This is a genomic window from Stenotrophomonas sp. 89682_Sma (genome assembly GCF_056481405.1).
On record NZ_CM151147.1, the window covers coordinates 4015836 to 4469201 of the forward strand.

Consider the following 453366-nt stretch of genomic DNA (forward strand, 5'->3'; position numbering starts at 1 on the left):
TCTTGATCGACCCCAGGTTGGTCAGCCGGTTGTTGAAGCTGCTGACCGCACCGGTGCTGGCACGGGTGATGCCGTTGCAGTAGATCGGGTCCAGCGTATCCACGCACAGGTCCAGCTGGGTCTGCGCGTTGATCGCCTGGATCGCACCGTCGATGGCGTGGCGGTAGAAGGTCACTTCAACGTCGAAGCGCTCCGACCACGAGGCGTTGTTGCCGAACCACGGACTCCACACGAAACCAGCACTGAAGCTGCGCGAGCGTTCCGGGTCCAGCTCGCGGTTGCCGCCGGTGGTCACCGAGATCTGCGAGTTGGCCTGCTGGAAGCCGGCCGGCACGCCCAGCGCGGCACAGTTGGCCGCGCTGCCACGTGGCGGCGTACCGCCCAGGCCCACCGAGCACGGATCGAACAGCTGCAGGTCGGCACGTGCGGCCGAGCCGTACAGTTCACCGATCGACGGTGCACGGAAGCCCTCGGCGTAGGTGGTGCGCAGCACGAAGTCATCGGTCACCTGCCAGCGCAGGCCGTACTTGGGCGTGAACTCGCCACCGAAGGTGGAGTAATCCGAATAACGACCGGCCAGGCTCAGGTCCAGTTTCTTGCCGAACGAGGAGTCGGCGAAGATCGGCACGCTCAACTCCAGGTAGGCCTCGTTGACGTCGTAGGAACCGGAGGTCGGCTGTGACGGCACGCCGTTGTAGTGGCCGATCACCGTCAACGGATCGGGCTGGTAGGAGCCCTTGTACTTGCGGTACTCGAAGCCGGTGGCGAAGGACACCGGACCGGCCGGCAGCGAGAACAGCTCGCTGGACAGGTTGGCGGTGAACAGGCTCAGCTCGTTCTGGCTGCGGTCGCGCACCACCGGCTGGATCCACTTCAGCATGTCCGGGGTGATCGAACCGACGCCGCCGAAGATGTTCAACGGTACGCAGCCGGCAGTGGCGGCGCACACCGCCGGATCGCCCAGCGCCATGTTCACCTTGTAGATGTCATAGCTGCCGTAGTTGGTCTGTTCGGCCTTGTTCTTGCTGTACATGCCGTTGACGTCCCAGTACCAGCTGCGGTCGGCGGCATGGAAGTCACCGACCAGGCCGGTGGCGAAGTAGGTGGTGTCCACCTTCTGCTTGAACACGCGCGCACCGCCTTCCACCGGGCGACGACCGATCAGGCTCATGTTGTCGCCGGAAACCAGATCGAAGCCGAACGGGTTGTACGGGTTGAGTGCGGAGACGGTGATGTTGTCGGCCAGCGGATTGCCGGTGGCGCCATCGGGGCCGAAGAACAGCGGCTCGGGACCGGCCTGGTTGGTCGACTCGCGGCGGTTGCCCAGCGCCTTGATGTACCACTGCACATTGTCGGTGATGTCGAAGCGGAACTGGCCGAACAGGCCTTTGCGCTCCGACGGCGTCAGCACCATGTTGTATTCGGCGAAGTTGAAGCGGTCGGCAGTGGTGAAGCAGTGGTAGTCATCGCTGCGGTTACAGCCGGCACTGCCGTCGTACCGCGGGTTGCTCACGCCGGTGTTGGGCACGATGTTCTGCGACGCGCCGGTATTCGGATCGACGAAGGCGAAGCGGCCCTGCGGGATGCCACCGCTGCCGAACGCCAGGCCGGTACCGGGAATCGGGAAGCGCGACTGCTCGCGGTCCTTGGCGAACACCGGGTCCTGCTTGGTCCAGCTGGCGCCCAGGAACAGGCTGAAGCGATCGCCACTCTTGCCCCAGGCCAGGTCCACGCCCTTCTGCGTGCCGTCGCCCTTGCTGTACTCGCCGTAGTTCAGCGTCACCTGGCCGCCATCGAAATCGCGGCGGGTGATGATGTTGACCACGCCGGCGATGGCATCGGAGCCGTACAGCGACGACGCACCGTCCTCCAGTACCTCGATGCGCTCGACGATCGCCAGCGGAATGGTGTTGAGGTCGGTGGCCGAGCCCACACCGGACGCCGACGATTCATTGACCCAGCGGATGCCATCGACCAGCACCAGCACGCGCTTGGCACCCAGGTGGCGCAGATCGACCTGCGCTGAGCCGGCACCCACGCCGCTGCCATCGGGCGGGAAACCAAAGTTGCCGGACGAGTTGAACTTGGCGTTGAGCGCGGAGCCGGAACCGGTGAGCTGCTGCAGCACCTCGCCGATCGAAGTCAAGCCGGTGCGTTCGATGTCGCCACGGGTCAGTGTCTGGATCGGCACCTGGCCTTCGACTTCAGCGCGCTTGATGCGGGTACCGGTGACCTCCACCGCATCGAGGTTGGTGGTGGATTGCGCAGCGGCACCCAACGGTGCCAGGGCCGTCACGCACAGCGCGACGGCAACCGCCAACGGGCGGTGATGCAGGTGAATCATTCGCTCTCTCTCCAAAGGAATGTCGGGACATGGACTGCCGCGCTCCCCCCTGCATGGCGGCAGCGTCTCCTTTGTAAACAAACAGTAAAAACCACGGCGTGATGATCGACACTCTTTCACGCGGATTTGACGCAGTTGACGGCTGATTGCGTCAAATGACGGAATATCCAGACCGGACGGTACTGTTCGTCACAGCGCGCACCACGGTGGCTACGACAGCGCGAGCCGAATGCCAGGGAGTCCTGTTACCGCGACGGGTCGTTCAGCGCGACCACACGCAGGCCGTGCTGATTGACAACCCGCAGCACCCGGATCAGGTCGCCGTAATCGGTGCCATCGGCGGTAACCAGGCGCACCGACGGTTGCCGCGCCTCGGGCAGCTGCCGGGCCTGGGCAAGCACCTGCAGCAGCGCTGCATCATCCAGTGGCCGATCGTTCCAGAACAGGCCACCGACGGCGTCGATACGCATATCAATCGGGACGGGCGTCGACTGTCCCAGGCCGGGTGGGCAGGCGGTACGTTGCTGGAACGGCTGGATGACAGCCGTGCTGGCCATCGGCAGCGTGGTGATCACCAGCGCCAGCAGCACCAGCAGTACATCCACCAACGGTGCCAGGTTGATGTTGGCGATCAGCACATTCGCCGGACTGGCTTCGTATCGCATACCGCGCTCCATCGCAGGAAGAGGGGCCCGTCAGTGGCAGACCGCACATTGCGGGGATCATCGCACGAACGCCGTGCGGGCCCGGTATCGCCACCCCGCCTGGACCGCGACGATCAGGCACGCCAACGCCCCCCGGGGCGTGCACACAATGCGAAACTGAATTCAGCCAGCCCCCGCTATGCTGATCGCCATGACCCGACGCACTTCCACTGCCCTGTCCTTGCTGCCCTTGGCCACCACGCTGCTGATCGGCTGCGCCAACGCCCAGTCCCTCGACGCCCAGAACGCGCAGCTGAAGGCCGCGATCGCTGCTGCCGAACGCGGCCAGTTCGATCCCGGCCAGGCCGGTGCGCTCAGTCGCCACCCGGCCTATGGCTGGCTGGAGTACGCCAACCTGCGCCGCAACATCGACACGGTCGATACCGCGCAGGCCCAGGCCTTCCTCAAGCGCTACGACGGCCAGGCCGTGGCCACCACCTTCCGCAGCGTGTGGCTGCCTTCGGTTGCGCGCCGCCAGGACTGGCCGACCCTGCTGGCCAACTGGGCACCCACCGACAACGTCGGGCTGCGCTGTGCACAGCTGACCGCACGCCAGGTCACCGGCAAGGTCGATCCGCAGTGGATCAACGAAGCACAGGACCTGTGGCGCAAGAACGGCAAGTCGCTGCCGGACGGCTGCGACGCGGTATTCGCCGTGCTGCAGGCACAGGGCGGCCTGAGCGACGCCCTGCGCTGGGAGCGCATCGATGCCGCCGCCGACGCACAGCAGCCGGCCGTGATGCGCAGCGCCGCACGCGGCCTGCCCGCGGCGGACCTGGCGCAGGCCAACAGCTACGCCGCCTTCGTCGACAAGCCCAATGCCAGCGCATTGAACTGGCCGCGCAACGAGCGCAGCCGGCGCATTGCCACCGATGGCCTGGAAAAGCTGGCCAAGGCCGACCCGGGTGCCACCGAACAACAGCTGCCGCAGTACGCACAGGCCCTCGGCCTGAGCGCCGCCCAGCAGGGCCAGGTGCTGTACCAGATTGCCCTGTGGACCGTGGCCTCCTACCTGCCGGATTCGGCGCGCCGTCTCAATGCGGTGCCCGAATCGGCCTATGACGAACGCCTGCACGAATGGCGTGTTCGCGAAGCAATGTCGCGCGGTGACTGGCCGGCGGCACTGGCCGCGATCCGCAAGATGGGCAGCAAGCAGCGCAGCGATTCGCGCTGGGCCTATTTCGAAGGCCGCATGCTGGAGAAGACCGGCCAGGCATCGCAGGCACAGCCGTTGTTCCGCGACGCCGCGCGTGCGCCCACCTTCCACGGCTTCCTGGCTGCCGACAAACTGCAGCAGGGCTACACGCTGTGTCCGTGGAAGCCGAACGACAGTGCGCAGGCACAGGCGGTGATCGCGCGTGACCCGGCCATCCAGCGCGCGATGGCGCTTTACCAGATCGACCGCACCGGCTGGGCCGTGGCTGAGTGGAACAGCGCGCTGTCGCGCTTCGATGACACCCAGCGCCGCCTCGCTGTGCGCGTGGCGCAGGACAACGGCTGGTTTGATCGCGCCGTGTTCGCACTGGGCAAGCAACCGCAGGAGCAGCGCCTGTACGACCTGCGCTTCCCGCTGCACCACGACGCCACCATCCGCCGTGAATCAGCACGCAATGCGATCGACCCGGCCTGGGTGGCCGCGGAGATCCGCGCTGAAAGTACCTTTACCCCGCGCGCGCGCTCGCCCGCCAATGCCATGGGCCTGATGCAGGTGCTGCCGGCCACCGGTGCCGGCGTGGCCAAGTCGATCGGCCTGACCGGCTACGGCGGCGCCGACAGCCTGTACGACCCGGACACCAACATCGCCATCGGCACCGCCTACCTGCGCCAGCTGATGAACAAGTACGACGGCCTGCCGTACGTGACCATCGCCGCGTACAACGCCGGCCCGACCCCGACCGCGCGTTGGCAGGGCCAGCGCCCGGGCTTTGACCCGGACCTGTGGATCGAGACCATCAGCTACAAGGAAACCCGCGAGTACGTGGCCCGCGTGCTGGCCTTCAGCGTGATCTACGACTGGCGCCTCAATGGTGATGCCCTGCCGTTGAGCGACCGCCTGATGGGCCGCCTGGTGGACAAGCGCAAGAGCTTCAGCTGCGCCGCCAACGCCGACCAGGGCGGGGATTGATCACCCGATGACGGTAGCGCCGGGCCATGCCCGGCGGACGCCACGATGTGTCCCGCCGGCCAGCGGCCGGCACTACCGTGCGATCATCCCCTCATGAAGATCTATCTTGTCGGCGGCGCCGTGCGCGACCGCCTGCTGCAGCGCCCCGCCGGTGACCGCGACTGGGTCGTGGTCGGCGCCACGCCCGCTCAGATGGAAGCGCTGGGCTACACCGCCGTGGGTCGTGATTTCCCGGTGTTCCTGCACCCGGAAACCGGTGAGGAATACGCACTGGCGCGCACTGAGCGCAAGTCCGGCCGTGGCTATCGCGGCTTCGTGGTCGATGCCGATCCGGCAGTAACGCTGGAAGACGACCTGCAGCGCCGCGACTTCACCATCAACGCCATTGCCTGCGACGAAGACACCGGCCATCTGGTGGACCCCTACGGCGGCGTGCGTGATCTTGAACAGCGTGTGCTGCGCCACGTCGGCCCCGCCTTCGTCGAAGACCCGCTGCGCGTGCTGCGCGCGGCCCGCTTCATGGCGCGCTTTGCGCCGCTGGGCTTCACCGTCGCGCCGGAAACCATGGACCTGATGCGCGAGATCGCCGCCAGTGGCGAACTGGATGCACTGGTGCCGGAGCGGGTGTGGCAGGAACTGCGCAAGGTGCTGGTCAGTGCGCAGCCTTCGGCGTTCCTGCGCACACTGCACGATGCGCAGGCGCTGGGTCCGATCCTGCCCGAGCTGGAAGCGCTGTACGGCGTGCCGCAGCGTGCCGAATTCCACCCGGAAGTCGACACCGGCATCCACCAGGAAATGGTCAGCGACATGGCTGCCAGGCTGGCGCCGGGCGATGACCTGGTCGGCTTCGCTGCCCTCACCCACGACCTCGGCAAGGGCCTGACACCGCCGGAGGAATGGCCGCGCCACATCATGCACGAGCAGCGCGGCATCAAACCGCTGAAGGCATTGTGCGCGCGGTTGAAGATTCCCACCGAGCACCAGCAGCTGGCCGAAGCGGTGTGCCGCGAGCACTTGAACGTGCACCGCATCGACGAACTGCGCGATGCCACCGTGCTGGAACTGCTGGGCCGCTGTGATGCGCTGCGCCGCCCCGAGCGCGTGGCCCGCATCGCGCTCTGCTGCGAGGCCGACAAGCGTGGCCGCCTCGGTTTCGAGGACGCCGACTACCCACAGGGCGAAACGCTCAAGCGCCTGCACCAGGCGGCACTGTCAGTACAGGCGCGGGATCTGGATACCACCCATCTGAAGGGCCCGGCCATCGGTGAAGCGCTGGCCAAGGCACGGGTGAAGGCGATTGCCGCCGCACGCTGATTCTCAACGGCCGTACTTGCCGCGCGTGGAGCGATACAGGTAGTGCCGGCCGCTGGCCGGCAACCACCGGCATCCACCCAGGTTGCCGCCACAGGAGTCAGTTCCCACCCAGCTCCTGGACTTCAATTGCCACGACATTGCATCCACCCAGCAGCACGGTCCCTCGGGATCGCAGGTCCCCGATCAGTTTCCCCCTGATGGTCGCGTAGGCACCAGAGCGTCGTTCAACCTGGTCAATCATGCGCTTGGGGATCAGAAGCGACACACAGCTTGCTTCACTGTTGTACCGGCGGTACTCCGCTTTGCTGTCCCAGATGCCACGATCCTCGAACTGTGCCACCAGGTAGCCGCGAAGCTCCACCTGGGACCCATCCAGCTCCGCGCTTCCCTTGATGGCCTTGCTTGGCAGCAGCGCCGCCGGGTTGGAGGAAGGTGCTTGCCCGGAAGTGGCACACCCGGCCACGGTTGCGAACAACAGGGAAACGCCAGGCAGGAACCACTTCATCGCCCACTTCCTGGCAGGTAGAACAGCTCCTGCTGCTTGGTGATGTTCTGCTGGATGAGCCGCTGCTCGGTCGGCGTCATGCGGCCCTGAATCATCCGGAATTGCACCTTGCCATCGACCAGCTCACGCACGCCGACCCGCGAACCCGTGCTGTCCACCGTGATGTTGGGAACCCCCGGGCTCACGAGGGGACCGGAATCACCTGGTGTCAGCCGATCCACCAGGCCACTCTCCTCGAGATGGCCGTGCATCACAGCCACGGTATCGGCGGTCGGCGTCAGTTCCGCATAGAACCCGGAAGCGTCCGACGAGGTCGCCATTGATGGATCCACCCGGATCGACTCGGTGCCGTTGCTGCTTGCCTCGATGGTGACGGCCTTCTCCCGGTTGCCACTACCGACTCTCACCGAGTCGGTGTTGGCCAGAGCGGTCTTCTCCGTCTGCGCGGAAAGCTGGATGTCCAGGCCACTTGATCGGCTCTGGTCGAAACGCCTGGCATCGATGCACGTGGACCGGCCGGCCCCTTCCGGGCATCGCCCATCCGGATCCGTGAACCGGTAGGGATTTCCGTTGGCGTAGCGGTAGCGGTTGAACTGCCCGGCCGGCTGTCCATATGCCGTCACCGGGTCCACCGACAGGAATACTCCCAGCTGTGGGTCCATGTACCGCTGCTGCATGTAGCTCAACCCTGTGGCCGCGTCGCTTACATGCCCTGTATAGCCGGGGCCATCGGCCACCCTTTCACCGATCGCGGCTCCGTAGGGCTCGTAGTCATAGCGCGTGATGATGACGCCCGCCCCGTTGGTTTCAGCGACAACCGACCCGAGGGCGTCGGTATGGACGTAGGTGACGACCTGTGCGCCGGCAGTGGCGCTGTACATCAGTGAAGTCGATGCGAACAACACCAGCCGCAGCTTAGAAGCCACCATTCCGTTCTCCAGCAAGTCCATCCTGAACTGCCTCCCCCATGAGCGGGGGATGCCCCCTGGGTCCGCACGTGCCCACTTTCCCTGTCGCTCGCCTGCCCCGCCCGTTTCGTGCAGAGCATCGCAGCGGCATGCGCCCCTTGCCGGATGTGGTTCCTGGCTCAGTGCGCCATGCCGCGGGTGATCGCCGCCGCACGCTGCTTCAGCTGGGCCACGGCATCGGGAATCATCTCCATGCCCACGTCCAGGCCGGGGTTCAGCACCAGGCCGACGCCGTCGCCGATCCCCGCCAGCAGCGCGTGCACCGCGATCGGCATGGCGTGGGCGAACTGCGGCAGCTGCTCATGCCACAGGCCGGCGCGCTCGGGCGCGGTGAACACCGCGAACATCGGCTCTCCGCTTTCGCTGGTCAGCACCAGCGGCGAGATGCTCTCGTCCCAGGCACCGTCTTCGCCGATGGCCTTGTCCAGCAATACGAACGCCGTCGAGGTCAGCAGGCCGTCGAGGAACTGCGACGCGGTCAGCGTACCGTCCTGTGCCTGCAGCAGGCGCACCTCGAGGTCGTTGAGGGGGTCGAACGGGGTGTCGTGGTCCATGGTCGGTTCCGGTACGTGATTGCAGGGCAGACTTTAACAGGCCCAGTCCTCAACCGATGTATCCGTGCCGCCATATCCACCCGGCGGACGCCAGCCCGGCCACCCCCACCAGCATCAGCGGCAGGCCGAAGCGGTGCCGCCATGGAATCGGCACCCCACCCAGCTGCTGGTCCATGGACTCGGTGTCCAGCACCCAGCCGTGTTCGCAGCGGGTGCAGGCCAGCTCGTAGCGGCGCTGGTAGGTGAAGCCGAACAGCAGGTCGATGCGTGCCATCTTGTAGCGCAGCTGGGGGGCGAACTCGGTTTCCGTCCCACAGCGCAGGCAGTGGTGGGCTTCGGTGGGGCCGACGATCAGCACCCGTTCCTGTTGGCCGATCAGGATCATGGATCAGCGGCCCTGGCAGGCGGGCTGGGCCAACAGCCAAGCTTGGGCGGCGGCAAGGGTGGCCGGCCCGCTGGCCGTAGCCTGATCCGGCTGCATTCTGCCACCGTCGCCCTGCCCGTTACGATCGGTCATCACGTTGTGGGTCAACAACAAGGTGGTACCGTCCACCAGCGTCGTCGGTCGATTGCCGGTAGAAAAGCCCGCGCTCGGCTGACCGAAACTACGACTCCCCGGTTGCCCTCGAAACGCGAGTGCCACTGCTTCGCCCGAGCTTGCAGTGCCTGCCCCCATCACCACCGCCACCGGTGCCGTGCCCGCACGCAACCGATACGCGCCCTGTCGTGAACGCAGCATCGAGGCATTGCCTTGCACGACTTCACCTTCCGCCTGCCGCCACCACAGCAATCCATCGGCACTACGGAAGGCGCCGATCAACGCCCCCTGTGTATCCTGCGTTCCATGCAGCAATGGCAACAAACCAAACAACATCGGCCACATGTTGCCACCACCATTGCTGCTTACATCCACTACCCAGCCGCACCGCGTGCCGTCATCCAGGCCAGCGATACGCCCCTGCAACGCCAGCGCGTAGACCTTGCGTGCTTCATAACGTTCCGATTCGCTGCGTTGCAGGTCTTCCACGAAGGGGCTCACCCGAAGCACGCCGATGCGGGGATTGGCATGACTGGGGGCAGCGAGGTCCGTCGCCTGACCGGCATTCAAGCGCTGAGCACGTTCGGAGCGCTGACGCTGCTCGCTTGGTGAAAACCAACGGCCATGGCCTCCGCTGCTGCGTGCGGCGGCCTCGTCCAGAACACGTCGCTGTTGGGCGCGGTCATCGCCTGCTGCGTTCAGGCGCGCGCGCACGTCGTTCCAATCGACGCGACCACGGTACAAGGACTGGGTTTCCAACAATTGCAGCATCTGCTCACGCGCTTCGGGCGACGGCAGCTCCACTGTCTCCTCTGCAACTGCGGCCGAAGATGAAAGCAGCAGCGTGGTGAGCATGGTGGCACGAACATTCCTTAGGTCCAGCATCGACGACTCCTTGTCATGTATCGAAGCCGTAGGATAGCCGTGGTGGGATCGATCTCGCCACGCGCCAGTGTTCTGTAGAGCCGAGCCTATGCTCGGCTTGGGGAAACTGCGACTGAAGCAGCCGAGCATGGCTCGGCTCTACAGAGTCATGACGGCAGTAGGGTTCGTGTCGACCAAGGTCGACGCCTACAAGAGCGGGTCAATGGCGTTGGTTGGGGATGTGTGCCGACCAAGGTCGGCACCTACCAGAGCAAGGTCATGGCGCCGGTGGAATCTGTGTCGACCAAGGTCGACACCCACCAGAGCGGGTCATGACACCCGTACCGCGCGCTACCAGTCCGCGCGCAGGCCGATGTTGCCTTCGATGATGCGGCGTTTCTCGTTGCGGTCGCCACCCAGCTCGCGCGTGTAGTCGGCCACGACATAGGCGCTTATGGTGCGGTTGAAGCGCCCGACCACACCCACGCCGGCTTCCAGCGCACGCGAGCGCTGCGAATTGACGATCACGTCATCGTCGAAGCGGATGCGGTCTTCACCGGCACGGCCATGCCAGTAATTGAGCTTGAAGTACGGCTGCCAGCCGTTGTCGGCCAGCTGGTAGTCGCCGGCAAGGCGCAGGCCGACGCGGCCGGTCCAGGCGTTGTCGTTGTCGAAGCGCACGCTCGATACTTCATCGCGGCGGTCGTCCAGCGAGGTGCGTTGCCAGATCACCTGCACCTGCGGTTCCAGCCACCATGCGGACTGACCGAAGCGCAGCAGCAGCTTGCCGGCCTCCACCGACACGCTGGTGCCGTCGCCGCTCAGGCCGAAGCCGAGACCGCGTGAGGAACGCACACGGCCGTCGTAGCGGCTCTGCATCGCCGTGGCGTCGATGTAGCCACCGCTGCTGTCGGTAAACGTCCAGTACAGGCCGACATGCTTGTCGTCCAAGCGGTTCTGGCCCACCTGCACATTCTCCCAACCCAGTGCCAGGCCGGTGGTCTTGCCCTGCGCGCGGGTGCGGCCGACGAACACGCCGACCTGGTTGCGATGATTGTCAGACGCCGCGGCCCACACGTCGAGGCCGGCCTGCAGACCCATCACATCGCCATCGAAGCCGGACTGCGCGTCGCCCTTCCAGTGGATCTCGCTGCTCTGGCCCACCAAGCGGCCCCAGGCGGTACGGAATGCCCCCTGGTTGTACAGCAGGCGCTGCTCGCCCTGCCGCTCGTGGAACGTGCCGATACTGGCCAACGAGGTCTCGCGCAGCAGCGGTGGCACCACTGCGTAGGCAGCAGTCTCCACGCGGTACAGCGGCACCACCGCGCCTTCGGCCGGGCGTGCACCCGGCGTTGGCGGCGTGCCGGTACCGGGCAGCGCACCACCGGCCACCGGCACGTCCGGCACCGCCGGATCGCTGGGCGGGGCCACCGGCGCCGGTTCCGGTGGCGGCGGTGGCGGCGCGGTCTCGCCCGCGGTCAGGTCGGGATCGGTGGCGCCTTCCGGCGGCGGTGGCGGTGCCGGGGCGATGGGTGGCGGTGGTGCCACTGGCGGCGTCAGCGGCGGTGGCGTGGCGCTGCCACCGCCGTTGGGGGCCGGCGTTGGTCCGGTCACCAGCGTCGAGCGCAGGTACCAGTTCTCGCTGGTACCGGCACTGACACCGCCCTTGAACAGGAAGTACTCGTAGGCACCGGCCGCGACCGGTGCGAACAGCGAGAACGCTCCCGGCGCGGTGCGGCCACCATTCAAGGCCTGCACCACCAGGATGCCATCGGCCAGCGTGGCCGCGCCGCTGCCGCCGGCGTTGAGCACGCCGATGCCGGTGGTACCTGTGGCGGTACCGCCATCGATCACCAGGCGGTCGCTGGTGGAATTGTCCGCGCCCAGCACGGTGCGCAGGTACAGGCCACCGCCGTCACCGCGGTAGTTGCCACGCACGGTGAACACATCGCCCGCGCCGGTACCGGTCAGGTCGATGCGCCCGGCATTGACCATCTCCACCAGTGCGCCACTGTTGAACGGGCGGATGGCATGCCCCCCACTGCCCGCGTAGACGGTACTGGTGTCGTCCACCGTGAGCGCGCCAGTGCCGGTTGTGCTGTCGCCCAGCACCAGGTCGCCATCGAAGGTCAGCTCTGTGCTGTTGGCCAGGCTGATCGCCTCCCAGTTCTGGAAGCGGCCCACGCCCGTGGTCTTGACGTTGTTGAAGTTGAGCTGGTCGATGCCACCGCCGCCGTCGAACAGCGGCACCACACCGAGGTTGCCCTGGTTGAGGCTGCTGAGGTTGGCCACGTCGTTGTCCGGCCCCATGTCGATCGCGCCGTAGACGATGCCACCGCCACTCCAGTTGAAGGTGTCGTTGCCGGTACTGAGCAGCACCTGCCCGCGCACGGTGCCGTCGGTGATGGTCACGCTGTCATTACCACCGCTGACGCTGATGTTGCCGCCGATGTAGGCCGTCCCCGAGATGATGATGGTGTCGGTATCGAAGGCCGTTACCACGTTGCCCTCAACCGTACCGCCTGACTGGTCCCACAGATTCTTGTCCAGCTTCATGTTGACGCGGCCGATGCGGCCACCGGTCATCCAGGCCTGGTCGCCGTCCTCGAACGCGCCGACGATACGGCCCCCGCTCATGCGGAAGGTATCGATGTTGTCGCCCTGCTGCAGCGCGCCGATGGTGCCGCCGGTCATGACAAAATCATCGCGGCCACTGCCCTGCGTCACCAGCCCGGTGACGGTGCCGCCGGTGACGGTCATCTGGTCATCGCCCGCGCCCTGGTCGACGCTGTCGATCGTGCCATCGCCGAGCAGCAGCACATCGTTTCCATCGCCCTGCAGTACGCCTCCGGTGATGCTGCCGCTCTGCATCTCGAGGCGATCGTTGCCGGCATCGAACTGCACGCCTGTACGACCACTGATGGTTCCTCGATTGATCACCACGCTGTCGCCCGCACCGACGAACTGCAGGGCGGTGTTGTTGCCGGTGCTGATGCTGCCCGCATTTTCGACGCGGCTGCCGCCACCGAGCTGGACCGCCACACCGCCGACCGAACTGATCGCGCCCTGGTTTGAAAGCAGGTGGCCACCGGCGCCGACCAGCGCTATGGCCGGTCCACCACCACTCTGCTGCAGCTGTGCACCGCTGGCGACGTTGACGGTGATGCCGGCCGCGCCGTTTGCGGTAACGGGAGTGGTCTGCGGATTCGGTGCGTTGGCATCACAGGTGACCGTCTGGCCGGCGGTCGGTGCCGGGTTGTTGCAGCCGGCCCAGGCGACGCTGGCGGTCGTCAGAAGCAGAGAGGGAACGGCGAGGGCCTGCAACACGGAAACAGCAAGGCGGCGCGGGCGGAACGCACGCGGAACGGCACGGGACATGGGGGCACTCCTGGACGGGAAATCAGGAACTGCGTATGCGTGGCACGGCGCTTGCAGTCTGCCGCGTGGTGAACCATTTCGATAGGTGAACTTGCGTGCGGGAAATCACAGTTCAGATGTGAAATCGCCCAGCCCTCACGCCGATGTGATGTGGCTGAAAGCATTCATTTTTCCGGTATCAGGAATCACGCGCAAAGCATCCACGCATGGCGTGAATCTACTGACCCTGCATTACCAATCGATTCGCTCATGGCGCCTGGTAGATCCACGCCACGCGTGGATGCCGTTGGCGAGAGCCTCTTTCCTTCGGAAAGGGGGCCGACCCCGCGCCGTCAGATCTTCAGATAGATCTTCCGCCGGTCCAGCCACCACGCCACGCCCCACCACAGTGCGACGAACACCAGCGCCTGCAGCATCGACGCCAGCTCCAGCGCCTGCGGCATCGCGGTGGCCAGCTGCTGCCAGACCCACCCCCAGATCCCGGTGGCCATCAGCACCACCGACATCACCGATGCCCCCAGGTACGCGGTGATCGCATTGACACCGAAGCGCCGGCCGAGTGCCGGCCAACCCTTCTGGTCGATCAGCACGTGGCCCAGCCACAGTGCCAGCGCCGCCAGACCGCCCGTCCATAGCACGTAGCTGGGCGTCCACAGCTGCTTGTTCAGCGGCAGCACGATGGCCAGCAGCAGGCCGAGCATGGCGGTTGCCACGCCCAGCCCGGCCAGCGCGGCAGCACGCCCATTGCGCAGCAGGCCACCGGCCAGCAGGCCGAGCACGGTACTGGCCAGCGCCCCCAGCGTGCTCAGCAATCCTTCCGGGTCATGGCCCAGTCCGGTATCGGCATGCCACTGGTAGATCCACGGTGCGAACAGCGCGGTATCCAGGCGGCTGGCCGGGTTGGTCCACGGCGCCAGGTCGCCGATGCCCAGCAGCAACACGGTGTACCCCACCAGCAGCGCGATCAAAGCGCCCACCTGCACGCGTGGTCGCGCGTAGACCGCCAGTACGCCCACCAACGCCGCACACACCGCGATACGTTGCAGCACGCCCCAGATGCGGAAGTGATGCGTATCCAGTGCCCACCAGATCAGCAGATGCAGCAGCGCACCGGCCACCAGGATGCGCAGCGCGCGCTCCAGCACGCCGCGCGCCAGTGCTGGGCGTGCAGCGGCATCCAGCGCGCGCGGTGCCACGCTGAAGGCCATCGACACACCCACCAGGAACAGGAAGAACGGGAACACCAGATCGGTGGGCGTGCAGCCATGCCATTCCGAATGACGCAGCGGCGCGAACACTGCACTCCAGTCGCCCGGATTGTTGACCAGCAGCATCGCCGCCACGGTGATGCCGCGCAGGGCATCGATCGAGCCCAGCCGGCGTGGCGGCGAACTGTTCATCAGGCGGCCTCGTACTGTCCGGCAATCCAGGTACCACGCACCTGCAGGGCGTCGTCCAGCAGCACCAGGTCGGCCTGGTAGCCCTCGGCGATGTGGCCCAGGCGATCATCGACATTGAGGAACTGCGCCGGGTACGTCGATGCCATGCGCGCCGCTTCGGCCAGCGGCTGGCCAAGCAGCTGCACGGTGTTGCGCAACGCGGTGGCCATGTCCAGCGCCGAACCGGCCAGCGAACCGGCGGCATTGCGCACCACACCGTCGATGGCGGTGATGGTTTCGCCGTACAGCACGTAGCTGGGATCATCGGCACCGACCGGCGGCATCGCATCGGTCACCAGAAGCAGGCGGCCGCGCGGCTTGGCCGCCAGTGCCACGCGCAGGCTGGCGGGATGCACGTGCACGCCATCGACGATGATGCCAATCCAGCTGTCGCGGTCTTCCAGCGCAGCGCCCACCGCACCGGGTTCGCGGCCCTGCAGCGGCGACATCGCGTTGTACAGGTGGGTGAAGCCACGCACACCAGCATCCAGACCGGCACGGATCTCTTCGTAGGTACCTGCGGTATGCCCGGCAGCGACGATCACGCCACGCTCGACCAGCGCACGGATGGTCTCCAGCGGCACGCGTTCCGGCGCCAGCGTCAGCACGGTCACACCGTTGTCCAGCGATGCCGCCAGAGCGATTTCTTCTTCGTCCGGCACGCGGAACTTGCTGGCATCGTGCGTGCCCTTGCGCGCCGGCGCGATGTACGGGCCTTCCAGGTGGATGCCGATCACGCCCGGCACACCCTGCGTGATCGCCTCGCGCATCGCCGCGATCGCTTCGCGCATCACTTCCACGTCATCACTGATCAGTGTCGGCAGCATCGCGGTGGTGCCGAAACGGCGGTGCGCCTGCGCGATGGTGCGCAGTGCCGCTACGTCCGGCGTGTTGTTGAACAGCGCGCCGCCGCCGCCATTGACCTGCACGTCGATGAAACCGGGCAGCAGCCAGCCGCCGCCCAGGTCCACCTGCTCATCGGCCTGGCCAAGCTGCGGCGCCGCGTCGGGCAACAGGGCGCTGATCTGCCCGTTCTCGATCACCAGCGCCAGATCATCGCGGAAGTCGTCGCCCGCCAGGATGCGGGCATTGCGCAGCACGGTCGCCATTACACGGTCTCCGTCACCTTGTTCAGGTGCGGCGGCAGATCCGGGTTGAAACCACGACGCAGCGCCAGTGCGTTGATCGCGCGATAGAAACTCTGCACGGTCAGCAGCGGTGCGCACAACGGGTGTGGCGCAGCAGCCACCGGCAGGTTGCCACCGGCACCGGCCAGCCAGACCTGCGCACCACGCGAGGTGAATTCCTCCACCACCGCACGGGTGCCGGCGCCGGTCTCATCGGGCTGGGCAAAGGCCAGCACCGGGAAACCACGGTCAACCAGTGCCATCGGGCCGTGCTTCACTTCGGCCGAACTGTAGGCCTCGGCATGCAGGCTGCAGGTTTCCTTGAACTTCAGCGCCGCTTCCTGCGCCGCACCCAGGCCCAGGCCACGGCCGAGCACGAACAGGCTGGTAGCCTCGACCAGGCCCTCGGTCACCGCGCTCCAGTCACACTGCCACGCCTCGCGCATCGCGTCCGGCAGCAGGTCCAGCGCGCTGCGCAGACTGCTGTCCTGCTTCCAGTACGCGGCCAGCTGCAGCAGCGCAGCCAGCGAGGCCAGGTAGCTCTTGGTCGCTGCAACGCTCTTCTCGGCACCGGCATGCAGCGGGATGACCGTGTCGGCCAGCTGCGCCAGCGGTGAATCCTCGACGTTCACCAGTGCGATCACGCGCGCACCGGCAGCCTTGGCGGCCTCGGCATTGCGCAGCAGGTCCGGGCTCTTGCCCGACTGCGAGATGACGATGAACAGTGCGCCACGCAGCTGCAGTGGTGCGGCATAGACCGACCCTACCGACGGCGAGGCCGACGCGACCACCAGGCCCAGCTGGGTTTCCAGCAGGTATTTGCCGTAGGTGGCGGCGTGGTCGGAACTGCCGCGTGCGCAGGTGACCACGAACGGCGGCGGTGCGGCACGCAGGCTGGCGGCCAGGGTTTCCATGGTGGCGTGGTTGCGCGAGAACTGGCGGGCAACCACGTCGGCCGCTTCAGCGGCCTCGGCGAACATCAGGGTGGCGGTGGGGTCTGACAGCGACATGGCAGGCTCAGGCAGGATCGGAAGGGAGGGGGCGTGCGCCGGCCGGGCGCATCGGCGCCGTCGAACCGCGCACCACCAGCTGCGGCACGAAGCCCTGGTTGTGCAGCGGTGCCGGCGCGTCGTCGTAGGCATCGCTGCGCAGCTGCGCGATCAGGAGGCGCGCGGCGTGGCGGGCGATGTCTTCGGTGGCCTGCTTGGCGGTGGTCAGCGGCGGCCACGACTGGCGCGAGAACGGGCTGTCCTCGAAACCGGCGATGGACAGGTCGTACGGCACGTTCATGCCGGCCGACTTGGCGGCGGCCAGCACGCCGGCCGCGATTTCATCGTTGGACCCGAAGATGGCGGTGGGTGGCTCGCGCAGCGCCAGCAGGCGGCGCGCACCACGGAAACCATCATCGAAGGTGTAATCGCCCTGCACCACCAGGTGCTTGTCCACGGTCATGCCGTAGTCCTTCAGCGCAGCTTCGTAACCGGCATAGCGTTCGCCCGAGGAGCGGTGCGAGATGCCGCCCCAGAGGAAACCGATGCGCTGGTGGCCCAGCTGGATCAGGTGCTCGGTGATCTCGTAGGCGGCCTCGCGGTCGTCGACGAACACGCAGGCGCCGTCGGCCGGGTCTTCGGTGGCGGCGATGATGCGCACCAGCTTGATGCCGCGCGCGGTCAGCGCCTGGATCAGGTCGCGGCGCTCGGACATCGGCGCGGTCAGCACCAGCCCGGCCAGGCGCGAACGCTGCACCCAGTCGGCCAGTTCATCGGCCAGCAGCGGCGAGCTGGAATCGCAGGGATGGATCTGCAGCCCGAACCCGGTCTCGCGGCAGGCGGCGAGCACGCCGTTCTGCACGCCGATGATGTGGTACGGGTTCGGGTTGTCGTAGACCAGCCCGATCACGAAGGTGGTGCCGCTGCGCAGGTTGCGCGCGGACGGATCGGGTTCGTAGTCGAGCTCGGCGATGGCACGCAGCACCCGCGCACGGGTGGCCTGCATCACCGAAGGCTCGTTGTTGATCACCCGCGAGACCGTCTTCAGCGAGACCTTGGCCTTCTCCGCAACGTCCTTGATGGTCGCTCTGCGCATGGGTTTTCCCTGGGGTTGGCTGCCGTCCATCATCGCCGATCAGGCCTTGTCCTGCGGCAGGCCGGCGCGATGGCCGATCACCGAGTAGAACAGGATGTACAGGTAGCACGGCACCATCAGCAGCACGAACACCAGCTGGAAGTCGATGTGCTGCTTGAGCACGGCGAACAGCTGGGGAATGATCGCGCCACCGGCGATGCCCATGACCAGCAGGGCCGAGCCGGTTTCGGTGAATCGGCCGAGGCCACGGATCGCCAGCGGGAAGATCGCCGGCCACATCATGGCGTTGGCAAAGCCCAGCAGGGCCACGAAGGCCACCGACACGTAGCCGTGGGTGGCCCAGGCGCCGAGGCAGAACACCACGCCCAGCACCGCCGAGATGGTCAGGTAGCGCGACTGCGAGACCACCCGCGGAATCAGCAGCAGGCCGACCACGTAACCGACCAGCATCGCGCCCAGGGTGAGCGAGGTGAACATCTTGGTCTGGTCCAGCGGCAGGTCGAAGCCGTGGCCGTAGGTACCGATGGCATCACCGGCCATCACCTCCACGCCGACGTAGACGAACAGGCACAGCACGCCCAGCCACAGGTGCGGGAACTGGAAGATGCTGCGGCGCTCGGCGGCACCGGGCGCAGCCGGGGTAGCGTTGGCTTCGGACGACTTGATTTCCGGCAGCGGCGAGAACAGCACGGCCACCGCCAACAGCACCAGCAGGCCGGCCATGGCCAGGTAGGGTGCGTGGATCTTGGCGGCGAATTCGTTCAGAAGCTGTGCCTTGGTTGCTTCATCGGCCGCGGCCACGCTGGCCGAAAGATCGCCGATGCCGTGCAGCACCACGGTACCGATCAGCACCGGCGCCAGCATGCCGGCGATCTTGTTGCAGATGCCCATCAGCGCGATGCGGCGTGCCGCAGTCTCGATCGGGCCGAGGATGGAGATATAGGGGTTGATCGCAGTCTGCAGCAGGGCCAGGCCGCTGCCGATCACGAACAGGCCGCCGAGCGCCCCCGGGTACCAGCGCTGCGTGGCGAATTCACCAAACAGCGCAGCGCCACCGGCCATCACCAGCAGGCTCAGGCTCAGGCCCTTCTTCATGCCGGTGCGGCGCAGGATCCACGACGACGGCAGCGCCAGAAAGAAGTAGGACAGGTAGAACACCATCAGCACAAGGAAGGCGCCGACCTCGCTGAGTTCGAAGGCGAGCTTGACGAAGGTGATCAGCGGGCCGTTGAGCCAGGTGAAGAAGCCGATCAGGAAGAACAGCACGCCGACGATGGCGATGGAGGTGGCCACGTTCGGGCGCACGCTTGCAGCGGAGACGGCGGACATCGGGAGGGGCTCCTGCGGCGACGGCCGCAGAACGCGGCGTCGGAGAGTGGCTGGGAACAACGTTGTCACATTCTTTCGATGGACAGCCGCGGTTTGTCAACTTCCCTGCGTGGTCACGTGAACCTCGTGCTGCACTGCGCAACCCGATCGCAACGGATCCTGCTGAATGCGCTGCAGCCCTTGAGCCCCGTGCAGCAACGGTTCCAGCGTGAAACCCATGCTCACGCCATGTAAACGTTTACTGCACGCCGCATTCGTTGCGACGCAGCAACGAAAGTGTCACGAACTCGTTGACATCGTTGTCAGCAGGGTTACAGACTCCGCCCCAATCGCCGGTCCCGAACATGGGGCCGGCCCCACCTGCAGCAGGAGCCCGCGTGACCGCCAGCCACCCCGCCCCGGCCCATGTCCTGTCCCGAGTCGCGCCCTCGTTCCTGGCCGCCGACGTCGGTGGCACCCATGTGCGCGTGGCCCGGGTCCAGGCCAGCGGCGATGCCGCCCATCCGGTGCAGGTGCTGGAATACCGCAAGTACCGAAACGCCGACCACGGCGGCCTCAGCGCGATCCTGTCCGACTTCCTGGGTGAAGGCCCGCGGCCCACGCATTGCGTGGTCGCAAGCGCCGGTTACGCCCGCGAAGACGGTACGGTGATCACCGCCAACCTGCCGTGGCCGCTGTCCGCGCGCCAGGTGGAAGCCGATCTCGGCCTGCAGCGGGTGTACATCGTCAACGATTTCGAGGCAGTGGCCTACGCCGCCGCACAGGTGGACGCCAGTGGCGTGCTGCACCTGTGCGGGCCGGAGACCGCTGCGCGCGGCCCGACCCTGGTGGTCGGCCCCGGCACCGGCCTCGGCGCCGCGCTGTGGATCCCCACCGCACACGGCCCGGTGGTGCTGCCCACGGAAGCGGGCCAGCCGACCCTGGCAGCGAGCACCGAGCTGGAAATGGCCATCGTCCGCCACATGCAGCGCGACCGCGCCCATGTGTCGATCGAGCATGCGATCTCCGGCCCCGGCCTGATGAACCTGTACCGCGCGGTGTGTGCGCTGCAGGAACAGGTGCCGACGCTTGCCAGCCCCGATGCGGTTACCGCCGCGGCCATGGCCGATACCGATGCGCATGCGCGCCAGGCGCTGGATGTGTTCTGCGGCCTGCTGGGCAGCACCATCGGCGACATGGCCCTGTTCTATGGCGCCCACGGTGGCGTCTACCTGGCCGGCGGCATCCTGCCGCAGATCCGCGAATACCTGCACGCCAGCACCTTCGTCGAACGCTACCTGCAGAAGGGACCGATGGGCGAAGCACTGGCACGCATCCCGGTGAAGGTCGTCGAACACGGCCAGCTGGGCGTGGTCGGCGCTGCCAGCTGGTACCTGCAGCAGCAGTCGGCTGCCTGACACCGTAACAGGCTTCAACGAAATCGCAGCACGCAGTACGTGGCACGCCAACGCACGGGACTTCGCCGCCGCCCCGCGCATGTCTTCGCAACCGTAACCGAACACCGCCGCCGGCACCCAATCGAGTGATGAGGAGAGACATCATGAACACCCGCAAGACCCTGCTTTCGGCCGCCATCGTCAGCTGCATCGCCTTCAGTGCGCATGCGCAGCAGGCCGCCCAGACCGCCACCGACCTGGATACCGTGCAGGTCACCGGCATCCGTGGGTCGATGGAAAAATCGCTGGACACCAAGCGCGAAGCCAATGCACGCGTGGAAGTGGTCACCGCCGAAGACGTGGGCAAGCTGCCCGCGCACAATGTCGCCGACACCCTGCAGCGCCTGCCGGGCGTGAACATCAGCTCGTCCAGCGCCGACGAAGGCGGCTTCGACGAAGCCGACCGTGTCAGCCTGCGCGGTACCAGCCCGAGCCTGACCCAGACCCTGATCAACGGCCACACCGTCGGCACCGCCGACTGGTTCGTGCTCAGCCAGGGCAACAACGTGGGCCGCAGCGTCAGCTACTCGTTGCTGCCGTCGGAACTGGTGCGCTCGGTGGAAGTGAACAAGTCCTCGCAGGCCAAGCTGCAGGACGGCGGCACCACCGGTACCGTCAACATCCTCACCCGCAAGCCACTGGAATTCTCCAAGCAGCTCACTGCGGAAGGCTCCATCGGCATGGTGCGTTCGGACCAGGCCAAGTCCAACGACCCGCAGCTGTCGGCACTGTTCAACTACAAGAACGACGAAGGCACCTTCGGCGTGATGGTGCAGGCCTTCAGCCAGAAGCGCGAGCTGCGCCGCGAAGCGCAGGAAATCCCGGGCGGCTTCTTCCAGATCGATCCGAATGGCACCGTGGCCAAGTCCAACCCGGACCTGGCCGGCGTGTACGCGCCGGGCCTGCTCGGCTCGACCCTGTTCGAACAGACCCGCGAGCGCAAGGGCGGCCTGGTGTCGCTGCAGTTCAAGCCGATGGACAACCTGACCCTGGGCCTGGAAGGCTTCAGCTCGGAACTGAAGGCGAACAACTACAACCGCAACTTCATGCTGTGGGGCGGCCGCATCCTCAACGACCGTACCGTTGAAGATGCCAATGGCAACAAGATCCTGATTCCGGGCCAGGCCCCGAATCCGGGTTACGTCGTCAAGGATGGCGTGCTGTCCAACGCCACCTTCGCCGGCCAGGCCGACCGCGACTACGCGGTGTACGACATGATCTACCGCGAGTCGAAGGCCAAGACCAACTACATCACCTTCGATGCCGACTGGCAGATCAGCGACAACCTGGGCATGAAGTTCCAGGCTGGCAGCACCAAGGGCACCGGCGAAACGCCGCGCCAGTACATCGCCGAAGTCAACCTGGCCCGTGGTGGCGGCGCCACCTGGGCAACCCACGGCAACGGCTCGCCGATCGACTGGAACGTCGGTGGCAACATCGGCCCGAGCGGCGTGACCGACTTCGGCACCTGGGGCAACCAGCAGGTCACCGCGATCGACAAGGAAAAGTGGGCCACGCTCGATTTCAACCAGTACTTCGCCGACGCTGGCGTACTGAACTCGATCGATTTCGGCGCCCGCTTCGGCGACCACAAGCGCGAGGCCAAGTCGCCGGAAGGCGCAACCCCGGGCGCGATCTGGAATGCGCTGAAGAACGGCGCTACCGCCAACTTCCCCGGCGGCTTTGCCAACGGCATCGGAGGCAGCTTCCCGCGTGACCTGTGGTACTTCACCCCGGGTGCGCTGAAGGAAGCGGTGACCAACAACTCCACCTGGCTGTCCGGCAATGACGGCCCGACCGGGCGCCACAACTACGGCGCCGAGTGGAAGGTGTCCGAGAAGAACTTCGCCGCGTACGTACAGGGCAACTTCAGCGGCGACCGCTGGAGCGGCAACGTCGGCCTGCGCTACGTCAACATCAAGCAGGATATCGATACCTACGCCGCCGCCACCGGCTCGACCGTGCCGGACGTGAGCAGCCTGTTCGGCGCGTGGACCCGCGAAGCTTTCGAGAACAAGCACAACCGCGTGCTGCCGAGCGCCAACTTCAAGTACGACCTTCGCGACGACCTGGTGCTGCGCGTGGCCGCCTCGCAGACCCAGACCCTGCCAGACTTCTCGGCACTGGGTGCCTCGTCCTACGGTTCGGACCTGAACCGGACCGGCGGTGGCGGCAATCCGAAGCTGAAGCCGGTGGTGTCGACCAACTTCGATGCCAACCTGGAGTGGTACTTCATGCCGCGCGGCATGTTGTCGATCGGTGCCTACTCGATGCGCCTGAAGGACTACGTGGCCTTCAGCACCGAAAAGGAGATGCTGTTCAGCGAGCTGACCAACCGTCTCGAGGAATACAACATCTCCCGCCCGCGCAATGCCGACGGCAAGGTCCGCGGTATCGAAGTGGCCTATGAGCAGCCGATCGGCGAGTACTTCGGTGTCAATGCCAACTACACCTACGCCGATGGCAGCACCGATCACACCTGGGCCGACGGCAGCGACAACCTGCTGGGCACTTCGAAGAACACCTACAACGTCGGTGCCTACTTCGAAAACGATACCTTCGGTGCACGCGTCAGCTACACCCGCCGTTCGTCGTTCCTGATCGGCCTGTCCGGCGCCAACCCGTACTACCAGGATGACTTCGGCACCCTGTCGGCGTCGCTGAGCTACAAGGCCACCGACTGGCTGAGCATCAGCTTCGATGCGCTCAACCTCAACAACCCGACCTACAAGTACTACCAGACCGCGGCCATCCCGACCTCGTTCTACAGCAACGGTCGCCAGTACTACCTCAACTTCCGCTTCAAGTACTGATCCAGCGGCGGCAACATCGCCGAGTCGTGCACGCACGCCGGGCCTGGGTCATTCCGGGCCCGGCGTTTTTCATGTATAGCGTTCATCGCACCGTTCCAAGGAGTCGTACCGATGGTCAAGCCTTCCCGCGCCCGGATGCGCAACGCAGTGCTACTGGGCAGCCTGCTCGTGCTGTTGCCAGCACTACCGGCACTCGCCGCCGATCCCACGCCTGCCGCTGAAGCACCCGGCCCGCTGCTGCGCGCCGGCAGCCTGATGCTGATTCCGGCCCCGGCCGCCGTGCAGCGCGGCCAGGGCACCGGCATCACCGTCCGCGCCGACACCGTGCTGCAGGCCGAGAGCGAAGCCGCGCAGCGCGTCGCCAACCAGTTCGCCGACCTGCTGGCCCGCAGCGGCGGTCCGCGCCTTGCACCGGCCAAGGGCAAGGCGGCAGGCACGTCGGGCAGCATCCGCTTCCAGATCGTGCCCACCTTCCGCGACAGCGGCGAAAGCTACACGCTGGAAAGCAGCGCGCAGGGCGTGCTGATCCAGGCCGGGAACGAAACCGGCCTGTTCTACGGCGCGACCACCCTCGCCCAGCTCGCCACCGGCGGCAGCAACGGCGTGCTGCCGGCAGTGCAGATCCAGGACGCGCCGCGCTTCAGCTGGCGCGGTTTCATGCTCGATTCCGCCCGTCACTTCCAGAGCCTGGACGAGATCAAGCGCGTGCTCGACGCGATGGCCGCGCACAAGCTCAACACCTTCCACTGGCACCTGACCGACGACCAGGGCTGGCGCATGGAGATCAAGCGCTACCCGAAGCTGACCGACGTGGGCAGCTGCCGCCTGCCAGCCGGTGACGGCGGCATCGATCCGGTCAGCGGCCAGGAGCATCCGTACTGCGGCTTCTACACCCAGGACCAGATCCGCGAAGTGATCGCCTATGCCGCGAAGCTGCATATCCAGGTGATCCCGGAAATCGATGTCCCGGGCCACGCGACTGCCGCGATTGCTGCGTATCCGGAGCTGGGCACCATCGATACGCCGTTGAAGCCGATCAGCGAATGGGGCGTGTTCCCCAACCTGTTCAACGTGGAAGACAGCACCGTCACCTTCCTCGAGAACGTGCTGGAAGAAGTGATCGACCTGTTCCCGGCCAAGTACGTGCACGTCGGTGGCGACGAGGCGGTGAAGGACCAGTGGGAAGCGTCGAAGCAGGTGCAGCAGCGCATGCGTGCGCTGGGCATCAAGGATGAAATGGCCATGCAGAGCCACATCATCAAGCGCCTGGAGACCTTCCTGGAGGAGCACGACCGGCGCCTGATCGGCTGGGATGAGATCCTCGAAGGCGGGCTGCCGCCGCAGGCCACGGTGATGTCCTGGCAGGGCACCGAAGGCGGACTGGCTGCGGCCAGCGCCGGCCATGACGTGATCATGTCGCCGGTCGGCTACCTGTACCTGGACTACCTGCAGACCGCCTCGCCGAATGAACCACCGGGCCGTCCGTCCCAGGTCGATCTCGGCAAGCTTTACAACTTCGAACCGGTGCCGGCCGAGCTGGCCGCCGACAAGCGCGGCCACATCCTCGGCCTGCAGGCCAACATGTTCACCGAGCACACGCGCAGCTACGCACGCCTGCAGCACAACCTGTTCCCACGCCTGGCCGCCGTGGCCGAGACCGGCTGGAGCACGCCGGAACATCGCGACTTCCGCGATTTCCTCGCGCGCCTGCCGTCCCAGCTGCAGCGCTACCGTGCCTGGGGCCTGGCCTACGCACAGACGCCGTTTGAAGTGGGCGTGGACTACACCGACAACCGCGCGGCCGACACGGTGACGGTGTCGCTGGCCAATCCGCTGGGTTACGAAGTGCGCTACAGCACCGACGGCCAACCGGTGAGCGCGCAGTCGCCGCTGTACCAGCAGCCGCTGACCGCGACGCTGCCCGCCAACGTGCAGGCGGCGGCGTTCTACCAGGGGCAGATGCTGGCGGCGAAGCCGACGGTAGCGGCATTCACTGCCCAGTCGCTGCTCAGCCGCCGCAGCGATGAGCTGCTCAGCTGCGTGGGCACGAAGGGGCTGGTACTGCGCCTGGAAGACGATGGCCCTCGCGAAGGCAACCGTGCGGTGTTCAACGTGGACATCTTCCAGCCATGCTGGCGCTGGCCGCAGGCGCAGCTGGACGGCATCGGCAGCGTGGAAGTACGTGCCGGCCGCATTCCGTACTACTTCCAGCTGGCTCACGACGAACCCAAGCGTCGCTTCGAGAAGGCCAGGCGGGCGCACGGCGAGATGCGGGTGCGTCGTGGCGACTGCAACGGCAAGGTGCTGGCGGAAGTGCCGTTGCCGACCAAGCCGGATGCCGATGGCTTCGTGACGCTGAAGGCCACGCTGCCGAAGGGCACGCAGGGCACCGGTGACCTGTGCATCAACTTCACCGGCGACACGCGCCCGGCGATGTGGGTGCTGGATGAGGTCAGGCTGGGGAAGTGACCCCAGGCCTGTCCTGGCGCAATCGATCCACGCATGGCGTGGATCTACTGTAGAGCCGAGCCCATGCTCGGCTGCCTTTGGGAGGAAGCCGAGCATGGGCTCGGCTCTACAGAAACCTTACCCGCGCCAGCGCAGCAGCAGGTCGCGCAGCGGGCTCAGGGCCGTGGCCATGCCGGCCAGCACGCCGATCGTATTGGCCAGCGCATCCATCGGGTCGGCAGTGCGATTGCTGGTCAGCGTGCCCTGCGCGAATTCGATGCCAATTCCCATCAACACCAGTCCCACGCCCACCCACAGCAGCGGACGCCCGCGGCGGAACAGCTGCACCGCGCTGCCGGCCAGGATGAAGTAGGCGAGGAAGTGCTCGCCCTTGTCGCTGTTTTCCGGCAACGGAATCGGCGGCGGTGGAATCAGGCAGACCACGATCACCAGCAGCACCGCGGTGACCCACAGTGCGGTCCACAACCGCGGCCGCCGCAGTGGCTTGATCAGCGGCAGCGCCCCACTCACAGGCGCCAGCTCAGGTCACCCAGCTCAAAGGCCGGTTCGAAATCGACGCCACGCTGCAGGCCGATCGCCTGGAAGCGCTCGCCCATCTCGGTCGGCAGGGTCAGCTTCTTCACCTGGTCGCGCAACTGGATGCGGCCGACCTCGTCGGTGCGCTCCTCGGCCAGCAGCAGCACCTGGTCCAGGCCATTACCGAGCAGGAAGCTGGCCTGGCTGCAGTAGCCGGCCAGTTCAAAACCACCGTGGGCGCCCGCCTCGGCCATCGCGGTGAAATCCACCGATGCGGTGATGTCCTGCAGGCCCGGCCAGCGATGCACGTCGTTGTGCACGTGGTGGCGGTAGAAGGCTCGCACGGTGCCGTCGTCACGATCGTGCTGGTAGAACTCGCCGCGGTTGTAGCCGTAGTCGACGAACAGCATCGCACCACGCTGCAGGCCACCGGCCACCGCCTGCAGCCAGTACGGCAGCTGCGGCAGTACTTCGGAACGGTAGCCCTCGGCGAAAGGCCTCTCCAGATAACGCTCGATGTGGCGCACCGCGCCATTGAGCAGGATGTCGGCCGGCTGCGCGCCGCGGATGAAATTGCCTTCGCCATCAAGCTCGACGGTTTCCTCGTAGACCTCGCCATCGCGGATCAGGAAGCGTGGAGTCGGCAGCGCGTCGATCACCTCGTTGGCAAACACCACGCCCTCCCAGTCCTCCTCGAACGGGCGATCGACCCAGTCCACGCGCGCTGCCAGCTCGGCTGGCAGGTTCTGCTGCAGGCGCTGCTGCTGGCGCTCGCGCAGGTCGGCGCTGGGTTCGAGGATGGCATAGCGCGACGGCAGCGCATCCAGCTCGGCCAGGCGCAGCAGCACGGCCTCGGCGAAGGCGCCGGTGCCGCCGCCCAGCTCCAGCATCCGCGCCTGCGCACCCAGCTGGGCGAACACCGGTGCCAGCGCATTGGCCACGCTGCCAGCGAACAGGCTGCCGAGCTCGGGCGCGGTGGTGAAGTCACCGCTGCCACCAAACTTGCTGGCACCGGCGCTGTAATAGCCCCAGCCGGGGGTGTACAGGCAGAGCTCCATGAAGCGGGAGAACGGCATCGCCCCGCCCTGGGCAAGGATCTCGGCGCGCAGGGCGGCCGCCAGCTGGTCGCTATGGGCCAGGGCATCGGCTTCGGGCAGGGGGAAGGTGGGCTGCATGGCGTCTTCGAATGCGGTGACAATGGTGCACAGGATAGCCGAGCCTTGGAGGACCCTCGATGAGCGATACCCACCCCGTGGTCCTGATCACCGGCAGCGCGCGCCGGATCGGTGCGGCCATCGCCCGCCAGTTCCACGCCTGTGGGTGGTCGGTGGTGCTGCACGCCAATACCTCCAGCGCCGAGCTGCAGCAGGCCGCGTTCGATTTCGACAACGTGCGCCCGGGCAGCGTGCTGGCCCTGCAGGCCGACCTGCGTGACGCCGACGCCCTGGCCGACCTGGTGGAACAGGCGGTCACCCACTTCGGCCGACTGGACGCGCTGGTCAACAACGCCTCCAACTTCTTCCCCACCCCGCTCGGCCAGGTCACTGCCGAGGCAATGGACGAGCTGTACGCGGTCAACGCGCGCGCGCCACTGCTGCTGTCACAGGCCGCGGCGCCCTACCTGCGCCGCCAGCAGGGCTGCATCGTCAACCTGACCGACCTGCACGGCACCGACCCGATGCGCGACCACATCGCCTACACCATGGCCAAGGCCGCGCTGGAGATGGCCACCCGCTCGCTGGCACTGGAGCTGGCGCCGAAGGTGCGGGTCAATGCGGTGGCGCCGGGTGCGATCCTGTGGCCGGAACAGGGCAAGGACGATTTCGCCCGCGAGGCGTTGCTGGCGCGCACGCCGCTGGCGCGGATCGGCACGGTCGAGGAGATCGCCGAAGCGGTCTACTGGCTGGTAGCCGAAGCCAGCTTCGTCACCGGCCATACCCTGCGCGTGGACGGCGGGCGCACGGTCAGCTGAGATGTTGCCGGCCAGCGGCCGGCACTACCGGTAGTGCCGGCCGCTGGCCGGCAACCTCCATCAATCCAGGTCAACCACCTCGAACGCTTCGCCAAACTGCGCGTGCGCCCGCCACAGCGTGGCCAGGTCCTGCCCGCTGACCGGGTCGATGAATCCCGGCGCGATGTCCACCAGCGGCTTCAGCACGAAGGCATGCTTCAGTTCCGGGCGCGGAATGCGCAGGTGGCCGGGGCCTTCCACCACCAGGTCGCCGTAGAACACCACGTCGATGTCCAGGGTCCGGTCGGAGAAGCGCGGCCCGCTGCGATCGCGGCCGTGCGCGTCTTCCAGCGCATGCAGCCAGTCGTCCAGTTCCTGCAGTGGCAGATCGGTCTCGATCGCCACCGCATTGTTGAGGAAGGCCGGGCCATCGAAGCCGACCGCGGCAGTACGGTAGGCGGGTGACACCTGCAGTGCGCCAAAGCGCTCGCGCAGGGCCGTCACCGCGGCGTGGAGGTAGCGGCGGGGCTGGACGTTGCTGCCCAGGCTCAGGAGCACGGTGGTCATGCGGTTCAGGTGACGGCACTTGGGGGGGCGTGGACATGCCGTCGTCACGGCGGCCTGCCTACAATCCGGGACGCACATGATAGGGCACCGACATGACCTATTGCGTTGGAATCGAGGTGGACGAAGGCCTGGTCTTCGCTGCCGACACCCGGACCAATGCCTCGCTGGACGATGTGCGCGTGCACCGCAAGCTGCACGTGTTCGAGTACCCCGGCCAGGCAGCCTACGTGCTGATGGCGGCTGGCAACCTGGCCACCACCCAGCTGCTCGTGTCACGCCTGGGGCGCGACGCCGGTGAACGGCGCACGCCCAACCTGCGCGACATGACCCATCTGTTCGAAGCTGCCGAGTACGTCGGCCAGCTGCTGGTGGACAGCCAGGTGCACAGCAGCCACAGCGAGCACGGCCATGACGGGGTCAACACCCAGGCGACGCTGATCTTCGGTGGCCAGATCGCTGGCGAGCGGCCCGGGCTGTACATGATCTACCCGCTCGGCAACGCCATCGCCGCTTCGCCGGAGACGCCCTATCTTCAGATCGGTGAGTCCAAGTACGGCAAGCCCATCCTGGACCGCATCCTCAGCCCGGCCACACGCCTGGAGGACGCGGCGCGCACGGCAATCGTGTCGCTGGATTCGACCATTCGCTCCAATCTGTCGGTAGGCCTGCCGATCGACCTGGCGCTGCTGCGTGATGGTGAACTGCGCATCGGGCAGCAGCTGCGGCTCGGCGCGGATTCAACGTTGTATGCGGACATCCACCAGAACTGGTCACGGCGCCTGGAACAGGCGGTGGACGCCCTGCCACGCTTCCCCTGGGAAACTGCCGAACGGTAGTGCCGGCCGCTGGCCGGCAACCGCATTGATTCCACCACACTGGGATGCCGGCCAGCGGCCGGCACTACCTGGCATCAGCCCTGCGCTTCGGCCGCTGCGCGGAAGACCAGCTGCATCTGCAGCGGCTGGAACAGGCGGTGGACGCCCTGCCACGCTTCTCCTGGGAAACTGCCGAGCGGTAGTGCCGGCCGCTGGCCGGCAACCGCGTTGATCCCGCCACACAGGGATGCCGGCCAGAGGCCGGCACTACCGGGGCATCAGCCCAGCGCTTCGGCCACGGCGCGGAAGACCTGCTGCATCTGCTGCGGCTGGAACAGGCGGTGGACGCCCTGCCACGCTTCCCCTGGGAAACTGCCGAACGGTAGTGCCGGCCGCTGGCCGGCAACCGCGTTGATCCCGCCACACAGGGATGCCGGCCAGAGGCCGGCACTACCGGGGCATCAGCCCAGCGCTTCGGCCACGGCGCGGAAGACCTGCTGCATCTGCAGCGGCTTGTGCAGCACATGCACCTCCACGCCGTCCGGGAAGGCATCGGCCGCGACCGGCACTGCCGGGTCTTCCAGTACCAGTGCCGGGCCGCGATAGCCCAACGTCGCCATCTCGCCCAGCAGCTGGCTGGCCGGCAGCAGCTTGGAGCCGGCATCGGCAATCACCAGCGCGGGCATCGCCTCCTGCTGCATCCAGCGCAGCGCTGCCGGGCCATCGGAAGCCAACTGCAGCTGGTAGCCCTGGCTGGACAGCGCATTGCCCAGCAGCGATAGGCGCGTGGCTTCGCCATCGACCACCAGGATCGATTGGCCGCTGCCCAAGGCCACCAGCTGTTCGATCGGCTCGCTGCCATCGATGGCGTCGTGCATCGGCAGGCGCAGTTCGAAGCAGGTGCCCTGCCCCGGCTGGCTGCTGACGTGAATGCTGCCGCCGGCACCTTCGACGATGCGCTTGCAGGAAATCAGCCCCAAGCCAGTGCCGTCGGCCTTGGTGGTGAAGAACGGATTGAACAGGTGCGACAGCGTGTCCGCATCCATGCCGATGCCTTCGTCGGCGACCCGTATGTGCATCCAGTCCACGCCATCGCGATGGCCGGCATGGCTGGCAGTCAGGCTCAGGCGACCACCGTTGGGCATCGCCTGTATCGCGTTGAGTGCGAGGTTCAGCATCACCTGCTGCAGTTCGGTGTAGTTGGCGTCGACCACCAGGCCTTCGTCCTGCACCTGCAACTCCAGGCGCACCGCATCAGGCACGTTGCTGCGCAACAGCAGTGCCACCGCATCGAACAGGCCATCGATCTCGATGCGCTCGCTCGGCTTGCGCGAACCGCGCACGAACGACAGCATCGATTCGGCCATCTCATGGCCACGGCGGCCGCACTCGGCGATGACATCGGCCAGGTGGTGCAGCTGCGGATCGTCGGTACGCGCCTTCAGCAGGTCCGGCATGATCAGCAACGGCTGCAGGATGTTGCGCAGGTCGTGGCTGAGCCCGGCTGCGAGCAGCGACAGGCTTTCCAGGCGCTGTGCGCGCATCAGCTCGGTTTCCACCCGTGCGCGCTCGATCGCGCTGCGTGCATCGCGGATCGCACGTGCCACCGCCGACGGCAGCCGCGCCGGCTGGTGCTTGATGATGTAGTCATTGGCGCCCTTCTGCAGCGCCGCCACCGCATTCTCCTCACCCATGGTGCCGGAGACGAAGATGAAGGGTATTTCCGGCGAGGTCTCGCGCACGATGCGCAGCGCATCATCACCGGAAAACCCCGGCATGCTCAGGTCGGACAGCACGATGTCCGGCTGGAACGCGGCCAGTGCCTGGCGCAGTTCGGCCTCGCTCTCGACACGCTCGAAGCGGGCCTCCAGGCCCGCATCGAGCATCTGTTCGGACATCAGCTCGGCATCTTCCGGTGAGTCCTCCACCAGCAGGATGCGCAGCGCCCCCAGGGCGGGACCGGTCAAGGGCATGGGCTCACTCGAGTTCCGGTGCCTGGTTGATCAACGCCCAGAACTTGCCCAGCGTCTGTACGGCGCCGAAGAACTGGTCCACGTCCACTGGCTTGACCACATAAGCATTCACGCCCATGTCCCAGCTCCGGGCCAGATCGCTTTCCTCGCGCGAGGACGACAGGATCACCACCGGCAGGCGCTTGAGTTCTTCGTGTTCACGGATCTGCCGCAGCACTTCCAGGCCATCCATGCGCGGCATCTTGATGTCCAGCAGCAGCACCGCCGGCAGGCCTTCCTCGCGGTTGGCGAAGGCACCACGGCGCAACAGGTAGTCCATCACTTCCACGCCATCCTCGACGTGCACGATGGGGTTGGCCAGACGCGCCTCTTCCAGGGCGTCGATCGCCATTTCGGCGTCGGCCGGGCTGTCTTCGGCGAGAAGAATGGTGCGCAAAGTGGTCATGCAGAAGGCCCTTGTTTGTCCGCATCGATCGCGGGAGGCAGGTAGAAGTGGAAGGTGGCGCCGACGTCCGGTTCGGCCTCGGCCCAGATACGGCCGCCATGGCGGGTCAGCACGCGGCGCACGCTGGCCAGGCCGATACCGGTGCCGGGGTAGTCGCTGGCCTTGTGCAGCCTCTGGAACACGCCGAACAGCTTGCCGGCATAGGCCATGTCAAAGCCTGCACCATTGTCGCTGACCGTGAACTGATGACCGCCATCGGGCTGCGGCTGGTAGTCCACGCGGATCTTCGCCGGCTCGCGGTTGCCCGAATACTTCACCGCGTTGCCGAGCAGGTTCAGCCATACTTGGCGGATCATGTTCTCGTCGGCCACAACGATCGGCAGCGGTGCGATGCTCCACTCCACCTGGTGCACATGGCCGCTGTTCTCGGCCTCAGCCTGCAGGTTGGAATCGAGCATGGCGCGGGTATCGGCCACCAGTGACTGCATGTCCACCGCCTGCTGGCGCATCGCCACGCGGCCCAGACGCGAGTAGACCAGCAGGTCGTCGATCAAGGCCGCCATGCGCCGCGCTGAACTGGAGATCACCTCCAGGTAATGACGGCTCTTGTCGTCGGCGCCATCACCGAGGTGACGCGACAACTTGTCGGAGAATCCGGCGACGTGGCGCAACGGTGCGCGCAGGTCGTGCGACACCGAGTAGCTGAACGCTTCCAACTCGCGGTTGACTTCGGATACCTGGGCAACCTTGCCCTCCAACTGGCGGTTCAGCTCTTCCACGCGCATCTGCACGGCACGCTGCACCGTGACATCGCTGATGGTCAGAAGCACGACTTCGTCATCGGTATCCGGCAACGGCATGCGCCGCGCATTGAGCAGCATGTAGCGCGCCATGCCATCGGCGGTGCGCTGTTCGTGCTCGAAATCCCACAGCTCGCGGCCGCGCAGCAGCACATCGGACAGGCGCTGGCGCACTACGGCGTCCTTCCAGGCGCCGTCACCGACTGTTTCCAGCAGCAGGCCATCGGCACGCTCGTCCTGCAGGCCGTACAGCTCGGCGAAGGCCGGATTGTGCAGCTGCACGCGCAGGTCGCTGTCGAGCAGCACGATGGGTTCGCGCACGGTCTGCAATACCGATGCCGCACGTGCCGCCGAGCGCAGCGATTGGCGTTCGGCGTGCAGGCGGCGCCCGATCTGCCGCTGCAAGAGCCACAGGACCAGGCCGAGCAGTCCCAACTGGATCACCAGCGAACTCCATGACACCAGCTCGGTCTGCTTGCGCTGGCGCGCCGCCTGCTCGGCCCGCAGTGTCAACAGTTGCTGTTCGCTGGCCTGCAGTTCTTCCACCAGGCCACGGATCGGATAGCGCGTGCTCAGGTCCTTCACCAGCTCGCGCTGATCGCTGTTGGGTTCAGATCTGGCCAGCTCGCGGGCAAGCGCCATACGCCCTTCGAGCATCGATTCGATACGGCCGATGCGGATCAGCTGATCAGGGTTGTCGCGGGTCATCCGCCCCAGTTCGGCCAAGCGCCCGGGAATGTCGTTGGCTGCGGCCATGCGCTCGCGCAGCCCAGGTGCGTCCACGCCTTTGGACAGCGTCAATGCGGCCGATTCGACGTCGCGCACATCCGCCTGCAGCTGCTGCAGGGCCACGCCCACGGCCTGGGTATGGTTCACCCAGGCCATTGCCTGCTCGTTGTCCTGCTGCAGTTTGCGCAGGGTCAACCACGGCACCACGATGATCGCGGCGGCCGCCAGCGCCAAGGCCGGCAACCGCCAGCGGTCCCAGATGTCGTCACTGAAAACCAGCGCCATAGTTCCTCTTCAGCACGGCCACGGAGCGTCGGCCGGGACATGCCCGGCTGCGGCGGAACCGGCAATATAGCGCAGGCGGTCACACTGGCGGGCGTTCCGGTCCGGCTGGCTGAACGGGTTGAGAGTCGTCAGGCCTGTAGAGCCGAGCCCATGCTCGGCTGCCTTGGAGTTCCAGCCGAACATGGCCCCGGCTCTACAGCTCAACGGGCGCCCCGCGCGGGGGTGCCCATCGGGTTCAGCGCTTGGCGGCAGCGCTGACCTTCAATGCGGCGGCATCGACGCGGGTCACGCCCTTGATGCCCTTGGCGGTGGTGACCGCCTTGTCCTTCTCGGCCTGGGTGGCCACGGCACCGCTCAGGCTGACCACGCCGTTCACGGTTTCCACCTTGATCTCGGTACCCGGAACGTTGCTGCTGGCGAGCAGGTCGGCCTTCACCTTGGTGGTGATCCAGGTATCGGTCACAGGCTCGTTGGAATCGTGGCGATCAGCATGGGTCGCCGGATGCGCGCTGGTCGGCGGGCTCTTTGCCGCCGGATCCTTGGCGAATGCGGCCGAGGAGGACAGCGCCAGGCCCAGCGTCAGGGCGGAGGCAATCAGCGTGCGGGTCGTATTGCTCATCGTGTCGTACTCCTACGGAATGTGCTGCCAGTCTGGACAAACCGACGTAGAGCAGGCGTGGCGTTGCGGTCATGCCGCCGTGAATCGGGGCATCTGCAACGACAACCGTTCAGCTTTGGCTCGTGACCCCGCGTCGTTTACCCTGCCCTTCCCACTGCCGGAGCTCTGTCATGCGCCCCGACCTGCAACTGGCCCTGATCGGCTACGGCCTCGCCGGCCGTGTCTTCCACGCACCACTGATCCAGCACACACCCGGCCTGGCGCTGCACAGCATCGTCAGTTCGCAGCGCGCCACGTTGCTGCGCGCGTTCAGCGACGTCCACGTGCGTGCCACGCCGCAGGAGGTGTTCGACGATCCGGCCGTGGATGCCGTAGTGATCGCCACGCCGAATGAACAGCATGCGCCGCTGGCGATCGCGGCACTGGCTGCGGGCAAGCATGTGCTGGTCGACAAGCCGTTCGCGCTGGACGTGGCTGAAGCGGAAACGGTATTGGCTGCGGCACGCGATGCCGGACGCATCGCCACCGTGTTCCAGAACCGGCGCTTCGATGCCGACTTCCTCACGCTGCAGGCGCTGCTTGCGGACGGGAAGCTCGGCGACATTGCCGAGTGCCATGCGCACTTCGATCGCTACCGTCCACAGGTGCGCGACCGCTGGCGCGAACAGGACGGTCCCGGCAGTGGCCTGTGGTACGACCTGGGCCCGCACCTGCTGGACCAGATGCTGGTGCTGTTCGGCTGGCCCGAAGCGATCGATGCGGACCTGGCCGTGCAGCGCGATGGCGGCAGCGGCATCGATTACTTCCACGCCGTGCTGCACTACCCACGGCATCGCGCGATCGTGCATTCCGGTTCTCTGGTGGCAGCGCCCCCACCACGCTTCAGCGTGCATGGCAGCAAGGCCAGTTGGATCAAACATGGCCTGGATGTGCAGGAAGCGCAGCTGCGCCGTGGTGTTGCACCCGGTGCGCCCGGCTGGGGCATCGACCCGCGGCATGGCGAGCTGGTGCGCTGTGATGCCGAGGACAACGTGCAGCGCAGCACCGTCGACAATCTGCCCGGTGACTACCGGCGGTTGTATGCGCAGTTCGCTGCGGCGATGCATGGCGATGGCGAGGCCACGGTCAGTCCGGTGCAGGCATTGCAGCTGATGCGGTTGCTGCAGGCGGGGATTGAGAGTTCGCGCGAGGGGCGGCGGGTGCGGTTGGGGTGACCGGCAGGGCTGCGCCCTGCACCCTCAGAAGCGGTAGTGCCGGCCGCTGGCCGGCAACCTCAACAGCAACAGCAAAAGCCGGCTATCCGTGGGATGGCGGGGTGGGTCCGGTTGCGGGGGACGCCGTAAACCCTTCCCTGGGGGCTTGGCCGCGGCATCCATGCCGCGGACACCCCCGCAACCGGACCCACCCCGCCTTCGACAGTTTCCCGCGGCTGTTGGTGGGTGCCGACCGTTGGTCGGCACAGTAGATCCACGCCATGCGTGGATGGCGTGGAAATGATCGGAATGCGCTCGTGTGGCCTCATGGGGTCAGAGCCCTTTCCTGCGGAAAGGGGTCCGACCCCAGCAAGGCTTACGACTTCTTGATGGCGTGCCCGCCGAACTCGTTGCGCATCGCCGACAACAGGCGGTCGGTGAACGAATTGGATTCACGCGAGCGCAGGCGTTCCAGCAGCGACAACGTGATCACCGGTGCCGGCACGTCCAGCGCGATGGCTTCGGCCACGGTCCAGCGGCCTTCGCCGGAATCCTCGACATACGGTGCGATGCCATCCAGCGAAGGATTCCGCTTGAGTGCTTCGGTGCTCAGGTCCAGCAGCCAGGAACGCACCACGCTGCCGTGGCGCCACACCTCGGCCACCTGGGCCAGGTCCAGCTCCATCTCCTGCTTGCGCTCCATCAGCGCGAAACCTTCGGCGTAGGCCTGCATCATTCCGTACTCGATGCCGTTGTGGACCATCTTGGTGAAGTGGCCGGCACCAGACGGACCGACACGTGCCCAGCCGCGATCTTCGGCCGGTGCCAGCGTGCGCAGCAGCGGTGCGATCTGCTCCACCACCGACGCTTCGCCACCGACCATCAGGCTGTAGCCTTCCTGCAGGCCCCACACGCCACCGCTGGTGCCGCAGTCCACGTAGCCCAGGTCATCCTCGGCCAGCGCCTTGGCGCGGCGGATCGAGTCCTGGTAGTTGGAGTTGCCGCCGTCGATGACGATGTCACCTTCGGCCAGGTGCGGGGTCAGCTGGCCCAGGGTCTGGTCAACGGTTTCGCCGGCCGGCACCATCAGCCACACCACGCGCGGCACCGGCAGCGCGGCAACCGCGGCGGCCAGCGAATCAACCACCTCCAGGCCGGCCTCGGCGGCACGCTGGCGGGCGCCTTCGCCCGGGTCGTAGCCGACCACGCGGTGGCCACCGCGATGCAAGCGCTGGGCCATGTTGGCGCCCATGCGGCCGAGGCCGATCATTGCAATATCCATTGTTTCACCTTCAGTTGGGGTCTAGGGTCAGGCTGCCTGGCCTGCCGGTAGCCGCGCAGTGGCGCAGCTGCGCCTCGCGCCAACGCCGGTAGAGCGTGGTATGCAGATTGTGCACTGCCAGGTCGATCGAAAACGGGGTTCGCGGGTTGCGGTCGAGCAGGCGGGCGATGTGGTAGCCGATGGGACGTATACCGCGCGGGTGCACATAGATCACGAACTGCTGGTAGAACGGATCGTCCAGCAGCTGGTCCATGCGTGCCAGCGTGTCGCGGTAACGCGGTGCCAGTGCCGCGCGCAGCTGCGCATCGCGCTCGAACAGCAAGCGCTCGAAATAGCGCAGGCCAACACGCGGAATGCCCTGCGCCAGTGTCCACAGCTCGGCATTGCGCTGGTCGTACCAGGCCAGGCCGCCGTGCGCGGCCAACGCCTGCGCGGCCTCGTCGCCCACCGACACCACCACGAAGTTCTCGGCCTGGTTGCTCAGGTCGTCCAGCGTGCCCTTGTCGTACACATGTTCGATGAAACCAGGCACGCCGACGAAGGCCTGCCGGCCCATCGCCGATGTACGTACCCCCTTGCCATCGGCGAAGAAATCACCCGCATGCGCGCCGAGCAGGATGCTGTCGGTAACATGCAACGCGAGGAAGGTGCCGATCGACAGTTCGTCTGCAGCAAATTCAGCATCGAATGCCGTGTCGCCATACAGTTCGCGCTGGGTGGCCAATTGAGCGACCTGGCGGCCGACTCCACATTCAGCGCGCACATTGCCGCTGTAGAACGCCTGCAGCGCCTGGCTGTTGCCCGCAGTGGGCACGAAACCACGGCCGAAGCTTCGCGTGCGCTGCCAGCCTTGCGCCTGTGCGCCGTGCAGGCCGAAGCCGATCCAGCCCAGCTGCAGGCCAGAGAAACGGAATCCTGGATTGCCCTGCAGTGCAGTCGCGGCACGTCGCGTGGCTGCACCCAGCTCGAAGGTGTAGGCGCAGACCGTGGCTGGATCAGCCAGCAGTTGTTGCAGCAGCGCCTGGCGCGATGCTGGCGGTAGAACCGCGGGCCAGCGCACGTGCAGGTCACCTGCTGCCTGCGCCGCCGCCAGCGAGGCACGCGTGCACACCGGGCCGCCCTGCACCTCGGGCAAGGCAACCGCCGCCTCTTCGAAGCGCCAGCCCAATCGCTGCAACAGGCCCTGCACGCAGTCGACAGGCGTAGACGCGGCGCCCAGCGCGGGCACCAGCAGCAGCGCCACGCCCATCAGCCTGCCACGCACACTCACCCCTGGTCCGTGGGGGCCGCTACGGGTTCGGGCGTTGTCGCCGCCGGGGGCGCGGCAGCGTCCGCCGGAAGGTACTGTTGCAGGCGCTGGAAGAAGCGTCGATAGAACTCGGCATCGGTGACCGTGCTGCTGGCCACTTTCACCAGCGAATCGTCATTGCTGCCGAACGGCAGCGATACGGATCCGAGCGCGCCGACACCGACGCTGGCCGAAGTCGGGCTCTTCTTCAGCGCATAGCGATCCTGCACGGCACTGACAAATACCAGTGTCTGGTTGCCCCGCGGTGCGCAGGAAATACGCAGCACCAGCTGTTCGTGATCGTCCTCGCGTGGCTGGAAATTCTTGTTGCCTTCCACCTGCGCCGCGTCGGAACGGGCGATGGCATAGCCCTGGCTGAGCAGGGTGCGCCGCGCAGCCTCGCACGCATCCCCCGGGCGACCATCGACGGTGCGCGAGAAGGTATCGCCGGAATCGAAGGATTCGCGCAGCAGGGTGCTGTCGGCGGCACGGCCACCACAGGCCGACAGGATCAGGGCGCCGGAGAGCGCCACGGCAACGCTGGAAAGACGGGAGGCCCGCATGGGTACTCCTGCGAGGACGGTACCGCCAAGGGTAGTCCCGCCACCGTGTGCGGCAGGTCGACAACGCCGCCCACGTTGGTCCCGGTTCATGCGCAGGTAGCACCGGGATGAGGTCCCCAGACGAAGAGGGGCCGGCAATGCCGGCCCCTCGGGTATCACGTGCCGTCGCCGACTCAGTCGGCCCAGCGGCCGGCACCGGTGGACTGCGGCAGCACCTGCGCCGACAGCGGGCGGTCATTGGCCAGCAGGTTCACCGCGTCGGCCAGGATCGAGGCCGACTCGCGCAGCAGCGGGTCCGGGCGCTTCTCGGCAGCCTTCTCGCGCGCTGCATCCTTGACGATGTCGCGCTCGTTGCCGGTCAGCCCGTCATCGCTGCTGTCATCTGCCAGCGGGTCCAGGGCCAGGCCCAGCTCCTTGCGCTGCACCTGGCGCTCCTTGCGCTGGGTATCCTGGCGCTCGCGTTCCGCGCGACGGGTCGCCTCGTTGAGCGAGATGTACTTCTTCGCCGCTTCGGTGCGGAACTGCTGCACGTCCTCGTTCCACCACTGGAACTCCTTGTCGGTGGCGATACGGGTGTCGTGGCGGGTTTCCAGCTTCGGCAGCAGCGGCGCGAAGTTGCCGTACTGGGTGTGCGGCACGGCGGCGATGCGGGTCCACGGCAGCGCGTTGTCGTAGGTGCTTTCACCGAACTCGGTGGCATCGACGCTGGCCGGGAAGGCCAGGTCCGGCACCACACCCTTGTGCTGGGTGCTGCTGCCGCTGATGCGGAAGAACTGGGCGATGGTCAGCTTGACCTGGCCGAAGCGCTGGGTCTCGCCGCTCGGCCAGCGGTCGAGGTCGACGATGTTCTGCACGGTGCCCTTGCCGAAGCTGGTTTCACCGATCACCAGGCCGCGGCCGTAGTCCTGGATGGCGCCGGCGAAGATTTCCGAGGCCGAGGCCGAGCCGCGGTTGATCAGCACCGCCAGCGGGCCATCCCACGCCACGCCCTGGTTGCGGTCGCTGTTGACGGTGACGCGGCCACCGGACTCGCGCACCTGCACCACCGGACCCTGTTCGATGAACAGGCCGGTCAGTTCGATCGCTTCATCCAGCGAACCACCACCGTTGTTGCGCAGGTCCAGCACCACGCCGTCCAGCTTGTCGTTCTTGAAGCCGGCCAGCAGCTTGGCCACGTCGCGGGTGGCCGAGGCGTAGTCGGCGGCATTGCGGCGACGGCCTTCGAAGTCCTGGTAGAAGGTCGGCAGCTTGATCACGCCGATCTTGCGCGCCGGCTCGCCGTTGGCGGCCGGAATGGTCATGGTCTCGCCCTTGGCGGCCTGTTCGGCCAGGCGCACCTTCTGCCGGGTCAGCACCAGGGTGTGGTGCTTGCCATCGGCACCCTCGGCGGCCGGGATGAATTCCAGCTTCACCTGGGTGTCCTTGGCGCCGCGGATCTTGGCCACGACATCGTCGATGCGCCAGCCGATCACGTCCTCGACCAGGCCGGACTTGCCCTGGCCAACGCCGACGATGCGGTCACCCGGCTTCAGCGTGCCGTCCACCGCAGCCGGGCCACCGGCGATGATCTCGCGGATCACCACCACGTCGTCCTGGCGTTGCAGCTGTGCACCAATGCCTTCCAGCGACAGCGACATCGCCTGGTTAAAGTTCTCGGCGGTGCGCGGGGTGAAGTAATCGGTGTGCGGATCGACCGCACTGGTGTACGAATTCATGAAGAACTGGAAGACGTCCTCGCCCTTCAGTTCATTGACCGACTTTTCCAGCGTGGCGTAGCGCTTGTCCAGCGTCTTGCGGATGTCATCCGGCTTCTTGCCGGCCAGCTTCAAGCGCAGCCAGTCGTTCTTGACCGACTTGCGCCACAGCTCATCCAGCTCGGCGCTGCTGGCCGCCCACGGCACCTTCTTGCGGTCGTACTCGAAGCGCTCGTCGGTGGTGAAGTCCGGCTCCTGCTTGAGCAGCCTGCGCGCATAGGCCACGCGTTCGCCGACGCGCTGCTTGTAGACGGCGAACACCTGGAACGCCGGCTCCAGCTCGCCGCCACGGATGGCCGAGGAGATGTTGGCCTCGAACGGCGCGAAGCGCGCCACGTCGGCCTGGGTGAAGTACTGCTTGCCGCCGTCCAGCGTCTCCAGGTAGCGCTTGAACACGTCCTTGGAGGTGGCCTCGTCCAGCGCGCGCGGGCGGTAGGCGTAGCGGCTGTCGGACAGCAGGCCGTACACCAGCTTGGACGTGGTCACCTGGTCGGCGGTGGCCGCCGCGGGCAATGCGGGCGAGTCGGCCTTGGCCGCCAACGCCAGCGGCGCGACCAGCGCCAGGGCCATCAGGAATGCGGGGGCTTTGAATTTCATTGACGTGCTCGAAGGCGCCTTGCCAAGGGGGAGACTGCGGGGTGTTAAGACACCACGACAGTGCCGAAAGTTGCCGGGTTTGTCACCCGGCCGCGCTCGGTGGAAAACCAGCCTAGCCGGGCCGATGTAGCAAATTGTGAATGGCTGAAGAGCGGCGCACCCAGCGGTTGCCGTCTGTCCGGTTGCAGAGGGCATGGGGTTGCAAGCCCCCTGAGTCAGGGGGCGGCCGCGAAGCGGCGGGGGTGTGGGTGGTGGTAAGCCGGGGCCCACGGTGTGCGCAGCGCAGCGTGGGAAGCGGTAGCGCGCATCGCGCAACCGCTTACCGGACCCCTGCGCCCTTGGCCTGTACGTCGGCGTGGTACGACGAGCGCACCATCGGGCCAGAGGCCACGTGGCTGAAGCCCAGCTCGTAGCCGTAGTCTTCCAGCGCCTTGTAGTCCTCGGGGGTCCAGTACTTCAGCACCGGGTGGTGGTGCGCGGTCGGCTGCAGGTACTGGCCGATGGTGATCATGTCCACGTCATGCGCGCGCAGGTCGCGCATGGTGGCCTTGATCTGTTCGAAGTCTTCACCCAGGCCGAGCATGATGCCGCTCTTGGTCGGCACGTCCGGGTGCTGGGCCTTGAAGTTCTTCAGCAGGTTCAGTGACCACTGGTAGTCCGCACCCGGGCGCACGTTGCGGTACAGGTCCGGTACGGTTTCGATGTTGTGGTTGAACACGTCCGGCGGGTTCTGCGCCAGGATCTCCAGCGCGCGCTCCATGCGGCCCTTGCCACGGAAGTCCGGGGTCAGCACTTCGATGCGGGTGCCCGGCGACTTCTCGCGGATGGCGGTGATGCAGTCGACAAAGTGCTGGGCACCACCATCGCGCAGGTCATCGCGGTCGACGCTGGTCACCACCACGTACTTCAGGCCCATGTCGGCCACGGTCTGGCCGAGGCTGGCCGGTTCGTTGGCATCCGGCGGCTTCGGGCGGCCGTGGGCCACGTCGCAGAACGAGCAACGCCGGGTGCAGACCTCGCCCAAGATCATGAAGGTGGCGGTGCCGTGGCCAAAGCACTCGTGGATGTTCGGGCAGCTGGCTTCCTCGCACACGGTCACCAGGCGGTTCTCGCGCAGCTTGGCCTTCAGGTTCTGCACCGCATTGCCCGAAGGAATGCGCACGCGGATCCAGGACGGCTTGCGCAGCACCGGCGCATCGGCGAACTGCACCGGCGAGCGGTTGATCTTGTCACCGCCCAGCTGCTTGACCCCGGCCTGCAAAGGCGCGGCGGACGGGGAGTCGCCCTGCACGATCTGCAGGGGAATGGAACGGGCGGTGGTTTCAGTCATGGCAGTTCCGGGGAGCGGTCAGGCGGCCGCAGAAAGATCGGGCAGTTCGGGGGTGTGCTGCAGCAGCAGGCCGAACTGGTGGGCCAGGTGGTCCAGCAGCACCGGCTTGACGGCCTCCATCCCGGAGGGGCCGCCCAAGTCTACCACCGAGGTCACCTGCAACCCCTGATAGCCACAGGGATTGATGCGGTGGAAGGGTTCCAGGTCCATGGCCACATTGAAGGCCAGGCCATGGAAGGTGCAGCCGCGACGCACGCGGATGCCGAGTGCAGCGATCTTGGCGCCACCGACATAGACGCCCGGGGCGCCCTCGCGCCGTTCGGCACCGATGTTCCACTCGCCCAGCGTATCGATGATGGCCTGTTCGATGCGGCACACGTAGTCGCGCACGCCGATGCCCAGCCGCGGCAGGCGCAGCAACGGGTAGACCACGATCTGGCCGGGGCCGTGATAGGTCACCTGGCCGCCACGGTCCACATGCAGCACCGGGATGTCGCCCGGCGCCAGCACGTGCTCGTCCTTGCCGGCCTGGCCCAGGGTGAACACCGGGTCGTGCTCGACGACCCACAGTTCGTCGGCATCGGTGTCGCTGCGCTGGTCGGTGAAGCGCTGCATGGCGCGCCACACCGGCTCGTACGCCTGGCGGCCGAGGTCACGGACCACCGCCGGACGCGGCGCACGGTCTTCCGGGGCGGCGTCGGACGGGCAGCTGTCGGCTACAGCGTCCACTTCACTTCCGGGTGGTCGCGCAGCGCCTGGTGCGCCAGGTCGTACTGTTCGCGGCTCTCGGCCTTGAACACGATGCGGACGGACACGTACTTGCCGTTGGAGGAATGCTTCCAGCTGATGCGTTCATTGACGACATCGATGCCGGCAGCCAGCAGCAGGCGGGGGAGCTCATGTTCCAGGCCGCGGTTGGCCGGGCCCATGGCGCTGAGCTCGAACTGGCCGGGGAACTGGAAGCCGTGGTCGGGGTTGTCGGACTTGATTTCCATGGACCCATTATCGGGCCGCAGGGCAACAAACCCAAGAGTATTCATCAAAGTCAAAGGCGGCACGGGCGAGCCGCTGCGTTGCAGCGAGCGGCGGCGCCCCTGGTGGCCAAACGCCAGCTGACTGGAACCGACGCGCTCCGAGCCGGATCCGGCCATGGCACCGATCGCACGCATGTAACGAATTGTGCCCCCCGGACAATGTTGTTTTCGGAACAGACAAGTGATCGGAAAGCGCTCGTTCCGTCACGTACTCACGCGTACCGTGTCGTTGCATAAATCGACAGACAACCGCCCCCTTCCCCATGAGCATTCCATCCATGCGTAGCGTCGCAGTCATCGGGCTTTCCGGCCTGCTGGCCGCCACCCTCCCCCTTGCCGCCCAGGCGGCCGAACAATGTGGCCCGGACGCGATGCGCGACCACCCGCCGCAGGTCAACTTCCGCGTCGACAACGACCTGTTTGGTGGCCGCCACCAGGACCAGGGCTATACCAACGGCGCGCAGCTGACCCTGGTCTCGCCCAACCTGGTCGACTACACCGACGACCCCTGCCTGCCGCGCATGGCGCGCTGGGTGAACCAGTACCTGGAAGGCCTGCACCCGGGCAGGTTCGAGCAGCAGAACATGATCTTCAGCATCGGCCAGGGCATCTTCACCCCGACCGACCCGACCCGCCGCGACCTGATCGAGGATGACCGCCCGTATGCCGGCGTGCTGCTGGCCAGCTTCGGTTTCAACGCACGCAGCGGCGACCGCCTGCAGACCACCCAGCTGGCCGTGGGCGTGGTCGGGCCGTGGGCACAGGGCAAGCAGGTGCAGGATGCCGTGCACAACATCCTGGGCGACAAGAAGTTCGAGGGCTGGGACAACCAGCTGCACAACGAGCCGGTGTTCATGCTGACCCACGAGCGCATGCGCCGCTGGCCGGCCGATGCCAGCGTCAATGCCGGCGGCTGGGGCTGGGATGCGATCAGCCACTATGGTGGTGCGATCGGCAACCTGGAAACCAAGGCCAACGCCGGTGGCGAAGTGCGCTTCGGCTGGAAGCTGCCCGACGACTTTGGCAGCACGCCGCTGCGCCCGGCCGGCGAGAACACCGCGCCGACCCGTGGCGGCCGCCCCAGCGGCTGGTCCTGGCACCTGTTCGCGACCACCGACGCGGCATGGGTGATCCGCGACATCACCCTGGACGGCAACACCTTCCGCAACAGCCACAGCGTGGACAAGCGCCACGTGGTGGCCCAGGGGGGCTACGGCGTCGCAGTGATGCGCGGGCGCTGGAAGTTCGCAGTGGCGCGCTACCACAGTACCCGCGAGTTCAATGGCCAGCGCCAGTCGCCGGTGTTCGGCAGCTTCACCATCAGCCGCTCGCTGTAAGCGAGGGGCTGAGGGTGAAGCGGGTAGGTGCCGACCGCTGGTCGGCACACCGGTTTGCATCGCTCGCTGCATAAGGCATTTCTTCCGCCGGGCATGACTCGGCGCCATTGCCCGGGCAAAGGCCGAAACGGGTGACCTCCAGGCCGCGTTGGCGCTCGACTGGGTCCACCCGATCACAGGCCAGCGACGAAGCGTGCTGAAAGTACAACTTCTCTCATGGCACGACCGCTGGCGCCACGCTATCTCTGTTCGCACTCCGAGCAGAGGTCCTGTCATGCACCATCATCCACATGCGTTTCGCATGGCATTGGGCATAGCAATCACCGCATGTGCCACCTTCTCGACCACTGCGTCGGCTGGCGATCTGGTTGAGCACTGGATGGAGACCTCACAGGAAGAGGTCCTCGCCTACTGGACGAATGAAAGACTCGCTGCCGTACCCGACAAGGGAGAAGCTGCCATCAAGCCACCGGGGCCGGATCCACTGCAGACCGACGGTGACCCATGGCGGGGCACAGGCCCACACCCTGCTGGTGTCGGGCGGCTTTTCCTGACCCGCCCGGATGGCGAGGACGCTTCGTGCACCGCCACCGTAGTCGACAGCCTTGGTGGCGACATCCTGGTGACAGCATGGCATTGCCTTGCGCAGCTGGACGAGCACGGTGCCGTCCACTGGAGTCGCCACCTTCTCTTCGCACCGTTTTTCGAGAATGGCACTGCGCCGCTGGGAAAGTATCCAGTACGGCGGATCGTCGCACCGCAGGCCTCAATTTCCGGCGCACTCGACACCAGTTTCCTGCAGACCCACACCGATGCATCCGGCCAGGGACCCGCGCGCCACGCTGGCAGCCAGGCCATTCGCTTCGATGAGCGCCCCGCAACCGGTCCCCGCGTTACGTTCGGCTACCCCGTTTCAGCCAATGGCATCGGCCTCATCCCGCCAACACCCTGGTACGAATTCGGAAATCCCGAATACACCGGCCAGCAACTGGCTTATTGCGCCACTGCGCGCGTTGAACTGTCACCGTGTCGACCCTTCGGTTCGGAGAAGATTCTTCAGTGGGGCCTTGTCTGCGTGCAGGGCCCGGGTTCCAGCGGCGGACCGGTGCTGGAAGCGTTTGATTTCGACAACGGCCATGGAATCGTTGTGGGAGTAAACAGCATGGGCGTGGTCAACGACGGCCGCGCCCATCTGTGTTCGGCCGAGACCGAGGCGCTGGCCGAACGTGCCTACTGGTACATCCAGCAGCGCACCCCGTGAAACTTCAAGGTTCTCCATTCAAGCCCGCATCGCGTTCCAACAGAGAAACGAAAAGGCCGGCATTCGCCGGCCTTTTCGTTCACCACACCTGAGCGTGGATCACTCCGATTCCCACCACATCCAGAAGCTGTCCCACAGGCGCTTGAAGAAGCCGGCCTGCTCGACGGCAGCCACGGCCACCAGCGGTGCCTCGGCGATGACCTTGCCATCCAGGGTGACCTTCACGGTGCCGATCTGCTGCCCGGCGGTGAAGGGTGCTTCCAGGGTCTTGGGCACGTCGATGCTCGGCTTCAGGTCGTTGTAGCGGCCGCGCGGCACGCTGACCAGCATCGGCTGCGCCACGCCCAGCTGCACTTTGTCGGTGGTGCCCTTCCAGACCTTGTGCTCGGCCACGGCCTTGCCCGGCTCGTACAGGCGATGGGTCTCGAAGAAACGGAAGCCCCAGTTCAGCAGGGCCAGGCTGTCATCGGCACGCTGCTTCTCCGACGCACCGCCCAGCACCACCGCGATCAGGCGCTGGTCGCCACGCTGGGCCGAGCTCATCAGGCAGTAGCCGGCCTCGGAGGTGTGGCCGGTCTTGATGCCGTCCACGCTGCCATCGCGCCACAGCAGCAGGTTGCGGTTCGGCTGCTTGATGTTGCCGACCTGGAATTCCTTGATCTTGTTGTACGCGTAGGTTTCCGGGTAATCGCGCACCATCGCGCGGCCCAGCAGCGCCAGATCGTAGGCGGTGCTGTGGTGGCCCTGCGCGGTCAGGCCATGGGCGTTGACGAAGTGCGAGTCCTTCATGCCGATCTTGGCGGCGTAGCTGTTCATCAGCGAGGCAAAGGCCTCTTCGCTGCCAGCCACATGTTCGGCCAGGGCAATCGCGGCGTCATTGCCGGACTGGATCGCCATGCCCTTTTCCATGTCTTCCAGGCGTGCAGTCTGGTTGACCGGGAAGCCACTGTAGCTGCCGTCGGTACCGGCGCCACCTTCGCGCCAGGCGCGCTCGCTCATCATCACCTGGTCATCTGCACGGACCTTGCCGTTCTTGACCTCGGCGGCGATCACGTAGGACGTCATCACCTTGGTGATGCTGGCCGGGGCCAGCTGCTCGTGGACGTTTTCACCGGCCAGCACCTGGCCGGTGGCGTAATCCATCAGCACCCAGGCCTTGGACACGCTCGGTGCCGGGGCCGGCGGGGTGGCGACGGTGGCCGGGGCGGCAGCGGCGGCGGGCGCCGGCGTGGCCGGAGTCGGCAGCGGCGTCTGGGCGGAAGCCAGGCCCACCACCAGGGTGGCGGCCAGGGCGGTGGCGGCGGAACGGAAATTCATTGGACAGCAGGCTCCAGGGGACGGCCGGGAATGGAGGGTGGAACGTAACGGCCATTGTAAGGCCGGGAGAGCATGGGCCAGCAGCACCGGCCCGGGCGGATCAATCCTTGACGATCTGCGGCGAACCCAGGCCAAGACCGGCGATGCGACCGACAAGTTCCGCAGCACTGGCATGGTCGCTGGCAGGAACGCGCAGGCGGAACAGGGTACGGCCACCGGCGGCGATGTCACTGATGGTCGCGCCGACGATGCCGGCGGCACTGAGCTGGCCCATCGCGCGGTTGGCGTTGTCGCGGTTGGAGAAGCTGGCGACCTGCACCATCACCGCGCCGACCATCTGCTGCGACAGGCTGGGCGCCGCCGGGGCGGCACGCACCGGTGCCGGTGCCACCGTGCGCGGGGCCGTGCTGGCGACCACGGCCGGGGCCGGCGCGGAGTTGCGCACCACGGGCGCACTCGGCGGCAGGCTGCTGACCGCCACGTCCGGCACAGTGCTGGCCACGCCCTGGGTGGTGGCCGGCTGGCCGCGCGCCGGGGTGCCATCGGCCGGCAGGCGGTTGACCAGGCGATCGATGTCGCTGTCGGCGGTTGCACGAGCGGTCGGTGCCGGACGTGCACTGGCCACGGCGGTGGCGGCGGCTGCTTCAGCGGCGCGGCGCTCGCGGCGCGACGGTTTCTGCGCCAGCAGGTTGCTCTCGCCCGGCTGCAGCGCACGCACTTCCACATTGCCGGTACCGCGCTGGGTGATGCCCAGGCGGACCGCGGCGGCATAACTGAGATCGACCACGCGGCCGTCATGGAACGGGCCACGGTCGTTGACACGCACGATCACCGATTCGCCGTTGTCCAGGTTGGTGACGCGGGCGAAGCTGGGCAGCGGCAGCGTCTTGTGCGCGGCGGTGAACTGGTACATGTCGTAGACCTCGCGGTTGGAGGTCAGGCGGCCGTGGAACTTGGCGCCGTAGTACGACGCTGTGCCGCGCTCGACATAGTTGCGGGTGTCGTCGAGCACCTTGTACGACTTGCCCAGCACCACGTACGGCGACTTGTTGCCGATCGCCGATCGTTCCTCGGCGGTCACTTCCGGCTCGGGGATGCAGGCCACGTTGGGAACGTAGTCTGGCGTGCTGTCACGCACGCCCGGCTTGTACAGGCCACCGGCAGTGTAGTTGCCGCGGGTGCTCAGGTCTTCCTTGGCCGCCGCATATGGCGAACCTTCCGGGCAATGTGCCGGGCGCGAGCCACGGCCCTGCACCAGTGTGCCGCTGGACTTGCCACCATGGCCGGCCGTGGCCGGCTTCTTCGGCGCGCTGCTGCAGGCCGCCAGCGCGAGGACGATCAAGCCTGGGACCAGCCATCTGATGTTCATGCCGGGGGCAGCTCCTGTCCGGCGATGGCCTGGGACAACTGGAACACGGCCATCGCGTACATCTTCGAGAGGTTGTAGCGGGTGATCGCGTAGTAGTTCTGGAAGCCCAGCCAGTACTGCTTGCCGGCGCTGCCTTCAAGCGTGATCGGCGTGGCCGTGGCGCCCGGCTGCACTGCAGCGCCGGGCTGGTAGCCGCGCTGCGCCAGATCGGCCAGCGACCAGGTCGGCATCCATTCGGTCGGATTGAACTCCTCGCGGCCCGGCGCCAGCGTGGCCGGTACGGCAACCTGGCCACCACGCACCCAGCCTCCCTTCTTCACGAAGTAGTTGGCGATGGACGAGAACACGTCGTCGTAGCTGTTGAACAGGTCGCGACGGCCATCGCCGTTGCCGTCCACCGCGTAATCGAGGTAACTGGACGGCATGAACTGGCCCATGCCCATCGCACCGGCATAACTGCCCTTGAGCGTGGTGATGTCCAGCTTTTCTTCGCGGCCCAGCTCGAACAGCTTGGCCAGCTCGTCGCGGAAGAACAGCTCGCGGCGCACCTCACGTTCCAGCTTGGCCGGATCGCCGCTGCGCGGGTAGTAGAACGCCAGCGTGTACAGCGCATCGAGCACGCGATGGCTGCCGGCATTTTTTCCGTAGCTGGTTTCCACGCCGATGATCGCCACGATCACTTCGGCCGGCACGCCGGTGCGCTGCTGCACGCGATCCAGTTCGGCGCGATGCTCGGCCAGGAACGCGCGGCCGCCATCGATACGTGCCTTGCTGATGAACATCGGCCGGTATTCGTTCCACGGCTTGACCCGCTCGGCCGGGCGCGACATCGCCGCGATGATCGGCTGGCGGACCTGCGCCTGGTCGAGCACGCTGCTGATCTGCTCCGGCTTCAGGCCATAGCGCTTGGAGGTATCGGCAATGAAGCGGGCCCGCGCAACCTCGAACGGCACCGGGGTGAGATCGACCGGCGGCGCGGTAGCCGCAGTGGCTTCGGGTGCAGCCTCGGCCGGCCCATGGGCCTTGGTGGCGGGCTGGCGCGGCGTACTGCTGGCCTGGGGCGAAGACGGTGGGGACTTCGGCTGGGTCGCGCAGGCGACCAGGCCGAGGGTGAGCATGCAGGCCAGAGTGCGTCGAATCATCGTCGCAGGTTAGCAGGTCATGGATGAATTAAAACCCCTAACACCATGAATCACAACGATTTGCCCGCGTTCAGCGGGAAATGTGAAGACGTTGTGATCGTGCTTCCCCATTCAGAGAGGTGGCCGGTTGCGTCCCCATCCCCGCAGACGCAACCGGCGACCGGATCCGGTCGATACCTGCGCGGCTGCCGCTCCCCAGTGGCAGTGCCCCGCGCTCCCTGTATCCGTTGGATCAGTACTGCTCCCGCCCGACGCCCCCTCGCGCTGCAACGATTGACGGCGCGCCGTGCCGAACGGGCCGCCATTGTGCAGGCCGATTACGACAAGTCCATTGATCAAGATCAACGCGGCGCAAAAGTGTGAACCAGATAACGTTTTTTGCGGACTTTGGTCAGCGGGTGTGCTGTCGTGCATCGTTGTGAGAACGCTTCCATAACGGGCGTTGCGCAGAGTCAGGAAGTTTCCAGCCAACGGCGCAGCCCCTCGTGGGTGGTCGCGCAAAGCAGTTCATGGGTGGGGCCGGGTAGATGGGCTGCGCAGGGGGCGCTGCAAGTACGTCCATGTAAGCTCGGTCGCCGCATCCATGCGGCTCACGCCCCTGCGCAACCCATCTACCCGGCCACGGACAGGTTCCGAGCGCGGCCATCCACGGAGAAGAGAAGAAAATTCAAAAGCGGGTCGCGGCGCTGCGCTTGCTCGTGAGCCGAGCATGGCTCGGCCCTACAGGAAGCAATGAAGCAACCGGCCAAGCTGCTTTTGCCTTTGATCTTCTTTTTCTTCTCCGTGGGTGGAGAACACCCGTGAACTGTCAGCGGCCGGGTGGGTGGGTAGTGCGGGGTGTCCGCGGCATGGATGCCGCGGCCAAGCCCCCATGGACGGGTTTACGGCGTCCCCGCACTACCCACCCACCCGGCCAGCCCTCAGCAATCCGGCTTTAAGCGACCAACCCAACCACCCACGAGGGGCTGCGCCGATGGCTGGAAACGCTATCCCCCGTGCACGGGCCGGTGCCCCCGCACCGCCATCACCAGCCCGATGCCAGCCAACAGCGAAACCGCCGAGGTCCCGCCGTAACTGATCAGCGGCATCGGAATGCCCACCACCGGCAGCAGGCCGGAAATCATTCCACCGTTCACCAGCACGTAGACGAAGAACGCCAGTCCCAGGCTGCCGGCCAGCAACCGTGCATGCGTGTCGCGTGCGTGCACTGCGATCCACAGGCAACGCCCCACCACGAACAGGTACAGCGCGAACAGCGTCGCCACACCGATCCAGCCGAACTCTTCGGCCAGCACCGAGAACGCGAAGTCGGTGGTGTACTCGGGCAGGAAATCCAGCGTGGCCTGCGTGCCCTGCCCCCAGCCACGCCCGTCCCAGCCACCGGATCCAATCGCGATGCGCGACTGCAGGATGTTCCAGCCGGTACCGAGTGGATCGGCCGCCGGGTCGAGGAAGGTCAGCACGCGATCCTTCTGGTACTGCCGCAACAAGCCGAACCAGGCCAGCGGCGCGGCCACGGCCAGGCCCGTCGCGCCGGTCGCCACCCAGCCCCAGTGCAGCCCCGCCAACAGCAGCGCGAACACGCCGCTGGCGGTGACCAGCGTGGCGGTGCCGAGGTTGGGCTGCATCAGGATCAGCACCGCCGGTACGCCGATCAGCACGGCGGCGGTGAGTACGGTGCGCGGCGACGGTGGCAGCGGTTGCCGATGCAGGTACCAGGCCATCATCAGCGGCAGGCTGAGCTTGAGCAGCTCGGACGGCTGCAGGTAGAACACGCCGAGATTGAGCCAGCGCTGCCCATACTTGCCGGTGCCGATCACATACACCGCCATCAGCGGCAGCATCGACAGCGCGTAGATCGCAGGGGTCCACGCGCGCAGTCGCAGCAGCGAAACGCGCGACAGCAGCCACATCGACGCCAGGCCACCGGCAAAACGCGCCGCCTGCCCGGCCACCGGGCCGGACACGCTGTGCAGCACCGCCAGGCCCGCCGCCATCAGGATCAACAGCGCGACGAGCAACGGCAGATCAATCGTGCGCACTGCCTCACGGCAGCCGCCAAGCAGTCGTTTCCATTCCACGCGGGCACGGTAGCAACGCGCGCTTGCGTGAAGCTGTCAGCGCGGCGCAGCATTTGTAGAGTCGAGCCATGCTCGACTGCCTTTCATACAGCAGAAGCAGCCGAGCATGGCTCGGCTCTACAGGAATCAGGAGCAGGAAGCGCGGCGGCTAGCCGTAGCCGCCGTGCACCGGGTTGTGGCTGCGCACCGCCATCACCAGGCCGAAGCCGGCCAGCAGCGATACCGCCGAAGTTCCGCCGTAGCTGATCAGCGGCATCGGCACGCCCACCACCGGCAGCAGGCCGGAAATCATCCCGCCGTTCACCAGCACGTAGACGAAGAACGCCAGGCCGGTGGCGCCGGCCAGCAGGCGCGAGTACGAATCACGCGACTGGCTGGCGATCCACAGGCAACGCCCGATCACCACCAGGTACAGGGTCAGCACCAGGGCCACACCCATCCAGCCGAACTCTTCGCTCAGCACCGAGAACGCGAAGTCGGTGGTCTGCTCGGGAATGAAGTTCAGGTGGGATTGCGAGCCCTCGCCCCAGCCCTTGCCATCGAAGCCGCCGGAACCGATCGCGATCTTCGACTGGATGATGTTCCAACCGGCCCCCAGCGCATCCATCTCCGGGTCCAGGAACATCATGATGCGGTCCTTCTGGTACGGCCGCAGCAGCCAGAACCAGGCCACCGGCGCAACCGCGGCCACGCCGCCCACGCCCAGGCCGACCCACCACCACGGCAGGCCCGCCAGCAGCAGTACGAACACGCCGCTGGCGGCGATCAGCACGCCGGTACCGAAGTCCGGCTGCAGCATCACCAGGCCGGTCGGCACGCCGATGATGATCAAGGCCACCAGCACGGTGTTGAAGCGCGGCGGCAGCGGCATCTTGTGCAGGTACCAGGCCACCATCATCGGCAGGCTGACCTTCAGCAGCTCGGCCGGCTGCAGGTAGAAGAACTTCAGGTCCAGCCACTGCCGGCCGTACTTGCCGGTACCGAGCACGAACACCGCCAGCAGCGGGATCATCGAGATCGCATAGATCATCGGCGTGGCCGAGCGGATGCGCAGGATCGGCACCCGCGAGATACCCCACAGTGCGGCCATGCCCACCGCGAAACGCGCGCCCTGGGCCATCACCAGGCCATCGCCACCAGCACTCTTCAAGGTGGCCAGGCCGATCACCATCAGCGCGCCCAGGGCCAGGCACAGCACCCAGTCCAGCGTGCTGAAGAAGCGGCGCAGCATGTCGCCGGCCCAGCGCAGGAACACTTTCATCGTGCGGGCTCCGCAACCGTCGGGCGTGGCGTGGCCGGCAGTGCAGCCGCGGCCGGCGTGCCCGGCTGCGGCGCAGGGGCCGGTTCGGGCGTGGGTGCCCCCACCTGCACCGGGTGTTCGCCCAGCTGCGCGGCCGCCAGGTCACCGGCCTGGCGTGCGCCGGCGTCTTCGTTGTCGAACGCGGTGGCGCCGATGGCGGTGGTGCCACGCTCGCTGTCCAGCGGCTGCATGCCTTCGGGCATCTTGCCCAGCAGGTAGGCGTCGAACACCTTGCGTGCGATCGGTGCAGCAGCCGAACCACCGTAGCCACCACCTTCCACCGCCACCGCGATCGCGATCACCGGGTTTTCGACCGGCGCGAAGCCGACGAACAGCGCGCGGTGGCGCAGGTGCATCGGCAGGCTCTTCGGGTTCACCGCGGCGGTGCCCTTGCGGCTGATGACCTGCGCGGTACCGGTCTTGCCGGCCATCACGTACGGCGCACCGACCGCCACGCGCCAGCCACTGCCGCCGGGCCGCATGGTCGCCATCATGCCCTCGCGCACCGCCTGCACGTTGTTGGGGTTGGGGCTGACCGGCTTGCTCTCGCCGGGCGGCGTCGCGGTCCAGTCGCTGTCGAAGCCGTCGCGCTGCTGGATCACCAGGTGCGGGGTGCGCAGCTGGCCGTCGGCCAGGCCGCTGACGCCGCGCGCCAGCTGCAGCGGGGTGACCTTCCAGTCGCCCTGGCCGATGCTGATGTTGACCGTATCGCCGGGGTACCAGGCTTCCTTGCGGCTCTTCCGCTTGTAGGCCGGCGACGGCAGGATGCCGCCGATCTCGCCGGTGAGGTCGATGCCGGTCGGTTGGCCGAAGCCGTAGTACTCCATGTAATGGTCGAAGCGCTCGATGCCCAGGTCCAGCGCCAGCTTGTAGTAATAGGTATTGACCGACTCGGCGATGGACTTGCGCAGGTCGGTCCAGCCGTGGCCGCCACGATGCGCATCACCCCAGCCACGGCTGGTGCCGGGCAGGTAGAACATGCCGGTGGACAGCACCTTGTCTTCCGGGCGGCGCACGCCCGAATCCAGGCCGGCCAGGCCGATCAGCGGCTTCAGCGTGGAACCGGGGGCAACGCCACCGAGCACCAGGCGGTTGAACTGCGGCCGCGACGGGTTCTCGTTCAGCGCCTTGAAGTCGGCATGGGAAATGCCGTTGACGAACAGGTTGGGGTCGTAGGACGGCAGGCTGACCATCGCCAGCACCTCGCCGGTGCGCGGGTCCATCGCCACTGCCGAGCCTTCCTGGTCACCGAACGCGGCCACCATTGCGCGCTGCAGGTCGGCGTCGATCGACAGCCGAAGGTCGGCGCCGGACTGCGCGGCCACCCGGCCGATGGTGCGGATGGCACGGCCCTGTACGTTGGTTTCGACCTGCTCGTAGCCGACCTTGCCGCGCAGCTGCTGCTCGTAATAGCGCTCCAGGCCGGACTTGCCGATGTGGGTCAGCGCGGCATTGCCTTCGCCGAGGATCTCCAGGTCCTTGTCGTCGACACGGCCGACGTAGCCGATGATGTGCGCGAACAGGTCGCCGTACGGGTAGCGCCGGGTCAGGTAAGGCTCCAGTTCGACGCCGGGGAAGCGCCAACGGTCGACGGCGAAGCGCGCCATCTCCTCGTCGCTCATGCGCAGCTTCAGCGTGACCGGCAGGAACTTGCGGCGCGCCTTGCGCGACTTGTTGAACGCTTCCAGCTCTTCCGGGCTGATGCTGATGATCTTCGCCAGCCCTTCCAGGGTGGCGTCCATGTCCTTGACCTTGTCCGGGGTCACGTCCAGGCGGAAGGCCGGCACGTTCTCGGCCAGCAGGCGACCGTTGCGGTCGTAGATCATGCCGCGCCCGGGCACCACCGGCCGCGGCTTGATGCGGTTGGCTTCCGAACGCGTGGCGTAGACGTCGTGGTCCAGCACCTGCAGCTTGAAGTACCAGCCGCCCAGGCCCAGCAGGCAGACCAGCACGCCCAGGAAACCCAGCGCCGCACGGCGGCGGAACTGTTCGGCTTCGGCGTGCGGATTCTTGACCTGGCGGCGCGGGATCATGGCTCAGCGCCCGCGCTTGCCGAAGCGCACCGCATCCAGCAGCACGAACACCAGCGGCCACAGGCCCATGCCCAGCAGCGGCGCCCACCAGTACGACCACGGCAGGGTCGGCTCGCCCACCAGGATATGCACCAGTGCGCTGACGATGCGATCGTTGAACAGCAGGCCGCCGATGGCCAGCATCTGCTGCGACATCGGGAAGAAGCGGATGCGGGCGCGGAAACGCTGCAGGATGAAGGCCAGCATCACCAGCCGCAGCGCCTGTTCGCCGAGCACGCCGCCGTACAGCAGGTCGGCGACCACGCCGCTGGCGAAAGCGATGCCCAGGCCGACGCGCTCAGGCGCCTCGATCACCCAGTACGCCAGCACCAGCGCCAGCCAGTACGGGCGCAGCGGCTGCAGCAGCGCCGGCAGCGGCAGCAGACCCAGCAGCAGGGCCACTACCAGGCTGGCCGGCAATACCCACGGGTTGTCGCGCAGGCGGCTCATCGCTGGGCCTCCGCACCGGGCCGGGGCGGTTCAGTCGCTTGCGGCACGGTCGACGCGGCTTCGGCTGGCGATGGGGCCGGCGGTGCGGCCTGACGGCGCGCGTTGGTCGCAACCGGCGTTGCCGTCGCAGGCGCAGGCGTTGCCGCCACCGGAGCCTGGCCCGCGGCAGGCGAAGTGGCAGGCGGCGCTGTTGGCGCCGGTACAGCGGCCCCGGTGGCCGGGCCACCCGGGGCGGTCTCTTCCAGCTGCAGGCGCAGTTCCGGCGGAATGCGGATCGCTGCACCCGGACGCAGCAGCAGCACATCGCGGCCGCGGTCCAGCTGGGCGGCCGGCTTCAGTTCGCCAACCAGGAAGGCATGGGTGTCGTCCGGGCGCAGGCCGGTGATGGTGCCGACCGGGAAGCCGGCCGGGAAGCGGCCACCGAGGCCGGAGGTGACGATCTCATCGCCCACTTCCACACCGGCGCTGAGCGGGATGTCGCGCAGCTCCAGCGTGTCGCCGCGGCCGTAGACGATCAGGCGTACGCCGTTGCGGGCGACGGTGACCGGCACCGCATGGTCGGGGTCGGTCAGCAGCAGCACGGTGGAGGTACCGCCGGTGACGCTGATCACCTGCCCCATCAGGCCACCGGCGTCGATCACCGCCTGGCCGACATGCACGCCTTCGCGGCTGCCAGCGTCGAGCACCAACCGCTGCTTCACCGGATCCAGGTCGATATCCAGGATCGGCGCCAGCTGCACGTCCAGGCCACTGCGCTCGGCCACGTTCAGCAGTTCGCGCAGCTGGGCGTTGTCCAGCGCGGCGGTCTGCAGGCGGGTCAGGCGCGCGTTGGCCAGCAGCAGCTGGTTGCGCAGTTCGCGGTTCTCGGTGACCAGCTGGGTGTGGCTGGCCGCGGAATCCTTGACCTGGTTGCCGAGCTTGCCGGGCAGGCCGGCCAGTGCCCATACCGGCTGCACCAGGCTGTTGGCCTGCTCGCGCAGGCGCGCCAGCCAACCGGCCTGGTCGTCAAGGACGATCAGGGTGATGGCCAATGCAAGGTAGGCCAGCAACCGCAGGGGGCTGGCGGCATCACCGGATCGGGAGGCAACGGGAGGACCGGCGTAGGGCGGCACGGCAACGATTCAACTGGCAGAAGGCGGAAGGGAAACACGCGGACGCCCCGCCGGTGCCGGCCCGCCATCGCGGCGGGCCGCACCCCGGAAGGGCGCGGCGGGCAGGAACGGCCGGGACGGCTTATTCCGGCGCAAAGAACTCGTTGCCGTGCATGTCCACCAGCTCCAGCGCACGACCGCCACCACGGGCCACGCAGGTCAGCGGATCGTCGGCCACCTGCACGTGCAGGCCGGTTTCCTCGGAGATCAGGCGGTCCAGGTCGCGCAGCAGGGCGCCGCCGCCGGTCAGCACGATGCCGCGCTCGGCAACGTCGGCACACAGTTCCGGCGGGGTCTGCTCCAGCGCCAGCTTGACCGCACTGACGATGCCCGACAGCGGTTCGTGCAGGGCTTCGAGCACCTCGTTGGAGCTGATCTTGATCATCTTCGGCACGCCCTCGGCGAGGTTGCGGCCGGAGATCTCCAGCTCCTGCACCTCGGCCTGCGGGTAGGCACAGCCCAGCTCGACCTTGATGCGCTCGGCAGTGGCTTCACCGATCAGCATGCCGTGGTTGCGGCGCACGTAGTTGGTGATCGACTCGTCGAAGCGGTCGCCGCCGATGCGGACGGAGGCCGAATAGACGATACCGTTGAGCGAGATCACCGCCACTTCGGTGGTGCCGCCGCCGATGTCGATGACCATCGAGCCACGGGCTTCGGTGACCGGCATGCCGGCGCCGATCGCGGCAGCCATCGGCTCTTCGATCAGGTACACGTCACGGGCACCGGCTTCCTCGGCCGATTCCTTGATCGCGCGCCGCTCGACCTGGGTCGAACCGGCCGGCACGCACACCAGCACGCGCGGGCTCGGGCGCAGCACGCGCGACTTGTGCACCTTCTTGATGAAGTGCTTGAGCATCGCCTCGGTGTAGGTGAAGTCGGCGATGACGCCGTCCTTCATCGGGCGGATGGTAGTGATGTGGCCCGGGGTACGGCCGAGCATCTGCTTGGCCTCGGCACCAACGGCTGCCACCGAGCGGGTGCCACCGATGGCACGGTCCTGGCGCACGGCCACGACCGACGGCTCGTTCAGCACGATCCCCTGCCCGCGCACGTAGATGAGGGTGTTGGCCGTGCCCAGGTCGATGGACAGGTCGTTGGAGAACATGCCACGGAGTTTCTTGAACATCTGAGGAAGGAGTCCTGAGGGGTGTCGTGCCCGCCGCGGGATGGCGAAAAAATGGGCAGAAATCGAGGCCGACAAGCCTAGCAACCCGCCTGCCGCCGAGCAAGGAAAAAACTAGCTGAACCCGCGTCTTCACAGGCTTTCGGCCTGATCGGGCATCACCCGGTTCTGGCCCTGAGCGGCACCAGCGGGTAACCTTTGCGCCGTCGGGCGCCCAAGGGCGCCGTTTGCTTGCCCGCTGAACCGGGCCGGCCCATCCCAAAATTCACCGCATAGGCTTACATCGATGTCCGCTCTGATCTGTGGTTCTCTTGCCTTCGACACCATCATGGTGTTTCCGGACCAGTTCAAGAATCACATCCTGCCGGACAAGGTGCACATCCTGAACGTGTCGTTCCTGGTCCCCCGCATGCGCCGCGAGTTCGGCGGCTGCGCCGGCAACATCGCCTACAACCTGCACCTGCTGGGCGGCCAGCCGATCCCGATGGGCACCGTGGGTTCGGACTTCGGCCCGTACCGCGAATACTTCGAAGGCCTGGGCATCGACCTGTCGCGCGTGCGCGTGATCGATGAGCTGTTCACCCCGCAGGCGTTCATCACCACCGACCACGACAACAACCAGATCACCGCCTTCCACCCGGGCGCGATGATGCGCTCCTACGAGAACCACGTGCGTGGCGTGCCGGGCGTGACCCTGGGCCTGGTCGGCCCGGACGGCCGCGAAGGCATGATCCAGAACGCGCAGGAATTCCACGAAGACGGTATTCCGTTCATCTTCGACCCGGGCCAGGCCATGCCGCTGTTCAACGGCCCGGAGCTGCGCGCCTTCATCGATCAGGCCGACTACGTGGTGGTCAACGACTACGAGTCGAACCTGCTGCAGGAGCGCACCGGCTGGGACGAGAAGGAGATCGTCAGCCGGGTCAAGGCCTACATCACCACCCGTGGCCCGAAGGGTGCGGTCATCCACACCCCGGAAAAGAGCTACGACATCCCGCCGGCGCACGAGCGCCGCGTGGTCGACCCGACCGGCTGTGGCGACGCCTTCCGCGCCGGCCTGATCTACGGCATCCAGAAGGGCTACGACTGGCTGACCATCGGCCGCATGGGCAACCTGATGGGCGCACTGAAGGTCGAGCACCCGGGCACCCAGAACCAGCGCTTCACCTTCGATGAGTTCAACGAGCAGTTCAAGCAGCAGTTCGGTTACGCGCTGAGCGCGTAAGCCGAACTGCCCGCACATCTGATCGGTGGTTGTCGACCTTGGTCGACACGCTGTGCGCTGGTAGGTGTCGACCTTGGTCGACACTGCCGGCCAGCGGCCGGCACTACCCCTTCTGCTGCCACGCCGCCAACAGCGCGCGGCAATCAGCGAAATGCCAGTCGGTCCGGCCCGGCCATGGGTTTTCCGGCAGGTTGACCAGTACGGTATGGGCGCCCGCGGCGCGGCCGCACTCCAGGTCGTAGGCGTGGTCGCCCACCATCACCGCCTGTGCAGCCCCGATGCCCCAGCGACGAAGATGCTGCTGCAGGCCATCCGGCGAGGGCTTGGGCACTGCCTCATCGCGACCGATGATGCCGGCATCGTCGAACAACTCGCCGACCCCGATCGCCTCCAGCGTCAGCTTCGCCAGCGCGTGGTCGTTGCGGGTCAGGATGCCCAGCCGGCAGCCCGCGGCCGCCAGCGCGCGCAGCAGCGTCACCGCGCCCGGCGCCGGCAGCGCGTCCTCGGCCAGCGCGCGCTCATGATCCAGCAACCACGCGCGCTTGGCCTGCGCCGGTGCGTCCGGCAACGCCGCGATATGGTCGAGGATGTCTTCTTCCGCGGCGATCTGCAGCGCGCGGCGGATCGCGGCGAAATCATGCACGGCGACGGTCAGCGTGCCGTCCATGTCGAACACCCAGTGCCGGATCGCGGACAACGCGTGCACTGCGCTGCCCGCCGCAACCCTCACTGCCACCACTGCGGCATGCGGCTGGCGTCGACACCGCCGGTTTCGAACACGGCCGTACGCGTGCCGCCGGCCTTGACCGGGAACTCGATGCTGATCGACCTGCCCTTGCGCGCCAGCTTCCACAGCGCCTTCTGGTCGGTGATGAACAGGGCGATGGCTTCATCGGTCTTCGGGCGCCAGGCGGCCATCGATACCGGCTTGCCGTCGTCCACGGTCACCTTCACCGTGCACTGCGGGCAGCGGAAATCACCGGCCTGCAGCACCAGGTAGGCGTGCCGCTTCCACTCCGGATGATCGCGGAACACCAGCTGCACCGGCTTGGCGCCGCTGCCATCCACGTCCACCCGTTCCTTGCTGTAGATCTGCGCCGAGACCTGGTTGCCCTTGCTGCCCACCGGGATCTGGTTGTACTGCCACAGCGCCTGCATGCGGCGCAGGTCGCGCGCGGCATCGCCCTTGGCCTTGACCTCGTCGAAGCCTGCGGCGATGCGCTCGGCGGCCGCGGTGTCCTTGTACTGGTCCAGCAGCGAGGCACCATGCAGGCGCGCGCGCTCCCAGTCCTGCGCGGCCACGGCCATGTCGTACTGCTTGGCCACGTCTTCGGCCTTGGCCTCCTTCTGCGCCTGCGCGGCGGCCGCGGCGGCTTCCTGCGCCTTGCGTTCTTCCTCGGGGTTGCTGCAGGCGGCCAGTGCCAGGGTGCAGGCGGTGAGCAGGATCAGTCGTTTCATGGCGGAGGTCCTTGGTGTTTTCGCTTTTTTGTAGAGTCGAGCCATGCTCGACTGCTGTTGAAGAGCCAGTCGAGCATGGCTCGACTCTACAAAGAAAAGCGCCGGGGGATACCCGGCGCGTTTTCTTACTTGGCTTCGGCCTTGGCCAGCATGTCCTGCACCGAGGCGGTGGTGATCGGGTGGTAGCCCGGCTTGGCCTTTTCGAAGGCCTGCTTGGCCAGCTCCAGACCCTTCGGGGTCTTCACCAGTTCGGCGTAGATCGGCATGATCAGCTTGCGACGGCCGACGCGCTCGATGAATGCAGCCGCGCCTTCATTGGCCTGCTCGTAGCCGCTGCGGATCGCCAGCGGGTACCAGCGCATGGCGATCTCGCCATTCGGGGTGCCGGTGAAGTGGAAGGCCTTGTCCAGCGTGGCCAGCTTGTCCAGCGGCTGGGTGGCACCCAGGCCATCGATGAAACGCACCCATTCCTGGGTGCTCCAGTCGGCGATGACCTGGCTGCTCGGCACGGTGCCAGCGCTGGCAAACGCGATGCGCGCGGTATCGACGCTGCTGAAGTTGCGCGACTGCGCCTTGGTGGCGAAGGCCGGAATGCCCGGCTCGTCCAGCCACGCCTTCAGCTCGGCCTCGGTCACTGCCGACGGATTCTTCGGCAGCAGGTTCTTCTTCATGTAGTCGACGAACTGGTCGGTGTTCGCGCTCTGGAAGGCATGATCATCGAACCAGCCGCGCAGGAACGGGTCGAAGGTCTCGCGGCCGAAGCGCTGCTCCAGGAATTCCAGGAACCACGAGCCCTTGACGTAGGCGACCTGGCTGAGGGCTTCGTCGGGGTCACGCTCGTTCAGCGGCGGCAGCGCCAGCGCTTGGTCGGCCGGGCTCATGTCCTTCACTTCGGCCAGCAGGTCGGTCTGGTCGATCTGCTTCTCCATCTCGGCCATCTCCTTGCCGTACAGGGCTTCGGTGATGCGGCCCTGGACGTAGGTGGTGAAGCCTTCATTGAGCCAGATGTCCTTCCAGCTGGCGTTGGTCACCAAGTTGCCCGACCAGCTGTGCGCCAGTTCGTGGGCGACCAGCGAGACCAGCGACTTGTCACCGACGATCACGGTCGGGGTGGCGAAGGTCAGGCGCGGGTTCTCCATGCCGCCGAACGGGAACGACGGCGGCAGCACCAGCATGTCGTAGCGGCCCCAGCGGTATTCGCCGTACAGCTTCTCGGCGGCACCGATCATCTTCTCGGTGTCTTCGAATTCCTTGGCGGCCTTGTTGACCATGGTCGGCTCGGCCCAGACGCCGGAGCGGCCGGAGATCGGCTCGAACACCAGGTCGCCGGCGGCGATGGCCAGCAGGTAGGACGGAATCGGCTGCGGCATCTTGAAGGTGTAGTCACCGTCACGCGCGGCCTTCGGATCGTTGTCGGCGCTCATCAGCACCATCACGTCCGGGCGCGAGACCACGTGCGCGCTGTAGGTGAAGCGCACGCTCGGGGTGTCCTGCAGCGGCACCCACGAACGGGCGTGGATGGCCTGCGACTGGCTGAACATGAAGGGCAGCTTCTTGCCCTCGGTCATCGACGGTGCCAGCCACTGCAGGCCCGAGGCGGTCGGCGCGGTGTGGTAGGTCACTTCCACCTTGGCCGGCTGTTCCGGAGCCTCGATGGTCAGCTTGCTGCCGAACACCTTGTCGACCGGGGCCAGCGCGAACTGCAGCGGGCTGCGCGCGCCATCGGCGGCAACGGCCTCGACCTTGGACACGGTCAGCTCGCGGGTGTCGAGCACCAGCTGCCTGGCGTCCTTCTGCTTCCATTCCAGGGTGTAGGTGGCGGTACCGCCGATCTGCTTCTGGTCGAAGTCCAGCTTCAGGTCCAGCGCGATGTCCTTGATGACGACCTTGTCCGGCTCGGCGTACGAGCTTTCGTCGTGGCTGCGGTTCTCGGCGTTCACGGGGGCGGCGGGGGCCTTTGCGGCAGTCGGGGCGGCGGCGGGCGCGGCCGCCTCCTGGGAGCAGCCGGCGGCCAGGGCCACGGCCAGCGGAAGGAGCATCAGCGGATTACGCATGAATCGGAACCGTTACGGGGATCAAACCCCAATGGTACCTCCGTCCGGCCCGGCAGGCGTTGCGCGGTGCGGGGTAATGGCGGCCGAGGCCGATCCTGCGGCGGCGCCCTGGGTAGGTGCCAACCTTGGTTGGCACGGATCTTTCATCGCTCGCGGCCTGCGCTGTGCCAACCAAGGTTGGCACCCACCAGAGCAGGAATTACAGCTTGTAGCCGGAGTGGATCGAAACGATGCCGCCGGTCAGGTTCTTGTAGTGGCAGTGCTCGAAACCGGCCTGCCCCATCATCGCCTTCAGTTCGTCCTGCGGCGGGTGCTTGCGGATGCTCTCGGCCAGGTACTGGTAGCTGTCCGAATCGTTGGCGAACAGCTTGCCCAGCTTGGGCAGGATCTTGAACGAGTGGAAGTCGTAGATCGGCTTGAACCAGTCCGCGGTGACTTCGGAGAACTCCAGCACGCGGGCCTGGCCGCCCACCTTCAGCACGCGGTACATCTCGCGCAGGCCAGCGTCCTTGTCGGTGACGTTGCGCAGGCCGAAGGCAATGGTGACCAGGTCGAAGCTGTTGTCCGGGAACGGCAGGGCTTCGGCGTTGCACTGCACGTAGTCCAGGCCGAGCACGAGGCCGCGGTTGGTCAGGCGGTCACGGCCGACCGACAGCATGCCGGCGTTGATGTCGCCCAGCACCACCGAGCCCTCGGCGCCAACGCGCTCCTTCAGCAGGGCGGCGATGTCGCCGGTGCCGCCCGCCAGGTCGAGCACGCGGTCGCCTGGCTTCACCTGCGCGGTCGCCACGTAGTAGCGCTTCCACGCCCGATGCACGCCCAGGCTCATCAGGTCGTTCATCAGGTCGTAATTGCGCGCGACCGAGGTGAACACCTGGCCGACCAGCTTCTGCTTGTCCTTGGCGGCGACGTCGCGGAACCCGAAATGGGTGGTACCGGCTTTGTAGGGGGATTCGCTCATGGCCCCGATTATCGCACCGCCGGGGGCCAGCGGCACCCCCTGCCCGTATCATGGCGGGCCACGACTTACCGGAGCCCCCGCATGATCACCACGCCCGACTACCAGGCCCTGCTGCAGACCGCCATCGCCGAAGCCCGCCAGGGCCTGGCCGAGGGCGGCGTGCCGATCGGCGCGGCGCTGTATCACAACGACGGCCGCCTGCTCGGCTGCGGCCACAACCGCCGCGTGCAGGAAGGCGACCCCTCCGTGCACGGCGAGACCGACGCCTTCCGCAAGGCCGGCCGCCAGCGCCGCTACCAAGACACCATCATGGTCACCACCCTTGCGCCGTGCTGGTACTGCTCGGGCCTGGTGCGCCAGTTCAACATCGGCACCGTGGTGGTGGGCGAATCGCGCACGTTCCAGGGCGGCATCGACTGGTTGCGGGAGAATGGCGTCAACGTGATCGACCTGGACAGCCAGGAATGCGTGGACCTGCTGGGCGGCTTCATTGCGCAGCACCCGGAGATCTGGAACGAAGACATCGGTGAATGAACACCGCGCAGCGTCCTGTTGAATCCGCTTAATGAACGCTTCAGTGCCGGCACGCCCTAGTGCCGGCAGCGTTTGCGGCCATTGCCGTGAACCCGTGCACAGTCAGCTGCGCAACGTGCACACGCTGCGGTAACACCCCACCCGGCCGCCGCGCCTAGGGTGGGGTTACCGGGACTTCTTTCCCCGGCGGAGCCAGCCATGTGCGCGCGCGCCGTACGACCTACACCCGACCCGATCCTCGACACCATCCGCAGGCGCCTGCTGCATCACTACGCGCTGCACCAGCGCGGCCCCCTTTTCTGGACCGCCTACCAAGGGCTGCAGCTGGAACTGGTGCACGGCCATCCACGTGATCAGGTACGCCTCTGCAACGCGATGGCCGACATGGCCGAACAGATGGGCGCGGTCGAGCATGCACAGCTGATCGGCAATCGCCACACCGGCTCCACATCCCGCTGACGCGGCATGCACCGGCAGATACGCCACACTCCGATGAACCCCCACTCCCTTTCCACTCAACCGAACTGGATTGTCATGCACGCTGAAGTCCCCACCATTCCTCCGGTCATCAACGTAGACGCCGAGCTTGACCACTGGCGCCGCCAACATGCCGAGGGCGCACTGCCGCACAACTCGTTCGGCTCCTACGTGCCATGGATCAAGTTCGCCTGTGATTCGCTGATCACCCAGCCGCGCGCCAGCGAGGCCGAACGTGACGAGATGTTCCAGACCCAGTACGCCCTGCAGATCATGCCGCGGTTGAGCGAAGCACAGGCCCGCGAGTTTGTTGACCGTTGCTGGCAGCACGTCTACCAGAGCAGTCCGGTGCGCAGCCTGCAGGCGCCACGACTGCAACGCATGCGCGCCTGACTGCCGCTGCACGGCGTCTCCACGCGCCACTGCCGATCATCTCGTCACCTGAGTGGGACGACGACGATGAAAGCACGCAACCTGTTCAATACGATCGCCAAGAAGGCCGCGACCGCCACCGGCTCGCCGTGGACCTTCCTGGCCGCGGTGGCGATCGTGGTGATCTGGGGCATCACCGGCCCGGTATTCGGTTTCAACGACACCTGGCAGCTGGTGATCAACACCGGTACCACCATCATCACCTTCCTGATGGTGTTCCTGATCCAGCACACGCAGAACGCGGACACCGCCGCGATGCAGATCAAGCTGGACGAGCTGATCCGGGCGACAGCCGAAGCCAACAACGAACTGTTGGATCTGGAAGAACTGGACGAGGAGCGGCTGGAAGAGATCCGTCGCGAGTATGAGCAGATGGCGCGCGAAGCCGGCGACGCGCTGCTGCGCGTGCGTGCCTGCCATGCAGCGCGGCGCGACGATGAAGCGGTGTAGCAGGTCCTGAAATGACAATGCCGGCCAGCGGCCGGCACTACCATCGATCATCAAGGTAGAGCCGGCCGCTGGCCGGCTGTCCTTCAGCTGCGCTCGTGCCAGCCACCGCCCAGCACCTTGTACAGGGTGATGCGGTTGGACTGCCGGGCCAGTTCGGCCTGCAGGCGGGTCTGCTGCGCAGTGTAGGCGGTACGCCGCGCATCGAGCAGGGTGACGAAGCTGTCCAGCCCCGCGTCGTAGCGTGCCTGCGACAGGCGGTTGGCCTGTTCGGCGGCTTCCACCAGGCGCTGCTGTGAACTCACCTGCTCATCCAGGCTGACGTTCAATGCCAGCGCATCGGCCGTTTCGCGGAAGCCCACCTGGATCGCCTTCTCGTACTGCGCCAGTGCGATGTCACGATCGGCGTTGGCGATGGCCAGGTTGGCGCGCAGCTTGCCGCCCTGGAAGATCGGCAGGGTGATCTTCGGCAGGAAGCTCCACACGCGGGTGCCGCTGTCGAACAGGTTGGACAGTTCGGTCGAGCCACTGCCGATGCTGCCGGTCAGCGAGATGCTCGGGAAGAACGCCGCACGTGCCGCACCGATGTTGGCGTTGGCCGCCAGCAGCTGGTGTTCGGCGGCCATGATGTCCGGGCGCTGCAGCAGCACGTCGCTGGGCAGGCCGGCCGGCGGCGGGGCCAGTGCCAGCAGCTGTGGCTCGATGCTGTCCGGCAGCAGTGCCGGATCGAGCTGGCCACCGGCCAACAGGGCCAGCGCGTTGCGGTCCTGGGCCAGCTGGCCGCGCAGGCGCGCGGCGTCGGTACGCGCAGTTTCCACCAGCGTGCGGGTCTGGGTCAGCTCCAGCGCCGAGCTGCCACCGCGCTCGTGGCGGGCCTCGGCCAGGCGCAGCGAATCCTCGTAGGTCTTCAGCGTGGCCTCGGCAATCTTCAGCTGCTGCGCGTCGGCCCCGTAGGTCAGCCACGCGGTGGCGGTCTCGGCCACCAGGCTCAGCTGCGCGTTGCGGCGGTTGGCGGCCACGGCGAAGTACTGTTGCAGTGCCGCTTCGCTGAGATTGCGCACGCGGCCGAACAGGTCCAGTTCGAACTCGGCCACGCCGACACCGGCGCTGAACTGCTCGGTGACGCCCGCATCGGTACCGCGACGGTCCATCTGGCCGGTGACGGCCACGCCGGGCACGCGATCGGCGCGCTGCACGCGGTACTGGCCGCGCGCCCGCTCTACATTGAGCACGGCCACGCGCAGGTCGCGGTTGTTCTGCAGCGACTGCTCGATCACCTGCTGCAGGCGTGCATCGGTGAAGAAGTCGCGCCAGCCGACGGCGGCGACATCGGCCACCTGGCCCTGTGCAGCCTCGGACGGCCACTGCGCCGGGATGCCGGGCGCAACGGCGGTGTTCTTCGGCGCCAGGGTGGAACAGCCGGCGAGCGCGAGCACGCCGGCCAGGGATACAGCAAGAGAAGAGAATTTCATGGCGACACCTTGGGGGTCACGGTGGTAGCGCCGGGCCATGCCCGGCGGCTACGCGGTGAGGCATCCGCCGGGCATGGCCCGGCGCTACCGGATTTCATCACTCGGCGGTCTTGCGCTTGAACACGCGCTGCACCACCACGAAGAACAGCGGCACGAAGAACACGCCCAGCACGGTGCCGACGATCATGCCGCCGAGCACGCCAGTGCCGATCGCCTGCTTGGCACCGGAGCCGGCGCCGGTGGAGATCGCCAGCGGTACCACGCCCATGCCGAAGGCCAGCGAGGTCATCACGATCGGGCGCAAGCGGTCGCGCACGGCATGCATGATCGACTCGATCAGGCCTGCACCCTTCTCCAGGTTCTCCTTGGCGAACTCGACGATCAGGATCGCGTTCTTGCTGGTCAGGCCCACCGTGGTCAGCATTGCCACCTGGAAGTAGATGTCGCGTTCCAGGCCCTTGAAGGTGTTGGCCAGCACCGCGCCGAGGATGCCCAGCGGGGCCGCCAGCAGCACCGCCGTCGGCACGCTCCAGCTTTCGTACATCGCAGCCAGGCACAGGAACACGATCATCAGCGACAGCGTGTACAGCAGCGGCGTCTGCGAGCCGGCCTGGCGTTCCTGGTAGGACATCGCCGTCCACTCGATGCCGAAGCCCGCCGGCAGCTGCTTGGCCAGCTGTTCGATCTCGGCCATGGCGTCACCGGAGGCGACACCTGGGGCCGGTTCGCCCTGGATTTCCATCGCCGACACACCGTTGTAGCGCTCCAGGCGCGGCGAACCGTAATCCCAGTGCTTGGTGGCAAACGCGCTGAACGGCACCATCTCGCCCTTGTCGTTCTTCACGGACCAGAGGTCGAAGTCTTCCGGGACCATGCGGAACGACTGGTCGGCCTGCACGAACACGCGCTTGACGCGGCCGCGATCGACGAAGTCATCGATGTACGAGCTGCCCCACGCGGCGGCCAGGGTACCGTTGATCTGGTCGATCGACAGCCCCAGCGAGGTCGCCTTGGCCGCATCGATGTCGATACGGAACTGCGGCGTGTCCTCCTGGCCGTTCGGGCGCACGTTGGCCAGCTTCTTGCTGCCCGCAGCGAGGCCGAGCAGCTGGTTGCGTGCGGCCACCAGTGCCTCGTGGCCCTGGCCGCTGTTGTCCTTCAGGAAGAAGGTGTAACCCGAAGCGGTACCCAGCTCTGGAATGGCCGGCGGCGGGAAGGCGAAGATGAAGGCATCCTTGATCTGGCCCAGTGCCGCCATCGCGCGGCCGGTGATCGGCATCACGCCGTTGTTGGCGTCACGCTCGCTCCAGTCCTTCAGCTTGACGAACGCCATGCCCGCGTTCTGGCCCATGCCGGCGAAGCTGAAGCCCTGCACCGAGAACACCGAGTCCACCGCATCCTTCTCGTTCTGCAGGAAGTGGTTTTCCAGTGCCGCGATCGATTCCAGCGTGCGTTCCTGGGTGGCACCCACCGGCGCCTGCACCAGCGCCATCAGCACGCCCTGGTCTTCGTTGGGCAGGAACGAGCTGGGCAGGCGCACGAACAGCACGCCCATCAGCACGAACAGCGCCGCCACGATGCCCATGAAGCGCCACGGACGGTGGATGATGCCGCGCACGCCGCGCTGGTAGCTTTCGCTGGTGCGGTCGAAGCCGCGGTTGAAACCGTTGAAGAAGCGACCGGCCAGGCCGCGATGGGCAACATGGTGCTCGCCCTTCTTCAGCGGCTTGAGCATGGTCGCGCACAGCGCCGGGGTCAGCACGATCGCCACCAGCACCGACAACGCCATCGCCGAGACGATCGTGGCCGAGAACTGGCGGTAGATCACACCGGTGGAACCGCTCATGAAGGCCATCGGCACGAACACCGCCGACAGCACCAGGCCGATGCCCACCAGCGCGCCGGTGATCTGGCCCATCGACTTGCGGGTCGCTTCAAGCGGCGACAGACCTTCCTCGGACATGATGCGCTCGACGTTCTCCACCACCACGATGGCATCATCCACCAGCAGGCCGATCGCCAGCACCATCGCGAACATGGTCAGCATGTTCACCGAGAAGCCCAGCATCGCCAGCACGCCGAAGGTACCCAGCAGCACCACCGGCACTGCGATGGTCGGGATCAGGGTGGCGCGGAAGTTCTGCAGGAACAGGTACATCACCACGAACACCAGCACGATCGCTTCGATCAGGGTCTGCACCACGCCCTTGATCGACACACGCACGAACGGCGTGGTGTCGTACGGGATCTCGGCTTTCAACCCGGCCGGGAAGAAGCTCTTCATGTCCTCCAGCGCGGCATCCACGCCGGCAGCGGTATCCAGCGCGTTGGCGCCGGTGGCCAGGGTGACCGCCAGGCCGCTGGCCGGCTGGCCGTTGTAGCGGGTGACGAAGTCGTAGGACTCGGCACCGAGTTCGACGCGGGCAACATCGCCCAGGCGCAGTTCGGCACCATCCTGCGCGCCGCGCACGATGATGTTGCGGAACTGTTCGGGGGTCTGCAGGCGCGACTGCGCGTTGATGGTGGCATTGAGCTGCTGGCCCTTCACCGACGGCGCACCACCGAGCTGGCCGATCGCCACCTGCGCGTTCTGTGCCTTGACCGCCGCGGTCACTTCGGCAACCGACAGGCCGTAGGTGTGCAGCTTGTTCGGGTCCAGCCAGATTCGCATGGCGTACTTGCCGCCGAACACCTGGATGTTGCCCACGCCCGGCACGCGGCTCAGACGATCAACGACATTCGAACCGACGTAGTCGGCGATGTCGTTGGCGTCCATGCTGCCATCCTCGGACACGAACGCGATGACGTTCAGGAAGCCCGAGCTGGACTTGGCCACGTTGATGCCCTGCCGCTGCACTTCCTGCGGCAGCAGCGGCATGGCCAGCTGCAGCTTGTTCTGCACCTGCACCTGGGCGATGTCCGGGTTGGTGCCGCTCTCGAAGGTCAGGGTGATGGTGGCCTGGCCATTGGACGAGCTGTTGGAGGAGAAGTAGATCAGGCCATCAAGGCCCTTCATGTTCTGCTCGATGATCTGCGTCACCGAGTCCTCGACCACCTTGGCCGATGCACCCGGGTAGGTGGCGCTGATCTCCACCGCCGGCGGTGCGACGTTGGGGTACATCGAGACCGGCAGCTTGAACAGGGCCAGGCCGCCGGCGAGCATGATGATGATGGCGATGACCCACGCGAAGATGGGTCGATCGATGAAAAAGCGTGCCATGGGGTTCTCCGCTTACTTCGCGTCGCCGGCCGGAGCGGCAGGCTGGGCGGCCGCTGCCGGCTTGGCCGGAGCAGTGCCCTTCTCGGTGGCCTTGACCGGCATGCCGGGGCCGATCTTCTGCAGGCCTTCGACGATGACCTTGTCGCCGGCCTTCAGACCGTCCTCGACCAGCCACTTGTCACCGACCGTGCGGCTGACCTTGACCGGGCGCACCTCAACCTTGTTGTCCTTGCCGACCACCATCGCGGTGGTGTCGCCCTTCGGATCGCGGGCGATGCCCTGCATCGGCACCAGCACTGCATCGCTGCGCACGCCGCCGCCGATCACTGCGCGCACATAGGTGCCCGGCATCAGCAGGCCGTCCGGGTTGTCCACCTTCACGCGCAGGCCGAAGCTGCCGGTGGCTGGATCGACGCTCACTTCCGAGAACTCCAGCGTGCCCTTGTGCTCGAAGGTGCTGCCGTCTTCCATCAGGATGCTGACCGGCAGCGTCTGGTTGTCCTGCAGGCGGCCGGCGGCCAGTTCGCGGCGCAGCTGCAGCAGCTCGGCCGAGGACTGGGTCAGGTCGACGTAGATCGGGTCCAGCTGCTGCACGGTGGCCAGTGCATTGGCCTGGCCGGCGCTGACCAGCGCCCCTTGGGTAACGCTGGACTTGCCGATGCGGCCGCTGATCGGCGCGGTGATACGGGCGTAGCCGAGGGTGACGTTGGCCGCATCCAGCGATGCCTTGGCGGCACCGACGTCGGCCTCGGCCTGCTTCTGCGCGGCCACGGCGTTTTCCAGATCCTGCTGGCTGACCGCGTCGACCTTGGCCAGCTCGGTGATGCGCTTGGCGCTCAGGCGCGCAGCGTTGGCCGTGGCTTCGGCGCGGGCCAGCTGGGCGCGGGCGCTGTTGGCCTGGGCGCGGTAGCTGGCGTCCTCGATCTGGTAGAGCGGCTCGCCGGCCTTGACCATGCCGCCCTCGGTGAACAGGCGCTTGGCGACGATGCCGTTCACCTGCGGGCGCACTTCGGCGACCAGGAAGGCATTGGTACGGCCCGGCAGTTCGCGGGTCAGGCCTACGGTCTCGGACTTCAGCGTGACCACAGTGACGTCACCCGGGCCCTGCTCGGGGGCCTGGGGTTGGCCGCCGCAGGCAGCCACGGTCGCGGCGATGGCCAGCGACAGTACAAAGGGTCGGATTCGGCTCAGCAACATGACGGAAGGGCTCTTGGAGGAAGGAATCTCAGAGAGGACTGATACCGCTCGGCTTCCCTCTTGTTCCGGTGAAAGCCCCGCAGATCGCGCCCACCCGGGTGGAGTGGGAGCCGGACCGGCCTGCCACACACACGACGGGAATGATGGGTGCGAAATATACATACATGCTTGTTTGTTTGTAAACCGGTACAATTCAGCCACGTTTCACCCGCACTCGTACCCACACCCATGGCCCGCAAGACCAAAGAGGACACCCAGGCAACCCGGGAAGGCATCCTTGACGCCGCCGAAGCCTGCTTCCATGAACACGGCGTGGCCCGTACCACGCTGGAGATGATCGGTGCCCGCGCCGGCTACACCCGTGGCGCGGTCTACTGGCACTTCAAGAACAAGAGCGAAGTGCTGGCCGCGATCGTCGAGCGCGTGCACCTGCCCTTCATGCAGGAACTGGAGCGCACCTCCACCGACCAGCGCGACACCCCGGTGCACGACCTGCGCGCGGTGATGATCCACTCGTTCATCGAGCTGTCCGAGGACGAGCGCCTGCGCAAGACCATGGAGATCATGCTGCGCAGCGATGCGTCGGCTGACACCAAGGTGCTGACCGAAATGCAGCAGGCCGGTTTCCGCGATGCGCTGGACCGGATGGAGCGCGCCCTGCGCCGCGCCCGCGATCTGGGCCAGCTGCGCGAAGGCGCCGACCCGAAGATCGCCGCACGCATGCTGCACGCCACCGTGCTGGGCGTGCTGCACGGCGCGATGGTCGAACCGGAACTGATGGACCTCAAGCGCGACGGCATGCTCGCACTGGACATGACCCTGGCCGCCTACGTGAAAGAAGGCGTGTTCGTGCCCGGAACGGTGCCCGAGCCGTTGCCGGAAGCGTGAGCGGCATTGCTGCCGCCACCGCGGCATTGCACGATCTCTACCTGCCCGCAGGGCTGCAGTTGACCGGACCGATCGTGGCGGAGGCGGAAAGCGCGGAGTACGGCGCCTGCCGCTTTGCCCTTGAGGGTCACAGCATCGTGTTCCGCGTCGCGAAGATCACGCCCCGCAAGACCGGCCAGTTCGTAACCCTGTGGAAACGCGCCGCCCCCGGTGCTGAGATCGCGCCGCTGGATGCAGCCGATGCTGTGCAGTTCGTGGTGATTGCGGTTTTAGAGGGAACACGGCGCGGGCAGTTCATCTTCCACCGCAACCTGCTGATCGAGCGCGGCGTGATGTCGTGCGATGGCAAGGGCGGCAAGCGTGCTTTCCGTGTCTATCCGCCGTGGAGCACACCGACCGCAAGGGACGCGATCCGGACCCGGCAGTGGCATCTGCGTTGCTTCCTGCCCACCGATGCCGATATCTCCGCCTCCTCCGGTGATCGATTACGCTCACTGTTGGTTTGAACCAGGCGGACCTTCCCCTTCTACGGACGCATCGTGATGATCCTGGACAACGTGGTGTGGGGCTTCATCGGCTGCGGCAGTGTCACCGAGAAGAAGAGCGGCCCCGCCCTGGCCAGCACACCCGGCTCACGGGTGACAGCGGTCATGCGCCGCAATGCGGCGTTGGCCGAGGATTACGCGCGGCGCCACGCGATTCCGCGCTGGTACGCGGACGCCGATGCGCTCATCGCCGATCCGGACGTGAACGCGGTGTACGTCGCAACGCCGCCCTCGACGCACATGCAGTATGCGCTGCAGGCGATAGCCGCGGGCAAGCCGGTCTACATCGAAAAGCCCATGGCCATGGACCGCGCGGAATGCGAACGCGTGCTGGAGGCCAGTGCGCGCTGCGGCGTGCCGGTGTTCGTGGCCTACTACCGCCGCGCCCTGCCCCGCTTCGCACAGGTGAAGCAGCTGCTGGACAACGGCGCGATCGGTACGCCGCGCAGCGTGCGCGCGACCCTGCATCGGCCACATTCGGTGGATGCCACATCGCCGGACTTCTGGCGGACCAACCCTGCGATCGCCGGTGGTGGGCTGTTCGTCGACCTCGGCTCGCACACCCTCGATCTGCTCGACCATCTGCTGGGGCCACTGAGCGAAGTGCGTGGCCTGGCCAGTTCATTGACCGGCGCTTATGCCGCCGAGGACAGCGTTTCGATGTGCTTCCGCACTGGAGTGGGCGCGCATGGCATCGCGCACTGGAGTTTCTGCGCGTTCCGCCGCCAGGATGAGATCGAGATCACTGGCGATCGCGGTCAGCTGCGCTTTGCCACCTTCGAGGATGTTCCAGTGGTACTGGAAACCGAAGCAGGCGTGCAGACGTTCGACATCCCGAATCCACCATCGATCCAGCAGCCGTTGATCGCGCACGTGGTGGACGAGCTGCGCGGCAGCGGTCGTTCGCCCTCGACCGGCATCAGCGCCGCACGCACCAGCGCGGTGATCGACCAGGTGCTGCAGGCCTACCGCACGCGGCAATCGCGCTGACCGCCACGTCATGAGGGCGCACTTGTCCATAGCGGGGACCCGTGCCGGCTGTGGGTCGGCGCTCCCGCGCCCACTGCAGCCCACCGTCGCCCATATGGGTGTGTAATAGACGGCTTCAACTAGGCCAACCATGGCAGGTCTTGCTAGTGATCTGTTCAGGGATGCGCCCCTTCTTCACTGCCGGGCGATTCCAGCGCATTGCGCTTTGTGGCGCACTTTGCATATCTCTTGGCGCACACTGCGATAGCGTTTAACGCCCGCAGGCGTAAATTGACTTGACCCGTCGTCCACAAGGCTCGGGGAGTTCGGCACCAAGAGGATCAGCAGGTGGCAGGAAATGGAACGTTTAGCTTGAACATTGGCTGGCAGGCACTGCTGTCGGACCTAGGAGTTCACAGCGGTCATGTCCTGCGAAAGGCAGGGCTGCCGGATGACATTCTCTCTCGCGAAAATCACGGGCTAACGACCGCCGAGTATTTTCGGTTCTGGGGCGCCTTGGAGAATGAAGTTCACGATCCCTTGTTTGCGTTGCGAATCGTAGAAACGGTGTCTGCGGAGTCTTTTGATCCGCCTCTGTTTGCGGCTCTCTGTAGTGCCAACCTTCTGCAGGCTGTCCAACGCTTGGCGAAATACAAACAGTTGGTCGCCCCTATGAGCTTGGACCTTGAGGTTGATGAAGCCGGAGCACTGACAATCTCGCCGCGCTGGTTGTCCGCCCCGTCTGAGGTGCCCTACTCACTGCAGGTCGCCGAACTGGCGTTCTTCTTGAAGCTGGCGAGACTCGCAACGCGTGAGCCGGTTCGTGCGCTGCGAGTCTGCCTTCCATCCACGCCATCTCGTGCCTATGCGCAGCAGTACGAGAAGTACTTTGGCACGACCGCACGAGGCAGCGCGGGCCCAAGCATCGCGTTCAGTGCAACTGATCTGCGGCGCCCCTTCCTCACGCAAAACGAGGGTATGTGGCGCGTTTTCGAGCCCGACCTTCGCCGACGACTCAATGAGCTCGATGCTACTGCTACCACCTCCGAGCGGGTGCGTGCTGTCTTGCTGGAATTGCTGCCAGCCAGCTCGGCCACGATTGAACGCACGGCGGAGAGGTTGGGCATGAGCAAGCGAACGTTGCAGCGTCGCCTAGAGGATGAAGGTCACAGCTTTCGCTCACTAGTCAGTGGCACACGGGAGAACCTTGCCAGGCACTACCTCAACAACACGAGCATGTCCGGCGGAGAGATTGCGTTTCTGCTCGGGTTCGAAGATCCCAACTCCTTCTATCGTGCGTTTCACGAATGGACAGGCCAGACGCCTGACAGTGCTCGAGTCCAATCGAGCCTGAATTGAGAGAAGAGACCATGCAGACCGTCGAGCGCAGGGTCATTCTTGCAGGAGCTACCGGATTGGTCGGCGGCCGATTGTTGAAGTTGCTCCTGGGCGATCCCGATGTTTGTGAAGTTCATGCCGTAGGCAGGCGGGCTTTGACGCTACAGCACCCAAAACTGCAGGTCCACGTCGTAGATTTCAGCTGTTTACCCGAGCTTCCCGAGGCAGATGAGGTTTATCTCGCCCTCGGAATTACGATTAGGGATGCTCGCAGCTGTGCAGCTTTCCGTGCTGTCGACCTAAACGCCAACCTGGCCGTTGCAAAGGCATCACTCCGACAAGGATGTAGCCGCGTTGGCTTGGTAAGCGCTGCGGGGCTCTAGCTGGCAGAAGAAGCAGCTGCCGGCTGCAGGTGGCGCGCTTTGCGTGGAGAGTGGCGCGTCACGCTAGCGACATGACACCTTCGGCCCTCCACAGTGACTGCACAAAGCGGCTATCCGGCCGCCTCCACTTTCACAGCGAGGAACCCATCATGGCCAACAAAGTCGCACTCGTCACCGGCGCCTCCTCCGGCATCGGAGAATCTGCCGCTCTCAAGCTCAAGGGGCTTGGCTACACGGTCTACGGAGCTGCACGCCGTGTTGACCGCATGCATCACCTGACCAAATCCGGCATTAAGATTCTTGCTATGGACGTGACCGACGATGCTTCCATGCAGGCCGGGATCGACACCATCATCGATGAATCCGGCCGTATTGACGTGCTCGTCAACAACGCTGGCTACGGCTCCTATGGCGCTGTCGAGGACGTTCCGATGGAAGAGGCGCGCGCCCAGTTCGAGGTCAACGTCTTCGGCGCTGTGCGGCTGACCCAGCTGGTCCTGCCGCAAATGCGGTCGCAGCGCTCGGGCACCATCGTCAATATCACCTCGATGGGTGGCAAGATTCATACCCCGCTAGGCGCCTGGTATCACGGCACGAAGTTCGCCCTGGAAGCGATCAGCGACTGCCTGCGCATGGAAGTCCGTCCCTTCGGTATCGACGTGGTGGTGATCGAGCCGGGCGGCATCAAAACCGAATGGGCCGGCATCGCTGCCGACAAGCTGCGCGAGACCTCAGGCCACGGCCCTTATGCGGCGCAGGCCAATGCCATGGCGGAATCCATGATCGGCGAGGCAAGCGTCAAGCGCCAGTCGCCACCGCAGATAATTGCCGACACCATCGCCAAAGCCGTGACGGCGAAGAAGGCCAAGACTCGCTATGCGATCGGATTCGGGGCCAAGCCGATGATCTTCATGCGCGGCCTTCTCTCTGATCGCGCCTTCGACAGCATGATGTGGGCTGCGACCGGCATCTCGAAGGCGGTGAAGAAAAGCAGGACTTGAACAAAGAACAGGTGTCGCGTCTTGTAGTTCCGCGGCATCCCCTCTTCTGAGTCTGCGAACAAGCCAGCGAGTCGGGCGCGCTTGTCGACAAGCCATTTCAGTGATGATGGGGTCCGGGTTTCCATGACCCCACGCTAGCACCGACAACTACCTGATTTCCTTGGGCAGGTGCGCCCTCATGACGGACCGCCAAGCAAAAGGCCGCCTTCCGGCGGCCTTTTCTGTTGCAGCGCGCGGGGTCAGGGCCTCGCCATGGCGAGGGATCCGATCCCAACGCGCATTACAGGATGTAGCGGCTCAGGTCCGGATCCTGCACCAGCTCACCCAGGTGCGCATCGACATAGGCGCTGTCGATGGCCAGGGTCTCGCCGTCGCGGTCCGGTGCCTCGTAGCTGAGCGAATCCAGCAGGCGCTCCAGCACGGTGTGCAGGCGACGGGCACCGATGTTCTCCTGGCGCTCGTTCACCTGAAAGGCGATCTCGGCCAGGCGCTCGATGGCGTCGGCGGTGAAGCTGACCTTGACGCCTTCGGTAGCCAGCAGTGCTTCGTACTGCTTGGTCAACGCGGCCTTCGGCTCGGTCAGGATGCGCACGAAGTCGCCCTTGCTCAGCGCGCCCAGCTCGACGCGGATCGGGAAACGACCCTGCAGCTCCGGAATCAGGTCGCTGGGCTTGGCCAGGTGGAACGCGCCCGACGCGATGAACAGGATGTGGTCGGTCTTGATCGTGCCGTACTTGGTGGACACGTTGGAGCCTTCCACCAGCGGCAGCAGATCGCGCTGCACACCTTCGCGGGACACGTCGCCACCGCCCACGTTGTCACCACGCTTGGCGACCTTGTCGATCTCGTCGATGAACACGATGCCGTGCTGCTCGCAGGCCTCGATCGCCGCGGTGCGGATGTCGTCTTCGTTGACCAGCTTGCCGGCCTCTTCCTCGATCAGCAGCGGACGCGCGGCCTTGATGGTCAGCGTGCGCTTGTGCGCCTTGGCGCCGCCGCCGAGGTTGGCGAACATCGACTTCAGCTGCTGGCCCATTTCCTCCATGCCCGGTGGGGTCATGATGTCCATGCTGACATTGGCGGCCAGGTCGAGTTCAATCTCGCGCTCGTCCAGCTCACCATTGCGCAGCATCTTGCGGAACTTGATGCGGGTCTCGTTGTCCTGCGCCGACGGTTCGTTGCGGGCGACTTCCGGATCGAAACCGATGCCGCCACTACGGCGCGGCAGCAGTGCATCGAGGATGCGGTCTTCTGCGCGTTCTTCGGCCTGGGTACGCACGCGCACCTTGGCCTGTTCGCGGTACAGCTTGACCGCGGTATCGGCCAGGTCACGGATGATCTGCTCGACGTCCTTGCCGACGTAGCCGACTTCGGTGAAGCGGGTGGCTTCGACCTTCACGAACGGCGCGTTGGCGAGCGTAGCCAGGCGGCGCGCGATCTCGGTCTTGCCGACGCCGGTCGGGCCGATCATCAGGATGTTCTTCGGCATCACTTCATTGCGCAGCTCGGGCACCAGCTGCATGCGACGCCAGCGGTTGCGCAGGGCGATGGCCACCGCGCGCTTGGCGTCGTGCTGGCCGACAATGTGCCGGTCCAGTTCCTGCACGATCTCGCGCGGGGTCATGGTGGCGGAGGAAACTTCGATCTTCGACATGGATGTGCTCACGAATTCGTTGTCTACGATGCCGGAACCGAACGGCCCCGGACGGTAGCGCCGGGCCATGCCCGGCGAATCTGGAATGTCTGTGACGGGTTCCCCGTCACAGCTCCTCGACCACCACGTTGCGGTTGGTGTAGATGCAGATGTCGCCGGCAATGCCAATGGCTTCGCTGGCGATGGTGCGCGCATCCAGTTCGGTGTGCGCCATCAGCGCGCGTGCGGCCGACAGCGCATAGGAACCGCCGGAACCGATGGCGATGATGCCGTCCTCCGGCTCGATCACATCGCCGGTGCCGCTGATGATCAGCGAGGTTTCCTTGTCAGCCACTGCCAGCAGGGCTTCGAGCTTGCCCAGGCGGCGCTCGGTGCGCCAATCCTTGGCCAGCTCGACCGCTGCACGCTGCAGCTGGCCGTGCTTTTCCAGCTTGGCCTCGAACAGCTCGAACAGGGTGAAGGCGTCGGCGGCGGCACCGGCAAAGCCAGCCAGCACCTGGCCATCACGGCCAAGGCGGCGCACCTTGCGCGCATTGCCCTTCATCACGGTGTGGCCCAGCGTGACCTGGCCGTCGCCGGCGATGGCCACGTGCTCGCCGCGACGGACGCAGACGATGGTGGTGGCGTGGAAAACGTTGGGGTTCTGACTGGGGTCCATGATGCCTCCGGGGTGACAGAACCAGAGGTGGGGACTGCGCTGCGCCCTTCAAGCCACCCGCGACCGCCTGCCGCAGGGGCAACGTTCAGCTTTCTCCGCTGCCCTCGTTGCTGCGTCGACGCTTCGCGCGCGGGTGCGCGGCGTCGTAGACCTTGGCCAGGTGCTGGAAATCGAGGTGGGTGTAGATCTGCGTGGTGGCGATGTCGGCATGGCCCAGCAGCTCCTGCACGCCGCGCAGGTCGCCGGACGATTCCAGGATATGGCTGGCGAAACTGTGCCGCAGCATGTGCGGATGCACGTGCTTGAACAGGCCCTGGCGCTGCGCCAGCTGGCGGATGCGGATCTGCACCGCGCGTTGGCTGATCGGCCCGTTGCGGCCGGGAAACACCGGCGAGGCCGGGCCACCACCACTCTCGGTGCGCCACGCCTGCAGCGCTTCGCGCGCCGGCCGGCCGAACGGCACGCGGCGTTGGCGATTGCCCTTGCCCAGCACGTTGACCAGGCCACTGGCGAAATCCAGGTCGCGCCAGGTCAGCGCGCAGACTTCGCTCAGGCGCAGGCCGGAGGAATAGAACAGTTCCAGCAGCGCGCGGTCGCGGCGGCCGAGCTCGCCTTCCGGCTCCAGCTCGACCAGCTGCACGGCTTCGTCAGCGTCGAGGACCTGTGGCAAACGGCGTGGTGCGCGCGGTGCCTTCAGCGTCGCCGCCGGGCTGACCTCGATGCGCCCGTGCTTGAGCAGCCAGGCGTAGAAGCTCCGGCACGCCGACAACCGGCGCTGCAGGCTCTTCGCGGACAGGCCACGGCGATGCTCATCGGCAACAAACTGGCGCAGCGCATCGGCATCGAGGGCGTCCACCGCCACGCCACGCGGCTCGGCCCAGACCGAGAGCGCATCCAGATCGCGACGGTAGGCGTCGAGCGTATGCGCCGACATCCGCCGCTCCACCTGCAGGTGCTGCAGGAAGGCCTGTACCGCGCTCATCGTCGTGGTGTCCTGCTCAGCTCGCGAAGCGCTTCAGGCCGGCGACCAGGGCATCGCCCATCATGCGCAGGAACAGCGTGCCCATGCCCGGATAGAAGCGGTTCGGATCGTGGCTGCCGACCGCGATCAGGCCCACGCCCGGCAGCGGCAGCAGTGCGGTGGTCTGCACCTCCTCGCTGCGCACGCCATACAGCACGGCGTTCTTTTCCGGCTGCAGGCGGCCACAGATCGGCTCGCCGTCCTTCAGGCAGTCGCGGAACGGGCCCAGCTGCGGATCATCGGCGGCGATCACCTGCAGCCAGTCGGCCTGTTCCAGCCCGGAAACAGGCGTGTGCACCACCAGCCGTACCAGATCGCCAGCGAAGTCTTCCTGAAGCGAGGCCGCCATCGCACGCAGGGTGTCGGCCGCGTTGTCCTGCTTCATCAACGCCACGGTCAGCTGGTGCGTGCGCACCGCCAGGCGTTCGTTGACCTGGGCAGTCGCGCCCAGGTCGGCCAACCGTCGTGCCAGCTCGCGGTTCTTCTCGCGCAGCACTTCCAGCTGGTAGCTGGCCAGCGACGCGGTCGGGCCGTCGTCACGCGGCACCACCAGGGTCAGGGCCAGGTCCGGGAACTGCTTGAGGAAGCCGGGATGACGCCGCAACCAGGCAGCGACTTCATGGGCCCCGAGCTTGTCGACGGTTTCGGTCATGCCATCCACTCCCCTTCGAAGACGAATGCGGTCGGGCCGGCCATCACCACCGGCTGGCCATCGCCCGGCCACTGGATGCGCAGGTCACCACCGGGCAGGCTGATGCGTGCATCACGCTGCAGGCGGCCGCGCTGCATCAGGGTCACCGCGGCGGCGCAGGCGCCGCTGCCGCAGGCCAGGGTTTCGCCGACGCCACGCTCATTCACACGTAGACGCGCATGCGCCGGGCCCATCACCTGGGCGAAGCCCACGTTCACCGAGCGCGGGAACGATGCATGCTGCTGCAGCAGCGCACCGACGCGCTCGACCGGCGCAGCATCGATCAGGCCCACTTCGATCACCGCATGCGGGTTGCCCATCGACACCGCGGCAAATCGCACGCTTTCGCCCTGCAACGGCAGCAGGTACTCCTCCCGCGCATGGGCAAAGCCCATCAGCGGCACGTTGGCCGGCTCGAACGCGGGCACGCCCATGGTCACCGCGTACTGGCCATCGCCCAGCACCTCCACCTCATGGCTTGCCAACGGACTGTCGATGACGAAACGGTCCCCCTGTGCACTGCCTTCGCGCACCAGCCAGGCGGCAATGCAGCGCGCGCCGTTGCCGCACTGTTCGGAATTGGAGCCGTCGGCGTTCCAGATGCGGTACGACGCCACCGAGCCTTCCGCGCGCGGCGCTTCGATGGTCAGGATCTGATCGCAGCCGACGCCGGTGTGGCGGTCGGCCAGGCGCGCAGCCAGTTCGGGCGTCGGCGGCGCAGTGCCGTCACGCAGGTCGATCACTACGAAATCATTGCCCGCGCCGTGCATCTTGCTGAAGCGCAGGGCCTTGGAACCGGCCTTACTCATTCCCGCCGCCCGCCTTCTTCGCCGGTGCAGTTGCCGGCGGGGTCGTCGTTGCAGCCGGGTCCGCAGTCGTGGCCGGGGTGTCGCTGCCTCCGCTCTGCACCGGGGTCGCCTCGGTGGCCGGCTCGGCAACCGGTTCGACGGTTTCTTCCACCGGTACCGGCTTCTGCGGCAGTACCAGCGGGCCCTTGTTGCCGCAGGCGACGAGGAACAGCAGCGAGGCCGCTGCCAGCGGAATCAGGATGGCGTTTCGATGGGGGATCTTCATGCCCCGAGTATAGCCATTGGCGGCTGAGCGGTTGGTGCAGGGAATCGGGGTGCCGGCCAGCGGCCGGCACTACCGCAGGCGCTCAATCCTCGGGAGGCGGAAGCGGCCGGGTCCACAGCCAGATCGCCACGACGGTCATGCTGCCGATCGAGAACCACTTCACCCAGGCGATCGGCACGCACCACAGCATGATGGCGGCGCACACCGCCATGGTGATCGTGGCCATCCACTTGCCGTAGCGGCTGACCGCCCCGTGCGCCTGCCAGTTGGCGATGGCCGGACCGAAGCGCGGATGCTGCAGCAGCCAGGTGTGCAGGCGCTCGGAGCCTCGCGAAGCGGCCCAGGCCGAGATCAGGATGAATACGGTGGTCGGCAGGCCCGGCACGAAGATGCCGACGATGCCGGTGCCAAGGCTGACGTAGGCCAGCAGCCACCACGCCCAGCGGAAACGCACCACTCGCGGTGGCGTGGTGGCGTCGCGTGGGGCGGAAGGATCTGGCGCGCTCATGGCCGCAAGGATACCGGTTCAGGGTGCCAGGCAGTGCCCGGCACCCTGTCGCGATCACGGCTGGGCGATGCCCAGCTGCTGCAGCACGAACGCATACGACTCGGACAGCTCGCGGTAACGCTGGAAGCGCCCCGACTTGCCGCCGTGGCCGGCTTCCATGTTGGTGCGGAACAGGATCGGGTAATGGCCGGTGTTGTCGTCACGCAGCTTGGCCACCCACTTGGCCGGTTCCCAGTACTGCACCTGCGAATCCCACAGGCCGGTGCCCACGAACAGCGCCGGATAGGCCTGCTTCTTCACGTTGTCGTAGGGCGAGTAGGACAGCATGTAGTCGTAGTACGGCTTCTGCTCCGGGTTGCCCCACTCGTCGTACTCGTTGGTGGTCAGCGGAATGGTCGGGTCGAGCATGGTGGTGACCACGTCGACGAACGGCACCTGCGCCACCATCACGCGGTAGTCCTGCGGCGCCTGGTTGGCCACCGCGCCCATCAGCAGGCCACCGGCGCTGCCGCCGGAGGCCGCCACGCGATCCTTCGCCGCCCAGCCCTGCGCCACCAGGGCACGGGTGACGTCGATGAAGTCGTTGAAGGTGTTCTGCTTGCGCAGCAGCTTGCCGTTCTCGTACCAGTCGCGGCCCATTTCCTGGCCACCGCGGATGTGGGCAATGGCATACACCACGCCACGGTCGAGCAGGCTCACCGCGGTCTGGTTGAAGTACGGGTCCATCGACATGCCGTAGCTGCCATAGGCGTACTGGAACAGCGCGCCCTTGCCGTCCTTCTGGTAGCCCTTGCGGTAGACCAGCGACACCGGCACCTTCACGCCATCGCGCGCGGTGATCCAGACGCGGTCGGTTTCGTACTTCGACGCGTCATAGCCGATCACCGGCTGCACCTTCAGCTGGCGACGCTCACCGGTGGCGGTATTCAGTTCGAACACCGTGGTCGGGGTGGTCATCGAGGTGTAGATGTAACGCAGCCACGGCGTGCCGGCTTCGGTATTGTCGCCCAGGCCCATCGAATACGCCGGCTCATCGGCCTTCACGTAGTCGCTGCGACCGTCCTTGAACAGCAGGCGGATGCGCTCCAGGCCTTCGGAACGTTCGGCGATGGCGGTGTAGCTGTCGAACAGTTCGAAGCCCTCGATGAACACGGCATCGTCATGCGCGATCCAGTCCTTCCACTGCGCGCGCGAGGTGGCATCGGTGGGTGCGGTGACCAGCTTGAAGTTCTTCGCACCGTCGTTGGTGCGGATCACCCAGCGGCCATCGTAGTGGTCGGCGTCGTACTCGACGTCGCGCTGGCGCGGCGCCAGCACGGTGAACGTGGTCGGGTCGCTGGCGGGTGCATAGCGCTCTTCCGAGGACACGGTGCTGTGCACGCCGATGGTGATGAAGCGATCGTCGCGGGTGCGGCCGATGCCCATGTAGAAGCTGTCGTCCTTCTCTTCGTAGACGACGGTGTCGGCGCTGGCCGGGGTGCCCAGCACATGCTTCTTCACGCGTACGGTCAGCAACGTTTCCGGATCGTTCTCGACGTACAGCACGGTGCGGTTGTCGTCGGCCCAGACCAGGTCGCCGGAGCTGCCGGTAATCACGTCCGGCAGCAGCTTGCCGGTGGCCAGGTCCTTGAAGCGGATCGTGTACTGGCGGCGGCCGACGTCATCATCGGCCCAGGCCAGCAGCTGGTTGTCCTGGCTCACTTCCATCGAGCCGACGCTGAAGTAGCCCTTGCCGGCAGCCATCGCATTCACGTCCAGCAGGATCTCTTCGGCCGCGTCCATGCTGCCCTTGCGGCGCGCATGGATCGGGTAGTCCTGGCCGGTCTCGAAGCGGCTGTAGTACCAGTAGCCGCGCTCACGCGCCGGCACGCTGGAATCGTCCTGCTTGATGCGGCCGACGATCTCCTTGTACAGGGTGTCTTCCAGCGGCTTCAACGGCGCCAGCAGCTGGTCGGCATAGGCATTCTCGGCCTGCAGGTAGGCCAGCATGTCCTTGTTCTCGCGCTTGTCGTCGCGCAGCCAGTAGTAGTCATCGCTGCGGGTCGCGCCGAACGGCGCCTTGACCACATGCGGATGCTTGGCGGCATCCGGCGGAACGGGCGGCGTGGCGGCGGTAGCGGTGGTGGTCATCAGGCTGGCAAGCAACAGGCAGAGGGTGGATTTCATGAGATAGGGCTCCTTGAGGGGCAATGCAATGGCGTCCTTGCACCCGAGTCTGGGTTGCGGAAGGACGGCGGGCAACCCTGCGGAACGTCATGGTGGCCATGCCTGCCAGTAGTGCCGGCCGCTGGCCGGCAACCTCACGGCCTGCGGGTGGGTCGGTTGCCGGCCAGCGGCCGGCACTACCAGAGCGCGTGACCCCGGTGCGCGGCGTACCATGGGCTGCATGAGCACCCTGCCCCACACGCCGGGCTACAGCCGGCGCAGCCATGAAATCGCCCCGTTCCACGTGATGTCCCTGCTGGCCCGCGCGCAGGCGCTGGAACAGGCCGGCCATGATGTGATCCACCTGGAAATCGGCGAACCGGACTTCACCACGGCCGAACCGGTCGTGCGTGCCGGCCAGGCCGCATTGGCCGCCGGCCATACCCGCTACACCGCCGCACGTGGCCTGCCGGCGCTGCGCCAGGCCATCAGCGGCTTCTATCGCAGCCACTACGGGCTGGACATCGACCCCGAGCGCATCCTGGTCACCCCTGGCGGCTCCGGGGCGCTGCTGCTGGCCAGCAGCCTGCTGGTCGACCCCGGTCGCCACTGGCTGCTGGCCGACCCCGGCTATCCGTGCAACCGCCACTTCCTGCGCCTGGTGGAAGGCGGCGCGCAGCTGGTGCCGGTCGGGCCGGAGACCGCCTATCAACTCACTCCGTCGCTGGTCGAACAGCACTGGAACGCGGACAGCGTCGGCGCGCTGGTCGCCTCGCCGGCCAACCCCACCGGCACCGTGCTCTCCGCCGACGAACTGGCAGCCCTGTCGCAGACCCTGCACGCGCGCGGCGGCCACCTGGTGGTGGACGAGATCTACCACGGCCTGACCTACGGCCTGGATGCGCCCAGCGTGCTGCAGGTGGACGACAGCGCATTCGTACTGAACAGTTTTTCCAAGTACTTCGGCATGACCGGCTGGCGGCTGGGCTGGCTGGTGGCACCGCCGGCGGCGGTGCCGGACCTGGAGAAGCTGGCGCAGAACCTGTACATCAGCGCCTCGAGCATCGCCCAGCATGCCGCACTGGCGTGTTTCAGCGAGGAAGCGATGGCGATCTTCGAGCAGCGTCGCGAAGCCTTCCGCCAGCGCCGCGATTTCCTCCTGCCGGCATTGCGTGAACTGGGCTTCCGTATCGAAGTCGAGCCGCAGGGTGCGTTCTACCTGTACGCCGATGTCAGCGCATTCACCGATGACGCGCAGGCGTTCTGCGCCCACTTCCTGGAAACCGAGCACGTGGCATTCACGCCGGGGCTGGATTTCGGCTTCCACCGTGCGAACCAGCACGTGCGGTTGGCCTACACGCAGGAAGTGCCGCGGTTGCAGGAGGCGGTGGCGCGGATCGCGCGCGGGTTGAAGCGCTGGCTGGGATCACGCTGACGGTAGTGCCGGCCGCTGGCCGGCAACGGCATCATCCACGCATTCCCGGTTTGCCGGCCAGCGGCCGGCTCTACCGGTAAAGAAAAACGCCGCCCTGGGGCGGCGTTTTCCGTTCTGCTTACTTACCGCCGAGGCGTTCCCACAGGAAACTGTAGGCCAGCGCCGACATGTGTGCGGCCTGCGCGTTGTTGGCTGCGCCGCCGTGGCCACCTTCGATGTTCTCGTAGTAGGTCACGTCCTTGCCGGCATCGATCATCTTCGCCGCCATCTTGCGGGCATGGCCCGGATGCACGCGGTCATCGCGGGTGGAGGTGGTGAACAGCACCGGCGGGTAGTTCTTCTTCGCGTCGAACAGGTGGTACGGCGAGAAGGTCTTGATGAACTCCCAGTCGCTGGTATCCGGGTTGCCGTACTCGGCCATCCACGACGCACCGGCCAGCAGGTGGCTGTAGCGCTTCATGTCCAGCAGCGGCACCTGCACCACCACCGCACCGAACAGCTCCGGGTACTGGGTCAGCATGTTGCCGGTCAGCAGGCCACCGTTGCTGCCGCCCTGCACGCCCAGGTGCTTGGCAGTGGTGATCTTGCGCTTGACCAGATCGCGTGCCACGGCGGCCATGTCTTCATAGGCCTTGTGGCGGTTCTGCTTCAGCGCCGCCTGGTGCCAGCGCGGGCCGTACTCGCCGCCGCCACGGATGTTGGCAACCACGTACACGCCGCCCTTCTCCAGCCAGGCGCGGCCCATGCCACCGGAGTAGCCCGGGGTCAGCGAGATCTCGAAACCACCGTAGCCATAAAGCAGGGTCGGATTGGAGCCGTCCAGCTTCATCGCCTTGTCGTGCACCACGAAGTACGGCACGCGGGTGCCGTCCTTGCTGGTGGCGAAGTGTTGCTCGATCACCTTGCCCTTGGCATCGAAGAAGGCCGGCATGGTCTTCAGCGTTTCCGGGGCCTGTCCGATCTCGGCCAGCGCCAGGGTGGTCGGGGTCAGGTAGTCGGTGGCGGTCAGCCACACCGCGTCGCTGTCGTTGCTGTCGACCGCGGCCACGCCCAGCGTGCCGAAGGCCGGCGCGCCGACGAAGCGGCTGGTCTGCCAGCCATTGGCGCCCGGGGTCAGCACCGACAGGCGGTTCTTGACGTCGTCCAGCACGTTCAGCACCAGATGGCTCCTGGTCCAGGTGGCGCCGGCCAGCGAGGTGGTCGCGGTCGGGGTGAACAGCACGTCGAACTCACGCTTGCCGGCCAGGAAGTCATCCAGCCGGGTCGCCAGCAGCGAACCGGACGCATAGGTCTTGCCACCCACGGTCCACGGATCACGCAGTTCCAGGGTCAGCCACTGCTTGTGCAGGCCCTTCTCGGCCGAGTTCGGCGCGTCGATCTTGGTCAGCGTGCCATCGTCGCCACGCAGGTAGATCTCGTTGTTGTAGAACGCCAGCGTGCGGCTGACCAGGTTGCGTTCGTAGCCCGGAGTGTCATCGTGCATCGCCGCGATGTACATGTCTTCCGGCTTGCCTTCATACACCACGCTGGCGGAGGCCATCGGCGTACCACGCTTCCACAGCTTGGCCACGCGGGGGTAGCCGGAGGTGGTCATCGAGCCGGCACCGAAGTCGGTGTAGACGAACACGGTGTCGCGATCGATCCAGTTCAGGCCACCCTTCGACTCGGGACGGAAGAAGCCGTCCTTGATCCAGCTCTTGCTGGACAGATCGAATTCGCGGGTGACGTCGGCATCGGCACCACCGCGCGACAGCGCGATCAGGCAGCGGCTGTAGTCCGGGCGCAGGCAGTCGGCGCCGTGCCAGACCCAGTTCTCGCCCTCGGCCTTGTTCAGCGCATCCAGGTCGAGCACGGTTTCCCACTGCGGCGAGGCCTTGCGGTACTCGGCCAGCGTGGTGCGCCGCCACAGGCCGCGCTCGTGCTGCTGGTCCTTCCAGAAGTTGTAGTAGTAGTCGCCGATCTTCTGCACGGCGGGAATCTTGGCGTCGGAGTCGAGCACCTCGCGGATGCTGGTCTCCATCTGCTTGAAGGCCGGGGTCTGCGCCAGGCGCGCCTCGGACTTGGCATTCTGTTCCTTGACCCAGGACAGCGGCTTGTCGCCGGTGACGTCCTCCAGCCAGGCGTAGCGATCGGTGTCTTCAGCGGCCACGGCGGTCCCCACCGAGGCAGCGGTCATCATGCCGGCCAACAGGCAGGCGGAAGCGAGTCGAGACATTGCAGCTCCAGGCAGTCATAAGCCGTGGAACGCTAGCATGGATCGCTGCAGCCGCTCCCGTGTCGAAGGTCAGGCCGCGGCGGTCGAGCCACGGCGGCCACCACGGACCGCGCCACGGCTGCGGCGTCGCGCCTGTCCACCGGTGCGACGGGCCAGCCGCAACCACGACAGACGCAGCACAGGGAACCGCAACAGCGCCCACCAGGCCACCAGCGGCATGCCCACCAGCCACATCGGCAACCAGCCCAGCCAGGCGTTGCTGCCACGAGCGGCTGGCCAGACCAGGACCAGTGCCAGGCCGGCCAGGGCGACCTGCCGCACGCTGCGCAGCAGGCGCGGATCGGCGCGTTCAATAATGACGCGTTCAGTTGCAGGGCGACGAACGGAACGAGCGTTCATGGGGCTTCTCCGGTAGACAATGCAACACAGCTTGGGCAAGGCCCTTCTCACAGGTTGCGACACCATTGACGGATCGCGTGCACACAGTCGACCATGCGCGTGCAAGCCCACAGGAGCCCGCTCCCGCATGACTTCGATCCGCCCGCTCTGCGCCGCGCTGCTGGCCCTTTCCCTGGCCGGCCCCGCCGTGGCCGCCAGTGAGCCGCCGTCGCCCCGTACCAGCGCCTCTGGTGCGGCTGCCCTGGACGCGCCGATCGACCTGAAGCGCTTCATGGGCACCTGGTACGTGATCGGCCGCGTGCCGAACTTCATCGAACGTGGCCATGTCGCCAGCGTCAACGAGTACGAGCTGCGCGACGCGCACAAGGTCGGCATCACCTACCGCTACCGTGACGGCTTCGGCGAACCGCTGCAGGAAGTGCGTGCCCGCGCCAGCGTCGACCCGGACAGCGGCAACCATGGCTGGCGTACCTGGTTCTACCGCGTCGTGCCGACCCATTCGCGGGTGCTGGAAGTGGCGCCGGATTATTCCTGGGCGCTGATCGGCTACCCCGGCCGTGAGATGGCCTGGATCTTCTCGCGCACCCCGGACATGGACAAAGTCCTCTACAAGGAGCTGGCCGAGCGCCTGCGCGACGAGTACGGCGTGAACACCGACAAGCTCAAGCGCGTGCCACAGCACCCCGAGCAGGTCGGCAAGCTGGGCTACGAAGTGCCGAACGTGCGTTGACTGGACCGCGGGATTGCCGGCCAGCGGCCGGCACTACCCGAACCCGGCATTCTGCTATCTGCGGCTGTAATGCGCGACCAGGCGGTCGCCGAGCATCTGCAGCAGCTGCACCAGGACCAGCAACAGGACCACGGTAACCAGCGCCACGTCGGTATGCGAACGCTGGTAGCCGTCGCGGAACGCCAGGTCGCCGAGGCCACCGGAACCGATCGCACCGCCCATCGCGGTGAAACCAATCAGCGCCACGGTGGTGACCGTGGCCCCGGCAATCAGGCCGGGGCGCGCTTCGGGCAGCAGCACGCGGGTGACCAGCTGCCAGGTGGTGGCGCCCATCGCCTGGGTCGCCTCGATCACGCCCCGGTCGACTTCACGCAGCGCGGTCTCGACCAGGCGCGCATAGAACGGTGCCGCACCGATCACCAGCGGCACGATCGCACCGCGCACGCCCAGCGAGGTTCCCATCAGGAACAGGGTGACCGGGATCAGCACGATCATCAGGATGATGAAGGGCACCGAACGCAGCAGGTTCACCACCAGCGCCAGCACGCCATAGGCGAACGGCCGGCGCTTCATCTGCGGTGCGCCGAACAGGTACAGCAGCACGCCCAAGGGCAGGCCGATGGCCAGGGTCAGCGGCAGCGAACCCAGCAGCATCAGCAACGTGTCGATGGTGGCCTGGCCGATGTCGGCCCACTTGCCCGCATCCAGGTGGCGGAAGAAGCCGCCGGCAGTCGCGATGATCATCGACGCAGTTCCTCAACATGCACGCCGGCGGCCACGAAGGCGGCCTGCGCGGCGGACTGGTCGCCGCCCACCAGGGCGACCACCAGCTGGCCATACGGGGTGTCCTTGATCCGGTCGATACGGCCGGACAGGATGTTGTAGTCGACCCCGGTCTCGCGCGCGACGCTGCCGAGCAGGGGTTCGTAGGTGTCGCCACCCAGGAAGGTCAGCCGCACGATGCGGCCACCGACGGCATCGAAATCGCGGTGCAGCGTACCCTCGTCCACATGCTCCGATTCGCTGACGAAACGGCGCGTGGTCGGGTGCTGCGGGTGCAGGAACACCCGGGTGACCGGGCCGGTCTCGACCATCTGGCCGGCGTCGAGCACGGCCACGCGGTCGCAGACGCGGCGGATCACATCCATCTCGTGGGTGATCAGCACGATGGTCAGGCCCAGCTCGCGATTGATCTTCGACAGCAGCGACAGCACAGACGCGGTGGTCTGCGGGTCAAGCGCACTGGTCGCCTCGTCGCACAGCAGGATCTGCGGACGTGTTGCCAGCGCGCGGGCGATGCCGACGCGCTGCTTCTGGCCACCGGACAGCTGTGCCGGGTACTTCTGCGCGTGCGCTTCCAGGCCAACGGTCTGCAGCAGCTCGGCCACACGCGCGTCGATTTCCGCTTTCGGCGTGCCGGCCAGCTCCAGCGGGAAGGCCACATTCCCGGCCACCGTGCGCGAGGACAGCAGGTTGAAGTGCTGGAAGATCATGCCGATGCGCCTGCGCAGCGCGCGCAGGCCGTCCGCGTCCAGTGCAGTGGCATCCTCGCCGCCGATCAGCAGACGACCACCGCTGGGCTCTTCCAGGCGGTTGATCATGCGGATCAACGTCGACTTGCCGGCGCCGGAATGGCCGATGATGCCGAATACCTCACCGGCTTCGATGGTCAGGTCCAGCGGTTGCAGCGCGCTGACTTCGCGGCCGGCAACGGCATAGGATTTGTGCAGGCGCTGGAACTCGATCACGGGCGTGGCTCACCGGCTGGGTGACGGAAGGGGGCGTGCAGCCTACCAGCGCCGGCGCTCGCGCGCCCGCGCCATGGGCCAGAATGTTATTCCTTTTGGTTCTAAGGCGCCTATGAAGCCTCGCACCCGGTAGTGCCGGCCGCTGGCCGGCAACTCCTCACGCTGGAGGGATCCGCTGCGGTTGCCGGCCAGCGGCCGGCACTACCCCCCGGGTTCAGGGATGATCCAGCGGCTTCGGCGGTTCCTGCCGGTTCACCCGCTCGCGGTGCAGCAGATACAGCCCCGAAGCCACGATGATCGCTGCACCCACCCAGGTATAGCCGTCCGGCAGCTGGCCCCAGAAGGCCAGGTCCCAACCGATCACCCAGACCAGGCCGCTGTACTCCAACGGCGCGATCATCGACGCCTCGCCCAGCTGGAAGGCCTTGGTCAGGGCAATCTGGCCCAGTGCCCCGGCCAGGCCCATGCCGGCGATCAGCGGCGCATGCGCCAGCTGCAGCGGTACCCAGCCGGGAAGGGCCAGCAGGCCCGCGCCGATCGCCATGATCACCAGGAACCAGACCACCATCGACTGCGAAGTATCGGTACGGGTCAGCAGGCTGACCGTGATCGCAGCCACGGCATAGGCGGTGGCCGCGGCAAGCACCATCAGCCCCGGCACCGAGATGAAGCCATCCACGCCCGGCCGCAGCACCACCAGCACGCCGACCAGGCCGATGCCGATGGCCACCCAGCGCCGCGGCCCGACCCGTTCACCGAGCAGCGGCACCGAGAGTGCAGCGATAAGCAGCGGCGCAACGAAATAGATGGTGTAGGCGGTGGACAGAGGCAGGTCGCGCAGGGCGAACACGAAGCAGCCGATCATCGCCATGCCCAGCGCGCCGCGCAGCAGGTGCAGGCCCCAGCGCCGCGGCACCAGCGAGCGCGGGCCGGCACTGACCAGCACCCAGACCAGCACGAACGGCAACGAAGCAGCGCCGCGCAGGAAGGTCACTTCCAGGGTGGGATAGCTGGCCGACAACTGCTTCATGCCAGCGTCCATCAGCGAGAAACAGGCGACCGCAGCGACCATCCAGGCCACCGCACGCGAGGGGGAGCGTTGCAGGTTCATGGCCCATTATCGCCCGGTCGTCGCCTTCTGTAGAGCCGAGCCGACGCTCGGCTCCGTTGTGAAGAGCAGCCGAGCATGGGCTCGGCTCTACAGAGGGCGGGTAAGCGGGCCCTCGCGATAGAATGGCCGCCACTGAAACCTGCGGAGCACCGCCCATGCCTTCCTTCGACGTCGTGTCTGAAGTCGACACCCACGAGCTGACCAACGCCATCGACCAGGCCAACCGCGAACTGGCCACCCGCTTCGACTTCAAGGGCGTGGACGCCAAGTTCGAGCGCGATGGCGATGTCATCAACCAGACCGCGCCGACCGAGTTCCAGCTCAAGCAGATGAACGACATCCTGCGTGCACGCCTGGCCGCGCGCGGCATCGACGTGCTGAGCCTGGAGTTCGGCGACATCGAGACCAACCTGGCCCAGGCCCGGCAGAAGATCACCGTCAAGCAGGGCATCGAGCAGAAGATCGCCAAGAAGATCGCCGCGGCCCTGAAGGAAGCGAAGCTGAAAGTGGAAAGCCAGATCAACGGCGACAAGCTGCGGGTGCAGGGCAAGAAGCGCGATGACCTGCAGGACGCCATCGCCGTGCTCAAGGCCGGCAAGTTCGAGCTGCCGCTGCAGTTCAACAATTTCCGCGATTGATCTGCCCGCCGGGCATGGCCCGGCGGACTGCAACGTCAACCGCGCAGCAGCTTGTACAGCGTGGTGCGCGAGATGCCCAGCTGGCGAGCGGCCAGGCTCAGATTGCCGTCCGCCGCCTGCGCCGCACGGCGCGCCGCTTCACGCTGCTGATCACGCAGCAGCGGTGCATTCATCGTCGCCGCTGGAGGGCTTTGCGCGCTGCGGCCAGCAACCTTGCGCGGCGCCTGCAGGTGCTGCAGGTAAACCGCACTGCCCTCGCCTACCCGCACCCGATGCGGCGCCCCGGGTTGCAGCAGGCGCCGCCGCTGCGCGGCACTGGCGCCGGCAAACACGCTTTCCAGGTCCAACAACGGCAACGGTCCCCGACGCGGCAGGCCCAACAGGCGCCGCGCAACACGGTTGGCCGCGCGCAGCTGGCCATCCTCCTGCACCGCCAGCAGCCCCTGCAATGGCGACGCCAGCCAGCGCGGATCATGCTGCAGCGCCAGCAGGTGCACGTCGGCAAGCGCGTGGAACAACCGGTTCTCGCTGGCCAGCGCGGCCTGCCGGAAGTAGCCCTGCAGCAACGAGGGATCGCGCTCACCCAGGCCGGTGATATCGATCACCCCGCATACCTGCCCATCGAGATCGTGCAGTGGCTCGCTGAGGCAGAACACCGGGGCGAACCGCTGCAGGTAGTGTTCATTACCCCGTACCAGCGCAGGCAGGTCGTCGGCCAGGCTGACTGCCGGTGCCGTGGTGCCGATCTCGCCCTCGCCCAGCCTCCGCCCGACCTGGATCGGACGCAGCAGCGGTGCATCTTCCAGGCCATGGGCCTGCTGCGCGATCACCATGCCCTCACGGTTGGCACAGAACATCGTCCAGCCACGCCCGCCAAAGGCGGCCCACAGCTGTTCCAGCTCCGGCCGCACGCAGCGCGCGAGCCGACGGTCGCCGGGATCGGAAAGATGCCGGCCATCACCCAGCAGCGGACGGTAGTCCGGCTCCTGCCCGGGCAGCAGGCCCGCCGCGCGCGAACGCAGCCATGACTGCTGCAGCGGCAGCGGCAACACGCCCAATGAACGCGCATCGCCCTCGGCGAAGGCGGCGCGTGCCGCCACCAACTGCTGTTGCCCGACTGTCGTGGCCATCATGGATGCAGCCTACACCCGCCAGCGGCAACGCCACGTTACGTTCCGACAACGGAATGTTTCCGCCAGCGGGTCAAACAAGGGGTCAGAGCCGCTTTCCTTTGAAAAACGGATCCGACCCCGTGCCGACCAACGGTCGGCACCCACCAACAGCAGCGGGAACCTGTCGAAGGCGGGGTGGGTCCGGTTGCGGGGGGCCAGATCAGTCAGCCGCATGGATGCGGCTGCCAAGCCCCCAGGGAAGGGCTTACGGCGTCCCCCGCAACCGGACCCACCCCGCCACACACCCGGAAACCCGCTGTTGCTGTTGCAGTTGACGTTGCTTGAGGCGGGTGCAGGGCGCAGCCCTGCAGCCCCCGCCTTTCCCCCTACGCCGCGATGCGCAGGATCGGCTTGAGCGTGATTCCCTTCGTACTGTCCTCCGCCGCCTGGTTGATCTGTTCCAGCGGATAGAACTTCACCAGCTTGTCGAACGGGAAGCGGCCCTGCTGGAACAGCGTGACCAGCTGCGGAATGAACACCTGCGGCACGCTGTCACCTTCCACGATGCCGCGGATGCTGCGGCCACCGAGCAGCAGGTTGTTCACATCGAAACTGGCGGTGGTGCCCAGCTTCGGCGCGCCGACCACGCCCATCATGCCCAAGCCGCCCAGCGCTTCGATACCGGCGGAGAGTACCTCCGGGCGACCGGTCGATTCCAGTGCGAAATCAGCACCACCGCCAGTGATCGCGCGCACGGCCTCGACCACATCGGTCTCGCGGCTGTTGACCACGTGGGTGGCACCCAGTTCCAGCGCCAGCTCCAGCCGCGACGGCACCACGTCGATGGCGATGATGGTGGTGGCGCCGGCCACCTTGGCCGCCATCACCGCACTCAGGCCGACCGCGCCGGCGCCGTAGCTGGCGAAGCTGCTGCCCGAACGCACCTGCAGCGAATTGAGCACCGCACCGGCACCGGTCTGGATGCCGCAGCCCAGCGGGCCCAGCAGTTCCAGCGGCGCATCGTCGGGCACCTTGATCGCGTTGATCTCGCGCGCAATGGCGAAGGTGGCAAACGAAGACTGCGCGAAGAAATGGTCGTGCAGCGGCTGGCCCTGCGTATCGGTGATCGCGGTATGACCGTGGCCATCATCGCCACCGAAGTTCAGTGCGAAGAAGTCCTTGCAGTAGGCACCATGGCCGCCGCGGCAGGGATTGCAGTGACCACAGGCGCCATAGGTCAGCACTACGTGGTCGCCCACCTTGAGGTCGCGCACGTTGGGGCCGACCGCCTCGACAATCCCGGCGCCTTCGTGGCCGAGTACCGCAGGCAACGGCACCGGGTAGTACTGATCGCGCACGATCAGATCGGTGTGGCACAGGCCGGTCGCCACCACCTTCACCAGCACCTCGTCGTCCTGCGGGCCGCGCAGCCGCGCCTGCTCGATGACGAAGGGCTGTTCCTTGCCGCGGACCACGGCGGCAGTGATCTCGCGTGTTGTCGTGTTGCTGCTCATCGCAATGCTCCTTCGATCAGATCGGGTAGGCGGGCGCTTCGCCCTTGACGGTCAACCACTGCCACTGGGTGAACTCTTCCCCGTTGGCGGGGCCACCGATACTGGTGCCGTTGCCGGATGCACCGACGCCGCCGAAGGGATTGATCACTTCGTCGTTCACGGTCTGATCGTTGATATGCAGCAGGCCGGTGCGCAGGCGCTCACCGAGCTTCAGCGCGCGCCCGACATTGCTGGACACGATGGCCATCGACAGGCCGTACTCGCTGTCGTTGGCCAGGCGCACGGCCTCGTCGTCATCGTCGAACGGCACCACCACCGCCACCGGTGCGAAAATCTCTTCGTTGAACGCCGGATTGTCGGCAGAGACGTTGCCAAGCACGGTCGGCGCGAAGAACAGATCGCGATGGGTACCGCCTGCCTCCAGCGAGGCACCGGCCTGCACCGCCTGCTCGACCACGCGCGCGGCGTGGTCACGCTGGCCAGCATTGATCAGCGGGCCGATGGCCACCTCTTCGCGTGCCGGATCTCCCACCTTCAACGAATTGGCCTTGGCCACCAGCTTCTGCAGGAACGCATCATGGATCTTCCGATGCACCAGCACGCGGCCGGTCGCCATGCAGATCTGTCCCTGATGCAGGTAGACGCCCCACGCGGTGTTGGCCACCGCCAGGTCGAGGTCGGCATCGTCGAGGATGATCAGCGAGTTCTTGCCACCCAGCTCCAGCGACACCTTCTTCAGGTGCTTGCCCGCCGCTTCGCCGACCTTGCGCCCGGCCGCAGTGGAGCCGGTGAACTGGATCATCGCCACGTGCGGATCGCTGGTCAGCGCGGCACCTGCCGCGCCATCACCGGGCAGCATGTGCAGCACTCCTGCCGGCAGCCCGGCCTGCTCGAACAAGCGTGCGATCACCGCGCCGCCACACACCGCCGTGCGCGGATCCGGCTTCAGCACCACGGCGTTGCCCAGCGCGATCGCCGGCGCCACCGCGCGCATGGCCAGGTACAGCGGGAAGTTGAAGGGCGAGATGACCCCGACCACGCCCAGTGGCCGGCGCCGTGCCAGGTTCAGACGGCCCGGCTCGGACGGCAGGATCTCGCCGGTGCTGCGCGAAGGCAGCGCCGCGGCTTCGTGCAACGCCTTGATGGTGACCTTGGCCTCAAAGCCGGCCTTCAGGCGAGTGGAGCCGCTTTCGCGCACCAGCCACTCGACCAGGGTGTCGATGTTCTCTTCGGCCAGGCGTGCCGCTTTGCGCATAACCTCAGCGCGCTGCTCGTAGGGCGCTGACGCCCACGCCTGTTGCGCCTGGGCAGCGGCTGCCGCCGAGTGCGCCACCTGCGCCGGGTCAGCCAGGCCGATCTCGCCGAGGGTGTTGCCGGTGGCCGGCTCGATCACCGGCTGCCGTTGCGCAGCCGCCTGCCAGTGACCATCGAAGAAGGCGCCGGCCCAAAGGGCATCCGGCAGCCACGGGGAAGATGCAGTCATGGGTGTCCTCCTGTGTCGTGCGTCCATTCCACGCCCGCCGTCCGCGGCAGGCAATCGGCCATCCAGCGGTCGCCCGCAAGGGCTTGAATCGGCGGGAATTTCCAGCATGGCGACTGTCCAGTTCCTGCACAGTGAACAGCGCGGCGGCGGCACACTGCATACAATGTCCGCCCCGCCAGCCGACGTGCCCGCCATGACCGATGCCCACCTGCCCACCGATGACCCGATCGCCGCCACCCGCCTGTGGCTGGAGCGCATCGTCATCGGCCTGAACCTGTGCCCGTTCGCCAAGGCGGTGTACGTGAAGGACCAGGTCCGTTTCGTGCTCAGCGATGCGACCACGCCGGAAGCGCTGGTTGAACAGCTGGCCGAGGAGCTGGTGCTGCTGCGTGACACGCCAGCCGAGCAGATCGACACCACGCTGATCGTGCATCCGCAGGTGCTGACCGATTTCCTCGACTACAACGACTTCCTCGACAACGCCGATGCGGCGATCGAGGCGCTGGACCTGCAGGGCATCCTGCAGGTGGCCAGCTTCCATCCGGACTACCAGTTCGAGGGCGTGGCCGCTGACGACGCCAGCAACTACACCAACCGTGCGCCGTTCCCCACCCTGCACCTGCTGCGCGAGGACAGCGTGGCACGCGCGGTGGACGTCTATCCGGACCCGGACGTGATCGTCGAGCGCAACATCCAGACCCTGGACCGCATCGGCGTGGACGGCTGGCATCGCCGCCTGCGTGGCGACGACCTGTCATGAGCCGCGTGCCGCCGATTGCCGCATGGCCGGCCGCGCCGCTGTCGGGCAAGGTGGCGCTGATCACCGGGGGGGCCAACGGCATCGGCCGCGGCATCGCCCAGGCCGTGCTCGGTGCCGGTGGCCGCGTGCTGATCGGCGACCTGGACATGGAGGCCGGGCAGGCCTGCTTGGACGAATGGCAGCGCGGCGATGACGCTGCGTTCCAGCGCCTGGACATCACCGACGAAGCCAGCGTGCGCGCGTTCATCGCCGAAGCGCTGCGTCGCTTCGGCCACATCGACGGACTGGTCAACAATGCCGGCATCGCCGGGCCGCACGGCACGCGGCTGCAGGACATGGACTGGGACGAGTGGCAACGCCGCCTGTCGTCGCTGCATGGTGCGTTCCTGTGCAGCAAGCACGCGCTGCCCGCGCTGTCGGCCAGTAGCGCGGGCGCGATCATCAACATCGCTTCGACCCGCGCCTGGCAGTCGGAGGCGCACAGCGAAGCCTATGCGGCCGCCAAGGGTGGGTTGGTCGCCTTCACCCATGCGCTGGCGATCAGCGCCGGCCCGGCGGTGCGGGTGAACAGCATCAGCCCCGGCTGGATCGGTACCACCGCCTGGCAGGCGCCCTCGCGCCGTCACGAGCCTGACTACTCGGCCACCGACCACGCCCAGCACCCGGTCGGCCGGGTCGGCCAGCCCGAGGACATCGGCGCGCTGGCGGTGTACCTGCTGTCGTCGCTGTCCGGCTTCACCACCGGCCAGGACTTCGTCGTCGACGGCGGCATGACCCGGAAGATGATCTACGCCGAATGACCCGCCTCATCCACGCATGGCGTGGATCTACTGAAGATCATTGGTAGATCCACGCCATGCGTGGATGGCGGTGAAGTGCCAACCAGGGTTGGCACCTACCAGAGCGGCTTACGCCATGCCCGAATGGCGCAGCAGCGCGTCGATCTGCGGTGCGCGGCCGCGGAAGGCCTTGAAGTTCTCCGCCGCCGGGCGGCTGCCACCCCGCGACAGGATCTCATCGCGGAAGCGTGCACCGGTTTCCGCCAGCGCCTGCGGCGCTTCCTCGAACGCGGCGTAGGCATCGGCGCTCAGCACCTCGGCCCACTTGTAGCTGTAGTAGCCCGCCGCATAGCCACCGGCGAAGATATGGCTGAACTGGTGCGGGAAGCGGTTCCAGGCCGGCGGATGATTCACCGCCACTTCCGCACGCACCCGATCGAGCAGCGCCAGCACGCTGTCCTGCGCCGGCTCGAACTGGCTGTGCAGCAGCATGTCGAACAGGCCGAACTCCAGCTGGCGCACGGTGGCCATGCCACTGTGGAAGTTGCGCGCGGCCAGCACGCGCTCGTACAGCGCGCGCGGCAACGGTTCGCCGCTGTCCACGTGCGCGGTCATGCCCTGCAGGTGCTCCCATTCCCAGCAGAAGTTCTCCATGAACTGGCTCGGCAGTTCCACCGCATCCCACTCCACGCCATTGATGCCGGCCACGCCCAGCTCACCGATGCGGGTCAGCAGCTGGTGCAGGCCATGGCCCATTTCATGGAACAGCGTGGTCACTTCGTTGTGGCTGAAGGTGGCCGGCTTGCCATTGGCACCGCGACCGAAGTTGCACACCAGATAGACCAGCGGCGTCTGTACGCTGCCATCGGCACGCACGCGGCGGTTGCGGCAATCATCCATCCACGCACCACCGCGCTTGCCCTCGCGCGCGTACAGGTCCAGATAGAACTGGCCGACCAGCACGCCCTGCGCGTCGACCAGGCGGAAGAAGCGCACGTCCTCGTGCCACACCGGCGCGCTGTCTTCCTGCACGCGCAGGCCGTACAGCTGCTCGATCACCGAGAACAGGCCGCCCAGCACCTTCGGCTCGGTGAAGTACTGCTTCACTTCCTGCTCGGAATAGCTGTAGCGCGCCTGCTTCAGGCGATCGGCGGCGAAGGCCAGGTCCCAGGCCTGCAGCTGCTCGATGCCCAGCTGCTCGCGCGCGAATTGCTCCAGCTCGGCGCGGTCCTTGGCCGCGAACGGCTTGGCACGTGCAGCCAGATCGCGCAGGAAGCCGAGCACTTCGGCCGGGTCCTGCGCCATCTTGGTCGCCACCGAATACTCGCCGTACGAACCGAAGCCGAGCAGGTTGGCCAGCTCTGCGCGCAGGGCGAGGATGCGGTCGATATTGCCGCCGTTGTCCAGCGCATCGTCGCCGAATTCGGATGCGCGCTGCGCACTGGCGCGATACAGGATCTCGCGAAGGTCACGGTCCTCGCCACAGGTCTGCACCGGCAGGTAACACGGCATCTGCAGGGTCAGTTTCCAGCCTGTTTTCCCATCCTTTTCTGCCGCAGCGTGCGCGGCGGCCTTCACGTCATCGGGCAGGCCGGCCAGGCGCGCTTCGTCCTCGATGATCAGCGACCACGCATCGGTAGCGTCCAGCACGTTCTGCGAGAACTTCGCCGACAGCGCCGACAGTTCCTCCTTGATCGCGGCGAAGCGCTGCTGGGCCTCGGGCTCCAGTTCGGCGCCCCCCAGGCGGAAATCGCGCAGGGTGTTGTCCAGCACCTTGCGCTGGGCCTCATCGAAGGTCGCCGCCTCGGGGCTGCCGGCCAAGGCCTGGTACTGGCGATACAGCGCCAGGTTCTGGCCCAGTGCACTGGCAAAGCGGGTCACCCGCGGCAGGTTGCTGTTGTAGGCCTCGCGCAGTTCCGGCGTGTTGACCACGCCCTGCAGGTGGCCGACCAGGCCCCAGGCGCGCCACAGGCGCTCGGTGGCATCGTCCAGCGGGGCCACGAAGGTCTGCCAGGTGACCGGCTGCACCTGCTCGGCGGCGCTGACAGCGGCTTCCGCCTCGGCCAGCAGCACATCCAGCGCCGGCGCCACATGCTCCGGGCGGATCGCCTCGAAACGCGGCAGGCCGGAAAAATCGAGCAGGGGGTTGGCAACGGTCACGGCAGGTCTCCAAGGTACGGGCCCGGCAGGCGGGCAGCCCGTTAGATATGGCGCTGCCAGGCGAGGCTGACAAGGGGGCGCGGCCCGATATTCACGTCGGCCTTACGGTCACGGCTCGAAGCTCTGGCTGCGGGGGAGTCCGCAGCGGTACGTATCGAACGAGGCCCCACATGGAAGGTCTGGCTGCAGTTGCATCCGCCTCACCGGCACGGTCGCTGGCGCTGTCCGCCAGTACGGCCGAACTGACCTGGATCGCCGCGCTGTGCGATGCCGGCGACGACGCCCCGCGCCACCTGCAGCAATTGCAGACGGTGCTGCAGCAGGGTGGCACGTTCAACGATGCCCAGGAGTGGTACCCGTTCGAAGTGATCGAACGCGGCGCCAGCCAGTTGCGGCTGGGCCATGAGCGCGAGTTCGTGATCTGCGTACTGCTGTGGCTGCAGGCACTGGCCCAGGGCCGCGCCAGTACCCTCGATCCCGGCCTGCATCTGGATGACCGCGCGATGGACATCGAGGCGCTGCCCGATACCCTGCGTGATGCGGTGCTGGATGCGTTCACCGCGGCGGGGTATTGAGACGCCCTCGTGACCGCCGGGCATGATCGGTAGCGCCGGGCCATGCCCGGCGGCAACGTTGGCCGTCCTACAACGCTTCCAGGCTGCACCATGGCAATGTCGGCAGCCCGTGCCCGGCCACCGCCGCCGCCAGTTGCGCATCGGCGCCGTCGACATCGATGCCCTGCCGCGCGTACCACGCCGGGTCGTAATAGCTCTGCGCGTAGCGCTCGCCGCTGTCGCACAGGATGCTGACGATGCTGCCCTGGTGGCCCGCCTCACGCATCCACTGCGCGGCCTGCAGCACGCCGATGAAGTTGGTGCCGGTGGAGCCACCAACGCGGCGCCCCAGCTGGCGGCTGACATGGCGCATCGCGGCCAGGCTCAGCGCATCGGGCACCTTCACCATCGCATCGACACTGGTCGGGATGAAGCTCGGCTCCACCCGCGGCCGGCCGATGCCTTCCACGCGCGAGCCACCGCTGCAGGTCAGGCCGCGCCAATCCTGTTCACCGGCCACGGCTGCTTTGTAGCCATCGAAGAACACCGACACTTCCGGGTCCGCGCACAGGATGCGGGTGTCATGCCGGCGGTAGCTGACATAACGGCCCAGCGTGGCGGCGGTACCGCCGGTGCCGGGGCTGCATACGATCCATTCCGGAACCGGGCTCGGTTCTTCGGCCATCTGCTTGAAGATGGATTCGGCGATGTTGTTGTTGGCGCGCCAGTCGGTCGCGCGTTCGGCGTAGGTGAACTGGTCCATGAAGTGGCCGCCTGTTTCGCGGGCCAGCTTTTCCGAATCGCAGTTGAGATCGCAGGCACGCTCGACCAGATGGCAGCGGCCCCCGTGGAACTCGATCGCCGCGATCTTCTCCGGCGAGGTCGTGGCCGGGATCACCGCAATGAACGGCAGGCCGAGCAGCCGCGCGAAATAGGCTTCGGAGACAGCGGTCGAGCCGCTGGATGCTTCGATCACCGGGCGCCCTTCGCGCAACCAGCCATTGGTCAACGCATACAGGAACAGCGAGCGCGCAAGCCGGTGCTTCAGGCTGCCGGTGGGATGGCTCGATTCATCCTTCAGGTACAGGTCGATGCCCTCGAACCCTGGCAGCGCCAACGGGATCAGGTGGGTATCGGCGGAACGGTTGAAATCGGCTTCGATCTTGCGGATGGCGGCGGCCACCCATTCACGCTGCGACATGGCGGGCAATCGTTGTCAGGACGGAACGGTGCGATCCGGCCATTGTACGTCGCAGTGCCGTCAGGTGCTGGCCGGTAGAATGGCCCCATCCGGCCGGCAACGGCCCTGTCTGAAGGACCTCCCCCATGACCATTCCCGCCCTGCGCGATGTTCCCGGCGTCGCCGCCCAGGCCCCGGCCGAAACCACCGGCTTCGTGTTCAACCACACCATGCTGCGGGTGAAGGACATTACCGCCTCGCTGGACTTCTACACCCGCGTGCTCGGCTACCAGCTGATCGACAAGCGCGACTTCCCGGAGGCCCAGTTCAGCCTGTACTTCCTGGCCTACGTGCCCGCTAGCGTGACGGTGCCGGAAGATGACAACGCCCGCCGCCTGTGGATGGCCGGCCTGCCGGGCGTGCTGGAACTGACCCACAACCACGGCACCGAGAACCAGGACGGCGCGGTCTACCACGACGGCAACAGCGACCCGCGCGGCTTCGGCCACATCTGCGTGTCGGTGCCGGACATCGAGGCCGCCTGCCAGCGCTTCGAGGACCTCGGCGTGACCTTCCAGAAGCGCCTGACCGACGGCCGCATGAAGAACCTGGCCTTCATCAAGGACCCGGACGGCTACTGGGTCGAGATCATCGCCAACGCCTGACCCGGAAAGGGGCACAATTCCGGTAGCGCCAGGCCATGCCCGGCGGCCTTGAGCAGGCCGCGCTGCGCGCTCGCCGGGCACGGCCCGGCGCTACCGACTCCGTCCCCTTTTTTGCGAGGTTCGTATGGAAACGATGGAACTTCACCGTGGCCGCCTGATCGACCACATCCAGCTGGTAGTGCGCGACCTGGCGGCCAGCCGCCGCTTCTACCAGGCGGTGTTCGACACCATCGGCATCCCGGTGGCCGGTGAAGGCGATGACTACTTCTGGGCCGACGAGCTGTTCATTTCCAGCGCCAGCAGCGAGGCCGCCGCTGGCCAGCTGACCGGACGCCACCACCTGGCATTCCAGGCCCGCGACACCGCCACTGTCGATGCCTTCCACAGCGCCGCCATTGCCGCCGGCGGCACCGACAACGGCGCGCCCGGCGAACGCCCCTACCACCCGGGCTATTACGGCGCGTTCGTGCTCGATCCCGATGGCAACAACATTGAAGTGGTCTACCACGGCCCGGCCAACTACAGCGCCGACTCGGTGAAGGTCACTTTCTGATTTCACCGATGCCGTGAACGAAGAAGCCGGGCAATGCCCGGCTTCTCTGCTTCCGACGGTGTGGCCCTCAGTGGGCGGCCATGTAGATGTCCTGCAGCACGGCCTTTTCCAGCTCCAGCTCGCCCAGCAGGTTCTTCACGATGTCGCCCAGGCTGAGGATGCCGACTAGGCGGGTGCCTTCGGTGACCATCAGATGACGGCGCCGCGAGTACGTCATCAACGACATGGCCTGCTTCAGGGTGGCCTCCGGGGCGATGCCTTCCAGGCCGGTGGACGGCAGGCTGGAAATCACCCGGCGGCCGGCCTGCGGGCCGTCGTCGGCCAAGGTGCGCACGATGTCCTTTTCGGAAATGATGCCGACCGGGGCATCGTCCTTCATCACCACCAGCGCAGCGATCCTGTTCGCGCTCATCTTGTGGGCGGCGGCACCGATGGTGTCTTCGGCGTCGATGGTGATGACAGCTTCTTTCTTGGATTGCAGGAGTTCGCGGACGTTCATTCTTGTTTCCTGGTGCAGGTCACTGAAGTCAAAAAAGTGTGCTCTTCCGATACGCCCCCTCCCCGGGAACAGACCTTTCAGCGCACGTCTGGCGCACACGCCGGCCTTGGGAGATGGATCGGCAGGCATCGTGCTGCAACGCGAACGAGGTGGGTTCAACCGCTCACCCTGGACCTCGGTCAACTTGATTCTACGACTGCGACCATCGGTCACTACCGGCATCGATGGGACAGTTCGTCGTGGGAACCAACCGACGATCCAGAGAATGGCACCGCGGCTGAAACCGCCGCTGAATACACGCGATGCCGCGTGTTAAAGATTGATTGATGGCTGCCGACGGCGGACAGAACACCCTGAGGCTGTCCCACTTCGCACGGACTCCGGCACAAACGAAAGGGGGCCACTGGGGCCCCCTTCGCTTGCAGCATCCAACAGAGCCGACGGGTGTTACTCCACTGTCACGCTCTTGGCCAGGTTGCGCGGCTTGTCCACGTCGGTGCCACGCGCCAGCGCGGTGTGGTACGCCAGCAACTGCACCGGAATGGTGTGCACGATCGGGCTGAGCACGCCGGCATGGCGCGGTGTACGAATCACGTGCACGCCTTCGGACTCGTTGAAGTTGCTGTCCTGGTCGGCGAACACGAACAGCTCGCCACCACGGGCGCGCACTTCCTGCATGTTCGACTTCACCTTTTCCAGCAGGCTGTCGTTCGGCGCGATCACCACCACCGGCATGTCCTCATCCACCAGCGCCAGCGGGCCATGCTTCAGCTCGCCCGCCGGGTAGGCCTCGGCGTGGATGTAGGAGATTTCCTTGAGCTTGAGCGCGCCTTCCAGCGCGATCGGGTAGTGCAGGCCGCGGCCCAGGAACAACGCGCTGCTCTTGCGCGCGAAACGCTCGGCCCACGCAGCGATCTGCGGCTCCATGTTCAACGCGTGCTGCACGCTACCCGGCAGGAAGCGCAGCTGCTCCAGGTAGTCCGCTTCCTGTGCCGCGTCGATGCGGCCATGCAGCTTGCCCAGCACCACGGTCAGCTGGAACAGTGCCGCCAGCTGGGTGGTGAAGGCCTTGGTCGAAGCGACGCCGATCTCGGCACCGGCACGGGTGTAGCAGACCAGTTCGCTGGCCCGCGGAATCGCACTTTCCGGCACGTTGCAGATCGACAGCGTGTGCTTGTGCCCCAGCGACTTGGCGTACTTCAGCGCTTCCATCGTATCCAGCGTTTCGCCGGACTGGGAAATGGTGACGATCAGGTGCTTCGGGTTGGCATACGCGGCGCGGTAGCGGTACTCGCTGGCGATCTCCACGCTGCACGGCAGGCCGGCGATGGCCTCGACCCAGTAGCGTGCAGTCAGGCCGGCGTAGTAGCTGGTACCGCAGGCGATGATCTGCACGCCCTCGATGCCCGACAACACCGCCTCGGCGTTCTTGCCGAACAGCTCGGCCGGGAAACCACCGGCGTCGATCGCCGCCTCGATGGTGTCGCCCAGCGCGCGCGGCTGCTCGTGGATTTCCTTCTGCATGAAGTGGCGGTACGGGCCCAGCTCCAGCGATGCCAGCGACACGTCGGACAGATGCACGTCGCGCTCGACCGGCTGGTCGTGCTCGTCGAAGACGCGCACGCCGTCGCGGCGGATTTCGGCGGTGTCGCCCTCTTCCAGGAAGATCACCTTGCGCGTGGCCGAGATCACGGCCGAGACGTCGGAGGCGACGAAGTTCTCGCCTTCGCCCAGGCCGATCAGCAGCGGGCAGCCCATGCGCGCGCAGACGAAGCGCTCCGGCTCGGCGCGGCTGACCACGGCCAGCGCGTAGGCGCCGGTCAGTTCCTTCACCGTGTGCTGCAGCGCCACCAGCAGGTCGTCGCCATCCTTCAGGTGGTGGTGGATCAGGTGTGCGATGACTTCGGTATCGGTCTGCGACTCGAAGGTGTAGCCCATCGCGCGCAGCTTCTCGCGCTGCTCTTCGTGGTTCTCGATGATGCCGTTGTGCACCAGCGCCACGCCCTGGCTGATATGCGGATGCGCATTGGCCTCGGTGACACCACCGTGGGTGGCCCAGCGGGTATGACCGATGCCGAGCACCGCGTTGAAACCCTCGGCCTCGGCCGCCGTGGCCATTTCCGACACTCGGCCGGTACGACGCACGCGACGCACCTCCGACCGCTCGGCATGGTCGATCACCGCGATACCCGAGGAATCGTAACCACGGTACTCAAGGCGCTTCAGACCCTCGATCAGCACCGGCACTACGTCGCGATCAGCGATCGCACCCACGATTCCACACATGTCACGCGTTTCCTTGAAGACGATCGTCGCATTCTAGCCTGCGCGTCCGGCTTCCCCCTCCTGTCCGCTTAATGAAAGTGTCCGGAAAGGTGTCCGCGGACACCCGGACACTTCAGACGCCCACCCAACTCATTGATGGAAAAGGAAATAAAGTTGGCACGCTACGTGCTTGGTACTGGCTACCACCGTCAGGCACGCACCCGATGATCCGCGACACTTCCGCCCAGGACCAGATCGTTTCCTCCGCCCCGGCCAGCGCTCCGCGCGCCAACTGGCTCCGTTACCGTTGGCCGGCGCTGGGCACGATCGCCCTGCTCGCCGGCATCGGCTGGGCCGTGCACGCCTGGTCCAACGCCAGCCGCTCCTTCGACAGCAGCCGCGTGCGCATCGCCGAAGTGAAGCGTGGCGATCTGGTCCGTGACATCGCCGCCGACGGCCGCGTGATCGCCGCCAACAGCCCGATCCTGTATGCCATCTCCGCCGGCACCGTGGACCTGAAGGTGGTCGCCGGCGATGTGGTGAAGAAGGGGCAGGAGCTGGCGATCATCGACAGCCCCGAACTGCGCAGCAAACTGGCCCAGGAACAGGCCACCCTGGCCGGTCTGGAAGCCGAGGCCAGCCGTGCCGCGCTGGACGCCACCCTGGCCCGCGCCAAGTCGCGCAAGGAAACCGACCAGGCCACCATCGAACGGCAGGCCGCCGACCGCGACCTGCAGCGCTACCAGCGCGGCTACGACGGCGGTGCAGTGCCGCAGATCGACCTGGCCAAGGCCAAGGACTCGTTGAAGAAGGCCGACATCACCCTGGCCAACGCCACCACCGATGCACGCCTGCAGAGCCAGGGCGCCGACCTGGATGCCCGCAACAAGCGCCTGCTGGCTGATCGCCAGAAGGCGGTGGTGGCCGAAGTGCAGCGCCAGGTCGACGCGCTGACGCTGCGTGCCCCGTTCGATGGCCAGGTCGGCCAGGTGCAGGCGGTGCAGTCCACCAACCTGGCCGCCAACGCCCCGGTGCTGGGCGTGGTCGACCTGTCCAAGTTCGAAGTCGAGATCAAGGTGCCGGAGAGCTTCGCCCGCGACCTGGCGATCGGCATGCCGGCACAGCTGACCGGTGGCAACGGCCAGCCGTTCCCGGGTGAGATCAGCGCGGTGTCGCCGGAAGTGGTCAACGGCGAGGTCAACGCCCGCGTGCGCTTTGCCAGCGCGCAGCCGGAAGGCCTGCGCCAGAGCCAGCGGATGTCGGTGCGCGTGCTGCTCGATACCCGCAGGAACGTGCTGAAGGTCGAGCGCGGCCCGTTCGTCGAACAGGGCAACGGCATGGCCTACGTGATGGATGGCCGCACCGCCGTGCGTCGTCCGGTGGAACTGGGCGTCAGCAGCCTGGGCGAAGTGGAAATCAAGTCGGGTGTGCAACCGGGCGACCGCATCGTGGTCTCCGGCAGCGACCTGTTCAAGGACGCCGAGCGCGTCTCCGTCAACTGATACCTGATACCTGAATCCTGGAGAGAGGACACCCCATGTACATGCTCGAAATGCGCTCGGTCGCCAAGGTCTTCCGCACCGAACAGGTGGAAACCCACGCACTGCGCTCGCTGGAACTGCAGGTCAAGGAAGGCGAGTTCGTCGCCGTCACCGGCCCGTCCGGTTCCGGCAAGACCACCTTCCTCAACATCGCCGGCCTGCTGGAAACCTTCACCAGCGGCACCTACATGCTGGACGGCCAGGACGTGAGCACGCTGGGCGACGATGCGCGCAGCCGCCTGCGCAACCAGAAGATCGGCTTCATCTTCCAGGGCTTCAACCTGATCCCGGACCTCAACCTGTTCGACAACGTCGACGTGCCGCTGCGCTATCGCAGGATGAGCGCCAACGAGCGCCGCGAACGCATCGAGAAGGCGCTGACCCAGGTCGGCCTCGGCTCGCGCATGAAGCACTACCCGAACGAGCTGTCCGGCGGCCAGCAGCAGCGCGCGGCGATCGCACGTGCCCTGGCCGGCAGCCCGCGCCTGCTGCTGGCCGACGAACCGACCGGCAACCTGGATACGCAGATGGCCCGTGGCGTGATGGAACTGCTGGAAGAGATCAATGCCGCCGGCACCACCATCGTGATGGTCACCCACGATCCGGAACTGGCCGCACGCGCGCAGCGCAACGTGCACATCGTCGATGGCCAGGTGACCGACCTGGTGCGTGAGCCGGTGCTGGCAACGCCGGTGCGCCACATCGTCGCCGTCAACGAGTGAGGGCCCGACCATGTTCGCCTACTACGCCCGATTGGCGGCGCGCAGCTTCCGCCGCAACAAGGTCCTGACCGTGCTGATGGTGGTTGCCATCGCGCTCGGCATCGGCGCCTCCATGACCACATTGACCGTGTTCCACGTATTGTCCGGCGACCCGATTCCCGGCAAGAGCGACCGCCTGTTCTACGTGCAGCTCGACGCCGCGACCGGCGCCTATGTCGCCGGCGAAGAGCCGGAAACCCAGCTGACCCGCTTCGACGGTGAAGCGCTGCTGCGCGAAGCCAAGGGTGAACGCCAGGCACTGATGAGCGGCGGCGGCGGCACCATCGAACCGGACAACAGCACCCTCAAGCCCTTCAGCATCGACACCCGCTGGACCTCGGCCGACTTCTTCCCGATGTTCGAGGTGCCCATGCAGTACGGCCGCCCCTGGACGCGCGAGGACGATGAAGGCCGCGCACGCGTGGTGGTCATCTCCAAGGCGCTCAACGACAAGCTGTACCAGGGTGCCAACAGCGTGGGCCGCGACCTGCGCATGGAAGGCCAGAGTTACCGCATCGTCGGCGTGATGAAGGAATGGAGTCCGGAGCCGCACTTCTACGACCTGACCACCGGCAGCTACGGCAAGAACGAAGACCTGCTGCTGCCGATCTCCACCTCGTTCGACCTGAAGCTCGGCAACAACGGCAACATGAACTGCTTCGGCGAAAACCCCGACGGCAACAGCTACTCGCTCAATGCACCGTGCGCGTGGCTGCAGTACTGGGTGGAAATGGACCCGGCCAAGGCCGGCGACTACCGCCGCTACCTGGAGAACTATTCGACCCAGCAGCGCGAGGCCGGCCGCTTCAAGCATCCGCCGAACGTGCGCCTGCGCACCGTGATGGAATGGCTGGACTTCAATGGTGCCGTCCCCAGCGACGTGCGCCTGCAGCTGTGGCTGGCGCTGGGCTTCCTCGGTGTCTGCCTGGTCAACACGGTAGGCCTGCTGCTGGCCAAGTTCCTGCGCCGCAGCGGTGAGATCGGCGTGCGCCGTGCGCTCGGTGCCAGCCGCGGCCAGATCTTCCTGCAGTGCCTGGTGGAAGCCGGCGCGGTCGGCGTGGTCGGTGGCGTGCTCGGCATCGGCCTGGCCCTGCTCGGCCTGTTCGCGGTGCGCCAGCAACCGGTGGAGTACGCCAAGCTGGCCCACCTGGACGGCAACATGCTGCTGCTCGCACTGGGCCTGACCCTGTTCGCCAGCCTCGCCGCCGGTTTCCTGCCCGCCTGGCGCGCCATGCAGGTCACCCCGGCCATCCAGCTCAAGTCGCAGTAAGCACCCGAACGAGGACTCCCATGGACATCCGCCCCATCCTCAGCACGCTGCGCCGGCACAAGACCGCTGCCGCCCTGATCGTGCTGGAAGTCGCACTGACCTGCGCCATCGTCTGCAACGCGCTGTTCCTGGTCAGCCAGCGCGTGGAAAAGATCAGCATGCCCAGCGGCATCGCCGAGAGCGAACTGGCAATGCTGCGCGTCAGCGGCATCGGCAAGCAGACCGACGCCATGGCCCGCACCCGCGAGGACCTGGCATCGCTGCGCGCGATCCCCGGCGTCAGCAACGTCACCATCATCAACCAGATCCCCTTCCGCAACGGCTCCTCCAGCAGCAGCATCTCGCGGGTGATCGACCAGGAACGGCCGACCACCAACGCCTCGATGTACACCCTGTCGGAGAACGGGCTGGCCACAATGGGCATCAACCTGATCGCCGGCCGCGATTTCCTGCCCGACGAGTACCAGAACTTCGAAGACGTCAGCAAGGGCGGCGCCAAGGAAAAGGCCATCCCGGTCATCCTCACCCAGGCCACCGCCGCCAAGATGGAGCCCAACGGCAGCGCGTTGGGCAAGACCTACTACATGGGCAAGCAGTCACTGCACGTGGTCGGCATCGTCGACACGCTCAGCACGCCCAACGGCTGGAATGACAACTGGACCAACTCGATGCTGCTGCCGATCCGCCGCACCTTCGACGACGGTGGCACCTACATCCTGCGCACCTCGCCCGAACGCCGCCAGGAAGTGCTCGACGCCGGTGCCGCCGCGCTGGAACGCAACGACCCGAACCGGCTGATGCGCGACAAGCTGACCTATGAAGACCAGCGCAAGGACTTCTTCAAGAACGACCGCGCGATGGTCGGCCTGCTGATCACCGTCAGCATCTCGCTGCTGGTGGTCACCGCGCTGGGCATCATCGGCCTGGCCAGCTTCTGGGTGCAGCAGCGCAGCAAGCAGATCGGCATCCGCCGTGCGCTGGGCGCGACCCGCGGGCAGATCCTGCGCTACTTCCAGACCGAGAACTTCCTGCTGGCCACGCTGGGCATCGTGCTGGGCATGCTGGCCGCCTACGCGATCAACCTGGCCCTGATGAACCTGTACGAGCTGCCGCGCATGCCGCTGTACTACCTGCCCCTGGGCGCACTGCTGCTGTGGGTGCTGGGCCAGATCGCGGTGTTCGGTCCGGCACGGCGTGCGGCGGCGGTACCGCCTGCGGTCGCCACGCGGGGCGCGTGAGATGCGTGCCTGCGCGATGTGCCTGATGCTGCTCCTGCCACTGCCGGCGCTGGCCGGTGGTGGCAGCGCACAGACGCTGGAATGGCGCCAGGATGGAGCGCGGCTGTCGCTGCGCTCGACCGAAGGCCAGGTGCATGTGGAGGCCGCCAGCCCGGAAGCACGCTTCGGCGTACGCAGCGGGGATCGCATCCTCCGCGTGGACGACACGGCGGTGCGCCGGGTCGAGCACCTTGCCGTGGCCTTGCGCCATTCCAGCACAGCCACTGCCTATCTGTTGCTGCGCCGCGACAGACGCGAACTGACGGTGGCGGTCAACGCCGCCGCATGGCGACAGGCACTGGATGTCCCGCCACCACCCGCGCCACCACCTCCGCCGGCCCCACCCGGGCGCTGAGCATCATCCGCTCCTGCACGGCCACAGGTTTGGCTATGCTTGATGGGTGGCGCCGGGCTCTCCCGGTGCGTGGACACGAACGGCTCCATCGGCGCCGCCCATCCCTTTCTGCAGAACCGCTTGATGCCTGCGATCCTGATCATCGACGACAACGCCAGCGTGGGTACCGCGCTGGACGTGCTGTTCTCCCTGCATGACATCGATACCCTGCAGGCGCAGACGCCCGCCGACGGGCTGGCGCTGCTCGAATCACAGCCGGTCGACCTGGTCATCCAGGACATGAATTTCAGCGAGGACACCACCTCCGGTGAAGAGGGCGAGGCCCTGTTCGCGCAGATCCGCGCGCGCCATCCGGACCTGCCGGTGATCCTGCTCACGGCGTGGACCCATCTGAGCAGCGCCGTGGACCTGGTCAAGGCCGGTGCCGCCGACTACCTGGCCAAGCCGTGGGACGATCGCAAGCTGCTGACCACGGTCAACAACCTGCTGGAACTGTCCGAGGCGCGCCGCGAGCTGGACCGCCGGCGCACGCGTGAACTGCGCCAGCGCAATGCGCTGGAAGCGAAGTACGACCTGTGCGGTGCGGTAGTCGCCGATCCGGCCAGCGAGCGTGTGGTCACCCTGGCCTGCCAGGTCGCACGCTCGGAACTGCCGGTGCTGATCACCGGCCCCAACGGCGCCGGCAAGGAAAAGATCGCGCAGATCATCCAGGCCAATTCGCTGGTGGCCAAGGGTCCGTTCGTGGCGGTCAACTGCGGCGCGCTGCCCTCGGAACTGATCGAAGCCGAGCTGTTCGGTGCCGAGGCCGGTGCGTATACCGGCGCCAACAAGGCACGCGAAGGCAAGTTCGAAGCCGCCGATGGTGGCACCCTGTTCCTGGATGAGATCGGCAACCTGTCGCTGGGCGGGCAGATGAAGCTGCTGCGCGTGCTGGAAACCGGCCGCTTCGAGCGCCTGGGCTCCAACCGCGAACGCCAGGTCAAGGTCCGCGTGGTCAGCGCGACCAATGCCGACCTACCGGCGATGATCCGCGACGGTACCTTCCGCGAAGACCTCTACTACCGCCTCAATACGGTGGAACTGGTGCTGCCGCCGCTGGCCGAACGACCGGGCGACATCGTGCCGCTGGCCGAACGATTCCTGGCCGCCGGCAAGCCGCTGTCCAGCGCCGCCACCGCAGCACTGCAGCGGCACCCGTGGCCCGGCAACGTGCGCGAACTGCGCAACGTGATCCAGCGTGCCGAACTGCTGGCCACCGGCAACCGCATCGAAGTGGCCGATCTCAACCTGCCACGCGCAGCCGTCGCACCGCGACCGGCACCCAGCGCAGGCAATGATCCCGACCGCGCACGCATCGAGGAGGTACTGGCGCGCAACCATGGCGTCATCGCCCAGGCTGCCGCCGAGCTCGGCCTGAGCCGCCAGGCGCTGTACCGGCGCATGGACCGCCACGGTATTCCACGCGAATGAAACGACGCTCGTTCACTTTCCGCCTGTTCCTGCGCCTGCTGCCGGTGTTGGCACTGGCAGCGGCACTGCCGTGGCTGCTGGCCTACTGGATGGACCATGGTTGGGTGGTGACCACGGTATCGGCGCTGATCCTGCTGTCGCTGATGTGGTGGACCCTGCGCCGTGCGACGGCGCCGGTACGCTCACTGATGCGTGCGCTGGCCGGTACCACCAGCAGTTACCGCGACGGCGAATACAACTTCGGTGTGCACTGGCCGGGGAACGACGAGCTGGGCGACCTGGTGCAGGCCCACCGCGAACTGGGCGACGTGCTGCGCGCGCAGCGACAGGGACTGGTGCAACGTGAGCTGCTGCTGGACACCATGGTGCAGAACACGCCGGTGGCGATGCTGCTGATCGCCTCCGGCGGTGATGGCGTGGCTCGCGTGGTGTTCTCCAACCTGGCGGCGCGCAAGCTGCTGCACGGCGGCTGGAAGCTGGAAGGCCAGCGCCTGGAAGACGTGCTGGAACAGGTGCCGGTGGAACTGCGCGATGCCATCGCCCGTGGCGGTGACAGCCTGTTCGCGGTGCACGCCGAGGGGGAGGACGGCGATGAGGATGACGAGCAGGTCTATCACCTCTCGCGCCGTGCCTTCCAGCTCAACGGTCGTCCGCACGACCTGCTGCTGGTGCGCCTGTTGACCGCCGAGCTGCGCCGCCAGGAAGTGCAGACCTGGAAGAAAGTGATCCGGGTGATCAGCCACGAGCTCAACAACTCACTGGCGCCGATTGCTTCGCTCGCCCATTCCGGCGGCGTGCTGGTGCAGCGCGAGCGCTTCGATCGGCTGCCGGAGATCTTCACCACCATCGAAGACCGCGCACGCCACCTGGAAGGTTTCATCCGCGGCTACGCGCGCTTTGCCAAGCTGCCACAGCCGCAGCTGCAGACCGTGCACTGGGCACCGTTCCTGTCCAGCCTGCGCCAGCAGATTCCGTTCGGCATGGAACGTGAACCGGACGAGGAGCTGAGCAGTCGCATCGACATCGCGCAGTTCGGGCAGGCGTTGTTGAACCTGCTGAAGAACGCGCACGAAGCCTGCGCCGAAGCCGAGCCGCCCAACGATGACGTGCAGGTACAGTTGACGCGGCTGCCGCAGTGGCTGCGGCTGGACGTGCTGGATCGTGGCAAGGGCATGAACGAACAGGTGCTGCAGAACGCACTGATGCCGTTCTATTCGACCAAGCGCAACGGCACCGGGCTGGGGCTGGCACTGACGCGCGAGATCGTGGAAGCGCACGGCGGACGCGTGTCACTGCAGAATCGCGGCGATGGCGGGTTGTGCGTGTCGATCCTGCTGCCGGTGGGTTGAGCGGGCCAACGCGGTTCCCGCTGTTCGCCGAGCTTGGTCGGCGAATCAGTAGATCCACGCCATGCGTGGATAAGCCGACCAGGGTCGGCACCTGCCCAAGCTGCAGCATCGGCATCCTGCACTCCAGGAGAACGGGAGCATCAAGAGCAAAGGCAACGACATCCGCGCGTAGTTTGAATCGACTGGGTGCAGCTGTGGCTCTGGATGTTGGTTCCGCCTTGAGCGAGCCGAGCATCGCAGGGGAATCTGGGGCGTAGAGGCGCCGATGTCTGAGCGCAGCGAGTTCGGCGCCGTCCCCTGATTCACCGAGAAGCGCAGGGCACCGATGCACAGCATCGGCTCGCGACCGGCGGAGCGTTTCTTTTGGTTACTTTTCTTTGCGCACAAAGAAAAGTAACGCCCATGACCGGTGGTTGACCTTCAGCCATCCAGCGAAGAGATGGATCGCCGCATCGCCACGCGCAGATGCATCGGAAACCCGAGCGCAGCCTCTTCGGCCATCACCGACTGCAGTCCGGCACCCCACTCCGCCTCCGGCACGGTGACGAACCCTTCGCTTGCATAGAAGGCCGCATTCCACGGCACGTCGGACAACGTGGTCAGCACAGCCGAGCGATAGCCTTCCGCCCGGGCCTGTACCAATGCATGGCGCAACAACGCGCGCCCATGACCCTGCCGCGCGTGCGCAGGATCTACATCCATCTGCAGAACGTGGAACTCACCCGCCAGTTCGCCGGCAAGCAGATACCCGGCGATGCCACCGTCAGCCGCATCCACCACCCACAGCTGCCGGCGCTCAAGGCCGTCCTGCAGTGTCGGCAGGTCCAGGCCGTGCCCGGCGAACACCGGATAGGCCTCATGGCCCTTCAACACCTCGCCGGCGCGCTGCTCGATGCCGGGCAGCACACCGAGTTCATCGGCGCGAGGAAGGCGGGGCTCAGGACTTCTTGAGCGGGCGCTTCCAGCCATCGATGGTTTCCTGTCGTGCACGTGCCAGTGTCAGCTTGCCGTCCGGCGCGTTGCGAGTGATGACCGAACCGGCGGCAATGGTCGCGCCGTCGCCAATGGTCACCGGCGCTACCAGCGAACTGTTGGAGCCGATGAACGCGTTGTCGCCGATGGTGGTGGTCGACTTGTTCACGCCATCGTAGTTGCAGGTGATGGTGCCGGCGCCGATGTTCACCTTGCTGCCGATCACCGCATCGCCCAGGTAGGTGAGGTGATTGGCCTTGCTGCCCACACCCAGCGTGACCTTCTTGGTCTCGACGAAGTTGCCGACGTGCACGCCATCGGCCAGCACGGTGCCCGGGCGCAGGCGGGCGAACGGGCCGATCTGCGCAGCGCCTTCGGTGACCACGCCTTCCAGATCGCAATGCGCGCGCACTTCGGTGCCCGGCCCGAGGTTGACGTCCTTCAGGCGGTTGAACGGACCGACGGTGACCCCGTCACCGAGCACGATGTTGCCTTCCAGCACCACGTCGACATCGATCAGCACGTCGCTGCCCACGGTGACGGTGCCGCGGATGTCCAGCCGTGCCGGGTCACGCACGCGCGCGCCCTGAGCGCACAGTGCACGCACCGCACGGCGCTGCCAGGCGCGCTCCAGCTGCGACAGCTGCCATGGATCATTCGCCCCCTCGGCCTCCTGTGCATCGGCGACCAGGGCCATCTCGGCCGGGGTGTACTCCTGCGCGGCGAAGGCGAACACGTCGGTGAGGTAGTACTCGCCCTGCGCGTTGCTGTTGGACAGCTGCGACAGCCAGCGGCGCAGCGCGGTCGATTCCGCGGTGATGATGCCGGTGTTGATGATGCGTACGCGCAACTGCTCGTCGCTGGCATCCTTCTGCTCGACGATCGCACCCACCTTGCCCTCGGCATCGCGCAGCACGCGCCCATAGCCGGTCGGGTCATCCATCTCGGCCACCAGCACCGCCAGCCGACCCGGCTGCGCGAGCAGGTCACGCAGGGTCTGCGCACGGATCAGCGGTACGTCGCCGTACAGCACCAGTACCTGTGCGGCATCGGGCACCTGCGGCATCGCCTGCGCGACGGCGTGGCCGGTGCCGAGCTGCTGCGCCTGTTCAGCCCATTGCAGGTCCTGCTGGCCGGCGAAGTACTGGCGCACGGCTTCGCCGCCGTGGCCATGGACCACATGGATTGCCGCCGGCTGGAGCTCACGGGCCGCATCGATCACGTGCGCCAGCATCGGCTGGCCCGCGATCGGCTGCAGCACCTTCGGCAGCACCGACTTCATGCGCTTGCCAGCGCCGGCGGCGAGGATGATGACGTGCAGGGGTTGGGTCATGGGAACGGCAGTCCGTGGTTCGTTGCCGGTGATTCTAGAGCGTGCGCCGTTAACATGGGCATCCCTCCCCCTTCGCCATGCCGATGAGCCTCATCCGCCAGGGAAGCGCCTACCTCGTCATCGGGCTCGTGCAGCTGCTTCTCGACTGGCTCGTGTTCGTGGTCACCACCGCGCTCGGCATGCCCGTGGCGCCAGCCAACGTCGCCGGGCGCCTGGCCGGCATGCTGCTGGGCTTCTGGCTCAACGGCCGCTACACCTTTGCCGAGGCGGGCGCACAGAGACTGGGCTGGAAGCGCTTTGCACGCTTCTTCGGACTATGGCTGCTGCTCACCGTGGCGAGCACATTGCTGGTGAGCCTGGTGGACCACGCGCTGGGCCTGCAGTACACCTGGCTGGCCAAGCCACTGGTGGAAGGCGGGCTGGCCTGCGTGTCGTTCCTGTTGATGCGGTATGTGGTGTACCGCTGAGACGAGACGAGGCGGGATCGGGATCGGGATCGGGACTGGTAGAGTCGACTGTTAGTCGACTAACGCGCGCAGCGCGGGACTTTCGCGGCCTGAACGTAGAGCAGTCGACTAACAGTCGACTCTACCCGGTCGACTCTACCCAGCCACCCAAACAAAAACGCCGGCACAGGGCCGGCGTTCTCGTCGGTGCAGCGCGAACCTCAGTGCTTGAGATTCTTGCGCAGGCGCTCCAGCGCCTGCAGCTGGACGACGGCTTCGGCCAGCTTCTGCTGGGCTTCGGCCACTTCCATCGCTTCGCCGCGGTTGGCCAGGATGCGCTCGGCTTCTTCCTTGGCCTTGCGGACCGAGGCTTCGTCGATGTCCTGCGCGCGGATCGCGGTGTCGGCCAGCACGGTCACCACCTGCGGCTGCACTTCCAGGATGCCGCCGGAAATGGCGAAATCCAGCTGCTCGCCGTTCGGCGTGGTCACCACCACCTTGCCCGGCTTCAGGCGGGTGATCAGCGGCGCGTGCTTGGGCGCGATGCCCAGTTCGCCCAGCTCACCGGTGGCCACGACCAGGGTCGCTTCGCCACGGAAGATTTCCTGCTCGGCGCTGACGATGTCGCAACGGATCGTGCTCATGCAAATCTCTTCGCTGTTCGCGGCGGCGCAATGCCACCGTGGGAGTCCACCGGCGCGGGCGGTTGCCCGGCGCCGGCGTCAGGTCGGGCAGGATCGCTCCCGCCCGTCCCGGATCAGGCCTTCTCGGCCATCTTCTTGGCCTTCTCGACCGCTTCTTCGATGCCGCCGACCATGTAGAACGCCTGCTCCGGCAGGTGGTCGTACTCGCCATCGACGATGGCCTTGAAGCCACGGATGGTGTCCTTCAGCGGCACGTACTTGCCCGGCGAACCGGTGAACACTTCGGCCACGTGGAACGGCTGGCTGAAGAAGCGCTCGATCTTACGGGCACGCGACACGGCCTGCTTGTCCTCTTCGGACAGTTCGTCCATGCCCAGGATCGCGATGATGTCCTTCAGTTCCTTGTACTTCTGCAGGGTCTGCTGGACGCGCTGGGCGGTGTCGTAGTGCTCGTGGCCGATGACCAGCGGATCCATCTGGCGGCTGGTGGAGTCCAGCGGATCGACGGCCGGGTAGATACCCAGCGAGGCGATCGAACGCGACAGGGTGACGGTCGAGTCCAGGTGGGCGAAGGTGGTCGCCGGCGACGGGTCGGTCAGGTCGTCCGCGGGAACGTAGACGGCCTGGATCGAGGTGATCGAACCGTTCTTGGTCGAGGTGATGCGTTCCTGCAGGACGCCCATTTCCTCGGCCAGGGTCGGCTGGTAACCCACGGCCGACGGCATGCGGCCCAGCAGTGCCGACACTTCGGTACCAGCCAGGGTGTAACGGTAGATGTTGTCGACGAACAGCAGGACGTCCTTGCCCTTGCCATTCTCGTCCTTCTCGTCGCGGAAGTACTCGGCCATGGTCAGGCCGGTCAGGGCGACGCGCAGACGGTTGCCCGGCGGCTCGTTCATCTGGCCGTACACCATCGCCACCTTGTCGAGGACGTTGGAGTCCTTCATTTCGTGGTAGAAGTCGTTGCCCTCACGGGTACGCTCACCCACGCCGGCGAACACGGACAGACCGCTGTGCGCCTTGGCGATGTTGTTGATCAGCTCCATCATGTTGACGGTCTTGCCGACGCCGGCGCCGCCGAACAGGCCGACCTTGCCGCCCTTGGCGAACGGGCACATCAGGTCGATGACCTTGATGCCGGTTTCCAGCAGTTCGGTGGCCGGGGACTGGTCTTCGTACGACGGGGCCGCACGGTGGATTTCCCAGCTATCGCTGGCGGCCACCGGGCCGGCTTCGTCGATCGGACGGCCGAGCACGTCCATGATGCGGCCCAGGGTGCCAGCACCGACCGGCACCGAGATGCCGCGACCGGTGTTGACGGCAACCAGGTTGCGCTTCAGGCCGTCGGTGGAACCGAGGGCGATGGTACGCACCACGCCGTCGCCCAGCTGCTGCTGGACTTCGAGGGTGATCTCGGTGTTTTCCACCTTCAGTGCGTCGTACACCTTCGGCACCGATTCACGCGGGAATTCGACGTCGACGACCGCGCCGATGATCTGAACGATCTTGCCCTGACTCATTGCTGCATCCTCTAATGTGTGCTTTGAACGAACGCGGTCAGACTGCTGCCGCGCCGCCGACGATTTCGGAGATTTCCTGGGTGATCGCTGCCTGGCGCGCCTTGTTGTAGACGAGCTGCAGGGTGCCGATCAGCTTGTTGGCGTTGTCGCTCGCCGCCTTCATCGCAACCATGCGTGCCGCATGCTCGGAGGCGACGTTTTCCAGCAGTGCCTGATACACCAGCGACTCGATGTAACGCGTCATCACGTGCTCGAGCACGGTCGCGGCATCGGGTTCGTACAGGTAGTCCCAGTCGTGGTGAGCGACCTGCTTCTCAGCCGGCGGCAGCGGCAGCAGCTGATCGAAGCTGGCCTTCTGCACCATGGTGTTCACGAAGCGGTTGTAGACCAGGTACACGCGGTCGATCTTGCCTTCGGTGAAGGCGTCGAGCATGACCTTGATCACACCGATCAGCGATTCCAGCTTCGGCACGTCGCCGATGTGGGTCACGCTGCCGACCATGTTGACCTTCACGCGGCGGAAGAAGGTCGAAGCCTTCTGGCCGATGGTCACCAGGTCCACTTCCGCACCCTTGTCCTGCCATGCCTTGGCTTCGCCCAGCATCTTGCGGAACAGGTTGTTGTTCAGGCCGCCGGCCAGGCCGCGATCGGAGGAGATCACGATGAAGCCGACCCGCTTGACCTGCTCGCGCTCGACCAGGAACGGATGCTGGTAGTCGGTGCTGGCCTGGGCCAGGTGACCGATCACCTGCTTCATCGCCTGCGCGTACGGACGCGAGGTCTTCATACGATCCTGCGCCTTGCGGATCTTGGAGGCCGAGACCATTTCCAGGGCGCGCGTCACCTTGCGGGTGTTCTGCACGCTCTTGATCTTGGTTTTGATTTCGCGTCCGCTTGCCATCTCTTGTTTCCCGTGGCGCGGGGCTGATGCCCCGCGTTGTTCAACCGTTTGTCATCTGGTCCAGCGGAGCCTGGGGCTCCGCTCTACAGGACCGCGATTACCAGCTGCCGGTGGTCTTGAACTCGGCAATGCCCTTCTTGAAGGCACCTTCGATGTCGTTGTCCCAACCGCCGGTGGCGTTGACCTTGCTGACCAGCTCGCCCTGGGTGTTGGCGAAGTGGGCGTGCAGGCCTTCTTCGAACGCCAGCAGCTTGTTGACCGGCACGTCGTCGAGGTAACCCTCGTTGACGGCGTAGATCGACAGCGCCTGGTTGGCGATCGACATCGGCGCGTACTGCTTCTGCTTCATCAGCTCGGTGACGCGCTGGCCACGCTCCAGCTGCTTGCGGGTCGCTTCGTCCAGGTCCGAGGCGAACTGCGCGAACGCAGCCAGCTCGCGGTACTGGGCCAGCGAGATACGGATGCCGCCCGACAGCTTCTTGATGATCTTGGTCTGGGCCGAGCCACCGACGCGCGACACCGAGATACCGGCGTTGACGGCCGGGCGGATGCCGGCGTTGAACAGGTCGGTTTCCAGGAAGATCTGGCCGTCGGTGATCGAGATCACGTTGGTCGGAACGAACGCGGACACGTCGCCGGCCTGGGTTTCGATGATCGGCAGCGCGGTCAGCGAACCGGTCTTGCCGGTGACCTTGCCTTCGGTGAACTTCTCGACGTATTCCTCGGACACGCGGGCAGCGCGTTCCAGCAGGCGCGAGTGCAGGTAGAACACGTCACCCGGGTAGGCTTCACGGCCCGGCGGGCGCTTCAGCAGCAGCGAGATCTGGCGGTAGGCAACGGCCTGCTTGGACAGATCGTCGTACACGATCAGCGCGTCTTCGCCGCGGTCCATGAAGTACTCACCCATGGTGCAGCCCGAGTAGGCGCTGATGTACTGCATGGCAGCCGATTCGGAAGCGGTCGCGGCCACCACGATGGTGTGGGCCAGCGCGCCGTTCTCTTCCAGCTTGCGCACGATGTTGGCGATGGTCGAAGCCTTCTGGCCGATCGCAACGTACACGCACTTGATGCCGGTGCCCTTCTGGTTGATCACCGCATCGATCGCCATCGCGGTCTTGCCGGTCTGGCGGTCGCCAATGATCAGCTCGCGCTGGCCACGGCCGATCGGGATCATCGAGTCGACCGACTTGTAACCGGTCTGCACCGGCTGGTCGACCGACTTGCGCCAGATCACGCCCGGAGCAACGCGCTCCACCGGAGCGGTCAGGTCGGTGCCCAGCGGGCCCTTGCCGTCGATCGGCTCGCCCAGCGCGTTCACGACGCGGCCCAGCAGTTCCGGACCGACCGGCACTTCCAGGATGCGGCCGGTGGTCTTGGCGACGTCGCCTTCGCGCAGGTGCTCGTAGTCACCCAGCACCACGGCGCCGACCGAGTCGCGCTCCAGGTTCAGGGCCAGGGCGAAGGTGTTGTTCGGCAGTTCGATCATTTCGCCCTGCATCACGTCGGCCAGACCGAAGATGCGCACGATGCCGTCGGACACGCTGGTCACGGTGCCTTCGTTGCGCGATTCCGCGGCCAGCTTGACCTTCTCGATGCGGTTCTTGATCAGTTCGCTGATTTCGGAGGGGTTGAGCGTGGTTGCCATCGTCAAGTCCTAGTGCCGGCAGCGGGGCCGGACGTTAAATGAATTCAGTTAGCGAGCGCGGTCTGCAGACGGGCCAGCTTGCCCTTCAGCGAACCATCGATGACCACGTCGCCGGCGTCGATCACGGCGCCGCCGATCAGCGAGGCATCGACCGCGGTGGTCACATCGACCTCGCGGTTGAAGCGCTTGCGCAGCGCGACCTTGATCGCGTCCAGCTCACTGGCCGACAGTTCGGCGGCCGAGGTGACGGTGGCCTTGACCACGTGCTCGGCTTCGGCGCGCAGGGCGTCGAACATGCCGGAGATTTCCGGCAGCAGCGGCAGACGATGCGATTCGGCCAGGATGGCCAGGAAGCGCGAGTAGGTCTCGCCGTGCGACACCGGCGCCAGCAGGGCGACGGCGTCGTCACGACCCAGCTCCGGGTTGGCGAGCAGGGCCGCCACGCGCGGGTCGGCGGCGACGTGGGCGGAGAACGCCAGGGCGTCCGACCACGGCGCGAACGCGCCTTCGTCGCGCGCGGTCGCGAACGCGGCGCGGGCGTACGGGCGGGCAAGCGTGAGGGCCTGGCTCATCCTTAGATCTCCGAGGCCAGCTCGTCGAGCAGCGCCTTGTGGGCGTTGGCGTCGATTTCGCGCTTGAGCAGCTTTTCGGCACCGGTCACGGCCAGCGCGGACACCTGCTTGCGCAGATCTTCACGGGCACGGTTGGCGGCGGCGTCGATTTCAGCCTGGGCCAGTTCCTTCTGACGGGTGGCTTCGGTGATCGCTTCGTTACGGGCAGCATCAACGATCTGGTTGGCACGTGCGTGGGCCTGATCGATGATCTCGTTGGCCTTGGTGCGTGCTTCCTTCAGCGCTTCGTTGACCTTCTCCTGCGCCTGGGCCAGATCTTTCTGGCTGCGGTCGGCAGCAGCGAGGCCTTCAGCAATCTTCTGCTGGCGCTCTTCGATCGCATTCATCAGCGGCGGCCAGATCTTGGTCGCGATGATCCAGATCAGACCAGCGAAGGCCAGCGCCTGCGCAAGAAGGGTGAAATTGATATTCATGGTTAGCTCGATCGCTGGTTTCGGGGTGGACGCGCCGCCGTAGCGGCGCATCCGGCCTTCATCCGAAACCGGGTGCATCAGCACCCGGTCGTCTCAAACCGCTGTATCAGCCGGCCAGAGCCTTGGTGACGGCGCCAGCGAAGGCAGCCGACAGCGGGTTGGCGAAGGCCAGCAGCAGGCCGACGGCGACCGAGATGATGAACGCGGCGTCGATCAGGCCGGCGGTGATGAACATGCGGACCTGCAGGACCGGGATCAGTTCCGGCTGGCGGGCGGCCGACTCCAGGAACTTACCAGCCATGATGGCCAGACCCAGACCGGCGCCCAGCGCGGCCAGGCCGATCATGATGCCGACGGCAAGGGCGGTGGAGCTCTGAATCTGCGCGAAGTTGGTCAGGACGGCGAAGTACATGGTTATCTCCAGGAACTTAAGTTGCTAAGGGTGATGAAACGGATGAAGGTTGAAACGCGTTGAAGCTTGAAACTCAGTGAGCGTCTTCCGACAGGCTCAGGTACACGATCGACAGCATCATGAAGATGAAGGCCTGCAGCGGGATCACCAGCAGATGGAACAGCATCCAGCCGAGGCCGAACACACCACCGGCAATGGCACCGAAGAAACCGGCACCACCCAGCACCCAGATCAGCAGGAACACGATTTCGCCGCCGAACATGTTGCCGAACAGTCGCATCGCCAGCGAGATCGGCTTGCTCAGCCACTCGACGATGTTGAGGATCAGGTTGAACGGCATCATCCACTTGCCGAACGGCGCCGTCAGGAATTCCTTGATGAAGCCGCCCAGGCCCTTCGACTTCAGTGCGAAGAACAGCATCAGGAAGAACACGCTGATGGCCATGCCCAGGGTGGCATTGACGTCAGCGGTCGGGACCGGCTTCCAGTAATGCACGCCCACCCATTCCAGCGGCTTGGCGATGAAATCGGCCGGGATCATCTTCAGCAGATTCATCAGCAGAATCCAGAAGAAGATGGTGATTGCGATCGGCGTGACCAGCTTGCTCTTGCCGTGGTAGGTGTCCTTGGCCTGGCGGTCGACGAACTCCAGGCAGATTTCCACGAAGGCCTGCCACTTACCCGGCACGCCGGCGGTGGCCTTGCGGGTGCCCAGCCAGAACGCGACAACGATCACCAGGCCCATCAGGACCGCGGTGAGGAAGGTATCGACGTGGATATGCCAGAACATACCCTCACCCTTGCCGACCGGCGCGGTCAGGTTGTGCAGGTGATGCTGGATGTAGCTGGTAGGGGTTAGAGCCTCGCCCGCCATGTGTCCGGAACCTTCAGTTAATTGAATTCTGTCAACGCCTGGCCATCGCCAGGACCTGGAACATCAAGCCGACGGCGATACCGGCCAACAGCGCCAATGCAGGCAGCTTGAAGACCAGGAACCCCACCAGCAGGACGCCGAAAACCACGACCCACTTGGCCACGATCGCAATGATCAGGCGAGCCATCGCCGATCCTGCGGCCAGTGCCCCGCCGCCCAGTGCCATCCGTGCCGCCACCCAGCCACCGGCCGAAATGGCCACACCGGACGCCAGCGCGCCGAGGGCGTATTTCGGACCTACCAGCAGGAAGGCCAGGGCCAGGACAGCCACTGCGGCCAGCGGGTAGACCGCGGCGCGCAGCATCAGTCGCCGACCCGCATCAACGGAGTTCAGCACAGGACGTCCCGCGTGGTTGCAAGTGGAGGGCTGAGGCGGCTACAGCAGGGGGGCCTCATCGAGCCGCCAAATTATAGCAATGGGACAATTTGCGAGACAACCGCTCCCTGTTCATCCCGGGAAGCCGCAAGTTGCGGTAACGGTTACATTTTTGCGTGCCACCCGGGGGACAATGACGTCCGTATGATGCTGCGGCGCAATATTGAACTTTGGTCGCATCCGGCGGAACTTTCGCCCAACGCACCGGTCCGATCTTTCGACCTGCCTGCAGCAACCTCGTCGACGCTTCGCCCCGCAGGTCCCACGATGGCCCCGAAGCCCGGCTCCGGGGCCATCTTTTTTGCATCGTGGTGACAGCGCTGAACCGTGCACATCGCGTGGACCATACGTTCACGGATGGTGGACGGCGATGTCCGGCACAGTGGTCTTCATTCTGATGAACCACTGCAAGGACTCTTCGATGCGCTCCGTACCCACCCTGCTCGCCCTCTCCCTGCTCGCCGCCGGCGCTTCGTTCGCCACTGCCGCCCACGCCGCCGAAGGCGATGATCGCTTCGCCCTGCGCCTGGGTGCGATGAACATCGACTCGGACAATACGATCCGCGGCAAGACCAACGTGGCTGGCCAGGACATCGGCTTCTCCGAGGACTTCAAGCTGGGTGGCAAGGAGTGGGAACCGCGCATCGACGGCATGTTCCGCATCAGCAACCGCCAGCGCCTGCTGTTCAACTACTTCAAGTACGACAAGGACCGCCGCGAGACCCTCGGCCAGGATATTTCCTTCGGTGACGTCAACGTGCCGTCCGGCAGCTTCGTCAAGGGCGAGCTGAAGTACCAGGTGGCCAGCCTGGTCTATGACTACTCGGTTGTGGACACCGATACCTTCGACCTCGGCCTGCAGCTGGGTGCCGAGTACGCCAAGGTGAGCAGCAAGGCCTATGCCGACCTGGGTACCGTCTACGAGGGCCAGTTCCTCAACGAGAAGACCGACGGCGTGGCACCGGTGGTCGGCGCGCGCCTGAGCTTCACTCCGTCGGAGAAGTGGATGATCACGCTGCAGGGCCAGTACCTCAACACGCGCTGGGGCAGCTTCGATGACTACAAGGGCGACCTGAGCCGCGCCAACGCCATCGTCGATTACCGCTTCACCAAGAACTTCGGTGTGTTCGCCGGCTACGACTGGTTCAAGCTCGATGCGGACAAGAAGGGCAGCGACGGCACCATCGGCCTGAAGCAGGAATTCAAGGGCCCGGTGGCCGGCGTCAGCTTCGTGTTCTGATCCCCCGCTCCTTCCACACGCTCTCTCCTGGCGCGGCCTCCTGAACATCGGGGCCGCGTTTTTTTGTTTGCACGGTCAAGCAGAAGCGGGTTGGTCGAGCGCTGGGGGAGAGGGGCTTGCGTGCGAATGCCCCCCGGCCCCGGCCTGCGGCCGTCACCTCCTCCTTTACTTCGCACGCAAGCCCCTCTCCCCCCGCGTATCAGGTATCCACGCGGCCTTTGTAGTGGCAGTGGCTCTACTTTCCGCAAGCCGGGCCGCTGCGAACGGTGGCAGTTGCCGCAGGTGCAAGCTGGGTCGAGCGCTGGAGGGAGCGGGGGCTGCGTGCGAATGTCCCCCGGTGCCGGCCTGAGGCCGTCACCTCCTCCTTTACTTCGCACACAGCCCCCGCTCCCTCCGCGTGTCATGCATCCAGGCGGCCTGAATACCGGCTCTCGACTTTCCGCAAGCCGAGGCGCTGCGCGGGTGGGAGGCATTTGGACAAAGTAAAGGAGGAGGCGACCGCCGCAGGCGGGCGACGGGGGACATTTGTCGAAATGCCTGCCACCCGCGCAGCGGCCCCACCCTTCGCTGCAGCACTGATCGAAGAAAAAAAGCCCCAGCAGATGCCGGGGCTTTTCGTTCGGAACGGCGCGGGCGCCTTACTTCTTCTTCGGCATGTACAGATCGGTGATCGTGCCGTCGTAGATTTCCGACGCCATCGCCACCGACTCGCTCAGCGTCGGATGGGCATGGATTGTGTGGCCGATGTCTTCGGCTTCGGCACCCATCTCGATGGCCAAGCCGATCTCGGCCAGCAGGTCACCGGCATGCACGCCAACGATGGCACCACCGATGATGCGGTGGGTCTCTTCGTCGAAGATCAGCTTGGTGAAGCCCTCGGTACGGCCAATGCCGATCGCGCGGCCGCTCGCCGCCCACGGGAACTTGGCCACGCCAACCTTCAGGCCCTTGGCCTTGGCTTCGGTCTCGGTGACGCCGACCCATGCGATTTCCGGGTTGGTGTAGGCCACCGACGGAATCACCCGCGCCACCCACTCCTTCTTGTGGCCAGCTGCCACTTCAGCCGCCAGCTTGCCCTCGTGCGTGGCCTTGTGGGCCAGCATCGGGTTGCCGACGATGTCGCCGATGGCAAAGATGTGCGGCACGTTGGTGCGCATCTGGCGGTCAACAGGGATGAAGCCACGGTCGGTGACCTGCACGCCGGCCTTCTCGGCATCGATCTTCTTGCCGTTCGGCGAGCGGCCCACGGCCACCAGCACGCGGTCGAAGGTGCCCTGGGCCAGCGCAGGCGCCTGGCCTTCCTCGGCGGCTTCGAAGGTGACGGTGATGCCCTTGGCATCGGCGGTGACGCCGGACGCCTTGGTCTTCAGGTGGACTTCAATGCCCTGCTTCTTCAGGCGGTCGGCCAGCGGCTTGACCAGGTCCTTGTCGGCGCCCGGCATCAGCTGGTCCATGAACTCGACCACGGTGACCTTGCTGCCCAGCGCGCCATACACGGTGGCCATTTCCAGGCCGATGATGCCGCCGCCGACCACCAGCAGCGAAGCAGGCACTTCGGCCAGCTCCAGCGCATCGGTGGAATCCATCACGCGCTTGTCGTCCCACGGGAAGTTCGGCAGCTTCACCGCCTGCGAACCGGCGGCGATGATGCACTTCTGGAAGCGCAGCAGCTGGGTGCTGCCGTCAGCAGCAGTGATTTCCAGCTCGTTGGCCGAAACAAACCTGCCGACGCCCTGCACGCTGCGGACCTTGCGCTGCTTGGCCATGCCGGCCAGGCCCTTGGTCAGTTGGTTGACGACCTTTTCCTTGTACTGGCGCAGCTTGTCCAGCGTGATGGTCGGCTTGCCGAACTCGACGCCGAAATCACCGGCGTGGGCGACTTCGTCGATCACCGCGGCGGCATGCAGCAGCGCCTTGGACGGGATGCAGCCGACGTTGAGGCAGACGCCGCCGAGGCTGGCGTAGCGCTCGACCAGCACCGTATCCAAGCCGACGTCGGCGGCGCGGAAGGCGGCCGTGTAGCCGCCCGGGCCCGAGCCCAGCACGACCATTTCGCATTCGATGTCGGCCGGCTTGCCGCTGGACAGTGCCGGCTTCGGTGCCGCCGGCTCGGCCGGGGCGCGGTGCGACGGGGTCACCGGCGGCTTGCTGGCCGGGGCGGCCGCTGCCGGGGCCGGCGCGGCGGCCTTGGCCGGGGCTTCGGTGTCGCCTGCAGCGTCCAGCAGCACGACCACGGCACCCTCGGACAGGGTGTCGCCCAGCTTGACCTTGATTTCCTTGACCACACCGGCGGCCGAGGACGGCACTTCCAGGGTGGCCTTGTCCGACTCCAGGGTCACCAGGCCCTGGTCCTTCTTCACCGTGTCGCCGACGGCGACCAACACTTCAATCACCGGCACATCGCTGTAATCGCCGATGTCGGGAACCTTGACTTCAATCGTGGCCATGGTGGGTTTTCCTCGTGCCCGGCCGGCATGGCCGGCGGGCTGTCACTGCATCTGTTCACGCGGCCGCGCCAGGGGCAGCGGCCGCACGGTGGGGGCGAAGCGGTGCCTTACAGCAGCACGCGGCGCATGTCGGCCAGTACCTGCGACAGGTACGTGGTGAAGCGTGCGGCCAGGGCGCCATCGATGACGCGGTGGTCGTAGCTCAGCGACAGCGGCAGCATCAGCTTCGGCGCGAATTCCTTGCCATTCCAGACCGGCTGGATGGAGGACTTGGACACGCCCAGGATGGCCACTTCCGGTGCATTGACGATCGGGGTGAACGCGGTGCCGCCGATGCCGCCCAGCGAGCTGATCGAGAAGCAGCCGCCGCTCATGTCGGCCGGGCCCAGCTTGCCGTCGCGGGCCTTCCTGGCCAGTTCGCCGGTTTCCTGCGCGATCTGCACCACGCCCTTCTTGTCCACGTCGCGGATGACCGGCACGACCAGGCCGTTCGGCGTATCGGCGGCAAAGCCGATGTGGAAGTACTTCTTCAGGGTCAGGTTTTCACCGCTGGCATCGAGCGAAGCGTTGAATTCCGGGAACTTCTTCAGTGCCGCGGCGCTGGCCTTGATCAGGAAGGCAAGCATGGTCAGCTTGATGCCGGCCTTCTCGTTCTCCTTGTTCAGCGCCACGCGCAGGCCTTCCAGGTCGGTGATGTCGGCCTGTTCGAACTGGGTGACGTGCGGGATCATCGCCCAGTTGCGGGCCAGGTTGGCACCCGAGATCTTCTTGATGCGCGACAGCGGCTGCACTTCGGTCTCGCCGAACTTGCTGAAGTCGACCTTCGGCCACGGCAGCAGGTTCAGGCCACCGCCAGCAGCAACGGCGCCACCGGCAGCCGCCGGCACGCCACCGCTGAGCGCGGCCTTGACGAACTTCTGCACGTCACCCTTGGTGATGCGGCCGCCCTTCTCGGTGCCGCTGATCTGCAGCAGGTCCACGCCCAGTTCGCGGGCGAACACGCGCACGGCCGGGGTGGCGTACGGCACCTTGGCCGGCAGCACGCCATCGGCGTTGAACTGCACCGGCGGGCTGGACGGAGCGCCGGCCGACGGCGCGGCGGCGACCGGAGCAGCTGCGGCAACCGGCGCGGCAGCCTGCGGAGCGGCCGGTGCAGCCGCCGGGGCCGGAGCGGCCGCCTTGGCCGGTGCCTGTGCTGCAGCGCCTTCGGCTTCGATGATGGCGACCACATTGCCCTGCGACAGATTGTCGCCAACCTTGACCTTGATCTCCTTGACCACACCGGCCACCGAAGACGGCACTTCCATGGTGGCCTTGTCGCTTTCCAGCGTGACCAGACCCTGGTCCTTCTTGACCGTGTCGCCCACGGCGACCAGCACTTCGATGACCGGGATACCGGAGTAATCGCCGATATCCGGCACCAGCGCTTCCACCGCACCGCCGCTGGCGGCAGGGGCAGCCGGAGCGGCCGGGGCAGCGGCGGCCGGGGCCGGTGCGCTCTGGGTGGCGGCAGCCGGGGCAGCGGCCTTGGCCGGTGCGGAAGCGGCAGCGGCCGGCGCAGCGGCCTCGCCTTCGGCCACTTCGATCAGCGCCACGACCTTGCCCTCGGACAGGCTGTCGCCCACCTTGACCTTCAGTTCCTTGACCACACCGGCAACCGAGGACGGCACTTCCATCGTGGCCTTGTCGCTTTCCAGCGTCACCAGGCCCTGGTCCTTCTTGACCGTGTCGCCGACGGCGACAAGCACCTCGATTACCGGGATATCGCTGTAGTCACCGATATCGGGGACAAGTGCTTCCTTGATTTCGGCCATGGGGATAACTCCGGCAATCTGGTGTAGGGAAACGTCTATTGTGCGGCCAGCGGGGGCCAGCGCCAACCGTTACAGGTGTTTTCAGTACGCACGCAGCCGGGACAGGCTGTTGCCCATGGGGTGCGGCCGCGACCAGTCGGTAGCGTATTGTCCGGACGATGTCCGCTTCATGTCGCCAGTGCGTCGGCCACCGGCTGCCAGGCCACACGCAGGCGCGGCAACGACCAGGCCGCATTGGCCGGGCTGGTGGAAGGCAGCGTCAGCACCCGGGGTGGGGCCTCCAGCCGTGGCAGCACCCAGCGCTGGAACGCCAGCATCGATGCACCGCCGTTGCAACCGATCAGCTCCAGCTCAGGAAGGGAGGCGATCAATGCCGGCAGCGCATTGGGCACTTCCGTGCCGCGCACGATGTGCGCATCCAGGCTGCCGCGACGTTCGCATTGGCCGATGACATCCCACAGGCCGACACCTGCCGCCTGCACTGCCTGCAACCGCTGTGCATACGGCAGGCCCGCATCAAACCCGCAGATATCAGCCATCAGCGACCAGAAACGATTGCGTGGATGGGCGTAGTAGCGCTGCTCCTGCAATGACGCCGCGCCCGGCATGGAGCCCAGCACCAACACCCGGCACTGCACGTTCACCTGCGCTTGCAGGCCGATGCACAACGTTGATTCGCTCACATCTTCTCCAACTGCATGAATGTCGGCGCGCACGGAAAACCCCATGGAAACAGGCTTTTCGCACTGATCGCTGAACAAGGAGAACTATTTTTTAACGCGCGTCGGATTCGATTCATGTTGAGGCGACTACGGTGTGCTCGCCCCGCAACCGGGGGCCCAAAACAAGAAACACTAGGAGATACCCCCATGCGCTCCATCCGTATCCTGAGTCTCGCCCTGCTGACCTCCGCCGCGTTCGCGCCGGCCGCTTTCGCCCAGGACAGCAGCTCCACCGATACCGCTTCGGGCAAGCATTTTGCCGTGGTTGGCGGCGTCGCGCTGCTGCAGCCGAAGAATGATCCGATCGACGGCATCAAGAAGGTCGATGGTGGCCCGGCGCCGACCGTCAGCTTCAGCTACTACATCAACGACAACTGGGCCGTTGAACTGTGGGGCGCCGCCGACAAGTTCGACCACAAGGTGAAGGGCCCGAACAATGCCCGCCTGGGCAACGTCGAGCAGCAGCCGGTCGCGCTGAGCGGCCAGTACCACTTCGGCCAGGCTGACAACGTGTTCCGTCCGTTCGTGGGCGTGGGCTACTACCAGTCCAGCTTCAGCAATGAAACGCTGGCCGACGGCAGCAGCTCCGACATCCGCCTCAAGGATGCCAAGGGCGTGATCGGCACCGTCGGCGTGGACATGAACATCAACTCCACCTGGTTCGCCCGTGCCGATGCCCGCTACATGCGTTCGCGTCCGGACGTGAAGGTCGGCGGCGAGAAGATCGGCGAAGCGAAGATGGATCCGTGGACCGTCGGCTTCGGCATCGGCGCCCGCTTCTGATCCAGGCAGTACCTGCTTCATTGATGTAACGCGACGGGCCCTGCGGGGCCCGTCGTCGTTTCCGTCACCTGCTGTCTGTAGAGTCGACTGTCAGTCGACTGCTCTTCCAGAAGTCGAGCATGGCTCGACTCTACAAAAGGCAGTCGACTCTACGCACACACACAGGACACGGAGGCACGATGCACGACGTCGACCTGCTGGTGATCGGTGGCGGCATCAACGGCGCCGGCATCGCCCGTGATGCGGCCGGCCGCGGCCTGCGGGTGCTGTTGTGCGAGCAGGATGACCTGGCCGCACACACCTCCAGCGCCAGCAGCAAACTGATCCACGGAGGCCTGCGCTACCTTGAACAGGGCGAGTTCGGACTGGTGCGCAAGGCACTGGGTGAACGCGAAGTGGTGCGGCGGCAGGCCCCCCATCTGGTCCGTCCGTTGCGCTTCGTGCTGCCATGGGAACCCCACCTGCGACCGCGTTGGATGCTGCGCGCGGGCCTGTGGCTGTATGATCATCTGGGCCGGCGCAGCCCGAGTTTTCCCGCCTCGCGCGCACTGGACCTGCAACGCGACCCGCTCGGCCCCTGGCTCTCCCCGGCGCTGCGGCAGGCCTTCAGCTACGCCGATGCGCAGGTCGATGACGCGCGGCTGGTACTGCTCAATGCGCTGGACGCCGCCCGGCGTGGCGCACGGGTACATGTGCGCAGCCGCTGCATTGAACTGCGCCCTGTGCTGGGCCGTTGGCAGGCCACGCTGGAAGCCACCGACGGCCGGCAGCAAACGGTGATCGCCCAGGCCGTTGCCAATGCAGCCGGCCCTTGGGCAGGAGGCCTGCTGGAACGTATGCAGGCGCGCGATGGCGGCCCCGCCCTGCGCCTGGTACAGGGCAGCCACATCGTGCTGCGCCGGCCCTGGCCCGACGACAGCGCCTGCCTGCTTCAGCAGCCCGATGGCCGCGTGGTGTTCCTGCTGCCCTTCGCCCACGACCACCTGCTGGTCGGCACCACCGACACCGACTACCGCGGCGACCCGGCCCGGTGCAGCGTGCTGCCTTCGGAGGCGGCTTACCTGTGCGAGGCCGCCAACCACTACCTGCGCGAGCCGATCACCCCGCAGGACGTGGTCTGGCAGTTCGCAGGGGTACGCCCGCTACTTGCCGATCCAGATCCGCGTGCAGCGAAGCTGAGCCGTGACTACCGCCTGCAGTTGCAGTCCGGCCCGGCGCCCGCGCTGCATGTGCTGGGCGGCAAGCTGACCACGTACCGCGTGCTGGCCGAAGAAGCGCTGGACCTGCTGCGCCCCGCCCTGCCGCAGATGGGACCGGCATGGACGGCAACGGGCCACCCACTGCCGGGCAGCGACTGGGGCGACGCCGCGCAGGCGCATTCCCGCCTGCAGGCACTGGCACCGTGGTTGCCCTCCGATACGACGCAGCGTTGGGCCGAGGCCTACGGCAGCCGCAGTGCTGCGCTGCTGCAGGGCGCGCACGGCCTGGAGGATCTTGGCGAGGATCTTGGTGCGGGCCTGCACGCGCGCGAGGTCGACTTCCTGCGTGACCACGAATGGGCGCGTAGCGCCGAAGACGTGCTATGGCGAAGGAGCAAGCTGGGGTTGCGGCTGGACGCTGACCAGGTGGCCCGGCTGCAGGCGTGGATGGAGTAACGGTAGCGCCGGGCATGGCCCGGCCCTACCGATGCTTTAGGATTTCCCCATCGCTACCGGAGACGCTGCATGACGCCCCGCTACGTGCTGGCCATCGACCAGGGCACCACCAGTTCGCGCGCGATCCTGTTCGACCGTGCTGGCGACATCGTCGGCAGTGCGCAGCGCGAGTTCGCGCAGATCTTCCCGCAACCCGGCTGGGTCGAGCATGACCCGCGCGAGATCCTCACCAGTGTCTATGCCACGCTGACCGAACTGCTCAGCCGCGAACAGATCGACCCGCGTCATATCGCCGCGCTGGGCATCACCAACCAGCGCGAGACCACCGTGGTCTGGGACCGCGCCACCGGCCAGCCGATCCACAATGCCATTGTCTGGCAGTCGCGGCAGAGCCATGCCATCTGCGAGCGACTGAAGTGCGACGGGCATGAGGCACTGGTCCGCGAACGCACCGGCCTGCTGATCGACGCCTATTTTTCCGCCACCAAGGTGCGCTGGATCCTCGACCACGTGGAAGGTGCGCAGCAACGCGCCGAGCGTGGCGAGCTGCTGTTCGGCACCATCGACAGCTGGCTGGTATGGAACCTCAGTGGCGGCCAGGCGCATGTGACCGACTACAGCAACGCCGCACGCACCCTGTTGTTCAACATCCACACGCTGGACTGGGATGACGACCTGCTGGCGCTGCTGGACATACCCCGCGCGATGCTGCCGCAGGTGCGCGATTCCAGCACGGTGTATGCGCACACACGGCCGCAGTTCTTCTTCGACCACCCGATCCCGATCGCCGGCATCGCCGGAGACCAGCAGGCGGCGCTGTTCGGCCAGGCCTGCTTCCAGCCGGGCATGGTAAAGAACACCTATGGCACCGGCTGCTTCATGCTGATGCACACCGGCAGGCAGGCGGTACGATCCCGTAACGGCCTGCTGACGACCATTGCCTGGGGCCTGGACGGGCGCGTGGAATATGCACTCGAAGGCTCGATCTTCATCGCCGGCTCGGTGGTGCAGTGGCTGCGTGACGGCCTGCGCATGATCGAGCGTGCCAGCGACAGCCAGGCACTGGCCGCGCAGGTGCCGGACAGCGGCGGCGCGTATCTGGTGCCGGCATTCGTCGGCCTGGGCGCGCCCTACTGGCGCAGCGATGTGCGCGGCGCGATGTTCGGCCTGACCCGTGGCACCCGCAAGGCACACTTCGTGCGTGCCGCGCTGGAGGCGATGGCCTACCAGACCCGCGACGTGCTTGATGCGATGCAGTCCGATGCGGGCATCGCGCTGACCGAACTGCGCGCCGACGGCGGTGCGATCGGCAACGATTTCCTGGCCGGCTTCCAGGCCGACATCCTTGGGGTGCCTCTGCTGCGGCCGCGGCTGACCGAGACCACCGCGCTGGGCGCGGCCTACCTGGCCGGTCTGGCCGTCGGGTTCTGGTCCAGCCGCGAGCAGATCACCGCGCAATGGGGCCTGGACCGGCGCTTCGAGCCACAGATGGAAGTGGCGCGGCGCGAGAAACTCTATGCAGGCTGGCAGCAGGCCGTGGCGGCCACCCTCGCCTTCCACGTCGACTGAAGGTCGTGCCGGCCGCTGGCCGGCAACCCCATGATCCTTGGCGGCGTTTGCAGATTGCCGGCCAGTGGCCGGCACGACCGCATGGCCAGAACGTCCGTAGCGCCGGTCAGAACGCCGGCAGCACCGCGCCCTTGTACCTGGTCTCGATGAAAGCCTTCACCTGCGGGCTGGTCAGGGCCTTGGCCAGCTTCTGCACGCGGGCGTCGTCCTTGTTGTCCGGCCGCGCGACCAGGAAGTTCACGTACGGCGAGTCCTTGCTCTCGATCGCCAGTGCATCCTTGGTCGGGTTGAGGCCCGCATCCAGCGCGTAGTTGGTGTTGATCAGGGCCAGGTCGACCTGGTCCAGCACGCGCGGCAGCATCGCCGAGTCCAGCTCGCGGAACTTCAGGTTCTTCGGGTTGGCGGTGATGTCACGCAGGGTCGACAGCGCGTTGGCCGGATCCTTCAGCTCGATCACGCCGGCCTTGTGCAGCAGGATCAGCGCGCGGCTGTTGTTGCTCGGGTCGTTCGGGATCACCACGTCGGCACCGTCGCGCAGCTCGGCCAGCGACTTGACCTTGCGCGAATAGGCACCGAACGGCTCGATATGCACGCCGATCACCTTCACCAGATCGGTCTTGCGATCGCGGTTGTAGGCATCCAGGTACGGCTCGGTCTGGAAGTAGTTGGCGTCCACCTGCTTCTGCACCAGCTGGTCGTTGGGCTGCACGTAGTCGTTGAACACGCGCACGTCCAGGTCCACGCCTTCCTGCTTGAGGATCGGCTTGACCACCTCAAGGATCTCGGCATGCGGCACGGCCGTGGCGGCCACCACCAGCTTCTGCGAGGGCTCGCCGGACTTGCCGCAGGCGGTCAGGGCCAGCGCAGCGGCGAGCAGGGGCAGCAACAGGGTCTTCTTCATGGGCGGAGGAGTTCTCGGGGGGAGTGTCAGGATTTTTCGTAGTTGCTCAGGGCCAGCTCGAGCAGCGCCTTGGCCTGCTCGCGCAGCATCACCGGCTCGACGATTTCGGCATCCGAGCCGTAGTGCAGCACGTCCATCAGCAGTTCGCGTGAGACGCTGTACGGCACCTTCAGTTCATAGCGGCCATCGGCCAGGAAGCGGCCCTGCTGCTTGGAGTGCCAATGCTCGTCGGCCACCCAGCGCGCGGCCTTGGCACTGAACAGGATGGTCGCCCAGCCCTTCGGCGCACCGGAGAAGATGCCGTAGCTGGCACCCAGCTGCTCGTCCAGCTCGCTGTCGGCGACGTCACGGGCAGTGCTGTCGACCACGCGCGCCTTGTGGATGCGGTCCACGGCGAAGCTGCGCAGGGCTTCGCGGTCATGGTCCCAGGCATCCAGGTACCAGTTGTCGCGGTAATGGGTCAGGCGCTGCGGCGAGACGGTGCGCTTGGTCGGCTCGTCGGTGGAACGGGCACGGTACTCGAACGCCAGCTGGCGGCGCTCCAGCACCGCCGAGGCCACGCTGCGGAAGCTGCCTTCATCGAACTTGCGGCCGCGGTGCGGGATTACCCGCACACGGTCCACCGGCCAGTTGGAGACACCGGCCTGGGCAGCCAGCAGGCTCTCGATACGCTGCTGCAGCGGCGCCAGCACCGAGGACAGCACGCCGCCGCCGGTACGCGCCAGCAGGTGCTGCGAGGCCAGCAGGGCGTGCAGCTCCTCCGAGCTGAGCCACAGGCCAGGCAGTTCGAAGCGGTCGCTCTCGTCGGCCTGGTAGCGGAAGCCGGCCTCGCCGTCGCCCTCGATCGGTGCCATCAGCGCATCGCGCAGGAAGGCCAGGTCGCGGTAGACGGTGGCACGGGAACAACCGAGCTTGTCCTGCAGGGTCGCCACCGTCACCGGATAGCGCGCGGACTTGAGCAGACGATGCAGGGCGGTGATGCGTTCGTATCGGTCCATACCCCCGATTATGTCCGAGTCGCGGGTCTTGTGTGGGACGTTTGGGCTATCGTGGTCGCCCCCACCCCCATGGAATGCCCGATGCGCCGGTTGCCCGCCCTGTCCCTGCTGGCCTGCCTGCTGCTGGCTGCCTGCGATCGCGCACCGGCGCCGGCCAGGACCGAAGCCCCCGTGCCCGCGGCCGATCCGGCCCAGGCCGTACTGGGCGCCAGCCAACGCTTTGCGGCCCTGGGCAGTTTCCATGCCGAGCTGGAGGTGCTGGGCGCGCCGCAGCCGGTGCGCAGTGCCATGGACTTCGTCGCCCCCGACCGCTTCCGGGTGCAGACCCCGGGCGGGCCGCAGACGATCATTGGCGACACCATGTTCCTGCAGGCCGACGGTGCGATCCGCCAGGTTCCCACCCCGCCGGGCCTGCTGGAGCAGTGGCGCAATCCCTTGCCGGCCGACGCCCTGCCTGCCGAGCTGCAGGCCGAAGACCTGGGCAGCCAATCGCTGGATGGAGTCGAAACCCGTCACTACCGGCTGCGTGGCGCCCAGCCCGGCGAACGCCTGGAATACTGGGTGGACGCCCAGGGCCTGCCACGGCAGATCGTGCGCAGCGGCAGCAGCAACGGCCGCAATTTCCAGCTGCGCCTGCGCTATTCGCGCTTCAACGACCCGGCATTGCGTATCGATCTGCCCTGAATAGGCGTCCGCGGCAACGTCTGCTGAAGCGCGCCTTGGATCGATTCTGACCGCCATCACGCTTCCAGTATCATCACCGGCTGTCAACCGCTTCGGAGAAGCCCCGATGTCCCTGCGCGTGTCCCTGCTGATCCCCCTGCTGCTGTGCGCGCCGCTCGCGTATGCACAGGATGCCTCCGAACTGGCGGCGATGTCTTCGCCGTGGAGCGGCAGTGGCGGCGAGCTCGGCTTCGCCTCGGCACGCGGCAACAGCAGCACCGAGAGCTTCAACGGCCGCCTGCGCCTGCGCTACACCGACGGCGACTGGGTGCACAGCATGGACCTGGCCGGCCTGCGTTCCAGCTCCAAGGTGACCGAGACCCGCGACGACGGCACCACTACCCGCCGCAACAACACCACCGCCAACCGCTACACCGGCAGTGCCGGCAGCGCGCTGCAGCTGGGCGAGCACCGCCAGCTGACGGCCACGGTGCGTACAGAGCGCGACGACTTCGCCACCTACGACCGCCAGAGCTCGTTCGGTCTGGGTTACGGCACCCGCCTGTGGAACACCGAGCGCTTCTCGTTCGACGCGCAGATCGGCCCCGGTGTGCGCCGCACCCACAGCACCGAGGACGACCGCACCCGCACCGGCATGATCGGCCGCGGCCTGTTCGACATGAAGTACTCGCTGACCGACAACACCGACCTGGTCAATACCCTGCTGGTCGAATCCGGTTCGTACAACACCTTCGGCCAGAACGACTTCGGCGTGTCGGTGAGCATGAACGAGCACCTGGCGCTGAAGGCCGGCTGGCAGGCGCGTTACAACAGTGACGTGGCCGAGGACAAGCGCAAGACCGATACGCTGACCACGATGAACGTGGTCTACAAGTTCAAGTAAGAAACGGGCGCCAAGGGCGCCCGTTCTTCTTCCGGTGGTGCCGGCCGCTGGCCGGCACGACCTGCGATGGCTCAGACGTTCAGCAGTTCGCCGGCACCGGCATCCAGCAGCATCTTCGCCACTTGCTGGCCCAGCGCTTCCGGATCACTGCCTGGGCCCACGGCTTCGGCGCGCACCGCACGGCCGTCGCTGGCGCTGCCAACCAGCCCCTGCAGGTGCAGGTCATCGCCCTGCCACTGCGCGATGGCCGCCACCGGCACGTGGCAGCTGCCATGCAACGCACGGTTCATCGCCCGCTCGGCTTCCACGCAGGCACGCGTGGCCGCGTCATCAAGCGGGGCGAACAACGCCATCAGCCGCGCATTGCCACCATCGCACTCCACCGCCACCGCGCCCTGCGCCGGGGCCGGCAGCCACTGCGGCGGTTGCAGGCGCGCGACGATGCGCTCGCCCAGACCCAGACGCTCCAGGCCGGCCACGGCCAGCACGATGGCGTCGTAACCACCATTGTCGAGCTTGGCCAGGCGGGTGTTGACGTTGCCGCGCAGGTCCAGCAATTCCAGATCCGGGCGCAGCGCGCGCAGCTGGGCCTGGCGGCGCAGCGATGAGGTGCCGACCCGCGCACCGATCGGCAGCGCGTCCAGCGAGGCGTACAGGTTGGAGACGAAACCATCGGCTGGATCGTGGCGGGTCAGCATCGCCGGCAGCGCGAAGGGTTCGTCCAGTTCCATCGGCACATCCTTCAGCGAGTGCACGGCGCAGTCGGCCTCACCGCGCAGGATGGCCAGCTCCAGCTCCTTCAGGAACAGGCCCTTGCCACCGATGGCGGCCAGCGAACGGTCGAGCACTTCGTCGCCGCGGGTGCTCATCGGCACCAGTTCCACATGCAAGCCGGGATGGGCCTGGCGCAGGCGGTCGGCGACGTGTTCGCTCTGCCAGAGGGCGAGCGGGCTCTTGCGGGTGGCGATGCGGACGGTTTCCATCCGGTCATTATCGCGCCTTCGGCGCGGATACGGCCAACGGCGGAGCCCCTCGTGGCTGGTGGAGGGGTCATGAAAGCAACAGCCGCGCTTGGCCGGACGGGGTGGGGTCACGGGGGACGCCGTGAATCCGTCCGTGGAGGCTTGGCCGCGGCATCCATGCCGCGGACACCCCCGCGACCCCACCCCGCCCGGCCTCTGACAGCTTCAGTGCGCCTCAGCCACGGAAGATCAAAAGAAAAAAGCAGAAGCAAAAGCAACAGCCGACGGCTTCCGGGGTCAGATCCCTTTTCCGCAGGAAAAGGGATCTGACCCCTCTTTCCAAGCCGATAACAACAATGCTCTTGCTGTCCGATGCGTTGAAGAACGAGAGGGTTGGGCCGGGGTGGGGCGGCGGGACCGTTGGCGCCATGGATGGCGCCATCGAGCTTACATGGATGTACTTGCAGCGTGTCCCGCCGCCCCACCCCGGCCCATCCCAGCACGTAGAAACAACGAGCCATGACCCGCTGTTGCTGTTGCTGTTGATTTCATAGCAGTCGCGGCCGCAGGCCGCGCGGACCACTCACAGATGCCGCAGTTCCTGCTTCAGCGTCGCCACGCAGCGGCGGCTGACTTCCAGCGGCTGCTTGCCATGCCGCAGCACCGCCTGCACTTGACCACCCGTGCCTCGGCGCAGCTCCACCAGCTCGTGGCGCGCCACCAGGCAGTTGCGATGGATGCGGATGAAGCGGCTGGCGAACTCTTCCTCCAGCGACTTCAGCGACTCCTCGATCAGGTCCTCGCCGCGCGCATGGTGCACCACCACGTACTTCTCTTCCGCCTGCAGGTAGTGGATGTCGTCCAGCGGGATCAGCCGCAGGCTGCCACGCAGGCGTGCGCACAGCATGCTGCGGGCCTGCTGCCCGCCGCTGTCCTGCGGCTGGCCATCGCGGCCGGCCAGGAACGTGCGTGCACGTGCGATCGCTGCGGCAAGGCGCTCGGCGCGGACCGGCTTCATCAGGTAATCGATGGCCGCCGCCTCGAACGCCGACAGCGCATGCGCGTCATAAGCCGTGCAGAACACCACCGCCGGGCGCGGCTCGAAGCTGGCCAGGTGGCGGGCGGCTTCCAGGCCGTCCAGCCCGGGCATGGCGATATCCAGCAGGACCAGGTCCGGCTGCAGCTCCGCGCACGCATGCAGGGCCTGCTCGCCGTTGCCGGCCTCGGCCACCACGTCCACCCCGTCCTGCGCCGCCAGCAGGCTGCGCAGGCGTTCCCGCGCCAGCGGTTCGTCATCGGCGATGACTACCCTCACGGTCGTCCCCTCACTGGATCGGCACTGTCACCTGGCAGGCATAGTAGCCCTCGCTCCAGCCAGCCGTCATCCGCGCGGCGGCGCCGAAGCGCCAGGCCAGCCGATGAGCGATGCTGTGCTGGGCATGGCCGGCACCGCGCGCCAGCGCCAACCCCGGCGCCTGCGGATCGGGCGCGGGATTGCGCACGCGGATCTGCAGCTCGTTGCCCTCGCGCACCAGCTGCAATTCGATGGTGCCGCCTTCGGGCAGCCGCGAAATGCCATGCAGCACTGCGTTTTCCACCAGCGGCTGCAGTACCAGCCTCGGCAGTGGCAGGTCCCACGGCAGCGGCTCATCGCGCTGCCAGCGCACCTGCAGACGCTCGCCGAGGCGCAGCGACTCTATCGACAGATAGCGCTCGGCCAGCTCGCATTCGTCACGCAGGGTGGAGTCGCCCTCGCCCGCGCCCAGGGCAGCACGGAACAGATCGGACAGATCCAGCACCGCGCGTTCGGCCACCGCCGGATCGCGATGCAGCAGGCTGGCGATCAGGTTCATGCTGTTGAACAGGAAGTGCGGCCGGATCCGCGCCTGCAGCGCGTCGGCCTGGGCACGCGCGTTGGCCTGCACCTGCGCGGCCCAGCGATCGCTCACATAGAAGTAGCGCAGGGCAAGTGCGGCGATCAGTGCCGTGGTTGCCGCACTGCCCAGGGTGAAGCGCCAGAAGCTGATGCCGCGGGCGAAGTTGTCGCCCAGTACCGCGTACAGTGCATGCACGATGCCGGCACAGACCACCGCGATCAGGGTCGCCAGCATGATCGCCGCGACAGCGCCCAGCACCTGCGGCAGCCTCGACAGTGCCTGCCGCAGGAGGCACAGGCTGGCGGTCACCGCCAGCGCCAGCCACAGCGCGAAGCCGCTGGCCGACAGCAGCTCGCCGAAGGTCCAGTGGCGGCTGCCATCGGGCGCCAGCGCCAGCACCACCACCACCAGCTGGGCCAGGCCGAGCATCGCCGCCAGCCGCGGCAGGCGGCACAGTTCCGGCATCCACGGCGATGTGCTGGCCGGGGGCATGGCTCAGGCAGCGCCCAACCGTTCCTGCAGCCAGTCACCGAGCGCCTGGATCTCTTCGGCGCAGACCTGGTGGGCCATCGGGTAGCTGTGCCACTCCACCTCCAGGCCCAGCGCCTGCAGGGCCTGCGCGCTGTGTACGGCCACCGCCTGCGGAATCACCGGGTCGCTGCTGCCATGGGCCATGAACACCGGCACCTGCACCGCACCGTCAACGCGCCTGGCGCGCTCGGCTTCCGGCAGGTAAGTGGACAGTGCGATCAGGCCGGCCAGTGGCGCGATGCGCGACAGTGCAGCGGTGAGGATGATCGCCCCGCCCTGCGAGAAGCCGGCCAGGAAGATCTTCTCCGGCGCGACGCCGCGCTCGATCTCACGTGCGATCAGCGCATCCAGCTGCAGCACCGATTCCTGCACGCCGGCCATGTCGGCACGCGAGCGGAAGTCCATCCCGACGATGTCGTACCAGCCGCGCATCGGCACGCCGTTGTTGATCGTGATCGGCCGCACCGGTGCGTGCGGGAACACGAAGCGCAGCGCCGGCCAGTGCGGACGCACCAGTTCCGGCACGATCGGCGCGAAGTCGTGGCCGTCGGCGCCAAGCCCGTGCAGCCAGATCACCGACCACTGTGGCGAGGCGCCGGTTTCCTGTTCCACCGTTTGCAGCATGATGCGGCTCCTTCAAGTTCGAGCCGCATTATGCCGCTGGTGCAGGGCCATCAGTACAGCGGCGGTTGCTCGGCGGCTTCCCGGCGCAGCTGCGCGGCGCGCACCAGCACCGGTGGCGGAATGTTCTCTTCGGGGATGTCGAGCAGGCCGAGGCGATGCAGGAAGGCACCCGGACCGCGCGAGGAGGTCAGCGCGACCACCGGAACGGCCAGCACCATGCCGATCACCACCGGCGCCATCCAGGCTGCCAGCGACGGCGACACCGCCCACGCCAGCACACCCATGAACGCACCAAACACACCCAGCCCGCCGTAGCCACGGATCAAGGCCATCCACGAGATGCCACCATCGTCACGCTGCTGTGCGTCCCAGCCGGAATCGCGGCCGGACAGCACTTCGGCCACGCCGCGCGACTGCACGTACATCACCACCGGTGCCATCAGTGCGGCCAGCACGGTCTCCACCAGCATCGACACGAACGCACGGATCGCACCGCCGCAACCGCGGCGGTCGACAGGGTCCAGCAGCATCGCCAGATAGCCCAGCACCTTGGGCAGCAGCAGCACCGCCATGGTGGCGGCGAACAGGCGCACCACCTGCTCCTCGTCCTGGGCCCGCCAGTACACGCTGGGTGACAGGTGCAGCAGGGCATTGAAATCGATGCCTTCCTGGAACAGCGGGATCGCAATGCCGATCAGCATCAGCATCGCCCACATCGGCGCGGTGAAGTAATGGCCGATGCCGATCAGCATGTGGGTGCGGCTGATCCAGTGCAGGCCACGGCTGCCGACCACCTTGCCGTGCTGCAGGTTGCCCTGGCACCAGCGACGGTCGCGCACCAGCAGGTCGGTCAGGGTCGGCGGGCCTTCTTCGTAGCTGCCCCCCAGGTACGGCACCATGTGCGCGGCCCAGCCGCCACGGCGCATCAGCGCTGCCTCGACGAAATCGTGGCTGAGCACGTGGCCGCCGAACGGCTTGCGCCCCGGCAGCGCTGGCAAGCCGGCGTGGTCGGCGAAGGCACGGGTGCGGATGATGGCGTTGTGGCCCCAGTAGTTGCTCTCGGCGCCATGCCACCAGGCCACGCCACGGGCGATCACCGGGCCGTACACGCGACCGCCGAACTGCTGCATGCGTGCGAACAGGGTGCGGCCACCGATCACCGAGGGCAGGGTCTGGATCAGGCCGACATCGGCGTTGTGTTCCATGCCGGCCACCAGGCGCACGATGCTGTCGCCGGTCATCAGGCTGTCGGCGTCCAGGATCAGCATCTGCGGGTAAGCGCCACCGAAGCGGCGCACCCAGTCGGCGATGTTGCCGGCCTTGCGCCCGCTGTTGTCGCCACGGCGGCGGTAGAACAGCCGCGTCTGGCCGTCCGGCACGCGCTCGCGCAGTTCGGCGAATACCTGCTCCTCGGCGCGTGAGATGTCCTCGCGCCGGGTATCGCTGAGCACGAAGAAGTCGAAGCGTTCGAGCTGGCCGGTGGCGGCCACCGACTCGTAGATCGCCTGCAGGCCCGCCAGCAGTCGGCGCGGATCCTCGTTGTAGGTCGGCATCAGCAGCGCGGTGCGGCTGTGCACGGTCGGCAGCGGCTTGTCCGGGTCGATGCCAAGGCGATAGCCACGGTCGAACACGGCGGTCAGGAAGCCGGCCACGGCGCTGGCGAAGGACAGCGCGATCCAGGCGAACAGGCCGACGAACAGCACCAGCAGGCAGGCTTCCAGCACGCTGATGCCATTGGCCGACAGCACCCGCCACATCATGCGGGTGGCGATGGCGGTCATGGCCAGGGTGCCGCCAAAGATGTAGAACCGGCGCAGGCCGATCAGGCGTGGCGAGGTACGGTGCCGACGGACCTTCAGCTTGCCTTCGCGCAGGGTCTGTTCGGGCATCGGCAGCGGAGATTCAGCCGGCAGCAGCGCCCAGCCGGCGTCGAGCCGGGGCGCATCCGCTTCCGCGTGGATGGTGTGACCCCCCATCACCGCTTACTCCCCACGATCGGCATGGCCGGCCGTCCCGGCCGGGCTGCATGCGCGAAGGTTCCCGGCGCGCCTTCCCGGCGCCCGCACTTGTCCTGGCTGTACCGGCCCTTGGCCGCACAGTCGCTGTCTGTCACTACCGGAACCCACACGATCTCCAACGGGGCGGAATCGAAAATGCGGCCCAGTCTAGGGCGCCGGATGTAAGCCGAGTGCGAAGGTCTACGCCGGGATTTATCCCCATTCAGCAAACAGCAGGCGATGGCGGACCGCGCAGCGGAATGTCGCTTCGTGGCACCGGGTACTGGATCGTAACAAACGCGAACGGTTATCATTTCATTAACCAGGCAGGTCGCCGTCTTCCGTACGGCCGAGACCCACCCAGCTGCGCCGGCCCGAACCGTGCGCCCTATGACCCATGGAAGGGGGCCTGCCTGCTTGTCTGCGTGTGCCCGCTGCTTCCATCCGGTCCCCCCTCATTCGATGGAAGCCGTCATGTCCAAGCCGTTCCGCTCCCGTTCCGCGCGCCTGCCGCGCACCCGCCTGGCCAGTGCCCTGGCCACCGCCTGCCTGCTGGCCCTGCCCGGCGTGGCCGCTGCAGAGGCCAGCGCCGATGCCTCCACCAAGGACCTGGATACCGTGGTGGTCACCGCCTCGGGCAACCAGCAATGGATCAAGGATGCGCCGGCCAGCATCAGCGTGATCAGCCGCGAGGACATCGCGCGCCAGCCGGTGCACGACCTGGCCACCCTGCTCAGCCGCGTGCCCGGCGTGACCGGTGGCCTCAGTGCGGTTGGCGAGCAGTCCAAGATCAAGCTGCGCGGCATGCCGTCGAACTACACGCTGGTGCTGGTGGACGGCAAGCGCATGGGCAGCTCGGCCTCGACCAACTACCGGCCGGACCTGGGCCGCCAGGACCTGAACTGGATCTCGCCTGACCAGATCGAGCGCATCGAAGTGGTGCGCGGACCGATGTCGTCGCTGTATGGCTCCGACGCCATGGGCGGCGTGATCAACATCATCACCCGGCGCATCGGTGATGACTGGAGCGGCAGCGCCACCCACAGCTATACCCGCCCGGGCGATGGCAAGCGCGGCGACACCCAGCAGATCGGTGCGACGTTCTCCGGCCCGCTCGGCGAGCGCTTCGGCCTGCGCATCGGTGCCAACAGCATGCGCCGCGATTCGGATCGCTCCAATGGCGGTGTCTACGGCAACGCGTATGCAGGCGAGAAGGACCGCAATGTCGATGCGCTGCTGCAGTGGAAACTGAGCGACGCGCAGGAACTGTCGCTCGAAGCCGGCCATGGCGTGCAGCAGGCCTTCATCGACGCTTCGCTGGAAAAGCAGGATGAAGGCGCCTGGGGTGCCAGCGAACTCAAGCGCAGCTCGCTGGCGCTCAACCACGATGGCAAGTGGAGCTTCGGCAATTCGAAGATCAGTGCGTACTGGACCGAGTACAGGAACGACATCGGTGCTACCGGCCGTTCCGAAGCCACCGATACGATCATCGAGGGCAGCCTGACCACGCCGTTCACCCTCGGCGTTGAACACCAGTTCGCCGTGGGCGGCCAGTGGAAGCGCCAGAAGCTGACCAACACCGACACCATCGGCCGCGCGCCGATCGACTATGCCGGCAATGCCGTCAGCGGCTCCGATCTGGAAGTGGATACCTGGGCCCTGTTCGTCGAAGACGAACTGAAGCTGCACCGCACCCTGGCACTGACCCTGGGCGCGCGACTGGATCACCATGAGAAGTTCGGTGGCCACGTCAGCCCGCGCGCCTACCTGGTCTGGCATCCGGCCGAGCAATGGACCATCCGCGGTGGCGTTTCCAAGGGCTTCCGCGCCCCCAGCCTGACCGAGAACTCCGCCAGCGCCGCCACCCAGTCCGGTGGCCGTGGCTGCACCTCGCTGATTCCGCTGGGCTATACCCGCGGCGGCTGCTACATGGCCGGCAACCCGGACCTGGACCCGGAAACCAGCACCAACCGCGAAATCGGCATCAGCTTCGACAACGACCTGGTCGATGCCGGCCTGACCTACTTCCACACCGACTTCAGGAACAAGATCGAGTACGCACCGCTGGGCAGGTTCAACGGCATCTGGTGGACGCGGATGAGCAACGTGCAGCGCGCACGCACCAGCGGCATGGAAGGCAGCTTCAATGTCCGCTTCGGCGAGCACTGGCGCTGGCGCACCTCGGCGACATGGATGAAGGAAGCCAGGAACCTGACCACCGGCCGCAACCTGATCGATACCCCCGAATTCTCGGGCTATTCGTCGCTGGACTGGACGCCCGACGCGGTGTTTTCCAGCAGCCTGTCGGCGCAGTACACCGGCAGGCAGGCCGGCACGGCGACGACCTTCCTCAAGGCCTACACGCTGTATGACCTGACCGCCGCCTGGAACGTCAATGAGGTACTGACCCTGCGTGGCGGCGTCAGCAACCTGGCCGACAAGAAGCTGTATGCGGAAGGCTCCACCGATTACTTCGTGGCCGGGCGCAGCTACTTCCTCAGCATGACCGCGCGGTTCTGACCAAGAGCGTCCGCCGCGATCGCGCTGGCGACGGGCCAGCGCGATCGGCGGTGTTGCGGATTACTCGCTTTCCAATGCGGCGGCGGGCGCCGCGCTCTGCGTAGCCGCCGTGCGTGCACGGTCCATCGCCACCGCCAGTTGCTGGCGTGCGAGCAGCTGTTGTGCCTGCACCACTTCAGGTGTCGGCAGGAGCACCGGTCCCGGTGCGTTTTCCGGTGTAGCAGGTGTGGTCATGCAACCTCCATGGACATCCCGCCGCCGCACGGATTCAGCTGGTGCGGCAGCGGAACTGCGCACCCTATCCTAAAAACAAGGCGGGCGGGTGACGGTGCGCGCCCCTGCCGCAGCAGCCGGAACAAGGCAGGCGTCACATTTTTGACGGTGACGCTTGGATCCTGAATAGGACTTGTCCTATCATGAAAACGTTTTCTCACAGGGATGTCTCCCCCAATGAATACCACTGACCTGTCCCAGTTCAGCCCGAAGTGGCAGTTCCGCTTCAACTTCTTCCGCCAGCACGGCGCCCCCAAGAACCCCGGCTTCAAGCAGGCCTGGAAGGCGCTGTCCTTTGGTGACCGCCTGAAGATCAACCTGAACTTCTTCGCGTTGTTCTTCGGTGCCATCTACCTGCTGATTCTTGGCATGTGGCGCAAGGCACTGGTGGTGATCGGCATCAACATCGCGCTGGCCATCATCACCATGTTCCTTCCGGACGTCGTCGGGCGCATGCTGTTCATCGCCATGAACCTGCTGGTCGCCTCCAGCACCAACTACAGCTACTACCTGGAGAAGGTGGAAGGACGTACCAGCTGGAACCCGTTTGAAGGAATGTTCTGAGCCATCAGACCTGCGCAGGATGCGCGGCAAGGATGCAACCGACGCCCGGCCCCCGCCGGGCGTCTTCGTTTCCGGGATCAGGCCGCGCGGCGGGCCATGGCCTCCGGTTCGGCCTGCAGGCGGAAGCGCGAGACCGCCACGGCCAGCTGCTCGGCCTGCTCCTCCATAGCCCGCGCCGCGGCGCTGGCTTCCTCCACCAGCGCGGCATTCTGCTGGGTGGTCTCATCCATCTGCACCACGGTCTGGTTGACCTGCTCGATGCCGGCGGACTGTTCACGCGACGCAGCCGAGATCTCGGCCATGATCTCGTTGACGCGCCCCACCTGGCCGACGATGGCCTGCATGGTACGGCCCGCACCGTGCACCAGCTGCGCACCGGCACCGACCTGCGCCACGGATGCGTCGATCAGCTCCTTGATCTCCTTCGCTGCGCCCGCCGAGCGTTGCGCCAGCGCGCGCACTTCGCTGGCGACCACCGCGAAGCCGCGGCCCTGCTCACCGGCCCGCGCCGCTTCCACCGCCGCATTCAACGCCAGGATGTTGGTCTGGAAGGCGATGCCGTCGATCACCGATATGATCTCGGCGATGCGCTGCGAGGAAGCCTCGATCTGCTCCATGGTCTGCACCACCTGGTTGACCACTTCCCCGCCCTCGCTGGCAACGTCAGCGGCGGATCCTGCCAGGGTATTGGCCTGCAGCGCGTGGTCGGCGTTCTGGCGCACGGTGGAGGTCAGCTCCTCCATCGAGGCGGCGGTTTCTTCCAGGTTGGCGGCCTGCTGCTCGGTACGACGCGAGAGATCGCTGTTGCCCGCAGCGATCTCACCCGCCGCCAGGCGGATGCTGGCGGCCGACTGCTGGATCTGGCCGACGATCTGGGTCAACTGCTGCACGGTGCTGTTGGCATCGTCGCGCATCACCGCGAACACGCCATGGAAATCGCCGCGCATGCGTGCGCTGAGGTCGCCGGCGGCAATCGCGCGAAGCAGCGTCGAAAGCTCAGCCAGGTTGTGATCGCTGACCTGCATCATGATGTTGAGGGTCTCCACCATGCGGCGGAAATCGTGGTCGAAGCGCTGGGCATCACCGCGTACAGCGAAGTCGCCGGCCGCCGCGGCGGCGGCCAGCTGCTGGATCTGCTCGTTGATCGCGGCCAGGTTGCTCTTGGTGGTGGCCATCGCTGCGGTGAACACCGCCTTCTCGCCCGGCAGCGCTTCCATGTCCACGCTGAGGTCACCCACCGCGTAACGCTGCATCACCTCGACCAGGCGCTGGGTGACCGCATTGCTGGAAGCCACCAGCTGGTTGCTGTCGGCCACCATGCGGCCGTACTCGCCGGGGAAGGCAGTGGCGTCCATGCGGTAGCTCAGCTCGCCAGCATCGTGGCGGCGCGCCATTTCCGCCTGCGCCGCCATCACCGCCTGCAGCTGCCCGCGCATGCCCTGCATCGCGTCCAGCAGGCGGCCCACTTCATCGTTGCTGCGCGCAGGCAAGGTGCTGTCGAGCTTGCCGGCGGCGACGTCACCCGCCACCCGCACCGCTTCGGCCAACGGGCGGATCGCCAGGCGGCGCAGCAGCACGTAGACACCGGCACTCAGCGTCAGCGCGGCCACCACGCCCACCAGCAGCGTCAACCACAGCAGCTGGCGCGCCTCGGCCACGATCACCGCGTGCGGCATCACCACGCCCAGCGCGAAGCGCTGCGGGGCATTGCCCACGCGTAGCGGCACGTAGACGCGCACGTTGCCGGCTGCATCGGGCGTGAAGGCTTCGAACCGGCGGTCGGCGGCGATGTCGGCCAGCATGCTGCGGGTCAATGCGTCGGTGCGCGGCTTGCCGATCTCGGCGGCATTCGCCGAGGCCAGCACCACGCCGTTGGGCGAAAGCAGCTCGACGCGGCCTGCGCCCATCGGCGTCAGCGTCGCCAGGTGCTTCTGCAGCGCCGCCAGCGAGAAGTCGACGGTGAACACGCCGAGGAAGGTACCGTTCTCGACGATCGGCGAGCTCAGCGTGCTCATCAGCACCTGCTGGCCGGCGATGTCATAGGCATAGGGTTCACTGACCTTGGGCAGCTTGTCGCGGCTGGGCACCACGTACCAGTCGGCCGAACCGTCGGCGGCTTCGGTGTAGTCGGTCATGGTCGACTGCTGCGGCTTGCCGTCATGCCAGGCCCAGTAGCTCATGTAGCGGCCGCTGGCATCATGCATCTCGGTATTGGCGAACTCGGCATCCTTGCCATCGAAGGCGTCGGCCTCCCACATGGTGCTCTTGCCCAGCCATTCCGGGTGGGTACGCAGCTGCTCACCGAGCACGGCCGCCAGGCTGGCGCGATCAGGCACGTCACCCCGCGCACGCTGGGCGAGCACGGCTTCGACCATGGCATCGTTGCTGGCGAACGCCGTGCCCAGGTCGGCAGCGACCTGGCGCGCTTCGGCGTTGGCCTCGCTGGTCATGGTCTGGCGCGAGGCATCGATCAGGCTGGCACTGGCCTGGCGATAGATCAGGAACGCCGTCAGGCCGAAGCACAGCAGCGCGATGACAGCGGTGCCCAGCATCAGCTTGTGGGCGATGCTGCCCGGACGGCGGGCAGCGGCAGAACGGGAAGAAGGCATGGAGGGGTCCGCAAGGCAGTTCAGGACGACCGGCACCGCGAGGGCACCGCGCAGGCGCGCGATCCGTCGCGCAGGCCACCGGCCGCCGGGACCCGCCCGGCGCAGGAAGCGCACCGGGTTAGCGGCCGCCTGCCAACGAGGTTGAGGCGACTGGCCTACACATTCCTGAATGCACTCAGGGACGGGACAGAAAGCCGTCCCGGCGTCCTCTATTCGGCCACCCGATCCTTGATCCACTCCGCGCGTGGCAACACCTCGATGCTGCCTGCGGCGTACTGCTGCAGCACAGCGTCCGGCCCGAAACGCGGTTGCCACCCCAGCTCTCTGCGGATGCGGGCGCTGTCGTAGACGCGGTCGACGCTCAGCGGCAATGGCCAGCCGCGGCGCTCGAACTCGGCCAGCAGCTGCGGCACGCGCCGGGCCAGTACGTTGCGCGGCTGGGTGGCAAGTTCCAGGCAATCCTCGCGCCGGAACGGGGTCGCTGCGCAGGCGATGTAGCGGGCGAAGGCCGGCCCCTCATCCAGCAGCAGCGCGGCATGGGCACTGGCCACGTCACGGGCGTCGATCCCTCGATGCAACCGGAACATCGCCATCCGTTCCGGCGGTTCCGGGAAGCAGCGCCCCATCCGCAGCACGCGCACGCCGAAGTCCGGTCCGGCCGCAGCTTCAGCCAGGGCCTCGGCCTGCAGCTTGCTGCGGTGGTAGATCGTTCGCGGCAACGGCTCGGTATCCTCATCGATCCAGCGGCATCCTCCTGCCACCACCGCGTGGCCGTACAGCGCAGTGGTACTGGTCAACACGAACCGCCGTGCACCTGCCTCGCGCGCTGCCTGCAGCAGGTGCGCCGTCGCGTCCACATTGATCTGCTGGAACACCGCATCCGGCACCAGACCGACGTGCGGCGCATGCAGGGCCGCGGTATGAATGACCGCGTCGACGCCCCGCACCGCGCGCGCGACGGCTTGATGATCGGTGACATCGGCAATGATGCGCGTGGTGGCGAACGGGCTACGGTCCAGGCCCACCACTTCATGGGCACCCGCCAGCGCGCCGAAGATCGCGCGCCCGATCCGCCCGGAACTGCCGGTCAGCAGAATCTTCATTGAGTCCATTCACTCGAAGCGCCCGGGAACTACCGGGATGCTTCGATTCTAGGCATGCAACGGCGCATCTGCGATAGGACAACCGCGCAACTGTGCGTTCATCTTGACGACTTCGGCGGAGCCAGCAGTTGGCGCGCGATGAACAGCGGGTCGTCGCCGCCTGCCACGTCAGGCGCGACACCGTTCCGTTCCCAGTTGCCACCGGTGCGCAGATTGATCGGTTGCCGATCCGGAATGCTGATCTGATAGCCATCGGGCAGCAGCACAGGATCATCGAACATATGTGCGGCACCGCCACTACGGCCACCGACGATGCGCGCACGCCCCAGCGCCTGCAGCGAGTACGCGACGAACTCGGCCGCCGAGCCGGTGCGGCGGTCGATCAGTATCACCAGCGGCTTCAGGTACAGCGGAAGGCTTGCTGGCGGCAGCGGCACCGGGGTACGCCGGCCACGCTGCTCCAGCGCCTGCACTGCGGTGACACCCGGCTCCAGCAGGGTCCGCACCAGCAGGTCGGCGCTGCCATCATCACCGCCTCCGTTCTGGCGCAGATCCAGCACCAGGCCCTCGGTGTCGGCCAGCAGGGTGAACGCTGCCGCGAGCCTGGGCCGTGCCAGATCGAGCGGATAGAAGGTGCTCAGCCGCAGGTAACCGATATTGCCTTCCAGCACCCGCACCTCGCGCACGCCCGCACCGTTGCTGCGAGCATCCGCACGCCAGGCCATCAGCCAATCGTCCTGGCCGGCGCCGGCATCCACCCGTTCCACATGGAAGTGGCCGTCGAACACGTCCAGATCCTGGTTCAGGCGCGCACTGAAGCCCTTCGGGTCCGTGCAGCTGTCCACATAGCGCTGCTGGGTGGACCAGCCACGCACCGCGTCGGCGATGCGCGCGCCTTCGGCCACATCCAGATAGTGCGCCTCTATTGCCGCAGCCGCCGCCTGCAGCACTGTGTCCTGGGCCGGGCAGGACGCGGCCAGCAGCGCGCCCAGCATCCACGAAACCGCCATGACCGCCCCCGCGTTGATGATATATAAGTGCTTATATATCATTGTGGGCATGGATCTCCAACATGCCTCTCTGGGAACATTGCTGCGCGCCCTGCTGGACCAGCTCGATCCGGCGGTCGAGCAGGCCTATCGCGACCTGCAGCTGGACTACCGGCCGCGCTACACCCCGGTGCTGCGCACGCTGATGGCGCAGGGCCCCTGCCGCATCAAGGATCTGGCGCTGGCCTGCGGGCTCAGCCATTCGGCACTCAGTCAGACGGTGGCTGCGATGGTGCGCGACGGCTGGCTGCACGCCGTCATCGGCGAAGACAGCCGCGAGCGCATCCTGCAGCTGAGCCCGCAGGCACTGCAGGCACTGCCGGCGCTGCAGGCGCAATGGCAGGCCACCGCACGCGCCGCGCGCAGCCTCGATGCGGATCTCGGCCAGTCGCTGGAGCAGGTGCTGCGCGAAGCACTGCAGGTTCTGGAGCAGCGGCCATTCGCGCAACGCCTGCGCGACGCCCGCCGGCGCTGACACTGCGCCGTCGCCGATGCCTCGCCTCTTCGTGGACGGCGGCACCCGCTGCGATCGCCTGAATGGCCAGGCCATCAAGCGCGTGCGCACGTGGCGTGAAGGCCATGGCGAGGATGGCGACCTGGACTTAGCACGCGTTGGCCAAGCATGGGCGCTGCCGTTGACGACGGCGCCCCCCCTGCAGCAGGAGAGTCCCATGACCGACCAGAATCACCGCTCCAGCCGGGGCTTCGCCTCGATGGACCAGGACAAACAGCGCGCGATCGCCGCCAAGGGCGGGCGCGCGGCACACGCCTCCGGCAACGCGCACGAGTTCAGCTCCGACGAAGCGCGTGCTGCAGGCCGCAAGGGCGGCGAAGCGATCAGCCGCGACCGGCAGCACATGGCCGCGATCGGACGCGAAGGTGGGCACGCACGCCACGCCAATGCACGCCAGCAACAGCAGCAGATCGAGCACGGTGCAGAGGATCCACACCCCCAGCAGGGGTGAACCCCGCACGGTCAGCCCGGGGCGCGCTGCCGATACAGCCCGAGCGCCACGAGCAGGGCCAGCGCCCCCGCCGCCGCCATCGCCCAACCGAACCCGCTGGCCATCGCACTGCGGTACCACGTCAGCACCTGCGGCGTGGCGTGCATCGAGCCCGGGTGCAGGATCAGTTCACGCGCCTGCGCAGCAAACTGCTGCTGCCCTGCGGCCTGCGCGGAAGCGGTGAACTGCTGTACGGCACGCTGGCCCATCAGGCTGCCCAGCAAAGCGATGCCCAGGCTCATGCCTGCCTGGCGCAGCGCGTTCATCGTGGCTGAGGCAATACCTGCGCGTTCGGCCGGTGCGCTGGCCATGATTGCCATGCCGGTCGCCGGCACTGCCAACCCCATTCCAATGCCAAGCAGCATCAGCACGGTACTGGCATAAGCGCGCGAAGTAGCCGGTGCGAACGAGGCCATCACGCACAGCGCCCCCCCGGCCAGGGCGTAGCCCAGCACCAGCGCTGCATGCAGGCCGATGTGGGCGACCAGACGACCGAACAACAGCGAGACGACACCCATCAACAGGAACTGGGGAGCCAGCTGTGAGCCCGCCAGCGCGGCGCCGTGTCCCTGTGCCTGCTGGAAGAACAGCGACAGGAAGAACAGGCTCGCATAGGCGGTGAAGCCCAGCACGAACGAGGCCAGGTTGAGCATGCTGAAGCGGCGGTCGGCAAACAGGTCCAGCGGCAGCAGTGGGCGTGCCACCCGCCGCTCGACGATACCGAACAGGATCAGCCCGGCAGTTGCGGTGCCCAGCGCCAGAAGTGTCACCGGGGCCAGCAGGCCATGCTCGCCGATCGCGATCAGGCCATAGCACAGCGCGCCCAGCGCAACGATGCTGAGCAGCTGCCCGGCCGAATCCAGTGCAGCGTGCTGCGGGTGCCGCCGCTCGGCAATGCCCCAGGCGCCAAGCACAAGCGCCAGCAGCCCCAAAGGCAGGTTGATCAGGAAGATGCTGGGCCAGCCGGCGCGCTGCACCAGCGCACCGCCCAGCAACGGGCCGAGCACCAGTGCCAACGCGCTGAAGGCGGACCAGCCACCGATCACGCGCGCACGCTGGCGTGGATCGGGAAATGCATGACTCAGGATCGGCATCGCACTGGGAATCAACAGCGCACCTGCCACGCCCTGCACCGCGCGCCCGGCGACCAGGGTCGAAAGATCCTTGGCACAGGCGCACAGCAGCGAGCCCAGGGTGAAGGTGGCGACGCTCAGCAGCCACATCCGCCGATGACCATAGCGATCCCCCAGCGGACCGGCTGACAGCATCAGCGCTGACAGTGCGATCGCGTAGGCGTTGATCACCCACTGCAGGCCTGCCATGTCGGTCTGCAGCGCCTGCTGCAGGGTTGGCAGGGCCACGTTGACGATGCTGATGTCCAGCGAAGCGAGGAACGTACCGAGATAGGCCGCCATCACCAGGGCGGGCCGTTGGAGGCGTTTCATGCGTGGATCCCGGGGGAGGATGTACGCGCATCCTAGCGACTGACTGACCGTCGGTCAATGACCGACGATCAGTCAGTACCAAGAGGCCGCTAGAATGGCGGCCGCCACACCCGGATACCGCCCACCATGCAGACCCCAGCTGTCGCCAGGCCCCGCACCAAGCCCGCCGAAACCCGCCAGGAGGAACTGATGGACGCCGCGCAGGCGTTGTTCCTGTCGCAGGGTGTGGACGCCACCACCATCAGCGACATCGTCGCCGCGGCCGACGTGGCCAAGGGCACCTTCTATACCTATTTCGCCTCCCGCACCGAGATCCTGCAGGCGCTGGCACAGCGCTACACGCGGCAGTTCATGGAAGAGGTCGAGCAGGCCGTGCAGCAGCACCCTGCCGGTGATGGCACAGCGCGCCTGCGCGCCTGGATCCGCGCCAACATCGAGATCTACGTGCGCACCCACGCGTTGCATGACGTGGTGTACGCCAACCATCACCACCACCAGCGCGGCAACGCCGAGCGCAACGCGATCCAGCAGCAGCTGCTGGGCATCCTCGAAACGGGCAACGCAGCCGGACTGTGGCAGCTGCCCGCTCCACAGGTCACCACCTCGTTGATCTATGCCGGCGTGCACGGTGCCACCGACGACCTGATCGCCACACCAGCACAGGATGCCGATGCCTTCATTGCCGCCGTGGAAGCGGATTGCCTGCGCATGGTCGGCGTTCCAGCAGCTACGACGCACGGCGGCAGACGCCGCTGAAGCAATGCTCCCCGCTCAGGTGTGGGCGAGAATGTTCAACAACCGCCCGAACGGGTCGCGGACGAAGAAGCGACGCACGCCCCAGGGCTCGTCGGCCGGGCCATACTCCAGCGGGATGCCGGCCGCGCGCATGCGCTCCAGCACCTGCTGCAGGTCGTCCACTTCGATCGACAGGTCGGGCACCGCGGTGCCGGAACCCCCTTCGCTGGCAAAGCTCACCTGCGCCAGCGCACTGCCCTGCCCGCCATGGGTGACGATCCACCCATGATCCATCACCACCGGCATGCCCAGCAGCCCGCCATAGAACGCTGCGGCACGCGCCGGGTCAGGCGTGGCGATGTTGGCGACAATACGTTTGACGGCCATGTGCAGCGGCTCCGATGCGATTCCCCATCCTCGCCGCTGCGTACATGGCCCGCAAGCGGGCTCAGGCCAGATGCCCGCATCGCCAACGGAGCCGATCGCTGAAACAGAAGAGCCCCGTCGATGACGGGGCTCTACGTACGGCTCAAACGGCGCGACTCACACGCCCATGCACAGATCGACCACGCAGGTGTTGTACGCCTGTTGGCATTCACCGGCATCGGTGCCACTGGCCAGGCACAGCTGATAAGCCCGCCAGCAGGGCTGGTCGCAGGGCTCGACCGGCCCAGCCACCGCTACCGAGCCGGTACACGCCAACGCGAATACCGCCGCTGCGATCACTTTCCTGACAACACGCATCGCCATCACTCCTTGATAAGCCTGGTGAGCCCAGGCCGGCCCACGTTAGCGAGGACATGGGGAGACGAAGTGAAGCCCTCTGTCACGCACACTTAACCCGTTCACAATTTTCCTTTCACATCCATGGGGGATATCGCCACCGATTGGCGTTAACGGCCTTGTTGTCCGTCCATCAAGGAAGTTGCCCGATGAATCACCCGCTGCACGGCCGTTCGTCCCACTCCCGCTCCCCGCTGCACAGCCGCCTCGCCCTGGCCGTGTCCAGCGCCCTGTTGTTTGCCGCTGCATCGCCCGCCATGGCCAGCGAAGCGCTCGACGCATGGCAGCAGCAGCGCCAGCTGCAGGCGGCCTGGGCACAGCCCAGCGTCAGCGCGCCTGCAGCACCGACGGCCACCACGCCAGCGGCAACCGGCACCGCTCTCCTTGGCAATCCGGGTGATGCGGCCAGCTGGCGCAGCGATGAATTCAACGCCGACTGGGGCCTGGGTGCGATGGGCGCAGACTACGCGTATGCACGCGGCCTGACCGGAAAGGGCGTGCGCCTGGCGCTGTTCGACACCGGCTCGGCATTGGCTCACCCCGAATTCGCCGGCCGCAACACCTCCAGCATCACCATCGGCCCGAACTGCGCGTCACCGGGAACCGTCGGCGGTACTGGCGCGTGCAGCCAGACACAGGGTGATCAACCGGGTATCAACTACTACACGCTAGGCGCGGGCGTGCCTGCTTCCCTGCAGGCCAACATCATTGCCGCAGGCCGTGAATGGGGTTTCCGCTATGCCGATCACGGCACGCATGTCCTCGGAACCATTGGCGCCAACCGCAATGGCACGGGGATGCACGGCGTCGCCTTCGGTGCCGATCTGACGACCGCCCGTGTATTTGGTGATACTTACTACGAGTGGAAGCGCCAGGCGAGCGGAGGCTATCTGCCTGAAGCCGTGGAACGGACGGATCCCGATGGTGCCGCAAGGCTGGACATGTACGCGCAGCTGCAGGCACAGGGCGTGCGTGCCATCAATCACAGCTGGGGCATCTCTACCCGGAACATGACCGTCGCCGCACTGGATGCACAGTACGCACGCATCGGCGCCGGCTACGACGTGTACGGAAGCATCTACAAGGACAGCGCGAACGCCCCTGCTTCGCAGTTGATCCAGGTCTGGTCGGCCGGCAATGGCAGCGGCGCCGTTGCCGGCATCACCGCAGCGTTGCCGCGCTGGAAGCCGGAGATCGAGCCCTACTGGCTGGCTGTCGCCAACGTCCGCCAGCCCAATGCAGCCAATGGCGAAACCGACTACGTGATCAATGCAGGTTCGAGCATCTGCGGCGCTGCAGCCAACTGGTGTATTTCCGCGCCCGGCACGGCAATCCTGAGCACTATCGTTTCCGGTGACATCCAGGGACGGCTGGAGAAGACCGCAGACTACGTACGCCTTCTCATCGACAGCCAGAATCCCACGTACGACTACGGCCCGAAGACCGGTACTTCCATGGCCGCCCCCCATATCACCGGCGCACTCGGCCTGTTGATGGAGCGCTTCCCCTACCTGGACAACGCCCAGGTGCGCGACGTCCTGCTGACCACCGCGCGCGATCTCGGTGCCGCAGGCGTCGACCCGATCTATGGCTGGGGCATGGTTGACCTGCGCAGGGCCATCGAGGGCTATGGCTCGCTGCGCGTGGATACCAGCGTGGTGATGAACCAGAGGGCCGGCGGCCTGAAGGTGTGGGAAGGCGATGCCTGGGACGACTGGACCAATGACATCGGCGGCCCCGGCAAGCTGACCAAATCCGGCATCGGCTGGCTGCGCCTGAGCGGCGACAACAGCTTCAACGGCGCGGTGCTGCGCGAGGGCACGCTGGAGTTGAACGGCAGCAACACCCTCACCTCCGCGGTCGAGGTGCAAGGCGGCCAGTTCCTGCTGAACGGCAGCCTGGTCTCCACCGCACTCACCACCACCGGCGGCGTCAGCACAGTCAGCGCCAGCGGCGTGCTGAAGGACGGCAACCTGACCGTCAATGGCGGCGTGGTGTCCTTCAATGGCATGCAGACCGGCGGCACCACCACGGTCGGTAGCGACGGCCTGCTGAAGGGTGTCGGCACGTTGGGCAGCACCCGGGTGGACGGCACCATCGCCCCCGGCAATTCGATCGGCACGCTGACCATCAACGGCAACTACGTGCAGGGCCCGACCGGCGTCTACGCCGCCGAACTCGCGCCTGGCGGGCGCAGCGACCAGTTGCACGTGACCGGTACCGCCACCCTCGGCGGCACCCTGGTCGCGTTGCCGGAACCGGGCATCTATTATCTCGGCGAGCAGTTCAACTTCATCCGCGCCGACGGAGGCATCAACGGCCAGTTCGCGAAAACCGACTTCAGCGCGTTCTCGCCGTTCCTGAAGTTCAGCCTCGCTTACGGTACCAATGGCGCCCGCATCGACGTGGCGCGTGGTGCCACACTGGCCAGTGCGGCCACCACGCCGAACCAGCGCGCGGCAGCGACGGCCGCCGATCTCCTGGCAATCAGCCAGGGCCTGCCCAAGCCGCTGACCCAGCTGTTCCCGCAGCAGGTTGGCGGCGTGCTCGACGGCCTCAGCGGCGAACTGCACGCAGCCACGCCGCTCGCACTGGTGGAGGGCAGCCGCTACGTACGCGATGCCGCGCTGTCGCGCCGTGCAGGTGCGGCCGCGCCGGGCGCCGATGCCGGTGACGCCACCGGCGCCTGGGTGCAGGCTCTGGGCGGCAACAGCAAGCTGGACGGCAACAGCAACACCGCCCGCACCGAAGCCAACAGCAACGGCCTGCTGGTCGGTATCGACCGCGAGTTTTCCGGCTGGCAAATCGGCGTGCTGGCTGGCACCGGCCGCACCGACGTCAAGCAGCAGGCGCGTCGTGCCAAATCGAAGATCGACAACACCCACTTCGGTGCATATGCCAGTCACAACTGGGGCGGCTTCGGCCTCCGTGGCGGCGTCGCCTGGAGCAAGCACAAGGTGAAGAGTGCCCGCGATGTCGACTTCGCAGGGTTCAGCGACAGCCTGAGCGCACGCTACAACGCGCATACCCGCCAGGCCTTCATCGAAGCCGGCTACCTATTTGGTGGCCCCGAGGCCGGGCTGGAACCCTACCTGCAGGTCGCGCGCGTGGAGGTGGACCTGAAGCAGATCAACGAGCGCGGTGGTGCAGCCGCCCTGCACGGCAAGGTGGACGACACCGGCACCACGATCGCCACCGCTGGCCTGCGCTTCGACAAGGGCCTGAAGGCATCGTTCCAGCAGGACAGCTGGCTGCATCTGCGTGGTGGCGTGGGCTATCGCCGTGCCTCGGGCGACCGCAGCCAAGTGAGCAACCTCGCCTTCGCCAACAGCAGCACCACGTTCGCGGTCGAAGGCGCGCCGATTGCCGACAGCGCCGTGGTGGCCGAGCTGGGGCTGTCGGCGTGGCTGACCCCGCGCCAGCAGCTGGAGCTGGGTTACAGCGGCCAGTACGGCAGTGAAAGCCGCGACCACAGCGCCAACGTGCGCTGGTCGGTTCGTTTCTAGACGCGTGTTCTCTTGACGGTTTGGGGCGGCCTCAGCGCCGCCCCTTTTTTATCCACGCCCCAGGGCCATGCGCGATACCCTCAGGATCATTGCGTCGTGGATCCATCCGTGGAGCATCACGCGTGGATGAAGATCGACTGGAGCCGGGTCGCCCAACCATTGCACCCGGTGGAGTTGAAAGCCTCGAGCCGGACATTCTTCCCCGATGTCAGCGCTGCCAACGCCGCCGCGTAGGCTTCCTTTGCACCCGGCCGGGACATGTCGATTGCAAAGGTATCGGTATTGCAGAAAGCTGTACTCGAAACATGCACGTACACAATTCCGGCCGGGCCGTCCATGTACGGCCGCAGCGACAGAATCGTCATCTGATCGCTGGTTGGCTCCGCCTTCAGTGGTGCAGACAGGCACAAGGCCAACGTCAAGGCCAACCCCGCTCCCAATCTCCTGCGGAGACCTGGCGTCGCGTCATTCATCATCATGTAGTTCCCCTGTGGATTCAGACATCAGGCCTCAGGCATCGTCACGGCCCTCAGCTGCATGACCCCGGAGGTGCAGCCGTCGACACGCAATCCGACACGCAGTTTGTTCTGCCAGGCGATGAGCAGCATCGACACCATCTCCCTCTGCATCGGATGATCATTGAGGAGGATGAAGCGATTGCCGCCACCACAATTTGCGCCCGCAGGAAGCACACCTTGCGTCACGAGGTAGAACCCTTCCCCGCCCCAGCCCGTTGCGACGGATACGATCCGATGGCCTTCCAGATTGAAAGGCTCTGCGTCTGCCGTTGAAGCCAGGCCAGTTCCCAGCACGGTAACCAGCGCCAGCAGGACCTTGCCGCCGATGGCGCCACGCAGCCGCGATACAGCACGTACTTCGTCCATGTTCTTCCTTCCCCTGTCATGAATACCGGTTGCCGGTGCGCTGCGGCCCGTGCAGTCCGCTACGCTCAGCCCAGCAGCAGCTGGTACAGCAGGGGCACGATGTCGCCCTGCGGACGCTGGACATGCGAGACATCGGACACCGGGGTGCAGCTCCCCGTAGCGCCACAGGCAAGCACGCGATACGCATAGCTGGTGGCAGGGCGTGCTGCAGACGTCCAGTTCGCCGCGTTGCCTTCGTAGACCGTGGTCCAGGTCACCCCGTCCACGCTTTCCTCGACGACGTAGCGGACGGCAGAGGCCACAGGTGACCAGCCAACGAAGTCCTTCGCCGCCGGCGAATGCCGCATCGGCACCGCCGCCTTGGCGACCAGGCTCCCACCCAGGGTGATGTAATCGGTCCGCTTGTCCTCGCGCTCGCTCGACTGGTAGCGGAGGACGCCGGCGTGGTCGTACATCGAGGTGATCCGTCCCAGCGACGAATCCGTCTGCGTGCGGCGTCCGTCAGCGTCGTAACGGTAGCTCTCGGAACCTGCCGCCGTACGCAGCCGGTTGCCGAAGTCAAAGGCGAACGGCTGTCCGTTCTTCACCCGCAGGTTGCCCTGCGCATCGTAGGCCAGGCCGATCACGGTCGCGCCTCCGCAACCGTTGACCTTCACGTTGGTCAGGCGCCAAGCGTTGTCATAGCAGTAGTGATGGTCACGGCCGAGAATCGTCACGCGCGTGAGGTTGTCCAACGCGTCATAGCTGTAGCTCGCCGCGCCGAGCATGGGCGAGGACGCCGAAACGAGCCGATCCAGCGCGTCATAGCCCAGATTGCGGTTGCCACGCTGGTTGCGGCCCGTGGCACCGTCAGTGATTGCCACCACATTGCCGACCGCATCGTAGTCGTAGCCATCGCTGAGGATCCGGGTTGCGCCAAGCGCATCCTGGCTTGTGTCCGGCAACTGGCGCGCGTTCTGCACCATCGTGTGGACAATACCGTTGCCATAGGTGAACTGGCGGATCGCCCCGTTGGGGTAATAGCCCACGCCAACGGCGTAGGAACCCGCCTGCCCGGCCTGTCCCAGCGCGTTCGGCGCATACGCGACCACGTTACCGGAGGGGTAGCGATGCGCGGACAGGTTGCCCAGTGCGTCGTAGGCATACCCCATCGCCAGCGCTTCGCCATCGGTGGGGCTCTGCACCTCACCGATGAGCAGCCCGCGACGGTTGTACGCATAGCTGTTGTGCGTCTCCACCCCGGCGTTCAACGTGGTGACCTGCTTGACCAGGCCATCTGGCCAGTAGCTCCAGCGCTGGTTGCCATTGCCGTCGGGGAACAGCAGCGATGCGAGCCGGTTGCGTGCGTCATAGGAACGCACCACCCGGCGCCCGCTCGCCGCGGCAACATCCTGGTTGCAGCTGCCTGCATCGGACAGGTCCAACCCCTGCGTGCTTCCAACCGGGTTCGATGCGGCGTCGTAATCAAATACGGTGGCGCCGGTTTCCGGCTCGATCGTCTTGCACAGCCGCTGCGCCGCATCGTAGACATAGCGCCGGGTCGACGTCACCGAGCCATTGCCGGCCCTGCGGGTGATCGACGTCGGCTTGCCGAAGACGTCACGCGGGATGTCCAGCACGGCTCCCTCTGCCAGTTCGATACGCACCGGCCAGTCAAGCTTCGCGGCATCTGCGCCAGTGTAGGTCACGACAGTCGGAATACCCCTGGCATTGGTCGTGCGCACGCGCCGCCCCGGCAGGTATTCGGTTCTGCTGACCAGCGCGCCGATCTCGGAATCCTGGCTGACCTGGACCACCCGCCCCAGCGCGTCGTACGTCGTACGGACGCCAGTTCCGGCGTCCTGGACCGTACCGACCCCCGCCTCAGGATAGGACTGGAAAGTGACCCGCCCCTCCGCGTCATAGGCGGTCACCGCGGCCCGCTGCGTGCCGGCTTCATTGGCCGCGTCGAACTCGCGCACCAGCAATGGGCGCCACAGCGCATCGTAGTAGGTGACCTTGCGCGCATTGCCGGTGCTGACCGTCTGCCGCCAATGGCCGGCAGGAATTCCGTACTCGGCGCCGCCGACCTGGGCAAACTGTGTCGTGGTGGACGCCCAGTCCACCGTATCACCGTCGGGATAGTCGACCAGCGACATGCGCCCCATCGCGTCGTAGTCGTAACGCGTGGTGTTGCCCCGGCCGTCAGTGATCCAGCGTATCCAGCCATTGTCATCCACGCCGGCAGACTGGGACGAACCATCCGCATACTGGATGTTCCCGGGGACGCCTCGCTTCCAGCCGGACAGGCTCACGGTATTGCCACGCCCATCCACCACGGCGCGAACGGTACCGTCGCCGTTGTAGTGAATGGTCTGCTGGAGCTGGCCGAAGGCATGGATCCGCTGGGGCTTTGCGGTGGCCGGGTCATAATCCACCTGGGACTCGATCCGGCCCGTGTCCTGGTTGACCGACGTCCGGACCTGGCCAAGCACCCACTTCGACAGATCATCGTGATAAGTGATGACGTTCGTCTTGCTGTAGGACTGCGCCCCGGCACTTCCCACAAACGTGCCCAGCAACATCATCGCGGAAAGTGCATTAACTCGACGCATCGTCAGTGGACCTGTTCGCAATGGATGGCGATGGGACAACCAGGACCAGGTACCGGAAAGACCGGCGAGGCACACATCACGGTAAACCGCGCACACGCAGAAAACCGGACGCGGCTGCATCCGGTTGTCGGTTGACGTTGATGATGGACGAAGCCCCCTTCGTCATGCCGTGCCTGTTCCCTGGACTCGGCCAAGTATAACCATGGAAACGGGGCGGGACGCCCGGCCCCTCGCAGCCCTTGCGGGCTGCGAAGGTTCCCGGACCATCATGCGCCTCCGGGCCTCGACGGCCGCGATGGGCCGCCCGGCGCTGGACCTCAGGCAGCCTTCATGGCGTGCTTGCGTGCCCGCATGACGTTGTGGCACTCCTGCACATCCGGAAGCAGCTGGGTCACTTCCTGGCGTACCGCCGGCGGCAGATCGTTGTCCTGCAGCACATCCTTGAACGCGCCCAGCAGGCGGTCTTCGGACTCTTCCAGTTCGGCCACGTAGCCATAGTTGGTATCACCAAACGCGGCGCGCACCTTGCCGTAGAACTGCTGCATCGAACCGACCATGGTGCCGTGCTCCGCCGGCTTGCCGCCGCTGGCGGCAACCGAACCACTCAGCGCCGCGACGATCCGCGACTTGACCCCGGCAATGCGGGTGAACAGTGCCGACAGTTCGGCATCCTTTACCTTCGTTGCGGCTTCCTCATAGAAGGACTTGCCATCACGCGCGATCTCGATCAGGTCGTTGAGGCGATGTTCGATGGTGGACTGGGTGCTCATATGTAGTCGCTCCTGTTCGCTCGAATGTTGGGGAATGGCAGTGCGTTTGCATTGCCTTCGACTCCACTGTGTACGTCCGCGTGTGCCGATCTGGTGAGCGCGAATTGATGCATGCATCACCATGCGAAACCCGTGCTGACTTCTTCATTTCGCACTTCATCGACGTTCACGGAATCTGAGCGCACGGAGCCTTCGTCACCACGGTGCGATAACGATGATCAGAGTAACCAGCAACGCAATTGCCAGGATTACCAGCAGCACATGCCATTGCTTCCAAGTGGGTTTCGGCTTGCCAGGCGTGTTCATCTGTTCTCTCTTCATGCTGGGACGGGGCTGCCAGACTGAAGCACAGCCATATCTGTACATGTGCAGGGTTCGTGCACCGGGCGTGCATGGCTCCGGGCGCGATACGCCGATGCGAGCAGCATCAGGTCGCTTCAATACCCTGCCTGGCAATGGACCGCTTCGCTGCGTACTCAGCGAACAACACACCGGATACCGCCAGCACGCCCCCCGCCAGTACCCAGCCACTGAGCGATTCGCCCAGCAACAGCACGGCCAGTGCGGCGGTCACGATCGGCACCAGGTTGAAGAAGCCGGAGACACGCGCTGCGCCCAACCGTGACAATCCGGTCATCCAGGTCAGTGGGGCCAGGATCGACGCGCATACTGCCGCAAACCCGATGCAGCCGACCGCAGTGAGATTGTTCACCCCGGTACCGACCAGCAGCTGCACCGGCAACAGGATCAGCGACGCGGCCGTGGCCTGCAGGAACAACGATTCCAGCACCGACAGCGGAATCTTCCAGCGCTGCATCAGCACGTTGTAGGCGGCGAAGGCCAACGCACCGATCAGCATGATCGCATCACCACGGTTCAGGCCCTGGGCGGCCAGTCGCGCCAGGTCGCCCTGCGAGACCACCGCCACCACGCCGACAGTGGAAATCACCGCACCGGCAATGGAGGTACCGCGCACCGGATGACCCATGAACACGCGCGACAACGCCAGTGCGATCAGTGGAATCAACGCCTGGATCACGCCCATGTTGGTGGCCGAGGTGAAGTGCGCCGCATAGTACGCAAGGCACTGGTACATCACCCCACCCAGGCACCCCAGCAGCAGGAAGCGGCCAAGGTTGGCGCGCACGGTCTGCAGGTTGTTGCGCAGCCGCGGCAACGCGAAGGGCAACAGGACAATGGCCGCCACCAGCCAGCGGAAGAAACCAATATCGATGGGACCGACCGAGCCCGAGGCCAGCTTGGTCACGATGGTGTTCGCGCCCCACAGCAGGCAGGCAAGTATCGGGAAGAGGTAGTTCAAGAGCGTGGGTGTTCGTGGAAGAGTGGCCAGCGTACGCTTGGCGCATATCGAGGACATCCTGAAAATGCGTCACTCCGACCCCGGGTTGCGGCAACCGATGGAGCCCATCCCCACCTTCCGCCAGCTGCCTGGCCCGATCTACTTCCGGCAGGGTTCAATGGAACCCACCGACTGGGGTACCCACAGCCATCCATGGGGCCAGTTCAACTTCGTCGCGCAGGGAGTGATGGAGATGAAGATCGACGGTGAGTGGATGGTGTCACCGCCCCACTACGCGATCTGGATCCCACCGGGAATGTCCCACTATTCGCGCAACCGGTCGCGGCTGGCCTATCGCTCGGCCTACCTGTCGCCGGCGTTGTCACGCCGCCTGCCCGAGCGTTGCAGTGCGCTGGAAGTCAGCCCGTTGCTGTGCGAGCTGCTGCACGAGCTGGCGCGGCAGGGCGTGACCGATCCCCGGACGCCCGCCCATCGCCGCATGGCCGCGGTGGTGATCGACCAGATCGTCAGCGCTGCGGTACTGCCCAGCTTCCTGCCGATCGCCAGCAGCGATGCCCTGAAACAGGTGATGGCGCACATCGAGAAGCACCTGTCCGCAGCCGAGTCGGTCGCCGAGATCGCGCAGCGGCACCACATGAGCGTGCGCAAGCTGGAACGCCTGGCGCGCAGTGAACTGGGCATGTCACTCGGTGACTGGCGCGGTCGGGTGAAGTTCGTGCATGCCACCGAAGCGCTGTGCACACGCCGGCCGATCAGCCGGATTGCCGAAGAGCTGGGCTACTCCGGCGTCAGCGCCTTCGCCGAGATGTTCAAGCGGCACGCGCAATGCACACCGGACCAGTACCGGAAGCTGCATCGGGCGGGGTGAGGGGCGCATCAGGCGTTGTCGATTTCCCGCCCCGTCGTTCGTCGGAACAGAAGAGGCAGGCCTTCCCGCCTGCAGGAGCGCCCCGATGCCCCCCATCCTCACCGCCTTCGCCACCTCCCCCGACCGCGGCCAGGGCCTGGCCCGTGACATGCGCGTGCGCTGGGCACTGGAAGAGCTGGACGTGCCCTATGACGTGCAGCTGCTCACCTTCGCCGAAATGAAGCAACCCGCGCACCTGGCGCGGAATCCCTTCGGACAGATTCCCACCTGGCAGGACGGCGACCAGGTCCTGTTCGAGTCCGGCGCAATCGTCCTGCACCTGGCCGAGCGGCACCCTGGCCTGCTGCCGCGCGATCCGGACGCGCGCATGCGCGCGATCATGTGGGTGTTCGCTGCGTTGAATACGGTGGAGCCGCCCATCGTCGAGCGTTCCATGGCGTGGGTGCTGGAGCGCGAGCAGCCCTGGTATGCACAGCGGTTGGTGATGCTCGACGAGCGCGTGCGGATGCGTCTCTCACAACTGTCCGCGTGGTTGGGCGCGGCGGCGTGGCTGGACGGCGATTTCAGCGTGGGCGACCTGCTGATGGTCTCGGTGCTGCTGCGCCTGAAGAGCAGTGGCCTGCTCGACGAGTACCCGCTGCTGGTGGCCTATGTGGAACGGGCGACGCAGCGTCCCGCCTATCAGCGCGCGTTCGCGGCGCAGCTGGCGGTATTCCAGAACGGGTAATTCCACGCCACGCGTGGAAACACTCAGCGCAACCTGCGCCTGCAGGCGGCCTGCACCAGCATCAGCTGCGCCACAAGGATCAGCATCGCGCAGCCTGACAGCAGCCACGGATCGATGTACCACTGCGCGTTGAAACTGAAATCACCGGCGGAAATGCGCTTCCAGCCGTTGAAGTGCTGCATCGCCGCGACCACGAACGCGAAGCCGCCACTGGCGAATGCAAGCCAGGGCACGACGATGCCGCCCGGCCGCGCGAACAATGTCAGCACGCCCAGCACACCGATCACCGTGCGTTGTACGCGGCAGTACGGGCAGACATAGGCCATCCCGCTCCACTCCACCGCCCACGCCAACAGGCTGACCAGCACGGCCGCGCCTGCGGCGGTGTACAGGACTTTCGGCGTGATCGTCATGCCACCCTCGTGTGCCATCCCGTGCTCCTTGGTTGAAAGACCCGGGCAGCGTAGCAGTGCCGCAGCCTCATCCCTTCTTGATGACGGTCCGCTTGCCGATGGTGCTGGTCTTGCCGGCGGTCGGCTTGGCCAAGCCAGGAATCAGGAAATCGGTGGCCTTGTGACCCATCGACACCTTGGACGCCAACCAGCGCGGCATGCGCCCGCGACCGGTCCAGGTCAGGCGCTTGTATTCCGGGTCGCGATACTTGGGCGCGACTTTGCCGGATTTGCGGCGGGCGGGCTTGCGGGCGGGCGCAGGTGTTTCCGAGGCTTCGCCACCGAAGAGTTCTTCGAGGGTGTAACCGGCCTCCGCCGCGGCGGCCTTCAACATCCGCCGCACCGCGCTGGCCGGGCGGCGGCTGGAAATGAGCTGTTTCCGCTGTTCAGCGGCAACCACCAAGGCGCCCAGCTCCCGAAGGCTGAGCGATTCAATATCGATCGTCATGGTGGAAAGGTCTCCTGCGGGCGGCCAGCTGTCAAGGCGCCTTGCCCGGTACGTAGACACGGGCTTCACTGCCGGTGGGCTCCGATCGCCTTCGCCAGCCATCTCCGAGGAACCCGACGTGAGCAACTCACCGCATTCGCTCGCCTACCTGCTTGCGCGCATCCTGCTGATGGCGCTGTTCCTGGTATCCGGCATCGGCAAGCTCGGCGACCTCAACGGTACCCAGGGCTACATGGAAGCCATGGGGGTACCCGGCATCCTGCTGTGGCCCACCATCGCCTTCGAGATCGGCAGCGGCCTGTGCATCCTGCTGGGCTTCCAGACCCGGCTGGTGTCGGTCGTGCTGGCAGGTTTCAGCCTGGTCACCGCTTTCATCTTCCACCACAACTTCGCCGATCAGACCCAGCAGATCATGTTCCTGAAGAACCTGGGGCTGGCAGGTGGCTTCCTGCTGCTGGCCTGCACCGGGGCGGGGCGCTACAGCATTGATGGGCGCAGGCGGCGTGGGTGATGTTCATCACTGTGCGCGCCGCCTGATCCGGAAATGATCCCGGTAGGCCGAAGGGGACATGCCAACGACGCTCTGGAATGCCTTGCGGAATGCGCTCACATCGTCGTATCCCAATGTCGAGGCCAGTTGGGCAACAGGGATATCGCCGAGCTGCAGCGCATCCCTGGCCTTGGCCATCCTGACCTGCCGGATGTAGTCGGCCGGATTGAGTCCAGTGGCCTTCTGGAATCGCCGGATGAATGTTCTTTCGGTCAGGTGGGCGCGCTCAGCCAGGGTACTCACTGTGTGGCGCAATCCGGGTTCGGCAAGGATGGATCGCTGGACAGCCAGCAGCGCTGCGTCATCGTGATCCAGTTTTGGCAGGAATCCCTGCAGTGGCCGCTGGTCCTGCCGGATTCCGTCACTGAGCATGAAGCGGGCCGTTGCCAACATCACGCTGGAGCCCATCGTGCGATCGACGATCAACAGGCCCAGATCATTCCACGCAAGGATGGCGCCTGAGGTAATGACGTCGCCATCATCGATGACGACGTTCTCGGTGGTCACCTGGACGTCGGTGTAGGTGGCGGCAAGCAGGCCCGCGAACGCCCAGTGCGTCGTGACCCGTCGCCGTGCAAGCAGGCCGGTCTGGGCAAGCACGAAAGCACCCGCGCAGACGGAGCACATGATCGTGCCGCCTGAATGGAGCGTTTTTAGCCACTGCGCCTCGTTTGGCATCGCGGACATGCGCTCAGGCATCGCCACGCTCGGCGGCGAGATCACGAAGCCAGGGGCGTTCACATCGCCGGGATCGCTGTCCCAGCAACATTCCATGCGGCCCGATTGCGGGTTCCATTGCCAATGCGTCACCCGGATGAAGCACCGCCGGTCATCCTCGTGAGGATACGCAGCCCATTCATTCGCGATCCGGAACAGATCGGTCAGGCCGTGGATGGCCGCCATCTGGCAATCCGGGTAGATCAGCAGAGCGACTTCGATCCGCTTGTCAGTTTCGATACCCATGAATGTCACCTCCGCCAATTTCAATTGATACAGCGCTACCCAAGAATGGATTCGGACGGAGTGATGGCCGCCTCAGCATAGAAGGAATCGCGTACCTGGGGCCACTCCCGCGACACGCACCGTCGGCGTCCCTGCTCCTGCACCGATGCAGGTCGCCGCGACGCAGGACGTTCTCCAACCCCAACAACGAGGAACCTTGAAATGGCTACGGTTACCACCAAAGACGGCGTCGAGATCTTCTACAAGGACTGGGGTCCGCGCGACGCCAAAGTCATCCATTTCCATCATGGCTGGCCGCTCACCGCCGACGATTGGGACGCGCAGATGCTGTTCTTCGTCAACAAGGGCTATCGCGTGGTCGCGCACGATCGCCGCGGCCACGGCCGCTCCAGCCAGGTCTGGGATGGGCATGACATGGACCACTATGCCGACGATGTTGCCACCGTGGTCGAGAAGCTGGGCACCCAGGGTGCCATGCATGTGGGCCATTCCACCGGCGGCGGCCAGGTGGTGCGCTACATCGCGCGCCATGGCGAGAAGAACGTGTCCAAGGCGGTGTTGATCAGCTCGGTGCCGCCGTTGATGGTCAAGACCGCAAACAACCCACAGGGCACGCCCAAGGAGGTCTTCGACCATTTCCAGACACAGTTGGCGACCAATCGTGCGCAGTTCTACCACGACGTACCGGCCGGACCGTTCTACGGCTACAACCGCCCCGGCGCGAAGCCGTCGGACGCGGTGATCTGGAACTGGTGGCGGCAGGGCATGCAGGGCTCGGCCAAGGCGCACTACGACGGCATCGTTGCCTTCTCGCAGACCGATTTCACCGAAGACCTGAAGGGCATTTCCATTCCGGTGCTGGTGATCCACGGCGATGACGACCAGGTGGTGCCGTATGCCGACTCCGGCGTCCTTTCCGCGAAGCTGGTAAAGAACGGCACGCTGATCACCTACGAGGGTGCACCGCACGGTATTCCGACCACGCACGCCGACCGGATCAACGCCGACCTGCTGGCGTTCCTGGAGAGCTGATCGTGAAGGATCCGGGAAGTGCTTCAGGCACTTCCCGGACCATCCGGCAGGCGGATTCCATTCGCGGCAACGAATGCGCGCGACGCATGCCAATAGGCCTGTGGTGGCGTATGCAGCTCCGGCTGCGACCAGTAGTCATCGAGGTGCAGCGCACCCATCACGCTGCCCCATGCAGCACGCGCATCGTGGACGCGCATCCGCCAACGATGATGCGGCGGAAAGTAGGCGTAGTGTTCGAGCGCCTGCTGCTGCGCCTGCTCTTCGGCAATGCCTGCCTGATGGATCAGCGTCCACGCATGCATATGGCGGGCGTGGGCAAGCGCACCGAGATACTCATTCTCATCCAGCAAGGGAACCGACTCACCGCGAGCCAGGCACAACGCATCCGACTCGGTGTCGTACGCCAGCGACGGCTGCGCCAGTTCCGGGTTCCGGTGCCAGTACCCTTCACCCAACACGTGCAGCATCGCCCAGTGCCAGGGCTCGTCGTGGAAGATCAGTGCGTGCTCGTACTCGCAGCCGGGGGCCTGGTCGGGATAGCGTTGGCGTGCGTGTTCGATTGCCAGTTCTTCGGCAACCTGACCGTAGCGCATCAGGCACCAGGCGAACAGATGCCGGCTGTCTTCGATCTCGGTGGTGAAGTCTTCCACCTCTGCGTTGGTGTCAGGCATGTTCGATCCTTGTCTGCGGATCAACTCTAGCCGGAGCGGCGGAATGCGCAGGGAGGCAACAATCCGCAGTCGGTCGTGCAAGGTCGATTGGTGGCCCACCAGCAACCGAAAAACAAACTCAAGACATTGATTTGTAATGTTTTTCAGCCCGGCAACCATAGCTAGGACTCGCTATTCGACTCACTAATCACAGCGTGACTATGCGGCGAGTGCGTCCATGCCTTCACCCCCTAAGAAGGAGGCGTTAGCCTTTGCACGTGGCCGCCAGGTCCCCTACTGCCTATTCGTCCACCCTTTCCCAATCGAACTTCAGCAGTGAGTCGTAAGCCCCGTCGATGAGCTTTTTGACTTCATCGTCATACTTTGAGTCTACAAAGGCTTCCCGGCCTAGAACTTCGCTCCCCCACTCGCTCCTGGCGATTCTCACAACCTCAGACGCGCATTGGTTGCCGGCTAGCCACATAACGACATCCGCCTCCTGCTGCGCAAGCGATATGTTTCGCTGCGGTCCGGTTTCCGTGTGTGCCAACATTGCAGGCATTGTCATATTGCTACTACCCACCACCGCTATTACTGGGCCAGCGTCTTGATGCACATGCACCTGCATCTTTGCATGCCAAGTTGGCGTATTTTCACCTTGAGTGCGCTGCACACTTGCTGTTGCGTTGAGTCCCGATCCTTTGAGGCTGTTGGAAAGCGCAACCATCTGGTGGACCGCAGAAGTGTTGCTTGCGCCGTACAAGTGAATTATCCGGCCACTCGCCTTAGTAAAGGAGTAGTCCGGAGTTTCCTTCTCCAATCTCTCCGCCATATCTCCCCTAAAGAAGCCAGAGGCGATGTGCAGCTCCGACATCCCTTCGCTCCTGAGCGAGCCGAACACTAGATCTCGATATACGCTGGATGCATCTTGCTTCCTCAAAACTAGCGCAATTGGCATCGAAGCACCTCTCAACGAATGAGACGCTAGCGTATCCCACCATTCGCCTCGTTCCCAGAACGACCGCTTTGTATTGCGACCTTACCAAGGTAGGTCCATCATCAAATCACCCGGCTGCGGACACGCCGATTACGCCACGACCGAGAAGGACTACGCGCATCTGGCTTCGGATGGAGATGTCGCAGCCGTGGCTACTTTGAGGTTCTAGCCACCAAGCACCTTTCCGGTGAATCAGAAGGACCTGCTGCAATGGAATCGAACAACAAGCTGCTGACCTTGATGCAGGCCGCAGAGCTTTCAGCCTGCTCAATCAAAACGCTACGCAGAGCTATTGAGGCTGGACGGCTCGCAGTAACGCGCTTGGGTCAGAGCGCCAAATCGGATCGGATTCATGTCGACGACCTTGAAAAATGGTGGCGACAGTCCCAGTACGTGGCTCCACCCATGCCAGTCTTCCCAGACCGTATCAAGGTGCCAATCTTCTCCGGCGCGGATGAGCGACTTGAAAGACTGCTGGCGACGAACAGAACCAAAGCGGCCAATAAGCCGCGACCTGGGCGAAAAGCTCAGTAGCAGAGATCCGGGCAGGCCCTGGCGGCAGGTTCCTTGGCCCTCATGCACCAGACTCAGGTATCGCGACCTCCGCACAAAACCTGTCAATGTCTGCCTTCAGCCAAACCGACCTAGCACCGATCTTGCGCGGGCTCGGGAAGGATCCCAACGCCATTCGCCGGTAGATGGTCGCGCGGCTCAAGCTCGTTCTCGCCATCACTACTTCGATGTTCTGGAGGTCGGCCTGTAGGTTCAGAATTTTCGCTTGCTTCCCAGCCATAGCCTCCACCTGTCATAGGCCCAAATGGCCAAATCCGAGCCTAGTATCGGCTCTAAAGACTCACCCGCGTTCACTCATGCCTTGGCCGGGCGCTTCTGCACTGGGCTTGATCTCAGCGATGGCTCGCGTGGTGTGGAGCAGCCGGGCCAACGCCACGCGCAGGCATATTTCAGGGAGAAGAATCCAACTGCATACCAGCGTTGGGCGTAACGTCTGCCTTGGGCGATGCTTGCGACCCAGAAGTTCCTGGCCTCCCACAACCTCCAAACACCCAAGCGGGAATGCACCCCAACATCCTTGGCCGTCGAGGCGTTGGCGACCTGCCAGCCATTCCACCAAAGGACCCAGCCCTACTGAACGACCAAGCCCCGCAAAAGCGGGGCTTGGCGAATCGAACACTTCCCTTTGGGGCATGCTCAGCTGGATGATTTTAGTAACCGGTCTTATCGTTCATGAAATGAAACTCCTTTGCGGGTGGAACAGGAGAGACAAACCTAATGCTGCTGCTGAACCCCATTTGTCTTTCGGGCCTCTTGCTCTTCCTGATCACGCTGGGAACGCCAGTCCGTTGCTAGCCCTTCCAACTCGAAGTAGGCCCTTGAGTACCTCGTCTCCGACCGTGCTCGCCGGATGAAGGGTTCAAAGACCGTAGCAGCTCTTATCACTCTGGTCGCCTCTATGCCATAAGCATAGCTCTTTTCCACAACGCCAGCGTTAACGGCAGCACAGAACTCTTCAAATTCATCGAGATAAGTGCTAACCGCGTTGTGATCTTCAACGTCCGTCCAAATCGCCTGCAGAACCTGTTGTGATATGCAACTAATTGTTGTGAAAGAATCGTCAAATTCATGCTTCTTTGCACACGCACGAATCTTGTCCGCAAGCTCTGGAGCAATGAGGCGACCAAAGAACTGGTGATAAGACAGCGTCTTGTTCCATTTTGCGGTCATCGTCAATTGCTGTGCAGTCAACGTCAGTTGCTGAACGCTGCACGCTGCTTGCCTGTTGGCTGCGCGCAGCTGCAGAGCAAGTAGAGCAAGCGAGCCGAGGCCCAAAACAATCACGACCGTCTGCACTATGAGGACATAATTTGGGACCGTCCTCATATCTGTCGGCAGCAAATAGCAGCTCATCGCGCCCAAGGCGACTACAACAAGCGCTCCCCCGATGATGCTCCCTACCTGCAATTTAGAGGAGGTCGAAGAGGCGGGTTCGGATGGGGTCGACAAGTCCGTGTCCTAGAACGAAATGTGAACGCAATGTATACGATGCCTTAGCTCCCTGCAATCTCGGTCAACCTTATATCAGCCGCTACTGCCAGCCCGCGCGAGGAGTCTTGAAGGCGCACTGCAGATTCCCTTGGACGGCGCGTAGACCTTCACATCGGCCCAATGTCCTTAACGACCGCCTGGCGCGTTTGGAGAAAGCAGATCAGCAGGCGGCCGCCTGCGACCTGCCGGCCCATCTGCTCGTTGAGGTATCTCGCTTGCAGACGCGCATGGGCCAACAGATCCGTCTGGGCCATGCTCGGCGTCACAGCTTGGAGAGGCTCGCCAGGCGACGCCAGCTGCCCGCCGATAGGCTGGACCCGGGTCGGGCGCTGACTGTCGTTCTTGGCATACGCTGTGGCTATCATCCGGCCATTCTTCGGCGACCAGCCACCCAGCACCAACTCGGTGCCGAGCTGCTCGAGCGGCAAGCCCGCCTCGGCTGCCGCCCTCTCGTAGTCCGGCCATAGCTGGTCTACAACCAAGCCCAGCTCAGCCGATAGCTGCTCCATCGTAAAGTCCGCGCGGAAGCTGGCCTGCAGCGCCAGCTCGTAGATGCGCAGGAAGAACTGGGTAGAACCTCGCGTTGCCAACACCAGGTTGTGCTGGGGGATCAGCAAGAGCTTCGCCCCGGAGGAATGGGCCCCCGTCAGGGCGTCCTCTGCCAGGGTATCCACCGCGACGACCAGGTGGTCACGAGTGAGCAGAACGTTGAGGATGCTCATTGGACAAGTTCGTAGGCCCGCGCCGACTATCTCTACTCTTCAGCCATCTGTCTAGAGCCACCAATGTCAGAAGCAATCGCAGAGGTACTGCAGCGCCTTGAAGCCTGCGAGACTTCCTTGGAAGCGCATCGCGGCTACCTGAAGGCGTTCGAGTACGGACTTCGTGCAGTGGTAATCACCCATCCCAGACCAAAAGAGATTTGCCGCATCTGGGCGCAGTTGCTTCCTGGGATTGCAGAGAAGCATTCCGGAGATGGTGGCGCCATCTACACAGCGGCCCTGCAGCAAGCGCTCGCGCTGCTTACAGATCAGATCGTGGCACCGAACTAGATCCGCCGCCCCCCTTTATCCGACGTGTATCGCCATCTCGCTACCTTGCAGGACCCCGTTGGCCGCATGCCATGGGAATAGCCAGTGCGAGCGCATCCGAAATCGATGCGAACGCATTGCGAACGCATCGCCCAAGCATGACGAACGTTTTGGAGATCACTGGGCACGTGGATGTGCGGGCTTTCAGTCCTTCTTACGCGCCTTGCGCGCCTGGCCGATAACAGCGTTGACATGCTTGTTCTTGGCGCTTTCGCCGATGGCGTTGTCCTTCACGGCGCTTGCCGGCGCCAGTGTCGAAATTACAGTCCAGACCTGCCACATTGTGAGGCCGGCAAGAATCACATAAGAAAATCCTCGAGCGCACTCCAAATTGGACTGGACGAGGGGCAGCTGCCCGACCAATGGCGCTAGTAAGCCGATGGCGAGCACAGACGCCAGCACGCCGGTAGAGTGCGCAATCGGCGTCATCAACACAGGAATTCTCAGTGGGCTCTCTTGCTTGGCTGAAGGGGGTAGCTTTCCTAAAGAAACCTTCAGCCTTTCCGGATACGCAATAGCAAGCCAAGCACCGACGACCGCAAAAATGATCGCCGCAGTCGTTCGTAGCCCCTCATATAGCGGCCACTGCTTGGAGAACGGTACAAAGCGGCCGTAGAACCCGGCCAACCCAAGAACCGAAGCACCGAGCAGGATGAGTAAGACTCTAGTCCTCGACACTTCCAGCAGCCTCCAATAGTTGTGACTTCCTCTGAACCAAGCGGTCCAGCAGCTGCGATGGTGAGACCATGCCTTCGCCGCCTTCCCGCCCCCTTCTTTCATGTCCTAGTTGCAGATCGAGCTCCAACGATGCGATAGCGTTGCTGAGCCAGTGGGTCGTACTTGGATCACCCTCCATTACAAAGCCGTAGTCATCCTTCTGCGCGACCGCGCTTTCCGCATGATCATTGACAATCTGGACAATCTGAGCCGGTTGAGCAGAAACACCCATTTCATACTTGATCCTGGTCCGCATCGTCTGCTCCGGGCGACTTGTAAACCCGAGTTCATCTACCAGACCTTGCCAGAGACTTCTGTCCTGGGGTCTGTTGCTCTCCAATGTTCTCACCCTCACGATTTTTCGTACTAGATGAGCGTTTTGAGTGATGAAATCAGACTGTTCACCGTGCCGCAAAAGACGCAACGAAAAGCGCGCCTGAACGTCGTCGTGCTCATCACCCAGTTCGTCCGCGTATGCAACGATTTTGCTTTCATCATCGGCATCTACTCTCACAGCGGGCGATGAGGTCGCCAAGAACGACTCTACGTATCCTTGGAACTGCTTGAGTCCCATAGCGCTGTCGTCGATCCGAATCGACATGACGATGCCTTCATCTGGTATTGCGGCGAAGTAGCATGGAAACCCTGGGATCGTACCTGGAACAATGGAATTCGCCATGGTGCTCGCCCGTCCAACTGGAGCGTGGGCTTGTATGGAGGCAACACTGTTGTCAGCACCTGACGGCACCTCAATCCACAGTACCACTACGTATACGCCGCTCCTGGATTCCACACTCGCCAAGTAGGCGGGCAAGGTGTCTTCCTTGTACGGCAATTTCGTATCAATTAGATCAAGACCCGTCCCCCAGTCCTTTAGCTCATAGAAGGCATATTGGAGCGTTCCGAACCTTTTGCGCCCACGCGCCGGGTAGAACCCACATGCCGATGGCGAATAGAACCTAACGTTTACCTTCACAACCGCCCCCTTGTAAATATTCCGTGAAGCTAAGGGTAGCCGGGAAAGCGGTGATGTGGAAAATTACGCGCAGTAGTGTAGGAAAATCCTTACAGCCGACGAACCGACGCCAGTGGTTAAGCCATCCCACTGCATCTAAGGCTAGCCGCCTACCGTCTCAGCAACTGATATCCAAAGCCAGAACAGTCGATCCGGTCCCCCGTACACAAACTCAGGGCTGAGCAAACCCTATGCGAACAAGGAATCACACAGGAAGCAGACTGTCATTTTTGACGTGGTCGCCCCACAACTTAGGACCTGTCAAATTGTGGGCCCCACTTCGTTTCTGAAGCTTGAACGATGCGTTCGCATGGCGCTTGCCCGACAGGCAACCCCTACACACTACGGATCCGGTCATGCCTAGACTTCGCTTCGTCGTCGTAGCTATCCTCATCTTGCTTGGCGCCTGCGCCGGACGGCCAGAAACTTGGACAGCCTTCGTCTACCCTCCCGGGAAGTCCTTGGCAGCAGAAGACGCCTCCAAGGCGATCTACGGCCACTACGCGTCCTTCGAGCAATGCCAGCAGGCCTCGATTAGCGCACTAAGGCAATTGGCATCCGATAACAAGTCGGAAGACTTCGGGAGCTATGAGTGCGGCGTTGGCTGCCGGTACGAGAAGGAGTGGGACATGTACGTCTGCAAGGAGACCCGGAAGTAGGGCTAGTGCAGTGGGAAGATGTCCTGGACCGAATGGAACATGTCCACCCCGGCGATCCACCGTCCATTGCTGAAGTAGCTGACCAGCCCGCATTGGCAATTGCCACCCACCAGGACTGGGCATTGCCCGTCATGTAGATCGTACGCCCTCCAGGGGGCGCCAATTGCAGCGGTAGCCACTTGCATCCTGCCTTCAAAATCCTCAGGCAGGCATTGTCGTTCGGCAGCAAAGACTACATAGGTCACTCCGTCCCAAGACTCTTGAGAGCTATCCGCTTCTAAAGTAGAAATGGCCCCTCGGTCATCAGCCACGAGCACCCTCCGGCTCATTGTCAGCTGTCATAGCTACCAGCTGCACCGTGATGGCTCGGACCGGCTCCGAATCAGGGTCTATCCCGACTGACTGGACCGGCTTCCCGTAGCCCCGATCCAGTAGCGCCTCACTGGCTGCTTTGGCGAGGGCCGCGTTATCGCCCCTCATGATCGCCACCAGCTTCTCAATTGCCTCACGGCCGTACTCTCGCGCCAGCTGTCGAACCTCAAAATCCACCCTGGGCCGGCCACTCGGGTTGCCCGATTGTCCTGGCTTGAACGCCATAGCCTTCACCTATTGTTTTCAGTTGTTACCAATGTGAACCCGTGCTTTCGGAAGCTCTTGTCCGCTGCATCCAGACCTACCTCCTCGACGTGTCGCTGGAGGAAACTCGCGGCTACCTCGGTGATGTCCAAGCCGCCGAGGTAGACGCGCTGACCCGCGTTGGCCCGAAGCATCACTGCAGCGATGCCCTTCACCGCTGCGGGTGACAGAGAAGGCGCCATTGCCCGTCTCCTTTGGGTTAGATTGCTTGGGTGTACATTTCGGGGTCGCCACTGAACCGGCCGAGCAACTGGCTCCAGTTCGATGCGGTCTGCCAGCCACCGGCTGCGCCGCCACCGCGAGTCAGCCCCATGCTCGGCGCCACTGAGCCATAGCCAACGTTGCTGCCGCCCATTGAGCCGCCGCCACCGCCACCGCCGATGAACCCGCCCACGTTGTTGCCGAGGTCAAGGTTCGATCCAGCCGGAGCCGCTACCTGCTGGCCCCATACGCTCTGCGGGTTCCACTGGCCGACGCTTGCCATGCCATTGCCAAACTGGGTGTTGCCGAAGCTGCCCATGGAGCCCGGACCGCCCGTGTAGCCGTACCAGTTGCCGCCAGGGCGCTGAGCGCCTAGGCCGAGGTTCTGCGTTAGCTGGGCGGGGGTAGGTGCGGTGTATGCCCTGCTGGCACCAGGAGCCCCCGGGATACCGATCTGCTCCATAACCGGCTTTCCGATACCGTAGTCAGCCCCTCTATTGACCCAGCCGGACAAGCCCCTGTCGACGGCCTGAGATACCAGCGGTCCAAACAAGAGACCGCTACCAAACTTCGCGACAGTTGCAAGGGCTGCCCGACCACCATTGCCCATGTAGTTGCCACGGGCGTCGAAAACTCGCCCGGGCACTACACCGTTCGCGATGCGATTGCGCGCCCCCATGAAGAAGGCTGGAACTCTTGAATCTGCCATTGCGTGCTCCTTGGGCGCCTATGCGCCCATTCATTTTTTTGAGTGTTTGCGTGGTGCAGGCGGGGTGTATCCTGAACCCACACCTCTCCGATGGACGGGAAATGGACGCCTGGGAAAAGACGAGCTATCCCCTGCCGCAGCCGCCGAAAAGCAACCCCGTTTCTGATGGACGGAAGGGCGGCCTGTATGGCCTTGCCTTTGCCGGCTTGCTGATCGCAGTCCCCGTTCTACTGGCGGGCTTCGTAGTGCTCGCTTTTACGGGTTTCGCTGTGGCCTCGTAGCCTCAAGCCGATCTGCAAACGCATCCAGATCCGGGTTGTCTTCTCGCTCTGCAATTTCCCGCAGTAAACGCGCTTGCGGGATCAGCTCACCAATTGGCTTCTCGCCGTTCTGCGCAACCCAGCGCACGAAGCCGGGGCTGGTCAAAAGGTGGGCCAATCCATTCAAGCCACCAGCCAGCGCCATCGAGCCTGAGACAATCCCTGCAGCCAGCAGCGGACTACCCGCCACCAATGCGCTACCGGCACTGCTCGCAGTACCAGCCGACTGAGTTATCAAGGAGATCAGGCGAGCGGATCCAGATGGATTTCGGAACACCGAACTTCCCTGCCGAATTCGATCCGTCATCCTGGCGATCCTGTCCATGTCCTGCCGGAAACCGAGGCCATGACGGTCAAACAGCACTCGCTTGGCCTCAGGGCTCATGTTCGCCCAGTTGGTGAGGAACGTCTCCATACTGAAGACGTCACTGTCCGCATTCTGCTGACTGCCAGTGGCTCGACCCATCCGGCGAATGAAGGACGCCGATACTTCACGCTGGGCGTCCTTTGGCAACGACTGCATCACCGCTCGCAACGTGGTCGCACCCTCTCGGGTGTTGCCAAACGCCGCCTTGTAAACAGCCTCCGGTCCGCCGCTCTTATCCACCACATGCGCCACGGCGTCGATTCGATTGCTACGCGCCGCGTAGTAGGCGTTTGCCCGACTCCAAGCCTGCCGCGCTTCGGGTGTCGTGGCGGCGGCCTCCATATCCTTCGTAAGTGCCCCATAGAGCGTTTTCCACTTGTCCCGGGGAACGCTGTCAGCCAAGGAGTAGTTATCGAGCTCCCGCCCAACCAGCGTGCGAAGCTTGGTAAGCGCCTGATACGGCAGTTGGTTGTCGGCCATTCCAGATACGGCGGTCACCACCTGCTCGTCGATCTGCTGAGGCGTCAGAACGGGAAGCGAGCCACGCAACCCCAGTGACTGAAGGCGCGCGTTCTCCGCAGCTGCCCGCTGCGCCTGCCCCTCAAGCTGCTGTTTCAGCTGCTCTGCTTGCCGCTGTACATCAGGGCGCTGCAGTGCTGCCTCCATTCCGCCGACATCCTCGTCCAATGCACCGCCGATTCCTCGAATGCGAGCGTTCTGGAATAGGCGCGCAACGTTGGGGGCTCCTTCAATGGAGGCGTTCAGATCGGCAAGCGCCCTCTGCGTGTTCTCCACAGGCACCCGTGCATCCGGTGCAATTTTCTTCAAGACTCGACCGTAAAGCTCCTCCGCCCTTTTGGCCGTCTTGGGGACGAAGGCGGCAGCGCTCTTCCCCTCAATTCCTTCTAGGATGGTACGTCCTGCTTGCTCTGGACTCATGGCTCGGCCACGTGGAGAGAGTTCCGCCGCGTACTGACCAATCGCCGCGTTGGCGTTATCCGCCTGGTTGCGCGCAAGACGCGCAATCGGACCAGAGCCGCCAGCAACGTTGCCCAACATGGTCTCTGTAGCCTGGGCAAACCTCCCGCCCGTTGCCTGGCCCACACTCGGTGAAGTACCTGCTGCCGCGAAATCGGAAATCGCCCTTTCCACGTCCTGAGCAGTCACGCGCTCACCCGAAGCATTGCGGCCCCTTAGCGCTCCACGGGTAGCATCCGCGACAGCCTGAGGAACGAAGCCGCTACGCATGCCGGGAAGTGCTGAGGCGAAGCCTGGAGCGAAGCCACCAGCCAGCCCAGCGGCTACCTGTGCACCAGTACCACCACCCGCCTCACGAACGGCTGAGCTTGCGCCTGTGCCTGCCACAGTGGCAGCGGTCTGCAGGACAGGATTTGCAGCGAAGAACTCGCCGGCAGTCTGAGCAAGCCCTCTGCCACCGCTAGCCGCTGAGCCTGCGCCCAAGGTGAGCGCTGTACCGGTCAGCCCTTCGCCAATGTCTGAAACAATGCGCTGTGCCTTCGTCTGGGGCCGCTGCATGCCCAACTCATCTGCAATCTGCTCGCCGACCTGGCGATACGGGGCAGTCGGAACGAAGCTGTCCCGCCCCGTAGCGATATCCTCTTCCGTAGGTTCGTGCAGGCGGCGCCGAATCGGATCCACGACATAGTGATTGAAAGCGTCACCGCCAACGGCACCGAGAAGGCCGCCAGCGCCTTGAAGGACTTGGCGCCCGCCGTACTGGCCCAGCCACCGACCTATGGCGTTGCCTGGCAACTCGGCCGTGCTATCCCAACTGGTCGTTACCTCGCTGAAATCAGGCTTGGCGGCCTGTACGGCCGGGAGCGTCACGATCTCATCGAGCTGGTCGAACTGGTCAAAGACGTTCTGCCCGGTCGGAGAAGGTACCGATGGGGCATCAAACTGATCAAATGGATTTCTTTCCATTGGCTACCTCAGGTAGTCATCTGCGCTAACGCCGTACTTCTGCTCGAAGGCGGCACGCATGTTGGGGTTCTTCCGAAGGAAGTCCACCGCCGCTGGGGGAACTGCGGCAGTGGACCTACCCACTACACGCTCCGGCGCGTAGTTGTATTCCCGCGCCAAGCCCGAGTACTGCTCTCGATAAGCGTCGATCTGAGACTTTGCCTGGTCGTGCAGCCCCTTGGCGGAGTTAACAAAGCCAGTTCGCTGCTCAGGGTTCAGCCGCTGACCATCTCGGAGCCTGTTGTACTCGTTGCGGATGCGGTCCGGAACGCCAGCAGCGTTCTGAGCATTCGCGAACTCGCCCTCGCGAACCACCGAAGTGGGATCAAGCATGCGCATGTAAGAAAAGATCAACGCAAGATCGTTCTGCGCAGATGGATTCTTCGCGGCCTGCGCGATCTGCTCGTAAGAGTGGACCACCGTCTGAGGAACCTTAATCTGAGCGATGAACTCTTTCCGCAGCGCCTGCTCTGCCTGAGCCAGATCTCCGGGGGCAGGATTGTTCTTTCGATCTGCGGGGCCGCCAGGGATAGCTTCTAGCTGTGAGCCATCGGCACTAAAGCGGTAGCCAGACGGAGCTTGACGCTCCGCCTGACGAACCGAACGATCGGGTCTGAAACCAATTTCCAGACCAGCAGTTCTCGCCGGCCTCGGCTGGCCTGCCTGCGCCAGCACCTTCGGAACATATGCCCGGGTCTCTGCCGGAGCAGATGCAAGCATGGCGTCAACATTACCGCCTGCTGCACGAAGGGCATTGTCTACGTTTCCCGGACCCCAGTTGTAAGCCGCCAAGGCAGCACGCGGGTCTGCATACTGGCGGAGCATGGCCCCAAGATAGTCCTTACCAACACGCTCTTGCTCAGCCGGAGACTGATCACGGGCAGGCGCAACGCCGTAGCCCGGATCGCGCAGCGTGCCCGGCATCGTCTGCATGGTGCCAACTGCACCCTTGCTCGACACGGCAGCCGGGTTGCCACCCGACTCCACCTGCATCACGGCCTGTTCAAGGCTTGGCACGACGTCAGAACCGAGCAGTCCTCGATCAGGTTTTGCATAGATGGACTCCTGCTCATTGTGCAGTCGCTCAGCGTAAGCATCCGCCTCTTCTGGCGTATTGAACTTCCCGAGGTATCGGCCGGTACGCTCGTAGTTGCGGATTGCCTCATCCTCCGACACGATTCGGCCATCGTCGGACACGAGCGGAAGCAGCACTTCTTTCCCATCAATGTTGGTCGAGAAGGAAAGAACCGTGCTGATCGAACCATCCGGATTCTTGACCCGTGGCCGCATGGTCAGATCAATGTTTCCTGCGCCAAACTGCCCGAGGGAACCGGGGGCAAGAAGTCCACTGGCAGGCATCTGCAGCCGGGCTGTGGCCGGCGACAGAAGACCTGCACTCGGCAACTGCGGTGCAGCGGCTCCTGAGCCAAGCAGACCTTCACTGATGATGTTGCCTTGGAGATCCCGGTACTCTTGGGTTTCGGTGTTGCGGATGACATCCAGCAGCCCCTCCTTACCCGTCTTCGGGTCGCGATAGCCGATCTGGCCCGGCTCCCATTTCGCCTTCGGGCTCACCTTCTGCCGGAACTCCTGGGCGCCAACGGGGTCGACACTTGCCCACTGACTCCATGAGCCCTCATTGAGCGATCCGTCAGGGTTAAGTACGCCTCGCTGAGCCTCTTCGATAGCCGCGTTCCGCAGCATGCCCTGGCGAGTCCGAGCGAGGATTTCGTCCTTGTAGCGGGCGTTCTCGGCATCGCTCACGCCTTGATTGGCTGAGAGAAGCCCACCTTGAATGCCGTTTGCCAATGCGGCGCCAAAGTTGCCTCCGGTCGGCCGGAGCATGGCAAGTCCAGCGGATAGCAAGCTCTGGCGAGCAACCGCGCCTTGGTCCTTCTCGGACAGGCCCTGCCATCTCGGCGTGACCCTGCCGAAGAAATTGTGAATGTAGGAGTTCATTTGCTTCCTGTGCTTCTAGGGCGTCTCATGCGCCGGATGGGAGTGGGCGGCGCCACCACTTCGATGACGCCGCCCAGGAGCCCGCCCTTGGGTAGTAGAGCCCCTACTACTTATGGCGTTTGGCGGGTGTAAATCGCTCCCGGGCAAATTCGCTAGGCACAAAGAACCCAGAGGAAAGGGCTGGGTTTACTGGTTAGCCACTCGCCGTCACATTCAAGATTCTTCCCACGCCAACATCCCATCCTGTGCTCTCTCCGAGCTCCTCCAGCAGGGCGTAGCTGGCCCGTTCAAGCCAATCCCAGAGAATGGCTTCGACGGTAGACACCTGCTTCCGATAGGTACCCTCTCGAACTCGGGCACTACGCGCGCCGTCCTTGTAGCTGCGCCCGACGCCGAGAAGCTTGGCCGCCGCCGCCCTTGCCACTTCAGCTGTATGTCCCATCACGGTCAGATAGAGCTCGACCTTGGGCCATAGCTCCATCCTCTGTGCTGCATAGACCATCAGCCATGCCTCAAGTGGGCCGTCAAGTGACGCGTCGGACAATGCCAGCAGCACTGGCTTCACCGGCCTCACAGTTGGGATGACCAACGCGCCTGCAAAACTGTGGTTCTCCCAGCGCCGCACGCGTCGGACACGCGTGGCGCACGCGTCCGCACGCATGTTCGCTACTTGGTCGAAGTCCTCAGCGGCTTTCCGGTCCTCAGCCCTGAAGGAGCGTAGAGCGGCTGCCCGTGCCCTTGTACCTTTAGGCAGATATCCCCGAGCGTCCTGAACTACTCGCCCCCTGGTGTGAATGGCTAGCCCCGCTGGTTCAATTGAGCCGTCTTCATCAGGCAGAACCTCCACCCAAGTCGCTTGCACTGGCAGCGACATGCATGGCCCGCAACCGAAGGCAGCGGCAAGTGCCTTGGAAGCTCGATCCACGTTAATCGATCCTTCCAGCCAGGGCTTTGACAGCCCTGAAATTTCCGGTGCTCGTACCTGCTTTAGGCTAGCTTTGAACTGAGCTCGACCGTTCAAGGGGCGCCCTCCCTAGAGCAAAGCTTCAGAAGCACTGGAAGCAATGAAGAGCGCGCTCCGCTTGGTATATATCTAGAAGGGTGTACACATAGCGACCTCGAAGGGGTGTGGATAACCGCCTGACTGGCCTGCATTGCGACCTCGTAGGTCTCTATGCGGGCCAACTCATAGCGGGATTGGCCTGCATAGCGACCTAGTTGGCCTACATAGCGACTACCCATTGCGTTTCCTCCACAGGTTCAGTGGAGTTACGGTCGGTGGCTCAAGGTGCTTTTCGGACTCATCGACGGCGTAATAGGTCAGCGCGTACAGGCTGCACATGTTCTTGCCGCCTTTGCGCGTCTCGATGATCCAACCTGCGGCAAGAAGCTCCAGCTTGGCGCCGTGCACCGTCGCCTTACTCCTCCAGCCACGAGCCGAGAGCACCGACCACGGGATGCTCAAATCGCCGTTCTTGCCTGGTCGGTATTGGCGGGCCAGCTCCAGCAACAGCTTGACGGCATTACCGGACAGTTGACCAAACTCCGGCGAGTCGGAAATCCTGTGCTCGAGCATCAGGAATGGCGCGCCCTTCGACCGCCCTACGAGCTTCTGCCGTCGCCTTTCAGAGTTTTTCTTAGGTAGCGCCTGCCCATAGCGGGCGCCGCCCTCTGGAGACCGCTGCGCGCGATCCTCACTTGTGCTGTGCATACACCCCCCAAGGGCATAGGTATGAGCCCGACTAGGGCTTCTTGCGACGCGCCTTCGCGGCGCGCTTCCCAGGCAGGTGCGCCCAGGTCTGTCCGCTACGAACTTGGTTCACCGTGCGAAGAGATATCCCGAGTCGCTTGACCCAAACCTTTGACGGAATGCTCTCCGTGCTGTCGCGTATTGCGCTGACTTGGTCGGGCGACAATTTGCAGTACGGTGATCTACAGCCGTACAGCGCCAGACTCCTATTAGCCTGCCTGGCGCGGTTCTCCTGGGGGGTCACCAAATCTAGATTAGACAGCGCGTTGTTGCCCGCATTGGAGTCGAGATGATCGATCTGCATGCCCTCAGGGATGGGTCCGTGAGCGGCTTCCCATACCAGTCGGTGCGCGTACCAAGTCACGGGGGTACGGGCCTCTGACTGGCGCCGTATCACCCTCACATAGGTGTCCGAAGTCTGGATCCCTACCTCTAATCCATCCGGCTCAAAGATCCTTCCGGTGGAAAGACTGACAAGGAGGCCAGATGACGCGTGTGGCACAAGCTGACCAATAGCCTGCTCCGTCATAGCTGCCCCTCCTCCCGGTCGTCTGGCTCAATCTCCGGTTCCCTTGAGGCGCTCAATGTCTGCCAGGCGCGCTGAACGTCTTGCGGGACGTAGTACTCGACCACCTTGTACGATCCGTGGTCGTCCTCATGCGTGGCGGGGTAAGCCTCAATGAGCCCACGCTCTACCAGCTCCCTGACGGCGCGCCGCGTAGGGGCTGGACGAGCGCAGCCGGCCGTCCAACCGGCCGCATCCAGAAGAGCCGACTGCTCCCGGTTAAGGCAGGAAAAATTGAACCCGTTCACGCTGCGACCTCCGTGGAGGCCGCAGCGAGCCGTGCGGGTAGTGTGTAAAGGCTATCGAGGTAGACGAATCGACGCGTGCCGATGCTGACTGTCTCAAGAAGACCGGCCTTTGCCAGCTCATATGCCTTGGAGCGACCGATCCCTACCTTCGCGCATTCCGGAATGAAGGGCCGGAAGTCCCGATGTCCATACGTATCCATTGACTGCACCGTGTGGCCGCTGTGCGCGGCGGGTGAGTCGAAATCTAAGGACCAAGGCGGACCGGGAACATGTTGTCTATTCTGGAAATATGCTCGTACGTTCAGCCTGAACCAAATCCCAGAAATAGAACTTAGATTCAGGTCGCGCGAGCTGCGGCCTTCACCGGGGCGAGCTTTGAGATCGCCGCTTCGTCCAGATCTGAGGTGTCAAAGAAGACCGAAGTCAGCGACAAGACAACAGCCCGGTGAGGCTTCCCAAAGTGACTCTGGAGGTCTTCAGTCAGACGCCGAATGAAGCGTAAACGCTTAACATTCGGATCGTTAGGCTTCTTAATTTCTGTTTTCAACTCTGGGAGCATCAGGGCCCCATTGTGAATTGCGTCAAACACCAAGCCCAGGTCGGCCATGATGCCGTGATAGATGGCGAATCGCTTATGAACTAAGTCTTCCTCTTGGTCATCCTCATCGGCGAAATTGACGCCCATGCGCCTCTGGTAATTCAATGCGCTCTCGAGGGCTGCGTGATCGAAGAATGGCTGGAACGGCCAATCAAGTCCGTACTGCTCTCGGTAGAAGGGGATCAGAAGCTCGCGTAGCGCCTCGCAATGGAGCACGATCTTCTCCGCGCGCTCCTCGCGCTGCTTCTGGGTCAACTTTTCGAAGGGCTCCAGCTCTGCGAGCCCCCTGCTAACAGCCGCGTGTATCCAGTCCCCTAGACTCTTCGAGATCATAAATGGACGGTGGGCTCTGCCTTCGAGTGTGCGCAAGCAGAACTCGTAGGCAGCCGAACCCGAGAGAGCGTCCCTTACCATGGCGTACTGTGGATCGATGAACTCTTTGCTGGGCATGAGCGTTCCCTTGAAGCATTGAGCGCGCCCAGGCTCGAGTGCCCGGGCGCAGCGTTCTATGTAGTCTCCCGCCTAGGGCCCCCAGAGCTGTTTGTATCCTCCCTAGTGGCCTTCAGACGAGCCACAGTGTCTCTTATAAGCTCACGGGCCGCGCGCTTGGCTTGCGCCTTAGTTCGGAGCGGAGGGCAATCAGCGGACGGATTACGTAAAAGGTCCTCGGCAATACCGTCGATAAGTTGCTTTGCTCTCTTCTTCGCCTGCTCCGCCACTTGCCTCTGAAAGCTCCGCTCGCGCCTGGCTAACGCTAGGTCCCGCCGCCGCTGGCGCTTCTGGCTTGCCTTTAGGGCGACCTCGGGAAAGCCTAGAGGAAGCATCTCTTCAGTGCCGTCATGAGCCACCGCGTACCAGTGCACGCCCCTCCGCTTGTTGTATGAGGCCTCCTCAAACATATGGCGACCTGCACCCGGATTCAGAGGTTCTTCCACAGGCCGCCAGCCCAGTGCCTGTGCACGTGAGAGAAGCTGATCGGCCCCCATCATTTCCGTCACAACTTCATCTCTGCTATCGAAGTAGCACAGGCAGAACCTGTCTCGGCGGTGCACGGCCAGCCAGTCCATGCAAACGAGTTGATGAGAGATGAGCAAGCGGGGAGCCACCCCCATTGCCAAGAGTCCGTCAATCGGGTCGCGGGCCTGAATGGCCGGCTCACAGCCGCTGGGATCTTTATGCGCTCTCTCGGACGCAGCACTTATACTCACGCTATCCATGATCGACTCTCCAATAGTCGGTGGTGGTAGGCCGAGCTAGGGGTTCCAGCCCCTTTCTCGGCCGCTTTGTTTATGCGGCTGTGCTTCTTTGACCGGCCCTCCTTAAAGGCCTTTCTCTGGCGGTTAGGCGCGCTTGGCTGTGAAAGCCAACACGTTCGGTTCCGCAACACGCAGTTGGTCGAGGTAGTCGGACCAGGCCTGCATCATCTTCCTGCGCTCCGGCAGGTGGGTCGCTCGGTTGTAGGCACGCCCAAGTGGGTCCTTCACGGCGTGCGCCAACTGATGCTCGATGTAGTCCGGGCGATAGCCAAGCACTTCATCCAGCACCGTTCTTGCCATCGCTCGGAAGCCATGGCCCACCATCGTGTCTGAGTCGAATCCAAGATTCCGCAGCGCCGCGTTCAGCGTGTTCTCGCTCATGGGCTTTTGGGCACTACGGACCCCAGGAAACACGAACTTGCTGCGTTTGGTGTAGGGATACAGGTCCCTCAGCACTTCCACGGCTTGGCTCGAGAGCGGAACGATGTGCGGAGTCTTGGTCTTGCTGGTGACGTAGCGCCACTCTGCAGCATCGAGGTCGATGTCAGCCCACTTCGCCTGCCTCAGCTCCCCGGGACGGACAAATAGCATCGGAGCGAGCTTTAGCGCGGCCTGTGTGACCAATGCCCCCTGGTAGCCCCACAGCGCGCGCAGGAGGCTACCTATAACGGCAGGGTCGGTCACGCTGGCAAAGTGCTTGGTCTGAGGCTGCTCAAGCGCTCCTGTGAGGTCCTGAGCGGGATTCCGATCAGCACGCCCCGTAGCGATGGCGTAGCGGAAGATTCGGCCGGCGTGGGCTCTAGCCCGATGTGCAGTCTCGACTACGCCTCGCTGTTCCAGCTTCCTAAGCGCAGCCAGCAGAACCGGCGCAGTGATGTCCCCAACGGGCAGATCCGCCAATCCAGCCAGATCCTTCTCGATCAGCCGACGCTCGCGCACAACGGATCCAGGGGAAAGGCCTTCCTTTGTTCGCTTGGCGAGCAACTCCAGGCCGATGGCACCGAAGGTGTTCGCGGCCCGTTCTCCTTGTGCTGCCTTCTCAGCCCTCGCCACCTGAGCGGGATTGGCTCCGCCGCGCAGCAGCGCACGTAGACGGTCACGTTCGACGCGAGCAGCCTGCAGCGACATTGAGGGGTACTCGTCGAGGGTGACGATGCTCGCCCTACCGGCGTACCTATAGCGGTACCGCCAAGCCTTCGACCCCGTTGGACGCACCTCAATGCATAGCCCATTTGAGTCAGCGATCCGGTAGGCCGCTGCCTTGGGCTTAAGTGTGCGAACTTTGGTGTCGGTGAGCATGTGAGTCATCCGCCAGTGAGTCGGGGTCGGGAATTACCTACCCTCGACTCACAGCCTGACTCACTTTTTTTGCGGATGCAAGTGGCTGCCAACGGATGCCGATGGACGGTCAAGCAGCCTAAAAGCCCCATCCCGCCAGCACTCTTGGACATCCCCGGACTTCGCTGGACGTCAATGTGGTGGGCCCACCAGGATTCGAACCTGGAACCAAGGGATTATGAGTCCCCTGCTCTAACCGTTGAGCTATAGGCCCTGTAAGGGTTTCAGGCGGTTTTGCGCGGTCGCCGTTGTAATTTCGGTGTAATCGCGTCGCCGGAAAGCTGTTTCTGTAGGGCCGCCATAGCGTCCTGCATAGAAGCCGCGTGAGTGTACCTTTCGGCCATAGCTCTTGTCTTCCAGCCGCCCATTGCTTGGATGGTGGCCGCATCGAGCCCAGCATGCGCGGCGTTGGTCGCGGCGGTGTGCCGCATCGTGTGCGGGGTCACATGCTTGGCGATGCCCGCGCGCTGCACGCACCGACCGAATACGGCGTTCATCTGATAGGCCCGGCCACTGCCCGCGCGCTGCGATGGGAATAGGTAGGCCTCAGCCTCCATTCCTTTGATGACCTTGCCAAGGTACTGCGCCAGCACTTGCGGCATGGGCTGCTCGCGCCGACCAGCCTTGTCCTTGCCGATCCACAGAATCCTGCGCTGCACGTCCACGTCGCCAGCGCGCAGGTTGAGCGCTGCGCTGTGCCGCAGGCCGGTGTAGAGCGTCACCATCACGAACCGATGCGCCAATGGCGACACGTCCTCCTGCGCGGCCAGCAGCAGCCGCTGCGACTCTTCCGGCGTCAGATACACCAACTTTCCCTGCGGCTCGCGCTGGCGGGCCAGCAGCGGCGCAGCGTTGAGGATCTTCCGGCGCCGCATCGTGTTGAGCATGTGCAGCAGCGCAGAGCGCTCACGGTTGATCGTGCCCGGGCTGGCGCCCTCGCCCTTCCGCGTGGCCACGTAGGCGAGCCAGTCATCATCGGTCAGCCTGGCCACCGGCCGGCGCCCGAGGTGGGGCTTGATGTGATCGCGGAACCGCCGCTCCTTGGTGTCGATGTCCTTTCCGTCATGCCGGCGGAGATAGTCCAGGTAGTCGTCAGCCGCCTGCGCGACCGTCTGCGAGGCGTTGCCCTTGCTCCCCTGCACCCCGTGGGACGCGCTGCGCTTGGCGGCCTTGAGCGCGGCCACCACGTCCTCCGCCTGCGTACGGGTGTACCCCTCCGACTCCAAGCCCACCACCTGGTGATGCCGGCGCCTGGCCACCATCACGTTGACCGACCATCGCCCATCGCCGTTCGCGGTACGGGTGTAGGTGATCCCGTGTTCGCTGATCGACTGGCCGGGCTTCAGCGCGCGCTGCGCCGACCTGGTGAGCTTGACGTAGGCAGCCACTACTTAGCCTTCTTCACGTCCAGTTCGTGAGTGGTTTCAGCCAAGCGCAATTCGAGCAACGTCTTAAGCGTTTCCAGTTCTTGCATGCTCTTTTGCACCTTCTCCATGTTCTCCTGGACTTGGCGCGCGTTGCGCTCAACAGCTTTCCGATAGGCCACCAGGTTGACCGCAATATCCTGCGCGAGACCGCCGTCCGCAGCCTCGCCGGCTGAGTACGCCTCAGTGAGTCGAAAAACAATCTCTGCCGACAACGAACGGCCGGAGCGCTCAGCTTCCTCTTCGACCTTCCGCATGAGATCGACCGGAAGCCGCAGTTTGAATTGGTGAAATTCGGGTGCCATGGGCGAATGATGGACCAAAATTGTCCTTGACGGCAACGGACAACAATGGTCCACTGCGCCAGAGGGACAACAATGGTCCCTCAATGGACCATCCAACCATGAGACGCCAAATGACCACAAAGGAAACTGCAATCGCTCCCCCAGCCGCACGACTCGACGCGGCCTCCGCAGCGGAATGGCTGGGGTTGAGCAAGAGCACGCTGGACAAGATGCGATGTGAGGGGCGCGGCCCGCGATACCTGCGGGTGGGCAAGCGCTGCTTTTACCGGCCTGCCGATCTGGACGCCTACCTGGAGGCCGCAGTTGTGGAGACGGCGGACAGCCGTGCGCTGCCCCGCTGAAAGAGAAACGGCCCACCCGGTTGCCGCCGGAGTGAGCCGTGAAAGCCACGTCCGAACCGACCAAGGAACGAACTGACCATGAGCGTTACTGTACCGCATTCCGAGCACGACGCCATCGGGCAATCCCCCGATGCGCATTCAGAAATTCCCGACACTCGCGAGCCTGCCGATACCAGGTACGACTGGCTTAGGGAGGAATGGGACCGATCGACGTTGCCAAAGTCGGTGGCCCACCGCATGGAGAAGGTGGATCGCACCATTCAAGCCGTAATGGGGCTGCAACGCGTGCTCATGCGCGAGCATCGCGGCCGATCTCTTCAAGCCGCCGATCCGCAGAGCATCCGGCATGACGGCCTTGACGAGTACGAGATTGAGGCGATGCACGACGCGGTGCACTTGCTGGTCTATACCGCCGCCGACGAAATGGAATACATGCGCACGAACCGTAATCAGTTCTGGAGCGGCATGAGGGATTGGGTATGAGCCGCCGTCCCGCAGTTGAACCCATCGCATGCGACTGCTGCGGCAAGCCGCTGCTGCCGGTGTTCGGCACGTTCCATCGTGTGGAGCGGGAGTTCGGCTGGGCCTCCCTCCCCTACGTGCTGTGCGGTGACTGCGCCCTGCAGCACAGGGGCAACCCGTCTGAGGCCCGCGTGCGCGAGTGGATCATGACGCGCGCGGCGCGCGCTGGGGCCGAGTGGAGCCGCTCTGTCGGCCAGCTACTGGCAGGGGCACACCTGAGATGACAGAGCGCGAAGCCCGCAAGCAGGCACGGCGGCGGGCACGGGCCACGGGACGTAGCAGCAGTGTCTACGTCCCCATCTCTCCGCACGTCCGGCTCTATGCCTGGGAGCTTGACTGTCCCGCCTATCGGACCTTGAACCCGGATGCACGCGCGCTCCTGGTCGAGCTACGCGCGCTGTATCGACCATCCACCGGCAATGAGGTCTTCCTCAGTGTCCGGGAGGCGCGCCGGCGCTTGGGCAACGTAGGCCAGGCGAAGGTGCAAGCGGCGTTTGCTGCACTTGAGGAGCGCGGCTGGATCGAGGAGGCCAAGGCCGGGAGCTTCGATCAGAAGACAGGCACCGGGCGCGCGCGCTCGTTCCTGTTAACGAATGTTGGCACCGACGGCAGCGACGCCGATGCCAAGAAGACCTACATGCGCTGGAGGCCATACGCCGACGAATGCCAAAAAAACACGGTACTCAAGGTGAGTACACCCCGTACTCAAGGCGAGTACGGTCATGCCTAAACGTAACGGGTTCCTAACGAAAGCGTACTCAGGGCGAGTACGGTCAAGCCAGATTTCGGGGCAAAACCGTACTCAGGGTGAGTGCACAGATAACTACTACCAGGGGGTGTGTGGTTCTGCGCACACCCCGCCCCTGCTGCACGCGGTGCAGGTACTGCACGGGATGCACCACGTGCACGTCGTGCACCACCTGCGCCCGCTGCACCCCATGCACCAGGTTCACCACCAGCCATACGGTGATCGACATGGACCGTAGGGGGAGACGGAAAGTTGAAGCGCCTGCCAGCCCGACACGCGCGCCCCCTTTTCTTCGCGCTTCCACAGAATTCAAATTTCAGGCCAGGATACCCATGAGCCTCTATACCCTCACCGTCGACCTGCTGATGAAGACGGGTTCGTTTGAAACGGGCATGACCAAGGCCGAGCGGCTGGCCAGCCAGAAAGCCACGCAGATCCACGCCTCCATGACTCGCGTCGCTACCGTGGCGGGCGCGGCGCTGGGCACCGCTGCCGCTGCTGCTGGCACGGCCGTGTTCACCTGGACCAAGCAGGTTGGGCAGCTGGCAGTGGAGTACGACCGGCTGGGCAAGCTGTCCGGCACCACGTCGCAGGACTTCCAGCGCATGGCCGCAGGCGCCCGCACGGTAGGTATCAGCCAAGAGAAGCTCGCCGATATTTTCAAGGACGTGCAGGAGAAGATCGGCGACTACGCCCAAACGGGCGGCGGCGAGATGAAAGACTTCTTCGACAACATCGCCAAGGGCAGCGGCCTCACCGTCGAGAGCTTCCGCAAGCTGTCTGGCCCCGACGCCCTGGGTCTGTACTTCAAGAGCCTGGAGAAGGCGAACCTCTCGCAGTCGGAGCTGACCAGCTACATGGAGGCCATCGCCAGCGATTCGGCGATGCTGATCCCGTTGCTGCGCAACAACAGCGCCGAGTTCAACCGCATGGGCAACGCGGCGGAGGCCGCAGGCAGCATCATCGACGTGCGGCTGACCCAGGCAATGCTGGGCATGCGTGATGTGACGAACCGGGCAGAGCTGTCTCTGCAAGGCATGAAGGTGCAGGTGGTGTCGGGCATCCTGCCCGCCCTGCAGGACTTCACCGACCAGCTCGACGCAGTGGCAGTCAACGGCAACTTCGCCAAGGAAGCGGCCGACGCTCTCTCCGGTGCCATCCGGGGCGTCACCGACGCGGTGCGGGACGGCGGCGCCGTCGTGGACTTCTTCGACCGTATCCGGGGCGGCTTGGTGGGCGTGGAGAAGCAAGGCCATGCAGCGTTCAAGCTGGCGACCGGTCAATACGCGTTCGGCGGTGGCGGCTGGGAGGGCTTCAAGAACGAGTACGCACAAGGCACTGCCTATGCCGACAACGGCTGGAAGGCGATGCAGCCCAAGACCGCCAAGCGGCCCAGCGTCACCGTGCTGGAAGGATCGGAGCGCATGCCCGAATGGGCGCTGCTGCCGGCCACGCCGGACGCCTACGAACCGCCCAAGGCGCGGGGCAAGGGCAGCGCAGCGAAGACCGGGAACGCGGAATACGACCGCCAGGCCGAGCTGCTGCGCCGCTACACGGCTGAGGCGGACATGGCCGCCGCTACGATGGCCGGCCCGCTGGCCGAGGCCGAGCAGAAGCACAAGCAGCGCCTGGCCGAGCTGAACAAGGAACTGGCCGCTGGCAACATCACGCGCGCTGCCTTCAACACGCTGGAGAAGGAATCAGCGGCTCAGCTTGCGGCCACCACCGCCGAGCTGGACAAGCGCAAGCGTGCGCCGCTGGCGCTGCTGGACACCATGAGCGGCGAGCTGGACATGATGCGCCTCATCGGGCCAGCGCGGGAGCGCGCACACCGTGAGATGCAGAACCAGCGCGACATGCAGGAGGCCATCAACGAGGCGAACGCGGCCGGCGCGGGCATCACCGCCGACCTCAGCGCCTCACTCATGGCACAGGCGCGCGCTGCGGCACAGGCCAGCATCGATGCGGATAAATACGCCGCCAGCCTCCAGCAGTGGGCCGACGTGGGCACTTACCTGGTCAGCGACACCGCCGACGCTATGGCCAACTTCGTCGCGGGCGGTCTGCGCGATTGGTCGGGGATGTGGGACGACATGAAAGACGTGGCCAGGCAGGGGCTGCGCGACATCGCGCGCCAGCTGCTGGAGCAAAAGCTGGTGCTCCCGATTCAGACCCGCATCATGGACGGCATCAATGGGCTCGGCAGCGGCAACGGGTTGAGCCTCAACAGCATCCTGGGGATCTTCGCCGGCAACGGCACTGCCGCAGGCGGCCAGAACGCCGGCAACATCGCCAGCCTGCTATCGAAGGGCCAGAGCGCTATCGGGTTCACCCCTGGCGCCGCAGCCGCGGCGGGTGGCTTCGGCCCGAACACCATGATGGGCTTCGGCAACAACGTAGCTGCACTGACGGGCGGTGGCACGGCCGCTGCCGGTGGGGCCGGTGCCGCAGGAGCGGCTACCGGTGCGCTCGGCGCTGTGGCCGCGTTTGCTCCCTATGCGGCGCTGATCGCGATGGGTATGCAGATGGCCGGCAGCGCGTACAAGGAGGGCTTCGGACTGGAGAACCAGGACAAGTTCGACCTACTGAAACGCGGCCACTTCGCATCCGGTGGACTGCTGACGCCGGTCATGCTCGACAGCATGTCGCTGGACGTGATCGGGCGCGCGCTGGGCATGAACCGAAAGACGGCGGCGATCTTCTCGGGCAGCTCGCTGCTGGGCAAGGCGTTCGGACGCAGTGCGCCCAAGATCACCGGCCAGGGCATCACGGGTGATTACGGCTTCGGTGGACTGGACGGCCAGAGCTACGCCGACGTGAAGCAGAAGGGCGGCTGGTTCCGCTCCGACAAGAAGTGGACCCAATACGGCGCGCTGGATCCGGGCATCGATCGCACGTTCGACATGGCCGCTCGGCAGGTTCGCGGCGCTGCCACGGACCTGGCCAAGCAACTGGGCGTGGACATGTCCCAGCAGCTGGCCGGGGTCAAGGTGAGCTTGGGCAAGCTGTCGCTGTCGGCAGACTCGGCCGAGGCCCAGCAGCAGCTGGAGTCCTACCTCGCCGGCATGCAGGATCGGCTCTACACGGAGGCCGTGCGGGCGGCGGGCTTCGGTGGGCAGCTGGATGGCTACTTCGACTCGGCGGACGTGTTCGCGGCGCTGGGAGCATCCATCGAGCTAGCGGTGGGCAACGCCGACGAGCTGGGCCGGGCACTCAACGGCCTGGAGATCGACAAGGTGAACAAGGCCGTGGACTACTTCCAGGACCTGGCCGGCATTGCCGGTACGGACCTGGCCACGCAGATCGGCAAGGTGTCGGGCCTGCTGGGCAACTACTCCACCCTCATGGCCGACGTGTCGACGCAGTTGCTCACTGGCGACCTGACCGCCTACCAGCAGCAGGCACTGAGCATCGAGCGCACCTATCGCCAACAGGTGAAGTCGGCCAACGACTACGCCAAGGCGCTCGGATTGTCGGGTGCTCGGGCGGAGGACCTGGCCAAGATCGAGGCACTGCGCGCCACCAACATGGGCAAGCTGCAGGCGCAGATCGACAAGGACAAGAAAGCCATTAGCTACGGGCTATCCGTCAGCGACCTGTCGCCGCTGACCGATCAGGAGAAACTGCAGAAGACCATGCAGGAGCTGGAGCGGGCGGTAGCGGGCGGCGACAGCAGCGCGGCGCAGGCGGCCGCACAGGCGGCGCTGGGCTTCGGTCGGAACCTCTACGCCAGCGGCCAGGACTACAACAGCCTCTACGGCCAGGTGACGGGCCTGATCGACGGCATGAAGGTGGGCGACCTGGACAAGGGTGGCGTCGGCATGGGCGAGCTGGCCGACACCATCGAGGCGCTGCCGGACAACTTCGCGCGCGCTGTGTTCGACTTGGTGGTGGACAACAAGGCGCAGGCCGCGACCACGGCGGCGGTGCAGCAGAGCAATGCTCTACTCGCGCAGGTGGTGGATCGGCTGGGCCGGCTGGAGGCCGTCACGACTCAGGGGGTACGCGCTACAAACAGCAGCGAACTCCGCAAAGCGCTCAATGCAAAGTAAGGGGTCGGTGTATTATCTATTTACCTCAATTCTGCGCACCAACATAATATTAAAATCCACACAATCACAGGCAATTTCTTTATAAACACTCTGAATTCAATGACTTGCGACTAATCAAATCCGACCAATTTAGATAACATCTATATAAACTTGATCTTTCATTTGCGCCCACCGCTAATTGCGGCATCGACACAGCGACACGCAGGTAGCAAATGAAGATCCAGACCAATGTAAGTTATCGATCAAGCTCAACGAGAGTGACTGAAAGAGCTCATGGACGCCGATTCGCGGCGCGCTGCCGCAGCGTTGACCTGACCGCCACGTGTAATTTCGGTGTAACCGTGCCGGAAATTACCCCAGGTTTCTGGCGAATGGGAGCAATCGCAGGCAAGCTGATGCTGCTGAAAATAGCCTATTTTTTGGCTCATCTGCTACATGAGGCGGGCGGCTGACATGTGCAGAGGGTGGATTATGAGTCCCCTGCTCTAACCGTTGAGCTATAGGCCCTGCGCAGCGTCACAGTGTAGTGAGGCCGGCAATGGGTTTCCACTGCGCGCACCCTATCCCCTCACGCCACTACTGCCCCAAGCGCTGCATCAGCCGTTCCAACGGCGCACGGTTGTGGTACTCACCGTGCAGGCGGCGCTCGCGCTCACCACACTGTCCGTTGTCGGCCACCACCAGGTCGGTGCCGCGCAGCAGTACACGTGTCGTGCAACGGCCTTGGCGCAGGTACAGCACATCTTCGCCCTCCTCCGGTGCAGCGCGCCCCAGAACCTGCGGTGCCGCCCCCTCGCCGCCCTCCTGCGTGCTCAGCTCGAAGGCGTCCCCCTTGGCTGCGATGTCGATGGCATTCCCGTCACTGCGTTCCCAATGGGCGACCCAGTCGGTCAGGCTGGTCTCGACGTAGTTGCTCGTTTTCATCACGCGCGACTCCGGCGCCCAGCCCACCACTTCCTTGCTCGGCGAGCGTGCTTTCACGCAGTAGTAGCTGTTCCAGCGGTCACCGATCACCAGGCCGGTGCCCGGTTCCATCTCCTCGCCACTGCGGCACCCATCCCGTTCCTCGTCCAGGCAGCCCTCTGCCTCGCCCAGCAGCAGCACCTGCCCGGTATCGACCACGCGACCCACGGCATAGTCGAACTGGCTGCTGAAGAAACTCTCTGCATTGCACGCCGGTGGTTTCGGAGTATCCGCCCAGACAACCAGTGGTGACAGCGAGAGCAGCAGGATCGGCAGTTTCATCGGCATTCCATTGACCAGTGCAAAAACAGGACACGCATCCTATCCCGTCGCGCGCAGCGCGGACGACCGCAGGCAAAAAAAACAGACCCCGCTTGCGCGGGGTCTGTCGGGTGCTTCATATGCAGCGGATACCCGTCAATCGATATCCAGGAAGCTGCGCAGCTGCTCCGAACGGCTCGGGTGACGCAGCTTGCGCAGGGCCTTCGCTTCGATCTGGCGGATGCGCTCGCGGGTCACGTCGAACTGCTTGCCGACCTCTTCCAGCGTGTGGTCGGTGTTCATGTCGATGCCGAAGCGCATGCGCAGCACCTTGGCTTCCCTCGGGGTGAGGCCGGCCAGCACGTCGCGCACGGTTTCAGACAAGTTGATGTTGGTGGTGTTCTCGATCGGGGACTCCACGTTGGTGTCCTCGATGAAGTCGCCCAGATGGGAATCCTCGTCGTCGCCGATCGGGGTTTCCATCGAGATCGGCTCCTTGGCGATCTTCATCACCTTGCGGATCTTGTCTTCCGGCATGTCCATTTCCTTGGCCAGCTCCTCCGGCGTAGCCTCGCGGCCGTACTGCTGGAGCATCTGGCGGGAAATGCGGTTCAACTTGTTGATCGTCTCGATCATGTGCACCGGAATACGGATGGTGCGTGCCTGGTCGGCGATCGAGCGGGTGATCGCCTGGCGGATCCACCAGGTGGCGTAGGTCGAGAACTTGTAACCGCGGCGGTACTCGAACTTGTCCACGGCCTTCATCAGGCCGATGTTGCCTTCCTGGATCAGGTCGAGGAACTGCAGGCCGCGGTTGGTGTACTTCTTGGCGATCGAGATCACCAGGCGCAGGTTGGCCTCGACCATTTCCTTCTTGGCCTTGCGCGCCTTGGCTTCACCATAGGCCATGGCACGGCTGATTTCCTTCAGCTCTTCCAGGTCCAGCTGGGTCAGCGTCTCGATGTCGATCGTCGCCTGCTGTTCGGCAATGATCTGGTCCTTCACTTCGCGCAGGGCCGAGGACCACTTCTGCTTGCGCTTCAGTGCGTCTTCCACCCACTCCAGGTTGGTCTGGTTGCCTTCCCAGGAACGGATGAAGTCCTTGCGCGGCATGCGTGCAGTGACGGTGGCCAGGTTCAGCACGCGTCGCTCATGGGCCTTGATCGACGCCATGGTGTCGCGCAGCTGCTTGGTCAGCACATCGGTCAGCGGCAGCGGCAGCTTCAGGGTGACGAACACCGCCGACATTTCTTCGCGCAGGCGCGGCAGGTTCTTCTTGTCGCCCTTGGTCGCGGCCTTCTTGAAGGCGTTGAAGGCATCGCTCAGCGCCTGCATGCGCGCAGCGACTTCCTCCGGATCCGGACCGGTCGGTGCGGCTTCTTCATCGCCACCGTCGACATCGTCGTCCTCGTCCTCGTCGCCTTCGGCGTCCGCATCGGCGCTGTCATCGGCAGCGACCGCCGGCGGCGCCGGCTCTTCGTCGACCAGGTCGTTGAAGCCGACGATCACTTCGGCGAGGCGCTTCTTGCCTTCCTTGTGGGCTTCGTAGTCGTTCAGCAGCGACTCGACCGAAACCGGGAACTGGCCCAAGGCCGCCTGGACCTGCGAAAGGCCTTCCTCGATGCGCTTGGCGATGGCGATTTCGCCTTCGCGGGTCAGCAGCTCGACGGTGCCCATTTCGCGCATGTACATGCGCACCGGGTCGGTGGTACGGCCACCTTCGGTGTCGAGCGCGCTCAGCGCGGCGGCAGCTTCTTCAGCCGCGGTGTCATCGACTTCGCGGTTGCCGGTGTTGCCATCGTTGAGAAGCAGGGTTTCCACATCCGGCGCAACTTCATGGACATCGATGCCCATGCCGTTGATCATGCCGATGATGTCTTCGATCTGTTCCGGGTCGACCATGTCGTCCGGCAGATGGTCATTGACTTCGGCGTAGGTCAGGTAGCCCTGTTCCAGGCCCTTGCTGATCAGTTGCTTGATTTCGGATTGGGCAGGACGTTCGTTGGCCATGTAGTGCTCGCGCCACCGGCAGGGAGAAATAGGGAACGTAGCATTATACCAGCCCGGGGCCCTGCCTGCCGGGCGGTGGTCCCGCAGGCTCAGGGCCGGAGAAGGAAGGTCACAGGACCGTCATTGACCAGGCTGACGACCATATGGGCACCAAATCGGCCCGTTTCCACCCCTGAGACGTGATTTTCACGACAGATCTCGACAAAACGGTTGAACCCGCGTTCAGCCTCCTCCGGCGGCGCGGCCGTGGTGAAGCTCGGCCGCATGCCCGAACGGGTGTCGGCGGCCAGGGTGAACTGGCTGACCAGCAGCAGGCCGCCGCCGGTATCGCGCAGCGAGCGGTTCATCTTCCCGGCCTCGTCGGCGAACACCCGGTAGCCCAGCAGGCGCTCGGCCATCCGCCGCAACTGGGCCTCGGTATCGCCCGGCTCCATGCCGACCAGGGCCAACAGGCCAGGGCCGATCTGCCCCACGGCCTCATCGTCGACATGGACGGCGGCCTGGCTGACACGCTGGATCAGAACGAGCATCGTGGGCTTCCAATGAACAGGGCCGGCCACGATAGCAGCGCCCTTGGCTAAACTGGCGCCGATGAATCCGCAACGCAAAGCCCGGCTGGTCTACCGCGCCACCACCCTGTTCGCCCGCCTGCCCTGGCCGCTGCTGCGGGCGTTCGCGCGCGCCCTGGCGTGGGCGTGGATGGCCCTCAACGCCCGCGAGAGCCGTGTCACCCGGCGCAACCTGGAACTGGCCTACCCCGAGCTGGACGGCGCTGCCCGCGACCGGCTGCATCGGGAGCTGCTGCGCTCCACCGCCCTGCAGGCCATCGAAACCCTGCGGCTGTGGAGCCAGACGCCGGCCGACAACCTGCGCCTGCACCTGAAGCAGCGCCATGGTGAAGCCCTGTACGACGCGGCGCTGGCCAGCGGAAAGGGCGTGATCGTGGCCGCCCCGCACTTCGGCAACTGGGAGCTGCTGAACCAGTGGCTGGCCTCGCGCGGGCAGATCGCCATCGTCTACAAGCCGCCGGAGGACGAAGCCAGCGATGCCTTCCTGCAGCTGGTGCGCGGCGGGCAGAACGTGCAGCAGGTGCGCGCCGAAGGCCCTGCCGTGCGCCAGCTGTTCAAGGTGCTCAAGGACGGCGGCGCCACCGGCATCCTGCCCGACCAGCAGCCCAAGGCCGGCGATGGCGTGTTCGTGCCGTTCTTCGGCGTGCAGGCGCTGACCATGACCCTGGTCAACCGGCTGGCCGAACGCACCGGCGCCACCGTGCTTTATGGCTGGTGCGAACGCATCGGGCCGGACATGGAATTCGCCCTGCACATCGAGCCGACCGACCCGGCCGTGGCCGATCCGGACCCGCTGGTGGCGGCCACCGCCCTCAACGCCGGTATCGAACGCATCGCCCGCCGCGACCCGGCGCAGTACCAGTGGACCTACAAGCGCTATACGCTGCGGCCACCGGGCAGTGGCGAGGAAGACCCCTACGCGACCGAAGAGCATCCCCACTGACGGCGACCCGCGCAGGGCCTCCCGGTCCCTGCGACCGGCGGCCGCACCGCGTTGAATTCGATGCCGTCGCCCCCATAGAGATCTCGATGTCCGCCTCCCCCGGTCCTGCCATGCCTGCTGCTTCTTCCCTGTTCGGCGATCCGGCCGCGATCCGCTGCGAGCGCGCGGTTGCCGAACTGCGTGCCGGTCGCCCGGTGCTGCTCCACGATGGCCAGGGCCAGCGCCTGGCGGTGATCGCGCTGGACAGCGCCACGGCCAGCAGCTTTGCCGCCTTCGCCACTGCCGCCCGCGAGCGCCATTATCTGTTCCTGACCGCCACCCGTGCCCGCGTGCTCGGCGTGGAGGCACCGCAGGGCGCGCGCCTGCCGCTGAGCGATGTGGCCTTTGATGCCCTGCCCTCGCTGGGCTACCTGCGCGAACCCGGTCCGATGCCGGAAGGCTGGAGTGCCGGCGACGCCTTCGATGCCGGGGCGGTGGAACTGGCCCGCCTGGGCCTGCTGCTGCCAGCGATGGTCGCGGTGCGCCTGGACGTCGATGACCACACTTTCGACGGTGCGGCCGAGGTGGCCCTGTGCGACCTGACCGAAGGCGCAGCACATGCGGCCCATGACTACGAACTGGTGGCGCGTTCGCCGGTGCCGCTGCGCGACGTCGGCATGACCACCTTCGCAGTCTTCCGCGGCGGCGTGGCGCAGCGTGACCAGGTCGCGATCATCGTCGGCGAGCCGGACCTGTCGGCAGTGGTGCCGGTACGCGTGCATTCTTCGTGCCTGACCGGCGACCTGTTCGGCTCACTCAAGTGCGACTGCGGCGACCAGCTGCGGCGCGGCCTGCGCAAGCTGAAGGAGCTGGGCGGTGGCGTGCTGCTGTACCTGGACCAGGAAGGCCGCGGCACCGGCATCGCCGCCAAGATGCGCGCCTATGGCTACCAGCACGACGGCCTGGACACCATCGACGCCGATGCGCAGCTAGGCTTCGGTGCCGACGAGCGCCGCTACGGCAGCGCCGTGGCCATGCTGCGTGGCCTGGACATTTCGCGCGTGGCGCTGCTCAGCAACAACCCGACCAAGGCGCAGCGCCTGCGCAATGCCGGCATCGAAGTTCTGGACTGCATTCCGGTCACCGGCGAGATCACTGCCGAGAACGAGAACTACCTGCGCACCAAGGCCGATCGTGCCGGCCACCTGCTGGATGTCGATGCGCTGATCCAGGCTGCCCAGTAACGCAGCCGACCTGCTACCGTCTGCGCGGTGCGGCCATGGCCGCTACCGCCCGCCCTGCTGCCTGACGGAGCCCGCGTGACCGACGCCTCGATTCCTGCACCACCTGCCACCGATTGGCAGTCACTGCCGCAACGTGCAGCCCGCCTGGCCGCACTGGAAGGTGCCTTTGGCGGCCTGTTCGTCCCCGGCCTGCCACTGGCGGCGGCGGCGTGGTTCTTCGATCTGCCCGGTGGCCTGTGGACCGCTGCAGCCGGGCTGCTGATGGGTGTGGCCTTTGGTGCATGGCTGGGCCGTCGACGCCTGGTCCGCACCCGTTGGCGGCTGGACGCACAGGGCCTGGGCCTGCGCCGCGACCTCATGTGGCAGCTGGAAACGCGAATCCCGCTCTCGCGAGTGCAGCATCTCGATCTGCGGCGGGGCCCGCTGGAGCGCCGTGCCGGGCTGGCCACGCTGATCGTGCACACCGCCGGCACCCGCATGAGCGCGGTGACCGTGAGCGGCCTGGACGAGGCCGACGCCGAACGCCTGCGTGACACCCTGTCCCACCAGCTCGACCAGGACGCCGACGCCCTGTGAGCCTGCCGCCCCCCCTGCCTGCACCGCTGCCCGCCGGTACCGAGGACCACCGGCTGCACCCGTGGTCGTGGCTGTTCGTGCTGCTGATGCAGCTGCGCCATTACTTCCTGCCGCTGGTCGCGCTGCTGGTGTTCGGCCAGCGCGGCGACCGCGATCCGATGTGGGCGCAGCTGATTCCGCTGACGGCAATTGCCGCGCTGGTGCTGGTGTCGGTGCTGCAGTACCTCAGCTACCGCTACCACATCGGCAGCGACGCGATCACCGTGCGCAGCGGCCTGTTGGCGCGCAACCGCCGCGAGATCCCGTTCGCCCGCATCCACAACGTGGAAGTGCGGCAGAACCCGCTGCACCGCCTGTTCGGCGTGGCCGAGCTGCGCCTGGAATCGGCCGGCGGTGTGCGCCCTGAAGCGGAGATGCGGGTACTGAAGCTGGACCAGGCACTGGCGCTGGAACGGCTGGTCCGCCAGCGCGGGCAGGCGCCGCAGGCCGACGACGCCGTGGATGCACCGCCCATTGCCGACGTCGACAGCGAACACGTGCTGCTGCGACTGTCCAGCTGGGACGTGGTGCGCATGGGACTGCTCTCCAACCGCGGCTGGGCACTGGCGGTGGCCGCGTTCGGCGTGCTGTTCCAGACGGTGCCGCGGCCGGTGATGGACGATGCCATCCAGCGCGGCGGCCGTGAGGCCTTCGGCTATGCCAGCCACCTGCATCCCGGCGTGACCGGCGCCTTCCTGCTGGTGGCGGCAGCGCTGCTGCTGGGCTGGCTGGCGCTGCGCATGCTGTCAGTGGTGCTGACCCTGTTGCGTTACCACGGCTTCACCCTCGTCGAGCAGGACCGCCGCCTGACGGTGTCGGCCGGGATGTTCAGCCGCACCCGCAGCAGCGTGGCACGTCGCCGCATCCAGGCCTGGACCCTGCGCGAAGGCACCCTGCAGCGCTGGCTCGGGCTGCGCCAGCTGCGCATCGACAGTGCCGCCGGTGGCCCTTCGCGTGATGAGGACCGCGCCCTGCGCGAACTGGCGCCGCTGGCAACCCGCGAACACTGCACACAGCTGGTGCAGCACCTGCTACCCCAGCTGCACTGGCCGCCGGCGCAATGGCAGTCCATTCCGCAGCGCGGCTGGTGGCGGCTGTGCCTGGGCGCACTGCTGCTGGTGCCGCTGCTGGGCGTCGCCGCGTATTGGCGTTGGGGCCCCTGGGGCCTGGTCGTGCTGGCCTGGCTGCCGGTCGCACTGCTGGTCGCACACCGGCAGATGGCACGCATGGGCTGGTATCTGGACGAGCACTATGTGGCCGTGCGCGGCGGCTGGTGGAAACGCTGGTGGCGCTGGGCCGAGCTGGACAAGGTGCAGGGCCTGCGCCTGCAGCGATCACCGCTGGACAAGCTGCTGGGCACCAGCAGCCTGCAACTGGACACCGCCGGTGCGCATGGCGACGTGGCACTCACCCTGCATCATCTGCCGCAGGCACAGGCACAGCAGGCGATGGATCAACTGGCGACCGCGCTGGCGCGGCGCAAACTGCGCTGGTGATGCGGGCATCCACGCATGGCGTGGATCTACTGTAGAGCCGAGCCCATGCTCGGCTTGCCACAGCCGAGCGTGGGCTCGGCTCTACATCCCCCCGATCACCGCTGCGAGGGCCCCCAGTAGCCGAGATCCTTGCGGATCTGCAGGTCGCGCATCCAGCTGCCGAACGGCTTGCGGCGCAGCGCCCCCATTTCACCGGACAGGAAATCCTCGGTGGCCGCGATCACCCGCTCGCTGGAAAGGCCATCGCGGTACGGGTGGATGGCATCGGCGTAGCGCACGATCTCCGCCTGCAGCGCGGCGTCCGGGTGCAGCGCGCGCTGCAGCATCGCCGGCAGCTGTGCCGGGTCGTCGAAATCAATCATGTGCGGCTTCGGCACGCGGTTGCGGAAAGTCACCACCGGCTTGTGCTGGACGATGAACTCCGAAACGATCGACGAGGTGTCCGACACCAGCACATCGGCGGCACGCTGCGCAGCCATCACCTGCTCCGGCTCGATGAAGCGGGCATTGGCACCGGCCAGTGCGCGGTAGCGCTCGAACAGTTCCGGCGGACATTTGGGATGCAGGGTCAGCAGCCAGTAACGCCCACCGGCCGCGATATCGGCGGCGATCTGCGCATGCAGGTGCGGCGCCGCACTCAGCCGCTCAGTGAAGGTCGAGCCGAACAGGATCACCGGGCGATCGCCGGCCGGCGCGCGCAGTGCGGCGCTCTCGCCACCGTCATCGCGGAACAGCGGGTCCAGCTTCGGCCAGCCGGTCTCGGCCACCGCGAAGTGGCCCTGCTGGGCCGCGATCTCGCGGAACGGCGTCGTGGTGGCCGGCCCCTGCGTGCAGTACAGGTCGAACATGCCGCGCACCCGGAAGTGGCCGCGCGCACTGTCGCGCTTTTCCACATTGAAGCCATGGAACAGCTGCACCTTGGCCCCCGCAAGGAAGGTCGGCACCCAGTTGGCCGCGCTGAACACCGCCCGCGGGCGCATTGCCAGGGCCTGCCTCAGGCCGACGTTGGGCACCCCCGGCAGGCTGCTGCCGGCCGCGCCATCTTCGAACCAGGCCGCAACCTCCTGCCCGGACGCGTGCAACGCCTGCGCCAACGGGGCGAGAATAGGCAGCGCATAGCGCTCCGTCGCAAACAACAGGTACCCGGCCATCATGTCCTCCACGACCGCTCCCATCGAACGGCCTCGCATCTCGGCGTGCATTATCGCGTTCAACGAGGCCGGGCGCATCGGCGACTGCCTGGCCTCGCTGGCCTTCTGCGATGAGATCGTGGTGGTGGACTCGCAGTCCACCGATGCCACCGTGGCCATCGCCGAGGCGGCCGGTGCCCGCGTGCTGCAGCGCGTGTTCGAGGGCTTCCGCAGCCAGAAGGCGTTCTGCGTCGAGCAGGCCAGCCATGACTGGGTACTGTGCCTGGATGCCGACGAGCGCATCAGCCCCGAGCTGCGTACGGCCATCGAACAGGCCCGTGACGGCGGCTTCGCCGGCCACGCCGGCTACCGTTTCGCCCGCCTGTCCGAATACTTTGGCAGGTTCCTGCGCCACGGCAATGCCTACCCGGACCGGGTGATGCGCCTGTTCGACCGCCGCCAGGGCGGCTGGCGCGGCAGGCGCGAGATCCACGAGGCAGCCAGCGTCGACGGCAGCGTCGGCACCCTGCGCGGCGATCTCATCCACTACCCCTATCGATCATTGCAGCAGCAGCTGGCCAAGACCGAGAAGTACGCGCGGATGATGGCCGAGCACGAGTTCGCGCGTGGCAAGCGGGCCACCCTGGGCAAGCTGGTGCTGGCCCCGGCCTGGCGGTTCTGGCGCGGCTTCCTGTTCCGGGGCGGCTTCCGCGACGGCTGGCACGGCCTGGTCTATGCCTATGTGCGTGCCAACTACGTACGGCAGAAGACCATCATGCTGTGGATGCTGGGCAACGGCCAGGCGGTGGCCGATCCTCCGGCCCCCGTGGAACGGCCCTGAGCCGGCTGTGTCACACTTGCCGCGCGTTGCCTGAAGATCCCCCATGAAAATCCTGTACACCAACTTCCACTACGGCGACGGTGGCGGCCACACCACGTACATCGTGTCCCTGGCGCGAGCCCTGCATGGCCAGCACACGCTCCATGTCGCAGCCCCCGCCGACAGCCGCCTGCTGCGCACGGTGGCCGAGGAAGGAATCGCCACCCCGCTGCCGATGGCCTTTGGCAGCGGCCTGCCGACCCTGCCACAACAACTGGCCGAGCAACACGCGCTGCGCCGGCTGGTGCGCGACCAGGGCATCGACCTGGTCCACGTCAACGGTGCTCGTGACCACCGCTTCGTGATGCAGGGACTGCTCGGCATGCGCCGCCCGCCTATCATCCTGACCAAGCACAACAGCAAGCCCACCCGTACGCTGGGCAATGCCTTCAGGGCACGCTGGGCCACCGACCGCGTGATTGCGGTTTCGGCACACACCGGGCGCCTGCTGGAGCAGGGCCCCTACCGGCGCTGCCCGATCGATGTGGTCCGCAACGGCGTCGACCTGGACCGCTTCGCACCGCTGCCGGCCGACGTCGGTCAGGCGATGCGACAGCAATGGACGCAGGACCCGGATGCGCTGCTGCTGGTCAGCAACGCCGGCACCGATGACTACAAGGGCTGGATCGACCTGGCGCAGGCCATTGCCCTGCTCCCCGACGCGATCCGCCCGCATGTGCACATGGCGGTCGCCGGCCACCTGCCCAGCGCGCAGCAACGCGCGCAGGTGCAGGACCTCGGTGACGTCGCCGCGCAGGTCCACTTCACCGGCCTGCTGGCCGATACGCGCCCACTGATCGCCGCCGGCGACGTCGGCTTCGTGCTGTCCAACGACATCGAAACGATCTCCTTCGCCTGCCGCGAAATGATGGCCAGCGCCCGGCCGATGCTGGTCAGCGACTACGCAGGGCTGCCGGAAAACATCGAGCAGGGTGTCGACGGCTGGGTCGTGCCCACCCGCGACCTGGCCGCCATCGCCGCGCAGGTGCAGGCGATGTATGAACAACGCCAGGCGCTGCCGGCGATGGGCATGGCCGCACGCCACCATGCGGAGCGCGAGTTCGGCCTGCAGACCTTCGCCGGGGCGACCCTGGCCAGTTACGAAGCGGTGCTGGCCTCGGCCTGATCTACCCGGCGCGGCTCGGACAGGGCCAGCATCAGGGCAACCCAGGCGGCGTAGAACGAGGCGGTTCGCATGTCTCGCAGCATCATTTCGGTAACCCCGAAGACGGCGAATGCAACGCAGATGCTCAACCCTGCCGCGGCATGCAACCGCGACCGTTCGTCGCCACGCCACAGGCGTGGCACGAACACCAGCGCAGGGGCCACGTAGACCAGCACCAGGCCAAGCCCTCCCAGCACGCCATAGGTGGCCAGGAAATACAGCAGGTCGTTGTGGGTCTCGCCGAAATCACGCGCGACCATCGTCGACACCTTTCCCTGCCCGGCAAGGCGTTCCAGTTCCTGCCGGAAGCGGTCGCCACCACCAACACCGAACACCGGCTGCTCGCGGATCATGTAGCCCGCCGCGGTCCACAACTGAAGGCGGATGCAGACCGAGGTATCGGCCAGGTGGTCGGCACTGCAATCGCCATACTCGCTCACGCCAGCGTCGATGCGATCGCGCAACGCACCATCATGGGTGGCGACAATGCCGACGCCGGCCGCCAGCACCAGGCCCAGCAGGATCTTCATGCGGCCAAGTCGGCGCCCCATCACCAGCAGACCGATCAGCAGGAAGCAGGGAATCGCCAGCAGGCCACCGCGGGTCTGCGTCCACAGGAATGCGACCAGGCCAAGGATGCCGGTCAGCAGCTTCAGCGTGGCTTCGATGCGGGTGAAACGGGTCACCGGCAGGCCCAGCGACATCAGGCTCAGCACACCGAACAACAGGGTCAGGTCGCCGTAGGTCACCGCATTGAACTGCTGGGTGGCAGGCCGCACGCCGGTCTCCAGCGCCAACCAGCCAATGATGGCTGCTGCCGACCACACCGCGGGCAGGGTGCCAAGCATCGCCCGCGCAAGGATCCTGCGCGGCACCCGCAGCGCGGCGAACAGGATCAGCAGCATCGACAACAGGCGCGCGGCCTTTTCGACCTCCGATCCCTTCCAGATGCCATGCACGCCCAGGCTGATCAGCACGCCGGCCAGCATCACGCCCATGCCGATGCCCATCCACGCATAGCGCCGGGCGGAACCGGGCAGCAGGCGCGGAGCGGCCGAGGGCAGCACCAGCAGGACGATCGACAGCAGGATCGCCAGGTAGAACCCCGCGCTGCCGCCCTCCATGGTGATCATCAGCAGCGTCGGCAACGCCCCCAGCACCACGGCGTAGGCGCCGGCCAGGAGGCCCGTCGTGCGGGAGGTAGGCGGGGAAAGCGGAGTCACGTGGTGCGGTCGGCAGGTCGGTAGCAATAGACCGGCACGGTGCCGGGAGCGGCCCTCATTCTAGGACAGAGCAGGCCGCTGGTTGACGCAGACTGCCCATGTTTGTCGCTCATTCGTTCAGTCCGCATCCGGCGGCCCCTGCAGCCGGTACTCGCGCTCGAGCTCCTTCAGGTCAGGCACGCAGGCCCCGGACACGGCCCCGGCGGGAACCAGCCACCAGCGACGGCGGTTGGATATGCCGGCCATCTCCGCCTGCGAACGATCAATGCACCCCTGCATGGCATCGTCATTCACCAGCAACCAGCGATGCCGGGGGGACAAGCGCTGCCAGCGCACGGCCGCCTGCAGCTGTTCATGCCAGCGGTTCTCGAATCCAAAGGTTGCCGCGCGGCGGTCCGCCATCAGCAGATTCTGTTCCTTCCAGGCCACCAGCCCCAGCTCCGCGTCTGGCCCCAGACGCGTGCCGACATCACGCATCAGACCACGCGCGGAGCTTGAATCATTCAGCAATGGGTAGCCGAACAGGCCGTAGAGCACCCAGGCCACCGCCAGGGTCGATACCAGCGCCAGATGGCTTCGACGCCAGCCGGCCACCACCAGGCTCAAGCCCCCCCAGAGCCCCATCGCCAGGATCGTCCACGCCAATGCATCGGTGGCGCCGGGCGGCAGTCCGCGTCCATGGGCAAGGCTCACCTCGAAGCGCGGATCACCCAGCAACGCGAGCACCCCGACCAGGCTCAATCCCAGTGCCAGCAACGCGGCAAACCCTCCCAGCACGGCCTGCACATCCCGTCGCTTCAGCAGCCCGGGCAGCAGCGGTGCCAGCGCCAGGCAGAACATCGGCAGCGCCGGCAGGATGTAGACATCACGCTTGCCCTGGGGAATCGAGAAGAACAGCACGACCAGCACCCACCAGGCCAGCGGCAGCAGATAGCGTGGATCGCGGCGGCACAGGCGCCGGCGCCACGCCGGGATCGCCCATGGCAGCGCCAGGAACGCCGGTATCCACATCGCTGGCATGACACCGAAGAAGTACCACCACGGCTGGTGATGGTCCCAGGACTGCGTGTAGCGGCGGGCCGTCTGCCGCACCAGGATGTCGTTGATGTAGGCGCGGTACTCGTCCGACCCGGTGCCCAGCGCGGCCAGCAGCATCGGCGCCAGCCACAGCGATACCGCCAGCAGGAAGGCCAGCGGTGCCAGCCAGAAGCGGCCATCGCGCGCGTGCAGGGAAACACGGGGCCACTGCAGGGCTGCAGCGATGGCCGCCGGCACGATCATCAGCAGCGCCAGCATGCCCACGCCCTTGGTGATCACCCCGATACCGGCAAAGAACCAGCCCAGCCACCACCAGCGCCAGGCCGGGCCCAGCAGCAGGTGGCGCAGCAGGCCATAGTTGGCCAGGGTGGTGAACAGCACCAGCAGCGGATCGATCTGCGCCTTCTTCGCCTGGAAGGTGAACTGCAGCGCAAACAGCAGTGCCCACCCGGCGCAGAGCCCGACCTGGCGCGTCCACAGCCGGCGCCCCAGATCGACCACGCACCACAGCGTGCCCAGTGCGGCCAGCAGCGAGGGCAGCAGGAAGGCCACGCGCCAGTGGCCAACCAGGCCGTACAGCGAGGCCTGCCACCACATCAGCATCGGCGGCTTGTCCGAATACAGCTCGGTTCCGCGGTGCGGGAACAACCAGTAACCGCTGTCGACCATCTGCCTGGCCACCAGCGCGAAGCGTGGTTCGTCAGAAGGCCACGGATCGCGGAGACCGAGACCGGCCCCCAGCACCAGCAGGGCCACCACCACGAACAACCACGTCTGGCGCGACGCGTGGGTTTTCAGCATGGGACTCGAAACGGCAGCGGGGGTCAGGCTGCTTTTATCAGACGCGCGTAGAAGAAACCGTCAGCATCGTTGTCACCGGGCAGTCGCTGGCGTGCCACGCCTTCGCAATCCACGCCGAATGCATCGCCCAACGGCTGCGCCTCGGCGTCCGGATGCCACTTCAGGAACGCACGCACCTGATCGATGTTCTCCGCGCGCAGGATCGAGCAGGTGGCATACAGCAGCACGCCGCCCGGGCGCAGCATCGACCAGCAGGCCTCCAGCAGGCGCGCCTGCACACCCACCAGTGCATCGATGTCTTCGGCGCGACGGTGGAACATCACATCCGGCTGGCGGCGGATCACGCCCGTGGCCGAACACGGCGCATCCAGCAGGATCGCGTCGAACGGCACGCCGTCCCACCACGAGCCGGGATCGCTGGCATCGGTGACCAGCGTCTGCGCATGTTCGCCCACACCGGTGCGGGTGTAGGTGTCACGCGCACGCGCGAGCCGGCGCGCGTCGATATCCAGCGCCAGCAGGCGCAGGCTCGGGTCACGCTCCAGCAGATGCGCCGACTTGCCGCCGGGTGCCGCGCAGGCATCCAGCACGCGGGCACCGGCCGCGGGTGCCAGCGCATCGGCTGCGCATTGCGCCGACAGGTCCTGCACCGACAGTGCACCGTCGCCGAAGCCCGGCAGCTGGTTCACGGCAACGGGGGCCGCCAGGCGCAACGCATCGGCACACAGTGCAGTGGCTTCAGCGGCAATGCCGGCCTCGGCCAGCGTCGCCAGGGCCTTGTCGCGGCCACCGTGCTGGCGGTTGGCACGCAGCCACAACGGCGCGGGTTGCAGGCTGGCGCTGAAGATCGCTTCGGCCTGCGCCGGCCAATCGCGTTCGATCGCATCAGCCAGCCATTCCGGGAAGGCGTCGCGCGCAGGCTGTTCGGGGAACCCCTCGCGCTGGGCGCGGCGCAGGATCGCGTTGACCAGGCCAGCCTGGCGCTCACGGCCCAGCGCGCGCGCCGCATCGACCGTAGCCGAAAGCGCTGCGTGCGCAGGCAGTTCGAGCACGTCCAACTGGGCGAAGCCGACCATCAGCAGCGTGCGCAGGTCGGCATCGCGCGCCGACAGCGGCTTCTGCATCCAGGCCTGCAAGGCCGCGTCATAGGTGCTGCGACGGCGCAGCACGGCGAAACACAGGGCTTCCAGCAGCGCGCGGTCGCGGCTGTCGGCCAGCTTCGGCAGTGCCCAGGCCAGTTCGGCCTTCAGCGAACGGCCACGGGTGAACACCTGTGCCAGCACGCGTGCGGCCAGCATGCGCGTGGCCGCGCCCGGTGCCGCCTTGGCGACGGAGAAATCGTTCTGCTTGGACACCGCTTATGCCCCCACGCGCAGATCGCGGCGAGCGTTGAGGTAGTCGGCAGCGGTGATTGCCTTGCCGCCTTCGCGCTGCAGCACGCGCAGGCGCAGCGCGCCCTGGCCACAGGCAATGTCGATGCCGTCGCGGCCGGCGGCCAGCACGGTGCCCGGTGCCTGGCCGTGGTCCGCCTCCAGCGCCACCGCGCCATGGATGCGCACCCGTTCACCGGCCAGCGTCGCCTCGGCAATCGGCCACGGATTGAACGCGCGCACGGTACGCGCCAGCGCGCCGGCGTCCTGCGCCCAGTCCAGTCTGGCTTCGGCCTTGTCCAGCTTGTGCGCGTAGGTCACACCCTGTTCCGGCTGCGGCCGCGCGATCGGCTTGATGCCCGCACGCAGCAGGCCCAGGCCATCGGACAAGACCTGGGCACCCAGCTCGGCCAGCTTGTCGTGCAGCTGGCCGCCGGTATCGGTGGCGGCGATCGGAAGCTCCTGGTGCAGCAGCACCGGGCCGGTATCGAGGCCAGCTTCCATCTGCATCAGGCACACCCCGGTCTTCGCGTCACCGGCCTGGATCGCACGCTGGATCGGTGCGGCGCCGCGCCAGCGCGGCAGCAGCGAGGCATGCACGTTCCAGCAACCATGGGTCGGGATGGCCAGCACCGCCTTGGGCAGGATCAGGCCATAGGCCACCACCACCATCAGGTCCGGCTGCAGGTCGCGCAGCTGCTGCTGGGCGGCCGCGTCCTTCAGCGACTCCGGCTGGTAGACCGGAATGCCACGAGCCACGGCTTCGAGCTTGACCGGCGAAGGCGCCAGGCCACGGCCACGGCCGGCCGGGCGATCAGGCTGGGTATAGACGGCCACGACCTCATGGTGGCGCGCAGCCGCGCGCAGCGACGACACCGCGAATTCCGGCGTACCGGCAAAGACAATCCTCATGGCTACCCCACTTGCAGGATGGATTCGTGCAGGAAAGAAAACGGCGCCGTCGGCCGGCGCCGTACAGCCCGCGCGAGCCGCGCAGGCACGGGCCACCCGAAGGGTGGCCCGGATTGGCGATCACGCCACGTGCTTGCGCTGCTTGGCCAGCTTCTTGCGCACCATCTCGCGCTTGAGCGGCGACAGATAGTCGATGAACAGCTTGCCGTCCAGGTGATCCATCTCGTGCTGGATGCAGGTGGCCAGCACTTCGCCCGCTTCCATCTGCTGTTCCTGGCCGTTGCGGTCCAGGTACTTCACGGTGATGGTGTCGGCACGGGTGACGTCGGCGAAGATGCCCGGAACCGACAGGCAGCCTTCCTGGTACACCCGGCCCCCGTCCTTGGCGACGATTTCCGGGTTGATGAACACATGCGGTTCATTCTTTTCTTCGCTGACGTCGATGACCATGAAGCGCTTGTGCACGTCCACCTGGGTGGCGGCCAGGCCGATGCCCGGGGCGTCGTACATGGTCAGGAACATGTTGTCGATCAGTTCCTGGAAGGCCGGCGTGGTGACTTCGGCAGCTTCGATCAACGCGGCCTTGGTACGCAGGCGCGGATCGGGGAACTCGAGGATGGGGAGAAGGGCCATGGCTGTTTCCGGATAGGGGGCCGGCACGCCGGCATACGTCGCAGATTCTAGCTCCAACGCTTGCCTTGCGCCCCGGTTTCTGGACTATAGTGCGCGGACCTGTTGGGGAATCAGGGCTTCACACCTATGTTGCTTCGTTTTCGTACGGTCGTCGCCGCGGCGATGCTGACCGTGGCTGCCTATGCTACCGCCGTGGAAGTGAATGGCGGGCACCCGGACACCTATGTGGTCCGAAAAGGGGATACGTTGTGGGATATCGCCGCACGTTTCCTGCAGAAGCCGTGGTTGTGGCCGGAGATCTGGCAGGCCAATCCGCAGATCGCCAACCCGCACCTGATCTATCCCGGTGACGTCCTGAGCCTGGCCTACCTGGACCGGGTGACCGTGGCGGCCCAGCCCGGCCCGCGCCAGGAAGCCCCGATCGACGCCATTCCGCTGGCCCAGGTCGAGCCGTTCCTGAAGCAGCTGAGCGTGGTCGACAGCATCGAGCAGCTGCCCTACGTGGCCGGCCTGGAAGAAGAACGCCTGCGCGCCACCAGCGGCCACGCTGTCTATGTGCGCCTGGCCGACGCCCAGGTGGGCCAGCGCTGGGCGGTCGTCCGCCCGACCGTGCGCTACGCCCAGCCCAAGCCGACCGAGGACCTGACCGCCAACGGCGACGTCACCCCGGGCAGCGGCAACCTGTGGCGCGCCTACAGCGCGCCCAACCACCGCCGCGGCGTGCTCGGCTATGAGCTGGCCCAGGTCGCCACCGGCACCATCACCCATGTCGCCGGCGGCAAGGTCGAGGCCTCCACGCTGGTGCTGGACAAGAACGAGGGCGGCCGCGAGGTACGTGCCGGCGACCGCCTGGTACCGATCGAGGCCAGGCCATACGACCTGCAGTTCGTGCCCCATGTCCCCGCCGCCGGTGTCGAGGGCGTCGACGTACGCGTGCTGGCCGTCACCGACATGTTCACCGCTGGCGGCCCCCGCGACGTGATCGCGATCTCGGCGGGTCGCACGCAGGGCGTGGACAATGGAACCGTGTTCTCGCTGTGGCGCCCGGGCCGCCATGTGGCGCACCGCATGAAGTACCCGAACTCGTCGCGCTCGGACGATTCGCTCAGCACCGGCGCCGGCCGGGTCTCGCTGCCGGACGAGTACGCGGCGCATGCCATGGTGTTCCGCACCTTCGACAATGTCAGCTACGCGCTGGTGATGCAGGGCGTGAAGCCGGTGCGAGTGGGGTACAACGCCCTGCACCCGGACGCGAAGTAGAGTCGACTGCTTTTCGTCCAGATGCTCGAAAACGCCCGCGCTGCGCGCGATGGTCGACTGACAGTCGCCCCTGCAGGAGCGGTCTCCGGCAAACCCTGACGGTCACATGCGAAGGCGCCCTAGGGCGCCTTCGTTATATCCGGCCGATAGTGGGGGAATGACCAGACAGGTGGATGAGGCGCTGCTGCGCCTGGTGATGGCAGGCGGCGCGCTGGCGCCACGGCGGGCCCTGCTGCAGGCCGCGGGCAGCGCGGAGATTGCGATCGCGCAGGGCGCCGCGAACTGGCGCGCGCACGGTTGCACGCCAGAGCAGTGCGCTGCACTGGAACGCCCCGATGCCCGCGCCTGGACCGCGGCACGGCACTGGCTGGAAGACGACGACCACCATCTGCTGTCCTTCGCCGACGCGGCCTTTCCGCCGCCCCTGCTGGACGCCCCGAATCCGCCGCTGGCGCTGTTGGTGGCGGGCGATCCGAGCCTGGCCTGGCGCCCTTCGGTGGCGCTGGTCGGCAGCCGCTCGCCAACCCCGGGAGGACGCGCGCTGGCCGCGCGCTTTGCCAGCTGCTTCGTCGAGGCGGGACTGGCCGTAACCAGTGGCCTGGCGGCCGGCATCGACGCGGCCGCCCACCTGGCCACACTGGAGGCAGGCGGCTGCACCGTAGCGGTGATCGGGACCGGCCCTGATCGGGCCTATCCGGACAGCCACCAACGGTTGCAGGGGCGGATCGCCGCAGAGGGCGCGGTGCTCAGCGAGTACCTGCCGGGCACACCGGCACGCCCGGGCCACTTCCCCGCGCGCAACCGCCTGGTGGCCGGGCTGGCACTGGCGACGGTGGTGGTCGAGGCCGCGCAACGTTCCGGCGCCCTGATCACCGCGCGCCTGGCCGCCGAAGCGGGCCGCGAGGTCTGTGCCCTGCCCGGCTCGGTACTCAATCCACGTGCTGCGGGCTGCCATCGGCTGATCCGCGAGGGTGCCGCGCTGGTCGAGCGCCCCGAGGAAGTGCTGGAACTGCTGGCCCCTGCCCTTCGCCAGCAGCTGCCGGGCTTGCAATCACGGCTGGGCACCCCCACTGAACAGGCACCGCCGGCACTCCTGCCGGCGCGTTGGGCCGACGACCCTGACTACCAGTGCTTGTGGCGGGCCCTGGACCACAACCCAAGCAGTATGGATTCACTGATCACGCGCTGTGGATTGACGGCGCCCCAGGTGTCCTCCATGCTGCTGGCCATGGAACTGGCGGGAATCGTGGTGTGCGTACACGGCCGCTACTGTCGAACTCCCTAGTTTCTTCACCTCCACAGCGTCGCGCGACGCAGGCCGAGGGGCAATGAAAGAGAGCATCCTGGACGTACTGCTGTACCTGTTTGAACACTATTTCAGCGAAGACGCGGACCTGATCCGTGACCGCGATTCGCTCCAGAACGGCCTGATCCAGGCCGGTTTCAGCCCAACCGAGATCAACAAGGCGTTCGACTGGCTCGACGCCCTGGCCGCGCAGCGGCCGAGCGTGGCCCAGGCACGGGTCGATGGCCCCGTGCGCGTCTACCACGGCCCCGAGCTGGACAAGCTGGACGTGGAATGCCGTGGTTTCCTGCTGTACCTGGAACAGCACGGCATCCTCGACGCCGACCAGCGCGAGCTGGTGCTGGACCGGGCGATGGCCCTGGACCAGGACGAACTGGACCTGGACGACCTGAAATGGGTCGTGCTGATGGTGCTGTTCAACCAGCCTGGCTCCGAAGCGGCCTATGCCTGGATGGAGACGCAGATGTTCATGGACGAGCCAGAACCCCTGCACTGACCGTACACTTGGGGGCATAGCGCATTCAGGAGCGTCCCCGTGAGCGAGTGGTTCCATGCAGAAGGCAACCGGCAGCAAGGCCCGCTGCCGGCGGAACAGTTGGTCGAGTTGTTCCGCAACAACCAGATCACCCTGGACACCCTGGTCTGGCGCGACGGCCTGCCGCAATGGCAGCCGTTGCGCACCGTCGTGGACGAACTCGGCCTGATCGTGCCGGCGCTGGACGCCGCCGCACCGCCGGTCGAACCCGAGCCGGAACCGGAACCCGTCGCACCGCCTCCGCCGCAGCCGCCGGTACTGCCGGCGTCCACGCCCTACGCCACCAGTGCATCGGCCACCGTCCTGCCGGCACCGAAAAAGAAACTGTCCGGCTGTGCGCTGACCGCCATCATCGGTGGTGGCCTGTTGCTGGTGTTGGTGCCGATCCTGGCCATCCTCGCCGCGATCGCGCTGCCGGCCTACAAGGATTACACCGTGCGCAGCAAAGTCGCCGGCGCCGTGGCCGCGCTGCAGCCGCTGAAGGACCAGGTGCAGCATTTCGCCGATGACGAAGGCCGCTGCCCGGGTGCCAATGACGCCGGCTTCCCGGCCCCGGGCGACTTCGCCCACGCGGGCCTGTCTGCCGTGAACATCGGCCGCTTCAACAACGGCCACTGCGGCATCGAAGCAACGCTGGCGGTACCGGGCAAGGGCATCGACGGCGACCTGCTGTGGCTGGAATACGACCGTGACAGTGGCCGCTGGGAATGCAGCGGCGAAAGCGACGACAAGTACCTGCCGCAGTCGTGCCGCGGCTGAGCCGCGCGCATGCCAGCACCTCCATGGACGATCCAACAGGGAACATGCAATGACTGAGTGGTATTACGCCGAAGGACAGCAGCGCCAGGGCCCGCTGCCGGTGCAGGAGATCCGCCAGCGCTTCCAGCGCGGCCAGTTGAACCTGGACACCCTGGTCTGGCGCGAAGGCATGGACCAGTGGGCGGCGCTGCGCCAGGTGGTCGACGAGCTCGGGCTGCAGACCCTGGCCGATGCAAGTACCGCCACAGGCAGTGGCGGTTTCGATCTGCGCAACGACTATGCGGCCATCGACAACGGTACCGCGCCACTGCCCGGCACCGGTGCCCTCAGCAGCTCGCCCTACAGTGCCCCGGCAGCACTCGGTGCCGGCGCCCATGCGCAGCCGGTGGTCGGCGGCGAAGTCGTCTATGCGGGCTTCTGGAAGCGCGTGGCAGCCTACGTGATCGACTACTTCGTGCTGGTCATCCCCGGCAGCATCATCGGTGTCATCCTCGGGGTGATCCTCGGCGCCGGCATGGGTGCGGTGGGCAGTGACGAGTCGGCCATCGAGATCGTGGCGCAGCTGGCCAGTGCACTGATCAACTTCGCCATCGGCATGGCGTACTACACCTGGTTCCATGCCTCGAAGGGCGGCGCCACACTGGGCAAGATGGCGGTGGGCATCAAGGTCGTGCGCGGCAACGGCGAGCGCCTGACCAAGGCGCGCGCGTTCGGTCGTTACTGGGCCATGCTGCTGAGCAGCTTCACCCTCGGCATCGGTTTCCTGATGGCGGCCTTCACCGAGCGCAAGCAGGGCCTGCACGACATGATCTGCGATACCCTGGTGGTCGACCGCTGGGCCTACACCGACCAGCCTCACCTGCAGCGCCGCGAGCTGGGCACCGTCACCGTGCTGGTGCTGGTGTTGACCGGCCTGCTGTCGCTGGCGGGCCTGGCGCTGCTGGTGTTCGCGGTCGGCTTCATCGCCAAGATGGCCTCCTGAACGGCCATCCTCACGCCTGGCTGCTTGACACGGGCTGGCCGGGCGTGATTCCTCTAATAAGGTGAAACCTGAACGCCCGGCACATTACCGGGCGTTCAGTTTATGGATTTGCGCGTGGCCGCTTCACTAATGCGGCCATTTGCTCCACCCTAGCGGCCCCTTCCCCACGGTTCGCCCCACAGACCCTGCTGCCATGCCCAAGCACCTGCTCATCGTCGAATCGCCGGCCAAGGCCAAGACGATCAACAAATACCTCGGCAAGGACTACACCGTCCTGGCCTCGTATGGGCATGTGCGTGACCTGATTCCGAAGGAAGGCGCGGTCGACCCGGACAACGGGTTCGCCATGCACTACGACGTGATCGACAAGAACGAGAAGCACGTCGATGCGATCGCCAAGGCCGCCAAGGGCGCCGACGACATCCTGCTGGCGACCGACCCGGATCGCGAGGGTGAGGCGATCAGCTGGCACATCGCCGAGATCCTGAAGGAACGCGGGCTGGTCAAGGACAAGCCGATGCAGCGCGTGGTGTTCACCGAGATCACCCCGCGCGCCATCAAGGAAGCCATCAGCCAGCCGCGCGCGATCGCCAGCGATCTGGTCGATGCCCAGCAGGCGCGCCGCGCACTGGACTACCTGGTCGGCTTCAACCTGTCGCCGGTGCTGTGGCGCAAGGTCCAGCGCGGCCTGTCCGCCGGCCGCGTGCAAAGCCCGGCGCTGCGCATGATCGTCGAGCGCGAGGAAGAGATCGAAGCCTTCATCGCCCGCGAATACTGGTCGATCGCCGCCGAGTGCGCGCACCCGTCGCAGCACTTCAACGCCAAGCTGATCAAGCTGGACGGGCAGAAGTTCGAGCAGTTCACCATCACCGATGGCGACACCGCTGAAGCGGCGCGCATGCGCATCCAGCAGGCCGCGCAGGGCTCGCTGCACGTCACCGACGTGGCCAGCAAGGAGCGCAAGCGCCGCCCGGCGCCGCCGTTCACCACCTCCACCCTGCAGCAGGAAGCCTCGCGCAAGCTCGGCTTCACCACCCGCAAGACCATGCAGGTGGCGCAGAAGCTGTATGAAGGCGTGGCGATCGGCGACGAAGGCACCGTCGGCCTGATCTCGTACATGCGTACCGACTCGGTGAACCTGTCGCAGGATGCGCTGGCCGAGATCCGCGATGTGATCGCCCGTGATTACGGCATCGCCTCGCTGCCCGACCAGCCCAACACCTACCAGACCAAGTCGAAGAACGCCCAGGAAGCGCACGAAGCGGTACGCCCGACCTCGGCCCTGCGCACCCCGGCCCAGGTCGCACGCTTCCTCACCGACGACGAGCGCCGCCTGTATGAACTGATCTGGAAGCGTGCAGTGGCCTGCCAGATGATTCCGGCCACGCTCAACACCGTCAGCGTCGACCTGTCGGCCGGCAGCGAGCACGTGTTCCGTGCCAGCGGCACCACCGTGGTCGTGCCCGGCTTCCTGGCTGTGTACGAGGAAGGCAAGGACAACAAGAGCGCCGAGGACGAGGACGAAGGCCGCAAGCTGCCGGCGATGAAGCCCGGCGACCGTGTGCCGCTGGAACGCATCCAGGCCGAACAGCATTTCACCCAGCCGCCGCCGCGCTACACCGAAGCGGCGCTGGTGAAGGCGCTGGAAGAGTACGGCATCGGCCGTCCCTCGACCTACGCCTCGATCATCCAGACCCTGTTGTTCCGCAAGTACGTGGAAATGGAAGGTCGCAGCTTCCGCCCGTCCGACGTCGGCCGTGCGGTGTCCAAGTTCCTGTCCAGCCACTTCACCCAGTACGTGGATTACGACTTCACCGCCAAGCTTGAAGACGAGCTCGATGCCGTCTCGCGTGGCGAAGAAGAGTGGATCCCGCTGATGTCGCGCTTCTGGGAACCGTTCAAGGAACTGGTCGAAGACAAGAAGGAATCGGTCGACCGCGCCGAGGCCAGTGGCGCGCGCGAGCTCGGCACCGACCCCAAGACCGGCAAGCCGGTCAGCGTGCGGCTGGGCCGCTTCGGGCCGTATGCCGCCATCGGCAGCACCGCCGAGGATGCCGAGGAGAAGCCGAAGTTCGCTTCGCTGCGCCCCGGCCAGTCGATGCACACCATCTCGCTGGAAGACGCGCTGGAACTGTTCCTGATGCCACGCGCGCTGGGCGAGGACAACGGCGAGCCGGTCAGCGTCGGCATCGGCCGCTTCGGCCCGTTCGCCAAGCGCGGCAGCACCTACGCCTCCCTGAAGAAGGAAGACGACCCGTACACCATCGACCTGGCCCGCGCCGTGTTCCTGATCGAAGAGAAGGAAGAAATCGCGCGCAACCGGATCATCAAGGAGTTCGAGGGCAGCGACATCCAGGTGCTGAACGGCCGCTTCGGCCCGTACATCAGCGACGGCAGGATGAACGGCAAGATCCCCAAGGATCGCGAACCGGCATCGCTGACCCTGGCCGAAGTGCAGCAGTTGATGGAAGAAACCGGCAAGCCGGTGCGCAAGGGCTTCGGTGCCAAGAAGGCCGCTGCGAAGAAGGCGCCGGCCAAGAAGGCCGCGGTGAAGAAGGAAGCCGCGCCGAAGAAGGCTGCCGCCAAGAAGGCCCCGGCCAAGAAAGCGGTGAAGAAGACTGCCGCGAAGAAGGCGCCGGCCAAGAAGGCCGTCAAGAAGGCTGCCAAGAAATAGATCCACGCCATGCGTGGATGAGGGGTAGTGCCGGCCGCTGGCCGGCAACCCCAGAAGCATCAGATGCCGGCCAGCGGCCGGCACTCCCGAGTGCCAGGGGTCCACCCCATCTGCACGCTGCAGGGGGATAATGAAGGCCCACGCCGGGCCGGTCGCCGCCATGAAAGAACTCACCCTGGACTCTGCTGTCGCCACGCTCCGCGCGGGCGGCGTGATTGCCTACCCGACCGAAGCGGTCTGGGGCCTGGGCTGTGACCCTTCGCACGAGGCGGCGGTGCACATGGTGCTGCGACTGAAACAGCGACCGATCGAGAAGGGCATGATCCTCGTTGCCGCCGAACTGCCTCAGCTGGAAGGCTGGGTGCGCCTGCAGGCGCTGCCGGACGCACGCCAACGCGCGGTGCTGGCCAGCTGGCCCGGCGCCAACACCTGGATCCTGCCCGCCGGACCCCGTGCCCAGCCGTGGGTCACCGGGGAGCACAGCGGCATCGCCGTGCGCATCAGCGCCCACCCGCTGGTAGCCGAACTGTGCCGTGCCTGGGGAGGCCCACTGGTCTCCACCAGCGCCAACCTGGCCGGCGAGCCCCCAGCGCGTCGCCGCGAAGAACTGGATCCACGCCTGCTGCGCCTGCTCGACGGCATCCTGGATGGCGAAACCGGTGGCCTGGCCCAGCCCACCCCGATCCGCGACGCGCTCAGCGGCAACGTGCTGCGCTCCTGAGCGGCCGATTGCGCTGCCCCTGACAATCGCGCACCCTGCCGTCATGAACCTGCTGCGCACCGCCTTGGTCCTGTGCCTGCTGCTGCCATCGATGGCACCGGCGGCCGAGGATGTGCGGGTCTACCGCTGCGTCGCCAGCAACGGCGCGGTGGCCCTGCAGGACACGCCCTGCAACAGCGGCCGCCAGGAAGTCCGCGACCTGCAGCGCCCGCGCGATCCAGCGCCGCGGGTGGTACGCAGCGATGCGACGCCCGCACCGCCGGACGAAGCTCCGGTGATGCGTGACCGCGAGGTCCGCCACGTCTACATCCAACCGCCGCAGCCGCTGTACGAATGCGTGCGCGACGACGGCCAGCGCTATACCAGCGACAGCAACGAGGGCAATCCGCGTTGGGTGCCGTTGTGGACCAGCGTCTGGCTGCCACACGGGCATCGGGGCCCGGCCTACCCGGGTCCGCGCCCGGCCATCGGCACACCGATCGGTTCGCCCGTCGGCGAGGGTGCAGGTTACCGGCCGCCCGCCGTCGGAGTAGGTGTGCAGGTCCCGGCCGGCAGCGTGCTGGTGCGCGACAGCTGCCACGCGCTGCCGCCACAGGAGGTCTGCGCGCGCCTGCGCGACCGTCGCTGGGAACTGGATCGTCGCTACAACAGCGCATTGCAGAGCGAGCGCACCGCCATCAGCAACGAACAGCGTGGCATCGACGCGCGCCTGTCACGCGACTGCCAGCGCTGAGCGCAGCCCTGCATCGCAGCCTGTACGCTGTGCGCATGAACAGACTGATCTGGCTGGCCCTGGCGTTGTTGCCCGGCACGGCACTGGCCGAAGCCGGCGTGGTGTACCGCTGCACGTCCAGCAACAGCGACATACCGACCCTGCAGCGTACGCCCTGCCCGTCCGGAACCAAGCAGCAGGTGTTGCGCGTGCCCGAGCCTGCCAGCACACAGCCGGCGGTGGTCGCCGCGCCCCAGGCGCCAGCACCTGTTGTCACCGGGACGCCCGCCGCGGCTCCGACCAGGCCCGAAGCAGTGACTGCGGCCGCAGCGGCACCAAGGCGCGCGGACGAAGGGCGCACCATCATGGAAGCGGGAATGGTTGAACGCGAAGGTGGCAACCAGATTCTCGACAGTGCGACCCTGCGCCGTGATGCCGACGCTCGTGCCGAAGCAGGCAACGGACCACCGAAGCCGCCCCTTCCCCCGATCTTCCAGTGCACCGACGGGCAGGGTGGTGGCTATCTGCACGAGTACGAGGCATCACCCGGCCGCTGCGAACCGATGACGGTGCAGGGCCTGGGCGGGGTCACGCCGATGAACGCGGCCGGCTGCGAAGTCGTGCGCGACCGTTGCGAGGAACTGCCCGAAGCACAGCGATGCGGCAGCTGGCAGCAGCGCTTCCGCGATGCACGCGGCCGCGAACGATTCGCCACACCGGAGAACCGCGACGCTGCACAGGGCGAGCGGGAACGGCTGCAGGCTGTGCTGGAGGCCAGCAACTGCCCGGTACCGGGGTGACCGCATCCACGCATGGCGTGGATCTACCGGTACCGGGGTGATAGGGCGCCGTCGCGGTAGCGCCGGGCCATGCCCGGCGAAAAGACGACCTGCGCTCAGAACCCGTAACGCAGGAAACCGCCATCCACCGCGATGCACTCGCCGGTGACATAGCTGGCTGCCGGCAGGCACAGGAAGCCTACGGCCGCGGCCACTTCCTCCGGCTCGCCAATGCGGCGCATCGGCGTGCGGTTGATCACTTCCTCGTAGTAATCCGGGTCCGACAACGGACCGGAGGTCCGCCGCGTGCGGATGTACCACGGCGCCACGGCATTGACCCGGATGCCATCCTCGGCCCACTCGACGGCCAGGTTGCGGGTCATCTGGTGCATCGCCGCCTTGGTCATGCCGTAGACCACGCCGCTGCGCACATGGGTCAGGCCGGACACGCTGCCGACGTTGACGATCGACGACGATGCGTGGCGTGCCAGCAACGGATGCGCGTAGCGCGACAGCTCGAACGCCGAGAACAGGTTGGTCTCGAAGATCTTCCGCCATTCGTCCTCGGAATACTCCGTGGCCGCCTTGGTGACGTTGCCGCCGGCGTTGTTGACCAGGATGTGCAGGCCATCGCTGTGGTCTTCCACCCAGTCCAGGATCTGGCGGCGGTCCTCGTCGTCGGAGACATCGGCGGCCAGCGCGTGCACCTGCATCTGCGGATACACGTCCAGCAGCTCGTCGCGCGCGGTTTCCAGCATGTCGATATCGCGCCCGACGATCATCAGGTCCGCCCCGAAGCCGGCCAGTTCGTGCGCGATGGCCAGGCCGATACCGGCGCTGGCGCCGGTGATCAGGGCGGTCTGCCCGTCCAGGCGCCACCGTTGCTGCGTCATGTGTCCTCCTGGGCCGCGCCCGCTGTATTTCGATGCGGCAAGGATACGCGCTCACGGCTGCCCCCTGCCGGGAATGCGACACTGCACGCACGCCCACCGCGGAGAGCCGCCATGCGCATCCTGATCCTGTCCTCTTCCCTGCTGGCCAGCGTGCTGCTGGTGGCCTGCCAGCGGCCGCCGACGCCGAACCCTGAGAAGCCACCGGTGCCCAAGGCGATGTCGCGCGCGATGCAGGAGCCCCTGGACCGTGCGAAGGACGCACGGAAGGCCGTGGAAGAGGCCGCTGCACGCGAGCGCAAGGCCGAAGCCGACGCGACGCAATAACCTTGGCTTGTGGGGTCAGAGCCCTTTGCGAAGCAAAGGGATCCGACCCCATGAACGAGAACGCCCGGCCGAAGCCGGGCGTTTCCAGTAGATCCACGCCATGCGTGGATGCTTTCCGATCAGAACCCGCAGAAGCAATACGCCAGCGCCTTCACCGGCGCGCCATTGCCCTTCTCACGCGCCGCGTTCTCGACGAAGCGCAACTGCGTGTCCACTTCCGGCATCGTGCGCGCCAGCATCATCCGCGCCATGCCCGAGTCGGACAGCATCCAGGCACCGGCGCGGCTGCCGGCGAAACCGCTGACGAACTGCGCGAACGGCGTCGCCGCCTTCTCGATGTAGCGCACGCGGTAGGCATCGGCCTTGCCCAGCTTGGCACGGCTGGCGGCGTCGGCCACGGCGTCCTTCAGGCCACCGAAGGCGTCGACCAGGCCACGTTCCTTGGCCTGTGCACCGCTCCACACGCGGCCACGGGCCACTTCATCGACCGCCTCGACCGGCTTCTTGCGGGCATCGGCGACGCGACCGGTGAAGTCGGCATAGCCCTTGTTGATCACCGTCTGGATGACCTGGCCCACGGCCGGGTCCATCGGGCGGGTGACGTCGAAGGCACCGGCGAAGCGGGTGGTGCCCACGCCGTCGGTATGCACGCCGATCTTGTCCAGCGCGCGGCTGAAGTTCGGCACCATGCCGAAGATGCCGATCGAACCGGTGATGGTCGACGGATCGGCGTAGATGCGATCGGCGTTCATGCTGATCCAGTAGCCACCGGAAGCGGCCAGGTCACCCATCGACACCACCACCGGCTTGCCGGCGGCCTGCAGCGCCACCACTTCACGGCGGATCTGCTCGGAGGCGAACACTTCACCGCCCGGCGAATCCACGCGCAGCACCACCGCCTTCACGTTTTCGTCGTCACGCGCGGCACGCAGCAGCGCCGAGGTCGACTCGCCACCGATGCGGCCGGCCGGCAGGTCGCCACCGCTGATCTCGCCTTCGGCCACCACCACCGCCACCTGCGGACGCGAGTCCACCGGGTTGCGGCGCGCGTCGAGCAGGGCCAGGTAACGACCGAAGTCGACGTTGCGGAAACCGCCGTCGGCATCGTCGTCGGCCACGCCGCGCTCGATCATCAGATCCTCGAATTCCTCGCGGGTCTTCAGCGCGGTCACCAGCTTCTGCTGCAGTGCGAACTTGGCCAGGTCGCCACCGGCGGCAGCGATGCCTTCCGGCAGCGTGTCGATGCCGGCGGCCAGCTGTGCCGGATCCAGGCGACGGGCCTTGGCGATATCGCCCAGGTAGCGTTGCCACACATCGTTCATCCAGAACAGGTCGGCTTCCTTGGAGGCCGGCGACGCCGCATCAAGCACGTACGGCTCGGCCGCCGACTTGTACTCGCCCACCTTGAACAGGTGCACGTCCACGCCCAGCTTGTCCTGCAGGCCGGTGCGGAAGTACTGGCGGTAGCGGCCGAGACCTTCCAGCACGACCGACCCCATCGGGTCCAGGTACACCTCGTCGGCCTGCGCGGCCAGCAGGTACTGCGACTGGCCCATGCTCTCGCTGTAAGCCACCAGCTGCTTGCCGGATGCGCGCAGGTCCTGCAGCGCGGCGGCCACTTCACGCAGCGAGGCGAAGCCGGACGGCTGCAGCTTGTCCAGCTCCAGCACCACCCGCTCGATCTTCTTGTCTTCCTTGGCCGACTCGATCACCCGCAGCAGGTCGCGCAGCTGGATCTCTTCGGCGCCGTTGTCACCCACCGCCTTGGCCAGTGCACGGCTGACCGGATCGGCGCTGAACTGCTCGACCAGGCGGCCTTCCGGGGCGATCACCAGGGTGGTGCGGTCCTGCAGCGACTTGCTGGCACCGGCGCCCATGCCGGCGGCGATGACGAACATCACCAGCAGCAGGAACAGCAGGCCGAAGAACACCAGGTTGAGGATCAACCGGCGGGTGAAGTTCATGACGTCCCACAGCCCGATGAAGAAACTGGCGACGGGGTTGCGACGCGCCGGGGGCAGCGGGGGCACGGGTTGATTCATGGAGCGCTCCGGATGGCTTCTTGCCGTGGTACCAGCATAGCCGGTGCCGCGTGATGCGGCATCGGACACAAGTCAGGGGATCGCCCGCCACGGGGGTGGCGGGAACGGGAGGTCAGGACAGCATCGACTGGCCGATGCGCAGGCTGCTGCGGCGCAGGCGCCAGCCCATCAGGATGGCGGCGGTGGTCAGGCCGACGATCAGGCCGATCCACATGCCCTGCGGGCCCATGCCCAGGCCCAGGCCGAGCCCGGCGCCGAGCGGCATGCCCAGGCCCCAGTACGCGAACATGGCGATGAACATCGGCACGCGGGTGTCCTTCAGGCCGCGCAGCGCACCGGCCGACAGCACCTGGATGCCATCCGGGAACTGGAAGGTGGCCGCGTACAGCAGCAGCGTCGAGGCCAGGCCGGCCACCGCCAGGTCGTTGGTGTAGACACCGACGATGGCATCGTGGCCGAACAGCAGCACCGCCGCCGACAGCGTCTGCGTGCCCATGATGATCGCGTAGCCGGCCCAGGCCGCACGGCGCACACCAAAGCCATCACCACGTCCAACCGCATGGCCGACGCGCACGGTGGTGGCTTCGGCCACGCCCATCGGGATCATGAAGCACAGCTGTGCCACGTTGATCGCGATCTGGTGCGCGGCCGCTTCATTGGCACCGAGGCGGCCGATCAGCAGCGCGGTGACGATGAACAGACCGCCTTCCATCAGCACGGTGATGCCGATCGGCAGGCCGGTGCGCAGCAGCTCCCAGATCGCCTTCCAGCGCGGCCCCTCGAAATGCGAGAACAGCTGCAGGTGGGCGAAGCGCTTGGTGAACCACAGGTAGGTGGCGAAGGCGATGGCCTGCAGCCACATCATCACCGCCGAGGCGATGCCGAGGCCCTCCGCGCCCATTTCCGGGAAGCCGAGCTTGCCGTTGGCCAGCACGTAGCCCATCGGCGCCAGCACCAGCAGGCCGCCGAAGCCGAGCAGCATGGTCGGCAGCGTCCAGTGCATGCCCTCGCTGAGGTAGCGCATGCAGAAGTACAGGGTCAGCGCAGGGCCACCCCAGCGCACCGCATGCAGGAACGCGGTCGCCCCCGGCACGATGTCCGGCGCGATGCCGAAGGCCGGCAGCAGCGGTGGCACCACGGTGAGGAAGGTGAACATGATCAGGCCCAGGCCCAGCGCCAGCCACAGCGCCTGGCGGAACAGCGGGCCGATCTCGCGCTCGCGGCCGGCGCCATGCAGCTGCGACACCGAGGCGGTAAGCGAGATCAAGGTGCCGATCGGGATCAGCATCGGCAGCCACAGCAGCGCCGTGCCGATGGTCACCGCAGCCAGGGTCGCGGTGGCGTGGTGGCCGGCAATCACGTTGTCGACGAAGGAGATCAGGCCGGTGGATACATGCCCGAGCACAAGCGGCAGGGCGAGCAGACCGGTGGCGCCGACTTCCTTGCTGAAGCGCGGCGTGGAGGTTGCAGTAGACATAAGGTGCTTGACGCGAACTACGGTTGCGCGCGAAGGGCACAGGCACCGGGTTGCGGCCGGTCATCTTACGCGCGCAGCGCGCGCATTCCCATGACATGGCGTGAATGCCGGGTTCCGGCAGGCCTCGGCATCACGCGTTGCGATCGTGTTACCGGGAAAGACGCCCCCCTGTAGAGTCGACTGTCAGTCGACTGCTCTTCATACGGGACCGCGAAAATCCAGCGCTGCGCGCGTAAGTCGACTGACAGTCGACTCTACGCCGTCGAGGTTACCCGTCGACGCTACACCTTCGGGTTTACTGGCCGGCCTGGCGCTTGAGCCAGGTGTCGCGCTCGGCGGCCGGCACGGCGAGGAACGCGCCACGCACCTTGTCGCGTTCCTGCGGTGGCGTGCGCTGCGCAACCAGGGTCAGCTGGGCCAGCTGCGCCGGGCTGAGCTGGCGCAGCACGGCCAGCGCGGCTTCGCGCTGTTCCGGTGGCACGAAGCCGAACAGGCCATGCAGCTTGGGGAATTCCAGTCCCAGCTGCGGACCCAGCCGCCAGCCTTCACGAAACGCTTGGTCCTGCGCCTGGAACTGCTGGCGCAGACGCTGCTGCTGGTCTGCCGGCAGCGCGTTGAACCGCGCCGCAGCCTGCCGGATGCGCTCCCGCTCGCTCTCCGGCAGGGCGCGCCAGGCGGCGTAGTCGGCTCGGCGCTGACGCTGCTGCGGAGCATCGAGCTGGGCAAACGATGCGGGTGCAGCAGGTACAGCTACCGGGGCTGGCGCGGCAGATGGCGTGGCCGGCACCGGCGGCGGCAACGGCACGTTCAAGCTCTGCGGTGCAGCGGACAGCGACAGCGGCAGGGCCAGCAGCAGGCTGGTGAGCAGGGTCTTATTCATCGGCTGCAGCCGTTTCCAGCGTAGCGCTGGCCGGCTCCGGCCGGCTCGGCCTGGATTGCGATTCATCCACCGGCAACGGGCCGCCGGCGGCGGTCCAGGCATACAGATCGGCATCAGCCACCAGCGGATAGTCGCGGTCAGCCAGCATCGTGGCATCGTCCGACGCCTGGGCCGGGGTTGCATCCGGCGTGGCGTTGACCTTGCTCGGCGGAAGCGCTTCCACCGTGACCGGGCCAGCTTCACCCACGACACCTTCCGGCAGCGGAGCATCGCTACCGGATGAATGTCCTTGCCAGTAGCGCCAGCCCAGCGCCGCGGCCAACAACACCGCCACCGTCACCAGCAGGATCAGCGGACCGCGCCAGCGCGGCCTGGCATCGGGACGCCGCCGCTTGCCGTGGCCGGCCGCACGATCATCGCGCTGCGGTGCGCGCCAACTGGTCGAAGGAGCTTCATTGCTGGCGGCGGGTGCAGCCGGCTGCTGCAGCTGCTGCAGGCGCTTGGCCGGCAGGTCGCGGATGCGCAGCTGCACCTGCTCGGCCAGCTGGCGCCAGGCCAAGGCATCGGGCTGGCCGTGTGCATCGCGGGGACAGGCATCGGCCAGCAAGTGCTGATAGCCCGCTTCGTCCTGGTCGAGCACACGCATGGCGATGCCCTCGTCCAGACTGCCGCCCACCCGCAGAAGGAGTGCCAAGCGTGGCAGCGGCCCCATCTCGCCCAGCGCAGCCAACGGCGGCAGCCACTGGCCGCCCACCGGCTCGCGCAGCGCCTGGCGCTGGCCCAGCAGGGTCCAGAAGCGGGTCGGCCACTGCGCCATCGGCAGGTCGCTGGCGACCGCGGCAAAGGCGCGCATCACCGCCACCAGGGTCTGCTCGGCACGCGCGGCGTCGCCGCACTGCAGCTCAGCCACCACCAGGGCGCGGCGCTCGACGCCGCGCAGGAACGCCGACAGCGCACCGGCCGCGGTCGAGGAAACAGGGGCGGGCACAGCCGTCATCGGTCACTCCAAAGGTCTGCCGGCATGATAGCGGCAGCCCATCGGCACCCGTAGGACTTGCGCCCAAAGGCACTTCGTGCTGCAGGTTGTGCACAGCACCACGCCCGCCTCGGGGAAAACTGCGGCATCCAGCTGAATCCACTCTGTTTCAGCAATGTTTCACACTCAAGTTGTTGATTTATAATAACTTTGAAGTGTGGCGATTTTTTGACCAACCCAAGCGTGAGCTCGTCGCCATCGGCCTCCTGCGTTCCCGTCGACCGGTAACGCACAACGTTATCCACAGAACATGTGGATAAGACTGAATCTCCAATGGGCACCGATATTTAGGTGACATTTATGATTCAACGGGGGCTCCCCGGCCGCCTCTGCCCCCTGCCATTCGCGCGCGCATGGCCCGTTACACTGGCCCGATGCTTTCACCCATTCCGACCCTGCAGGTCGCCCTGCCCGTCCCGCTGCCACGCCTGTTCGACTACCTGTCGCCGGAGGGCGATGGCCCCACGGTCGCGGTCGGCTGCCGCCTGAAGGTGCCGTTCGGCAACCGCGAGCTGGTCGGCGTGGTGGCCGGCCACGGCCAGACCGATGACGGCCAGGGACTGCGCCAGGCCCTGGCCTGGTGCGACCCGCAACCGCTGCTGCAGGGCGAGCTGTGGCAGAGCCTGCAGTGGCTGGCGCGCTACACCCATGCACCACTGGGCGAGGTGCTGAGCACCGCCCTGCCGGGCCCGCTGCGCCATGGCGACGCCCTGCCCGACACCCATCACTGGGGCTGGCAGCTGACCGCCGAAGGGCGCGCCCAGCGCGAAAAACTGCGTGCCGGCAGCCGCCCCCGGCAGCTGGCCGAACTACTGGCCGACGCCATCGTCGATGAAGACGTGCTGGGCGAACGCATGGACGACTGGCGCGCCGCCGCGCGCAGCCTCGCCAAGCGGGAACTGGCCGAGCGCGTGGCGCTGAGCGTGGCGCCGCAGCACGCGCAGCCGCTGCCCGGCCCCACGCTCAACCCGGACCAGGCCGAGGCCGTGGCGGCGATCAACGCAGTCGAGGGCTTCCAACCGTTCCTTCTGGATGGCGTAACCGGCAGCGGCAAGACCGAGGTCTACCTGCAGGCCATCATCCACTGCCTGGCGCAGGGCAAGCAGGCGCTGGTGCTGGTGCCGGAAATCGGCCTCACCCCGCAGACCCTGGCACGCTTCCGCGGCCGCCTCGGCATCGCCGTGCATGCCCTGCACTCGGGATTGAACGACAACGAGCGCGCGCGCGTCTGGGCAGCGGCCTCCCGCGGCGAAGCGCGGGTCATCGTCGGCACCCGCTCGGCGGTGTTCACGCCGCTGCCGCAGGCCGGCCTGCTGATCGTCGACGAGGAACATGACGGCAGCTACAAGCAGCAGGACGGCATCCGCTACCACGCACGCGATTTCGCCCTGGTGCGGGCCAAGGCGCTGGGCATCCCGGTGCTGCTGGGCAGCGCTACGCCTTCATTGGAAACGCTGCACAATGCCTATGCCGGGCGCTACACCCACCTGCGCCTGAAGCAGCGTGCCGGTGATGCGCGGCCACCGCGCGTGCGCATCCTTGATGTACGCAAGCGGCCATTGCATGACGGCCTCTCGGCCGATGTGCTGGCCGGTATCGGCGAGCACCTGCAGCGCGGCCAGCAGGTGCTGGTGTTCAAGAACCGCCGTGGCTACGCACCGGTGCTGCTGTGCCACGACTGCGGCTGGACCGCACCGTGCAACCGCTGCGATGCGCCGATGACCGTGCATGGCGGTGGCCGTCGCCTGCAATGCCATCACTGCGGCGCGCGGCAGCCAGCGCCGCTGGCATGCCCCGCGTGCGGGAGCCTGGCGCTGCAACCGCAGGGCATCGGCACCGAGCGCCTGGAAGAGCATCTCACCGCCGCCTTCGCCGATTTCCCGGTGGTGCGCATCGACCGCGGCACCACGTCACGCCGCGATGCACTGGAACAACAGCTGGCGAAACTGGGCGACCAGCCCGGCATCCTGGTCGGCACGCAGATCCTGGCCAAGGGCCACGACCTGCCCAAGCTGACCCTGGTGGTGGTGGTCGGCATTGATGAAGGCCTGTTCTCGGCCGACTTCCGCGCCAGCGAGAAGCTGGCGCAGCAGCTGATCCAGGTGGCGGGCCGTGCGGGTCGTGCACGTGATCCCGGCGAGGTCTGGCTGCAGACCCATCACCCCGGGCATCCACTGCTGGAAACGCTGGTCAGCGGTGGCTACCACCCGTTCGCACAGGCCGAATTGAACCAGCGCCAGGCCGCCGGATTCCCTCCCTTCGCGCACTTGGCACTGATGCGCGCCGAAGCGCAGCAGGTGGAGCATGCCAATGCGTTCCTGCTGGCAGCGCGACAGCTGCTGGGCGAGCAGAACGTGGTGGAGGCGTATGGGCCGATGCCTGCACCGATGCCGCGGCGCGCCGGTTACCAGCGCACGCAGCTGCTGCTGTCTGCCGTGCAGCGGCCGCCACTGCACGGCGTGCTCGGGCAGCTGGTGCCACAGCTGTACGCGCTGCCGGAAGCACGCAAGGTGCGCTGGTCGCTGGATGTGGATCCGACGGATCTGTATTGAGGCCCATCACACGGTAGCGCCGGGCCGTGCACGGCGGGCCTTCGTACACCGCGTTCGCCGGGCATGGCCCGGCGCTACCCGCGGGGTCACCGCTCTCCGGAACGCCAGCGCTTACGTCAGCGGCGACATCACGCCGCGCTGATAGGCGGGACGCTCGCGAAGGCGGGCGTACCATTCGGCCAGGTGCGGCAGCTCCGGGCGCTGGATCGGCAATTCGAACCAGGCGTAGATCAGCGAGCCCAGCGGAATGTCACCCATCGCGAATTTTTCGCCCGACAGCCACGGCTGCCTGGCCAGGGTGGCATCGGCCATCGCCAGGTAGTCACCGGCACGAACGATGGCCGCGCTGATCCGCGCTTCGTCGCGGTCGGCCGGGGCGGTTCGCATGATGCCCCAGATCAGGTCGGTGTACAGCGGCGCCATCCGCGAGGTGCTCCAGTCCATCCACTTTTCGGCCTGGGCGCGCTCCATCGGGTCTTCGGCGTACAGGGTACCCAGTGCGTAGCGGGCGCTCAGGTAGCGCACGATGGCGTTCGATTCCCACAGCGGCAGGCCGTGGTCTTCGATCACCGGTACCAGGCCATTGGGATTCATCGCCTGGTATTCCGGCGTCTGCGTGCCGCCATGGCTGCCACCGACTTCGATGGATTCATACGGCAGGCCGATCTCCTCGGCACACCACAGCACCTTGCGGACGTTGCTGGAATTGCGACGGCCCCAGATCTTCAACATGCGGGTAATCCTTGCTGGCAATGCGAGCGGCAACGATACCCCTGATCGGGCGGGGTGTGTGCATGCCGGATGCGGGATCTGGCATCCGGGAATTGCCGGCCAGCGGCCGGCACTACCGGTTCCTCGCTGGCCAGCGGCCGGCATTACCGGTTCTTTTTCGGCAGCGCGCGCACGTAGGACGACTTGCCATCCTTCTTCAGTTCGAACAGGCCGATCGCTGCCAGCAGATCGCTGAGCTTGCCGTAGCCATAGTTGCGCGGGTCGAACGACGCCTGGTTGCCGATCTGGCTGCCGACCGGGCCGAGGTGCGACCAGCCATCCTCGCCCTCGGCCGCGGACACCGCGCGGCGCAGCATCTTCACCAGCCGCGTGTCGCTGCGCATTTCCGCACCGCTCTTGCGCGGGCGCGCATCGTCGTTGGCCACCGGCTCGTTCGATGCCTGTTCGCCCGATGCCTGTTCGGTATCCGGCACGCTGGCATGGGTCTGGCCCAGCGCCTCCAGATAGGTGAATTTCGAGCACGCATTGACGAAGGGTTCCGGCGTCTTCTTCTCGCCGAAGCCATACACCTTCACGCCATCGGTCAGCAGGCGCATCACCATCGGGGTGAAGTCCGCATCGCTGGAAACGATGGCAAAGCCATCGAGGTTGCGCGCGTACAGCAGATCCATGGCGTCGATCACCATCGCCATGTCCGAGGCGTTCTTGCCCTTGCTGTAGGCGAACTGCTGGATCGGGCGGATCGCGTATTCGTGCAGCACGGCTTCCCAGCCCTTCAATCGCGGGCTCTTCCAGTTGCCGTAGGCGCGGCGCACGTTGGCCACGCCGTAGCGGGCCACTTCGGCCAGCACTTCGTCGATCTTCGAGGCCGGCGCATTGTCGGCGTCGATCAACAGGGCGATGCGCTTTTCCGGTTCGCTCATGGACTCCTCGCGGGCGGTTGCCTGAACCCGAGTATCGCCGATCCACGCGGGCGCTGACGTGACAGGCGGTCACCGTGAGAAGATGCCAGGCGCTTCCCCCAATGCCCCCACTGGAGTGAGTCGATGAGTCGCGAGCGCGTTCCCCACCTGGTCGTTGTCGGCGGCGGCTTTGCCGGTCTCTGGGCCACCCGTGCCCTGGCCCGCGAGCGCATGCGCATCACCCTGGTCGACCGCCGCAACCATCATCTGTTCCAGCCGCTGTTGTACCAGGTGGCCACCGCAGGCCTGTCCGCGCCGGATATCGCCGCACCGCTGCGCCACATCCTCGGCCACCAGCGCAATGTGGAAGTCCGCCTGGGCGAAGTGGTGGCCATCGACAAGCAGGCCCGGCAGGTCCGCATGGCCGATGGCAGCGCGCTGGACTACGACAGCCTGCTGCTGGCCACCGGCGCCACCCACGCCTACTTCGGCAACGACCAATGGGCCGATGATGCGCCCGGCCTGAAGACGCTGGACGATGCCATCGCGCTTCGCCGCAAACTGCTGCTGGCCTTCGAACGTGCCGAGGCCGAACCGGACCCGGCAAAGAAAGCGGCGTGGCTGAGTTTCGCCATCGTCGGCGGCGGCCCTACCGGCGTCGAGCTGGCCGGCACCCTGGCCGAAATCGCGCGGCATACGCTGCGCAATGAATTCCGCCACATCGACCCGGCCAGCGCCAAGGTGCGACTGGTCGAGGCCGGTCCGCGCGTACTGTCCTCGTTCCCGGAAGTGCTTTCGCTGAAGGCGCGCCGGCAGCTGGAAAAGCTCGGCGTGGAAGTGCTGACGGGTACCCCGGTGAGCGACATCGACAGCCAGGGTTTCAAGCTCGGCGATCAGTTCGTGCCGGCACGCACCGTGGTGTGGGCCGCCGGCGTGGCCGCTTCACCACTGGCGCGCACGCTGGAGGTGCCGCTGGACCGCGCCGGGCGTGTGCAGGTGCAACCGGACCTGACCCTGCCCGGTCATCCCGAGCTGTTCGTGGCCGGCGACCTGGCGGCGCTGAACCAGGCCAACGGCAAGCCGGTACCCGGTGTGGCGCCCGCGGCCAAGCAGATGGGCAAGTACGTGGCCGAGGTCATCCGTGCGCGCCTGCACGGCACGCCCGAACCCGGTCCGTTCAAGTACGCCGACTACGGCAATCTGGCCACCATCGGCCGCATGGCCGCCATCGTGCACCTGGGCCGACTGCAGCTGTCGGGCATCCTGGCCTGGTGGTTCTGGCTGGCCGCGCACGTGTTCTTCCTGATCGGCTTCCGCAACCGCATCGTGGTACTGCTGAACTGGGCGGTGGCGTACTGGAGCTACCAGCGCAGCGCGCGCATCATCTTCGGCGATGACCAGGACGACCGGCGGCCCAGGCGCTAGGCCCCGGGCCCCGGCGGCCTTCACGCACGTGCTGCTAGCGTAAGCGGGTCGCTCATGGAATGAAGCCGCATGGACCTGCTGAAATGGTTGCCCGCCCTGATCGCGGTCGCCCTGCTCTCCGGCTGTCCTGCGGGGCAGTCGCAGGCGGAAGTCTCCGCCCACTCGCCAGCACCCTCTCCCTCTCCGCGCCTGTCACCCGGTACCTACTCGACCGAACGAGGATGGGGACAGCTGCTGCTTCAGGCACGCCCTGGCAGCACGGCGCTGCAGTTCCATCTGGAGACTGAATCCTCCGGCGCCGGATGCAGCCTGGCGGGCACGCTCGGCGACGATCTGCAGTCTGTCGCGGTGGATCCCGCACCTGGCGCAGCGCAATGCCTGCTCACGATGCAACCTACCGCCCAGGGCATCGAGATCGGTACGCGCACGGGCGATGCCTGCGCCGCCTACTGCGGCAGCAACGGAGGATTCAAGGGCCACTACCTTGTGGTGAGCGACCGTTGCATGACGGACAACGTTGCCGCCGCGCTGCGCAAGGCCGCTGAAAAGACCGCGCCGTATTCCGCCGCCGGCACCGCCAGCACGCTGGAAGCGCTCCAGGCGTCCTGCGCGGACACGCTTCCATTGAGCACGATCGCCGACATCAGGCTGGCGATCGCTTCGGCCCAGCATGAGGCAGGAAACAACGCGGCCTGCCAGGCCGCACTGTCGCCCTATGCCGAGGACGCCGCGCGCAGTGATGACGAACTTGCAGACGGAATGTCACCGGCTGCAGCGGACGAGTACGTCGCCCTCATCGCATCCGTGCGCGAAGCGCTGAAGTTGTGTGGACGCACCGCCAACGGCAGGGAGAACAACCCATGAGCACGGCACCGCAGGATCGCCCGCAGCTCAGTGATGCGCAGCTGCGCACACTGGCCTACTTCGCCATCGGCGTGGCGTCCGAGGGCAGCAACGCCGGCCGCAATGTGGCCTATCAGCTGTCCTTCGCCGGCAACATCAGCGGCAATGTCATGACGCCGGTGGGCAACAGTGGTTTCTCCATCGGCACGCTGCAGACCGATCTGGGCCAGCACCCGGAGGTGGCGACCCAGCTGGTGGACGCCTATCAGCGCTGGGCACGCCAGCAGCAGCCCTCGCTGGAGCTTGATGCACGCCAGCGGCAGCAGACGGTTTCCGACCTGCAGCGCGATGGCGACGGCATCAGGGCGCAGAACGGGCGCGCCCTGGATGGGACCATCCGCGGCCATCTGAACACCTTTCTCGCATCCAGCGACGGTGTTGCGTTCGTGCATGCACACGATGTCAGCCAGGTCGACCGCCTGCTCCGCCACGGCGATGGCCGCCGGGATCCTGGCGGCGCGATGCAGCAGCTGCGCGGCACCGACCTGTACCAGCATGCGTCGCTGGATGACCAGGCCAAGCTCGCCACCATGCTGATGAAGCTGGAGAACCAGGCAGGGTTGAGCCGCTATCCAGGCGTTCTGCGATCGATTGCCAGCGGCGACCTGGCCAGCGTGGATGACGTCAAGACACGGATCGACGGCATGCTTCCCAACCGCGTCGTACGCGGCAGGGAACAGCCCGACTACCTGGAAAGCGGCGTTGAGCACGCCCTGAAGGGCACCGAGGTCTTCAACCGGTTGCGGGCCGCAGGGCCGGGCAATCCGATGCGCGATGTGTTCGCCGGTGTTTCCGCCGACCCGCTGGCCAGCCCGGTGGCGCTGGCCGCCGATCGTGCACATCCCGAGGCCCTGCATCGTTACGAGGTGGTCAAGACCCTGTTCCTGCAGAACACCGAGGCACCGGCCTACCTCGATGCCCTGCAGCACGGGCGCTCACATGCTTGGGGCCGCCCGCAGGCGGCAGGCAACTCGCCGGCCACCGCCGGCCTGTACGCCTCCGGCGATGATCTGGTGATCTGGAACCGGGATGGTCGCGGCCACGCCTTCATCGATGGCCAGTGGTCCACCGTGCCGCGTGCGGAACTGCATCGCCAGCAGAATGCCGACGGCTCCATCGACCTCAACCGCGCCCCGCGCAACGGGATGCCCGAACAGCTGCTGCACGTCGAACCCGCACAACCGGAGCGACGGCGAGCCGCGCTTTCCGACCCGCTGCTGCAACAGGCCGAGGAGGCGGTACGACGCCTGCAAGACAGCCAGGCCCAGCCTTTCGGCGAGAACGCGCAACGCCTTGCAGCCAGTTCGACCTGCCTGGCCCGCGAGGCCGGGCTGACACGCATCGACCATGTCGTGCTGGGCGCCTCGCCTTCGCAGGACGGCAGGGCGGAAACGCTCTTCGTCGTGCAGGGCGATCCGTCCGACCCGGCCCATCTCAGGGCACAGATGCCGGCCGCGCAGGCATTTGCCACCCCTGTGGACACGTCATTGGCGCAGCTGCAGTCGCTGAATGACGCACATCGACAGACCGATGCGCGGTCCCGGCAGGAGGAGCAGGATCACCAGAGCACCCTGTCCCAGCAGGCGCGGTCAGTCTGATCCGCGTCCATGCGACGGTCGGGGCGGGCAGTACCCTTGGGCCCGAGCCGTGCCGGCGATCTGCCGTGAAGACCAGTGCCGGGTGATCCAGATGGTCAATGCTGCCGAGCTCAGGTGCCAGCGCAGCATGCTGTGGCGTGGATGGTGCCCGAGGTGGACGCGTGCGATCCAGGAAGCTTCGAGTTCGACATCGGGCACGTTCACCTTCGCATTCACTCCCACGTGGCGCGCCATGAATCGCCATGGATCCATCGGTACGTGGTGGGCGTAGCTCGCAGCACCACACGCGCCGTCGCTCCGCGTGGAATCGACAGGTTGCGGCCGGCCCTCGGTCGCGACCAATCCCAGCAGATACACCAGGCCCGGCAGCAGGGCCAGGAAGGTCAACAACAGAAGCAGCGCAATCCACGCCCGGGCCGCGGCACGCATCGGTCACTGCGCCTTCGGCTTCGGATACCACAATGCGTTGACGATGACCCAGCGCTGGTCGAAACGGCCCATGTGGAAGTAGTCGACAAACCATGGGGTTTCCAGTCGCACCGAGGCGGCGTTGCCGGTTACATCCAGCACGGTGCAGCGGCGGTCCCATTGCTCCTTCGGGGTCTTCAGCGCGCCCTGCTTCGTCAGTGAGACCAGCTCTTCCTTCGACATCCGGCGCAGGCCGAGGCGCTCATCGGGTGTATCACCGAGGACTGCGCGCTTGGCCAGGTCCGGGTGCAGGGACCGGGCGACGCGCTGTGGGTCCGCCTCCAGCTGGCCGTCGACGTAGTCATGGCAGGTGGCTTCGATGGCCGCGATGGTGGCCGGGTCGGCGGCGGGACTTGTGGCTGCGGAGAGGGCGAACAGCAGGGCGATCGTGGACATCCGGGTCTCCAGCGCTGAGAGCTGGACGATCATGGCATGTGCAGGGCGCATCCACGCATGGCGTGGATCTACCGTAGGGCCGAGCCCCTGCCCGGGTCCTGCAACGGGCAGGCGGAACAGCAGCCGAGCGCGGGCTCGGCTCTACAGAAGCCGGGCGTCCAAGGCCTGCAGCCAGGCCAGCTTGCGCTCGCGCGGCTGCTGCTTGAGTTGCCATTCGGCGCGCGAGGCGGCGGCACGGTCCGGGTATTCGCGCACGGCCAGCACGCGCAATGGCGGCCGGGCCCGGGTGTAGCGCGCGCCCTTGCCCGCCTGGTGGGCGGCGAAGCGCGCGTCCACGTCGGTGCTGATACCCGCGTAGTAGCTGCCATCACGGCATTCGAGCAGGTACAGGAACCACGGGCGGGGGGACGGGGGCATGCCGGGATTATGCCGTGCTGCACTGCAGCGGATATACTGGCGGCCGAATGCAGGAGAGAGGCGCCGCGCTGGCGCCCGCCGAAGGCGCAGGCTCCCATGATCGCTCAGGCCGGTGGGCTGGAATCCCACCAACCATGCATTCGACTCGCCGAGCTGGAGAGAGGTCACCGGGCACGCCCGGGACGATCCGCCGAAGGGGCACGCGGCCCACACCGCTGAACTCTCAGGCAAAAGGACAGCGGGAGCGGCACCGGTCATCGTCATCCCGTCATTGCGCAGGCAGTGGCGGTAGTCGCGCATGGCCGGCCCCACCGCGCCCGGAGCCTGCCCCATGCTGCTGTCCATCATCTACCTGATCGCCATTTCCGCTGAAGCCATGACCGGCGCGCTGTCCGCCGGCCGCCGCCGCATGGACCTGTTCGGCGTGGTCATGATCGCCTGCGTCACCGCCCTCGGTGGTGGTTCGCTGCGCGACATCCTGCTCGGCCACTACCCGCTGGGCTGGGTGAAGCATCCCGAGTACCTGGGCTTCACCGTGTGCGCGGCGCTGATCGCTACCTGGGTGGCCCGCTGGATGCACCACTTCCGCCGCACCTTCCTGGTGCTGGACGGGCTGGGCCTGATCGCCTTCACCCTGATCGGCTGCTCGATCGCACGCGAGGCCGGCCATGCCACCCCCATCGTGCTGATCGCCGGCATGCTGACCGGTGCGTTCGGCGGCGTGCTGCGCGACATCCTCTGCAACGAAGTACCGCTGATCTTCCAGAAGGAGCTGTACGCGATCATCGCGCTGCTGACCGGCGCCGCCTACCTGTTACTGCTGCACTGGGGCGTAGCCGACGCCACCGCGATCCTGTGCTGCCTCGGCGGCGGCTTCGCGTTGCGCCTGCTGGCGATCCACTACCGCTGGGAAATGCCGAAGTTCGTGTACCACGACGAAGTGCATTGAACGATAGCGTGTTCGCCGGGCATGGCCCGGCGCTACCCTTCGCGCGCTGCACCACCCCGGCGATGTACCTGGCGCTGTCGCACATACGCAGCGCCAGGCGCATCGCCGGTGCGGACGGGCCGGCCTCCAACTCCGACCGACCCTGATCGCGGCCGCACCCCCGCAGGCGCTGGCCGCCATCCACACACGTGCCGCACTCAGGCGGCTTCCATCAGGCTGCTTCGGACACCTTCACTTCGCGGCGGGCGCGCACGGCCGCGGCCAGTCGCTCCAGCACCGTCACGGTGGTGTCCCAGTCGATGCAGCCGTCGGTGATGCTCTGGCCGTAGACCAGCGGCTGGCCTTCCACCAGTTCCTGGCGGCCGCCGACCAGATGGCTTTCGATCATCACACCGACGATGCGCTGTTCACCGTCTTCCAACTGAACGGCGATGTCCTCGATCACCTTCGGCTGGTTGTCCGGGTTCTTCAGGCTGTTGGCATGGCTGGCGTCGATCATCAGGCGGGTCGGCAGCTTGGCCTTGGCCAGCGCCTGGCAGGCCTCGGCGACGCTGCCCGCATCGTAGTTCGGCTGCTTGCCGCCGCGCAGGATCACATGGCAATCCGGGTTGCCGGTGGTCGACACGATGGCGGTGCCGCCCTGCTTGGTGACCGACAGGAAGTGATGCGGATTGGAGGCCGCACCCACCGCGTCGGCGGCGATCTTCACGTTGCCATCGGTGCCGTTCTTGAAACCGACCGGGCACGACAGCCCCGAGGCCAGTTCGCGGTGCACCTGGCTTTCGGTGGTGCGCGCACCAATGGCGCCCCAGGCCACCAGATCGGCAATGTACTGCGGCGAGATCACGTCGAGGAACTCGACGCCGGCCGGCAGGCCCAGCTTGTTGATGTCGCGCAGCAGACCACGGGCGATGCGCAGGCCCTTGTCGATCCTGAAGCTGCCATCCAGGTCCGGATCGTTGATCAGGCCCTTCCAGCCCACCGTGGTACGCGGCTTCTCGAAGTACACGCGCATGACGATTTCCAGCTCGCCGGCCAGCGCATCACGCAGCGGCTTCAGGCGCTGGGCGTATTCGATGGCGGCGTGCGGGTCGTGGATCGAGCACGGGCCGACCACCACCGCCAGGCGGTCGTCACGGCCATGCAGGATCTGGTGCAGGGCCGCGCGCGAGGCGCTGACGGTGTCGGAGGCTTCATCGTCACACGGTAGCATCGCCAGCAGCTGGGCGGGCGGTGTCAGCGGTTCGATGGTGCGGATACGCAGGTCGTCGGTGTGCGGGGGCATTGCGGGGGTTCTCCGGAACGTTGGGGGTCCCCAGCGCGGCGGCATGAAAAAAGCCGCCAGGTTCGCTGGCGGCTTTCGGGAATGCGTCTGAAGCTTTCTTCAGGGTGAGCGCAGTCCTTCCTCCGCCAGTGGCTTCGGAAAGTAATACCAGTAAAAGCTGGTGGGGGCTGCGTTCATGGGTTCTATTGATAGCACAGCTTCTGCGCAGTGCAAAATGTTTCATCCGCAACTGGGGGCGCGGTTCAGCGAGTCGCGCACCTGGGCCATCCATGCGGCGCCAGGCACGCGAAGTCGCTTATCTGCCATGCACTTCCACATCCAGCAGCAGGCCTTCATGGATGTCGGCCCAGCGCTCCAGCACGCGCCCCAGTTCCTGCCGGGCCTCATCCAGCTGCTCGGGATTGAGCAGGGAACGGGCGGTGTAAAGGTCGGACACCAGCCGCCGCAGGAGCGGTTCCGGGATCGCCACCGACGGCCCTTCCACCTGCGGCAACTGCAGTGCCGGTGTGTCGCCAAGCGGGCCGTACAGCGTTACCTGGAGCGTGCTCTGCATGATCGACTTCCGTGCGGATGGACAGGGGCAATGCACTGTTTACCGCGTCCGGGTGACAGGCGCATGTGCCATGCGCGTCCGGAGGCGCCGCTACAAGGCAGCCAGATCGGCCAGGTGCTGCCCCATCCCATCGTCCGCGCCGACGACATTGGTGGTGGCGAAGTACTGATGCCAACCGGTGGCGGCAATGCCTTCCACCAGGGCATCGGCGTCTTCCCGGCTCGCGCACCTCCAGACAGCGTAGAACTGCTCGCTGCCGCCGTGCGCTGCATCCGCGGCCACGCGGCCCATCGCCACCGGCGTGACGCGGGCCGGATCGAACTGCTGCATGCCGGCACCGATGCGGGCAAAGAAGGCGGTGCGCTGGTCAGGCGGGAGCGCAGTCCAGGCAGGGGTGGCTGTGTAGAGCTCGATGAGGATGTGGGACATGAGGTTCTTCCTTGAGGGTTTAAGGGTTGCCGGCCAGCGGCCGGCACTACCGCAGCGAGCGTAGTGCGCGCCTGCGGATGTAGGCGTTGGCGCTGCCGTCGTGTTCACGCTGCCAGCGCGCGCACAGATCGCGCAGCCAGCGCGGCTGGGTCTTGCCGGCATCGTTGAGCCAGTTGCCCACGGAGTCCTGAACGTAGCGCTCCGGGTCGTTGGCCAGTGCTTCAAGCAGCGGCAATGCACGTTCCGGGTGCTGCTTGAACAGCGCGATATGGGTCGCCCAGACGCCGCGCGGGCGCAGCGCCTCGCAGGCGAAACGACGCAGATAGGGTGATGCTTCCTGCGTCCATGGCTGCAGGCACTCCAGCGCCTGCAACGGTGCAGCAACGATATCTGCACGCAGCGCGAGCCACGCCCACTCACGCACGCCGAAGTGCGGATCATCGGCCAGCGGACGCATCGCACGCAGCTTGGCCGGTAACGTTGCGCTGGCATCGCTGCCAATCAGGTAGCAGGCCCAGCCACGCACGGAATCGGACGCATGATCCTGCCATTGCTCAGGAGCGCCCTGCCCGCTTTCGCGCAGCAACCGGGCAGCCAGGGCCATGCGCTGGGTGATGCCCTTGCCTTCAGCATCGCGCATGCGGTGCAGCGCGTCATGTTCAAGTGCGGGTGCCACCGCCTGCAGCAGCGCAGCGAAATCCACCGCCAGGCATTCGGCCAGGTGGCTGGCGGCAACGCTGCCAGTGTTGAGCGCATTCAATCGCTCAGCCGTCAGGGGCCCGCTCATGCCCCACGACCTGTATCGGTGTGCTGCCAGACCTTGTGCAGCAGCTGCGACAACTGCTGCTGTTCTTCCGCGTCCAATCCGCTGAACAAGCCGCCTATCCATAGCGTGTGCTGGTTGAACAGCGCCTCGGCCAGGCGTTTCCCCTGTGTGGTCAGCACGATCTGCAGGCGCCTGCCATCTTCGGCGTCACTGCGCCGCTGCAGCAGCCCTTCGCGCTGCAGGCCATCGATCAGGCCACTGATCGTGGCGCGGGTGACACCTGCGCGCTCGGCCAGTTCATGCGGTGGCAGCGTGCCACCGGCACCGTGCAGCAGGAAAAGCACGATGAAACGCCCTTCACTGAGCCCGTGCGGCGCCAGGCGTGTGGCGCAGTCGCGATCGATGGCCGATGACAGCGACAGCAGCTGGAAACACAGGCGCAGCTGCGCGACGCCAGTATGGCCGCGCCGTTGCGCTTCATCCAGCAGGGCACTGTGCTTGGCTTCCAGCATGGCTCCATCCAACATGATTAGGCGCCTAATCATATGCTGGATAATAGGCGTGACGTCAATATCCCGGTGATATCAGGAAACCGGCCCCAGCAGCAGGCGTGCGATCAGTCCGCCGCCATCACGCTGCAGCAGCAGAAGCTCGCCCCCATGCCGTCGTGCGACGTTGGCCGCCACCGCCAGGCCCAGGCCGGTCCCACCCGTGGCGCGGCTGCGCGAGCTCTCGCTGCGCTGGAAGGGTTGCAGCAGGCGTGCGCGGTCGTCCTCGGCGATGCCCGGACCGCGGTCCATCACATCCAGCTGCATCCGATTGCCTGCCATGGCGGCGTGCAGGTCTACCGCACCGGCGTAGCGGTCTGCGTTGTCGATGAGGTTGTCGATCGCCCGCCGCAGCAGGAGCGCGTCACCCTGCCACGGCAGGGTATCCGGTCCCTCGATGGAGATTTCGACGCCGCGCAGCAGGGCACTGTGCACGCATTCCTCCAGCAACGCGGCCAGATCCAGCGGCCGCAACTGCAGTGGTTGCAGTTCGCCGCGTGCGTAATCGAGCACCTGCTCGATCATCGTATCCATGCGTTCGATGTCAGCCACCATCCGCGCGGCCTGTGCCGGCGGTGCGAACTCCGCACGCAGGCGCAGGCCGGTCAACGGCGTGCGCAGGTCGTGCGCTACTGCGGCCAGCATGCGCGTCATGTCCTGGGCCTGTTCGCGCAGGCGCTCGCGCCCGGTGCTGATCGCTGTGGCCAGCATCTGTACTTCGCGTGGGCCGTCGTCCGGCAGTGGTGTGCCGTCCTGCAGTTCGACCTGTGCACTGGCCTCGGCCAGCCGCCGCAATGGCCGTCCCAGGCGGACCGATGCCCAGGCGGCAAGGGGTGCCAACAGCACGGTCCCCGCTACGAGCGCCAGCACGACCTGCCGGCGCCACGCCGCCAGGTCGCTGTGGTCGCTGCCGACCACCTGCCATCGGCCATCGGCTTGGCGCACCGCCAGTTCAAAGGGTGACCATTGCATCTTGGTCAGCACTGACACCTGCGCCTGCAACGCGTCCGTCCGTGCATTTCCATCGAGTTCCATGCCGCCTTCGATGACCTTCACATCAGGCGCCTTGCCGCGGCCACTCCAGACCAACCGCACGTGTTCCAGCGGCAGGCCCATCTGCGATGCAACCAGGTGGGTGAGCCAGCCATTGCTGCTGCCCTGCGGCGGCGACGCACGGGTTTCGAGATGCAGCCCCAGCGGCATGGCGGGCCGTTCGCCACGAACGACCTGCATGGCCTGGTCCAGCCGCATGGGGGGCGGTGCGGGTCGTGGCATCCAGCCCACCACCGCGACGCTGACCAGCGTGGCCAGCAGCAGGCTGGCCAGGGCCACCATCGCGATCCAGCGTGCAGTGGACCAACGAGCCCTCACAGCACATGTACCTCGGCGCCGAAGCGATAGCCTTCGCCGCGCAGCGTCTGCACAAGCGCTTCCGCGCCGGGAGCCGCCTGGCCCAGCTTGCGGCGCAGCCGGCTGATCGCCAGATCGACGGCGCGGTCGACGCTGTCGCTGTCTTCGCCATGGGTCAACTGCAGCAGCTGCTCCCGTCCCAGCACGCGTCCGGGGCGCTCGGCCAACGCCAGCATCAGGGCGAACTCCCCCCGGCTGAGCGCGAGTTCACGGCCATCGGGTGTGAACAGGCGGCGCTGATCGGGTAGCAATCGCCAGCCGGCAAACCGCAGCTCGCTGGCGACCTGGGCGCGCAGCTTGTCCTGCCGGCGCAGCAGGGCACGCACCCGCGCCAGCAGTTCGCGTGGATCGAACGGCTTGGCCAGATAGTCGTCCGCTCCCATTTCCAGGCCGATCACGCGGTCCGGTGTGGCTCCCATCGCCGACAGCATCAGGATCGGGATGGCCCGCGCCTGCAGCCGGCGGCACACCGACAGGCCGTCCTCGCCGGGCATCATCCAGTCCAGGATGATGGCGTCCGGACGCTCGTTCAGCAGCAGGAGATCCAGGCCTGCAGCGTCGGCTGCCACGCGCACCTGGTAGCCATGCAGCAGCAGGCAGTCGGCGATCGCGTCACGGATGCTGGCATCGTCATCGACAACGATGACCCGGGCAGGAGTGTTCATGCAGCCAGTATCCCGCAGGCGTGTATCAGGACGGTATCAACGCCGATATTCGCAGGATACGCCGATGCGCGCCAATAGGCCTCCACTCCTACTCCGGAGATCCAACGTGCGCCTTTCCGTTCTGCCCCTGCTTGCCGCTGCATTCCCCGCGCTGGCCGCCGCCCCGCCTGTACACGTGCTGCCGATGTGGATGCAGGGCAACCATCCGGCAGTGGCCGTCTCACTGAACGGAAGCGCCGAACCGCTGCGCTTCGTGGTCGACAGCGCGGCTGGGGTCACCCTCGTCGACGGTCGGGTAGCCCGCCGCCACGGGCTGGAGGATCCCCTGTCCGCCACCACGCATGCGCAGGGGGCCAGCGCCCAGAGCGCGGCGCTGCAGCGCATGCACACGACCTCCTGGCGGATTGGCGGATGGCAGCTGCGCGTCAGCGGTGTGCAGGCCGACCTTTCCAATCTGCAGAAGGACGATGACCCCGCCGTCGACGGCCTGATCGGCAACGACCTGACCGGCCGTTGGGATACCCGCTGGGACTTCAGCCGTGGTGAGCTGGCGCTGTGGAAGCCCGGGCAGCTTGGCGTCGATGGTCGCCAGTGCCAGGCCAATGCACTGCCTGATCGGCGCGACGGCCTGGAACACTTCGCCTTCATTACCGTGAAACTGGGTGAGGCGGGAGTGGAAGCCATCGCGGTGGTCGACACCGGTGCCGCGCAGACCGTGCTCAATGCCGAAGCCGCCCGCGCACTCGGCCTGCGCATCGACGGCAGCGATGAGCGCCTGCGGGTCCGCGAAAAAGGCACGCAGGGACTGGGGGGCCAGCCGCAGGCGACGTGGTTGTACACCCTGTCCGGCATGTCCGGCACCGGTTGGCAGCACCCGGCGATGGAGGTCAGGATCAGCGAACTGTCGGTGTTCAGGTCCATCGGGCTGGAGGCTCGCCCCGCACTGATCCTCGGCGCCGACGCCATGGTCGCCAGTCAGGTGGACATCAGCGCCGGCGCCGCCCGGATCTGCCTGCGCCAGCCGGCGGTGACGTGACCCCGGCGTGCCATGACGCGGACCGCGGGCTGGCGTAGCATCGCGCCACGTCCCGCCAGGAGGTCCACGCATGCGCCGTGCTGCCCTGTTGTTGCTGACGCTGTTCCCGCTGGCCGTGCTGGCCGCACCACCCCCGGTACCCTCGCCGGCCCGCATCGATGCCGAAGTGCAGCGGCTGATGCGGGCCGCACAGGCGCGTGGCCTGGCGCTGGCGGTGATCGATGGCGGCAAGGTGGTGCACGTGGCTGCCTACGGCGAACGCAACGCCGCAGGCGAGCCGCTGCGCACCGATACGGTGATGTATGCCGCCTCGCTGACCAAGATGGCATTCGGCCATCTGGTCGCGCAGCTGGCGCAGGACCGCAGGATCGATCTGGATGCCAGCATCGCCACAGCGCTCGACAAGCCGCTGCCGGACTATCCGCCCGAAACGAAGAAGTACGCCGACTACAGCGTGCTGGCCGATGATGCACGCTGGCGCCAGCTCACCCCTCGCCTGCTGCTCAACCACGCCAGTGGCTTTGCCAACTTCGGGTTCCTCGAACCGGACGGCCGGCTGAAGTTCCACTTCGATCCGGGCAGCCGCTACGGATATTCCGGCGAAGGGTTGATCCTGCTGCAGTTCGTGATCGAGCGCGGGCGGCTGGGCGAAGATGTGGGCACGTTGATGCAGCAGCGGGTGTTCGACCGCTTCGGCATGACCCGCACCAGCATGATGTGGCGCGAGGACTTCGCCACCAACCTGGCAGACGGCTGGACCGTGGAGGGCACCGCCGAGCCGCACGATGAGCGTAGCCGCGTGCGTGCGGCCGGTTCGATGGATACCACCATCGCCGACATGGCCCGTTTCGCCGCTGGCTACGTGCGCGGCGATGGATTGTCAGCGGCGATGCGCAGGGAGCTGGTGCGGCCGCAGCTGCAGATCACCACCGCCAGCCAGTTCCCCACCCTGCAGCCGGAGCTGCCGAAGGCGCAGCAGCGCAAGGACCTGGCGGCTGGCCTGGGCGTGGTGACGTTCCGTGGCCCGCAAGGCGCGGGCTTCTACAAGGGCGGCCACGATGACGCGGTGGGCAACACGCTGGTGTGTGTGGAGCGGCAGCAGCGCTGCGTGGTGATCCTGGGCAACGATGTGCGCGCCGAAGCGACCTTCCCGGCGCTGGTGGCCTTCGTGCTGGGCGACACCGGCGTACCGTGGCGGTGGGAATACGGCGCAGGGAAGGTGTTCGTGAAGTAGATCCACGCCATGCGTGGATGGCTTCTGCTCAACGCGCCTGCTCGAAGAACATCAGGTAGACCAGCCGCCCATTCTCCGGGCGGTCGCCGAAGGCCGGGCCAGCGGTATGCCAGAACCACGGGCGCAGGAGCACCAGCCGGTTGAAACGCATCGGGATGCGCATCGTCATCTCCCACTGGCTGTCGTCGACGCTGTCGCGCTCGATGATGTCGCGGTGCATGTCGCCGCCATTGGCGTAGCCCAGCGCGGCCAGCTCGTGGGCGTTCAGCGCCATGCGCTCGGTGTTGGTGCGGCGATGGCGGAAGAATTCGGTGCCGCCTTCGCAGTGCTCCGGAGCGCTGAGGTAGAGGATGCCGGACCAGTGCGAATGATCGGTGTGCACCTTGGCGCGACCGACATCGCTGGCCAGGGTCAGCCGGAACTTGCCGTGCGACTGCAGCGGATTGACTGGCCGCAGCGGCTCGTTGACCAGCCGCGATGCGGCCTCGGACAGGCCATCCAGCTCCAGCCGTTCGAGCGAATTACGGCCGGGGAACGCGCCCTCCTGCGCCGGGTAGGTCAGGCCCAGGCCGGCCTGGCGCAGGCCGTGCGCATCGGCCGGAGAGAGGAAGTCGTCGACGACGATGAACGAGGTAGGCATGGTCGCCGAGCGTAGCGACGCGGCGCCATGGCGGCAACCGGGCAACAAAAAACCCCGCCTCGCGGCGGGGTTTTTTGTTGCATCGGGGAGACGCGCCGACCAGGGCCGGCAACGTCCGACGCGGGCATGGACCTTAGAAGTCCATGCCGCCCATCCCACCCATGCCGCCCATGCCACCGGCGCCACCCATGGCCGGCTCGTCCTTCTTCGGAGCTTCGGCAACCATGGCTTCGGTGGTGATCATCAGGCCAGCGATCGAAGCCGCGTTCTGCAGCGCCGAACGGGTCACCTTGGTCGGGTCCAGGATGCCGAACTGCAACATGTCACCGAACTCGCCCGTGGCGGCGTTGTAGCCGAAGCTGCCGGTGCCTTCCTTGACCTTGTTGATGATGACCGACGGCTCTTCACCGGCGTTGGCAACGATTTCGCGCAGCGGGGCTTCCATCGCGCGCAGGGCGATCTGGATGCCGTGGTTCTGGTCTTCGTTGGCACCCTTCAGGCCGGCCAGTGCGGTGACCGCACGGACCAGGGCAACGCCGCCGCCCGGGACCACGCCTTCTTCAACGGCTGCACGGGTGGCGTGCAGGGCGTCGTCGACGCGATCCTTCTTTTCCTTCATTTCGATTTCGGTCGAAGCGCCGACCTTGATCACGGCAACGCCGCCAGCCAGCTTGGCCACGCGTTCCTGCAGCTTCTCGCGATCGTAATCGGAGGAGGTGTCCTGGATCTGGGTCTTGATCTGGCCGACGCGTGCGTCGACGGCGGCCTTGTCACCCACGCCATCGATGATGGTGGTGTTTTCCTTGGAAACCTGCACCTTCTTGGCACGGCCGAGGTCCTTGATGGTGGCCTTTTCCAGCGACAGGCCAACTTCTTCGGAGATCACGGTGCCGCCGGTCAGCACGGCCATGTCTTCCAGCATCGCCTTGCGACGGTCGCCGAAGCCCGGAGCCTTGACGGCCACGACCTTGACGATGCCACGGATGGTGTTGACCACCAGGGTGGCCAGCGCTTCGCCTTCGACTTCTTCGGCAACGATCAGCAGCGGCTTGCCGGCCTTGGCGACGCCTTCCAGCACCGGCAGCAGGTCACGGACGTTGGAGATCTTCTTGTCGTGCAGCAGGATGAACGGGTCATCCAGGTCAGCGGTCTGCGACTGCTGGTTGTTGATGAAGTACGGGGACAGGTAGCCGCGGTCGAACTGCATGCCCTTGACCACGTCCAGCTCGTTGTCCAGGCCCGAGCCTTCCTCAACGGTGATCACACCTTCCTTGCCGACTTCCTTCATCGCGTCAGCGATGATCTGGCCGATCGACTCGTCCGAATTGGCCGAGATGGTGCCGACCTGGGCAATCGCCTTGTCGTCAGCGGTCGGCTTGGAGATGGTCTTCAGCTCGGCAACGGCGGCCACGACGGCCTTGTCGATACCACGCTTGAGGTCCATCGGGTTCATGCCGGCGGCAACAGCCTTGGCACCTTCGCGGATCAGGGCCTGGGCCAGCACGGTGGCGGTGGTGGTGCCGTCGCCCGCGTCATCGTTGGTGCGCGAAGCAACTTCCTTCACCATCTGCGCGCCCATGTTCTCGAACTTGTCAGCCAGTTCGATTTCCTTGGCGACGGAGACGCCGTCCTTGGTGATGGTCGGGGCGCCGAAGCTCTTTTCCAGCACGACGTTGCGGCCCTTCGGGCCCAGGGTGGCCTTGACGGCATTGGCGAGAACGTTGACGCCGCGCACCATGCGCGAACGGGCGTCTTCACCGAAACGAATATCCTTGGCAGCCATTGCGATTACCTCGATGTTTGCACCGGGCCGGGCCCGGCGACGAAAAGGGATGTCTTACAGAAAAGCAGGTCGCGCCGAGGCTCAGCCGATGACGGCGAGCACGTCGTCTTCGCGCAGGACCTTGTACTCGACGCCTTCGCTCTTGTACGAGCTGCCGGCGTACTGGCCGTAGATGACCTTGTCGCCGACCTTCAGCGACGGCGCACGCACGCTGCCGTTGTCCAGCGGCTTGCCCGGGCCGACGGCCACGACTTCACCCTTGGTGGACTTTTCCTTGGCCGAATCCGGAATGACGATGCCACCGGCGGAGATTTCGTCGGCTTCGATCGGCTTGACCACAACGCGGTCGTGCAGCGGCTTGATGCTCATGAGAGACCTCTTAAGTTATTGATTGGTCTGAAAAAGTCTGGCGATGTTAGCAGTCGCACCGGGCGAGTGCCAGCAACGCGCGTGAAAAAGCCCGACAAGTCGGGAGCACGACAGAGATGGAGACCTCCACAGGCCTTTCAAGGGCCGGTCCCGAAATTTTTCTCCGGACCCGGAAACATCCTTCCCTGCGTGGACGCCTGTATAGGGATGCAGTGCGGCAAGCCAAGGGGGGAACGGGTGACATTTGGTGACCAATGTCCCACTGTCAGATATCTGACGTTCATTTACGACAAAGTGTCACTGGATCGGCCTTAGGCTCGGCCGCGCATTCCCAATCACAAGGAGTAGTCGATGCGATTGCTGTCCCCGCTTGCCGCCGCCTGCCTGCTGGCCCTGGCCGCTGCGCCGGCCCAGGCCGAGGTCTTCATCAATGAACTGCACTACGACGACAGCACCGCCGCCGGTGACGTCGGCGAAGCGATCGAGGTCGTCGCCACCGCCGGAGAGGACCTGTCCGGCTATCGGCTTTACCTCTACAACGGCAGCAATCCTTCGGCTGCCGCGGTCTACGCCAACAACCCGGTCCCGGCCGGCACTGCCGCAGGCTGCGGCAGCGCGACCATCGCCGTGGTCAACTACCCGACCAACGGCATCCAGAACGGCCCGAATGACGGCATCGCCCTGGTCGATGCCAGCGGCAAGGTGGTCCAGTTCCTCAGCTACGAGGGCGCCATCACCGCCTCCGGTGGCCCTGCCGCCGGCATGACCAGCCAGAACATTCCGGTGGCCGAGACCAACAGCACGGCCCCGGGCACCTCGCTGCAGCTGACCGGCAGCGGCAGCCAGTACGCGCACTTCACCTGGGCCGAGTCGGCCAGGCAGACCTTCGGCAGCTGCAACAACGGCCAGACCTTCAGTGGTGGCGGCACCCCGGGCCCGAACACGCCGCCGTCGGTGTCCACCACCACCCCGGCACAGGGCAGCAGCACCTTCCCGGCCGCGGCCGATCTGGAAGTGGTGTTCAGCGAGACGGTGAACCTGGCCAGTGGCGCCTTCGCGCTGAGCTGCGGCACCTCCGGCAGCGTGCCGCTGACCTTCCCGGCCAGCGGCCGCAGCGTGAAGCTGTCCACCAACACCGCGCTGGTGGCCGGTGAGGCCTGCCGCTTCGATATCCGCGCCGCGCGCATCACCGACCTGCAGGGCGCGCACCCGGCCGCCGACAGCCGCATCGCCTTCACCGTGGCCAGCACCGGCGGCAATCCGGACCCGGGCAACCCGGGCGTGCCGGCCGGCTACTACTCGAAGGTGAACACCTCCAGCCCGAGCCAGCTGCGCTGCTCGCTGCACGCCACCATCAAGGGCCACACCGCCTACCCGTACAGCGGCTCGGGTACCAGCACCTGGACCATCTTGGAGATTGCCGACGAGGACCCGAACAACCCGAACCGCATTCTCGACGCGTATCGCAACCGCAGCTACGCCAAGGTGACCGATCGCGCCGGCAGCGGCAGTGGCCTGAAGTACAACCGCGAACACACCTGGCCGAACTCGCTGGGCTTTGCCAGCACCACCGGTGACAAGGGCCTGCCGTACGCGCCGTACACCGACACCCACATGCTGTACCTGACCGATGCACAGTGGAACGCCGACCGTGGCAACAAGCCGTTCGCCAAGTGCGACGCCAACTGCGGCGAGCGCGCCACCGAGGCCAACAACGGCCAGGGCGGCGGCAGCGGTGGCTATCCGGGCAATTCCAACTGGGTGCGCACGCCGGACGGCAACACCGGCACGTTCGAGGTGTGGGGCAAGCGCAAGGGCGACATGGCGCGTGCAGTGATGTACATGGCCATCCGCTACGAGGGCGGCAAGGATGCGGCGACCGGCCAGTCCGAGCCGGACCTGGAGCTGACCGACGACCGCAGCAAGATCGTCAAGACCAGCAGTTCGCCGGCCTACATGGGCCTGCTGTCCACGCTGATCGACTGGCACCTGTCCGACCCGCCGGATGATGCCGAACGTGCGCGCAATGACGTGGTCTACAGCTTCCAGGGCAACCGCAACCCGTTCATCGACCACCCCGAGTGGGCGACCCCGGGCCTGTTCACCTCGGCCAAGCCGGCGACCTGCCAGCTGGCCAACTGACCGCGCAACGCAGCGGTCCACTGCCGCCGCCGGGCCCTGACCCGGCGGCGGCCCTATACTCGACGGTCATGTCGACCGTCGATCCCGTCCTGCTGCTGTTGACCACCTGCCCGGACCGGGCCAGTGCCGAGCGCATCGCGCACGCGCTGGTCGGCGAGCGCCTGGCGGCGTGCGTGACCCGCCTCGATGGCGCGCAGTCGACCTACCGCTGGCAGGGCGAGGTGACCACCGACGCCGAGCTGCAACTGCTGGTGAAGACCACCGCAAGCCGCGTCGATGACGCGATTGCCCGGATCGTCGAACTGCATCCGTATGAACTCCCGGAGTGCATCGCGGTCGAAACCCGGGCCGGCCTGCCGGCGTATCTGGATTGGATCCGGGCACAGACCCGGGAGGACACTGATTGAAGACTCTGTTTGCGCGTGGCGCCGCCCTGTGCGCCCTGTTGTGGCTCTCGCTGCCAGCGTTCGCGCTGGATGAGAAGGACCTGCTGCCGGTGGACCAGGCGTTCGCGCTGACCGCCACCGCCCCCGAGCGCGGCCAGGTGCAACTGCAGTTCAAGATCGCCCCCGGCTACTACCTGTATCGCCACCGCACCAGCGTCAAGGCCGATCCGGCGTTCAATGCCGGCGCGCTGCAGATGCCCAAGGGCGACAAGCACCACGACGATTTCTTCGGCGAAGTCGAAACCTATCGCGAACGCCTGCAGGCCACCCTGCCCGGCACGCCGACCGATGCAGCGGGCACCATCAGCCTGGAAGTACGCTACCAGGGCTGCGCCGACGCCGGTGTCTGCTACCCGCCGCAGAAGCGCGTGGTGCAGGTCACCCTGCCCGGTGCCGGCGCACAGCCCGCGGCCCCTGCCGCGCGTGCCGGTGCCGCCAGCCCGTTCAACAATCCGCTGGCAGGTGCCGGCAACAGCGGCGGGCTGCGCCTGCCGGGTGCCGCCAGCAACAGCCAGGCGCTGCCGCTTCCGTCCGAGCAGGCGTTCGGCTTCGATGCCATCGCCAGCGACGGCAACACCCTGCTGCTGCGCTTCAGCCCCGCGCCGGGCTACTACCTGTATCGCGACCGCACCTCGTTGAAGCTGGAAGGCAGCACCGGCGTGCAGGCCGGCACGCCGCGCTGGCCGGCTGCGCAGTCGCATCGTGATGAACACTTCGGCGATGTCTCGGTCTACTTCAACCAGGTGGAAGTACCGCTGCCGCTGCGCCGCTCCGTTGCCGACGCGGTCGACAGTACCCTGGTGGTGACCTTCCAGGGCTGCCAGACCGATGGCATCTGCTATCCGCCGATGACCCGCCGGGTGAAGCTGTCGATCCCGGCCGGCAAGGTCAGCGCCAGCGCCGACCAGGCACCGCCGCGCGATGAGGTGATCAGCCCGTTGGCTGCGGCGCCACGCGAAGGCGCCAACGGCGCCCCCCTGCGCCTGCTGCCAACGGTACCCAATACGGATGCCACCACCCCGGCCGTTGCAGGCGCCGAAAGCGGTAATGAGTTCGCTGCAGATGCACGCGGTGACAACGCGCTGCGTACGCGTCCGCCCGCGACCACGCCGAATCCGGACCGCTCGTTCGTCTGGGTGCTGTTGTTGGCTTTGGCCGGCGGCCTCGTATTGAACCTGATGCCATGCGTGCTGCCGATCCTGTCGCTGAAGGTGCTGAGCCTGGCGCAGAGCGGCGAGAGCCCGCAGCGCGCGCGCAGCCACGCGCTCTGGTACACGCTGGGCGTGCTGGTCGCGTTCGCGGTGATCGGTGCGTTGATGGTCGGCCTGCGTGCGATCGGCAATGCCGTCGGCATCGGCTTCCAGCTGCAGCACCCTGGTGTGGTGGCGGCGCTGGCCTACATCATGTTCGCGGTGGGCCTGAGCCTGTCCGGCGTGTTCACCCTTGGCGGTGGCATCGGCAACCTCGGCCAGTCGCTGGCCAGTCGCAGCGGTCCGGCCGGTGACTTCTTCACCGGTGCGCTGGCCTGCGTGGTCGGCAGTGCCTGCGTCGGCCCGTTCATGGGTGGCGCGATCGCCTACGCCTTCATTGCCCCGCCACTGAAGGCGATGACCGTGTTCCTGTTCCTCGGCCTGGGCCTGGCGCTGCCGTTCCTGCTGATCGGCTTCGTGCCGGCGCTGGCGCGCCGCCTGCCCAAGCCGGGCCCGTGGATGGAAACGCTCAAGCACGTGCTGGCCTTCCCGATGTATGCCACCGCGCTGTGGCTGCTGTGGGTGCTGGGCAAGCAGCGTGGCGTGGACGGCATGGCGCTGGTGCTGGGTGGCCTGCTGCTGTTCGCCTTCGGCCTGTGGCTGTTCGAGCGCAACCGCTGGACCGGCTCGCGTGCAGTGACCTTGCTCGGCGTGCTGCTGGCGATCGGTGCATTGGTACCGGCCTGGGGCGTGACCCAGCTGGCACCGCCGGCACGCGCCGCACAGGCGGCCAGCGACAACGTGGTGGAGTACTCGCCGCAGCTGCTGGACCGCCTGCGCGCCGACAACCGCGTGGTGTTCGTCAACATGACCGCCGACTGGTGCGTGAGCTGCAAGGCCAACGAACGCGCGGTGCTGTCACGGCCGGAGTTCAAGGACCTGCTCAAGCGCACCAACGCGGTGTACATGCGCGGTGACTACACCAACGTCGATCCGCAGATCACCACGTTCCTGGAAGAACACAAAGCCGTCGGCGTGCCGCTGTACGTGGTGTACGGCCCCGGTGCACCGCCGACCGTGCTGCCCACCCTGCTGACCCAGGCCGTGGTCGAGGAAGCGCTGCTGCGCACCGCACGATGAAGTGGCAACGGCCAGCGCTGCTGTGGACAGCGGTGCTGGCCGCCGGCCTTGGCCTGTGGGCCGGCCATCGATTGGCACCGGCGTCGGCTGTAACGGCTGCCTCGCCAGATGCTTCCGCAGCGGCTCCCGCGGCGCCGGCCCTGAAGGTGGGTGATCCGCTGCCGGCACTTTCACTGCCCGACCTCGAGGGCCAACCGCAGGACCTGCGACAGCGCTTCGCCGGCCGCCCGCTGCTGGTCAACGTCTGGGCCAGCTGGTGCGCCCCATGCGTGGAAGAGATGCCGGAGCTTGCCCGCTTCGCCCATGCGCAGGGCGACAACGGCGTGCAGGTGCTGGGCCTGGCACTGGATACCCCGGAAGACGTGCGCGGTTTCCTGCAGCGTGTCCCGGTGGATTACCCGATCGTGATCGAGACCCCGGGGCCGCGCGATGCCAGCGTGCAGCTGGGCAATACACAGGGCCTGCTGCCCTACAGCGTGCTGTTCGATGCGCAGGGGCGGCTGGTGAAGGCAAAGCTGGGACCGTTCGCCCACGGCGAGATCGAACGCTGGGTGAAGTGAGGGTTCGGCAGGGTTGCACCCTGCACCCGCTTCAGGCCAGAGCAACAGCCGAAGCAATAGCTACAGCGGGCTTTCCGTGGGATGGCGGGGCGATGTCGGAGTGCGGGGACGCTGCAAGTACGTCCCTGTAAGCTTGGCAGCCGCATCCATGCGGCTGACACCCCGCACTCCGACACCGCCCCACCTCTGACAGATCTTCGCGGCTGTTGGTAGGTGTCGACCTTGGTCGACACATCTGTCAGATATCGATATTCAGAACGGAATCAGACCCCGTGCCGACCAACGGTCGGCACCTACCAAAGCAGAACGCCGTTCCGACAGATCGCAGGAAACTGTCGAAGGCGGGGTGGGTCCGGTTGAGGGGGCGTGAGCCGCATGGATGCGGCGACCGAGCTTACATGGACGTACTTGCAGCGTCCCCCTCAACCGGACCCACCCCGCCAACCCACGGAAAGCCAGCTTTTGACGTTGACGTTGCTCCGGCTTGTAGCGGGTGCAGGGCTGCAAAGCCCTGCAACAAAACCCTCCTTGACCGTAGCCCGTCCGCCACGGAAAATTCCGCGACTAATTCTCATTTGCTGTTGCGCAGGATGCGGGCGGCAGCCTTCCAGGCCCTCCTCCTTCAATGTTCAAGAACGTCCTGTTCCAACTGCACTGGCTGCTGGGCATCACTACCGGTGCCGTCCTGGCCGTGATGGGACTCAGCGGCGCCGTGCTGTCCTTCGAGGACGAACTGCTGCGTGCCGCCAACCCCGGCTTCGCCGAAATCGCCGAACACCATTCCGAAGGCCAGCATCCGCTGGCGCTCACTGAACTGGTGCCGCTGCTGCAGGCCGGCAGCGAGCGACCACTGCAACGCCTGCGCATCGATGCCACCGGACAGCGACCGTCAGTCGCACGGTTCGCCGGCGGCAAAGAGCACTGGGTGTACTTCGACCCGTACAGCGGCGAACGCTTCAGCGCGCTGCGCGGGCAGGCCTTCTTCGATTTCGTCGAAGACCTGCATCGCCACCTCGCTGCGGGCGAGCGCGGCAAATGGATCACCGGCAGCTGTGCCATCGCCCTGCTGTTCTTCACCCTGTCCGGCCTCTATCTGCGCTGGCCGCGGCGCTGGTGGCACTGGCGCAGTTGGTTGGCGGTGGAGTGGAAGCGCAGCGGCCGCGGGTTCCTGTGGAGCCTGCACTCGGTGGTCGGCACCTGGGTGCTGTTGGTCTATCTGATGAGTGCGCTGACCGGCCTGTGGTGGTCGTTCGACTGGTACCGCAGCGCCGCCAACACCCTGCTGGCCGTCGCGCCGGCGGCCAAGCACAAGGTCGCCACCGACACGACGCTGGACCTGCGCCGCGTCGAAACCACCTTGTATGCGTTGCCCGGCGTGCGCACCGGCTTCATCGACCTGCGCCTGCCGGAAGAGCCCGGCCAGGTACTCAACGTGCGGGTGATGGCCGGTGATCCGTCTCAGCGCGGCGGCCACCATGACCGTGCACATGATCTGCTGCAACTGGATCCGGCCAGCGGGGCAATCCTCGATTCGCGCCCCTACGCGCGCCAGGGAACCGGCGGCCAGCTGGCCACCAGCGTGTTCGCGTTGCACTCGGGCAGCTACTTCGGCATACCCGGGCGCGTGGTGGTGATGCTCAGCAGCCTGGGCATGAGCCTGTTCTTCATCACTGGCTGGATGCTGTACCTGGACCGTCGCCGCAGCCAGCGCGCCGCGCGCGGGCTGCGCCAGTCGCTTCCGGTTGCCGCCGCCAATGATGGCCGCGCACCTTGGCTGGTCGTGCATGCCAGCCAGAGCGGGCTGGGCGAACAGCTGGCCTGGCGTGCTGCCGCGCAGCTGCAGGCCGCTGGCCATGCTGTGCAGGTACTGCCATTGGCCCGGGTCGATGCCACGCAGCTCGCGCGCACTGCGCAGGCCTTGTTCGTGCTGAGCACCTTTGGCGATGGCGAACCTCCGGATGCGGCGCGGGGCGCTGCGCGACGGCTGCTGGCACAAGCGCCCGATCTGTCGGGCCTGCAGTTCGGCCTGCTCGCCCTGGGTGACCGCCAGTACCCGCATTACTGCGGCTTTGGCCGCCAGTTCGATGGCTGGCTGCTGGGCAACGGTGCGCGTGCGCTGTTCCAGCGCATCGATGTCGATGCCGCTGCGGTAACGGCGCTGCGCCAGTGGCAACAACAGCTGGGCGCGCTGACCGGCATCGCCACCGATGACAGCGTACTGCCGGCCGCCACGCAGATGCACGAGTGGCGCCTGCTCGGCCGCGACCGCCTCAATCCAGGCAGCATCGGCGGTGCGATCTGGCGCATCCGTCTTGCTGCACCGGCCGAGGTGCAGTGGCAGGCGGGCGACATCCTGCATATCGCGCCCCGCCACAACGCGCGGCACGCCGATGCGGTACTGAAGGCACATGGGCTGGATCCCCTGCAGCCGCTGCTGATCGACGGCCAGCCGCGCACGCTGCTGGCGCTCGCCAGCGAGCGCGAGCTTCCCGATGCCGATGCCGCGCTGGCGGTGCAGGATGCGTGCCTGTGGCTGGCAGGGCTGTCACTGCTGCCGGGGCGGGAGTACTCCATCGCGTCCTGTACGGATGACGGTGCGGTCGAGCTGGTGGTACGGCTGGTCCATGACGAAGCCGGACGCACCGGCCTGGGCTCGGGCTGGCTGTCAGTGCATGCGCCGATAGGCGCCAGCATCGCCTCCCGCGTGCACCGCAATCCGGGTTTCCATCGCGTGATCGGTGCACCCATGGTATTGATCGGCAACGGCACCGGCATCGCCGGCCTGCGCAGCCTGCTGCGCGAAGCCGCCCATGCCGGAGAACATGGGCACTGGCTGCTGTTTGGTGAACGCCAGCGTGCGCACGATTTCCTGTTCGCCGACGAGATCGAGGCCTGGCAGGCCAACGGTCATCTTGCGCGGGTGGACCTGGCGTTCTCGCGCGATGGCGACGGCGGCTATGTACAGGATCGCCTGCGTGTGGCGGCCGATGCCCTGCGCGACTGGATGCAGCGTGGTGCCGTCATCCACGTCTGCGGTTCACTGCTGGGCATGGCCGAAGGCGTGGACCAGGTGCTGCGCGAAGCGCTGGGCGATGAAGCAGTGGAAACACTGCTGGAGAGCGGGCGCTACCGTCGCGACGTGTATTGATTCCTGCCACCGCGCATGGGCGTGAGCCGAGCATGGGCTCGGCTCTACAGTGTTTCCCGGGCCCGATGATGTAGAGCCGAGCCTGCACTCGGCTGATTCCCCGCCGGCCCACAGAACAGCACCGCCTAGGCCGCCGCGCGTGCCGCCCGCTCTTCCGGCTGCAGTCGGAACGCGCCCACCGCTTCGGCCAGCGCGTGTACCTGCGCCTGCATCTGCGCGGTCGAGACACCGGCTTCTTCCACCAGGCTGGCGTTGCGCTGGGTGCTGGCTTCCATCTGCACGATGGTCTGGTTCACCTGCGCGATGCCGGCATGCTGGTCCTGCGATGCACTGCGGATACCGGCCAGCAGCTCGGCCAGCTGCTGCACGCTGCCAACGATCTCGCCCATGGTGGTGCCCGCCTGCTCGGCCTGCTGGCTGCCTTGCCCGACCCGCGCCACCGAATCCTCGATCAATCCCTTGATCTGCTTCGCCGCCTCGGCACTGCGCTGGGCCAGCAGGCGTACTTCTGCCGCCACCACGGCAAAGCTGCGGCCCTGCTCGCCCGCGCGTGCCGCCTCCACCGCCGCGTTGAGCGCAAGGATGTTGGTCTGGAAAGCGATGCCATCAATCAGCTGGGTGATATCGCCGATCCGGCGCGACGCCTCGCTGATGCCCTGCATGGTCGCCACCACCTGGCCCACCGCCTCACCGCCGCGCTGCGCCACCGCAGCGGCACCCTTGACCAGCGCGTCGGCACGCCCCGCGGCATCCGCATTGCGGCCAACGGTGTCGGTCAGCTCATGCATCGATGCGGCCGTCTCTTCCAGGTTGGCCGCCTGTTGTTCGGTACGCTGCGAGAGGTCGTGATGGCCGGCAACGATCTCGCCAACATCGGTGTCGAGGCTGGAGGTGGCGTGCTGGATGCGGGTGACGATGCGGCCGAGCTGAGCGACGGTGGCATTGGCATCGTCGCGCATGCGCGCGAACACCCCCTGCAGTTCACCCTCCATGCGCACGCTGAGGTCACCGTGGGCCAACGCTGCCAGCAGCGCCTGCAGGTCGCCAAGGTTGGTTTCAAACGTGGCCAGCAGGCGGTTGATGCTGGTCGACAGCGTGCGCACGAAGCCCTGCTTGCCCTCCAGCGCGATGCGCCCATGCAGGTCACCGTGCGCGGCGGCGTCGACCAGCGCGGCCACTTCGGTTTCCAGCAGGGTTTCCAGCGCACGACTTCGCCATTCCACCGCCACGCCAAGGAACTGGCCTTCGTCGATGATGGCGTTGGCAATCAGCTGGTAGCGCCCCCCTGCCTGGCTGATCTCGCGCTCCTCGCGCTGGCGCACGCTGGCCAGGCTGCCCAGCGCTGGGTGCAGGCGCACCGCGTCGCTGCCCACCAGCTCTTCGACCTGGCGCTCGAGCTGCAGCAGCAGTGCCGGGTTGGCGTAGGCAACCTGCCCTTCCGCATCGATCACCATCAGGCCGGTCTGCGCGCTGTCCAATGCCTGGCGCACGCGGGTGTTGCCGCGCGCCACCGCACGCTCGGTCTCGATGCGCGCGCGCAGGCGCTGCTGCATGTCGACCAACCGCTGGGCCAGCTGGCCGATCTCGTCGTTGGCGTTGTAGACGCGCAGGGTGGTGTCCAGGCGATCGTCGGCGATGTCGCTGGCGAAACGCAGGGTATCCTGGATCGGCTGGCGCACCGCACGCAGCACCAGCACCAGGCTGGTGATCAATACTCCGGCAACCAGCAGCAGCGTGAGTGCGAACAGCACGCTCATGGCGCGTGCGCCGGCCTGCTGGCGTGCCTGTGCACTGGCCAGCGCCGCGACCTGTGCCTGCTGGAATGCGGCCAGCGCAGGTGCCACGCCAGCGGCGGTTTCAAGCAGTGACTGTGCCTCCACATCCAGCCCGACACGCGCGGCGGTGTAGCCCAGCAACGCGATCTGGTAGCCCTCCATTCCGCTGCGCAGGGCGTCCTGCACATCGGCAGGCAGACCCGCCAGCGCCAGATCGAATGGCAGTTTTTCTTCGCTCGCACGATCGGCGTGCGTGGAATCACCATCGAGCAGCAACAGCGCCTCCTGACGGCGCATCTTCTGCAGGGACAGCGCCAGCGACGGCCGCTGCTGGGCGTCCACCTGGGTCTGCAGGGCATCGGCCGCCTGCTGCAGCTGCGCGGCAAGGCCAGCGTCGCCGCGACCCATTTCATCGACACGTTCGAACAGCGCCACCACACCCTGCGAGAACGCGTCAGCGGCCTCGGTCAGCGCCTGCAGGGCCCTGCGCCGGCTGGCATCCATCGGCATCGCACGCAGCGCCTGCAGATCGGCCTGCAGGGCGTTCTGGGTCACCAGCAACTGGTTGCGGTCGGCATCATCGAAACTGCGTGCATACTGGGTATGCAGGCGGCGCGCTTCGGCCACCCGCGTGGCCAGGCTCGCAGCCAGATCGCTGCCGCGCTGGTAGCTGGCCTGGCTGCGTGCAGCCTGTGCGCTGGCGTGGCCGGTCCAGGCGTAGACGGCAGCGATCGCGACCAGGCCAAGCCCACAGACCCACAGGGTCGCCTTGAGCTTGTTGGCCACGCTGAGCCGATGCGGCTGCAGCCAGCGCAGCAGGCCGGGGGACGCCGAGCGCAACGTGCCAAGGCGCGCGCGCAGGGACCTGAGGTGGGGGACAACGGCCGACATGACAGACTCCAGGCGGAAGGACGCACCTGTATCGGCTGGATCTGACACAACTTTAGGAAGTTTTTCGTTCGCCCACGCCGATCGCTGACGGACGCGGCCTTTGTACCGGGCACAGGCGACGGGGCGATGACATCGCCGGCGCGCTTGACCTCAACCCCGGTTGGGGGAGCACAGTGGACCTCCCTCCCCCGACCGGTGCCGCCATGACGACGCTCGATGTCCCCCGCTACCTGCAACGCCTGCAGCTGGATGCCCCGCCACCGCGGACCCTGGCCGGCCTGACCCTGCTGCAGCAGCGCCACAACGCGCTGCTGCCATTCGAGACGCTCAGCTGCCTGCTGCGCGACGCGGTGCCGATCGACCTGGACAGCGTGCAGCGCAAGCTGCTCGACGAGCGCCGGGGTGGCTACTGCTTCGAACTCAATGGCGGCCTGCTGGCCCTGCTGCAGGCACTGGGCTTCGATGCGCAGCCGCTGAGTGCGCGTGTACTGCTGGCCGCACAGGACGGCGAGCTGACTGCACGGACCCACCTGCTGCTGCGCGTGCATGTGGACGGCGATGATTGGCTGGTGGACGCCGGTTTCGGCAGCCTGACCCCGACCGTGCCGCTGCGGCTGCACGATGCGCAGCCGCAGGCCACGCCGCACGAGCGTTTTCTGCTGCAGCGCCTGCCCGAGCAGGGCGACTTCGTGCTGTCGGCCGAATCCAGCGACGGCTGGCGGGCGATGTACCGCTTCGATCTGCAGGCACCGGCACCGATCGACAACGTGGTGGGCAACTGGTACGTGTGCACCCACCCCGATTCCAGCTTTCCGGGCCAGCTGCGCGCGTCGCTGACCGGGCCCGACTGGCGCCGCACCATCGGCAGCGGCAACTACACCGAGTACCGCCCCGGGCAGGCGCCGGACAAGCGCCCGCTGCACGATGTCGGCGATGTGCGCGAGGTGCTGCAGCAGCGTTTCGGCATGCAACTGCCCGACGACCCACGACTGGACCCGGCGATCAACGACTGGCTGCAGCGCTCGCGTACCGCGACCTTGTAGAGCCGAGCCCATGCTCGGCTGACGCATTGGCGGCGCAATCAACAGCAGTCGAGCATGGCTCGACTCTACAGAAGCGCGCGCGCCTGCAGCGCGATGCGGTTGCCTTCACTGTCGCGGATCTCGGCCACTCGCCAATTGCCGGCATCGGCCGGACCGAAGCGCAGTTCGGCACCTGCCTGCAGCGCGCGCGCGAGGCTGGCATCCAGGTCATCCACGCCGATGTAGATGCGCACGCCCTGCTCGGAGGGCCGGTAGTCCGCGCCTTGCACCAGCGCCATGCTGGCACCTTCCGCGTCATCCGAAAACGGCAGGTACGCCATCTGGCAGTCATGCAGCAGGATCGGCGCATCCACGTCCACCCGCAGCCATTGCTGGTAGAACGCGATGGCACGGGCCAGGTCACTGGCGGGGATTTCAACGTGCAGGATCGGGTTCATGCTTTTTCCTGGTGCCGGCAACTCAGATGATGCGCAGGGTAATCGCCTTCAGCACCGCGCGGGTGCGGTCGCGGGTGCCGAGCTTGTCGAGGATGGCCGAGACATAGTTCTTCACCGTGCCCTCGGCCAGGAACAGGCTGCGCGCGATCTCCTTGTTGCTGTAGCCACCGGCCAGCAGGCGCAGGATCGCTACTTCGCGCTCACCGAAGGTATCGGTGGGCGGCGCTTCATCATGGAAACGGTAGCGGGCGCGTACCGGCTCGGTGCTGACCGGCAGCAGCAGGGTCTCACCGGTGGCAACGCGCTCGATCGCCTCGCGCAGGTCGGCCGGTGCTGCGTCCTTGAGCAGGAATCCCTGCGCTCCTGCCTCGCTGGCACGCAGCAGCAGATCACTTTCATCGAAGGTGGTCAGCAGCAGCAGCGGGGTGGCGTCACCACGCGCGCGCAGCCGGCGCAGCGCTTCGATACCGTCCATCCCGGGCATGCGGATGTCACTGAGCACCACGTCCACCGGCTGGGTGGCCAGCGCATCCAGCAGCGCCTGGCCGTCTTCGGCTTCCAGCACCACCTCCACGCCCAGCCCCTGCAACAGTGCGCGCAGGCCGGCACGGACCAGCGCCTGGTCGTCGGCCAGGGCAACACGGATCGCGCCACCGCTCATGCCGGCACCCACGCAGTCAGGTGCATGCCACCCTGCGCGGTGCGGGCCAGTTCCAGCTGGCCGCGCACTGCGGCCAGGCGCTCACGCATGCCGGTGATGCCGTTGCCCTCGCGGATACGCTCGGCGCGCTGGCCGTTGTCACGGATGTCGATACGCAACCGGGAGTCCTCTTCGTTGATCGTCAGCCATACGGTGTCTGCGTTGCCATGCCGGGCGGCATTGGTCAGCGCTTCCTGTACCAGGCGCAGCACGGTCTCTGCCATCAGCGGGTCAGCCACGCGCACGCTCTCGCCGATCTGCAGCTGCAGCTTCGGGCGCGGGAACGGCGCGGCCAGCGCGTGCAGCGCAGTAGCCAGATCGAGGCCGCGATCATCGCGCATCGATTGCACCACCTGGCGGATGTCGGCCAGCAACTCGCCGGACAGCTGCTCGGCCAGCACCAGTCCGTCGCGCCCGGCCAGCACAGGGTCGGCCGCAAGGGCGCGCAGGTTCAAGCGCATCGCGGTGAGCTTGTGCCCGGCCACATCGTGCAGTTCGCGGGCCAGGCGCAGGCGCTCGGCATCGCGTGCACTGTCGGCCAGCAGTGCACGTGTCGCCAGAAGATCGGCATTGACACGGGCCAGGTCATCGCGGGCCAACGCAGTGCTGCGCGCGTAGTGTGCGGTCAGTGCGGCAAATGCCTGGAAGCCGCCATACAGCAGCACCACCAGCAACGGCTGGGTGAAACCACTGTGGCGCAGCACGAGATACATGGCGAGGTTGGCCAGCAATGCAACACCCAGCACGAAGCGCGGTGGCCAATGCTCGGCCAGCTGCGCCACCAGCACCACCAGCAGTACCGGCGCGGTTCCGGTGCGCGGCTGCAGGGCAACCAGCGCGATCGCCAGCACGGCCTGCAGCACCGCAGCCAGTGCACGCACGCGGGCCGGCATTGCCGCCCATCCGTGCACCACGAACAGCAGCAGGAACGCGCCAAGCGACGCCTGGCTGAGTCCGGCACCGGCGCCCTGCACGCCGAATGACAGGCCCACCACCAGCACGGTGACCAGGCCGGCGAGGCTGAGGGGACGCAACAGGTGGCGGAACAGGCTGGGCATGACCTGATGCTGACGGCCGCGGCAGCAACCGGCAATGGGTCCAACGCAGAAAGTGACTTCTGGCACGTCGGATCGATGACCACTGGCCCTGAACCCACCAACGCGCCCCGCGCAGACTGGCTCTACACCGCAGCACACCACCCACCTCCGGAGCCACCGCCATGATCCGCACCGCCCTGCTCAGCACCGCCCTGACTGCCCTGGCCCTGGCCAGTGGTGCCCACGCCGCCGATCTGGCAGTGACCGTACACGATGTCCGCGTGCAGACCGGCACCCTGCGCGTTGCACTGGTCGACAGCGCTGCCGCCTGGGACGGCAAGGCCAAGCCGGTGCAGGCGCAGCAGGCGATGCCCAGCGGCGACAGCGTCCACTTCACATTCAAGAACCTGCCGGCCGGCAGTTATGCCGTACTGCTCACCCACGACGAGAACGACAACGGCAAGCTCGACACCAACCTGGTCGGCATGCCGGTGGAAGGCTATGGCTTCAGCAACAACCCGCAGGTGATGCGCAAGCCGACCTTCGACGAGGCGCGCGTCGACGTGCCGGCTGCCGGCGCTGCCATCGACATCACCCTGCGCTGATTCCTGCATCCAGACCCGAGGCCATCATGGACCGTCGCCGCTTCCTCCGTACCCTGCTCAGCAGCAGCGCCTGCCTGGCCCTGGGCGCCACCGCACTGCGCAGCGCGCCCGCCTTCGCCGGCGACCCGGCCCGTTTCGCGCAGGGCCTGCAGGAACACCCGTGGCTGCTGGGCTGGCGCAGCGTCACCAGCGAGAGCCTCGGCCCGGCCACCGTGCAGCTGCAGGGCCGTCTGCCGGCCGGCCTCGCCGGCACGCTGTACCGCAATGGCCCGGCCTGGACCGAGCGCGATGGCTTCCGCTACGACCACTGGTTCGACGGCGACGGCATGGTGCATGGCTGGCGCTTCAACGGCGATGGCAGCCTGACCCACCACGGGCGCATGGTGGCCACGCCGAAGTTCAGTCGTGAACAGAAGGCCGGCCGCTTCCAGTACCCGGCGGCCGGCACCAGCGTTCCCGGTGCCCTGGCGGTGCGCAACAACGATGACGCCAACGTGGCCAACACCTCGGTGATGATGATCAACGGCCGCCTGTTCGCACTGTGCGAATCCGGCTCGGCGTTCGAAGTGGACCCCGATTCGCTGCAGACCCTCGGGCCGGTCACCTGGCGCCCGGATCTGGCGGCGTTGCCGTTCTCCGCGCATCCGCTGCCGGACCGCGATGGCAGCGTGTGGAATTTCGGATCGATCAGCCTGATGGGAGGCCATGGCCTGCTGGTCTGGCACATCGGCAAGGACGGCCAGCTGCGCAGTGCCAATGTGATTGAAACGCCGGAACATGGCTACCTGCATGCCTTTGCGATGACCGAGCAGCACCTGGTGTTCGTGCTGATGCCGTTCGACTTCAGCGGCACCGGCGGCAGCTTCTTCGAGCGCATGCAGTTCGCACCGCAGCGCCCCGCGCGCATCGCGGTGGTCGCCAAGGATGCGCCGGACAAGGCGCAATGGTTCGAGGCACCGTTCGCGGCGATCTATCACTTCGGCGATGCCTTCACCCGCGACGGCGGCATCGTGCTGCGCGCGGTGCGCCACGACGACATCAACGAAGCGCGCTCGCCGATGAAGGAGGCGATGGCCGGTGACGGCGCGCACGCGGCGAACAGTGGCGCCAGCCTGGTCGAATTGCACCTGGACCTGCGCCGCGGACAGGCACGCTGGGAAACCCTGGGCATCAGCGCGGTGGAGTTCCCGCTGTTCGATCCGCGTTCGGCCAACACCCGGGGGGCGCGCCTCTACGCGCCGACCATCGATGGCCCGGCCACGGCGCCGTACTTCAACGCAGTGGCTGCATTCGATATCGAGCGCGGGCGTCGCCAGCTGTGGCACTACGGGCCGGACATCATGGCCGAGGAACATGTGTTCGTGCCGCGGCCGGGCAGCCGCAACGCCGATGACGGCTGGCTGATCGGCACCCTGCTCGACCCGGTGAACAAGCGCAGCGGCCTGGCCGTACTCGATGCGCGCCACCTGGACGACGGTCCGCTGGCACAAGCATGGCTGCCCTACGCGGTGCCGCTGGGCTTCCACGGCACGTTCGCCACACGCGGTTGAGTCCACGCCGTGCGGACACCGGCGCTGGCATGCTGGGGCTCCCCTTCCTGCGGAGCCCTGCATGTCCCTGGCCGACCATCGAAGTGCGCTGGCACCGCAGGGATTCCTGCGCGTGGCAATCAACCTCGGTAATCCCGTGCTGGCACAGGGCGATGCACGCTCACCGCGCGGGCCGTCGCTGGAACTGGCCACCGCATTGGCGCAGCGTTTGGGCGTGCAGGCTCGCTTCACCTGCCACGACGCAGCGGCCTCGGTGGTTACTGCGGCCGCCGAACATGCCTGGGATCTTGCCTTCCTGGCGATCGATCCCGCGCGCGCCGACCGCATCGCCTTCAGCGCGCCCTATGTGGAAATCGAAGGCACTTATCTGGTGCGCGAGGACAGCCCGGCGCAGCAGGTGGCCGATCTTGACCGCGACGGCCTGCGCATCGCGGTCGGCCGTGGCGCAGCCTACGACCTGTTCCTCAGCCGGGAGCTTCGCCACGCCACGATCGAGCGTGCGGACACGTCTGCGGCGGCGATCAACCTGTTCGACCAGCAGCACCTGGATGCGGCCGCCGGCGTGCGCCAGCCGCTGGCGGCCTGGGCGCATGCGCATCCCGGCCATCGGGTGCTGGCCGATCGTTTCACCGCCATCCAGCAGGCGGTGGCCGCACCAGCCTCGCGCCCGGCCGAGGCGTTGCGGGCGCTGTTCGAGGAAGTGGATGCGATCAAGGCCGGATCGTTGCTGGGCGAAGCGTTCGCCCGTGCCGGGCAGGCGGTCACGCTGGTGCGGTGACTGTAGCGTCGAGCCATGCTCGACCGCTTCTTCGAAAGACCAGTCGAGCATGGCGCGACGCTACAGATGCGCGCCTTCCATGTGCCGCACATGCTCGGCGGCCTGCGCGTGCAGCCAGTCGCGGAAAGCAAGGAAGCCGCGATGGCGGGCCGAGCGCTGCGGGTACACCAGCCAGTGCGGCCACTCGGTCTTCAGGCGCTGGCTGGACAGCGCGACCAGCTGGCCGGAGTCCAGCAGCAGGCGCGCACGGGTGACCCGCCCGAGCGCCACGCCCACCCCGTCCAGTGCGGCCCTGTGGTGCGCCTCCGAATCATCCAGCACCGCCACGAAGCGCGACGGCGGCCTCTGCCCACTCAGCGCAAACCAAGCCCCCCACGCCCCGTCCGGGTCACCGAGCAGCGGCCATTGGTCCAGCGGTACGCGGTCGATACCGCCCATGCGCTCGATCAACGCGGGGCTGGCCATCGGCAACAGCCACTCGTCGAACAGCGGCTCCACCACCAGCCCCGGCCAGTTTCCGGTGCCCAGCCGCAGTGCCGCGTCGAACTGCCGCTGGCGCTCGAAGTCGACCAGGCGTTCACTGGATTGCAGGTTGATCTCGATCTGCGGGTGCGCGGCGACGAAATGCCCCAAGCGCGGCACCAGCCAGGCCGAGGCCATCGACGGCACCGCGCTGATCGTCAGTACGTGCTCGGCGCGCGCCGCATAGGGTTGGAACGCCTCGTTGATCGCATCCAGGTGCGGGCCAACCTGGTCGAGAAGGCGCTGCCCCTCCAGAGTGAGGGTGACACCACGTGCCTGCCGGATCAGCAACGGCTGCCCGAGGCGCTCCTCCAGCTGGCGCATCTGATGGCTCAGCGCACTGACGGTGAGGTTCATCGACGCAGCCGCGCGCGACAGGTTGCCGAGGCGGGCAGCAGCCACGAAGCCCTGCAGGGCGTGGAGGGGCGGACGGGACATCAGACTTGAATCCTTTTCAAGGCAACCTTGCGGAAATGTCGCTTTTTTGCCACCCCATGCTGCCCGTATCGTGCAATCCACTCAAGTGGAGGCACGCTCATGAACATCTTCGGCGGCTTGTTGTTCCTGCACGGCCACGTGGCCAGCGCCGAGCTGGCGCGCCAGCTGGCCAGCCCTTCCCCGACGCCGTCGCCCAGCGGCACCCCTGGTAGTGCCGGCCGCTGGCCGGCAACCTCGCCGGCCAAGCATCCCGCAGCTGCCGGCCAGCGGCCGGCACTACCCTAGCGTTGCAGGGCTTGCTGCACGGCCGACGCGACATCGGTGTTGTCGATGTAGCTGCCGTCATTCCAACCTACGTGCTTCCGGTAACCCGCGTCGACGCCACGCACGCGCCGGCCGAGCAGCTCCGCACCCGCGCCCTTGGCCCACAGCGGCACCAGCGCGTTGGAGTGGTTACCGGTGGGACGGAAGCTCATCCCCGGCATGCGGCCGCGTCCATGGTTCCTTACCGGTTCGAAGGCCACGGTCTGCGCGTCCGGGCCCATCGGCATGCTGTTGTCGTGGTCGGTGGTCACGATCAGCAGGTTGTGTTCCCAGCCGCCGTTGCGTTCGACCCAGTCGATCACCGCCGCCACCGCGTCGTTGAACTCCACGGTTTCCTCGATCAGCCGGCCGTACTGCGGCTGGTCGCTGCACTGGCCGTAGTGCCATTCGGTGCCGCAGGCACTGGTATGCGCCGCCCAATCGGTGGCGCCGCCTTCCACCATCAGGAACAGGCCCCTGGTCGAACGCTGCTGCAGGAACTGCAGCGCGCCACGCGTCATGGTTGCCAGGTCGGGAACGCTGTCGATCTTCCTCACCCCGGAAGGCGTGGTCGCATCCTTGCCCAGCACCTGCAGCTGGCGCGCCTGCTGCAGCGTATTGGCCACGCGCGGCACGCCGATCAACGGACGATCAGCCGGCAGCCGGCCCTGCGCCATTGCGGCGAACTCCTCCTTGCTGCGGATCAGGCGCCACGGGCCGGCCGGGTTTGCGCCGATCGTGCTGCCCGCTTCCAGCTGCCGCCAATCCTGCTGCGACACCCATTCCCACGGGTTCGCGCAGCCCTCGGCCTTCGCGGCACCCATGCCCTCGTCACAGGCGCGGCCATCGACGCTGTACCCCGGGCCACCGGTGCCCATCACCAGGTCCATGTGACCCTGCGACAGCATCTGGTGGGCGATGGCGTGGTAGTTGTTGCGCGATGCGTTCTGCGCCGCGAACGCAGCGGGCGTGGCGTGCGCGAACGGCACCGAGGTGACCACGCCGGTGGCCATGCCCAGGCGCTTGGCGCGCAGCGTGTTGAATTCAACAGCGTTGCCATCGTTGTCCACGTTGATGGCGTTGTTGTAGGTCTTGATGCCTGAAGACAGCGCCGTGCCTGCTGCGGCGCTGTCGGTCGCCACCGCGGCCAGGTACTGGTAGCCGGCGAACGGCAGGTCCTGCGCCGGCACCGGCTCGGTATCCCAGGCCTTGCCCGCGTCGTAGCCGAGGGTCTGTGCGTTGTCGCCGGTCGGCTGGCTGCTGGCGTTCAACGGGAACGTGGTGACCGCCAGGCGCTGCGGGAAATCCGCATAGGGGGCGCCTTCGCGGCTGCCGTACTGCCAGTAGGCAGCGGCATCCCAGGTACCCCAACCCGCGCCGTCATTGATCATCACGATCACGTTGTACGGACGGACGTCACCGGAAGGAACGGCCTCGGCACGCAGAGCGGGCTGGCAGCCGCCAAGCCCGGCCAGCGCAAGCAGCAGCGAGGAATGGAGCCAGCGGCGTGGCGTACGTGCAGTCATTGAACAGTCCCCAGGCCATGGGTGGCCGAAATTCCGGTACGTTATATCGTTTCAATATTGCAGCTTCATGCAGCCGCCGCGGACTATCCTGCATCCCTCCTTCGCCATCGCCGCATGCATGCCGACTCCCACCTCCGCGCGCGTCCCGCTCTCGTCCATCACCCTCGATGCGGCAACTCTCACGGTGATCCACCAGCACAACGCCGACATCGCACGACAGCCGGCGTCGCTGACCAAGCTGATGACCGCCTACGCGGCCTATGCATGCATCGGGGAGTACGGGCACTCGTGGGACGAAACGGTCACCATCGCTGACGACGATGTGCATGCCGTGGCCGACGACGAAACGCGCATGGGGCTTGTCCCCGGAGAGACCGTCACCCTGGGACGTCTGCTGGAAGGCCTGATGATCGTCTCCGGCAATGACGCGGCACTGGCCATGGCACGTCACCTGGGCGGATCGCAGCCTGCATTCCTGGAACGCATGAACCGGCACGCTCGCCAGCTGGGCCTTCGCAGCACGTGGTTCGCCAGCGTATCCGGTATCACCACGCCGCATCATGCGTCCAGTGCGCGTGACATGGCGGTGCTGGCCGCCTGCCTGCTGAACGATCATCCGCAGATCCTGGCGATCACCGCGCAGCGCGCGTTTGAACATGGCAACTTCAGCCGCAACAACCAGAACGCCCTGCTGGGCGATGACGGCGTGGATGGATTGAAGACCGGTTATACCCGGGCTGCAGGCTTCTGCCTGGCGGCGACCGCGTGCCGGGCGGTACCCGGGCGAGCGCAGCCGGTGCGGCTGATCACCGTGGCCCTGGGTTCTGAGAGCCGCCAGGCACGCGATGCACGGGTACGTGAGTTGCTGGACAACGGTTTCGCCGCGCTGGCCGACACCGCCATCGATGCCTGAGGCCGATCAGCGGCGCTTGACCGTAGCCACGATCAGGCGCTGCAGTTCGGCTTCGGCGTCGCGCTTGTCCAGCGCCCCGGCAACCACAGCTTCGGACAGGGCTTCGGCCGCACCGAGAATCGCCCAACGCCCCGCCAGCGGCACCGAGCCGTCAGTGGCGAACGGGCCCAGCCAGGCGTCGCAGTTGTCGATGAAGTCCTGCTGGTAGCGCCGGCGCACCTCATGCAGCTCCGGCGCGCCCACCAGCGCGGCGAGGATGCCCTGCACTTCACTGCCCTGGCTGAGGATGCAGTCGATGTAACCGGAGGCGATGGCGGCCGCACGATCGGCCAGCTGTGCCCTGGCGCGACCGATACGCTCGTGGAAGACCACCGTCTGCCGTCCGTCGTAGTCATCGTAGAGCGCGGCCAGCAGACCGTTGCGGGTCACGAAGTGGTCGTAGGCCACTGGCTTGGTCACGCCCGCCGCTTCGGCCAGCCGCCCCAGCGTCAGCGCATCGGTGCCCTCCTCGCCGACCAGCGTCCACGCCACCTCCAGCAGCTGGCGGGCGCGTTGCTCTCGGGTCAGGCGGCGGCGCGTGGGAGCGACGTTGGCAGGCATCGGCGGAACACGGTGATCAGTTCATTGGAGTACCGATTTTACGGCCGATTTCCACCGCGGTCTGCAGGTGGGCCTGCGCAGCGCCACTGTCGGCGTCGAGCAGCAGTTGCGATGACAGTACGCGTGCACCGCAGTAGTCGAAGATGCCCATGTCGATCTGCGCCTTCATTGCGGCACCATAACCACGCCGTTCGATCATCTCCGCGCCCGCACCACCGACGCCGACCAGGTGCACACGCAGGCGCTGCAGCTTCTTCTGCACCTTGCCATCGGCGCCCTCCTGGTAGGCCCAGCCCTGGGTGAACACGCGATCGATCCATCCCTTCAGCAGCGCGGGGAACGACCACCAGTACAGGGGGTAGACCAGCACCAGCGTGTCGGTGGCGTCCAGCCGTGCATGCTCGGCGGCCACGTCGGCCGGCACCACGCCGGTGCCACGGAACAGCGCCTGGTCCTGCGCGGTGAAGCGCGGATCGAAGCCCTCGGCCATCAGGTCGGCGTGGGCCACGGTGTTGCCGGCATCGCTCGCAGCGATGGCCTCGCCGATGCGCTGGGCGATGGCATGGGTGAGCGAACCGGGTTCGGGATGGGCGGTGACGATGAGGCTATGCATGCGGGAACGTTCCGGAATTCATTACCTACCAATGGTAGTTATCAATTTCCGGAAGACCAGCACCACCGGTGGGACGCTGTTTTCGCACCCCTTATAGTGACGAGGTTGCCCGTGAGATACCCGACGATGCGCCGATACCTGTTTGCTTCATTGATGTACCTGTTGCTGGTTACGTCGGCACCGCCTGCCCTGGCCGGCGAGCTCACCGCGGCCGAGTCGGCCGGCCTGCGCCAGGACGTACAGGCGATGTTGACCGCATTCGCCAAGGGCGATGCCGAGCTGATCATCGCCCGCACGCATCCCAGCCTGAAACGCCTGGCCGGTGGCGATGAGACCTACGCCCAGTCGACCCGCGATACCGTCAAGGCATTGCACAAGGCTGGCCTCGTCATCATCAGTGACGAGGCCGGAGTGCCCGGCCGCACCTATGCCGCCGGTGACGAAGAAGTCTGCTTCGTACCGCGGCAGTCACTGCTGCGTGTGCGCGAAACCGCTATCCGCAGCACCTCGTTCATGGTTGCCGTGCGCCACGTCGGCACTTCGCAGTGGCGCTACCTTGATGGCGCCGGGCTGATCGACAATCCAGCGATGCTCCGGCAGCTGTTGCCGGCACTGGAGCCGGGCGTGATCCTGCCCAAGGGCGGAGTGGAAACGCTGTAGCGCACTTGCAGGGCGACGGTACGCTCCGGCGCATCCATCCACGCATGGCGTGGATCCATCGGCATGCGGGCGCTGCTCCTCGGTGGGTGCGTGGCTTGCTGCGCACCGGGCATCCTGCATCCACGCATGGCGAGTATCTACCGGCATGCGGGCGCTGCTCCTCGGTGGGTGCGTAGCTTGCTGCGCACCGGGCATCCTGCATCCACGCACGGCGTGGACCTACCGGCATGCGGGCGCTGCTCCTCGGTGGGTGCGTAGCTTGCTGCGCACCGGGTATCCATGCATCCACGCATCCACGCATGGCGAGTATCTACCGGCTGTCCGCTAGCGGAACAACGCGTTCAATGCCGCGCCCGAGGCCGCCTGCTGCAGGCCATCGAAGCGGCCGTCCTGCACGATCGGCTGTGTCGCCTCCATCAAACCTCCCCACGCGGCGCGCGCCAGCGCACCGCCCAGGCTGACCCGGCGCACGCCGAGTGCGGCGATGTCCTGCAGGCTCAGCGGTGTCGGCCCACCGACCAGCAGGTTCACCGGCTTCGTTCCAGCTGCGGCAACCACCGCACGGATCTGCTCGGAGGTCTTGATGCCGGGTGCATACAGCACATCGGCACCAGCCTCTGCGTAGGCACGCAGGCGCTGCAGGGTGTCCTGCAGATCCGGCACGCCGACGAAGAAGTTCTCGGCACGCCCGACCAGCAGCACCTCGCCGCCCACACGGTCGATGGCCGCACGTGCCGCGCGCAGGCGCTCGACCGCCTGGTCGATCGGACGCAGCGGGGCATCGGCCACGCCGCTGGCATCCTCGATCGACAGCGCCGCGATGCCGGTATCGATCGCCGCCGCCACCGCCTCCCCCACTGCCTGTGGCGTGGCGCCGAAGCCATCACCGAAATCGGCATTCAATGGAAGTGCTGTCGCCGCCGCCATCAGCCTCAGGTGCTCCAAGGTGGCCTGCAGCGAGACCGCACCGTCCGGTCGCCCTTCGCTCCAGGCGCAGCCGGCACTGGTGGTGGCCAATGCCAGGAAGCCCTGCCGCTGCAGGTAGCGCGCACTGCCCACATCCCACGGATTGGGCAGCACGAAGCAACCTTGCGCATGCAGCTGGCGGAAGGCCGCGCGCTTGCGCGGGGTGTCGGCATCGAGCGAGGTCATGGCGGGCTCCGGGACGGCAGACCTGCACCCTAGCCCGCCGCTTCGTCGCGCTCAATGGCGACGAAGGCGGCCGTGCATGAGGTGATGCTGCCTGCTTATTGGACGCCATCGGCCGCACTGCCCGAGCGTGCGTGCTTGCCCACCCCCATGCCGCCACGGAGCCCTTCATGCAGCCTGACCCGCATATCCTCATCGATGACGGCGACGATGACGCCCACTGGGCCGACCTGCTTTCGCCGGCACGGCGGCGCCTGATCGCCTCGGCCGGGCTGGCCGCCGGAGGCCTGGCCAGTGCTTCGGCAGCCTCGGCATCGCCCCATGGCGACGTTGCAGCGAACACCACCGAGCCCGGCCGTCCCGGCTTCCGTGCCATCGTGCCGCCGGCGCCGAAGGGGCGCAGTCCCTGGGGCCAGGCCACGGCCAGCGAACCCACCCCGCGGCCAGCCAGCGTGCGTCCTGGCGAAGCCACGCTGCCCACCACCCCGCGCGCCTATACCGACATCAAGAGCTATCACGCACATATCTACTTCGATGAAGACAGCTTCGAGAAGGCCGCCCTCCTGCGGCGCTGGGCGGCCGAACGCTTCCCGGTGGAACTGGGCAACTGGAACCTGGAGCCGCGCGGCCCGCATGTAACACCGTCGTTCTACTTCGGCTTCAACAACGACCTGCTGCCGGTGTTGGTGCCGTGGCTGCAGCTCAACAGCCTGGGGCTGACCATCCTGATCCACCCCAACACCGGCGATGGCCGCGCCGACCATCTGTACTACGCCCTGTGGGTGAACCGCGCGCAGCCGGTGAACGCCTACAACTGGCCGGTGCCCAAGCCGGGCGAGCCGGAGGCATTGGAAGAAGTGTTCCCGAATGTGGTGCCAACGGTGCCGCTGGAGACGTGACCCGCCTTTCCGGTGGGTGCGTAGCATGCTGCGCACCTTGGGCTACCCTCCGGTGGGTGCGTAGCTTGCTGCGCACCTTGGGCCGCCCTTCCGGTGGGTGCGTAGCTTGCTGCGCACCGGACGGCCTGCATCCACGCATGGCGTGGATCTACCGAACTGCGGCCCGTCATCCACGCATCGCGTGGGTCTACCGAACTGCGGCCCATCATCCACGCATGGCGTGGATCTACCAGTGGCCCCCATCCACGCATGGCGCGGATCCCCCGACAAGGCTCTTGCCGCCATCGTCGGCCTACGTGCACGCATCCCCCGCCCGCACGGCGTTCAGCGCGCCTTGAACCGCCGCCCCGCATAGGGCCACAAGCGCTTCGGCAGATTTCAAACAAACGATTGAAACGCAGCAAACTTCGCCGAACTGGACAGCATCCGCCGGTTCCGCCAGACTGCCGCCCTTTCCCGTCTTCCGGATCCCATGGCGAAGCTGCTGGTCCTGCACGGCCCCAACCTCAACCTGCTCGGCACCCGCGAGCCGGAGGTCTACGGCCACACCACGCTGGCCGACATCGACCAGGCCCTGATCGCGCAGGCCGCCGCCGCCGGGCACGCCGTGGAGAGCCTGCAGTCCAACGCCGAGCATGTGCTGGTGGATCGCGTGCAGGCGGCGCGCAACGACGGAACCGCTTTCATCCTGATCAACCCCGCCGCCTTCACCCACACCTCGGTCGCCCTGCGTGACGCGCTGGCGGCGGTGGCGCTGCCGTTCATCGAGATCCACCTGTCCAACCCGCACACCCGCGAACCGTTCCGCCAGCACAGCTACTTCAGTGACAAGGCGGTGGGCGTGGTGTGTGGTTTCGGTGCCGACAGCTATCGCTACGCGATGGATGCGGCGCTGCTGCGCGTACAGGCGGCCGTCGCGTGAAGGTGCTGCCGCACGTGCTTGCCAGCATCCTGCTGTGGGCCGGCCTGTGCGGTGCCGCCGCGGCATTCGACCGCAAGGACGAAGGCATCGACTGTGCGCATCCGACCACCACGATGGAGAGCGACGTGTGCGCCTCGGACGTGGCCGCGGCCGCAGACGCCGAACTCAATACCGTATACGCCCTGGCGCGAAAGCAACTGCGCACGCCGGCCAAAGGCGGCAGCTGCAGCTACTGCGGCGATGCCGAGCAGCAGCTGGTGCTGGCGCAGCGCGCCTGGGTGCAGCTGCGCGACCACGACTGCAACGCGGTCTATGCCCTCAATTCCGATGGCACGGCACGCAACGGCGCACAGATGCGCTGCCTGACCACCCTCGCGCGCGATCGTACGCGCCAGCTGCGCGAATTCTACGAACTGCTTTGACCCGAGCGCGCTGCGCTCCCCACCACACTGACATCAAGAGCAAAGAGGCCACCATGGATCTCCGCAAAATCAAGAAGCTGATCGACCTGCTGGAAGAGTCGAACCTGGCTGAAATCGAAATCAAGGAAGGCGAAGAGTCGGTGCGCCTGTCGCGCGCCCCGGTGGCCGGCTATGCCGCCCCGGTCGCCGCACCGGTGTACGCCGCTCCGGCCGCCCCGGCACCGCAGGCGATGCCGATGCAGTCGCCGACCGAAGCCTCCACCGGCGGCACCGCCAAGCCGGGCCCGGCGCTGCCGGAAGGCCACGTGCTGCGTTCGCCGATGGTCGGCACCTTCTACGCTTCGTCCGCCCCGGACAAGCCGGCCTTCGTCACCGTTGGCCAGCAGGTCAAGGAAGGCGAGACCCTGGCCATCATCGAAGCAATGAAGATGTTCAACCCGATCGAGGCCGACAAGTCCGGCACCATCGTCGCCATCCTCGGCGAGAACGGCCAGCCGGTGGAATTCGACCAGCCGCTGTTCGTGATCGGCTGAGGGGCACGCCATGCTCGACAAAGTCGTCATTGCCAACCGAGGGGAAATCGCGCTGCGCATCCTGCGCGCGTGCCACACCCTCGGCATCCGCACGGTGGCCGTGCATTCCACGGTCGACCGCAACCTCAAGCACGTGGCCATGGCCGACGAGTCGGTCTGCATCGGCCCGGCGCCGTCGCCGCAGAGCTACCTCAACATCCCGGCGCTGATCGCCGCCGCTGAAGTCACCGACGCGCAGGCGATCCATCCGGGTTACGGCTTCCTGTCGGAGAACGCCGACTTCGCCGAACGCGTGGAAGAGTCCGGCTTCATCTTCATCGGCCCCAAGGCCGACACCATCCGCATGATGGGCGACAAGGTCGAAGCCATCCGCGCGATGAAGTCGGCCGGCGTGCCGTGCGTGCCCGGTTCGGGCGGCCCGCTGGGCGACGACATCGTCGCCAACACCAAGATCGCCCGTGAGATCGGTTACCCGGTCATCATCAAGGCGGCCGGTGGCGGTGGCGGTCGCGGCATGCGCGTGGTGCATGCCGAAGCCTCGTTGAAGACCTCGATCGAAACCACCAAGAGCGAGGCCAAGGCCGCGTTCGGCAATGGCGAGGTCTACATGGAGAAGTTCCTGGAGAATCCGCGCCACGTGGAAATCCAGGTACTGGCCGACGGCCAGGGCAACGCCATCCACCTGGGTGAGCGCGACTGCTCGATGCAGCGCCGCCACCAGAAAGTGGTGGAAGAAGCCCCGGCACCGGGCATCACCGCCGAACAGCGCGAGCAGATCGGCAAGGTCTGCACCGAAGCCTGCGTGCGCATCGGCTACCGCGGCGCCGGCACCTTCGAGTTCCTGTACGAGGACGGCCGCTTCTACTTCATCGAGATGAACACCCGCATCCAGGTGGAGCATCCGGTCACCGAAATGGTCACCGGCATCGACCTGGTGGCCGAGCAGCTGAAGATCGCCGCCGGCCAGAAGCTGTCGATCAAGCAGAGTGACGTGGTGCTGACCGGCCACGCGATCGAGTGCCGCATCAACGCCGAAGACGCCGAGACCTTCGTGCCGAGCCCGGGCACCATCACCGGCTTCCATCCGCCGGGCGGCCCCGGCGTGCGCGTGGACACCCACATCTACAGTGGCTACCGCGTGCCGTCGAACTACGACTCGATGATCGGCAAGCTGATCGTGCACGGCCCGGACCGCGAAACCGCCATCGCCCGCATGCGGGTGGCGCTGAGCGAGATGGTGGTCGACGGCATCAAGACCAACATCGCCCTGCAGCAGCGGATCATGCGCGACAAGGGCTTCCAGGCCGGTGGCCAGAACATCCATTACCTGGAAAAGCGCCTTGCCGAGCGCAAGAACAAGCCGATCGCACTGACCTGATCGGCAGCAGGTGCTGGACATGAAAAGGGCGGGGATATCCCCGCCCTTTTCGCGTTCTTGCGGTAGCGCCGGGCCATGCCCGGCGGCTTTCCATTGCCACCGTCCACCCGCCGGGCATGGCCCGGCGCTACCGGTGTGGCATCAGCGCTTGTTGGCAGCTTCGGCCGGGATCTGCGAATTCGCCAGCGGGCGAACACCATTGGGCGAGCTCGGGTCGACGATCACCATCGTCTCGGTGGACCCATCGGGCCACACCACCTGGAAGGTACTGCCTGCCGGCAACGAAGCAAACGGCATGCCGCTCTGCGCGCGATAGACCGCAGCGACCTGGCTGGCACCCACGCGGCGCACATCTTCCTGCGCCTTCACCGTGGTCAGTTCCACTTTTGACAGATGCCGGTAACGATCTTCATAGGTGTCGATCATCAACAGCCCGACCGCGCCGGCCGAATAGGCCACGAACAGCGCCACCCAGAACCAGAACTTGGCTCCATGCAGGAATCGACGGTAGTTCATTGCCCGCCCCTCTTTCCAACCAATCGCTTGATCCACTGCTTCATTTTCCCCGCACCTTGCCGCGAAACCGCAGCGTCATACACGAAATCCCGGAAATCCTGCGTCCCATCCTGCGAACAGATCCCTCCATTCGCACAAAAACTGTTGACCAGCACACTGTCGGCACCACACGGTAGACCGAGCTCGCAGGCCGCAACCCGCCATGCCAGTTCACTGAGCTGTTCTCCCGCCACCAGGCCAGTGAGCGCCTGGTCCCCCGCCGCGCGCACGCCCATGGCCGGTGCAATGGCCATGAAGGCCTCCGGATCGCGTGATGTACGCACCCGCTCGACCAGGTCACGGCGGTACTCGGGGCTGTCATGCAGCGGCTCGCCTTCGGCAAACAGCGATGCTTCCGCTGCGAGGTTGCCCTGAGTGGCCGCCTTGCGACGCTCGGCCAGCACCAGCGCAGACCCCAGCTTGTCGCCCGGCACGAAGCCGCCACAGCGCTGCGCCACGCGCTCGCGCGCCTGCACCATCGCCGGTGCAGCGGTCAGGCCCAGCCCGGCCAGCACATTGTTGTCCAACCGATAACCGCCCGGATCGATGGCGTACTGCGCGCAGTAGTCGTAGACCCGGCTGAGCATCCAGCGGGCTTCGTGGTTGCCGTCGTCGGCCTGCACGCGCAGGCGCTGCGCGTAGGCGTACAGATCGGTCGCATCCTCGATGTCCGCGCGCAGGTCCAGCGGCAGGCCCGAAGGCAGCGCGTTGCCGCGCTCGAACGCCGCCAGGCGACGCGCCAACGCTTCCGGCACAACCGGCAGGGGCGCCGCATCGTCCGCCGCAACCCGCGCCGTCGGCAACTCGCCTGCGGTCACCGGCACCGATCCGGCATGGCCGCTGGCCCGATACCCGGCCACGCCCAGCACGGCCACCGCCGGCAGCACGAGCAACCAGGTTTTCAGGGTCGGAGCAAAGGCCATTGGCGGCAGTGAGCGTTCACGGCGCACAGGAAAGCACCAAGTTTAACAAGGCCCGACAGGCCTGTCTGAACCGGTTCCGTTCATCTCCGAGCGGCATCTCAGGCAATACGGAGACGCTCCGATGGTCTAGCATGGCCCCCTTTCCCGCGATTGCCCCCACCGCCATGCCGTTCCTGGAACTGACCCTGCGTTGCACCGAAGCTACCCAGCCCCGCTATGAGAATGCGCTGGAGGACGTCGGCGCACTGGCCGTCACGCTGCTTGATGCCGAGGCCGATACCAGCAACGAACAGGCCATCCTCGAGCCGGGCGTGGGCGAGACCCCGCTGTGGGACACCCTGGTGCTGAGCGCGCTGTTCCCGGCCGACAGCAATGCGCTGCTGCTGTTGGCCGCACTGGAGTCCTTCGACCCGGAGCTGGACTGGAGCAGCGGCAGCTTCCGCGCGGTCGAGGACGAAGACTGGGAACGCGCCTGGCTGGACCAGTTCCAGCCGATGGATTTCGGCAGCCGTACCTGGATCGTGCCGTGGAACCATGAACTGCCGGAGGCCGCACAGGCGGCCGACGCCGCCGTGGTGCGGCTGGACCCGGGCCTGGCGTTCGGCTCGGGCACCCACCCGACCACCGCGCTCTGCCTGCGCTGGCTGGACCAGCTGGCCGTGGACGGCCTGCTGCAGGGCCAGCGCGTGCTCGACTTCGGCTGCGGCTCCGGCATCCTTGCGCTTGCCGCGCTGAAGCTGGGCGCCGCTGAGGCCATCGGCGTGGACAACGATCCGCAGGCCCTGGTCGCCACCGCCGACAATGCCGAGCGCAACGGCGAGCAGGCGCGCATGCACGTCTACCTGCCGCAGGACGAACCAGTCGCCACCTACCCGATCGTCGTCGCCAACATCCTTGCCTCGGCACTGGACGCGTTGGCCGAGCTGCTGGCCGCGCGCGTCGCTGCCGGTGGCCGCATTGCCCTGTCCGGCATCCTGCACGGCCAGGAAGGTGAACTGCTGCAGCGCTATGCCGCATGGTTCGATGACCTGCAGGCCACCCAGGATGGCGACTGGATGCGCATCACCGGCGTGCGCCGCGCCTGATCGTGGTTGAATGACTGCTGGATCCGAGCCCGCACCCTGAGCATGTCCGAGCCGAACCCACCGCGACGCCCCCTGGCAACCTTCCTGCGCACCGCGCCGGAAGGTGAGCCTGTGCCTGCGACCGATGCGCGCACGCAGGCCCTGGACGAACACGCGCCGCCTGCCATGCAGGTGCCAACCGGGCCTGCCGAAGCGGCGCATGTGGCGGCGGCAGAGATGCGGCACGACGATGCGCCTGTCACCGTTGACGAAACTGCGGCCATCGCGCAGGCACCGGTTGCAGTGCCGGCAACGGTGGCTGCCGCTGATGCGCCGAGTTTCCTTGGCAGTGCGCGTCCCCGTAACCTGCCGGCACCCCGCTGGCACTGGCTGCTGGTTGCGGGGCTGGCGCTGCTGCTGCTGTTGCAGAGCGTGCTTGCCGACCGTGCGCGGCTGGCCGCCGACGCCGGCAACCGTGCATGGCTGGGCACGCTCTGCGGCGTCCTGCACTGCAGCCTGCCGGCCTGGCACGAACCCACCGCCTTCACCATGACCAGCCGCGAGATCCGGCCGCTGCCCGGGCAGGCCGGTGTGCTGCAGGTCCAGGCCAGCATCCGCAACGACGCACGCTGGGCACAGGCCTGGCCGGACCTGCGCCTGTCACTGTCCGATGCCGATGGCCGGGTGATCGGCAGCGGTGTGTTCACGCCTGCGCAGTACCTGGGCGAGACCCCCGGTGCGGCCCTGCTGGAACCGGGCCAGAGCGCGCGCGTCGCCTTCCGCGTACAGGAGCCCGCCGCATCCACCGTCGCATTCACCTTCGACTTCCTATGACCGCAAGTGGCCGCCCGGTCATGGCAGGCCGGGCACGCTCGCGCTAGACTGACCGCCACCACCTCATCCGGCCGCGCGCTTCGCGCGCACGGGCCAACCGAATCGGGAACCCCCTTGAACGCTGTCCTTTCTCGTCCTGACAACAGTCGTGGCGCTCCCCGGCCACCGCTGCGTGAACATGTCGCCCAGTCCGTGCGCCGTTACCTGCGTGACCTTGATGGCTGCGACGCGGACGATGTCTACGAGATCGTGCTGCGCGAGATGGAGATTCCGCTGTTCGTGGAAGTGCTCAACCACTGCGAAGGCAACCAGAGCCGCGCCGCCGCAATGCTGGGCATCCACCGCGCCACCCTGCGCAAGAAGCTGAAGGAATACGGCATCAGCGCGTAAGCGCGCGTGGGTAGTGCCGGCCGCTGGCCGGCAACCTCATGAACGATGGCAGGATGTTGCAGTTGCCGGCCAGCGGCCGGCACTACCGGTAGATCCACGCCATGCGTGGATGGAAGCCCGGCAGGATCAGCCGCCGCCGCCCGTAGATCCACGCCATGCGTGGATGAAGGCCCAGCGGGATCAGCCGCCCCCGCCCGTAGATCCACGCCATGCGTGGATGGAAGCCCGGCGGAATCAACCGCCCTCGCCCGTAGATCCACGCCATGCGTGGATGAAGGCCCAGCGCAGTCAGCCTCCCCCGCCCGCCTTCCAGTAATACCGCACCACGTGGAAGAACACCGGTGCAGCGAAGCACACCGAATCCAGCCGGTCGAGCATGCCGCCATGGCCCTCGATCATGTGCCCCCAATCCTTGATGCCACGATCACGCTTGATCGCCGACATCACCAGGCCGCCCCAGAACCCCATCAGGTTGATCAGCAGCGACAGGCCGAACGCCTGCAGCGGCGTGAACGGGGTGATCCACCACAGCGCCGCACCCAGCGCGCTGGCACTCAGCACGCCGCCCACGAAGCCCTCCACCGTCTTCGACGGCGACAGCTTCGGCGCAATCAGATGCTTGCCCAGCAGCTTGCCCCAGATGTACTGCAGCACGTCCGAGGACTGCACCACGATCACGAGGAACGCGAACAGCAGCACGTTGCGCGACGGATCATGCCCGGGCACATGCAGGTTCAGCAGCAGCGGCACATGCGAGATGCAGAACACGCAGATCATCAGCCCCCACTGCACCTTCGCGGTCCGCTCCAGGTAGTGCGTGGTGTCACCACCGATGGTCGACAGGATCGGCAGGAACAGGAACGCATAGACCGGAATCAGCAGCGTGTACATGCCGTACCAGTCGATCCACACCAGGTAGTACTGCCACGGCAGGACGATGTAGAACGCGGCCAGCAGCGCGTAGTAGTCGCCCGAGCGCGTCGGCGCCAGGGTGATGAACTCGCGCAGCGCGAACAGCGAGATGATCGCGAACAGCACGATCACCCCGGCACGGCCGAAGAACAGTGCCAGCCCGACCACGATCGCCATCACCCACCACGCGCGGATGCGCGACACCAGGTTGGCGATCACTGCGCTGGGCCGGCCGCGCTGGCGCCAGCGCAGCGTTTCCGCCACCAGCGTGGCCAGCACCAGCACCGCGCCGACGCCAGCGAACAGCAGGCCGGTCTGCTGGCCCACGCTCTGTGTTGCCAGGTCGCCTGACACATCGATCAGGAAACTCATGCGCGCCCCCCGTTCGGCGCCAGGTCCAGCAACGCCTGCCGGCTGCGCGCCAGGAACGCGGCCTTGTCCTCGTCGGCCCGCAGCCGCAACGGCGTACCGAAGGTGGCCGTGCACAGCAAGGGCAGCGGCAGGAAGCGGCCCTTGGGCATCACCCGCTTCAGGTTGTCGATCCACACCGGTACGAATTCCAGCTCCGGGCGTTGCCGTGCCAGGTGATAGATGCCGCTCTTGAACGGCAGCAACGGCTCATCGCCCACGTTGCGGGTACCTTCCGGGAACAGGATCAGCGAGCAGTCTTCGTCGACCGCGTCACGCAGCACCTGTAGAGGATCCTGCTGGCGGTGGCCGGCCTCGCGCTCGACCAGCACGCCGTTGAACACCGCATCGATCAGGTAGCGACGCAGGCCGTCGCGCTGCCAGTATTCGGCGGCAGCAACTGGCCGCACCTGGCGTCGCAATGCAGGTGGCATCGACGACCAGATCAGCACGAAGTCACCATGACTGGCGTGGTTGCCGTAGTACACGCGGCGCTCGCTGGACGGCGCGCAACCGATCCACAGCGCGCGGGCGCCTGTCACCACATGGATCGCGCCACTGCAGGCGCGGGCAATCAGTTCAGCGAACATGGGTCCCTCCCGTTCACGTCTGCGGCCACAACACGGCCAGCACCAGCAGTGCGAACTGCACCGCGGCCAGCAGGTACTGGCGCAGCAGCAGGCGGCGCATGCCGGCCCAGCGCGCGTCCCAGCCCCGCAGGGGCGCATCGGGCGACGCGCGGCGCAGGCCGCTGTCCTGCAGCAGCTGATCGGTGCGGCGCGCGGCGGCATCGCCGTCCAGGCCCTCATCGCGCAGCAGCTGCAGCAGGCTGGCGTCCAGCGCCACCCGCCACGCGTGGTACGTCTGCACCGCCCCTGCAGACACGCTGGCCAGCAACAACCCTGCAGCGATCATCGCCAGGCCCGGCTCGGTGCCGAGCAGCAGCAATGCCACCAGCAGCAGCCCCAGCGACAGGCCTGCCGGCCAACGCCCCTGCCGCAACAGCAGCTGCATGGTCGCCAGAGCGGGAACCGTACTCATGTTCGCGCTCCTGCCGCATCGGTGATGGCACGCAGATGGGCCGTACCCAGCACGATGCCAGGGCGCGCAGAACGCACGATCGCCACCGCCGCATCGGCATCAGCCGCGCGACCACTGCGCAGCAGCCAGGCCGACACGCTGGCAGCACTGCGCGAGTAGCCCAGCGCACAGCACACCAGCAACGGCCCCTGCGCACGCAGGCACTCGATGGCCTCGGCCGCCTCGCGCAGCTGTTTCGGCGTGGGCACCACCAGGTCCAGCATCGGCACACCGGCGTACGCCGCACCCGGCGCGCAGCAGGACAGCTCGGCGCAGGCATCGACCACGCCCACCAAAGGTACCGGCAAGGCTGTGCAGGGAATCCGGCCCAGCCACACGCCGTCCAGCACCGGCACCGGCTGCGGCGCACGCCGCGTCCACAGCCGCGAGTTGATCCAGGCGGCACCCAGGTACGGCGCCAGCAGCCAGCGTGCGGCCATCGTCAAGCGACCATCGGCGCGTTTCTGGAACACCGCCGTACCCAGCCCGGCATAGGCAAGCGCCACCAGCAGCAGCGACACCACCGGCCACAGCAGCCACAATGCCGCGCCACGCAGAAGCACCACCGGCACCAGCAATGCAGCGGCCCCCAGCAAGTACAGCGCAGCCAATCGCCAACGTCTGGCATCACGCGCAGTGCGCCAGGCGCGCAGCGGCGGCGTGCCCTGCTCCGGCCACAGCCACACGCACAACCAGCCGGCCAGCAGCCCGGTCGGGATGTCGATGAAATGGTGCTGGAACGTCGTCAGTACCGAGACACCGATCAGCAGCGCCCACACATGCAGCACCCAACGCCACACACCGTGCAGGTACTGCGCGAACTTCACCCACAGCACGATCAGCAGCACGATATGCAGCGACGGCGCCTGGTTGAACGGCTTGTCGAAGCCCAGCAGCACATCGAACAGCCAACCGAACACACCGCCGATCTCCGGACGCTCGAAGCTGAAGCGCAGCGGCCACAGCAGGAAGCAGGCCACCGCGATGACCTGCGCACTGAACAGCCGCAGCGCATGCCGGTCCAGTTCCAGCCGTTGCCGGCACAGGAAGAAGGAGACGGCATAGAACAGGTCGATCGACCAGTACGGCACGATCGTCCACGGCACGAACGGAATGCGCGTCTCCCAGGCGAACGCCATCACCGGCAACGCGGCATGGCGTCCGGCCATCCAGTTGGCGAAGCCGTAGCTGGCGAAGAAGAACGGACCCAGCAGGGCCAGCCACAACAGGGCGCGCCGCCAGGGGCGCCCTGTTGTGGCCAGCGGCTTTGCGGCCAGCGTCACCATCACGCGGTCCGGCGTGCCAGCGACACGGTGAAGATGCCGAAGTCGTCGATGCGCTGCGCCACCTTCTCGAACCCGGACAGGCGCACCAGCTCATCCATCTCCTGCTGGGTACGGCGGCGCATCACCCACGCTGCGCCACCGCGGTGACTGGTCAGCGCGCGCGCGATGAATTCCAGCTGCGGGTGCCAGGGCTGACCGGTGTAGGCCAGGTAGCCTCCCACCGGCACCGTTGCGGCAATACCCTGCAGCGAGCGCAGCACGGCATCGTTGTCGGGGAACAGTTCGTACAGGCCCGACACCACCGCCAGTGTCGGCGCCGGGTCCACCGCCGCCAGTTGCGCCGGATCGAACGCATCGCCCTGCTCGAAGCGTGCGATGTCGGCCGCACCGAGGCGCTCGATCAAGGCCTGGCCCTGGGTCACGTTCAGATCGCTGAAATCACGCAGCACGATGCGGTCGGCGCGCTGTTCGCCCTGGCCCAGTGCTTCCAGCACATACCGGCCATGGCCGGCGGCCACGTCCAGCACGCGCACCGGCGTGCCCTGCCCGCGCAGGCGCTGGGCAGCGTCGCGCAGCAGTTCCTGCAGGTGCTGGCCGCGGATACGGATGCCGCGCCAGCCGATCGCGTCCAGATAATTGCGGTCGACCATGCGGCCGAGCGGGCCTTTGCCGCGCGCTTGGTCGCGATAGATGTAGTCGAGCGTGCTGCCGGAATCGAAACCGGTCTGCAGGCCCAGCGCGATGCCTTCGGACAACGTGCCGCCCAAACGCAGGCCGCCACGCACCACGCGCCAGCGCAGGTCAGCGAGGCTGTTGCGTTCCGGCGGCCAGGCCAGGATCTCCGATTCCTCGAAGGTCGGCCCGTGCCGATGTGCGTCACGACGCGACAACTCACGCAGGGGTTCGGCGAAGCGCGCCTGGATGAAGCTGCGGATGCGCGCCAGTGCCGGTGCGCGATCACGCTCGCCCAGCGTGTCGTGGAAGAAGCCCGGCAGGTGCACGCGCTCCTTGACCGGGCTGGACAGGCGCTCGTAGAAGCGGTCCTGCGGGCCACGGTGCACGACGAAATCCGAGCCGGACACCAGCAGCTGCACCGGCACGCTGATCGCCTGCGCGTCGGCCACGATACGATCGGCCGCTTCGTACAGGCCCAGCAGCACGCGCACCGAGATCGGTCGGGTGATCAGCGGGTCGGTGCGGTAGCTTTCCACCCGCGCCGGATCGTGGGTCAGCCACTGCGGCTTGACGTAGCTGTTGACGAAGAAATTGCCGCGCAGCTTCTGCATCAGCGCCAACCCAGCGCGTGCGAACGGCACGTACAGCTTCACCTTGAACGCCGGCGAAGCCATCACCAGCGCGCGCAGGCGTGGGGCGTAGTCGTGCACCCAGGTCGCGGCGACCACCGCCCCCACGCTCTGCGCGATCACCACGATGTCTTCCACCGCGATGCCATGCTCGGCGCCGATGTGGGCGATGAAGCTGTCCAGGTCGCGCACCAGCGCCGGGAAGCCCGGTGCATCGCCACGCGCGCCCGGCGACCGGCCATTGCCGCGTGCATCCCAGGCGAAGAAGGCGGTGCCGGGCAGGTCCAGCTCATCGACAAGATGAGTGACCCGGCCGGAATGTTCATGGCCGCGATGCAGCAGCACGATGGCCTTGGTGGCCGGTGCTGCGGTGGTGCCCGCCCAGTACCGGTAGAACAGCGGTACCTGGTCGAAGCTGTGGAATTCCCGTTCCTGCGCCTGACGCATGCAATCTCCTGATTGTCTTCTTGTATCTGCTTGATTAATTCGGCGAAACCGCCGTTTCCCGCAGTCCGCGACGGACGCGGTTGATCATCGTCAGCACGCACAGCACCGCCATGGCCGCGGCCACGCCAGTGACCGTCATCGCGCCAACCCACTCAAACGCCAGCAGCAGGCCCAGCACACCGATCACGAAAGCACGGTCGCTCTTGCCCATCGGGCCGTCATAACGGCGGCTGGCCCCGACCATCAGCCCCAGCACGCCGGCGTATTCGCTCAGTGCCGCGGTCCAGGCCAGCAGCCACAGCGCCTCCGGGCGCACGCCGGGTACGCTGAGCAGGCTCAGGTACAGCGCCGCATCGGCGATCACATCGCACAATTCGTTCAGATAGGCGCCCAACCGCGATTGCTGTCCGAATTCGCGCGCCAGCATGCCGTCCACGGCGTTGAGCGCCATGCGCAGCAGCATCCACAACGGCAGCAGCAGGTACAGCAGGGGCTGGGCAGGCGCGCAGCACCACACGGCCGCGGCCACCAGCAGCGAGACCACGGCAGCGGCCACGGTCACCGTATTGGCAGTGATCCCCACGCGGTACAGCCCACGTACGGCCGGACGCAACAGGTCCTGGAATCGTCCTTTCAATGCATAGATCGACATGATCCGTACCCGCTGATCCTTGGCAGTGCGGGCACAGCCTACCCCATCGTCGGCTGATTCCGACAACCCGGCTCCGGTCTGCGGCCCAGCCCCCTGATCGGGCCGGATCAATGTGCCCAACCCGGTCCTGGGCCGATTGCTGCGGCAAATTACCCCTTCCGGCACCCGCCACCGGCCCCCACCGCCTACAATATCGGCCCCGCTCCGCTGCCGATTCTGTCCCATGACTGCTGATCTGTTGCCCGTCCGCCGGGCCCTCCTCTCCGTTTCCGACAAGACCGGCCTGGTCGAGCTGGCCACTGCGCTGGCGGCACGCGGCGTGGAGCTGCTGTCCACCGGCGGCACCGCCAAGGCGATCCGCGATGCGGGCCTGGCCGTGAAGGACGTGGCTGACGTCACCGGTTTCCCGGAAATGATGGACGGCCGGGTCAAGACCCTGCACCCGATGGTGCACGGTGGCCTGCTGGGCCGCTCCGGCCTGGATGACGCAGTGATGGCCGAGCACGGCATCGGTGCCATCGACCTACTGGTGCTGAACCTGTACCCGTTCGAATCGGTCACCGCCAAGGCCGACTGCACCCTGGCCGACGCGGTCGAGAACATCGACATCGGCGGCCCGGCCATGCTGCGTTCGGCAGCCAAGAACTTCGCCCGCGTGGCAGTGGCCACCGATCCGTCCCAGTACGCCGAGCTGCTCGCCTCGCTGGACGCCAACGACGGCCAGCTGTCGGCTGCCACCCGCTTCGCGTTCTCGGTGGCCGCGTTCAACCGCGTTGCCCAGTACGATGCGGCGATCAGCAACTACCTGTCGGCGGTGACCGCTACCGACGCCGCCGTGCCGGCCCGCGCCGAGTACCCGGCGCAGATGAATTCCACCTTCGTGAAGGTGATGGACCTGCGCTACGGCGAGAACCCGCACCAGAGCGGCGCGTTCTACCGCGACCTGTACCCGGTGCCGGGCACCCTGGCTACCTTCCAGCAGCTGCAGGGCAAGGAACTGAGCTACAACAACCTGGCCGATGCCGATGCGGCGTGGGAATGCGTGCGCCAGTTCGATGCGCCGGCCTGCGTCATCGTCAAGCATGCCAACCCGTGCGGCGTGGCCGTCGGTGCCGGCAATGGCGATGCCTACGAGCTGGCCTACGCCACCGACCCGACCAGCGCCTTCGGCGGCATCATCGCCTTCAACAAGCCACTGGACGCGGCCACCGCCAAGGTGATCCTGGACCGCCAGTTCGTGGAAGTGCTGATCGCCCCGGACTACGAGCCGGCCGCGCTGGAATACGCGCAGAAGAAGGCCAACGTGCGCGTGCTGCGCATCCCGCATGGTGATGGCCTGAACAACTTCGACAGCAAGCGCGTCGGCTCGGGCCTGCTGCTGCAGTCCTCGGACAACCGCGGCATGACCCGCGACGAACTGAAGGTGGTCAGCAAGCTGGCACCGACCGACAAGCAGTTCACCGACCTGCTGTTCGCCTGGAAGGTGGCCAAGTTCGTGAAGTCCAACGCAATCGTCTACGCCAAGGACAACCGCACCATCGGTGTCGGCGCCGGGCAGATGAGCCGCGTGTACTCGGCCCGCATCGCCGGCATCAAGGCCGCCGATGCCAACCTGGTGGTCGAGGGTTCGGTGATGGCCTCCGATGCGTTCTTCCCGTTCCGCGACGGCATCGACGCCGCTGCTGCCGCCGGCATCAAGGCGGTGATCCAGCCGGGCGGTTCGATGCGCGATGCCGAAGTGATCGCCGCCGCCGACGAACATGGCCTGGCCATGGTGTTCACCGGCGTGCGCCACTTCCGCCACTGATACTGGAGCGACACGGATGTCCGCAGTCTCACTGAAATCGCTGGCCATGCTCGCCCTCGCGGGCGCGGCCGTGCTGGCCGGCTGCAAGCCTGCGGCCGCCCCAGTGCCTGCGTCGTCGCCACAGGCCGCCACGTCGGCCCCTGCCGAGCCGACGGCGCACGTGAGCCGCACCGCACGACTGCAGGCCTTCCTGGTCCAGCGCTACGGCAAGAACGCCAGGCTCTCCGGTGAATGGCACGGCAGCTGGAACGACGACGGCGAAACCCGCCCGATGGACTGGCACGTCTGCGCCGAGCAACCGGTGGTGAGCGGTGACAGCTGGCAGCAGTTGCTGGCGGTCTGCGGTGCTTTGTCCGAAGGCGCGCACATCGACGCAGGCACGATCGACTTCTTCGTGCTGCGTCCGAAGGGCGATGGCTTCGACGTGACCAGCGAACTGACCGGCGAACGCTTCGGCAGCGGCGGCCAGCCCGGCACGGTCAGCGTCATCCGCGCCGGTAGCGACTTCCATGGCTTCCGCGTCGAGGACGGCTGGTTCGGGCAGGGCTTCTCGCTGCTCTCGCAGTCGCTGATCCTGCCAGGCCCGAACGGCCTGGTGGCCAGTGGCAGCGTCCGCAGCCATATCGACAATGACGCCCAGTACGAGTGCGACAACCTGGGTCCCGGCAGCGACCCGGACACCGCCGAAGACTGCCGCACCCGCCGCTTCAGCATCGATTTCGCACTGCGTTTCGACGACAGCGATCGCAGCGCGCGCATCTGGCCGCTGCTGATCGAGGAAACCGGCACCACCTGTGGCGGCAAGCAGGTCCGGCAGGAACACCGCTTTACCCTGGACCCGAAGACCTGGGCCTATTCCTTCCCCGAATCGCTGCGACGCGAAGGCTGCGAGTGAGACACGCCCGCCGCCGGGGATATCGATCTTCCCTTCCCACGCAATCTGGAATCTCGTGATGAACGTACTTGTCATCGGCTCTGGCGGCCGCGAACACGCCCTGGCATGGAAGCTGGCCCAGTCCTCCCGTGTCACCGAAGTGATCGTGGCGCCCGGCAACGCCGGCACCGCCAGCGAAGACAAGTGCCGCAACGTGGCGGTGAAAGTGACCGACATCGACGGCCTGCTGGCGCTGGCCCAGGCCGAAGGCGTGGCGCTGACCGTGGTCGGCCCGGAAGTACCGCTGGTGGCCGGCGTGGTCGACCGCTTCCGCGCCGCCGGCCTGCGCATCTTCGGGCCGACCGCCGCCGCCGCGCAGCTGGAAGGCAGCAAGGCCTACGCCAAGGACTTCCTGGCCCGCCACAACATCCCCACCGCGTTCTACGCCGTGCACACCGAGGTGGATGCCGCGCTGGCCTATGTGCGCGAGAAGGGCGCACCGATCGTGGTCAAGGCCGATGGTCTGGCCGCCGGCAAGGGCGTGATCGTGGCGATGACCCTGGCCGAAGCCGAGGACGCCGTGCGTGACATGCTGTCGGGCAACGCCTTCGGCGACGCCGGTGCGCGCGTGGTGATCGAAGAGTTCCTCGATGGCGAGGAAGCCAGCTTCATTTCGATGGTGGACGGCGTGCACGCGCTGCCGATGGCCACCTCTCAGGACCACAAGCGCGTCGGCGATGGCGACACCGGCCCGAACACCGGCGGCATGGGCGCATACTCGCCGGCCCCGGTGGTCACGCCGGAAGTGCATGCCCGCGTGATGCGCGAGGTGGTGAACCCGACCGTGCAGGGCATGATCGCCGATGGCATCCCGTTCACCGGCTTCCTCTATGCCGGCCTGATGATCGACGCCAGCGGCGCGCCGAAGGTGATCGAATTCAACGTGCGCTTTGGTGACCCGGAAACCCAGCCGGTGATGCTGCGCCTGCAGTCGGACCTGGTGGACCTGGTGGAAGCGGCCATCGACGGCCGCCTGGACCAGATCGACGCACAATGGGATCCGCGGCCGTCGCTGGGCGTGGTGCTGGCCGCGAAGCCGTACCCGGAAGCGCCGATCACCGGTGACGTGATTTCCGGCCTGGATGAAGTGCCGGCCACTGCCAAGGTATTCCACGCCGGTACGGCATTGGATGTACAGGGCCAGGTGCTCAGCGCCGGCGGCCGCGTGCTGTGCGTGGCGGCACTGGGTGACAGCGTGCGCGACGCGCAGGCCAATGCCTACGCCGGCGTAGCCAAGGTGACGTGGGCCAACGAGTTCCACCGCAACGACATCGGTTGGCGCGCGATCGCACGCGAGGGGTGAGGCCCACGCGGGATCGGGGCATCCACGCATGGCGTGGATCTACCTGATCTTGCCGCATCCATGCATGGCGTCGATCATGCGAGGCTCGCGGTAGATCCACGCCATGCGTGGAATGAATACCACGGTAAAGCAAAGGCCCGGCATCGCCGGGCCTTTGCTTTACAGAACTGCTTCGAGGCCCTTCCGTTCAATCAGGTTAAGCAACTTCAGTGACGGTCCGCTGGGCTTCTTTTCGCCCTGCTCCCAGCTGCGTACGGTGGAAACGCTGGTATTGAGAACTCCCGCAAATACCGGCTGACTGAGCTGCAATGACGTACGCAGGGCACGGATCTGGGCACTGCTGTATTCAGGGACCGGCTCAAGGCAAAGCGCTTCGTAGCTGCTCAACCGACGTTTATCAATGAAGCCATGCGCGTGCAGACTCACAGCCGCATCATGCACTGCTTCAAGAAGCGCACTTTTCGCGCGCCGTCGCTCAGGGGGCTTCGTCATGGCCGATCTCCTGTAGATCCCCGTATTCCACGGCACGATTCAGCTGCGCCGTACTCATTTTCAGGAACTCCGATGCGTACAACTGCAGCGCATCCCGTTCCGCATTCGTGATCGCAGTACGTTCATTCTTCTCGTAGCCGAAAAGGAAGAACCAATGCCCGCCTCGCTGCGTGGCGACGATGATTCGAACGCTCCCACGCTTTCCTCGCCCCGGCAACGCAACGCGCTTCTTGAAGATTCCGCCGCCAAGATCAGCATCCACCAGACCCGCTTCCATTTCACGTACCGACCGGTACAGCGCAGCGTCGGACAGGGTGGTCCTGCGCATGCTGCGATTGAAACTTCGTGTGCGGAAGATGCGTGGCATGATCATACCGTGCCACTGCGTGGTACGGCGTGAACATCAGCACCCAGCACATGACCCGGTCGGCGCAATCATCGCCCTGGCGTCAGAGTAGAGCCACGTCATGCGTGGCTAAGCCCCACAAATGAAAAAGGCCCGGCAGTGCCGGGCCTTTTCATTGCTTCAACGCCACCCGCGCCTTACGCGGTGAACAGCGCCTTCATCTTCTTCAGCGCGTTCGCTTCAACCTGGCGGATGCGCTCGGCCGACACGCCGTACTCGTCGGCCAGCTCCTGCAGCGTCACCTTGCTGTCGGCATCCAGCCAGCGGCGGCGGATGATGTCGCGCGAACGGGCATCCAGCTCGGCCAGGCCTTCGCGCAGCAACTGCATCTGGTTGTCTTCGCTGTCCGCACGCTCGTACGCCATCGACGGATCTTCGTCATTGGCGACCAGGAACGCGGCCGGCGACGGCGGCGCGTGTTCGTTGTCCTCGTCGGTCGGCGCATCGAAACCGATATCGCGACCGGACAGGCGCGACTCCATTTCCATGACCTCGCGCTCGGACACGTTCAGGTCCTTGGCCACCGCGCTGACCTCAGCCGCGTTCATCCAGCCCAGGCGCGTCTTCGACTTGCGCAGGTTGAAGAACAGCTTGCGCTGCGCCTTGGTGGTGGCGACCTTCACGATGCGCCAGTTCTTCAGGATGAACTCGTGCATCTCGGCACGGATCCAGTGCACGGCGAAGGACACCAGGCGTACGCCCATTTCGGGGTCGAAGCGCTTGACCGCCTTCATCAGGCCGATGTTGCCTTCCTGGATCAGGTCACCCAGGGCAAGGCCGTAGCCGTTGTAGCCGCGGGCCACGTGCACCACGAAGCGCAGGTGCGAATGCACCAGCTCGCGGGCGGCGTCCAGATCGTTGCCGTCGCGGAAGCGACGGGCCAGGTCCTGTTCGTCATCGACCGACAGCACCGGGATCTGGTGCACGGCACCGATGTAGGCGTCCAGCGAACCGAGCGCACTGGGAATCGGGAGATTGTTTGCCACAAGGGCAGTAGAGGTGTTCTGGCTCATAGGCACCCATCTTAGCAGTCCGGGATTTGGACTGCTAAAGGAGGAAAAAGTTCCAGCATCCTATTGATGCAACACTGGTCCCAAACAGAGCCCTACCGTAGCGCGATTTCATGACAGTGGCGAGCACGCTTTTCGGGATTCACAATCCCTTGAAATTCAAGTAATTACCCACCGGAAACCGGCCGAATCCGGTCAAGCGGAGCTGAACAGGCCATCCCGAAGGCCCATTCAGGGCCGGAAACGTTGCCCGGTGTTCAGCCCCGGACCGGCACCGGCGCTCAGAGTGCCGAACGCGGCGGCAGCGACCAGTCGATCGGGGCCTGGCCGCGGCGCTGCAGGTACTCGTTGGCCATCGAGAAATGCCGGCAACCCAGGAAGCCACGGTGTGCCGACAACGGCGACGGGTGCGGCGACTTCAGCACGCGATGGCGACGGGTATCGATGACCTTGCCCTTCTGCTGCGCATAGGCACCCCAGAGCATGAACACCAGGCCTTCGCGTTCGCGGTTGAGCACGTCCACCACGTGGTCGGTGAAGCCCTCCCAGCCACGGCCCTGGTGGGCGCCGGCCTTGCCCTCTTCCACGGTCAGCACGGCATTGAGCAGCAGCACGCCACGTTGTGCCCACGGAATCAGGCAACCGTGGTCCGGGCGCGGGAGACCGAGATCGCTCTCGATCTCCTTGTAGATGTTCAGCAGCGACGGCGGCACGGGTACGCCCGGTGCCACCGAGAAACTCAGGCCATGCGCCTGGCCGCGACCGTGGTACGGGTCCTGGCCGAGGATCACCACCTTCACCTGCTCGAACGGCGTGGCATCGAACGCGGCGAAGATCTGCGGGCCGGGCGGGAACACCGCCGCGCCACCGGCCTTGCGCTGGCGCAGGAAGCTGGACAGCTCGCGCATCTGCGGCTGCAACAGGTAATCGCCGACATGCTGCTTCCAGCTCGGTTCCAGCTGGATCGTCGGGGTGTCCGCTACTTCATCAATCATTGCGCCACTTCATCGAATCAGGGGTCCATCGTTCAACCGGGCCAGCCGCAGCTGGAACAGCACCTTGGTGACCAGCAGCCGTTCTTCGATCGGCTTGAGCACCAGGTCGTTGGCACCGGACTGCAGCAGCCCGGTCTGGTTGTGCGGGTTGCCGTCGCCGGTCATCACCAGCACCGGCAGGCGGCGCTTGCCGTAGCCGAAGTCCACGCGCACGCGCTGCACCACGTCGCGGCCGCTCAGTTCGCCCTTCAGGGTGACGTCGGTCAGCACCAGGTCGATGCGGTGGCGGCTGCGGCCCAGCGACTCGGCGGTGAGCAGGGTGAACGCCTCTTCGGCGCTGACCACGTGCAGCACGTTCAACTGCTGGCGTTCGAGCATGCGCTTGGTGGCCTCGGCCACCACGCGGCTGTCCTCGATGTAGAGGATGGTCGCGCCGGGAATGGTCTGCGGCTGCACATAGCCGCGGATGAAGGTCGCCAGCGCCTCGTGGCCCAGCGATTTGTCGAAGTAGTCGGTGACGTACTCGGTGAAACGGCGCTGCTCCAGGTGCTGCTGTGCATCGCCGGACACCACGATCACCGGCACATAGGCCTGCCCCGCGGCTTCGCGCACCATCCGCGCCAGTGCCAGGCCGTCGCCATCGCGCAGGGTCAGCGAGGTGGTCACCAGGTCCACCGGACCCTGCGCCAGCGCCTGCTGCGCGTCCTCGATGCTGTCGCAGCCGATCACCTCCACGCCGGGCAGGTCGCGCTTCAGGACATCGGCGATCAGCTTGCGCACCAGCTTCGAGCCATCGACCACCATCACCCGCGTCGCGGGCCCTTCCAGGTGCTTCAGCGCTTGCGGTTGCATGCCGGTCTCAGGTGTCGGTCGGGCGCGTCTGGCGCAGGAAGTGGCCGGTCACCAGCCACGCGCCCAGCCAGCCCAGCAGCAGTGTGCCGAGCAGGACCAGGCCGCCATGCAGCAGGTCCAGCCCGTGCAGCACGAACGGGCTGCCATAGCTGCGGGAAAGTTCAGCCAGCGGCACGCGCAGCGCGGCACCGGCAGCGCCGATCAGGGCCAGCGCCACCGCACCGGCACCCAGGCCGTACCACGCGCCCAGGTACAGGAACGGGCGGCGGATGAAGCCGTCACTGGCACCGAGCAGCTGCAGCACGCCGATCTCTTCGCGGCGGGCCTGGATGTCCAGGCGCACGGTGTTGCCGACCACCAGCGCGGCACCGACGCCGAGCAGCACCGACAGCACCTGCACCAGCCGCGCACCGAACGCCAGCCAGGCATCCAGGCGCTGGCGCCACAGTGCATCGTGCTGCACCAGGTCGGCCTCGGGCAGGCTCTCCAGCGCGCGTGCCAGGCGTGCGTCGTCCTTGCCCTGGCCGGGGGTGATCACCAGCAGCGAGGGCAGCGGGTTGTCATTGAGTGCGTCGATCGCCTCGCCGAGGCCGGCATCGCGCAGTTCCTGCAGGCCCTGCTCGGGCGTGCGCACGTTCACTTCGGCCACGTCGTCGCGGTCACGCAGCTGGCCGGCCAGGCGCAGCGCGCCGGGGCCATCGACATTGCCCTTCAGGAACACGTTGATGTCGCGCGACTGCTGCACGCTGCCGGCGAACTGCTTGAGGTTGTCCAGCGCGATCGACAGGCCCAGCGGCAGGGCCAGCGCCAGCGCCATGACCATCACCGTCAGCAGGGTCGCCCACGGCTTGCGGAAGGCGCGGCCGAGGCTGAACACCACGCTGTGCGCGTGGTGCTGGAACCAGACGCCCACGCGCGAGGGGGCGGCGGCTTCGCTGTTTTCGTTCTTCGCCATGGGTTACTCCGCCAGGTCCTGCGGCGAGATGTCATCCACCAGCCGGCCGTGGTCGAGGATCAGCACGCGCTTGCGCATGCGGCGCAGCAGCGGCAGGTCGTGGCTGACCACCAGCACGCTGGTGCCACGCGACGGCAGCTCGGCGAACAAGGCCATGATCTCCGCCGCCAGGGTCGGGTCGAGGTTGCCGGTCGGCTCATCGGCCACCAGCAGCTTGGGTTCACCGACGATGGCGCGGGCGATGCCGACGCGCTGCTGCTCGCCGGCCGACAGCTGCGAAGGCAGCGCCTTCTCGCGATGGCCCAGGCCCATCCGCTCCAGCACCGAACGCACGCGCTTGCCGATGTCGCCACGACGGGTGCCGCGCAGGATCAGTGGCAGCGCCACGTTCTCGGCGATGGAACGGTCCATCAGCAGGCGGTGGTCCTGGTAGACCGCGCCGACCGCACGCCGATGGCGTGGGATGTCGCCGCCGCGCACCTTCAGCAGGTTGCGCTCGTCGAACACCACCGCGCCGCGGCTGGGCCGCTCGTCCAGGTGGATCAACTTGAGCAGGGTGCTCTTGCCCGCACCGGAATGGCCGGTGACGAACAGCATTTCGCCCGGCGCGACCTCGAAGCTGACATCGATCAGCGCCTCGTGGCCACCGGCGTACTGTTTGCTGACATTGTCGAAGCGCAGGACACTCATGCCCCGATTATGCAGGACCGGCGCGACGTCGTGGAGATGGTGGGTGCCACCGGCCCCGCCTGGTGGGTGCCGACCGTTGGTCGGCACACCTTTCAAAGCCACCCGACCAACGGTCGGGTGCTACCCGCTGATCGGCAGTACCGATCAGTTGCCCGACAGCATCCGGCGGATCTTGCGGCCGATGCGGGTCAGGAACGAATCGCCGCTATCAGCGGCCGTGCGCACCGGCTTGGCCACCACCTGCACCGGGGTGACCGGGCTGGCGCCGTTGCCGGTATTGGCCTGCACGCCCTCGGCACCCTCGACCGGACGGCCGTGGCGACGACGACGACGCTTGCGCGGCTTGTGCTCGCCGTCCACCGCACCTTCCGGTGCGCCTTCGGCACGCGGCGGGCGCGGCGGACGCGGAGCCTGGGCGGTGGCACCTTCGACGCCGGCGGCCGGGGCGGCAGCGCCCTGCTCGCCTTCCACGCGTGGCTTGCGCGGGCCACGCGAACGGCGTTCGCCGCTGCGCTCACCGTCACGGCCACCACGGCCACCACCGCCGCCGGAACGGCCGCCACTACGGCCGCCACCCCGACGCTCTTCCTCGGCGGCACGGGCTTCGCGCGCTTCGCGGAAGATCTGGCCGACGCTTTCGTTGTCCTCGCCTTCCTCGCCTGCAGCCGGTGCCGGGCGTTCCGGGCGCGGCAGCGGCGTCAGCAGTTCCTTGGTGACCGGCTCGGACGGAATCTTCTGCTCGATATAGGCCTCGATGTCCGGCAGGCCCATGGCGTAGCGCTCGCAGGCGAAGCTGATCGCGTCGCCCTCTTCCCCCAGGCGCGCGGTACGACCGATGCGGTGCACGTAGTCTTCGGCATCGAACGGCAGGTCGTAGTTGTAGACGTACTTGATGCCATCGATATGCAGGCCGCGCGCAGCCACGTCGGTGGCCACCAGGATTTCCAGCTGGCCCTTCTGGAAGCGGTTGAGCAGGCTCTCACGCTTCTTCTGCGGCACGTCGCCGGACAGCACGCCCACGCGGTAGCCGGCCTTTTCCAGCGAACGCGCCACACGCTCAACGAACACCTTGGTGTTGACGAAGACCATGGTGCGCGCGCCTTCGCTGCGCGACAGCAGGCCCAGCAGCAGCGGGATCTTCTCTTCGTCGGCCGGGAAGTACAGCTTCTGGCGCACGCGCGCGGCGGTCACCGTCTCGGCCTCGACCACCAGCTTCTGCGGCTCGTTCATGTGCTCGTAGGCCAGCTCCAGCACGCGATGGCTGAGGGTGGCACTGAACAGCAGGGTCTGGCGGGTGGTGCGCTCCGGCATGCGGCGCAGCAGGAAGCGGATGTCCTTGATGAAGCCCAGGTCGAACATGCGGTCAGCTTCGTCCAGCACGCAGATCTCGCAGGCGTGCAGCGAGACCACCTTGTGCTGCTTGACGTAATCGATCAGGCGGCCCGGGGTGGCGATGATCACGTCCACACCCTGCCGCAGCAGTTCGCGCTGCTTGTCGTAATCCACGCCGCCATAGACCAACGCGAAGCGCAGGCCCAGGTCGGAACCGAACTTCACCGCATCCTTGTGGATCTGGATGGCCAGTTCGCGGGTCGGGGCGAGGATCAGCGCGCGCGGATCTTCCGGCTTGCGGTCGGCCAGCGCCGGACGCGTCAGCAGTCGGTTCACGACAGCGACCAGGAAGGCCAGGGTCTTGCCGGTGCCGGTCTGGGCCTGGCCGGCAACATCACCGCCGGGCAGCGCGACCGGCAGGGTCAGCGCCTGGATCGGGGTGCAGCGGGTGAATCCGGCTCCTTCAAGGCCGGCCTGCAGGGCCGGATGCAGCTCGAAGGAGGAAAAGGTCAAATCGGTCAGCGGTTTGTCGCTCATGAGTCCGTCTTGGTATGGCCGCCGGCCCGTGGGGCGGCTGGCACTTCATCGTCTAGGGGCACCGTCGCAAACTGCGGCCCCTGCGGCGGGTTGGCAGGCTGGGACCACCCGGTCCGTGCGCCGCACAATGGCCCAGTTTAACGCACTCGGGCCGGCAAACCGGAATGCCCTGTCTCACCAACCAGAGAGACGGCAAACCTTCACCCAGCCACACGGGACTTGAACGCCCCCGCCGCGCCCGCTGGTATAGCCCGCTGCCACCCCCATCTTCGGGAAGACAGTGAAATCCGACACATACCGAGCTTCGAAGCGATCACGATACGCTGGGTTCCAGCCGGCGCCTGTCCCCGCCCTGCGATAGGGGTACACTGCCGGCCGTGAGCGTCCAGGCATCCCGCCGAACGCACCGCGGCAGTGCGCCGCGAGGCAACGACGAGGGTCGCGCCACCGGGCATGGCCCAGTTCACCCACCTCCGGCATGGCCGGGTGCAATCCAAGACGAGAAACCAAGATGAGCGACAAGGTTGTACATGTCGGCGACGCCGACTTTGATAGCGCAGTGCTGAATTCCAAGGAACCGGTGCTGGTCGATTTCTGGGCCGAATGGTGTGGCCCGTGCAAGATGATCGCCCCGGCGCTGGACGAACTGGCCGACGCCTACCAGGGCCGCGCCAAGATCGCCAAGGTCAACGTCGACCACAACCGTGCGCTGGCCGCCAAGTACCACGTGCGTTCGATCCCGTACCTGGTCGTGTTCAAGGACGGCGAGAAGGTCGGCGAGCAGATCGGTGCGGTGGGCAAGGCCCAGCTGGCCGGCCTGCTGGACAAGGCCCTGGCCTGATCCTGCTGTTTTCCGGCAGCCGCCACCCGCGGCTGCCGGCGGGCGCCCCGCGTCCATGATGAATGCTGTTCCCGGCAGCCCTTGCACGGCGCCGCAGGCCGATGATAGTGTCGGCACATCCGGCCGCGTTCGCGTGCCGCACCCTCTGGACGCAGTTTCTTCCAGACCCATTCCCAACGTTCGCCGCCCCAGCCGGGCGCTCGCACCTTCAAGCGAGGAATAACGCTCTTGTCCGATAACACTTCCGAAACCGGCAGCGCCGATGCGCCCGCCGAAAAGCGCGTGCGCAAGCCCCGCGTGAGCAAGGCCGCCGCCCCGGCAGCCGCCGAAACCAGCGCCGCTCCGGCGCAGCCGACCCTGCCGCTGGCCGCCGCGCCCGAGGCACCGGCCCCCGCCCCCGCACCGAGCGCGCCCGCCGCCGAGGCCCCTGCCAGCAGTGGCGGTGGCGAAGGTGGTGAGGGTCGCGAATCCGGCCAGCCGCGGCAGCAGAACCACCAGGGGGGTGGCCAGAACCAGGGCCAGAACCCGTACAACCAGAACGGCCAGCAGGGCCAGGGGCAAGGCCAGGGCAACCGCCGTGACCGCTTCCGCAACCGCCGCGACCGTGACCGCAACAACAACCGCTTCCGCGACGACGGCATGCCCAATGACGGCGGCGAGCAGCAGCCCTTCGTGCCGCGCCCGCATGCGAACGTACCGGAAGGCTTCCCGGTCTATTCGCTGAGCGACCTCAAGCGCATGCCGGCACAGAAGCTGCTGGAAATCGCCGAGCAGCTGCAGATCTCCGAAGGCGTGGCCCGCGCCCGCAAGCAGGACGTGATCTTCGCCCTGCTGAAGGTGCTGACCCGCCATGGTGACGGCGTCGCCGCCGACGGCGTGCTGGAAATCCTGCCGGACGGCTTCGGCTTCCTGCGCGCGGCCGAGGCCAGCTACCTGGCCGGCCCGGACGACACCTACATCTCGCCCAGCCAGATCCGCCGCTTCAACCTGCGCACCGGCGACCACATCTCCGGCCGCATCCGCTTCCCGAAGGACGGCGAACGCTACTTCGCGCTGAACATCGTCGACACGATCAACGGTGAGCCGATCGAAGCATCGAAGAACAAGGTGCTGTTCGAGAACCTGACCGCACTGTTCCCGCGCCGCCGCTTCACCCTGGAGCGTGGCAACGGTTCGTCGGAAGACATCACCGGCCGCATCCTCGACCTGATGGCACCGCAGGGCAAGGGCCAGCGCTCGCTCATCGTGTCCCAGCCGAAGGCGGGCAAGACGATGATGATGCAGCAGGTCGCCACCGCCATCACCACCAACCATCCGGACGTGCACCTGATCGTGCTGCTGATCGACGAGCGCCCGGAAGAAGTGACCGAAATGCAGCGCACCGTGCGCGGCGAGGTCATCAGCTCGACCTTCGACGAGCCGGCCGCGCGCCACGTGCAGGTGGCCGAAATGGTCATCGAGCGCGCCAAGCGCCTGGTCGAGCACAAGAAGGACGTGGTGATCCTGCTGGACTCGATCACCCGCCTGGCCCGCGCCTACAACAACGTGGTGCCGAGCTCGGGCAAGGTGCTGACCGGTGGTGTGGACGCCAACGCCCTGCACCGCCCGAAGCGCTTCTTCGGTGCCGCGCGCAACGTGGAAGAAGGCGGCAGCCTGACCATCATCGCCACCGCGCTGGTCGACACCGGCTCGAAGATGGACGAAGTGATCTACGAAGAGTTCAAGGGCACCGGCAACAGCGAAGTGCACCTGAGCCGTCGTATCGCTGAAAAGCGTGTGTTCCCGGCCATCGACATCAACCGTTCGGGCACCCGCCGCGAAGACCTGCTGATCGAGCCGGAACTGCTGCAGAAGATCTGGATCCTGCGCAAGCTGCTGCATCCGATGGATGAAATGGCGGCGATGGAATTCCTGCTCGACAAGATGAAGAACACCAAGTCCAACGACGAGTTCTTCGGTTCGATGAAGCGCTGATCCACGGCATTGCATCGAAAAGAACCTGCCGCTCGCTGCGGCAGGTTTTTTTTTGCCTGCAGGGCGACCCACTTCACTTCACCGCCGCCCGGTTTTGGCGATAATCCGCCCGATGCCCTGCCCGGCCCCGAGGGCGTGGCCACCGATTCCCGCTGTCGCCCCTTCCGGAGAACCGGTCGGGTCCAGCCTCCTGCCGGATCCGTCGACGCATGCGAACGCTGTCTCCCCGCCTCAACCTGGGCAAGCTGATCCTCGCCCTGGCCCTGCTCAGTGCCATCATCGCGCTGGCCAACACCCTGCTGGCCAGCTACCGGGTGCAGCGCGACCAGCTGGTCGGCAATACCCTGGAAGCCAACCGCGTCTACGCCACCAAGCTGGCCGAGACCACCCAGAACTTCCTGCTGGCTGCCCAGCAGGAACTGGCCTACGCCGCCACCCGGCTCGGCCAGGGCAATCTCGATCCGGCGCAGGCCCAGGACGAAGCCAGCCGCCTGCAGCTGCAGACCAACAGCTTCAACTCTTCGCTGGTGGTGGATGCCGACGGCCTGGTGATCGCCACCTCGCCGCAGACCCTGCAGCTGCAGGGCGAAGTGCTGCACAGCGTCGGCAACAACGCCGCACTGGCCGCGCGCCAGCCGATGATCAGCGACCCGTACCAGTCGGCCACCGGCAAGCTGCTGGTTTCGCTGTCACACCCGATCTTCGACCGCCAGGGCCGCTATCGCGGCTACGTCAGCGGCACCCTGTACCTGCGCCAGCGCAGCGCGCTGCACACGCTTCTGGGCAAGCACTACTACCGTGATGGTTCCTACCTGTACGTGGTCGACCGTCATGGTCGCCTGCTGTACCACGCCGATGGCAAACGGGTGGGCGACTACGTGGTCGGCAACCCCGCGGTGAAGGCCGTGGTGCGTGGCGAGCGCGGCGCGCAGCAGGTGCGTAACAACCTGGGCGTGTCGATGCTGGCCGGCTACGCGCCGGTGGCGGCCACCGGCTGGGGCATCATCGCCCAGCGCCCGACCGAGGCCACGCTGCAGCCGCTGTCGCGGTTGATGACCGCAGTGATCTGGAACGCGATTCCGCTGGGCCTGCTGTCGCTGCTGATCACCTGGTGGTTCGCCCGTCGCATCTCGATGCCGCTGTGGCAGCTCGCACGCAACGTGCAGGGTGGCGAAGACACCGGCAACGCGATCAACCACGTCAGCGGCATCCGCGCGTGGTACTTCGAGGTCGCCCAGCTGAAGCAGGCGGTACTGCACAGCTTCAATGCGCTGCAGGACCGCATCGGCACGCTCAACCGCGCCAGCCGCACCGATCCACTGACCGGCCTGCTCAACCGCCGTGGCCTGCAGCAGGCGCTGGATGCCCTGCAGATACAGGGCATCCCGTTCGCGATCCTGGCACTGGACATCGATCGCTTCAAATCGATCAACGACAACCATGGCCATGATGTCGGCGACGCCGCCATCGTCCATATCGCCGACCAGATGCGCCGCTACTCGCGCGACAGCGACATCCTCTGCCGCGCCGGAGGCGAGGAGTTCCTGCTGCTGTTGCCGGGCATCAGCGCCGAGTCAGCGCGACAGGCTGGCGAGCGTCTGCGCCAGCAGATTGCCGACCAGCCGTTTGCACCGGTCGGCACCATCACCGTTTCGCTGGGCGTGGCCCATTTCCCAAGCTTCCACATCGACGCCGAGCAGGCCCTGCGGCTGGCCGACAAGGCGCTGTACCTGGCCAAGGAACAGGGCCGCAACCGGGTGGTGGTCTACCCCTACGCCGATTGACGCGGAGCCGGGCTGGCCGGCTCCACGGTGATCGTCAGCCCTGCTCCAGCGGGGTCAGCAGGCGCAGGCCGCGCTTGGCGCCGTCCACCATGTAGATGCCGCCCTCGGGCAGCAGGTCGCTGCCGGCCTGCTCGATCGCATCTGCCTTCCGCCACGGCACGGCCTGCCGCGGGCCCGGAATGAAGGCACGCCAGCGGCCATAGCGCTCCGCTCCATTGGGATCATCGTTCAGGCCGAAATTCACCGGTATGCGTACCGTCCAGCTGTCGCGGGTGCTGGCTTCGCCGGTGGTCGGTGGCTTGAACGTCCACTTGCGGGCACTGCTGACGGCGGCCCTGGCCAGGATCTCGCGCATCTTGGCAAGGGTGCGCTCGCGTCCGACCACGGTCATGTTCACCTGCTCGGCGACGACATCGGCCACCGTGCCGTCACGCGCGATCCTGACCACCAGCAGCACTTCACCCTGCCCACCGCTCCGATAGACCTCTTCCGGATAGCGCGGGGGAGTCATGCGCCCTTGGGTCACCGAATCGGTGGCCTTCTCATCGTACTCGCTGAAATTGACGCTGGTCATGCTGACTTCGTAGCCACCATCGGCCATGGCCTTGCCGCGCAGGCGCACCCGCAATGGCGCACGTGCCGCCACCGCCTTGCCATCGCGCAGGGTGGGTTCGAAGCGCCAGCCACCGATGGTGCCCTCCACGAAGGACGCGATGCTCGGAGACAGCATCGACTTCTGGTCCAGTACCAGTGAACTGACCGCGCCCTCGGGCGTGACCTCGATATGGCCAGAGAGCACCATGCTCATCTCCGCGGTGGCACGCACCGCGCGCGTGGTCTGTGCGCTGGCATCGCCAGCAAGCAGGGGAGCGCCGGCACCGACGGCCAACGCGAGAGCGAGGAACAGGGGGCGACGCATCATTGCCGGATCCTTGGTGATGAGTGCCGAGCGTAGCGCAGTCTTCACATCCGGGACAGTCCGGCCTGGCTACGCCAACCGGTGCGCGCCAGCATAGGGCGGTGTATCCGGATAGTCACCGCGGGCAAAGCGCTCCTGCAGGCCCTGCCACCACGCCGGATCGAACAGATGCCGGTAGTGCTCGCGGACCGCGGCCAGTTCAACCGCCGGCAGGCCCATGAACGGGCCGAAGCGTTCGGGGAACACATCTCGCGGCCCCACATGGAACCAGGGTTCGTCAGCCAGTGCTTCCTCCGGTGTGCGCGGCTGCGGCCAGGCGCGGAACACGCAGTCGCTGACCAGGCACAGTTCGTCGTAGTCGTAGAACACGGCCCGGCCGTGCCGCGACACACCGAAGTTCTTCGGCAGCATGTCACCGGGGAAGATGTTGTTGCGTGCCATGTCGGTGATCGCCTGCGCGTAGTCGAGCACCGCTGCACGTACCGCCTCTCCGCCCTGCTCGCGCAGGTACAGGTTCAATGGACGGAAACGGCGCTGCACGTAGCACAGTGCGATCTCCACCTCGTCGCCATCGACGCGCACGCTCTGTGCACACTGCTGCAGCAGTTCGTCCAGCAGTGCAGGAGCGAAGCGGTCGCGCGGGAAGCGCAGGTGGCGATAGGGCTGTGCGTCAAGCAGGCGGCCGACGCGATCGAGGTTGAACACCAGCGCGTACTTCTCTTCCACCTGCTGCCGCGACATCGCCTTGGGCCATGCGAAACGGTCGCGGATCAACTTGAACACCAGTGGATAGCTGGGCAGGGTGAACACCGTCATGACCATGCCCGGCGTGCCTTCGGCATGCACCAGCCGCTCCTGCGGATGCTCGTTGAAGTGGCGGAAGAAGGTGCGGTAGCGCTCGGTCTTGCCCTGCTTGGCGCGGCCCAGCACGGTATAGATCTCATCAATGGGCTTGCCCGGCAGCAGACTGCGCAGGAACACCACCGCATCGCCGACCGTGGCCAGGTTGGCCTGGAAATAGCTGCGCGATACGCCGAACAGGTGGGCCACGTCCCGGCGCCGGGTCAGCACCGCATCGGCGCGCAGGCCACGATCGTCGTTGACCAGCGCGATCACGCACGGCGAAAACCGATGCTCGCCGAACACGCGGCCGACCAGATAGGCGCGGCGCTCACGATAGAACACGGTGTCGAGCAGCTCGATGCTGCGCACCGGTGTATCGCCCCAATGGGCAAGGTCATCCTGCAGGCGCACCGCTATGGCTGCCGCACAGCGCAGCTGATGTACGTATGGAATGTCGAAGCGGTAGTCGGCCAGCACCCGCTGCAGCGCCTCCACCGGCCGCGTCGGCGAGACCGCGTAGGTGTGGCGCGCGACCGGATGGGTGATGGCATCGGAGGGCTCCACGTCGAATGCGATGAACTCCAGCGCCGGATCCACGCCGCGGGTGGCGAACATGCGCCGCGACAACGTGTTGTAGAAGGTCTTGTACAGCTCGGCGTCGATCAGCCCCTGCAGCAGCGCGCTGTACTGCGCATGCACCTGCAGCCAGAGCACGCGTTCGCCGATCGCCTCGCCGGCAAGGCGGCGCAGTGCATCCATCTGCTCGGCCACGCACAGGTCGTACAGCGCAATGCGCTCGACCGCATCCTGCCGGGCACCGGCCCAGTCGCGCTGCTCGAAGCGCTGCCGCGCACGGGCGGTCACGCCTGCGAATCGAGCGTGGTAATCCTCGAAGCCATCGCGGATGGCCACCGCGATGCGCGGTGCCAGCTCGGCAGCAATGTGAGGCTCGGACATGCAGGGCTCACCCGGTGGGACCGGCTTCACCATACGCTGGCGTGGGGTGGCTTGTGTAGAGTCGAGCCATGCTCGGCTGATCCAGGCAGAAGCAGCCGAGCATGGCTCGGCTCTACAGTTGCAAAGAGCAGTCGGGCGGGCTCGACTCTACCGAAGCCAATGGCTCAGATCGCCAGTTCGGCCTCCACGTCCTGCACCTTGCGCCGGGCCAGCGCCAGGTTGGACTTGGTACGGTCCAGCACGATGTAGAAGAACAAGCCCTTCTTCTTCGCCACCGGGCGCATGATGTGGTACGCCTTGCCCAGCGAGATCAGGATGTCCTCGATGCTGTCGTTGAGATTCAGCGATGCGGCAGTCTTCATCTTGGCGCGGATCACTTCGGTGTTGCCGGCGGCGGCCACTTCCATGTCCATGCCGGCACCGGCCTCGCCCAGCAACATGCCGCTTTCGTAGTCGACCAGCGCCACTGCCTGCGCGCCGTCGATGCCCATCAGTGCGTTCAACGATTCATTCAATCCAGCCACGTCGCACCCCTTGTCGATGTTGGTTCGAGCCCCTCGTTCCCCTGCGGCCGGGCTCACGATCCGCCGAGTTCAGCCAGGATCGCCTGGCCACATTCCCTGCTCTGCCACAGCACCTGGCCGATCACGCTGCGCTGGTCGCAGGCCGCCATCAGCAGCAGCGGCGCGCGCCCTTCGGCCTGGATCGCCAGCATCAGCACCTTGCCGCCCGCGGCCTCCAGCATCAGCGTCTGCAGATCACCCAGCACCAGTTCGCGCCCCACCGCTGCGGCCAGCGCCAGCATCGCGCTGGTCATCGCTGCCAGGCGTTCACCACGCCCTTCGGCACCGGCACTGACCAGCGCGAAGCCATCGACACTGGCCAGCACCACAGTGCGTACGCCTTCCACCCGCTGCCGCAGGTCCTGCAGCAGCGGCCGCAGGCGCTCACGCTGGCCGGCATCGGGCAGTACCGCCACCTGCCCGTCAGCCATGCGCGACCACCAGTGCGTGCGCTTCCATCTCGCCCATCAATACATCCATCAGCAGCAATCCCTGTTCGCGGTCGCGGGCATCCACTGCCAGCAAAGGCAGCGGTTGATCATCGAGGCTGGCGCGTGCAGCCCAGTCATCCAGCGCGGCGTGCGGCGCCTGGTCGAGATGGGTGACCGCCACCACCAGTGCCAATGACGATGCAAACGGCCGCAGCACCTGCAGGTAATCCTCCAGTTCGGCAACCACGCCCGCGCGCCGCGCATCCAGCAGCAGCACGGCGCCGCGGGCGCCCTGCAGCAGGATCGGCCAGAGGAAATCGAAACGCTGCTGGCCCGGCGTGCCGTACAGGCGCAGGCGCTCGCCGTTGGGCAGGTCGATATCGGCATAGTCCAGAGCCACGGTGGTGGACGCCTTGTCGGCACCGACGCGGTCACTGTTGGCCACATCGGTATCGATCACCGCCCCGGCCGCGATGCTGCGCACCAGGGTCGATTTGCCACTGCCCATGCCACCGAGCACCACCACCTTGTGCTCACGCATTGCGCTCGCTCCCGCGCAGGTGCCGCCACAGGCGGGCGAGCAGGCCGTTGTCGGTCGCGCCGGCCGCACGCGCCGTTACCGGTGCCGCGGCGGATGCCTGCAGCTGCGCGTAGCCGCACAGGTAGGCGGCATGGATGAAGTCGCGCACGGCAGCGGCCGGCAGCTCGAGCAGCATCGCGCACTCGTCCACCGTGCACGCGCGCTTGAGCAGCAGCGAGCACAGCCGGAAGCCATCGTGGTCATGGCCCAGCACACGGAAGTCGGGCCAGCGCAGCAGCTTCACCGAAGCACCGCGCAGGCGCTCGTCCAGCGCCTGCCAATGGCGACTGCGCTGTGCCCACTGCCATAGCAGGGGTCGCAGCGGCTGGCGTGGCCGATCAGCGGCCAGCGCCTGCAGGCGCGCCGGCGTGAGCGCATCCAGCTGCAGGCGTTCGAAGGCATCGGCCAGGCGTTCGACCAGCGCGGCGGCAGGCTCCTGCAGCAGCACGGCCTGGTCGTGTTCCAGGTCCATCAGCAGTACCGGCTCGCCGGCATCGCAGAGCAGGGCCTGGCCCTGGCGCAGCGGCAGCCGCTCGCGCAGAAGGCGGGTGATGGCGTGTGCACCATCGGCCAGGCGGATCGGTGCGGGTGCGTGCATGGCCAGGGGCTCCATTGCCAACTGCATCCCGCGCAGGGCGCGGCCGATGGCACCGTCATCAAGTACGTCCTGGTGGCCATCGCCGTTGCGCAGCTGGCCCCCCAGATCCTCGATCCAGCACTGCATTCGCGGGCGTTGCTGGCGCATGCGCTGGGCCGCGTTGCGCAGCGCCGGCGTATCGCGGATGACCAGCAGGTCGCAGTCGTCCAGGTCCTGGCTGCGACGGATCTGGCCATCAGGCAGGGCCGAGGCCAGGCGCAGACGCTGCAGCAGGGCCTGTTCGCCCTGGATGTCGGTTCCCACTACCAGCACGCGTGCCATCGGTGTTCCCCGTGCGACCACCTCCCCGGTGGTCTCGCGTCGCCAAGGCTAGGGTATCGCTGGAGGCAACCGTCGTGATCGATTGCTCAGATTGAATGCGACTGCAACCCCGCGCCGATCCATTCTGCGACCGCCATCGCGGGCAAGTTTCATGCCCCGTTGACGGCATTCCGACAGCCGGCCGATGTCACGGTTCTGACCCCGGAGGCAAAAAGAAACCCGCGCCGGGGCGCGGGTTCCAGTGTCACGACCGAACGGCGATGGATCAGCCGCGCAGCTGCTCCAGCGCGGCGTTGAAGGTCGCGCTCGGGCGCATCGCCTTGCTCGCCTTGGCCAGGTCCGGGCGGTAGTAGCCGCCGATGTCCACGGCCTTGCCCTGCACCGCGATCAGCTCGTCGACGATCTTCTGCTCGTTGTCGGTCAGCGCCTTGGCCAGCGGTGCGAAGCGTGCCTTCAGTGCAGCATCTTCGTCCTGTGCGGCCAGGGCCTGGGCCCAGTACAGCGCGATGTAGAAGTGGCTGCCACGGTTGTCGATGCCACCCAGCTTGCGCGACGGCGACTTGTCGTTGTCCAGGAACTGCCCGTTGGCTTCGTCCAGCGCCTTGGCCAGCACACGGGCGGCGGCGTTGTCGTAGCGGTTGCCCAGGTGTTCCAGCGACGCAGCCAGGGCCAGGAACTCACCCAGCGAATCCCAGCGCAGGTAGTCCTCTTCAACGAACTGCTGCACGTGCTTCGGGGCCGAACCACCGGCACCGGTCTCGAACAGGCCACCACCGGCCATCAGCGGCACGATCGACAGCATCTTGGCGCTGGTGCCCAGCTCCATGATCGGGAACAGGTCGGTCAGGTAGTCGCGCAACACGTTGCCGGTCACCGAGATGGTGTCCTCGCCCTTGCGGATGCGGTCCAGCGAGAACGCGGTGGCTTCCACCGGCGGCAGGATGCGGATGTCCAGGCCGGCGGTGTCGTGGTCCTTCAGGTACTGCTCGACCTTGGCGATGACCTGCGCGTCGTGGGCGCGGGCGGCGTCCAGCCAGAACACGGCCGGGGTGCTGCTCAGGCGGGCGCGTTCGACGGCCAGCTTCACCCAGTCCTGGATCGGCGCGTCCTTGGTCTGGCACATGCGCCAGATGTCACCGGCTTCCACCGCGTGTTCGAACACCACGTTGCCGGCATCGTCGGTGACCTTGACCACGCCGTCGGCAGCGATCTGGAAGGTCTTGTCGTGCGAACCGTATTCTTCGGCCTTCTGCGCCATCAGGCCGACATTCGGCACCGAGCCCATGGTGGCCGGGTCGAAGGCGCCGTGCGCCTTGCAGTCGTCGATGACGGCCTGGTACACGCCGGCGTAGCAGCGGTCCGGAATGACCGCCTTGGTGTCCTGCAGCTTGCCTTCGGCGTTCCACATCTTGCCGGAGTCGCGGATCATCGCCGGCATCGAGGCGTCGACGATCACGTCGCTCGGCACGTGCAGGTTGGTGATGCCCTTGTCCGAATTGACCATGGCCACGCCCGGACGCTGCGCGTACTCGGCGGCCAGGTCGGCTTCGATCGCGGCGCGGGTGGCTTCCGGCAGCGACGGCAGTCGCGCGGCCAGGTCACCGATGCCGTTGTTGGCATCGAAACCGGCCTGCTTGAGCACGTCGGCGTGCTTGGCCAGCACGTCCTTGTAGAACTCGTTGACCGCCACGCCGAACATGATCGGGTCGGAGACCTTCATCATGGTCGCCTTCAGGTGCAGCGAGAACAGCACGCCCTGGGCCTTGGCATCGGCGATCTGCTCACCGATGAACGCGGCCAGTGCCTTGCGGCTCATCACCGCGGCATCGACGATCTCGCCGGCCTTGACCGCGGTCTTTTCCTTCAGCACGACGGCGCTGCCGTCCTTGCCGTGGAATGTGATCTTCAGCGAACCGGCATTGGCCAGGGTGGCCGACTTCTCGCTGCCGTAGAAATCGCCGGCGGCCATGTGCGCGACGTGCGACTTCGAATCCGACGCCCAGGCGCCCATGCGATGCGGGTGCTTGCGCGCGTAGTTCTTCACCGACAGCGGTGCGCGGCGGTCGGAGTTGCCTTCGCGCAGCACCGGGTTCACTGCACTGCCCTTGACCTTGTCGTAGCGCGCCTTGTAGTCGCGCTGCTGGTCGTCAGCCGGGGTTTCCGGGTAATCCGGCAGTGGGTAACCCTGGTCCTGCAGTTCCTTGATGGCCGCCTTCAGCTGCGGCACCGAAGCGGAGATGTTCGGCAGCTTGATGATGTTGGCGTCCGGGGTGGTCGCCAGCTGGCCCAGCTCGGCCAGGTCGTCGCTGACCTTCTGTGCATCGGACAGCAGTTCCGGGAACTGCGACAGGATGCGGCCGGACAGCGAGATGTCACGGGTTTCCACCACGATGCCGGCAGTGGCGGTGTAGGCGTCGACGATCGGCAGCAGCGACTGGGTCGCCAGGAACGGTGCTTCGTCGGTCAGCGTGTAGAGGATCTTGGACATGGGGGACTTGGACTCTGTAGCAGTGCTCAGGGGAAGGCCGGCGCCAGCGCCGGGCCACGTGCAACCGTGTCGCTTTCCCCCGTCGCCGTCAGGGTGGGCGCGCGGCGGGGAAACCCCTGCATTGTCGCGTTTTCAGCCGCGCGGGGCAAAGCCGCGCCATACGCGACGGTACTGCACGGCGGCAACGCTGTGATCCATCCACGCATGGCGTGGATCTACGCAGACGCCACCGTCAACAGATCCACGCCATGCGTGGATGAAACCCAGCCCCAGCATCGGTAGATCCACGCCACACGTGGATGAAGCCCGGCCCCAGCATCGATAGATCCACGCCACGCGTGGATGAAGCCAACCATCGCCCAATAAAAAAGGACGCAGCCTCGCGGCTGCGTCCATCGTGAGTCCTGTCGGGAGAGAGTCGGCAGGACTTACTTGACCTCGAACTCCTGCGGCGTTCCGGCCGCCTTGCCATCGACCATGACCTCGGCGCGGTACTTGCCGGCCGGCCAGCCCTTTGCATTCTTGAACGTGATGTTGGTGGTCTCCGCGCCGCTGGCATTCAGGGTCGCGGTCTGTTCGCCGGCCACCTGGCCGTCCTGGAAGGTCAGCTTGGCGCCGACATTGATGTTGTTGGCAGCGCCATCGGTCTTGACCGAGACGATGACGTCATCCTTCGGCGAGAACAGTGCCGCCGGGGCGACCGACTTGTCGGCGGCAGCGGTCTTGCCCACGGTGACGGTTGAAACGCTGACCGCAGCAGCTTCCGCCATCGGCGGCGGTGCACCGGTCATCGGCGCCGGCGCTGCCGGCTCGGCCGGAGCCGTGGCAGCCGGAGCGGCGTTGGTGTCTGTCGACTCTTCCTTCTTCTTGCAACCGACCAGGGCGACGCTGCCCAGCAGGGCGGCGATCAGGGCGGTCTGGAGCGGGGTGGTCTTGATCATTCGGGGTTCCTCCCAGGGATTGTCGGACGGCGTTCGATCGCCGGTTTACTTCGGCGGCAGCTTCAGGGTCTGGCCCGGGAAAATCTTGTCCGGGTCGTCAAGCACATCGCGGTTGGCTTCGAAGATCTTCTTCCAGGCGTTGGCGTCGCCCAGATGCTGCTTGGCGATCTTCGACAGCGAGTCGCCCTTCTGCACGGTGTAGGTGCCGCCACTGACGATCTCGGCGGTGCTGTCCACCGAAGCGCTGACGCCGGAGAAGTCCGCCTTCGGCACCTGCTCGGCGGTACTGTCGACGCTGGCACTGACGCCGGAGAAATCGGCTTTCTTCTCGGTACTCATCCACAACTCCCGTCTGCATGACTACGTGGCTCGCACGGTGCCATGGCGGTTGTTAAACGGGGATGGTGCAGATGTGAAGCCGCCCCGGGGGGCGTCTGAACAATCGGGAGAGCCGGCCGCTGGCCGGCTGCCCTTGCCCTGGAAGCGGGTTCCTTGCGGTTGCCGGCCAGCGGCCGGCACTACCGGTAACCGCCTGCGGCGGCTACTGGCGCAGTTCGCGGTAGGTCGCGGCCGGGGCGGCGATGCCGGGGCTGGCGCGCCACGGGTTGATGTCCAGGCCTCCGCGGCGGGTATAGCGCGCCTCCACTTCCAGCCACTGCGGCTGGCAGCGCGCAGACACCTCGCTGAAGATCCGCTCAACGCACTGCTCGTGGAACTCGGCGTGTTCGCGGTAGCTGACCAGATAGCGCAGCAGGCCGGCACGATCGATCTTCGGCCCGCGGTAACGCAGGCTGACCGTGGCCCAGTCCGGCTGGCCAGTGACCGGGCAGTTGGACTTCAGCAGTGCCGAGACCAGGGTCTCCTCCACCACCTCATCGGCATTGGCCGAGAGGAAGTCCGCCTGCGGCGGGCCGTAGCAGTCGATCTCCAGTTCCAGCCCGTCGATGGACTCGCCGAGCGGCGTCTCGCGCAGGCCCGGCAGGCCGAACTCGACCTGGACCGGCGCACCGGCACAATCCGACAGATCCGCCGCGATGCGCGCGCGCAGTGCCTCGGCGCTGGCGATGCGGGTGCTGTTGAGGGAGTTGAGGTACAGCTTGAACGACTTCGATTCGATCAGCCGCGGCGAGGTGCACGGCACCTGCACGGTGGCGACGGCGACCTGCGGCTTGCCACGTGGGTCGAGCCAGCTCAGCTCGAAGGCGTGCCAGCGGTCGTGGCCGACGAACGGCAGCGCGCTGGCGTCGAGGCCGATCTCGGCGCGGGCGCCGCTGCGCGGGATGGGAAACAGCAGGCCGGGATCGTACTGCGACGGGTAACTGACCTCGCGACCGAGGCTGGAATCCTGTGGGGTGTTCATGGTGGGCATTGTATCGCGCGGAGGGCGGGCCTTCGGCCGGGCCGGCCAACGGCGGAGCCCCTCCGTAGTGGTTGTGTTGGTTGGTCGCGAAAGGCGGTCTATCGGCTTGGCCGGGAGGGCAGGCGGGTCGGGGGACGCCGTAAACCCGTCCCTGGGGGCTTGGCCGCGGCATCCATGCCGCGGACACCCCCGCCCCACCTGCCCTCCCGACCCCTGACAATTCTCTGCACGCGGCTACCACCACGGGAAAGATCAGAAAATCAAAATCAAAATCAAAATCAAAAACCGATCCTTCAGACGTTCATGACGTCCGCCGTGTCGACCAAGGTCGACACCCACCAAAGCAGGATGTCGTTCCGGCAGCCCGCGGGAAGCTGTCGAAGGCGGGGTGGGTCCGGTTGAGGGGGTGTCCGCGGCATGGATGCCGCGGCCAAGCCCCCAAGGACGGGTTTACGGCGTCCCCCTCAACCGGACCCACCCCGCCATCCCACGGAATGCCCGCTTTTGACGTTGCCGTTGCTTCGGCGGGTGCAGGGCTGCAAGCCCTGCCGGAAACCCTCAGCCAGCAGGAGTGCCTGCACCGTGCAGGTAATCCAGGCTCACCTGCAGCAACGCCCTCAATCCCACATCCAGCGCCTTCTCATCCAGCAGGAACTTCGGCGAATGGTTGGCCGGCGCCGTCGCCGGGTCGATGCCCACCCTGGTCGAACCCACGAAGAAGAACATGCCCGGCACTTCCTTCGCGTACAGCGAGAAATCCTCCGCGCCCATCTGCAACGGCGGCTCGTACACGTTGTCCTTGCCCACCACCGCCTGCAGGCTCGGCAGCATCTTCGCGGTCAGCGCCGGGTCGTTCACCGTGGCCGGGTTGCCTTCCGATTCGTAGATGTCGGTGACCGCCTTCGCACCGTGCGCAGCCGCCGTGTGTTCGGCCACGTTGCGCAAGTCGGCGAAGATCTGCTGGCGCATGCCCTCGTCGAAGGTGCGGATGGTGCCGACCATCTCCACTTCATCGGGAATGATGTTGTAACGGATGCCCCCGTTGATCGCACCGAAGGTCAGCACCGCCGGTTGCTTGGACAGGTTGGCGCGGCGGCTGACGATGGTCTGCGCGGTACCGACCAGATCAGCGGTGGCCACAATCGGGTCGACACCGTTCCACGGCGCGGAGCCATGCGTCTGGCGACCGATCACCTTGATCCCGAAACGATCCGAGGCGGCCATCAATGGGCCACCGCGCACCGCGATCTGGCCGGCCTGCACGCTGGAGAACACATGCAGTCCAAACACCGCCTCCGGCTTGAAGTCGGCGAACAGGCCTTCCTTCAGCATCAGCGCGGCACCGCCCTCTTCCGGCGGCGGTGCGCCTTCCTCGGCCGGCTGGAAGATCAGCATCACCTGGCCCGGCAGGTCCTTCTTCATCGACACCAGCGCTTCGGCCACGCCGAGCAGGGTGGCAGTGTGCGCGTCATGGCCGCAGGCATGCATCACGCCCACGGTCTGCCCGCGGTACTGGTCGGTCGCCTTCGAGGCGAACGGCAGGCCGGTCTGCTCAGTCACCGGCAACGCGTCCATGTCCGCGCGCAACGCGATCTTCGGGCCGGGCTTGCCGCCTTCGATGATCGCCACCACGCCGTGGTGGGCGATGCCGGTCTTCGGCTTCAGGCCCATCGCACGCAGGCGCTTGGCGACCTCGGCCGATGTGCGCACCTCGCGGTTGGACAACTCCGGATGCTGATGGAAGTCCCGGCGCCATTCGACCACCTTGGCCTGCAGCCGCTGCGCGGCGGCGGTCACTTCCGGGCGCTGCCCTTCCTGGGCGTGGGCAACGGCCGGCAGGGCCAGCAGCAGGGCGGACAGCAGCAGCGAACGGCGCATCGCAATCTCCACGGCAAGGGGTTCCAGCTGAATGTAGGGCAACACCGGCGCCACGGGAACCTCCCGCGTGGGATCCGGTCTTAGCGCCCGTCCCATCCGTCATGCAGGAAACGTGATGTGGCACAGGTATGCTTTGCGCATTGCCGCCGGCGTCCCGCCCGGTCCAGCCCTCTCGGAGTCCTCGTAATGTCACGTGTTTGGAAGATCGTGCTGCTGGTCGTGGCGGTTCTGGTGCTGGCCGTGGTCGGCCTGCGCGTCATCGGCGGAGGCAAGGACAAGGCTGGAAAGCCGGCGGCGGGCGCGCGCCAGGGTGGCGAAGACCCGGATGCCGGCCCGGTGCCGGTCACCGTGGTCGAGGCCACGCGCCAGGACGTACCGGTATATGCCAGCGCGCTGGGCACGGTGACCGCGATGAACACCGTCACCGTCAGCCCGCAGGTCGGTGGCCAGTTGATGAGCCTGAACTTCCGCGAAGGCCAGGAAGTGAAGAAGGGCGACGTGCTGGCAGTGATCGATCCACGCACCGCCCAGGCGAGCTACGACCAGGCCGCAGCGGCCAAGCGCCAGAACGAGGCGCTGCTGGCCACCGCGCGTTCCAACTACCAGCGCTCGAACGCGCCGGAGTATCGCCAGTTCGTCGCCAAGACCGATCTGGATACACAACGAAACCAAGTGGCACAGTACGAGAGCGCAGTCGCGGCGAACGAAGCCAGCATGCGCTCGGCGCAGGTGCAGCTGCAGTACACCAGGGTCACCGCGCCGATCACCGGTATCGCCGGCATCCGCGCGGTCGACGCCGGCAACGTGGTCAACGCCGGCACCGCCCTGGTCACGCTGACCCAGATCCACCCGATCCATGTACTGTTCAACCTGCCCGAACGCCAGCTCGGCGACGTGCGCCAGGCGCAGGCCGCCGGCGCGGTGCCGGTGGCGGCACTGGACCGCGCCGACTCGCACGTGCTGTCCGGCGACGGCAAGCTGGACGTGGTCGACAACCTGATCAGTGCCGACAGCGGCACCTTCAAGGCGCGCGCGCTGTTCGACAACACCGACAACGGCCTGTGGCCGGGCCAGTTCGTCAACGTGCGCATGCAGCTGCGCACGATTGCCGGCGGCGTGGTCATTCCGACCCAGGCCGTGCTGCGTGGGCCGGATGGCGAGTACGTCTACGTCGTGCAGGGCGACAACACGGTGAAGATGCAGACCGTGCGCAGCGGCGTGGAAGTGGGCGACAGCCAGGTGCAGATCGCCGAAGGCCTGAAGGGCGGCGAGCGGGTGGTCAGTGAAGGCCAGTTCCGCCTGAAGCCGGGCAGCAAGGTCACCGCACTGAAGCCGGGCGAAACCCCGGCCGCACCGACCGAGGCCGAGCTGAAGGCGGCCGAACAGAAGAACGGTGGCGGCGGTGGCCGTCGCGGTGGCGGTCCGCGCTGAGCGCTGGCCACGGTTCTCCCTCGCGCCGGCGGACCCGCCGGCGCCGACATTGAAGTGCCAGCAAGGATCAGTCCGTGGGCTTTTCGACGATCTTCATCCGCCGCCCGATTGCTACCTCGCTGTTGATGGCGGGCCTGTTGCTGCTGGGCATCCTCGGTTACCGCAAGCTGCCGGTGTCGGCGCTGCCGGAAATCGATGCGCCCAGCCTGGTGGTCACCACCCAGTACCCCGGCGCAAACGCCACCACCATGGCCTCGCTGGTCACGACGCCACTGGAGCGCCAGTTCGGCCAGATCTCCGGGCTGGAACTGATGACATCGGACTCGTCGGCTGGCTTGTCCACGATCATCCTGCAGTTCTCGATGGACCGCGACATCGACATCGCCGCGCAGGACGTGCAGGCGGCGATCCGCCAGGCCACCCTGCCCTCGTCGCTGCCCTACCAGCCGGTCTACAACCGGGTGAACCCGGCCGACGCGGCCATCGTCACCCTGAAACTGACCTCCGACACGCGCCCGCTGCGCGACGTCAACAATTACGCCGACTCGATCCTGGCCCAGCGCCTGTCGCAGGTGCAGGGCGTCGGCCTGGTCTCGATTGCCGGCAACGTGCGCCCGGCCGTGCGCATCCAGGTCAATCCGGCGCAGCTGTCGAACATGGGCCTGACCCTGGAACAGCTGCGCAGCGCGCTCACCCAGGCCAACGTCAATGCGCCCAAGGGCTCGTTGAACGGCAAGACGCAGTCCTACAGCATCGGCACCAACGACCAGCTGGCCAGCGCCGCCGAGTACCGCGACACCATCATCAGCTACAAGAACGGCCGCCCGGTGCGGCTGTCCGACGTGGCCGAGGTGGTCGACGGCGTGGAGAACGACCAGCTGGCGGCCTGGGCCGATGGCAAGCCGGCGGTGCTGCTGGAAGTGCGCCGCCAGCCGGGCGCCAACATCGTGCAGACCGTCGAGCGCATCCGCGCGATCCTGCCGCAGCTGCAGGGCGTGCTGCCGGCCGACGTGCACCTGGAGATCTTCAACGACCGCACCGAGACCATCCGCGCCTCGGTGCATGAAGTGCAGTTCACCCTGATCCTCACCATCGGGCTGGTGGTGGCGGTGATCTTCGTGTTCCTGCGCCGGCTGTGGGCCACGATCATTCCTTCGGTGGCGGTACCGCTGTCGCTGGCCGGCACCTTCGCGGTGATGGCCTTTGCCGGCATGTCGCTGGACAACCTGTCGCTGATGGCGCTGGTGGTGGCCACCGGCTTCGTGGTCGACGATGCGATCGTGATGATCGAGAACATCGTGCGTTACATCGAGCAGGGCAAGAGTGGCAAGGAAGCGGCCGAGATCGGCGCACGCCAGATCGGCTTCACCGTGCTGTCGCTGACGGTCTCGCTGGTGGCGGTGTTCCTGCCGCTGTTGCTGATGCCCGGCGTCACCGGCCGCCTGTTCCACGAATTCGCGTGGGTGCTGAGCATCGCGGTGGTGCTGTCGATGCTGATCTCGCTGACGCTCACCCCGATGATGTGCGCCTACCTGCTCAAGCCCGACGCCCTGCCCGAGGGTGAGGACGCGCACGAACGCGCGGCCGCCGCCGGCAAGCAGAACCTGTGGACGCGCACCGTGGGCCTGTACGAGCACAGCCTGGACTGGGTGCTGGGCCACCAGCGCCTGACCCTGGCCGTGGCCGGTGGCGCGCTGGTACTGACCGTGCTGCTGTACGTGCTGATTCCCAAGGGGCTGCTGCCCGAACAGGACACCGGCCTGATCACCGGCGTGGTGCAGGCCGACCAGAACATCGCCTTCCCGCAGATGGAGCAGCGCACCAAGCAGGTCGCCGAAGCACTGCGGCACGATCCGGATGTGACCGGCGTATCGGCCTTCATCGGCGCTGGCAGCATGAACCCCACGCTCAACCAGGGCCAGCTGTCGATCGTGCTGAAGGAACGCAGCCAGCGCGACGGCCTTGATGAGATCCTGCCGCGCCTGCAGAAGGCGGTGGCCGGCATTCCGGGCGTGGCCCTGTACCTGAAACCGGTGCAGGACGTGACCCTGGATACCCGCGTGGCCGCCACCGAGTACCAGTACTCGCTGTCGGACGTGGACAGCGCCGAAGTGGCCAAGCAGGCCACGCGCCTGACCGAAGCGCTGCGCAAGCGCCCGGAGCTGGCCGACGTCGACAACAACCTGTCCAACCAGGGCCGCGCGCTTGAGCTGAACATCGACCGCGACAAGGCCAGCGTGCTGGGCGTACCGATGCAGACCATCGACGACACGCTCTACGATGCGTTTGGACAGCGCCAGATCTCGACCATCTTCACCGAGCTCAACCAGTACCGCGTGGTGCTGGAAGTGGCACCGGAGTTCCGCACCAGCACTGCGCTGATGGAACAGCTGGCCGTCGCCTCCAACGGCGCCGGCGCGCTGACCGGTACCAACGCCACCAGCTTCGGCCAGGTCACCTCGTCCAACTCGTCCACCGCCACCGGCATCGGCGCGCAGAACACCGGCATCACCGTCGGCGCCGGCAACATCATCCCGCTGTCGGCGCTGGCCGAAGGCAAGGTCAGCAGCGCACCGCTGGTGGTCAGCCACCAGCAGCAGCTGCCGGCGGTGACCGTGTCGTTCAACGTGGCGCCGGGCTATTCGCTGTCCGAAGCGGTGCGTGCGATCCAGGAAACCAAGGACAGCCTGGACATGCCCACCCACCTGCATGCCGAGTTCATCGGCAAGGCCGCCGAGTTCACCGGCAGCCAGACCGACGTGGTGTGGCTGCTGCTGGCCTCGCTGGTGGTGATCTACATCGTGCTGGGCGTGCTCTACGAGAGCTACATCCACCCGATCACGATCATCTCCACGCTGCCACCGGCCGGTGTCGGCGCGCTGCTGGCGCTGATGCTGTGCGGCCTGAGCCTGTCGGTGGATGGCATCGTGGGCATCGTGCTGCTGATCGGCATCGTCAAGAAGAACGGCATCATGATGGTGGACTTCGCGATCGAGGCGCGCCGCGCCGGAGCCAACGCGCACGAGGCGATCCGCCGGGCCTGCCTGCTCCGCTTCCGCCCGATCATGATGACCACCGCCGCGGCCATGCTCGGTGCGCTGCCACTGGCGCTCGGCACCGGCATCGGCTCGGAACTGCGCCGCCCGCTGGGTATCGCCATCGTCGGCGGCCTGCTGCTGTCGCAGCTGGTGACGCTGTACACCACGCCGGTGATCTACCTGTACATGGAGCGCTTCTCCGAGTGGCTGGCGCGCCGCCGCGAACAGCGCGCGCTGCGCAATGGTTCGCTGCAGGAGCCGCAGGCATGATCCACGCCCCGCTGCTGCGGGGGGCCGCACGATGAACCTGTCCGGCCCCTTCATCCGCCGCCCGATCGGCACCGCCCTGCTGGCCATCGGCCTGTTCATGGTCGGCCTGATCTGCTACCTGCGCCTGGGCGTATCGGCGCTGCCGAACATCGAGATCCCGGTGATCTTCGTGCATGCCAGCCAGTCCGGCGCCGATGCGGCGACCATGGCGTCCACGGTCACCGCGCCGCTGGAACGCCACCTCGGCCAGCTGCCGGGCATCGACCGCATGCGCTCGTCGAGCTCGGAAGGCAGCTCGCTGGTGTTCATGATCTTCCAGAGTGGCCACAACATCGATTCGGCCGCGCTGGACGTGCAGACCGCGATCAACTCGGCGCAAGCCGACCTGCCTTCGGGCATGGGCTCGCCGATGTACCAGAAGGCGAACCCGAACGACGACCCGGTCATCGCCATCGCGCTGACCTCGCAGACGCAGTCGGCCGACGAGCTGTACAACGTGGCCGACTCACTGTTGGCGCAGCGCATCCGCCAGATCAGCGGCGTTGCCTCGGTCGACATTGCCGGCGCCTCCACGCCGGCAGTGCGCGTGGACGTCAACCTGCGCCTGATGAACGCGCTCGGCCTGACCGCCGATGACCTGCGCAACGCGGTGCGCGCGGCCAACGTGACTTCGCCCACCGGCTTCCTCAGCGATGGCAACACCACCACCGCGATCATCGCCAACGATTCGGTGGCACGCGCCGCCGACTTCGCCGATCTGGTGGTCAAGACCCAGGGCGATGGCCGGGTGATCCGCCTCAAGGACATCGCCAACGTCTACGACGGCCAGCAGGACGCTTACCAGGCGGCCTGGTTCGACCACAAGCCGGCGGTGGTGATGTACGTGTTCACCCGTGCCGGCGCCAACATCGTGGAGACCGTGGACCGGGTCAAGGCACAGATCCCGACCCTGCGCGACTACCTGCAGCCGGGCACCACGATGACGCCGTACTTCGACCGTACGCCGACCATCCGCTCCTCGCTGCATGAAGTGCAGATCACCCTGCTGATCAGCCTGGCGATGGTGGTGCTGACCATGGCGCTGTTCCTGCGCCGGCTGGCACCGACGCTGATCGCCGCGGTGACCGTGCCGCTGTCACTGGCCGGTGCCGCGCTGGTGATGTACGTGATGGGCTTCACCCTGAACAACCTGAGCCTGCTGGCGCTGGTGATCGCGATTGGTTTTGTGGTCGACGATGCGATCGTGGTGATCGAGAACATCATGCGCCACCTCGACGAGGGCATGCCGCGCATGCAGGCCGCGTTGACCGGCGCGCGCGAGATCGGTTTCACCATCGTCTCGATCACCGCCTCGCTGGTGGCGGTGTTCATCCCGCTGCTGTTCGCCAGCGGCATGATGGGCGCGTTCTTCCGCGAGTTCACCGTCACCCTGGTGGCGGCGATCGTGGTGTCGATGATCGTCTCGCTGACGCTGACCCCGGCGCTGTGCAGCCGCTTCCTCAGCGCCCATGACCACGCTGCGCCGCCGTCGCGCTTCGGCCGCTGGCTCGATGCCGGCCACGAACGCATGCTGCGCATCTACACGGTGTTCCTCGATTTCTCGCTGCGCCACGCGCTGCTGATGTCGCTCACCCCGCTGATCCTGATCGGCGTCACCGTTTTCCTGTTCGGCGCGGTGAAGAAGGGCGCGTTCCCGCCGCAGGACACCGGCCTGATCTGGGGCCGGGCCAACTCCAGCGCCACCGTGTCGTTCGAGGACATGGTCGCACGCCAGCGCCGCATCACCGACATGCTGATGGCCGACCCCGCGGTGAAGACCGTGGGCGTGCGCCTGGGCAGTGGCCGCCAGGGCTCCAGCGCACAGTTCAACATCGAGCTGAAGTCGCGCAGCGACGGCCGTCGCGAAACCACCGCACATGCGTTGGCACGCCTCAGTGCCAAGGCCGACCGCTACCCCGACCTGCAGCTTCGCCTGCGCGCGATCCAGGATCTTCCCAGCAACGATGGCGGTGGTTCCAGCCAGGGCGCGCAGTACCGCATTTCGCTGCAGGGCAACGACCTGGCATCGCTTCAGGAATGGCTGCCAAAGCTGCAGGCGGAATTGAAGAAGAACCCGAAGCTGCGTGACGTCGGCACCGACGTGGACAACGCCGGCCTGCGCCAGAACATCCAGATCGACCGCGCCAAGGCCGCACGCTTGGGCATCACCGTCGGCGCCATCGATGGCGCGCTGTACGGTGCGTTCGGCCAGCGCCAGATCTCTACCATCTATTCGGACATCAACCAGTACAGCGTGGTGGTCAATGCCCTGCCGTCGCAGACCGCCACGCCGGCGGCGCTGGACGAAGTGTACGTGCGTGCGCGCAACGGTGACATGGTGCCGATTACCGCGGTGGCGACCCAGGTGCCGGGCTTGGCGCCGTCGCAGATCACCCATGAAAACCAGTACACGACGATGGACCTGAGCTACAACCTGGCGCCGGACGTGAGCATGGGTGAAGCCAAGGCGATCATCGATGCCACCGTAGCCGGCATGCGCATGCCGGGCGACATCCGCCTGGCCGATGACGCCGGCTTCGGCTTCAACTCCGACCCCAGCGACATGCTGATCCTGGTGTTTGCCGCGATCCTGACCGTGTACCTGGTGCTGGGCATGCTCTACGAGAGCCTGATCCACCCGGTCACCATCCTGTCCACGCTGCCGGCGGCGGGCGTGGGCGCGCTGCTGGCGCTGTTCGGCACCAACACCGAGCTGTCGGTGATCTCGATGATCGCGCTGGTGCTGCTGATCGGCATCGTCAAGAAGAACGCGATCATGATGATCGACTTCGCGCTGGTGGCGCAGCGCGAGCATGGGCTGGCGCCGCGCGATGCCGCGCGCGAGGCCAGCATCGTGCGCTTCCGCCCGATCATGATGACCACGATGGTGGCGATCCTGGCGGCGGTGCCGCTGGCGATCGGCCTGGGCGAAGGGTCCGAGCTGCGGCGTCCGCTGGGCATCGCGATGATCGGCGGCCTGCTGTTCTCGCAGAGCCTGACCCTGCTCAGCACGCCGGCGCTGTACGTGATCTTCTCCTGCCTGGCCGAACGCTGGCGGGCACGTCGCGCACGCAAGCGCGAAGCGAAGCTGCTCAAGCGCGCGCAGCGGGCCTAGAAAGGCCCATCCACGCATGGCGTGGATCTACGGGGGTAGAGGCGGCCGCTGGCCGGCTTTCTCCGTACGGCGAATCTGCCGGCCAGCGGCCGGCACTACCGTGGATGCGAATGGTGGGTACGGACCGTGGATGCGGACCATTGGTCCGCACGCTGCCGGATTTGACGCGCCGTAACGAAAAGAGAACAATTCTCATCCAGCCATGGTCCTGCGCCCCTCCGCGGCGCCCCGCTGCCATCTCCGGCCAGCCTGCGTGATCCCAGCCACTGCCCCTTCCCCCACCTGTGGGCGGATGGCCTGTGGCCGCCCGCCGAGGATCACCGAACCATGCCATCGCACCTGCTGTGCCGCCCGGCCCTGCTTGCCATTTCCCTGTCCGTGGCGTGTGCCGCGCACGCTCAATCCGCACCGGACCGCGGCAACCGCAGTGCCACCGAACTGGATGCGGTCAAGGTCACCGCCGAACGCACCCACGCCGACGCCGGCGCCCTGGGTGATCGCGCCCTGCGCGACACCCCGTTTGCGATCACCGCCGTGGGCCGCGAGCAGATCGAACAGCGCCAGGTGGTCTCGTTGGGCGAAGCGTTCCTGCTCGACCCTTCGGTCACCACCCAGGTCAGCGCCTATGCCAGTGGCTGGAGTTCGCCGATCCGCAACCGTGGCATCGACCTGAACTTCGACAGCTATCGGGTCAATGGCCTGCAGGTCTCTTCCTGGGGTACCGAATGGCCGCTGGAAGTGATGGAACAGGTCGATCTGCTGAAAGGCCCGGGCGGATTCCTGTACGGGTTCGGTGCACCCGGCGGTATCGTCAACTACATCACCAAGAAGCCGACGGACACACCCACCCTCTCCGCCCAGCTGGGCTGGCGCGGACAGGGCATCGTCAGCGGCGGCATCGACGTTGGCGGCCGCTTCGGCAACGAGCAGATGTTCGGCTACCGCTTCAATGCGTTCCAGGAAAAGGGCGAGACCTTCAATGGTGGGCACGTCGATCGCAAGGTGGGCGCACTGTCGCTGGATGCGCGCCTGAGCGATGTGCTGACCTGGACCTTCGACGGTGTGTTCCAGTCGCGCGACCTGCGCGAAGAATCGCCGCAGTACTACTTTCGTGACCTGACGTCGTTGCCGCGACCGATTGCCGGGGATACCGACAACAGCGTACCCGGCACCTACTACGACACCCGATCCAGCCTGCTGTCGACCGGCTTGAACTGGCAGATCAACAGCGACTGGAAAGCCACCCTGAGTTACGGCGTCACCACCTCGTGGAACGACGTCAACAAGATCTTCGCCTACATCGACAATCCCAACGGCGACTATGACGTCAACGTCTACGAACTGGGCGGCAAGAGCGAGTGGAAGCTGGCCCAGGCGATGCTGCAGGGCAGCTTCCGCACTGGTCCGCTGCACCATCAGGTGGTGGCAGGCATCAGCCACCAGACCGGGCTGGGATGGGACCGCCCCTACGAGTGGAACCCCATCGGCCGCGCCAACCTGTACCAGCGCCACGCCATCCGCCACGACGCCGTCGGTTCACGAGTGATGACCCGTGGCGACGAAGCCGTGCAGCAGGCGGTGTTCGCAAGCGATACCGTCGATCTCGGCAGCGGCTGGTCGGTGCTGGCGGGCTGGCGTTACAACGACTTCGAAACCAAGGGGCGTTACCACACCTACCCGGTCACACCGACCTACGCGGTGATGTTCAAGCCCAGCGAGGCGGTCACGCTGTATGCCAGCTACATCGAATCGCTGGAAGCCGGCAGCCGCGTAGGCAACAGCTACATCAACGCGGGCGACGTGCTCGACCCGACCATCAGCAAGCAGTACGAGATCGGCGCGAAGGTCGAGGCGGCTCGCTGGAACGCGAACCTGGCGGCGTTCCGGCTGGAGCGTGGCGCCAACATCGATGAGCTCACGCCTGCCGGCAAGCGCCTGGTGCAGGACGGCATCACGCTGTACGAAGGCATCGAAGCCAGTGCCGACCTGCACCTCAACGATGCCCTGACGGTCGGCGGTGGCGTCACCTGGCTGGACCCGACCTACGACAGGCTGTCGCCGGCCAGCGCCGCACAGGAAGGCAACCGTACCGCCGGTGCCGCGCGCTGGAGCGGCGTCGTGCATGCCACCTACCAGCTGCCGTGGGTGGACGGCCTGGAAACGTATGCGGCAGTGCGCTACTACGGCGATGTCTGGTACGACGCCGACAACACCCTGAAGCTGCCCGACTACACGCTGGTGAATGCCGGCGTCGGCTACCGGCTGCTTGCCTCGGGCCACCCGGTGACCCTGCGTGCCAGCGTCGAGAATCTGGCCAACCGGAAGTACTGGTCCAACGCCGGCGCCGGCCTCCCACGCACCCTGGCTCTGAGCGTGCGCTGGGAGATGTAACCCAACCTCGGTAGCACCGGGCCGTGCCCGGCAGTTTTGCCTCTCCGCCACGCATGGCGCAGCGCTACCGGATTCGGTGGGTGCGGACCGTTGGTCCGCACATCGGTCGGCGAATCAATCCGCACGCGGCCCCCCATTTCACGCGCAGCCCGCAATAATGGTGGAAGACCCTTCCACCGAGCCTGCATGTCCGCCCGCCAATCCCGCCTCAGCCGCCTGTGGGCCCACGAGAAGGCCAGCTATGGCCTGCGGGTGTTCATCGCCCTGACGGCGGCGCTTGCCGTGTGCTGGCATCTGGACGCGCTCACGGCGCTGCCCGGCGTGTTCCTCGGCATCATCGCCAGTGCCATCGCCGAGACCGACGACAACTGGTGGGGCCGGACAAAGGCGGTGCTGCTGTCGCTGCTGTGTTTCTGTATCGCTGCAGCCTCGGTGATCTGGCTGTTCCCGTGGCCATGGATCTTCATCGGCGCGCTGGCACTGTCCACCTTCTGCCTGACCCTGCTCGGCGCGCTCGGCGAGCGCTACGCATCCATCGCCCAGGCCACGGTAACACTGGCGATCTACACCATGATCGGCCTGGAGCAGCATGGCGCCACCGATCTGCACAGCGCGCTGGACGCCGTCAGCCACCTGTTGGCGGGTGCCGTCTGGTACGGACTGCTGTCGATCCTGTGGACCGCACTGTTCGCCAACCGCCCGGTGCGTGAGCGCGTGGCGCGGCTTTACATCGAACTGGGCCGCTACCTGCAGCTGAAGGCCGCACTGTTCGAGCCGGTACGTGAGGCCGACCTGCAACGCCGCCAGCTCGATCTGGCCGAGCAGAACCGGCGCGTGGTCGGCGCGTTGAACGAGGCCAAGACGGCGATCCTGGCCCGCTTCGGCCGCTCCGGCCGGCCCGGCGTGAACTCCGGCCTGTACCTGCGCCTGTACTACATGGCGCAGGATTTCCACGAGCGCGCCAGCTCCTCGCACTACCCGTATGGCGCGCTGGTCGACGCCTTCTTCCACAGTGACGTGCTGTACCGCTGCCAGCGCCTGCTCGACCTGCAGGGCCAGGCCTGCGCGCGGCTGGGCGAGGCGATCCGCCTGCGCCGTCCGTTCGTGTATGGCGAAAGCAACCAGCAGGCCGGGCGCGACCTGGCCGATGCGCTGGCCTACCTGCGCGACCAGCAGCGCCCGCAGTGGCAGCGCCTGCTGGGTTCACTGGACCTGCTGGTGCACAACCTGCGCAGCATCGAGCGCCGCCTGCTGGACGCCGAACGCTCCGAGGCCAGCTTCGACAATGTCGATACGCGCCTGCGCGACAGCAACCCGCACACCCTGCGCGAGATGGGCGTGCGCCTGCGCCAGCAGCTCACGCCCGGCTCGGTGCTGTTCCGCCATGGCCTGCGCATGGCGCTGGCACTGATCGCCGGTTTCGCGGCCATCCGGCTGTTCAACGCACAGAACGGCTCGTGGGTGCTGCTGACGATTGTATTCGTGTGCCGGCCCAACTTCGGCGCCACCCGCCAGCGCCTGGCGCAGCGCATCGTCGGTACCGTGGCCGGCCTCGTGCTCACCTGGGCGCTGCTGCAGCTGTTCCCGCAACTGCACGTGCAGCTGCTGATCGCGTTGCTGTCGGCACTGCTGTTCTTCTTCACCCGTACCGATCGCTACCTGGTGGCATCGGCGGCGATCACCGTGATGGCCCTGACCTGCTTCAACCTGATCGGCGATGGCTTCGTGCTGATCGTGCCGCGCATGGTCGATACGCTGCTGGGCTGCGCGATCGCCGCCGCCGCCGCGTTCCTGATACTGCCCGACTGGCAGGGCCGCCAGCTGCATCGGGTGCTGGCGCGGGTGCTGGATACCGCCGCGCGCTACCTCGATTCGGTGCTGGGCCAGTACCGCAGCGGCATGCGCGATGACCTGGCCTATCGCGTCGCCCGCCGCGACATGCACAACGCCGACGCCGCGCTGTCCACCGCACTGTCGAACATGCTGCGCGAACCCGGCCACGTGCGCCGCAACCTGGATGCCGGCTTCCACTTCCTGGCGCTCTCCAACACGCTGCTTGGGCACTTGTCGGCGCTGGGTGCGCACCGCGACCAGGTGGACAGCTACGCCGGCGATCCACTGGCCCTGGCCGCCGGTGATCGCGTGCGAAAGGCACTGCAGCAGCTGGCGGCGGCGCTGGCCGCACGACAGCAGGTCGCGGAAGATGACAACGACGCTGATCGCGCGGTGGCCGCCGAGCTGGAACAGATCGATGAGGCGATGCCGCCGAAGCTGCAGCTGATCCGCACGCAGATGGCGCTGGTGCTGCGCCTGCTGCCGAAGGTGCGGGCCGCGGCCAATGAGGCGGTGCGTACGCTCACCTGACATCGGTAGCGCCGGGCCATGCCCGGCGCTGCCAGCGACGCAACAGCGCGTTGCGCCTGGCGCTGCATCCCGATCACGTTCCCGCGCGGATACTGGGTGATCTCCTGCCCCTGGATTCCCCCATGAAGATCGAACTCGCCGGCCGCACGGCGCTCGTCACCGCTTCCACCGCCGGCATCGGCCTGGCGATCGCCCAGGGTCTTGCCGCAGCGGGTGCGCGGGTCATTCTCAATGGCCGCAGCACCGACAGCGTCGAACGCGCCCGCCAGCGCCTGCTCGCCGCCGTTCCGGGTGCCGAGGTGATCGGCGTCGCCGCCGACCTCTCCGATGCAGCCGGCGTCGATACCCTGCTGGCCGGCCTGCCCAAGGTCGACATCCTGGTCAACAACGCCGGCATCTTCGGCCCCGAGGACTTTTTCGAAACCGAAGACGCCACCTGGGAGCGCTACTGGCAGACCAACGTGATGTCCGGCGTGCGCCTTTCGCGGGCGCTGCTGCCGGCGATGGTCGACGCCGGCTGGGGCCGCGTGCTGTTCATCTCCTCCGAATCGGCACGCAACATTCCCGCCGACATGATCCATTACGGGGTCAGCAAGACCGCGCAGTTGTCGCTGTCGCGCGGCCTGGCCAAGCGCGTGGCCGGCAGTGGCGTCACCGTCAACGCGGTGCTGCCCGGCCCGACCCTGTCCGACGGCTTCGCGGCGATGTTCGAAGATGAACGCCAGCGCAGCGGCAAGCCGCTGGAGCAGATCGGCCGCGAGTTCGTCATGGCACACCGGCCGTCTTCGGTGATCCAGCGCACTGCCACGGTCGAGGAAGTGGCCAACATGGTGGTGTACCTGGCCTCGCCACAGGCCTCCGCCACCTCCGGTGCGGCACTGCGCGTGGATGGCGGCGTGGTCGACGATATCGTCTGAGATTGATAGATGTGTGCGGACCAACGGTCCGCACCTACAGGTCCGCACCCACAGCGGATGGGCAGGAATGCTAGGCTGCGCCGGTCAAGGAGGCTCCATGTCCGGTCACAACCAGTTCGCCCTGCTGCGCCAGCGCCGTTTCCTGCCGTTCTTCGTCGTCCAGGCGCTGGGCGCGTTCAACGACAACGTGTACCGGCAGGCGATCATCAGCATGTTGCTGTTCATGGCCGTGCCGGAGGAAGAACTGGGGCTGTATGCCACGCTGGCACCGGCCATCTTCATCCTGCCGTATTTCCTGTTCTCGGCACTGGCCGGGCAGATCGCCGACAAGCTGGAAAAATCGCGGCTGATCGTGATCACCACCACCATGGAGATCGTGATCATGTCGCTGGCCGCTACCGGCTTCCTCACCCAGAGCCTGCCGGTGCTGCTGGTCGCGCTGTTCTGCACCGGCATGCAATCGACCCTGTTCGGCCCGGTGAAGTACTCGGTGCTGCCGTCGGTGCTCAAACCCGAGGAACTGACCGGTGGCAACGGCCTGGTCGAGATGGGCACCTCGATGTCGATCCTGTCCGGCATGATCGTCGGCGGCCTGGTGTTCACCGTCGCCGGCAGTCATGGCACGGTGGTGGCCGCGTGCGCGATCATCGCGCTGGCGATCTGCGGCAACGTCGCCGCACGGCTGATCCCCAAGGTCGATGCCGGCGATCCCAACCTGAGGATCAACTGGAACCCGCTGCCGGAATCGCTGGCGGTGCTGCGCATGGCGCGCCAGCAGAAGGCGGTGCGCAATTCGATCCTGGGCGTGTCCTGGTTCTGGTTCGTCGGTACCGTGCTGACCTCGCAGTTGCCGGCCTACGCAGTCACCAATCTGGGCGGCGAGCCAACGCTGTACATCTTCGCGCTGGCCCTGTTCTCGGTCGGCACCGGCGTCGGCTCGCTGCTGTGCGAGAAGCTTTCGGCACGCACGGTGGAAATCGGCCTGGTGCCGCTGGGTGCGTTCGGCATGACCGCCTTCCTGCTTGACCTGTATTTCGCCCGCAGCGGCGAGGCGACCGCGCACGGGCTGACCGTCGGCACGTTCCTGCAGCAACCCGGCAGCATCCGCATCGTCATCGACCTGATCGGCATCGGCCTGTTCACCGGCATCTTCGTGGTGCCGCTGTTCGCGCTGATCCAGAGCCGCACGCCGAAAGCGCAGATGTCGCGTGTGTTCGCCGCGCTGAACATCCAGAATTCCGGCTTCATCGTGGGCGCGGCCCTGCTGTCGCTGGCCGCGCACAAGCTGCTGCACTGGACCATCCCGCAGCAGTTCCTGGCGCTCGCCATCGCCAACGCGCTGGTGGCGATCTACATCTTCACCATCGTCCCCGAATTCCTGATGCGCTTCCTCAGCTGGCTGATGGTGCGCACCCTGTACCGGCTGCGCCCGCACGGCATCGAGGCCAACGTGCCCGACGAAGGCGCCGCGCTGCTGGTCTGCAACCATGTCAGCTACATGGACGCACTGATCCTGTCGGCGACGATCCCGCGCCCGGTGCGCTTCGTCATGTACTACAAGATCTTCAACATTCCGGTGATGCGCTGGATCTTCCGCACCGCCAAGGCGATCCCGATTGCCGGTGCACGCGAGGACCCGGCGCTGATGCAGCGCGCGTTCGACGAGATCGACGCGGCGTTGGCCGAAGGCGAGCTGGTCTGCATCTTCCCGGAAGGCGGACTGACCCGCGACGGGCAGATGGCCCCGTTCAAATCCGGTGTCGAGAAGATCCTCGAACGGCGTCCGGTACCGGTGGTGCCGATGGCCCTGCGCGGGATGTGGTCGAGCATGTGGAGCCGGCGCGACAGTCGCCTCGGCCGCATGCGGGTGCCGCGCCGTTTCCGCGCCACCGTCGAAGTGGTGGCGGCACCGGCCGTGGATGGCCACACCACCAACGCCCAGGCGCTGGAAGCACAGGTGCGGGCCCTGCGCGGCGATCACGCCTGACGGAATCGGCCAGCCTGGCGGGTCGAGTGACCTCTCCACATACGCCAGCGTCCAGTGGCGAACACGGCATGTCGTGGCTGTAAACGCATACATGCAACGCCGGTTGCGGTAGATTACGCACCCACAGGGGGGAGGTTCGGCCGATTCACCAAGGCCGGCCACCAAGGAATGGAGTCTCGCTTTGAATCAACCACCACCGCTCGGCCGTCCGGTCTACATCCCCAACCATCTGGTCTGGGCGATCCTGACGACGCTGTTCTGCTGCCTGCCGTTGGGCGTGGTGTCGATCGTCTATGCCTCCCAGGTCGATGGCCGCCGCGCGGCCGGCGATCTGCCGGGGGCCTACAGCGCGTCGCGCAAGGCGGGCTGGTGGGCGGTGGCTTCGGCCGTGGCCCTGCCGGTCCTGTTGCTGTTGTGGTTCGGGCTGTTCGGCGGCTTGGCCGTACTGGGCGCTCTTTCCGACCAATGATTCACCACCACCACCCATCAAGGAGCTTGAACCCATGAATACCGCTACTCCGCAGGTCCCGAACAACCTGGTCTGGTCGATCCTGACCACCCTGTTCTGCTGCCTGCCGGCCGGCATCGTGTCGATCGTCTACGCCGCCCAGGTCAACGGCAAGCTGGCCGCTGGCGACATCGCCGGCGCCCAGGACTCCGCCGCCAAGGCCAAGAAGTGGGCCATCTGGTCGGCCATCGCCTGGGCCGTGCTGGTCGTGCTGTACGTGCTGTTCTTCGTTGTGCTCGGCGGCATGGGCGCGATGAGCAACAGCGGCTACTGATACGCCTGGACGGATCCGGCGCCTGCGCCGGATCCGTTGTTGCATGTCCGCGCTTTCCATCCGTTCCCGACTCGCCCGCTGGGCGCCGCTGCTGGTTTCCGCCGGCCTGGCCGCAGGTGCCACGGTGGTGCTGCGCAACGTCAATCCGTATGTCGCCGGCAATCCGCTGCCGAGCTGTCCGCTGTACGCCCTGACCGGCCTGTACTGCCCGGGCTGTGGCAGCACGCGCTGCCTGTATTCCCTGGTCCACTTCGACCTGCCCGGCGCGATGGCGATGAACCCGCTGCTGGTCATCAGCCTGCCGTTCCTGTTGTTGATGCTGCTGAACATCGCCGGCATCCGCCCACGCGTGCTCGACCCGCTGATGCGGGTGCTGGCCAATCCCACTTTCTGGCTCTGGGTGCTGCCCGGGTACGCGCTGCTGCGCAACCTGCCGTGGGCACCGTTCACTGCACTGGCACCGATCTAGGTTTCCAGCCAACGGCGCAGCCCCTCGTGGTGGGCGGCGTTTGTCGGTCATGGGATAGGCCGGGCGGGTGGACTGCGCAGGGGTCGCTGCGAGTACGTCCATGTAAGCTCGGTCGCCGCATCCATGCGGCTCACGCCCCTGCGCAGCCCACCCGCCCGGCCACGGACAGTTTCCGTGCGCGTCCACCACGGAAAAGAAAGAAAAGATCAAAAGCAAAAGCGGATCGCTTCGCTACGCTCGCTCGGAGCCAAGCATGGCTCGGCTCTGGAGAACGTCCGTGCGCGGAAAACTGTCGAAGGCGGGGTGGGTTGGATTGCGGGGGTGTGAGCCGCATGGGCCCGAGGCATGCCTCGGGCGGGTTGGGCAGGACGCCCAACCCGGGTCTTGCCGTGTGCGCAGGACAGCGCACACGAGCAAGCGGCGACCAAGCCTCCATGGACGGATTCACGGCGTCCCCCACCATCCGACCCACCCCGCCAACCCGCAGCAATCCAGCTGTTGCTGTTGCTGTTACTGTTGCTCTGTTGCCTCTGCAGGTGCAGGGCTGCAAGCCCTGCCAGAACACCTACGTCACCCAGCCTGCAATCACCAGCAGAGCGAGGATCGCCAGCCACAGCAGCAGCATCCGCCACACCAGGCTCATCGCATCACGCAGGTCCGGCAACCGCTGCCACACCGGCAACAGCCCCGCCTCGGTGTAGTCGTGCGCATCCTCGCGTAGTTCGGCGTTGACGCTGGCGCGCGCCACCGCGCCCAGGAACCCGATGTTGCCGGCCAGGCGCTCGCCATGGGCCTGGCGCCAGGCCTTCCACGCCGTATCGAAGTTGCCCACCAGCGCCATCGAGAACGCCATCAGCTGCGCCACCGGCCACTCGATCCAGCCCAGCAGGCGCTGCGCCAGCGCCAGCGGCTCCACCGGCACGCGTGCGCGCATCGGGCTCTCCGCCATCAGCGCCAGCAGCCGGTAACCCAACGCGCCGGCCGGGCCCAGCAGCAGGAACCAGAACAACACCGCGAACCAGCGCCGCAGTGCGTTGAGCACCGTCGCCTCGACCAGCGACGGAATGTCTTCGCGCAGGCTGCCGCCGGCCGACTGCAGGTTGCGCACTGCGGCCTGCCGCGTCGCTGCATCGTCGGCATCGATGATGGCCTCGATATCGCGGTCCAGGTCACGCGGGCCCCAGCACCAGGCCAGCACCGCCACGCCCAGCAACAGCGACGGCAGGCCGAACAGTACCCCGCGCAGCAGCCAGGCCAGCAGGCCCATCAGCAGCAGCGGCGGCAGCAGTGCCAGGGCAACGCCCGCCGGCCCCTGCCAGGCCTTTCCACCACGCGCATCCAGCCAGCCCAACCAGCGCCGGAAGCCGTCGAAACGGCGCAGCGAGGCAGCAGCAGCCGGAGCGACATGGCCCAGGGCCAGTGCGACCAGCACGGCGGCCAGAGTGGTGAACATGGCGGGTCTCCCTACGAAACAGATCGCTCGGCGTCGCTACCTTACCTGTCGCAGCGGCGCCCTCAGCGGTGAACCGGACTGTAACCCGTGCCGTGTTCAGGTGGCGGCAATACAGGCGCCCCCACCGGCCTGGCTCAGCCCTTCTGCTGCCGGTACCAGTGCTCGATCAGCCCTCGCGAAATCGAGATCGGCGGTGACAGGCGGATACCCTCGCCATCGTCCAGGTCATCACGTGCCAGCGCGGCACCGACCTCCTCGGCACTGAACCAGCGCGCGTCCTCCAGTTCACCATCCACGGTCGGCAGATCGGCGTGCGCCTGTGCGCGGAAGCCAACCATCAGCGCACCCGGGAATGGCCAGGGCTGCGAACCGAGGTACTGGCAGGCGGTCACCCGCACCTTGCTCTCCTCGTGGACTTCGCGCACCACGGTCTGCTCGAAGGTCTCGCCCGGTTCGACAAAGCCGGCCAGCACCGAGTAGCGACGTGGCGCCCAGTTCGACTGGCGGCCGAGCAGCAGGCGGCCCTGGTTCTCAACCGCCACGATCACAGCGGGGTCGACACGCGGGTAGTGCTCGGTGGAACACTGCGCGCAACGCCCCACGAAGCCGCCGCGGGCGAACGCCACTGCACCACCACATACGCCGCAGAAACGGGTGCGCGAGTGCCAGTAGGACATGCCACGGGCGTAGCTGAAAGCGGTCGCATCAGCCACCGGCCACAGCAGGGCGGCCTGGCGCAGGTCGAGGCGACGTGGTGCGGTGACGGTGACGCTGGCGGCTTCAACCGAGAACCACGCTTGTTCCCCGCGCAGGCCGAGGAAGATCGCGGAGCCGGGACCGCCGCCGATGTCGGCGCCGGTCAGCGCCAGCGGCTGGTCGTCATCGCCGGTGAAGGCGCTGCCGTCCTGATCGAGCACCAGAATGCGCGCGCCCGGCCACAGGCGCGCCAGTGCATCGGCATCTTCGCGCAGGGCATCGGCGCGCTCCAGCGGTTCGCCCACGAAGGCGAAACCGGAAAGCGGCGAGGGAGTATTGGGCATCCGGCAAGCGTGCCGCCAATCGATGCAGGTGGCAAGATCGGCACTGTGCGCAATCGGCTGTTGTGGGCGCGGAGGCACAGAGCATCCACGCATGGCGTGGATCTAATGATCCGCTCTGGTGGGTGCCAACCTTGGTTGGCACATCCCGGCCACAAGGCTCTTACATGCTGAAGCTGCTGCCGCAGCCGCAGGTGGTCTTCGCGTTCGGGTTGCGGATCACGAACTGCGCACCGGTCAGGCTCTCGGTGTAGTCCACCTCGGCGCCCATCAGGTACTGCAGGCTCAGCGGGTCGACCAGCAGGGTCACCCCGCTGGTCTGCACCGCCAGGTCATCGTCGGCACGGTTCTCGTCGAACTCGAACCCGTACTGGAAACCGGAACAGCCGCCGCCTTCGATATACACGCGCAATGCCAGGTCGGGGTTGCCCTCTTCCTGGATCAGGGATTTGACCTTGGCGGCCGCCGACTCGGTGAAGTTCAGCGGGCGCTCCAGCGACTGGTAATCGGGCGCGGCGGCCGGGGTGGCGCCGGGCAGGGAGACTAGAGTGCTCATGCCGTCAGCATGGGGGCGCCGACGATGGCTTTCAAGCCATCGCCTCGGCCAGCTTGCGGCGTGCGGCAGTGTCACCCTTGCCACCATTGGCGTCGTCGCCTTCCGGGGCCGGCAGGGCCGCCATCGGCGCGCTGGCATGGATCAGGCGGCCGTTCAGCTGGGCGCCCGCATTCATCTCCACCACCTGGTAATGGACGTTGCCGTTGACCCGCGCGCTCGGAGTCAGCTCGACCTTCTCGGTGGCATGCACGTCGCCATCGAGGCGACCGCTGATCACCACCACCTGGGCGCGGATCTCGCCCTCGATCACCCCATGCTCGGCGACCGTCAGGGTCGCGCCGCTGGCGCCTTCGGCGGCGATCACCTTGCCGTGGATGCGGCCTTCCACGTACAGGCCACCACTGAATTCCACATCGCCGCGGATCACCACCTGGTTGCCGATCAGGGCATCCACCACCAGCTGGCCTTCACGGTTGGATTTGCTGCTTCCGAACATCTGCCTACTCCCCTTTGCTGGCCGGCGCACCGGCCTGTTTCCAGTCGAATACCTGGGTGGTACCCCCCGTACCACTCCCCAATGTCACCCGCACGCGTTGCGGGGTGAAGTCAGCCGGCAGCATCACGCTGCCGGTGATCTGCTGGAAGTACCGGAACGAGTAATCCTGTCCCGGCACCTTGCTGCGCTGGTGCAGATCATCCCAGCTGATCGTGGCCAGCTTGCCGTTCTTCACGCCTTCCACGGTGAAACGCATCTGCCCCTGGCTGATGGCACCGCGGTTGAGGTTCTGGGTCAGCACGGCGGTGTACTGCCAGGTGCCGGCCGCTTCCGGGCTGAACTCGATCGAATGGGTGTTCAGGCCCTTGCGCTGGCTGGTCGAGCCCACCAGGCGCTCATAGAAGGCGACGTCGGCACGCAGGCCGGCGATTTCCTCGTCGCGCTCGGCCAGCGAGGACTGCACCTCGGTATTGGCGGCGCGGCTGATGCGATCGGAAGCTTCCAGCGTGGCCTGCTTCTGGCGCAGTTCGGTCAGCTGTGCCTGCAGCGTCTCGGCGCGCTTCTCGGCGGCCTGCAGGCGCTGGCCCTGCGCATCACGCGGCGTGGCCATCCAGCAGCCGCCCAGTACCGCCAGCACCAGGCTGAGCAGCCAGATGCCGCCGATCACCAGCAGGCGGCGACGGTCGGCCGGCGGTTGTGGCGCGCCGGGCAGGCGGACCTGCACGCGCATGGGAGGACGGTTGGTCATGGGTGAATTCCGGGGCATCGCGAGGGCGACACCGGTACGGCCCCTGTGGCAAACGACGGGCTAGTGTATGACAGGACGGGTGGGTTTCCTGCGCACTGGCCGGCCACGGTCTGTGGCGTTCAGGCACGCCATCGCCGATAGTGTGGCCCCCTGCACAGTTCCGTCGCCGGAGCACCGCCATGACCGAAGCCCACCTGTTCGTGATCGGCATCCTGCTGGCCTGGCTGGCCGGCATCCGCGTCTACCTCACCGTGTTCGGCGTCGGCCTGGCCGGCCTGCTCGGCTGGGTCGACCTGCCCCCCGCCCTGCAGGCCACCGAATCGTGGTGGGTGCTGGGCACCTCGGCGGCACTGGCGGTGACCGAATTCTTCGCCGACAAGATCCCCGGCGTGGACTCGGCCTGGGACCTGGTGCAGACCCTGGCACGCGTGCCTGCAGGTGCTTTCCTCGCCGCGGCCACACTGTCGCCGGACGGCCAGCTCGGCACCGGTGCACTCGCCGCCGGTGCCGGTGTTGCGCTGGCCAGCCATGGCTTGAAAGCCGGCACCCGTGCCCTGCTCAACACGTCGCCGGAACCGGCCAGCAACTGGGTCGCCTCCGCCGCCGAGGACACCGTGGTGATCGGTGGCCTGGCCCTGGCCCTGGCACACCCGTGGATCGCGCTGATCGTGGTGCTGGCCTGCAGCCTGGCCGGCGCCCTGCTGGTGTGGCTGGTCTGGCGCGCCCTGTGGAAGGGCGTGCGCTGGCTGGCGCGCAGTGCGTCGCCCGACAGTCCACGCCAGCCCGGCACCGGTTGATCGCCGGGCTTGTCGCATAATGGACGCGAACACCAGGAGCACCGATGGCCGCAAACGAATCCCCCGCGGGCGCCCGCCCGGGACGCGCTGAAACCCCTCCGGCCGATCATTGGCAACGCTGGACCGCTGAACCGGCGAGCGCCGTCGCCGCAGCGCCGGCAGCGGTTCCGCCGCTGGCCGGCTCCGACGCACCCGCATCGATTGGCAGCGCACCGCCACCGCTGCCCGGTCCATCCCTGCTGGCAGAGGCCGGCAGCAATGACCCGGCACCGCTGCATTCCGATTCGCCCTACCGCGTGCTGATCGTCGAGGATGATCGCGCCCAGGCGCTGTTCGCACAGAGCGTGCTGCACGGCGCCGGCATGCAGGCCATCGTGCACAGCGATGCCGATGACGCGCTGCAGGCGATCAAGGAACATCGCCCTGACCTGATCCTGATGGACCTGCACCTGCCCGGCCTGGACGGCATGCGCCTGACCGCGCTGATCCGCCAGCAGCCCGGCCTGCAGCTGCTGCCCATCGTGTTCCTCAGTGGCGACCCGGACCCGGAACGCCAGTTCGAGGTGCTCGACAGTGGCGCCGACGACTACCTGAGCAAGCCAATCCGCCCGCGCCACCTGATCGCCGCCGTGGCCAACCGCATCCGCCGCGCGCGGGCGCAGGCCGCAACCCTGCCCGGCGTATCCGGCACCCCGGCCACCAGCAATCCGGAAACCGGGCTGCCGACGCGGCATCACGTGCTGCAGCAGCTCAACGCCGCGCTCGCCCACCGCGACCAGGGCGGCGTGCTGTTCGTCGAGATATCCAGCGCACTGGGCCTGCGCGAGCGCTATGGCTATGCCGCCTTCGAGCGCCTGATGGTGCAGGCCGGGCAACGCCTGGCAGAAGCCGGCCACCCGCACCTGCTGGCGCGCCTGAACGACAACAGCTTCCTGCTGCTTGCGCGCAATGTCAGCGAGGACAGCCTGGAAGGCATTGCCGCTGCACTGCGCGAGCAGTTGTCGGCGCGGGCCTTCGTGATCCGCGATGACGAATCCGTGCACCTGCGCGGCGTGGTCGGCTATGCACCGCTGTCGCCGGGCTTCGACGATGCCAACAGCGCGCTGGAAGCGGTCGAGCGCACCACCCTGCAGGCACGCCTGCTCAGCGCCGGCGTGGCCGGCCACGTGCACCGCGACGTGATCAGCGAGCAGGAACACCTGGCACTGCTGGAAGGCCAGCTTGAACTGGCCTACCAGCCGATCGTCGCCGTCGCCGGCGGCAATACCGCGCAGTACCAGCTGCTGCTGCGCCTTCGCCAGGCGGACGGTACGCTGCTGGCGGCAGGCCAGGTGATTCCGGCCGCAGAGGCTGCCGGGCGCATCGCTGATCTCGACCAGCAGGTGATGGACCATGCACTGGGGCTGCTCGACCTGTACCGGCACGCGACGCAACCGCTGAACCTGTTCGTCTCGCAGTCACTGCGCACGCTGCAGCGCGATGCCTTCGCCGACTGGCTGCTGGAATCACTGCAGCAGCGCGGCCTGCCCGGCAGTGCGCTGGTGATCGACGTGCGCCTGCCGGATGCGCTGATCCACACCGTGCCGCTGCAGCAGTTCTGCGAACGCATGGCAGGGGCCGGCGTACGTTTCTGCCTGAGCCAGTTCGAACCCGGGGGCGAAGCCGATGCGCTGCTGACGCAGCTGCCGTTGTCGTTCGTGCGCATGGCCGCGCGCTTCTCCAGCAGCCATTCCAATCCGGCCACCCGCGAAGAGCTGCGCCGGGCAATCGAGCGGGCGCACGCCGCCGGGCAGCAGATCATCGGCCAGCAGATCGAAGATCCGCAGGCCGCCGCCGCGATGTGGGTGGGCGGTGTCGACTACATCCAGGGCAACATGGTGCAGTCTGCCGGCAGCGATCTGAACTTCGACTTCCACAACGCGGTGCTCTGACGTGCCGATGTGGGTCGCGCTGCTGGTTGCCCTTGCCGCGGCCTCCATCACGGCGCTGCTGTTGGGCCTGCGGCTGCGCGCGCGCAGCCATGCACTGGCCCTCCTGCAGCGTGAGCGCAGCGCGTTGGCCAGCGAACGTGACCAGCTGCGCCGCACCACCGAACGCCAGGAGCAGCTGGAACAGCAGCTGCTGCAGGCCAAGCAGGCCGCCGAGGCAGCGGTGCTGGCAAAGGGTGAGTTCCTGGCCACGATGAGCCACGAGATCCGCACGCCGCTCAACGGCATCCTGCCGATGCTGGAGCTGATCGCGCGTGGCCCGCTGGGCGAGGACCAGCGGCAGATGCTGGCCACCGCCTCGGCCAGCTCGCAGCAGCTGCTGCGCATCGTCGACGACATCCTCGACTACTCGCGGCTGGAAGCGCAGGCACTGGAACTGGAGATCACCAGTTTCAACCTGCGCGACCTGCTTGATGGCGTGGTGCAGCTGATGCAGCGCGCCGCCGACGCCAAGGGCCTGTCGCTGGGGCTGCAGCTGGACCCGTCGGTGCGCCTGCCGGTGCGTGGCGACCCGGTACGACTGCGCCAGGTGTTGAGCAACCTGCTGGCCAACGCGATCAAGTTCACCGCACGCGGCCAGGTGCAGCTGCGCGTGCAGCGCCTGGGCGAAGGCGTGGCACAGCACCAGCTGCGCTTTGAGGTCATCGACACCGGCATCGGCATCGACGAGGCACTGCAGGCGCGCCTGTTCCAGTCCTTCAGCCAGGCCGACGCCTCGACGACCCGCATCTACGGTGGCACCGGCCTGGGCCTGGCGATCTGCAAGCGCATCATCGACCTGATGCACGGGCGCATCGGCGTGCAGTCCACGCCCGGCCAGGGCGCCACGTTCTGGTTCGAGATCCCGTTGTTGAAGGTGCCCGGCGACCTGCCGGCCATGGCGCGCACGCCAGACTCGCTGCTGCTGTTCAGCAGCGATGCAATCCTGCTGGCACGCATCGAGCGCATCGCGGCCCATCATGGACTGCTGGTGCACGCCATGGCGCAGCTCGATGCCGTGGTCGAGCGCCTGCGCGCGATGCCGAGGCCGGGGCAACCGGCACCGGCGTGGCTGCTGGTCGATGCACGTGCCCGCCGCATCGGTGAAGCGACGCTGCAACAGGCGTTGGCCGAACGTGGCGAGGACGACGCCCTGCAGGTGCTGTGGCTGCAGGACGATGCCCTTCCGGCGCACCCGCGCCAGCGGCAGCTGCCCTCGCATTTCGACGACGCTGCGCTGCATGCACTGCTGGCTGCACCGGCCGCACATGCGCGCCCTGCCGCGCTGCTGGCCAATGCCGAACAGGGGCAGCCCACGCCCACGCTGCCGCCGCTGCACCTGCGCGTGCTGCTGGTGGAGGACAACACGGTCAACCGCATGGTGGCCGAGCAGCTGCTGCGCGTGTTCCAGTGCGAGGTGCGCAACGCCACCGATGGCGAGCAGGCATTGCTTGCCCTGCGCGAGAGCGACGTGGATGTGGTGCTGATGGATTGCCAGATGCCGGTGCTGGACGGTTATGCCGCCACCCGCCGCTGGCGCGCCGAGGAAGTGGAGAACGGGCGTCCGCGCCTGCCGATCATCGCGATGACCGCCAATGCCATGGCCGGTGACCGTGAGCGCTGCCTGCAGGCTGGCATGGACGACTATCTGTCCAAGCCGATTGCACGTGCCACCCTGCATGCGCTGCTGCAGCGCTGGGGGGGCGGGAAAGCTGCATCACCTGGGCGGCCTTCTGTAGAGCCGACTGTAGAGCCGAGCCATGCTCGGCTGACGGCCAACTACAGCCGCACTCCATCCGCCGAGCATGGCTCGGCGCTACAGACCCCGGAAAAGCAGGTGGCGCTGCCACCGCAACCGGTACTGGACCGCGACGTGCTGGACGAGCTGCACGCGGTGATCGGCGATACCGCCATCCAGATCATCTCGGTATTCCTGGAGGATGCGCCGGCGATGGTGCAGCAACTGCAGCAGGCCGCGCAGGCCGGCGACGAGCCCCGCCTGCAGGCCGTCGCGCACAGCCTCAAGTCATCCAGCGCGAACGTGGGCGCACTGTCGCTGTCGGCAGTCGCGCAGCGCATCGAGCACGAAGCCCGCAGCGGCAGCCTGCAACGCCCCGCAGTGGCGGTGGCGCTGCTGGTTGCGGAATTCGCCCGCGCGCGCGTGGCGCTGACGGGCTACCTGGCACAGCATCGCGCCGGCCAGGCCGGCTGACTCACTCTTCCAGCTTGCTCAGCAGGTACTTCGGTTCGCCGATGCGCTCGATCAGGTCCAGCTGGGTTTCCAGCCAGTCGATGTGCTCTTCTTCCGAATCGAGGATCTTCACGAACAGCTGGCGGCTGACGTAGTCGCCGACCGAATCGGAATAGGCCACCGCCTCGCGCAGGGTGACCACGCCATCGCGTTCCAGCGACAGGTCGCACTGCAGGATCTCGGTCGGGTTCTCGCCGATGCGCAGCTTGCCCAGTGCCTGGAAGTTCGGCAGGCCTTCGAGGAACAGGATGCGGTCGGCGAGCATGTCGGCATGCTTCATCTCGTCGATCGATTCCTTGTACTCGTGTTCGGCCAGTTCCTTGATGCCCCAGTTCTTCAGCATCTTGGCGTGCAGGAAGTACTGGTTGATCGCGGTCAGCTCGTTGTAGAGGACCTTGTTGAGGAATTCGATGACCTTGGTGTCGCCCTTCATGGGGATGCTCCTGCACGCTGAAAACGCAGGCACTTTAACGCCTTGCGTGCGGTCGTGAAGGAACGCGAATCGTGCGCATTGGCCTGTGCGGCCGCACGTGAAGGATGCGGAAGCGCGACGTCAATGCGCCGCGAAGAAGCGATCAGGCGACCTGGGCCAGGCCCAATACCGGCAGCGGCAGATCGTGGGTGGCACGCGCCTTGGCCAGCAGGTCGCCGGCCATGTCCAGGCAGGAACCACAGGTAGCGCCGCAACCGGTACGCATGGTCAGTTCGGCCACCGAGGTGACGCCATTGCTGGCGGCTTCGCGGATCTGGTGGTCGGTGACTCCGTTGCAGATGCAGACGTACACAGGCGTGGACCGGGATGGCAGGCCAGAAGCGGCCTGTTGGCTATTCCAATGGAAACGAGAATGGTTGTCAATCAGAGACCTGAACCATTCTCGATACCGTTCAGCCCGTCAGCTGGCCGGGCCATCGCCCGTGGCCTTCTTCGGCCAGTAGCCGCGGGTCCGCGGGCGCTTGCGTGGGCGGTCATGCCCGGCAGTATGGCCCGGCATCCAGGCCTCGGCGGCGCTCTTGGGCATGGCGGTAACCCCTTGCCCGGCCACCCCGCGCGCCAGCGGCGCCAGATGTCGCAACGCACGCGCATAGACGCCACGCTTGAACATCACCACATGCTCCACCGGGTACCAGAAGTCCACCCAGCGCCAGTGGTCGAACTCGGGCGAGTCGGTGTGGTCCAGCTTCACGTGGGATTCGTCGCCAGTCAGGCGCAGCAGGAACCAGACCTGCTTCTGGCCGATGCAGACCTGCCGCTCGTTGCGGCGGATGGCCCGCGCCGGCAGCTTGTAGCGCAGCCAGCCGGGTGTCGCCCCGAGCACTTCCACATGCTCAGGCAGCAGGCCGGTCTCTTCCTGCAGTTCACGATACATGGCCTCGACAGGCGTCTCGTCGGTGTTCATGCCACCCTGCGGGAACTGCCAGCCATCCCGGCGCACGCGTCGTGCCCAGAACACCTGGCCGTCCTGCCGCATCAGCACGATGCCGACGTTCGGTCGATAGCCGTCCGGATCGATCACGATGCGGACTCCTAAGAAAATCTACTGGCCGGGACTATCCCATGCCCTCTGTCGGCCCACAAGCACGACACAAAAGTGTTGACAGGGGCGATACACATCCGCAGAATAGCGGGCTCACCAAGGCTATGTAGCTCAGCCGGTTAGAGCACAGCACTCATAATGCTGGGGTCGGTGGTTCGAGTCCACCCATAGCCACCACACTGAAAATCAAGTTGTTTTTCAGTGTGAAAAGTGAGAAAATAGTTGCACGTTTTGCCCCGTCGCCAAGCGGTAAGGCACCTGACTCTGACTCAGGCATTCGGTGGTTCGAATCCATCCGGGGCAGCCAAATCAAAAGCAAAAGGCCAGATCGAAAGATCTGGCCTTTTGCTTTTAATTTGGTCACGCATCCCACCGACCAGGAGCAGCCGAGCATCGGCTCGGCTCTACAGAGACACAGGGTCGGATCCTTACCCTCTCCAATGCCCCCCCCCCCCCCCCCGAAACGACAAAAGCCCGGCCGAAGCCGGGCTTTTGCTTTTGCATCCAGCGGGCTCCCGAAGAAGCCCAACCAGGCGCGGTAAATCAGCGCTTGGAGAACTGGGTGGCGCGGCGGGCCTTGTGCAGACCGACCTTCTTACGCTCGACTTCACGGGCGTCACGGGTCATGAAGCCAGCCTTGCGCAGCTCGGACTTCAGGGTTTCGTCGTACTCGACCAGAGCACGGGCGATGCCCAGACGGATCGCACCGGCCTGGCCGGTGGTGCCGCCGCCAGCGGCGGTGACCAGGATGTCGAAGCTCTCGGTGTTCTTGGTCAGCTCGAGCGGCTGGCGCACGATCATGCGCGCGGTCTCACGACCGAAGAACTCGTCCAGCGGACGGCCATTGACGGTGATGTTGCCCGAACCCTTGCGCAGGAACACGCGAGCGGTGGAGGACTTGCGGCGGCCAGTGCCGTAGTTTTGAGTGATAGCCATGATTAGATATCCAGAACCTGCGGCTGCTGTGCGGCGTGCGGATGCTCAGTGCCGGCGTAGACCTTGAGCTTGCGGTACATCTGGCGACCCAGCGGGCCCTTCGGCAGCATGCCCTTCACGGCGATCTCGATCACGCGCTCCGGGTGGCGCTCCAGCGCCTGGGCCAGGGACTCGGTCTTCAGGTTGCCGATGTAACCGGTGAAACGGTGATACATCTTGTCCTGCAGCTTCTTGCCGGTGACGGCAATCTTTTCTGCATTGATGACGACCAGGTAGTCGCCGGTATCAACGTGCGGGGTGTAGACCGGCTTGTGCTTGCCACGCAGACGGCGGGCCAGCTCGGTGGCGAGACGGCCCAGGGTCTTGCCCTCGGCGTCGACGAGGTACCAGTCGCGCTGGACGGTCTCGTTCTTGGCAGTGAAAGTGCTCATGAAGAACTCTAGGTTAGGTCGGGCTCATTGCGGCGAAAGGCTCGCCGGAACTCTGCCACGCGTTGTGAAAAGGTGAAGCGTAAGAGGCGGGATTGTACTCACCTTGCAGGGAGCGCGCAACCCGCCCCCTGGGCCGGGTTGGCAGGGGCGCGGGGCCGGGCGAGAATCCAGGGGTCTTCCGCCCCACCGCGTACTGCCATGACCGTGCTCCGCCAGACCACCCCGCTGGACCACCTGCTGACCGAGGCGCAGCGCGCCCTGGACACGGTATTCGGCAACCCACCGGCGGCCCGCCCCTACCCGGCGGCGGACACCGACGAGCCGGGCATGGACCGCGCCGAGCGCCGCCACGCCGCGGGCCTGATGCGGATCAACCACGTCGGCGAGGTCTGCGCGCAGGGCCTGTATTTCGGCCAGGCCGCCGTGGCCCGCGACCCGGCCACGCGCGAACACCTGCTGGAAGCAGCACAGGAAGAAACCGACCACCTGGCCTGGTGTGCCACCCGGCTGGGCGAGCTGGACAGCCGTCCGAGCCTGTTCAACCCGCTGTGGTATGCCGGCAGCTACACCATCGGCACCCTGGCCGGGCTGCGCGGCGACGGCTGGAACCTGGGCTTCGTGGTCGAGACCGAGCGCCAGGTGGAGGCCCACCTGGACGAGCACCTGGTCGACCTGCCGCCCGGCGACCTGCGCAGCCGCGCGGTCATCGCGGTGATGAAGGAAGACGAGGCCCGCCATGCGGACCACGCCGAGCAGGCCGGCGCACGCCGCCTGCCGTTCCCGATCCCGGGCGTGATGGCGCTGGCCTCCAGGGTCATGAAGACCATCGCCTACCGGCTGTAGGCCCCGGGTAGCGCCGGCCGCTGGCCGGCAACCACGCAGGCACCGCAGAAGATCAAGAGGTTGCCGGCCAGCGGCCGGCACTACCGATTAATTGGGCGAGACCAGCTTCAGGCCGATCACGCCGGCCACGATCAGGCCCACGCAGGCCAGGCGGGCCGGCGACGCACTGTCGTTGAACAGGTAGATGCCCAGCACGGCCACGCCCAGGGCGCCGATGCCGGTCCAGATCGCATAGGCCGTGCCGACCGGGATGCTCTTCATCGCCTGGCTCATCAGGTACAGGCTGATCAGCGCGGATACCACCGTGGCAGCGGTGGGCAGGGGTTTGCTGAAGCCTTCGGAGTACTTCATTCCGAGGGCGAAACCGATCTCGAACAGGCCGGCCAGCAGCAGGTAGATCCAGGGCATGGGTGGGGGCTCCTTACCTTTTTTGAGAAAAACGAAACGGCCCGGTGTTTTCACACCGGGCCGTGGGTCGGTACATCACCGTGGAACTGCCACGCGTGCGGGGCACTGGTTCCACGGGGCGGGTCGTCCCGCCTGGGTGGCGATGCCTGCGGGCATCGCACATGGGGCTTACTCGGACAGGTTCCGGCCGTGGAACAGCTCTTCGATCTCGCGCTTGAGCAGCGCTTCGATCTTCATGCGTTCCTTGAACGACAGGTTCTTGGCCTTTTCCTCGAACAGGTACTGGTCCAGGTCGAAGTCCTTCAGGTGCATCTTCGTGTGGAAGATGTTCTCCTGGTAGACGTTGACGTCGAACATCTCGTAACGCGACTTGATGTTCTTGGCCAGGAAGTTCTGGATCGAGTTGATCTTGTGGTCGATGAAGTGCTTCTTGCCCTTCACATCGCGGGTGAAGCCACGGACGCGGTAGTCCATGATCACGATGTCCGACTCAAGGCTCTCGATCAGGTAGTTCAGGGCCTTCAGCGGGGAAATGACGCCACAGGTGGCCACGTCGATATCCGCGCGGAACGTCGCGATACCTTCCTGCGGATGGGTTTCCGGGTAGGTATGGACAGTGATGTGGCTCTTGTCCATGTGCGCGACCACGGCGTCGGAGATCAGCTCCTTGCCGGCCAGCTTCTTGTCGATCACCGGCTCTTCGGAGATCAGGATGGTCACCGAGGCACCCTGCGGGTCGTAGTCCTGGCGGGCCACGTTCAGGATGTTGGCGCCGATGATCTCGGCGACATCGGTCAAGATTTGAGTCAGCCTGTCGGCGTTGTACTCTTCATCGATGTATTCAATGTAACGCTGACGCTCCTCTTCGGTGCGCGCGTAACACACGTCATAGATGTTGAAGCTCAGCGCCTTGGTGAGGTTGTTGAAACCCTGCAGCCTCAGGCGAGGCAACGGCTTGACCACGGCGGTCGATTCCTGTGTAAGAAGGGAAAGGGGGAATTATGGGGCAAACTGTCCCCGGGGGGAACGTGAAGACGCAAGAGTTCTGGCACACTGTTTGCCCTTAACAATTGCGCTGGTTAAGCTCCGCTATCGACCCCGTGAATCCGTTCATGCGCAGAGGGAGCGCCCCTATCGTGTCAACCGTGCGCCTAGCTAGCAGTCCACTGGCCTTGGATATCGCCACCATCGATCGTTTCCTGGCGCACAGCCACCGGCGGCGATATCCCACCCGTACCGACGTCTTCCGACCCGGTGACCCGGCGGGAACCCTGTATTACGTTGTCAGCGGCTCGGTTTCGATCATGGCCGAGGAAGATGACGATCGCGAGCTGGTGCTGGGCTACTTCGGTGCCGGCGAGTTCGTTGGCGAAATGGGCCTGTTCGTCGAATCGGACCGCCGCGAGGTGATCCTGCGGACCCGTACCGCCTGCGAACTGGCCGAAATCAGCTACGAGCGCCTGCACCAGCTGTTCCTCGGCCCGCTGTCGGCCGACGCCCCGCGCCTGCTGTACGCGCTGGGCCAGCAGATCTCCAAGCGCCTGCTCGATACCAGCCGCAAGGCCAGTCGCCTGGCATTCCTGGACGTTACCGATCGAATCGTGCGCACACTGCACGATCTGGCGCAGGAACCGGAAGCGATGAGCCATCCGCAGGGCAGCCAGCTGCGCGTGTCGCGCCAGGAACTGGCCCGCCTGGTCGGCTGCTCGCGCGAAATGGCCGGCCGCGTGCTGAAGAAGCTGCAGACCGACGGCCTGCTGCATGCACGCGGCAAGACCGTGGTGCTGTACGGCACCCGTTGACCGTTGAGCACCCGGTGGGTGCGGACCTTGGTCCGCACTCCTTCGCGCGCTAGGCTCGGTGCATGGAACTGAGCAGCGAATTCTGGTGGTTCATCCTCATCGGTCTCGGCGCACAGCTGGTCGACGGCGCCTTGGGCATGGCCTTCGGCCTGGTGTCCTCGTCGGTGATGCTGAGCATGGGCCTGCCACCGGCGCAGGTCAGCGCCAGCATCCACACCGCCGAAGTGTTCACCACCGGCGCCTCGGGCGTGTCGCACCTTGCCGCCGGAAATGTCGATAAACGCCTGTTCCTGCGCCTGGCCCTGCCTGGCGCGGTGGGCGGTGCCGTGGGCGCGTACGTGCTCACGCAGATCCCGGGCGAGATCATCCGGCCACTGATCTACCTGTACCTGCTGGTGCTGGCGATCATCATCCTGGCCCGCGCCGCCGGACGCTGGATGCCCAAGGGCGAGATCCGCCGGGTACCGGTGCTGGCCTTCTTCGCGGGCCTGCTCGACGCCAGCGGCGGCGGTGGCTGGGGGCCGATCGCGACGTCCACCCTGCTCGCCCGCGGCGGCCAGGCGCGCACCACCATCGGAACAGTCAACGCAGCCGAGTTCGTGGTCACGTTGACGGTGTCAGCGACCTTCCTGTTGTCGATGGGCGTGCAGCATCTGCAGATCGTCGCCGGCCTGCTGATCGGCGGCATGATGGCCGCGCCGGTGGCGGCGATCCTGGTCAAGCGGGTGAAAGAGCGCTGGGTGCTGGTGGCCGTTGGCGTGCTGGTGCTGGGGATCAGCCTGTTCCAGATCGGCCATGCGGTGTACGGGCACCTGTATCGCTGAGCGCAGGACCTGTAGAGCCGGGCCATGCTCGGCTGATCGCGCACGGATACCGCAACGAAGAGCAGCCGAGCATGGCTCGGCGCTACAACAGGCTCGGATCAGGCCTTGTCGCCGCCGCGGTCCACGCAGCCCCAGTTGAGGATGCGGGTGCCGGCCGGCAGCACGCGGCGGAAGAAGTCCACCCGGCCCGGCTTCGGGTTCACCACGACCGGCGCCTTGGCTGCCAGCAGCAGCGGCAGGTCGGCCGTGCTGTCGGAGTAGGCGATATCGATATCGCCGTAGCCGCGCTCGCGCAGCATGCGCATCTTTTCTTCGTTGTGGCAGTGGCGGGTCGGGCCGACGCCGCCCAGCCGCGGGCCGACCTCAGTGCCGATCACCGGCACGTCCTGGTGGGCGACGAAGGCGAGAATGGCGCGCGCCAGTTCCGGCGGCGCCCCGGTGGCGACCACCACGCGGTCGCCCTTGGCGCGGTGCGCGGCGAACACCTCCAGCGCCTGCGGCAGCAGCTTGGCGCGCATCTGCGCCTCGTTGCGCAGCACGTAGGCGTCGATCACCTTGTTGAAATCGCGCGCACGGTGCAGGCCGAAGCTGCCGATCCACACATAGACCGAAATACCCGTTCGGCGGGTCGGCAGCATCGCCACCAGCGGCCCGGCGATCGGCGTGACCAGCAGTGCGGCCAGCATGCGCAGCGGGTTGCGCTTGATCAGCGAGGCGAACAGGTGGGTGCCCGAATCGCCGTCGTAGAGGGTGTGGTCGAAGTCGAAGACCACCAGCGGCGCATCCTCGCGCGGCGTTGGATAGTGCGTTGTCATGCCGCGAAGAATAGCTGACGCAGGCCCTCGCCCGGCTCTTCGACGCGCATGAAGGCCTCGCCGACCAGGAACGCATGGATGCCGGCGTCGCGCATCAGCGCCACGTCCTGCGGGCCGAGGATGCCGCTTTCGGTGACCAGCAGGCGATCCCGCGGAACCGCCTTCTGCATGTCCAGCGTGGTCTGCAGCGACACCTCGAAGGTGCGCAGGTTGCGGTTGTTGATGCCGATCATCGGTGCGGGCACCTGCAGCGCACGCTCCAGCTCGTCGATGTCATGCACTTCCACCAGCACGTCCATGCCCAGCGACAGGGCCAGTTCGGACAGGGTGGCCAGCTGGGTATCATCCAGCGCGGCGACGATCAGCAGGATGCAGTCGGCGCCCAGCACGCGCGCCTCATACACCTGGTAGGCGTCGATGACGAAGTCCTTGCGCAGCACCGGCAGCGTGCACGCCTCGCGGGCCTGCTGCAGGTAGGCGTCGGCGCCCTGGAAGAAATCGACGTCGGTCAGCACCGACAGGCAGCTGGCGCCGCCGAATTCATAGCTGACGGCGATGTCGGCCGGGCGGAAGTCCGGACGGATCACGCCCTTGGAGGGGCTGGCCTTCTTCACCTCGGCAATCACCGCCGGGTCGCCATTGGCCACCGCCGCCTGCAGCGCGCGCACGAAGCCACGTACCGGCGGGGCGCTGGCCACGGCGGCCTGCAGCTCCTCGAGCGGGCGCTGGGCGCGGCGCTGGGCCACTTCTTCGGCCTTGCGGGCCAGGATCGTCTGCAGGATGTCGCTCATCGTCTTCGGGTCGGTGCGGGGGCGGTGAGGACGGCCATTATCGGCCATCGAGAGGGTCAGGCTGAACCGCGCGCTCAGGCAACCAGCGCGCGGGTGGTCTCCACATACTGCTGCAGGCGCTGGCGGGCGCTGCCATTGGCGATGGCGGCACGGGCGCGGGCCAGGCCATCACCGATGTCGCTGGCCACACCGGCAACGTACAGGGCGGCACCGGCATTCAGCGCGACGATGTCCAGCGCCGGGCCGGGCTCGTTGTCCAGCACGGCGCGCAGCATCTGGATGGACTGCTCCGGCCCGTCCACGCGCAGGTTGCGGCTGGCCGACATGGCGATGCCGAAGTCTTCCGGGTGGATCTCATACTCGCGCACCTTGCCGTCGCGCAGCTCGCCGACCAGGGTGCCGGCGCCCAGCGAGATCTCGTCCATGTTGTCGCGACCCCAGACCACCATCGCGCGCTCGGTGCCCAGCTCACGCAGCACGCGTGCCTGGATACCCACCAGATCGGGATGGAACACGCCCATCAGCACCGAAGGCGCGCTGGCCGGGTTGGTCAGCGGGCCGAGGATGTTGAAGATGGTGCGCACGCCCATTTCGCGGCGCACCGGCGCGACGACCTTCATCGACGGATGGTGGATCGGCGCGAACATGAAGCCGATGCCGGTCCGCTCGATGGCCGCGGCCACCTGGTCAGGCTGCAGTTCGATCACCGCGCCCAGCGCTTCCAGCGCATCGGCACTGCCGGACTTGGACGACACGCTGCGGTTGCCGTGCTTGGCCACGCGTGCGCCGGCGGCGGCGGCGACGAACATCGAACAGGTGGAGATGTTGAAGGTGTGCGAGCCATCGCCACCGGTGCCGACGATATCAACCAGGTTGGAGGTATCGGCCACCGGCACTGGCCGGGCGAATTCACGCATCACGGTGGCCGCCGCGGCGATTTCGTCCACGGTCTCCTTCTTCACGCGCAGCCCGGTGAGGATCGCGGCGGTCATCATCGGCGAGACATCGCCGCGCATGATCTGCCGCATCAGGTCGACCATTTCGTCGAAGAAGATTTCGCGGTGCTCGATGGTGCGATGCAGGGCTTCCTGGGGGGAGAAGCTCATGGGAATGCTCCTTGGATCAGGCCGCCGGGCGCTGCAGGAAATTGCGCAGCAGGGCGTGGCCGTGTTCGGTGAGGATGGATTCGGGGTGGAACTGCACGCCTTCCACCGGGAACTGGAGGTGGCGCAGGCCCATGATCTCTTCGATCGAGCCGTCGTCGTTCTCGGTCCAGGCGGTCACTTCCAGGCAGTCGGGCAGGCTGTTCTTGTCCACCACCAGCGAGTGGTAGCGGGTGGCCTGGTAACGGTCCGGCAGGCCGGCGAACACGCCCTTGCCTTCATGGCGGATCGGCGAGGTCTTGCCGTGCATGATGTTGCCGGCACGGATCACCGTGCCGCCGTAGACCTGGCCGATGCCCTGGTGGCCCAGGCACACGCCGAGGATCGGCGTGGTCGGGCCCAGGCGCTCGATCAGTTCCAGCGATACGCCCGCTTCATTGGGCGTGCACGGGCCGGGCGAGATGACGATGCGCTCGGGTTTCTGCGCGGCGATCTCGTCCACGCTCATCGCATCGTTGCGCACCACCTTCACCTCGGCGCCCAGCGTCTGCAGGTACTGCACGAGGTTGTAGGTGAAGCTGTCGTAGTTGTCGATCATCCACAACATGGTCAGGTTCCGTCGCTTATCAGGAAAATGGCGTACACGTTCTCGGTGTAGGTGATGGGGCCGGCTTCCACCGACTCGCGCAGGCGGGAGCCCGTGCTCTCGATGCTGTTCATCGGTGCCTCGGGCGCGGGCGGCGAAGGCGGCGTCACCAGGTCCCCGCTGCTGGGCCAACTGCCCGCCTGGATGCCATAGGCGAAGTTCGGCGCCACGTCGGAAATGCTGTACAGACCGCGCAGCTGGGTGCCGTAGGCCTTGGCCAAGCCCTGCGCGGACTGGCGGGTCTGGGCCGCCGCCTCGCCCTTGAGTTCGCGACGCAGCGCCACTTCACCCGAATACGTCGGAGCCACGCTGCTGACCTGCACGTTCTCATTGGCCTTCAGCGCCCCCAGCGCGTCCTGCATCTGCTGGACGCTGGCGAAGCTGGCGCGCAGTTGGCGTGACACGCGGGTGCCGATGAAGACCTGCCGGTTCTGCTCATAGCGCGTTGCAGGACCAATCCGCAGGTTGTCCGCGCGCACGCTGCCGTCCACCGCCTTGTGCTGCTTGAACAGTGCCAGCACGCGGGCAACGTTGTCCTGCACGCGGCGGCGCGCGGCGTCGGCGTCCATGTCGGTCTCTTCGATGTTCAACTGCAGGCCGAACCGGTCCGGCATCACCACGCGGCGCGCCTCGCCCTTCACCAGCAGGTGCGGCTGCGAGGGAATGGTATTGGCCTGCGCCCATGCAGACGGGGCCATCGTGGCCAGCAGTGACGACCACAGCAATGCGCTCAGCAGCTTCATGCAGTACTCCTTGTCTTGAACGGGGACAGTGCCACGACCGCGGCGCAGCGGCCGTGGCGAGGCAGGCTTACAGGCCCTTGGCGGCCTGGGCGACAGCGCGGAACAGCGCGCGGCCCTTGTTCATCGTCTCGTCCCATTCCTTGTCCGGGTCCGAGTCGTAGACGATGCCGGCACCGGCCTGCACATACAGGCGGCCATCCTTGATGACCGCGGTGCGGATCGCAATCGCGGTATCGGCATCGCCGTGCCAGCCGATGTAGCCGATGCTGCCGGCATACACATTGCGCTTGATCGGCTCCAGCTCGCGGATCACTTCCAGCGCGCGGATCTTCGGCGCGCCGCTGACCGTGCCGGCCGGGAACGTGGCACGCAGCACGTCGGCGTAGCTCAGGCCCGGCTGCAGCTGCCCGGTCACTTCGCTGACGATGTGCATGACGTGGCTGTAGCGCTCGATCACGAACTGCTCGCCCACTTCCACGGTGCCGGCCTTCGAGACGCGGCCGGCATCGTTGCGGCCGAGGTCGATCAGCATCAGGTGCTCGGCGCGCTCCTTCGGATCGGCCAGCAGCTCGGCTTCCAGCGCCAGATCCTGCTCGACGGTGGCGCCGCGCGGACGGGTGCCGGCAATCGGGCGCACGGTGACTTCCCCATCCTGCAGGCGCACCAGGATTTCCGGCGAAGAGCCGACCACCTGCAGGTCGCCGACATCGAGGAAGTACATGTACGGCGACGGATTCAATGCGCGCAGCGCACGGTACACATCCACCGGGCGCGCCTTGAACGGCACGCTCAGGCGCTGGCTGAGCACCACCTGGAAGATGTCGCCGGCGCGGATGTATTCCTTGCTGCGCTGGACCGCATCGACGAAGCCTTCGCGGGTGAAACCCGAGACGAAATCGGACTCGTCCAGCACGTCGCTGTTGAGCGGCGCCGGATAGCCCGCGCCCGGTGCGCGCAGCTTGGCGGTCAGCGCATCCAGGCGCGCCTGCGCCTGCTCGAACGCGCCTTCGATTCGCGGGTCGGCGTGCACGATCAGGTACAACCGGCCCTTGAGATTGTCGAACACCGCCAGCTCGTTGGAATCCAGCAGCAGGATGTCCGGCGTGCCCAGCTCATCGCGGCCGGCCGGCGGCGCCAGGCGCGGCTCGATGTAGCCGATGCACTCGAAACCGAACCAGCCGACCAGGCCACCGGTGAAGCCCGGCAGGCCGTCCAGCTTGGGCACCGAGTGGGCGCTGCGCAGCGCCTCGACCTCGGCGAACGGGTCGGCCACCTCGCGCGTTTCCACCACCTGGCCGTCCTCGCGCACGGTCAGCGCGTGGCCGTGGAAGGCGTACACGCGGCGCGCCGGCAGGCCGATGATCGAGTAGCGACCAAAGCGCTCGCCGCCTTCGACGGATTCAAACAGGTAGGTATTGGGGCCGTCGGCGAGCTTCAGGTAGACCGAAAGCGGCGTGTCCAGGTCGGACAGCACTTCGCGGACAACGGGAATATGGGTGTGGCCTTCAGCGGCCTGCAGCTGAAACTGAGCGTGCGAGTTCAAGACGACTTTCCTTCCGGGACACAGCGTTATGGGGGCGGACGACGGCAACGGGCCACCATCGCCACCAACGGCGTGCGGAAGAAAGGGTATGCGGGGTCGTCAGGCTGGACACCCCTTGACTGTATCGCAGGATCGGCGGGAGGGGAACCCTGGGAAACTGAACCACGGGAAAGCACAGGGCTGACGGCGGGGACCGGCGCGGGAACCGGTAGAGTCGACTGTCAGTCGACTTGCGCGCGTAGCACGGGGTTTTACGCCGTCGGAACGAAAAGCAGTCGACTAACTGTGTAAACCCACCACGTTGTTCAGCGGGATTCTGGAAATAGGCGGTTGGCTGCCGATCCCCATGTGGGGTCGGTGCCAGTTGTAGTGGTGCAGCCATTCAGGCAGCACGGCGTCGCGCTGCTCTGACGAAGCGTACTCGCAGGCGTAGGCCCATTCGCGCAAGCTGGTCTGGATGAAGCGCTCGGCCTTACCGTTGGTTCGCGGGGTGTAGGGCTTGGTCCGATAGTGCTTCATGCCCAACGAGGCGACGAGTCGAGCGAAGACGCCGGAGCGATAGCAGGCGCCGTTGTCAGTCAGGACACGCTGGAAGGTGACTCCCAGCGTCCTGTAGTACGCCACGGCGGCCAGCAGCGCCTGGCAGGCCGTTGAGCCCTTCTCATCGGTGTGAACGCTACTGAAAGCGACTCGGGAGTGGTCATCAATGGCCACATGGACATAGCCCCAGCCACCGCCGCCAGCGTTGCCACGCCGATTCGGATCGACCCGGTGCCCGGGCCGGCGGAAGTTGCCGAGTTTCTTGATATCCAAGTGCAGCAAGCCGCCCGGGCTGTCGTACTCATACCGGACCGCCTTCTTCGGTGGGTCCAGAAGGCACAGGCGATTGAGTCCTCTTCGACGCATCAGTCGTGAAATGGTGCTGTGAGCCACGCCCAGTGCCTTGGAAATGGTCAGGTAGGTTTGCCGTTGACGTCGACGCCGGACGATCTGCTCAACGAGCGCCTCGGGGGTGCTATGGGGGCTGCGGCTGGGCCGGGAGCTGCGGTTCTGCAGCCCACTCAAGCCCTCGGCTCGATACCGGGCCAGCCACTTGTAAGCCGTGCGCACACTCACCCCGCAAGCCTGGGCGGCCTCTTCTGGCCGAAGGCCTTGCTCAGTGATGCGGCGGACAAGAAGTTCTCGACTAAACGGCGTCAAACGGGCATTTTTATGGTGGTTCATCCGGGCTCTTTGGGGACTGGACAGGTGTGGTAACCACCATTTTCCAAAGATGCCCCGGATGAACAACCTACCGAGAGATCACAACTAACAGTCGACTCTACCCCCCTGCCCGCCCAGCAGCGGGCAACCGGCCGGCAGATGCATCCGCACCCTGCCCGGCACGCACTCGATGCGGAACCGCTGGGCCTGCACCGGTTCACCGTCCAGGTTGAGCGTCAGCGGTCGCTGCGATTCGATCTGCAACCACGGCAGCCGCGCGCGCGTGGCCAGCTGTTCCAGCGCAGCCTGGGTGCCGGACTTCAGCATCTGGCCAAGGGTGGCGGTGACTTCGCCTTCCAGCTCCGGAAGCACCGTCACATCCAGCAGCCCATCATCGATCAGTGCCTGCGGGCACAGCTGCTGGCCGCCACCGGCCTGGCGACCGTTGCCGATGCCCAGGGCGATGAAGTCGCCTTCCCAGGCGAAGTCCGGCCCCGACAGGCGTGCGTTGATCGACTCGATGCGGCCGAGCTTGGCGATGCCGGTGATCACATAGGCCAGCCCGCCCAGCATCTTTTTCAGGCCGGCGTCGGTCTCCACGGTGACCTGCGTGCCGAAGCCACCGCTGGCGAGATTGGCGCACCACCACGGCGTGCCATCGGCGTCCACGCGCAGCAGATCGATGGCACGCGGCGCGGTCTGCCCGATCAACGCGAAGGCCTCCTTCGGTTCGGTGGGAATGCCGGCGGCAGTGGCGAAATCGTTGGCGGTCCCCATCGGGATCAGCGCCAGCGAGGGCAGCATGTCCGCCGCCTCCTCGCGATGCGCCAGCGTCTCGGCCACCGCACTGAGCGTGCCATCGCCACCGGCGGCGACGATCACGTCCACGCCATGCTCGATCGCCTCGGCCACGTAGCGTTCAGCGTCGCCGTCCTCCCAGGTCACCCGTACTTCCAGCTGCACGCCCTGCCCGCGCCAATGGCCGACCGCATCGCGCAGTTCGTCGTTGCCCGCGGATTTACCGTTGAGGATCAGGCGCCAGCGCGGGGTGGTCATGCGGTGCTTCCGTGAAGGGGTTGCACAGGCTAGCAACGTGCTGTTTGCCCGCGGTGAATGTCACGCAGGTGTCATTCAGCTGCTGGAGAATGGAAGGCCATAGCAGGGACGACGGATGGAGGCAGGATCAGCCTCCCACGCATGCAGCGAGGCCACGCCAGTGATTGGCGTGGCTTTTTTTTCGAGGTCCGCAGGGAGTGCGAACCAAGGTTCGCACCCACCGGGTTGCGGTTAGCACCCACCGGATTGCGGTTCGCCCCCATCCAGGTCGAGGCGCGGACGCAGTAGAGCCACGCCATGCGTGGCTGCCTTGCGTATCAACCGTTGGCGAAATCGTGCAGCGCCTGGCCCTGCAACCGGTACACGGTCCACTCGTCCTGCGGCTTCGCACCGGCAGCGGTATAGAACTCGATGGCCGGGGTGTTCCAGTCCAGCACCGACCATTCGAAGCGACCGCAGCCTTCGGCCACCGCCTGGCGCGCGATGTACTTCAGCAGTGCCTTGCCGGCACCGGCGCCACGCTTTTCCTGGCTGACATAGAGGTCTTCCAGGTAGATGCCCTTGCGGCCCAGCCAGGTGGAGTAGTTGTAGAAATACACCGCATAACCGATGGCCTCGCCGTCGGCTTCGCAGATCAACGCGCGTGCGGTCGCATCGGCGCCGAACAGGCTTTCGGCAATGCCGATCTCGTCGGTCTGCACCGAATGCTCGGCCTTCTCGTAGATGGCCAGCTCGCGGATGAAATGCAGGATCAGGCCAGCGTCGGCGACGGTGGCCGGACGGATGTTCAACACGGCCACCGTACCCATGGCTCAGCCCCTTGCCGCAGCGACGTTCGCGCGCATCTGCGCGATCACGTCCTGATAGCTGGTCCTGGCGTTGAAGATGGCCGAACCGGCAACGAAGGTGTCGGCGCCGGCGGCAGCGATCTCGCCGATGTTGTCGGCCTTCACGCCGCCATCGATCTCCAGGCGGATGTCCTTGCCGCTGGCGTCGATCATCTTGCGCACCACGCGCAGCTTGTCCAGCGCCGAGGGGATGAAGGCCTGCCCGCCGAAGCCCGGGTTGACCGACATCAGCAGCACCAGGTCCAGGTCAGCCAGCACCCAGTCGAGGATGTCCACCGGGGTGGCCGGGTTCAGCACGATACCCGGCTTGCAGCCCAGCGAGCGGATCAGCTGGATGGTGCGATGCACGTGGCGGCTCGCTTCCGGGTGGAAGCTGATGTAGGTGGCACCGGCCTCGGCGAAATCGGGAATGATGCGGTCCACCGGCTCGACCATCAGGTGCACGTCGATCGGCGCGGTGACGCCGTGCTTGCGCAGGGCCTGGCAGACCATCGGGCCGATGGTCAGGTTCGGCACGTAGTGGTTGTCCATCACGTCGAAGTGGACCCAGTCGGCGCCGGCGGCGAGGACGTTGTCGACTTCCTCGCCGAGACGGGCGAAGTTGGCGGAGAGAATGGACGGGGCGATGAGGCAGTTGGACATGGCCGGGGCCTTCGGAACGAGGAAAGGGTTCTCCCGCCCGCAGGCGGGACTGTGGGGTCAGCGCTTGCGCAGGGTCTTGATGCGGTCGTAGGCGGCGTTGATCCGCCGCGACTTCTGCTCGGCCTGCTGCTGCAGCTCGGGGGCGGCGCCGCCCAGCTTGTCGGGGTGGTACTGGGAAATCAGCTTGCGGTAGGCGCGCTCGACCTCGGCATCGGTGGCCTCGGAGGTCAGCCCCAGCTCCCGGTACGGGTTCTCCTTGTTCAGGCGGAACCAGTCCGAGTCGAAGGCATGCCCGATCAACAGGCCGACCACCGCGCCAAACAGCGGATTGGGCCGGAACAGCAGGGCGCCGGCGATGAATCCGAGCAGTTTTCCGTACCAGCGCATGGCGCTCCGGGGGCGGCCGACGAAATGGACGCTCATTTTACGTCACAGCGGGCCCGGACGGCTTTACACTAGGCCGCCCGCTGGTCAGCGGGCCCGCCGGGTCCGTTGGGCAGCCGTATCGACAACGCCCCAGGAGTGCCCGTGCCAACCACGCTGTTGCAATCCGATCTCCCCGGCCTGCCCTTGCGCCATCGCGGCAAGGTGCGTGATGTGTTCGATATCCCGCGCGAGCGGCTGCCCGCAGGGACCCCGCCGGGCGACTACCTGTTGATGGTCGCCACCGATCGCCTGTCGGCGTTCGACGTGGTGCTGCCCGACCCGATTCCGGGCAAGGGCGAGATGCTCTGCCAGGTGTCCAACTTCTGGTTCGCCAAGACCGCGCACCTGATGCCCAACCACCTGACCGGCATCGACGTGGCCAGCGTGCTACCCGAAGGCGTGGACCCGGCCCTGTATGCAAAGCGTGCGGTGGTCACCCGCAAGCTGAAGCCGGTGCCGGTGGAAGCGATCGCCCGCGGCTACCTGATCGGCAGCGGCTGGAAGGACTACCAGCGCACCGGCAAGGTCAGCGGCATCGACCTGCCCGATGGCCTGCGCCAGGCCGAGCAGCTGCCGGAGCCGATCTTCACCCCCTCGACCAAGGCCGCTGTCGGCGACCATGACGAGAACATCGATTTCGATGCGATGGTGAAGCAGGTTGGTGCGGACCTGGCCGAGCGCGTGCGCGATGCCACCCTGCGCATCTACAAGTTCGCCGCCGACTACGCCCGCGAGCGCGGCATCATCCTGGCCGATACCAAGTTCGAGTTCGGTACCGACGCCGATGGCCGCCTGTACATCATGGACGAGATGCTGACGCCGGATTCCTCGCGTTACTGGCCGGCCGACGAGTACGAAGTGGGCACCAGCCCGCCGAGCTACGACAAGCAGTTCGTGCGCGACTACCTGGAGACGCTGGACTGGGGCAAGACCGCCCCGGGCCCGAGCATCCCGGCCGGGATCATCGAGCGCACCCGCGCCAAGTACGCCGAGGCGCTGCAGCGCCTGGCCGGCATCAGCGTCGATTGATGCCCCTGCGCCCCCGGCCGGAAAGGCTGGGGGCGTTATGAAGGCGCGGCCGCCGACGGGGTGCATCGGCTGGGATGCGTTCGACCGGGATGAAATCGGCCGCGATACGGTCGACTGGGTAGAGTCGACTGTTAGTGCACTGCTCTTCGTTTCGACGGCGAAAATCCCCGCGCTGCGCGCGATAGTCGACTAACAGTCGACTCTACCCGGTCGGCCCCGCCCGGTCGGTCCCATTCGTCGGCGCCAGCCATTCGCCGCCCCTCACCGCCTGGCTCCGGCGGGAGTATGCTGGCCGCATGCAGACCTCCACCGAGCTTGCGCGGCCGATCGACCGCTATTTCGCCAGCTACTCCGACGACCACCGCAATGTGATCAACCAGCGCATCCACGTGGTGGCGGTACCAGCGATCCTGTGGTCGGTGGTGGCCCTGCTGTGGTGCCTGCCGCCGCTGATCACCTGGTTCCAGTACGGCATCTGGTCGGCGTTCGCGATGTTCAGCGCCTGGTGCTTCTACAACAAGCTGTCGCGCCCGCTGGGCATCGGCATGCTCATCCAGTTCTTCGTGTTCGGCTGCCTGTGCCGCCTGCTGGAAGCAGAAATCGGCCTGCAGGCCCTGCGCTGGCTGGCGGTAGGTGTGTTCGTGGTGGCCTGGGTGGCGCAGTTCATCGGCCACAAGTTCGAGGGCCGCAAGCCCAGCTTCCTGACCGACCTGACCTACCTGCTGATCGGCCCGGCGTGGGTGATGGCCAAGCTCTACCGCAAGCTCGACTGGCGCTACTGACGTGCCGGCGGCCGGCAGCGGCCGTCGTTTCCTGAACGGGCAGATCCCGTCACCCGCACTCCACGGCGGCCCTGCCAGCCTGCCCCGGTGACCCGCTCCCCACCGCCCGCCCGTCGACGGCAGCCCCTGTGCGACAGGGCCTGCGGTCTCCCTGCGTGGGCGTAGGGTGTCTCCCGAGGGCAGCCGGCGAGGCGATGCAGGAACGCGATGTTGCGCCGCAGAAAAAATGAATCAGCGAACGTTACATGCAATTGATCGCTGTTCGGTGGGTTTCGGCGACATTTCGCAGCCTGTTATCCTCCCTGACCTGCTCGTGAATCATGGATTCCCTGCATGCTCCCCAGCCTGCCCCTGCTGCTGGCCCTGCCGTTCCTGATGGCAGCGGCCGTTGCGGCCTTCCCCCGTAGTTCGCGCTCGACTGCTGCCTGGCTGGCGGCGCTGGCGCCGTTGGGCGGATTGGCCATCCTCGGCTGGCTGACGCCCGCTGTATTTGATGGCCAGGTGGTCCGCACCCTGGTGCCCTGGCTGCCGCAGATCGGGCTGGACTTCACCCTGCGCCTGGACGGGCTGGCCTGGATGTTCGCCGGGCTGGTGCTGGGCATCGGCGCGCTGGTGGTGCTGTATGCGCGCTACTACCTGAGCCAGCAGGACAACGCGCACCGCTTCTACTGCTACCTGCTGTTGTTCATGGGCGCCATGCTGGGCATGGTGCTGTCGGGCAACCTGCTGTTGCTGATGATCTTCTGGGAAATGACCAGCATCAGCTCGTTCCTGCTGATCGGCTTCTGGTCGCACCGCCAGGACGCCCGCGAAGGCGCGCGCATGGCACTGGTGATCACCGGCGGCGGCGGCCTGGCCCTGCTCGGCGGCGTGCTGCTGATCGGACGCATCGTCGGCAGCTTCGACCTGGATGTGGTGCTGGCCGCCGGCGAGCAGATCCGCACCAGCGCGCTGTATCCGTATGCCCTGTTCCTGGTGCTGGCCGGCATCTTCACCAAGAGCGCGCAGTTCCCGTTCCACTTCTGGCTGCCGCACGCGATGGCCGCGCCCACCCCGGTCTCGGCCTACCTGCATTCGGCCACCATGGTGAAGGCCGGCGTGTTCCTGCTGGCGCGCCTGCACCCTGCGCTGGCCGGCAGCGACCTGTTCTTCTACACGGTCAGCGGCATCGGCGCGCTGACGCTGTTGATCGGCGCCTGGAACGCGATCTTCCAGCACGACCTGAAAGGCCTGCTGGCCTATTCGACGATCTCGCACCTGGGCCTGATCACCCTGCTGTTCGGCCTGTCCACACCGATGGCAGTGGTGGCCGGCGTGTTCCACATCCTCAACCACGCCACCTTCAAGGCCTCGCTGTTCATGGCCGCCGGCATCATCGACCACGAGACCGGCACCCGCGACATGCGCAAGCTGGGCGGCCTGCGCAAGCTGATGCCGTTCACCAGTGCGCTGGCGATCATCGCCTCGCTGGCGATGGCCGGCATTCCGCTGCTCAACGGCTTCCTGTCCAAGGAAATGCTGTTCGCCGAAGCACTGACCGCCGGTGGCGGCCCGGGCGCGATGCGCACCGCGGTGTCGATCGTCGCGCTGCTGGCCGGCGTATTCGGCGTGGCCTACAGCCTGCGCTTCGTGCACGACACCTTCTTCGGCCCTGGCCCGCATGACCTGGACCGCGTGCCGCACGAGCCGCCGCGCTGGATGAAGGTGCCGGTGGAACTGCTGGTGGTGATCTGCATCGCAGTGGGCGTGGCGCCGGCACTGACGGTGGCGCCGGTGCTGCATGCCGCTGCTGCCTCGATCCTCGGCAACGCCATGCCCGAGTACAGCCTGGCGGTGTGGCACGGCTTCAACCTGCCGCTGGCGATGAGCGCGATCGGCGTGGTCGGCGGCGTGGCGCTGTACTTCGGCCTGCGCAAGCTGATCAACCTGCACGCGGTGGAAACCCGCACCACCGGCCGCAACGTGTTCCATGCGCAGCTGGATGCGATTTCCGCGCTGGCCATGCGCCTGACCAACGGCATCGCCAATGGCAGCCTGCAGCGCATGCTGCTGGGCCTGGTGCTGGTGGCGATCGTGGTTGCCGCCGCGCCGTTCGTGGCCAACCCGGCCTCGCCGAACTGGACCGCGCCGCAGCCGATCCCGCTGCTGGGCTGGGCGCTGTGGCTGGTGATGATGGCCTGTGCGGTCGCCACCCTGCGCGTCTACAAGCAGCGCCTGCTGGCGGTGCTGCTGGTCGGCGGCGTCGGCCTGATGGTGGCACTGACCTTCGTGTTCCTGTCCGCACCCGACCTGGCGCTGACCCAGCTGCTGGTGGAGATGGTCACCCTGGTGCTGATGCTGCTGGGCATGAACTACCTGCCCGCGCAGTCCGGGCCGGAGCGACCGCGCTGGCGCAAGCGCCGCGACGCGGTGATCGCGATCATCGCCGGTGCCGGCCTTGGCGCGCTGGCCTATTCGGCGATGACCCTGCCGCCCAACACCATGGCCGGCGAGCTGCTCGCCCGTGCGTTGCCCGAGGCGTACGGCCAGAACGTGGTCAACGTGATCCTGGTCGACTTCCGCGGCTTCGACACCTTCGGCGAGATCACCGTGTTCGGCATCGCCGCGCTGGTGGTGCACGCGCTGCTGCGACGCACGCGGATGGCCCCGGAGCAGATCATGCCCGGCCCGCCGATCAAGCTGCCGGTACCGGCCGATCTGGCGCAGATCATGTTCCCGCTGACGCTGACCGTGTCGATCTTCCTGTTCCTGCGCGGCCACAACGCGCCGGGCGGCGGCTTCATCGCCGGCCTGGTGCTGGCGGTGCCGCTGCTGATCCAGTACGTGATCCAGGGCACTGCCTCGGTGGAATCGCGCTTCGGCTTCGACTACATCCGCTGCATCGGCATGGGCCTGCTGATCGCCCTGCTCAGCGGCAGCGCCTCGATGCTGTTCGGCGTACCGTTCCTGACCAGTGGCCACCTCGACCTGCACCTGCCGCTGATCGGCGACGTGCCGCTGGCCAGTGCCATCGGCTTCGACATCGGCGTCTACCTGGTGGTGTTCGGCGGCGCCATGCTGATGCTGTCGATGATGGGCACGATCAAGCCCTCGCGTACCCGTACCGCCCGCAAGGGTGAGATCGACCTGCAACGCCGTTCGGCCCGCACCGGGGAGATGCACTGATGGAATTGGCCCTGGCTACCGCGATCGGCGTGCTGACCGCCATCGGCATCTACCTGCTGCTGCGTGCGCGCAGCTTCGATGTGATTCTCGGCATGACCTTCCTGTCCTACGCCACCAACCTGCTGATCTTCGCCGGTGGCCGCGTGGTGCTGGGCAAGGCGCCGGTGCTGCAGGAAGGCGTGGACAGCCACCTCGGCAACTACACCGACCCGTTGCCGCAGGCACTGGTGCTGACCGCGATCGTGATCGCCTTCGCGATGACCGCGGTAAGCATCGTGCTGGCCATGCGCAGCCGCAGCGACAACCACAGCGACCACGTGGACGCCCACGAGCCCGACGACGACCTGCAGGATGAGAGCGCGCCGCCGCGCCAGGGCGAGGACCGCGCATGAACCATCTGGTGATCCTGCCGATCCTGATTCCCCTGCTCGGCGCCGCGCTGTCGCTGTTCGTCGAACATCGCCGCTACGGCCCCAAGGTGCAGCGCGCGGTGGCGTGGACCTCGCTGTCGGCGCTGGCATTGGCGGTGGGCCTGCTGTTTGCCAGCACCGCCAGCGGTGACATCAACGTCTACCTGCTCGGCGACTGGCCGTCGCGCCTGGGCATCGCGCTGGTGGCGGACCGGCTGTCGGCGTGGATGCTGCTGACCACCCTGCTGCTGGCCATTCCCTGCCTGCTGCATGCCTGCTCGGGCTGGGACCGCCGCGCGCCGCACTTCCATGCACTGTTCCAGTTCCAGCTGGTTGGCCTGAACGGCGCGTTCCTCACCGGCGACATCTTCAACCTGTTCGTGTTCTTCGAGGTGATGCTGATCGCCTCATACGGCCTGCTGCTCAGCGGTGGCCGCGGCCTGCGCATGCGCATCGGCCTGCACTACGTGGTGTTCAACGTCACCGCCTCGACCCTGTTCCTGATCGCGCTGGGCCTGCTGTACGCCTCGCTGGGTTCGTTGAACATGGCCGAGCTGTCGCAGCGCATCGCCGAGGTGCCACCGGCGCAGCTGACCCTGGTGAAGGCGACGATGGGCCTGTTGCTGCTGGTGTTCTGCGCCAAGGCCGCACTGATGCCGCTGTACCTGTGGTTGCCGGAAGCCTATTCGCGCGCACCGGCGGCGGTGGCCGCGCTGTTCGCGATCATGACCAAGGTCGGCCTGTACTCGGTGCTGCGCATCCAGATGCTGTGGTTCGGTGATGACGCCGGTGCGATGGCCGGCTACGGCCGCGACTGGCTGCTGTGGGCCGGCGTGGCGACGCTGGTGCTGGGCGGCCTCGGTGCGCTGGCCGCGACCCGCCTGCGCGTGCTGATCTCCTACCTGGTGATCGTCTCGGCGGCCACGCTGTTCATCGCCTTCTCGGTCGGCACCCCGCAGGTGCTCTCGGCCAGCCTGTACTACCTGCCGCACAGCAGCTTTGTCGCTGCCGCGCTGTTCCTGATCGCCGACCTGATCCGTCGCCGCCGCGGTGGCGCCAGCGACCGCAAGGAAGTGGTCGCGCCGATGCCGGGCAAGGAAACGCCGGCGGTGCTGTTCCTGATCGGCGCGGTATCGGTGGCCGGCCTGCCGCCGCTGTCCGGCTTCCTGGCCAAGGCCGCCCTGCTGGCCGGCATGCCTGCGCAGTACACCGGCCCGGTCTGGACCGCGGTGCTGGCCAGCAGCCTGCTGGTGATCATGGGCCTGACCCGCGGCGGCATCCGCCTGTTCTGGCGCGTGCCACCGGTCGATCCGGAGGCACCGAAGCCGCGCAAGGCACGCCTGCGCCGGGTCGAGTTGTACGCCGCCTGCATCCTGCTGGGCTACGGAATCGGCATGACCCTGGCCGCCGCCCCGCTGATGCGCTACACCGACGCCACCGCCGCACAGCTGCTGCACCCCAGTGAGTACGTGCAGCAACTGCGTGCGACCACGCCGGAGATCCGCCAGCCATGACCGCACAGCGCTCCCTGTTCCGCCGCATCATTCCCTCGCCGATGCTCAGCATCATGGTGGTGGCGTTCTGGCTGTTGATGTCCGACAGCTTCACGCTCGGCCAGATCGTGCTGGGCCTGCTGCTGGGCGTGGTGGTGCCGTTGTTCGCCGCGCGCCTTGACCGCGAGTTCGCCCGCATCGGCACGTTGCGGCCGCTGCCCAAGCTGCTGTGCGTGACCCTGTGGGACATCCTGATGTCCAACATCCGCGTCGCCCTGCAGGTGCTGGGCCCGGAAAAGAACATCCACCCGGGTTTCATCTGGCTGCCGCTGGACATCGCCAACATCCACGGCATCGCGGCGCTGACCAGCATGATCACGCTGACTCCGGGTACGGTCTCGGCCGCGCTCAGCGACGACCGCAAGTACCTGCTGGTGCACGTGCTGCACCTGGAGGACCCGCAGGACCTGATCGATACGATCAAGCGCCGTTACGAGGCGCCGTTGATGGAGATCTTCCCATGACCGGTTTTGAAGTCATCCAGACCACGCTGGTGGTGTGCATGCACGTGGTCGGCCTGGCGATGCTGCTGGCCACCTGGCGCCTGCTGCGCGGGCCGACCGTGCCCGACCGCATCCTCGCGCTGGACACCCTGTCGGTGACCGCGATCGCCGAACTGATGCTGTTCGGCATGTACCTCAATTCGCCGATCTACTTCGAGGCCGCGCTGATCATCGCCATGCTCGGCTTCGGCAGCACCGTGGTGCTGAGCAAGTTCGTGCTGCGCCGGGACATCGTCGAATGATCACCGCTATCCAGATCGGCCTGTCGGTCCTGCTGCTGTTCGGCTGCTTCTTCATCCTGGTCGGCGCACTGGGCCTGGTGAAGCTGTCCACCTTCTTCAAGCGCCTGCACGCGCCGACCAAGGCGAGCACGCTGGGCGTGGGCTGCGTGCTGGTGTGCTCGGTCTGCTACCACATCTTCCTCGGCCAGGACCCGCAGCCGCGCGAGCTGCTGATCACCGTATTCCTGTTCATCACCGCACCGATCAGCGCACACATGATGGCCAAGGCCGCGCTGTCACTGCTGATGGAAACCCGCCCCAGCCTGCCGGGCAACGAGCCGGCCGCTGAAGAACAGCTGCCGCCGCCGGAACCGGTGCGGGAAGAAGAAGCCACGCAGAACCGGTAGTGCCGGCCGCTGGCCGGCAGTCGCAAGGGTTCCGTCAGAGGCAATGAGGTTGCCGGCCAGCGGCCGGCACTACCTCATGCCGCGCCCACCAGCAGCATTTCCAGCACGAACCAGCCGACGAACGCGACCAGCAGGATCGCGCCTTCACCGCGGCTGACCTTCAGGTCGCCACGCAGCATCGGGTACAGCACCAGCGCGAACGCCAGCAGCGCAGGCAGCTCCAGGCGCACGAACGAGGCCGGCAACGCCAGCGGCTGCAGCACTGCCATCGCACCAATCACCAGCAGCAGATTCACCACGCTGGAACCCAGCACGTGGCCCAGCACCATGTCGCCATGCCCGCGACGCGCGGCGGCGATGGCGGTGGCCACCTCCGGCAGTGCGGTGCCGATCGCCACCGGCAGCAGGCCGACCAGCAGGGGCGTCCAGCCCAGGGCTACGCCGAAGTCAGCAGCGGCGCCCACGACCAGGCGCGCGCCCCAGTACAGCGCCAACGCGGCAATCAGCACGCGCAGCACGTTCAACGGCAGGCTGGTGCGGCTCAGTGCGGACTCGGCGATGGCCACCTGCACCTCCGCGCTCTCGCTGCGACCACGGCGCAGCAGCAGCACCTGCACCACGATGAAGCCGGCCAGCAGTATGCCGCCCTCCCAACGTGCGAGGCCGCCATCAAGCCCGAACAGGATCAGCAGCACACCCGCCGCCAGCAGCGACCACCACAGCACCGTCTGCAGGCGCGCGCGCAGCAGCAGGGGTGCAGCCATGGCCGCCACGGCGAGGGTCAGGCCCAGGTTGACGATGCTGCTGCCCACCGCGTTGCCCAGTGCCAGCTCCGGTTGGCCCACCGCCAGCGCGCGCGCGTTGACTGCCAGTTCCGGCAACGAGGTGGTCACCCCGAGCAGCAACAGCCCGGCAGTGAACGGGCTGGCGCCGAAACGCTGGGCCAGGCCGGACACGGCCTTGACGATGGAGTCCCCGCCCAGTGCCAGCAGCAGCAGGCCGAGCAGGAACCAGGCAATGGCAATGGCGATCATCGAGCACTCCCCAGCAGTGGTGGCGCGATTCTACGCGTGGCCCGAGCGCATGGCTGGGCGGTGGATCAAGGATCAGCCACAGCCTTCCGCATAGTCGACCTGCGGAGTCTGCCCGACCCGCCAGGCACCCACCCGGCCATCGGCACCGAGCGCGAAGTCGATCACTGCCCCGCCCTCCTGCGCCGGGCGCACGCGCAGGTGCTGGGCCTTGTCGTCGTACTTGTCGGGGCCGACGTCAGCGCGCTCGGGATACAGCACCTGCAGCTCACCCAGGGTCATGCCGACCTTGCCGCCGCCCGGTGCGGTGATGGCGGCGCTGCGCACGTCGTAGCGCACCAGCTTGCGGCCCTCGATCATCAGGCGCGGATCTTCGGCATCCTGCGGGCGCAGGAAGTAGCAGCCGTCGTTGCTGTCGTCAGCCGGCAGCGGCTTGCCCGCCGCATCGGTGCCCAGACCCTGCAGCGGCGTGCCGAAGCCGGCGCGCACGTCGGCGATGCCGGCACCCAGCTTCGCACCCGCGAAGCCGTCCAGGCGGGCTGGACTGTCCTTGCGGAGGTCGTTCGCCGGGCGGGCCGCCAGATCAGGATCCGTCGACTGGGTGGGGCCGGTCGCCGAGGCGGTTTCCGCCGGAGTGTCGCTGCCGCTGCCGGCCGCCCCCTGCTTGTCGGGGCCGCCACTGCAGGCGGCGAGCGAAAGGAGCAACAGACCAGCAATCGGGAGGTGCTTCATCGGTGCGGTTCCCTGGCACGAAGATGGCTGCACGCTAGCCCATCCGGTGTGCAGGCGCTGCATTGTCATCGCGGTTTCATCGCCTTCGTTCAGGCTCGGCGAGCACCGACCTGGCCGTCCCTTCCATGCAACCGCGCAAGACCGATCTCGCCCGAACCGCGCTGCAGGCCCATCGCGCGCCGCTGGACATGCGCCAGCGCCGGCTGCTGATCCTGTGCGACGGCCAGCGTACCGTCGCCGACCTGACCGGCCTGCTCGGCCAGGAAGCACCGGCGATGGTCATCCAGCTGGTACAGGCGGGGTACCTGAGCACCGGCACGGGCGCCACGACCCCGGCACCGTCGACCGCAGCCGCGGCAACGCCGGTACCCACGCCGCCGGCAGCCACACCTGCTGCACCCGCAGTCGAACGCCGGCGCTCGCTGGTGGCAGCGCGCATCTACGTGCTGGGCATCCTGGAAATGCAGCGGCATCCACAGGCGGCGGTGCTGTTCCGCGACCTGCAGCAGGCGCGTGCGGAGGATGAGGTGCTGCAGCGACTGCAGTCGGCGATGCTGATGCTGCCCGGGCTGGCCTCGGAGGGCTATTGCCAGCGTGTACGCCAGCGCCTGCTGGAAGCGCTGCCGTTGGAGCACTGCGACGCGTTCGCCGAGCCCGCCTGAAGAAAAAGGGGACGGAGGGGATCAAGTCGCTTCAGGCACATCAGCGCGTGCCGACCAAGGTCGGCACCCACCAAGCTAGCGGGACGATCGGAAGTTGTTGCGCAGCCCGTTCCAGCACTGCTGGTAATCGCCCTGCCGATGGCCGGCAGCCAGCGCCTGCGCGCTTGGGCGGATCACCGCGCGGGTCTCGAACATGAAGGCCATCGTGTCCTTGATCACATCGGCCTTGGACAGATCGGCACTGGACGCCTTGTCGAAGGTCGGCGCGTCCGGGCCGTGACCGCTCATGCAGTTGTGCAGCGATGCGCCACCCGGCACGAAGCCCTCTGCCTTGGCATCGTAGGCGCCATGTACCAGGCCCATGAACTCGCTGGCGATGTTGCGGTGGAACCACGGCGGACGGAACGTGTTCTGCGCCACCAGCCAGCGCGGCGGGAAGATCGCAAAGTCCATGTTGCTGGTGCCCGGGGTGTCGCTGGGCGAATGCAGCACCAGGAAGATCGACGGGTCCGGGTGGTCGTAGCTGATCGAACCGATGGTGTTGAAGCGACGCAGGTCGTAGCGGTACGGCGCGTAGTTGCCGTGCCAGGCCACCACGTCCAGCGGCGAATGGTCGATCGGCGCACGCCACAGGCGGCCTTCGAACTTGGCGATCAGTTCGAAGTCGCCGTCGACATCCTCGAACGCCGCATGCGGGGTCTCGAAGTCGCGCGGATTGGCCAGGCCGTTGGAGCCGATCGGTCCCAGGTCGGGCAGCTTCAGCAGCGCACCGTAGTTCTCGCAGATGTAGCCGCGGCTCGGGCCATCGGGCAGTTCGACGCGGAAGCGCACACCACGCGGAATCACCGCAATCTGCTGCGGCTCGATTTCGATCACGCCCAGCTCGGTCAGCAGGCGCAGCGCGCCCAGCTGCGGCACGATCAGCAGCTCGCCATCGGCGTTGTAGAAGTAACGGCCGACCATGTCGCGGTTGGCGGCGTAGAGATGGATGCCAACACCCGCGTGTGCATCGGGCGAGCCGTTGCCACCCATCGTGTACAGGCCCTCGACAAAATCGGTCGGCAGCTCCGGCAGCGGCAGCGGGCTCCAGCGCAGCTGGTTCGGCGAGGCCGGCTGTGCGCCGAAATCACACTGCAGCTGCGACTGCGCGAACGGGGTGAACTCGCCATGGGTCACCGCCGGGCGGATCCGGTACAGCCAGCTGCGGCGGTTGCTGCCGCGCGGCGCAGTGAAGGCGGTGCCGGTCAGCTGTTCGGCGTACAGGCCGTGGGCGACCTTCTGCGGTGAGTTCTGCCCGACCGGCAGCGCGCCGGCAACGGCCTCGGTGGCGAATTCGTTGCCGAAGCCGGACTGGTAGCCGCGGGCGGTGATGGCGGTGGACATGGGGGCTCCTGAGATTGCCGGCCAGCGGCCGGCACGACCATTCAATCAGGCAATGCCGGCGGGAGGCCGACATTGCCCGTGCAGACCTTACAGCACGCCGCGGCGGATCTGGTCGCGCTCGATGCTCTCGAACAGCGCGGTGAAGTTGCCTTCGCCGAAGCCTTCGTTGCCCTTACGCTGGATGATCTCGAAGAAGATCGGGCCGATGCAGTTCTGGGTGAAGATCTGCAGCAGCTTGCGCTGGTGGGTTTCCGGATCGGCATCGATCAGGATCTTGTTCTTCGCCAGGCGCGGCACGTCTTCACCGTGGTTCGGCACGCGCTGGTCGATCACGTCGAAGTAGGTCTCCGGCGTATCGAGGAAGTCCACGCCCTGCGCGCGCATCGCTTCGACGGTCTCGTAGATGTTCTCGGTGAAGCAGGCGATGTGCTGGATGCCCTCGCCCTTGTACGCATCCAGGTATTCGTTGATCTGGCTCTTCGGGTCGGACGATTCGTTCAGCGGGATGCGCACGATGCCATCCGGCGCGGTCATCGCCTTGGACACCAGGCCGGTCTTCAGGCCCTTGATGTCGAAGTAGCGGATCTCGCGGAAGTTGAACAGGCGCTCGTAGTAGTCCGACCACTGCTGCATGTTGCCGAAGTACAGGTTGTGGGTCAGGTGGTCGATGAAGGTCAGGCCGAAGCCCACCGGGTGCAGGTCGGCACCGGCGATCGGCTCGTAGTCGCCGTCGTAAATGCTGCCAGCGCTGCCGTAGCGGTCGACCAGGTACAGCATGCAGTCGCCGATGCCCTTGATGACCGGCGCGCTGACCGCCTTGCTGTCCGGCTTGAAGGCGATGGCTTCGGCACCGTTGCCCAGCGCGGTCTGGTAGACCTCCTGGCCCGGCTTCTTGAAGCGGATGGCGAAGCCGCAGGCGCACGGACCGTGCTTCTCGGCGAAGTCGGCGGCGAACGAATCGGGGTCTTCATTGACCAGGAAGTTGACGTCACCCTGGCGATAGACGGTAATCGGACGCTGCTTGTGCTTGAGCACCGCGCTGAAGCCCATCTTCCGGAAGTACTCGTGCAGCTCCTGGCCACGGCCGGCCGGGGCGGCGAATTCGACGAACTCGAACCCGTCGATGCCCATCGGGTTCTCGAAGGTGGTGACCTGCATGCCGGGGTTGGGGTGCGAGGCGGTCGGGACTGCGGTATTCATGGCGTGGCTCCGAATCGGTACCGCATCGGTACAAACCAGGTGCGGGCAGGTAGGGACCCGGCGAGAATGCAGGGTCTGGACCTACCCCTTATAGTTACACTTGAAACCACCAGCAAGGTGCACCGCAACATGAGCCCCGCCGATCCTGCCTCGACCCGCCTGCGTGCCTCGCACGTCCTGCTCGACCTGGAACAGTTCCTGCCGTACCGGCTGAGCGTGCTGTCCAACCGGGTCAGCGGCAACATCGCCAAGCTATACGGTGATCGTTACGGTCTGGCGATCCCCGAGTGGCGGGTCATCACCATCCTGGCGCTGTACCCGGGCTCCTCGGCCAGCGAGGTCTCCGACCGCACGGCGATGGACAAGGTGGCGGTCAGCCGCGCCGTGGCCCGCCTGCTGGAGCGCGGCTTCATCAAGCGCGAGACCCACGGCGACGACCGCCGCCGCTCGGTGCTGGCGCTGTCGGCGGCCGGCTTCGAGGTGTACGAAACCATCGCACCGATGGTGATCGAGATCACCCGCAAGCTGATGTCGGTGCTGAGCGAGGAGGAGGAGCAGCTGCTGGAAAAGCTGATCCTGCGCCTGGCCGGCGACGGCCTGGAACGGATGGGCGAAGGGGTGTAACCACGCCGAGCGCGGCGATTGGTAGATCCACGCCATGCGTGGATGGCGACGCGCCGGTGTGGCTTCGGCGGAGTCAGAGCCCTCTCCTGCGGAAAGGGATCCGACCCCGAGGCGCGCTGGGTCAGCTCAGATGCTTGCGCCGTGCGTGGATCCACGGCACGGCCAGCGCGGCAATGGCGCCACCGGCGAAGCCGAGCGAGGCGGCGACGGTGGCGGCTTCGACCGCCCCCGGTAGCGCCAGCGCCGCAGCTACGAGTAGCAGCGACGGCAGGCCGACGAAGGTGCCCAGGAAGAAATGCCAGCGCGGTGACCATGTATTGAGTTGCAGCAGACTGACCGGTTGCCAGGCGTCGGACGCGGCATCCTCGGCGATCTTCGCCACCACCTTGCCCAGATCCACTTCCGGCAGCGCGCGCCCCAGGCGGGCGGTCGCCAGCAGTTCGGCCACGGCCTCCACCGGTGGGAAGCTGGACGGCCACGCCACCGGAGCCGGCACGCCGTAAGCGGTCAGCAGCGGCACGCTCAGCCACGGCGCCACCAGCGGGCGCATGCGGCGGCGGCCATGCACGCACCAGATCTGCGGCTGTCCATGTGCGGTGACGTTGTACAGCGCCAGTTCGTTGGCAGGCGGATAACCCAGCATGGTCACCCGCGCCGCCAGACTGTCCTGGCCCATCGCACGCAGGAAGCCCGGGCGGCTGCGCCCTTCCTGCATCCACGCCAGGCCCAGCGCACCCACCAGGTACGCCTCCGCCACGTCCTTGCTGCCCGCAGTGGCGCGCTCATCACTGGCCAGGTACCACGCCAACGACTTCGGCTCGGCGACATCCTTCAGGCCCCAGCGGCTGTCGTCACCCAGCACGTGCCGCACCGGCAGACGGGCAGGCGCGGTTTCGCCACGCTCCCCGGTCTGCAGGAACGGCAGCACGCCCTGGATGAAGGTGGACAGCTCGATCGCCCGCGCGCCGTGGCCCTGCCATTCCGGCGGCAGAAGCCCGGCCAGCTGGCCGTCGGCGGCCAGCGCATCAAGGCGCGCCTTCTGTTCGACCAGCTTCTGCACGGCGCCCTTCAACACCACGTTGTCGGGCAGCGCGATCTGCGGCAGGCGGTGGCGGGGCGGGGCCAGTTCGACAGCGTCATCGCCGGTGCCGGCGTCATCCAGCAGCGCCTCCTGCGGTGGCAGGGTCACGCCCTCGCCTGCTCCGCCCTCGGCCAGCTCACTGGCGGGTTCGGGCAATCGTTCGGCGTGGTCGCTGTGCATGGGCGTTCCGGTAGGTTGCGTCGACGGGGCGTCGACTGAGGTCCTTGCCGGTAACGGCGTGCTCACGGTGAAGTTGAGACACGGATTCAGAGAGTGTGACGGCGCGCGCAGTAGATCCGCACAAGGCGTGGATGCGCCTCAGTGCCGGCCCACGGTCGGCACCCACCGAGTTGCCGGCCAGCGGCCGGCACTACCGGTCAGGTGCCCACTGCTTGAGGAACGCCCTCACCCGCGCCGGCTGGAAAGCTTCGCCCTTGCGAAGCTCAGCAGTCGCCTGCGACATCAGCAGTCCACCATCGGCGTCCAGCACCAGCAGGTGCGGGTAGTCGCGCTCCATCACCGGGAACTGGGCGAAAAAGGCGGCGTTGGGCTGTTCGTCGCTGGCGTTGACCTTCACCCACACGTAGTGGGCATCGCGGAAGCGGCGCAGGTCACCATTGCCTTCCACGATTTCGTCCAGCGCCCGGCAACGGTCACAGGCGGCATTGCCGACCTCGAGCAGGATGCGCTTCTTGCCGCGCTGGGCTTCCACCTTGGCGGTGGCCAGGTCATCGGCGGGGTCGCGGGCCGGGTCGAACTGCGCGCCGAGCCCGGCGATGGCGGCGATGTCCGCCGCCACCGGCGTGTTGCCCGAGGCCACCGGTTCGCTGGGGTCAGCGACCGGTGGCTCGGTGGGTCGGGTATCCAGGGGCTGCGTGGGCTCGGCGGCGGCAGGCGGTTGCGGTTGCGAACAGGCGCCGATCAGCGCCGCACAGACCACCACCACTGCTCCACCGAGCTTCATGCGCATGCCTTCTACCCTCTCATCGTTACTTGACGCCGTGCATCAGCTTGTTGATCAGCGGGGCGATCAGGAACAGCACCACGCCGGAGCCGATCAGGGCCCAGAACCCGAAGGTATACCCCTTCAGGGCCGACTCGACCGTCATGCCGCCTTCACCACTGACCACGCCAGCGAAGATGCCCGACAGGTTGTTGCCGATGCCGGTGGACAGGAACCAGCCGCCCATGCCGAAGCCGACCAGCCGTACCGGGGCCAGCTTGGTCACCATCGACAGGCCGATCGGCGACAGGCACAGCTCACCGACCGACTGGATGACGTAGACCATGAACAGGGTCCAGAACGGAATCTTGCCGTCCACGACCATCTGCGACAGGGCGAACATCAGCAGGGCGAAGGCGGCGCCGTTGAACAGCAGGCCCAGGCCGAACTTGCGCGGAATGGACGGATTGGCGCGGCCCATGGCCACCCAGATCCAGGCGATGACCGGCGCCAGGGTGATGATGGCCACCGAGTTGACCGACTGGAACCACGCGGTGGGGAAGGTCCAGTCACCGAACTGGCGGTTGACGATGTTCTCGGCCAGGAAGGTGAACGAGCTGCCGGCCTGTTCGAAGAACATCCAGAACATCACGTTGAAGGCGAAGATGATCAGCATGGCGATCACGCGGTCGCGCTGCACCTTGCCCTCGCGGATGCCCTCGATCAGCAGCAGCACGGCCAGGGCGGTGAACATCGCACCCAGGATCCAGGCCAGCGCGGTGGCGCCGGTGGCCAGCAGGAAGTACGCCACCGGGATGGCGACCACGGCGCCGGCGAGCACCATGATGATGCGGCCGAAGCCTTCAGCGCCGGCCGGCGGTGCGCCGATGCCCTTCAGGCCGGCACGACCGATGTAGAACCACACCAGCGAGATCAGCATGCCCACGCCCGAGGCGATGAACACGACCTTGTAGGACGGCATCGCGTCGGTACCGAAGACCTTGCGGGCCAGGTATTCGGTCAGCACCGGGGCGATCATCGCGCCGATGTTGATGCCCATGTAGAAGATGGTGAAGCCCGAGTCGCGGCGCTCGTCCTTCAGGCCGTACAGCTTGCCGACCATGGTCGAGATGTTCGGCTTGAACAGGCCGTTGCCGACGATGATCGTGGCCAGGCCGAGCTTGAAGATGTGCTCCTGCGGCAGCGAGATCATGAACAGGCCGGCGGCCATGATGATCGCGCCGGTCAGGATCGAGCGCTGGTAGCCCAGCACCCGGTCGGCCACGTAGCCACCGAAGATCGCCGCGGCGTACACCAGGGCCAGGTAGGCGCCATAGATGCGGCTGGCGTCGCCTTCACCGGCAGCGCTGCCGTTGTAGAACTGGGCAACGATGTACAGCACCAAGGCCCAGCGGATGCCATAGAACGCAAAGCGCTCCCAGAACTCGGTCATGAACAGCATCCACAACGGGCGCGGGTGGCCCAGCGTGGTCTTGAAGTCCGGCAGCGCCGGCTCTGGGGTGTTCGCAGTGGCGTTTAGGCTCATGCGGATTTCCTGGTTCGGTGGATGACGAGCACGTCCGCTGTGCAGTTGGAGCAACGCGCGAGGATCACCGACTTCTGGCGTTCACGTCAAATACACGCCGTTTGAGGCAGGTGCCAGCCTGCTCGCTGAACTTGCATCTGAAACGATCCAGCCACCGGCCGGGGCCAAGCTGAATGGGGATCAGTCCAGCGCTGAGGGGGGCGCGGCCTGCAGGCTGGTGCGCACCTGGAACAGTTCGGGGAAGAAAGTCAGTTCCAGCGCCTTGGCCAGGAAGCCCACGCCGGACGAGCCGCCGGTGCCGCGTTTGAAGCCGATCACCCGCATCACGGTACGCATGTGCCGGAATCGCCACAGCTGGAAGGCGGTTTCCAGATCCACCAGGTCCTCGCACAGCGCGTATTCGCGCCAGTAGCGGTCGGTGTCCTGGTAGATGCGCTCGAAGACCGGCTGCAGTGCGTCGTCGGCCACATGCGGCTGGGTCCAGTCATGGGCCTCGTACACCGCCGGAACGGCATGGCCGAAGCGGGCCAGGTACTTCAGGAACTCCTCGTACAGGCTCGGCGCCTCCAGCACGGTGCGCAGCTGCGCCTGCCCGGCCGGATCGTGCTCGAACACCTGCAGCATCTGCGCGTTCTTGTTGCCCAGCAGGAACTCGATGTAGCGGTACTGCAGCGACTGGAAACCCGAGGAAGGGCCCAGCACGTCGCGGAAGCCCATGTACTCGGACGGAGTGAGCGTTTCCAGCACCGACCACTGCTCGGTCAGCTGGCGCAGCACCTGCTTGCTGCGCGCCAGCACCTTGCGGCACTGCCAGACTTCATCGCGCTGCAGGAAGCCAATTGCGGCACGCAGTTCGTGGCCCAGCAGCTTCAGCCACAGCTCCGAGGTCTGGTGCTGGATGATGAAGAGCATCTCGTCGTGGTGCGGCGGGTTGGACAGCGGCTGCTGCGCGCTGAGCAGCTGGTCCAGCCGCAGGTAGCCGCCGTAGGTCAGGCGGCCCTGCAGGTCGGTGTGGATGCCGGCTTCGAGATCGCGTTGGTTGTTGTCGACGGACATGGGTGCGGCCAGATCGGGGGCGGCAAGGGTAGCGCGTTGGCAGCCGCGCGGGCAGCCGCGCCGTCCATACCGGGGCGTGCGGTGCCCCGTGGAGCATTGGCCGATGCGGGCCCTGCGCGTGGAACCGATCGGGTCGTTGCGCCAACAGTCAGCCAGAGGCGTATTCTGATGCTTTGCAGCAACGACTGAATACGTTGTTGTTATTGGCCCCCCACCCGCCGGCAGGGGTAAAACAGGGCGTTGCCGTGTTGCGGCGCAGGAAGGCTATTCCGTACGCGTTCCTTAACATGGCGATTCATATCATTTGTAACTTCTCTGTCGAAGGTGCAGTACGCAATGACGGTTGCCGCTGAATTCAAGATCGAATACCTGCAGTACCTGGACGCGGACGGCAAGCTCGTCCGCGATGACCTGCCCGCGTCGCTGCGCGACCCCAAGGTCCTGGTACCGCTGTTCAAGCAGATGCTGTTCGTACGTACGTTCGACAGCAAATCCATCGCGCTGCAGCGCACCGGCAAGCTCGGCACCTACGCCGCCTGCCTGGGCCATGAAGCCGCGCACGTGGGTATCGGCGCTGCGATGCAGAAGGACGACGTGTTCGCGCCTTCGTACCGCGAGTATGGCGCGATGTTCATGCGTGGCGTGCGCCCGCACGACGTGCTGATGTACTGGGGCGGCGACGAACGCGGCAACGATTACGGCGGCAACGCGGCCAAGGACTTCCCGTTCTGCGTGCCGATCTCCACCCAGTGCCTGCATGCCGCAGGCGCCGCGCTGAAGTTCAAGCTCAACAAGGAACCGCAGATCGCCGTGGCCGTGTGCGGCGATGGCGGCAGCTCCAAGACCGACTTCTACGCAGCACTGAATTCGGCCGGCGCCTACAAGCTGCCGCTGATCCTGTGCATCGTCAACAACGGCTGGGCCATCTCGGTCCCGCGTTCGGCCCAGACCGGTGCCGAAACGCTGGCGCAGAAGGGCCTGGCCGGCGGCCTGCATTGCCTGCAGGTGGACGGCAACGACCTGATCGCGGTGCTGGCAGCCATGGAGCAGGCGCGCGAACGTGCGCTGGCCGGCGACGGTGGCACCGTGCTGGAACTGATGACCTACCGCCTGTCCGACCACACCACCGCCGACGACGCGCGGCGCTACCGCGACGACGCCGAAGTGAAGGATGCCTGGCAGCGCGAGCCGATGCTGCGCCTGCGCAAGTACCTGACCGCCGCCGGCGTGTGGAGCGAAGAAGAAGAAACCGCCTGGATCGCCGAGTGCGGCACGCGCGTGGACGAGGAAGTGAACCTGTACCTCAACACCCCGGTGCAGCCGGTCGAGGCGATGTTCGACTTCCTGTATGCCGATCCGCCGCCGGACCTGCTGGCCCAGCGTGCCCAGGCGATCGCCCTGGAGAAGCGCCATGGATGAGATCAAGAACGGCGCGCCCGGCGCGCACACCAACGCCGCCGACAGCGCTGCTGTCGCGCGCGGAGAAGAGAGCATGACCACCACGCCGATCACCCTCATCGAAGCCATCACCCAGGCGCTGGCCTGGGAGCTGGAGCACGACCCGTCGGTGCTGGTGCTGGGCGAGGACGTGGGCGTCAACGGCGGCGTGTTCCGCGCCACCGCCGGCCTGCAGCAGCGCTTCGGCTCCGAACGCATCCTCGACACCCCGCTGGATGAAACCACCATCGCCGGCCTGACCATTGGCCTGGCCGCGCAGGGCATGAAGCCGGTGGCCGAAGCCCAGTTCGATGGCTTCATGTACCCGATGGTCGACCATATCGTCTGCCACGCCGCACGCCTGCGTTACCGCACCCGTGGCCGCCTGCACTGCCCGATGGTGCTGCGCGTGCCGTGGGGCGGTGGCATCCGCGCGCCGGAACACCACAGCGAAGCCAACGAGGCGATCTTCACCAACGTGCCGGGCCTGCGCGTGGTGCTGCCGTCGTCGCCGCAGCGTGCGTACGGCCTGCTGCTGGCCGCGATCCGCGAGCCGGATCCGGTGATCTACATGGAGCCCAAGCGCATCTATCGCCAGTACAAGGAAGTGGTCGTCAACGACGGCGAAGCCTTGCCGCTGGACGTCTGCTTCGTGCTGCGCGATGGCACCGACGTGACCCTGGTGACCTGGGGCGCGCAGGTGAAGGAAGCACTGGAAGCGGCTGACAAGCTGGCCGGCGAAGGCATCAGTGCCGAAGTCATCGACGTGGCCACGCTGCGCCCGCTGGACTTCGCCACCATCGCCGAATCGGTGGCCAAGACCGGTCGCTGCGTGATCGTGCAGGAGGCCCCGAAGACCGCGGGCTTCGGCGCCGAGATCGCCGCGCGCCTGGCCGAGGAATCGATCTACGACCTGCTGGCCCCGGTCGAACGCGTTACTGGCTACGACACCCACATTCCGCTGTTCCGCCTGGAAATGAAGTACCTGCCGAGCGTTGAGCGGATCGTGGCTGCAGCCAAGCGCGCGGTGGCGGCCGGCTGACATGCGGGCCCGCCTTCTGGGGGCTTACCGCAGCCAGTATCCCAACCCGCTCCGGTTCCACACCGGCCAGATCGTCGAAGTAGGTGTCCGTGACGAGGAATGGCCGGCGTTTGCCTGGGTACGCACCAACGATGGGCGCGCTGGATGGGCGCCCATCGCCTGGTTGCAGCTGCTGGACGAGGGTCGCGCCGAAGCACTGTGCGACTACGACGCCCGCGAGCTGGATGTGGAAAGTGGCGAGATGGTGAAGCTTCATCACGAACACGGTGGGTGGTGGTGGTCCGAGCGCGCCAATGGCGCGACGGGCTGGCTGCCGGCCCGCGAACTGGAACTGCTGGAAGAGAACTGCAAATGAGCCAGACCAAGAACTTCAACCTGCCCGACCTGGGCGAAGGCCTGCCGGACGCGACCATCGTCGAGTGGTTCGTCAAGGAAGGCGATGTGATCAAGCTGGACGAGCCGCTGGTGTCGATGGAGACCGCCAAGGCCGTGGTGGAAGTGCCCTCGCCGTTCTCCGGCAAGGTGCTGAAGCTGTCCGGCGGCGCCGGCGACATCATCCCGACCGGCTCGGTGCTGGCCAGCTTCGAACTGGACCCGAACCTGCCGCAGCGCGCTGATGGCCAGGACACCGGCCACAGCCATGGCCACGCAGCACCGGCGGCGCCTACCCCGCCGCCGCTGCCGGCCGCTGCCGCTCCGGTCTCTGCGGAAGAAGCCAAGCCCGCCGCTGCCGAACGCGATGACGCCGGTACCGTGGTCGGCGCGATGCAGAGCTCCAATGCCGTGCACGCCGAACAGGCGCTGGCCGTCGGTGGGGTCAAGGCCGTGCCGGCCGTGCGTGCGATGGCGCGCAAGCTGGGCGTGGACCTGAGCCGCGTGCCGGCCACCGGCACCGATGGCGCCGTGACCATGGCCGACGTCAAGCAGGCCGCCGCCAACGGCAGCGCCAAGCTCGGCGCTGCTCCGGCGCCGGTCGCTGCCGCCGCGTATGCCGCACCGGCCCCGGCGCAGGTGTCTGCCCCGGTGCAGAGCGAAGCCCGCACCCCGCTTTCTGCCGCTGGCAAGCCGATGCGCACCCAGCCGCCGGGCGTGGTGGCCAAGGGCCAGCCGGAACCGCTGAAGGGCGTGCGCCGCAACATGGCCCGCGTGATGGCCGACGCGCACAGCAAGGTCGTGCCGACCACGCTGAACGACGACGCCGACATCCACGCCTGGCTGCCGGGCAACGACGTCACCGCGCGCCTGGTGCGTTCGATCGTGGTGGCCGCGCAGAAGGTGCCGGCGATGAACGCGTGGTTCGACGGTGAAGCGCTGACCCGCACCCTGCACGCGCAGGTCGACATCGGCATCGCCGTGGACACCGACGACGGCCTGTTCGTGCCGGCCCTGCGCAATGCCGACATGCTCGATGCACGCGGCATCCGTGAAGGCGTCAACCGCCTGCGCGAGCAGGTCGAATCGCGTTCGATCGCCGCCTCGGAACTGAGCGGCTACACCATCTCGCTGTCCAACTTCGGCATGTTCGCCGGTCGCTACGCGACCCCGGTCGTGGTGCCGCCGTGCGTGGCCATCGTCGGTGCCGGCCGTGCCCGCCACCAGATGACTCCGGTGATGGGCGGCGTGGAAGCGCACAAGGTCATCCCGCTGTCGGTCACCTTCGACCACCGCGCAGCCACGGGTGGTGAAGCCGCCCGCTTCCTGCGCGCGATGATGGACGACCTGGCGCTGGCCAGCTGATCGGCCACCTGACCGGTGGGTGCCAACCGTTGGTTGGCACATGACTTGGAAAGAACGCCGGGCATTGCCCGGCGTTTTTTGTGCCCGCATCCACGCATGGCGTGGATCTGCCAAATGCCTGCGATCAATCGCGAGCGACCATGCCCTCGGCGCGGCTGTAGACGCGCAGGCGGTGCCCGTCAGGATCTGCTCCAACGAAAGTGTGGCCGAACTCCAGCGTCACCGGCGCCTGCAGAATCTCCACACCGAGAGCGCGCCACGCATCGTGCATCTGCTGCACGGCGACGGGGTTGGCGACCACCATCGCCAGTTCCGCGGCACCGGCCTGCGCGGACACCGGTGGCTGCACGTCATCGCGCTGCCACAGGCCCAGCGCGGCACCATCGCCGAGCAGGAACAGGGCAAAGCCGGGCGACTGCTCGACCGGCGGCTTGTCGAGGATGCCGCTGTAGAAGGTGGCGCTGGTAGCGACGTCGCGCACGTACTGCAGCAGGGTGCTGGGCTTGAACATGGGGAAGCTCCGTTGTTGGGAGCGATCATGGTGGTATGGGCCTGCTGACAGTTTCTGTCAGCAGATTCGACTGTTGGTAGAGTCGACTGTTAGTCGACTGCTCTTCCTTCAGCCTGCTTACCCCCCCGCGCTGCGCGCGATAGTCGACTAACAGTCGACTCTACACCCCCCGCTCCCCGCTGTCGCTGTGGCTATGAGCGATCCAGCCAGTCGGGTGCAATGCCCTGCGCCTTCTGCCAGCGCCGCAGCAGGGTGGCGCGTGGCACGAGGTAGTGATCCTCCAGCACGCGCACCTGGCGGATGCGGTCCAGCCTGAAATGGCGGAAGTCCTCGCGGCCCTCGCACCACGCCGCCAGCATCGGTACTTCATCGAAGTAGGCCAGCGCGAACGGCCACACAATGCGCTCGGTGCGCTGGCCGTGCGCGTCCTGATAGCCGAACTGCAGCCGTTGCTGTGCACTTACCGCTTCGCGCACTGCCTGCAGACGAGCCGCGGGCACCTTGGCCGCAGCGCGCGAAGGACCAACACGCAGGCCGCTATCACGCAAGGCTTCCCGGCGCGCGGCTGGCAGCACATGCGCGATACGCGCCAGGGCATCACGTGCGGCCTCGGCCAGCGCAGGCTCGGTGCGGGCCGCGACCCAGCGCAGGCCCAGCACCAGCGCGTCGATCTCGGCCGGTGGCAGGGTCATCGGCGGCAGGGTATCGCTCGGCGCCAGCAGGTAGCCGACGCCGGCCTCACCGCGCAGATCGGCGCCCTGCTCGCGCAGGGTCTCGATATCGCGGTACAGCGTACGCAGGCTGATGCCCAGCGCTTCGGCCAGCGCCTGCCCGGCCACTGGTCGCCGATGGCGGCGCAGCAGCTGCAGCAACTGGGTCAGGCGCAGCGCACGCGACATCAGCCGACCAGCGCGCTCGATGCCACAACGTGCTCGCCCGGTTGCGGGGCCAGCGCGGCCTCGACCAGTGCCTTGGCGATCTCGCTGGCCGGGTTGATCCGCCACGCCCGCGGCAGTACCGGCCCCAACGCGCCGAGTACCGTCAGTGCGAAACGCTCGCCGCGGCGGACCTCGTTGCGCTCGCCCCCGATCAGCCCTGGGCGGACCAGGGTCAACGAGCTGAAGCCCAGCGCGCGAAGGTCGCGTTCCAGCTCGCCCTTCACCCGGCTGTAGAAGATCGACGATTGCGGGTTGGCGCCGGCCGCGGAATTGAGCACATAGGTCTGCGCACCCTGCGCCTTCGCCAGGCGGGCGAATGCCAGCGGGTAATCATGGTCGATACGATGGAAAGCCTCGCGGCTGCCTGCCTGGGCAATGGTGCTGCCGAGCGCGCAGATGACCGCGTCCACGCGCGCCCACTCGACTGCGGCTGGCAGCGCATCAAAGGCCAGTACCGGGTTCTCCAGCTTCCCGTGGGTTACGCCCAACGGGCGGCGGGTGGGCGCCACCACGGCGCTGCAGCGCGGGTCGTCCAGCAGCCTGGGAAGGGTCAGCCCGCCGACCAGGCCGGTCGCCCCCAGCAACATCACGCGCATCACCACCTCCACTGCGGCATCCTGTCGCCCATCGTAGCCGTTCAAGCCATCGGCAGCCGCGCCGATATGCTGGAACCTGCCCCTGCCAGCCCCAGGATTCGCTCCATGACGGACCAGCCCGACCACCGCCCCGCCCCCGGTACCGCCCTTGGGCCGCCGGCACGCGTGCGCGCGGTGGTGGACGATGGGCGGGGGGACCGCGTGGTGCTGCAGGGCGGCGGTGGTGTGGCCCTGCAGCAGCTGTTCGCAGGCGCCGACGCGCCGGAACCACTGCTGGCGGCGTTCGCCAACGGCATGGCCACCCTGCCCGGCGAGCTGGGTGACATGGGCGACCGCCTGCAGTCGGCGCAGGCCAGCGCGGATTGGCCGCGCTACGGGCGCGCGATGCGGCAGCTCATCGACAAGTACATCCGCACCATCGAGCAGCATTCGCCGGACGGCCAACCGGAAAGCCTGCGCCTGTCCGAGCAGCTGCGGCTGCTGCTGGGCGGTGCGGTGGTGGCCCTGCTGCAGCACGACCCGGACCTGCGCGAACAGGCGCAGGCCCTGGCCCTGCGCTTGCGCCAGTGGCAGCCGGGCACGGCGCTGGAACCGATCGAACAGGGCGTGCGCGAGCTCGGCCACCAGGTCGGTGTGCGTGCCGAGAGCTGGCAGGAGCAGCAGGCGCTGCTGCTGGAGCTGTTCGCGTTGCTGCTGGAGAACGTGAGCGAGCTGCTGGATGACCGCAGCTGGCTGCAGGGCCAGATCGCGGCGGTACGCCAGTTGCTGGACGGTCCGTTGGAAGCCGAAGCGGTCGAACGCACCCGCGCCGAGCTGCGCGAAGTGATCTACAAGCAGGGCCTGCTGCGCCAGGGCATCGACGATTCGAAGGCCGCGATGCGCGGGCTGATGGGCGAGTTCATCGAGCGCATGGATGGCATGGCCACCAGCACCGGTGAATACCACGACCGCATCGGCAGTTACGCGCTGCAGCTGCGCGAAGCGCGCAGCATCGCCGACCTCAACCAGCTGCTGCAGGACGTGATGCGCGACACCGGCAAGGTCCAGCAGCAGGCTGCACAGGCCCGCGATCACCTGGCCAATGCGCGGCAGGAAGTTGAACGTGCAGAGCAACGCATTGCCGAGCTTGAGCAGGAGCTGCGCGCCGCCGGTGACCTGGCACGCATCGATCCGTTGACCCAGGCACTGAACCGCCGCGGCCTGGACGAACTGCTGCAGCGCGAGCTGGCGCGCGCCGCGCGCAACAACTCACCACTGGGCGTGGCGGTGATCGACCTGGATGACTTCCACCAGACCAACGACGCGCACGGGCATGCCGGCGGCGATGCGCTGCTGCAGCACCTGGTGTCCGTGTGCAAGCTGCTGCTGCGCGCCACCGACGGCATCGCGCGGCTGGGCGGCGATGAATTCGTACTGGTGCTGCCGGAAACCCAGGGCGCCGACAGCATGGCCACCGTGCAGCGCCTGCAGCGTTCGCTGGCACACCGCGTGCTGACCGTGCAGGACCGCCGCGTGCCGGTGCATTTCAGTGCCGGGCTTGCGCAATGGCAGCCCGGCGACGATACCGAGACCCTGCTGCGCCGCGCCGATGACGCGCTGTATGCGGCCAAGCGACAGGGCAAGAACCGGGTGCAGGCGGGATGATGATCCAGCGTGCGGACTCTGTAGCGCCCGAGCCCATGCTCGGGCGGCGGCGCGCAGCGCCGTAGAGCAGCCGAGCGTGGGCTCGGCTCTACAGATTACTTCCCGCGCAGCTTCTGGAACCCGGTCACCGCCGCCAGCACGATGGCACCGGCGATGATGCCGACCACCATGTTGCCCACCGCGCTGACCAACCAGCCCCACGGGCCTTCGCCCCCCATCGCCTGCACCGCGTGGTGCAGCGCCGGCACGTTGTGCACCAGGATACCGCCGCCGACCAGGAACATGGCGATGGTGCCGGCCACCGACAGGAACTTCATCAGCCACGGTGCCGAGGCCACCAGGCCGCGACCGAAGGCGGCAATGGCGCCGCCCTTGCGCGACAGGTACAGGCCAACGTCGTCGAGCTTGACGATGCCCGCCACCAGCCCGTAGACGAACACGGTCATGGCCAGCGCGACCACGCTCAGGGTGAGGATCTGGTTGGTGAACGGCGCGGTGGCGACCACGCCCAGGGTCAGCACGATGATCTCGGCCGAAAGGATGAAGTCGGTGCGGATCGCGCCCTTCACCTTGTCCTTCTCCCACGCCACCATGTCCACCTGCGCGTCGGCCAGCGCCTTGCGCCGCTCGGCCTGGCGCTCGGCATCCTCATCGGACGAATGCAGGAAGCGATGTGCCAGTTTCTCAACGCCCTCAAAGCACAGGAACGCGCCGCCGATCATCATCAGCGGCACGATCAGCGGCACGTTCCAGCCGCGGCTGTGCAGCCAAGCCTCCAGCGCGCTGATCGCAAGTGCCGCCGGTACCAGGATCACCTTGTTGACCAGCGAGCCCTTGGCCACCGCCCACACCACCGGCAGTTCGCGGTTGGCGTTGACCCCGGTGACCTGCTGCGCGTTCAGCGCCAGGTCGTCGCCCAGCACGCCGGCGGTCTTCTTCGCCGCGACCTTGGTCAGGACCGAGACATCGTCGAGCAGGGTGGCGATATCGTCGAGCAGGGCGAACAGGCTGGCACCGGCCATGGGGCGTCCAAGAAAGGGAATGAGCGGATTCTGACCGATTCGGCGTTGACTGCGGAAGAGATCGGGTTCACCACGTGACGACCCCGCCCCGGCCAGACTGGAGCGTGATCCCGTTTCGCCGGGCATGGCCCGGCGCTACCGGCCGTCGTCCGCAAGGAGTTCCGCTTGAGCAATCCGCCCACCGCCACTGGCAATCCCCCGCTGGTCAAAGGCATGAACCGGCGTAGCCAGATCCTGCGCCTGCTGATGCGCTATCGCCATTCAGGCGTGTTCTCGGGCATGAACCTGGATGCCGCGGGCAATCCGGCCGACGTTCCCGCAGACGGCAACCCGGAGCAGTTCGTCAGCGACCTGGAAGCGCTGGGGCCGACCTTCGTCAAGCTGGGCCAGATGCTTTCCACGCGCCCGGACATGGTGCCGGTGGAGTTCGCCACAGCCCTGGAGCGCATGCAGGAGAAGGTGGCCGAGATTCCCGTCGAGCGCATCCATGCGATCGTCGAGCAGGAGCTGGGCGCGCCGGTGAACAAGCTGTTCGCCTCATTCGATCCCGAGCCGTTGGGCTGTGCCTCGATCGCGCAGGTGCATCGCGCGGTGCTGCACGATGGCCGCCAGGTAGCGGTGAAAGTGCAGAAGCCCGAAGTGGCCGCGCAACTGCGATCGGACCTGGAGGCGCTGCGCAGCTTCGCGCTGGCCGCCGACCACCTGACCCAGGTGGGCCGCCGCGTGCGCCTGCGCGACTGGCTCAACGAGTTCGCCAAGACCCTGATGCAGGAGCTGGACTACCACGCCGAAGCCGAGAACCTGGCCCGCTTCGGCCGGCACCTGAAGCCGTTCCGCCGCCTGTGGATTCCGCAGCCGCTGTGGGATTACAGCAGCCAGCGCGTGCTGACCATGGAACTGGCCACCGGCGTGCGCGTGGACGCGATTCCCGATGTGCGCCGCACCGAACAGTCGATGGATCCGCTGGCGGCGGCGCTGATCCGCGGCTACCTGGACCAGATCTTCGTGCATGGCGAGATCCATGCCGACCCGCATCCGGGCAACCTGCGGGTGATGCCCGATGGCCGGCTGGCGATCTTCGACCTGGGCATGGTCGCGCACATGCCGCCGCGCCTGCGCGAGCGCCTGCTGAAGATCCTGTTCGCGGCGGTCGATGGCCGCGGCGAGGAAGTGGCCGATGACCTGATCAGCATCAGCACGCGGCTGGAGGCGTTCGACGAAGAACGCTATCTGCGCGAGACCGGCCAGTTGATCGCGCGTTACGCCGCCAGCGGCACTTTCTCCGAAGGCCGCGTAGTGCTGGACATGGTGCGCATCGCCACCGCCTGCGGGCTGCGTACGCCGCCGGAACTGAGCCTGCTGGGCAAGGCCCTGCTCAACCTGGAAACCGTGTGCCGGTTGCTGGCACCAGAGCTGGAAACACGACGCATCGTCGAGCGCCAGCTGCAGCACGTGATGCGCGCGCGCCTGAAGAAATCACTGTCCGCGGCCAACATCGCCAGCGAGGCGATGGAGCTGCAGCAGCTGCTGCGCGATGGGCCGCGCAAGCTGTCGGACATCATGGCGCTGCTGGCCGAGAACCGCCTGCAGATGAAGGTGACTGGCCTGGAAGAATCGCGGCTGATGGAGAACCTGCAGAAGATCGCCAACCGCGTGGCGGCCGGCATCATCAGCGCGGCATTGATCATGGCCGCCGCGATGATGATGAAGATCGACACCGGCTGGCACCTGTTCGGCTACCCGCTCATCGCCCTGATTCTGTTGTTCATCGGCGTAGTGCTCGGCCTTGGCATCGTGACCAGTGCATTGCTGTTCGATCGTCGCGCGCGGGCACGCGAAGAGCGCGGGCATCGCTAGCGCATCAACGAAAACACGCGTATTCATGCGGTTTTTAATGCAATCCAACGGAGCCTTTCACGCTCGTTTTACCTTCTGAGAGCGATTTCGCGCGCGTCATTTCAACAAACATTTCAGTCAGGTTCGTGCATGCACTATCGGGTCATCGGCCTGTCACATGCATGTGCTTGCGGCAGCGCCGGTCGGATGGACACGCGTCGGTACGACGTCCATCACCACCACCCCGTCACTGCCGAAGCTGCCCATGCTCTGGATACTGCTGTTGTCGTTGTTGCTGCTGTGCTGGTTGTTCCTCGCGTCCGAGAAATGGGTGTGGTGGAAGGCCAGTGCGTTCTCGCTGCTGCTGCTCACGCTCAGCGCATGGTGGCTGATCGACAAGCTGTCCGGTGATGGGCTCAACGCCGCAACCCTGTACCACCTCGGCGCCGACATGGAAGGCGCCGGTGTCTCCGACTTCAAGGGCTACATCGCCGGCTTCATCGTGCTGGCACTGGTCTCGCTGCTGCCGCTGTTCGCCACGCGGGTGAAGCGCTGGCGCCGGCCCGGCCACGGTGGCGCGTTGTTCGCCGGTTTCGCGGCCGTGTGGGTGGCCACGATCATGATCAGCCCACTGGCCCGCGACGGCCAGCGCCTCTACCAGCAGCTGCGCCCGGTCGACTTCGCGCGCATCGCCCCCGAGTACCAGGTGCCGACGCAGCCGTTGCAGCGTCCGCGCAACATCGTCTGGATCTACGGCGAGAGCCTGGAGCGCACCTACCTGGACGAGAACGTGTTCCCGGGCCTGATGCCCAACCTCAACCGCCTGGCGTCCGAGTCGCTGGACGTGCGCAACCTGGCCTCGGCCGAGGGCAGCGGCTGGACCATCGCCGGCCTGGTGTCGTCGATGTGCGGCGTACCGCTGACCACCTCGCAGGGCGACGAGAACAGCATGGACCGCATGGGCAGTTTCCTGCCCAAGGCGGTGTGCCTGGGTGATTACCTGAAGCAGCAGGGCTACACCAACCATTACCTCGGTGGCGCCAACGGCCAGTTCGCCGGCAAGGGCCAGTTCCTGGCCAGCCACGGCTTCGATGAAGTGCATGACCTGGCCTGGTTTAAGCAGCAGAAGAAGATCGGCCGCATCCATTACTCGGCCTGGGGCGTGCACGATGACGTGCTGCTGGATACCGCCTACCAGCGCTTCGAACAGCTCTCGCGCGCCGGTGCGCCCTTCATGCTGACCACGCTGACCATGGACACCCACCACCCTGCCGGGCACCTGCCGGTCTCGTGCAAGGGCGAGCGCTACCAGAGCCAGTACGGCAACATCGGCCTGCTCAACGCGCTCAAGTGCAGCGACCGGCTGATCTCGCAGCTGGTCGAACGCATCCAGGCCAGCCCTTACGGCAAGGACACGCTGATCGTGATCGCCTCCGACCACCTTGCGATGCCCAACGATCTGACCCACATCCTGGCCCGGCAGAAGCGCGAGAACCTGCTGCTGTTCCTGGGCGATGGCATTGCGCCGCAGCAGCTCAGCGCCGACGCCGGCACCACCCTGGATTCGGGGGCGACCCTGCTCAGCCTGCTGGACCCGAACCTGAAGACGATGGGCTTTGGCCGTTCACTGATCGATGCCCAGCGCGCGCCCAGCGCCAGCGTGGCCGCGCGACGCGACGAGGGCCGCGACTACCCGCAGTACCTGGCCTTCGGCCGCTCGCTGTGGCTGGGTGAGCCGACCCGCGAGCTGAAGATCGACGGCGACGACCAGGTGGTGGTCGGCCTGCAGCACGTGCAGCCGCCGGTACTGCTGGAGTACGACAAGGACTGGGGGTTGAAGTCGGTGTACCTGGAAAACACCTCGCGCCAGTTCGATGATGCCAACCCGGACAACACCCTGGCCTATGTCGATCGCTGCACCGCGTTCGAGGATGGCTCGGCCGACGGGGACTGGTGCGCCCTGCTGGTCAACCGTGACAACGGCATCAAGCTGTACCGCGACAACGACCTGCGTGGCGGCATCGCGGTGGATGCACCGCTGGACGCCTTCCAGGGCCCGCGCCCGAGCGTGCGCCAGGCGCACATGATCACGCAGAAAGGCCGCCGCACCCGTGCCGGCCAGTACATGCTGCAGCTGGTGGCGAGCACGCGCCCGGATCGCGGCTTCTGGATCGAGGCGGTGTCATCGCAGCGCAAGGTGGTGCTGGCCCAGCAGTGGGTGCAGCCCGACGCCAACGGCAAGATCAACCTCTCGTTCGGGCTGGACCACGAGGTGGATGATCTGGAGATCCGCGCGTGGTTGAACCATGCCGAGAAGCTGGCGGTGGATACGTTCGCACTGGTGCCCTCGCGCAGCCGACCGCGAGGGTAGGGTTCTTTGCAGGGCTGCGCCCTGCACCCGTGGTAGTGCCGGCCGCTGGCCGGCAACCTCAGAAGCAACGGCAACAGCGTGCATTCCGTGGTTGGGCGGGGCGGTGTCGGAGTGCGGGGACGCCGTAGATCCGTCCCTGGAGGCTTGGCAGCCGCATCCATGCGGCTGACACCCCGCACTCCGGCACCGCCCCACCTCTGACAGATTCCCAGCGTCTGGTAGATCCACGCCATGCGTGGATGAATCTCCATCGAAATCGAATATTTCGACAATTGATCGAAGAACATCCACGCATGGCGTGGATCTACGTGTCGACCAAGGTCGACACCCACCAAGAGCACGCCATGTCATTCCGAAAGATTGCGGGAAACTGTCGAAGGCGGGGTGGATCCGGTTGCGGGAGTGTCAGCCGCATGGATGCGGCTGCCAAGCCTCCACGGACGGATTCACGGCGTCTCCCGCAACCGGACCCACCCCGCCAAACCCCGAATTGCACGCTGTTGCCGTTGCTTCGGCTCGTAGCGGGTGCAGGGCGCAGCCCTGTAAAGCCCCCTACTCCTGCGGATCGCGGGTGATGTGGATGTCGGTCGGCGTCGACAGCGGGATGTTCCGCTCGGCCAGGATCTGCAGCAGGCTGAAGTACAGATCGCTGCGGGTGGCATACACCTGCCGGGGGCTGGCCACGTACGCAAAGCTGTTGATGGTGATCTGGCCACCGGCAATGCTGTCGATGTAGACCGTCGGCGCCGGCTGCTTCAGCACGTTGGTGTGCGCGGTGTACGCATCCAGCAGCGCCTGCCGCAGGTTGCCGACATCGGTGCTGGGCGGCACCGCGAACTGGATCTGGATGCGGCCCTGGTTGTTGCCCATCGTCATGTTGCGCACGGTCTTGGTGACCAGCTCGGAGTTGGGCACGATCAGCGTCGACTTGTCGCCCACCTGGATCTCGGTCGATCGCAGGCTGATGCGGCGGATGTCGCCTTCCTGGTCACCCAGCTTCACCCAGTCGCCGATCTTCACCGGGCGCTCGGCCAGCAGGATCAGGCCGGAAACAAAGTTCTGGGTGATCACCTGCAGGCCGAAGCCGATACCCACCGACAGCGCGCTGACCAGCAATGCCAGCTTGCTCAGCTGCAAGCCCATCGCGCTCAGCGCCCAGATCACCGCGATGATGATGCCCACATAGCGGGCAACCGTACTCACCGAATTACGTGCGCCCAGGTCCAGTTCGGTCTTGGGCAGGTAGGTGTCGGTCAGCCAGCGCTGCACCAGCTGGGTGACCGCCAGGCCGGCCAGCAGCACCAGCACGGCCAGCACGATGCGCACCGGCTCCAGCTTGGTTCCGCCGATATCGAACCCAGAAGTGAACAGCGACGAGAACCGCTCGACCACTGCGCCGATGTTGCCGAATGGCGCCACCAGGGCCAGCAGCGCGATCAGTACGACGATGGTGCGCAGTGCTGCCGACAGCAGCACGCCGGCCTGCTCCAGCCGCGATACGCTCAGCCCGGTGCTGAGCAGGATGGTCTGGCCGACCTTGCTGTCGGCGTTGAGCATCCAGGTGCTCAGGTCATCGACGAACTTGAACAGCAGCGTCGCCGCCAGCACCACGATGCTGCCGCCGATCAGCTGCTGGTTCACGAACTTGGCGAAATTCAGATAGCCCAGCAGCGTGGCGATGATCGCTGCCACCACCGCGATGTTGCCTGCCACGCGCGCCAGCACCAGCCAGCTGCTGCGGCGCACCGGCGTACTCGGGCCCTGCCCGTCGGCCTGCGCTTCCAGCTTGGCTTCGGCCTCGGCGGTCTGCCGCCGGTGCAGGCGCGCCAGCGTCACCAGCATGGCCATGATCAGGCCGAGGTAGGTCAGTGCAATCAGGCCATCCAGCGCCACGGTGGTCACATCGCTGGTGCGCGTGGCCTGGTCGATCGCCACAAGTACCGTGCTCAGCCAGGCCAGCGCCGCCGCGCCCCAGGCGTACTTGCGCAGCTTCAGCGCGGCCGTGTCGTCCAGGTTCAACAGCCGCCATGACGGACGCTTGGGCACCAGCAGGCAGGCGCTGAGCGCTGCAATGAAGGCCGCCCGGAAGGTGGCAGTCTCCAGGCCGTCGGCCACCACCTGCAGGCGCGGCGCGATCGCATCGATGGCATCCAGCGCCGCCATCAGTACCACCACGGCATAACCTGGCAGCAACGTGCCTACCAGCAGCAGCCACATGGCCAGGCCGGACCGGCGCAGTCGACCATCGGGCGCGCGCTCGGACGCGGCAAAGCGGCGTCCCAGACTGCGCAGCCACAGCCGCAGCGGGAACATCATCACCAGCGCGGCCACCAGGCCCAGCAAGGGCGTGCCCCAGCCATTGGTGCGGATACCGGCGACCAGCGCATCGCGGCCCTGCTCGGCCAGCGGCGCAACGCGCGCGATATCGATCGGCAGGCGCTCGGCCACCTTGCTCCACAATGCAGGCGACAACGGCGAGGCGACCTTCTGGCCCAGCTCCTCGGTGCGTTGCGCGGTGCGCTGCTGGTCGATGTCGGTCGCCAGCTGCTGGGCACGCACGGCACTGGCCTTGGCCTGCGCTACCGACGCGGCCAGGCCATCGCGCTGTTTGGTGATGGTGCGTCGTTGCGCTGCCAGTTCCGGCGGCTCGGTCGTGCCTTCCGCAGGCGTGCCCAGCTGCGCCAACTGTTCGTCGAGGCGATCCTTTTGCGGCTGCAGCGCCTTTTCCAACGCCTCGGCGTCACGCCGGGCCTTCGAAGCGTCCTCGGACAGCATGGCCAATGTTTCGATGGCCGCGGCATCGCCACGCTTGCGGTCGACTTCCTTCAGCTTCGCATCGATATCCGCCAGCTGCTGCTTCGGCGTGGGGTCCTCATCCTGTGCCAGCACCGGTGCGGACAGCAGGAAGGCAGTGCACAGCAGCAGGGCCAGCCAGGGCCCCCGTGCACGGATCGATCGCAGGAAAGAAGACACGCCAGCCACACCGTTTCGCGCGGACCACCGCGCCTGCGCGCGACTATACGGCACAGACGGTAAAGGCCGGATGGTGGCGCGGAGGACTACACCAGCGTGGATGGGGGCTTCGACGGGTTGATGGCGGCGGGTTGATGGCGGCGGGGTGATGGCGGCGGGATGATGCCGCTGGGTGATGACGGCCTGGCGATTGCGGCGAGGTGATCGTGGCCGGGCGAATCGACTGGGTAGAGTCGACTGTCAGTCGACTATCGCGCGCAGCGCGGGCTTTGCACAGCTTCCAGCGAAGAGCAGTCGACTAACAGTCGACTCTACCCCGTCGGTTTGCCCCGTCGGTTTGCCCCGTCGGTTTGCCCCGTCGATTTGCCCCGTCGGTTTGCCCCGTCGATTTGCCCCGTCGATTTGCCCCATCGGTTTGCCCCATCAATTTGCCCCGCCGTTCATCCCGTCGGTTTATCCCGTCGATTCGCCCGGTCGATTCGCCCAGCCCACGTTCCGCGCGCCCGCACGCCACGCCGGCGGAATCAGTACTTCAGCCGCAGCTCTTCCACCGTCGGCTGCTGCAGCGCGTACCAGTCCTGGAACTCTTCCTCGGTGATCTCATCGGGCGCATACACCGCCACCGGGTGCCAGTCGTGGTCGGTCGGCAGCGGCTGGCGCGGGCCGGCACGCAGGCTGTAGCTGACGCCCTCGTAGTCGACCAGGTCATCAACCTGCGGCCACTGCTCGCGTGCGAACGCGGATTCACTCTTCAACAGGATCACCTGGTACATCGGCACCTCCACTTCGGTTGGATCAGGAAAACACGGCGCTGGCGGCAGCATACCGCCGCACCGGTGACAACGGGCACGCCGCAGCGGCGACGGAACGTTCTGGACACGGCCATCGCCCCGGCTTCACCCGTCCATGGCAAGGCCATCGGCATCGTGGAGGCCCACCCCTGCCACGACTGCCGATGACCGACCACCCGCCGCTGAAGACCGTCGCCGGCCTCAAGCTGCCCCGCTATCTGGGCACCTGGTACGAGATCGCACGCCTGCCGATGCGCCACGAGCCGGAGGGCTGCACCGACGTGTCGGCGCACTACACCCTGCTCGACAACGGCAACGTCGGCGTCACCAACCGCTGCCGCATGGACGGCGAGGTCGAGGAAGCCAGCGGCGAAGCCTGCGCCGTGGACAACGACAGCGCGCGGCTGGAGGTCAGCTTCCTGCCCAAGGGCCTGCGCTGGCTGCCGTTCGCCAAGGGCGACTACTGGGTGATCCAGGTCGCCCCGGACTACAGCGTCGCGCTGGTCGGCAGCCCGGACCGCAAGTACCTGTGGCTGCTGGCGCGAGAGCCGCGTCTGGACGCCACCGTGCAGGACCATTATCTGGCGACCGCGCGCCTGCAGGGCTTCGATCTGTCCGAACTGATCCACACCCCGCACACCGGTCGCCCCACAGCTTGAGCCGCGCGCGCCCATGGACCTGAAAAGTGGCTACCCGTGGTGGGCGGTGCGCAACGGCCTGATCCACGCCTTCCCACCGCTGGAAAAGGACCTGCGCTGCGACGTGCTGGTGGTGGGCGGTGGCATCACCGGCGCACTGATCGCCGACGAGCTTTCCGCCCACGGCCACGAGGTGGCGGTCATCGAGCAGCGCGACATCGGCTGGGGCAGCACGGCTGCCAGCACTGCGCTGCTGCAGTACGAGATCGATACCCATCTGCTGGAACTGGCCCAGCGCTATGGCCAGGACGCCGCTGCGCTGGCCTACCTCGCCTGTGCCGAGGCCATTCCTGCGCTGGGCGACGTGGCGCGCGGCCTGAAGGACGTCGATTTCCAGCGGATGGACAGCCTGTACCTGGCCAGCCGCCATCGCGACGTGCCGCGCCTGATGGCCGAGGGCGATGCCCGTCGCGGCATCGGCCTGGATGCCCGCTGGCTGGGCCCGGAGGAACTGCGGGAACGTTTCGACGTTGAGGCCGGCGGCGCCCTGCTGACCCGGCAGGCGGCCCGGGTTGATCCGTATCGGCTGACCTATGCGCTGCTGCAGCGCCTGCGTCGGCGCGGCGGCCATGTGCATGACCGCACCGTACTGCACAGCCTCGATGCTACCGCGCGCGGGGTGACCGCCCGTACCGAAGCCGGTGCCACCGTCCGCGCACGCCACGTGGTGCTGGCCATGGGCTATGCCAACCAGCGCTGGCTCAAGCAACGGGTCGCACGCAACCGCAGCAGCTACGCCTTCATCACCGATCCCATCGATGCGGACGTGCTTGGCCGGCTGCGCAACACGATGGTGTGGGAAAGCGCGCGCCCCTACCTGTACCTGCGCGCCACCGGCGACCTTCGCCTGCTGGTTGGCGGGCTGGACGACGCCATCGACATCCCCGCCCGCCGCGACCGGCGCGTGCAGCGCAAGGCCGACCAGCTGATGAAACAGCTGCTGCGCTGGTTCCCACGGCTGAACCCGGTGCCGGCGTTCTCCTGGGGCGGTACCTTCGCCGAGACCGCTGATGGCCTGCCGTTCTTTGGCCCGCACGAACAATGGGGCCCACGGGTGCACTTCGCCATGGCCTACGGCGGCAACGGCATCACCTATTCGATGATCGGCGCGCAACTGCTGCGGGCCCGGATCGAGCGGCGCACGCATCCACTGGCGGGGCTGTTCGGGTTCGGGCGGTTGTGACCTGCAGCCAGGCATGGCCTGGCTCTACCCCAATCCGGTGCCGACAGGCATCATTCAAGCAGCCCCTGCTAGCGTCGGCCTGTACCGCCGCGTGTTGCGTGGCCACCTGTCCGCTGGAGCGCCGTCATGATCCGCCCCCTGACCCTGCTGCTGTGCCTGGCTCTGCCGGGAACCGTACTGGCCCAGTCTGCCGCCGGCGCCACCGCGCCGCAGGCCGCCGGCCTGGACCTGACGCTGCCGCAGGCGCCGATGCGCTACCTCAACGATGCGAGCCTGAAACAGGATCCGCCGGGCACGTACTACGGTGACAAGAGCGGTCCGCGCGTGCACGACGACGCGAAGATTGCCGACGTCACCGACGACAAGGTCAAGGTGTCCGGCAGCTTCACCACCGGCATCGGCTATTCCAAGAATGGCGGCAACAGCCACTACAACGCCGCCACGCTGAACCTGAGCAAGAACTACACCACCGATGAGGGCAAGACCCACGGGGTCAACGTCAACATCCACGTGAGCGAGGGCAAGGGCCCGGGCTTCTTCGGCCCGTATGGTGGCTACTACGGCCGCGGGCCGGGCTACTGGGACTACCCGCCGCCGTTCGGCTGGTAAGGGCTGGCACCCGCGCCTGGGCCGACCAAGGTCGGCCACTACCGGTGCCTATGCCCGGTAGGTGTCGACCTTGGTCGACACGCTTCTTCCCCGTATGCCGACCAAGGTCGGCATCTACCGGATCTGGAATCAATCCAGCCAGCCATCGCGCTCGCTGTGCAGGATGCGGCCGTCATAACCGCTCAGGCGCACTTCCACCTTCTGGTTGCGGGCATTGCGCGCTTCCAGCGACCAGGTGGCACCATCGCGTTCCAGCGAATGGATCTCGCGCAGGCCATGTGCCTGTGCCCGTGCCAGCACCTGCTCGGTGGTCAGCAGCGCGCGCCCGTTGTGCTCGTCGAAGATCTCGCCGGTCTTCGGGTCCACGTAGACCTCGCTGAAGCGGCCATCGGCGCGGCTCACGTCCGCTTCCCACAGGCTGTCATCACGCTCGATCTCGTGGATCTGGGTGTAACCGGCCTTGCGCAGGGTCTGTTCAACCTGGGCCATGCCCAGCGGTGCGGCCTGAGCGGCCGGTACGATGGCCAGGGCGGCGACGGTGGCGAGGGCAAGCGACTTCAACATGGGGATTCTCCTGTTCGTGTTCATGGCCGGACCATCCCGGCAACGCCACAATGCACCCCGTGGTTAACAGCGCCTTAGCCGCCACTGTTAGCCAGCTGTTAGTCACCCCCGCCACACTCCCCCCTGTTCCTACAGCCCGCCCTGTGCACCGATGCTCTCCACCCTGCCCCTGCTGCTGGCCCTGGCCAGCGCCCCGACCGCCGCCGCGTCCGTACAGGACCCGGCGCAGCAGGTCGCGCGCCGCGCGGTGCAGCAGGGCCGCTACGTGCCATTGGAAAGCGTGGTGCGCGATGCACTCAAGCGCTACCCCGGCCAGCTGCTGGAAGTGGAGCTGGACGACGGCGTCTACGAAGTGGAGATCCTGCGCGGCGACGGCGTGGTGGTGGAGCTGGACTATGATGCGCGCAGCGGAAAGCTGCTGAAGACGGAGCTGGACGACTGATGCGCATCCTGTTGGCCGAAGACGATGCCGCGCTGGCGCAGCGCCTGATGCCCCTGCTGGAGCAGGCCGGCTACGTGGTGCACCAGGTTGCCGACGGCCGACAGGCCGAGGAAATCGGCCAGATCGAGGACCTGCAGGCGGCCATCGTTGACCTGGGCCTGCCCGGCCTGGACGGACTGAGTGTGATCGAGCGCTGGCGCGGCAATGGCCGCACCTTCCCGGTTCTGGTGCTGACCGCGCGCGGGCGCTGGCACGACAAGCTGGCCGGCTTCGACGCAGGCGCCGACGACTACCTGACCAAACCGTTCCAGGCCGACGAGCTGGTACTGCGGCTGCGCGCCCTGATCCGCCGCAGCCATGGCCACGCCAGCCCGCGCCTGCACTGCGGGCCGCTGCAGCTGGACGTCAACGCCGGTCGCTTCGAACTGGACGGACAGCCGCTGGCGCTGAGCCCGCAGGAGTTCCGCCTGCTCAGTTACTTCATCCACCACAGCGGCCAGGTGATCGGCCGTGATCGCCTGGGTGAACAGGTGTTCGAGGGCGGGCTGGATCCCGACTCCAACGCGCTGGATGTGCTGCTGGGGCGCGTGCGCCGCAAGCTCGGTACCGAACTGATCCAGACCGTGCGCGGCCAGGGTTGGCGGCTGGCGGTGCCGTGACGCGGCAGCCCTCGCTGCGGCGGCGCCTGCTGCTGGCCGGTGGCGTCGGCCTGCTGTTGGTCTCGTTGCTGGCCAGTGCGCTGCTGGGCGAACTGTTCAAGCGCAGCGCGCGTGATCGGCTGGACCACGAACTGCAGCAGGACATGCTGACCCTGGTCGCGCAGATGGAAGTCACCCCCGACAACCAGCTGCAGCTGCGCCAGGAACCGAATGACGCGCGCTTCCAGCGGGTGTTCTCCGGTGCGTACTGGCAGATCGCCGGTGCCGACGGCCGCGTGCTGCTGCAGTCGCGCTCGCTTTGGGATGAAACCCTGCCGGCGCCGGCTGCCGGGCCGGCCACGCGCAATCTGCCCGGACCGATGCAGCAATCCCTTCGCGCACGCGTGCAGCAGGTGCGCCTGCCACGTGCCAGCGAACCGTTCGTGGCCGTGGTCGCCACCGACCGCAGCGCGCTGGATGCCGATGTCGCCGCGTTCCGTCAGCGCACCGCCATTGCGCTGGGTGTGCTGGTTGCGGCGTGGCTGGCGGTGCTGGCCAGCCAGGTGCACTTCGGCCTGCGCCCGCTGCATCGCCTCGGTGCACAGCTGGAACGGGTGCGGCGCGGTGATGCGCAGCGCATCGAGACGCGCGGTTTGGGCGCGGAAGTCGCCCCCCTGGGTGAAGAACTCAACGCACTGCTGGAGCATCAGCAGCGCATGGTCGCGCGGGCACGCACCAGTGCACAGGATCTGGCGCATGCATTGAAAACTCCGCTGAGCGTGCTGGCTACCGAGGCCGACGGCGACGGTGCGCATTGGCGTGACACTGTGCGCGAACAAAGTGCGCGCATGCAGGCCAGCGTCGACCGCTACCTGGCTGCCGGACTGGCCGCCGACCATCGCCAACGCACCGACGTGGCGACTGTCGCGCAGGCGCTGTGCCGGTTGATGGCACGCGTGCATGGCGAGCGCGGCATTGCGTTCACGGCGGAAGGCATCAATCCGGTATTGCAGTTCGCCGGTGCCAGTGCGGATCTGGAAGAGATGCTGGGCAATCTGCTGGACAACGCCGGGCGATGGGCACGGCAGCAGGTCAGCGTCGGCGCTGACATCCATGAAGGGCAGCTGCGCATAGACGTGCGTGACGACGGCCCCGGTCTTGCGGCAGAGGCGCTGGCGCGGGTGGTGCAGCGTGGCGTGCGTCTGGATGAGCGCGAGGGCAGCAGTGGGCTGGGGTTGGCGATCGTGGGCGATATCGCCGCCAGCTACGGCGGGCGGTTGGCGTTGGAGAATTCGCAGCCCGGCCTGCGCGCAACGTTGTGGTTGCCGGTGGGGTGACTCGTCAACGCTGGAACGCCAGGCCGGTAGAGTCGACTGTTAGTCGACTGCTCTTGGCTGCGGTGCCGGGAAATCCCGCGCTGCGCGCGAAAGTCGACTAACTGTGATCTCTCTGTACGTTGTTCATCCGGGACATCTTTGGAAAATGGTGGTTACCACACCGTTCCAGCCCCCAAAGAGCCCGGATGAACAATCATAAAAATGCCCGTTTGACGACGTTTAGTCGAGCGCTTCTGGTCCACCGTATCCTCCACGAGGGCTTACGCCCGGAAGAAGCAGCTCAAGCGTGTGGCGTAAGTGTGCGTACGGCCTACAAGTGGCTGGCCCGATTCCGCCAGTTCGGGGCACCGGGGCTGGAAAACCGCAGCTCACGGCCTCACCAGACGCCGCATGCCACACCTGCTCCGGTAGTCGAGCAGATCAAGGAGCATCGCCGTAAGCGGCAGACCTACCTGACCATCTCCAAGGCGCTGGGGGTCGGCCACAGTACGATTTCAAGGCTGATGCGCGCCCACGGCCTCAATCGGCTGTGTCGGCTTGATCCGCCCAAGGAGGTCATCCGATACGAATACGATCAGCCCGGAGGGCTGCTGCACCTGGACATCAAGAAGCTGGGCAACTTCCAGCGGCCAGGGCACAGAACCGATGCCAAACGCCGGGGAAATACCGCTGGCGGTGGCTGGGGCTACGTCCACGTGGCCATTGACGATCACTCCCGGGTCGCCTTCAGCAGCGTCCACCCCAACGAACAGGGCGAAACCGCCTGCCAGGCGTTGCTGGGCGCTCTGGAGTACTACGCCAGCCTGGGAATCACCTTCAAGCGGATCCTGACCGACAACGGTGCCTGCTATCGCTCCACCGCCTTTGCCAAGCTGCTCAAATCCCTTGGGATCAAGCACATCAGAACCAAGCCCTACACGCCGCGGACCAATGGCAAAGCCGAGCGCTTCATCCAGACCAGCCTGCGCGAGTGGGCTTACGCCTGCGAGTACGCATCCTCGGACCAGCGCAATTCCGTGTTGAGCCAATGGCTGCACCACTACAACTGGCACCGTCCCCATATGGCGATCGGCGGCCAGCCACCTATCTCCAGAGTGCCGCTGAACAACGTAGTGGGTTTACACAACTAACAGTCGACTCTACCGCCTTCGCCGGGCATTTCAGTTCCATCAGCGGTGATGCATCCACCAGCAATCAATCGCGTCCAGCACGATGTGAATCATCAAACCGATGCCGAACAACCGCGTTTTCTTCGGCACGCACAGCCCCGCGTAGACCGCGATGGCCGGGGCAGTATGCAGCGGGTGGAAACCGATGCTGCAGCGGTCGGGCGCGTAGATCGGATCGGCCAGCAGATGGTCCAGATCGATGATCCAGCCCAGCAGCATCAGCAACCAGGCCGAGGCAAAGCGCTTGCGCCAGAACAGCCATGCCAGCAGGGCTGGCACGGCGGCATGCAGGAACAGGTGGAAGATCGCGCGCGCGCTCATCGGGACCGGTAGCGCCGGGCCTATGCCCGGCGTTCCCGTTTACCTCAGACCAGCGGTTCGTCGGACAGGTAGGTGTAGCCAGTCAGGCCGGCTTCCAGCGCTTCGGACAGCTCCTGCGCACGTTCCGGCGACAGCTGCGCCTCGGCCACGCGCTGCGCATAGGTCGCACGCAGCTCATCCAGGCGGTAGCCCACGTAGTCCAGCATCACGTCGGTGGTGTCGCCGCGGCGCTGCTGGGTAATGGCGTAGCCATCGGCATCGGCCAGCACTTCCACCGCGTCGGTATCGCCGAACAGGTTGTGGATGTCGCCCAGGATTTCCTGGTAGGCGCCGACCATGAAGAAACCGATGCGGTAGCTCTCGCCCGGCTTCATCTTGTGCAGCGGCAGCGAGCTGTCCAGGCTCTCGTTCTCGACGTAGGTTTCCACCATGCCGTCCGAGTCGCAGGTCATGTCGGCGATGATGCCGCGGCGGTCCGGGGTTTCGTCCAGGCGCTCGATCGGCACGATCGGGAACACCTGGTCGATCGCCCACACGTCCGGGATCGATTCGAACACGCTGAAGTTGACGAAGTACTTGTCGACCAGGCGCTCGTTCAGTTCGTCCAGCACCGGGCGGTGGCTCTTCTCGTCGTAGCTCAGGCGCGCACGCACGCCGTGGGCGATGGCGTAGAACAGGTCGTCGATGCGCGCACGCTGCGGCAGGTCGATCTGGCCCAGCGCGTAGCTGGCCAGGCCTTCGGCATGGAAATGCTGCGCTTCCTGGAACAGTTCCACCGCCGGGCGCACGTCCAGCTCGTCGTGGATCTCGCGCAGGTGGCGGATCGCCGCCGGCTCATCGTCGTGCTGGTCCGGCACGCGGCCTTCCTGCGCTTCTTCCACTTCCGACACGTTGGCGATCAGTACCGCGTGGTGCGCGGTCATCGCGCGGCCGCACTCGGTCACGATGCGCGGCGGGGTCAGGCCGAACTCTTCGCAGGCGTTGGCCAGCGGCTGCACGATGTTGCTGGCGTAGGAATGCAGGCCGTAGTTGATCGAGCAGAAGCTGCGCGAACGGGTGCCTTCGTAGTCCACGCCCAGGCCACCACCCACGTCGACGTGGGTGATCTTCGCGCCCAGGCGCGACAGCTCCACGAAGTAGCGGGTGGCTTCGCGCATGCCGTTGGCGATGTCGCGCACGTTGGAGATCTGCGAGCCCATGTGGAAGTGCAGCAGGTTCAGGCAGTCGGCGTACTCGGTGTCACGCAGCGACTTCCACAGGTCCAGCAGCTGGCGCGGCGACAGGCCGAACTTGGCCTTGTCGCCACCGCTGTTCTGCCACTTGCCGGCGCCCAGCGAGGCCAGGCGCATGCGTACGCCCAGACCCGGCTTCACGTCCAGCGCCTTGGACTCTTCCAGCACCAGCTTCAGCTCGGACGGCTTCTCGATGACGATGAAGGTCTGCAGGCCCAGCTTGCGGCCGATCAGGGCCAGGCGGATGTACTCGCGGTCCTTGTAGCCGTTGCAGACGATCAGCCCGCCCGGGCGCGACAGCGCCAGCACGGCCATCAGCTCGGGCTTGCTGCCCGCTTCCAGACCGAAGCCCTCGCCGTGGTGGCTGGCCAGGGTGCCGGCCACGCCGCGGGTCTGGTTGACCTTGATCGGGTACACGGCGGTGTAGCCGCCGCTGTACTCCCAGTCCTGCTGGGCCTGGCCGAAGGCCGCCTGCAGCTTGCCCAGGCGCTGGCCGAGGATGTCCGGGAAGCGCACCAGCAGCGGCAGCTTGGCACCGGCCGCGCGCGCAGCATCGACCACCTTGGGCAGCGACACCACCGGGCCGTCCGCCCCGGTCGGTCTCACCACCATGTGCCCGGCCTGATCCACGTCGAAGTAACCGTCCGCCCAATGCGGGATCGAGTAGGTCTTGCGGGCTTGGTCGAGGGACCAATCGGTCATTTCAGTCGGCCTTGTTGGCAATAAAAGGGGGGGCATGATAACGCCTATATGCCCACAGGTTCGTTATCATGCGCGCCCGCGCCCGTGACAGGTTCCAACCTGAACGGGCCGATCCGTCCGGATGTGGCATCTGTGCCACGCGGCCCCGCCCGCCAGCCCGGCTCCACCCCTCCGAACAGGACTGTTTTCCAATGACTGACAGCAACAACTGGTACATCGAACACTTCGAGCGCACCGGCTCGGCCATCGGCTACCGCATCACCGGCAAGCTGGACGAGGTGCAGTCGCCGTTCCAGAAGATCGAGATCTTCCAGACCACCGACTGGGGCAACCTGATGACCATCGACGGGGCCATCATGCTGACCAGCAAGGACAACTTCTTCTACCACGAGATGATCAGCCACCCGGTGCTGTTCACCCACGCCGCGCCCAAGCGCGTGGTGATCATCGGTGGCGGCGACTGCGGCACCCTGCGCGAAGTGCTCAAGCACACCGGCGTGGAGAGCGTGACCCAGTGCGATATCGACGAGCAGGTGACGGTGATGGCGCGCAAGCACTTCCCGGAACTGTGCGACTCCAACGACGACGCCCGCGCCGAGCTGCTGTTCGACGACGGCGTGGCCTACATGGCCAACTGCCCGGCCGGCAGCGTGGACGTGGTGATCGTGGACTCGACCGACCCGGTCGGCCCGGGCGAAGGCCTGTTCAACAAGGCCTTCTACGAGAGCTGCTTCAAGGCCCTGAAGGACGACGGCATCCTGGTGCAGCAGTCCGAGTCGCCGCTGATGCAGCTGGAGCTGATCAACGAGATGCGCGCCGAGATGGGCAAGGCCGGCTTCGGCTCGTTCAAGACCCTGCCGTTCCCGCAGCCGTGCTACCCCACCGGCTGGTGGAGCGTGACCATGGCGCGCAAGGGCGACAGCAGCTTCGACTTCCGCCAGGCCGACTCGGCCGCCAAGACCTTCAACACCCTGTACTACACCGCCGCGCTGCACACCGGCGTGCTGGTGACCCCGCCGTTCGTGCAGGCGGCGTTGAAGTAAGGCGTGCCGACCAACGGTCGGCACCTACCCAATGAAAAACCCGCGCTGGCGACAGCGCGGGTTTTTTCATGTTCCGGTAGTGCCGGCCGCTGGCCGGCAACCTCATGTAACGATCACAGCGCCCAGATACCGGCAATCACCGCCACCACCAGGCCCCACTTGATGACCTGGTAGGCCACCACGCTGCGCTCGCGCAGCGCCTTGGCCTTCAGGCGCACCTTGTACAGGCCACCGAACGCTTTGTTGACGCCACCGGTCGGGTCACCCGGCAGGTTCGGCGAGGCACCACCGGCCAGCAGCGTGGCCGCCACCGCACGGTTGAACAGGCCCGGCAGGCCAAAACGCAGCGGGCGGGCGATGTCGCAGAACAGGATCACGCGATCCTCCTGCGTCTCGTTGTGCGCATGGTGGATGTAGGTCTCGTCGAACATCATCCACTCGCCATCGCGCCAGCTCTTCTTGATGCCGTCCACTTCGATATAGCAGCCATCGTCGTTGGGCGTGGTCAGGCCCAGATGCAGGCGCAGCGAACCGGCGAACGGGTCGCGGTGCGGGCGCAGCTCGCTGCCCGGCGGCAGCTGCGCGAACATCGCCGCACGCACGTCCGGAATCGATTCGATCAGCGCCACGGTCTTCGGGCACAGCGTCTTCGCCGACGGGTGCGACGGGCCGTACCACTTCAGGTAGAAGCGCTTCCAGCCACGGCGGAAGAACGAGTTGAAACCCGCATCGTTGAAGCTGCTGGAAGCAGCGATCTTCTGCGCATCGCGCAGCGCCAACGCCTCGTCGCGGATCATCTGCCAGTTCTGGCGCAGCGGTTCCAGCTGTGGGAACTCCTTGCCCGGGTCCAGGAACGGCGTGGTCGGCACCCTCGAGAACATGTACATGACCACGTTGATCGGGGCCATGAAACTGGAATGGTCCAGCAGCTGGCGCGACCAGCGCGCACGGACCTTGCCACGGAAGTGGATGTACAGCACGCAGGCCACGAACAGCACTGCCAGTACGATCTTGATAGTCAAAGCACTTTCCTCCAGCCGCAGCCGGATCGGGAAACGGGGGCGATGCACGGCCAGGCGGCCAGCACCGGTGGGGAACGCGGCAGGGGACGGGGACGTGCCATGGAGGGGCGGCCGCCGATGTCGCGAATTAACAGCTTATGGTCGGCAGGCCGTGCGCCGGGGTCAAGCCGGACGTGCGCGACGTTCAGCGGGCCGCGGATGAACGAAGCACCGCGACACCCAACTTATTGATTCTGAAAGAACCGCCCACCAAATGAGACAGAATTGTCCGATTGGGTGCGACGAACTGTTCCAGCCACGAGCCCGACATTTCTCCGACAAATCGTGGAATAGCGAACTGGCCAGTACTAAAATTAACGAAAACTTAGTAACTCTCTGTAACACCGGTTCGCTTGACGCTTTGCGCCACCCACCGGGTCGTCCGAGACCCCGACATGTATCTTCCTGCTCTGCCCCCCTCTTCCTGCTGCGATGATGCCGCAGCACCGCTGCTGCTCAAGCGCGGCGAACGTTTCCTGGCCCCCGACGTCTACCGCACCTGCCTGGACGGGCGCGAGGCGGTCATCAAGGACTATTCCCGCTACCGTGGCACCCCCGTTTCACTGATCGCGCGACTGATGGTCCGCCGCGAGGCGCGCATGCTGCAGCGCCTGGGCGGCTGGAAGCACGCCCCGGCCCTGCTCGGCACCCTCGGTGGCCTGGCGCTGGGCATGGAATTCATTCCCGGCCAGACGCTCAGCAGCGCACAGGCCGTGGGCAATGAAGTGTTCGAGCAGCTGCAGCACGCGCTCAGCCGCCTGCACGCCGCCGGCATCACCCACAACGACCTGCATGGCACCAACGTGGTGGTCAGCGGCGGCGTGCCGGTGCTGCTGGACTTCACCTCGGCCTGGCGCGCCCCGCGCTGGCTGCGCCGCAACCCGCTGAGCCGGCAGATGCGCCGCAGCGACATGAAGAACCTGCTGAAGATCCGCCAGCGCGTGACCGGCCAAGCGCCGAGTGCCGCGCAGGCCGCACTGGTGGCCGACCCGGGCTGGGTGGCGGCGGTGCGGCAGGGCTGGAAGCGGTTCTACAAGTGGGCCAAGCGCCGGTAGGCGCTGTTCGCCCCTGCATTGCTTGCGCGACTGCCGTTTGCCCCTGCATTTGCCCGGGGTCACACGCCCGATTTGCTCTGCGATACTCGTCGGCACGCCACTCGCAAGGACGCTGGGGATGCCGACACCTGAACACACCCGCCTGCTGACTGCAGCCGCAAGATCCATACTGCGCCCCTTGGGCTGCGTGCAAAAGGGCCGTTCGCGCACCTGGCTTGACGACCAGGGCTGGTGGGTCGGGGTGGTCGAGTTCCAGCCTTCGGCATGGGACAGGGGCAGCTACCTCAATGTCGGCGCCTGCTGGCTCTGGGAAGAAAAGGACTACCTGTCCTTCGACGTGGGCGGCCGCGTTGCCGGATTCGAACGCTTCACCGAAACCGCCGAGTTTGCCTCGGCCGCACAGGTACTGGCCAAGCAGGCCGCAGCCGAGGTACTGGCCCTGCGTGACCGCTTTCCCACCCCGGGGCGCGTGCGTACATTGATGAGTCATCACCCCAAACCGGGCATCCGCGAACACATCCATGCGGGCATCACTGCCGGGCTGGCGGGCGCTTACGACGAGGGTCGCAGGCACTTGGCACTGGCCGCTACGGAGACCCACCCAGCGCCATGGGTCGATGTGCTGAAGCAACGCTGTGCCGAACTCATGCCGCTGCTACAACGTGATGGCGGCTTCGAGGCAGAGATCGCCGCCACCGTGACGCGCACCCGCCGCGCGCTCGGTCTACCGGAGTGGCGGTCGCCCCCCCTCATTCCGCCGGGTTGATCACACTGGGAGGGCACTTCGTCGCACACGGGTGTTCGCGCCGCCCGATTCCGGTCGTAGAGTCGAGCTTGCTCGACCGCTTTACCGCTCTTTGTAGAGCCGAGCCCACGCTCGGCGGCTGTTCCTGCATCACGCGAAATGCAGCCGAGCATAGGCTCGGCGCTACAACATCCCGCCGAACGGGTTACAACGCGTCCGCGTCCAACTCACCGGTACGGATACGCACCACGCTGCCCAGGTCGTACACGAACACCTTGCCGTCACCAATCTTGCCGGTGCCAGCGGCCTTCACGATGGCCTCAACCACCGCCTCCACCTGGTCATCGGTCACCGCCACTTCCAGCTTCACCTTCGGCAGGAAATCGACCACATACTCCGCGCCGCGGTACAGCTCGGTATGGCCTTTCTGGCGACCAAAGCCCTTCACTTCCGTCACCGTGATCCCGGTGACCCCACGCTCGGCCAGCGCTTCGCGCACGTCGTCGAGCTTGAACGGCTTGATCACCGCCATGACCATCTTCATCGTCTATCTCCTGTCTTCCGGCGTGGAGGATAGCGCCTGAACGCGGCCCGTGCGAAGCCGCTGCCGCCTGTCCGGGCAGTGGGTGCCAGCAGTATCCTTGTGCGCGAACGGCCTGCCCGCGCCGGATGCACGGGCCCCCCCCCACGGAGCACCCCATGATCGACCTGAACCAAATCGATGACCTCGCCCGTCGCCTCAGCGACCTGGTGCCGCCGGGCCTGCGCGAATCGCGCGAGGAACTGCAGGCCACCTTCAAGAGCGCGCTGCAGGCCGGCTTGGCCAAGCTCGACCTGGTCACCCGCGAGGAGTTCGAAGTGCAGCGCGCCGTGCTGCTGAAGACCCGCGAAAAGCTGGACGCGCTGGAAACGGCCGTGCGCGAGCTGGAAGGGCGCAGCACCGCAGAATGAAAAAAGGAGGCGCACTGCGCCTCCCGTTTACAGATTATTTCCCGGATGGAGCCTTGCAGCAAGGCCCACCGAGCGCCCTAGACTCGCCGGCCTGTCGATCCGGCAGGACACGCAAGGGCAGCAGCGATGGCGCAGGACACTGAATGGACACCCGTTTCGCATGACACCTGCGACCAGGTCGCCGGGCCGTTCTATCACGGCACCCGCGCTGACCTCGCGGTGGGCGAACTGCTGAGCGCAGGCTTCCGCTCCAACTATCGCGACAGTGTGGTGATGAACCACATCTACTTCACCACCATTGCCAAGGGCGCCGGGCTGGCTGCGGAGATGGCCCGCGGTGAGGGGCGGCCGCGCGTGTATGTGGTGGAGCCGACCGGGCCGTTTGAAGACGATCCGAACGTGACCAACAAGAAGTTTCCCGGGAACCCGACGCGGTCGTATCGGAGCGCGCAGCCGTTGCGAGTGGTTGGGGAGATTGCAGAGTGGGAAGCCTACGACGCGGAGTTCGTTCGGCAGTTGAAGGCGTTTGTTGCTTCGGGGAGTGGGGAGATCATCAATTGATGACCTACTGGCGTTGGGCGTTGCGCACTTCTTCATCGGCTTCATAGATGTCCAGCCCGAGCTCAATGCCACGCTCTCCCAAAGCGAGCAGCACGCGGGGCGAAAGCGAGACACCGTCATTGCTGCTGCACATGAAAAGACCGCAGAAAAGGTCAGGCCGGAACCGTGCCAATGACTGCCATACGGCGAGATCGCCGGTGAGCTGATCGAGGATCTCGAAGATCTGAGCCTCCAGATCTTCAGGCTCACGCCGGAGGGCGCTGAGTCGCCAGCTTCCGGTCCTGGCATTACGCACGGCGCCGGGTTGGCTGCCTGTGAGTTGCTGGCCCTTGTGATGCGCGGCGGTTGGATTCGCGCCGAGCATGGCAGTGATCTCGTCTGGAATGATGTCATCCCCGAAGAACCGGAGGGTTACCAGGGAATGATCGAATGCTGTCATTGAAGCTCGATTGCGCCGTTGGGAATTCCTATCATCCTGCATGCCTCTTTGATGTCAGCTAAGGGCCGACAGCAGACACGCAGTGAGCGTGGCGCCCGCCTACCGCATTGTACGGCGACTAGTCTTCCCCAAGACACATGATCGTAGTGTGCGATTTTCACTGCTTGTGACTTTTTTACTCACCAAAACCATCAACACCCACCTTTCGCTGTACTACTCGACGTCCTCGAAGCGGCGTCGAATTGAATGATTGGTTAGGCCTCATTGTTGATTGCTGATGTGCGGATCGTGCCTCTGTGCCAGTAGCCGCCTTGGTAGGTTCTGCCGTACTTCGCGATCATGGCGCATGCCGATATGGCTGCAGATACCTCAGAAGTATACAGCCAGTTTATTGAAAATCTTACCGAAAAACATGGAAGTGAATGGAAAAGAAGAATCACCCAGATCACAACCATGAACAGACTGATGATTTGGTTGATCTTTGAAACTGAGAATGCAGAAGGACCGGTGAATGCGTGGTCGATCCATTCTCTTGTGCCTTCAGGTGGTCGACGCGTAAGCACCACCTTGTAAAGTGGGCCAGTGACAGGATCTTCAAGCATGTCAACGTGATTCTCCCAATTTTCTTGCCAATGCTTGCTCCCGCGATTTGCAAGCAACCATGAGAAAGAGAAGACAAGGCCTAGACAAGACAGCAAAACAGACAAATGCTCTTTACTGGGTGAATTAGATGCCTGAATTGCGATGAAGCCAGCTAACGACGCGCCAATGAAAGTCCAAAAATAGCTAGCTCGCTTCCAGTATAGTTCGATCTCAAACTTGCGCGTGCCAAGCGCATGCTCCAAAGCAACAGCCCGAACTGACCTGCTGTCAAGCGAATTTCTCTTAGAGAATCGTTGTTTGTATTGCTTATCTGAAAACGACCGAGTTGGCATATAACACCTAGAATATGAAGTAAGTCGAGCCGCGGAGTGGAGCCGGCTTGAATTAATTTTTAGACACCTATTCGACGAACTTGTATCGTGCTCGTTCGTCGCAGAGCAGATCCCATTCCGCCCTACTTATGATCCTAGCTGACCAGCCGTAGTATCCCCATGCAACACACAAATCACTTTGCCAGCATTCATCGCAGATCAGGCAATCAGGATGAACACTATTATTGATGACGTCTTGACAAACGTCCTTCAAGCTTCTTGGGTTGTTGCAATAGCAATTGAACTTCGAATCACGCTTTCTGTCACGGAGCGGACCGACAAGGCGCTGATAAACCTTTGGACAAACCCTCTTGAGTCGCTGATTCACCGCATCAACAATGTCGATCCGATCTTTTGCGATGGCATTAATGCGAATACTGAGCAATTCCCGCTCTGTGTCATAGCGACCTTGATGTATTCGTGCCTCAAGGGAGCTCATTGATCCTCCATAGCCGCCCAGCTTCCTAAAAGACCGACCTGTTGTCCGGCTATGCGACGCGCTCACAGAGCACCACATAGCGGCCTTGCCCTTCATACCTCTCGATATTAGGCTGGACGCACTAGGCAAACAAGCCGACGTATGCCCGGGCCCAGAAATAATGCTGAGGCCCTCATCAGTTCTCAGCCCGCAGGCAGAACTACGTCAAAATCGGGTCGCACCACGCCCAACTTCCAAGCCAGGGCGATTCAGTCAACAATGTAGTCTCCTACTCACGCGCAAACCGATGGGCAAGCCCAGCGGTCCAATCTCACTATGTCGACATCAAAGTCTAGTAACTCCACACTCACCTTCACTCGCACGGTTCACCCCATCCAATTCAACAACTTGTCGGGTCGCGACTTCGAGCGCATGGTCTTCGCAACGCTCTTTCGTATGCGGGCATGGCGATCGCTGAACTGGAACGGGCAAGCCGGCGGCGACAAGGGGCGCGACATCATCGGCGTCTGCGAGGATGAACATGGCAACGAGGTCACTGTCGTGGTCGCATGTGCGAACTGGCAGAAGTTCACGTTGGTCAAAGCGGAGAAAGATATCGAGCGATTGACGAGCACGCAAGCTACGCCGCCCCATGAGGTCATCGTGATAGCCGGGGGAGGCGTGAGCGCCGAGACCAAGGAAAAGTGCGAAGCCTACGCAAACTCCAAGAAGATCAATATTTGCCAGGTGTGGTCTGGCCCGGAATTCGAGGAGCACATGAGATTTCACGCGCCGTCAGTCCTTAATCGCTTCTTCAATGGCGACGAGTTGCCCGACGACGAAATGCAGCTTCGCCAGTTCATGCTAGAGCTCGATCCCGCGACCGAGAAGGAGGCCGGTTTACTTGTCGCGCGGCTGTTCAACCGGCCTGCTTTTCAAACGCCAATCCGCTGCGAGAGCTCCATGCCGGCATTCAGGCATGCCATCGGGGACACGATTGGAGCTCTTAACACCGGCATTTGGCGCGATCGTGAAGGGGCGATCATTTCGCGGGTGCCGCCAAGCCACGTCTTCCCGGACGCGCGTGTCTCGAGCGGACTCGCGAATTGCTCGAAGAAACTCAACAAGCTGCGTATGACGCTCGACGAAGGCATTAACGCGAACGCAATTCGGCCCTGTGGCTGCAAGAACCCGCTTTGCAGGACTCACATGATTGATCCGCCTTACGATAAGCGGCTCGAGCAGGAGCGAGACGATGCGCTTCGACAGGCCTCCGATGCTCTCTCCCTGCTGGGCGTTCAGCAATTCTGACCAAGCGCCTGCGTGGCGAGGTCGGAGAGGCTGAACAAGTTGATACCGCCGGCCCTCCTCTACTTCAAGCGCTCAACAGCCGTCCATGGCCCTGTCGTACCGTCCCATCAATGCGCAGGCTGCGCCTTCAGCGCACTTGAACCCCTGCGCAGCAGGTACAACGCAACCAGGAATGGCCACAGCGAGTTGATCGACGAGAACACGCGCTGGGTCAGCCCCCTGAACCCCTCCGGGTCCGCTCCCACCACGCTCAACCAGAGATAGACGATGCTCGCGATGCTCACCATAGCAGTCACGGCGTACGCCCTTCGGTTGGAAGACCACGCGCTCAATTCGATGTGCGACATCGCCGGTGCAATGATGTTTGCGATGCCAATGGTGTAGAAGCCGTGCATCGGATGGCCCATGGGCCAGAGCCCGTTGGTCAGCATGGAGATGCCAAAGATCATCCAGCAGATCGCGCCCAAGGCAATCCGGCGGCCGGACTCCCGCCATACCCCAATGGCAAACGCCACGAATCCCACGCCGGAGCCGATGGCGGCGATCCTGCCGCAGATGCTTGCAAGCATTGGCGCCTGCAGCAGCTCGCTGGCGTGCTGTGCAAGCGGGTTGTAGCCCGGCGCGAATACGGCGGCAACACTGGTCCAGAACAGGAACCACGGAAGCGGGAGCAGACCCGCAGACAGAAGAAGTCGATTGCGGCGTAACACGTACAGTGATCCTCGTAGCGGCCTGCGCCAGTGGGTGGAGTCCGTTCAAACGCCGCAGAACCTTCCTGCTGCGGGCAGATCAGTTCCGAGTGACTACAGTGGTAGTCAGATTCTGCGCGGCGCCTCGTGGGGTCAATAGGCAGAAAGTCACTCACGCATGGAGGCGATATACGCGGCACCCATCAGCGGCCGTCGGACCAATGTTGTCGCATTTGCCGCTCCCTGCGTCTCTGGCGGAAGGTTCTGACGACTCCGTCCCAGAAGTGCCGCTGCGCCAAGCACGCCAAGGCTCTCGCCGCTTTCCTCGCTATGCGACAATGCCAAAAGCGTCTCGGGTTTTGGCGGAATTGACCCCTACCCGTTGGCATTCCGAACAACAGCAGGTAATCGTTACTGCGCCACCGTGCATCGGTGGTCGGGACTCGAAAGCCCGTTTTGTTGGGAAGTAGTTTGCGCTTGCCAGCCGGCACCACCGCGCGTGGTGCCGGCTGGCAATCCGTCTGCCGGCTATGGCGGGCGGGGCGTGGGGGTCCTGTACCCGCCGGTTCCCAACATCCGGTTTTCGAGCCACGCTCTGCCCGCCACCTTTATCGGTGGCGGCGTCCGCCTGCATGCACGGAGCCCGCCATGACCACACCGCACTCCCCGCCCCCGCGCCCGATCCAGGAAGCGCCGTCACCCGCGCCCGCGCTGGACCCCAACAGCCTCATCGCCATCCTGCACGCCATCGGTGCGGGCGCTGCGGCCGACGGCCAGCCCTGGCCCGAGCGGCACCATCTACGCAGCCGGCAGATGGCGTTGTCCGACGCCGACTGCGCACTCACCGGCCAGCGCATCGTGCAGGAGATCCTGCTGGCGGCCGAGCGCACGCGCCAGAACGGTGAGCCGGAGCAGTACGTCGGCGACCGGGTGATGGAGGGGCTGGTGATGGCCGATCTCGCGCTGACCGCCTTCATCCACGAGCGGATGCGACCCAAGGACTGAGCGCGCTTATGGCGCGAAGTTTTTTGCCTGTGTGCGGGGTGACGAATGAAGATGCACGGCCTTGCCGCTGCAGCGGCGTGCATCGCGGTGATTGGCGCGATGTGGGTGGAGTGGCCCGAGCCCACTGGCGATCAGGTGTGGGCCTACCAGAAGCTGCAGCCGGCCGATTACCGCCTGCTGCACAGTGATGCGCGCGGCTTCGTGAGCGCGAAAGCCCACGAGGGATTTGAACTGCACGCGCGCCATGCCAGCGCAACGTCCTTCGAGATCCGGTGCAAGGGCGTGCTGGTGATGGACGTGGAGAATGCGCCCTCGCGCGTGCTGATCCGCATGCCTGCCGATGCACGCTGGCGGGCGCCGGACATCGAGCGTCTGCGCACCAGCTTCGAGCGCTGGCTGGATCTGCATCAGAGCCAGGGGCGGTTGCTGGTGGAAAGTGCGGGGCCTTCGTGGGTTGAGGCGCGGTTTGGGCGCTTCAATGGGCTGGTGCTGGATGAGCAGCGGTGTCTGCTTGGGGCGCCCGGCATCCGCCAGCCCGATCCCACCAACGACTTCAGCGCTGAAGTGCCTTCGTAGGCTGACGCTCACAGTTGCGCTGCGCCTGCACCGCAAGGGGCCGCCCGATGCTCGATCATCAAGGACGGCGCCAACGTCAGGGGCGGTCTGTACTGATGGAAACCGAGCCGTCATCCAGCAGGTGGACGTTTACATATGCGTCTGGCGGAGGTATCCGATCGATCGACGCCCCTGCGGGGAGAATGTCCCAACTGGTGATCGGGCCGCAGACTGTCCTATGCACCAATCGGCGGCTATCCAACCCTCGCTTGGCAAGCTCGACCATAACTACTTCTGGAGGGTGGCGGTCAAAGCCCTTGTAGGCGGTGCACGTCTCTCCCGTCTGACCAATGGGATACGTTGAACTCTCCACCTCATCCCGGCACCCCGGCAGGCCCATGGCGAGCGAGAGGGCCATCAGTAATCGAATGCACTGCATTTCAGCTCGCTCCTTTCCTTTACTGCCCTGTTGTACACCTTCTCTGTAGAACCTCCTGGAACCTATTCTGGCGCGGCACAAGGCCATAGCTTAGCTCCCCTCAGCTTGGCCGACTGAATCACCGCGACCACATCCCGCCTGATGAGAATGGCGTTGGAAGACTGGTGGCCCGCTCCAAAGAACTGCTCGCTGCGGAAGATGGGAAGGTCTGGATTGCCAACTGGCGCTGGCAAGAATCCTCGCTCTGGGCCTGTGTAGCGAGCGCGCCCGCATTTCGGACAGCGAACCCCCAAGTCCTCATCCATCTGCAATGCCACGCTCGTGTCAGCACGTAGCTGCACGACGTGATCAAGAACACTCCCCTTGGGGTCCTCAACCGGCCACGTCTCAATGCCAAGTGGAGCAAGATGCACTTGCCAAACGTCCTTTTGCATGAAGATCGCATCTTCAACCCAGAACAGTTTGAGGAATGCGTTACGCCCCCACTTCAATGACTTCCGCACACGGAAAGGCGCATTCTGGACAGCCCATGCTCCGCACTCGTCACAGTATTTCGAAGTGTCGTAGGTTTGAGCCCGAAAGCCAAAATCGTCTTCCGGCTGAGGATACCCATTTGCATGCGTAACCTGCAGCTCACAGTAATCAGCAGCGGCAATCTCTGTGGCCGAAAAATCCGTCGTTACAAGGAAGGAGCCGCCCCAGTCCCTGATCAGCGAGGAAACGCCCGCCCATTCTGGAGCCCCTTCCGTCGAATGGACGACACCAATAATGCACTCCCCACTGAAGTCAGATGGCGGATCAACAGTGGCACCGATCTGCTCGAGCTTTAGCGCGCGCTTGGCTGTCCAGCGAAAGGTGAAGCGATACTCTATGTTCATGAACAAATTGACCTTAGAGGGCTGGTTGCTTAGAGAGGGACGGATAAGCGGCAAGACCGAGCTGATATGCCTGTAGCGTTTGAAGTTTGAGCAACCAAGGGTAATCTCGTTCCCCTGGTGGAGCACATCGTTGATTGTCTAGCCGAACTTCCTAGCCATTTCACCGGCATTCTCCGATGGCACTCTGCGGAACACCTGCCGCACCATCAAGCGTCTTTCTGCAGGAATCCACACATGAGCCTGGCGCTGGTCCACAGCCGTGCCCGCGTCGGGGTCGATGCCCCGCTGGTGCGGGTGGAAGTGCATCTCTCTGGTGGCCTGCCTGCCACCCAGATTGTCGGCCTTGCCGAGACCAGCGTGCGCGAATCGCGCGAGCGCGTGCGTGCCGCCCTGCTCTGTGCGCGCTTTGACTTCCCGCAGCGACGCATCACGTTGAACCTGGCACCTGCCGACCTGCCCAAGGAAGGCGGGCGTTACGACCTGGCCATCGCGCTGGGCATTCTGGCGGCCAGTGGCCAGGTCGATCCGCAATCGCTGCTGCAGTACGAGTTCCTGGGTGAGCTTGGCCTGACCGGTGAGCTGCGGCCGGTGGCCGGCGCGCTGCCGGCGGCGATTGCGGCGGCTGATGCCGGGCGCATCCTGGTGGTGCCGCCGGGCAATGCCGCCGAGGCGGCGCTGGCCGAGCACGCGGACGTGCGTGTGGCGCGGACGCTACTGGAATGCTGCGCCGGGCTGGGCAATCCGCGCCTGCTGCCACCCGTAGAGCGCGTGGACACGACGCCGTTGCCGCTGCCGGATCTGGCCGACGTACGCGGGCAGGCGCACGCTCGGCGCGCGTTGGAGGTCGCCGCAGCCGGTGGTCACCATCTTCTGCTGATCGGCAGCCCTGGCTGCGGCAAGACATTGCTGGCTTCACGCCTGCCCAGTCTGTTGCCGGACACCGAGGAAGCCGAGGCGCTGCAGCTTGCCGCGATTGCCTCGGTAAGCGGTGAAGGGCTGGATCCGCGCCGTTGGCGGCAACGGCCGTTCCGCTCTCCCCACCACAGTGCCAGTGCAGCGGCGCTGGTGGGCGGCGGCAATCCACCCTGTCCCGGCGAGATCTCGCTGGCCCATCACGGCGTGCTGTTCCTGGATGAGCTTCCAGAGTGGAACCGCAGTGCGTTGGAGACTCTGCGAGAGCCGCTGGAATCCGGCCACATCCGCATCGCCCGCGCGGCACGCAGCGTGCAGTATCCAGCGCGGTTCCAACTGGTGGCTGCGATGAACCCCTGCCCGTGTGGCTGGGCCGGTGACCGCAGCAACCGTTGCCTGTGCAGCGATGAACGGATCAACCGCTACCGCGCACGGGTGTCCGGTCCGTTGCTGGACCGTATCGACCTGCATATCAGTGTGGCGCGTATGGACGCAGTGGAGTTGCGGGAAAGCACGCCGCTGGGGGAGCCCAGTGCGGCGGTACGTGCACGGGTGGAAGCCGCTCATGCCAAGCAGCAGGTGCGTGGCGGGCTCAACGCGCATCTGCCGCCGGCGGCACTGCGGGCCTGTACCCGACTGAGCGAGGCAGATCAGGACATGCTGGAACAGGCCATCGAGCGCCTGCAGCTTTCCGCACGAGCAATGCACCGCATTCTGCGGGTGGCGCGCACGATTGCCGATCTGGCGGGTTGCGAGGTGATCCAGACGGCGCATCTGGCTGAAGCGATTGGCTATCGGCAGCTGGACCGGGGAAAGCCTTAGAAGCGCCGGTTGGAGAGGGCGTTGGTAGAGTCGACTGTTAGTCGACTCGCGCGCGAAGCGCGGTTTTCTGCGGAGCGGATGAGTAGAGCAGTCGACTGACAGTCGACTCTACCAACAGCGGGCCATGGCTGCGGATGGTGCGATTTGCGAAACGGTCCAGACCGCGCATATGGCGGAGGCAATTGGCTACCGGCAGTTGGATCGAGGGAACCTATGAACCTGATTGAGAGATTCGCCATGGAGCTGTGGTCATCACGCAAAAAAATACCCCGGCCGCGTGCCCAGAGGGACAGAGACGGTACCGGGGTGTACATGACCACAGTAACCCACAGGGGCAGCGCATTGCAATCGGCATCAGTGGAGGCGTCCAGGCAGCGATGAGCCATGACAGATTCGAAGAAGCCCTTTCCCTGGAGCGCTTTGGCCGCTACCTGGATTGGGCGGGCGGCGACCGCAGCCGGGCCATCGCCCTGTATGGATGCAATACCGACGTGTCTGAAAGCCTCTACGCACCGCTACAGACCTTGGAAGTGGCACTGCGAAACCGCATCCACACCGTTCTCACCCAGGCAAAGGGCGAGGCGTGGTACGGCCGAGGCGCTGGCGCCCTGAAGGTTGCTCACCAACTCGAGCAGGTCGCCAAAGCCGTCAACGAATTGGTCAGAGCGGGAAAGGCGGTGACAGCAGGCGGTGTAGTCGCCAGTCTCACTTTTAGTTTCTGGACAACAATGTTCAATAAGGACTACGAGGCTCTTTGGCAGCAGATCCTTCATCGGATTGCGGACCCCAGTGCGCCCAAGGGACTGAAGAGGAAGAGCTTTTCGGGACCGCTGACTCGCATACGCGTGTTGCGCAACCGCATCGCCCATCACGAACCGATCCTCGGCTGGAATCTGCACAGGCACCACGATGAGATTCTGACGCTGATCGAGTGGCTGTCGCCACCGGCCGCGACATGGTGTCGTGAGAACAACCGATTTCCGCAGGCATACCCGAAGGAAGGCATCACACTGGCCTATGCGCCCGGGTCGGATGGACGCTGACTGCGCGTGCTCTCCTACAGCCGTGCGCGAAGAGCAGTCGACTGACAGTCGACTCTACCAACGTCTACAGCGGTCGACTGACAGTCGACCCCACCAAGGGCGGCATTACGCCGCTGTCCCCATCCGCCCACGCCTGGCCAGCGACGCCACCCGACGGCTGACCAGCGCGTGCAGCTCCGCCAGCTCCGACGCCCGGTCAGCCGTCATGTTCCCGCCAAACAGCACCCGCGACAACGCCGCCTCGTCGCTGTCGTCCGGGTGCTGCCACCGGTCCCGGTAAACCTTCTGGCACACCAGCCAGGCCAGCCGCAGCCCCCCACCGGGCAACGGACGGACCACGCGCTCGTAGACCTGCCAGAACTGGTACTCGGCACGCAGGTCGATTTCAGGCGCCACGGACAGCGCCTGCCGGGGCCGTCCTGGGCCCCTGATGCCGAACAACGGTGATCGCGGGTTGTACTGAGCCATGCGTACAGGATGACCCAGCAACATTGTGGGAACCTTGCGTCGCTGCCAGAAAATCCCTGTTGATTGCGCAAGGGGCGCTGGGCGGATCTGGGTCAGCTATCCACGCATGGCGTGGATCTACCTAGAAGGTCATCGAGGTACTGAACATCAGCTGCCGTGGCGCGCTGCGCTGCAGGGTCTGGTAGTCCCCAGAGAACGACGAACCGGCAATGGTGGCGGTGCCGATGTTGTGGCGGTTGAACAGATTGCTCACGTCCAGCCGCAGCTCCAGGCCGGGCACCGCGCTGTCCGTACCGAAGCGGTAGGCGGCATAGGTGTTGACCTGCCAGAAGGTCGGCACGCGGATGTCGTTCTCGTAGGTGAAGGGCTGGCGCAGGTACGAGGTGCTGGTGGCACCAAAGCGCCAGTCACCAAAGTGCGCGGACAGGTCGCTGACCAGCGAGATCTGCGGGTAACCCGGCTGGGCGTTGCCCTTGATCGGGTACACCGTGTCGCCCACCACGAAGTCACTGTCGTAGTAGGAACGGGCCACGGCCACGCCCTGGTAGAACTGCAGGTGTTCGCTCAGGTCGGCGGTGATGCCAAGGTCGGCGCCGATCACGTGCATCTTCGGCATCAGCCGCACGGTGTTGATCTGCGCAAACTGAGTGCCGATGGCCGCCGACAGCAGGCGATTGCGGATGTCGTTATAGAACACGTCGCCGGTGATCGTCAGCCGGTCGAAGCGATGCGACGCGCCCACGGTGAGGTTCCAGTTCTTCTCCGGGCGCAGCGTGCCCGCCACGCGGTCGAACTCTTCCTGGTCGGTGATGGTCCATGCCGAAGCGGTGTAGCCGATGTTGCCGCGCTGGGCAACGCGATAGCCGTTCATGGTGTTGGCCAGGTCGATGAAGGTATCGGTGGATTCAGTCGGGCTCCAGAACAGCGAGACATGCGGCAGGAAGCTGCTCTTCGCGCGCAGCGTGCCGTTCACCGGCCGGTCCTCGGCATCACCGAGACCGCCTCCACTGGTGCGGAAGTCCACGGCCTTGAAACCGACACCCAGTTTCAGCGTGTCGTTCAACACGATGTCGTCCTGCAGGTAGAACTGGCGCGAGCGGGTCACCCAGCTCGATGCGTTGTCGGTCTTGAAGGCGGGCCCGTACACATCGAACGGGCCGGTGGCCTTCAATGGCGGGCCTTCGCCCAGCAGCGGCTGCTGGTACCACTCGGTCTTGGCGGCGGCCTTGCTCTTCTCCTGCCAGAAACCGGCTGTGAAGGTGTGCGCGCCGGCCTCGAACTGCAGGTTGACCATGCCCCCCAGGCGGTTGAGGCGTGGCGTCTGCACCTGTTCGGAGAACGGCGCACCGTTGGGCGACGGCACGGTCGGGTCGGTCAGCGTAGCCTGCGTGTGACTGTTGGCGTTGTACAGCTGCACGTTGCCGCTCAGCACCGGTGTAATCTGGAAGCGGTGATTGATCGAGGACACGCGGTCACGGGTGATCTGGCCGGTGTCGTAGGGAATCAGTTCGGACAGCTCACCGCAGGTGTAGGCGCCGCAGGATTTGTCGGCGTTCTCCGGCGAGGCCACGTACCAGGCCCAGGCGTAGTCCGGATAGAAGATGTCGGCCTTCCAGCCCAGCTTGCGGATCATGTCGAAGGAGATGTTGTTGTAGCCCCACACCTTGGCCTTGCTGTCGGACAGGAACACGGTGACATCGCCCCAGGCGACGTCCTGCTGGAGCTTCAGGTCGCCGCGCAGGAAGTTCTGCGTGCCCTCGCCCTGGTACTTGTCGGCGGACACACGCTGCAGGTCGACCAGTACTTTCGGGCCATGCTCGCCGAGCTGGCCGCTCTGCCCGGATACGGTGGTGACCAGCGTGTTGTTGCTGCCCACGCCCTGCTTCACGCGCAGGCTGGGCGTGTCCTGCAGCTCGCGCAGGCGGTATTCCAGGCTGCCGCCGTTGACGCTGCTGGAGAACACGCTGACCGGTGCGCCACCAGGGCTGACCGTGATCGCGCCGATGCCATCGGGCACGCCCACGTTCACCACGCTGGTGCCGGTAAGCGAGAGGAAGCCGTTGTCGTTCAGCGGCACGCCCTCGAAGGTGATGCCCATTTCGTTCATGCGGAAGCCGCGCACGAACAGGCTGGTGGCCGAGATATCCAGGCCCAGCCCGTCGGTGGCGGTGTAGCTGGCGCCCGGCACCTGCTTCAGCATCGCCAGGCCGTTGTTGCCGGTGACCATCGCGTCGAGGTCGTCTGCCTTGATGATGTAACGGTTGGGGCCGACCACCTGGGTCGGCGCAACGGCCGCGCCGCGCGGTGTGGCGATGACCTGCAGGGCGTTGAGCGTGGTGGGCGAGTCGTGCGCGGCATCGTGCGTTTCTGCGGCGTACGCAGGTGCGGTGATGGCCGCGATGATGGCCAGGGCGAGGCGCGTCGTGGGTGGGGTGTTCATGGGCAGATCCAGGGTGGAGGGAGAGCGCGGCGCAGGCGCACGCCCAGCGCGTTGCAGCACCGGTGTCGGCGCCCTGGCTGGCGATGCGATTGCGTTGAGGGAGCGACGGCGCAGTACGCGCCGGTCAGCAGACGAAGACGATCATCTGCCGTGGGATTCGATGGGATGATTTCGACGTGCGAAATTCTTGCATCGCACTGCCGCATTCGCCACCGCGCCGTGGTACAGCGCCGATGGCGATGGGGATGTATTGGCTATACGCAGGTATACATCCAAGTCAGGCTAGATAGCAGTCGTGGACTGCTTCCACTCATCGATCTGAGCCACAACGGCAGCATGCAGCTGGGCGGCATCAATCTCATACGGATGGCGATCCATCTCTTCGTCACAATACATGTCGGCAGCACAGAAGATGCTGGACAGGCACGTTGAAAGCGCTGCGTCATCCAAAGCCAGCACGTCAAGATCCCGCTCGATCTTCCACAGCTCGATGTAGGACTCGGAGAAGACCTGCGCCGACATCCGCTCGTTGGCAAAGGACTGGGCAAACATCATCAACGTCCAGCTCATGATGTGCTCCGGATCACTGCAGAACGAAGCGCTCAATCGCGCGCGCCACGCCTTCATCGGCGTTGCTGGTGGTTTCAAATCGCGCCACGGCCTTCACCGCGTCGATGGCATTGCCCATCGCCACGCTGGTGCCGGCGTACTGCAGCATGGTCAGGTCGTTTTCCTGGTCACCGATGGCCATCACGTTGGCGCGGTCGATGCCCAGGTGCTCGGCCAGCTTCTGCAGGCTCGGTCCCTTGCCTGCGCGGTGGTCGAACACTTCCAGGAAGAACGGTGCGCTCTTCAGCACCGCGAAGCGCTCGGTCAGTTTGCTGGGCAGGCGCGCGATGGCGGCGTCCAGCACCTCGGGCTCGTCGATCATCATCAGCTTGATGAAGGACATCGACGGGTCCATGTCGGCCACGCGGCGGTACGACAGCGGCATCCGCGAAAGATGCGAGTCGGCCACGGTGTAGTAACTGATGTCCTGGTTGGGTGTGTAGATACGCTGGCTGTCCAGCGCCTGGAAATGAATACCCAGTTCGCGCGCAACCTGCTCGCAGAACAGGAAGTCGGCGAAGCTGAGCGGGTACTCGACCACGGTTTCGCGCGTGCCGATACGCTGCACCAGGCCGCCGTTGCAGGCGATGCAGTAGTCATCGTCGCCATCGATGCCCAGTTCCTGCAGGAATGGCGCCAAGCCCGGCACCGGGCGGCCGCTGGTCAGCACGATGTGCACGCCCAGCGCGCGCGCCTGCGCGATGGCCTGCGTGGCCCGGGCGGTGAGCCGGTGGGCGGGATCCAGCAGGGTGCCATCCATGTCGATGGCGACCAGTTCGATGGTCGATTGCCTGCGGCCCATGTCCATTGCGTTCAACTCGTGCGGGGCACGCCAGCTTACCCCCTCATGCCCGGTTCACCTCTTTGCCCACGTTGGCCGGGATACTGCGGGAGCCTGTGCGTCCCCCACCGCAGGACGGCCCGCTGACCGCCCTTCCCTGGAGAACCTTGCGACGCATGACCTACCGTGCCCCCGAAACCAACGACAGCGCGCCCCTGGCCCAGCAGATCGAGCAGATGATCGACGAGCTGCCCGGCGACCAGGTGCGCGTCGGCACCCTGCTCAGCGCGCTGGGCGATGAAGGCCTGCTGCTGATCGTGATCCTGCTGTCGGCCATCTTCATCATTCCCGTATCGATTCCCGGGCTGAGCACCGTGTTCGGCGCCTCGATCCTGCTGATCGGCCTGAGCCGGGTGCGCAACCGCCCGCTATGGGTGCCGCAGAAGCTGGCGCGCCGCGAGATCGCCACCGACAAGCTGAAGGCCAACCTGGGCCGTGCGCTGAAATGGGTGCACCGCATCGAGCGGCTGTCGCGGCCGATGCGGCTGGCGGTGATGGTGCGCTCGAAGAGGATGATGCGCCTGAACAACCTGGCGCTGGTCGTGGCCACTCTGCTGCTGATGGCGCCGGCCGGGCCGATTCCCTTCAGCAACACGCTGCCCGCACTGGCGCTGATGTCCTTCGCCATAGGCTTCATCCAGCGCGATGGCGCTGCGGTGGCGGCCGGTTATGGCTTCGTGGTGGCCACGGTGGTGTATTTCGGCGTACTGCTGGGCGGCGTCGGGTTTGCTGCCGAGTCCGTGTTCAGCGGGTTCCGCAGCAGTACCGCGGAACTGTAGAGCCGAGCCCACGATCGGCTGCTCTTCGACCTGTACGCGGAAACCCCGCGCTGCGCGCGCAAGCCGAGCATGGCTCGGCTCTACAGAACTACTTGGCCGACACCCGCCACACCACGTCGCCCACGTCGTCGGCGACCAGCAGCGCGCCTTCGGCATCCATGGCCATACCCACCGGTGCGCCCATCAGGGTCTTCTCGTCCTTCGAGGCGAAGCCGCTGACCACGGTCTGCGGCCGCCCGGTCGGCTTGCCGTCCTTGAACGGTACGTAGACCACTTCGTAGCCGCTCAGCGGCGAGCGATCCCAGCTGCCGTGTTCGCCGATGAAGGCACCGCCGTGGTATTGCGGCGGCAGCGCCTGGCCGGTGTAGAACAGCAGGCCCAGCGGCGCCACGTGCGAGCCGATGGCGTAATCCGGCACGATCGCTTTGGATACCAGGTCCGGCCGCTGCGGCTGCACGCGCTCGTCCACGTGCTGGCCGTAGTAGCTGTAGGGCCACCCGTAGAAGCCATCCTCCTTCACCGAGGTGAGGTAATCAGGCACCAGGTCGGCACCGATCTCGTCGCGCTCGTTGGCCACTGCCCACAGCTGGCCAGTGCTCGGCTCCCAGTCCAGCCCGGTCGGGTTGCGGATGCCCGACGCAAAGATGCGGCTGCCACGGGTGGCCACGTCCACTTCCAGCACCACCGCGCGGCGGTATTCGACGGCAAGACCATTTTCGGTGATGTTGCTGTTGGAGCCCACGCCCACGTACAGCTTGCTGCCATCGCGGCTGGCCAGCAGTTCCTTGGTCCAGTGGTGGTTGATGGTGCTGGGCAGGTCGGTGAACTCACGGCCCTTGTCGGCCATGCGGGTTTCGCCGGGCACGTAGTGGTACTGCATGATGTTGCCGGTGTTGGCCACGTACAGCGTGTCACCGATCAACTGGATGCCGAACGGCGAATGCAGGCCTTCGATGTAGACGTGCTGGGTCCAAGTGTTCGTTCCCGGCGAGCGGCGCAGCAGGGTGACCCGGTTGCCGCCCTTGCCGGCCTTGCCCGAGCGCGCCTTCACCTTGCCGGCAATCCACTGCTTGGGCGTGGTGACGGGTTCTTCGCCGGGGCCATTGCCTTCCACCACCAGTACATCGCCGTTGGGCAGGGTCAGCAGGCGCCGCGGGTGCAGCAGATTGGCGGCGATGCGCTCGATCTTCAGGCCTTCGGCCACCGTGGGGGTCTGTCCATCAGCCCAGCCAACGCCCTTGGGTACCTGCATCGGCGGCATCAGGAAGTTGGCCGGCTTGGGCAGCGGCGGCTGCGGGCCCGACTGGTCGGCCGGATGGTACTCGGCCTTGCCGGCGCAGGCCGACAGGGCGGCGGCCAATGCCAAGGCGGCGACAGTGGGCAGGATGTGCTTAGCCATGACGACCTCCCTGCAGCACCGGCTGCTGCAGTGACAGCAGGATCAGGCCCAGGGCGATCAGGGCCACGGTCAGCGCCGACAGGATCGTGCCTGGCACTGCAACGGCATACGCATCGCGGCTGTGCACGAAGGCGTTCCAGATGGCCAGCACCACCGCGACCAGGTTGAGGAAGAAGTCGATGCGGTCGATACGGGTGGCGGTACCGCTGCGGCGCCAGACCGCGAACAGGTTGATCAGGCGCGGAAGGATGGCGATCAGCAGGCCGAAGGTGATCAGCCAGGCGGCGGCCTTGCCCCACATCACCTCGGCGCTGTTGAGGTAGATCGCGTCGAAGATCAGTGCACCGACGAAGAAGCCGAAGGGTATCGGGTTCAACAGGCTGAACAGCGTGGTGCCGAGGCCGCGATGGGCCTGGGCGAGCGGATTGACCATCATCGTGCTCCGACGCGGAAGGGTGCACGGGCTGTAGTAGCACAGCGTGATGTGAGGGCGCGCGATGACACCGGGTAGATCCACGCCACGCGTGGATGCGCGCGCCAACCCGAGATCGGCATCCACCAGATGCATGCCACCGCTGTCGTGATTACCCCACGGCATAAGCATTTGTGACGCAATCGGCACATCTGCAGATTGGGTGTGTGAAGAGGTAGGGGGTTGTTCGTTGTGTCGCGTTTGGCTCGTTGCGATGGGGCAGTTCCGCCCCGCCGTCCTGCCATGCCGATTCACAACAGAAGGATTCGTGTATGAAGCGACACACGCAACGCAACGCGCCACCGCGCTCCGCGCGCCTGGCCCTCGCCACTGCCCTGGTGCTGGGCAGCCTGGCCGTCACCGCCCAGGCCCAACAGGCCGATCCGCTGGCGGGTATCCAGTGGCACCTGCTCAATACCGGGCAGACGGTCCCGGCCGACACGCTGCCGGTAGCCGGCAACGACCTGAACGTGGATGGCCTGTTCCGCAATGGCATCCGTGGCCAGGGCGTCACCATCGCCATCGTCGACGACGGCCTGCAGATCGCCCACCCGGACCTGGCGGCCAACGTGGCCGCGGTAGCCGGCAAGAACTTCACCAATGGCTCGAACAACCCCACCCCGACCAACCCGGATGTCGACAACCACGGCACGATGGTCGGTGGCATCGCCGGTGCGGTGGGCGCCAACAACCTGGGCGTGCGCGGTGTGGCCCCGGCGGCGACGCTGAAAGGCTTCAACCCGATTTCGCGCAGTGCGCTGGGCAACCAGCAGAGCAACATCGAGTACGCCTGGTGGGACGGCGCGGAATCGGCCGACGTGCAGGTGTTCAACAACAGCTGGGGCGCCGGCCCGGGCAATCCGAACCTGCCGCTGGCGTACAGCGAAAACACGATTCGTTCGTATGAACAGGCCCTGTCGGGGACGCGCGGTGGCCGCGGCGGCATCTACGTGAAGTCGGCCGGCAACAACTTCAACAATGCCTCGATCAGCCAGACCCAGGATGTCTGCACCACCGACACCAAGAACCGCAACACCGGCTGCGTGCCGGCCGGCCGCGACCCGCGCAACAACCTGTTCAACGTGATCACCGTAGGCGCGGTGCGCGCCGATGGCGTGCGCTCGTCGTACTCCTCCACCGGCTCGGCCCTGTGGGTGTCGGCCTTTGGCGGTGAGTACGGCCTGCAGGCGCAGTACGCGCCCGGCCTGGTGGCACGCGCGTACGACCCGGCCATCGTCACCACCGACGTGACCGGGTGCGCGCAGGGCAGCAACAAGAACACCAACCGCCAGAACACGCTGGACAGCAACCTGTCGGCCATCGACAGCACCTGCAACTACACCGCCAAAATGAACGGCACCTCGGCGTCGGCGCCGATGGTCTCGGGCGTGGCGGCGCTGGTGCTGGAAGCCAATCCGAACCTGTCCTATCGCGATGTGAAGTACATCCTGGCCACCACCGCCACCCGCAACCACCCGAACCAGCCGGCGGTGACGCTGGCCGACGGGCGCACGCTGGTACCGGGCTGGACGGTGAATGCTGCCGGCCGTGCCTACAGCAACTGGTATGGCTTCGGCGTGGTCAACGCTGCACGTGCAGTGCAGGTGGCCGAGAACTTCCAGTCGCTCGGTGCGCTGGTCGACAGCGGCTGGCGCAACACTACGCGTACCGTGGCCATCGGCAGCACCTCGGCTGCCGCCGCACGCCTGACCTTCCAGTTGGCTAACGGCGCGCGCAACATCGAAAGCGTGCAGCTGGGCTTCCGGGTCAACCACCGCAACACGCGCCAGCTGCAGTTCGTGCTGGTGTCGCCCAGCGGCACCCGCAGCGTGGTGCAGCCGGCGTTCACCGCGATCGGTTCGGGCACGGGTGGCGCGCAGAGCAACTTCACCAGCTGGGACCTGCTGTCCAGCAATGCCTTCCTGGATGAGAATGCCAGCGGCACCTGGACGCTGGAAGTGACCGACATGGGGCAGGCCGCGACCGCTGCATCGCGTGGCAACCTCGAATTCTTCAAGATCCGCGTTCTGGGGCACTGATGATGAAAACCACCATTCTGTTGAGCACGCTCGCCTTCGCGGCGATGACCTCCCCTGCCTGGGCACAGAGCTCGGGGCAGACCCCTCCAGCCAGGACCCTGTCGACCGTGGATGCGCAGGAACTGAAGGAGTCCGCTACCGGCCGCTCGTTCGATGTGGGCGGCACGCGCTTCCAGCTGTCTCCCTCGACCACCGTGAAGCAGGCCAGCGGCGGTCAGTTCACGATCACCCCGCAGGCGGCGGCGACCACCAGTTCGCGTACCAAGCGTTCGCTGGATGGCGCAGCGGCCGCGCCTGCTGATGCCGGTGCCGGCAAGTTCGCGGCGGCGGTCTCCCGCGACGGAGCGCCGGTGGTGGCGACCTCGCGGGTCAAGGTGTTCTTCACCGATGCGGCATCGGCCCAGCGCGCGGCTACGGCCACCGGTGGCACCGTGGTGAAGGTGTCGAAGGCTTCGGGCCAGGCCATCGTGGAGTATCCGTCGGTGAACGCGGCACTGGATGCGACCACCAGGCTGCTGTCCACCGCCGGTATCCGCGCCACCGAGCCGGACGTGGTGCAGTGGGAAGAGACCAAGTAAGGCGTTGAGTGGTGCCCCGGCCGGCTGGCTCTCCTGGCCGGCCGGGGATTGGGGTGGGAGTGTGCCAACCAAGGTTGGCACCCACGTCGACCAAGGTCGACACCTACCGGGGTAGCGCGCGCGACCAAGGGTCGGCATAAGCCGGGCATGGACCGGGATTACCGGGCGGCGAGTGTGCCGCTGTGCTTGAGGTGGCAGCTGGCCAGTGCGTCGTTGCCGGCGGCCGGGTGGCCGGGCTCGAGCAGCAGGCGCTGCACGTCCGAGAACAGCTTTTCCACCGGCATGCCGTACGGCGCGAACAGGCGCAGGCGGCCCTGGCGGTCGAACACGTAGCCACCGGCAATGTGGCTCATGGTGTAGGTATCCGGTACCTGGCCGGGCTCCTTCTCGTAGAACGCCTTGAAGTTGCTGGCCATCGCGGCCAGCTGTGCTTCGTTGCCGACCAGCGCGATTGCCTTGGGGTCGAACGCTTCCACATAGGTGCGCGCGACCTCGGGCGTGTCGCGGGCCGGGTCGACGCTGACGAACACTACCTGTAGCTGATCGGCATCCTTGCCCATCAGGTGCTTGACCTGGCCCAGCTCGACCATCGTGGTCGGGCACACGTCCGGGCAGCTGGTGAAGCCGAAGAACAGATAGGTCACCTGCCCCTGCAGGTCCTTCGGGCCACGCACGGTGCCGTGGCTGTCAGGCATCGACCACTGCTGGCCCAGTTCTTCGCAGGCGATGTCCTTGGAATAGAAGTCCATGCGCGACTGCGCGCTGCAGCCGGCCAGCAGGCCGGCCAGCAGGCCGAGCAGCAGGCCTGCGGCCAGCCGCAGGCCAGCATGGGGGAACGCAATGCCTTTCACGATTCGCAGGCTCAGTTGATCATCATGTGGTAGTGCATGCTCCAGATGATCCACACCGACAGCGCGACGATGATGAACAGGATCACCAGGGTGAACACGAAGCTGGCCAGGTTCCAGCCACCTTCGGACTTACGGTCCATGTGCAGGAAATAGACCAGCTGCACCAGGATCTGCGCCACCGCGAAGCCGACCAGCAGGAACAGCGTGAGCGGCCGCGACAGCACCGGGTTCATCACCAGTGCGAACGGCACCACGGTCAGCAGCGCGCACAGCACGAAGCCGATCAGGTAGGACTTGGTGGAGCCGTGCGCATTGCCGGCGCGCGAGGTTTCGACGTGGGCCATGTCAGAAGGCTCCGATCAGGTAGACGAAGGTGAAGACGCAGATCCACACCAGGTCCAGGAAGTGCCAGAACAGGCTCAGGCACGACACACGGGTGATGTTGGTCGGGGTCAGGCCACGGCGGTAGACCTGGTGCATGACCACCGCCATCCAGATCAGGCCGCTGGCGACGTGCAGGCCGTGGGTGGCGACCAGCGCGAAGAACGCCGACAGGTAGGCACTGGTGCTCGGGCCTGCGCCTTCGTGGATCAGGTGCGAGAACTCGTAGATCTCCATGCCGATGAACGAGGCGCCGAGCACGAAGGTCACGCCCAGCCAGCGCAGCACCGCCGAGGTGTCGTGGCGGTGCATCGCCAGTACGGCCTGGCCGTAGGTGATGCTGGAGACCAGCAGCAGGAAGGTCTCGGCCATCACGAACGGCAGCGAGAACAGGTCCTTGCCGGTGGGGCCACCGGCGTAGGCGGTGCTGAGCACCGCGTACGAGGCGAACAGCGAACCGAACAGCACCAGGTCGGACATGAGGTAGACCCACATGCCGAACACCTTCATGCCGCCCTGTTCGTGGCCATGGTCGTGTTCGTGGTGGTCCTCGTGTGCCTGCGTGTCGCTGGCCAGCTCGGGGCGGGTCAACAGGTTCATGCGCGTACCTCCTTCAGCTTGGCAAGGTTGGCCGCTTCGGTGCGCGCCACCTCTTCGGAACTGACGTAGTAGTCCACATCCTCGTCGTAGGACCGCACGATCAGGGTGACGATCATCGCGATGAAGCTGGCCGCGGCCATCCACCAGATGTGCCAGACCAGGGCGAAGCACAGCACCAGGATCCAGATGTTGAGGATCAGCGGCACGCCGGTGTTCTTCGGCATGTGGATCGGTGCGTACTTCTTCGGCGGCGGCGGCAGGCCGCGCTTCTTCGCTTCGTGGAAGGCGTCCAGCTCATCGGCCTTGGGCACCACGGCGAAGTTGTAGAACGGCGGCGGCGACGGCGTGGCCCATTCCAGCGTGCGTGCATTCCACGGGTCGCCGGTCAGGTCCAGGTTGCGCTTGCGGTCGCGCACGCTCACGTAGATCTGCACCAGCATCAGGATGATGCCCGCGAACACGAACAGCGCGCCGATGAAGGCGGCGATCAGGTACGGCGTCCACGCCGGGTTGTCGTACTGGTTCATGCGGCGGGTCATGCCCATGAAACCCAGCATGTACAGCGGCATGAAGGCCAGGTAGAAGCCGATCACCCAGCAGGCGAACGACCACTTGCCCAGGCGCTCGTTGAGGGTGAAGCCGAACACCTTCGGGAACCAGTAGGCGAAGCCGGCCAGGTAGCCGAACAGCGCGCCGCCGATGATGGTGTTATGGAAGTGCGCGACCAGGAACAGGCTGTTGTGCAGCAGGAAGTCCGCGCCCGGGATGGCCAGCAGCACGCCGGTCATGCCACCGATGGTGAAGGTGACCAGGAAAGCGATGGTCCACAGCATCGGCACGCTGAACTCGACGCGGCCGCCGTACATGGTGAACAGCCAGGTGAAGATCTTCACGCCGGTGGGGATGGCGATGATCATCGTCATGATGCCGAAGAAGGCGTTGACGCTGGCACCGGAGCCCATGGTGAAGAAGTGGTGCAGCCAGACGATGAACGACAGGATGCCGATCGCCAGCGTGGCGCCCACCATCGACTTGTAGCCGAACAACTTCTTGCGCGCGAACGTGGCGGTCACTTCAGAGAAGATGCCGAACGCCGGCAGCACCAGGATGTACACCTCCGGATGGCCCCAGGCCCACACCAGGTTCACGTACATCATCGGGTTACCACCCAATGTGTTGGTGTAGAAGTTGAAGTCCAGGTAACGGTCCAGGGTGAGTGCACCCAGCGCCACGGTCAGGATCGGGAAGGCGGCGATGATGATCACGCTGGTGACCAGCACGGTCCAGGTGAACACCGGCATCTTCATCAGGGTCATGCCCGGCGCACGCATGCGCAGGATGGTGATGAACAGGTTGACGCCGGTCAGCAAGGTGCCGATGCCCGAGGCCTGCAACGCCCATATGTAGTAGTCCACGCCGACGCCTGGGCTGAACTCGATGCCCGACAGCGGCGGATAGGCCACCCAGCCGGTCATGGCGAATTCGCCAACGCCCAGCGAGATCATCATCAACGCTGCGCCGACCACGAAGATCCAGAAGCTGAAGGCGTTGAGGAACGGGAACGCCATGTCGCGCGCACCAATCTGCAGCGGCACGATAATGTTCATCAGGCCGACCACGAACGGGGTGGCCACGAAGAAGATCATGATCACGCCGTGCGCGGTGAAGATCTGGTCGTAGTGCTCGGGCGGCAGGAAGCCGTCACTGCCTGGCCCGGCCGCGGCCAGCTGTGCGCGCATCATCAGCGCGTCGGCGAAGCCACGCACCAGCATGACCAGCGCCACCACCACGTACATGATGCCGATCTTCTTGTGGTCCACGGTGGTGAACCAGTCGCGCCACAGCGGGCCCCACAGCTTGAAGTACGTCACTGCGCCAAGCAGCGCGAGGCCACCCAGCACCATGGCCGCCAATGTGACCACGACGATCGGCTCGTGCAGCGGCACGGCCTCCCACGTCAATTTACCCAACATGTTCGTTACTCCTGGGAAACCTGGGCACCACCGGCAGCGCCCACCGGGGTGGCAGCAGCGGTGTTCTCACCGACGCCGATGAACTGGTCGATGACCTTCTTGAACAGCAGCGGTTCAACGCTGGAGAAGTGCTGCACCGGTGCGTTCTTCGACGGTGCGGCCAGCGCCTTGAACTGCGCGAAGCTGAGCGCGTCGGGCGCGCTGCGCACGTCGGCCACCCAGCGCTCGAACTCTTCGTTGCTGCTGGCGGTGGCGATGAACTTCATGTTCGAGAAGCCATGCCCGCTGTAGTTGCCGGACATGCCACGGAACTGGCCGGGCTCGTTGGCAATCAGGTGCAGCTGCGTGCGCATGCCGGCCATCGCGTAGATCTGCCCACCCAGCTGCGGGATGAAGAAGGTATTCATCGTCGAGTTGGAGGTGATGTTGAACGCCAGCGAGCGGTTGGCCGGGAAGTTGAGCTGGTTGACCGTGGCGATGCCCAGGTCCGGGTACACGAACACCCATTTCCAGTCGGTGGCGATCACGTCCACGTGCAGCGGTTCACCGGCCACGTCCAGCGGCTTGTACGGGTCCAGTTCGTGGGTCGACTTCCACACGATCACCGCCAGAACCGCGATGATGATCAGCGGCACGCCCCAGACCACGATCTCCACCTTGGTGGAGTGCGACCAGTCCGGCGTGTATTTCGCTTTGGTGTTGCCGGCGCGGTAGCGCCACGCGAACACGAAGGTCAGCACGATGGCCGGTATCACCACGATCAGCATCAGGCCGATGCAGATCAGGATCAGGTCGCGCTGGGCGAGCCCGACCATGCCCTTCGAATCCAGCAGCACCCAGTCACAGCCCGACAGGCCGACGCAGGCCAGGGCGACCAGCGCCAGGCGGATGCGGTTCCAGCAGATATTCATTGGAGGTCAACCCTGTTGAAGAAGCGCGCTTGACCGGCTCGCCTGCGCGCAGCGCCCGGGCGTGGAGCGGCTACACTGTGGGTACGAGGTCGCCTACAAGCAGGCGAACCACTCCAATCAAGCCCATACAAGATACAGCATTGTATGGACTTGTGCATCTGCACGTATGGAAAAATCTGACCGATGACGCCACCTGCCGCCGGCCGCCGCCTGAAACACCCCAATCGCACCTGGGTCCGCCCCTTCCGCGAGGGCGCCGGCCCGCTGTACCTGCAGATTGCCCAGCAGGTGCGCGAGGCAGTAGATGACGGCGTGCTGCGCCCGGGCGACCGCCTGCCGCCGCAGCGCGACCTGGCCCAGCAGGTGGGCGTGGACCTGACCACGGTCACCCGCGCCTTTGCCGAACTGCGCCAGGCCGGCCTGCTCGATGCCCAGGGCGCGGGCGGCACCTTCATCGCGCTGTCGGCCGGCAACCGCAGCACCTCGGTCGACCTGAGCATGAACATCCCGCCGCTGCTGGGCAGCGCGCCGTTCGCACAGGGCATGGAGGCCGGCTTCCAGCACGTGGGCCAGCAGCTGGGCCAGGGCGAACTGATGAGCTACCACGTCGGCGCCGGCACCCGCGAGGACCGCGCCGCCGCCGTGCAGTGGCTGGCGCCAATGCTGGGCACGGTCGGTGCCGACCAGGTGGTGATTTGCCCGGGCGCGCAGACCGCGCTGTGCGCATTGATCCTGGCCCGCACCCAGCCGGGCGAGCTGATCGCCGCCGAACAGCTGACCTACCCGGGCCTGCTGGCCGCCGCGCGCGTGCTGCAGCGGGGCGTGGTGCCGGTGGCGATGGACGCCGAAGGCATGCTGCCCGAGGCTCTGGAAGAAGCCTGCCAGCTGCGCCGCCCGCGCCTGCTGTACCTGGTGCCGACCATCCAGAACCCCACCACGGCAACGATGTCGGCGCAGCGCCGGCAGGCCCTGCTGGATGTCGCCAAGCGCCACGATCTGACCGTGATCGAAGACGATCCCTACTGGTTGCTGGCCGGGGACGCCGCGCCGCCGCTGGCCGCGCATCGCGACGCCGGCTGCCCTGTCTACTACATCTCCACCCTGTCCAAGTGCCTGGCCCCGGGCCTGCGCACCGCCTACCTGGTGGTACCGGCCGGCGAGCCGATGGAACCGGTGCTGGACGCCCTGCGCGCCATCGCACTGATGCCGACCCAGTCGATGGTGGCGGTGGCTTCGCAGTGGATCCGCAGTGGCCAGGCCCAGGACATGGTGCAGCGCTTCCAGCAGGAGCTGCGCGAGCGCCAGGCCATTGCCGCCCGGTATCTGCCCACCCGCGCCCAGGCCCATCCGGCCGGCCTGCACGTGTGGCTGCCGTTGCCGCCACGGCTGGACCAGTACCGGCTGATCCAGGCCGCCCAGGAACAGGGGCTGGGCATCGCCAGCTCCGACGCCTTCAGCGTGGAGGAGCCGCCACCGGGCAACGCGATCCGCCTGTCGCTGGGCGGCGCGGTCGACCAGGGCGCGCTGGCCGGGGCGCTGGCGAAGCTGAATGAGATCCTGTCTGAAGCGCCCGAGGCCCGGCACAGCGCCATTGTCTGAGTCATCCACGTGGCACGACATCCATACAAGATGATATTTTGTATGCAATGTATGGATGAAGGGACGTGCATCGATGCGCGCCGAGAAACTGAAGTTCCACCTGGTGATGGCCGGTTGCGGCGGCTTTGTCGTGCTGATGCTGGCCGCGCTGGCCTGGGTCTGCCTGCAGCCGCAGACCGTGGACGTGCAGGCCGCCGAGCGCCACGCCATCGAGCAGTGCGTGCAGCGCAGCGAGGACCCGTCGCGTAGCGAGATCCAGCGCCGCGCGCAGGCCGATTCCTGCCGCGAGATGCGCAAGCAGTACGTGCACAAGTTCGGCCGGGAAGACTCCTGATGGGCGCAGCCGCGCCGCGCCGCCGCTTGCTGCTGCCGACGATGATCGCCCTCGCCTGCCTGTTCATGGCCGGCGTGGCGGCTGCACTGTGGCAGTACTTCGGCTACAGCGCGCAATCCACGTTCACCGAACAGGCCATCGTCTTCGACGACTCGCAACTGCGCCTGCCAGCCGATCTGGCCGGTGATACCGGCCGCATCCGCGTGGTGCATTTCTGGGACCCGGCATGTGCGGTCTGCAACCGGGAAACCGGTGCGCACCTGAGCTACCTGATCAGCATGTACCGCCGCGCCGGCATCGACTTCTACGCGATCCGTCGCCCTGGCACGCAGGGCGAGCTGCCCGAGCCGCTGCGCAGCAAGGTGATCAACCTGCCGACCATCGACGGCATCGAACACATCCCGGCCAGCCCCGCCGTAGCCATCTGGGATCGCCAGGGCCACCTCGCCTATGCGGGGCCGTACAGCATCGGCATGGTCTGCAACTCGGCCAACAGCTTTGTCGAACCCCTGCTGGACAGACTGGTGCGCGGCGAAACCGTGCGCCCGAAAGGACTGCTTGCCGTGGGCTGCTACTGCCCCTGGCAGGCCAAGCGCTGAGGACGCGCAATGACATCACTGACGCTGGCCGGTGCGGCCGCCGCAAACAACAACGGCGGTCACCTGTCCGAACCGACCGATGGTTATGGACAGGCTCCCGCCGTTGGAAGCAACGATACGCCCCGACATGCTCCGTACATGCCGCGACCGGATGTCGCAGCGCGCGAGTGGGTGCAGGACGTGCTCGCGCACAGCGGGCCGATCTACCTGCGCATCGTCAATTCGCTGGAACGCACGGTGCGCCGTGGCGGCCTCGCACCCGGACAGCGCCTGCCCTCGCAGCGCGCGTTGGCACAGCAGCTCGGCATCGACCTGACCACGGTCACCCGCGCCTTCGATGAAGCACGCAAGCGCGGCCTGATCGAAGCACGCGGACCACAGGGCAGTTTCATCGCACCGCCCAAAGCCGGCTTCGACCAGGCAGTGGACCTGAGCATGAACGTGCCGCCGGTGCCCGACGCCGATGCGCTGGCCGAGACACTGCGCCGCGGTGCCGCCGCCGTGCTTGCACGCAGCAACGCGCCGAACCTGATGACGTATCACCTGGGTGGCGGCAACCCCACTGACCGCCATGCAGCGGCGCGCTGGCTGCAGCCGATGCTCGGCGCGGTGGATGACGACTGCCTGCTGCTGACCGAAGGCGCGCAGGTGGCGTTGGCCGCTATTTTGGTCAGCCAGGGCCGCGATGGCGATACGATCCTGTGCGATGCGCTGGTCTACCCGGGGCTGCTGCAGGCCGCAGCGGCACTGGGACGTCGTCTGCTGCCGGTGGACAGCGACGAACACGGCATGTGCCCTGAAGCGCTGGTGCGGCAGGCGCGTGACAGTGGCGCACGGCTGGTCTATCTCAACCCCACCTGCCAGAACCCGACCGCGCTGACCCTGCCGCTGCAGCGGCGCGAGGCACTGGCGCGGGTGCTGGAACGCGAAGGCCTGCTGGCGATCGAGGATGATCCGTACTGGCACCTTGCCGAAGATGCACCGATACCCCTGGCAACGCTGGCACCGCGCCATGTGTTCTACGTGGCGACGCTGTCGAAGGTGATCAGCCCCGGCCTGCGCACTGCGTTCGTGCAGTGCCCAAGCGCTGCGCACGCTGAGGCGATGACGGCTGCATTGCGGGCGACGCGGCTGATGGGCCATCCGCTGGTCTCGGCGTTGGCCAGCCAGCTGCTGCTGGATGGTTCGGCGCAGTCACTGCTGGCCCAGGTGCGCACCGAGGCACGCGAGCGCATGCGCATGGCGCGCTACCTGCTGGCGCCATCGCTGCTGCAGCGCGCGGAAGGCCTGCATGCCTGGTGCCGGGTACCAGCGCCGTGGACCGACGCCACGCTGGTGCGTACCGCACAGCTGCAGGGGCTGGCGATTGCGCCATCTTCGGCGTTCTGCCCGCAAGGCGTGTCTTACCCAAATGGCGTGCGGCTGTCGCTGGGGCTGGCGGCGGACCGCCGACAGCTGGAGAGTGCGCTGCGACGGATTGATCGGTTGTTGTTGTCCGATGCGTTGCCGGCGATCGAGCGGTAGCCCTGGAATGGGATGTGCCGACCAACGGTCGGCACCCACCCGACCGGTAGTGCCGGCCGCTGGCCGGCGGAAGACTCCTCAGCATGGTTGGAATGTGCCAACCAAGGTTGGCACCCAACCGACCGGTAGCGCCGGCCGCTGGCCGGCGGAAGATTCCCCGGCACGGTTGGAATGTGCCAACCAACAGTTGGCACCCACCCGACCGGTAGCGCCGGCCGCTGGCCGGCGGAAGATTCCCCGGCACGGTTGAAATGTGCCAACCAAGGTTGGCACCCACCCGACCGGTAGTGCCGGCCGCTGGCTGGCAGAAGATTCCCCGGCACGGTTGGAATGTGCCAACCAACAGTTGGCACACACCCGACCGGTAGTGCCGGCCGCTGGCCGGCAGAAGATTCCCCGGCACGGTTGGAATGTGCCAACCAAGGTTGGCACCCACTCGATCGGTAGCGCCGGCCGCTGGCCGGCGGAAGATTCCCCGGCACGGTTGGAATGTGTCAACCAAGGTTGGCACCCACCCGATCGGTAGTGCCGGCCGCTGGCCGGCGGAAGATTCCGCGGCACGGTTGGAATGTGCCAACCAAGGTTGGCACCCACCAAAGCAGGGTCAGGCCAAGGCGGAGAGGGCCTTCACCAGCGCATCCATCTGCTCCGGCCGGGTGAACACCGACGGCGTCACGCGTACACAGGCACCCGATTCCAGGCCATCGCGATGGGTGGTGAACACGCGATGCTCATCCAGCAGTCGCTTCTGCAGAGCCATGTTGTCAGCCACGCTGGTGCGCCCGCGCAGGCGGAAGCTGGCCAGCGCACTGGCCAGCGCCGGGTTCGGCGAAGACAGCACTTCGATGTGCGCCATCTTCCGCGCTGGCACGGTCCAGCGCTCGCGCAGGTAGCGCAGCCGCGCCTGCTTGTTGGCCACGCCGATGCGCTGATGCAGGGCAATCGCCTCCGGCAGTGCCAGGTAGGCGGCGAAGTTGACCGTGCCGGTGTGCACGCGGCTGCCGACACGGCCATCGTCGGTCTCGCCCATGTACGGATCCAGGTCCGTCACGCGTCCCTTGCGCACGTACATTGCGCCGACACCGACCGGCGCGCCGATCCACTTGTGCAGGTTGATGCCGACGAAATCAGACTTCAGCTGCGGGACCGCATAGTCGATCTGGCCGAACCCGTGCGCGGCATCGACGATCACATCGATACCGCGCGCACGTGCACGTTCGGCAATCTCGGCCACCGGCAGCACCAGCCCGTGCCGATGGCTGACCTGGGTCAGCAGCACCAGCTTCAACCGTGGCAACCGCGCGAATGCGGTCTCGTAGGCCTGCACGATCTGCGCGTGGTCGGGCACCGGTGGCAGCGCGATGCGCTCGACCTGCACGCCACGACGCTGCTGCAGCCAGCGCATCGCGCCGATCATGCTGTCGTAGTCGATGTCGGCATACAGCACCTGGTCGCCGGGCTGCAGGCGGTTGTAGCCGCCAATCAACGCCAGCATCGCCTCGGTGGCCCCCCGCGTCAGTGCGATCTCATCAGCACCCACGCCCAGCAGCTCCGCCACCTGCCGCTGTACCGCCATGTACTGCGCCGGAAACGCGCGGCGCCCATACCAGGCATTGCCACGGTTCACCTCGGCGGTATGGCGCTGGTAGCTGGCCAGCGTCTCACGCCCCATCGCGCCCCAGTAGCCGTTCTCCAGGTGGTTCACTTCGTCGGTGATGTCGAAGTGGCTGGCCACAGCGGCCCAATAGCTTTCATCGCGGGCCAGTACTTCCGGCGCCGCGGTCGTCGCGGGAATCTCCATCGGCGAAGCGTAACGCGCAGTGGCGCTGACCGGCAGTGAAGGCAGCGCCGCTGCGGCCGGCAGCAATGCACCGGCGCGCAGCAGGGAACGACGACGAGCGTCCATCAGAAGGTCAACCGGTACTGCGCGTACAGGTTGGCACCGTCGGTGTCGTACGGCGCGTTGCGCGAGTAGACCAGGCCACGGCTGGCCTGGAACGTGGCCTCATCCGGGTAGCGATCGAACACATTGTCGGCGCCCACGCGCAGGCTGTGGTGCTCGTTGATGCGATAGCCCACGGCCAGGTCGAGGAAGCTCATCGCACCGAAGCGCTGGTAGATGTCGCCCACCGCGTTGCCGCTGGAATCGGTCCAGGCGCCGTAGTAGCGCATGCGCGCCATCAGCGACCAGGCGCCGATGTCCCAACTGCCGGTGAGGCTGCCCTTGTGCTCGGGCAGGCGGTCCTCGAACAGCACGCGCTGGGTTTCGTTGGTGGCCACTGAGGTGCTGCCGTTGTCCACGCGGGTGCGGTTGTAGTTGTAGGCCAGGGTCAGCGTCATGCGGCCGGCGCCGAGATCCCGCAGGTAGTTGCCGACCACGTCCACGCCGGTGGTGGTGGTATCGAAGTCGTTGGTGAAGTAGTTCACCGAGGTGTAGCCCAGTGGATTGGGCGTACCGGCCGGAATGGCGAAGCTGGCCGACTGGCTGAAGCGATCGGTGAGCTTGATCTGGTAGACGTCCACCGAGCCGGACAGGCCGAGGTCGGTGCGCCAGGTCAGGCCCAGCGAGGCGGTTCGCGATTCTTCGGGCTTCAACGGCTTGGCCCCAAGCAGCTGCGCCAGCGGATCGTTCGGCGACAGGCGGCCACTGGTGAAGATCTGCAGCGTGCGCGTGTCCAGGCCCTGGCTGGTGCTGGTGGTGTTGAGCTGCGCCGGCGTCGGTGCGCGGAAGCCGGTCGACACGGTGCCGCGCAGGGCCACGTCCGGGGTGATCGCAAAGCGCGCCGACAGCTTGCCATCCAGCGTGCTGCCGAAGCTGGAGAAGTCCTCGTAGCGGCTGGCCGCGCCGATGCTCCAGCGCTCGCCCAGCGGCACTTCCATGTCCACGTAGGCGGCCTTGCTGCGCTGGCTCCACTGCCCGGCCTGGCTGGCCGAGAAGCCCGGCGCGCCATTGGAATTGGCCTCCAGGCCCGCGGCCGCGCCCGGGCCCACCGCGTACGAGGCCGGATCACCGGCGCGCACCTGGTAGGTTTCCTGGCGGAACTCGCCACCAAAGGCGACGTTGATCGGCTTGGACAGCGCCGCCACGTCCCACTCGTAGTTGAAGTCGGCGTTGGCGTTCTTCTCGGTCTGGGTCAGGCGGCCCAGATCGAACGCGGTGGGGCTGGCCGGGCCGAGCGAGGCATTGATCGAGTTCTTCAGGCTATAGTCGATGGCGTTGCGGCCATACGAAGCACTGACATCCCAGCGCAGCTTCGGCGTGATCTCACCGCGCAGGCCGCCGACCAGCTGCAGATCGTTCTGCACATTGCCGTACTGCGGGCTGAAGCCCACCGGATACAGCGAGCGCAGGTTCCAGCCGGGGAAGATGGTGGTGGTGCGATAGGCACCGGTGGTGGTGTCCGGATTGCGCCAGTTGAAATCGCTGACGCCGTCGCTGTGGCTGTACAGGCCGAACGCATACAGCTCCAGTGTGTCGCTGGCGTTGGCCTTCACGTTGAAGCCGACGCGGCGGCTTTCCAGTTCCGGCTGGCCCCAGCGCTGCACCGGATTGGGCACGTCCAGCTCCGGATGTGCAGCCTGAAAGGCGATCGCATCGGGGCGCTGGCGGGTGCGCGAGGAGGCGTCGGAGTTGGACGATTCGGCGAACAGCACCAGGCTGCCATAGTCGCCCAGCGACCAGCCGGTGCGCGCACTGAAATCGCGCGAGGCACCGTCGCCCTGCGCGTACTGCGAATAGCCGGCGGTGATCTCGGTGCCCGGGCCATCCTCGAGGATGATGTTGATGACACCGGCGATGGCGTCCGAGCCGTACTGCGCCGACGCACCATCGCGCAGCACCTCGATGCGCTTGATGGCACTGGTGGGAATCTGTGCCAGATCAGCGGCCTGCGCACCGCGGTTGCCGAGCAGCGCGCTGCGATGGAAGCGGCGGCCGTTGACCAGCACCAGGGTCTGGTCCGGCGACAGGCCACGCAGGGTGGCCGGACGCACGAACACCTGCCCGTCGGCCATCGGCAGGCGCTGCACCACGAACGACGGCACCAGCTGCGCCAGCACGTCCTTCAGGTCGGTGGATTCAACGGACCTGATGTCTTCCTTGGTGAACACGTCCACCGGCGCCAGCGTTTCGAACTGGGTTCGGTTGGACGCGCGGGTACCGGTGACCAGCATCGCGTCGAGCTGGGTGGGTACGGCGCGGCTGCCGCCTGCGGCATCGACCGCATCGGCCTCCGCTGCGATCGCGCCTCCTGCGCTGGCCATGGAAAGGGCAAGGAGCATGGAACGCGAAAGCTTCGAACGATGCACGGCAGGGCTCCGGGAGGACGCGACAGGGCCAGCACCTGTGCGGACACAACAGGCCTGGACAAGGCGCGCAGTCTCGGCCCGGTGTGTGAAGGAGGCATGACGTCAGTACGACAGCTTGATGCGGGGTCGCGCATCAATGCGAAGGCATCCACGCATGGCGTGGATCTACCGGCAGGCACCCCTGTGCCGGCCCACGTCGGCTTGGTAGATCCACGCCATGCGTGGATGAGCATTGGCGCCTCGCGGTGTGGGGCTAGTCCGTGGTCTTGCCGCCGAAGCCAAGACGAGCCGGCCGTGCCGTCCGCAGTGGAAAGAACAGCATGCCAATGGACACCATCTGGAACGGAGTGAACAGGAACCAGATGTTGTCGGTGCCGACCGCCAGGAGGTTGAAGTCCAGATCGCCGATCCACTCCAACCGCCACAACACGGTAACCACTCCTCCGACGGTCGGAACCGGCAGAACGCCGTGACCGGCCAGCATCAACGTCGGTGTCAGCAGCCCGGCCAGGAACGCGAAGCCGGCGCGGTAAAGCCAGGGATTGCCCTTCCAATACGGCGCGCAGCGCCACATCAGCAGCAGCAATGCGAGGGTCAACAGCCAGGGCAACAGCCACTGTGTAACCACCAAGTCCATCATCGGATCGGCTTCACCGGCCTGGCGTCCCACGTCGTTGATCGCATCTCCCTGCCCTCCAATACGTCCATGAAGCACGCATTGTTGCCGGTACGCGGGCAGACGCAAAGCCCCGGCAGCGCAAGAACTGCTAAACGCAGCGCCTGCCGATCCGCTACTGTGCCCGGCATCGGATTCAGGAACGGCAGGATGAGTGCGGCAGGCAAGGCGTTGTGGTACATCGAAACCCATGCGGACCAGCCATTGGCGCTGGCCGATATCGCCGCCGCAGCGGGGCTGTCGCCGTTCCATCTGTCACGCCTGTTCCAGGCCCGCACTGGCACCTCGGTGGTGCGCTATCTGCGGGGACGGCGCCTGACAAACGCCGCGCAGCGGCTGGCCAACGGCGCAGGCGACATCCTGCAGGTTGCGCTTGGCGCCGGCTATACCACCCATGCGGCGTTCACCCGTGCCTTCAGCGAGCAGTTCGGGCAGACACCCGAGCGGGTACGCGAGCAGGGCACCGATGGCCTGGCGCTGGTACAGGCGATCCGCGTGGACGATGCGCCGGCGCCCTGCGGTGAAGCGCCGCGACTGCTCGACACGCCCGCATTCCAGGTGGTGGGCATCGGCATGCGGCATACCCGCGATAGTGGCGGCGCGATACCCGGGCAGTGGGCGCAGCTCAATCGGGAATGGCCGACGCCGGCGCCGATCAGCTTCGGCGTGTGCTGCAACAGCGACGACGATGGCGGCTTCGACTACATCGCGGCTCTGCCGGCAAGCGCGGTGCCGAGCGTGCCTGTGCACTGGCAACGCGTGGACGTACCGGCGCGTCGCTACCTGGTCGCCTGGCACGGCGGGCACATCTCGGCCATCCGCTCGACCTGGTTCTGGCTGCTGGACCATTACCTGCCAGGCTCCGGCCTCAGCCTGGCCGAGGCCCCGGACCTGGAACGCTACGACAGCCGCTTTGATGAGCACACCGGCAACGGCGGCGTGGAGATCTGGCTGCCAGTCGACGAACGCCCCAACTGACAAGGAACTGAAGATGCGCATGATGGCCGCTGTGCTGGGAATGATCCTCATGGTCTCCACTGCCATCGCCGAGGGCAGCGAGACGCAGGCGGCCGGCGAGCGCCACGGCGCCACCACCGTGGCCAGCGCAGCTGTACGCGATGCGCAGCACCACGATACGCTGCGCTACACGGTCTGGTACCCAGCGCTGGCCGGCAGCCGGGAAACCGCCCTGACCATCGGCCCGCCCGACGCGCCGCTGTTCGAGGTCGGACGCGCAGCGATGGATGCTCCCGTCGCGGGGGCTCGCCTGCCGACGCTGCTGCTGTCGCACGGTAACGGCGGCAGCGCACGCATGATGGGCTGGTTGGGCACGGCGCTGGCGCGGGACGGCTATCTGGTGATCGCGGTGGATCATCCCGGCAACAACGGTGCCGACGAGATGACGCTGACCGGCAGCATGCTGAGCTGGCTGCGCGCGGATGACCTGCGCGCTGCGCTGGCCGCCGTGCAGGCCGATCCGATCCTGGGCCCGCATGTCGATCCTGAACGGCTGGGCGTGGTCGGCTTCTCGGCCGGTGGCTACACCGCGCTGCTGGCAGCCGGTGCACGGCCCAGCCTGCAGCGACTGCTGGCTTTCTGCACCGCGCACCCGGATGACGGCGTCTGCCAACCGCAACAGGAGGCGGCCACGCACACGATGCAGGCGCGCCGGGCCGCTGCGGCTTCGCCCGCGCTTGCCCCCTGGATCGCCGAGGCTGACGCACAGCGCGCGATTCCCGGCGTGCGTGCCGTGTTCCTGCTGGCACCCGCCATCGTGCAGGCGTTCGCGCCCGCGCAGCTGTCCGCGTTGCGGCAGCCGGTATCGATCATGTTGGGGGCCGCAGACACCGTCGCGCCACCGGAGACCAATGGTGAGGCCGCACAGGCGCAGATTCCGCGCGCAACGCTGCAACGCCTGCCGGACGTGGGTCACTACGACTTCCTGGCGGCCTGTACCGCTGTCGGCGGGCAGAGGCTGCCCGGACTGTGCAACACGTCGGTTCCCAGGGCGAAAACCCACCGGCAGGCGGTGGATGCAGCCACGCGATTCTTCGCCGACGCACTGCGCTAGTGGCCGCCGGATGCGGCCCGGCGCTACAGTGATCGCGTCCACGGAGAACGATCATGCGCCTGCTGCACCTCACCCTGCCGGTCTCCGATGTCGGCGCCGTCGCTGCGTATTTTCACGATGTCCTGCAGCAACGCGTGATCGGCCCCCATGTGCACATCGGCTGGAGCACGATCGAACTGCAGCCCGCTGAAGGACGTCCGCTCGGAGGCGTGCACCTGGCCTTCAACGTACCGGACAACCGCTTCGGCGAGGCAATGACCTGGCTGCGCGAACGCACGCCACTGCAACGCAATCCAGCAGGGCTGGATTACTTCGCGCTGGAAAGCAGCTGGCAATCGCAGTCGGTGTACTTCACTGGCCCCGATGGCTTGATCCTGGAACTGATCGGCCGCCGCCGCTTGCCCGACAGTACGCATCAGGGCGCCTTCCATGGCAGCGAACTGACCTGCCTGAGCGAGGTCGGCCTGCCCAGCCACGATGTCGATGCTGTGCGCGAACAGTCCAGCCTGCGGTTTGGCCTGCAACCGATCAGCCCGCCTTCGCCGCAGTTCGCGCCGATGGGCGACGACGAAGGGCTGCTGATCGTGGTCGCTGCGGACCGGCGCTGGTTCCCCGAGCAGAAGGACCTGCCCAATGCGCAGGGGCTGTTGCTGCAGGTCGGCGACGTGGCCGGCCCGGGCGTTGTGGAGGACGCTGCACTCGGCTGGCGTGTGCAGGCGACCTGATCTACCAGCTGCCCGACGCGCCGCCTCCGCCGCTGCGGCCACCGCCCCCGGACCAGCTGCTGGAGCTGCTCGACGATGAACTGCTGGATGACGCGCTGGACGTGCTGCGCTCACGGCGTGACGAAATCCGGCCACGTGCGCGTTCGCCCGGCAACATGGTGAACAGCCACACGAAGTACAGCAGCACGCCACACACACCGGACACGATCATCGCCAGCAGCCGTGGATCGTCACCTTCGGCACGATGGATCGCCAGCAACGCGCCCGCGGCATAGCCGAGGGTCAACAGCACCAGCACCGTCATGCGCACGACGAAGCTGCTGCGGTTCTTCTTCCAGCGTGTGCGACCGGCCTGCACCAGAAAGAACACCATCAGGGTGACAACGCCCGCGGCGGCCAGCAGCAGCAGGTGGCGGGCCAGGCTCGGTGGCAGCTGGCCACGAAGCAGCGCCTGCACCAGGAAGACCGCGCTGAGTACCAGCATGCCGCACAGCACGATGCGCACACCTCGACTGCGGCGCCAGCACCAGCCCAGCAACGCCGCCACCGGCACGCCCATCGCCAGCACGAAGCACAGGCCCGGCAGCACATGGCGTGGCAGCAGCAGCGCCACGGAGAGCACGCCCGCACCCACAACGGCGGTCACCAGCATCGGACGCCCCCAGGCCGGCAAGGTCGGCCAGCTCGGCCTCGGTGCCGACGCATTGGCGGCCAGTGCCTTGCGCCGCCGCTCCCGACGGCTGCCGCTGAAATCGTCCGCGGTCTTCGCCGGTGGGAGAGGCGGCGGCGAGCGCCACAGCCCGGCCAGGAAGCCGGCCAGCAGGGTCAACGCCACCACCGAATCGGCGCGGCGCCAGTCTGCGGGCAGCACGTTGCGCATCGATGGTTCTTCCCATGCCGGTAGGTCCTCGCCATCGATCAGCGCCACTATGATCTTCGTTCCGTCCAGCACGCCCTGGTCAAGGTCGCCATCGCGGAAACGCGGCACGATCGCCTTGTCGATGATGCGGGCGGCATAGGCATCGGGTATCGCGCCCTCCAGGCCATAACCGGTCTGGATGCGTACGCGGCGGTCCTGCACGACTACAAGCAGCAGCACGCCATCGTCAACGCCTTCGCGGCCCAGCTGCCACTGGTCGAACACCCGCTGTGCGTAGGCTTCGATGCCCTCGTCGCCAACATGGTCGACTACCAGCACCTGCATCTGCGCGCCGGTGCGCGCCTGCAACTGAAGTGCCTGCGTGCGCAGTGTGTCGCGGGTATCCGCCGACAGTGCGTTGGCGGCGTCCACCACCGGATCGTCCAGCGCAGGGACTGCAGCACCGGCCATCACCACCCTCGGCAACAGGCACAACAGCATCAACAGCCATGCCGTGGCCCAGGTGCACGTCATCCTGCGCAGCATCTTCACGTTCCCTGCCCTGCCTCGATCCGCGCATGCAGCGCCTGCAGCTGTGCCGCCGTCTGGTTGAACACCTGCAGATCGGCGTCCACCAGGGCCGGCCAGTCCGGCGTGTGCCCCAGCAGCTGCGCCACCTGTTCGTTCGGTGCGCGGTCGAAGCCTTCGCCAAGCACGGCAAGATAGCGCTCACGGAATCCTTCCGGGTCACGCTGGTCCTGCACATAGAGCTGCACCGCCAGCAGCCCCGCATACAGGTAGTTCACCAGATAGTTCGGGTCCTCATACATCAGGCGCTTGCCGATCCAGCTGTTGCGCAGCTGCGGGTAGCGCTCCGGTTGCTGGCCGAAGCGTGCCAGCACCTGGCCGGTCAGCGAATCCAGGTCATCGGCGGTGCCCAGCGTGCTGTTGGTCACGCCCTGGTAGATCGACTGCTCCAGCTGCGCCTCCTCCGATGAAGTGAACAGCTGCAGTACCATGTCGTCCAGCAGCGACTTCAGGTAGTAGGCCTTTGCACGCGGGTCTTGTGCCTGCTGGTACAGCTGGTCGCGGAAACGCAGCTCGTTGTAGATGGCGAACGCCTCGGTCAGCCATGGGCTGCCATTGCGCTGCAACGGCGAGGCATGGCCACGCTGCATCCACTCGCCGTGCAGGGCATGGCCGGCTTCATGGGCGATCTCGACATCGCTTTCCAGATCCCCGCTGCGCACGCCAACGAACAGCATCGCCGGCGCGCCGGGTGCGTTCAACGGGAATGCATCCTGGCTGCGCTCACCACGTTCGGTGGCCAGGTCCATGCGGTGGTTGGCCGGGTCCAGCAGCGCGCGCAGCTCGGCGACGTAGGCCGGCCCCAGATGCTGCATGGCATCGGCGGCGGTGTCGCGCAGCTGCGCCAGCGTCAGCACCGGCGGCGCGTAACCGGCATCGGGCACCGTGGCATCCCAGAGCTGCGGCGCGTCGATGCCTGATCGCGCGGCGTGGCGCAGCAGCATGTCCTGGTAGGCGCGTCGATCTCCTGCATGGTTTTCGATTGTCAGCAGCGTCGCATCCACCGTCGATGCATCCAGGCCCATGTGCTGATAGCCACGTGCCGGCGCTGGACCGTCGCCCTGCAGGCGCGAGGCCGCGTCGTTCACCTGCACCAGGCCCAGCAGCACCGAGGCCATCGGTTCGCGTCGCGATTGCAGCCCCTGCCAGTACCCCTTCCATCCCGCCTCGCGCAGCATGCGGTCTGGATGCCGGGCCAGCGCCTGCCTGTCACGCCCCGTATCCCAACGCCGCCCATCGCGCTCGACCTGCGGGTACTCGGCCGTGCGCAGGATCTGCCCGCGCAGGCGCGCGAAACTGTCCAGCGCCGGATCAGCCAACGCATCCACCGCCTCATCCAGCGTGGCATTGGCTGGGGCGGCGGCCTCCTTCGATGCGCGCGTGCGCAGGAAGGCATACGGTGCGGACCAGGCCGCGTCCGCAGGTGCCTCGCGCAGCGCGGCGCGACCGGTGCGGGCAATGCGGCTGCACAGCGCCATCACCTGATCAAGCGCCTGTGCCGGACGATGATCGCGCGCGTTGCGGGCGGCCTGCAGGTGCAGGTAGCTGTGATGGCGCAGGCACTGCGCCTCCATGGCCTCGGCCTGCTGGAAACGTTCCGCGGGTGCGATGCCCGCAGCATGCTGCAGGGCCTCCAGCTGCCTGCCCAACGCATCACGCGCGATCTTTTCGGCTGCGGCGCTGGCGAAGTAGGCGCGATCGTCGGCGTGCAGCGACTGCGCCTGCAGGCCGGTGAAGGGCACCATCGCCAGCAGTACGGCAATGGCGGTGGTGGTACGCATCCTGCGAATCTGCATCGGCCTCTCCCTGCCTGGGTCAGGTCTCGAGCCTAGCAGCCGCTCCCCCATCCTGCCTGTGCCGGATCAGGTCTCAGATCGACTCATCCTCACGCTTGACCAAGGTCCAGCAAGGCGTCTGCGCGAAGGTATAGGTCTGCTGGTCGCTGCTGTCCGGGGTGCGGATCTGCACCTGCCGCTGCCCATCGGGCAGCGTGTTGACCTGCAGCTCGCGGCCCTGTCCGGCCAGTGCGGCGGGATCCGGCATCACCGGCCACTCGACATCGGCCAGCGCCAGCTGGCTTTCCACCTTGCGCGGTTCCGGCTCGGCCTCGGCATCGATGTAGCTGTCCAGCAACGGGTCGGCGGTGGCCTTTTCCTGCAGCGTGATCTCGTTGCCGAAGTGCTTCAGGAAGGCATCGAATTCCGGGTAGGGGCATTCGCTGCGCGATGGTGCCGGGGCAGGCGTGACCACTGCGGCCGTGGTGGCCGGCGCCGGCACAGCAGGTGTGGCGGCGGTGGGTGTGGTCTGGGGCGCAGGTGCGCACGCAACCAACGTCACGCTGCAGGCGAGCATCAGCACGGAAGGGGAACGGTATCGACGCATGGGCTCATCCTGAATCCGGTCCGGTCGCTCCATGCTACCGCGCACCCTACAATTCCGGCATTCCGCCTGTCCGAGATGCCCATGCGCCGCCTCCTTCTCCTGTTCGGCCTGCTGCTGCCTGCGCTGTGGCCCGCGTATGCCATGGCCGTCGATGTCCGCGAAGGCGACCTGCTGTTCGTCACTGCCGGCCATAGCGGTCTGAGCGCGGCCATCGACGATGCCACCGGCAAGCGGGGTTCGACCAGTTTCGACCATGTGGCCCTGGTGGCCTCGGCGCCGAAGGGCTGGGAGGTGCTGCACGCGGACGAGAAGGGATCGCGCCGGCAGTCGCTGGCCGAGTTCCAGCAGGAAGCCCAAGCCAAGCAGCGGCAGATCGTGGTCTATCGCCTGCGCGCGCCGCAGCGGGACGCGATCAAGGACGCGGTCGCCAGCGCGCGCACGATGCTGGGCAAGCCCTACAACACGTCGTATGTGTTGAACGAGGACAGCTACTACTGCTCGGACTTCATCGAACGCGCCTTCCGCGCGCACCATGTGTTCGCATTGCAGCCGATGAATTTCCGCAACCCGCAGACTGGAGAGATCGCCCAGCACTGGGTGGATCTGTACCGCGGCATGGGCATGGACGTACCGCAGGATCAGCCCGGCACCAATCCGAACGACATGTCGGCGGCGCCGGTGCTGCAGCGTGTCGGCGTGCTGGAATAAGCAAAGCCCCGCACGGGGCGGGGCTTCGCATCACCGGAGCTGGTGGCGAGGTCACTCTTCCTCGTCCTGCCCACCCTGCTGCTGGTTGCGCTGGTTGCGCTGCTGCTGTTCCTGCTGCTGTTGCTGCTGCTGGTCGCGGCCACGACCCTGCTGCTGATCCTGCTGGTTCTGCTGGCCCTGCTGCTTCTGGTTCGGGTTCTGGTTCTGCTGTGCCATGTCCGATCTCCAAAGCCACTCGCGGAATGCGGTGGACGTGGCCATCGTCTGCAGCGAATGGTTAATCACGCGTGGGTGCGCGGCTACATCTGCGTGTACGCCTGTGAATGAACGCGCAGAAGCCCTTGTGGCACAAGCGGCTGAAGGATTCATGCGGGTTCGGCATGTGCTCATGCAGTGGTCAGCATGACGCGCATTCATGGCGTTCTCAGCCGGAAACACGCGCGGAAGGAGGCTGGCTTCCCAACTCACGCAGGCAAGCCAGCCCAGCATTCAGGGCATCACCGGCGGCACATAGGCCAGGGTCATCCCCAGCAGCCACAACAGGCCCAGCACCAGCGGAATGTGCACCAGCAGCTGGATGAAGGTGAAGCCGACGATGTCGCGTGCCTTCAGCCCCAGCACGCCCAGCAGCGGCAGCATCCAGAACGGATTGATCAGGTTCGGCAGCGCTTCGGCGGCGTTGTAGACCTGCACCGCCCAGCCCAGGTGCGCCTTCAGTTCGTTGGCGGCCTGCATCACGTACGGCGCCTCGATGATCCACTTGCCACCACCGGAGGGCACGAAGAAGCCCAGCACGGCCGAATAGACACCCATCACCAGCGCGAAGGTATCGGTGCTGGCCACGTGCACGAACAGGCTCGACAGCCGGTGCGCCAGCGTCTGCCCATCGCCGCCAGCGGCGTGGGTGAGGATCATCGCGATGCCGCCGTACAGCGGGAACTGGATCAGCACGCCGGTGGTGCTGGGCACCGCCTTGGCCACCGCGTTGAGGAAGCTGCGCGGCCGCCAGTGCAGCAGCAGGCCCAGCGAAATGAACAGGAAGTTGTAGGTGTTGAGGTTGGCGATGGCGGTGACCACCGGCTTGTTGGCAAACTCGTTGAACAGCCAGCCGAACGCCAGCAGCGAGAGCAGCACGGTCAGCAGCGGGCTGTATTCCAGCCACTCGCCCGGGCGCGTGCGGCGCTGCAGCGGCTCCGGCTCCGCCTGCGCGGCACCGGGGAAGTCTTCAGCGGTGCGAGCGCTGCCGGCGGCCGGTGCGGTCAACCAGGCGATCAGCAGCGAGACCAGGATCAGCACCGCAGTCAGCGCGATCGACTGCCACAGGAAGATGGTTTCGGTGAACGGCAGGACGCCGGTGATCTCGACCAGGCCCGGCGGCATGCTGGCCGGATTGGCCTGCAGCTGTGCGGCCGAGGAACTCAACCCCATCGCCCACACCGCCCCCAGGCCGAGATACGCCGACGCACCGGCCGCGCGGTAGTCCATGCGCAGTTCGGTACGGCGGGCCAGCGCGCGCACCAGCAGGCCACCGAACACCAGCGAGAAACCCCAGCTGAGCAGCGAAGCGAGCATGCTGACCAGGCCTACGTACACCACCGCACTGCGGCCGGTACGCGGCACCCGGGCGAGGAAATCGATGAAGCGTGCGACCACCGGCGCGGTGGCCACGGCGTAGCCACCGATGACCACGAAGGCCATCTGCATGGTGAAGGGAATCAGGCTCCAGAAACCGTCACCGAAGGCGCTGGCGGTGGCCTGCGGGGTCGAGCCGAAGCCCATCGCGGCCAGCGCGACGATGACCACGCCCAGCACCGCGAACACGTACGCATCGGGGAACCACTTTTCCGCCCAGGCGGCCGAGCGCAGCGCTGCGCGCGCCATCCAGCCGTCCTGTACTTCTGCCGTCGAGGCCATCGCTTACCCTCCCAGGTTCGATGGATCGATTCTGGGCGGTGGGGTGCGGCCTGTCAGCCACCTATTGGTCGTAGGTCGCGGAGGAGGGTAGTGCCGGCCGCTGGCCGGCAACCTCGAGATCGCACACGGGTGCAGCCGGCCAGCGGCCGGCTCTACCAGATCCAAGCATCATCGCAGGTGGTGGAAGGCGGTAACGCCGGCCGCTGGCCGGCAATTTCCCAATTGGGATGGTCGTGCAGCCGGCCAGCGGCCGGCTCTACCTCACCCTGGGCTCAGCGCAGCGCCAGGTCCACTGCGATGCCGGCAAACAGCGCGGCACCCACCCAGTTGTTGTGCAGGAACGCCTTGAAGCACGGGCCGCGCTCGCGGTTGCGGCAGATCCAGAACTCGTAGACCACCAGCGCGGTGGCCACGGCCACGCCGGCCAGGTAATAGCCGCCCAGCCCGCCGCGCACGCCGACCAGCGCCATCGTGGCCAGGAACAGCGCGTACAGCACGCCCTGGATGACCAGGTCCAGGTCGCCGAACAGGATCGCGGTGGAGTGCGAGCCCATCTTCAGATCGTCTTCGCGGTCGACCATCGCATACCAGGTGTCGTACGCGGTGGACCACAGGATGTTGCCGGCGTACAGCAGCCAGCCCAGCATCGGCACTTCGCCCTGCACGGCGGCGAACGCCATCGGGATGCCCCAGCCGAACGACATGCCCAGGTAGACCTGCGGCAGGTGGGTGTAGCGCTTCAGGTACGGGTAGCTGGCGGCGAGGAACACGCCGATGAAGCTCAGGCCGATGGTCAGCCCGTTCATGGTCAGCACCAGGCCGAACGCCACCAGCATCAGTACCGCGAACAGGGCCAGCGCGGCGCGGCCACTGATCGCGCCGGTGGCCAGTGGGCGCGCCTTGGTGCGCTCCACATGCGGGTCGAGCCAGCGGTCGGCATAGTCGTTGATGACGCATCCGGCCGAGCGGGTCAGCCACACGCCGGCGGTGAACACGAACAGCGTCCACAGCGGCGGCAGGCCGCCCGCGGCCAGCCACAACGCCCACCAAGTGGGCCACAGCAGCAGCAGCGTGCCGATCGGGCGATCAGCGCGCATCAGACTCCAGTAATGCCGCCAACGCGGCGTCGCCGGCGACTGCGGCGAAATGAGGGGGGTATCAGCCATGGCGATAGGATACTCCTGCCCCTCCGGCAGGGCTTTGCCCGTGGGGGGAGATTTGTTCGGCGAAA

At 66.4% G+C, this 453366-nt stretch carries 421 protein-coding genes, 3 tRNA genes, 1 pseudogene and 2 riboswitches (1 of these 427 cut by a window edge); of the genes and pseudogenes, 174 read left to right on the forward strand and 251 right to left on the reverse strand.

Annotated features, from left to right (window positions below; translation table 11 throughout):
- A protein-coding gene (locus ACZK29_RS18520; protein ID WP_478446345.1) for a TonB-dependent receptor plug domain-containing protein crosses the window boundary here: on the reverse strand, positions 1-2344 show its 5' portion. It extends 518 nt beyond the left edge of the window; the window shows 2344 of its 2862 coding nt (coding positions 1-2344); its start codon is at positions 2342-2344; its stop codon lies beyond the left edge, outside the window.
- A 245-nt stretch (positions 2345-2589) separates the two neighbouring features.
- Positions 2590-3009 carry an ExbD/TolR family protein gene (locus ACZK29_RS18525; RefSeq protein ID WP_164147259.1) on the reverse strand — a complete coding sequence of 140 codons (420 nt, stop codon included), beginning with the start codon at positions 3007-3009 and terminating at the stop codon, positions 2590-2592.
- A gap of 178 nt (positions 3010-3187) precedes the next feature.
- Between ACZK29_RS18525 and ACZK29_RS18530 the strand changes: the two genes are divergently transcribed.
- Both ACZK29_RS18530 and ACZK29_RS18535 read left to right on the forward strand, forming a co-directional pair.
- Positions 3188-5173, forward strand: a complete 1986-nt coding sequence (locus tag ACZK29_RS18530; RefSeq protein ID WP_478446346.1) for a transglycosylase SLT domain-containing protein — start codon at positions 3188-3190, stop codon at positions 5171-5173.
- Positions 5174-5266: 93 nt separating this feature from the next.
- Entirely contained in the window at positions 5267-6487 is a 1221-nt protein-coding gene (locus tag ACZK29_RS18535) for a multifunctional CCA addition/repair protein (protein WP_111204381.1), read from the forward strand.
- 97 nt (positions 6488-6584) lie between these two features.
- Here ACZK29_RS18535 and ACZK29_RS18540 read toward each other — a convergent pair whose 3' ends face one another.
- From ACZK29_RS18540 to ACZK29_RS18590, 11 genes are all read right to left on the reverse strand, one after another.
- Entirely contained in the window at positions 6585-6992 is a 408-nt protein-coding gene (locus tag ACZK29_RS18540; RefSeq protein WP_111204382.1) for a hypothetical protein, read from the reverse strand.
- The gene (locus ACZK29_RS18545; protein ID WP_478446347.1) at positions 6989-7942 is read right to left on the reverse strand and encodes an RHS repeat-associated core domain-containing protein; all 954 of its coding nucleotides are present in this window, start codon (positions 7940-7942) and stop codon (positions 6989-6991) included. Before ACZK29_RS18545 ends, ACZK29_RS18540 begins: the two co-directional genes overlap by 4 nt.
- A 137-nt stretch (positions 7943-8079) precedes the next feature.
- The gene (locus ACZK29_RS18550) at positions 8080-8514 is read right to left on the reverse strand and encodes an SseB family protein (RefSeq protein ID WP_049429399.1); all 435 of its coding nucleotides are present in this window, start codon (positions 8512-8514) and stop codon (positions 8080-8082) included.
- Between the two features lie 49 nt (positions 8515-8563).
- A complete protein-coding gene (locus tag ACZK29_RS18555; protein ID WP_478446348.1) occupies positions 8564-8899 on the reverse strand; it encodes a hypothetical protein in 336 nt (111 codons plus the stop codon).
- A gap of 3 nt (positions 8900-8902) precedes the next feature.
- On the reverse strand, positions 8903-9907 hold the full coding sequence (locus tag ACZK29_RS18560) for a S41 family peptidase (RefSeq protein ID WP_164147255.1): 1005 nt from the start codon (positions 9905-9907) through the stop codon (positions 8903-8905).
- A 360-nt stretch (positions 9908-10267) separates the two neighbouring features.
- Entirely contained in the window at positions 10268-13294 is a 3027-nt protein-coding gene (locus tag ACZK29_RS18565; protein ID WP_164147254.1) for an autotransporter family protein, read from the reverse strand.
- Between the two features lie 332 nt (positions 13295-13626).
- Positions 13627-14694: an acyltransferase family protein gene (locus ACZK29_RS18570; RefSeq protein ID WP_111204386.1), complete on the reverse strand. Its 1068-nt coding sequence runs from the start codon at positions 14692-14694 to the stop codon at positions 13627-13629.
- Positions 14694-15842 (reverse strand): N-acetylglucosamine-6-phosphate deacetylase, encoded by a 1149-nt coding sequence (gene nagA / locus ACZK29_RS18575; protein WP_111204387.1) that lies wholly within the window; start codon positions 15840-15842, stop codon positions 14694-14696. The genes ACZK29_RS18570 and nagA overlap by 1 nt, the downstream gene beginning before the upstream one ends.
- Entirely contained in the window at positions 15842-16870 is a 1029-nt protein-coding gene (locus ACZK29_RS18580; protein WP_111204388.1) for an SIS domain-containing protein, read from the reverse strand. The genes nagA and ACZK29_RS18580 overlap by 1 nt, the downstream gene beginning before the upstream one ends.
- Before the next feature lie 7 nt (positions 16871-16877).
- On the reverse strand, positions 16878-17945 hold the full coding sequence (locus tag ACZK29_RS18585; RefSeq protein WP_006391719.1) for a LacI family DNA-binding transcriptional regulator: 1068 nt from the start codon (positions 17943-17945) through the stop codon (positions 16878-16880).
- Positions 17946-17984: 39 nt separating this feature from the next.
- A complete protein-coding gene (locus ACZK29_RS18590; protein WP_111204389.1) occupies positions 17985-19274 on the reverse strand; it encodes a sugar MFS transporter in 1290 nt (429 codons plus the stop codon).
- A 377-nt stretch (positions 19275-19651) separates the two neighbouring features.
- Between ACZK29_RS18590 and ACZK29_RS18595 the strand changes: the two genes are divergently transcribed.
- The 3 genes from ACZK29_RS18595 (at position 19652) to ACZK29_RS18605 (ending at position 25992) form a co-directional block, all read left to right on the forward strand.
- The gene (locus ACZK29_RS18595; protein ID WP_111204390.1) at positions 19652-20671 is read left to right on the forward strand and encodes a glucokinase family protein; all 1020 of its coding nucleotides are present in this window, start codon (positions 19652-19654) and stop codon (positions 20669-20671) included.
- Positions 20672-20814: 143 nt separating this feature from the next.
- Positions 20815-23523 carry a TonB-dependent receptor gene (locus ACZK29_RS18600; protein ID WP_111204391.1) on the forward strand — a complete coding sequence of 903 codons (2709 nt, stop codon included), beginning with the start codon at positions 20815-20817 and terminating at the stop codon, positions 23521-23523.
- Positions 23524-23634: 111 nt separating this feature from the next.
- On the forward strand, positions 23635-25992 hold the full coding sequence (locus tag ACZK29_RS18605; RefSeq protein WP_111204392.1) for a beta-N-acetylhexosaminidase: 2358 nt from the start codon (positions 23635-23637) through the stop codon (positions 25990-25992).
- Positions 25993-26109: 117 nt separating this feature from the next.
- Here ACZK29_RS18605 and ACZK29_RS18610 read toward each other — a convergent pair whose 3' ends face one another.
- Both ACZK29_RS18610 and ACZK29_RS18615 read right to left on the reverse strand, forming a co-directional pair.
- Positions 26110-26502 carry a VanZ family protein gene (locus tag ACZK29_RS18610; RefSeq protein ID WP_111204393.1) on the reverse strand — a complete coding sequence of 131 codons (393 nt, stop codon included), beginning with the start codon at positions 26500-26502 and terminating at the stop codon, positions 26110-26112.
- Positions 26499-27683 (reverse strand): class I SAM-dependent methyltransferase, encoded by a 1185-nt coding sequence (locus ACZK29_RS18615; protein WP_111204394.1) that lies wholly within the window; start codon positions 27681-27683, stop codon positions 26499-26501. The genes ACZK29_RS18610 and ACZK29_RS18615 overlap by 4 nt, the downstream gene beginning before the upstream one ends.
- A gap of 59 nt (positions 27684-27742) precedes the next feature.
- Between ACZK29_RS18615 and ACZK29_RS18620 the strand changes: the two genes are divergently transcribed.
- Entirely contained in the window at positions 27743-28480 is a 738-nt protein-coding gene (locus tag ACZK29_RS18620) for a pteridine reductase (RefSeq protein WP_024957037.1), read from the forward strand.
- Positions 28481-28540: 60 nt separating this feature from the next.
- Here the strand turns inward: ACZK29_RS18620 and folK are convergent, their stop codons facing one another.
- Complete coding sequence (folK, locus tag ACZK29_RS18625) at positions 28541-29026, reverse strand: 2-amino-4-hydroxy-6-hydroxymethyldihydropteridine diphosphokinase (RefSeq protein ID WP_478446349.1); 486 nt, start codon at positions 29024-29026, stop codon at positions 28541-28543.
- Positions 29027-29118: 92 nt separating this feature from the next.
- Between folK and ACZK29_RS18630 the strand changes: the two genes are divergently transcribed.
- Both ACZK29_RS18630 and ACZK29_RS18635 read left to right on the forward strand, forming a co-directional pair.
- Positions 29119-29862 (forward strand): proteasome-type protease, encoded by a 744-nt coding sequence (locus tag ACZK29_RS18630; protein WP_012481280.1) that lies wholly within the window; start codon positions 29119-29121, stop codon positions 29860-29862.
- Between the two features lie 44 nt (positions 29863-29906).
- Entirely contained in the window at positions 29907-30044 is a 138-nt protein-coding gene (locus ACZK29_RS18635; RefSeq protein ID WP_165710999.1) for a hypothetical protein, read from the forward strand.
- A 258-nt stretch (positions 30045-30302) separates the two neighbouring features.
- Here ACZK29_RS18635 and ACZK29_RS18640 read toward each other — a convergent pair whose 3' ends face one another.
- The 4 genes from ACZK29_RS18640 to ACZK29_RS18655 all read right to left on the reverse strand — a co-directional run bounded on the left by ACZK29_RS18640 (position 30303) and on the right by ACZK29_RS18655 (position 34692).
- Positions 30303-31814 carry an ATP-binding protein gene (locus ACZK29_RS18640; RefSeq protein WP_059035445.1) on the reverse strand — a complete coding sequence of 504 codons (1512 nt, stop codon included), beginning with the start codon at positions 31812-31814 and terminating at the stop codon, positions 30303-30305.
- Between the two features lie 4 nt (positions 31815-31818).
- On the reverse strand, positions 31819-32259 hold the full coding sequence (locus tag ACZK29_RS18645; protein ID WP_005411057.1) for a response regulator: 441 nt from the start codon (positions 32257-32259) through the stop codon (positions 31819-31821).
- Positions 32256-34073: a sensor histidine kinase gene (locus ACZK29_RS18650; RefSeq protein WP_111204398.1), complete on the reverse strand. Its 1818-nt coding sequence runs from the start codon at positions 34071-34073 to the stop codon at positions 32256-32258. Before ACZK29_RS18650 ends, ACZK29_RS18645 begins: the two co-directional genes overlap by 4 nt.
- Before the next feature lie 235 nt (positions 34074-34308).
- Entirely contained in the window at positions 34309-34692 is a 384-nt protein-coding gene (locus tag ACZK29_RS18655) for a BON domain-containing protein (protein ID WP_049429380.1), read from the reverse strand.
- A gap of 170 nt (positions 34693-34862) precedes the next feature.
- Between ACZK29_RS18655 and ACZK29_RS18660 the strand changes: the two genes are divergently transcribed.
- Positions 34863-35906, forward strand: a complete 1044-nt coding sequence (locus ACZK29_RS18660; RefSeq protein ID WP_478446350.1) for an oxidoreductase — start codon at positions 34863-34865, stop codon at positions 35904-35906.
- 355 nt (positions 35907-36261) lie between these two features.
- On the opposite strand, the gene gnd is transcribed toward ACZK29_RS18660, so the two are convergent.
- The 7 genes from gnd to ACZK29_RS18695 form a co-directional block, all read right to left on the reverse strand.
- Positions 36262-37167, reverse strand: coding sequence for a phosphogluconate dehydrogenase (NAD(+)-dependent, decarboxylating) (gene gnd / locus ACZK29_RS18665; protein WP_006470430.1), 906 nt, complete (start codon positions 37165-37167; stop codon positions 36262-36264).
- Positions 37168-37177: 10 nt separating this feature from the next.
- Entirely contained in the window at positions 37178-38416 is a 1239-nt protein-coding gene (locus tag ACZK29_RS18670) for a hypothetical protein (RefSeq protein ID WP_111202604.1), read from the reverse strand.
- 17 nt (positions 38417-38433) lie between these two features.
- Positions 38434-39018 (reverse strand): DUF2242 domain-containing protein, encoded by a 585-nt coding sequence (locus ACZK29_RS18675; RefSeq protein WP_111202603.1) that lies wholly within the window; start codon positions 39016-39018, stop codon positions 38434-38436.
- A 173-nt stretch (positions 39019-39191) separates the two neighbouring features.
- Positions 39192-41369 carry a carboxy terminal-processing peptidase gene (locus ACZK29_RS18680; protein ID WP_111202602.1) on the reverse strand — a complete coding sequence of 726 codons (2178 nt, stop codon included), beginning with the start codon at positions 41367-41369 and terminating at the stop codon, positions 39192-39194.
- Positions 41370-41688: 319 nt separating this feature from the next.
- The gene (lipA, locus tag ACZK29_RS18685) at positions 41689-42699 is read right to left on the reverse strand and encodes a lipoyl synthase (protein ID WP_049410563.1); all 1011 of its coding nucleotides are present in this window, start codon (positions 42697-42699) and stop codon (positions 41689-41691) included.
- An 18-nt stretch (positions 42700-42717) separates the two neighbouring features.
- Positions 42718-43428 carry a lipoyl(octanoyl) transferase LipB gene (lipB, locus tag ACZK29_RS18690; RefSeq protein WP_459047401.1) on the reverse strand — a complete coding sequence of 237 codons (711 nt, stop codon included), beginning with the start codon at positions 43426-43428 and terminating at the stop codon, positions 42718-42720.
- On the reverse strand, positions 43416-43694 hold the full coding sequence (locus ACZK29_RS18695; protein ID WP_005411067.1) for a YbeD family protein: 279 nt from the start codon (positions 43692-43694) through the stop codon (positions 43416-43418). Before ACZK29_RS18695 ends, lipB begins: the two co-directional genes overlap by 13 nt.
- Positions 43695-44011: 317 nt before the next feature.
- Here ACZK29_RS18695 and ACZK29_RS18700 point away from each other — a divergent pair, with 317 nt between their 5' ends.
- Entirely contained in the window at positions 44012-45070 is a 1059-nt protein-coding gene (locus ACZK29_RS18700) for a lipid A deacylase LpxR family protein (protein ID WP_171968432.1), read from the forward strand.
- A gap of 274 nt (positions 45071-45344) precedes the next feature.
- Positions 45345-46331: a trypsin-like serine peptidase gene (locus tag ACZK29_RS18705; RefSeq protein WP_164147531.1), complete on the forward strand. Its 987-nt coding sequence runs from the start codon at positions 45345-45347 to the stop codon at positions 46329-46331.
- Between the two features lie 99 nt (positions 46332-46430).
- Here ACZK29_RS18705 and ACZK29_RS18710 read toward each other — a convergent pair whose 3' ends face one another.
- The 9 genes from ACZK29_RS18710 to ACZK29_RS18750 all read right to left on the reverse strand — a co-directional run bounded on the left by ACZK29_RS18710 (position 46431) and on the right by ACZK29_RS18750 (position 58342).
- Positions 46431-47648: a D-alanyl-D-alanine carboxypeptidase family protein gene (locus ACZK29_RS18710; protein ID WP_111189020.1), complete on the reverse strand. Its 1218-nt coding sequence runs from the start codon at positions 47646-47648 to the stop codon at positions 46431-46433.
- Between the two features lie 100 nt (positions 47649-47748).
- Positions 47749-49017 carry a septal ring lytic transglycosylase RlpA family protein gene (locus ACZK29_RS18715; RefSeq protein WP_111202600.1) on the reverse strand — a complete coding sequence of 423 codons (1269 nt, stop codon included), beginning with the start codon at positions 49015-49017 and terminating at the stop codon, positions 47749-47751.
- A complete protein-coding gene (mltB, locus tag ACZK29_RS18720; protein ID WP_111202599.1) occupies positions 49014-50159 on the reverse strand; it encodes a lytic murein transglycosylase B in 1146 nt (381 codons plus the stop codon). The genes ACZK29_RS18715 and mltB overlap by 4 nt, the downstream gene beginning before the upstream one ends.
- 986 nt (positions 50160-51145) lie before the next feature.
- Positions 51146-52240 (reverse strand): rod shape-determining protein RodA, encoded by a 1095-nt coding sequence (gene rodA, locus ACZK29_RS18725; RefSeq protein ID WP_111202788.1) that lies wholly within the window; start codon positions 52238-52240, stop codon positions 51146-51148.
- Positions 52241-52388: 148 nt separating this feature from the next.
- On the reverse strand, positions 52389-53501 hold the full coding sequence (gene rodA / locus ACZK29_RS18730) for a rod shape-determining protein RodA (RefSeq protein WP_005411073.1): 1113 nt from the start codon (positions 53499-53501) through the stop codon (positions 52389-52391).
- The gene (gene mrdA / locus ACZK29_RS18735) at positions 53498-55573 is read right to left on the reverse strand and encodes a penicillin-binding protein 2 (protein WP_106550467.1); all 2076 of its coding nucleotides are present in this window, start codon (positions 55571-55573) and stop codon (positions 53498-53500) included. The genes rodA (ACZK29_RS18730) and mrdA overlap by 4 nt, the downstream gene beginning before the upstream one ends.
- Before the next feature lie 3 nt (positions 55574-55576).
- On the reverse strand, positions 55577-56062 hold the full coding sequence (mreD, locus tag ACZK29_RS18740; protein ID WP_049470244.1) for a rod shape-determining protein MreD: 486 nt from the start codon (positions 56060-56062) through the stop codon (positions 55577-55579).
- Positions 56059-57174 carry a rod shape-determining protein MreC gene (gene mreC, locus ACZK29_RS18745; protein WP_111202786.1) on the reverse strand — a complete coding sequence of 372 codons (1116 nt, stop codon included), beginning with the start codon at positions 57172-57174 and terminating at the stop codon, positions 56059-56061. Before mreC ends, mreD begins: the two co-directional genes overlap by 4 nt.
- A 121-nt stretch (positions 57175-57295) precedes the next feature.
- Entirely contained in the window at positions 57296-58342 is a 1047-nt protein-coding gene (locus ACZK29_RS18750) for a rod shape-determining protein (RefSeq protein ID WP_005411077.1), read from the reverse strand.
- Positions 58343-58625: 283 nt separating this feature from the next.
- On the opposite strand from ACZK29_RS18750, the gene ACZK29_RS18755 reads away from it, so the two are divergent.
- Positions 58626-59564, forward strand: a complete 939-nt coding sequence (locus ACZK29_RS18755; protein WP_019660686.1) for a carbohydrate kinase family protein — start codon at positions 58626-58628, stop codon at positions 59562-59564.
- A gap of 103 nt (positions 59565-59667) precedes the next feature.
- Here ACZK29_RS18755 and ACZK29_RS18760 read toward each other — a convergent pair whose 3' ends face one another.
- The 4 genes from ACZK29_RS18760 to ubiE all read right to left on the reverse strand — a co-directional run bounded on the left by ACZK29_RS18760 (position 59668) and on the right by ubiE (position 64037).
- On the reverse strand, positions 59668-60303 hold the full coding sequence (locus ACZK29_RS18760) for an HAD family hydrolase (RefSeq protein ID WP_111202785.1): 636 nt from the start codon (positions 60301-60303) through the stop codon (positions 59668-59670).
- Positions 60291-61022, reverse strand: a complete 732-nt coding sequence (locus ACZK29_RS18765) for a hypothetical protein (RefSeq protein WP_478446351.1) — start codon at positions 61020-61022, stop codon at positions 60291-60293. Before ACZK29_RS18765 ends, ACZK29_RS18760 begins: the two co-directional genes overlap by 13 nt.
- A 125-nt stretch (positions 61023-61147) precedes the next feature.
- Entirely contained in the window at positions 61148-63076 is a 1929-nt protein-coding gene (locus ACZK29_RS18770; protein WP_478446352.1) for a M1 family metallopeptidase, read from the reverse strand.
- A 199-nt stretch (positions 63077-63275) separates the two neighbouring features.
- Positions 63276-64037 (reverse strand): bifunctional demethylmenaquinone methyltransferase/2-methoxy-6-polyprenyl-1,4-benzoquinol methylase UbiE, encoded by a 762-nt coding sequence (gene ubiE, locus ACZK29_RS18775; protein ID WP_478446353.1) that lies wholly within the window; start codon positions 64035-64037, stop codon positions 63276-63278.
- An 81-nt stretch (positions 64038-64118) separates the two neighbouring features.
- Between ubiE and ACZK29_RS18780 the strand changes: the two genes are divergently transcribed.
- The 4 genes from ACZK29_RS18780 (at position 64119) to ACZK29_RS18795 (ending at position 65930) form a co-directional block, all read left to right on the forward strand.
- Entirely contained in the window at positions 64119-64571 is a 453-nt protein-coding gene (locus tag ACZK29_RS18780) for a nucleoside deaminase (RefSeq protein WP_005411083.1), read from the forward strand.
- 198 nt (positions 64572-64769) lie between these two features.
- Complete coding sequence (locus ACZK29_RS18785; RefSeq protein ID WP_478446354.1) at positions 64770-65030, forward strand: hypothetical protein; 261 nt, start codon at positions 64770-64772, stop codon at positions 65028-65030.
- A gap of 75 nt (positions 65031-65105) precedes the next feature.
- On the forward strand, positions 65106-65441 hold the full coding sequence (locus ACZK29_RS18790) for a hypothetical protein (RefSeq protein ID WP_005411085.1): 336 nt from the start codon (positions 65106-65108) through the stop codon (positions 65439-65441).
- Between the two features lie 66 nt (positions 65442-65507).
- On the forward strand, positions 65508-65930 hold the full coding sequence (locus tag ACZK29_RS18795) for a low affinity iron permease family protein (RefSeq protein WP_111202801.1): 423 nt from the start codon (positions 65508-65510) through the stop codon (positions 65928-65930).
- Positions 65931-66013: 83 nt separating this feature from the next.
- On the opposite strand, the gene smeF is transcribed toward ACZK29_RS18795, so the two are convergent.
- From smeF to smeD, 3 genes are all read right to left on the reverse strand, one after another.
- Complete coding sequence (gene smeF, locus ACZK29_RS18800; RefSeq protein WP_111202802.1) at positions 66014-67399, reverse strand: multidrug efflux RND transporter outer membrane subunit SmeF; 1386 nt, start codon at positions 67397-67399, stop codon at positions 66014-66016.
- 97 nt (positions 67400-67496) lie between these two features.
- Complete coding sequence (gene smeE / locus ACZK29_RS18805; RefSeq protein ID WP_478446355.1) at positions 67497-70619, reverse strand: multidrug efflux RND transporter permease subunit SmeE; 3123 nt, start codon at positions 70617-70619, stop codon at positions 67497-67499.
- A 12-nt stretch (positions 70620-70631) separates the two neighbouring features.
- Positions 70632-71816 (reverse strand): multidrug efflux RND transporter periplasmic adaptor subunit SmeD, encoded by a 1185-nt coding sequence (smeD, locus tag ACZK29_RS18810; RefSeq protein WP_164147319.1) that lies wholly within the window; start codon positions 71814-71816, stop codon positions 70632-70634.
- A gap of 228 nt (positions 71817-72044) precedes the next feature.
- Between smeD and smeT the strand changes: the two genes are divergently transcribed.
- The 5 genes from smeT (at position 72045) to ACZK29_RS18835 (ending at position 76940) form a co-directional block, all read left to right on the forward strand.
- Positions 72045-72704 (forward strand): efflux transporter SmeDEF transcriptional repressor SmeT, encoded by a 660-nt coding sequence (gene smeT / locus ACZK29_RS18815; protein ID WP_111202805.1) that lies wholly within the window; start codon positions 72045-72047, stop codon positions 72702-72704.
- Positions 72701-73210: a MepB family protein gene (locus ACZK29_RS18820; protein ID WP_459047395.1), complete on the forward strand. Its 510-nt coding sequence runs from the start codon at positions 72701-72703 to the stop codon at positions 73208-73210. The genes smeT and ACZK29_RS18820 overlap by 4 nt, the downstream gene beginning before the upstream one ends.
- Before the next feature lie 36 nt (positions 73211-73246).
- A complete protein-coding gene (locus tag ACZK29_RS18825; protein ID WP_111202807.1) occupies positions 73247-74239 on the forward strand; it encodes a Gfo/Idh/MocA family protein in 993 nt (330 codons plus the stop codon).
- A gap of 351 nt (positions 74240-74590) precedes the next feature.
- Positions 74591-75577: an AraC family transcriptional regulator gene (locus ACZK29_RS18830; RefSeq protein ID WP_239504045.1), complete on the forward strand. Its 987-nt coding sequence runs from the start codon at positions 74591-74593 to the stop codon at positions 75575-75577.
- Between the two features lie 511 nt (positions 75578-76088).
- A complete protein-coding gene (locus tag ACZK29_RS18835) occupies positions 76089-76940 on the forward strand; it encodes an oxidoreductase (RefSeq protein ID WP_111202809.1) in 852 nt (283 codons plus the stop codon).
- Positions 76941-77220: 280 nt separating this feature from the next.
- On the opposite strand, the gene hslU is transcribed toward ACZK29_RS18835, so the two are convergent.
- The 8 genes from hslU to ACZK29_RS18875 all read right to left on the reverse strand — a co-directional run bounded on the left by hslU (position 77221) and on the right by ACZK29_RS18875 (position 84712).
- Positions 77221-78594, reverse strand: coding sequence for an ATP-dependent protease ATPase subunit HslU (gene hslU, locus ACZK29_RS18840; protein ID WP_087924230.1), 1374 nt, complete (start codon positions 78592-78594; stop codon positions 77221-77223).
- A 106-nt stretch (positions 78595-78700) separates the two neighbouring features.
- The gene (gene hslV, locus ACZK29_RS18845; protein ID WP_005411093.1) at positions 78701-79252 is read right to left on the reverse strand and encodes an ATP-dependent protease subunit HslV; all 552 of its coding nucleotides are present in this window, start codon (positions 79250-79252) and stop codon (positions 78701-78703) included.
- A gap of 85 nt (positions 79253-79337) precedes the next feature.
- Entirely contained in the window at positions 79338-80234 is an 897-nt protein-coding gene (xerC, locus tag ACZK29_RS18850) for a tyrosine recombinase XerC (RefSeq protein WP_111202810.1), read from the reverse strand.
- 16 nt (positions 80235-80250) lie between these two features.
- Positions 80251-80925 (reverse strand): DUF484 family protein, encoded by a 675-nt coding sequence (locus ACZK29_RS18855; RefSeq protein WP_111202811.1) that lies wholly within the window; start codon positions 80923-80925, stop codon positions 80251-80253.
- Positions 80922-81773, reverse strand: a complete 852-nt coding sequence (gene dapF / locus ACZK29_RS18860) for a diaminopimelate epimerase (protein ID WP_111202812.1) — start codon at positions 81771-81773, stop codon at positions 80922-80924. Before dapF ends, ACZK29_RS18855 begins: the two co-directional genes overlap by 4 nt.
- The gene (lptM, locus tag ACZK29_RS18865; protein ID WP_111202813.1) at positions 81766-82038 is read right to left on the reverse strand and encodes an LPS translocon maturation chaperone LptM; all 273 of its coding nucleotides are present in this window, start codon (positions 82036-82038) and stop codon (positions 81766-81768) included. The genes dapF and lptM overlap by 8 nt, the downstream gene beginning before the upstream one ends.
- An 82-nt stretch (positions 82039-82120) precedes the next feature.
- Positions 82121-82546, reverse strand: coding sequence for a YbaN family protein (locus ACZK29_RS18870; protein ID WP_111202814.1), 426 nt, complete (start codon positions 82544-82546; stop codon positions 82121-82123).
- 54 nt (positions 82547-82600) lie between these two features.
- Positions 82601-84712, reverse strand: a complete 2112-nt coding sequence (locus tag ACZK29_RS18875; protein ID WP_478446356.1) for a S9 family peptidase — start codon at positions 84710-84712, stop codon at positions 82601-82603.
- 220 nt (positions 84713-84932) lie between these two features.
- Between ACZK29_RS18875 and ACZK29_RS18880 the strand changes: the two genes are divergently transcribed.
- On the forward strand, positions 84933-86126 hold the full coding sequence (locus ACZK29_RS18880; RefSeq protein WP_204301849.1) for a pyridoxal phosphate-dependent aminotransferase: 1194 nt from the start codon (positions 84933-84935) through the stop codon (positions 86124-86126).
- 118 nt (positions 86127-86244) lie between these two features.
- Here the strand turns inward: ACZK29_RS18880 and ACZK29_RS18885 are convergent, their stop codons facing one another.
- Together ACZK29_RS18885 and ACZK29_RS18890 are read right to left on the reverse strand one after the other, a co-directional pair.
- Positions 86245-88341 (reverse strand): prolyl oligopeptidase family serine peptidase, encoded by a 2097-nt coding sequence (locus ACZK29_RS18885; RefSeq protein ID WP_111202817.1) that lies wholly within the window; start codon positions 88339-88341, stop codon positions 86245-86247.
- A 69-nt stretch (positions 88342-88410) separates the two neighbouring features.
- Positions 88411-88740 (reverse strand): hypothetical protein, encoded by a 330-nt coding sequence (locus ACZK29_RS18890; protein WP_478446357.1) that lies wholly within the window; start codon positions 88738-88740, stop codon positions 88411-88413.
- A 127-nt stretch (positions 88741-88867) separates the two neighbouring features.
- Here ACZK29_RS18890 and ACZK29_RS18895 point away from each other — a divergent pair, with 127 nt between their 5' ends.
- Positions 88868-89470 (forward strand): lipocalin family protein, encoded by a 603-nt coding sequence (locus ACZK29_RS18895; protein ID WP_111202818.1) that lies wholly within the window; start codon positions 88868-88870, stop codon positions 89468-89470.
- Positions 89471-89524: 54 nt separating this feature from the next.
- Here the strand turns inward: ACZK29_RS18895 and ACZK29_RS18900 are convergent, their stop codons facing one another.
- The 3 genes from ACZK29_RS18900 to ACZK29_RS18910 form a co-directional block, all read right to left on the reverse strand.
- On the reverse strand, positions 89525-90214 hold the full coding sequence (locus ACZK29_RS18900) for a methionine ABC transporter permease (protein WP_032961215.1): 690 nt from the start codon (positions 90212-90214) through the stop codon (positions 89525-89527).
- On the reverse strand, positions 90211-91218 hold the full coding sequence (locus ACZK29_RS18905; RefSeq protein WP_111202819.1) for a methionine ABC transporter ATP-binding protein: 1008 nt from the start codon (positions 91216-91218) through the stop codon (positions 90211-90213). Before ACZK29_RS18905 ends, ACZK29_RS18900 begins: the two co-directional genes overlap by 4 nt.
- 214 nt (positions 91219-91432) lie before the next feature.
- Positions 91433-92329 (reverse strand): DMT family transporter, encoded by an 897-nt coding sequence (locus ACZK29_RS18910; RefSeq protein WP_111202820.1) that lies wholly within the window; start codon positions 92327-92329, stop codon positions 91433-91435.
- Between the two features lie 155 nt (positions 92330-92484).
- Between ACZK29_RS18910 and ACZK29_RS18915 the strand changes: the two genes are divergently transcribed.
- Complete coding sequence (locus tag ACZK29_RS18915; RefSeq protein WP_010481366.1) at positions 92485-92967, forward strand: YajQ family cyclic di-GMP-binding protein; 483 nt, start codon at positions 92485-92487, stop codon at positions 92965-92967.
- 35 nt (positions 92968-93002) lie between these two features.
- Here ACZK29_RS18915 and ACZK29_RS18920 read toward each other — a convergent pair whose 3' ends face one another.
- From ACZK29_RS18920 to ACZK29_RS18930, 3 genes are all read right to left on the reverse strand, one after another.
- Positions 93003-94097, reverse strand: coding sequence for a helix-turn-helix domain-containing protein (locus ACZK29_RS18920; RefSeq protein ID WP_478446358.1), 1095 nt, complete (start codon positions 94095-94097; stop codon positions 93003-93005).
- A 368-nt stretch (positions 94098-94465) separates the two neighbouring features.
- Positions 94466-95593: an NAD(P)-dependent alcohol dehydrogenase gene (locus ACZK29_RS18925; protein WP_478446359.1), complete on the reverse strand. Its 1128-nt coding sequence runs from the start codon at positions 95591-95593 to the stop codon at positions 94466-94468.
- Between the two features lie 16 nt (positions 95594-95609).
- On the reverse strand, positions 95610-97076 hold the full coding sequence (locus ACZK29_RS18930; protein ID WP_478446360.1) for a benzaldehyde dehydrogenase: 1467 nt from the start codon (positions 97074-97076) through the stop codon (positions 95610-95612).
- A gap of 193 nt (positions 97077-97269) precedes the next feature.
- Between ACZK29_RS18930 and ACZK29_RS18935 the strand changes: the two genes are divergently transcribed.
- Both ACZK29_RS18935 and ACZK29_RS18940 read left to right on the forward strand, forming a co-directional pair.
- Entirely contained in the window at positions 97270-97836 is a 567-nt protein-coding gene (locus ACZK29_RS18935; RefSeq protein WP_164147128.1) for a DUF1415 domain-containing protein, read from the forward strand.
- Positions 97833-98636 carry an SDR family oxidoreductase gene (locus tag ACZK29_RS18940; RefSeq protein WP_164147119.1) on the forward strand — a complete coding sequence of 268 codons (804 nt, stop codon included), beginning with the start codon at positions 97833-97835 and terminating at the stop codon, positions 98634-98636. The genes ACZK29_RS18935 and ACZK29_RS18940 overlap by 4 nt, the downstream gene beginning before the upstream one ends.
- 108 nt (positions 98637-98744) lie before the next feature.
- On the opposite strand, the gene ACZK29_RS18945 is transcribed toward ACZK29_RS18940, so the two are convergent.
- A complete protein-coding gene (locus ACZK29_RS18945) occupies positions 98745-100775 on the reverse strand; it encodes a M3 family metallopeptidase (protein ID WP_478446361.1) in 2031 nt (676 codons plus the stop codon).
- A 170-nt stretch (positions 100776-100945) separates the two neighbouring features.
- Here ACZK29_RS18945 and ACZK29_RS18950 point away from each other — a divergent pair, with 170 nt between their 5' ends.
- The gene (locus ACZK29_RS18950; RefSeq protein ID WP_111202923.1) at positions 100946-101350 is read left to right on the forward strand and encodes a hypothetical protein; all 405 of its coding nucleotides are present in this window, start codon (positions 100946-100948) and stop codon (positions 101348-101350) included.
- A gap of 67 nt (positions 101351-101417) precedes the next feature.
- Here ACZK29_RS18950 and ACZK29_RS18955 read toward each other — a convergent pair whose 3' ends face one another.
- Positions 101418-102530, reverse strand: a complete 1113-nt coding sequence (locus ACZK29_RS18955; RefSeq protein ID WP_478446362.1) for a PLP-dependent cysteine synthase family protein — start codon at positions 102528-102530, stop codon at positions 101418-101420.
- A gap of 125 nt (positions 102531-102655) precedes the next feature.
- Here ACZK29_RS18955 and gloA point away from each other — a divergent pair, with 125 nt between their 5' ends.
- Entirely contained in the window at positions 102656-103174 is a 519-nt protein-coding gene (gene gloA / locus ACZK29_RS18960; RefSeq protein ID WP_478446363.1) for a lactoylglutathione lyase, read from the forward strand.
- 124 nt (positions 103175-103298) lie between these two features.
- Positions 103299-103727, forward strand: coding sequence for a VOC family protein (locus ACZK29_RS18965; protein ID WP_106550945.1), 429 nt, complete (start codon positions 103299-103301; stop codon positions 103725-103727).
- Positions 103728-103794: 67 nt separating this feature from the next.
- On the opposite strand, the gene ACZK29_RS18970 is transcribed toward ACZK29_RS18965, so the two are convergent.
- Positions 103795-104226 (reverse strand): CBS domain-containing protein, encoded by a 432-nt coding sequence (locus ACZK29_RS18970; protein WP_005411115.1) that lies wholly within the window; start codon positions 104224-104226, stop codon positions 103795-103797.
- A gap of 447 nt (positions 104227-104673) precedes the next feature.
- Complete coding sequence (gene glmS / locus ACZK29_RS18975; protein WP_106550946.1) at positions 104674-106512, reverse strand: glutamine--fructose-6-phosphate transaminase (isomerizing); 1839 nt, start codon at positions 106510-106512, stop codon at positions 104674-104676.
- Between the two features lie 203 nt (positions 106513-106715).
- Here glmS and ACZK29_RS18980 point away from each other — a divergent pair, with 203 nt between their 5' ends.
- The 7 genes from ACZK29_RS18980 to ACZK29_RS19010 all read left to right on the forward strand — a co-directional run bounded on the left by ACZK29_RS18980 (position 106716) and on the right by ACZK29_RS19010 (position 114514).
- Entirely contained in the window at positions 106716-107993 is a 1278-nt protein-coding gene (locus tag ACZK29_RS18980; RefSeq protein ID WP_099551134.1) for an efflux RND transporter periplasmic adaptor subunit, read from the forward strand.
- Positions 107994-108028: 35 nt separating this feature from the next.
- A complete protein-coding gene (locus ACZK29_RS18985; RefSeq protein WP_111113587.1) occupies positions 108029-108754 on the forward strand; it encodes an ABC transporter ATP-binding protein in 726 nt (241 codons plus the stop codon).
- A gap of 10 nt (positions 108755-108764) precedes the next feature.
- Positions 108765-110063, forward strand: a complete 1299-nt coding sequence (locus tag ACZK29_RS18990) for an ABC transporter permease (protein ID WP_164147123.1) — start codon at positions 108765-108767, stop codon at positions 110061-110063.
- A 20-nt stretch (positions 110064-110083) separates the two neighbouring features.
- The gene (locus tag ACZK29_RS18995; protein WP_099551133.1) at positions 110084-111301 is read left to right on the forward strand and encodes an ABC transporter permease; all 1218 of its coding nucleotides are present in this window, start codon (positions 110084-110086) and stop codon (positions 111299-111301) included.
- Positions 111302-111317: 16 nt separating this feature from the next.
- A complete protein-coding gene (locus ACZK29_RS19000) occupies positions 111318-111695 on the forward strand; it encodes a PDZ domain-containing protein (RefSeq protein ID WP_181358241.1) in 378 nt (125 codons plus the stop codon).
- A gap of 123 nt (positions 111696-111818) precedes the next feature.
- Entirely contained in the window at positions 111819-113165 is a 1347-nt protein-coding gene (locus ACZK29_RS19005) for a sigma-54-dependent transcriptional regulator (protein WP_106550953.1), read from the forward strand.
- On the forward strand, positions 113162-114514 hold the full coding sequence (locus tag ACZK29_RS19010) for a sensor histidine kinase (RefSeq protein ID WP_478446364.1): 1353 nt from the start codon (positions 113162-113164) through the stop codon (positions 114512-114514). The genes ACZK29_RS19005 and ACZK29_RS19010 overlap by 4 nt, the downstream gene beginning before the upstream one ends.
- 420 nt (positions 114515-114934) lie before the next feature.
- Here the strand turns inward: ACZK29_RS19010 and ACZK29_RS19015 are convergent, their stop codons facing one another.
- Both ACZK29_RS19015 and glmU read right to left on the reverse strand, forming a co-directional pair.
- The gene (locus ACZK29_RS19015; protein WP_111202936.1) at positions 114935-115483 is read right to left on the reverse strand and encodes a GNAT family N-acetyltransferase; all 549 of its coding nucleotides are present in this window, start codon (positions 115481-115483) and stop codon (positions 114935-114937) included.
- On the reverse strand, positions 115452-116819 hold the full coding sequence (gene glmU / locus ACZK29_RS19020; RefSeq protein ID WP_111202938.1) for a bifunctional UDP-N-acetylglucosamine diphosphorylase/glucosamine-1-phosphate N-acetyltransferase GlmU: 1368 nt from the start codon (positions 116817-116819) through the stop codon (positions 115452-115454). Before glmU ends, ACZK29_RS19015 begins: the two co-directional genes overlap by 32 nt.
- Positions 116820-116902: 83 nt before the next feature.
- Between glmU and ACZK29_RS19025 the strand changes: the two genes are divergently transcribed.
- Positions 116903-117286 (forward strand): GtrA family protein, encoded by a 384-nt coding sequence (locus ACZK29_RS19025; RefSeq protein WP_106550951.1) that lies wholly within the window; start codon positions 116903-116905, stop codon positions 117284-117286.
- Positions 117287-117486: 200 nt separating this feature from the next.
- Here ACZK29_RS19025 and ACZK29_RS19030 read toward each other — a convergent pair whose 3' ends face one another.
- The 9 genes from ACZK29_RS19030 to ACZK29_RS19070 all read right to left on the reverse strand — a co-directional run bounded on the left by ACZK29_RS19030 (position 117487) and on the right by ACZK29_RS19070 (position 124703).
- Positions 117487-117909, reverse strand: coding sequence for a F0F1 ATP synthase subunit epsilon (locus tag ACZK29_RS19030; protein WP_005419509.1), 423 nt, complete (start codon positions 117907-117909; stop codon positions 117487-117489).
- Positions 117910-118022: 113 nt separating this feature from the next.
- Positions 118023-119429 carry a F0F1 ATP synthase subunit beta gene (gene atpD / locus ACZK29_RS19035; protein ID WP_005411128.1) on the reverse strand — a complete coding sequence of 469 codons (1407 nt, stop codon included), beginning with the start codon at positions 119427-119429 and terminating at the stop codon, positions 118023-118025.
- A 37-nt stretch (positions 119430-119466) separates the two neighbouring features.
- Positions 119467-120330: a F0F1 ATP synthase subunit gamma gene (gene atpG / locus ACZK29_RS19040; RefSeq protein WP_005411129.1), complete on the reverse strand. Its 864-nt coding sequence runs from the start codon at positions 120328-120330 to the stop codon at positions 119467-119469.
- 97 nt (positions 120331-120427) lie between these two features.
- The gene (atpA, locus tag ACZK29_RS19045; protein WP_005411130.1) at positions 120428-121975 is read right to left on the reverse strand and encodes a F0F1 ATP synthase subunit alpha; all 1548 of its coding nucleotides are present in this window, start codon (positions 121973-121975) and stop codon (positions 120428-120430) included.
- A gap of 44 nt (positions 121976-122019) precedes the next feature.
- On the reverse strand, positions 122020-122547 hold the full coding sequence (locus tag ACZK29_RS19050; RefSeq protein WP_010481321.1) for a F0F1 ATP synthase subunit delta: 528 nt from the start codon (positions 122545-122547) through the stop codon (positions 122020-122022).
- A gap of 2 nt (positions 122548-122549) precedes the next feature.
- Positions 122550-123020 (reverse strand): F0F1 ATP synthase subunit B, encoded by a 471-nt coding sequence (locus tag ACZK29_RS19055; protein WP_005419512.1) that lies wholly within the window; start codon positions 123018-123020, stop codon positions 122550-122552.
- Between the two features lie 106 nt (positions 123021-123126).
- The gene (atpE, locus tag ACZK29_RS19060) at positions 123127-123432 is read right to left on the reverse strand and encodes a F0F1 ATP synthase subunit C (RefSeq protein ID WP_005411133.1); all 306 of its coding nucleotides are present in this window, start codon (positions 123430-123432) and stop codon (positions 123127-123129) included.
- 73 nt (positions 123433-123505) lie between these two features.
- Positions 123506-124306: a F0F1 ATP synthase subunit A gene (gene atpB / locus ACZK29_RS19065; protein ID WP_010481316.1), complete on the reverse strand. Its 801-nt coding sequence runs from the start codon at positions 124304-124306 to the stop codon at positions 123506-123508.
- Between the two features lie 31 nt (positions 124307-124337).
- Positions 124338-124703 (reverse strand): hypothetical protein, encoded by a 366-nt coding sequence (locus tag ACZK29_RS19070; protein ID WP_006394654.1) that lies wholly within the window; start codon positions 124701-124703, stop codon positions 124338-124340.
- 460 nt (positions 124704-125163) lie between these two features.
- On the opposite strand from ACZK29_RS19070, the gene ACZK29_RS19075 reads away from it, so the two are divergent.
- Entirely contained in the window at positions 125164-125982 is an 819-nt protein-coding gene (locus ACZK29_RS19075) for a hypothetical protein (protein ID WP_111205047.1), read from the forward strand.
- Between the two features lie 638 nt (positions 125983-126620).
- On the opposite strand, the gene lpdA is transcribed toward ACZK29_RS19075, so the two are convergent.
- From lpdA to ACZK29_RS19090, 3 genes are all read right to left on the reverse strand, one after another.
- On the reverse strand, positions 126621-128429 hold the full coding sequence (lpdA, locus tag ACZK29_RS19080; RefSeq protein WP_459047377.1) for a dihydrolipoyl dehydrogenase: 1809 nt from the start codon (positions 128427-128429) through the stop codon (positions 126621-126623).
- Positions 128430-128536: 107 nt separating this feature from the next.
- Positions 128537-130243, reverse strand: a complete 1707-nt coding sequence (gene aceF, locus ACZK29_RS19085) for a dihydrolipoyllysine-residue acetyltransferase (protein WP_478446365.1) — start codon at positions 130241-130243, stop codon at positions 128537-128539.
- 167 nt (positions 130244-130410) lie between these two features.
- Complete coding sequence (locus ACZK29_RS19090) at positions 130411-130926, reverse strand: DNA-deoxyinosine glycosylase (protein WP_478446366.1); 516 nt, start codon at positions 130924-130926, stop codon at positions 130411-130413.
- A 186-nt stretch (positions 130927-131112) separates the two neighbouring features.
- On the opposite strand from ACZK29_RS19090, the gene ACZK29_RS19095 reads away from it, so the two are divergent.
- From ACZK29_RS19095 to glpK, 3 genes are all read left to right on the forward strand, one after another.
- Entirely contained in the window at positions 131113-131748 is a 636-nt protein-coding gene (locus ACZK29_RS19095; protein ID WP_005411140.1) for an OmpW/AlkL family protein, read from the forward strand.
- 179 nt (positions 131749-131927) lie between these two features.
- Positions 131928-133403, forward strand: a complete 1476-nt coding sequence (glpD, locus tag ACZK29_RS19100) for a glycerol-3-phosphate dehydrogenase (protein ID WP_478446367.1) — start codon at positions 131928-131930, stop codon at positions 133401-133403.
- 69 nt (positions 133404-133472) lie between these two features.
- Positions 133473-134972: a glycerol kinase GlpK gene (gene glpK, locus ACZK29_RS19105; protein ID WP_111205044.1), complete on the forward strand. Its 1500-nt coding sequence runs from the start codon at positions 133473-133475 to the stop codon at positions 134970-134972.
- A 106-nt stretch (positions 134973-135078) separates the two neighbouring features.
- Here the strand turns inward: glpK and ACZK29_RS19110 are convergent, their stop codons facing one another.
- Together ACZK29_RS19110 and ACZK29_RS19115 are read right to left on the reverse strand one after the other, a co-directional pair.
- Positions 135079-135873, reverse strand: a complete 795-nt coding sequence (locus ACZK29_RS19110; RefSeq protein ID WP_012481327.1) for a MetQ/NlpA family ABC transporter substrate-binding protein — start codon at positions 135871-135873, stop codon at positions 135079-135081.
- 26 nt (positions 135874-135899) lie between these two features.
- A complete protein-coding gene (locus ACZK29_RS19115; protein WP_005411144.1) occupies positions 135900-136871 on the reverse strand; it encodes a helix-turn-helix transcriptional regulator in 972 nt (323 codons plus the stop codon).
- 81 nt (positions 136872-136952) lie between these two features.
- Here ACZK29_RS19115 and ACZK29_RS19120 point away from each other — a divergent pair, with 81 nt between their 5' ends.
- Positions 136953-137555, forward strand: coding sequence for a LolA-like protein (locus tag ACZK29_RS19120; protein WP_033833962.1), 603 nt, complete (start codon positions 136953-136955; stop codon positions 137553-137555).
- A gap of 106 nt (positions 137556-137661) precedes the next feature.
- Positions 137662-138438, forward strand: a complete 777-nt coding sequence (locus tag ACZK29_RS19125; protein ID WP_005411146.1) for a DUF481 domain-containing protein — start codon at positions 137662-137664, stop codon at positions 138436-138438.
- A 71-nt stretch (positions 138439-138509) separates the two neighbouring features.
- On the opposite strand, the gene hemC is transcribed toward ACZK29_RS19125, so the two are convergent.
- The 5 genes from hemC to mdoH all read right to left on the reverse strand — a co-directional run bounded on the left by hemC (position 138510) and on the right by mdoH (position 144408).
- Positions 138510-139421 carry a hydroxymethylbilane synthase gene (hemC, locus tag ACZK29_RS19130; protein ID WP_111205046.1) on the reverse strand — a complete coding sequence of 304 codons (912 nt, stop codon included), beginning with the start codon at positions 139419-139421 and terminating at the stop codon, positions 138510-138512.
- 562 nt (positions 139422-139983) lie between these two features.
- The gene (locus tag ACZK29_RS19135) at positions 139984-140715 is read right to left on the reverse strand and encodes a LytR/AlgR family response regulator transcription factor (RefSeq protein WP_012481330.1); all 732 of its coding nucleotides are present in this window, start codon (positions 140713-140715) and stop codon (positions 139984-139986) included.
- Between the two features lie 10 nt (positions 140716-140725).
- Positions 140726-141769 carry a sensor histidine kinase gene (locus ACZK29_RS19140; RefSeq protein WP_181453408.1) on the reverse strand — a complete coding sequence of 348 codons (1044 nt, stop codon included), beginning with the start codon at positions 141767-141769 and terminating at the stop codon, positions 140726-140728.
- Positions 141770-141772: 3 nt separating this feature from the next.
- Positions 141773-142432, reverse strand: a complete 660-nt coding sequence (locus ACZK29_RS19145; RefSeq protein WP_180872504.1) for an alpha/beta hydrolase — start codon at positions 142430-142432, stop codon at positions 141773-141775.
- 50 nt (positions 142433-142482) lie between these two features.
- Positions 142483-144408, reverse strand: coding sequence for a glucans biosynthesis glucosyltransferase MdoH (gene mdoH / locus ACZK29_RS19150; RefSeq protein ID WP_164147232.1), 1926 nt, complete (start codon positions 144406-144408; stop codon positions 142483-142485).
- Between the two features lie 495 nt (positions 144409-144903).
- On the opposite strand from mdoH, the gene ACZK29_RS19155 reads away from it, so the two are divergent.
- Positions 144904-146949 (forward strand): TonB-dependent receptor domain-containing protein, encoded by a 2046-nt coding sequence (locus ACZK29_RS19155; RefSeq protein WP_164147233.1) that lies wholly within the window; start codon positions 144904-144906, stop codon positions 146947-146949.
- Between the two features lie 60 nt (positions 146950-147009).
- Here the strand turns inward: ACZK29_RS19155 and ACZK29_RS19160 are convergent, their stop codons facing one another.
- The gene (locus ACZK29_RS19160) at positions 147010-147183 is read right to left on the reverse strand and encodes a hypothetical protein (RefSeq protein WP_005411154.1); all 174 of its coding nucleotides are present in this window, start codon (positions 147181-147183) and stop codon (positions 147010-147012) included.
- A 216-nt stretch (positions 147184-147399) separates the two neighbouring features.
- On the opposite strand from ACZK29_RS19160, the gene ACZK29_RS19165 reads away from it, so the two are divergent.
- The gene (locus tag ACZK29_RS19165) at positions 147400-147786 is read left to right on the forward strand and encodes a DUF2628 domain-containing protein (protein ID WP_024957921.1); all 387 of its coding nucleotides are present in this window, start codon (positions 147400-147402) and stop codon (positions 147784-147786) included.
- A 77-nt stretch (positions 147787-147863) separates the two neighbouring features.
- Here the strand turns inward: ACZK29_RS19165 and ACZK29_RS19170 are convergent, their stop codons facing one another.
- The 3 genes from ACZK29_RS19170 to ACZK29_RS19180 form a co-directional block, all read right to left on the reverse strand.
- Positions 147864-150395 (reverse strand): methyl-accepting chemotaxis protein, encoded by a 2532-nt coding sequence (locus ACZK29_RS19170; RefSeq protein WP_478446368.1) that lies wholly within the window; start codon positions 150393-150395, stop codon positions 147864-147866.
- Between the two features lie 209 nt (positions 150396-150604).
- Positions 150605-151498, reverse strand: coding sequence for an NAD-dependent epimerase/dehydratase family protein (locus ACZK29_RS19175; RefSeq protein WP_164147235.1), 894 nt, complete (start codon positions 151496-151498; stop codon positions 150605-150607).
- 98 nt (positions 151499-151596) lie between these two features.
- Positions 151597-152508: a S41 family peptidase gene (locus tag ACZK29_RS19180; protein ID WP_459047422.1), complete on the reverse strand. Its 912-nt coding sequence runs from the start codon at positions 152506-152508 to the stop codon at positions 151597-151599.
- 49 nt (positions 152509-152557) lie between these two features.
- Between ACZK29_RS19180 and ACZK29_RS19185 the strand changes: the two genes are divergently transcribed.
- Both ACZK29_RS19185 and ACZK29_RS19190 read left to right on the forward strand, forming a co-directional pair.
- Positions 152558-153022: a MarR family winged helix-turn-helix transcriptional regulator gene (locus tag ACZK29_RS19185; RefSeq protein WP_164147236.1), complete on the forward strand. Its 465-nt coding sequence runs from the start codon at positions 152558-152560 to the stop codon at positions 153020-153022.
- 196 nt (positions 153023-153218) lie between these two features.
- The gene (locus ACZK29_RS19190; protein ID WP_164147237.1) at positions 153219-153512 is read left to right on the forward strand and encodes a KGG domain-containing protein; all 294 of its coding nucleotides are present in this window, start codon (positions 153219-153221) and stop codon (positions 153510-153512) included.
- Positions 153513-153523: 11 nt separating this feature from the next.
- On the opposite strand, the gene ACZK29_RS19195 is transcribed toward ACZK29_RS19190, so the two are convergent.
- Entirely contained in the window at positions 153524-154996 is a 1473-nt protein-coding gene (locus ACZK29_RS19195) for an MFS transporter (RefSeq protein WP_164147238.1), read from the reverse strand.
- A 126-nt stretch (positions 154997-155122) separates the two neighbouring features.
- Between ACZK29_RS19195 and ACZK29_RS19200 the strand changes: the two genes are divergently transcribed.
- Complete coding sequence (locus tag ACZK29_RS19200; RefSeq protein WP_111204598.1) at positions 155123-155752, forward strand: TetR/AcrR family transcriptional regulator; 630 nt, start codon at positions 155123-155125, stop codon at positions 155750-155752.
- A 15-nt stretch (positions 155753-155767) separates the two neighbouring features.
- On the opposite strand, the gene ACZK29_RS19205 is transcribed toward ACZK29_RS19200, so the two are convergent.
- The gene (locus ACZK29_RS19205; RefSeq protein WP_111113065.1) at positions 155768-156118 is read right to left on the reverse strand and encodes a VOC family protein; all 351 of its coding nucleotides are present in this window, start codon (positions 156116-156118) and stop codon (positions 155768-155770) included.
- 156 nt (positions 156119-156274) lie between these two features.
- On the reverse strand, positions 156275-156475 hold the full coding sequence (locus tag ACZK29_RS19210; RefSeq protein ID WP_111204643.1) for a hypothetical protein: 201 nt from the start codon (positions 156473-156475) through the stop codon (positions 156275-156277).
- 188 nt (positions 156476-156663) lie between these two features.
- Between ACZK29_RS19210 and ACZK29_RS19215 the strand changes: the two genes are divergently transcribed.
- Positions 156664-160020 carry an autotransporter domain-containing protein gene (locus ACZK29_RS19215; RefSeq protein ID WP_478446369.1) on the forward strand — a complete coding sequence of 1119 codons (3357 nt, stop codon included), beginning with the start codon at positions 156664-156666 and terminating at the stop codon, positions 160018-160020.
- Positions 160021-160136: 116 nt separating this feature from the next.
- On the opposite strand, the gene ACZK29_RS19220 is transcribed toward ACZK29_RS19215, so the two are convergent.
- The 5 genes from ACZK29_RS19220 to ACZK29_RS19240 all read right to left on the reverse strand — a co-directional run bounded on the left by ACZK29_RS19220 (position 160137) and on the right by ACZK29_RS19240 (position 165589).
- Complete coding sequence (locus ACZK29_RS19220) at positions 160137-160385, reverse strand: hypothetical protein (RefSeq protein WP_224481809.1); 249 nt, start codon at positions 160383-160385, stop codon at positions 160137-160139.
- 138 nt (positions 160386-160523) lie between these two features.
- Positions 160524-160904 (reverse strand): hypothetical protein, encoded by a 381-nt coding sequence (locus ACZK29_RS19225; RefSeq protein WP_076739636.1) that lies wholly within the window; start codon positions 160902-160904, stop codon positions 160524-160526.
- Positions 160905-160969: 65 nt separating this feature from the next.
- The gene (locus tag ACZK29_RS19230) at positions 160970-163498 is read right to left on the reverse strand and encodes an RHS repeat protein (protein ID WP_478446370.1); all 2529 of its coding nucleotides are present in this window, start codon (positions 163496-163498) and stop codon (positions 160970-160972) included.
- 317 nt (positions 163499-163815) lie between these two features.
- Complete coding sequence (locus tag ACZK29_RS19235; protein ID WP_111204601.1) at positions 163816-164268, reverse strand: PA2169 family four-helix-bundle protein; 453 nt, start codon at positions 164266-164268, stop codon at positions 163816-163818.
- 427 nt (positions 164269-164695) lie between these two features.
- Positions 164696-165589 carry a DMT family transporter gene (locus tag ACZK29_RS19240; protein WP_111204602.1) on the reverse strand — a complete coding sequence of 298 codons (894 nt, stop codon included), beginning with the start codon at positions 165587-165589 and terminating at the stop codon, positions 164696-164698.
- A 64-nt stretch (positions 165590-165653) separates the two neighbouring features.
- Here ACZK29_RS19240 and ACZK29_RS19245 point away from each other — a divergent pair, with 64 nt between their 5' ends.
- Positions 165654-166457 (forward strand): AraC family transcriptional regulator, encoded by an 804-nt coding sequence (locus tag ACZK29_RS19245; protein ID WP_111204644.1) that lies wholly within the window; start codon positions 165654-165656, stop codon positions 166455-166457.
- A gap of 85 nt (positions 166458-166542) precedes the next feature.
- Positions 166543-167184, forward strand: a complete 642-nt coding sequence (locus tag ACZK29_RS19250; protein WP_111204603.1) for a glutathione S-transferase family protein — start codon at positions 166543-166545, stop codon at positions 167182-167184.
- A gap of 23 nt (positions 167185-167207) precedes the next feature.
- Here ACZK29_RS19250 and ACZK29_RS19255 read toward each other — a convergent pair whose 3' ends face one another.
- Both ACZK29_RS19255 and ACZK29_RS19260 read right to left on the reverse strand, forming a co-directional pair.
- Positions 167208-167615 carry a hypothetical protein gene (locus ACZK29_RS19255; protein WP_106548877.1) on the reverse strand — a complete coding sequence of 136 codons (408 nt, stop codon included), beginning with the start codon at positions 167613-167615 and terminating at the stop codon, positions 167208-167210.
- 49 nt (positions 167616-167664) lie between these two features.
- On the reverse strand, positions 167665-168084 hold the full coding sequence (locus ACZK29_RS19260; RefSeq protein WP_111113055.1) for an H-NS histone family protein: 420 nt from the start codon (positions 168082-168084) through the stop codon (positions 167665-167667).
- A gap of 118 nt (positions 168085-168202) precedes the next feature.
- Here ACZK29_RS19260 and ACZK29_RS19265 point away from each other — a divergent pair, with 118 nt between their 5' ends.
- Positions 168203-168595 (forward strand): DoxX family protein, encoded by a 393-nt coding sequence (locus ACZK29_RS19265; protein WP_111204604.1) that lies wholly within the window; start codon positions 168203-168205, stop codon positions 168593-168595.
- A 6-nt stretch (positions 168596-168601) separates the two neighbouring features.
- On the opposite strand, the gene ACZK29_RS19270 is transcribed toward ACZK29_RS19265, so the two are convergent.
- Positions 168602-169597: a GlxA family transcriptional regulator gene (locus ACZK29_RS19270; RefSeq protein ID WP_459047366.1), complete on the reverse strand. Its 996-nt coding sequence runs from the start codon at positions 169595-169597 to the stop codon at positions 168602-168604.
- A gap of 201 nt (positions 169598-169798) precedes the next feature.
- On the opposite strand from ACZK29_RS19270, the gene ACZK29_RS19275 reads away from it, so the two are divergent.
- A complete protein-coding gene (locus tag ACZK29_RS19275; protein ID WP_111204606.1) occupies positions 169799-170629 on the forward strand; it encodes an alpha/beta fold hydrolase in 831 nt (276 codons plus the stop codon).
- 23 nt (positions 170630-170652) lie between these two features.
- Here ACZK29_RS19275 and ACZK29_RS19280 read toward each other — a convergent pair whose 3' ends face one another.
- Both ACZK29_RS19280 and ACZK29_RS19285 read right to left on the reverse strand, forming a co-directional pair.
- On the reverse strand, positions 170653-171459 hold the full coding sequence (locus tag ACZK29_RS19280; RefSeq protein ID WP_478446371.1) for a hypothetical protein: 807 nt from the start codon (positions 171457-171459) through the stop codon (positions 170653-170655).
- A 121-nt stretch (positions 171460-171580) separates the two neighbouring features.
- Positions 171581-172153, reverse strand: a complete 573-nt coding sequence (locus ACZK29_RS19285) for a phospholipase D-like domain-containing protein (RefSeq protein WP_033833985.1) — start codon at positions 172151-172153, stop codon at positions 171581-171583.
- Between the two features lie 333 nt (positions 172154-172486).
- Between ACZK29_RS19285 and ACZK29_RS19290 the strand changes: the two genes are divergently transcribed.
- On the forward strand, positions 172487-172810 hold the full coding sequence (locus ACZK29_RS19290) for an excisionase family DNA-binding protein (protein WP_146110232.1): 324 nt from the start codon (positions 172487-172489) through the stop codon (positions 172808-172810).
- Positions 172811-172850: 40 nt separating this feature from the next.
- Here the strand turns inward: ACZK29_RS19290 and ACZK29_RS19295 are convergent, their stop codons facing one another.
- The 3 genes from ACZK29_RS19295 to ACZK29_RS19305 all read right to left on the reverse strand — a co-directional run bounded on the left by ACZK29_RS19295 (position 172851) and on the right by ACZK29_RS19305 (position 175062).
- Positions 172851-173069: a helix-turn-helix transcriptional regulator gene (locus tag ACZK29_RS19295; protein WP_033833986.1), complete on the reverse strand. Its 219-nt coding sequence runs from the start codon at positions 173067-173069 to the stop codon at positions 172851-172853.
- A gap of 494 nt (positions 173070-173563) precedes the next feature.
- On the reverse strand, positions 173564-174298 hold the full coding sequence (locus ACZK29_RS19300) for a DUF4760 domain-containing protein (protein ID WP_146110233.1): 735 nt from the start codon (positions 174296-174298) through the stop codon (positions 173564-173566).
- Positions 174299-174447: 149 nt separating this feature from the next.
- Positions 174448-175062 carry a hypothetical protein gene (locus ACZK29_RS19305; RefSeq protein WP_033833988.1) on the reverse strand — a complete coding sequence of 205 codons (615 nt, stop codon included), beginning with the start codon at positions 175060-175062 and terminating at the stop codon, positions 174448-174450.
- A gap of 63 nt (positions 175063-175125) precedes the next feature.
- Between ACZK29_RS19305 and ACZK29_RS19310 the strand changes: the two genes are divergently transcribed.
- Entirely contained in the window at positions 175126-175392 is a 267-nt protein-coding gene (locus ACZK29_RS19310) for a hypothetical protein (RefSeq protein ID WP_033833989.1), read from the forward strand.
- Between the two features lie 183 nt (positions 175393-175575).
- Here ACZK29_RS19310 and ACZK29_RS19315 read toward each other — a convergent pair whose 3' ends face one another.
- The 15 genes from ACZK29_RS19315 to ACZK29_RS19385 form a co-directional block, all read right to left on the reverse strand.
- Positions 175576-176058, reverse strand: a complete 483-nt coding sequence (locus ACZK29_RS19315) for a hypothetical protein (protein WP_140416073.1) — start codon at positions 176056-176058, stop codon at positions 175576-175578.
- 37 nt (positions 176059-176095) lie between these two features.
- A complete protein-coding gene (locus ACZK29_RS19320) occupies positions 176096-176827 on the reverse strand; it encodes a hypothetical protein (RefSeq protein ID WP_146110234.1) in 732 nt (243 codons plus the stop codon).
- A 1298-nt stretch (positions 176828-178125) separates the two neighbouring features.
- Positions 178126-178419 (reverse strand): DUF5681 domain-containing protein, encoded by a 294-nt coding sequence (locus tag ACZK29_RS19325; RefSeq protein WP_033834018.1) that lies wholly within the window; start codon positions 178417-178419, stop codon positions 178126-178128.
- A gap of 5 nt (positions 178420-178424) precedes the next feature.
- Complete coding sequence (locus ACZK29_RS19330; protein WP_033833993.1) at positions 178425-178640, reverse strand: hypothetical protein; 216 nt, start codon at positions 178638-178640, stop codon at positions 178425-178427.
- A gap of 17 nt (positions 178641-178657) precedes the next feature.
- On the reverse strand, positions 178658-179368 hold the full coding sequence (locus ACZK29_RS19335; protein WP_478446372.1) for a hypothetical protein: 711 nt from the start codon (positions 179366-179368) through the stop codon (positions 178658-178660).
- A 255-nt stretch (positions 179369-179623) separates the two neighbouring features.
- Positions 179624-181999 (reverse strand): TrbL/VirB6 family protein, encoded by a 2376-nt coding sequence (locus tag ACZK29_RS19340; protein WP_051383671.1) that lies wholly within the window; start codon positions 181997-181999, stop codon positions 179624-179626.
- 3 nt (positions 182000-182002) lie between these two features.
- Entirely contained in the window at positions 182003-183997 is a 1995-nt protein-coding gene (locus tag ACZK29_RS19345; protein WP_051187997.1) for a lytic transglycosylase domain-containing protein, read from the reverse strand.
- A gap of 193 nt (positions 183998-184190) precedes the next feature.
- Positions 184191-184562: a hypothetical protein gene (locus ACZK29_RS19350; protein ID WP_146110236.1), complete on the reverse strand. Its 372-nt coding sequence runs from the start codon at positions 184560-184562 to the stop codon at positions 184191-184193.
- A 669-nt stretch (positions 184563-185231) separates the two neighbouring features.
- A complete protein-coding gene (locus ACZK29_RS19355) occupies positions 185232-185708 on the reverse strand; it encodes a hypothetical protein (RefSeq protein ID WP_447608097.1) in 477 nt (158 codons plus the stop codon).
- Between the two features lie 31 nt (positions 185709-185739).
- The gene (locus tag ACZK29_RS19360) at positions 185740-186276 is read right to left on the reverse strand and encodes an HNH endonuclease signature motif containing protein (RefSeq protein WP_033833997.1); all 537 of its coding nucleotides are present in this window, start codon (positions 186274-186276) and stop codon (positions 185740-185742) included.
- 621 nt (positions 186277-186897) lie between these two features.
- Entirely contained in the window at positions 186898-187608 is a 711-nt protein-coding gene (locus tag ACZK29_RS19365; RefSeq protein WP_235642988.1) for a hypothetical protein, read from the reverse strand.
- 890 nt (positions 187609-188498) lie between these two features.
- Entirely contained in the window at positions 188499-189713 is a 1215-nt protein-coding gene (locus tag ACZK29_RS19370) for a tyrosine-type recombinase/integrase (protein ID WP_033834002.1), read from the reverse strand.
- A gap of 177 nt (positions 189714-189890) precedes the next feature.
- Positions 189891-189966, reverse strand: a tRNA-Ile gene (locus ACZK29_RS19375).
- Positions 189967-189976: 10 nt separating this feature from the next.
- Positions 189977-191140, reverse strand: a complete 1164-nt coding sequence (locus ACZK29_RS19380; protein ID WP_099554625.1) for a tyrosine-type recombinase/integrase — start codon at positions 191138-191140, stop codon at positions 189977-189979.
- Positions 191140-191481 (reverse strand): Arc family DNA-binding protein, encoded by a 342-nt coding sequence (locus ACZK29_RS19385; RefSeq protein WP_134735048.1) that lies wholly within the window; start codon positions 191479-191481, stop codon positions 191140-191142. The genes ACZK29_RS19380 and ACZK29_RS19385 overlap by 1 nt, the downstream gene beginning before the upstream one ends.
- 209 nt (positions 191482-191690) lie before the next feature.
- Between ACZK29_RS19385 and ACZK29_RS19390 the strand changes: the two genes are divergently transcribed.
- The 6 genes from ACZK29_RS19390 (at position 191691) to ACZK29_RS19415 (ending at position 197596) form a co-directional block, all read left to right on the forward strand.
- Positions 191691-191822 carry a hypothetical protein gene (locus tag ACZK29_RS19390; RefSeq protein ID WP_478453105.1) on the forward strand — a complete coding sequence of 44 codons (132 nt, stop codon included), beginning with the start codon at positions 191691-191693 and terminating at the stop codon, positions 191820-191822.
- 78 nt (positions 191823-191900) lie between these two features.
- Positions 191901-192305: a hypothetical protein gene (locus tag ACZK29_RS19395; RefSeq protein WP_478446373.1), complete on the forward strand. Its 405-nt coding sequence runs from the start codon at positions 191901-191903 to the stop codon at positions 192303-192305.
- The gene (locus ACZK29_RS19400; protein ID WP_049417694.1) at positions 192302-192568 is read left to right on the forward strand and encodes a hypothetical protein; all 267 of its coding nucleotides are present in this window, start codon (positions 192302-192304) and stop codon (positions 192566-192568) included. The genes ACZK29_RS19395 and ACZK29_RS19400 overlap by 4 nt, the downstream gene beginning before the upstream one ends.
- A complete protein-coding gene (locus tag ACZK29_RS19405; protein WP_065428228.1) occupies positions 192565-193074 on the forward strand; it encodes a phosphatase PAP2 family protein in 510 nt (169 codons plus the stop codon). Before ACZK29_RS19400 ends, ACZK29_RS19405 begins: the two co-directional genes overlap by 4 nt.
- A 350-nt stretch (positions 193075-193424) precedes the next feature.
- Positions 193425-197144 carry a phage tail protein gene (locus ACZK29_RS19410; protein ID WP_478446374.1) on the forward strand — a complete coding sequence of 1240 codons (3720 nt, stop codon included), beginning with the start codon at positions 193425-193427 and terminating at the stop codon, positions 197142-197144.
- 212 nt (positions 197145-197356) lie between these two features.
- Positions 197357-197596, forward strand: coding sequence for a hypothetical protein (locus tag ACZK29_RS19415; protein ID WP_152905559.1), 240 nt, complete (start codon positions 197357-197359; stop codon positions 197594-197596).
- A 124-nt stretch (positions 197597-197720) separates the two neighbouring features.
- Here ACZK29_RS19415 and ACZK29_RS19420 read toward each other — a convergent pair whose 3' ends face one another.
- From ACZK29_RS19420 to dtd, 3 genes are all read right to left on the reverse strand, one after another.
- Positions 197721-198389 (reverse strand): hypothetical protein, encoded by a 669-nt coding sequence (locus tag ACZK29_RS19420; RefSeq protein ID WP_111204608.1) that lies wholly within the window; start codon positions 198387-198389, stop codon positions 197721-197723.
- 135 nt (positions 198390-198524) lie between these two features.
- Entirely contained in the window at positions 198525-200378 is a 1854-nt protein-coding gene (gene rpoD, locus ACZK29_RS19425) for an RNA polymerase sigma factor RpoD (protein ID WP_005411179.1), read from the reverse strand.
- A gap of 89 nt (positions 200379-200467) precedes the next feature.
- The gene (dtd, locus tag ACZK29_RS19430; protein WP_478446375.1) at positions 200468-200908 is read right to left on the reverse strand and encodes a D-aminoacyl-tRNA deacylase; all 441 of its coding nucleotides are present in this window, start codon (positions 200906-200908) and stop codon (positions 200468-200470) included.
- Between the two features lie 61 nt (positions 200909-200969).
- On the opposite strand from dtd, the gene ACZK29_RS19435 reads away from it, so the two are divergent.
- From ACZK29_RS19435 to ACZK29_RS19450, 4 genes are all read left to right on the forward strand, one after another.
- On the forward strand, positions 200970-201890 hold the full coding sequence (locus ACZK29_RS19435) for a lauroyl acyltransferase (protein ID WP_111204610.1): 921 nt from the start codon (positions 200970-200972) through the stop codon (positions 201888-201890).
- A gap of 86 nt (positions 201891-201976) precedes the next feature.
- Entirely contained in the window at positions 201977-203113 is a 1137-nt protein-coding gene (ribA, locus tag ACZK29_RS19440) for a GTP cyclohydrolase II RibA (protein WP_478446376.1), read from the forward strand.
- A 75-nt stretch (positions 203114-203188) separates the two neighbouring features.
- A complete protein-coding gene (locus tag ACZK29_RS19445) occupies positions 203189-203689 on the forward strand; it encodes a PH domain-containing protein (RefSeq protein ID WP_111113042.1) in 501 nt (166 codons plus the stop codon).
- Positions 203686-205224, forward strand: a complete 1539-nt coding sequence (locus ACZK29_RS19450; protein WP_164146892.1) for a PH domain-containing protein — start codon at positions 203686-203688, stop codon at positions 205222-205224. The genes ACZK29_RS19445 and ACZK29_RS19450 overlap by 4 nt, the downstream gene beginning before the upstream one ends.
- A 95-nt stretch (positions 205225-205319) precedes the next feature.
- Here the strand turns inward: ACZK29_RS19450 and ACZK29_RS19455 are convergent, their stop codons facing one another.
- Positions 205320-206378: a CDP-glycerol glycerophosphotransferase family protein gene (locus ACZK29_RS19455; protein ID WP_111204613.1), complete on the reverse strand. Its 1059-nt coding sequence runs from the start codon at positions 206376-206378 to the stop codon at positions 205320-205322.
- On the opposite strand from ACZK29_RS19455, the gene ACZK29_RS19460 reads away from it, so the two are divergent.
- A complete protein-coding gene (locus ACZK29_RS19460; protein WP_111204614.1) occupies positions 206377-207195 on the forward strand; it encodes a glycosyltransferase family 2 protein in 819 nt (272 codons plus the stop codon). The two genes, ACZK29_RS19455 and ACZK29_RS19460, sit on opposite strands and share 2 nt — an antisense overlap.
- A gap of 43 nt (positions 207196-207238) precedes the next feature.
- Positions 207239-208360 (forward strand): glycosyltransferase family 4 protein, encoded by a 1122-nt coding sequence (locus ACZK29_RS19465; protein ID WP_111204615.1) that lies wholly within the window; start codon positions 207239-207241, stop codon positions 208358-208360.
- Here the strand turns inward: ACZK29_RS19465 and ACZK29_RS19470 are convergent.
- The 5 genes from ACZK29_RS19470 to def form a co-directional block, all read right to left on the reverse strand.
- Positions 208333-209622 (reverse strand): O-antigen ligase family protein, encoded by a 1290-nt coding sequence (locus ACZK29_RS19470; RefSeq protein WP_111204616.1) that lies wholly within the window; start codon positions 209620-209622, stop codon positions 208333-208335. The genes ACZK29_RS19465 and ACZK29_RS19470 overlap by 28 nt on opposite strands.
- Before the next feature lie 117 nt (positions 209623-209739).
- A complete protein-coding gene (locus ACZK29_RS19475) occupies positions 209740-211461 on the reverse strand; it encodes an ArnT family glycosyltransferase (RefSeq protein ID WP_478446377.1) in 1722 nt (573 codons plus the stop codon).
- Between the two features lie 23 nt (positions 211462-211484).
- Positions 211485-212816: a 16S rRNA (cytosine(967)-C(5))-methyltransferase RsmB gene (gene rsmB / locus ACZK29_RS19480; protein WP_478446378.1), complete on the reverse strand. Its 1332-nt coding sequence runs from the start codon at positions 212814-212816 to the stop codon at positions 211485-211487.
- Between the two features lie 3 nt (positions 212817-212819).
- Positions 212820-213743 (reverse strand): methionyl-tRNA formyltransferase, encoded by a 924-nt coding sequence (gene fmt / locus ACZK29_RS19485; RefSeq protein ID WP_111113035.1) that lies wholly within the window; start codon positions 213741-213743, stop codon positions 212820-212822.
- Positions 213744-213863: 120 nt separating this feature from the next.
- Complete coding sequence (def, locus tag ACZK29_RS19490) at positions 213864-214376, reverse strand: peptide deformylase (protein WP_010481177.1); 513 nt, start codon at positions 214374-214376, stop codon at positions 213864-213866.
- Between the two features lie 126 nt (positions 214377-214502).
- Between def and ACZK29_RS19495 the strand changes: the two genes are divergently transcribed.
- From ACZK29_RS19495 to ACZK29_RS19535, 9 genes are all read left to right on the forward strand, one after another.
- Complete coding sequence (locus ACZK29_RS19495; protein ID WP_111204619.1) at positions 214503-215636, forward strand: LysM peptidoglycan-binding domain-containing protein; 1134 nt, start codon at positions 214503-214505, stop codon at positions 215634-215636.
- A gap of 157 nt (positions 215637-215793) precedes the next feature.
- Complete coding sequence (gene dprA, locus ACZK29_RS19500; RefSeq protein WP_164146895.1) at positions 215794-216921, forward strand: DNA-processing protein DprA; 1128 nt, start codon at positions 215794-215796, stop codon at positions 216919-216921.
- A 43-nt stretch (positions 216922-216964) separates the two neighbouring features.
- Positions 216965-217438: a DUF494 family protein gene (locus ACZK29_RS19505; protein WP_005411195.1), complete on the forward strand. Its 474-nt coding sequence runs from the start codon at positions 216965-216967 to the stop codon at positions 217436-217438.
- A 39-nt stretch (positions 217439-217477) separates the two neighbouring features.
- Complete coding sequence (locus ACZK29_RS19510; RefSeq protein WP_111113033.1) at positions 217478-218236, forward strand: pilin; 759 nt, start codon at positions 217478-217480, stop codon at positions 218234-218236.
- 49 nt (positions 218237-218285) lie between these two features.
- The gene (locus ACZK29_RS19515; RefSeq protein ID WP_106548896.1) at positions 218286-219218 is read left to right on the forward strand and encodes an RDD family protein; all 933 of its coding nucleotides are present in this window, start codon (positions 218286-218288) and stop codon (positions 219216-219218) included.
- A gap of 193 nt (positions 219219-219411) precedes the next feature.
- A complete protein-coding gene (locus ACZK29_RS19520; protein WP_111204621.1) occupies positions 219412-221892 on the forward strand; it encodes a DNA topoisomerase I in 2481 nt (826 codons plus the stop codon).
- Between the two features lie 130 nt (positions 221893-222022).
- On the forward strand, positions 222023-222613 hold the full coding sequence (tsaC, locus tag ACZK29_RS19525) for an L-threonylcarbamoyladenylate synthase type 1 TsaC (RefSeq protein WP_106548898.1): 591 nt from the start codon (positions 222023-222025) through the stop codon (positions 222611-222613).
- Between the two features lie 43 nt (positions 222614-222656).
- On the forward strand, positions 222657-223346 hold the full coding sequence (locus ACZK29_RS19530; protein WP_111204622.1) for a DUF4124 domain-containing protein: 690 nt from the start codon (positions 222657-222659) through the stop codon (positions 223344-223346).
- A gap of 35 nt (positions 223347-223381) precedes the next feature.
- Positions 223382-224125 carry a hypothetical protein gene (locus tag ACZK29_RS19535; RefSeq protein WP_111204623.1) on the forward strand — a complete coding sequence of 248 codons (744 nt, stop codon included), beginning with the start codon at positions 223382-223384 and terminating at the stop codon, positions 224123-224125.
- A gap of 95 nt (positions 224126-224220) precedes the next feature.
- Here the strand turns inward: ACZK29_RS19535 and ACZK29_RS19540 are convergent, their stop codons facing one another.
- Positions 224221-224997 (reverse strand): SDR family oxidoreductase, encoded by a 777-nt coding sequence (locus ACZK29_RS19540; RefSeq protein WP_019660789.1) that lies wholly within the window; start codon positions 224995-224997, stop codon positions 224221-224223.
- Positions 224998-225108: 111 nt separating this feature from the next.
- Between ACZK29_RS19540 and ACZK29_RS19545 the strand changes: the two genes are divergently transcribed.
- On the forward strand, positions 225109-225321 hold the full coding sequence (locus ACZK29_RS19545; RefSeq protein ID WP_099554540.1) for a hypothetical protein: 213 nt from the start codon (positions 225109-225111) through the stop codon (positions 225319-225321).
- Positions 225322-225440: 119 nt separating this feature from the next.
- On the opposite strand, the gene sppA is transcribed toward ACZK29_RS19545, so the two are convergent.
- The 4 genes from sppA to ACZK29_RS19565 all read right to left on the reverse strand — a co-directional run bounded on the left by sppA (position 225441) and on the right by ACZK29_RS19565 (position 230717).
- The gene (gene sppA, locus ACZK29_RS19550; RefSeq protein WP_111204624.1) at positions 225441-227363 is read right to left on the reverse strand and encodes a signal peptide peptidase SppA; all 1923 of its coding nucleotides are present in this window, start codon (positions 227361-227363) and stop codon (positions 225441-225443) included.
- Positions 227364-227475: 112 nt separating this feature from the next.
- Positions 227476-228840 (reverse strand): MATE family efflux transporter, encoded by a 1365-nt coding sequence (locus ACZK29_RS19555; protein WP_087802529.1) that lies wholly within the window; start codon positions 228838-228840, stop codon positions 227476-227478.
- 295 nt (positions 228841-229135) lie between these two features.
- Positions 229136-229720, reverse strand: coding sequence for a DUF3106 domain-containing protein (locus ACZK29_RS19560; RefSeq protein WP_111204625.1), 585 nt, complete (start codon positions 229718-229720; stop codon positions 229136-229138).
- Complete coding sequence (locus ACZK29_RS19565; protein WP_087802535.1) at positions 229713-230717, reverse strand: hypothetical protein; 1005 nt, start codon at positions 230715-230717, stop codon at positions 229713-229715. Before ACZK29_RS19565 ends, ACZK29_RS19560 begins: the two co-directional genes overlap by 8 nt.
- Before the next feature lie 413 nt (positions 230718-231130).
- Here ACZK29_RS19565 and ACZK29_RS19570 point away from each other — a divergent pair, with 413 nt between their 5' ends.
- Positions 231131-233308 carry a primosomal protein N' gene (locus ACZK29_RS19570; protein ID WP_111204645.1) on the forward strand — a complete coding sequence of 726 codons (2178 nt, stop codon included), beginning with the start codon at positions 231131-231133 and terminating at the stop codon, positions 233306-233308.
- Between the two features lie 111 nt (positions 233309-233419).
- On the opposite strand, the gene ACZK29_RS19575 is transcribed toward ACZK29_RS19570, so the two are convergent.
- Positions 233420-234040 carry a glutathione S-transferase family protein gene (locus tag ACZK29_RS19575; protein WP_087802538.1) on the reverse strand — a complete coding sequence of 207 codons (621 nt, stop codon included), beginning with the start codon at positions 234038-234040 and terminating at the stop codon, positions 233420-233422.
- A 143-nt stretch (positions 234041-234183) separates the two neighbouring features.
- Positions 234184-234963 carry an NYN domain-containing protein gene (locus ACZK29_RS19580; RefSeq protein ID WP_111204626.1) on the reverse strand — a complete coding sequence of 260 codons (780 nt, stop codon included), beginning with the start codon at positions 234961-234963 and terminating at the stop codon, positions 234184-234186.
- A 123-nt stretch (positions 234964-235086) separates the two neighbouring features.
- On the opposite strand from ACZK29_RS19580, the gene ACZK29_RS19585 reads away from it, so the two are divergent.
- The 3 genes from ACZK29_RS19585 (at position 235087) to ACZK29_RS19595 (ending at position 238868) form a co-directional block, all read left to right on the forward strand.
- Entirely contained in the window at positions 235087-236367 is a 1281-nt protein-coding gene (locus ACZK29_RS19585) for an NAD(P)/FAD-dependent oxidoreductase (RefSeq protein ID WP_111204627.1), read from the forward strand.
- 69 nt (positions 236368-236436) lie between these two features.
- Positions 236437-237231, forward strand: coding sequence for a hypothetical protein (locus ACZK29_RS19590; RefSeq protein ID WP_111204628.1), 795 nt, complete (start codon positions 236437-236439; stop codon positions 237229-237231).
- Positions 237228-238868: an XVIPCD domain-containing protein gene (locus ACZK29_RS19595; RefSeq protein ID WP_111204629.1), complete on the forward strand. Its 1641-nt coding sequence runs from the start codon at positions 237228-237230 to the stop codon at positions 238866-238868. The genes ACZK29_RS19590 and ACZK29_RS19595 overlap by 4 nt, the downstream gene beginning before the upstream one ends.
- Here ACZK29_RS19595 and ACZK29_RS19600 read toward each other — a convergent pair.
- The 3 genes from ACZK29_RS19600 to ACZK29_RS19610 form a co-directional block, all read right to left on the reverse strand.
- Positions 238860-239297 (reverse strand): hypothetical protein, encoded by a 438-nt coding sequence (locus ACZK29_RS19600; protein ID WP_111204630.1) that lies wholly within the window; start codon positions 239295-239297, stop codon positions 238860-238862. The two genes, ACZK29_RS19595 and ACZK29_RS19600, sit on opposite strands and share 9 nt — an antisense overlap.
- 3 nt (positions 239298-239300) lie before the next feature.
- On the reverse strand, positions 239301-239732 hold the full coding sequence (locus tag ACZK29_RS19605) for a nuclear transport factor 2 family protein (protein ID WP_111204631.1): 432 nt from the start codon (positions 239730-239732) through the stop codon (positions 239301-239303).
- 141 nt (positions 239733-239873) lie between these two features.
- Positions 239874-240149, reverse strand: coding sequence for a GIY-YIG nuclease family protein (locus tag ACZK29_RS19610; RefSeq protein WP_111204632.1), 276 nt, complete (start codon positions 240147-240149; stop codon positions 239874-239876).
- A 40-nt stretch (positions 240150-240189) separates the two neighbouring features.
- Positions 240190-240279, forward strand: a riboswitch (glycine riboswitch).
- 13 nt (positions 240280-240292) lie between these two features.
- A riboswitch (glycine riboswitch) is annotated at positions 240293-240396 on the forward strand.
- Between the two features lie 84 nt (positions 240397-240480).
- Here ACZK29_RS19610 and ACZK29_RS19615 point away from each other — a divergent pair.
- Positions 240481-241098 (forward strand): trimeric intracellular cation channel family protein, encoded by a 618-nt coding sequence (locus ACZK29_RS19615; RefSeq protein ID WP_099554504.1) that lies wholly within the window; start codon positions 240481-240483, stop codon positions 241096-241098.
- Positions 241099-241309: 211 nt separating this feature from the next.
- On the opposite strand, the gene ACZK29_RS19620 is transcribed toward ACZK29_RS19615, so the two are convergent.
- From ACZK29_RS19620 to ACZK29_RS19650, 7 genes are all read right to left on the reverse strand, one after another.
- On the reverse strand, positions 241310-242383 hold the full coding sequence (locus ACZK29_RS19620; RefSeq protein ID WP_053509967.1) for a 3-deoxy-7-phosphoheptulonate synthase: 1074 nt from the start codon (positions 242381-242383) through the stop codon (positions 241310-241312).
- Between the two features lie 295 nt (positions 242384-242678).
- The gene (locus tag ACZK29_RS19625) at positions 242679-242936 is read right to left on the reverse strand and encodes a hypothetical protein (protein ID WP_049426991.1); all 258 of its coding nucleotides are present in this window, start codon (positions 242934-242936) and stop codon (positions 242679-242681) included.
- A 90-nt stretch (positions 242937-243026) separates the two neighbouring features.
- Positions 243027-243365 (reverse strand): DUF6616 family protein, encoded by a 339-nt coding sequence (locus ACZK29_RS19630; protein ID WP_111204633.1) that lies wholly within the window; start codon positions 243363-243365, stop codon positions 243027-243029.
- Between the two features lie 46 nt (positions 243366-243411).
- Positions 243412-244152 (reverse strand): DNA alkylation repair protein, encoded by a 741-nt coding sequence (locus ACZK29_RS19635; RefSeq protein ID WP_111204634.1) that lies wholly within the window; start codon positions 244150-244152, stop codon positions 243412-243414.
- The gene (locus tag ACZK29_RS19640; RefSeq protein ID WP_111204635.1) at positions 244149-244643 is read right to left on the reverse strand and encodes a MarR family winged helix-turn-helix transcriptional regulator; all 495 of its coding nucleotides are present in this window, start codon (positions 244641-244643) and stop codon (positions 244149-244151) included. Before ACZK29_RS19640 ends, ACZK29_RS19635 begins: the two co-directional genes overlap by 4 nt.
- A 72-nt stretch (positions 244644-244715) precedes the next feature.
- On the reverse strand, positions 244716-246014 hold the full coding sequence (locus tag ACZK29_RS19645; protein WP_111204636.1) for a sensor histidine kinase: 1299 nt from the start codon (positions 246012-246014) through the stop codon (positions 244716-244718).
- Positions 246015-246046: 32 nt separating this feature from the next.
- Complete coding sequence (locus ACZK29_RS19650; protein WP_049432076.1) at positions 246047-246754, reverse strand: response regulator transcription factor; 708 nt, start codon at positions 246752-246754, stop codon at positions 246047-246049.
- A 106-nt stretch (positions 246755-246860) separates the two neighbouring features.
- Here ACZK29_RS19650 and ACZK29_RS19655 point away from each other — a divergent pair, with 106 nt between their 5' ends.
- Together ACZK29_RS19655 and ACZK29_RS19660 are read left to right on the forward strand one after the other, a co-directional pair.
- Positions 246861-247790 (forward strand): aspartyl protease family protein, encoded by a 930-nt coding sequence (locus ACZK29_RS19655; protein ID WP_478446379.1) that lies wholly within the window; start codon positions 246861-246863, stop codon positions 247788-247790.
- A 70-nt stretch (positions 247791-247860) separates the two neighbouring features.
- A complete protein-coding gene (locus ACZK29_RS19660) occupies positions 247861-249024 on the forward strand; it encodes a serine hydrolase domain-containing protein (protein WP_478446380.1) in 1164 nt (387 codons plus the stop codon).
- A gap of 28 nt (positions 249025-249052) precedes the next feature.
- Here the strand turns inward: ACZK29_RS19660 and ACZK29_RS19665 are convergent, their stop codons facing one another.
- From ACZK29_RS19665 to ACZK29_RS19675, 3 genes are all read right to left on the reverse strand, one after another.
- Entirely contained in the window at positions 249053-249664 is a 612-nt protein-coding gene (locus tag ACZK29_RS19665) for a DUF6445 family protein (RefSeq protein WP_005411225.1), read from the reverse strand.
- Between the two features lie 133 nt (positions 249665-249797).
- On the reverse strand, positions 249798-251447 hold the full coding sequence (gene groL, locus ACZK29_RS19670; protein ID WP_014038666.1) for a chaperonin GroEL: 1650 nt from the start codon (positions 251445-251447) through the stop codon (positions 249798-249800).
- A gap of 81 nt (positions 251448-251528) precedes the next feature.
- Positions 251529-251816 (reverse strand): co-chaperone GroES, encoded by a 288-nt coding sequence (locus ACZK29_RS19675; protein WP_006396661.1) that lies wholly within the window; start codon positions 251814-251816, stop codon positions 251529-251531.
- A gap of 351 nt (positions 251817-252167) precedes the next feature.
- Here ACZK29_RS19675 and ACZK29_RS19680 point away from each other — a divergent pair, with 351 nt between their 5' ends.
- The 5 genes from ACZK29_RS19680 (at position 252168) to ACZK29_RS19700 (ending at position 260442) form a co-directional block, all read left to right on the forward strand.
- On the forward strand, positions 252168-253958 hold the full coding sequence (locus ACZK29_RS19680) for an endonuclease (RefSeq protein ID WP_111204639.1): 1791 nt from the start codon (positions 252168-252170) through the stop codon (positions 253956-253958).
- Between the two features lie 68 nt (positions 253959-254026).
- Complete coding sequence (gene cutA / locus ACZK29_RS19685; protein ID WP_010481118.1) at positions 254027-254365, forward strand: divalent-cation tolerance protein CutA; 339 nt, start codon at positions 254027-254029, stop codon at positions 254363-254365.
- Entirely contained in the window at positions 254362-256734 is a 2373-nt protein-coding gene (locus tag ACZK29_RS19690; protein ID WP_478446381.1) for a protein-disulfide reductase DsbD family protein, read from the forward strand. The genes cutA and ACZK29_RS19690 overlap by 4 nt, the downstream gene beginning before the upstream one ends.
- Positions 256731-257294 carry a TlpA family protein disulfide reductase gene (locus ACZK29_RS19695; RefSeq protein ID WP_111204641.1) on the forward strand — a complete coding sequence of 188 codons (564 nt, stop codon included), beginning with the start codon at positions 256731-256733 and terminating at the stop codon, positions 257292-257294. The genes ACZK29_RS19690 and ACZK29_RS19695 overlap by 4 nt, the downstream gene beginning before the upstream one ends.
- Positions 257295-257919: 625 nt before the next feature.
- The gene (locus ACZK29_RS19700) at positions 257920-260442 is read left to right on the forward strand and encodes a PepSY domain-containing protein (protein WP_478446382.1); all 2523 of its coding nucleotides are present in this window, start codon (positions 257920-257922) and stop codon (positions 260440-260442) included.
- 125 nt (positions 260443-260567) lie between these two features.
- Here ACZK29_RS19700 and ACZK29_RS19705 read toward each other — a convergent pair whose 3' ends face one another.
- Positions 260568-263108 (reverse strand): methyl-accepting chemotaxis protein, encoded by a 2541-nt coding sequence (locus tag ACZK29_RS19705; protein ID WP_478446383.1) that lies wholly within the window; start codon positions 263106-263108, stop codon positions 260568-260570.
- Between the two features lie 203 nt (positions 263109-263311).
- Between ACZK29_RS19705 and ACZK29_RS19710 the strand changes: the two genes are divergently transcribed.
- A complete protein-coding gene (locus tag ACZK29_RS19710; protein ID WP_478446384.1) occupies positions 263312-264151 on the forward strand; it encodes an arylamine N-acetyltransferase family protein in 840 nt (279 codons plus the stop codon).
- Positions 264152-264216: 65 nt separating this feature from the next.
- Here the strand turns inward: ACZK29_RS19710 and ACZK29_RS19715 are convergent, their stop codons facing one another.
- The 3 genes from ACZK29_RS19715 to ACZK29_RS19725 are packed head-to-tail and all read right to left on the reverse strand — an operon-like array spanning position 264217 to position 266346.
- A complete protein-coding gene (locus tag ACZK29_RS19715; protein ID WP_164146999.1) occupies positions 264217-264588 on the reverse strand; it encodes a VOC family protein in 372 nt (123 codons plus the stop codon).
- Between the two features lie 22 nt (positions 264589-264610).
- Positions 264611-265249, reverse strand: coding sequence for a response regulator transcription factor (locus ACZK29_RS19720; protein ID WP_111203699.1), 639 nt, complete (start codon positions 265247-265249; stop codon positions 264611-264613).
- A complete protein-coding gene (locus ACZK29_RS19725) occupies positions 265246-266346 on the reverse strand; it encodes a sensor histidine kinase (protein WP_111203693.1) in 1101 nt (366 codons plus the stop codon). Before ACZK29_RS19725 ends, ACZK29_RS19720 begins: the two co-directional genes overlap by 4 nt.
- 161 nt (positions 266347-266507) lie before the next feature.
- Between ACZK29_RS19725 and ACZK29_RS19730 the strand changes: the two genes are divergently transcribed.
- From ACZK29_RS19730 to ACZK29_RS19740, 3 genes are all read left to right on the forward strand, one after another.
- A complete protein-coding gene (locus tag ACZK29_RS19730; RefSeq protein ID WP_111203692.1) occupies positions 266508-266930 on the forward strand; it encodes a DUF2141 domain-containing protein in 423 nt (140 codons plus the stop codon).
- Positions 266931-266956: 26 nt separating this feature from the next.
- Positions 266957-268480, forward strand: a complete 1524-nt coding sequence (locus tag ACZK29_RS19735) for a carotenoid oxygenase family protein (protein WP_111203691.1) — start codon at positions 266957-266959, stop codon at positions 268478-268480.
- 61 nt (positions 268481-268541) lie between these two features.
- Positions 268542-269258 (forward strand): transporter substrate-binding domain-containing protein, encoded by a 717-nt coding sequence (locus tag ACZK29_RS19740; protein ID WP_478446385.1) that lies wholly within the window; start codon positions 268542-268544, stop codon positions 269256-269258.
- A gap of 60 nt (positions 269259-269318) precedes the next feature.
- Here the strand turns inward: ACZK29_RS19740 and ACZK29_RS19745 are convergent, their stop codons facing one another.
- Complete coding sequence (locus ACZK29_RS19745; RefSeq protein WP_111203689.1) at positions 269319-270218, reverse strand: LysR substrate-binding domain-containing protein; 900 nt, start codon at positions 270216-270218, stop codon at positions 269319-269321.
- Between the two features lie 99 nt (positions 270219-270317).
- On the opposite strand from ACZK29_RS19745, the gene ACZK29_RS19750 reads away from it, so the two are divergent.
- On the forward strand, positions 270318-270503 hold the full coding sequence (locus ACZK29_RS19750) for a hypothetical protein (RefSeq protein WP_111203688.1): 186 nt from the start codon (positions 270318-270320) through the stop codon (positions 270501-270503).
- Here the strand turns inward: ACZK29_RS19750 and ACZK29_RS19755 are convergent.
- Complete coding sequence (locus ACZK29_RS19755) at positions 270500-272047, reverse strand: alkaline phosphatase (RefSeq protein WP_478446386.1); 1548 nt, start codon at positions 272045-272047, stop codon at positions 270500-270502. The genes ACZK29_RS19750 and ACZK29_RS19755 overlap by 4 nt on opposite strands.
- Positions 272048-272165: 118 nt before the next feature.
- On the opposite strand from ACZK29_RS19755, the gene ACZK29_RS19760 reads away from it, so the two are divergent.
- Positions 272166-272960: a D-alanyl-D-alanine carboxypeptidase family protein gene (locus tag ACZK29_RS19760; RefSeq protein ID WP_111203698.1), complete on the forward strand. Its 795-nt coding sequence runs from the start codon at positions 272166-272168 to the stop codon at positions 272958-272960.
- A gap of 6 nt (positions 272961-272966) precedes the next feature.
- Here ACZK29_RS19760 and ACZK29_RS19765 read toward each other — a convergent pair whose 3' ends face one another.
- Positions 272967-273560 carry a TetR/AcrR family transcriptional regulator gene (locus ACZK29_RS19765; RefSeq protein ID WP_459047329.1) on the reverse strand — a complete coding sequence of 198 codons (594 nt, stop codon included), beginning with the start codon at positions 273558-273560 and terminating at the stop codon, positions 272967-272969.
- A gap of 16 nt (positions 273561-273576) precedes the next feature.
- The gene (locus ACZK29_RS19770; RefSeq protein ID WP_111203685.1) at positions 273577-274173 is read right to left on the reverse strand and encodes an NAD(P)H-dependent oxidoreductase; all 597 of its coding nucleotides are present in this window, start codon (positions 274171-274173) and stop codon (positions 273577-273579) included.
- Positions 274174-274299: 126 nt separating this feature from the next.
- On the opposite strand from ACZK29_RS19770, the gene ACZK29_RS19775 reads away from it, so the two are divergent.
- Positions 274300-274833, forward strand: coding sequence for a hypothetical protein (locus ACZK29_RS19775; protein WP_478446387.1), 534 nt, complete (start codon positions 274300-274302; stop codon positions 274831-274833).
- A gap of 324 nt (positions 274834-275157) precedes the next feature.
- Here the strand turns inward: ACZK29_RS19775 and ACZK29_RS19780 are convergent, their stop codons facing one another.
- Positions 275158-275985, reverse strand: coding sequence for an isocitrate lyase/PEP mutase family protein (locus tag ACZK29_RS19780; RefSeq protein WP_478446388.1), 828 nt, complete (start codon positions 275983-275985; stop codon positions 275158-275160).
- Positions 275986-276152: 167 nt separating this feature from the next.
- Here ACZK29_RS19780 and ACZK29_RS19785 point away from each other — a divergent pair, with 167 nt between their 5' ends.
- From ACZK29_RS19785 to accC, 5 genes are all read left to right on the forward strand, one after another.
- On the forward strand, positions 276153-276881 hold the full coding sequence (locus ACZK29_RS19785) for a DOPA 4,5-dioxygenase family protein (protein WP_478446389.1): 729 nt from the start codon (positions 276153-276155) through the stop codon (positions 276879-276881).
- 472 nt (positions 276882-277353) lie between these two features.
- Positions 277354-277803 carry a type II 3-dehydroquinate dehydratase gene (aroQ, locus tag ACZK29_RS19790; protein ID WP_111203681.1) on the forward strand — a complete coding sequence of 150 codons (450 nt, stop codon included), beginning with the start codon at positions 277354-277356 and terminating at the stop codon, positions 277801-277803.
- Positions 277800-278225: a lysozyme inhibitor LprI family protein gene (locus ACZK29_RS19795; protein WP_478446390.1), complete on the forward strand. Its 426-nt coding sequence runs from the start codon at positions 277800-277802 to the stop codon at positions 278223-278225. The genes aroQ and ACZK29_RS19795 overlap by 4 nt, the downstream gene beginning before the upstream one ends.
- Positions 278226-278278: 53 nt before the next feature.
- Complete coding sequence (accB, locus tag ACZK29_RS19800) at positions 278279-278758, forward strand: acetyl-CoA carboxylase biotin carboxyl carrier protein (RefSeq protein WP_010481080.1); 480 nt, start codon at positions 278279-278281, stop codon at positions 278756-278758.
- 10 nt (positions 278759-278768) lie between these two features.
- Complete coding sequence (gene accC, locus ACZK29_RS19805) at positions 278769-280136, forward strand: acetyl-CoA carboxylase biotin carboxylase subunit (protein ID WP_005411253.1); 1368 nt, start codon at positions 278769-278771, stop codon at positions 280134-280136.
- Positions 280137-280277: 141 nt separating this feature from the next.
- On the opposite strand, the gene ACZK29_RS19810 is transcribed toward accC, so the two are convergent.
- Together ACZK29_RS19810 and ACZK29_RS19815 are read right to left on the reverse strand one after the other, a co-directional pair.
- Complete coding sequence (locus ACZK29_RS19810) at positions 280278-280652, reverse strand: hypothetical protein (protein ID WP_459047326.1); 375 nt, start codon at positions 280650-280652, stop codon at positions 280278-280280.
- The gene (locus tag ACZK29_RS19815) at positions 280649-281614 is read right to left on the reverse strand and encodes a hypothetical protein (protein ID WP_459047420.1); all 966 of its coding nucleotides are present in this window, start codon (positions 281612-281614) and stop codon (positions 280649-280651) included. The genes ACZK29_RS19810 and ACZK29_RS19815 overlap by 4 nt, the downstream gene beginning before the upstream one ends.
- A 164-nt stretch (positions 281615-281778) precedes the next feature.
- Between ACZK29_RS19815 and prmA the strand changes: the two genes are divergently transcribed.
- The 3 genes from prmA (at position 281779) to fis (ending at position 283902) form a co-directional block, all read left to right on the forward strand.
- Positions 281779-282699 carry a 50S ribosomal protein L11 methyltransferase gene (prmA, locus tag ACZK29_RS19820; protein WP_071229373.1) on the forward strand — a complete coding sequence of 307 codons (921 nt, stop codon included), beginning with the start codon at positions 281779-281781 and terminating at the stop codon, positions 282697-282699.
- 42 nt (positions 282700-282741) lie between these two features.
- Positions 282742-283512, forward strand: a complete 771-nt coding sequence (locus ACZK29_RS19825) for a DUF3426 domain-containing protein (protein ID WP_478446391.1) — start codon at positions 282742-282744, stop codon at positions 283510-283512.
- Between the two features lie 114 nt (positions 283513-283626).
- The gene (gene fis, locus ACZK29_RS19830; RefSeq protein ID WP_005419706.1) at positions 283627-283902 is read left to right on the forward strand and encodes a DNA-binding transcriptional regulator Fis; all 276 of its coding nucleotides are present in this window, start codon (positions 283627-283629) and stop codon (positions 283900-283902) included.
- An 82-nt stretch (positions 283903-283984) separates the two neighbouring features.
- Here fis and ACZK29_RS19835 read toward each other — a convergent pair whose 3' ends face one another.
- Genes ACZK29_RS19835 through ACZK29_RS19865 form a run of 7 tightly spaced genes read right to left on the reverse strand, consistent with a single transcriptional unit; the run spans position 283985 to position 289991 of the window.
- Positions 283985-284167, reverse strand: a complete 183-nt coding sequence (locus ACZK29_RS19835) for a hypothetical protein (RefSeq protein ID WP_478446392.1) — start codon at positions 284165-284167, stop codon at positions 283985-283987.
- A 23-nt stretch (positions 284168-284190) separates the two neighbouring features.
- Positions 284191-285186: a phosphatidate cytidylyltransferase gene (locus ACZK29_RS19840; RefSeq protein ID WP_099474013.1), complete on the reverse strand. Its 996-nt coding sequence runs from the start codon at positions 285184-285186 to the stop codon at positions 284191-284193.
- The gene (locus ACZK29_RS19845; protein ID WP_111203675.1) at positions 285183-285812 is read right to left on the reverse strand and encodes a lysophospholipid acyltransferase family protein; all 630 of its coding nucleotides are present in this window, start codon (positions 285810-285812) and stop codon (positions 285183-285185) included. Before ACZK29_RS19845 ends, ACZK29_RS19840 begins: the two co-directional genes overlap by 4 nt.
- Before the next feature lie 13 nt (positions 285813-285825).
- Positions 285826-286263 carry a hypothetical protein gene (locus ACZK29_RS19850; RefSeq protein WP_111203674.1) on the reverse strand — a complete coding sequence of 146 codons (438 nt, stop codon included), beginning with the start codon at positions 286261-286263 and terminating at the stop codon, positions 285826-285828.
- The gene (locus ACZK29_RS19855) at positions 286260-287564 is read right to left on the reverse strand and encodes a phosphatase PAP2/dual specificity phosphatase family protein (protein ID WP_204301837.1); all 1305 of its coding nucleotides are present in this window, start codon (positions 287562-287564) and stop codon (positions 286260-286262) included. The genes ACZK29_RS19850 and ACZK29_RS19855 overlap by 4 nt, the downstream gene beginning before the upstream one ends.
- Before the next feature lie 23 nt (positions 287565-287587).
- The gene (locus ACZK29_RS19860; RefSeq protein WP_111203672.1) at positions 287588-289339 is read right to left on the reverse strand and encodes a bifunctional alpha/beta hydrolase/class I SAM-dependent methyltransferase; all 1752 of its coding nucleotides are present in this window, start codon (positions 289337-289339) and stop codon (positions 287588-287590) included.
- A gap of 34 nt (positions 289340-289373) precedes the next feature.
- Entirely contained in the window at positions 289374-289991 is a 618-nt protein-coding gene (locus tag ACZK29_RS19865; protein WP_111203671.1) for a CDP-alcohol phosphatidyltransferase family protein, read from the reverse strand.
- 223 nt (positions 289992-290214) lie between these two features.
- Between ACZK29_RS19865 and purH the strand changes: the two genes are divergently transcribed.
- From purH to purD, 3 genes are read left to right on the forward strand one after another with little or no spacing between them, the layout of a single operon-like run.
- Positions 290215-291798: a bifunctional phosphoribosylaminoimidazolecarboxamide formyltransferase/IMP cyclohydrolase gene (gene purH / locus ACZK29_RS19870; RefSeq protein WP_099473486.1), complete on the forward strand. Its 1584-nt coding sequence runs from the start codon at positions 290215-290217 to the stop codon at positions 291796-291798.
- Positions 291799-291814: 16 nt separating this feature from the next.
- Complete coding sequence (locus tag ACZK29_RS19875; RefSeq protein ID WP_459047324.1) at positions 291815-292693, forward strand: hypothetical protein; 879 nt, start codon at positions 291815-291817, stop codon at positions 292691-292693.
- Between the two features lie 58 nt (positions 292694-292751).
- Complete coding sequence (gene purD / locus ACZK29_RS19880) at positions 292752-294035, forward strand: phosphoribosylamine--glycine ligase (protein WP_111203669.1); 1284 nt, start codon at positions 292752-292754, stop codon at positions 294033-294035.
- A gap of 159 nt (positions 294036-294194) precedes the next feature.
- Here the strand turns inward: purD and ACZK29_RS19885 are convergent, their stop codons facing one another.
- The 8 genes from ACZK29_RS19885 to rhlB form a co-directional block, all read right to left on the reverse strand.
- On the reverse strand, positions 294195-294527 hold the full coding sequence (locus ACZK29_RS19885) for a helix-turn-helix domain-containing protein (protein WP_100443706.1): 333 nt from the start codon (positions 294525-294527) through the stop codon (positions 294195-294197).
- Positions 294511-294894: a type II toxin-antitoxin system RelE/ParE family toxin gene (locus ACZK29_RS19890; protein WP_049429009.1), complete on the reverse strand. Its 384-nt coding sequence runs from the start codon at positions 294892-294894 to the stop codon at positions 294511-294513. Before ACZK29_RS19890 ends, ACZK29_RS19885 begins: the two co-directional genes overlap by 17 nt.
- 176 nt (positions 294895-295070) lie before the next feature.
- Positions 295071-295946, reverse strand: coding sequence for an RNA polymerase sigma factor RpoH (gene rpoH / locus ACZK29_RS19895; RefSeq protein ID WP_049428989.1), 876 nt, complete (start codon positions 295944-295946; stop codon positions 295071-295073).
- Between the two features lie 278 nt (positions 295947-296224).
- Positions 296225-296938, reverse strand: coding sequence for a uracil-DNA glycosylase (ung, locus tag ACZK29_RS19900; protein ID WP_111203668.1), 714 nt, complete (start codon positions 296936-296938; stop codon positions 296225-296227).
- 9 nt (positions 296939-296947) lie between these two features.
- Entirely contained in the window at positions 296948-297790 is an 843-nt protein-coding gene (locus ACZK29_RS19905) for a response regulator (protein ID WP_106551188.1), read from the reverse strand.
- 7 nt (positions 297791-297797) lie between these two features.
- On the reverse strand, positions 297798-298745 hold the full coding sequence (gene ftsX / locus ACZK29_RS19910; RefSeq protein ID WP_099555248.1) for a permease-like cell division protein FtsX: 948 nt from the start codon (positions 298743-298745) through the stop codon (positions 297798-297800).
- Between the two features lie 3 nt (positions 298746-298748).
- On the reverse strand, positions 298749-299435 hold the full coding sequence (ftsE, locus tag ACZK29_RS19915; RefSeq protein ID WP_111203667.1) for a cell division ATP-binding protein FtsE: 687 nt from the start codon (positions 299433-299435) through the stop codon (positions 298749-298751).
- Between the two features lie 144 nt (positions 299436-299579).
- The gene (rhlB, locus tag ACZK29_RS19920; RefSeq protein WP_478446393.1) at positions 299580-301304 is read right to left on the reverse strand and encodes an ATP-dependent RNA helicase RhlB; all 1725 of its coding nucleotides are present in this window, start codon (positions 301302-301304) and stop codon (positions 299580-299582) included.
- 511 nt (positions 301305-301815) lie between these two features.
- Here rhlB and trxA point away from each other — a divergent pair.
- The 3 genes from trxA (at position 301816) to ACZK29_RS19935 (ending at position 305903) form a co-directional block, all read left to right on the forward strand.
- Positions 301816-302145 carry a thioredoxin gene (gene trxA / locus ACZK29_RS19925; RefSeq protein ID WP_005411275.1) on the forward strand — a complete coding sequence of 110 codons (330 nt, stop codon included), beginning with the start codon at positions 301816-301818 and terminating at the stop codon, positions 302143-302145.
- Between the two features lie 228 nt (positions 302146-302373).
- The gene (gene rho / locus ACZK29_RS19930) at positions 302374-304119 is read left to right on the forward strand and encodes a transcription termination factor Rho (protein WP_005414668.1); all 1746 of its coding nucleotides are present in this window, start codon (positions 302374-302376) and stop codon (positions 304117-304119) included.
- A 209-nt stretch (positions 304120-304328) separates the two neighbouring features.
- The gene (locus tag ACZK29_RS19935) at positions 304329-305903 is read left to right on the forward strand and encodes a sensor domain-containing diguanylate cyclase (RefSeq protein WP_164146990.1); all 1575 of its coding nucleotides are present in this window, start codon (positions 304329-304331) and stop codon (positions 305901-305903) included.
- 34 nt (positions 305904-305937) lie between these two features.
- Here the strand turns inward: ACZK29_RS19935 and ACZK29_RS19940 are convergent, their stop codons facing one another.
- The 11 genes and pseudogenes from ACZK29_RS19940 to ACZK29_RS19990 form a co-directional block, all read right to left on the reverse strand.
- Positions 305938-306825: an energy transducer TonB gene (locus ACZK29_RS19940; RefSeq protein ID WP_295549283.1), complete on the reverse strand. Its 888-nt coding sequence runs from the start codon at positions 306823-306825 to the stop codon at positions 305938-305940.
- Positions 306826-306891: 66 nt separating this feature from the next.
- Positions 306892-308559 (reverse strand): annotated as a pseudogene (gene aceK, locus ACZK29_RS19945) (bifunctional isocitrate dehydrogenase kinase/phosphatase); the annotation flags it as partial.
- Between the two features lie 227 nt (positions 308560-308786).
- The gene (locus tag ACZK29_RS19950) at positions 308787-309146 is read right to left on the reverse strand and encodes a hypothetical protein (protein ID WP_005419760.1); all 360 of its coding nucleotides are present in this window, start codon (positions 309144-309146) and stop codon (positions 308787-308789) included.
- Positions 309147-309199: 53 nt separating this feature from the next.
- Entirely contained in the window at positions 309200-309616 is a 417-nt protein-coding gene (locus ACZK29_RS19955) for a roadblock/LC7 domain-containing protein (protein ID WP_164146986.1), read from the reverse strand.
- On the reverse strand, positions 309609-310157 hold the full coding sequence (locus ACZK29_RS19960; protein ID WP_164146985.1) for a GTP-binding protein: 549 nt from the start codon (positions 310155-310157) through the stop codon (positions 309609-309611). Before ACZK29_RS19960 ends, ACZK29_RS19955 begins: the two co-directional genes overlap by 8 nt.
- Complete coding sequence (locus ACZK29_RS19965) at positions 310150-311115, reverse strand: hypothetical protein (RefSeq protein ID WP_164146984.1); 966 nt, start codon at positions 311113-311115, stop codon at positions 310150-310152. Before ACZK29_RS19965 ends, ACZK29_RS19960 begins: the two co-directional genes overlap by 8 nt.
- A gap of 265 nt (positions 311116-311380) precedes the next feature.
- A complete protein-coding gene (locus ACZK29_RS19970) occupies positions 311381-313603 on the reverse strand; it encodes an NADP-dependent isocitrate dehydrogenase (RefSeq protein ID WP_478446394.1) in 2223 nt (740 codons plus the stop codon).
- A gap of 428 nt (positions 313604-314031) precedes the next feature.
- Positions 314032-314544, reverse strand: a complete 513-nt coding sequence (locus ACZK29_RS19975; protein ID WP_478446395.1) for a hypothetical protein — start codon at positions 314542-314544, stop codon at positions 314032-314034.
- 45 nt (positions 314545-314589) lie between these two features.
- Positions 314590-314883, reverse strand: coding sequence for a LysM peptidoglycan-binding domain-containing protein (locus tag ACZK29_RS19980; protein WP_005411287.1), 294 nt, complete (start codon positions 314881-314883; stop codon positions 314590-314592).
- Between the two features lie 202 nt (positions 314884-315085).
- Positions 315086-315904 carry an NADPH-dependent 7-cyano-7-deazaguanine reductase QueF gene (gene queF / locus ACZK29_RS19985; protein WP_478446396.1) on the reverse strand — a complete coding sequence of 273 codons (819 nt, stop codon included), beginning with the start codon at positions 315902-315904 and terminating at the stop codon, positions 315086-315088.
- A gap of 558 nt (positions 315905-316462) precedes the next feature.
- Positions 316463-317782, reverse strand: coding sequence for a M20 family metallopeptidase (locus tag ACZK29_RS19990; protein WP_478446397.1), 1320 nt, complete (start codon positions 317780-317782; stop codon positions 316463-316465).
- A gap of 186 nt (positions 317783-317968) precedes the next feature.
- Here ACZK29_RS19990 and ACZK29_RS19995 point away from each other — a divergent pair, with 186 nt between their 5' ends.
- The 10 genes from ACZK29_RS19995 to ACZK29_RS20040 all read left to right on the forward strand — a co-directional run bounded on the left by ACZK29_RS19995 (position 317969) and on the right by ACZK29_RS20040 (position 334585).
- Complete coding sequence (locus ACZK29_RS19995; RefSeq protein WP_164147414.1) at positions 317969-319213, forward strand: efflux RND transporter periplasmic adaptor subunit; 1245 nt, start codon at positions 317969-317971, stop codon at positions 319211-319213.
- Between the two features lie 74 nt (positions 319214-319287).
- On the forward strand, positions 319288-322521 hold the full coding sequence (locus tag ACZK29_RS20000; protein ID WP_111113242.1) for an efflux RND transporter permease subunit: 3234 nt from the start codon (positions 319288-319290) through the stop codon (positions 322519-322521).
- A gap of 31 nt (positions 322522-322552) precedes the next feature.
- Positions 322553-325675, forward strand: a complete 3123-nt coding sequence (locus ACZK29_RS20005) for an efflux RND transporter permease subunit (protein ID WP_478446398.1) — start codon at positions 322553-322555, stop codon at positions 325673-325675.
- A gap of 327 nt (positions 325676-326002) precedes the next feature.
- On the forward strand, positions 326003-328066 hold the full coding sequence (locus tag ACZK29_RS20010) for a TonB-dependent siderophore receptor (protein ID WP_478446399.1): 2064 nt from the start codon (positions 326003-326005) through the stop codon (positions 328064-328066).
- A gap of 186 nt (positions 328067-328252) precedes the next feature.
- On the forward strand, positions 328253-330430 hold the full coding sequence (yccS, locus tag ACZK29_RS20015) for a YccS family putative transporter (protein WP_478446400.1): 2178 nt from the start codon (positions 328253-328255) through the stop codon (positions 330428-330430).
- A gap of 122 nt (positions 330431-330552) precedes the next feature.
- Positions 330553-331347: an SDR family NAD(P)-dependent oxidoreductase gene (locus tag ACZK29_RS20020; protein ID WP_111113245.1), complete on the forward strand. Its 795-nt coding sequence runs from the start codon at positions 330553-330555 to the stop codon at positions 331345-331347.
- Positions 331348-331444: 97 nt separating this feature from the next.
- A complete protein-coding gene (locus ACZK29_RS20025; RefSeq protein WP_164147415.1) occupies positions 331445-333334 on the forward strand; it encodes an MFS transporter in 1890 nt (629 codons plus the stop codon).
- Between the two features lie 181 nt (positions 333335-333515).
- Complete coding sequence (locus ACZK29_RS20030; protein WP_111202795.1) at positions 333516-333803, forward strand: CD225/dispanin family protein; 288 nt, start codon at positions 333516-333518, stop codon at positions 333801-333803.
- A gap of 34 nt (positions 333804-333837) precedes the next feature.
- Positions 333838-334116, forward strand: a complete 279-nt coding sequence (locus tag ACZK29_RS20035; RefSeq protein WP_111202796.1) for a CD225/dispanin family protein — start codon at positions 333838-333840, stop codon at positions 334114-334116.
- A 43-nt stretch (positions 334117-334159) separates the two neighbouring features.
- Positions 334160-334585, forward strand: a complete 426-nt coding sequence (locus ACZK29_RS20040) for a DUF2752 domain-containing protein (protein WP_164147416.1) — start codon at positions 334160-334162, stop codon at positions 334583-334585.
- A 565-nt stretch (positions 334586-335150) separates the two neighbouring features.
- On the opposite strand, the gene ampE is transcribed toward ACZK29_RS20040, so the two are convergent.
- The 5 genes from ampE to ACZK29_RS20065 form a co-directional block, all read right to left on the reverse strand.
- Positions 335151-336038 carry a regulatory signaling modulator protein AmpE gene (ampE, locus tag ACZK29_RS20045; RefSeq protein ID WP_099554100.1) on the reverse strand — a complete coding sequence of 296 codons (888 nt, stop codon included), beginning with the start codon at positions 336036-336038 and terminating at the stop codon, positions 335151-335153.
- Positions 336039-336172: 134 nt separating this feature from the next.
- On the reverse strand, positions 336173-337078 hold the full coding sequence (gene nudC / locus ACZK29_RS20050) for an NAD(+) diphosphatase (RefSeq protein ID WP_111113247.1): 906 nt from the start codon (positions 337076-337078) through the stop codon (positions 336173-336175).
- A 160-nt stretch (positions 337079-337238) separates the two neighbouring features.
- Positions 337239-337631, reverse strand: coding sequence for an iron-sulfur cluster insertion protein ErpA (gene erpA / locus ACZK29_RS20055; RefSeq protein WP_106550933.1), 393 nt, complete (start codon positions 337629-337631; stop codon positions 337239-337241).
- A 31-nt stretch (positions 337632-337662) separates the two neighbouring features.
- Positions 337663-338127: a bactofilin family protein gene (locus ACZK29_RS20060; protein WP_099554096.1), complete on the reverse strand. Its 465-nt coding sequence runs from the start codon at positions 338125-338127 to the stop codon at positions 337663-337665.
- A gap of 4 nt (positions 338128-338131) precedes the next feature.
- On the reverse strand, positions 338132-338875 hold the full coding sequence (locus ACZK29_RS20065; RefSeq protein ID WP_100442148.1) for a DUF6776 family protein: 744 nt from the start codon (positions 338873-338875) through the stop codon (positions 338132-338134).
- Between the two features lie 179 nt (positions 338876-339054).
- Here ACZK29_RS20065 and ACZK29_RS20070 point away from each other — a divergent pair, with 179 nt between their 5' ends.
- From ACZK29_RS20070 to ACZK29_RS20080, 3 genes are read left to right on the forward strand one after another with little or no spacing between them, the layout of a single operon-like run.
- Complete coding sequence (locus ACZK29_RS20070) at positions 339055-339672, forward strand: DUF4126 domain-containing protein (RefSeq protein WP_111113248.1); 618 nt, start codon at positions 339055-339057, stop codon at positions 339670-339672.
- 44 nt (positions 339673-339716) lie between these two features.
- Positions 339717-341603 carry an EAL domain-containing protein gene (locus ACZK29_RS20075; RefSeq protein WP_478446401.1) on the forward strand — a complete coding sequence of 629 codons (1887 nt, stop codon included), beginning with the start codon at positions 339717-339719 and terminating at the stop codon, positions 341601-341603.
- A 1-nt stretch (position 341604) separates the two neighbouring features.
- Positions 341605-343851 (forward strand): hybrid sensor histidine kinase/response regulator, encoded by a 2247-nt coding sequence (locus ACZK29_RS20080; protein ID WP_111202798.1) that lies wholly within the window; start codon positions 341605-341607, stop codon positions 343849-343851.
- A 1-nt stretch (position 343852) separates the two neighbouring features.
- On the opposite strand, the gene bfr is transcribed toward ACZK29_RS20080, so the two are convergent.
- The 3 genes from bfr to ACZK29_RS20095 all read right to left on the reverse strand — a co-directional run bounded on the left by bfr (position 343853) and on the right by ACZK29_RS20095 (position 345404).
- Positions 343853-344323, reverse strand: coding sequence for a bacterioferritin (bfr, locus tag ACZK29_RS20085; RefSeq protein WP_005419804.1), 471 nt, complete (start codon positions 344321-344323; stop codon positions 343853-343855).
- A 142-nt stretch (positions 344324-344465) separates the two neighbouring features.
- Entirely contained in the window at positions 344466-344675 is a 210-nt protein-coding gene (locus ACZK29_RS20090) for a (2Fe-2S)-binding protein (RefSeq protein WP_049426881.1), read from the reverse strand.
- A gap of 108 nt (positions 344676-344783) precedes the next feature.
- Positions 344784-345404: an RNA pyrophosphohydrolase gene (locus ACZK29_RS20095; protein ID WP_005411310.1), complete on the reverse strand. Its 621-nt coding sequence runs from the start codon at positions 345402-345404 to the stop codon at positions 344784-344786.
- Positions 345405-345525: 121 nt separating this feature from the next.
- Between ACZK29_RS20095 and ACZK29_RS20100 the strand changes: the two genes are divergently transcribed.
- Both ACZK29_RS20100 and ACZK29_RS20105 read left to right on the forward strand, forming a co-directional pair.
- Positions 345526-345602, forward strand: a tRNA-Met gene (locus ACZK29_RS20100).
- A gap of 55 nt (positions 345603-345657) precedes the next feature.
- Positions 345658-345732, forward strand: a tRNA-Gln gene (locus ACZK29_RS20105).
- Between the two features lie 236 nt (positions 345733-345968).
- Here the strand turns inward: ACZK29_RS20105 and rpsI are convergent.
- Together rpsI and rplM are read right to left on the reverse strand one after the other, a co-directional pair.
- Positions 345969-346361 carry a 30S ribosomal protein S9 gene (gene rpsI / locus ACZK29_RS20110; RefSeq protein WP_005411311.1) on the reverse strand — a complete coding sequence of 131 codons (393 nt, stop codon included), beginning with the start codon at positions 346359-346361 and terminating at the stop codon, positions 345969-345971.
- Between the two features lie 2 nt (positions 346362-346363).
- Positions 346364-346792, reverse strand: a complete 429-nt coding sequence (gene rplM, locus ACZK29_RS20115; protein WP_005414692.1) for a 50S ribosomal protein L13 — start codon at positions 346790-346792, stop codon at positions 346364-346366.
- Positions 346793-346990: 198 nt separating this feature from the next.
- Between rplM and coq7 the strand changes: the two genes are divergently transcribed.
- Entirely contained in the window at positions 346991-347635 is a 645-nt protein-coding gene (coq7, locus tag ACZK29_RS20120) for a 2-polyprenyl-3-methyl-6-methoxy-1,4-benzoquinone monooxygenase (RefSeq protein WP_111203306.1), read from the forward strand.
- An 87-nt stretch (positions 347636-347722) separates the two neighbouring features.
- Here coq7 and ACZK29_RS20125 read toward each other — a convergent pair whose 3' ends face one another.
- Complete coding sequence (locus tag ACZK29_RS20125) at positions 347723-348043, reverse strand: DMT family transporter (RefSeq protein WP_049435688.1); 321 nt, start codon at positions 348041-348043, stop codon at positions 347723-347725.
- 168 nt (positions 348044-348211) lie between these two features.
- Positions 348212-349006, reverse strand: coding sequence for an adenosylmethionine decarboxylase (gene speD, locus ACZK29_RS20130; RefSeq protein WP_005411315.1), 795 nt, complete (start codon positions 349004-349006; stop codon positions 348212-348214).
- Positions 349007-349155: 149 nt separating this feature from the next.
- Here speD and crp point away from each other — a divergent pair, with 149 nt between their 5' ends.
- Together crp and ACZK29_RS20140 are read left to right on the forward strand one after the other, a co-directional pair.
- Positions 349156-349845: a cAMP-activated global transcriptional regulator CRP gene (gene crp / locus ACZK29_RS20135; protein ID WP_012481435.1), complete on the forward strand. Its 690-nt coding sequence runs from the start codon at positions 349156-349158 to the stop codon at positions 349843-349845.
- A gap of 62 nt (positions 349846-349907) precedes the next feature.
- Positions 349908-350669, forward strand: coding sequence for a sulfite exporter TauE/SafE family protein (locus ACZK29_RS20140; protein ID WP_111203305.1), 762 nt, complete (start codon positions 349908-349910; stop codon positions 350667-350669).
- Positions 350670-350767: 98 nt separating this feature from the next.
- Here ACZK29_RS20140 and ACZK29_RS20145 read toward each other — a convergent pair whose 3' ends face one another.
- The 11 genes from ACZK29_RS20145 to ACZK29_RS20195 all read right to left on the reverse strand — a co-directional run bounded on the left by ACZK29_RS20145 (position 350768) and on the right by ACZK29_RS20195 (position 360446).
- Positions 350768-351484, reverse strand: a complete 717-nt coding sequence (locus tag ACZK29_RS20145) for a haloacid dehalogenase-like hydrolase (protein ID WP_111203304.1) — start codon at positions 351482-351484, stop codon at positions 350768-350770.
- The gene (gene trpC / locus ACZK29_RS20150; RefSeq protein WP_106550927.1) at positions 351481-352275 is read right to left on the reverse strand and encodes an indole-3-glycerol phosphate synthase TrpC; all 795 of its coding nucleotides are present in this window, start codon (positions 352273-352275) and stop codon (positions 351481-351483) included. The genes ACZK29_RS20145 and trpC overlap by 4 nt, the downstream gene beginning before the upstream one ends.
- 74 nt (positions 352276-352349) lie before the next feature.
- Complete coding sequence (gene trpD, locus ACZK29_RS20155) at positions 352350-353381, reverse strand: anthranilate phosphoribosyltransferase (protein WP_111113252.1); 1032 nt, start codon at positions 353379-353381, stop codon at positions 352350-352352.
- Positions 353382-353397: 16 nt separating this feature from the next.
- Positions 353398-353985, reverse strand: coding sequence for an anthranilate synthase component II (locus ACZK29_RS20160; protein ID WP_478446402.1), 588 nt, complete (start codon positions 353983-353985; stop codon positions 353398-353400).
- Positions 353986-353987: 2 nt separating this feature from the next.
- Complete coding sequence (locus ACZK29_RS20165; protein WP_478446403.1) at positions 353988-354767, reverse strand: SIMPL domain-containing protein; 780 nt, start codon at positions 354765-354767, stop codon at positions 353988-353990.
- A 67-nt stretch (positions 354768-354834) separates the two neighbouring features.
- Complete coding sequence (trpE, locus tag ACZK29_RS20170) at positions 354835-356310, reverse strand: anthranilate synthase component I (protein ID WP_111203301.1); 1476 nt, start codon at positions 356308-356310, stop codon at positions 354835-354837.
- Between the two features lie 279 nt (positions 356311-356589).
- Complete coding sequence (locus ACZK29_RS20175) at positions 356590-357534, reverse strand: IS481 family transposase (protein WP_478446404.1); 945 nt, start codon at positions 357532-357534, stop codon at positions 356590-356592.
- Between the two features lie 84 nt (positions 357535-357618).
- A complete protein-coding gene (gene yegS / locus ACZK29_RS20180) occupies positions 357619-358569 on the reverse strand; it encodes a lipid kinase YegS (RefSeq protein WP_164147101.1) in 951 nt (316 codons plus the stop codon).
- Between the two features lie 317 nt (positions 358570-358886).
- Positions 358887-359369 (reverse strand): GNAT family N-acetyltransferase, encoded by a 483-nt coding sequence (locus ACZK29_RS20185; protein ID WP_065178874.1) that lies wholly within the window; start codon positions 359367-359369, stop codon positions 358887-358889.
- A 12-nt stretch (positions 359370-359381) separates the two neighbouring features.
- A complete protein-coding gene (rpe, locus tag ACZK29_RS20190; protein ID WP_111203299.1) occupies positions 359382-360059 on the reverse strand; it encodes a ribulose-phosphate 3-epimerase in 678 nt (225 codons plus the stop codon).
- Positions 360060-360116: 57 nt separating this feature from the next.
- Positions 360117-360446, reverse strand: a complete 330-nt coding sequence (locus ACZK29_RS20195; protein WP_005411327.1) for a J domain-containing protein — start codon at positions 360444-360446, stop codon at positions 360117-360119.
- Positions 360447-360587: 141 nt separating this feature from the next.
- Between ACZK29_RS20195 and ACZK29_RS20200 the strand changes: the two genes are divergently transcribed.
- From ACZK29_RS20200 to ACZK29_RS20235, 8 genes are all read left to right on the forward strand, one after another.
- Positions 360588-361514 (forward strand): phosphoribosylaminoimidazolesuccinocarboxamide synthase, encoded by a 927-nt coding sequence (locus ACZK29_RS20200; protein WP_164147100.1) that lies wholly within the window; start codon positions 360588-360590, stop codon positions 361512-361514.
- 296 nt (positions 361515-361810) lie between these two features.
- Positions 361811-362296: an Mpo1 family 2-hydroxy fatty acid dioxygenase gene (locus ACZK29_RS20205; RefSeq protein WP_099484181.1), complete on the forward strand. Its 486-nt coding sequence runs from the start codon at positions 361811-361813 to the stop codon at positions 362294-362296.
- Positions 362297-362629: 333 nt separating this feature from the next.
- Positions 362630-365461 (forward strand): monovalent cation/H+ antiporter subunit A, encoded by a 2832-nt coding sequence (locus tag ACZK29_RS20210; protein ID WP_478446406.1) that lies wholly within the window; start codon positions 362630-362632, stop codon positions 365459-365461.
- Positions 365461-365853, forward strand: coding sequence for a Na+/H+ antiporter subunit C (locus ACZK29_RS20215; protein ID WP_478446407.1), 393 nt, complete (start codon positions 365461-365463; stop codon positions 365851-365853). The genes ACZK29_RS20210 and ACZK29_RS20215 overlap by 1 nt, the downstream gene beginning before the upstream one ends.
- The gene (locus ACZK29_RS20220) at positions 365850-367385 is read left to right on the forward strand and encodes a monovalent cation/H+ antiporter subunit D (RefSeq protein WP_478446408.1); all 1536 of its coding nucleotides are present in this window, start codon (positions 365850-365852) and stop codon (positions 367383-367385) included. Before ACZK29_RS20215 ends, ACZK29_RS20220 begins: the two co-directional genes overlap by 4 nt.
- Positions 367382-367888 carry a Na+/H+ antiporter subunit E gene (locus ACZK29_RS20225; protein WP_106551318.1) on the forward strand — a complete coding sequence of 169 codons (507 nt, stop codon included), beginning with the start codon at positions 367382-367384 and terminating at the stop codon, positions 367886-367888. Before ACZK29_RS20220 ends, ACZK29_RS20225 begins: the two co-directional genes overlap by 4 nt.
- Positions 367885-368169 carry a K+/H+ antiporter subunit F gene (locus ACZK29_RS20230; RefSeq protein WP_005411334.1) on the forward strand — a complete coding sequence of 95 codons (285 nt, stop codon included), beginning with the start codon at positions 367885-367887 and terminating at the stop codon, positions 368167-368169. The genes ACZK29_RS20225 and ACZK29_RS20230 overlap by 4 nt, the downstream gene beginning before the upstream one ends.
- Positions 368166-368555 carry a Na+/H+ antiporter subunit G gene (locus tag ACZK29_RS20235; RefSeq protein ID WP_099484179.1) on the forward strand — a complete coding sequence of 130 codons (390 nt, stop codon included), beginning with the start codon at positions 368166-368168 and terminating at the stop codon, positions 368553-368555. Before ACZK29_RS20230 ends, ACZK29_RS20235 begins: the two co-directional genes overlap by 4 nt.
- A 74-nt stretch (positions 368556-368629) precedes the next feature.
- Here ACZK29_RS20235 and ACZK29_RS20240 read toward each other — a convergent pair whose 3' ends face one another.
- Together ACZK29_RS20240 and ACZK29_RS20245 are read right to left on the reverse strand one after the other, a co-directional pair.
- Positions 368630-369589 (reverse strand): sodium:calcium antiporter, encoded by a 960-nt coding sequence (locus ACZK29_RS20240; protein WP_478448667.1) that lies wholly within the window; start codon positions 369587-369589, stop codon positions 368630-368632.
- 72 nt (positions 369590-369661) lie between these two features.
- Positions 369662-370318 (reverse strand): hypothetical protein, encoded by a 657-nt coding sequence (locus ACZK29_RS20245; protein ID WP_478446409.1) that lies wholly within the window; start codon positions 370316-370318, stop codon positions 369662-369664.
- Positions 370319-370443: 125 nt separating this feature from the next.
- Between ACZK29_RS20245 and ACZK29_RS20250 the strand changes: the two genes are divergently transcribed.
- A complete protein-coding gene (locus ACZK29_RS20250) occupies positions 370444-370980 on the forward strand; it encodes a hypothetical protein (protein ID WP_478446410.1) in 537 nt (178 codons plus the stop codon).
- A 75-nt stretch (positions 370981-371055) separates the two neighbouring features.
- On the opposite strand, the gene hmgA is transcribed toward ACZK29_RS20250, so the two are convergent.
- Together hmgA and hppD are read right to left on the reverse strand one after the other, a co-directional pair.
- Positions 371056-372363, reverse strand: a complete 1308-nt coding sequence (gene hmgA / locus ACZK29_RS20255; RefSeq protein WP_478446411.1) for a homogentisate 1,2-dioxygenase — start codon at positions 372361-372363, stop codon at positions 371056-371058.
- An 87-nt stretch (positions 372364-372450) separates the two neighbouring features.
- A complete protein-coding gene (gene hppD, locus ACZK29_RS20260) occupies positions 372451-373563 on the reverse strand; it encodes a 4-hydroxyphenylpyruvate dioxygenase (RefSeq protein WP_005411340.1) in 1113 nt (370 codons plus the stop codon).
- Between the two features lie 129 nt (positions 373564-373692).
- Between hppD and ACZK29_RS20265 the strand changes: the two genes are divergently transcribed.
- A complete protein-coding gene (locus ACZK29_RS20265; protein WP_010482680.1) occupies positions 373693-374187 on the forward strand; it encodes a MarR family winged helix-turn-helix transcriptional regulator in 495 nt (164 codons plus the stop codon).
- Between the two features lie 121 nt (positions 374188-374308).
- Here ACZK29_RS20265 and ACZK29_RS20270 read toward each other — a convergent pair whose 3' ends face one another.
- From ACZK29_RS20270 to ACZK29_RS20285, 4 genes are all read right to left on the reverse strand, one after another.
- Positions 374309-375448, reverse strand: coding sequence for a hypothetical protein (locus ACZK29_RS20270; RefSeq protein ID WP_164147095.1), 1140 nt, complete (start codon positions 375446-375448; stop codon positions 374309-374311).
- A 190-nt stretch (positions 375449-375638) separates the two neighbouring features.
- Positions 375639-376238, reverse strand: a complete 600-nt coding sequence (locus ACZK29_RS20275) for a thioredoxin family protein (protein WP_478446412.1) — start codon at positions 376236-376238, stop codon at positions 375639-375641.
- Between the two features lie 19 nt (positions 376239-376257).
- Positions 376258-377757 carry a peptide MFS transporter gene (locus ACZK29_RS20280; RefSeq protein WP_459047302.1) on the reverse strand — a complete coding sequence of 500 codons (1500 nt, stop codon included), beginning with the start codon at positions 377755-377757 and terminating at the stop codon, positions 376258-376260.
- A 180-nt stretch (positions 377758-377937) separates the two neighbouring features.
- A complete protein-coding gene (locus tag ACZK29_RS20285) occupies positions 377938-378813 on the reverse strand; it encodes a tryptophan 2,3-dioxygenase (protein WP_111202471.1) in 876 nt (291 codons plus the stop codon).
- A 336-nt stretch (positions 378814-379149) separates the two neighbouring features.
- Here ACZK29_RS20285 and pdhA point away from each other — a divergent pair, with 336 nt between their 5' ends.
- From pdhA to ACZK29_RS20305, 4 genes are read left to right on the forward strand one after another with little or no spacing between them, the layout of a single operon-like run.
- Positions 379150-380232 carry a pyruvate dehydrogenase (acetyl-transferring) E1 component subunit alpha gene (gene pdhA, locus ACZK29_RS20290; protein WP_111202470.1) on the forward strand — a complete coding sequence of 361 codons (1083 nt, stop codon included), beginning with the start codon at positions 379150-379152 and terminating at the stop codon, positions 380230-380232.
- Positions 380225-381292, forward strand: a complete 1068-nt coding sequence (locus ACZK29_RS20295) for an alpha-ketoacid dehydrogenase subunit beta (RefSeq protein WP_019338598.1) — start codon at positions 380225-380227, stop codon at positions 381290-381292. The genes pdhA and ACZK29_RS20295 overlap by 8 nt, the downstream gene beginning before the upstream one ends.
- 1 nt (position 381293) lies before the next feature.
- The gene (locus tag ACZK29_RS20300; protein ID WP_005411349.1) at positions 381294-381647 is read left to right on the forward strand and encodes an SH3 domain-containing protein; all 354 of its coding nucleotides are present in this window, start codon (positions 381294-381296) and stop codon (positions 381645-381647) included.
- Entirely contained in the window at positions 381644-383029 is a 1386-nt protein-coding gene (locus ACZK29_RS20305; RefSeq protein WP_459047301.1) for a dihydrolipoamide acetyltransferase family protein, read from the forward strand. Before ACZK29_RS20300 ends, ACZK29_RS20305 begins: the two co-directional genes overlap by 4 nt.
- Positions 383030-383153: 124 nt before the next feature.
- On the opposite strand, the gene ACZK29_RS20310 is transcribed toward ACZK29_RS20305, so the two are convergent.
- The 3 genes from ACZK29_RS20310 to ACZK29_RS20320 form a co-directional block, all read right to left on the reverse strand.
- Entirely contained in the window at positions 383154-383540 is a 387-nt protein-coding gene (locus tag ACZK29_RS20310) for a VOC family protein (RefSeq protein ID WP_111202468.1), read from the reverse strand.
- A 191-nt stretch (positions 383541-383731) separates the two neighbouring features.
- Positions 383732-384439, reverse strand: coding sequence for a helix-turn-helix transcriptional regulator (locus ACZK29_RS20315; protein WP_478446413.1), 708 nt, complete (start codon positions 384437-384439; stop codon positions 383732-383734).
- Positions 384439-385074, reverse strand: a complete 636-nt coding sequence (locus ACZK29_RS20320) for a Rossmann-fold NAD(P)-binding domain-containing protein (protein ID WP_111202484.1) — start codon at positions 385072-385074, stop codon at positions 384439-384441. The genes ACZK29_RS20315 and ACZK29_RS20320 overlap by 1 nt, the downstream gene beginning before the upstream one ends.
- Before the next feature lie 105 nt (positions 385075-385179).
- Between ACZK29_RS20320 and ACZK29_RS20325 the strand changes: the two genes are divergently transcribed.
- Positions 385180-386718, forward strand: coding sequence for a GGDEF domain-containing protein (locus ACZK29_RS20325; protein ID WP_478446414.1), 1539 nt, complete (start codon positions 385180-385182; stop codon positions 386716-386718).
- Positions 386719-386813: 95 nt separating this feature from the next.
- On the opposite strand, the gene ACZK29_RS20330 is transcribed toward ACZK29_RS20325, so the two are convergent.
- Positions 386814-387740 carry a DUF808 domain-containing protein gene (locus tag ACZK29_RS20330; protein ID WP_164147601.1) on the reverse strand — a complete coding sequence of 309 codons (927 nt, stop codon included), beginning with the start codon at positions 387738-387740 and terminating at the stop codon, positions 386814-386816.
- A gap of 165 nt (positions 387741-387905) precedes the next feature.
- Between ACZK29_RS20330 and ACZK29_RS20335 the strand changes: the two genes are divergently transcribed.
- Both ACZK29_RS20335 and ACZK29_RS20340 read left to right on the forward strand, forming a co-directional pair.
- Positions 387906-389597, forward strand: a complete 1692-nt coding sequence (locus ACZK29_RS20335) for an ABC1 kinase family protein (protein ID WP_459047299.1) — start codon at positions 387906-387908, stop codon at positions 389595-389597.
- 244 nt (positions 389598-389841) lie between these two features.
- Positions 389842-391947 (forward strand): phosphoglycerol transferase I, encoded by a 2106-nt coding sequence (locus ACZK29_RS20340; protein ID WP_459047298.1) that lies wholly within the window; start codon positions 389842-389844, stop codon positions 391945-391947.
- Between the two features lie 552 nt (positions 391948-392499).
- Here ACZK29_RS20340 and ACZK29_RS20345 read toward each other — a convergent pair.
- Together ACZK29_RS20345 and ACZK29_RS20350 are read right to left on the reverse strand one after the other, a co-directional pair.
- Entirely contained in the window at positions 392500-394929 is a 2430-nt protein-coding gene (locus tag ACZK29_RS20345; RefSeq protein ID WP_478446415.1) for a DUF3772 domain-containing protein, read from the reverse strand.
- Between the two features lie 515 nt (positions 394930-395444).
- The gene (locus tag ACZK29_RS20350; protein WP_006474562.1) at positions 395445-395693 is read right to left on the reverse strand and encodes a hypothetical protein; all 249 of its coding nucleotides are present in this window, start codon (positions 395691-395693) and stop codon (positions 395445-395447) included.
- A gap of 182 nt (positions 395694-395875) precedes the next feature.
- Between ACZK29_RS20350 and ACZK29_RS20355 the strand changes: the two genes are divergently transcribed.
- The 3 genes from ACZK29_RS20355 to ACZK29_RS20365 all read left to right on the forward strand — a co-directional run bounded on the left by ACZK29_RS20355 (position 395876) and on the right by ACZK29_RS20365 (position 398201).
- Positions 395876-396370: a lipocalin family protein gene (locus ACZK29_RS20355; RefSeq protein WP_049460278.1), complete on the forward strand. Its 495-nt coding sequence runs from the start codon at positions 395876-395878 to the stop codon at positions 396368-396370.
- Positions 396371-396383: 13 nt separating this feature from the next.
- On the forward strand, positions 396384-397592 hold the full coding sequence (locus tag ACZK29_RS20360; protein ID WP_478446416.1) for an NAD(P)/FAD-dependent oxidoreductase: 1209 nt from the start codon (positions 396384-396386) through the stop codon (positions 397590-397592).
- 126 nt (positions 397593-397718) lie between these two features.
- A complete protein-coding gene (locus tag ACZK29_RS20365) occupies positions 397719-398201 on the forward strand; it encodes a hypothetical protein (protein ID WP_043034272.1) in 483 nt (160 codons plus the stop codon).
- A gap of 129 nt (positions 398202-398330) precedes the next feature.
- On the opposite strand, the gene ACZK29_RS20370 is transcribed toward ACZK29_RS20365, so the two are convergent.
- A complete protein-coding gene (locus ACZK29_RS20370; protein ID WP_043034271.1) occupies positions 398331-398765 on the reverse strand; it encodes a PepSY domain-containing protein in 435 nt (144 codons plus the stop codon).
- 151 nt (positions 398766-398916) lie between these two features.
- Here ACZK29_RS20370 and ACZK29_RS20375 point away from each other — a divergent pair, with 151 nt between their 5' ends.
- The 4 genes from ACZK29_RS20375 (at position 398917) to ACZK29_RS20390 (ending at position 402312) form a co-directional block, all read left to right on the forward strand.
- Positions 398917-399207, forward strand: coding sequence for a PepSY domain-containing protein (locus ACZK29_RS20375; protein WP_478446417.1), 291 nt, complete (start codon positions 398917-398919; stop codon positions 399205-399207).
- On the forward strand, positions 399207-399866 hold the full coding sequence (locus ACZK29_RS20380; RefSeq protein WP_478446418.1) for a response regulator transcription factor: 660 nt from the start codon (positions 399207-399209) through the stop codon (positions 399864-399866). The genes ACZK29_RS20375 and ACZK29_RS20380 overlap by 1 nt, the downstream gene beginning before the upstream one ends.
- Positions 399863-401182, forward strand: a complete 1320-nt coding sequence (locus ACZK29_RS20385; protein ID WP_111202482.1) for a sensor histidine kinase — start codon at positions 399863-399865, stop codon at positions 401180-401182. Before ACZK29_RS20380 ends, ACZK29_RS20385 begins: the two co-directional genes overlap by 4 nt.
- A 185-nt stretch (positions 401183-401367) precedes the next feature.
- A complete protein-coding gene (locus tag ACZK29_RS20390) occupies positions 401368-402312 on the forward strand; it encodes an IS481-like element ISStma3 family transposase (protein ID WP_478446312.1) in 945 nt (314 codons plus the stop codon).
- Between the two features lie 39 nt (positions 402313-402351).
- Here ACZK29_RS20390 and ACZK29_RS20395 read toward each other — a convergent pair whose 3' ends face one another.
- Entirely contained in the window at positions 402352-402672 is a 321-nt protein-coding gene (locus tag ACZK29_RS20395) for a DUF6122 family protein (protein ID WP_111202459.1), read from the reverse strand.
- Between the two features lie 44 nt (positions 402673-402716).
- A complete protein-coding gene (gene speA, locus ACZK29_RS20400) occupies positions 402717-404606 on the reverse strand; it encodes an arginine decarboxylase (RefSeq protein WP_012512349.1) in 1890 nt (629 codons plus the stop codon).
- A gap of 191 nt (positions 404607-404797) precedes the next feature.
- Between speA and speE the strand changes: the two genes are divergently transcribed.
- Positions 404798-405649, forward strand: a complete 852-nt coding sequence (gene speE, locus ACZK29_RS20405; protein WP_005414731.1) for a polyamine aminopropyltransferase — start codon at positions 404798-404800, stop codon at positions 405647-405649.
- 113 nt (positions 405650-405762) lie between these two features.
- On the opposite strand, the gene ACZK29_RS20410 is transcribed toward speE, so the two are convergent.
- The gene (locus ACZK29_RS20410; protein WP_478446419.1) at positions 405763-406671 is read right to left on the reverse strand and encodes an aspartyl/asparaginyl beta-hydroxylase domain-containing protein; all 909 of its coding nucleotides are present in this window, start codon (positions 406669-406671) and stop codon (positions 405763-405765) included.
- A gap of 434 nt (positions 406672-407105) precedes the next feature.
- Here ACZK29_RS20410 and ACZK29_RS20415 point away from each other — a divergent pair, with 434 nt between their 5' ends.
- Positions 407106-407765 carry an RIO1 family regulatory kinase/ATPase domain-containing protein gene (locus ACZK29_RS20415; protein WP_478446420.1) on the forward strand — a complete coding sequence of 220 codons (660 nt, stop codon included), beginning with the start codon at positions 407106-407108 and terminating at the stop codon, positions 407763-407765.
- 118 nt (positions 407766-407883) lie between these two features.
- Positions 407884-408531: a hypothetical protein gene (locus tag ACZK29_RS20420; protein WP_459047294.1), complete on the forward strand. Its 648-nt coding sequence runs from the start codon at positions 407884-407886 to the stop codon at positions 408529-408531.
- A gap of 184 nt (positions 408532-408715) precedes the next feature.
- On the opposite strand, the gene ACZK29_RS20425 is transcribed toward ACZK29_RS20420, so the two are convergent.
- A complete protein-coding gene (locus tag ACZK29_RS20425) occupies positions 408716-409054 on the reverse strand; it encodes a P-II family nitrogen regulator (protein WP_005411374.1) in 339 nt (112 codons plus the stop codon).
- 155 nt (positions 409055-409209) lie between these two features.
- Here ACZK29_RS20425 and ubiK point away from each other — a divergent pair, with 155 nt between their 5' ends.
- The gene (gene ubiK, locus ACZK29_RS20430; RefSeq protein ID WP_111173515.1) at positions 409210-409461 is read left to right on the forward strand and encodes a ubiquinone biosynthesis accessory factor UbiK; all 252 of its coding nucleotides are present in this window, start codon (positions 409210-409212) and stop codon (positions 409459-409461) included.
- 126 nt (positions 409462-409587) lie between these two features.
- Positions 409588-410022: an NAD(+)--rifampin ADP-ribosyltransferase gene (gene arr / locus ACZK29_RS20435; RefSeq protein WP_212561933.1), complete on the forward strand. Its 435-nt coding sequence runs from the start codon at positions 409588-409590 to the stop codon at positions 410020-410022.
- Between the two features lie 4 nt (positions 410023-410026).
- On the opposite strand, the gene ACZK29_RS20440 is transcribed toward arr, so the two are convergent.
- Entirely contained in the window at positions 410027-410461 is a 435-nt protein-coding gene (locus tag ACZK29_RS20440) for a DUF4279 domain-containing protein (RefSeq protein WP_478446422.1), read from the reverse strand.
- 254 nt (positions 410462-410715) lie between these two features.
- Complete coding sequence (locus ACZK29_RS20445; RefSeq protein ID WP_478446423.1) at positions 410716-411396, reverse strand: RipA family octameric membrane protein; 681 nt, start codon at positions 411394-411396, stop codon at positions 410716-410718.
- 211 nt (positions 411397-411607) lie between these two features.
- Between ACZK29_RS20445 and ACZK29_RS20450 the strand changes: the two genes are divergently transcribed.
- Both ACZK29_RS20450 and ACZK29_RS20455 read left to right on the forward strand, forming a co-directional pair.
- Complete coding sequence (locus tag ACZK29_RS20450; protein WP_478446424.1) at positions 411608-411877, forward strand: hypothetical protein; 270 nt, start codon at positions 411608-411610, stop codon at positions 411875-411877.
- A gap of 384 nt (positions 411878-412261) precedes the next feature.
- Positions 412262-413164 carry a restriction endonuclease gene (locus tag ACZK29_RS20455; RefSeq protein WP_478446425.1) on the forward strand — a complete coding sequence of 301 codons (903 nt, stop codon included), beginning with the start codon at positions 412262-412264 and terminating at the stop codon, positions 413162-413164.
- Between the two features lie 107 nt (positions 413165-413271).
- Here ACZK29_RS20455 and ACZK29_RS20460 read toward each other — a convergent pair whose 3' ends face one another.
- The gene (locus ACZK29_RS20460) at positions 413272-413874 is read right to left on the reverse strand and encodes a DUF998 domain-containing protein (protein WP_478446426.1); all 603 of its coding nucleotides are present in this window, start codon (positions 413872-413874) and stop codon (positions 413272-413274) included.
- A 627-nt stretch (positions 413875-414501) separates the two neighbouring features.
- On the opposite strand from ACZK29_RS20460, the gene ACZK29_RS20465 reads away from it, so the two are divergent.
- Both ACZK29_RS20465 and ACZK29_RS20470 read left to right on the forward strand, forming a co-directional pair.
- Positions 414502-414858, forward strand: a complete 357-nt coding sequence (locus ACZK29_RS20465; RefSeq protein WP_021201939.1) for a hypothetical protein — start codon at positions 414502-414504, stop codon at positions 414856-414858.
- Between the two features lie 45 nt (positions 414859-414903).
- Entirely contained in the window at positions 414904-415434 is a 531-nt protein-coding gene (locus ACZK29_RS20470) for a cold-shock protein (protein ID WP_478446427.1), read from the forward strand.
- A 480-nt stretch (positions 415435-415914) separates the two neighbouring features.
- Here ACZK29_RS20470 and ACZK29_RS20475 read toward each other — a convergent pair whose 3' ends face one another.
- Positions 415915-416730: a hypothetical protein gene (locus ACZK29_RS20475; RefSeq protein WP_478446428.1), complete on the reverse strand. Its 816-nt coding sequence runs from the start codon at positions 416728-416730 to the stop codon at positions 415915-415917.
- 234 nt (positions 416731-416964) lie between these two features.
- Here ACZK29_RS20475 and ACZK29_RS20480 point away from each other — a divergent pair, with 234 nt between their 5' ends.
- Together ACZK29_RS20480 and ACZK29_RS20485 are read left to right on the forward strand one after the other, a co-directional pair.
- On the forward strand, positions 416965-418464 hold the full coding sequence (locus ACZK29_RS20480) for a YifB family Mg chelatase-like AAA ATPase (protein ID WP_478446429.1): 1500 nt from the start codon (positions 416965-416967) through the stop codon (positions 418462-418464).
- 377 nt (positions 418465-418841) lie between these two features.
- Positions 418842-419507, forward strand: a complete 666-nt coding sequence (locus tag ACZK29_RS20485) for a hypothetical protein (RefSeq protein ID WP_478446430.1) — start codon at positions 418842-418844, stop codon at positions 419505-419507.
- A 105-nt stretch (positions 419508-419612) separates the two neighbouring features.
- Here ACZK29_RS20485 and ACZK29_RS20490 read toward each other — a convergent pair whose 3' ends face one another.
- The 4 genes from ACZK29_RS20490 to yidA form a co-directional block, all read right to left on the reverse strand.
- Complete coding sequence (locus tag ACZK29_RS20490) at positions 419613-419999, reverse strand: hypothetical protein (RefSeq protein ID WP_478446431.1); 387 nt, start codon at positions 419997-419999, stop codon at positions 419613-419615.
- A 97-nt stretch (positions 420000-420096) separates the two neighbouring features.
- Positions 420097-422415, reverse strand: a complete 2319-nt coding sequence (locus ACZK29_RS20495; protein WP_478446432.1) for a TonB-dependent receptor — start codon at positions 422413-422415, stop codon at positions 420097-420099.
- Between the two features lie 282 nt (positions 422416-422697).
- A complete protein-coding gene (locus tag ACZK29_RS20500) occupies positions 422698-422985 on the reverse strand; it encodes a colicin immunity domain-containing protein (RefSeq protein ID WP_049404433.1) in 288 nt (95 codons plus the stop codon).
- Between the two features lie 13 nt (positions 422986-422998).
- Complete coding sequence (yidA, locus tag ACZK29_RS20505) at positions 422999-423832, reverse strand: sugar-phosphatase (RefSeq protein ID WP_478446433.1); 834 nt, start codon at positions 423830-423832, stop codon at positions 422999-423001.
- Between the two features lie 149 nt (positions 423833-423981).
- Here yidA and ACZK29_RS20510 point away from each other — a divergent pair, with 149 nt between their 5' ends.
- On the forward strand, positions 423982-424644 hold the full coding sequence (locus ACZK29_RS20510; RefSeq protein ID WP_111204997.1) for an exopolysaccharide biosynthesis protein: 663 nt from the start codon (positions 423982-423984) through the stop codon (positions 424642-424644).
- An 88-nt stretch (positions 424645-424732) separates the two neighbouring features.
- On the opposite strand, the gene ACZK29_RS20515 is transcribed toward ACZK29_RS20510, so the two are convergent.
- Together ACZK29_RS20515 and ACZK29_RS20520 are read right to left on the reverse strand one after the other, a co-directional pair.
- Positions 424733-426043, reverse strand: coding sequence for a PQQ-dependent sugar dehydrogenase (locus tag ACZK29_RS20515; protein ID WP_164146848.1), 1311 nt, complete (start codon positions 426041-426043; stop codon positions 424733-424735).
- Positions 426036-426476, reverse strand: coding sequence for a DUF2231 domain-containing protein (locus ACZK29_RS20520; protein ID WP_164146867.1), 441 nt, complete (start codon positions 426474-426476; stop codon positions 426036-426038). The genes ACZK29_RS20515 and ACZK29_RS20520 overlap by 8 nt, the downstream gene beginning before the upstream one ends.
- Before the next feature lie 311 nt (positions 426477-426787).
- Here ACZK29_RS20520 and ACZK29_RS20525 point away from each other — a divergent pair, with 311 nt between their 5' ends.
- Both ACZK29_RS20525 and ACZK29_RS20530 read left to right on the forward strand, forming a co-directional pair.
- A complete protein-coding gene (locus ACZK29_RS20525) occupies positions 426788-428554 on the forward strand; it encodes a S8 family serine peptidase (RefSeq protein WP_478446434.1) in 1767 nt (588 codons plus the stop codon).
- Positions 428554-429132 carry a DNA breaking-rejoining protein gene (locus ACZK29_RS20530; RefSeq protein ID WP_478446435.1) on the forward strand — a complete coding sequence of 193 codons (579 nt, stop codon included), beginning with the start codon at positions 428554-428556 and terminating at the stop codon, positions 429130-429132. The genes ACZK29_RS20525 and ACZK29_RS20530 overlap by 1 nt, the downstream gene beginning before the upstream one ends.
- Before the next feature lie 158 nt (positions 429133-429290).
- Here the strand turns inward: ACZK29_RS20530 and ACZK29_RS20535 are convergent, their stop codons facing one another.
- Genes ACZK29_RS20535 through cyoA form a run of 5 tightly spaced genes read right to left on the reverse strand, consistent with a single transcriptional unit; the run spans position 429291 to position 433848 of the window.
- Positions 429291-429983: an SCO family protein gene (locus ACZK29_RS20535; protein WP_478446436.1), complete on the reverse strand. Its 693-nt coding sequence runs from the start codon at positions 429981-429983 to the stop codon at positions 429291-429293.
- 11 nt (positions 429984-429994) lie between these two features.
- A complete protein-coding gene (gene cyoD / locus ACZK29_RS20540) occupies positions 429995-430327 on the reverse strand; it encodes a cytochrome o ubiquinol oxidase subunit IV (RefSeq protein WP_005411473.1) in 333 nt (110 codons plus the stop codon).
- 1 nt (position 430328) lies between these two features.
- On the reverse strand, positions 430329-430964 hold the full coding sequence (gene cyoC / locus ACZK29_RS20545) for a cytochrome o ubiquinol oxidase subunit III (protein WP_080281857.1): 636 nt from the start codon (positions 430962-430964) through the stop codon (positions 430329-430331).
- The gene (cyoB, locus tag ACZK29_RS20550) at positions 430961-432937 is read right to left on the reverse strand and encodes a cytochrome o ubiquinol oxidase subunit I (protein ID WP_006474876.1); all 1977 of its coding nucleotides are present in this window, start codon (positions 432935-432937) and stop codon (positions 430961-430963) included. The genes cyoC and cyoB overlap by 4 nt, the downstream gene beginning before the upstream one ends.
- A gap of 5 nt (positions 432938-432942) precedes the next feature.
- Positions 432943-433848 (reverse strand): ubiquinol oxidase subunit II, encoded by a 906-nt coding sequence (cyoA, locus tag ACZK29_RS20555; protein ID WP_478446437.1) that lies wholly within the window; start codon positions 433846-433848, stop codon positions 432943-432945.
- 183 nt (positions 433849-434031) lie between these two features.
- Here cyoA and ACZK29_RS20560 point away from each other — a divergent pair, with 183 nt between their 5' ends.
- From ACZK29_RS20560 to ACZK29_RS20575, 4 genes are read left to right on the forward strand one after another with little or no spacing between them, the layout of a single operon-like run.
- Positions 434032-435447 (forward strand): aminotransferase-like domain-containing protein, encoded by a 1416-nt coding sequence (locus ACZK29_RS20560; RefSeq protein WP_164146845.1) that lies wholly within the window; start codon positions 434032-434034, stop codon positions 435445-435447.
- A 55-nt stretch (positions 435448-435502) separates the two neighbouring features.
- Complete coding sequence (locus tag ACZK29_RS20565; RefSeq protein ID WP_005414763.1) at positions 435503-435781, forward strand: hypothetical protein; 279 nt, start codon at positions 435503-435505, stop codon at positions 435779-435781.
- Positions 435781-436380 carry a DUF6436 domain-containing protein gene (locus tag ACZK29_RS20570; protein WP_111112160.1) on the forward strand — a complete coding sequence of 200 codons (600 nt, stop codon included), beginning with the start codon at positions 435781-435783 and terminating at the stop codon, positions 436378-436380. Before ACZK29_RS20565 ends, ACZK29_RS20570 begins: the two co-directional genes overlap by 1 nt.
- Positions 436381-436389: 9 nt before the next feature.
- Complete coding sequence (locus ACZK29_RS20575; protein ID WP_478446438.1) at positions 436390-437904, forward strand: aminotransferase-like domain-containing protein; 1515 nt, start codon at positions 436390-436392, stop codon at positions 437902-437904.
- A 604-nt stretch (positions 437905-438508) separates the two neighbouring features.
- Here the strand turns inward: ACZK29_RS20575 and ACZK29_RS20580 are convergent.
- From ACZK29_RS20580 to ACZK29_RS20590, 3 genes are all read right to left on the reverse strand, one after another.
- Positions 438509-439810, reverse strand: a complete 1302-nt coding sequence (locus ACZK29_RS20580; protein ID WP_478446439.1) for an aminotransferase class V-fold PLP-dependent enzyme — start codon at positions 439808-439810, stop codon at positions 438509-438511.
- On the reverse strand, positions 439810-442212 hold the full coding sequence (locus tag ACZK29_RS20585) for a TonB-dependent receptor plug domain-containing protein (RefSeq protein ID WP_478446440.1): 2403 nt from the start codon (positions 442210-442212) through the stop codon (positions 439810-439812). Before ACZK29_RS20585 ends, ACZK29_RS20580 begins: the two co-directional genes overlap by 1 nt.
- A 253-nt stretch (positions 442213-442465) precedes the next feature.
- Positions 442466-442957 (reverse strand): hypothetical protein, encoded by a 492-nt coding sequence (locus tag ACZK29_RS20590; protein WP_478446441.1) that lies wholly within the window; start codon positions 442955-442957, stop codon positions 442466-442468.
- Between the two features lie 81 nt (positions 442958-443038).
- On the opposite strand from ACZK29_RS20590, the gene ACZK29_RS20595 reads away from it, so the two are divergent.
- From ACZK29_RS20595 to ACZK29_RS20605, 3 genes are read left to right on the forward strand one after another with little or no spacing between them, the layout of a single operon-like run.
- A complete protein-coding gene (locus tag ACZK29_RS20595; RefSeq protein WP_111205006.1) occupies positions 443039-443866 on the forward strand; it encodes an AraC family transcriptional regulator in 828 nt (275 codons plus the stop codon).
- A gap of 13 nt (positions 443867-443879) precedes the next feature.
- Positions 443880-444959: an alpha/beta hydrolase family protein gene (locus ACZK29_RS20600; protein WP_478446442.1), complete on the forward strand. Its 1080-nt coding sequence runs from the start codon at positions 443880-443882 to the stop codon at positions 444957-444959.
- Between the two features lie 53 nt (positions 444960-445012).
- Positions 445013-445684 carry a VOC family protein gene (locus ACZK29_RS20605; RefSeq protein ID WP_033833737.1) on the forward strand — a complete coding sequence of 224 codons (672 nt, stop codon included), beginning with the start codon at positions 445013-445015 and terminating at the stop codon, positions 445682-445684.
- A gap of 1 nt (position 445685) precedes the next feature.
- Here ACZK29_RS20605 and ACZK29_RS20610 read toward each other — a convergent pair whose 3' ends face one another.
- From ACZK29_RS20610 to ACZK29_RS20620, 3 genes are all read right to left on the reverse strand, one after another.
- Positions 445686-447089, reverse strand: coding sequence for a TPM domain-containing protein (locus ACZK29_RS20610; protein ID WP_478446443.1), 1404 nt, complete (start codon positions 447087-447089; stop codon positions 445686-445688).
- Positions 447090-447091: 2 nt separating this feature from the next.
- Entirely contained in the window at positions 447092-448927 is a 1836-nt protein-coding gene (locus ACZK29_RS20615; RefSeq protein ID WP_478446444.1) for a M3 family metallopeptidase, read from the reverse strand.
- Positions 448928-449000: 73 nt separating this feature from the next.
- Positions 449001-449513, reverse strand: coding sequence for a hypothetical protein (locus ACZK29_RS20620; RefSeq protein ID WP_478446445.1), 513 nt, complete (start codon positions 449511-449513; stop codon positions 449001-449003).
- 81 nt (positions 449514-449594) lie between these two features.
- Between ACZK29_RS20620 and ACZK29_RS20625 the strand changes: the two genes are divergently transcribed.
- Complete coding sequence (locus ACZK29_RS20625) at positions 449595-450221, forward strand: YiiX/YebB-like N1pC/P60 family cysteine hydrolase (RefSeq protein WP_111205011.1); 627 nt, start codon at positions 449595-449597, stop codon at positions 450219-450221.
- A 51-nt stretch (positions 450222-450272) separates the two neighbouring features.
- Here the strand turns inward: ACZK29_RS20625 and ACZK29_RS20630 are convergent, their stop codons facing one another.
- From ACZK29_RS20630 to ubiA, 3 genes are all read right to left on the reverse strand, one after another.
- The gene (locus tag ACZK29_RS20630; protein WP_005414774.1) at positions 450273-450437 is read right to left on the reverse strand and encodes a hypothetical protein; all 165 of its coding nucleotides are present in this window, start codon (positions 450435-450437) and stop codon (positions 450273-450275) included.
- 273 nt (positions 450438-450710) lie between these two features.
- A complete protein-coding gene (locus tag ACZK29_RS20635; protein WP_181502626.1) occupies positions 450711-452135 on the reverse strand; it encodes a short-chain fatty acid transporter in 1425 nt (474 codons plus the stop codon).
- Positions 452136-452407: 272 nt separating this feature from the next.
- Positions 452408-453301 carry a 4-hydroxybenzoate octaprenyltransferase gene (gene ubiA, locus ACZK29_RS20640; RefSeq protein ID WP_111205013.1) on the reverse strand — a complete coding sequence of 298 codons (894 nt, stop codon included), beginning with the start codon at positions 453299-453301 and terminating at the stop codon, positions 452408-452410.
- Positions 453302-453366 lie beyond the last annotated feature (65 nt).

Excerpts from the sequence above, each read along its gene's own strand:
- ACZK29_RS18525 (WP_164147259.1), bottom strand. The coding sequence starts at position 3,009 with ATGCGATACGAAGCCAGTCCGGCGAATGTGCTGATCGCCAACATCAAC.
- ACZK29_RS18530 (WP_478446346.1), top strand. The coding sequence starts at position 3,188 with ATGCTGATCGCCATGACCCGACGCACTTCCACTGCCCTGTCCTTGCTG.
- ACZK29_RS18535 (WP_111204381.1), top strand. The coding sequence starts at position 5,267 with ATGAAGATCTATCTTGTCGGCGGCGCCGTGCGCGACCGCCTGCTGCAG.
- ACZK29_RS18540 (WP_111204382.1), bottom strand. The coding sequence starts at position 6,992 with ATGAAGTGGTTCCTGCCTGGCGTTTCCCTGTTGTTCGCAACCGTGGCC.
- ACZK29_RS18545 (WP_478446347.1), bottom strand. The coding sequence starts at position 7,942 with ATGGACTTGCTGGAGAACGGAATGGTGGCTTCTAAGCTGCGGCTGGTG.
- ACZK29_RS18550 (WP_049429399.1), bottom strand. The coding sequence starts at position 8,514 with ATGGACCACGACACCCCGTTCGACCCCCTCAACGACCTCGAGGTGCGC.
- ACZK29_RS18555 (WP_478446348.1), bottom strand. The coding sequence starts at position 8,899 with ATGATCCTGATCGGCCAACAGGAACGGGTGCTGATCGTCGGCCCCACC.
- ACZK29_RS18560 (WP_164147255.1), bottom strand. The coding sequence starts at position 9,907 with ATGCTCACCACGCTGCTGCTTTCATCTTCGGCCGCAGTTGCAGAGGAG.
- ACZK29_RS18565 (WP_164147254.1), bottom strand. The coding sequence starts at position 13,294 with ATGTCCCGTGCCGTTCCGCGTGCGTTCCGCCCGCGCCGCCTTGCTGTT.
- ACZK29_RS18570 (WP_111204386.1), bottom strand. The coding sequence starts at position 14,694 with ATGAACAGTTCGCCGCCACGCCGGCTGGGCTCGATCGATGCCCTGCGC.
- nagA (WP_111204387.1), bottom strand. The coding sequence starts at position 15,842 with ATGGCGACCGTGCTGCGCAATGCCCGCATCCTGGCGGGCGACGACTTC.
- ACZK29_RS18580 (WP_111204388.1), bottom strand. The coding sequence starts at position 16,870 with ATGTCGCTGTCAGACCCCACCGCCACCCTGATGTTCGCCGAGGCCGCT.
- ACZK29_RS18585 (WP_006391719.1), bottom strand. The coding sequence starts at position 17,945 with ATGCGCAGAGCGACCATCAAGGACGTTGCGGAGAAGGCCAAGGTCTCG.
- ACZK29_RS18590 (WP_111204389.1), bottom strand. The coding sequence starts at position 19,274 with ATGTCCGCCGTCTCCGCTGCAAGCGTGCGCCCGAACGTGGCCACCTCC.
- ACZK29_RS18600 (WP_111204391.1), top strand. The coding sequence starts at position 20,815 with ATGAACACCCGCAAGACCCTGCTTTCGGCCGCCATCGTCAGCTGCATC.
- ACZK29_RS18605 (WP_111204392.1), top strand. The coding sequence starts at position 23,635 with ATGGTCAAGCCTTCCCGCGCCCGGATGCGCAACGCAGTGCTACTGGGC.
- ACZK29_RS18615 (WP_111204394.1), bottom strand. The coding sequence starts at position 27,683 with ATGCAGCCCACCTTCCCCCTGCCCGAAGCCGATGCCCTGGCCCATAGC.
- ACZK29_RS18620 (WP_024957037.1), top strand. The coding sequence starts at position 27,743 with ATGAGCGATACCCACCCCGTGGTCCTGATCACCGGCAGCGCGCGCCGG.
- folK (WP_478446349.1), bottom strand. The coding sequence starts at position 29,026 with ATGACCACCGTGCTCCTGAGCCTGGGCAGCAACGTCCAGCCCCGCCGC.
- ACZK29_RS18630 (WP_012481280.1), top strand. The coding sequence starts at position 29,119 with ATGACCTATTGCGTTGGAATCGAGGTGGACGAAGGCCTGGTCTTCGCT.
- ACZK29_RS18635 (WP_165710999.1), top strand. The coding sequence starts at position 29,907 with ATGCCGGCCAGCGGCCGGCACTACCTGGCATCAGCCCTGCGCTTCGGC.
- ACZK29_RS18640 (WP_059035445.1), bottom strand. The coding sequence starts at position 31,814 with ATGCCCTTGACCGGTCCCGCCCTGGGGGCGCTGCGCATCCTGCTGGTG.
- ACZK29_RS18645 (WP_005411057.1), bottom strand. The coding sequence starts at position 32,259 with ATGACCACTTTGCGCACCATTCTTCTCGCCGAAGACAGCCCGGCCGAC.
- ACZK29_RS18650 (WP_111204398.1), bottom strand. The coding sequence starts at position 34,073 with ATGGCGCTGGTTTTCAGTGACGACATCTGGGACCGCTGGCGGTTGCCG.
- ACZK29_RS18655 (WP_049429380.1), bottom strand. The coding sequence starts at position 34,692 with ATGAGCAATACGACCCGCACGCTGATTGCCTCCGCCCTGACGCTGGGC.
- ACZK29_RS18660 (WP_478446350.1), top strand. The coding sequence starts at position 34,863 with ATGCGCCCCGACCTGCAACTGGCCCTGATCGGCTACGGCCTCGCCGGC.
- gnd (WP_006470430.1), bottom strand. The coding sequence starts at position 37,167 with ATGGATATTGCAATGATCGGCCTCGGCCGCATGGGCGCCAACATGGCC.
- ACZK29_RS18670 (WP_111202604.1), bottom strand. The coding sequence starts at position 38,416 with ATGGGCGTGGCGCTGCTGCTGGTGCCCGCGCTGGGCGCCGCGTCTACG.
- ACZK29_RS18675 (WP_111202603.1), bottom strand. The coding sequence starts at position 39,018 with ATGCGGGCCTCCCGTCTTTCCAGCGTTGCCGTGGCGCTCTCCGGCGCC.
- ACZK29_RS18680 (WP_111202602.1), bottom strand. The coding sequence starts at position 41,369 with ATGAAATTCAAAGCCCCCGCATTCCTGATGGCCCTGGCGCTGGTCGCG.
- lipA (WP_049410563.1), bottom strand. The coding sequence starts at position 42,699 with ATGACTGAAACCACCGCCCGTTCCATTCCCCTGCAGATCGTGCAGGGC.
- ACZK29_RS18695 (WP_005411067.1), bottom strand. The coding sequence starts at position 43,694 with ATGGAAATCAAGTCCGACAACCCCGACCACGGCTTCCAGTTCCCCGGC.
- ACZK29_RS18700 (WP_171968432.1), top strand. The coding sequence starts at position 44,012 with ATGCGTAGCGTCGCAGTCATCGGGCTTTCCGGCCTGCTGGCCGCCACC.
- ACZK29_RS18705 (WP_164147531.1), top strand. The coding sequence starts at position 45,345 with ATGCACCATCATCCACATGCGTTTCGCATGGCATTGGGCATAGCAATC.
- ACZK29_RS18710 (WP_111189020.1), bottom strand. The coding sequence starts at position 47,648 with ATGAATTTCCGTTCCGCCGCCACCGCCCTGGCCGCCACCCTGGTGGTG.
- ACZK29_RS18715 (WP_111202600.1), bottom strand. The coding sequence starts at position 49,017 with ATGAACATCAGATGGCTGGTCCCAGGCTTGATCGTCCTCGCGCTGGCG.
- mltB (WP_111202599.1), bottom strand. The coding sequence starts at position 50,159 with ATGATTCGACGCACTCTGGCCTGCATGCTCACCCTCGGCCTGGTCGCC.
- rodA (WP_005411073.1), bottom strand. The coding sequence starts at position 53,501 with ATGAAAGTGTTCCTGCGCTGGGCCGGCGACATGCTGCGCCGCTTCTTC.
- mrdA (WP_106550467.1), bottom strand. The coding sequence starts at position 55,573 with ATGATCCCGCGCCGCCAGGTCAAGAATCCGCACGCCGAAGCCGAACAG.
- mreD (WP_049470244.1), bottom strand. The coding sequence starts at position 56,062 with ATGAGCCGCCTGCGCGACAACCCGTGGGTATTGCCGGCCAGCCTGGTA.
- ACZK29_RS18750 (WP_005411077.1), bottom strand. The coding sequence starts at position 58,342 with ATGTTCAAGAAACTCCGTGGCATGTTCTCCAACGACCTGTCCATCGAC.
- ACZK29_RS18755 (WP_019660686.1), top strand. The coding sequence starts at position 58,626 with ATGTCCGCTCTGATCTGTGGTTCTCTTGCCTTCGACACCATCATGGTG.
- ACZK29_RS18765 (WP_478446351.1), bottom strand. The coding sequence starts at position 61,022 with ATGAAACGACTGATCCTGCTCACCGCCTGCACCCTGGCACTGGCCGCC.
- ACZK29_RS18770 (WP_478446352.1), bottom strand. The coding sequence starts at position 63,076 with ATGCGTAATCCGCTGATGCTCCTTCCGCTGGCCGTGGCCCTGGCCGCC.
- ubiE (WP_478446353.1), bottom strand. The coding sequence starts at position 64,037 with ATGAGCGAATCCCCCTACAAAGCCGGTACCACCCATTTCGGGTTCCGC.
- ACZK29_RS18780 (WP_005411083.1), top strand. The coding sequence starts at position 64,119 with ATGATCACCACGCCCGACTACCAGGCCCTGCTGCAGACCGCCATCGCC.
- ACZK29_RS18785 (WP_478446354.1), top strand. The coding sequence starts at position 64,770 with ATGTGCGCGCGCGCCGTACGACCTACACCCGACCCGATCCTCGACACC.
- ACZK29_RS18790 (WP_005411085.1), top strand. The coding sequence starts at position 65,106 with ATGCACGCTGAAGTCCCCACCATTCCTCCGGTCATCAACGTAGACGCC.
- ACZK29_RS18795 (WP_111202801.1), top strand. The coding sequence starts at position 65,508 with ATGAAAGCACGCAACCTGTTCAATACGATCGCCAAGAAGGCCGCGACC.
- smeF (WP_111202802.1), bottom strand. The coding sequence starts at position 67,399 with ATGAAATTCTCTTCTCTTGCTGTATCCCTGGCCGGCGTGCTCGCGCTC.
- smeE (WP_478446355.1), bottom strand. The coding sequence starts at position 70,619 with ATGGCACGCTTTTTCATCGATCGACCCATCTTCGCGTGGGTCATCGCC.
- smeD (WP_164147319.1), bottom strand. The coding sequence starts at position 71,816 with ATGTTGCTGAGCCGAATCCGACCCTTTGTACTGTCGCTGGCCATCGCC.
- smeT (WP_111202805.1), top strand. The coding sequence starts at position 72,045 with ATGGCCCGCAAGACCAAAGAGGACACCCAGGCAACCCGGGAAGGCATC.
- ACZK29_RS18825 (WP_111202807.1), top strand. The coding sequence starts at position 73,247 with ATGATCCTGGACAACGTGGTGTGGGGCTTCATCGGCTGCGGCAGTGTC.
- ACZK29_RS18835 (WP_111202809.1), top strand. The coding sequence starts at position 76,089 with ATGGCCAACAAAGTCGCACTCGTCACCGGCGCCTCCTCCGGCATCGGA.
- hslU (WP_087924230.1), bottom strand. The coding sequence starts at position 78,594 with ATGTCGAAGATCGAAGTTTCCTCCGCCACCATGACCCCGCGCGAGATC.
- hslV (WP_005411093.1), bottom strand. The coding sequence starts at position 79,252 with ATGGACCCCAGTCAGAACCCCAACGTTTTCCACGCCACCACCATCGTC.
- xerC (WP_111202810.1), bottom strand. The coding sequence starts at position 80,234 with ATGAGCGCGGTACAGGCCTTCCTGCAGCACCTGCAGGTGGAGCGGCGG.
- ACZK29_RS18855 (WP_111202811.1), bottom strand. The coding sequence starts at position 80,925 with ATGACCGAAACCGTCGACAAGCTCGGGGCCCATGAAGTCGCTGCCTGG.
- dapF (WP_111202812.1), bottom strand. The coding sequence starts at position 81,773 with ATGAGTAAGGCCGGTTCCAAGGCCCTGCGCTTCAGCAAGATGCACGGC.
- lptM (WP_111202813.1), bottom strand. The coding sequence starts at position 82,038 with ATGAAGATCCCCCATCGAAACGCCATCCTGATTCCGCTGGCAGCGGCC.
- ACZK29_RS18870 (WP_111202814.1), bottom strand. The coding sequence starts at position 82,546 with ATGAGCGCGCCAGATCCTTCCGCCCCACGCGACGCCACCACGCCACCG.
- ACZK29_RS18875 (WP_478446356.1), bottom strand. The coding sequence starts at position 84,712 with ATGAAATCCACCCTCTGCCTGTTGCTTGCCAGCCTGATGACCACCACC.
- ACZK29_RS18880 (WP_204301849.1), top strand. The coding sequence starts at position 84,933 with ATGAGCACCCTGCCCCACACGCCGGGCTACAGCCGGCGCAGCCATGAA.
- ACZK29_RS18885 (WP_111202817.1), bottom strand. The coding sequence starts at position 88,341 with ATGTCTCGACTCGCTTCCGCCTGCCTGTTGGCCGGCATGATGACCGCT.
- ACZK29_RS18890 (WP_478446357.1), bottom strand. The coding sequence starts at position 88,740 with ATGAACGCTCGTTCCGTTCGTCGCCCTGCAACTGAACGCGTCATTATT.
- ACZK29_RS18895 (WP_111202818.1), top strand. The coding sequence starts at position 88,868 with ATGACTTCGATCCGCCCGCTCTGCGCCGCGCTGCTGGCCCTTTCCCTG.
- ACZK29_RS18900 (WP_032961215.1), bottom strand. The coding sequence starts at position 90,214 with ATGATCATCGCGACTGCCGGCGGCTTCTTCCGCCACCTGGATGCGGGC.
- ACZK29_RS18910 (WP_111202820.1), bottom strand. The coding sequence starts at position 92,329 with ATGAACCTGCAACGCTCCCCCTCGCGTGCGGTGGCCTGGATGGTCGCT.
- ACZK29_RS18915 (WP_010481366.1), top strand. The coding sequence starts at position 92,485 with ATGCCTTCCTTCGACGTCGTGTCTGAAGTCGACACCCACGAGCTGACC.
- ACZK29_RS18920 (WP_478446358.1), bottom strand. The coding sequence starts at position 94,097 with ATGGCCACGACAGTCGGGCAACAGCAGTTGGTGGCGGCACGCGCCGCC.
- ACZK29_RS18925 (WP_478446359.1), bottom strand. The coding sequence starts at position 95,593 with ATGAGCAGCAACACGACAACACGCGAGATCACTGCCGCCGTGGTCCGC.
- ACZK29_RS18930 (WP_478446360.1), bottom strand. The coding sequence starts at position 97,076 with ATGACTGCATCTTCCCCGTGGCTGCCGGATGCCCTTTGGGCCGGCGCC.
- ACZK29_RS18935 (WP_164147128.1), top strand. The coding sequence starts at position 97,270 with ATGACCGATGCCCACCTGCCCACCGATGACCCGATCGCCGCCACCCGC.
- ACZK29_RS18940 (WP_164147119.1), top strand. The coding sequence starts at position 97,833 with ATGAGCCGCGTGCCGCCGATTGCCGCATGGCCGGCCGCGCCGCTGTCG.
- ACZK29_RS18950 (WP_111202923.1), top strand. The coding sequence starts at position 100,946 with ATGGAAGGTCTGGCTGCAGTTGCATCCGCCTCACCGGCACGGTCGCTG.
- ACZK29_RS18955 (WP_478446362.1), bottom strand. The coding sequence starts at position 102,530 with ATGTCGCAGCGTGAATGGGTGGCCGCCGCCATCCGCAAGATCGAAGCC.
- gloA (WP_478446363.1), top strand. The coding sequence starts at position 102,656 with ATGACCATTCCCGCCCTGCGCGATGTTCCCGGCGTCGCCGCCCAGGCC.
- ACZK29_RS18965 (WP_106550945.1), top strand. The coding sequence starts at position 103,299 with ATGGAAACGATGGAACTTCACCGTGGCCGCCTGATCGACCACATCCAG.
- ACZK29_RS18970 (WP_005411115.1), bottom strand. The coding sequence starts at position 104,226 with ATGAACGTCCGCGAACTCCTGCAATCCAAGAAAGAAGCTGTCATCACC.
- glmS (WP_106550946.1), bottom strand. The coding sequence starts at position 106,512 with ATGTGTGGAATCGTGGGTGCGATCGCTGATCGCGACGTAGTGCCGGTG.
- ACZK29_RS18980 (WP_099551134.1), top strand. The coding sequence starts at position 106,716 with ATGATCCGCGACACTTCCGCCCAGGACCAGATCGTTTCCTCCGCCCCG.
- ACZK29_RS18985 (WP_111113587.1), top strand. The coding sequence starts at position 108,029 with ATGTACATGCTCGAAATGCGCTCGGTCGCCAAGGTCTTCCGCACCGAA.
- ACZK29_RS18990 (WP_164147123.1), top strand. The coding sequence starts at position 108,765 with ATGTTCGCCTACTACGCCCGATTGGCGGCGCGCAGCTTCCGCCGCAAC.
- ACZK29_RS18995 (WP_099551133.1), top strand. The coding sequence starts at position 110,084 with ATGGACATCCGCCCCATCCTCAGCACGCTGCGCCGGCACAAGACCGCT.
- ACZK29_RS19000 (WP_181358241.1), top strand. The coding sequence starts at position 111,318 with ATGTGCCTGATGCTGCTCCTGCCACTGCCGGCGCTGGCCGGTGGTGGC.
- ACZK29_RS19005 (WP_106550953.1), top strand. The coding sequence starts at position 111,819 with ATGCCTGCGATCCTGATCATCGACGACAACGCCAGCGTGGGTACCGCG.
- ACZK29_RS19010 (WP_478446364.1), top strand. The coding sequence starts at position 113,162 with ATGAAACGACGCTCGTTCACTTTCCGCCTGTTCCTGCGCCTGCTGCCG.
- ACZK29_RS19015 (WP_111202936.1), bottom strand. The coding sequence starts at position 115,483 with ATGGCTGGAAGCGCCCGCTCAAGAAGTCCTGAGCCCCGCCTTCCTCGC.
- glmU (WP_111202938.1), bottom strand. The coding sequence starts at position 116,819 with ATGACCCAACCCCTGCACGTCATCATCCTCGCCGCCGGCGCTGGCAAG.
- ACZK29_RS19025 (WP_106550951.1), top strand. The coding sequence starts at position 116,903 with ATGAGCCTCATCCGCCAGGGAAGCGCCTACCTCGTCATCGGGCTCGTG.
- ACZK29_RS19030 (WP_005419509.1), bottom strand. The coding sequence starts at position 117,909 with ATGAGCACGATCCGTTGCGACATCGTCAGCGCCGAGCAGGAAATCTTC.
- atpD (WP_005411128.1), bottom strand. The coding sequence starts at position 119,429 with ATGAGTCAGGGCAAGATCGTTCAGATCATCGGCGCGGTCGTCGACGTC.
- atpG (WP_005411129.1), bottom strand. The coding sequence starts at position 120,330 with ATGGCAAGCGGACGCGAAATCAAAACCAAGATCAAGAGCGTGCAGAAC.
- atpA (WP_005411130.1), bottom strand. The coding sequence starts at position 121,975 with ATGGCAACCACGCTCAACCCCTCCGAAATCAGCGAACTGATCAAGAAC.
- ACZK29_RS19050 (WP_010481321.1), bottom strand. The coding sequence starts at position 122,547 with ATGAGCCAGGCCCTCACGCTTGCCCGCCCGTACGCCCGCGCCGCGTTC.
- ACZK29_RS19055 (WP_005419512.1), bottom strand. The coding sequence starts at position 123,020 with ATGAATATCAATTTCACCCTTCTTGCGCAGGCGCTGGCCTTCGCTGGT.
- atpE (WP_005411133.1), bottom strand. The coding sequence starts at position 123,432 with ATGTACTTCGCCGTCCTGACCAACTTCGCGCAGATTCAGAGCTCCACC.
- atpB (WP_010481316.1), bottom strand. The coding sequence starts at position 124,306 with ATGGCGGGCGAGGCTCTAACCCCTACCAGCTACATCCAGCATCACCTG.
- ACZK29_RS19075 (WP_111205047.1), top strand. The coding sequence starts at position 125,164 with ATGCGCTCCGTACCCACCCTGCTCGCCCTCTCCCTGCTCGCCGCCGGC.
- lpdA (WP_459047377.1), bottom strand. The coding sequence starts at position 128,429 with ATGGCCACGATTGAAGTCAAGGTTCCCGACATCGGCGATTACAGCGAT.
- aceF (WP_478446365.1), bottom strand. The coding sequence starts at position 130,243 with ATGGCCGAAATCAAGGAAGCACTTGTCCCCGATATCGGTGACTACAGC.
- ACZK29_RS19095 (WP_005411140.1), top strand. The coding sequence starts at position 131,113 with ATGCGCTCCATCCGTATCCTGAGTCTCGCCCTGCTGACCTCCGCCGCG.
- glpD (WP_478446367.1), top strand. The coding sequence starts at position 131,928 with ATGCACGACGTCGACCTGCTGGTGATCGGTGGCGGCATCAACGGCGCC.
- glpK (WP_111205044.1), top strand. The coding sequence starts at position 133,473 with ATGACGCCCCGCTACGTGCTGGCCATCGACCAGGGCACCACCAGTTCG.
- ACZK29_RS19110 (WP_012481327.1), bottom strand. The coding sequence starts at position 135,873 with ATGAAGAAGACCCTGTTGCTGCCCCTGCTCGCCGCTGCGCTGGCCCTG.
- ACZK29_RS19115 (WP_005411144.1), bottom strand. The coding sequence starts at position 136,871 with ATGGACCGATACGAACGCATCACCGCCCTGCATCGTCTGCTCAAGTCC.
- ACZK29_RS19120 (WP_033833962.1), top strand. The coding sequence starts at position 136,953 with ATGCGCCGGTTGCCCGCCCTGTCCCTGCTGGCCTGCCTGCTGCTGGCT.
- ACZK29_RS19125 (WP_005411146.1), top strand. The coding sequence starts at position 137,662 with ATGTCCCTGCGCGTGTCCCTGCTGATCCCCCTGCTGCTGTGCGCGCCG.
- hemC (WP_111205046.1), bottom strand. The coding sequence starts at position 139,421 with ATGGAAACCGTCCGCATCGCCACCCGCAAGAGCCCGCTCGCCCTCTGG.
- ACZK29_RS19140 (WP_181453408.1), bottom strand. The coding sequence starts at position 141,769 with ATGCCCCCGGCCAGCACATCGCCGTGGATGCCGGAACTGTGCCGCCTG.
- ACZK29_RS19145 (WP_180872504.1), bottom strand. The coding sequence starts at position 142,432 with ATGCTGCAAACGGTGGAACAGGAAACCGGCGCCTCGCCACAGTGGTCG.
- mdoH (WP_164147232.1), bottom strand. The coding sequence starts at position 144,408 with ATGGGGGGTCACACCATCCACGCGGAAGCGGATGCGCCCCGGCTCGAC.
- ACZK29_RS19155 (WP_164147233.1), top strand. The coding sequence starts at position 144,904 with ATGTCCAAGCCGTTCCGCTCCCGTTCCGCGCGCCTGCCGCGCACCCGC.
- ACZK29_RS19160 (WP_005411154.1), bottom strand. The coding sequence starts at position 147,183 with ATGACCACACCTGCTACACCGGAAAACGCACCGGGACCGGTGCTCCTG.
- ACZK29_RS19165 (WP_024957921.1), top strand. The coding sequence starts at position 147,400 with ATGAATACCACTGACCTGTCCCAGTTCAGCCCGAAGTGGCAGTTCCGC.
- ACZK29_RS19170 (WP_478446368.1), bottom strand. The coding sequence starts at position 150,395 with ATGCCTTCTTCCCGTTCTGCCGCTGCCCGCCGTCCGGGCAGCATCGCC.
- ACZK29_RS19175 (WP_164147235.1), bottom strand. The coding sequence starts at position 151,498 with ATGAAGATTCTGCTGACCGGCAGTTCCGGGCGGATCGGGCGCGCGATC.
- ACZK29_RS19180 (WP_459047422.1), bottom strand. The coding sequence starts at position 152,508 with ATGGCGGTTTCGTGGATGCTGGGCGCGCTGCTGGCCGCGTCCTGCCCG.
- ACZK29_RS19185 (WP_164147236.1), top strand. The coding sequence starts at position 152,558 with ATGGATCTCCAACATGCCTCTCTGGGAACATTGCTGCGCGCCCTGCTG.
- ACZK29_RS19190 (WP_164147237.1), top strand. The coding sequence starts at position 153,219 with ATGACCGACCAGAATCACCGCTCCAGCCGGGGCTTCGCCTCGATGGAC.
- ACZK29_RS19195 (WP_164147238.1), bottom strand. The coding sequence starts at position 154,996 with ATGAAACGCCTCCAACGGCCCGCCCTGGTGATGGCGGCCTATCTCGGT.
- ACZK29_RS19200 (WP_111204598.1), top strand. The coding sequence starts at position 155,123 with ATGCAGACCCCAGCTGTCGCCAGGCCCCGCACCAAGCCCGCCGAAACC.
- ACZK29_RS19205 (WP_111113065.1), bottom strand. The coding sequence starts at position 156,118 with ATGGCCGTCAAACGTATTGTCGCCAACATCGCCACGCCTGACCCGGCG.
- ACZK29_RS19210 (WP_111204643.1), bottom strand. The coding sequence starts at position 156,475 with ATGCGTGTTGTCAGGAAAGTGATCGCAGCGGCGGTATTCGCGTTGGCG.
- ACZK29_RS19215 (WP_478446369.1), top strand. The coding sequence starts at position 156,664 with ATGAATCACCCGCTGCACGGCCGTTCGTCCCACTCCCGCTCCCCGCTG.
- ACZK29_RS19220 (WP_224481809.1), bottom strand. The coding sequence starts at position 160,385 with ATGACGATTCTGTCGCTGCGGCCGTACATGGACGGCCCGGCCGGAATT.
- ACZK29_RS19225 (WP_076739636.1), bottom strand. The coding sequence starts at position 160,904 with ATGGACGAAGTACGTGCTGTATCGCGGCTGCGTGGCGCCATCGGCGGC.
- ACZK29_RS19230 (WP_478446370.1), bottom strand. The coding sequence starts at position 163,498 with ATGCGTCGAGTTAATGCACTTTCCGCGATGATGTTGCTGGGCACGTTT.
- ACZK29_RS19235 (WP_111204601.1), bottom strand. The coding sequence starts at position 164,268 with ATGAGCACCCAGTCCACCATCGAACATCGCCTCAACGACCTGATCGAG.
- ACZK29_RS19245 (WP_111204644.1), top strand. The coding sequence starts at position 165,654 with ATGCGTCACTCCGACCCCGGGTTGCGGCAACCGATGGAGCCCATCCCC.
- ACZK29_RS19250 (WP_111204603.1), top strand. The coding sequence starts at position 166,543 with ATGCCCCCCATCCTCACCGCCTTCGCCACCTCCCCCGACCGCGGCCAG.
- ACZK29_RS19255 (WP_106548877.1), bottom strand. The coding sequence starts at position 167,615 with ATGGCACACGAGGGTGGCATGACGATCACGCCGAAAGTCCTGTACACC.
- ACZK29_RS19260 (WP_111113055.1), bottom strand. The coding sequence starts at position 168,084 with ATGACGATCGATATTGAATCGCTCAGCCTTCGGGAGCTGGGCGCCTTG.
- ACZK29_RS19270 (WP_459047366.1), bottom strand. The coding sequence starts at position 169,597 with ATGGGTATCGAAACTGACAAGCGGATCGAAGTCGCTCTGCTGATCTAC.
- ACZK29_RS19275 (WP_111204606.1), top strand. The coding sequence starts at position 169,799 with ATGGCTACGGTTACCACCAAAGACGGCGTCGAGATCTTCTACAAGGAC.
- ACZK29_RS19280 (WP_478446371.1), bottom strand. The coding sequence starts at position 171,459 with ATGGTTGCCGGGCTGAAAAACATTACAAATCAATGTCTTGAGTTTGTT.
- ACZK29_RS19285 (WP_033833985.1), bottom strand. The coding sequence starts at position 172,153 with ATGTCGGAGCTGCACATCGCCTCTGGCTTCTTTAGGGGAGATATGGCG.
- ACZK29_RS19290 (WP_146110232.1), top strand. The coding sequence starts at position 172,487 with ATGGAATCGAACAACAAGCTGCTGACCTTGATGCAGGCCGCAGAGCTT.
- ACZK29_RS19295 (WP_033833986.1), bottom strand. The coding sequence starts at position 173,069 with ATGGCTGGGAAGCAAGCGAAAATTCTGAACCTACAGGCCGACCTCCAG.
- ACZK29_RS19305 (WP_033833988.1), bottom strand. The coding sequence starts at position 175,062 with ATGAGCATCCTCAACGTTCTGCTCACTCGTGACCACCTGGTCGTCGCG.
- ACZK29_RS19310 (WP_033833989.1), top strand. The coding sequence starts at position 175,126 with ATGTCAGAAGCAATCGCAGAGGTACTGCAGCGCCTTGAAGCCTGCGAG.
- ACZK29_RS19320 (WP_146110234.1), bottom strand. The coding sequence starts at position 176,827 with ATGGCGAATTCCATTGTTCCAGGTACGATCCCAGGGTTTCCATGCTAC.
- ACZK29_RS19325 (WP_033834018.1), bottom strand. The coding sequence starts at position 178,419 with ATGGCGTTCAAGCCAGGACAATCGGGCAACCCGAGTGGCCGGCCCAGG.
- ACZK29_RS19330 (WP_033833993.1), bottom strand. The coding sequence starts at position 178,640 with ATGGCGCCTTCTCTGTCACCCGCAGCGGTGAAGGGCATCGCTGCAGTG.
- ACZK29_RS19335 (WP_478446372.1), bottom strand. The coding sequence starts at position 179,368 with ATGGCAGATTCAAGAGTTCCAGCCTTCTTCATGGGGGCGCGCAATCGC.
- ACZK29_RS19340 (WP_051383671.1), bottom strand. The coding sequence starts at position 181,999 with ATGGAAAGAAATCCATTTGATCAGTTTGATGCCCCATCGGTACCTTCT.
- ACZK29_RS19345 (WP_051187997.1), bottom strand. The coding sequence starts at position 183,997 with ATGAACTCCTACATTCACAATTTCTTCGGCAGGGTCACGCCGAGATGG.
- ACZK29_RS19355 (WP_447608097.1), bottom strand. The coding sequence starts at position 185,708 with ATGCACAGCACAAGTGAGGATCGCGCGCAGCGGTCTCCAGAGGGCGGC.
- ACZK29_RS19360 (WP_033833997.1), bottom strand. The coding sequence starts at position 186,276 with ATGACGGAGCAGGCTATTGGTCAGCTTGTGCCACACGCGTCATCTGGC.
- ACZK29_RS19365 (WP_235642988.1), bottom strand. The coding sequence starts at position 187,608 with ATGCCCAGCAAAGAGTTCATCGATCCACAGTACGCCATGGTAAGGGAC.
- ACZK29_RS19370 (WP_033834002.1), bottom strand. The coding sequence starts at position 189,713 with ATGCTCACCGACACCAAAGTTCGCACACTTAAGCCCAAGGCAGCGGCC.
- ACZK29_RS19385 (WP_134735048.1), bottom strand. The coding sequence starts at position 191,481 with ATGGCACCCGAATTTCACCAATTCAAACTGCGGCTTCCGGTCGATCTC.
- ACZK29_RS19390 (WP_478453105.1), top strand. The coding sequence starts at position 191,691 with ATGCGATGTGAGGGGCGCGGCCCGCGATACCTGCGGGTGGGCAAGCGC.
- ACZK29_RS19395 (WP_478446373.1), top strand. The coding sequence starts at position 191,901 with ATGAGCGTTACTGTACCGCATTCCGAGCACGACGCCATCGGGCAATCC.
- ACZK29_RS19400 (WP_049417694.1), top strand. The coding sequence starts at position 192,302 with ATGAGCCGCCGTCCCGCAGTTGAACCCATCGCATGCGACTGCTGCGGC.
- ACZK29_RS19405 (WP_065428228.1), top strand. The coding sequence starts at position 192,565 with ATGACAGAGCGCGAAGCCCGCAAGCAGGCACGGCGGCGGGCACGGGCC.
- ACZK29_RS19410 (WP_478446374.1), top strand. The coding sequence starts at position 193,425 with ATGAGCCTCTATACCCTCACCGTCGACCTGCTGATGAAGACGGGTTCG.
- ACZK29_RS19415 (WP_152905559.1), top strand. The coding sequence starts at position 197,357 with ATGAAGATCCAGACCAATGTAAGTTATCGATCAAGCTCAACGAGAGTG.
- ACZK29_RS19420 (WP_111204608.1), bottom strand. The coding sequence starts at position 198,389 with ATGAAACTGCCGATCCTGCTGCTCTCGCTGTCACCACTGGTTGTCTGG.
- rpoD (WP_005411179.1), bottom strand. The coding sequence starts at position 200,378 with ATGGCCAACGAACGTCCTGCCCAATCCGAAATCAAGCAACTGATCAGC.
- dtd (WP_478446375.1), bottom strand. The coding sequence starts at position 200,908 with ATGCTCGTTCTGATCCAGCGTGTCAGCCAGGCCGCCGTCCATGTCGAC.
- ACZK29_RS19435 (WP_111204610.1), top strand. The coding sequence starts at position 200,970 with ATGAATCCGCAACGCAAAGCCCGGCTGGTCTACCGCGCCACCACCCTG.
- ribA (WP_478446376.1), top strand. The coding sequence starts at position 201,977 with ATGTCCGCCTCCCCCGGTCCTGCCATGCCTGCTGCTTCTTCCCTGTTC.
- ACZK29_RS19460 (WP_111204614.1), top strand. The coding sequence starts at position 206,377 with ATGTCCTCCACGACCGCTCCCATCGAACGGCCTCGCATCTCGGCGTGC.
- ACZK29_RS19455 (WP_111204613.1), bottom strand. The coding sequence starts at position 206,378 with ATGATGGCCGGGTACCTGTTGTTTGCGACGGAGCGCTATGCGCTGCCT.
- ACZK29_RS19465 (WP_111204615.1), top strand. The coding sequence starts at position 207,239 with ATGAAAATCCTGTACACCAACTTCCACTACGGCGACGGTGGCGGCCAC.
- ACZK29_RS19475 (WP_478446377.1), bottom strand. The coding sequence starts at position 211,461 with ATGCTGAAAACCCACGCGTCGCGCCAGACGTGGTTGTTCGTGGTGGTG.
- fmt (WP_111113035.1), bottom strand. The coding sequence starts at position 213,743 with ATGAGGATTGTCTTTGCCGGTACGCCGGAATTCGCGGTGTCGTCGCTG.
- def (WP_010481177.1), bottom strand. The coding sequence starts at position 214,376 with ATGGCCCTTCTCCCCATCCTCGAGTTCCCCGATCCGCGCCTGCGTACC.
- ACZK29_RS19495 (WP_111204619.1), top strand. The coding sequence starts at position 214,503 with ATGTTGCTTCGTTTTCGTACGGTCGTCGCCGCGGCGATGCTGACCGTG.
- dprA (WP_164146895.1), top strand. The coding sequence starts at position 215,794 with ATGACCAGACAGGTGGATGAGGCGCTGCTGCGCCTGGTGATGGCAGGC.
- ACZK29_RS19505 (WP_005411195.1), top strand. The coding sequence starts at position 216,965 with ATGAAAGAGAGCATCCTGGACGTACTGCTGTACCTGTTTGAACACTAT.
- ACZK29_RS19515 (WP_106548896.1), top strand. The coding sequence starts at position 218,286 with ATGACTGAGTGGTATTACGCCGAAGGACAGCAGCGCCAGGGCCCGCTG.
- ACZK29_RS19520 (WP_111204621.1), top strand. The coding sequence starts at position 219,412 with ATGCCCAAGCACCTGCTCATCGTCGAATCGCCGGCCAAGGCCAAGACG.
- tsaC (WP_106548898.1), top strand. The coding sequence starts at position 222,023 with ATGAAGGCCCACGCCGGGCCGGTCGCCGCCATGAAAGAACTCACCCTG.
- ACZK29_RS19530 (WP_111204622.1), top strand. The coding sequence starts at position 222,657 with ATGAACCTGCTGCGCACCGCCTTGGTCCTGTGCCTGCTGCTGCCATCG.
- ACZK29_RS19535 (WP_111204623.1), top strand. The coding sequence starts at position 223,382 with ATGAACAGACTGATCTGGCTGGCCCTGGCGTTGTTGCCCGGCACGGCA.
- ACZK29_RS19540 (WP_019660789.1), bottom strand. The coding sequence starts at position 224,997 with ATGACGCAGCAACGGTGGCGCCTGGACGGGCAGACCGCCCTGATCACC.
- ACZK29_RS19545 (WP_099554540.1), top strand. The coding sequence starts at position 225,109 with ATGCGCATCCTGATCCTGTCCTCTTCCCTGCTGGCCAGCGTGCTGCTG.
- sppA (WP_111204624.1), bottom strand. The coding sequence starts at position 227,363 with ATGAATCAACCCGTGCCCCCGCTGCCCCCGGCGCGTCGCAACCCCGTC.
- ACZK29_RS19555 (WP_087802529.1), bottom strand. The coding sequence starts at position 228,840 with ATGTCTACTGCAACCTCCACGCCGCGCTTCAGCAAGGAAGTCGGCGCC.
- ACZK29_RS19560 (WP_111204625.1), bottom strand. The coding sequence starts at position 229,720 with ATGAATAAGACCCTGCTCACCAGCCTGCTGCTGGCCCTGCCGCTGTCG.
- ACZK29_RS19565 (WP_087802535.1), bottom strand. The coding sequence starts at position 230,717 with ATGACGGCTGTGCCCGCCCCTGTTTCCTCGACCGCGGCCGGTGCGCTG.
- ACZK29_RS19570 (WP_111204645.1), top strand. The coding sequence starts at position 231,131 with ATGCTTTCACCCATTCCGACCCTGCAGGTCGCCCTGCCCGTCCCGCTG.
- ACZK29_RS19575 (WP_087802538.1), bottom strand. The coding sequence starts at position 234,040 with ATGTTGAAGATCTGGGGCCGTCGCAATTCCAGCAACGTCCGCAAGGTG.
- ACZK29_RS19580 (WP_111204626.1), bottom strand. The coding sequence starts at position 234,963 with ATGAGCGAACCGGAAAAGCGCATCGCCCTGTTGATCGACGCCGACAAT.
- ACZK29_RS19585 (WP_111204627.1), top strand. The coding sequence starts at position 235,087 with ATGAGTCGCGAGCGCGTTCCCCACCTGGTCGTTGTCGGCGGCGGCTTT.
- ACZK29_RS19590 (WP_111204628.1), top strand. The coding sequence starts at position 236,437 with ATGGACCTGCTGAAATGGTTGCCCGCCCTGATCGCGGTCGCCCTGCTC.
- ACZK29_RS19595 (WP_111204629.1), top strand. The coding sequence starts at position 237,228 with ATGAGCACGGCACCGCAGGATCGCCCGCAGCTCAGTGATGCGCAGCTG.
- ACZK29_RS19600 (WP_111204630.1), bottom strand. The coding sequence starts at position 239,297 with ATGCGTGCCGCGGCCCGGGCGTGGATTGCGCTGCTTCTGTTGTTGACC.
- ACZK29_RS19605 (WP_111204631.1), bottom strand. The coding sequence starts at position 239,732 with ATGTCCACGATCGCCCTGCTGTTCGCCCTCTCCGCAGCCACAAGTCCC.
- ACZK29_RS19610 (WP_111204632.1), bottom strand. The coding sequence starts at position 240,149 with ATGCCCCCGTCCCCCCGCCCGTGGTTCCTGTACCTGCTCGAATGCCGT.
- ACZK29_RS19615 (WP_099554504.1), top strand. The coding sequence starts at position 240,481 with ATGCTGCTGTCCATCATCTACCTGATCGCCATTTCCGCTGAAGCCATG.
- ACZK29_RS19620 (WP_053509967.1), bottom strand. The coding sequence starts at position 242,383 with ATGCCCCCGCACACCGACGACCTGCGTATCCGCACCATCGAACCGCTG.
- ACZK29_RS19625 (WP_049426991.1), bottom strand. The coding sequence starts at position 242,936 with ATGCAGAGCACGCTCCAGGTAACGCTGTACGGCCCGCTTGGCGACACA.
- ACZK29_RS19630 (WP_111204633.1), bottom strand. The coding sequence starts at position 243,365 with ATGTCCCACATCCTCATCGAGCTCTACACAGCCACCCCTGCCTGGACT.
- ACZK29_RS19635 (WP_111204634.1), bottom strand. The coding sequence starts at position 244,152 with ATGAGCGGGCCCCTGACGGCTGAGCGATTGAATGCGCTCAACACTGGC.
- ACZK29_RS19640 (WP_111204635.1), bottom strand. The coding sequence starts at position 244,643 with ATGCTGGAAGCCAAGCACAGTGCCCTGCTGGATGAAGCGCAACGGCGC.
- ACZK29_RS19645 (WP_111204636.1), bottom strand. The coding sequence starts at position 246,014 with ATGGTGGCCCTGGCCAGCCTGCTGCTGGCCACGCTGGTCAGCGTCGCG.
- ACZK29_RS19650 (WP_049432076.1), bottom strand. The coding sequence starts at position 246,754 with ATGAACACTCCTGCCCGGGTCATCGTTGTCGATGACGATGCCAGCATC.
- ACZK29_RS19660 (WP_478446380.1), top strand. The coding sequence starts at position 247,861 with ATGCGCCGTGCTGCCCTGTTGTTGCTGACGCTGTTCCCGCTGGCCGTG.
- ACZK29_RS19665 (WP_005411225.1), bottom strand. The coding sequence starts at position 249,664 with ATGCCTACCTCGTTCATCGTCGTCGACGACTTCCTCTCTCCGGCCGAT.
- groL (WP_014038666.1), bottom strand. The coding sequence starts at position 251,447 with ATGGCTGCCAAGGATATTCGTTTCGGTGAAGACGCCCGTTCGCGCATG.
- ACZK29_RS19675 (WP_006396661.1), bottom strand. The coding sequence starts at position 251,816 with ATGAGCATCAAGCCGCTGCACGACCGCGTTGTGGTCAAGCCGATCGAA.
- ACZK29_RS19680 (WP_111204639.1), top strand. The coding sequence starts at position 252,168 with ATGCGATTGCTGTCCCCGCTTGCCGCCGCCTGCCTGCTGGCCCTGGCC.
- cutA (WP_010481118.1), top strand. The coding sequence starts at position 254,027 with ATGTCGACCGTCGATCCCGTCCTGCTGCTGTTGACCACCTGCCCGGAC.
- ACZK29_RS19695 (WP_111204641.1), top strand. The coding sequence starts at position 256,731 with ATGAAGTGGCAACGGCCAGCGCTGCTGTGGACAGCGGTGCTGGCCGCC.
- ACZK29_RS19700 (WP_478446382.1), top strand. The coding sequence starts at position 257,920 with ATGTTCAAGAACGTCCTGTTCCAACTGCACTGGCTGCTGGGCATCACT.
- ACZK29_RS19705 (WP_478446383.1), bottom strand. The coding sequence starts at position 263,108 with ATGTCGGCCGTTGTCCCCCACCTCAGGTCCCTGCGCGCGCGCCTTGGC.
- ACZK29_RS19710 (WP_478446384.1), top strand. The coding sequence starts at position 263,312 with ATGACGACGCTCGATGTCCCCCGCTACCTGCAACGCCTGCAGCTGGAT.
- ACZK29_RS19715 (WP_164146999.1), bottom strand. The coding sequence starts at position 264,588 with ATGAACCCGATCCTGCACGTTGAAATCCCCGCCAGTGACCTGGCCCGT.
- ACZK29_RS19720 (WP_111203699.1), bottom strand. The coding sequence starts at position 265,249 with ATGAGCGGTGGCGCGATCCGTGTTGCCCTGGCCGACGACCAGGCGCTG.
- ACZK29_RS19725 (WP_111203693.1), bottom strand. The coding sequence starts at position 266,346 with ATGCCCAGCCTGTTCCGCCACCTGTTGCGTCCCCTCAGCCTCGCCGGC.
- ACZK29_RS19730 (WP_111203692.1), top strand. The coding sequence starts at position 266,508 with ATGATCCGCACCGCCCTGCTCAGCACCGCCCTGACTGCCCTGGCCCTG.
- ACZK29_RS19735 (WP_111203691.1), top strand. The coding sequence starts at position 266,957 with ATGGACCGTCGCCGCTTCCTCCGTACCCTGCTCAGCAGCAGCGCCTGC.
- ACZK29_RS19740 (WP_478446385.1), top strand. The coding sequence starts at position 268,542 with ATGTCCCTGGCCGACCATCGAAGTGCGCTGGCACCGCAGGGATTCCTG.
- ACZK29_RS19745 (WP_111203689.1), bottom strand. The coding sequence starts at position 270,218 with ATGTCCCGTCCGCCCCTCCACGCCCTGCAGGGCTTCGTGGCTGCTGCC.
- ACZK29_RS19750 (WP_111203688.1), top strand. The coding sequence starts at position 270,318 with ATGAACATCTTCGGCGGCTTGTTGTTCCTGCACGGCCACGTGGCCAGC.
- ACZK29_RS19755 (WP_478446386.1), bottom strand. The coding sequence starts at position 272,047 with ATGACTGCACGTACGCCACGCCGCTGGCTCCATTCCTCGCTGCTGCTT.
- ACZK29_RS19760 (WP_111203698.1), top strand. The coding sequence starts at position 272,166 with ATGCCGACTCCCACCTCCGCGCGCGTCCCGCTCTCGTCCATCACCCTC.
- ACZK29_RS19765 (WP_459047329.1), bottom strand. The coding sequence starts at position 273,560 with ATGCCTGCCAACGTCGCTCCCACGCGCCGCCGCCTGACCCGAGAGCAA.
- ACZK29_RS19770 (WP_111203685.1), bottom strand. The coding sequence starts at position 274,173 with ATGCATAGCCTCATCGTCACCGCCCATCCCGAACCCGGTTCGCTCACC.
- ACZK29_RS19775 (WP_478446387.1), top strand. The coding sequence starts at position 274,300 with ATGCGCCGATACCTGTTTGCTTCATTGATGTACCTGTTGCTGGTTACG.
- ACZK29_RS19780 (WP_478446388.1), bottom strand. The coding sequence starts at position 275,985 with ATGACCTCGCTCGATGCCGACACCCCGCGCAAGCGCGCGGCCTTCCGC.
- ACZK29_RS19785 (WP_478446389.1), top strand. The coding sequence starts at position 276,153 with ATGCAGCCTGACCCGCATATCCTCATCGATGACGGCGACGATGACGCC.
- aroQ (WP_111203681.1), top strand. The coding sequence starts at position 277,354 with ATGGCGAAGCTGCTGGTCCTGCACGGCCCCAACCTCAACCTGCTCGGC.
- accB (WP_010481080.1), top strand. The coding sequence starts at position 278,279 with ATGGATCTCCGCAAAATCAAGAAGCTGATCGACCTGCTGGAAGAGTCG.
- accC (WP_005411253.1), top strand. The coding sequence starts at position 278,769 with ATGCTCGACAAAGTCGTCATTGCCAACCGAGGGGAAATCGCGCTGCGC.
- ACZK29_RS19810 (WP_459047326.1), bottom strand. The coding sequence starts at position 280,652 with ATGAACTACCGTCGATTCCTGCATGGAGCCAAGTTCTGGTTCTGGGTG.
- ACZK29_RS19815 (WP_459047420.1), bottom strand. The coding sequence starts at position 281,614 with ATGGCCTTTGCTCCGACCCTGAAAACCTGGTTGCTCGTGCTGCCGGCG.
- prmA (WP_071229373.1), top strand. The coding sequence starts at position 281,779 with ATGCCGTTCCTGGAACTGACCCTGCGTTGCACCGAAGCTACCCAGCCC.
- ACZK29_RS19825 (WP_478446391.1), top strand. The coding sequence starts at position 282,742 with ATGTCCGAGCCGAACCCACCGCGACGCCCCCTGGCAACCTTCCTGCGC.
- ACZK29_RS19835 (WP_478446392.1), bottom strand. The coding sequence starts at position 284,167 with ATGGCGTGGATCTACGGGCGAGGGCGGTTGATTCCGCCGGGCTTCCAT.
- ACZK29_RS19840 (WP_099474013.1), bottom strand. The coding sequence starts at position 285,186 with ATGAGTTTCCTGATCGATGTGTCAGGCGACCTGGCAACACAGAGCGTG.
- ACZK29_RS19845 (WP_111203675.1), bottom strand. The coding sequence starts at position 285,812 with ATGTTCGCTGAACTGATTGCCCGCGCCTGCAGTGGCGCGATCCATGTG.
- ACZK29_RS19850 (WP_111203674.1), bottom strand. The coding sequence starts at position 286,263 with ATGAGTACGGTTCCCGCTCTGGCGACCATGCAGCTGCTGTTGCGGCAG.
- ACZK29_RS19860 (WP_111203672.1), bottom strand. The coding sequence starts at position 289,339 with ATGCGTCAGGCGCAGGAACGGGAATTCCACAGCTTCGACCAGGTACCG.
- ACZK29_RS19865 (WP_111203671.1), bottom strand. The coding sequence starts at position 289,991 with ATGTCGATCTATGCATTGAAAGGACGATTCCAGGACCTGTTGCGTCCG.
- purH (WP_099473486.1), top strand. The coding sequence starts at position 290,215 with ATGACTGCTGATCTGTTGCCCGTCCGCCGGGCCCTCCTCTCCGTTTCC.
- ACZK29_RS19875 (WP_459047324.1), top strand. The coding sequence starts at position 291,815 with ATGTCCGCAGTCTCACTGAAATCGCTGGCCATGCTCGCCCTCGCGGGC.
- purD (WP_111203669.1), top strand. The coding sequence starts at position 292,752 with ATGAACGTACTTGTCATCGGCTCTGGCGGCCGCGAACACGCCCTGGCA.
- ACZK29_RS19885 (WP_100443706.1), bottom strand. The coding sequence starts at position 294,527 with ATGACGAAGCCCCCTGAGCGACGGCGCGCGAAAAGTGCGCTTCTTGAA.
- ACZK29_RS19890 (WP_049429009.1), bottom strand. The coding sequence starts at position 294,894 with ATGCCACGCATCTTCCGCACACGAAGTTTCAATCGCAGCATGCGCAGG.
- rpoH (WP_049428989.1), bottom strand. The coding sequence starts at position 295,946 with ATGAGCCAGAACACCTCTACTGCCCTTGTGGCAAACAATCTCCCGATT.
- ung (WP_111203668.1), bottom strand. The coding sequence starts at position 296,938 with ATGATTGATGAAGTAGCGGACACCCCGACGATCCAGCTGGAACCGAGC.
- ACZK29_RS19905 (WP_106551188.1), bottom strand. The coding sequence starts at position 297,790 with ATGCAACCGCAAGCGCTGAAGCACCTGGAAGGGCCCGCGACGCGGGTG.
- ftsX (WP_099555248.1), bottom strand. The coding sequence starts at position 298,745 with ATGGCGAAGAACGAAAACAGCGAAGCCGCCGCCCCCTCGCGCGTGGGC.
- ftsE (WP_111203667.1), bottom strand. The coding sequence starts at position 299,435 with ATGAGTGTCCTGCGCTTCGACAATGTCAGCAAACAGTACGCCGGTGGC.
- rhlB (WP_478446393.1), bottom strand. The coding sequence starts at position 301,304 with ATGAGCGACAAACCGCTGACCGATTTGACCTTTTCCTCCTTCGAGCTG.
- trxA (WP_005411275.1), top strand. The coding sequence starts at position 301,816 with ATGAGCGACAAGGTTGTACATGTCGGCGACGCCGACTTTGATAGCGCA.
- ACZK29_RS19935 (WP_164146990.1), top strand. The coding sequence starts at position 304,329 with ATGCGAACGCTGTCTCCCCGCCTCAACCTGGGCAAGCTGATCCTCGCC.
- ACZK29_RS19940 (WP_295549283.1), bottom strand. The coding sequence starts at position 306,825 with ATGATGCGTCGCCCCCTGTTCCTCGCTCTCGCGTTGGCCGTCGGTGCC.
- ACZK29_RS19955 (WP_164146986.1), bottom strand. The coding sequence starts at position 309,616 with ATGGCTGACGGGCAGGTGGCGGTACTGCCCGATGCCGGCCAGCGTGAG.
- ACZK29_RS19960 (WP_164146985.1), bottom strand. The coding sequence starts at position 310,157 with ATGCGTGAGCACAAGGTGGTGGTGCTCGGTGGCATGGGCAGTGGCAAA.
- ACZK29_RS19965 (WP_164146984.1), bottom strand. The coding sequence starts at position 311,115 with ATGGCACGCGTGCTGGTAGTGGGAACCGACATCCAGGGCGAACAGGCC.
- ACZK29_RS19970 (WP_478446394.1), bottom strand. The coding sequence starts at position 313,603 with ATGTCCAAGATCCTCTACACGCTGACCGACGAAGCACCGTTCCTGGCG.
- ACZK29_RS19975 (WP_478446395.1), bottom strand. The coding sequence starts at position 314,544 with ATGATCAAGACCACCCCGCTCCAGACCGCCCTGATCGCCGCCCTGCTG.
- ACZK29_RS19980 (WP_005411287.1), bottom strand. The coding sequence starts at position 314,883 with ATGAGTACCGAGAAGAAAGCCGATTTCTCCGGCGTCAGTGCCAGCGTC.
- queF (WP_478446396.1), bottom strand. The coding sequence starts at position 315,904 with ATGAACACCCCACAGGATTCCAGCCTCGGTCGCGAGGTCAGTTACCCG.
- ACZK29_RS19990 (WP_478446397.1), bottom strand. The coding sequence starts at position 317,782 with ATGCGCCGTTCGCTGCTGCTGTCCGCCCTGCTGCTGGCCCTGCCGGCC.
- ACZK29_RS19995 (WP_164147414.1), top strand. The coding sequence starts at position 317,969 with ATGTCACGTGTTTGGAAGATCGTGCTGCTGGTCGTGGCGGTTCTGGTG.
- ACZK29_RS20005 (WP_478446398.1), top strand. The coding sequence starts at position 322,553 with ATGAACCTGTCCGGCCCCTTCATCCGCCGCCCGATCGGCACCGCCCTG.
- ACZK29_RS20010 (WP_478446399.1), top strand. The coding sequence starts at position 326,003 with ATGCCATCGCACCTGCTGTGCCGCCCGGCCCTGCTTGCCATTTCCCTG.
- yccS (WP_478446400.1), top strand. The coding sequence starts at position 328,253 with ATGTCCGCCCGCCAATCCCGCCTCAGCCGCCTGTGGGCCCACGAGAAG.
- ACZK29_RS20020 (WP_111113245.1), top strand. The coding sequence starts at position 330,553 with ATGAAGATCGAACTCGCCGGCCGCACGGCGCTCGTCACCGCTTCCACC.
- ACZK29_RS20025 (WP_164147415.1), top strand. The coding sequence starts at position 331,445 with ATGTCCGGTCACAACCAGTTCGCCCTGCTGCGCCAGCGCCGTTTCCTG.
- ACZK29_RS20035 (WP_111202796.1), top strand. The coding sequence starts at position 333,838 with ATGAATACCGCTACTCCGCAGGTCCCGAACAACCTGGTCTGGTCGATC.
- ACZK29_RS20040 (WP_164147416.1), top strand. The coding sequence starts at position 334,160 with ATGTCCGCGCTTTCCATCCGTTCCCGACTCGCCCGCTGGGCGCCGCTG.
- ampE (WP_099554100.1), bottom strand. The coding sequence starts at position 336,038 with ATGTTCACCACTCTGGCCGCCGTGCTGGTCGCACTGGCCCTGGGCCAT.
- nudC (WP_111113247.1), bottom strand. The coding sequence starts at position 337,078 with ATGCCCAATACTCCCTCGCCGCTTTCCGGTTTCGCCTTCGTGGGCGAA.
- erpA (WP_106550933.1), bottom strand. The coding sequence starts at position 337,631 with ATGAGCACTCTAGTCTCCCTGCCCGGCGCCACCCCGGCCGCCGCGCCC.
- ACZK29_RS20060 (WP_099554096.1), bottom strand. The coding sequence starts at position 338,127 with ATGTTCGGAAGCAGCAAATCCAACCGTGAAGGCCAGCTGGTGGTGGAT.
- ACZK29_RS20065 (WP_100442148.1), bottom strand. The coding sequence starts at position 338,875 with ATGACCAACCGTCCTCCCATGCGCGTGCAGGTCCGCCTGCCCGGCGCG.
- ACZK29_RS20070 (WP_111113248.1), top strand. The coding sequence starts at position 339,055 with ATGACCGAAGCCCACCTGTTCGTGATCGGCATCCTGCTGGCCTGGCTG.
- ACZK29_RS20075 (WP_478446401.1), top strand. The coding sequence starts at position 339,717 with ATGGCCGCAAACGAATCCCCCGCGGGCGCCCGCCCGGGACGCGCTGAA.
- bfr (WP_005419804.1), bottom strand. The coding sequence starts at position 344,323 with ATGAAGGGCGACACCAAGGTCATCGAATTCCTCAACAAGGTCCTCTAC.
- rpsI (WP_005411311.1), bottom strand. The coding sequence starts at position 346,361 with ATGGCTATCACTCAAAACTACGGCACTGGCCGCCGCAAGTCCTCCACC.
- rplM (WP_005414692.1), bottom strand. The coding sequence starts at position 346,792 with ATGAGCACTTTCACTGCCAAGAACGAGACCGTCCAGCGCGACTGGTAC.
- coq7 (WP_111203306.1), top strand. The coding sequence starts at position 346,991 with ATGACCGTGCTCCGCCAGACCACCCCGCTGGACCACCTGCTGACCGAG.
- ACZK29_RS20125 (WP_049435688.1), bottom strand. The coding sequence starts at position 348,043 with ATGCCCTGGATCTACCTGCTGCTGGCCGGCCTGTTCGAGATCGGTTTC.
- crp (WP_012481435.1), top strand. The coding sequence starts at position 349,156 with ATGCGCAGAGGGAGCGCCCCTATCGTGTCAACCGTGCGCCTAGCTAGC.
- ACZK29_RS20140 (WP_111203305.1), top strand. The coding sequence starts at position 349,908 with ATGGAACTGAGCAGCGAATTCTGGTGGTTCATCCTCATCGGTCTCGGC.
- ACZK29_RS20145 (WP_111203304.1), bottom strand. The coding sequence starts at position 351,484 with ATGACAACGCACTATCCAACGCCGCGCGAGGATGCGCCGCTGGTGGTC.
- trpC (WP_106550927.1), bottom strand. The coding sequence starts at position 352,275 with ATGAGCGACATCCTGCAGACGATCCTGGCCCGCAAGGCCGAAGAAGTG.
- trpD (WP_111113252.1), bottom strand. The coding sequence starts at position 353,381 with ATGAGCTTCTCCCCCCAGGAAGCCCTGCATCGCACCATCGAGCACCGC.
- ACZK29_RS20160 (WP_478446402.1), bottom strand. The coding sequence starts at position 353,985 with ATGTTGTGGATGATCGACAACTACGACAGCTTCACCTACAACCTCGTG.
- ACZK29_RS20165 (WP_478446403.1), bottom strand. The coding sequence starts at position 354,767 with ATGAAGCTGCTGAGCGCATTGCTGTGGTCGTCACTGCTGGCCACGATG.
- ACZK29_RS20175 (WP_478446404.1), bottom strand. The coding sequence starts at position 357,534 with ATGAACCACCATAAAAATGCCCGTTTGACGCCGTTTAGTCGAGAACTT.
- yegS (WP_164147101.1), bottom strand. The coding sequence starts at position 358,569 with ATGACCACCCCGCGCTGGCGCCTGATCCTCAACGGTAAATCCGCGGGC.
- rpe (WP_111203299.1), bottom strand. The coding sequence starts at position 360,059 with ATGTCCAACTGCCTCATCGCCCCGTCCATTCTCTCCGCCAACTTCGCC.
- ACZK29_RS20195 (WP_005411327.1), bottom strand. The coding sequence starts at position 360,446 with ATGCGCTGGTACGGAAAACTGCTCGGATTCATCGCCGGCGCCCTGCTG.
- ACZK29_RS20205 (WP_099484181.1), top strand. The coding sequence starts at position 361,811 with ATGCAGACCTCCACCGAGCTTGCGCGGCCGATCGACCGCTATTTCGCC.
- ACZK29_RS20210 (WP_478446406.1), top strand. The coding sequence starts at position 362,630 with ATGCTCCCCAGCCTGCCCCTGCTGCTGGCCCTGCCGTTCCTGATGGCA.
- ACZK29_RS20215 (WP_478446407.1), top strand. The coding sequence starts at position 365,461 with ATGGAATTGGCCCTGGCTACCGCGATCGGCGTGCTGACCGCCATCGGC.
- ACZK29_RS20220 (WP_478446408.1), top strand. The coding sequence starts at position 365,850 with ATGAACCATCTGGTGATCCTGCCGATCCTGATTCCCCTGCTCGGCGCC.
- ACZK29_RS20225 (WP_106551318.1), top strand. The coding sequence starts at position 367,382 with ATGACCGCACAGCGCTCCCTGTTCCGCCGCATCATTCCCTCGCCGATG.
- ACZK29_RS20230 (WP_005411334.1), top strand. The coding sequence starts at position 367,885 with ATGACCGGTTTTGAAGTCATCCAGACCACGCTGGTGGTGTGCATGCAC.
- ACZK29_RS20235 (WP_099484179.1), top strand. The coding sequence starts at position 368,166 with ATGATCACCGCTATCCAGATCGGCCTGTCGGTCCTGCTGCTGTTCGGC.
- ACZK29_RS20240 (WP_478448667.1), bottom strand. The coding sequence starts at position 369,589 with ATGATCGCCATTGCCATTGCCTGGTTCCTGCTCGGCCTGCTGCTGCTG.
- ACZK29_RS20245 (WP_478446409.1), bottom strand. The coding sequence starts at position 370,318 with ATGAAGCACCTCCCGATTGCTGGTCTGTTGCTCCTTTCGCTCGCCGCC.
- ACZK29_RS20250 (WP_478446410.1), top strand. The coding sequence starts at position 370,444 with ATGCAACCGCGCAAGACCGATCTCGCCCGAACCGCGCTGCAGGCCCAT.
- hmgA (WP_478446411.1), bottom strand. The coding sequence starts at position 372,363 with ATGTCCACCGCCATCACCGCCCGCGGCTACCAGTCCGGCTTCGGCAAC.
- hppD (WP_005411340.1), bottom strand. The coding sequence starts at position 373,563 with ATGAATACCGCAGTCCCGACCGCCTCGCACCCCAACCCCGGCATGCAG.
- ACZK29_RS20265 (WP_010482680.1), top strand. The coding sequence starts at position 373,693 with ATGAGCCCCGCCGATCCTGCCTCGACCCGCCTGCGTGCCTCGCACGTC.
- ACZK29_RS20270 (WP_164147095.1), bottom strand. The coding sequence starts at position 375,448 with ATGCACAGCGACCACGCCGAACGATTGCCCGAACCCGCCAGTGAGCTG.
- ACZK29_RS20275 (WP_478446412.1), bottom strand. The coding sequence starts at position 376,238 with ATGCGCATGAAGCTCGGTGGAGCAGTGGTGGTGGTCTGTGCGGCGCTG.
- ACZK29_RS20280 (WP_459047302.1), bottom strand. The coding sequence starts at position 377,757 with ATGAGCCTAAACGCCACTGCGAACACCCCAGAGCCGGCGCTGCCGGAC.
- ACZK29_RS20285 (WP_111202471.1), bottom strand. The coding sequence starts at position 378,813 with ATGTCCGTCGACAACAACCAACGCGATCTCGAAGCCGGCATCCACACC.
- pdhA (WP_111202470.1), top strand. The coding sequence starts at position 379,150 with ATGACGGTTGCCGCTGAATTCAAGATCGAATACCTGCAGTACCTGGAC.
- ACZK29_RS20295 (WP_019338598.1), top strand. The coding sequence starts at position 380,225 with ATGGATGAGATCAAGAACGGCGCGCCCGGCGCGCACACCAACGCCGCC.
- ACZK29_RS20300 (WP_005411349.1), top strand. The coding sequence starts at position 381,294 with ATGCGGGCCCGCCTTCTGGGGGCTTACCGCAGCCAGTATCCCAACCCG.
- ACZK29_RS20305 (WP_459047301.1), top strand. The coding sequence starts at position 381,644 with ATGAGCCAGACCAAGAACTTCAACCTGCCCGACCTGGGCGAAGGCCTG.
- ACZK29_RS20310 (WP_111202468.1), bottom strand. The coding sequence starts at position 383,540 with ATGTTCAAGCCCAGCACCCTGCTGCAGTACGTGCGCGACGTCGCTACC.
- ACZK29_RS20315 (WP_478446413.1), bottom strand. The coding sequence starts at position 384,439 with ATGTCGCGTGCGCTGCGCCTGACCCAGTTGCTGCAGCTGCTGCGCCGC.
- ACZK29_RS20320 (WP_111202484.1), bottom strand. The coding sequence starts at position 385,074 with ATGCGCGTGATGTTGCTGGGGGCGACCGGCCTGGTCGGCGGGCTGACC.
- ACZK29_RS20325 (WP_478446414.1), top strand. The coding sequence starts at position 385,180 with ATGACGGACCAGCCCGACCACCGCCCCGCCCCCGGTACCGCCCTTGGG.
- ACZK29_RS20330 (WP_164147601.1), bottom strand. The coding sequence starts at position 387,740 with ATGGCCGGTGCCAGCCTGTTCGCCCTGCTCGACGATATCGCCACCCTG.
- ACZK29_RS20340 (WP_459047298.1), top strand. The coding sequence starts at position 389,842 with ATGCTCTGGATACTGCTGTTGTCGTTGTTGCTGCTGTGCTGGTTGTTC.
- ACZK29_RS20350 (WP_006474562.1), bottom strand. The coding sequence starts at position 395,693 with ATGTACCAGGTGATCCTGTTGAAGAGTGAATCCGCGTTCGCACGCGAG.
- ACZK29_RS20355 (WP_049460278.1), top strand. The coding sequence starts at position 395,876 with ATGACCGACCACCCGCCGCTGAAGACCGTCGCCGGCCTCAAGCTGCCC.
- ACZK29_RS20360 (WP_478446416.1), top strand. The coding sequence starts at position 396,384 with ATGGACCTGAAAAGTGGCTACCCGTGGTGGGCGGTGCGCAACGGCCTG.
- ACZK29_RS20365 (WP_043034272.1), top strand. The coding sequence starts at position 397,719 with ATGATCCGCCCCCTGACCCTGCTGCTGTGCCTGGCTCTGCCGGGAACC.
- ACZK29_RS20370 (WP_043034271.1), bottom strand. The coding sequence starts at position 398,765 with ATGTTGAAGTCGCTTGCCCTCGCCACCGTCGCCGCCCTGGCCATCGTA.
- ACZK29_RS20375 (WP_478446417.1), top strand. The coding sequence starts at position 398,917 with ATGCTCTCCACCCTGCCCCTGCTGCTGGCCCTGGCCAGCGCCCCGACC.
- ACZK29_RS20380 (WP_478446418.1), top strand. The coding sequence starts at position 399,207 with ATGCGCATCCTGTTGGCCGAAGACGATGCCGCGCTGGCGCAGCGCCTG.
- ACZK29_RS20390 (WP_478446312.1), top strand. The coding sequence starts at position 401,368 with ATGAACAATCATAAAAATGCCCGTTTGACGACGTTTAGTCGAGCGCTT.
- ACZK29_RS20395 (WP_111202459.1), bottom strand. The coding sequence starts at position 402,672 with ATGAGCGCGCGCGCGATCTTCCACCTGTTCCTGCATGCCGCCGTGCCA.
- speA (WP_012512349.1), bottom strand. The coding sequence starts at position 404,606 with ATGACCGATTGGTCCCTCGACCAAGCCCGCAAGACCTACTCGATCCCG.
- speE (WP_005414731.1), top strand. The coding sequence starts at position 404,798 with ATGACTGACAGCAACAACTGGTACATCGAACACTTCGAGCGCACCGGC.
- ACZK29_RS20415 (WP_478446420.1), top strand. The coding sequence starts at position 407,106 with ATGTATCTTCCTGCTCTGCCCCCCTCTTCCTGCTGCGATGATGCCGCA.
- ACZK29_RS20420 (WP_459047294.1), top strand. The coding sequence starts at position 407,884 with ATGCCGACACCTGAACACACCCGCCTGCTGACTGCAGCCGCAAGATCC.
- ACZK29_RS20425 (WP_005411374.1), bottom strand. The coding sequence starts at position 409,054 with ATGAAGATGGTCATGGCGGTGATCAAGCCGTTCAAGCTCGACGACGTG.
- ubiK (WP_111173515.1), top strand. The coding sequence starts at position 409,210 with ATGATCGACCTGAACCAAATCGATGACCTCGCCCGTCGCCTCAGCGAC.
- arr (WP_212561933.1), top strand. The coding sequence starts at position 409,588 with ATGGCGCAGGACACTGAATGGACACCCGTTTCGCATGACACCTGCGAC.
- ACZK29_RS20440 (WP_478446422.1), bottom strand. The coding sequence starts at position 410,461 with ATGACAGCATTCGATCATTCCCTGGTAACCCTCCGGTTCTTCGGGGAT.
- ACZK29_RS20445 (WP_478446423.1), bottom strand. The coding sequence starts at position 411,396 with ATGCCAACTCGGTCGTTTTCAGATAAGCAATACAAACAACGATTCTCT.
- ACZK29_RS20450 (WP_478446424.1), top strand. The coding sequence starts at position 411,608 with ATGAACACTATTATTGATGACGTCTTGACAAACGTCCTTCAAGCTTCT.
- ACZK29_RS20465 (WP_021201939.1), top strand. The coding sequence starts at position 414,502 with ATGACCACACCGCACTCCCCGCCCCCGCGCCCGATCCAGGAAGCGCCG.
- ACZK29_RS20470 (WP_478446427.1), top strand. The coding sequence starts at position 414,904 with ATGAAGATGCACGGCCTTGCCGCTGCAGCGGCGTGCATCGCGGTGATT.
- ACZK29_RS20475 (WP_478446428.1), bottom strand. The coding sequence starts at position 416,730 with ATGAACATAGAGTATCGCTTCACCTTTCGCTGGACAGCCAAGCGCGCG.
- ACZK29_RS20480 (WP_478446429.1), top strand. The coding sequence starts at position 416,965 with ATGAGCCTGGCGCTGGTCCACAGCCGTGCCCGCGTCGGGGTCGATGCC.
- ACZK29_RS20485 (WP_478446430.1), top strand. The coding sequence starts at position 418,842 with ATGAGCCATGACAGATTCGAAGAAGCCCTTTCCCTGGAGCGCTTTGGC.
- ACZK29_RS20490 (WP_478446431.1), bottom strand. The coding sequence starts at position 419,999 with ATGTTGCTGGGTCATCCTGTACGCATGGCTCAGTACAACCCGCGATCA.
- ACZK29_RS20495 (WP_478446432.1), bottom strand. The coding sequence starts at position 422,415 with ATGAACACCCCACCCACGACGCGCCTCGCCCTGGCCATCATCGCGGCC.
- ACZK29_RS20500 (WP_049404433.1), bottom strand. The coding sequence starts at position 422,985 with ATGAGCTGGACGTTGATGATGTTTGCCCAGTCCTTTGCCAACGAGCGG.
- yidA (WP_478446433.1), bottom strand. The coding sequence starts at position 423,832 with ATGGACATGGGCCGCAGGCAATCGACCATCGAACTGGTCGCCATCGAC.
- ACZK29_RS20510 (WP_111204997.1), top strand. The coding sequence starts at position 423,982 with ATGACCTACCGTGCCCCCGAAACCAACGACAGCGCGCCCCTGGCCCAG.
- ACZK29_RS20515 (WP_164146848.1), bottom strand. The coding sequence starts at position 426,043 with ATGGCTAAGCACATCCTGCCCACTGTCGCCGCCTTGGCATTGGCCGCC.
- ACZK29_RS20520 (WP_164146867.1), bottom strand. The coding sequence starts at position 426,476 with ATGGTCAATCCGCTCGCCCAGGCCCATCGCGGCCTCGGCACCACGCTG.
- ACZK29_RS20525 (WP_478446434.1), top strand. The coding sequence starts at position 426,788 with ATGAAGCGACACACGCAACGCAACGCGCCACCGCGCTCCGCGCGCCTG.
- ACZK29_RS20530 (WP_478446435.1), top strand. The coding sequence starts at position 428,554 with ATGATGAAAACCACCATTCTGTTGAGCACGCTCGCCTTCGCGGCGATG.
- cyoD (WP_005411473.1), bottom strand. The coding sequence starts at position 430,327 with ATGGCCCACGTCGAAACCTCGCGCGCCGGCAATGCGCACGGCTCCACC.
- cyoC (WP_080281857.1), bottom strand. The coding sequence starts at position 430,964 with ATGAACCTGTTGACCCGCCCCGAGCTGGCCAGCGACACGCAGGCACAC.
- cyoB (WP_006474876.1), bottom strand. The coding sequence starts at position 432,937 with ATGTTGGGTAAATTGACGTGGGAGGCCGTGCCGCTGCACGAGCCGATC.
- cyoA (WP_478446437.1), bottom strand. The coding sequence starts at position 433,848 with ATGAATATCTGCTGGAACCGCATCCGCCTGGCGCTGGTCGCCCTGGCC.
- ACZK29_RS20560 (WP_164146845.1), top strand. The coding sequence starts at position 434,032 with ATGACGCCACCTGCCGCCGGCCGCCGCCTGAAACACCCCAATCGCACC.
- ACZK29_RS20565 (WP_005414763.1), top strand. The coding sequence starts at position 435,503 with ATGAAGGGACGTGCATCGATGCGCGCCGAGAAACTGAAGTTCCACCTG.
- ACZK29_RS20570 (WP_111112160.1), top strand. The coding sequence starts at position 435,781 with ATGGGCGCAGCCGCGCCGCGCCGCCGCTTGCTGCTGCCGACGATGATC.
- ACZK29_RS20575 (WP_478446438.1), top strand. The coding sequence starts at position 436,390 with ATGACATCACTGACGCTGGCCGGTGCGGCCGCCGCAAACAACAACGGC.
- ACZK29_RS20580 (WP_478446439.1), bottom strand. The coding sequence starts at position 439,810 with ATGGACGCTCGTCGTCGTTCCCTGCTGCGCGCCGGTGCATTGCTGCCG.
- ACZK29_RS20595 (WP_111205006.1), top strand. The coding sequence starts at position 443,039 with ATGAGTGCGGCAGGCAAGGCGTTGTGGTACATCGAAACCCATGCGGAC.
- ACZK29_RS20600 (WP_478446442.1), top strand. The coding sequence starts at position 443,880 with ATGCGCATGATGGCCGCTGTGCTGGGAATGATCCTCATGGTCTCCACT.
- ACZK29_RS20605 (WP_033833737.1), top strand. The coding sequence starts at position 445,013 with ATGCGCCTGCTGCACCTCACCCTGCCGGTCTCCGATGTCGGCGCCGTC.
- ACZK29_RS20610 (WP_478446443.1), bottom strand. The coding sequence starts at position 447,089 with ATGCTGCGCAGGATGACGTGCACCTGGGCCACGGCATGGCTGTTGATG.
- ACZK29_RS20615 (WP_478446444.1), bottom strand. The coding sequence starts at position 448,927 with ATGCAGATTCGCAGGATGCGTACCACCACCGCCATTGCCGTACTGCTG.
- ACZK29_RS20620 (WP_478446445.1), bottom strand. The coding sequence starts at position 449,513 with ATGCGTCGATACCGTTCCCCTTCCGTGCTGATGCTCGCCTGCAGCGTG.
- ACZK29_RS20625 (WP_111205011.1), top strand. The coding sequence starts at position 449,595 with ATGCGCCGCCTCCTTCTCCTGTTCGGCCTGCTGCTGCCTGCGCTGTGG.
- ACZK29_RS20630 (WP_005414774.1), bottom strand. The coding sequence starts at position 450,437 with ATGGCACAGCAGAACCAGAACCCGAACCAGAAGCAGCAGGGCCAGCAG.
- ACZK29_RS20635 (WP_181502626.1), bottom strand. The coding sequence starts at position 452,135 with ATGGCCTCGACGGCAGAAGTACAGGACGGCTGGATGGCGCGCGCAGCG.
- ubiA (WP_111205013.1), bottom strand. The coding sequence starts at position 453,301 with ATGGCTGATACCCCCCTCATTTCGCCGCAGTCGCCGGCGACGCCGCGT.